Origin of the sequence: Massilia phyllosphaerae (genome assembly GCF_034659755.1) — a bacterium.
Taxonomy (GTDB): domain Bacteria; phylum Pseudomonadota; class Gammaproteobacteria; order Burkholderiales; family Burkholderiaceae_D; genus Telluria; species Telluria phyllosphaerae.
The window spans coordinates 1-461,373 of the sequence record NZ_JAXSQX010000004.1 but is presented as its reverse complement, the minus strand read 5'-3'; the positions used below and the strand labels follow the sequence as shown (position 1 = coordinate 461,373).

398 protein-coding genes, 4 tRNA genes and 5 pseudogenes are annotated in these 461,373 nt (G+C 64.6%); 232 read left to right on the top strand and 175 right to left on the bottom strand.

All coding sequences use genetic code 11. From position 1 onward, the window contains the following. The first annotated feature begins 361 nt into the window (after nt 1-361). The 18 genes from mraZ (at nt 362) to lpxC (ending at nt 20,394) form a co-directional block, all read left to right on the top strand. Nucleotides 362-790: a division/cell wall cluster transcriptional repressor MraZ gene (gene mraZ, locus U1H99_RS17815; protein WP_323143273.1), complete on the top strand. Its 429-nt coding sequence runs from the start codon at nt 362-364 to the stop codon at nt 788-790. 11 nt (nt 791-801) lie between these two features. Then, complete coding sequence (rsmH, locus tag U1H99_RS17810) at nt 802-1,779, top strand: 16S rRNA (cytosine(1402)-N(4))-methyltransferase RsmH (protein ID WP_323143047.1); 978 nt, start codon at nt 802-804, stop codon at nt 1,777-1,779. Continuing rightward, nucleotides 1,776-2,048, top strand: a complete 273-nt coding sequence (gene ftsL, locus U1H99_RS17805; protein WP_141838489.1) for a cell division protein FtsL — start codon at nt 1,776-1,778, stop codon at nt 2,046-2,048. Before rsmH ends, ftsL begins: the two co-directional genes overlap by 4 nt. Continuing rightward, nucleotides 2,045-3,814: a peptidoglycan D,D-transpeptidase FtsI family protein gene (locus tag U1H99_RS17800; protein ID WP_323143046.1), complete on the top strand. Its 1,770-nt coding sequence runs from the start codon at nt 2,045-2,047 to the stop codon at nt 3,812-3,814. The genes ftsL and U1H99_RS17800 overlap by 4 nt, the downstream gene beginning before the upstream one ends. Further along, nucleotides 3,814-5,355 (top strand): UDP-N-acetylmuramoyl-L-alanyl-D-glutamate--2,6-diaminopimelate ligase, encoded by a 1,542-nt coding sequence (locus U1H99_RS17795; protein ID WP_323143045.1) that lies wholly within the window; start codon nt 3,814-3,816, stop codon nt 5,353-5,355. The genes U1H99_RS17800 and U1H99_RS17795 overlap by 1 nt, the downstream gene beginning before the upstream one ends. A 1-nt stretch (nt 5,356) precedes the next feature. Next, entirely contained in the window at nt 5,357-6,841 is a 1,485-nt protein-coding gene (locus U1H99_RS17790; protein WP_323143044.1) for a UDP-N-acetylmuramoyl-tripeptide--D-alanyl-D-alanine ligase, read from the top strand. Nucleotides 6,842-6,845: 4 nt separating this feature from the next. Further along, the gene (mraY, locus tag U1H99_RS17785; protein WP_323143043.1) at nt 6,846-8,015 is read left to right on the top strand and encodes a phospho-N-acetylmuramoyl-pentapeptide-transferase; all 1,170 of its coding nucleotides are present in this window, start codon (nt 6,846-6,848) and stop codon (nt 8,013-8,015) included. Between the two features lies 1 nt (nt 8,016). Beyond that, complete coding sequence (gene murD / locus U1H99_RS17780) at nt 8,017-9,549, top strand: UDP-N-acetylmuramoyl-L-alanine--D-glutamate ligase (RefSeq protein WP_323143042.1); 1,533 nt, start codon at nt 8,017-8,019, stop codon at nt 9,547-9,549. Then, complete coding sequence (gene ftsW, locus U1H99_RS17775) at nt 9,549-10,766, top strand: putative lipid II flippase FtsW (RefSeq protein ID WP_323143041.1); 1,218 nt, start codon at nt 9,549-9,551, stop codon at nt 10,764-10,766. The genes murD and ftsW overlap by 1 nt, the downstream gene beginning before the upstream one ends. Before the next feature lie 26 nt (nt 10,767-10,792). Next, entirely contained in the window at nt 10,793-11,857 is a 1,065-nt protein-coding gene (gene murG, locus U1H99_RS17770) for an undecaprenyldiphospho-muramoylpentapeptide beta-N-acetylglucosaminyltransferase (protein WP_323143272.1), read from the top strand. Then, complete coding sequence (gene murC, locus U1H99_RS17765; RefSeq protein ID WP_323143040.1) at nt 11,854-13,251, top strand: UDP-N-acetylmuramate--L-alanine ligase; 1,398 nt, start codon at nt 11,854-11,856, stop codon at nt 13,249-13,251. The genes murG and murC overlap by 4 nt, the downstream gene beginning before the upstream one ends. After that, complete coding sequence (locus U1H99_RS17760) at nt 13,248-14,219, top strand: D-alanine--D-alanine ligase (RefSeq protein ID WP_323143039.1); 972 nt, start codon at nt 13,248-13,250, stop codon at nt 14,217-14,219. Before murC ends, U1H99_RS17760 begins: the two co-directional genes overlap by 4 nt. Before the next feature lie 12 nt (nt 14,220-14,231). Next, nucleotides 14,232-15,053 (top strand): cell division protein FtsQ/DivIB, encoded by an 822-nt coding sequence (locus tag U1H99_RS17755; protein ID WP_323143038.1) that lies wholly within the window; start codon nt 14,232-14,234, stop codon nt 15,051-15,053. A 20-nt stretch (nt 15,054-15,073) separates the two neighbouring features. After that, on the top strand, nt 15,074-16,306 hold the full coding sequence (gene ftsA / locus U1H99_RS17750; RefSeq protein ID WP_141838468.1) for a cell division protein FtsA: 1,233 nt from the start codon (nt 15,074-15,076) through the stop codon (nt 16,304-16,306). 239 nt (nt 16,307-16,545) lie between these two features. After that, the gene (gene ftsZ / locus U1H99_RS17745) at nt 16,546-17,745 is read left to right on the top strand and encodes a cell division protein FtsZ (protein ID WP_141838466.1); all 1,200 of its coding nucleotides are present in this window, start codon (nt 16,546-16,548) and stop codon (nt 17,743-17,745) included. A gap of 225 nt (nt 17,746-17,970) precedes the next feature. Continuing rightward, nucleotides 17,971-18,474, top strand: coding sequence for a peroxiredoxin (locus tag U1H99_RS17740; RefSeq protein WP_323143037.1), 504 nt, complete (start codon nt 17,971-17,973; stop codon nt 18,472-18,474). 68 nt (nt 18,475-18,542) lie between these two features. Continuing rightward, nucleotides 18,543-19,385: a DMT family transporter gene (locus U1H99_RS17735; protein WP_323143271.1), complete on the top strand. Its 843-nt coding sequence runs from the start codon at nt 18,543-18,545 to the stop codon at nt 19,383-19,385. A gap of 73 nt (nt 19,386-19,458) precedes the next feature. Then, on the top strand, nt 19,459-20,394 hold the full coding sequence (gene lpxC / locus U1H99_RS17730) for a UDP-3-O-acyl-N-acetylglucosamine deacetylase (RefSeq protein ID WP_323143036.1): 936 nt from the start codon (nt 19,459-19,461) through the stop codon (nt 20,392-20,394). 232 nt (nt 20,395-20,626) lie between these two features. On the opposite strand, the gene U1H99_RS17725 is transcribed toward lpxC, so the two are convergent. Beyond that, on the bottom strand, nt 20,627-21,130 hold the full coding sequence (locus U1H99_RS17725; RefSeq protein WP_323143035.1) for a DciA family protein: 504 nt from the start codon (nt 21,128-21,130) through the stop codon (nt 20,627-20,629). 255 nt (nt 21,131-21,385) lie between these two features. Between U1H99_RS17725 and secA the strand changes: the two genes are divergently transcribed. Continuing rightward, nucleotides 21,386-24,172 (top strand): preprotein translocase subunit SecA, encoded by a 2,787-nt coding sequence (gene secA / locus U1H99_RS17720; protein WP_323143034.1) that lies wholly within the window; start codon nt 21,386-21,388, stop codon nt 24,170-24,172. Nucleotides 24,173-24,275: 103 nt separating this feature from the next. Here secA and U1H99_RS17715 read toward each other — a convergent pair whose 3' ends face one another. The 3 genes from U1H99_RS17715 to U1H99_RS17705 form a co-directional block, all read right to left on the bottom strand. Beyond that, nucleotides 24,276-25,301: a MerR family transcriptional regulator gene (locus U1H99_RS17715; protein ID WP_323143033.1), complete on the bottom strand. Its 1,026-nt coding sequence runs from the start codon at nt 25,299-25,301 to the stop codon at nt 24,276-24,278. A gap of 63 nt (nt 25,302-25,364) precedes the next feature. Continuing rightward, nucleotides 25,365-26,429, bottom strand: a complete 1,065-nt coding sequence (locus tag U1H99_RS17710) for an AI-2E family transporter (protein ID WP_323143032.1) — start codon at nt 26,427-26,429, stop codon at nt 25,365-25,367. A 42-nt stretch (nt 26,430-26,471) separates the two neighbouring features. Continuing rightward, the gene (locus U1H99_RS17705) at nt 26,472-28,106 is read right to left on the bottom strand and encodes a DUF945 family protein (RefSeq protein WP_323143031.1); all 1,635 of its coding nucleotides are present in this window, start codon (nt 28,104-28,106) and stop codon (nt 26,472-26,474) included. Between the two features lie 162 nt (nt 28,107-28,268). Between U1H99_RS17705 and argJ the strand changes: the two genes are divergently transcribed. From argJ to U1H99_RS17690, 3 genes are read left to right on the top strand one after another with little or no spacing between them, the layout of a single operon-like run. Beyond that, nucleotides 28,269-29,507: a bifunctional glutamate N-acetyltransferase/amino-acid acetyltransferase ArgJ gene (gene argJ / locus U1H99_RS17700; RefSeq protein ID WP_323143030.1), complete on the top strand. Its 1,239-nt coding sequence runs from the start codon at nt 28,269-28,271 to the stop codon at nt 29,505-29,507. 12 nt (nt 29,508-29,519) lie between these two features. Beyond that, nucleotides 29,520-30,404 (top strand): ATP-binding protein, encoded by an 885-nt coding sequence (locus tag U1H99_RS17695; protein WP_323143029.1) that lies wholly within the window; start codon nt 29,520-29,522, stop codon nt 30,402-30,404. A gap of 2 nt (nt 30,405-30,406) precedes the next feature. Next, nucleotides 30,407-30,817 (top strand): NUDIX domain-containing protein, encoded by a 411-nt coding sequence (locus U1H99_RS17690; protein WP_323143270.1) that lies wholly within the window; start codon nt 30,407-30,409, stop codon nt 30,815-30,817. 179 nt (nt 30,818-30,996) lie between these two features. Here the strand turns inward: U1H99_RS17690 and yidD are convergent, their stop codons facing one another. The 6 genes from yidD to U1H99_RS17660 all read right to left on the bottom strand — a co-directional run bounded on the left by yidD (nt 30,997) and on the right by U1H99_RS17660 (nt 34,505). Further along, the gene (gene yidD / locus U1H99_RS17685) at nt 30,997-31,524 is read right to left on the bottom strand and encodes a membrane protein insertion efficiency factor YidD (RefSeq protein WP_323143028.1); all 528 of its coding nucleotides are present in this window, start codon (nt 31,522-31,524) and stop codon (nt 30,997-30,999) included. Beyond that, nucleotides 31,521-31,901, bottom strand: coding sequence for a tautomerase family protein (locus U1H99_RS17680; RefSeq protein WP_141838442.1), 381 nt, complete (start codon nt 31,899-31,901; stop codon nt 31,521-31,523). The genes yidD and U1H99_RS17680 overlap by 4 nt, the downstream gene beginning before the upstream one ends. Before the next feature lie 25 nt (nt 31,902-31,926). Further along, nucleotides 31,927-32,109: a DNA gyrase inhibitor YacG gene (yacG, locus tag U1H99_RS17675; RefSeq protein WP_141838440.1), complete on the bottom strand. Its 183-nt coding sequence runs from the start codon at nt 32,107-32,109 to the stop codon at nt 31,927-31,929. Nucleotides 32,110-32,136: 27 nt separating this feature from the next. Next, nucleotides 32,137-32,892, bottom strand: a complete 756-nt coding sequence (zapD, locus tag U1H99_RS17670; protein WP_323143027.1) for a cell division protein ZapD — start codon at nt 32,890-32,892, stop codon at nt 32,137-32,139. 64 nt (nt 32,893-32,956) lie between these two features. Further along, nucleotides 32,957-33,607 carry a dephospho-CoA kinase gene (gene coaE / locus U1H99_RS17665; protein ID WP_323143026.1) on the bottom strand — a complete coding sequence of 217 codons (651 nt, stop codon included), beginning with the start codon at nt 33,605-33,607 and terminating at the stop codon, nt 32,957-32,959. Between the two features lie 22 nt (nt 33,608-33,629). After that, complete coding sequence (locus U1H99_RS17660) at nt 33,630-34,505, bottom strand: prepilin peptidase (protein ID WP_323143025.1); 876 nt, start codon at nt 34,503-34,505, stop codon at nt 33,630-33,632. 211 nt (nt 34,506-34,716) lie between these two features. Between U1H99_RS17660 and eat the strand changes: the two genes are divergently transcribed. From eat to eutC, 3 genes are read left to right on the top strand one after another with little or no spacing between them, the layout of a single operon-like run. Continuing rightward, nucleotides 34,717-36,123, top strand: a complete 1,407-nt coding sequence (gene eat / locus U1H99_RS17655; protein ID WP_323143024.1) for an ethanolamine permease — start codon at nt 34,717-34,719, stop codon at nt 36,121-36,123. Next, nucleotides 36,120-37,529: an ethanolamine ammonia-lyase subunit EutB gene (locus tag U1H99_RS17650; RefSeq protein ID WP_323143023.1), complete on the top strand. Its 1,410-nt coding sequence runs from the start codon at nt 36,120-36,122 to the stop codon at nt 37,527-37,529. Before eat ends, U1H99_RS17650 begins: the two co-directional genes overlap by 4 nt. Continuing rightward, nucleotides 37,526-38,320 carry an ethanolamine ammonia-lyase subunit EutC gene (eutC, locus tag U1H99_RS17645; protein ID WP_323143022.1) on the top strand — a complete coding sequence of 265 codons (795 nt, stop codon included), beginning with the start codon at nt 37,526-37,528 and terminating at the stop codon, nt 38,318-38,320. The genes U1H99_RS17650 and eutC overlap by 4 nt, the downstream gene beginning before the upstream one ends. Here the strand turns inward: eutC and U1H99_RS17640 are convergent. Further along, nucleotides 38,317-40,317, bottom strand: coding sequence for a PAS domain-containing hybrid sensor histidine kinase/response regulator (locus U1H99_RS17640; protein WP_323143021.1), 2,001 nt, complete (start codon nt 40,315-40,317; stop codon nt 38,317-38,319). The genes eutC and U1H99_RS17640 overlap by 4 nt on opposite strands. 225 nt (nt 40,318-40,542) lie before the next feature. Here U1H99_RS17640 and U1H99_RS17635 point away from each other — a divergent pair, with 225 nt between their 5' ends. Together U1H99_RS17635 and U1H99_RS17630 are read left to right on the top strand one after the other, a co-directional pair. Next, nucleotides 40,543-42,933 (top strand): membrane-bound PQQ-dependent dehydrogenase, glucose/quinate/shikimate family, encoded by a 2,391-nt coding sequence (locus tag U1H99_RS17635; protein ID WP_323143020.1) that lies wholly within the window; start codon nt 40,543-40,545, stop codon nt 42,931-42,933. Between the two features lie 82 nt (nt 42,934-43,015). Then, entirely contained in the window at nt 43,016-44,344 is a 1,329-nt protein-coding gene (locus U1H99_RS17630) for a carbohydrate porin (protein WP_323143019.1), read from the top strand. Here U1H99_RS17630 and U1H99_RS17625 read toward each other — a convergent pair. Then, nucleotides 44,341-44,655, bottom strand: a complete 315-nt coding sequence (locus U1H99_RS17625; protein ID WP_323143269.1) for an EthD family reductase — start codon at nt 44,653-44,655, stop codon at nt 44,341-44,343. The genes U1H99_RS17630 and U1H99_RS17625 overlap by 4 nt on opposite strands. 84 nt (nt 44,656-44,739) lie before the next feature. Continuing rightward, the gene (locus U1H99_RS17620; RefSeq protein WP_323143018.1) at nt 44,740-45,381 is read right to left on the bottom strand and encodes a TetR/AcrR family transcriptional regulator; all 642 of its coding nucleotides are present in this window, start codon (nt 45,379-45,381) and stop codon (nt 44,740-44,742) included. Between the two features lie 149 nt (nt 45,382-45,530). Here U1H99_RS17620 and U1H99_RS17615 point away from each other — a divergent pair, with 149 nt between their 5' ends. The 6 genes from U1H99_RS17615 to U1H99_RS17590 all read left to right on the top strand — a co-directional run bounded on the left by U1H99_RS17615 (nt 45,531) and on the right by U1H99_RS17590 (nt 53,676). Continuing rightward, nucleotides 45,531-47,909 (top strand): membrane-bound PQQ-dependent dehydrogenase, glucose/quinate/shikimate family, encoded by a 2,379-nt coding sequence (locus U1H99_RS17615; protein WP_323143017.1) that lies wholly within the window; start codon nt 45,531-45,533, stop codon nt 47,907-47,909. A gap of 88 nt (nt 47,910-47,997) precedes the next feature. Further along, on the top strand, nt 47,998-49,326 hold the full coding sequence (locus U1H99_RS17610) for a carbohydrate porin (protein ID WP_323143016.1): 1,329 nt from the start codon (nt 47,998-48,000) through the stop codon (nt 49,324-49,326). A 202-nt stretch (nt 49,327-49,528) separates the two neighbouring features. After that, a complete protein-coding gene (locus U1H99_RS17605) occupies nt 49,529-50,044 on the top strand; it encodes a 2Fe-2S iron-sulfur cluster-binding protein (RefSeq protein ID WP_323143015.1) in 516 nt (171 codons plus the stop codon). Next, the gene (locus U1H99_RS17600) at nt 50,041-51,027 is read left to right on the top strand and encodes an FAD binding domain-containing protein (RefSeq protein WP_323143014.1); all 987 of its coding nucleotides are present in this window, start codon (nt 50,041-50,043) and stop codon (nt 51,025-51,027) included. The genes U1H99_RS17605 and U1H99_RS17600 overlap by 4 nt, the downstream gene beginning before the upstream one ends. Then, the gene (locus U1H99_RS17595) at nt 51,024-53,351 is read left to right on the top strand and encodes a xanthine dehydrogenase family protein molybdopterin-binding subunit (protein ID WP_323143013.1); all 2,328 of its coding nucleotides are present in this window, start codon (nt 51,024-51,026) and stop codon (nt 53,349-53,351) included. The genes U1H99_RS17600 and U1H99_RS17595 overlap by 4 nt, the downstream gene beginning before the upstream one ends. Beyond that, on the top strand, nt 53,341-53,676 hold the full coding sequence (locus tag U1H99_RS17590; protein WP_323143012.1) for a hypothetical protein: 336 nt from the start codon (nt 53,341-53,343) through the stop codon (nt 53,674-53,676). The genes U1H99_RS17595 and U1H99_RS17590 overlap by 11 nt, the downstream gene beginning before the upstream one ends. 63 nt (nt 53,677-53,739) lie before the next feature. On the opposite strand, the gene U1H99_RS17585 is transcribed toward U1H99_RS17590, so the two are convergent. From U1H99_RS17585 to uraH, 9 genes are all read right to left on the bottom strand, one after another. Beyond that, nucleotides 53,740-56,919: a S8 family serine peptidase gene (locus U1H99_RS17585; protein ID WP_323143011.1), complete on the bottom strand. Its 3,180-nt coding sequence runs from the start codon at nt 56,917-56,919 to the stop codon at nt 53,740-53,742. Between the two features lie 38 nt (nt 56,920-56,957). Continuing rightward, nucleotides 56,958-57,683, bottom strand: a complete 726-nt coding sequence (locus U1H99_RS17580) for an NF038120 family PEP-CTERM protein (protein WP_323143010.1) — start codon at nt 57,681-57,683, stop codon at nt 56,958-56,960. Between the two features lie 292 nt (nt 57,684-57,975). Next, nucleotides 57,976-59,214: a type II secretion system F family protein gene (locus U1H99_RS17575; protein ID WP_185748765.1), complete on the bottom strand. Its 1,239-nt coding sequence runs from the start codon at nt 59,212-59,214 to the stop codon at nt 57,976-57,978. An 8-nt stretch (nt 59,215-59,222) separates the two neighbouring features. Continuing rightward, nucleotides 59,223-60,953 carry a type IV-A pilus assembly ATPase PilB gene (gene pilB / locus U1H99_RS17570; RefSeq protein ID WP_323143009.1) on the bottom strand — a complete coding sequence of 577 codons (1,731 nt, stop codon included), beginning with the start codon at nt 60,951-60,953 and terminating at the stop codon, nt 59,223-59,225. Between the two features lie 222 nt (nt 60,954-61,175). Next, nucleotides 61,176-62,486 carry an HlyC/CorC family transporter gene (locus tag U1H99_RS17565; RefSeq protein WP_323143008.1) on the bottom strand — a complete coding sequence of 437 codons (1,311 nt, stop codon included), beginning with the start codon at nt 62,484-62,486 and terminating at the stop codon, nt 61,176-61,178. 202 nt (nt 62,487-62,688) lie between these two features. Next, nucleotides 62,689-64,257 carry a methyl-accepting chemotaxis protein gene (locus U1H99_RS17560; protein WP_323143007.1) on the bottom strand — a complete coding sequence of 523 codons (1,569 nt, stop codon included), beginning with the start codon at nt 64,255-64,257 and terminating at the stop codon, nt 62,689-62,691. Between the two features lie 75 nt (nt 64,258-64,332). Continuing rightward, on the bottom strand, nt 64,333-64,740 hold the full coding sequence (locus U1H99_RS17555) for a hypothetical protein (protein WP_323143006.1): 408 nt from the start codon (nt 64,738-64,740) through the stop codon (nt 64,333-64,335). An 11-nt stretch (nt 64,741-64,751) separates the two neighbouring features. Then, the gene (locus tag U1H99_RS17550) at nt 64,752-65,999 is read right to left on the bottom strand and encodes a hypothetical protein (protein WP_323143005.1); all 1,248 of its coding nucleotides are present in this window, start codon (nt 65,997-65,999) and stop codon (nt 64,752-64,754) included. A gap of 410 nt (nt 66,000-66,409) precedes the next feature. After that, nucleotides 66,410-66,763, bottom strand: a complete 354-nt coding sequence (gene uraH, locus U1H99_RS17545; RefSeq protein WP_323143004.1) for a hydroxyisourate hydrolase — start codon at nt 66,761-66,763, stop codon at nt 66,410-66,412. A gap of 109 nt (nt 66,764-66,872) precedes the next feature. Here uraH and puuE point away from each other — a divergent pair, with 109 nt between their 5' ends. The 10 genes from puuE (at nt 66,873) to U1H99_RS17495 (ending at nt 83,761) form a co-directional block, all read left to right on the top strand. Beyond that, nucleotides 66,873-67,841 (top strand): allantoinase PuuE, encoded by a 969-nt coding sequence (puuE, locus tag U1H99_RS17540; RefSeq protein WP_323143003.1) that lies wholly within the window; start codon nt 66,873-66,875, stop codon nt 67,839-67,841. 115 nt (nt 67,842-67,956) lie between these two features. Continuing rightward, nucleotides 67,957-69,501, top strand: coding sequence for a xanthine dehydrogenase small subunit (gene xdhA / locus U1H99_RS17535; RefSeq protein ID WP_323143002.1), 1,545 nt, complete (start codon nt 67,957-67,959; stop codon nt 69,499-69,501). Nucleotides 69,502-69,511: 10 nt separating this feature from the next. After that, nucleotides 69,512-71,890, top strand: a complete 2,379-nt coding sequence (gene xdhB, locus U1H99_RS17530) for a xanthine dehydrogenase molybdopterin binding subunit (RefSeq protein ID WP_323143001.1) — start codon at nt 69,512-69,514, stop codon at nt 71,888-71,890. Nucleotide 71,891: 1 nt separating this feature from the next. Next, a complete protein-coding gene (gene xdhC / locus U1H99_RS17525; protein ID WP_323143000.1) occupies nt 71,892-72,893 on the top strand; it encodes a xanthine dehydrogenase accessory protein XdhC in 1,002 nt (333 codons plus the stop codon). Continuing rightward, the gene (guaD, locus tag U1H99_RS17520; protein ID WP_323142999.1) at nt 72,893-74,218 is read left to right on the top strand and encodes a guanine deaminase; all 1,326 of its coding nucleotides are present in this window, start codon (nt 72,893-72,895) and stop codon (nt 74,216-74,218) included. The genes xdhC and guaD overlap by 1 nt, the downstream gene beginning before the upstream one ends. A 21-nt stretch (nt 74,219-74,239) precedes the next feature. Further along, on the top strand, nt 74,240-75,742 hold the full coding sequence (locus U1H99_RS17515; RefSeq protein WP_323143268.1) for an adenosine deaminase: 1,503 nt from the start codon (nt 74,240-74,242) through the stop codon (nt 75,740-75,742). Nucleotides 75,743-76,348: 606 nt separating this feature from the next. Continuing rightward, on the top strand, nt 76,349-79,780 hold the full coding sequence (locus tag U1H99_RS17510) for a TonB-dependent receptor (RefSeq protein ID WP_323142998.1): 3,432 nt from the start codon (nt 76,349-76,351) through the stop codon (nt 79,778-79,780). A 179-nt stretch (nt 79,781-79,959) separates the two neighbouring features. Beyond that, a complete protein-coding gene (locus U1H99_RS17505) occupies nt 79,960-81,654 on the top strand; it encodes a bifunctional metallophosphatase/5'-nucleotidase (RefSeq protein ID WP_323142997.1) in 1,695 nt (564 codons plus the stop codon). 44 nt (nt 81,655-81,698) lie between these two features. Continuing rightward, a complete protein-coding gene (locus tag U1H99_RS17500; RefSeq protein WP_323142996.1) occupies nt 81,699-82,760 on the top strand; it encodes a S1/P1 nuclease in 1,062 nt (353 codons plus the stop codon). Nucleotides 82,761-82,900: 140 nt separating this feature from the next. Next, complete coding sequence (locus U1H99_RS17495) at nt 82,901-83,761, top strand: MipA/OmpV family protein (protein WP_323142995.1); 861 nt, start codon at nt 82,901-82,903, stop codon at nt 83,759-83,761. A gap of 106 nt (nt 83,762-83,867) precedes the next feature. Here U1H99_RS17495 and U1H99_RS17490 read toward each other — a convergent pair whose 3' ends face one another. From U1H99_RS17490 to U1H99_RS17470, 5 genes are all read right to left on the bottom strand, one after another. Then, entirely contained in the window at nt 83,868-84,833 is a 966-nt protein-coding gene (locus tag U1H99_RS17490) for an ABC transporter permease (protein ID WP_323142994.1), read from the bottom strand. Then, nucleotides 84,834-85,931 carry an ABC transporter permease gene (locus U1H99_RS17485; protein WP_323142993.1) on the bottom strand — a complete coding sequence of 366 codons (1,098 nt, stop codon included), beginning with the start codon at nt 85,929-85,931 and terminating at the stop codon, nt 84,834-84,836. Between the two features lie 10 nt (nt 85,932-85,941). Further along, nucleotides 85,942-87,471 (bottom strand): ABC transporter ATP-binding protein, encoded by a 1,530-nt coding sequence (locus tag U1H99_RS17480; RefSeq protein ID WP_323142992.1) that lies wholly within the window; start codon nt 87,469-87,471, stop codon nt 85,942-85,944. A 126-nt stretch (nt 87,472-87,597) separates the two neighbouring features. Then, on the bottom strand, nt 87,598-88,611 hold the full coding sequence (locus U1H99_RS17475; protein ID WP_323142991.1) for a BMP family lipoprotein: 1,014 nt from the start codon (nt 88,609-88,611) through the stop codon (nt 87,598-87,600). Between the two features lie 295 nt (nt 88,612-88,906). Then, entirely contained in the window at nt 88,907-89,893 is a 987-nt protein-coding gene (locus U1H99_RS17470; protein WP_323142990.1) for an alpha/beta hydrolase, read from the bottom strand. Nucleotides 89,894-90,094: 201 nt separating this feature from the next. On the opposite strand from U1H99_RS17470, the gene U1H99_RS17465 reads away from it, so the two are divergent. After that, nucleotides 90,095-90,394 carry a YciI-like protein gene (locus U1H99_RS17465; protein WP_323142989.1) on the top strand — a complete coding sequence of 100 codons (300 nt, stop codon included), beginning with the start codon at nt 90,095-90,097 and terminating at the stop codon, nt 90,392-90,394. A 50-nt stretch (nt 90,395-90,444) separates the two neighbouring features. Here U1H99_RS17465 and U1H99_RS17460 read toward each other — a convergent pair whose 3' ends face one another. Further along, entirely contained in the window at nt 90,445-91,647 is a 1,203-nt protein-coding gene (locus tag U1H99_RS17460; protein ID WP_323142988.1) for an NHL repeat-containing protein, read from the bottom strand. A 230-nt stretch (nt 91,648-91,877) separates the two neighbouring features. Between U1H99_RS17460 and U1H99_RS17455 the strand changes: the two genes are divergently transcribed. The 3 genes from U1H99_RS17455 to pcp are packed head-to-tail and all read left to right on the top strand — an operon-like array spanning nt 91,878 to nt 94,184. Then, nucleotides 91,878-92,573, top strand: a complete 696-nt coding sequence (locus U1H99_RS17455; protein ID WP_323142987.1) for a DUF969 domain-containing protein — start codon at nt 91,878-91,880, stop codon at nt 92,571-92,573. Continuing rightward, nucleotides 92,570-93,517, top strand: a complete 948-nt coding sequence (locus U1H99_RS17450) for a DUF979 domain-containing protein (protein WP_323142986.1) — start codon at nt 92,570-92,572, stop codon at nt 93,515-93,517. The genes U1H99_RS17455 and U1H99_RS17450 overlap by 4 nt, the downstream gene beginning before the upstream one ends. 19 nt (nt 93,518-93,536) lie before the next feature. Further along, nucleotides 93,537-94,184, top strand: coding sequence for a pyroglutamyl-peptidase I (gene pcp, locus U1H99_RS17445; RefSeq protein WP_323142985.1), 648 nt, complete (start codon nt 93,537-93,539; stop codon nt 94,182-94,184). Between the two features lie 113 nt (nt 94,185-94,297). Here the strand turns inward: pcp and U1H99_RS17440 are convergent, their stop codons facing one another. From U1H99_RS17440 to U1H99_RS17430, 3 genes are read right to left on the bottom strand one after another with little or no spacing between them, the layout of a single operon-like run. Continuing rightward, the gene (locus tag U1H99_RS17440) at nt 94,298-95,200 is read right to left on the bottom strand and encodes a LysR family transcriptional regulator (protein WP_323142984.1); all 903 of its coding nucleotides are present in this window, start codon (nt 95,198-95,200) and stop codon (nt 94,298-94,300) included. 8 nt (nt 95,201-95,208) lie between these two features. Continuing rightward, nucleotides 95,209-96,114, bottom strand: coding sequence for a pseudouridine-5'-phosphate glycosidase (locus tag U1H99_RS17435; RefSeq protein ID WP_323142983.1), 906 nt, complete (start codon nt 96,112-96,114; stop codon nt 95,209-95,211). Nucleotides 96,115-96,116: 2 nt separating this feature from the next. Beyond that, complete coding sequence (locus tag U1H99_RS17430) at nt 96,117-97,244, bottom strand: carbohydrate kinase (protein WP_323142982.1); 1,128 nt, start codon at nt 97,242-97,244, stop codon at nt 96,117-96,119. Nucleotides 97,245-97,574: 330 nt separating this feature from the next. On the opposite strand from U1H99_RS17430, the gene xapA reads away from it, so the two are divergent. From xapA to U1H99_RS17390, 8 genes are all read left to right on the top strand, one after another. Then, the gene (gene xapA, locus U1H99_RS17425) at nt 97,575-98,423 is read left to right on the top strand and encodes a xanthosine phosphorylase (protein WP_323142981.1); all 849 of its coding nucleotides are present in this window, start codon (nt 97,575-97,577) and stop codon (nt 98,421-98,423) included. A 50-nt stretch (nt 98,424-98,473) separates the two neighbouring features. Further along, on the top strand, nt 98,474-99,667 hold the full coding sequence (locus tag U1H99_RS17420; RefSeq protein WP_323142980.1) for a phosphopentomutase: 1,194 nt from the start codon (nt 98,474-98,476) through the stop codon (nt 99,665-99,667). Continuing rightward, nucleotides 99,664-100,620 (top strand): deoxyribose-phosphate aldolase, encoded by a 957-nt coding sequence (gene deoC, locus U1H99_RS17415; protein WP_323142979.1) that lies wholly within the window; start codon nt 99,664-99,666, stop codon nt 100,618-100,620. The genes U1H99_RS17420 and deoC overlap by 4 nt, the downstream gene beginning before the upstream one ends. Before the next feature lie 15 nt (nt 100,621-100,635). After that, nucleotides 100,636-103,038: an aldehyde dehydrogenase family protein gene (locus U1H99_RS17410; protein ID WP_375341627.1), complete on the top strand. Its 2,403-nt coding sequence runs from the start codon at nt 100,636-100,638 to the stop codon at nt 103,036-103,038. 133 nt (nt 103,039-103,171) lie between these two features. Next, nucleotides 103,172-104,494 carry a thymidine phosphorylase gene (gene deoA / locus U1H99_RS17405; protein WP_323142978.1) on the top strand — a complete coding sequence of 441 codons (1,323 nt, stop codon included), beginning with the start codon at nt 103,172-103,174 and terminating at the stop codon, nt 104,492-104,494. 107 nt (nt 104,495-104,601) lie between these two features. After that, the gene (locus U1H99_RS17400) at nt 104,602-105,006 is read left to right on the top strand and encodes a cytidine deaminase (RefSeq protein WP_323142977.1); all 405 of its coding nucleotides are present in this window, start codon (nt 104,602-104,604) and stop codon (nt 105,004-105,006) included. A gap of 95 nt (nt 105,007-105,101) precedes the next feature. After that, on the top strand, nt 105,102-106,523 hold the full coding sequence (locus tag U1H99_RS17395; RefSeq protein WP_323142976.1) for a cytochrome P450: 1,422 nt from the start codon (nt 105,102-105,104) through the stop codon (nt 106,521-106,523). Between the two features lie 50 nt (nt 106,524-106,573). Beyond that, the gene (locus U1H99_RS17390) at nt 106,574-107,332 is read left to right on the top strand and encodes a DUF2076 domain-containing protein (protein ID WP_323142975.1); all 759 of its coding nucleotides are present in this window, start codon (nt 106,574-106,576) and stop codon (nt 107,330-107,332) included. A gap of 100 nt (nt 107,333-107,432) precedes the next feature. Here the strand turns inward: U1H99_RS17390 and U1H99_RS17385 are convergent, their stop codons facing one another. The 4 genes from U1H99_RS17385 to U1H99_RS17370 all read right to left on the bottom strand — a co-directional run bounded on the left by U1H99_RS17385 (nt 107,433) and on the right by U1H99_RS17370 (nt 109,858). Beyond that, nucleotides 107,433-107,798, bottom strand: coding sequence for a VOC family protein (locus U1H99_RS17385; RefSeq protein WP_323143266.1), 366 nt, complete (start codon nt 107,796-107,798; stop codon nt 107,433-107,435). A 112-nt stretch (nt 107,799-107,910) separates the two neighbouring features. Continuing rightward, nucleotides 107,911-108,711: a LytR/AlgR family response regulator transcription factor gene (locus tag U1H99_RS17380; protein WP_323142974.1), complete on the bottom strand. Its 801-nt coding sequence runs from the start codon at nt 108,709-108,711 to the stop codon at nt 107,911-107,913. After that, nucleotides 108,708-109,601 carry a sensor histidine kinase gene (locus U1H99_RS17375; RefSeq protein ID WP_323142973.1) on the bottom strand — a complete coding sequence of 298 codons (894 nt, stop codon included), beginning with the start codon at nt 109,599-109,601 and terminating at the stop codon, nt 108,708-108,710. Before U1H99_RS17375 ends, U1H99_RS17380 begins: the two co-directional genes overlap by 4 nt. Nucleotides 109,602-109,615: 14 nt before the next feature. Then, complete coding sequence (locus tag U1H99_RS17370; RefSeq protein WP_323142972.1) at nt 109,616-109,858, bottom strand: hypothetical protein; 243 nt, start codon at nt 109,856-109,858, stop codon at nt 109,616-109,618. Between the two features lie 254 nt (nt 109,859-110,112). Between U1H99_RS17370 and U1H99_RS17365 the strand changes: the two genes are divergently transcribed. Further along, nucleotides 110,113-110,307, top strand: a complete 195-nt coding sequence (locus tag U1H99_RS17365; protein WP_323142971.1) for a YqaE/Pmp3 family membrane protein — start codon at nt 110,113-110,115, stop codon at nt 110,305-110,307. A 56-nt stretch (nt 110,308-110,363) separates the two neighbouring features. Here the strand turns inward: U1H99_RS17365 and U1H99_RS17360 are convergent, their stop codons facing one another. Further along, entirely contained in the window at nt 110,364-112,505 is a 2,142-nt protein-coding gene (locus U1H99_RS17360) for a metallophosphoesterase (protein ID WP_323142970.1), read from the bottom strand. Between the two features lie 142 nt (nt 112,506-112,647). Between U1H99_RS17360 and U1H99_RS17355 the strand changes: the two genes are divergently transcribed. Beyond that, nucleotides 112,648-114,669, top strand: coding sequence for a S9 family peptidase (locus U1H99_RS17355; protein WP_323142969.1), 2,022 nt, complete (start codon nt 112,648-112,650; stop codon nt 114,667-114,669). Nucleotides 114,670-114,774: 105 nt separating this feature from the next. On the opposite strand, the gene U1H99_RS17350 is transcribed toward U1H99_RS17355, so the two are convergent. The 4 genes from U1H99_RS17350 to U1H99_RS17335 all read right to left on the bottom strand — a co-directional run bounded on the left by U1H99_RS17350 (nt 114,775) and on the right by U1H99_RS17335 (nt 118,292). After that, a complete protein-coding gene (locus tag U1H99_RS17350) occupies nt 114,775-115,383 on the bottom strand; it encodes a hypothetical protein (protein ID WP_323142968.1) in 609 nt (202 codons plus the stop codon). 214 nt (nt 115,384-115,597) lie between these two features. Continuing rightward, nucleotides 115,598-116,152 (bottom strand): GNAT family N-acetyltransferase, encoded by a 555-nt coding sequence (locus U1H99_RS17345; RefSeq protein WP_323142967.1) that lies wholly within the window; start codon nt 116,150-116,152, stop codon nt 115,598-115,600. Between the two features lie 8 nt (nt 116,153-116,160). Continuing rightward, complete coding sequence (locus tag U1H99_RS17340; protein ID WP_323142966.1) at nt 116,161-116,796, bottom strand: TetR/AcrR family transcriptional regulator; 636 nt, start codon at nt 116,794-116,796, stop codon at nt 116,161-116,163. A gap of 14 nt (nt 116,797-116,810) precedes the next feature. Continuing rightward, nucleotides 116,811-118,292: an aminotransferase-like domain-containing protein gene (locus tag U1H99_RS17335; RefSeq protein WP_323142965.1), complete on the bottom strand. Its 1,482-nt coding sequence runs from the start codon at nt 118,290-118,292 to the stop codon at nt 116,811-116,813. A 181-nt stretch (nt 118,293-118,473) separates the two neighbouring features. Here U1H99_RS17335 and aptA point away from each other — a divergent pair, with 181 nt between their 5' ends. The 8 genes from aptA (at nt 118,474) to U1H99_RS17295 (ending at nt 130,764) form a co-directional block, all read left to right on the top strand. After that, the gene (gene aptA / locus U1H99_RS17330; protein ID WP_323142964.1) at nt 118,474-119,790 is read left to right on the top strand and encodes an omega-aminotransferase AptA; all 1,317 of its coding nucleotides are present in this window, start codon (nt 118,474-118,476) and stop codon (nt 119,788-119,790) included. 8 nt (nt 119,791-119,798) lie between these two features. Continuing rightward, nucleotides 119,799-121,292 (top strand): CoA-acylating methylmalonate-semialdehyde dehydrogenase, encoded by a 1,494-nt coding sequence (locus tag U1H99_RS17325; RefSeq protein WP_323142963.1) that lies wholly within the window; start codon nt 119,799-119,801, stop codon nt 121,290-121,292. A gap of 119 nt (nt 121,293-121,411) precedes the next feature. Beyond that, entirely contained in the window at nt 121,412-122,812 is a 1,401-nt protein-coding gene (locus tag U1H99_RS17320) for an NAD(P)-dependent oxidoreductase (RefSeq protein WP_323142962.1), read from the top strand. Next, nucleotides 122,812-124,095, top strand: coding sequence for an NAD-dependent dihydropyrimidine dehydrogenase subunit PreA (preA, locus tag U1H99_RS17315; protein WP_323143265.1), 1,284 nt, complete (start codon nt 122,812-122,814; stop codon nt 124,093-124,095). Before U1H99_RS17320 ends, preA begins: the two co-directional genes overlap by 1 nt. 192 nt (nt 124,096-124,287) lie before the next feature. After that, entirely contained in the window at nt 124,288-125,787 is a 1,500-nt protein-coding gene (locus tag U1H99_RS17310) for an NCS1 family nucleobase:cation symporter-1 (protein ID WP_323142961.1), read from the top strand. 33 nt (nt 125,788-125,820) lie between these two features. Beyond that, on the top strand, nt 125,821-127,284 hold the full coding sequence (gene hydA, locus U1H99_RS17305; RefSeq protein WP_323142960.1) for a dihydropyrimidinase: 1,464 nt from the start codon (nt 125,821-125,823) through the stop codon (nt 127,282-127,284). A gap of 131 nt (nt 127,285-127,415) precedes the next feature. Continuing rightward, nucleotides 127,416-128,711: a Zn-dependent hydrolase gene (locus tag U1H99_RS17300; RefSeq protein ID WP_323142959.1), complete on the top strand. Its 1,296-nt coding sequence runs from the start codon at nt 127,416-127,418 to the stop codon at nt 128,709-128,711. Between the two features lie 37 nt (nt 128,712-128,748). Continuing rightward, nucleotides 128,749-130,764, top strand: a complete 2,016-nt coding sequence (locus U1H99_RS17295; RefSeq protein ID WP_323142958.1) for an MHYT domain-containing protein — start codon at nt 128,749-128,751, stop codon at nt 130,762-130,764. A gap of 1 nt (nt 130,765) precedes the next feature. On the opposite strand, the gene U1H99_RS17290 is transcribed toward U1H99_RS17295, so the two are convergent. The 4 genes from U1H99_RS17290 to U1H99_RS17275 form a co-directional block, all read right to left on the bottom strand. Further along, nucleotides 130,766-131,971: an ammonium transporter gene (locus U1H99_RS17290; protein ID WP_323142957.1), complete on the bottom strand. Its 1,206-nt coding sequence runs from the start codon at nt 131,969-131,971 to the stop codon at nt 130,766-130,768. Nucleotides 131,972-132,152: 181 nt separating this feature from the next. Next, the gene (locus U1H99_RS17285) at nt 132,153-133,220 is read right to left on the bottom strand and encodes an oxidoreductase (protein ID WP_323142956.1); all 1,068 of its coding nucleotides are present in this window, start codon (nt 133,218-133,220) and stop codon (nt 132,153-132,155) included. Nucleotides 133,221-133,266: 46 nt separating this feature from the next. Further along, nucleotides 133,267-135,012 (bottom strand): allantoate amidohydrolase, encoded by a 1,746-nt coding sequence (locus U1H99_RS17280; protein ID WP_323142955.1) that lies wholly within the window; start codon nt 135,010-135,012, stop codon nt 133,267-133,269. A 91-nt stretch (nt 135,013-135,103) separates the two neighbouring features. Then, nucleotides 135,104-136,042 (bottom strand): LysR family transcriptional regulator, encoded by a 939-nt coding sequence (locus U1H99_RS17275; RefSeq protein WP_323142954.1) that lies wholly within the window; start codon nt 136,040-136,042, stop codon nt 135,104-135,106. A 134-nt stretch (nt 136,043-136,176) separates the two neighbouring features. Here U1H99_RS17275 and U1H99_RS17270 point away from each other — a divergent pair, with 134 nt between their 5' ends. Beyond that, on the top strand, nt 136,177-137,421 hold the full coding sequence (locus U1H99_RS17270) for a urate hydroxylase PuuD (protein ID WP_375341626.1): 1,245 nt from the start codon (nt 136,177-136,179) through the stop codon (nt 137,419-137,421). 6 nt (nt 137,422-137,427) lie between these two features. After that, nucleotides 137,428-138,678 (top strand): ArgE/DapE family deacylase, encoded by a 1,251-nt coding sequence (locus U1H99_RS17265; RefSeq protein ID WP_323142952.1) that lies wholly within the window; start codon nt 137,428-137,430, stop codon nt 138,676-138,678. Here U1H99_RS17265 and U1H99_RS17260 read toward each other — a convergent pair. After that, nucleotides 138,663-139,376, bottom strand: coding sequence for a hypothetical protein (locus U1H99_RS17260; RefSeq protein WP_323142951.1), 714 nt, complete (start codon nt 139,374-139,376; stop codon nt 138,663-138,665). The genes U1H99_RS17265 and U1H99_RS17260 overlap by 16 nt on opposite strands. 242 nt (nt 139,377-139,618) lie before the next feature. Between U1H99_RS17260 and U1H99_RS17255 the strand changes: the two genes are divergently transcribed. The 3 genes from U1H99_RS17255 to U1H99_RS17245 all read left to right on the top strand — a co-directional run bounded on the left by U1H99_RS17255 (nt 139,619) and on the right by U1H99_RS17245 (nt 141,975). Continuing rightward, nucleotides 139,619-140,134: a DUF2726 domain-containing protein gene (locus tag U1H99_RS17255; RefSeq protein WP_323142950.1), complete on the top strand. Its 516-nt coding sequence runs from the start codon at nt 139,619-139,621 to the stop codon at nt 140,132-140,134. Nucleotides 140,135-140,268: 134 nt separating this feature from the next. After that, nucleotides 140,269-141,111: a PEP-CTERM sorting domain-containing protein gene (locus U1H99_RS17250; RefSeq protein ID WP_323142949.1), complete on the top strand. Its 843-nt coding sequence runs from the start codon at nt 140,269-140,271 to the stop codon at nt 141,109-141,111. Nucleotides 141,112-141,153: 42 nt separating this feature from the next. Then, nucleotides 141,154-141,975, top strand: a complete 822-nt coding sequence (locus tag U1H99_RS17245; RefSeq protein WP_323142948.1) for a sterol desaturase family protein — start codon at nt 141,154-141,156, stop codon at nt 141,973-141,975. Between the two features lie 22 nt (nt 141,976-141,997). On the opposite strand, the gene U1H99_RS17240 is transcribed toward U1H99_RS17245, so the two are convergent. The 3 genes from U1H99_RS17240 to U1H99_RS17230 all read right to left on the bottom strand — a co-directional run bounded on the left by U1H99_RS17240 (nt 141,998) and on the right by U1H99_RS17230 (nt 144,908). Further along, nucleotides 141,998-144,367, bottom strand: a complete 2,370-nt coding sequence (locus U1H99_RS17240) for a S9 family peptidase (protein WP_323142947.1) — start codon at nt 144,365-144,367, stop codon at nt 141,998-142,000. A gap of 172 nt (nt 144,368-144,539) precedes the next feature. Then, the gene (locus U1H99_RS17235; protein WP_323142946.1) at nt 144,540-144,680 is read right to left on the bottom strand and encodes a hypothetical protein; all 141 of its coding nucleotides are present in this window, start codon (nt 144,678-144,680) and stop codon (nt 144,540-144,542) included. Between the two features lie 33 nt (nt 144,681-144,713). Continuing rightward, nucleotides 144,714-144,908, bottom strand: coding sequence for a hypothetical protein (locus U1H99_RS17230; protein ID WP_323142945.1), 195 nt, complete (start codon nt 144,906-144,908; stop codon nt 144,714-144,716). A 221-nt stretch (nt 144,909-145,129) separates the two neighbouring features. Between U1H99_RS17230 and U1H99_RS17225 the strand changes: the two genes are divergently transcribed. The 7 genes from U1H99_RS17225 (at nt 145,130) to U1H99_RS17195 (ending at nt 155,695) form a co-directional block, all read left to right on the top strand. Further along, nucleotides 145,130-145,762: an ANTAR domain-containing response regulator gene (locus U1H99_RS17225; protein ID WP_323142944.1), complete on the top strand. Its 633-nt coding sequence runs from the start codon at nt 145,130-145,132 to the stop codon at nt 145,760-145,762. A gap of 202 nt (nt 145,763-145,964) precedes the next feature. Further along, on the top strand, nt 145,965-147,140 hold the full coding sequence (locus U1H99_RS17220) for a CmpA/NrtA family ABC transporter substrate-binding protein (protein WP_323142943.1): 1,176 nt from the start codon (nt 145,965-145,967) through the stop codon (nt 147,138-147,140). Between the two features lie 286 nt (nt 147,141-147,426). Continuing rightward, nucleotides 147,427-148,722: an MFS transporter gene (locus U1H99_RS17215; RefSeq protein ID WP_323142942.1), complete on the top strand. Its 1,296-nt coding sequence runs from the start codon at nt 147,427-147,429 to the stop codon at nt 148,720-148,722. Nucleotides 148,723-148,746: 24 nt separating this feature from the next. Next, a complete protein-coding gene (nirB, locus tag U1H99_RS17210; RefSeq protein WP_323142941.1) occupies nt 148,747-151,296 on the top strand; it encodes a nitrite reductase large subunit NirB in 2,550 nt (849 codons plus the stop codon). 21 nt (nt 151,297-151,317) lie between these two features. After that, nucleotides 151,318-151,671, top strand: coding sequence for a nitrite reductase small subunit NirD (nirD, locus tag U1H99_RS17205; protein WP_323142940.1), 354 nt, complete (start codon nt 151,318-151,320; stop codon nt 151,669-151,671). Beyond that, entirely contained in the window at nt 151,668-152,888 is a 1,221-nt protein-coding gene (locus U1H99_RS17200; protein WP_323142939.1) for an NAD(P)/FAD-dependent oxidoreductase, read from the top strand. Before nirD ends, U1H99_RS17200 begins: the two co-directional genes overlap by 4 nt. Nucleotides 152,889-152,989: 101 nt before the next feature. Continuing rightward, nucleotides 152,990-155,695, top strand: a complete 2,706-nt coding sequence (locus tag U1H99_RS17195; protein ID WP_323142938.1) for a molybdopterin-dependent oxidoreductase — start codon at nt 152,990-152,992, stop codon at nt 155,693-155,695. Nucleotides 155,696-155,724: 29 nt separating this feature from the next. On the opposite strand, the gene U1H99_RS17190 is transcribed toward U1H99_RS17195, so the two are convergent. Continuing rightward, nucleotides 155,725-156,132, bottom strand: coding sequence for a GFA family protein (locus U1H99_RS17190; protein WP_323142937.1), 408 nt, complete (start codon nt 156,130-156,132; stop codon nt 155,725-155,727). A gap of 95 nt (nt 156,133-156,227) precedes the next feature. Next, on the bottom strand, nt 156,228-157,157 hold the full coding sequence (locus U1H99_RS17185; protein ID WP_323142936.1) for an AraC family transcriptional regulator: 930 nt from the start codon (nt 157,155-157,157) through the stop codon (nt 156,228-156,230). A 96-nt stretch (nt 157,158-157,253) separates the two neighbouring features. On the opposite strand from U1H99_RS17185, the gene U1H99_RS17180 reads away from it, so the two are divergent. Then, complete coding sequence (locus tag U1H99_RS17180) at nt 157,254-157,997, top strand: SDR family oxidoreductase (protein ID WP_323142935.1); 744 nt, start codon at nt 157,254-157,256, stop codon at nt 157,995-157,997. Here the strand turns inward: U1H99_RS17180 and U1H99_RS17175 are convergent. Beyond that, nucleotides 157,989-158,951: a LysR family transcriptional regulator gene (locus U1H99_RS17175; RefSeq protein WP_323142934.1), complete on the bottom strand. Its 963-nt coding sequence runs from the start codon at nt 158,949-158,951 to the stop codon at nt 157,989-157,991. The two genes, U1H99_RS17180 and U1H99_RS17175, sit on opposite strands and share 9 nt — an antisense overlap. Nucleotides 158,952-159,051: 100 nt before the next feature. Here U1H99_RS17175 and U1H99_RS17170 point away from each other — a divergent pair, with 100 nt between their 5' ends. Then, nucleotides 159,052-160,278 (top strand): MFS transporter, encoded by a 1,227-nt coding sequence (locus U1H99_RS17170; protein WP_323142933.1) that lies wholly within the window; start codon nt 159,052-159,054, stop codon nt 160,276-160,278. A gap of 90 nt (nt 160,279-160,368) precedes the next feature. On the opposite strand, the gene U1H99_RS17165 is transcribed toward U1H99_RS17170, so the two are convergent. The 3 genes from U1H99_RS17165 to U1H99_RS17155 all read right to left on the bottom strand — a co-directional run bounded on the left by U1H99_RS17165 (nt 160,369) and on the right by U1H99_RS17155 (nt 162,021). Next, nucleotides 160,369-160,752 (bottom strand): type II toxin-antitoxin system VapC family toxin, encoded by a 384-nt coding sequence (locus U1H99_RS17165; RefSeq protein WP_323142932.1) that lies wholly within the window; start codon nt 160,750-160,752, stop codon nt 160,369-160,371. Next, nucleotides 160,749-160,952, bottom strand: coding sequence for a type II toxin-antitoxin system VapB family antitoxin (locus U1H99_RS17160; RefSeq protein WP_323142931.1), 204 nt, complete (start codon nt 160,950-160,952; stop codon nt 160,749-160,751). The genes U1H99_RS17165 and U1H99_RS17160 overlap by 4 nt, the downstream gene beginning before the upstream one ends. Nucleotides 160,953-161,055: 103 nt before the next feature. Beyond that, nucleotides 161,056-162,021, bottom strand: coding sequence for a TerC family protein (locus U1H99_RS17155; protein ID WP_323142930.1), 966 nt, complete (start codon nt 162,019-162,021; stop codon nt 161,056-161,058). 403 nt (nt 162,022-162,424) lie between these two features. Here U1H99_RS17155 and U1H99_RS17150 point away from each other — a divergent pair, with 403 nt between their 5' ends. From U1H99_RS17150 to U1H99_RS17105, 10 genes are all read left to right on the top strand, one after another. Continuing rightward, nucleotides 162,425-165,484, top strand: a complete 3,060-nt coding sequence (locus tag U1H99_RS17150) for a TonB-dependent receptor (RefSeq protein ID WP_323142929.1) — start codon at nt 162,425-162,427, stop codon at nt 165,482-165,484. Between the two features lie 95 nt (nt 165,485-165,579). After that, nucleotides 165,580-167,094: a tryptophan halogenase family protein gene (locus U1H99_RS17145; protein WP_323142928.1), complete on the top strand. Its 1,515-nt coding sequence runs from the start codon at nt 165,580-165,582 to the stop codon at nt 167,092-167,094. Beyond that, on the top strand, nt 167,091-169,748 hold the full coding sequence (locus U1H99_RS17140) for a beta-mannosidase (protein ID WP_323142927.1): 2,658 nt from the start codon (nt 167,091-167,093) through the stop codon (nt 169,746-169,748). The genes U1H99_RS17145 and U1H99_RS17140 overlap by 4 nt, the downstream gene beginning before the upstream one ends. A gap of 27 nt (nt 169,749-169,775) precedes the next feature. Then, entirely contained in the window at nt 169,776-173,153 is a 3,378-nt protein-coding gene (locus U1H99_RS17135) for a GH92 family glycosyl hydrolase (RefSeq protein ID WP_323142926.1), read from the top strand. A 221-nt stretch (nt 173,154-173,374) separates the two neighbouring features. Continuing rightward, nucleotides 173,375-174,361 (top strand): LacI family DNA-binding transcriptional regulator, encoded by a 987-nt coding sequence (locus U1H99_RS17130; protein WP_323142925.1) that lies wholly within the window; start codon nt 173,375-173,377, stop codon nt 174,359-174,361. 27 nt (nt 174,362-174,388) lie between these two features. Beyond that, on the top strand, nt 174,389-175,606 hold the full coding sequence (locus tag U1H99_RS17125) for an AGE family epimerase/isomerase (RefSeq protein ID WP_323142924.1): 1,218 nt from the start codon (nt 174,389-174,391) through the stop codon (nt 175,604-175,606). Then, a complete protein-coding gene (locus tag U1H99_RS17120; RefSeq protein ID WP_323142923.1) occupies nt 175,599-176,537 on the top strand; it encodes a carbohydrate kinase family protein in 939 nt (312 codons plus the stop codon). The genes U1H99_RS17125 and U1H99_RS17120 overlap by 8 nt, the downstream gene beginning before the upstream one ends. Beyond that, a complete protein-coding gene (locus U1H99_RS17115; RefSeq protein ID WP_323142922.1) occupies nt 176,534-178,978 on the top strand; it encodes a GH92 family glycosyl hydrolase in 2,445 nt (814 codons plus the stop codon). Before U1H99_RS17120 ends, U1H99_RS17115 begins: the two co-directional genes overlap by 4 nt. A gap of 27 nt (nt 178,979-179,005) precedes the next feature. Then, a complete protein-coding gene (locus tag U1H99_RS17110) occupies nt 179,006-180,268 on the top strand; it encodes a sugar MFS transporter (protein WP_375341625.1) in 1,263 nt (420 codons plus the stop codon). Between the two features lie 252 nt (nt 180,269-180,520). Beyond that, nucleotides 180,521-181,501 (top strand): aliphatic sulfonate ABC transporter substrate-binding protein, encoded by a 981-nt coding sequence (locus U1H99_RS17105; RefSeq protein WP_375341624.1) that lies wholly within the window; start codon nt 180,521-180,523, stop codon nt 181,499-181,501. A gap of 22 nt (nt 181,502-181,523) precedes the next feature. Here U1H99_RS17105 and U1H99_RS17100 read toward each other — a convergent pair whose 3' ends face one another. Both U1H99_RS17100 and U1H99_RS17095 read right to left on the bottom strand, forming a co-directional pair. Further along, nucleotides 181,524-183,125, bottom strand: a complete 1,602-nt coding sequence (locus tag U1H99_RS17100; RefSeq protein WP_323142920.1) for a rhodanese-related sulfurtransferase — start codon at nt 183,123-183,125, stop codon at nt 181,524-181,526. 20 nt (nt 183,126-183,145) lie between these two features. Continuing rightward, a complete protein-coding gene (locus U1H99_RS17095) occupies nt 183,146-183,709 on the bottom strand; it encodes a cysteine dioxygenase family protein (RefSeq protein ID WP_323142919.1) in 564 nt (187 codons plus the stop codon). Between the two features lie 570 nt (nt 183,710-184,279). Here U1H99_RS17095 and U1H99_RS17090 point away from each other — a divergent pair. Then, nucleotides 184,280-184,666: a VOC family protein gene (locus U1H99_RS17090; protein ID WP_323142918.1), complete on the top strand. Its 387-nt coding sequence runs from the start codon at nt 184,280-184,282 to the stop codon at nt 184,664-184,666. A 506-nt stretch (nt 184,667-185,172) separates the two neighbouring features. On the opposite strand, the gene U1H99_RS17085 is transcribed toward U1H99_RS17090, so the two are convergent. The 3 genes from U1H99_RS17085 to U1H99_RS17075 all read right to left on the bottom strand — a co-directional run bounded on the left by U1H99_RS17085 (nt 185,173) and on the right by U1H99_RS17075 (nt 190,073). Continuing rightward, on the bottom strand, nt 185,173-188,262 hold the full coding sequence (locus U1H99_RS17085; RefSeq protein WP_323142917.1) for an efflux RND transporter permease subunit: 3,090 nt from the start codon (nt 188,260-188,262) through the stop codon (nt 185,173-185,175). After that, nucleotides 188,259-189,377, bottom strand: coding sequence for an efflux RND transporter periplasmic adaptor subunit (locus U1H99_RS17080; protein ID WP_323142916.1), 1,119 nt, complete (start codon nt 189,375-189,377; stop codon nt 188,259-188,261). The genes U1H99_RS17085 and U1H99_RS17080 overlap by 4 nt, the downstream gene beginning before the upstream one ends. A 78-nt stretch (nt 189,378-189,455) precedes the next feature. Next, entirely contained in the window at nt 189,456-190,073 is a 618-nt protein-coding gene (locus U1H99_RS17075) for a TetR/AcrR family transcriptional regulator (RefSeq protein ID WP_323142915.1), read from the bottom strand. A gap of 90 nt (nt 190,074-190,163) precedes the next feature. On the opposite strand from U1H99_RS17075, the gene U1H99_RS17070 reads away from it, so the two are divergent. From U1H99_RS17070 to U1H99_RS17055, 4 genes and pseudogenes are all read left to right on the top strand, one after another. Next, nucleotides 190,164-191,639, top strand: coding sequence for an efflux transporter outer membrane subunit (locus U1H99_RS17070; RefSeq protein ID WP_323142914.1), 1,476 nt, complete (start codon nt 190,164-190,166; stop codon nt 191,637-191,639). Between the two features lie 233 nt (nt 191,640-191,872). After that, a pseudogene (locus U1H99_RS17065) lies at nt 191,873-191,995 on the top strand (IS5/IS1182 family transposase); the annotation flags it as partial. Between the two features lie 608 nt (nt 191,996-192,603). Beyond that, entirely contained in the window at nt 192,604-193,668 is a 1,065-nt protein-coding gene (locus U1H99_RS17060) for an RES family NAD+ phosphorylase (RefSeq protein ID WP_323142913.1), read from the top strand. 129 nt (nt 193,669-193,797) lie between these two features. After that, entirely contained in the window at nt 193,798-194,373 is a 576-nt protein-coding gene (locus U1H99_RS17055) for an SMI1/KNR4 family protein (protein ID WP_323142912.1), read from the top strand. 81 nt (nt 194,374-194,454) lie between these two features. On the opposite strand, the gene U1H99_RS17050 is transcribed toward U1H99_RS17055, so the two are convergent. From U1H99_RS17050 to ispB, 3 genes are all read right to left on the bottom strand, one after another. After that, nucleotides 194,455-194,531 (bottom strand) — tRNA-Pro (locus tag U1H99_RS17050). A gap of 36 nt (nt 194,532-194,567) precedes the next feature. Next, a tRNA-Pro gene (locus U1H99_RS17045) sits at nt 194,568-194,644 on the bottom strand. Between the two features lie 52 nt (nt 194,645-194,696). After that, nucleotides 194,697-195,686, bottom strand: a complete 990-nt coding sequence (gene ispB / locus U1H99_RS17040) for an octaprenyl diphosphate synthase (RefSeq protein WP_323142911.1) — start codon at nt 195,684-195,686, stop codon at nt 194,697-194,699. Between the two features lie 266 nt (nt 195,687-195,952). On the opposite strand from ispB, the gene rplU reads away from it, so the two are divergent. The 5 genes from rplU (at nt 195,953) to proB (ending at nt 199,528) form a co-directional block, all read left to right on the top strand. Next, nucleotides 195,953-196,264: a 50S ribosomal protein L21 gene (rplU, locus tag U1H99_RS17035; RefSeq protein WP_036230184.1), complete on the top strand. Its 312-nt coding sequence runs from the start codon at nt 195,953-195,955 to the stop codon at nt 196,262-196,264. Between the two features lie 40 nt (nt 196,265-196,304). After that, a complete protein-coding gene (rpmA, locus tag U1H99_RS17030) occupies nt 196,305-196,586 on the top strand; it encodes a 50S ribosomal protein L27 (RefSeq protein WP_141838237.1) in 282 nt (93 codons plus the stop codon). Between the two features lie 148 nt (nt 196,587-196,734). Next, a complete protein-coding gene (cgtA, locus tag U1H99_RS17025) occupies nt 196,735-197,847 on the top strand; it encodes an Obg family GTPase CgtA (RefSeq protein ID WP_323142910.1) in 1,113 nt (370 codons plus the stop codon). Between the two features lie 124 nt (nt 197,848-197,971). Further along, complete coding sequence (locus tag U1H99_RS17020; protein WP_141838233.1) at nt 197,972-198,382, top strand: DUF4345 family protein; 411 nt, start codon at nt 197,972-197,974, stop codon at nt 198,380-198,382. 18 nt (nt 198,383-198,400) lie between these two features. Beyond that, on the top strand, nt 198,401-199,528 hold the full coding sequence (proB, locus tag U1H99_RS17015) for a glutamate 5-kinase (RefSeq protein ID WP_323142909.1): 1,128 nt from the start codon (nt 198,401-198,403) through the stop codon (nt 199,526-199,528). A gap of 5 nt (nt 199,529-199,533) precedes the next feature. Here the strand turns inward: proB and U1H99_RS17010 are convergent, their stop codons facing one another. Then, nucleotides 199,534-200,112, bottom strand: coding sequence for a hypothetical protein (locus U1H99_RS17010; protein WP_323142908.1), 579 nt, complete (start codon nt 200,110-200,112; stop codon nt 199,534-199,536). 89 nt (nt 200,113-200,201) lie between these two features. Next, nucleotides 200,202-201,752 (bottom strand): hypothetical protein, encoded by a 1,551-nt coding sequence (locus tag U1H99_RS17005; RefSeq protein WP_323142907.1) that lies wholly within the window; start codon nt 201,750-201,752, stop codon nt 200,202-200,204. A 225-nt stretch (nt 201,753-201,977) separates the two neighbouring features. Here U1H99_RS17005 and U1H99_RS17000 point away from each other — a divergent pair, with 225 nt between their 5' ends. Genes U1H99_RS17000 through U1H99_RS16985 form a run of 4 tightly spaced genes read left to right on the top strand, consistent with a single transcriptional unit; the run spans nt 201,978 to nt 207,515 of the window. After that, on the top strand, nt 201,978-203,417 hold the full coding sequence (locus U1H99_RS17000; RefSeq protein ID WP_323142906.1) for a UbiA family prenyltransferase: 1,440 nt from the start codon (nt 201,978-201,980) through the stop codon (nt 203,415-203,417). After that, nucleotides 203,411-204,709, top strand: coding sequence for an FAD-binding oxidoreductase (locus U1H99_RS16995; protein WP_323142905.1), 1,299 nt, complete (start codon nt 203,411-203,413; stop codon nt 204,707-204,709). Before U1H99_RS17000 ends, U1H99_RS16995 begins: the two co-directional genes overlap by 7 nt. Nucleotide 204,710: 1 nt before the next feature. Further along, a complete protein-coding gene (locus tag U1H99_RS16990; RefSeq protein ID WP_323142904.1) occupies nt 204,711-205,475 on the top strand; it encodes an SDR family NAD(P)-dependent oxidoreductase in 765 nt (254 codons plus the stop codon). Next, nucleotides 205,476-207,515: a hypothetical protein gene (locus U1H99_RS16985; RefSeq protein WP_323142903.1), complete on the top strand. Its 2,040-nt coding sequence runs from the start codon at nt 205,476-205,478 to the stop codon at nt 207,513-207,515. Between the two features lie 10 nt (nt 207,516-207,525). On the opposite strand, the gene nth is transcribed toward U1H99_RS16985, so the two are convergent. Beyond that, complete coding sequence (gene nth, locus U1H99_RS16980) at nt 207,526-208,197, bottom strand: endonuclease III (RefSeq protein ID WP_323142902.1); 672 nt, start codon at nt 208,195-208,197, stop codon at nt 207,526-207,528. 6 nt (nt 208,198-208,203) lie between these two features. Continuing rightward, complete coding sequence (gene rsxB / locus U1H99_RS16975) at nt 208,204-208,902, bottom strand: electron transport complex subunit RsxB (protein WP_323142901.1); 699 nt, start codon at nt 208,900-208,902, stop codon at nt 208,204-208,206. 218 nt (nt 208,903-209,120) lie between these two features. Here rsxB and U1H99_RS16970 point away from each other — a divergent pair, with 218 nt between their 5' ends. Next, entirely contained in the window at nt 209,121-209,561 is a 441-nt protein-coding gene (locus U1H99_RS16970; protein ID WP_323142900.1) for an RcnB family protein, read from the top strand. A gap of 118 nt (nt 209,562-209,679) precedes the next feature. Here U1H99_RS16970 and U1H99_RS16965 read toward each other — a convergent pair whose 3' ends face one another. The 5 genes and pseudogenes from U1H99_RS16965 to U1H99_RS16945 form a co-directional block, all read right to left on the bottom strand. Beyond that, the gene (locus U1H99_RS16965; RefSeq protein ID WP_323142899.1) at nt 209,680-210,915 is read right to left on the bottom strand and encodes a polyhydroxyalkanoate depolymerase; all 1,236 of its coding nucleotides are present in this window, start codon (nt 210,913-210,915) and stop codon (nt 209,680-209,682) included. Between the two features lie 295 nt (nt 210,916-211,210). After that, complete coding sequence (locus U1H99_RS16960) at nt 211,211-212,305, bottom strand: NAD(P)/FAD-dependent oxidoreductase (protein ID WP_323142898.1); 1,095 nt, start codon at nt 212,303-212,305, stop codon at nt 211,211-211,213. A gap of 110 nt (nt 212,306-212,415) precedes the next feature. After that, on the bottom strand, nt 212,416-212,739 hold the full coding sequence (fdxA, locus tag U1H99_RS16955) for a ferredoxin FdxA (RefSeq protein WP_141838209.1): 324 nt from the start codon (nt 212,737-212,739) through the stop codon (nt 212,416-212,418). Between the two features lie 159 nt (nt 212,740-212,898). Further along, nucleotides 212,899-213,153, bottom strand: a pseudogene (locus U1H99_RS16950) (protealysin inhibitor emfourin); the annotation flags it as partial. A 45-nt stretch (nt 213,154-213,198) separates the two neighbouring features. Beyond that, nucleotides 213,199-214,785 carry a gluzincin family metallopeptidase gene (locus U1H99_RS16945; protein WP_323142897.1) on the bottom strand — a complete coding sequence of 529 codons (1,587 nt, stop codon included), beginning with the start codon at nt 214,783-214,785 and terminating at the stop codon, nt 213,199-213,201. Between U1H99_RS16945 and U1H99_RS16940 the strand changes: the two genes are divergently transcribed. Further along, entirely contained in the window at nt 214,784-215,206 is a 423-nt protein-coding gene (locus U1H99_RS16940) for a polyhydroxyalkanoic acid system family protein (protein WP_323142896.1), read from the top strand. The genes U1H99_RS16945 and U1H99_RS16940 overlap by 2 nt on opposite strands. On the opposite strand, the gene U1H99_RS16935 is transcribed toward U1H99_RS16940, so the two are convergent. Continuing rightward, nucleotides 215,193-215,450, bottom strand: a complete 258-nt coding sequence (locus U1H99_RS16935) for an acyl-CoA-binding protein (protein WP_323142895.1) — start codon at nt 215,448-215,450, stop codon at nt 215,193-215,195. The two genes, U1H99_RS16940 and U1H99_RS16935, sit on opposite strands and share 14 nt — an antisense overlap. 132 nt (nt 215,451-215,582) lie before the next feature. Continuing rightward, nucleotides 215,583-215,939, bottom strand: coding sequence for an FKBP-type peptidyl-prolyl cis-trans isomerase (locus tag U1H99_RS16930; protein WP_323142894.1), 357 nt, complete (start codon nt 215,937-215,939; stop codon nt 215,583-215,585). Nucleotides 215,940-216,102: 163 nt separating this feature from the next. On the opposite strand from U1H99_RS16930, the gene U1H99_RS16925 reads away from it, so the two are divergent. The 7 genes and pseudogenes from U1H99_RS16925 (at nt 216,103) to U1H99_RS16895 (ending at nt 226,106) form a co-directional block, all read left to right on the top strand. After that, the gene (locus U1H99_RS16925) at nt 216,103-217,104 is read left to right on the top strand and encodes a YVTN family beta-propeller repeat protein (RefSeq protein WP_323143263.1); all 1,002 of its coding nucleotides are present in this window, start codon (nt 216,103-216,105) and stop codon (nt 217,102-217,104) included. Next, a complete protein-coding gene (locus tag U1H99_RS16920; protein ID WP_323142893.1) occupies nt 217,104-217,871 on the top strand; it encodes a polysaccharide deacetylase family protein in 768 nt (255 codons plus the stop codon). Before U1H99_RS16925 ends, U1H99_RS16920 begins: the two co-directional genes overlap by 1 nt. A gap of 20 nt (nt 217,872-217,891) precedes the next feature. Then, complete coding sequence (locus U1H99_RS16915; RefSeq protein WP_323142892.1) at nt 217,892-218,905, top strand: sterol desaturase family protein; 1,014 nt, start codon at nt 217,892-217,894, stop codon at nt 218,903-218,905. Next, nucleotides 218,902-219,726, top strand: coding sequence for an EI24 domain-containing protein (locus tag U1H99_RS16910; RefSeq protein WP_323142891.1), 825 nt, complete (start codon nt 218,902-218,904; stop codon nt 219,724-219,726). The genes U1H99_RS16915 and U1H99_RS16910 overlap by 4 nt, the downstream gene beginning before the upstream one ends. Nucleotides 219,727-219,809: 83 nt before the next feature. Further along, nucleotides 219,810-220,595: a competence/damage-inducible protein A gene (locus U1H99_RS16905; RefSeq protein WP_323142890.1), complete on the top strand. Its 786-nt coding sequence runs from the start codon at nt 219,810-219,812 to the stop codon at nt 220,593-220,595. A gap of 552 nt (nt 220,596-221,147) precedes the next feature. Further along, nucleotides 221,148-224,189: pseudogene (locus U1H99_RS16900) on the top strand (transglycosylase domain-containing protein); the annotation flags it as partial. Between the two features lie 585 nt (nt 224,190-224,774). Then, entirely contained in the window at nt 224,775-226,106 is a 1,332-nt protein-coding gene (locus U1H99_RS16895) for a TAXI family TRAP transporter solute-binding subunit (protein ID WP_323142888.1), read from the top strand. Here the strand turns inward: U1H99_RS16895 and U1H99_RS16890 are convergent. Together U1H99_RS16890 and U1H99_RS16885 are read right to left on the bottom strand one after the other, a co-directional pair. Continuing rightward, nucleotides 226,103-226,576 (bottom strand): hypothetical protein, encoded by a 474-nt coding sequence (locus U1H99_RS16890; RefSeq protein WP_323142887.1) that lies wholly within the window; start codon nt 226,574-226,576, stop codon nt 226,103-226,105. The genes U1H99_RS16895 and U1H99_RS16890 overlap by 4 nt on opposite strands. A gap of 84 nt (nt 226,577-226,660) precedes the next feature. Continuing rightward, nucleotides 226,661-227,119, bottom strand: coding sequence for a rhodanese-like domain-containing protein (locus tag U1H99_RS16885; RefSeq protein ID WP_323142886.1), 459 nt, complete (start codon nt 227,117-227,119; stop codon nt 226,661-226,663). Nucleotides 227,120-227,440: 321 nt separating this feature from the next. Between U1H99_RS16885 and glnA the strand changes: the two genes are divergently transcribed. From glnA to U1H99_RS16855, 6 genes are all read left to right on the top strand, one after another. Continuing rightward, on the top strand, nt 227,441-228,856 hold the full coding sequence (gene glnA / locus U1H99_RS16880) for a type I glutamate--ammonia ligase (RefSeq protein WP_141838187.1): 1,416 nt from the start codon (nt 227,441-227,443) through the stop codon (nt 228,854-228,856). 285 nt (nt 228,857-229,141) lie between these two features. Next, nucleotides 229,142-229,705 carry a DUF4124 domain-containing protein gene (locus U1H99_RS16875; RefSeq protein WP_375341623.1) on the top strand — a complete coding sequence of 188 codons (564 nt, stop codon included), beginning with the start codon at nt 229,142-229,144 and terminating at the stop codon, nt 229,703-229,705. A gap of 44 nt (nt 229,706-229,749) precedes the next feature. Beyond that, on the top strand, nt 229,750-230,835 hold the full coding sequence (glnL, locus tag U1H99_RS16870) for a nitrogen regulation protein NR(II) (RefSeq protein WP_323142885.1): 1,086 nt from the start codon (nt 229,750-229,752) through the stop codon (nt 230,833-230,835). Nucleotides 230,836-230,896: 61 nt separating this feature from the next. Next, a complete protein-coding gene (ntrC, locus tag U1H99_RS16865) occupies nt 230,897-232,471 on the top strand; it encodes a nitrogen regulation protein NR(I) (protein ID WP_323142884.1) in 1,575 nt (524 codons plus the stop codon). 211 nt (nt 232,472-232,682) lie between these two features. Continuing rightward, on the top strand, nt 232,683-233,648 hold the full coding sequence (gene corA, locus U1H99_RS16860) for a magnesium/cobalt transporter CorA (protein WP_323142883.1): 966 nt from the start codon (nt 232,683-232,685) through the stop codon (nt 233,646-233,648). A gap of 274 nt (nt 233,649-233,922) precedes the next feature. Then, the gene (locus U1H99_RS16855; protein ID WP_323142882.1) at nt 233,923-236,679 is read left to right on the top strand and encodes a TonB-dependent receptor; all 2,757 of its coding nucleotides are present in this window, start codon (nt 233,923-233,925) and stop codon (nt 236,677-236,679) included. A gap of 73 nt (nt 236,680-236,752) precedes the next feature. Here the strand turns inward: U1H99_RS16855 and U1H99_RS16850 are convergent, their stop codons facing one another. From U1H99_RS16850 to U1H99_RS16840, 3 genes are all read right to left on the bottom strand, one after another. Then, on the bottom strand, nt 236,753-239,449 hold the full coding sequence (locus U1H99_RS16850) for a TonB-dependent receptor (RefSeq protein WP_323142881.1): 2,697 nt from the start codon (nt 239,447-239,449) through the stop codon (nt 236,753-236,755). Nucleotides 239,450-239,660: 211 nt separating this feature from the next. Continuing rightward, nucleotides 239,661-240,530 (bottom strand): EamA family transporter, encoded by an 870-nt coding sequence (locus U1H99_RS16845; protein WP_323142880.1) that lies wholly within the window; start codon nt 240,528-240,530, stop codon nt 239,661-239,663. Beyond that, the gene (locus tag U1H99_RS16840; protein WP_323142879.1) at nt 240,520-242,157 is read right to left on the bottom strand and encodes an NAD(P)/FAD-dependent oxidoreductase; all 1,638 of its coding nucleotides are present in this window, start codon (nt 242,155-242,157) and stop codon (nt 240,520-240,522) included. Before U1H99_RS16840 ends, U1H99_RS16845 begins: the two co-directional genes overlap by 11 nt. A gap of 561 nt (nt 242,158-242,718) precedes the next feature. On the opposite strand from U1H99_RS16840, the gene U1H99_RS16835 reads away from it, so the two are divergent. The 3 genes from U1H99_RS16835 to U1H99_RS16825 all read left to right on the top strand — a co-directional run bounded on the left by U1H99_RS16835 (nt 242,719) and on the right by U1H99_RS16825 (nt 252,570). Beyond that, nucleotides 242,719-245,634, top strand: coding sequence for a TonB-dependent receptor domain-containing protein (locus tag U1H99_RS16835; RefSeq protein ID WP_323142878.1), 2,916 nt, complete (start codon nt 242,719-242,721; stop codon nt 245,632-245,634). 630 nt (nt 245,635-246,264) lie between these two features. Further along, the gene (locus U1H99_RS16830; RefSeq protein ID WP_323142877.1) at nt 246,265-249,111 is read left to right on the top strand and encodes a TonB-dependent receptor domain-containing protein; all 2,847 of its coding nucleotides are present in this window, start codon (nt 246,265-246,267) and stop codon (nt 249,109-249,111) included. A 600-nt stretch (nt 249,112-249,711) separates the two neighbouring features. Then, entirely contained in the window at nt 249,712-252,570 is a 2,859-nt protein-coding gene (locus tag U1H99_RS16825; protein WP_323142876.1) for a TonB-dependent receptor, read from the top strand. Nucleotides 252,571-252,646: 76 nt separating this feature from the next. Here U1H99_RS16825 and U1H99_RS16820 read toward each other — a convergent pair whose 3' ends face one another. Continuing rightward, nucleotides 252,647-253,375 (bottom strand): 16S rRNA (uracil(1498)-N(3))-methyltransferase, encoded by a 729-nt coding sequence (locus U1H99_RS16820; RefSeq protein ID WP_323142875.1) that lies wholly within the window; start codon nt 253,373-253,375, stop codon nt 252,647-252,649. A gap of 149 nt (nt 253,376-253,524) precedes the next feature. Between U1H99_RS16820 and tkt the strand changes: the two genes are divergently transcribed. The 3 genes from tkt (at nt 253,525) to U1H99_RS16805 (ending at nt 259,722) form a co-directional block, all read left to right on the top strand. After that, entirely contained in the window at nt 253,525-255,492 is a 1,968-nt protein-coding gene (gene tkt / locus U1H99_RS16815) for a transketolase (RefSeq protein WP_323143261.1), read from the top strand. Nucleotides 255,493-255,595: 103 nt separating this feature from the next. Next, nucleotides 255,596-256,606, top strand: a complete 1,011-nt coding sequence (gene gap, locus U1H99_RS16810; protein WP_141828225.1) for a type I glyceraldehyde-3-phosphate dehydrogenase — start codon at nt 255,596-255,598, stop codon at nt 256,604-256,606. 422 nt (nt 256,607-257,028) lie between these two features. After that, complete coding sequence (locus U1H99_RS16805; RefSeq protein ID WP_323142874.1) at nt 257,029-259,722, top strand: TonB-dependent receptor domain-containing protein; 2,694 nt, start codon at nt 257,029-257,031, stop codon at nt 259,720-259,722. Nucleotides 259,723-259,955: 233 nt separating this feature from the next. Here U1H99_RS16805 and U1H99_RS16800 read toward each other — a convergent pair whose 3' ends face one another. From U1H99_RS16800 to glnE, 5 genes are all read right to left on the bottom strand, one after another. Further along, the gene (locus U1H99_RS16800) at nt 259,956-262,829 is read right to left on the bottom strand and encodes a TonB-dependent receptor domain-containing protein (RefSeq protein ID WP_323142873.1); all 2,874 of its coding nucleotides are present in this window, start codon (nt 262,827-262,829) and stop codon (nt 259,956-259,958) included. 391 nt (nt 262,830-263,220) lie between these two features. Then, nucleotides 263,221-263,988, bottom strand: coding sequence for a type I methionyl aminopeptidase (map, locus tag U1H99_RS16795; RefSeq protein ID WP_323142872.1), 768 nt, complete (start codon nt 263,986-263,988; stop codon nt 263,221-263,223). A 99-nt stretch (nt 263,989-264,087) separates the two neighbouring features. Beyond that, nucleotides 264,088-266,898, bottom strand: coding sequence for a TonB-dependent receptor plug domain-containing protein (locus U1H99_RS16790; protein WP_323142871.1), 2,811 nt, complete (start codon nt 266,896-266,898; stop codon nt 264,088-264,090). A gap of 581 nt (nt 266,899-267,479) precedes the next feature. Beyond that, a complete protein-coding gene (locus tag U1H99_RS16785; protein WP_323142870.1) occupies nt 267,480-270,401 on the bottom strand; it encodes a TonB-dependent receptor domain-containing protein in 2,922 nt (973 codons plus the stop codon). 114 nt (nt 270,402-270,515) lie between these two features. After that, on the bottom strand, nt 270,516-273,299 hold the full coding sequence (gene glnE, locus U1H99_RS16780) for a bifunctional [glutamate--ammonia ligase]-adenylyl-L-tyrosine phosphorylase/[glutamate--ammonia-ligase] adenylyltransferase (RefSeq protein WP_323142869.1): 2,784 nt from the start codon (nt 273,297-273,299) through the stop codon (nt 270,516-270,518). Between the two features lie 220 nt (nt 273,300-273,519). Here glnE and U1H99_RS16775 point away from each other — a divergent pair, with 220 nt between their 5' ends. The 3 genes from U1H99_RS16775 to tldD all read left to right on the top strand — a co-directional run bounded on the left by U1H99_RS16775 (nt 273,520) and on the right by tldD (nt 280,256). Then, nucleotides 273,520-277,821, top strand: coding sequence for a YhdP family protein (locus U1H99_RS16775; protein ID WP_323142868.1), 4,302 nt, complete (start codon nt 273,520-273,522; stop codon nt 277,819-277,821). Beyond that, nucleotides 277,818-278,636, top strand: coding sequence for a carbon-nitrogen hydrolase family protein (locus U1H99_RS16770; protein WP_323142867.1), 819 nt, complete (start codon nt 277,818-277,820; stop codon nt 278,634-278,636). Before U1H99_RS16775 ends, U1H99_RS16770 begins: the two co-directional genes overlap by 4 nt. A gap of 159 nt (nt 278,637-278,795) precedes the next feature. Beyond that, nucleotides 278,796-280,256 (top strand): metalloprotease TldD, encoded by a 1,461-nt coding sequence (gene tldD / locus U1H99_RS16765; protein ID WP_323142866.1) that lies wholly within the window; start codon nt 278,796-278,798, stop codon nt 280,254-280,256. Nucleotides 280,257-280,443: 187 nt separating this feature from the next. Here tldD and U1H99_RS16760 read toward each other — a convergent pair whose 3' ends face one another. Then, the gene (locus tag U1H99_RS16760) at nt 280,444-283,314 is read right to left on the bottom strand and encodes a TonB-dependent receptor (protein ID WP_323142865.1); all 2,871 of its coding nucleotides are present in this window, start codon (nt 283,312-283,314) and stop codon (nt 280,444-280,446) included. Nucleotides 283,315-283,761: 447 nt separating this feature from the next. On the opposite strand from U1H99_RS16760, the gene aroG reads away from it, so the two are divergent. After that, complete coding sequence (aroG, locus tag U1H99_RS16755) at nt 283,762-284,823, top strand: 3-deoxy-7-phosphoheptulonate synthase AroG (protein WP_323142864.1); 1,062 nt, start codon at nt 283,762-283,764, stop codon at nt 284,821-284,823. 78 nt (nt 284,824-284,901) lie between these two features. Here aroG and U1H99_RS16750 read toward each other — a convergent pair whose 3' ends face one another. Then, the gene (locus tag U1H99_RS16750) at nt 284,902-287,670 is read right to left on the bottom strand and encodes a TonB-dependent receptor (protein WP_323142863.1); all 2,769 of its coding nucleotides are present in this window, start codon (nt 287,668-287,670) and stop codon (nt 284,902-284,904) included. A 314-nt stretch (nt 287,671-287,984) separates the two neighbouring features. On the opposite strand from U1H99_RS16750, the gene U1H99_RS16745 reads away from it, so the two are divergent. The 15 genes from U1H99_RS16745 to typA all read left to right on the top strand — a co-directional run bounded on the left by U1H99_RS16745 (nt 287,985) and on the right by typA (nt 308,418). Further along, entirely contained in the window at nt 287,985-288,935 is a 951-nt protein-coding gene (locus U1H99_RS16745; protein ID WP_323142862.1) for an ABC transporter permease, read from the top strand. After that, a complete protein-coding gene (locus tag U1H99_RS16740) occupies nt 288,932-289,960 on the top strand; it encodes an ABC transporter permease (RefSeq protein WP_323142861.1) in 1,029 nt (342 codons plus the stop codon). The genes U1H99_RS16745 and U1H99_RS16740 overlap by 4 nt, the downstream gene beginning before the upstream one ends. 4 nt (nt 289,961-289,964) lie before the next feature. Further along, on the top strand, nt 289,965-291,653 hold the full coding sequence (locus U1H99_RS16735) for an ABC transporter ATP-binding protein (RefSeq protein ID WP_323142860.1): 1,689 nt from the start codon (nt 289,965-289,967) through the stop codon (nt 291,651-291,653). 209 nt (nt 291,654-291,862) lie between these two features. Continuing rightward, complete coding sequence (locus tag U1H99_RS16730) at nt 291,863-293,101, top strand: Gfo/Idh/MocA family protein (protein ID WP_323142859.1); 1,239 nt, start codon at nt 291,863-291,865, stop codon at nt 293,099-293,101. A gap of 79 nt (nt 293,102-293,180) precedes the next feature. Then, nucleotides 293,181-294,131, top strand: a complete 951-nt coding sequence (locus tag U1H99_RS16725) for a DedA family protein/thiosulfate sulfurtransferase GlpE (RefSeq protein WP_323142858.1) — start codon at nt 293,181-293,183, stop codon at nt 294,129-294,131. A gap of 168 nt (nt 294,132-294,299) precedes the next feature. Continuing rightward, a complete protein-coding gene (locus U1H99_RS16720) occupies nt 294,300-295,340 on the top strand; it encodes a glucokinase (RefSeq protein WP_323142857.1) in 1,041 nt (346 codons plus the stop codon). Nucleotides 295,341-295,825: 485 nt separating this feature from the next. Further along, the gene (gene scpB, locus U1H99_RS16715; RefSeq protein WP_323142856.1) at nt 295,826-296,482 is read left to right on the top strand and encodes an SMC-Scp complex subunit ScpB; all 657 of its coding nucleotides are present in this window, start codon (nt 295,826-295,828) and stop codon (nt 296,480-296,482) included. A gap of 63 nt (nt 296,483-296,545) precedes the next feature. Continuing rightward, a complete protein-coding gene (gene rluB, locus U1H99_RS16710) occupies nt 296,546-298,600 on the top strand; it encodes a 23S rRNA pseudouridine(2605) synthase RluB (protein ID WP_323143260.1) in 2,055 nt (684 codons plus the stop codon). Between the two features lie 418 nt (nt 298,601-299,018). After that, the gene (rimP, locus tag U1H99_RS16705; protein ID WP_323142855.1) at nt 299,019-299,507 is read left to right on the top strand and encodes a ribosome maturation factor RimP; all 489 of its coding nucleotides are present in this window, start codon (nt 299,019-299,021) and stop codon (nt 299,505-299,507) included. Next, nucleotides 299,504-301,069 carry a transcription termination factor NusA gene (gene nusA / locus U1H99_RS16700; protein WP_323142854.1) on the top strand — a complete coding sequence of 522 codons (1,566 nt, stop codon included), beginning with the start codon at nt 299,504-299,506 and terminating at the stop codon, nt 301,067-301,069. Before rimP ends, nusA begins: the two co-directional genes overlap by 4 nt. A 94-nt stretch (nt 301,070-301,163) precedes the next feature. Further along, nucleotides 301,164-304,052, top strand: a complete 2,889-nt coding sequence (gene infB, locus U1H99_RS16695; RefSeq protein ID WP_323142853.1) for a translation initiation factor IF-2 — start codon at nt 301,164-301,166, stop codon at nt 304,050-304,052. Between the two features lie 256 nt (nt 304,053-304,308). Beyond that, nucleotides 304,309-304,737: a 30S ribosome-binding factor RbfA gene (gene rbfA, locus U1H99_RS16690; protein ID WP_323142852.1), complete on the top strand. Its 429-nt coding sequence runs from the start codon at nt 304,309-304,311 to the stop codon at nt 304,735-304,737. Next, nucleotides 304,734-305,657, top strand: a complete 924-nt coding sequence (gene truB / locus U1H99_RS16685) for a tRNA pseudouridine(55) synthase TruB (RefSeq protein ID WP_323142851.1) — start codon at nt 304,734-304,736, stop codon at nt 305,655-305,657. The genes rbfA and truB overlap by 4 nt, the downstream gene beginning before the upstream one ends. A gap of 104 nt (nt 305,658-305,761) precedes the next feature. After that, nucleotides 305,762-306,319, top strand: coding sequence for a hypothetical protein (locus tag U1H99_RS16680; RefSeq protein WP_323142850.1), 558 nt, complete (start codon nt 305,762-305,764; stop codon nt 306,317-306,319). Between the two features lie 263 nt (nt 306,320-306,582). Further along, a complete protein-coding gene (gene typA, locus U1H99_RS16675; RefSeq protein WP_323142849.1) occupies nt 306,583-308,418 on the top strand; it encodes a translational GTPase TypA in 1,836 nt (611 codons plus the stop codon). A 190-nt stretch (nt 308,419-308,608) separates the two neighbouring features. Here the strand turns inward: typA and U1H99_RS16670 are convergent, their stop codons facing one another. The 12 genes from U1H99_RS16670 to flgB form a co-directional block, all read right to left on the bottom strand. Further along, nucleotides 308,609-309,682, bottom strand: a complete 1,074-nt coding sequence (locus U1H99_RS16670; RefSeq protein ID WP_323142848.1) for a hypothetical protein — start codon at nt 309,680-309,682, stop codon at nt 308,609-308,611. Then, nucleotides 309,682-310,593 (bottom strand): flagellar hook-associated protein FlgL, encoded by a 912-nt coding sequence (flgL, locus tag U1H99_RS16665; protein WP_323142847.1) that lies wholly within the window; start codon nt 310,591-310,593, stop codon nt 309,682-309,684. Before flgL ends, U1H99_RS16670 begins: the two co-directional genes overlap by 1 nt. 17 nt (nt 310,594-310,610) lie before the next feature. Further along, the gene (gene flgK / locus U1H99_RS16660; protein WP_323142846.1) at nt 310,611-311,981 is read right to left on the bottom strand and encodes a flagellar hook-associated protein FlgK; all 1,371 of its coding nucleotides are present in this window, start codon (nt 311,979-311,981) and stop codon (nt 310,611-310,613) included. 45 nt (nt 311,982-312,026) lie between these two features. Next, complete coding sequence (locus tag U1H99_RS16655) at nt 312,027-312,383, bottom strand: rod-binding protein (protein ID WP_323142845.1); 357 nt, start codon at nt 312,381-312,383, stop codon at nt 312,027-312,029. Then, nucleotides 312,383-313,477 (bottom strand): flagellar basal body P-ring protein FlgI, encoded by a 1,095-nt coding sequence (locus U1H99_RS16650; RefSeq protein WP_375341630.1) that lies wholly within the window; start codon nt 313,475-313,477, stop codon nt 312,383-312,385. Before U1H99_RS16650 ends, U1H99_RS16655 begins: the two co-directional genes overlap by 1 nt. A gap of 97 nt (nt 313,478-313,574) precedes the next feature. After that, nucleotides 313,575-314,240: a flagellar basal body L-ring protein FlgH gene (gene flgH / locus U1H99_RS16645; RefSeq protein ID WP_323142844.1), complete on the bottom strand. Its 666-nt coding sequence runs from the start codon at nt 314,238-314,240 to the stop codon at nt 313,575-313,577. A gap of 2 nt (nt 314,241-314,242) precedes the next feature. After that, nucleotides 314,243-315,028, bottom strand: a complete 786-nt coding sequence (gene flgG, locus U1H99_RS16640; protein ID WP_323142843.1) for a flagellar basal-body rod protein FlgG — start codon at nt 315,026-315,028, stop codon at nt 314,243-314,245. A gap of 12 nt (nt 315,029-315,040) precedes the next feature. Beyond that, entirely contained in the window at nt 315,041-315,769 is a 729-nt protein-coding gene (locus tag U1H99_RS16635) for a flagellar basal-body rod protein FlgF (protein WP_323142842.1), read from the bottom strand. 30 nt (nt 315,770-315,799) lie between these two features. Further along, on the bottom strand, nt 315,800-316,978 hold the full coding sequence (locus U1H99_RS16630) for a flagellar hook protein FlgE (RefSeq protein WP_323142841.1): 1,179 nt from the start codon (nt 316,976-316,978) through the stop codon (nt 315,800-315,802). A gap of 44 nt (nt 316,979-317,022) precedes the next feature. Next, nucleotides 317,023-317,694, bottom strand: a complete 672-nt coding sequence (locus U1H99_RS16625) for a flagellar hook capping FlgD N-terminal domain-containing protein (protein WP_323142840.1) — start codon at nt 317,692-317,694, stop codon at nt 317,023-317,025. 5 nt (nt 317,695-317,699) lie between these two features. Then, nucleotides 317,700-318,104: a flagellar basal body rod protein FlgC gene (flgC, locus tag U1H99_RS16620; RefSeq protein WP_141828259.1), complete on the bottom strand. Its 405-nt coding sequence runs from the start codon at nt 318,102-318,104 to the stop codon at nt 317,700-317,702. A gap of 25 nt (nt 318,105-318,129) precedes the next feature. Further along, the gene (gene flgB / locus U1H99_RS16615) at nt 318,130-318,489 is read right to left on the bottom strand and encodes a flagellar basal body rod protein FlgB (RefSeq protein ID WP_323142839.1); all 360 of its coding nucleotides are present in this window, start codon (nt 318,487-318,489) and stop codon (nt 318,130-318,132) included. Nucleotides 318,490-318,566: 77 nt separating this feature from the next. Between flgB and flgA the strand changes: the two genes are divergently transcribed. Continuing rightward, a complete protein-coding gene (gene flgA, locus U1H99_RS16610; RefSeq protein WP_323142838.1) occupies nt 318,567-319,268 on the top strand; it encodes a flagellar basal body P-ring formation chaperone FlgA in 702 nt (233 codons plus the stop codon). A gap of 35 nt (nt 319,269-319,303) precedes the next feature. On the opposite strand, the gene U1H99_RS16605 is transcribed toward flgA, so the two are convergent. From U1H99_RS16605 to fliE, 17 genes are read right to left on the bottom strand one after another with little or no spacing between them, the layout of a single operon-like run. Further along, nucleotides 319,304-320,047 carry a glycoside hydrolase family 73 protein gene (locus U1H99_RS16605; protein ID WP_323142837.1) on the bottom strand — a complete coding sequence of 248 codons (744 nt, stop codon included), beginning with the start codon at nt 320,045-320,047 and terminating at the stop codon, nt 319,304-319,306. Beyond that, nucleotides 320,034-320,462 carry a flagellar export chaperone FlgN gene (gene flgN, locus U1H99_RS16600; protein WP_323142836.1) on the bottom strand — a complete coding sequence of 143 codons (429 nt, stop codon included), beginning with the start codon at nt 320,460-320,462 and terminating at the stop codon, nt 320,034-320,036. Before flgN ends, U1H99_RS16605 begins: the two co-directional genes overlap by 14 nt. 3 nt (nt 320,463-320,465) lie before the next feature. After that, nucleotides 320,466-320,747 carry a flagellar biosynthesis anti-sigma factor FlgM gene (gene flgM, locus U1H99_RS16595; protein WP_323142835.1) on the bottom strand — a complete coding sequence of 94 codons (282 nt, stop codon included), beginning with the start codon at nt 320,745-320,747 and terminating at the stop codon, nt 320,466-320,468. Between the two features lie 29 nt (nt 320,748-320,776). Further along, complete coding sequence (locus U1H99_RS16590) at nt 320,777-321,739, bottom strand: flagellar motor protein MotB (protein WP_323142834.1); 963 nt, start codon at nt 321,737-321,739, stop codon at nt 320,777-320,779. Between the two features lie 11 nt (nt 321,740-321,750). Further along, nucleotides 321,751-322,644, bottom strand: coding sequence for a flagellar motor stator protein MotA (gene motA, locus U1H99_RS16585; protein WP_323143258.1), 894 nt, complete (start codon nt 322,642-322,644; stop codon nt 321,751-321,753). A gap of 31 nt (nt 322,645-322,675) precedes the next feature. Next, the gene (locus U1H99_RS16580) at nt 322,676-323,407 is read right to left on the bottom strand and encodes a FliA/WhiG family RNA polymerase sigma factor (protein WP_323142833.1); all 732 of its coding nucleotides are present in this window, start codon (nt 323,405-323,407) and stop codon (nt 322,676-322,678) included. A gap of 22 nt (nt 323,408-323,429) precedes the next feature. Continuing rightward, nucleotides 323,430-323,900 (bottom strand): flagellar basal body-associated FliL family protein, encoded by a 471-nt coding sequence (locus U1H99_RS16575; protein WP_323142832.1) that lies wholly within the window; start codon nt 323,898-323,900, stop codon nt 323,430-323,432. Between the two features lie 45 nt (nt 323,901-323,945). Beyond that, the gene (locus tag U1H99_RS16570) at nt 323,946-325,232 is read right to left on the bottom strand and encodes a flagellar hook-length control protein FliK (protein ID WP_323142831.1); all 1,287 of its coding nucleotides are present in this window, start codon (nt 325,230-325,232) and stop codon (nt 323,946-323,948) included. Nucleotides 325,233-325,234: 2 nt separating this feature from the next. Continuing rightward, a complete protein-coding gene (locus U1H99_RS16565; protein ID WP_323142830.1) occupies nt 325,235-325,558 on the bottom strand; it encodes a hypothetical protein in 324 nt (107 codons plus the stop codon). After that, the gene (fliS, locus tag U1H99_RS16560) at nt 325,551-325,940 is read right to left on the bottom strand and encodes a flagellar export chaperone FliS (RefSeq protein ID WP_323142829.1); all 390 of its coding nucleotides are present in this window, start codon (nt 325,938-325,940) and stop codon (nt 325,551-325,553) included. Before fliS ends, U1H99_RS16565 begins: the two co-directional genes overlap by 8 nt. 10 nt (nt 325,941-325,950) lie before the next feature. Then, nucleotides 325,951-327,366: a flagellar filament capping protein FliD gene (gene fliD / locus U1H99_RS16555; RefSeq protein ID WP_323142828.1), complete on the bottom strand. Its 1,416-nt coding sequence runs from the start codon at nt 327,364-327,366 to the stop codon at nt 325,951-325,953. Between the two features lie 14 nt (nt 327,367-327,380). Beyond that, the gene (locus tag U1H99_RS16550) at nt 327,381-327,830 is read right to left on the bottom strand and encodes a flagellar FliJ family protein (RefSeq protein ID WP_323142827.1); all 450 of its coding nucleotides are present in this window, start codon (nt 327,828-327,830) and stop codon (nt 327,381-327,383) included. After that, on the bottom strand, nt 327,827-329,143 hold the full coding sequence (gene fliI / locus U1H99_RS16545) for a flagellar protein export ATPase FliI (RefSeq protein WP_323142826.1): 1,317 nt from the start codon (nt 329,141-329,143) through the stop codon (nt 327,827-327,829). Before fliI ends, U1H99_RS16550 begins: the two co-directional genes overlap by 4 nt. After that, nucleotides 329,140-329,820 carry a flagellar assembly protein FliH gene (fliH, locus tag U1H99_RS16540; protein WP_323142825.1) on the bottom strand — a complete coding sequence of 227 codons (681 nt, stop codon included), beginning with the start codon at nt 329,818-329,820 and terminating at the stop codon, nt 329,140-329,142. The genes fliI and fliH overlap by 4 nt, the downstream gene beginning before the upstream one ends. Then, complete coding sequence (locus U1H99_RS16535; protein ID WP_141828275.1) at nt 329,817-330,839, bottom strand: flagellar motor switch protein FliG; 1,023 nt, start codon at nt 330,837-330,839, stop codon at nt 329,817-329,819. Before U1H99_RS16535 ends, fliH begins: the two co-directional genes overlap by 4 nt. After that, on the bottom strand, nt 330,820-332,535 hold the full coding sequence (gene fliF / locus U1H99_RS16530) for a flagellar basal-body MS-ring/collar protein FliF (protein WP_375341622.1): 1,716 nt from the start codon (nt 332,533-332,535) through the stop codon (nt 330,820-330,822). Before fliF ends, U1H99_RS16535 begins: the two co-directional genes overlap by 20 nt. 41 nt (nt 332,536-332,576) lie before the next feature. Beyond that, nucleotides 332,577-332,921 carry a flagellar hook-basal body complex protein FliE gene (gene fliE / locus U1H99_RS16525; RefSeq protein ID WP_323142824.1) on the bottom strand — a complete coding sequence of 115 codons (345 nt, stop codon included), beginning with the start codon at nt 332,919-332,921 and terminating at the stop codon, nt 332,577-332,579. A 351-nt stretch (nt 332,922-333,272) separates the two neighbouring features. On the opposite strand from fliE, the gene U1H99_RS16520 reads away from it, so the two are divergent. Genes U1H99_RS16520 through U1H99_RS16490 form a run of 7 tightly spaced genes read left to right on the top strand, consistent with a single transcriptional unit; the run spans nt 333,273 to nt 339,550 of the window. Beyond that, nucleotides 333,273-334,136, top strand: a complete 864-nt coding sequence (locus tag U1H99_RS16520; RefSeq protein ID WP_323142823.1) for a FliM/FliN family flagellar motor switch protein — start codon at nt 333,273-333,275, stop codon at nt 334,134-334,136. A gap of 6 nt (nt 334,137-334,142) precedes the next feature. Next, nucleotides 334,143-334,487 (top strand): FliM/FliN family flagellar motor switch protein, encoded by a 345-nt coding sequence (locus U1H99_RS16515; protein WP_323142822.1) that lies wholly within the window; start codon nt 334,143-334,145, stop codon nt 334,485-334,487. Then, the gene (gene fliP, locus U1H99_RS16510) at nt 334,484-335,260 is read left to right on the top strand and encodes a flagellar type III secretion system pore protein FliP (RefSeq protein ID WP_323142821.1); all 777 of its coding nucleotides are present in this window, start codon (nt 334,484-334,486) and stop codon (nt 335,258-335,260) included. The genes U1H99_RS16515 and fliP overlap by 4 nt, the downstream gene beginning before the upstream one ends. A gap of 3 nt (nt 335,261-335,263) precedes the next feature. After that, nucleotides 335,264-335,533, top strand: a complete 270-nt coding sequence (gene fliQ / locus U1H99_RS16505; protein ID WP_323142820.1) for a flagellar biosynthesis protein FliQ — start codon at nt 335,264-335,266, stop codon at nt 335,531-335,533. Nucleotides 335,534-335,545: 12 nt separating this feature from the next. Further along, a complete protein-coding gene (gene fliR, locus U1H99_RS16500; RefSeq protein ID WP_323142819.1) occupies nt 335,546-336,325 on the top strand; it encodes a flagellar biosynthetic protein FliR in 780 nt (259 codons plus the stop codon). Further along, nucleotides 336,318-337,460 (top strand): EscU/YscU/HrcU family type III secretion system export apparatus switch protein, encoded by a 1,143-nt coding sequence (locus U1H99_RS16495; protein WP_323142818.1) that lies wholly within the window; start codon nt 336,318-336,320, stop codon nt 337,458-337,460. Before fliR ends, U1H99_RS16495 begins: the two co-directional genes overlap by 8 nt. Further along, nucleotides 337,457-339,550 (top strand): flagellar biosynthesis protein FlhA, encoded by a 2,094-nt coding sequence (locus tag U1H99_RS16490; RefSeq protein WP_323142817.1) that lies wholly within the window; start codon nt 337,457-337,459, stop codon nt 339,548-339,550. The genes U1H99_RS16495 and U1H99_RS16490 overlap by 4 nt, the downstream gene beginning before the upstream one ends. A gap of 96 nt (nt 339,551-339,646) precedes the next feature. Here the strand turns inward: U1H99_RS16490 and U1H99_RS16485 are convergent, their stop codons facing one another. Both U1H99_RS16485 and U1H99_RS16480 read right to left on the bottom strand, forming a co-directional pair. Continuing rightward, nucleotides 339,647-340,486, bottom strand: a complete 840-nt coding sequence (locus U1H99_RS16485; protein ID WP_323142816.1) for a hypothetical protein — start codon at nt 340,484-340,486, stop codon at nt 339,647-339,649. A 98-nt stretch (nt 340,487-340,584) separates the two neighbouring features. Continuing rightward, on the bottom strand, nt 340,585-341,472 hold the full coding sequence (locus tag U1H99_RS16480; RefSeq protein ID WP_323142815.1) for a flagellin N-terminal helical domain-containing protein: 888 nt from the start codon (nt 341,470-341,472) through the stop codon (nt 340,585-340,587). A gap of 358 nt (nt 341,473-341,830) precedes the next feature. On the opposite strand from U1H99_RS16480, the gene U1H99_RS16475 reads away from it, so the two are divergent. From U1H99_RS16475 to U1H99_RS16465, 3 genes are read left to right on the top strand one after another with little or no spacing between them, the layout of a single operon-like run. Then, a complete protein-coding gene (locus tag U1H99_RS16475) occupies nt 341,831-344,053 on the top strand; it encodes a tetratricopeptide repeat protein (RefSeq protein WP_323142814.1) in 2,223 nt (740 codons plus the stop codon). A gap of 11 nt (nt 344,054-344,064) precedes the next feature. Beyond that, nucleotides 344,065-344,793 carry a glycosyltransferase family 25 protein gene (locus tag U1H99_RS16470; RefSeq protein ID WP_323142813.1) on the top strand — a complete coding sequence of 243 codons (729 nt, stop codon included), beginning with the start codon at nt 344,065-344,067 and terminating at the stop codon, nt 344,791-344,793. 33 nt (nt 344,794-344,826) lie between these two features. Continuing rightward, nucleotides 344,827-346,395 (top strand): FkbM family methyltransferase, encoded by a 1,569-nt coding sequence (locus tag U1H99_RS16465; protein ID WP_323142812.1) that lies wholly within the window; start codon nt 344,827-344,829, stop codon nt 346,393-346,395. Here the strand turns inward: U1H99_RS16465 and U1H99_RS16460 are convergent. The 6 genes from U1H99_RS16460 to U1H99_RS16435 form a co-directional block, all read right to left on the bottom strand. Then, entirely contained in the window at nt 346,392-348,329 is a 1,938-nt protein-coding gene (locus tag U1H99_RS16460; RefSeq protein WP_323142811.1) for a hybrid sensor histidine kinase/response regulator, read from the bottom strand. The two genes, U1H99_RS16465 and U1H99_RS16460, sit on opposite strands and share 4 nt — an antisense overlap. A gap of 10 nt (nt 348,330-348,339) precedes the next feature. After that, a complete protein-coding gene (locus U1H99_RS16455) occupies nt 348,340-349,827 on the bottom strand; it encodes a sensor histidine kinase (protein WP_323142810.1) in 1,488 nt (495 codons plus the stop codon). 73 nt (nt 349,828-349,900) lie between these two features. Beyond that, nucleotides 349,901-351,691: a CHASE3 domain-containing sensor histidine kinase gene (locus tag U1H99_RS16450; RefSeq protein ID WP_323142809.1), complete on the bottom strand. Its 1,791-nt coding sequence runs from the start codon at nt 351,689-351,691 to the stop codon at nt 349,901-349,903. 137 nt (nt 351,692-351,828) lie between these two features. Further along, complete coding sequence (locus U1H99_RS16445) at nt 351,829-352,269, bottom strand: EamA family transporter (protein WP_375341621.1); 441 nt, start codon at nt 352,267-352,269, stop codon at nt 351,829-351,831. A 502-nt stretch (nt 352,270-352,771) separates the two neighbouring features. Next, nucleotides 352,772-354,235, bottom strand: coding sequence for a DUF8370 family protein (locus U1H99_RS16440; protein WP_323142807.1), 1,464 nt, complete (start codon nt 354,233-354,235; stop codon nt 352,772-352,774). 91 nt (nt 354,236-354,326) lie between these two features. Then, on the bottom strand, nt 354,327-354,542 hold the full coding sequence (locus U1H99_RS16435; protein ID WP_323142806.1) for a hypothetical protein: 216 nt from the start codon (nt 354,540-354,542) through the stop codon (nt 354,327-354,329). 81 nt (nt 354,543-354,623) lie between these two features. Between U1H99_RS16435 and U1H99_RS16430 the strand changes: the two genes are divergently transcribed. Beyond that, a complete protein-coding gene (locus U1H99_RS16430; RefSeq protein WP_323142805.1) occupies nt 354,624-354,866 on the top strand; it encodes a helix-turn-helix domain-containing protein in 243 nt (80 codons plus the stop codon). 302 nt (nt 354,867-355,168) lie between these two features. Here the strand turns inward: U1H99_RS16430 and U1H99_RS16425 are convergent, their stop codons facing one another. Further along, nucleotides 355,169-355,837, bottom strand: a complete 669-nt coding sequence (locus U1H99_RS16425) for a recombinase family protein (RefSeq protein ID WP_323142804.1) — start codon at nt 355,835-355,837, stop codon at nt 355,169-355,171. Nucleotides 355,838-356,214: 377 nt separating this feature from the next. Between U1H99_RS16425 and U1H99_RS16420 the strand changes: the two genes are divergently transcribed. Then, entirely contained in the window at nt 356,215-357,267 is a 1,053-nt protein-coding gene (locus tag U1H99_RS16420; RefSeq protein ID WP_323142803.1) for an LPO_1073/Vpar_1526 family protein, read from the top strand. Here U1H99_RS16420 and U1H99_RS16415 read toward each other — a convergent pair. The 6 genes from U1H99_RS16415 to U1H99_RS16390 all read right to left on the bottom strand — a co-directional run bounded on the left by U1H99_RS16415 (nt 357,260) and on the right by U1H99_RS16390 (nt 361,681). After that, nucleotides 357,260-357,727, bottom strand: a complete 468-nt coding sequence (locus U1H99_RS16415; protein ID WP_323142802.1) for a hypothetical protein — start codon at nt 357,725-357,727, stop codon at nt 357,260-357,262. The two genes, U1H99_RS16420 and U1H99_RS16415, sit on opposite strands and share 8 nt — an antisense overlap. Before the next feature lie 104 nt (nt 357,728-357,831). Further along, nucleotides 357,832-359,130 (bottom strand): primase-helicase family protein, encoded by a 1,299-nt coding sequence (locus U1H99_RS16410; protein WP_323142801.1) that lies wholly within the window; start codon nt 359,128-359,130, stop codon nt 357,832-357,834. 14 nt (nt 359,131-359,144) lie between these two features. Further along, the gene (locus tag U1H99_RS16405; protein ID WP_323142800.1) at nt 359,145-359,483 is read right to left on the bottom strand and encodes a hypothetical protein; all 339 of its coding nucleotides are present in this window, start codon (nt 359,481-359,483) and stop codon (nt 359,145-359,147) included. A gap of 282 nt (nt 359,484-359,765) precedes the next feature. Beyond that, nucleotides 359,766-360,020: a hypothetical protein gene (locus U1H99_RS16400; protein WP_323142799.1), complete on the bottom strand. Its 255-nt coding sequence runs from the start codon at nt 360,018-360,020 to the stop codon at nt 359,766-359,768. A 60-nt stretch (nt 360,021-360,080) separates the two neighbouring features. After that, nucleotides 360,081-360,695 carry a hypothetical protein gene (locus tag U1H99_RS16395; protein WP_323142798.1) on the bottom strand — a complete coding sequence of 205 codons (615 nt, stop codon included), beginning with the start codon at nt 360,693-360,695 and terminating at the stop codon, nt 360,081-360,083. Then, complete coding sequence (locus U1H99_RS16390) at nt 360,692-361,681, bottom strand: tyrosine-type recombinase/integrase (RefSeq protein WP_323142797.1); 990 nt, start codon at nt 361,679-361,681, stop codon at nt 360,692-360,694. Before U1H99_RS16390 ends, U1H99_RS16395 begins: the two co-directional genes overlap by 4 nt. A gap of 158 nt (nt 361,682-361,839) precedes the next feature. Here U1H99_RS16390 and dusA point away from each other — a divergent pair, with 158 nt between their 5' ends. The 8 genes from dusA to U1H99_RS16350 all read left to right on the top strand — a co-directional run bounded on the left by dusA (nt 361,840) and on the right by U1H99_RS16350 (nt 371,021). Further along, a complete protein-coding gene (dusA, locus tag U1H99_RS16385) occupies nt 361,840-362,844 on the top strand; it encodes a tRNA dihydrouridine(20/20a) synthase DusA (protein ID WP_323142796.1) in 1,005 nt (334 codons plus the stop codon). Between the two features lie 236 nt (nt 362,845-363,080). Then, a complete protein-coding gene (locus U1H99_RS16380) occupies nt 363,081-363,932 on the top strand; it encodes a glycosyltransferase family 2 protein (protein WP_323142795.1) in 852 nt (283 codons plus the stop codon). Further along, a complete protein-coding gene (locus tag U1H99_RS16375; RefSeq protein WP_323142794.1) occupies nt 363,929-364,324 on the top strand; it encodes a GtrA family protein in 396 nt (131 codons plus the stop codon). Before U1H99_RS16380 ends, U1H99_RS16375 begins: the two co-directional genes overlap by 4 nt. Before the next feature lie 47 nt (nt 364,325-364,371). Then, entirely contained in the window at nt 364,372-366,474 is a 2,103-nt protein-coding gene (locus U1H99_RS16370) for a hypothetical protein (protein ID WP_323142793.1), read from the top strand. A 12-nt stretch (nt 366,475-366,486) separates the two neighbouring features. After that, nucleotides 366,487-367,509 (top strand): glycosyltransferase, encoded by a 1,023-nt coding sequence (locus U1H99_RS16365; RefSeq protein ID WP_323142792.1) that lies wholly within the window; start codon nt 366,487-366,489, stop codon nt 367,507-367,509. Further along, a complete protein-coding gene (locus U1H99_RS16360) occupies nt 367,506-368,462 on the top strand; it encodes an NAD-dependent epimerase/dehydratase family protein (protein ID WP_323142791.1) in 957 nt (318 codons plus the stop codon). The genes U1H99_RS16365 and U1H99_RS16360 overlap by 4 nt, the downstream gene beginning before the upstream one ends. A gap of 347 nt (nt 368,463-368,809) precedes the next feature. Continuing rightward, entirely contained in the window at nt 368,810-370,585 is a 1,776-nt protein-coding gene (locus tag U1H99_RS16355) for a methyl-accepting chemotaxis protein (RefSeq protein ID WP_323142790.1), read from the top strand. 85 nt (nt 370,586-370,670) lie between these two features. After that, nucleotides 370,671-371,021, top strand: coding sequence for an energy transducer TonB (locus U1H99_RS16350; RefSeq protein WP_323142789.1), 351 nt, complete (start codon nt 370,671-370,673; stop codon nt 371,019-371,021). An 80-nt stretch (nt 371,022-371,101) separates the two neighbouring features. Here U1H99_RS16350 and U1H99_RS16345 read toward each other — a convergent pair whose 3' ends face one another. Then, complete coding sequence (locus tag U1H99_RS16345) at nt 371,102-371,917, bottom strand: vanadium-dependent haloperoxidase (protein WP_323142788.1); 816 nt, start codon at nt 371,915-371,917, stop codon at nt 371,102-371,104. A 221-nt stretch (nt 371,918-372,138) separates the two neighbouring features. Further along, on the bottom strand, nt 372,139-372,618 hold the full coding sequence (locus U1H99_RS16340) for a hypothetical protein (protein ID WP_323142787.1): 480 nt from the start codon (nt 372,616-372,618) through the stop codon (nt 372,139-372,141). 296 nt (nt 372,619-372,914) lie between these two features. Between U1H99_RS16340 and U1H99_RS16335 the strand changes: the two genes are divergently transcribed. Beyond that, entirely contained in the window at nt 372,915-373,289 is a 375-nt protein-coding gene (locus U1H99_RS16335) for a hypothetical protein (protein ID WP_323142786.1), read from the top strand. A 112-nt stretch (nt 373,290-373,401) separates the two neighbouring features. Here the strand turns inward: U1H99_RS16335 and U1H99_RS16330 are convergent, their stop codons facing one another. The 5 genes from U1H99_RS16330 to U1H99_RS16310 all read right to left on the bottom strand — a co-directional run bounded on the left by U1H99_RS16330 (nt 373,402) and on the right by U1H99_RS16310 (nt 378,504). Then, entirely contained in the window at nt 373,402-374,991 is a 1,590-nt protein-coding gene (locus U1H99_RS16330) for a glycosyltransferase family protein (RefSeq protein WP_323142785.1), read from the bottom strand. Between the two features lie 211 nt (nt 374,992-375,202). After that, nucleotides 375,203-375,278: transfer RNA gene (locus U1H99_RS16325), tRNA-His, on the bottom strand. 105 nt (nt 375,279-375,383) lie between these two features. Further along, nucleotides 375,384-376,223, bottom strand: a complete 840-nt coding sequence (gene murI, locus U1H99_RS16320) for a glutamate racemase (RefSeq protein ID WP_323142784.1) — start codon at nt 376,221-376,223, stop codon at nt 375,384-375,386. 120 nt (nt 376,224-376,343) lie between these two features. After that, entirely contained in the window at nt 376,344-377,879 is a 1,536-nt protein-coding gene (locus U1H99_RS16315) for a fumarate hydratase (RefSeq protein WP_323142783.1), read from the bottom strand. 16 nt (nt 377,880-377,895) lie between these two features. Continuing rightward, a complete protein-coding gene (locus U1H99_RS16310; RefSeq protein WP_323142782.1) occupies nt 377,896-378,504 on the bottom strand; it encodes a YqhA family protein in 609 nt (202 codons plus the stop codon). Between the two features lie 228 nt (nt 378,505-378,732). Here U1H99_RS16310 and acs point away from each other — a divergent pair, with 228 nt between their 5' ends. Beyond that, entirely contained in the window at nt 378,733-380,730 is a 1,998-nt protein-coding gene (gene acs / locus U1H99_RS16305) for an acetate--CoA ligase (protein WP_323142781.1), read from the top strand. Between the two features lie 103 nt (nt 380,731-380,833). Here the strand turns inward: acs and U1H99_RS16300 are convergent, their stop codons facing one another. Continuing rightward, nucleotides 380,834-381,154: a KTSC domain-containing protein gene (locus U1H99_RS16300; protein ID WP_323142780.1), complete on the bottom strand. Its 321-nt coding sequence runs from the start codon at nt 381,152-381,154 to the stop codon at nt 380,834-380,836. A gap of 137 nt (nt 381,155-381,291) precedes the next feature. Between U1H99_RS16300 and U1H99_RS16295 the strand changes: the two genes are divergently transcribed. The 4 genes from U1H99_RS16295 to U1H99_RS16280 all read left to right on the top strand — a co-directional run bounded on the left by U1H99_RS16295 (nt 381,292) and on the right by U1H99_RS16280 (nt 384,751). Next, nucleotides 381,292-382,212: a hypothetical protein gene (locus tag U1H99_RS16295; protein ID WP_323142779.1), complete on the top strand. Its 921-nt coding sequence runs from the start codon at nt 381,292-381,294 to the stop codon at nt 382,210-382,212. 85 nt (nt 382,213-382,297) lie between these two features. After that, a tRNA-Ser gene (locus U1H99_RS16290) sits at nt 382,298-382,388 on the top strand. Between the two features lie 141 nt (nt 382,389-382,529). After that, entirely contained in the window at nt 382,530-383,534 is a 1,005-nt protein-coding gene (locus U1H99_RS16285) for a nucleoid-associated protein (protein ID WP_323142778.1), read from the top strand. A gap of 29 nt (nt 383,535-383,563) precedes the next feature. Beyond that, the gene (locus tag U1H99_RS16280) at nt 383,564-384,751 is read left to right on the top strand and encodes a hypothetical protein (protein WP_323142777.1); all 1,188 of its coding nucleotides are present in this window, start codon (nt 383,564-383,566) and stop codon (nt 384,749-384,751) included. A gap of 12 nt (nt 384,752-384,763) precedes the next feature. Here U1H99_RS16280 and U1H99_RS16275 read toward each other — a convergent pair whose 3' ends face one another. From U1H99_RS16275 to U1H99_RS16205, 15 genes are all read right to left on the bottom strand, one after another. Next, entirely contained in the window at nt 384,764-385,816 is a 1,053-nt protein-coding gene (locus tag U1H99_RS16275) for a tyrosine-type recombinase/integrase (RefSeq protein ID WP_323142776.1), read from the bottom strand. Further along, complete coding sequence (locus U1H99_RS16270; RefSeq protein WP_323142775.1) at nt 385,800-386,027, bottom strand: DUF4224 domain-containing protein; 228 nt, start codon at nt 386,025-386,027, stop codon at nt 385,800-385,802. Before U1H99_RS16270 ends, U1H99_RS16275 begins: the two co-directional genes overlap by 17 nt. Nucleotides 386,028-386,053: 26 nt before the next feature. Further along, a complete protein-coding gene (locus tag U1H99_RS16265) occupies nt 386,054-386,563 on the bottom strand; it encodes a hypothetical protein (RefSeq protein ID WP_323142774.1) in 510 nt (169 codons plus the stop codon). Beyond that, nucleotides 386,556-387,053, bottom strand: coding sequence for a hypothetical protein (locus U1H99_RS16260; RefSeq protein ID WP_323142773.1), 498 nt, complete (start codon nt 387,051-387,053; stop codon nt 386,556-386,558). Before U1H99_RS16260 ends, U1H99_RS16265 begins: the two co-directional genes overlap by 8 nt. After that, entirely contained in the window at nt 387,046-387,480 is a 435-nt protein-coding gene (locus U1H99_RS16255; RefSeq protein ID WP_323142772.1) for a YoqU family phage-derived protein, read from the bottom strand. The genes U1H99_RS16260 and U1H99_RS16255 overlap by 8 nt, the downstream gene beginning before the upstream one ends. Further along, nucleotides 387,477-388,610 (bottom strand): hypothetical protein, encoded by a 1,134-nt coding sequence (locus tag U1H99_RS16250; RefSeq protein ID WP_323142771.1) that lies wholly within the window; start codon nt 388,608-388,610, stop codon nt 387,477-387,479. The genes U1H99_RS16255 and U1H99_RS16250 overlap by 4 nt, the downstream gene beginning before the upstream one ends. After that, the gene (locus U1H99_RS16245; protein ID WP_323142770.1) at nt 388,607-389,098 is read right to left on the bottom strand and encodes a hypothetical protein; all 492 of its coding nucleotides are present in this window, start codon (nt 389,096-389,098) and stop codon (nt 388,607-388,609) included. Before U1H99_RS16245 ends, U1H99_RS16250 begins: the two co-directional genes overlap by 4 nt. Continuing rightward, on the bottom strand, nt 389,095-389,871 hold the full coding sequence (locus U1H99_RS16240) for a hypothetical protein (protein WP_323142769.1): 777 nt from the start codon (nt 389,869-389,871) through the stop codon (nt 389,095-389,097). The genes U1H99_RS16245 and U1H99_RS16240 overlap by 4 nt, the downstream gene beginning before the upstream one ends. After that, nucleotides 389,864-390,049 (bottom strand): hypothetical protein, encoded by a 186-nt coding sequence (locus U1H99_RS16235; RefSeq protein WP_323142768.1) that lies wholly within the window; start codon nt 390,047-390,049, stop codon nt 389,864-389,866. The genes U1H99_RS16240 and U1H99_RS16235 overlap by 8 nt, the downstream gene beginning before the upstream one ends. Continuing rightward, complete coding sequence (locus tag U1H99_RS16230) at nt 390,046-390,945, bottom strand: recombination-associated protein RdgC (RefSeq protein ID WP_323142767.1); 900 nt, start codon at nt 390,943-390,945, stop codon at nt 390,046-390,048. Before U1H99_RS16230 ends, U1H99_RS16235 begins: the two co-directional genes overlap by 4 nt. A gap of 23 nt (nt 390,946-390,968) precedes the next feature. Continuing rightward, nucleotides 390,969-391,094, bottom strand: a complete 126-nt coding sequence (locus tag U1H99_RS16225; RefSeq protein ID WP_323142766.1) for a hypothetical protein — start codon at nt 391,092-391,094, stop codon at nt 390,969-390,971. Nucleotides 391,095-391,407: 313 nt separating this feature from the next. After that, nucleotides 391,408-392,085 carry a crAss001_48 related protein gene (locus U1H99_RS16220; RefSeq protein ID WP_323142765.1) on the bottom strand — a complete coding sequence of 226 codons (678 nt, stop codon included), beginning with the start codon at nt 392,083-392,085 and terminating at the stop codon, nt 391,408-391,410. Between the two features lie 62 nt (nt 392,086-392,147). Next, nucleotides 392,148-392,570, bottom strand: coding sequence for a hypothetical protein (locus U1H99_RS16215; protein ID WP_323142764.1), 423 nt, complete (start codon nt 392,568-392,570; stop codon nt 392,148-392,150). Nucleotides 392,571-392,580: 10 nt separating this feature from the next. Next, a complete protein-coding gene (locus U1H99_RS16210; RefSeq protein ID WP_323142763.1) occupies nt 392,581-392,790 on the bottom strand; it encodes a hypothetical protein in 210 nt (69 codons plus the stop codon). 41 nt (nt 392,791-392,831) lie between these two features. Beyond that, complete coding sequence (locus U1H99_RS16205; protein WP_323142762.1) at nt 392,832-393,320, bottom strand: hypothetical protein; 489 nt, start codon at nt 393,318-393,320, stop codon at nt 392,832-392,834. 511 nt (nt 393,321-393,831) lie between these two features. Here U1H99_RS16205 and U1H99_RS16200 point away from each other — a divergent pair. Continuing rightward, nucleotides 393,832-394,200, top strand: a complete 369-nt coding sequence (locus U1H99_RS16200) for a hypothetical protein (RefSeq protein ID WP_323142761.1) — start codon at nt 393,832-393,834, stop codon at nt 394,198-394,200. Nucleotides 394,201-394,548: 348 nt separating this feature from the next. On the opposite strand, the gene U1H99_RS16195 is transcribed toward U1H99_RS16200, so the two are convergent. The 3 genes from U1H99_RS16195 to U1H99_RS16190 all read right to left on the bottom strand — a co-directional run bounded on the left by U1H99_RS16195 (nt 394,549) and on the right by U1H99_RS16190 (nt 396,175). Beyond that, the gene (locus U1H99_RS16195) at nt 394,549-395,022 is read right to left on the bottom strand and encodes a type II toxin-antitoxin system HicB family antitoxin (RefSeq protein ID WP_323142760.1); all 474 of its coding nucleotides are present in this window, start codon (nt 395,020-395,022) and stop codon (nt 394,549-394,551) included. 10 nt (nt 395,023-395,032) lie between these two features. Further along, nucleotides 395,033-395,287, bottom strand: coding sequence for a type II toxin-antitoxin system HicA family toxin (locus tag U1H99_RS30145; RefSeq protein ID WP_375341620.1), 255 nt, complete (start codon nt 395,285-395,287; stop codon nt 395,033-395,035). Between the two features lie 195 nt (nt 395,288-395,482). Continuing rightward, nucleotides 395,483-396,175: a hypothetical protein gene (locus U1H99_RS16190; protein ID WP_323142759.1), complete on the bottom strand. Its 693-nt coding sequence runs from the start codon at nt 396,173-396,175 to the stop codon at nt 395,483-395,485. 291 nt (nt 396,176-396,466) lie between these two features. Between U1H99_RS16190 and U1H99_RS16185 the strand changes: the two genes are divergently transcribed. After that, entirely contained in the window at nt 396,467-396,673 is a 207-nt protein-coding gene (locus tag U1H99_RS16185) for a hypothetical protein (protein WP_323142758.1), read from the top strand. On the opposite strand, the gene U1H99_RS16180 is transcribed toward U1H99_RS16185, so the two are convergent. Then, nucleotides 396,656-397,093, bottom strand: coding sequence for a helix-turn-helix domain-containing protein (locus tag U1H99_RS16180; protein WP_323142757.1), 438 nt, complete (start codon nt 397,091-397,093; stop codon nt 396,656-396,658). The genes U1H99_RS16185 and U1H99_RS16180 overlap by 18 nt on opposite strands. Before the next feature lie 26 nt (nt 397,094-397,119). Between U1H99_RS16180 and U1H99_RS30140 the strand changes: the two genes are divergently transcribed. From U1H99_RS30140 to U1H99_RS16140, 9 genes are all read left to right on the top strand, one after another. Further along, the gene (locus tag U1H99_RS30140; protein WP_375341619.1) at nt 397,120-397,338 is read left to right on the top strand and encodes a YdaS family helix-turn-helix protein; all 219 of its coding nucleotides are present in this window, start codon (nt 397,120-397,122) and stop codon (nt 397,336-397,338) included. A 200-nt stretch (nt 397,339-397,538) separates the two neighbouring features. Continuing rightward, nucleotides 397,539-397,994 carry a phage regulatory CII family protein gene (locus tag U1H99_RS16175; protein ID WP_323142756.1) on the top strand — a complete coding sequence of 152 codons (456 nt, stop codon included), beginning with the start codon at nt 397,539-397,541 and terminating at the stop codon, nt 397,992-397,994. Between the two features lie 80 nt (nt 397,995-398,074). Further along, on the top strand, nt 398,075-398,236 hold the full coding sequence (locus tag U1H99_RS16170; protein ID WP_323142755.1) for a hypothetical protein: 162 nt from the start codon (nt 398,075-398,077) through the stop codon (nt 398,234-398,236). Between the two features lie 25 nt (nt 398,237-398,261). After that, the gene (locus tag U1H99_RS16165) at nt 398,262-398,549 is read left to right on the top strand and encodes a hypothetical protein (protein ID WP_323142754.1); all 288 of its coding nucleotides are present in this window, start codon (nt 398,262-398,264) and stop codon (nt 398,547-398,549) included. A 73-nt stretch (nt 398,550-398,622) separates the two neighbouring features. Next, entirely contained in the window at nt 398,623-398,967 is a 345-nt protein-coding gene (locus U1H99_RS16160) for a hypothetical protein (protein ID WP_323142753.1), read from the top strand. Between the two features lie 55 nt (nt 398,968-399,022). Continuing rightward, nucleotides 399,023-399,541 carry a hypothetical protein gene (locus U1H99_RS16155; protein WP_323142752.1) on the top strand — a complete coding sequence of 173 codons (519 nt, stop codon included), beginning with the start codon at nt 399,023-399,025 and terminating at the stop codon, nt 399,539-399,541. Beyond that, nucleotides 399,538-400,089 carry a hypothetical protein gene (locus tag U1H99_RS16150; protein ID WP_323142751.1) on the top strand — a complete coding sequence of 184 codons (552 nt, stop codon included), beginning with the start codon at nt 399,538-399,540 and terminating at the stop codon, nt 400,087-400,089. Before U1H99_RS16155 ends, U1H99_RS16150 begins: the two co-directional genes overlap by 4 nt. After that, entirely contained in the window at nt 400,086-400,559 is a 474-nt protein-coding gene (locus U1H99_RS16145; RefSeq protein ID WP_323142750.1) for a hypothetical protein, read from the top strand. The genes U1H99_RS16150 and U1H99_RS16145 overlap by 4 nt, the downstream gene beginning before the upstream one ends. After that, complete coding sequence (locus U1H99_RS16140) at nt 400,556-400,975, top strand: hypothetical protein (RefSeq protein ID WP_323142749.1); 420 nt, start codon at nt 400,556-400,558, stop codon at nt 400,973-400,975. Before U1H99_RS16145 ends, U1H99_RS16140 begins: the two co-directional genes overlap by 4 nt. A 2-nt stretch (nt 400,976-400,977) precedes the next feature. Here the strand turns inward: U1H99_RS16140 and U1H99_RS16135 are convergent, their stop codons facing one another. Both U1H99_RS16135 and U1H99_RS16130 read right to left on the bottom strand, forming a co-directional pair. Continuing rightward, complete coding sequence (locus tag U1H99_RS16135) at nt 400,978-401,199, bottom strand: hypothetical protein (RefSeq protein WP_323142748.1); 222 nt, start codon at nt 401,197-401,199, stop codon at nt 400,978-400,980. 45 nt (nt 401,200-401,244) lie between these two features. Next, nucleotides 401,245-401,532, bottom strand: coding sequence for a hypothetical protein (locus U1H99_RS16130; protein WP_323142747.1), 288 nt, complete (start codon nt 401,530-401,532; stop codon nt 401,245-401,247). A 442-nt stretch (nt 401,533-401,974) separates the two neighbouring features. Between U1H99_RS16130 and U1H99_RS16125 the strand changes: the two genes are divergently transcribed. From U1H99_RS16125 to U1H99_RS16080, 10 genes are all read left to right on the top strand, one after another. Continuing rightward, nucleotides 401,975-402,502 carry a nuclease domain-containing protein gene (locus U1H99_RS16125; RefSeq protein ID WP_323142746.1) on the top strand — a complete coding sequence of 176 codons (528 nt, stop codon included), beginning with the start codon at nt 401,975-401,977 and terminating at the stop codon, nt 402,500-402,502. Next, complete coding sequence (locus U1H99_RS16120; RefSeq protein WP_323142745.1) at nt 402,499-403,224, top strand: DNA methyltransferase; 726 nt, start codon at nt 402,499-402,501, stop codon at nt 403,222-403,224. Before U1H99_RS16125 ends, U1H99_RS16120 begins: the two co-directional genes overlap by 4 nt. Continuing rightward, entirely contained in the window at nt 403,221-403,817 is a 597-nt protein-coding gene (locus U1H99_RS16115) for a hypothetical protein (RefSeq protein ID WP_323142744.1), read from the top strand. Before U1H99_RS16120 ends, U1H99_RS16115 begins: the two co-directional genes overlap by 4 nt. A gap of 12 nt (nt 403,818-403,829) precedes the next feature. After that, on the top strand, nt 403,830-404,555 hold the full coding sequence (locus U1H99_RS16110; protein ID WP_323142743.1) for a phage antirepressor KilAC domain-containing protein: 726 nt from the start codon (nt 403,830-403,832) through the stop codon (nt 404,553-404,555). Further along, nucleotides 404,548-405,255: a phage replication protein O gene (locus tag U1H99_RS16105; protein WP_323142742.1), complete on the top strand. Its 708-nt coding sequence runs from the start codon at nt 404,548-404,550 to the stop codon at nt 405,253-405,255. The genes U1H99_RS16110 and U1H99_RS16105 overlap by 8 nt, the downstream gene beginning before the upstream one ends. Continuing rightward, on the top strand, nt 405,252-405,587 hold the full coding sequence (locus U1H99_RS16100; RefSeq protein ID WP_323142741.1) for a hypothetical protein: 336 nt from the start codon (nt 405,252-405,254) through the stop codon (nt 405,585-405,587). The genes U1H99_RS16105 and U1H99_RS16100 overlap by 4 nt, the downstream gene beginning before the upstream one ends. After that, nucleotides 405,523-405,900 (top strand): dATP/dGTP diphosphohydrolase domain-containing protein, encoded by a 378-nt coding sequence (locus tag U1H99_RS16095; protein WP_323142740.1) that lies wholly within the window; start codon nt 405,523-405,525, stop codon nt 405,898-405,900. The genes U1H99_RS16100 and U1H99_RS16095 overlap by 65 nt, the downstream gene beginning before the upstream one ends. Continuing rightward, entirely contained in the window at nt 405,897-406,151 is a 255-nt protein-coding gene (locus U1H99_RS16090) for a DUF7220 family protein (RefSeq protein ID WP_323142739.1), read from the top strand. Before U1H99_RS16095 ends, U1H99_RS16090 begins: the two co-directional genes overlap by 4 nt. Next, nucleotides 406,148-406,498, top strand: a complete 351-nt coding sequence (locus U1H99_RS16085) for a PDDEXK family nuclease (RefSeq protein ID WP_323142738.1) — start codon at nt 406,148-406,150, stop codon at nt 406,496-406,498. The genes U1H99_RS16090 and U1H99_RS16085 overlap by 4 nt, the downstream gene beginning before the upstream one ends. A 139-nt stretch (nt 406,499-406,637) precedes the next feature. Then, nucleotides 406,638-406,883 carry a hypothetical protein gene (locus U1H99_RS16080; RefSeq protein ID WP_323142737.1) on the top strand — a complete coding sequence of 82 codons (246 nt, stop codon included), beginning with the start codon at nt 406,638-406,640 and terminating at the stop codon, nt 406,881-406,883. 175 nt (nt 406,884-407,058) lie between these two features. On the opposite strand, the gene U1H99_RS16075 is transcribed toward U1H99_RS16080, so the two are convergent. Continuing rightward, nucleotides 407,059-407,685, bottom strand: a complete 627-nt coding sequence (locus U1H99_RS16075; protein ID WP_323142736.1) for a PEP-CTERM sorting domain-containing protein — start codon at nt 407,683-407,685, stop codon at nt 407,059-407,061. A 274-nt stretch (nt 407,686-407,959) separates the two neighbouring features. Between U1H99_RS16075 and U1H99_RS16070 the strand changes: the two genes are divergently transcribed. Both U1H99_RS16070 and U1H99_RS16065 read left to right on the top strand, forming a co-directional pair. Next, on the top strand, nt 407,960-408,529 hold the full coding sequence (locus U1H99_RS16070; RefSeq protein ID WP_323142735.1) for a hypothetical protein: 570 nt from the start codon (nt 407,960-407,962) through the stop codon (nt 408,527-408,529). Next, the gene (locus tag U1H99_RS16065; protein WP_323142734.1) at nt 408,529-408,915 is read left to right on the top strand and encodes a hypothetical protein; all 387 of its coding nucleotides are present in this window, start codon (nt 408,529-408,531) and stop codon (nt 408,913-408,915) included. Before U1H99_RS16070 ends, U1H99_RS16065 begins: the two co-directional genes overlap by 1 nt. Nucleotides 408,916-409,537: 622 nt before the next feature. Here the strand turns inward: U1H99_RS16065 and U1H99_RS16060 are convergent. Continuing rightward, a complete protein-coding gene (locus U1H99_RS16060; protein ID WP_323142733.1) occupies nt 409,538-409,954 on the bottom strand; it encodes a type II toxin-antitoxin system HicB family antitoxin in 417 nt (138 codons plus the stop codon). A gap of 101 nt (nt 409,955-410,055) precedes the next feature. Next, on the bottom strand, nt 410,056-410,232 hold the full coding sequence (locus U1H99_RS16055; RefSeq protein WP_323142732.1) for a type II toxin-antitoxin system HicA family toxin: 177 nt from the start codon (nt 410,230-410,232) through the stop codon (nt 410,056-410,058). Nucleotides 410,233-410,491: 259 nt separating this feature from the next. Here U1H99_RS16055 and U1H99_RS16050 point away from each other — a divergent pair, with 259 nt between their 5' ends. The 35 genes from U1H99_RS16050 to U1H99_RS15885 all read left to right on the top strand — a co-directional run bounded on the left by U1H99_RS16050 (nt 410,492) and on the right by U1H99_RS15885 (nt 441,738). Then, nucleotides 410,492-410,785, top strand: a complete 294-nt coding sequence (locus U1H99_RS16050; RefSeq protein WP_323142731.1) for a hypothetical protein — start codon at nt 410,492-410,494, stop codon at nt 410,783-410,785. Between the two features lie 166 nt (nt 410,786-410,951). Next, nucleotides 410,952-411,374: a hypothetical protein gene (locus tag U1H99_RS16045; RefSeq protein ID WP_323142730.1), complete on the top strand. Its 423-nt coding sequence runs from the start codon at nt 410,952-410,954 to the stop codon at nt 411,372-411,374. Continuing rightward, nucleotides 411,374-411,700: an HNH endonuclease gene (locus U1H99_RS16040; protein ID WP_323142729.1), complete on the top strand. Its 327-nt coding sequence runs from the start codon at nt 411,374-411,376 to the stop codon at nt 411,698-411,700. The genes U1H99_RS16045 and U1H99_RS16040 overlap by 1 nt, the downstream gene beginning before the upstream one ends. A gap of 102 nt (nt 411,701-411,802) precedes the next feature. Then, on the top strand, nt 411,803-412,279 hold the full coding sequence (locus U1H99_RS16035; RefSeq protein ID WP_323142728.1) for a terminase small subunit: 477 nt from the start codon (nt 411,803-411,805) through the stop codon (nt 412,277-412,279). Continuing rightward, nucleotides 412,280-413,956, top strand: a complete 1,677-nt coding sequence (locus U1H99_RS16030; protein WP_323142727.1) for a terminase large subunit — start codon at nt 412,280-412,282, stop codon at nt 413,954-413,956. Next, entirely contained in the window at nt 413,953-414,120 is a 168-nt protein-coding gene (locus U1H99_RS16025) for a hypothetical protein (RefSeq protein WP_323142726.1), read from the top strand. The genes U1H99_RS16030 and U1H99_RS16025 overlap by 4 nt, the downstream gene beginning before the upstream one ends. A gap of 2 nt (nt 414,121-414,122) precedes the next feature. Next, nucleotides 414,123-415,367 carry a phage portal protein gene (locus U1H99_RS16020; protein WP_323142725.1) on the top strand — a complete coding sequence of 415 codons (1,245 nt, stop codon included), beginning with the start codon at nt 414,123-414,125 and terminating at the stop codon, nt 415,365-415,367. Further along, on the top strand, nt 415,364-416,326 hold the full coding sequence (locus tag U1H99_RS16015; protein WP_323142724.1) for a S49 family peptidase: 963 nt from the start codon (nt 415,364-415,366) through the stop codon (nt 416,324-416,326). The genes U1H99_RS16020 and U1H99_RS16015 overlap by 4 nt, the downstream gene beginning before the upstream one ends. A gap of 66 nt (nt 416,327-416,392) precedes the next feature. Next, nucleotides 416,393-417,721, top strand: a complete 1,329-nt coding sequence (locus tag U1H99_RS16010) for a phage major capsid protein (protein WP_323142723.1) — start codon at nt 416,393-416,395, stop codon at nt 417,719-417,721. Between the two features lie 61 nt (nt 417,722-417,782). Then, complete coding sequence (locus tag U1H99_RS16005; RefSeq protein ID WP_323142722.1) at nt 417,783-417,947, top strand: hypothetical protein; 165 nt, start codon at nt 417,783-417,785, stop codon at nt 417,945-417,947. Nucleotides 417,948-418,037: 90 nt separating this feature from the next. After that, the gene (locus U1H99_RS16000) at nt 418,038-418,292 is read left to right on the top strand and encodes a BRCT domain-containing protein (RefSeq protein ID WP_323142721.1); all 255 of its coding nucleotides are present in this window, start codon (nt 418,038-418,040) and stop codon (nt 418,290-418,292) included. Nucleotides 418,293-418,370: 78 nt separating this feature from the next. Next, entirely contained in the window at nt 418,371-418,790 is a 420-nt protein-coding gene (locus U1H99_RS15995) for a hypothetical protein (protein ID WP_323142720.1), read from the top strand. A gap of 3 nt (nt 418,791-418,793) precedes the next feature. Further along, on the top strand, nt 418,794-421,112 hold the full coding sequence (locus U1H99_RS15990) for a glycoside hydrolase family protein (protein ID WP_323142719.1): 2,319 nt from the start codon (nt 418,794-418,796) through the stop codon (nt 421,110-421,112). 111 nt (nt 421,113-421,223) lie between these two features. Beyond that, nucleotides 421,224-422,045, top strand: coding sequence for a hypothetical protein (locus U1H99_RS15985; protein ID WP_323142718.1), 822 nt, complete (start codon nt 421,224-421,226; stop codon nt 422,043-422,045). 169 nt (nt 422,046-422,214) lie between these two features. Further along, entirely contained in the window at nt 422,215-422,781 is a 567-nt protein-coding gene (locus U1H99_RS15980) for a head-tail connector protein (protein ID WP_323142717.1), read from the top strand. A gap of 2 nt (nt 422,782-422,783) precedes the next feature. Then, the gene (locus tag U1H99_RS15975) at nt 422,784-423,086 is read left to right on the top strand and encodes a phage head closure protein (protein ID WP_323142716.1); all 303 of its coding nucleotides are present in this window, start codon (nt 422,784-422,786) and stop codon (nt 423,084-423,086) included. Further along, on the top strand, nt 423,083-423,592 hold the full coding sequence (locus tag U1H99_RS15970) for an HK97-gp10 family putative phage morphogenesis protein (protein ID WP_323142715.1): 510 nt from the start codon (nt 423,083-423,085) through the stop codon (nt 423,590-423,592). The genes U1H99_RS15975 and U1H99_RS15970 overlap by 4 nt, the downstream gene beginning before the upstream one ends. Then, nucleotides 423,589-423,939, top strand: coding sequence for a tail completion protein gp17 (gene gp17 / locus U1H99_RS15965; RefSeq protein ID WP_323142714.1), 351 nt, complete (start codon nt 423,589-423,591; stop codon nt 423,937-423,939). Before U1H99_RS15970 ends, gp17 begins: the two co-directional genes overlap by 4 nt. A 102-nt stretch (nt 423,940-424,041) precedes the next feature. Beyond that, complete coding sequence (locus U1H99_RS15960) at nt 424,042-424,683, top strand: phage tail protein (RefSeq protein WP_323142713.1); 642 nt, start codon at nt 424,042-424,044, stop codon at nt 424,681-424,683. A 94-nt stretch (nt 424,684-424,777) separates the two neighbouring features. After that, nucleotides 424,778-425,089: a phage tail assembly chaperone gene (locus U1H99_RS15955; protein WP_323142712.1), complete on the top strand. Its 312-nt coding sequence runs from the start codon at nt 424,778-424,780 to the stop codon at nt 425,087-425,089. 53 nt (nt 425,090-425,142) lie between these two features. Then, nucleotides 425,143-425,427: a DUF1799 domain-containing protein gene (locus U1H99_RS15950; protein WP_323142711.1), complete on the top strand. Its 285-nt coding sequence runs from the start codon at nt 425,143-425,145 to the stop codon at nt 425,425-425,427. 48 nt (nt 425,428-425,475) lie between these two features. Further along, entirely contained in the window at nt 425,476-430,251 is a 4,776-nt protein-coding gene (locus U1H99_RS15945; protein WP_323142710.1) for a flotillin family protein, read from the top strand. Continuing rightward, nucleotides 430,248-431,699 (top strand): hypothetical protein, encoded by a 1,452-nt coding sequence (locus tag U1H99_RS15940; protein WP_323142709.1) that lies wholly within the window; start codon nt 430,248-430,250, stop codon nt 431,697-431,699. The genes U1H99_RS15945 and U1H99_RS15940 overlap by 4 nt, the downstream gene beginning before the upstream one ends. A gap of 7 nt (nt 431,700-431,706) precedes the next feature. Continuing rightward, nucleotides 431,707-433,020 (top strand): phage head spike fiber domain-containing protein, encoded by a 1,314-nt coding sequence (locus U1H99_RS15935; protein WP_323142708.1) that lies wholly within the window; start codon nt 431,707-431,709, stop codon nt 433,018-433,020. Nucleotides 433,021-433,029: 9 nt separating this feature from the next. Beyond that, nucleotides 433,030-435,939: a phage tail tip fiber protein gene (locus U1H99_RS15930; protein ID WP_323142707.1), complete on the top strand. Its 2,910-nt coding sequence runs from the start codon at nt 433,030-433,032 to the stop codon at nt 435,937-435,939. After that, nucleotides 435,921-436,550 carry a hypothetical protein gene (locus tag U1H99_RS15925; RefSeq protein WP_323142706.1) on the top strand — a complete coding sequence of 210 codons (630 nt, stop codon included), beginning with the start codon at nt 435,921-435,923 and terminating at the stop codon, nt 436,548-436,550. The genes U1H99_RS15930 and U1H99_RS15925 overlap by 19 nt, the downstream gene beginning before the upstream one ends. Further along, nucleotides 436,547-436,777, top strand: a complete 231-nt coding sequence (locus tag U1H99_RS15920) for a hypothetical protein (RefSeq protein WP_323142705.1) — start codon at nt 436,547-436,549, stop codon at nt 436,775-436,777. The genes U1H99_RS15925 and U1H99_RS15920 overlap by 4 nt, the downstream gene beginning before the upstream one ends. 52 nt (nt 436,778-436,829) lie before the next feature. Continuing rightward, complete coding sequence (locus tag U1H99_RS15915) at nt 436,830-437,177, top strand: hypothetical protein (RefSeq protein WP_323142704.1); 348 nt, start codon at nt 436,830-436,832, stop codon at nt 437,175-437,177. Then, the gene (locus U1H99_RS15910; protein ID WP_323142703.1) at nt 437,174-437,419 is read left to right on the top strand and encodes a hypothetical protein; all 246 of its coding nucleotides are present in this window, start codon (nt 437,174-437,176) and stop codon (nt 437,417-437,419) included. The genes U1H99_RS15915 and U1H99_RS15910 overlap by 4 nt, the downstream gene beginning before the upstream one ends. Beyond that, entirely contained in the window at nt 437,412-437,903 is a 492-nt protein-coding gene (locus tag U1H99_RS15905) for a lysozyme (RefSeq protein ID WP_323142702.1), read from the top strand. Before U1H99_RS15910 ends, U1H99_RS15905 begins: the two co-directional genes overlap by 8 nt. Continuing rightward, nucleotides 437,900-438,289, top strand: coding sequence for a hypothetical protein (locus U1H99_RS15900; RefSeq protein WP_323142701.1), 390 nt, complete (start codon nt 437,900-437,902; stop codon nt 438,287-438,289). The genes U1H99_RS15905 and U1H99_RS15900 overlap by 4 nt, the downstream gene beginning before the upstream one ends. After that, nucleotides 438,189-438,434, top strand: coding sequence for an Rz1-like lysis system protein LysC (gene lysC / locus U1H99_RS30230; RefSeq protein ID WP_445974739.1), 246 nt, complete (start codon nt 438,189-438,191; stop codon nt 438,432-438,434). The genes U1H99_RS15900 and lysC overlap by 101 nt, the downstream gene beginning before the upstream one ends. Nucleotides 438,435-438,443: 9 nt before the next feature. Beyond that, nucleotides 438,444-439,628 carry a MarR family transcriptional regulator gene (locus tag U1H99_RS15895; protein ID WP_323142700.1) on the top strand — a complete coding sequence of 395 codons (1,185 nt, stop codon included), beginning with the start codon at nt 438,444-438,446 and terminating at the stop codon, nt 439,626-439,628. 304 nt (nt 439,629-439,932) lie between these two features. Beyond that, nucleotides 439,933-440,667: a translesion DNA synthesis-associated protein ImuA gene (gene imuA, locus U1H99_RS15890; protein WP_323142699.1), complete on the top strand. Its 735-nt coding sequence runs from the start codon at nt 439,933-439,935 to the stop codon at nt 440,665-440,667. 288 nt (nt 440,668-440,955) lie between these two features. Continuing rightward, nucleotides 440,956-441,738, top strand: coding sequence for an HNH endonuclease (locus U1H99_RS15885; RefSeq protein ID WP_323142698.1), 783 nt, complete (start codon nt 440,956-440,958; stop codon nt 441,736-441,738). Between the two features lie 18 nt (nt 441,739-441,756). Here the strand turns inward: U1H99_RS15885 and U1H99_RS15880 are convergent, their stop codons facing one another. The 9 genes and pseudogenes from U1H99_RS15880 to U1H99_RS15840 all read right to left on the bottom strand — a co-directional run bounded on the left by U1H99_RS15880 (nt 441,757) and on the right by U1H99_RS15840 (nt 450,052). Next, the gene (locus U1H99_RS15880) at nt 441,757-442,353 is read right to left on the bottom strand and encodes a hypothetical protein (protein ID WP_323142697.1); all 597 of its coding nucleotides are present in this window, start codon (nt 442,351-442,353) and stop codon (nt 441,757-441,759) included. A gap of 182 nt (nt 442,354-442,535) precedes the next feature. Then, nucleotides 442,536-443,588 (bottom strand): tyrosine-type recombinase/integrase, encoded by a 1,053-nt coding sequence (locus tag U1H99_RS15875; protein WP_323142696.1) that lies wholly within the window; start codon nt 443,586-443,588, stop codon nt 442,536-442,538. Next, nucleotides 443,572-443,796 (bottom strand): DUF4224 domain-containing protein, encoded by a 225-nt coding sequence (locus U1H99_RS15870; RefSeq protein WP_323143256.1) that lies wholly within the window; start codon nt 443,794-443,796, stop codon nt 443,572-443,574. Before U1H99_RS15870 ends, U1H99_RS15875 begins: the two co-directional genes overlap by 17 nt. Before the next feature lie 218 nt (nt 443,797-444,014). Beyond that, on the bottom strand, nt 444,015-444,875 hold the full coding sequence (locus tag U1H99_RS15865) for a replication initiation factor domain-containing protein (protein WP_323142695.1): 861 nt from the start codon (nt 444,873-444,875) through the stop codon (nt 444,015-444,017). Nucleotides 444,876-444,921: 46 nt separating this feature from the next. Further along, entirely contained in the window at nt 444,922-445,314 is a 393-nt protein-coding gene (locus U1H99_RS15860) for a hypothetical protein (RefSeq protein WP_323142694.1), read from the bottom strand. A gap of 142 nt (nt 445,315-445,456) precedes the next feature. Continuing rightward, nucleotides 445,457-446,095 (bottom strand): HNH endonuclease, encoded by a 639-nt coding sequence (locus U1H99_RS15855; RefSeq protein ID WP_323142693.1) that lies wholly within the window; start codon nt 446,093-446,095, stop codon nt 445,457-445,459. Next, nucleotides 446,088-447,386 carry an AAA family ATPase gene (locus tag U1H99_RS15850; RefSeq protein WP_323142692.1) on the bottom strand — a complete coding sequence of 433 codons (1,299 nt, stop codon included), beginning with the start codon at nt 447,384-447,386 and terminating at the stop codon, nt 446,088-446,090. The genes U1H99_RS15855 and U1H99_RS15850 overlap by 8 nt, the downstream gene beginning before the upstream one ends. A 320-nt stretch (nt 447,387-447,706) precedes the next feature. Beyond that, nucleotides 447,707-448,842, bottom strand: a pseudogene (locus tag U1H99_RS15845) (IS3 family transposase). Nucleotides 448,843-449,146: 304 nt separating this feature from the next. Beyond that, nucleotides 449,147-450,052, bottom strand: coding sequence for a LysR family transcriptional regulator (locus U1H99_RS15840; protein ID WP_323142691.1), 906 nt, complete (start codon nt 450,050-450,052; stop codon nt 449,147-449,149). 106 nt (nt 450,053-450,158) lie between these two features. Here U1H99_RS15840 and U1H99_RS15835 point away from each other — a divergent pair, with 106 nt between their 5' ends. Then, entirely contained in the window at nt 450,159-451,187 is a 1,029-nt protein-coding gene (locus tag U1H99_RS15835) for a zinc-dependent alcohol dehydrogenase family protein (protein ID WP_323142690.1), read from the top strand. Nucleotides 451,188-451,833: 646 nt separating this feature from the next. After that, nucleotides 451,834-453,699 carry a sensor domain-containing diguanylate cyclase gene (locus U1H99_RS15830; RefSeq protein WP_323142689.1) on the top strand — a complete coding sequence of 622 codons (1,866 nt, stop codon included), beginning with the start codon at nt 451,834-451,836 and terminating at the stop codon, nt 453,697-453,699. 1,031 nt (nt 453,700-454,730) lie between these two features. Here the strand turns inward: U1H99_RS15830 and U1H99_RS15825 are convergent. The 4 genes from U1H99_RS15825 to U1H99_RS15810 are packed head-to-tail and all read right to left on the bottom strand — an operon-like array spanning nt 454,731 to nt 459,527. Then, entirely contained in the window at nt 454,731-456,167 is a 1,437-nt protein-coding gene (locus U1H99_RS15825) for an ABC transporter ATP-binding protein (protein WP_323142688.1), read from the bottom strand. Beyond that, nucleotides 456,164-457,000, bottom strand: a complete 837-nt coding sequence (locus U1H99_RS15820; protein ID WP_323142687.1) for an ABC transporter permease — start codon at nt 456,998-457,000, stop codon at nt 456,164-456,166. Before U1H99_RS15820 ends, U1H99_RS15825 begins: the two co-directional genes overlap by 4 nt. Continuing rightward, the gene (locus tag U1H99_RS15815; protein WP_323142686.1) at nt 456,997-457,944 is read right to left on the bottom strand and encodes an ABC transporter permease; all 948 of its coding nucleotides are present in this window, start codon (nt 457,942-457,944) and stop codon (nt 456,997-456,999) included. Before U1H99_RS15815 ends, U1H99_RS15820 begins: the two co-directional genes overlap by 4 nt. Continuing rightward, entirely contained in the window at nt 457,935-459,527 is a 1,593-nt protein-coding gene (locus U1H99_RS15810) for an ABC transporter substrate-binding protein (protein ID WP_323142685.1), read from the bottom strand. Before U1H99_RS15810 ends, U1H99_RS15815 begins: the two co-directional genes overlap by 10 nt. Before the next feature lie 129 nt (nt 459,528-459,656). On the opposite strand from U1H99_RS15810, the gene U1H99_RS15805 reads away from it, so the two are divergent. Beyond that, nucleotides 459,657-461,009, top strand: a complete 1,353-nt coding sequence (locus U1H99_RS15805; RefSeq protein WP_323142684.1) for a TonB-dependent receptor — start codon at nt 459,657-459,659, stop codon at nt 461,007-461,009. A gap of 6 nt (nt 461,010-461,015) precedes the next feature. Next, nucleotides 461,016-461,373, top strand: a pseudogene (locus U1H99_RS15800) (PepSY domain-containing protein); the annotation flags it as partial.

The following is a 461,373-nucleotide window of genomic DNA, read 5'->3' as shown; positions in this document are numbered from 1 at the left end:
ATTTTCAACCGTACAGTGCGCCACTGGTCCGGCACGGCAAAATCGGCTAACCAACGGTAGATGCTTGCGCGTAATCAACCATGAAACCCATGTGTGTAGATGAGGTGGCACATGCACTTAATTACCTAAGTACCTAATTTTGCTCAACATTTTTACATGAGCTAGTCTCAAGTAAGTGCGCTAAGTCATTGGTTTCATTGGCAATTTCCGTATTTTCCAAGCGTGAATTCGCTTGACCACGGACAACGCTTCACTTAAAGTGGGAAACGGTGGCAAAAAGTGCAGTTTTGTGGGAGATCGACCGGTCTTCCGCCCCCTAAAAAATAATCAGACTGATAACTCTCCAAAACTAGGTAAATACGTGTTTCAGGGCGCGTCAGCGATCAATCTCGATGCCAAGGGTCGGATGTCCATCCCGGCCAAGCATCGGGACGCCTTGATCCAGCAGTGCGAAGGCCGTATGACGCTCACGAAACACCCGCATGGTTGCTTGCTGTTCTTTCCGCGCCCTGTGTGGGAAGAACATCGCGAACAAATTGCCGCCTGGCCGATGTCGGCACGGGCATGGCAGCGCATTTTCCTCGGTAACGCTTGCGATGTCGAGATGGATGGCAGTGGCCGGGTACTCATTTCGCCCGAATTGCGCACTGCGGTAGGACTGGAGAAAGAGGTCATGATGCTCGGGATGGGAACCCATTTCGAGATCTGGGACGCTGCCAAGTTGGCCGAAAACGAGGCCGACGCCGTCGCCGGCGGCATGCCCGATGCCCTTTCCAATTTCTCCTTTTAATAAGGCGCCGTATGAATTCGATGCCGGTGCCCGGATTGCAGCACGCATTGCAACACCGTACGGTGTTGCTGGATGAAGCAGTCGATGCGCTCGAACTGAACGGCGAGCGCGCGTCAGGTACGTATATAGATGGGACGTTCGGCCGCGGCGGTCACAGCCGGCTGATCCTGTCGAAGCTGTCCCCGCAGGGACGTTTGATCGCTTTCGACAAGGATCCGCAAGCAATCGCCACGGCGGAACAGATAAGCGATCCGCGCTTTGCGATCGTGCACGACAGCTTCGCGACGATGCGCGAGGCGCTGGCGGCACGCGGCGTGACCCAGGTCGACGGCATCCTGCTCGACCTCGGCATCTCCTCGCCCCAGGTCGACGACGCCAGCCGCGGGTTCAGCTTCCGCAACGACGGTCCCCTGGACATGCGGATGGATACGACACAGGGCATCTCGGCCGCCGAATGGCTGGCCGGGGTGGACGAACGACAACTGGAAAAGGTGATTCGGGATTATGGGGAAGAACGGTTTGCTTTTCAGATTGCAAAGGCGATTGTTGCTCGCCGGGCAGTCGAGCCAATTTCAAGCACACGACAGCTTGCCGCAATCGTGGCAAACGCGGTCAAAACCCGGGAGAAGGGCAAGGACCCGGCAACCCGCACCTTTCAGGCTGTCCGGATTTTCGTCAATAAAGAGCTTGAGGACCTTGAAGCAGGTCTGAACGCCGCCTACGAACTGCTGGCGCCCAGGGCGCGCATGTCGGTCATCAGCTTCCACTCGCTGGAAGACCGCATGGTCAAGCAGTTCCTGGCGTCGAAGGCGAACGTCGAGCAGCCGGACCGCCGGCTGCCGATCCGCGCCGTCGACCTGCCGCAGCCCTTGATGAAACTGGTCACCAAGACCAAGCCCTCCGGCCCCGAGGTCGAGGCCAACCCGCGTGCCCGCTCGGCGGTGCTGCGCGTGGCCGAACGCCTGGGCACGGGCGGGGGCGCGCGATGAGCGGCAAGCTGAACGTCGTGCTGACCACGCTGCTGGTCGGTTGCGCGCTGTCGGTCGTCAACGCCCGCTACCAGCGTAACCACCTGGTCAACGACATCGAGAAGCTGGCGTCCCAGCAGCGCCAGCTCGACATCGACTGGGCCCAGCTCCAGCTCGACCAATCCACCCTCGGCAAGAACGAGCGCATCGAACAGATCGCGCGCACCGAATTGAACATGGCTCCCCTGAGTCCCGCACGTACCCAATACCTGACGGAAGGCGTCAAATGAAAGCCGGCGTCAACGGATCCCGCGTCGCCGCCGGCAAGGGCGTCGCCTTTTCCAAGAGCCCGGTGCTGGCGGTGCGCCTGCCGGACTGGCGCTCGCGCGTCGTCCTGTTCGTGCTGTTCGCGGCCTTCGCCGCGCTGGCCGGCCGCGCCCTGTGGGTGCAGGCGATGGACAACCAGTTCCTGCAGAAGAAGGGCGCCAGCCGCTACATGCGCACCGAGGAGCTGCCCGCCACGCGCGGCAAGATCTTCGACCGCAACGGCCTGGTGCTGGCGTCCTCGCTGCCGGTGAAGTCGGTCTCGGCCTTCACCGAAGACATCAAGGGCACGCCGCCGGAAAAGCTGCGCGAACTGGCGCGCCTGCTCGAGATGCCCGAAGCCGAGCTGCTGAAAAAGCTCAACTCCAGCCGCAGCTACGTCTACCTGAAACGCCAGGTCGAGATGGACGTCGTCGCCAAGATCGAAAAGCTCGACATCGACGGCATCGACACCCGCAAGGAATACAAGCGCTTCTACCCGCAGGGCGAAGTAATGGCGCACATGGTCGGCTTCACCAACGTCGAGGACATGGGCCAGGAAGCGATGGAACTGGCGCAGCAGAAGGCGCTGGCCGGCCAGCCGGGCAGCCGCCGCGTGATCAAGGACCGCCTCGGCCGCATCGTCGAGGACGTCGGCATGCAGCGCGAGCCGCACGATGGCCGCGACCTGACCCTGTCGGTCGACAGCAAGCTGCAGTACATCGCCTTCAACAGCGTCAAGGACGCGGTCGAGAAGTTCCACGCCAAGGCCGGCGCCGCCGTGGTGATCGACGTCCACACCGGCGAGGTGCTGGCGCTGGCCAACTGGCCGACCTACAACCCCAACAACCGCGCCCACCTGACCGGCGAGCAGCTGCGCAACCGCGTCATCACCGACGCCTTCGAGCCGGGTTCGACGCTCAAGCCCTTCACCGTGGCGCTGGCGCTGGACAAGGGCCTGATCAAGCCGACCACGCTGTTCGATACCGGCAACGGCCGCTACATGACCGGGGGCCACGCGATCCGCGATACCCACCCGCACGGCGTGATCGACGTCAGCACCATCATCCAGAAGTCGTCGAACATCGGCACCACCAAAATCTCGGAGATGCTGTCGGCCCAGGAAATGTGGGAGATGTTCACCAAGGTCGGCTTCGGCCAGGCGCCGCGCTACGGCTTCCCGGGTGCGACGGCCGGGCGCGTGCGTCCGTACAAATCGTGGCCGATCGTGGCCAAGGCCAACATGTCCTTCGGCCAGGGCATCTCGATGTCGCTGCTGCAGCTGGCGCACGCCTGGCTGATCTTCGCGCGCGAAGGCGACATCATCCCGCTGTCGTTCCAGAAGGTGCAGGAAAAGCCGGTCGGCCAGCAGATCATTTCGCCGAAGACCGCGGCGCAGATGCGCACCATGGTGGAATCGGTGGTCGGCCCGGGCGGCACCGCCTCCCAGGCCCAGATCGCCGGCTACCGTGCCGGCGGCAAGACCGGTACCGCGCAGAAGGTCGTCGACGGCCGCTACTCGCAAACCCACTACGTCGGCAACTTCGCCGGCATGGTGCCGATGTCGAATCCGCGCTTCGTGATCGCGGTGATGATCGACGATGCCAGCGGTCCGCTCCACACCGGCGGCGCCGTCGCCGCGCCGACCTTCGCCGCGCTGGCGGCGAATGCGCTGCGCGCCGCCAACGTGGCGCCGGATTCGACCGTGACCGACATCATCATTCCCGAGCATCCCCTCGAGGAGAGCAACTGATGGCCCTTGACCTGAACGCCATCTGCGACTGGATGCGCAATGCCGCCCCCGGCGCCCGCCTCACATCCGATTCGCGCCGGGTGCGCCGCGGCGACGTGTTCTTCGCCTATCCGGGCGAAGCGGCCGACGGCCGCAAGTTTATCGCCTCCGCGATCGAGAACGGCGCCGCCGCGGTGGTATATGAAGAGCGCGATTTCGCCTGGCCGGCCGAGCTGACGCTGCCGCACCTGGCGGTGGCCGACCTGAAAGCCGGCGCCGGCCCGATCGCGCACGCCTATTACGGCCAGCCCGACGCCGCCATGTTCACGGTCGGCGTCACCGGCACCAACGGCAAGACCTCGTGCGCGCTGTGGACCGCGCAGGCGCTGGCCAGCCTGGGCGAAACGGCAGCCGTGATCGGCACGCTGGGCGTGGGCCTGGTGAAACAGGACAAGCAGGGCCGCGCCGAACCGGAATTCGACGTCACCGGCTACACCACGCCCGACGCGGTGCTGCTGGCCGGCGAACTGGCCAAGCTGAACCAGGCCGGCGCCGGCGCGCTGGCGATCGAGGTGTCGTCGATCGGCCTGGTCGAGAACCGCACCGCCGGCATGCACTTCGACGTCGCCGTGTTTACCAACCTGACGCGCGACCACCTCGACTACCACGGCGACATGGACAGCTACGAGGCGGCCAAGCTGAAGCTGTTCGAATGGCCGGGTTTGAAGGCCGCGGTTGTCAACCTGGACGACCCGGCCGGCGTTCGTATCGTCCAGCACCTGCGCAGCGGTTTCCCGGGCGTGGCGGTGACCGGCTACACGCTGCGCGCGGACGCCGAGTTGCCGGCCATGGACGGCGTGCAGGTGCTGCGCGCCGCCAGCCTGCGCAGCCGCGCGGCCGGGGTCGAGTTCCAGGTGCAGTCGGGCGCGGAGTCTGCATTGGCGCGCACGCGCCTGGTCGGCCACTTCAACGTCAGCAATGCGCTGGCGGTGCTGGGCACGCTGCTGGCCAAGGGCGTCGGCCTGCGCGCCGCGGTCGACGCCATCGAGACGCTGGTGCCGGCCCCGGGCCGCATGCAGCAGGTCGGCGGCCAGGATGCGCCGCTGGTGGTAATCGACTACGCGCACACGCCGGACGCGCTGGAAAAGACCCTGGTCGCGCTGCGCCAGGTGGCCCAGGAACGCGGCGGCCAGCTGTGGTGCGTGTTCGGCTGCGGCGGCGACCGCGATCCGGGCAAGCGTCCGCAGATGGGCCGCATCGCCCAGATGGCCGACCAGGCCGTGGTCACCAGCGACAACCCGCGCTCGGAAGAGCCGCGCGCGATCATCGCGCAGGTCGAAGCCGGGATGGACCCGCAGGGCGCGCCGTGGCAGGCGATCGAGGACCGCGCTGCCGCCATCCTGTCGGCGGTGAAGCATGCGGCCAAGGCGGACGTGATCCTGCTGGCCGGGAAGGGCCACGAGCCCTACCAGGAAATCAAAGGCCGGAAGAATCCGTTTTCCGATGCCGACCATGCCGCGCTGGCCCTCACCGCGCGGCTCACGATGATGAGGACGAATTGATATGCGCGGCTCGCTCGCACAACTGACTGCATCGATCGATGGCGCGCAGATGACCCGCGACGCTTCCTTCGACAGCGTCTCGACCGACAGCCGCCAGGCAGCATCCGGCGCGCTGTTCGTCGCGTTGCGCGGCGAGACCTTCGACGCCCACGATTTCCTCGACCAGGTCGCGGGCCGCGGCGTGGCGGCGGTGGTCGTGGAAACGCTGCCGGCCGGCTTCCCGCTGCCGGCCCTGGTGGTGCCGGATACGCTGGTGGCCCTGGGCCGCATCGGCAACGCGTGGCGCCGCCAGTTCGACATCCCGCTCATCGGCGTCACCGGCAGCAACGGCAAGACCACGGTCAAGGAAATGATCGCGTCCATCCTGGCTGCCGCCTTTGGCGTGGATGCGCGCCTGGCCACCCAGGGCAACCTGAACAACGAGATCGGCGTGCCGCTGACCGTGATGCGCCTGACCGGCATGCATCATGCTGCGGTGGTCGAACTGGGCATGAACCATCCGGGCGAGATCGCGCGCCTGGCGGCGATCGCCGCACCCACCGTGGCGCTGGTGAACAATGCGCAGCGCGAGCACCAGGAGTTCATGCACACCGTGGAAGCGGTGGCGCGCGAGAACGGTGCCGTGCTGGCTGCCTTGCCGGCCGATGGCGTGGCCGTGTTCCCTGGCGATGACGAGTACACCGGGCTGTGGCGCGCGCTGGCGGGCGATCGTGAGGTGCTCACCTTCGGCTTGAGCGATGATTGCGATGTGTCGGCCACTTACACGGCGAACAGCTTCGGCAATGATTTGAGCGTTAAACTCAAAACGTCGCCCCTGCGCAGGCAAGGGCCCAAGTTTGCAGGCGCAGACGGCGACTCGACAAACTTGGGCCCCCGCCTTCGCGGGGGCGACGGGCAAACGGACGTGGCCGAAAACGTGGCAACGCAATTCACCATCCGCCTCGCCGCCGCCGGCACCCACAATGTCCGCAACGCCCTGGCCGCCTGCGCCTGCGCGCTGGCCGCCGGCATCCCGGTCGAGGCCATCGTGCGCGGCCTGGAAGCCTTTGCGCCGGTCAACGGCCGCCTGCAGCGCAAGCAGGCGACCAACGGCGCGGTCGTGATCGACGACAGCTACAACGCCAACCCCGACTCCGTGCGCGCCGCCATCGACGTGCTGGCGCAGGCGCCGTCCCCGCGCATCCTGGTGCTGGGCGACATGGGCGAAGTCGGGACCCAGGGACCCGAATTTCATGAAGAAATCGGTGCCTATGCCGCTCATCGCGGCATCGACACCGTGCTCGCGACCGGTGACCTTGCGCGTCACATGACCGGATCGGGAGCGCAACACTACGAGCAGTTCGACGATTTATTGGCAGCACTGGACAAGCAACTGGGCAGCAAATCCGACGCAACTGTGTTGGTGAAGGGCTCGCGTTTCATGAAGATGGAACGCGTGGTCCAACACCTGATCACCCCACACAACCTCGGCAAGGACGCCCACTAACACCATGCTTCTCTGGCTCGCACAATACTTCCAGGACTATATCGGTCCGATGCGCATCTTTAACTACATCACCTTCCGGGCGGTGTTCGCGACCATTACCGCGATCGCCATCGGCCTCGGCTGCGGCCCGGCGGTGATCGCCAAGCTGACCTCGCTGAAGGTCGGCCAGGCAGTGCGCACCTATGGTCCGCAGACCCACCTGGCCAAGCACGGCACCCCGACCATGGGCGGCGTGCTGGTGCTGATCGCGATCGGCTTCTCGACGCTGCTGTGGTGCGACCTGTCGAACCGCCTGATCTGGCCGGTGCTGGTCGTCACGCTCGGCTTCGGCGCCATCGGCTGGGTCGACGACTACCGCAAGGTGGTCTATAAAGACCCGGAAGGCATGCGCTCGGGCGAAAAATACTTCTGGATGTCGCTGATCGGCATCGCTTCCTCGCTGTACCTGGCGTTCTCGGTGTCGGCCAAGACGCCGTGGGAAGTGTGGCAGCTGTTCCTGGCCTGGGTGCAGTCGGGCTTCTCGATGTCGCTGCCGCCCAAGTCCGACCTGATCGTCCCGTTCTTCAAGACCATCAGCTATCCGCTCGGCGTGTGGGGCTTCATTGCGCTGACCTATTGCGTGATCGTCGGTTCGTCCAACGCCGTCAACTTCACCGACGGCCTGGATGGCCTGGCCATCATGCCGACCATCATGGTCGGCGCCGCGCTCGGCCTGTTCGCCTACCTGACCGGTAACGCGACCTATTCGCGCTACCTGTTTATCCCGCATATCCCGGGTGCCGGCGAACTGCTGATCTTCTGCGGCGCGATGGCCGGCGCCGGCCTGGCTTTCCTCTGGTTTAACGCGCACCCGGCCCAGATGTTCATGGGCGACGTCGGCGCGCTGGCGCTGGGCGGCGCGCTCGGCACCATCGCCGTGATCGTGCGCCAGGAAATCGTCCTGTTCATCATGGGCGGCGTGTTCGTGGCCGAGACGCTGTCGGTGATCATCCAGGTGAGCTGGTTCAAGTACACCAAGAAGCGCTACGGCACCGGGCGCCGCGTGTTCCTGATGGCGCCGCTGCACCACCACTTCGAACAGAAGGGGTGGAAGGAAACCAAGGTCGTGGTGCGTTTCTGGATCATCACCATGGTGCTGGTACTGATCGGCCTGTCCACTCTCAAACTGCGCTGATATGAACTACGACGGCAAAACCGCACTGGTGTTGGGACTCGGCGAATCGGGCCTGGCGATGGCGCAGTGGCTCGCGCGCTGCGGCGCGCGCGTGCGCGTGGCCGATACCCGCGCCGAGCCGCAGCGCCTGCCGGCCTTGCGCGCAGCTGTGCCGGCCGTGGAATTTGTCGCTGGCGACGGGGCGGGTAACTTCGGCCCGGCACTGCTCGACGGCGCCGACTTCGTCGCCGTCAGCCCGGGCCTGGCGCCGTCGCGCGAACTGGCCGCGCTGCTGCCGGCGGCGAGCGACCGCGGCATGCCGGTCTGGGGCGAAATCGAACTGTTCGCCCAGGCGCTGGCCGCCCTGAAGGCGGAACGCGGCTATGCGCCGAAAGTCATCGCCATCACCGGCACCAACGGCAAGACCACCGTCACCAGCATGACCGGCCTGCTGTGCCGCCGCGCCGGTTTCAGCACGCGCGTGGCCGGCAATATCAGCCCGGCGGCGCTGGACGTGCTGCGCGAAGTGATCGACGCCGACGATTTGCAGGAAGCGTTACCCCAAGCCTGGGTGCTGGAACTGTCCAGCTTCCAGCTGCACACCACCTTCAGCCTGAACGCCGACGCCGCCACGGTCCTGAACATCACCCAGGACCACCTCGACTGGCACGGCAGCATGGCGGCCTACGCCGCCGACAAGGCGCGCATCTTCGGCGCCGACACCGTGCGCGTGCTGAACCGCGACGACGCGATCGTGATGGGCATGGCCGGCAGCGGCAACGCCGTCAACACCTTCGGCACCGGCGAACCGGACGCCCCGGGCAGCTTCGGCCTGCTGAACGAACGCGGCGTGCTGTGGCTGGCGAACGCGCATCCGGCCGAGGAGCCGGAGAAGAAGCGTCGCCGTTCTCCCTCCCTGAATGAGCCGGAAGAACCGGTCGAGCTGGCCATCAACCGCCTGATGCCGGCCGACGCGCTGCGCATCCGCGGCCTGCACAACGCATCCAATGCACTGGCCGCGCTGGCGCTCTGCCGCGCCGCCGGCCTGCCGCTGGCGCCGCTGCTGCACGGCCTGCGCGAATACCAGGGCGAGCCGCACCGCGTGGAACTGGTCGCCAGCATCGACGACGTCGAATACTACGACGACAGCAAGGGCACCAACGTCGGCGCCACCGTGGCCGCGCTGGAAGGCCTCGGCAAATCCTTCGGCGAAGCCGACCGCCAGATCCTCTTGATCGCCGGCGGCGACGGCAAGGGCCAGGACTTCGCGCCGCTCGCCGGTCCGTGCTCGCGCTACGTGCGCGCCGTGCTCCTCATCGGACGCGACGCACCGGCGGTCAAGGCGGCGATCGAGCCGACCGGCGTGCCGTGCTTCGACCTCGACGACTTGCCGGCGGCGGTGCGCCGCGCAGCGGGCCTGGCGCGCAGCCAGGATGTCGTGCTGCTGTCGCCGGCCTGCGCCAGCATGGACATGTTCACCAATTACGCGCACCGCGCCCAGGTGTTCGTGGATGCCGTGCGCGACATCGCGCTCGAGAAGGGGCAGGACATCTGATGGCCTTCCAGATCCCTTTTAAATTTGGCGGCTCCTCGAACGAGGCGACCATCGCCACGCGTGCGCGGCCGTCGCGCATGATGGAATACGACCAGCCGCTGGTCTGGGTCGTCGTCTTGCTGATGTTGTTCGGGATGGTGATGGTGTATTCGGCCTCGATCGCGCTGCCGGATTCGCCCAAGTTCGCCTACCTGGGCGGCAAGAACAGTTACTTCCTGGTGCGCCAGGCGATGTTCATCGTGGTCTCGCTGGTGGCCGGCGTGTTCGTGTTCCGGGTGCCGGTGGCGGTGTGGCAGCGCTTCGCGCCGCTGATGTTCGTCGGCACGCTGGTGCTGCTGGCCCTGGTACTGGTGCCCGGCGTCGGCGTGTCCGTCAACGGCGCACGGCGCTGGCTGCCTTTGAAGATCATGCAGATGCAGCCGTCCGAGATCATGAAGGTCGTGGCCGTGCTGTACGCGGCCGACTTCACGGTGCGCAAGCAGCAGTACATGCACAAGCTGACCAAGGGCTTCATGCCGATGGCCGCCGCGATGGGCCTGGTCGGCGGCCTCCTGATGCTGGAACCCGACCTCGGCGCTTTCGGCGTGGTGGTCTGCATCTCGATGGGCATCCTGTTCCTGGGCGGCTTCAACATGGTCTGGTTCGGCGGCATCGGCGCCGTGCTGGTGCTGGTGTTCTCGAGCATCATCGCGCTGTCGCCGTTCCGCCGCGCGCGCATGTTCGCCTACATGAATCCGTGGGAAGAGGGCAATGCGCTGGACAAGGCGTACCAGCTGACGCACTCGCTGATCGCCTTCGGGCGCGGCGAGTTCTTCGGCGTCGGCCTGGGCGGCAGCGTCGAAAAGCTGCACTACCTGCCGGAAGCGCATACCGACTTCATCATGGCCGTGATCGGCGAAGAACTCGGCCTGGTGGGCGTGCTGGCCGTGATCGGCCTGTTCTACTGGCTGGTGAAGCGCGCCTTCGACATCGGCCGCCAGGCGATCGCGCTGGAGCAGCACTTCGCCGGCCTGGCCGCGAAGGGCATCGGCATCTGGCTCGGCGTGCAGGTGTTCATCAACATGGGCGTGAACCTCGGCCTGCTGCCGACCAAGGGCCTGACCCTGCCGCTGATGAGCTATGGCGGCTCCGGCATCCTGTTCAACTGCGTCGGCCTGGCGATCCTGCTGCGCATCGATTACGAAAACCGCGTGCGCATGCGTGGAGGACGCCAATAATGACCACTCAGGTGAAAAATAAGTTGATGATCATGGCGGCCGGCACCGGCGGCCACATCTTCCCCGGCATCGCCATCGCCCAGTCGATGCGCGAACGCGGCTGGGAAGTCAGCTGGCTGGGCACCGCCCACGGCATGGAGCGCGACATCGTGCCCAAGCACGGCATCCCAATGGACAGCATCGACTTCGCCGGACTGCGCGGCAAGGGCCTGGGGCACACCGTCACCGGCGCCTTCAAGATGGTGGGCGCCTTTGCCGCCTGCCGCCGCATCATTGGCGAGCGCAAGCCGGACGTGGTGCTGGGCATGGGCGGCTACGTGACCGTGCCGGGCGGGATGATGGCGCGCTCGCGCGGCGTGCCGCTGGCGCTGGTGAATGCCGACGCGGCGCTGCTGCTGTCGAATAAAACCCTGACCCCGATGGCGCAGCGCGTGCTGTTCGGCTTCCCTGCGGATTTCGGCAAAGCTGCCGATAAAGCGGTCGTCACCGGCAATCCGGTGCGCAAGGAGATCCTGGCGATGCCGGCGCCGGGCCACCGTTTCGCCAGCCGCAGCGGCGTGCTCAACATCCTGGTGGTGGGCGGCAGCCTGGGTGCCAAGGTGCTGAACGATGCGGTGCCGGCGGCGCTGGCCCTGATTCCGGAAGGCCTGCGTCCGGTCGTGACCCACCAGTCGGGCAAGAAGAACATCGACGCCCTGCGCACGGCCTATGCCCAGGCGAACGTAGAAGCGAACGTGGTCGACTTCATCGACGACATGGCGGCGGAGTACGCGAACGCCGACCTGGTGATCTGCCGCGCCGGCGCGATCACGGTGTCCGAGCTGACCGCGGCCGGCGTGGCCAGCGTGCTGGTGCCTTTTGTCGCCAGCACCACCAGCCACCAGCGCGACAACGCGATCTGGATGGACAAGCAAAAAGCGGCAGTGCACCTGCCGCAGGGCGAATTGAATCCGCAGCGCCTGGCGCAGCTGCTGCAAACCACCACCCGCGACGATTGCCTGGCGATGGCCGAGGCGGCGCAGGCGGTGGGCAAGCGCGATGCCAACGAGGCGATCGCGAACGTATTGGAAGAACTGGCTAAGGCAAGATGAAACACAAGATCAAACACATTCACTTCGTCGGCATCGGCGGCAGCGGCATGAGCGGCATCGCCGAGGTGCTGCTCAACCTCGGCTATAAAGTGTCGGGCTCGGATCTGGCGTCCAACGCGGCCAGCCAGCGCCTGCAGGATGCCGGCGCCATCGTGTCCATCGGCCACGCCGCGGAACACATCCGCGGCGCCAATGCCGTCGTGACCTCGACCGCCGTCAACGAAGCGAATCCGGAAGTGGTCGCTGCGCGCGCCGCCAAGATCCCGGTGGTGCCGCGCGCGATCATGCTGGGCGAACTGATGCGCCTGAAGCGCGGCATCGCCATCGCCGGCACCCACGGCAAGACCACCACCACCAGCCTGGTGGCGTCCGTCCTGTACGAGGGCGGGCTGGACCCGACCTTCGTGATCGGCGGCCGCCTGACCAGCGCCGGCGCCAACGCCAAGCTGGGCACCGGCGAATACATCGTGGCCGAGGCCGACGAATCGGACGCGTCGTTCCTGAACCTGTCGCCGATGATCGAGGTGATCACCAACATCGACGCCGACCACATGGACACCTACGAGCACGACTTCGAGAAGCTGAAGGGCGCGTTCGTGAACTTCACCCACCGCCTGCCGTTCTACGGCCGCGCGATGATGTGCATCGACGACGCCAACGTACGTTCGATCCTGCCGCAGGTGACCAAGCCGGTCACCACCTACGGCTTCTCGGAAGACGCCGAAGTGCGCGCGCTCGACGCCCATGCCGAAGGCATCCAGATGCACTTCACGGTGCGCCAGGAAGGCTACCCGGACACCAAGTTCGTGCTGAACCAGCCCGGCATGCACAACGTGCTTAACGCGTGCTCGGCGATCGCCATCGCGCGCGAGATCGGCATCCCGGACGAAGCCACGGCGCGCGGCCTGGCCGGCTTCCGCGGCGTCGGCCGCCGCTTCACCCGCTACGGCGACATCGCCCTGCCGGACGGCGGCAGCTTCACGCTGGTCGACGACTACGGCCACCACCCGGTCGAAGCCCAGGTGACGCTGGCCGCGGCGCGCGCCGCCTACCCGGGCCGGCGCCTGGTGCTGGCCTTCCAGCCGCACCGCTACACCCGCACGCGCGACCTGTTCGAAGACTTCGTCAAGGTGCTGGCGGTGCCCGACCTGCTGCTGCTGGCCGAGGTGTACGCGGCCGGCGAATCCCCGATCGTGGCCGCCGACGGCCGTGCCCTGACGCGCGCGCTGCGCACCGGCAGCCAGATCGAACCGATTTTCGTGGAATCGATCGCCGACATGCCGGCGACGATCCTGAAGGTGGCGCGCGACGGCGACGTCGTGCTGACCATGGGCGCCGGTTCCATCGGCGGCATTCCACAACAACTGATTTCGAATCAAAAGGCCGCATCTTGAATACGCTGACTCCTTCCGCAATCGCCGAACTGGGCAAGGTCGGCGTCCTGTTCGGCGGCCGTTCCGCCGAGCGCGAAGTCTCGCTCATGTCCGGCAACGGCGTGCTGCAGGCACTGAAGTCGAAGGGCATCGACGCCCACGCCTTCGACCCGGCCGAACGTTCGCTCGGCGAGCTCGAAGCGGAAAAATTCGACCGCGTGTTCATCGCGCTGCACGGCCGCTACGGCGAAGACGGCAGCCTGCAGGGCGCGCTCGAACTGCTCGGCATTCCGTACACCGGCAGCGGCGTGATGGCCTCGTCGGTCGGCATGGACAAGATCACCACCAAGATCGTGTGGCTGGCGGCCGGCGTGCCGACCCCGACTTACGCGGTGATCGACGAAAACACGGACCTGGACAAGGTGGTCGCCGACCTCGGCCTGCCGCTGATCGTCAAGCCGCCGCTGGAAGGCTCGACCATCGGCATCACCAAGGTCACCCGCGCGGAAGACCTGAAGGCGGCGGTCGACCTGGCCCACAAGTACGACAAGCTGGTGCTGGCCGAGCAGTTCATCGAAGGCCGCGAATTCTCGGTGCCGCTGCTGGGCACGGGCGCGCAGGCGCGCGCGCTGCCGATCGTCGAGATCGTGGCGCCCGAGGGCAACTACGACTACCAGAACAAGTACTTCACCGACGATACCCAGTACCACTGCCCGGCGCCGCTGGATGCCGCCGCCACCGCCGCCATCCAGGCCGACGTGGAAAAGGCCTACCGCGCGCTCGGCTGCGAAGGCTGGAGCCGCATCGACGTGCTGCTGCGCGAGTCGGACGGGCGCCACTTCCTGCTGGAGGTGAACACCTCGCCGGGCATGACCGGCCACTCGCTGGTGCCGATGGCGGCGCGTGCCGAGGGCACCAGCTACGAAGACCTATGCGTGCAGATTTTGCAATCGGCCAGCCTGAAGGCCGGCGTGGCTGGAAAGAAGTAAGGAAAAACCAAGATGTGGCATGACGTGCGAGCCCTGAATGCAACCTCCGGCGCGATCACCGCGCTGGTGGCGCTCGCCTGCATTTCCTCGGGCGTGTGGTGGCTGTCGCAGCGTCCGATGTTCACGCTGCGCGCGGTGCGCGTCGAAAGCATGTATGGGCTGGACCTGCAGCACGTGAACGAACTGACGGTGCGCAACGGGGTGATGGGGAAGATCAAGGGTAACTTCTTCACCTCCGACCTGGAACAGGTGCGCGCCACCTTCGAGGCCGTGCCCTGGGTCCGCAAGGCCAGCGTGCGCCGCGAATGGCCGAACCAGCTGATCGTCGCCGTGGAAGAGCACGAGGCGCTCGGCACCTGGGGCGAGGATGGACGCCTGCTGTCGGTCAAGGGCGAAGTCTTCACCGCCAACCTGGCCGAGGCCGACGAGGACCACGCACTGCCTGCGTTCGATGGTCCGGTCGGCAGCGAAAAGGAAGTACTGGCGCGCTTCGCCGAACTGCGCGGCTGGTTCGCGCAGGTGGCGCTGGTGCCGGAGTCGATCAGCCTGTCGAACCGCTACGCCTGGACGGTCAAGCTGGACAACGGCATGAACGTCGAGCTGGGACGGGAAAAGGACAATGCGACCCTGAAAGGGCGTGTACAGCGGCTGGTGAGCATCTACCCGCAGCTGGTGGCGCGCCTGCAGGAAGGGCGCATCGACACCATCGACATGCGTTATCCGAACGGCCTGGCGCTGTCTTCGGCGGCACTCAGCGTACCCGCTGACGCCACCAAGCCGGTGAAGGCAGCGAAGCAGAAAAAAGCACCAACCAAAACAACAAAGCACATTTAATTTAAGCAGGCACAGCTAACATGACTAAAGACGCGAAGAACCTGATCGTCGGCCTCGACATCGGCACCTCGAAAGTGGTGGCGGTGGTGGCCGAGGTGATGGCCGATGGACGCCACGAAGTGATCGGACTCGGCCAGCACGAGTCGAGGGGCTTGAAGAAGGGCGTTGTCGTGAACATCGAAGCGACCGTCGAGTCGATCCAGCGCGCGCTCGAGGAAGCCGAGCTGATGGCCGATTGCAAGATCCGCAACGTGTACGCGGGCATCGCCGGCAGCCATATCCGCTCGTTCAACTCGAGCGGCATGGTGGCGATCAAGGACAAGGAAGTCACCGCCACCGACGTCGCCCGCGTGATCGAGACCGCCAAGGCCGTGAATATCCCGACCGACCAGCAGCTGCTGCACACGGTGCCCCAGGAATTCATCGTCGACAACCAGGAAGACGTGCGCGAGCCGATCGGCATGAGCGGCATCCGCCTCGAGGTGCGCGTGCACATCGTCACCGGTGCGGTGTCGGCAGTGCAAAATATTGTAAAGTGCGTTCGCCGTTGCGGCCTCGAAGTCTCGGACCTGATCCTGCAGCCGATGGCATCGGCCGACTCGGTCCTGACCGGCGACGAGAAGGAACTCGGCGTGGTCCTGATCGACATCGGCGGCGGTACCACCGACATTGCCGTGTTCTCGGATGGCGCGATCCGCCATACCGCCGTCCTGCCGATTGCAGGCGACCAGATCACCAGCGACATCGCGATGGCGCTGCGCACCCCGACCGGCGAAGCCGAGGAAATCAAGATCCGCTACGGCGTGGCCAAGCAGGTGCTGGCCGACCCGGGCGAGACGCTCGAGGTGCCGGGGCTGGGCGACCGCGGTCCGCGTTCGCTGTCGCGCCAGGCGCTGGCGGCCGTCATCGAGCCGCGCGTCGAAGAGCTGTTCGCGATGGTGCACCAGGTGGTGCGCGAGTCGGGCTACGAAGGGGTGCTGTCGTCGGGCATCGTGCTGACCGGCGGTTCCTCGATCATGCCGGGCATGATCGAGATGGCGGAAGACATTTTTCTCAAACCGGCGCGCCTGGGCACGCCGGAGTACCGGGGCCAACTGGCCGACGTGGTGCGCAGCCCGCGCTACGCGACTGTCCTCGGCCTGCTGTTGGAAGCGAAAAAGCAGTACCTGCGCGGCCATATCGTGACGCGCCAGGATGGTTCGGTGAAGGCGGTGTGGCAGCGCATGAAAGAGTGGTTCTTGGGGAATTTCTGATGGCGGAAGCGGAAAGAAACCTGATGAGCGGCAACAGTTTGGCAGGCCATGATGGCGGTCCCATCCAAAATGCAACGCAAAGTCGATTTTTTTACGTTGATGGAAACACTTGGTAACGGTTTTTCTTGGTAACGATCGTAAATATTTTTAAAATATAGGCGCGTTTCCAATCTTCAGGCCTGATTGAGAACGATGAGGTTTTTGGCTTGGGAACGGCATTTTGAGATTAGGAGTTCATCATGGAGTTTGATATGGTCGATAACGCAGCACTGGGCACCGTGATCAAGGTGGTCGGCGTCGGCGGTGCGGGTGGCAACGCGGTGCAGCACATGATCAATAAAGGTGTTTCCGGTGTCGAGTTCATCGCCGCAAACACCGACGCCCAGGCGCTGAATGCGTCGAGCGCCCACAACATCATCCAGATCGGCGATTCCGGCCTGGGTGCCGGCATGCGTCCGGAAATCGGCCGCCAGCTGGCCGAACAATCGCGCGGCCGCATCGAAGATGCGCTGCGCGGCGCGCACATGGTCTTCATCGCGGCCGGCATGGGCGGCGGTACCGGTACCGGCGCCGCCCCGATCGTGGCCGAAGTGGCCAAGAACATGGGCGCGCTGACCGTGGCCGTGGTCTCCAAGCCGTTCTCGTACGAGGGCGACAAGTGCATGCAGGTGGCCGAGACCGGCCTGGAAGAGCTGACCAAGCACGTCGACTCGCTGATCGTCATCCTGAACGAAAAGCTGGAAGACATCTACGAAGACGAATCGATGCTGGACTGGATGAAGCATGCCGACGACGTGCTGAACAACGCCGTCGCCGGTATCGCCGAGATCATCAACGTGCCGGGCCACATCAACGTCGACTTCAACGACGTCAAGACCATCATGAGCGAGCAGGGCAAGGCCATGATGGGCACCGCGACCGCGTCGGGCGTGGACCGCGCGCGCATCGCCGCCGAGCAGGCCGTGGCCTCGCCGCTGCTGGACGGTATCGACCTGTCGGGCGCCAAGGGCGTGCTGGTGAACGTCACCGCATCGCGCGGCCTGAAGGGTAAGGAAATCAAGGAAGTCATGGCCGCCGTGCGCGCCTTCGCCGCCCCCGACGCCGCGATCGCCCAGGGCATCGCCTACGACGACGAGATGGGCGACGAGCTGCGCGTGACCGTGGTCGCGACCGGCCTGGGCAAGAACAAGGCCAACATCTCGCTGGTCCAGCCGCAGCAGGTCCTGCGCACCGGCACCTACAACCAGCCGATGATGGCGGGCACCGCGCCGGTCGCGGCCGGCGTGAACATGGGTTCGATCGCCGGTACCGCCGACGTCGGCATGAAGCAGCCGGCCGTGTGGCGCCGCGAGCAGGCATCCGAGCAGGTGCAGGCGATGCAGCGCAACGGTGTCGAGACCTACGACATCCCGGCGTTCCTGCGCAAGCAAGCCGACTAAGCGATAACACTCCTGCCGGGCTGACCACCCGGCACACTCCATGATCCGGGGGCCGGTACTGAACCAAGCAGTACCGGCCCTTCGTTTATCCAGCATCAAACCGGGGTCAGAGCCCTTATTTTGGAAATGGCCTCCAGCCTATTGCCAAAAATCGGGCTCTGACCCCGGTTTGTTTTAGATCAGGCATACTTGCCGGTTCTTATAACGACAACAGGAATCTCCACCATGACCATCCAGATCGGCGACCGCCTGCCCGAAGCGACCCTCGCGGAATTCATCGAGACCGAAACCGAAGGCTGCTCGCTCGGCCCGAACACCTTCAACGTGGCCGACCTCGTGAAGGGCAAGACCATCGCCATCTTCGGCCTGCCGGGCGCCTTTACCCCGACTTGCTCGGCGCAGCACCTGCCGGGTTACGTCAAGCTGGCCGACCAGCTCAAGGCCAAGGGCGTCGACGAGATCTGGTGCGTGTCGGTCAACGACGCCTTCGTGATGGGCGCCTGGGGCCGCGAGCAGAAGGCGACCGGGATCGTGCGCATGATGGCCGACGGCAGCGCCGTCTTCACCAGGGCGCTCGGCCTCGAATTCGACCTGGTCGCCAAGGGCATGGGCATCCGCTCGAAGCGCTATTCGATGCTGGTGCGGGACGGCGTCGTGGCGCAGCTGAACCTGGAAGCCGGCGGCTTCGACGTGTCGTCGGCCGAGAAGCTGCTCGAACAGCTGGGCTGAGCATGACGGGGAAGGGCAGCGTCAAGGCCGGCAGCAAACTGAGCGGCAACCTGCGCAGCATCCAGGCGATGCTGGCCGGCGTCGTCATGTTCTCGATCATGGACACGACGATGAAGCTGCTGTCCGCCCATTATCCGGCGATGCAGGTGGCGGCCCTGCGGTCGCTGTCCTCGCTGCCGCTGGTGTGCGCCTGGCTGCTGTGGCGCGGCGGCCTGCGATCGGCCCTGCAGGTGCGCTGGCCGCTGCACCTGCTGCGCGCCGCGATCGGGATCGTGATGCTGGCATTGTTTGCTTACGGCGTGCGCGAACTGTCGCTGGCCGAGGCGTATGCGATCTTCTTCATCGGCCCGATCCTGATCACCGCGCTGTCCGTGTTCGTCCTCAAGGAGCGGGTGAACGCGGCGCGCTGGATCGCGATCGCGGTCGGCATGGCCGGGGTGCTGGTCATCCTGCGTCCCAGCGGCGACGGCATGCTGACCCTCGGCGGCCTCGCCATCCTGGCGTCGGCCGTGTGCTATGCGGTGTCGGCGGTCAGCGGTCGCATCCTGGCGCGCTCCGACCGCAGCGAGCACATGGTGTTCTGGCTGATGCTGATGATGTCGATCGGCGCCGGGGCCTTGGCGGCGCCCGGCTGGGTGCCGGTGCAGAGCGGCGACCTGGCCCTGCTGGCGGTGCTGTCGGTCAGCGGCTTCCTGGCGCAGCTGGCCATTACCGAAGCCTTCAACCACGGCGAAGCCTCGGTGGTCGCGCCTTTCGAGTACACGGCGCTGGCCTGGGGCATCGGCATCGACTGGCTGATGTGGCAAACCTTGCCCGATCAAACCACCCTGATCGGTGCGGCAATCATCCTCGGCAGTGGCTTGTACCTGATTCGCCACGAAACCGCGCACGTGGAAGCCGAGCATCCCTGAGAACGTGGTTTTTCAGTCCATATGAATACAGCGGCCTCCAGCGAAGCTGCGCCCGCCGCTATATAATCGGGCAATGCTTAAACAAAGAACCGTCAAACAGCTGGTGCGCACGACCGGCGTCGGCCTGCACTCGGGCACCAAGGTCGAACTGACCCTGCGCCCGGCCGCCGCCAATACCGGTATCGTGTTCCGCCGCGTCGATCTCGACCCCGTCGTCGAGTTCCCCTCGAATGCCGACATCGTGGGCGATACCCGCATGGCGTCGGTGCTGACGAAGGGGAACGCGCGCGTCTCGACCGTCGAGCACCTGATGTCGGCCTGCGCCGGCCTCGGCATCGACAATCTGTACGTCGACGTCACCGCCGAGGAAATCCCGATCATGGACGGCTCGGCTTCGTCCTTCGTGTTCCTGCTGCAGCAGGCCGGGGTCGAAGAGCAGGCCGCGGCCAAGAAATTCATCCGCGTGCTGAAGCCGGTGGAAGTGCGCCAGGGCAGCGGCAACAACGAGAAGTGGGCGCGCCTCACGCCCTACGACGGCTTCAAGCTCGACTTCTTCATCGAATTCAACCACCCGGCCGTCGACGGCACCATGCAGCGCGCAAGTGTCGATTTCGGCAAGGTCTCCTACGTGCACGACGTGGCGCGTGCCCGCACCTTCGGCTTCATGCAGGACGTGGAAAGCCTGCGCGGCATGGGCCTGGCACGCGGCGGCTCGCTGGAAAACGCGATCGTGATGGACGAATACCGCATCCTGAATGCGGACGGCCTGCGCTACGAAGACGAATTCGTGCGCCACAAGATCCTGGATGCGATCGGCGACCTGTACCTGGTCGGCAACCCGCTGCTGGCCAGCTACGAGGCGCACAAGTCCGGACACGGCCTGAACAACCTGCTGCTGCGCGAACTGCTGGCGCATCCGGACGCCTACGAGGTCGTGACCTTCGCCGAGCAATCGCGGGCGCCGCAGTCGTATGGGGCGCAGATGGAGCGGGAGTGGGCGCTGACCTGATTCGGTCTGTGCCGTGGTAGGAATCGCCTGTATGAATTTCCACGCACAATAAAACAACGTCGTCCCTGCGCAGGCAGGGACCCAAGTTCGAGGCACACCAAACAACTTGGACCCCTGCCTGCGCAGGGGCGACGTGCAACTGCACGTAGCCGGTAGGGTGGACGGGTTTCCCGTCCACGCGTTCAACCAGTGCATGCCTGAACTGGACGCGTGGACGGCAGAGCCGTCCACCCTACGCCTTCCGCTTCTCCGCCAGGCGCCGCAAAGCCGCAATCAAGGGCGCATTCTGCGCCGTCGCCGGCAAGGCCTCCCCCAGCTCCTCGAACGCCTGCACCGCCGTCGGCGGCAGTTCCAGCACCCGTTTCACGGCCTGCGGCTGCGCCGCCGCCACCGCGCGGCCGACCTGGATCTTGATGCGCACCGATTCCACCTGCCAGCCCTTCTTTTGCAGCCCGGCCTGCAGCTTCGGCAGTTGCTGCTTGAGCTTGGCCGCCACGGCGGAAGAGGGCACCGCCAGCACCAGCACGCTGTCCTGGAAAGACAGCACGTCGCAGCCGCCATACATCGGCGGCAGGATCACGCGCACGTCTTTTTGCAGGTTGCCGATGCGCATCGCCGCCGGCAGCAGGGCCGCCAGGCGTTCGTTAGAGCGCAGGAAGTCGGTCGCGCCGAACGCCGTGCGGCGATCGCGCGTGCCGAAAATGGTGTAGGGACGCTGGTTGGAAGAGGACTGCATGCGCCGAACATACCACAGCCGGCCCCGGAAAGCGATGCCGGCGAAATACACCGGCCGATGCGCAAATCGATGCAATTTGATAATATTTTTTAGTGAAACGCACTTGTGAACTGTGGCGTGGACCCCAAGTGTGGCCAGATCGCATGATAAAATCGGTAGCTTTTTGCCACAGGCGGTCTTCGGGGGATATTCTTTTGATATCATCCCCGGCCTTTTCGAGCTTACTTCTCGCGGCGTACTTATTAAGAACACAGCATGTCATTCCTGACCAAGATTTTCGGCAGCCGTAACCAGAGGCTGATCAAGCAATACCAAAAAACCGTGCGTGAGATCAACGCGCTCGAGCCGCAGATGGAAAAGCTGTCGGATGCCGAACTGAAGGCGAAAACCGCGGAATTCAAGGAACGCGTCGCTGGTGGAACCACCCTCGACGACATCCTGGTCGAAGCCTTTGCGGTCTGCCGCGAAGCCGCCAAGCGCGTCATGAAGATGCGCCATTTCGACGTGCAGCTGATCGGCGGCATGGTGCTGCACTACGGCAAGATCGCCGAGATGGGTACCGGCGAAGGTAAAACCCTGATGGCAACCCTGCCGGTCTACCTGAATGCGCTGTCCGGCAAGGGCGTGCACGTGGTGACCGTCAACGATTACCTGGCGCAGCGCGACGCCGAGCAGATGGGCCGCCTGTACGGCTGGCTCGGCCTCACCACCGGCGTTAACCTGTCGCAGATGGACCACGACACCAAGCAGCAGGCCTACGGTTCCGACATCACCTACGGCACCAACAACGAATACGGCTTCGATTACCTGCGCGACAACATGGTGTACGACGCCAAGGAACGCGTCCAGCGCGCCCTGAACTTCGCCGTGGTCGACGAGGTCGACTCGATCCTGATCGACGAAGCGCGTACCCCGCTGATCATTTCCGGCCAGGCCGAGAACCACACCGACCTGTACCACAAGATCAATGAACTGCCGCCGCTGCTGACCCTGCAGGTCGGCGAGGAAACCCCGGACGGCAAGGGCAAGGTCGAAGTCCCGGGCGACTACACCAAGGACGAAAAGGCGCACACCGTGCTGCTGACCGAGGCCGGCCACGAAAGGGCGGAATCGATCCTGACCGAGATGGGCCTGCTGCCGGAAGGCGCCTCGCTGTACGACTCCGCCAACATCACGCTGGTGCACCACCTGTACGCCGCCCTGCGCGCGCACGTGCTGTACCACAAGGACCAGCATTACGTCGTGCAGAACGGCGAAGTCGTCATCGTCGACGAATTCACCGGCCGCCTGATGACCGGCCGCCGCTGGTCCGAAGGCCTGCACCAGGCGGTGGAAGCCAAGGAAGGCGTGCGCATCCAGAACGAGAACCAGACCCTGGCCTCGATCACCTTCCAGAACTACTTCCGCATGTACGCCAAGCTGTCCGGCATGACCGGTACGGCGGATACCGAAGCCTACGAATTCCAGGAAATCTACGGCCTCGAGACCGTGGTCGTCCCGCCGAACCGTCCGTCGCAGCGCAAGGACCGCCAGGACCAGGTGTACAAGTCGGCCCAGGAAAAGTACGGCGCGATGGTCAACGACATCCGTGACTGCTACGAGCGCGGCCAGCCGGTGCTGGTCGGCACCACCTCGATCGAGAATTCGGAACTGTTGTCCGGCATCCTGAACCAGGCCAAGCTGCCGCACAACGTGCTGAACGCGAAGCAGCACGCCCGCGAAGCGGAGATCGTGGCCCAGGCCGGCCGTCCGAAGATGATCACCATCGCCACCAACATGGCGGGCCGCGGTACCGACATCGTCCTCGGCGGCAACGTCGAGAAGCAGATCCAGTTCATCGACGCCGACGCGGCGCTGGGCGATGCCGACAAGGCCGCCCAGTCGCAAACGCTGCGCGATGAATGGCAGTCGCTGCACGACCACGTGGTCGCGCAGGGTGGTCTGCACATCATCGGCACCGAGCGCCACGAGTCGCGCCGCGTCGACAACCAGCTGCGTGGCCGTTCGGGCCGCCAGGGCGACCCGGGCTCGTCGCGCTTCTACCTGTCGCTCGACGATCCGCTCCTGCGCATCTTCGCCGGCGACCGCGTGCGCGCGATCATGGACCGCCTCAAGATGCCGGAAGGCGAACCGATCGAGGCCGGCATCGTGACCCGCTCGATCGAGTCGGCCCAGCGCAAGGTCGAGGCCCGCAACTTCGACATCCGCAAGCAGCTGCTCGAATACGACGACGTCGCCAACGACCAGCGCAAGGTGATCTACACCCAGCGTAACGAACTGCTGGAAGCGGCCGACATCGCGGAACTGATCGCTTCGCTGCGTACCGGCGTGTTCACCGACGTCGTGCGCGCCCACGTGCCGGCCGAATCGGTCGAAGAGCAGTGGGACGTGCCGGCGCTGCAGAATGTGCTGGCCGAGGAATGGGCGCTGGACGTGCCGCTAGCGCAGATGCTGGAGGACGAGCCGAACCTGAACGACGACGACATCCTCGAGCGCGTGCTGGCCGCCGCCGACGCGTCGTACAACGCCAAGGTCGGCATCGTCGGCGCCGAAGCCTTCGGCGGCTTCGAGCGCAACGTCATGCTGCAGAACATCGACACCCAGTGGCGCGAGCACCTGGCGGCGCTGGACCACCTGCGCCAGGGTATCCACCTGCGCGGCTACGCCCAGAAGAACCCGAAGCAGGAGTACAAGCGCGAAGCCTTCGAGCTGTTCTCGAGCATGCTGGATGCGATCAAGAACGAAGTGATCCGCACCATCATGACCGTGCGCATCCAGACCCGCGAGGAAGTCGAGGCGGCGGAAGCGGCGATGCAGGCCGCCGCGACGCACCTGGAAAACGTGAATTACCAGCACGCCGACTTCGATCCGACCGCCGCCGATCCGGAAGATCTGCTGGCCCCGACCGCCGCCACCCCAACCGCCACCGCGATGGCGGACGATCCGTCCACCACCTACATGGGCATGAAGGTCGGCCGCAACGATCCCTGCCCGTGCGGCAGCGGCAAGAAGTTCAAGGCTTGCCACGGCAAGCTGGCGTAATACCAGCCTGCCAAAGAAAAAAGCGCCCCACGGGGCGCTTTTTTCTTCATTGTTTTTATTTCTTCATTGTTTTTATTTCTTCATTGTTTTTATTCCTGCATTGTCATTGCGTTGCCGGTTTCGGTTTCGGCATCGCCTGCCGCAGCCACTCGAGCATCGCCTCGCTGATCCCGTTCCCCATGCGCAGCACCGGTTCCACTGCGCTGGCATGGCGGAAGGCTTCCCGCGCCGCCGGGTCGGGGCCGACCATGTCGTGGAACAGCGCCAGCCACTCGCGCGCCAGCTCGCGCGCACGCATGCCGGCGGCCTTGGGATCGGCCTGCATCGCCTCGCGCGCCTGCTCGACCAGCAGCGCCCACTCCTTGCCGCGGCCGGCGTGGTGCCGGCGCATCTGCGCGATCACGTCCGGCGCCAGGTACTTGCTCCATACGCCATATTTGAGTTCGGCGATCGCCGCCATCACGTAGCCCATCAGTTCGGGCGACATGCCGAACTGGATGTGCATCGCTTCCGGTTCGCGCGCCGCCATCGCGTTCACGCGCGAGGCCATGGCGCGGTTGCCGCCGGTGCCGCTCTCGAAGGCGTCGAGCCAGCGCCGTGCGAGGTCGGCGCTGGCGGGCGAGTCGGGCGCTGCCGTGCCCATCAGGGCGGCGGCTTCGTCGACCAGCGCCTTCCACTGCGCCTTGGCGCCGTCGTCGTGGTACATGGGGAGCTGTGCCAGCTCGTCCTGGGTGAAATATTTTTCGTAGACCATCATCTGCTCCAGTGTGCTCAACCACGTGGACAGGTCCGGCTGGCCGCCATCCGCCAGTTCGGTATGCAGGCGCAGCAACTGCCTGCGCATGTGCGCAGCTTCGCCGATCTGCCGGTCGAGCGCCGCCAGCTGGCGTTCGACGACCAGCAGCGGCGAGCCGGCCGGGCTGTCCAGGTAAAGGCCGATGTCGGAAAGGCGCATGCCGAATGCGCGCAGGGCCTGGATCCGCTGCAGGCGCGCCACGTCATCGCGGTCGTAGAGCCGGTAGCCGGCATCGGAACGCGCCGAAGGCTGGAGCAGCCCGATGCTGTCGTAATGATGCAGCGTGCGCACCGTCAGTCCCGCGGCGGCGGCAAGTTCACCCACTTTCAGCATCGAGCCTCTCCTTTTTTCAGCGTGGTGCCAGCATCACGCCTCACGTGGCGTCAGGGTCAAGCGCTATTCGCGTACCGGCCGCAAGCGCATCCGGCGCTCCTCATGCCACAGCGTGACGAACAAGGTCATCGCCACGGGGCCGACGAACAGGCCGATCAGGCCCAGCGTCTCGACGCCGCCCAGGATGCCGAACAACACCGCCAGGAAGGGCAGCTGGGTGGCGCTGCCGATCATCTGCGGCCGCACGAAGTGGTCGGCGACGAACAGTACGATGGCACCCCAGACGGCGATCGCGATCGCTGCGGCGGTAGCGCCGCGGTACAGCAGCAACAGGGCGACGGCGCCGAAGGCCAGCGGCGCACCGAACGGGATGATGGCCAGCACCCCGGTGGCGGCCGCCCACAGCACGCTCGACGGCACGCCGGCGATCTGGTAGCCGATGCCGAGCAGGACGCCTTCGGCCAGGCCGACCAGCACCAGGCCGTTGACGGTGGCGCGCACCGCGACCGGTACCTTGAGCGAGTACAGGCTCCAGCGCGTGGCGCCGATCAGGTAGGCGCCGATGGCATCCGTCTGCCGCTGTAGAGCGGCGCCGTCCTTGTAGAAGAAGAAAAGGCAGAGGAAGGCGAAGGCGATATCGATCAGTCGGTGCATGAGGCCGCTGCCGACCCGCTTGAGCACTTCGCTGGCCGACTGCATGCGCCCGACCGAGCTGTCCTGCAGCAGGTGCGCCAGGCCGTGCGGCTGGCCGAGCGTCGCGCTCCACCAGTCGTGGATCTCGGTGCCGGCGAACGGAATGCGCAGCAGCCAGGCGGGGGGCGCCAGGCCGTCGGTGTTGGCGCTGGCGACCAGCTGGGCCAGCGCCGGCGCCTGGTGCGCGGCCTGGCTCACGCCGACCGCCAGCGGGGTGATGAAGACGATCGCGCCGAGCACGGTGACCAGGGCCGCTGCCAGGATCTCGCGGTTGCCGAGGGCCGCCAGCGTGCGCCGGTACAGTGGCCAGGTGGCGATGCACAGGATCGCCGCCCACAGCAGGGGCAGCACGAAGCGCTGCGTCACGAACAGGGCGAAGGCGATGATCGCCAGCGAAAAGCAGGCGCTCAGGACATCGCGTTGGTTGTCGGTCATGGAATCCCTCCGGTCAGTGGTCGCATCTTAGCAAACCGGGCCTCAGCGCCCGCTGCCGCCCGTGCCCGCGCTGCGCACCGTTTCGCGCGCCGAGCGCAGCTCGATCGGCTTGCCGTCGCGCAGGGCCGGGATGTAGGTGCACCGGCCCTGCGCCTGCAGCATGGCGCGGTCGTAGTCCGGGAAGCCGCTCGGCTGCGTGACCTGGGCATCCTTCACGCGGCCGTCGACGCCGATGGTGAACTCGATGCGCTGGCGCAGCGCGCGGTCGGCGCGCGTGACCTCGTCCGGGAAGCCGGGCAGGGTGCAGCTGCCCTCGACCAGGCGCGCCTGCAGGAAGTTGCCCGGGCCGGGCGCCACGGCGCCCGCAACAGCGGCCGTGCCTTGATCCGGCTTCGGCAGCGGGACCGGCTTGCCGTTGGCGGTGAGGACGCCGTTCTTCCACGCCAGCGTCGACACCAGCACGTCGTTCTCGAGGCGCGCGAAGCCCGGCCCGACCAGCTTGCCGACCATGAGATCGGTGATGTTCTGGCGCAGCTGGGCGGCGGCCTGCGGATCGGCGCTGCCGCCGCGCTGCGCGGCCTGGGCCGCGACCTGCCTGGTGGCGATGGTGCCGGCGATCTCGCTCACCAGCGCCATCGGCACCAGGACCTCGAAGCGCCCCACCAGCTTCTTCAGCAGGCGCCCGGCATCGTCGAGGTCGGCCGTGGTGGCGCCCTGCAGCGCGATACGGCCCTTGATGGCGGCCCGGATGCCATGGTAGCTGGCGCCGATCTGGTCGACCTCGATCGCGGTGCCGCGCGCCATGGCGGCCTGGCCGAAGCTGCGCAGCAGCGGCTGGAGGACATCCAGTTGCTGCTGCGGCGTCAACGCGGCCAGGGTTTCCTGCCTGGCCTGCCGGCGCTCCTGCAGCGCCTTGAGTTCGGCCATCGCTTTCTTGTCGATGCCGGTCACGCGCAGCGCAAAGCGGATGTCGTCCACCTGTTCGCCGGCCACGGCGACGGAACCGATGCGGGCGTCGTAGGCGATGTCGATGGTCTTCGGCTTTTCGGTCATGCGCGAGGAAAAACGCAGCGCGTTCATGTCCATGCCGACGCCATCCTTGCGGTCCTGGAACTGCGCGGTGGCGATCTGCGCGTCGACGCTGCCTAACCACAGGCCGGCATGGCCGCGCTGCTGGCGGCTGTCGAAGACGATGCCGCGCCAGGTCATGCGCGTGGTGGCGTCCTCGACGGCGATGCGTTCGATGCTGCCATGGCCGCGCGCGCTCTTGCCGCCGGGTTCCACGGCCATGTCGAGCAAGCCTTCGCTCCAGTCGACGCCCGTGCCCTGCGGCGCGGTATATTTCAAGGGGAACAGGGTGGCGCGCCAGGCCTGCCTGCCGGCCGCCGGCGGGCGCCGCTCGATGGCGTACAGGCGGTCGGTGCCGAAGGCGGCGCGCAGCTTGTCCGCGGTCTGCGGCGACGGCCGCGCCGCCGCCAGGCGCTCGAACTGCTGCGCCAGCGGCAACCCGGGATCGATGCCGCGCTGCAGGTCGGCCAATGCGGCCCGTACCGCCTGCAGGGCGGCCGGCGGCCCCGGCACCGGCGGCGCGGACGGTGCCGCGGCCGGGTCGGCGAGTGCGGGGAGGGCCGCCAGTAGCGTTGCCGCCAGAGTGGAACGCAAGACCGGAGACATCATGATGGTCATTCCAAAATGTAATGTTTCTTATTATTAAGGACGGCTGAGGAAAAGTCACCAAATCAATGCAACCTGGCCGCGCTCGCAACCTGGTCTGTCCGCGCGTTGTGCGCCGCTGGCGGTACAATACCGGATTCGACAATCTTTCCTTTTGAGAACGCCATGGCCGTCAATTCCCCTCTGCCCGTTGCCGCCGAACTGAAACCCGTCAACGGGATCGAACTCGGCTTTGCCGAAGCCGGCATCAAGAAGCCGAACCGCAAGGACCTGCTCGTGATGAAACTCGCCGAGGGGGCGACCGTCGCCGGCGTCTTCACCAAGAACCGTTTCTGCGCCGCTCCGGTCCAGATCTGCAAGGCCAACCTGGCCGCGGTGAGCGGCGGCGCCAAGCCGATCCGCGCGCTGGTGATCAACACCGGCAACGCCAACGCCGGCACCGGCGAGCCGGGCCTGGCCAATGCCCGCGCCACCTGCGACGAAGTCGCGCGCCTGCTCGGCATCGACGCCGGCCAGGTACTGCCGTTCTCCACCGGCGTGATCCTGGAACCGCTGCCGGTGCAGAAGATCGTCGCCGGCCTGCCGGCCGCCATCGCCAACCTGAAGCAGGACAACTGGTTCAACGCGGCGGAAAGCATCATGACCACCGATACCCAGCCGAAGGCGGCCTCGCTCACCACCGGCATCGGCGGCCACATGGTCACCATGACCGGCATCAGCAAGGGCGCCGGCATGATCAAGCCGAACATGGCGACCATGCTGGGCTACCTGGCGATCGACGCCAAAGTGGCGCAGCCGGTGCTGGACGAGCTGGTGAAATACGCGGCCGACCGCTCGTTCAACTCGATCACCATCGACGGCGACACCTCGACCAACGATTCCTTCATCCTGGTGGCGACGGGTGCCGGCGACCTGCAGGTCGATTCGACGCAGCACCCGGACTACGAAGCGCTGCGCGACGCCGTCACCGGCATCGCGCGCCACCTGGCGCAGCAGATCATCCGCGACGGCGAAGGCGCGACCAAGTTCATCACCGTCAGCGTCGAGCAGGGTACCGACATCGAGGAGTGCCGCAAGATCGCCTATTCGATCGCCCACTCGCCGCTGGTCAAGACCGCCTTCTTCGCGTCCGACCCGAACCTGGGCCGCATCCTGGCCGCGATCGGCTACGCCGGCGTCGACGACCTCGACCCGGCCAAGCTGGACCTGTACCTGGACGACGTGCTGGTGGCCAAGGCCGGCGGCCGCAATCCCGAATACAAGGAAGAAGACGGCCAGCGCGTGATGAAGAAGGAAGAGATCGTGGTGCGCGTGCTGCTCGGACGCGGCAGCGCCGAAGCCACCGTCTGGACCTGCGACCTGTCGCACGACTACGTCTCGATCAACGCCGACTATCGTTCGTAAGGCGGTGTACGCATGAATCAGCTGGAACAGTTCCTGCACCGGGCCGAAGCGCTGCTGGCGCGGGTGGAAAGCCTGTTGCCGCCCGCGGCGCCGCGCGAGCCTGACTTCAAGCATTGCCACGCCTTCCGCTGGCGCCGCCGTTCGGGGCCAGGGGGCGGACACTACCTGCAGGCGGTGACGCACGCGTCGGCCATCAGCCTGGACGACCTGCAGCACGTGGAGCGCCAGAAGGCGCAGATCGAGCAGAACACGCGCCAGTTCGTGCAGGGGCGACCGGCCAACAACGTGCTGCTGACCGGCGCGCGCGGCACCGGCAAATCCTCGCTGATCAAGGCCTGCCTGAACGGCTTTGCCGGCCAGGGCCTGCGCCTGATCGAAGTGGATAAGGCCGACCTTGCGGACCTGCCGGACATCGTCGACCTGGTGGCCGGCCGCCCGGAACGCTTCGTGATCTTTTGCGACGACCTCAGTTTCGAAGAGGGCGAGGCCGGCTACAAGGCGCTGAAAGTGGCGCTGGACGGCAGCGTGGCCGCGCAGTCGGACAACGTGCTGATTTACGCGACGTCCAACCGGCGCCACTTGATGCCGGAAAAGATGTCGGACAACGCCGGCTACAAGCATGGCGAGGACGGCGACCTGCACCCGGGCGAGACGGTCGAGGAAAAGATCTCGCTGTCCGAGCGCTTCGGCCTGTGGCTGTCGTTCTACCCGTTCCGCCAGGACGACTACCTCGACATCGTCGGCCACTGGCTGGCGGGCTTCGGCTGCACCCCGGCGCAGATCGAGGCGGCGCGTCCCGAAGCGCTGCAATGGGCGCTGGGCCGCGGCTCGCGCTCGGGCCGCGTGGCCTGGCAGTTCGCCAAGGATTACGCCGGCAAGCTGCAGGAAGGCGCGTGAGCATGGCCGATGCGCCGAACAAGCCGGTCGACGTCGCGGTCGGCATCCTGATGCGTCCCAACGGCGACGTGCTGCTGGGCCAGCGGCCCGAAGGCAAGCCCTACGCCGGCTACTGGGAATTCCCGGGCGGGAAAGTCGAAGCCGGGGAAGACATCTTCCATGCGCTGCAGCGCGAATTCCTCGAAGAGCTGGGTATCCGGGTACTCGACGGCGAGCCCTGGTGCTGCGTCGAGCACGTGTACGAGCACGCCCACGTGCGCCTGTATTTCTATATCAGCCGCAGCTGGGAAGGCGAACCGCAGAGCCTGGAAGGGCAGGCGTTTGCCTGGCAGGGGGCGTATTCGGTGAGTCCGCTGCTGCCGGCGACGATTCCCTTGCTGGCGTGGCTGGATCAGGTGCGCTACGAGGCGTAAGCGCAGCGACTTTCTTTTTTTGCCCCGCTGCGTTTGAACGTCGTCCCCGCGCAGGCGCAAATGATGCCCCCAGCATCATTTCCTCCAAGTTGCATGCAGGTCGATAGCGCGTAAAACTTGGGCCCCCGCCTGCGCGGGGGCGACGTTCAGGCGCATGAGGCAATGAACGCCTTCTTCTCCTATCCGCCGCCCGCATCGCGTCGCGCTTCCCGCCGCCGGCGCGCCTGCTGTTCGCGCGTGCGCTCGGCAATCGCATCCATCTGCGCACTGCGGGCCGGCGTCGCCTCGTGGCGGCGCGAGCGCCCGCAATAGCCCGCGTCGCAACCGCAACTGCATACGTCCAGCAGGTTGCCGGCCGTGTCGCAAGCCGCGGACGATCCGTGGCAGGACGGCAGGTGGCAGGAAGGCAGGTCGCAGGCCGGCACGTCGCAGGGCGCGTCGCAGAAACCCTGCTGCCGGCGCCGCAGCGGATGGGGCGGTAGCGGCACCCGGGCCGCCCGGGTACGCCGGTGCACGTGCCCGCACAGCGCCAGCCGCCGGTCCAGCAGCCCGAGGCCGCAACGCAGCCCGAAACGCTCGATCACGCGGTAGCCATAGGCCGAGCAGCTCTCGGCCCCGCTCCACACGCGCAAGGTACAGGAAAAGCCCTTCAAGGGCGATAGCCAGCGCTGGTAGCCGCGAATCGCGGCCAGAGCCAGCCTTTTCACGTATGCAGGATGCGGCCGCCCGCAAACGCCCAGTTTTCCCAGGCGGTTTCCTTGAATGCCACCATCACGTTCTCCGGATCCAGCCCCGCCGCGCGCAGCCGGTCCATCAGTTCGAGCAGTAGCTTCTTCTTGATCTTCACGCTGCGTCCGACCGACCACAGGATCTCGATCAGGACGAAATCGTCGTTGCGCGCGCCCGCCACGTCCGGGTAGCCGGGATCGAAGCGGAAATCGTCGGCATCGAGTTCCAGCACGCGCTGGAACTTGTCGGTATCGGGGATGCCGGTCGAGACCAGGCTGGCGTGCACGGCGTCGAGCACCTTGGATTTGAACTCGGCGCTTTTCGGCTTGCGCACGGTGAGGGTGACGAGAGGCATTTCACAACCTCCTGCAAGGGAAGGCTTACTGGTCGGGGACGGAATCGTCCTTGGATTCGCCCGGCGCGGTGCCCGGGATCGTGTATTTCTCTTCGGCCCAGGCGCCCAGGTCGATTTGCTTGCAGCGCTCGGAGCAGAACGGACGGTATTTGTTTGCGGGCGTCCATTCCACTTGGTTGCCGCAGGTTGGACAGGATACGACGGTCATGACGATGAAATACTTAAAATGTAAAGTTCAGAAATTGCAGAGCGTGAGCTCGAAGGGCACGTCTTCTTCCAGCGGCTTCGGCTTCAGGTCGCCGCCCTGGGTGGTGAAGCGTACCCACAGCATATACTTGTTGGCCGAGATTTCGGGAATCGCACCCAGGTTCTCGTCCATCGACAGGCGCAGCATCTGGTAGACCTTGCCCTGCAACATCTGCTGGTAGCTGCCGGACACCGCGATCATCTTGACCGGGCCGCCCGAGTTGCGCAACAGGCGCAGCACCAGCGACAGCGCGTCGAACAGCGGCGCCAGCGGCGCGAACCAGCCGATGATGTCGGCGTGGCGCTGCGCGGCCGGGCGCTTTTGCCAGGCGTAGTAGGAGGGCAGGTCGAATTCGCAGGCGCCGCCGGGGATGATGGTGCGGCCGCGGATGCTCATCAGCCATTCGTTGTCGCGCACGTTCTGGCCGGTCTTGCCCTGGGCGCCGACCAGCGCCGTGCTGACGGCGTCGAGTTCGGCCAGGACGGCATCCAGCATGTCGGTGGCGACGTTGGGATTGCTGCGGTAGTTCAGCAGGCTTTGCTTCTGGCGCTCCAGTTCCTGCAGCAGGTCGGACTTGAGGTCGGCGCGGCCGGCCACTTCCAGCATGTCGAAGATCGTCGCGAGCGCCACGTGGTGCTGCAGCGGATGCTCCTGGGCGACAAAGAATTTGAATTTATCGTACAGGTCCTCCAGCCGCAACAACGTGCGAATCCGCTCGTTGAATGGGTATTCGTAGACGATCAAAATGACATTCCTTTGAATATAGGCTGGCAGGCAACCCCATGATTCTGAACCATCGTGGCCAAAATTACAAACGTCCGTTCGGCAAACCGCCCAATCTTGCCGCTTCGGCAAGATATTCGGCGTGCAGGCGTTCGACCTGGGGCAGCAGGGCCTCGACCCCGGCATCGTTCAGGATGACGTCGTCGGCGGCCGCCAGGCGCGCGCTGCGCGAGACCTGGGCCGCCATGATGGCGCGCACCTGGGCTTCGTCCAGGCCGTTCCTGGCCATCACCCGCGCCACCTGGGTGGTTTCGGCGCAGTCGATCGCGAGGATGCGCGTCACGCGCTCGCGCCAGCTGCCCGATTCGATCAGGAGCGGCACCACGAAGATCACGTAGGGCCCGGTCGCCACCAGGGCCGCGGCGGCGGTCGCTTCACGGATGCGCGGGTGCAGGATGGCTTCCAGGCGCGCCCGCGCGCTCGGGTCGGCGAACACCAGGGCACGCATCTTGGCACGGTCGAGCGCGCCCTCCGGCGTCGCGAAGCCGGTGCCGAACTCGTCCAGCAGGGCCGGCATGGCGGCGCCGTGCGGCGCGGTGAGGGCGTGGGCGATCTGGTCGGTGTCGACGATCGACGCGCCGCGCGCGGCGAACAGGTCGGCGACCGTGGTCTTGCCGCAGCCGATGCCGCCGGTGAGACCGACCGTGAAGGTGGGGGAAACTGGGCCTGGTGTCATGTGTGTCCGGCCCGGCGCAAGGTCAGGGTTGCAGGTAGCCCTGCGCGAAGCGCGTGAGCGGGGTGCCGTAGAAGAGTGCGATCATACCAGCCCCCGCCAGGTAGGGGCCGAAAGGAATCGGATTGTCACGCGCACGGCCGCGGAACACGATCAGGCTCAGGCCGACCACGGCGCCGACCACCGAGGACAGGATGATGATGGTCGGCAGCATCGCCCAGCCCATCCAGGCGCCCAGGGCGGCCAGCAGCTTGAAGTCGCCGTAGCCCATGCCTTCCTTGCCGGTGACCAGCTTGAACAGCCAGTACACCGACCACAGCGCCAGGTAGCCGGCCACGGCGCCGATCACGGCGTCGCGCAGCGGCACGATGCCGTCGCCATTCAGGTTCAGCAGCAGGCCGATCCACAGCAGCGGCAAGGTCAGCTCGTCCGGCAATTCCTTGTGGTCGTAGTCGATCAGCGTCATCGCGATCAACAGGTAAGTGAATACCAGGCATGCCAGGCCGACCCAGCCGCTGCCGAAATGCCAGACCACGGCTGCCGACAGGGCGCCCGTCACCGCCTCGACAATCGGATAGCGAGGGGAAATCGGCGCCTTGCACTGGCTGCACTTGCCGCGCAAGACCAGCCAGCTGATCACCGGGATGTTTTCCAGCGCGCCGATCTGGTGACCGCAGTGCGGGCAGCGCGAGCGTGGCACCATCAGGTTGAAGCGGTCCTGGTGCGGCAATTCCTTGCCGGCCTCGTGCGCGATGTAGTTGTCGAATTCGCGCTGGCGCATGATCGGCAGGCGGTACACCACCACGTTCAGGAAGCTGCCGATCAGCAAGCCAAACAGGGCGGCGACGAGGGTCGCGGCGACGACGCCGGGGGCTGCAAAGAGAAAGGTTTCCGGGAGCATAAGGTTCTGAAGGTGAGTGTGATTCCGTGAGTCAACTATTCTAGGGTGTTTTCGCCGCTTTGGGCACCCGGATGAGGCAGCGGTACCACAGGGTTGGGCCACGATTGCCACTTTCCACTAACGCAAGCCGCCGCGTCTCCTTACACTGGCATTGCAACAGGTTACATACCACGCAGCGCACCGAAGGCCCGGCCCGAGAGGACAACGCGACATGACGATACCCACCACTGCGAACACGGCGAAGGCGCCGGCACTGAAGCAGACGCTCGGCACCCTGCAGCTATGGGGCATCGCGGTCGGCCTGGTCATCTCCGGCGAGTATTTCGGCTGGAGTTATGGCTGGGCCTCGGCCGGCACGCTCGGCTTCACCGTGACCGCGCTCTTCATCGCGCTGATGTACACCTGCTTCATCTTCAGCTTTACGGAACTGACCACCGCCATTCCCCAGGCCGGCGGTCCTTTCGCGTACAGCAAGGCCGCCTTCGGCCCCGGCGGCGCTTACCTGGCCGGGGCCGCCACCCTGTTCGAATTCGTGTTCGCGCCGCCCGCCATCGCCCTGGCCATCGGTGCCTACCTGAACGTCCAGTTCCCGGCCCTCGATCCCAAGCTGGCCTCGGTCGGCGCCTACCTGGTCTTCATGACGCTCAACATCGCCGGCGTGCAGCTGGCCGCCTCGTTCGAGCTGTTGATGACGGTGCTGGCGATCGGCGAGCTGCTGGTGTTCATGGGCGTGGTGGCGCCGGGCTTCTCGATGGCCAACTTCGTGCGCGGCGGCTGGGCTGGCCAGGATGAATTCGGGGCGGCGGCGATCCCGGGCATGCTGGCGGCGGTCCCGTTCGCGATCTGGTTCTTCCTCGCGATCGAGGGCGTGGCGATGGCGGCGGAGGAAGCGAAGAATCCGCGCCGCTCGATCCCGATCGCCTACGTGAGCGGCATCCTGACCCTCGTGGCGCTGGCGATCGGCGTGATGGTGTTCGCGGGCGGGGCCGGCGACTGGACCCGGCTGGCCAACATCAACGATCCGCTACCGCAGGCCATGAAGGGCATCGTCGGCGCCGACAGCAACTGGCTGCACATGCTGGTGTGGCTCGGCCTGTTCGGCCTGGTGGCGTCCTTCCACGGCATCATCCTCGGCTATTCGCGCCAGATCTTCGCCCTGGCGCGCGAAGGCTTCCTGCCGCGCTTCCTGGCGCGCATCCATCCGCGCTTCCGGACCCCGCACCGCGCCATCCTGGCTGGCGGCGCGGTCGGCATCGCCGCCATCTTCAGCGACAGCCTGATCACGTTCGGCGGCCAGACCCTGACCGCGAACATCGTCACCCTGTCGGTGTTCGGTGCCATCACGATGTACATCGTCAGCATGCTGAGCCTGTTCAAGCTGCGCCGCACGGCGCCGAGCATGGCGCGCCCGTTCCGTACGCCGCTGTATCCGTGGCTGCCGGGGTTCGCGCTGTTCGCAGCCGTGGTCTGCCTGGTCACCATGGTCTATTACAACTTCCTGATCTTTTGCGTGTACGCGGCGCTGCTGGCGCTCGGCTACCTGGTGTTCCTGCTCGGGCGCGGCAAGCGGGCGCTGCCGGCCGCGGCGGCCTACAATGACGAAAAGGGGATGCCATGAGCCGAACCACCCATACGATAGGCAGCCGCACCTATGCCTTCGCCGACCTGCGCACGCTGCTGGCCAAGGCCAGTCCGGCTCGCTCGGGCGACCACCTGGCCGGCCTGGCGGCCGGCAGCAGCGAAGAGCGCGTGGCGGCGCAGATGGCGCTGGCCGCGCTGCCCTTGCGCACCTTCCTGAACGAAGCCGTGGTGCCCTACGAGGACGACGAGGTCACGCGCCTGATCGTCGACGGCCACGATGCCGCGGCCTTCCAGCCGGTCGCCCATCTCACCGTCGGCGACTTCCGCAACTGGCTGCTGGGCGACGCCGCCGACGAGGCAGCGCTGGCCGCGCTGGCACCCGGCATCACGCCGGAGATGGCGGCGGCCGTGTCCAAGATCATGCGCATCCAGGACCTGGTGCTTGTGGCGCGAAAATGCCGCGTCGTCACGCGCTTTCGCAACACGATCGGCCTGGCCGGCACGCTGTCGACCCGGCTGCAGCCGAACCACCCGCTGGACGACGCATCCGGCATCGCCGCCAGCCTGCTCGACGGCCTGCTGTACGGCAGCGGCGACGCCGTGATCGGCATCAATCCCGCCACCGACAACGTGCCGCAGGTGGTGCGCATCCTGGGCATGCTGGACGAAGCCATCGCCCGCTACCGCATCCCGACCCAGAGCTGCGTGCTGACCCACGTCACCAACACGCTGGCCGCGATCGAGCGCGGGGCGCCGGTCGACCTGGTGTTCCAGTCGATCGCCGGCACCGAGGCGGCCAACCGCAGTTTCGGCATCGACCTGACGCTGCTGGCCGAGGCCCATGCGGCGGCGCTGGCGCTCGGGCGCGGCACCGTGGGCGACAACGTCATGTACTTCGAGACCGGGCAGGGCAGCGCGCTGTCGGCCGGCGCCCACCACGGCGTCGACCAGCAGACCTGCGAGGCGCGCGCCTATGCGGTGGCGCGCGCATACAAGCCGCTGCTGGTGAACAGCGTGGTCGGCTTCATCGGGCCGGAATACCTGTACGACGGCAAGCAGATCGCGCGTGCCGGCCTGGAAGACCATTTCTGCGGCAAGCTGCTCGGCCTGCCGATGGGCGTCGACGTCTGCTACACCAACCATGCCGAGGCCGACCAGGACGACATGGACGTCTTGCTGACCATGCTGGGCGTGGCCGGCTGCACCTATGTGATGGGCGTGCCGGGCGCGGACGACATCATGTTGAACTACCAGACCACGTCCTTCCACGACGCCCTGTATGCACGCCGCGTGCTCGGCCTGCGGCCGGCGCCGGAATTCGAGGACTGGCTGCGCGCGATGCAGATCGCCGAACGCTACGACCGGCCGGGGCAGGGCGTGCCGCCGGCCTTCCAGCCGGCGCTGCAGCGCCTGCGCCTTTCCCGAGCCGAGGAGAATTCATGAACGACCCGACCGTCATCGACAACCCCTGGCAGGGGCTGCGCCGCTTCACCGCGGCCCGCATCGCCCTCGGGCGCGCAGGCGTCAGCCAGCCGACCGCGTCCCAGCTCGACTTCCAGTTGGCCCATGCGCAGGCGCGCGACGCCGTGCACGGGGCGCTGGACGTGGCGAACCTGCGCCGGGGACTGGCCGAATTGCAACTAACCGATATCGCCCTGCACAGCGCCGCAGGCAGCCGCCAGGTCTACTTGCAGCGTCCCGATCTCGGCCGCCGGCTGGATCCGGCGGCGCGCGCTGCCCTGCAGGCGCAGCATGGCAGGGCGCCGGGCTGCGACCTGGCCATCGTGGTGGCCGACGGCTTGTCGGCGCTGGCGATCGAACGCAATGCGCTGCCCTTCCTGCGCGCCTTGCTGCCGCGTGTTCAACAGGAGGGCTGGACGCTGGCGCCGGTCGTCATCGTGGAGCAGGGGCGGGTGGCTGTCGGCGACGAGGTCGGGGAGGTGCTCGGCGCGCGCGCGGTGCTGGTGCTGATCGGCGAGCGTCCCGGACTCAGTTCGCCAGACAGCATGGGCCTGTACCTGACCTGGGCGCCGCGCGTGGGGCTGACCGACGAAAGCCGCAACTGCATCTCGAACGTGCGCGCGGCCGGGCTCGGACACGAGGCGGCGGCGGCAAAGCTGCACTACCTGCTGGCGCAGGCATGCCGGCGCGGCCTGACCGGCGTGGCGCTGAAGGACGAATCGGCGGACGAGGCGCTGGCGCCGCCGTCCGCGGACGGCGGTTTCCTGCTCTAGCCGGCCTTGGCGGCCAGCCTGGCCAGCGCCGCGGCCAGGGCTTCGGCATCCACCGGTTTCACGTAGTACTGGTCGAAACCGGCGTCGAAGGCCTTGGCCCGGTCTGTATCCTGGCCGTAGCCCGAGAGGGCGATCAGGGTCGCGTGCCGGGTGCGCTCGCCGGCACGCAGGGCGCGCGCCAGCGCGAAGCCGTCGAGGTCGGGCAGGCCGATGTCCAGGATGCAGACGTCCGGCGCCTCGGCCTCGGCGCGGCGCAGGCCATCGCGCGCGCTCGAGGTGCTGGCGACCCGGTACCCGAGCGCGGACAGCAACATGTCCAGCATCATCACGCCATCCTCGTTGTCGTCCACCAGCAGGATCGACAGCGTGCCGGCCGCCTGGTCCAGCCGCGGCGGTGCCTCGACGGCCGGCGCGGCAGGCGCCGCCTCGATCCGCGGCAGGCGGATGGTGAAGCGCGATCCGAGGCCCGGCCCGTCGCTGTCGGCGCGCACGCTGCCGCCATGCAGCGTGACCAGGCTCTGGACCAGCGCCAGGCCGATACCGAGGCCGCCCTGCGAACGGTCGAGGGTACGTTCGCCCTGGGCGAACAGCTCGAAGGCCCGCGCCAGCAGTTCGGGCGTCATGCCGAGGCCGTCGTCGGCGATGGTGAGCGTGAGCGCATCCGCATCGACCGCCAGATCGACCTCGATGGTGCCGCCCTCGGGCGTGAACTTGGCGGCATTGTGCAGTAGGTTGGCCAGCACCTGCACCAGGCGCTTGTGGTCGCCCGACACATACGCCGGCTGGGCCGGCTGGCTGACGCGCAGGGTGTGGCGGCGCCCCTCGATGCCGGGACGGGCCTGTTCCAGCGCCTCGGCCACGACCTGGTTGGCGTCCAGCGTCACGCGGTCGAGCGTGATCAGGCCGCGCGTCACGCGGGCGACGTCGAGCAGTTCGTCGATCAGGCCGCTCATGTGCACCACCTGGCGCGAGATGACGGTGCCGATGCTGCGCAGCTGCTCGTCCTCGCCGCGGCTGCGCAGCAGGGCGGCGGCGGCGCCGATCGGTGCCAGCGGGTTGCGCAGTTCGTGGGCCAGCATGGCCAGGAATTCGTCCTTGCGGCGGTCCGCTTCCTTGAGGCTCTCCTCGGCGCGGACGCGCGCTTCGATGTCCATCGACACCGCCACCGCGCCGACCAGTTGGCCGGCGTCGTCGAGGATGGGCGCCGACGACACCAGCAGTATCCTGCAGCCGGACCCCGGTTCGGGGAGCCTTACCTTCAACAGGCAGCGGTCGACGCTGTCGCCGGCCAGCGCGCGCGCCAGCGGCCATTCGCCGGGTCCGATGCGCCGGCCCTCCTGCGTATCGTCGATGAACCAGCCGTGCATGGCGGGGAAATCGATGCGGCCGTCGTCGCTGAAGTAGCCGAAGCCGAACAAGGCTTGATGCGCGGGATTCCTGTGCAGGACGGTGTGGTCGAGGGTGACCACCAGCACGCCCACCGGCGCCGCGCTCAGCACGCCCTCCAGGTAGGCGCGCGCCGCCTCGGCCTTGCGTGCGCTCACCAGCGCATCCTGGCGGCTCGTTTCGAGCGCCTGTTCCGCCAGTACCTGGGCGGTGATGTCGATCGTCGTGTGCGAAATGCACAGCAGGGTACCGTCGGCGTCGTACACCGGCGTGTTGGTGGCGCTCCAGTACATGTCCTGGAACCAGCTGCGCCCGTCCTTGTGCATCTCGATCGGATAGTACTGCGCCGCCATCCTCTGGCTGCTGCGGGTCGCGATGGCGGTGGCGATCGAGTGCGCCAGCGACTGCACGCCGACGTCGTTGGGGTCGTCGGGATTGCTGGGAAAGACCTCGAACAGGGGGCGGCCGAGCACATCTTCGCGGCGGCGCGACACCGAGCGCAGGAAGGCGTCGTTGACCGCGAGGATGTCGAGCTTGTCCGTCGGCGCCAGCAGGTACTGGCCGATTGGAGAATGATCGAAGGAGGCGGCGAAGATCGGATCGTTCAACATGGAATGCAGGCGTATTTAATTAGGCATCTTGCTGCATATCGCCGAACTCTGGCGCACCATTGTAGGCCTTGCCCAGACGTCTTTTGCCGGGTCTGGTCCGCGTGCGGCGCGCTGGATTTTGCGTCCGCCGTATATCCTGACCCGATCCGCATGGTTCGCGCGCCGCCGAAACATGCCCGACCGTGCCAGCAACCGTCCGCGACGCAACGACAGCTCGAGGTCAGCATGTCCAGGGAAACGGATTCGATGGGGTGGGTCGGCGTGGTCAGCCTGTTGTTCGCCGCGCTGACGGGACTGTATCTGCTGGCCGGCGGCGCATGGCTGCTGGCGCTGGGCGGATCGGTGTATTACGTCGTGGCCGGCGTCGTCCTGCTGGGCGTGGCATGGCTGCTGGTGCGCCGCCGGCCGGGGGCGCTGGGCCTGTATGCGCTGCTGCTGGCCGCTACGGCGATCTGGTCGCTGTGGGAAGCCGGCCCCGACTTCTGGGCGCTGGCGCCGCGCTCGGGCGTGCTGGTCCTTTTTGGCGTATGGCTGCTGCTGGTGTACTGGCGCCGCGCGGCGCCGGGGCTGGACCGGTTGCCGCTGCTGGGCGCGCTCGTGCTGTGGGCCGGCGTGCTGGTGTATGCGGGCTTCAATGATCCGCAGACCGTGAACGGCAGCTTTGCCCCGCCCGCCGCCGCCATGCGGACCGGCGCAGGCCCGGGCGCAAGCGCGGCGGACGGCGTCGCCGCGTCCGAATGGCCGGCCTACGGCCGCACGCAGGCGGGCACGCGCTATGCGCCGCTGGCGCAGATCACGCCCGCAAACGTGCACAACCTGCAGGTGGCCTGGACCTTCCGCACCGGCGACATGAAGGGGCCGAACGATCCGGTCGAGATCACCGACGAGGTCACGCCGATCAAGGTCGGCAACCTGCTGTACCTGTGTTCGCCGCACCAGATCGTGTTCGCGCTCGATGCCCGCAGCGGCGCGCTGAAATGGAAATTCGATCCCGGCCTGAAGACCGATCCGACCTTCCAGCACGTCACCTGCCGCGGCGTGTCCTACGTCGATCTCGGGGCCGGCGCCTCCGCCAGCGACGGCGCCGCTGCCGCCTGCACGCGCCGCATCATCCTGCCGGTCAACAACGGCCACCTGTACGCGCTCGACGCGCTCACCGGCGCCCGCTGCGCCGATTTTGCCGACCGCGGCGAACTCGACCTGCAGCTCGGTATGCCGGTGAGTAACCAGCCGAGGAACATGTACATGCCCACTTCGCCGCCGATCATCACCGACAGGGTGATCGTGGTGGCCGGTTCGGTCGAAGACAATTACTCGACGCGCGAACCCTCGGGCGTGATCCGCGGCTACGACGTCCGCAGCGGCGCCTTGCTGTGGGCCTTCGATCCAGCGGCGCCGGACCCCAACCGCCTCCCCGGTCCGGGCGAGCACTACACCTGGAATTCGCCGAACGCATGGGCGCCGGCCGCCTACGACAAGGCGCTCGACATCGTCTACGTGCCGATGGGCGTGGGGACGCCGGATATCTGGGGCGGCAACCGCACGCCGCTGCAGGAACGCTACGCCAACGGCCTGCTGGCGCTGCACGCCTCGACCGGCAAGCTGGCCTGGTTCTACCAGACGGTCCACCATGACCTGTGGGACATGGACCTGCCGTCGCAGCCGACGCTGGCCGATATTCCCACGCGGGACGGCGCCATCGTACCGGTCGTGTACGCGCCGACCAAGACCGGCAACCTGTTCGTGCTCGACCGCCGCAACGGCGCGCTGGTCGTGCCCGCGCCCGAACGGCCGGTGCCGCAGGGCGCGGCGCCCGGCGACCGTACGGCGCCGACCCAGCCGTTTTCCGAACTTACCTTCCGCCCCGACAAGCCGCTCGCCGGCGCCGACATGTGGGGCGCCACCATCTACGACCAGCTGGTGTGCCGCATCATCTTCCATCGGCTGCGCTACGAAGGCATCTTCACGCCGCCCTCGACCCAGGGCACGCTGGTCTTTCCCGGCAACCTCGGCATGTTCGAGTGGGGCGGCCTCGCCGTCGATACCGACCGCAAGATCGCCATCGCCAACCCGATCGCGCTGCCTTTCGTCTCGACGCTGGTGCCGCGCGGCCCGGACAATCCGGTGGGGCCGAAGCCGGGCACGAAAAGCGGCGGCTCGGAACTGGGCCTGCAGACGCAATACGGGGTGCCGTTCGGCGTGACGCTGAGCCCGTTTCTGTCGCCCATCGGCCTGCCGTGCAAGCAGCCGGCCTGGGGCTACATGGCGGCGATCGACCTGAAGACCAATCACATCGTCTGGAAACAGCGCATCGGCACGGTGCGCGACAGCGCGCCGGTCCCGCTGCCGTTCAGGATGGGCATGCCGATGCTGGGCGGCCCGATCGTGACTGCCGGCGGCGTCGCCTTCATCAGCGCCACCGCGGATTACTACCTGCGCGCCTTCGACGTCGACAACGGCAGGCTGCTGTGGCAGGCACGCCTGCCGGCCGGCGGCCAGGCCACGCCGATGAGCTATGCGGTGGACGGCAAGCAGTATGTCGTGATCGCGGCGGGCGGACACGGCTCCTTCGGCACCAGGATGGGCGACTATGTGATCGCCTACGCGCTGCCCTGAATCTGAACTCTCGGGCTGAACTCTCGAGCTGCAAGGCACTCCAACCTGTCGTGTGAAGACCCGCTGGCACCAGCTTCCGACCATGGCTACGCATGACAGGCACGCTCGCGCACGAGGCTCATTAATCAGGCTCGGCATCCTTGCCGCGGTGTCGCTGGGCGCGGTCCACTCGCACGCACAGGACCTTGCAACCCGGCCCTGGCTGCTGGGCGACTGGGGCGGCGAACGTACCCGGCTGGCCGAGCGCGGCATCGACTTCAATTTTGGTTACGGCACCGAACTGGCCCACAACGTCAGCGGCGGCACCCGCCACCTGACGCGCTATACCGACCAATGGACCTTCGGCACCACGCTGGACCTCGACAAGGGCTGGGGCTGGCATGGCGGCACCTTCCAGTTCACCATGACCGACCGCAACGGCAAGGACCTCGGCGCCGACGCCGGCATCGGCAGCAGCCAGCTGATCCAGGAAGTCTGGGGGCGCGGCCAGACCTGGCACCTGACGCAGCTATGGCTGGACCAGAAGCTGCTCGACGAGCGCCTCCAGGTCAAGTTCGGCCGCCTGACCATGGGCGAGGATTTCTTCAGTTTTTCCTGTTTTTTCCAGAACCTGACCTTCTGCGGCGCGCAGCCGGGCAACCTGGTGGGCGACTACTGGGTCAACTGGCCGACCAGCCGCTGGGGCGTGCGCCTCAAGTACCACCCGACGGCGGACAGCTATGTCCAGTTCGGCGCTTACCAGGTCAGCCCGAAGTATGTGGATGACCGGTACCAGCGCCACAACGGCTGGGCACCCAACATCCCGGGCGGCACCACCGGCGCGCTGATGCCGCTGGAGGCGGGCTGGCAGCCGCGCTGGCACGGCCTGCCCGGCACCTACATGGCCGGCCTCTGGTACAACACGTCGGATGGGGACGACTTGTACCTGGACGTGAGCCGCAACCCGCGCGGCCTCACCGGCCTCGACGCGCTCCAGCGCAAGGGGCAGTACGGCGGCTACTTCAGCCTGCAGCAGCAGGTGAGCGGCGTCGCCGATGGCCGCGGGGCGACCCTGTTCCTCAACTTTACCCAGGCCGACCGCAAGACGGCGCGCCTGGACCGCCAGCTGACGCTGGGCGTGCTGCTGCGCGAACCCTTCGAGGGCAGGGTGAAGGACACGGTCGGCATGGCCATCGGCGCCACCCACAGCAACCCGCGCTTCGCCGATGCCGTGGCGCAGGACAATGGCCGCACCGGCCAGGATGTGGTCGCGGGCAGGAGCTACGAATACGTCGGCGAGGTGTATTACTCGTGGGTGCCGGCGACCTCGATCTACCTGCGTCCGAACCTGCAATACATCCTGCATCCCGGCGGGACGACCCGCAACGGCAATGCCTTTGTCATCGGCCTGAAGGCCAGCGTCACTTTCTAGCCGGTCACCACTTCACTGATCTGCTGCACCGGCGTGACGTTGGTGAAATTGGCGATGTCGGCGGCGAGTTCCGCCGCATGCGGCCCGATGCCGGTCATGAGCGCGTCGATCGAATCGCAATACACGTGGCACATGGCGATATAGGCGGGCGCGCTGCCGGGGGCGACGCCGCTCACGCCTTTATCGATGCTGTAGGAATGACAGTAGCCGCCCATGCGTTCCTTCAGCAGGGGCATGTGCACGTCGCGGTAATACGCGTGGTCGAAGTGGGCATCGGGACGGTAGGGATACATTACGCTGAGCTTGATCATCATGTGCTTTCGAGACAGGCGCCGGGTGGCGCGACCCGGCGATTATGCCGCCTCGTCCGAAAACCTGCCCGCTACCGTCCCGGTTCACCTGCTGCGTTCGCAAAAGACGAAGCGCTGGATCGCCTCGATGCGCCGCGCCTGCTCCTCGGGCGTAAACGGCTCGTCCATGCCGAGCGCGAGCACGCGTTGGCGCTCGGCCGAAGCCATGGTCAGCACCAGGTCGGCCGTCATGACGGCATCGCCGGCCGGGCAGAAATCCTTGTCCTGCATCCGCTTCAGCCAGGCGGCAAGCTGCTGCAGGCCGTGTTCGTTGCGGCTGCGGTAATAGGCCTCGCCGATGGCGGGGTAGCGGCTGCGCTCGCGGATGGCAATCACATACGCACCCACCGCCTGGGGGCCGCAGGCGAAGCTCACCCATTCGTTCAGGAAGGATGCGAGCACATCGCGCGCACCGGCCGTGTCGGCCACCGGGACCTCCAGCATGGTGGTGGCGACCTGGGCGCCGTGGCGGATCACGTGGCCGATCAACTGCTCCTTGCTGGGCACGACGGTGTACACGGTTTTCTTGGACACCTTGGCGCGCTGCGCGACCTGGGCCACGCTGAGGTCGGCGTCGGCGGCCTGTTCGTTCAGGATATCGACCGCCGCCTGGATCAAGCGGTCCAGCAATTGTTCAGGTGTATTACTGATGGGACGGCCTACTTTGGGCCGTTCTGTCTTGTTCATGGTGTCTCCTACGCAAAGTCCAACAAGGCACATGTTTCAATATATTTACGAAACCGTGCGGTTTACATATTACGTCCAGCGGCCTATGATAGCAACCGTAATAATCTCGCATAGGAAATTCCGTGTTGACATCATCAAGATCCGGGCCGTTGTTGGCCGTAACCGGATCGGTTTTCATTGTTCTCGGCGTCGTGCTGCTGTGCGGCGGCGCCTATCTCGCGAGCCTGGGCGGCTCGCTGTACTACCTGCTGGCCGGCATCGGCCTGGCCGCGACGGGCGTGCTGGTGTTCCGGGGACGCCGCGCGGCGCTCGGCCTGCTGTCCCTGGTCCTGATCGTCACCATCGTCTGGTCGGTCATCGAAGTCAAATTCGACTGGTGGCAGCTGCTGCCGCGCCTGGACATCTGGTTCGGCGCCGCCGTCTGGCTGCTGCTGCCCTTCGTCGACCGCCGCCTCGGCAAGGAAGCGGCAGGGGCCGACGCCGGCCGCAAGGCCCTGTTTGCATCGGTCGCGGCCACGCTGGTGGTCGGCGCGATCGCGCTCGGCCAGGATTACCATGACCTGCACGGCGAGATGCCGCAGCAGAACATGGCCGCCACCGGCGCGGCCGACAGCGCCGGCGTCGCGGCGGGCGACTGGTCCGCCTATGGCCACTCGGGCCACGGCGACCGCTACACGCCCGCCGCCCAGATCACCCCGGCCAATGCCGGCCGCCTGACGCAGGCGTGGAGCTACCATACCGGCGACTTCAAGGGACCGACCGATCCGGGCGAAATCGCCAACGAAGTCACGCCGATCAAGGTGAACGGCATGCTGTACATGTGCACGCCGCACAATATCGTGATCGCGCTGAACCCGGACACCGGGAAGGAAATCTGGCGCCACGATCCCAAGATCAACCGCGACGCCGCCGGCTACCAGCACATGATTTGCCGCGGCGTCTCCTACTGGGACGCGAACGCGCCGTCGCCGGGCAGCACGCCGCGCGCCGACGCCGCCACCATGGAATGCCCGCGCCGCATCCTGGCGCCGACCATGGACGGTACCCTGATCGCGGTCAATGCCGATACCGGCGCGACCTGCAAATCCTTCGGCGACAACGGCGTCGTCGACCTGTACAAGGGCCATCCGGTGAAGCGGCGCGGCATGCTGATGCCGACCTCACCGCCGGCGGTCGCCCACAACATCGTCGTGATGGCCGCCAGCGTGACCGACAACGAGTCGACCGACGAACCTTCGGGCGTGATCCGCGGCTACGACCCGGTGAGCGGCAAGCTGGTGTGGAACTGGGACCCGGCCCGTCCGGACGAGACCAATCCGCTGACCGAAGGCGAAACCTATGTCCGCAACTCGCCCAATTCCTGGGGCGTGTCGAGCATCGACGAAAAGCTGTGCATGGTCTACATCCCGATGGGCAACGAGACGCCGGATACCTGGGGCGGCCGCCGCAACAAGAACGGCGAGCGCTTCAACAGCGCCATCGTGGCGCTCGACCTGGCCACCGGCAAGCTGAAATGGGTCTACCAGACCGTGCACCACGATATCTGGGACATGGACATCGGCGGCCAGCCGACCCTGGTCGACATCGATACCCCGAAGGGCAAGGTGCCGTCGCTGGTAGCGACCACCAAGACCGGCAACATCTTCGTGATCGACCGCCGCGACGGTTCGCTGGTGGTGCCGGCCCCGGAAAAGCCGGTACCGACCGATCACGTGGCCGCCGGGGACCACGTGTCGCCGACCCAGCCGTTCTCGGCCCTGAGCTTCCTGCCCGAGCGTAACATCAGCGAAACCGACATGTGGGGCACCACGCCGTTCGACCAGATGGCTTGCCGCATCATCTTCAAGAACCACCGCTACGAAGGTCCGTTCACGCCGCAGACCGTCGGCGAGCCGGGCAAGGGCGCCATCATTTCCCCGGGCCCGCTCGGCATCTTCGAATGGGGCGGCGCCACCGTCGATCCGGTGCGCCAGATCCTGATCGTCAATCCGGACTACATGGGCTTCCAGGAACGCCTGGTGCCGCGCGCACTCGCCAACGCCAAGGGCGGTACTGGCGGCGAAATGGGCCTGCAGCCGCAGACCGGGATCCCGTTCGCGGTCGAGATCAAGCCCTTCCTGTCGCCGCTGGGCTTCCCTTGCCAGGCACCGCCGTGGGGCTATGTGGCCGCGGTCGACCTGAAGACCATGAAGAAAGTGTGGATGCACAAGAACGGCACCACCCGCGACAGCGCACCGGTCCCGATCGCGCTGCCGCTGGGCGTCCCCAGCCTGGGCGGCATGATGACCACCGGCGGCGGCGTGACCTTCCTCAGCAGCGCACTCGACTACTACATCCGCGGCTATGACGTCAGCAACGGCAAGGTGGTGTGGAAAGCGCGCCTGCCGGCCGGCGGCCAGGCCACCCCGATGAGCTACGTGTCCGACAAGACCGGCAAGCAATACGTGGTGGTGATGGCGGGCGGCCACGGCTCGCTCGGCACCAGCATGGGCGACGAGATCGTGGCCTTCGCCCTGCCGGACAAATAAGCACCCATCCAGTAGCAATCCCACATCGTTATCAAGGCGGCCCTGCGCACTACCGGCAGGGCCGCCGCATTACTGCATCGAAAGCATTATGAACATCCATTCGCGCCTCACCCCGATGGCTTCGGCCGTCGTCCTTCTCGTCCCCGTCCTGGCCGCCATGCTGGCGCCACAGACCGCCGCCGCGGCCGACCTCGACGGCAGTCCCTACCTGCTCGGCGACTGGAACGGCCAGCGGTCCCGCCTGGCCGAGAAGGGCGTCACCTTCCGCCTCGGCTACGTGTCCGAAATCGCCGGCAACACGTCGGGCGGCGACGACAAGAAGATCCGCAACAGCGACCAATGGCTGTTCGGTTCCACGCTGGACCTGGGCAAGCTGTGGGGCTGGCAGGGCGCCAGGTTCCGCGTCGACATCACCAACCGTAACGGCCACAACCTGAGCAGCGATGCCGGCCTCGGCACCTTCCAGCAGGTGCAGGAAGTCTACGGCCGCGGCCAGACCTGGCGCCTGACCAATTTCTACCTGCAGCAATCGCTGCTGGACGACCGGCTGCGGCTGAAATTCGGCCGCATGCCGATCGGCAGCGACTTCGCCGGTTTCTCTTGCGACTTCCAGAACCTGACGTTCTGCGGTTCGCAGCCGGGCAACATCGTCGGCAGCTACTGGGGCAACTGGCCGGTCAGCGTCTGGGCCGGCGTGGCCAGGCTGAACACCTCGGCGCACACCTACCTGGCGGGCGGCGTGTACCAGGTCAATCCGGCCTATTTCGACGACGACCACGCGGTGCACCAGGGCCTGTACCCGAACAATCCGCGCGGCACCACCGGCGCCCTGGTCCCGGTCGAATTCGGCTGGCTGCCCAGCGTCAAGGGCTTGCCGGGCAGCTACAAGGTCGGGGTCTGGTACAACACCTCCGACAGCGCCGACCTCATGCTGGACCAGGACCGCCGGCCGCTGGGCACGACCGACGTCGGCGCCCTGCAGCGCAGCGGCGCCTACGGCGGCTACATCAACTTCCAGCAGCAGGTGACGGGCACCGCCGGGGGCAGGGGCGTCACCGTGTTCCTGAATGCGTCGCAGGCGGACAAGTTCACGGCGGCCACCGACAGCCAGGTGGCACTCGGCATGGAGCTCAAGGGCGTGGGCGACCGCGCGCGCGACATGGTCGGCCTGGCGGTCGGCGCCACCCACGGCAATGGCCGCTACGCCGGCTACCAGCGCAACCACAACCGCATTTATCCGAATGCGACGGTGGTGGTCAGCGACGGCTACGAAGTGGCGGCCGAGGCGTTCTACAGCTGGTCGCCGCTGCCGTCGCTGAGCGTGCGTCCGAACCTGCAGTTCATCAAGCATCCGGGTGGCAGCGCCCAGAACGCGGATGCGATGGTGCTCGGCCTGAAGACGCTGGTGGCGTTCTGATTGTCGCGCGGGGCAACAAGCGCTACCATGAGGCGGCGCCCAGCCGTAACCGGCTGTCGGCGTGAGCTTGCGTTGCAGGTTCTGAGAACAGGATGTCCATCCGACCTGGGTCAAGGACTGCGTAAAATCCCAGGGTAATCCGGGTGTCTGTCCGGTCAAAGCACGAAGTTTCCTGCTTTTCCCTAGCGAAAGGACGTACGTCATGCCCCTGCCCGTGAGCATCACCATCAATGGCGTCGCCACGCCTTTGCCCGACGACCCGCGCGTTTCCCTGCTGGATTTGCTGCGCGAGCACTTGCAGCTGTCCGGCACCAAGAAGGGCTGCAACCAGGGCGCCTGCGGCGCCTGCACCGTGCTGGTCGACGGCGAGCGCATCCTGTCCTGCCTGGCGCTGGCGGTGCAGTACGCCGGCCGCTCGGTCACCTCGATCGAGGGACTGGCCAATGGCGAAGGCCTGCACCCGCTGCAGCAGGCCTTCGTCGAGCACGACGGCTTCCAGTGCGGCTATTGCACGCCCGGCCAGATCTGTTCGGCGATCGGCATGGCGGCCGAATTGCGGCGCGGCGTGCCGAGCTACGTCACCGCCGACATCGGCGCCGCGTCGATCGACTTCAGCCACGACGAAGTGCGCGAGCGCATGAGCGGCAACCTGTGCCGCTGCGGCGCCTACAACGGCATCGTTGCCGCCATCACCGAAACCGTCGGGGAGGCGTCATGACTCCCTTCACCTTTGCCCGCGCCGCCGATGCACCCGAAGCCATCCGGCTGGGCGCGGCGCCCGGCGCCCGCTACCTGGGCGGCGGCACCAATCTCGTCGACCTGATGCGCGAGACGGTCGAGCGCCCGGCGGCGCTGGTCGACGTCACCGGTCTCGCCACGGCGATCGAGGAACGCGCCGACGGCAGCCTGCTGATCGGCGCCGCTATGAAGAACACGGCGCTGGCGGAGCACCCGGCGGTGCGCAGCCGCTTTCCGCTGTTGTCGCGCGCCATCGTGGCCGGGGCCTCGGCCCAGATCCGCAACATGGCGACCGTCGGCGGCAACCTGCTGCAGCGTACCCGCTGCACCTATTTTTATGACGACGACGGCGCGCGCTGCAACAAGCGCACGCCGGGCCAGGGCTGCGACGCGATCGACGGCTTCAACCGCAACCACGCGGTGCTCGGTGCGTCGGATGCCTGCGTGGCTACGCACCCGTCCGACATGTGCGTGGCGCTGGCCGCGCTCGGCGCCATCGTCCACCTGGACGGGCCGCAGGGCGCGCGCAGCCTGGCGCTGACCGACCTGCACCGCCTGCCTGAAGACCACCCGGAACTGGACACGGTGCTGGCGCCGGGCGAACTCGTCACCGCGATCGAATTGCCGGCGCTGCCGTTCGCGGCGCATTCCGCCTACCGCAAGGTGCGCGACCGTTCCAGCTATGCGTTCGCGCTGGTGTCGGTGGCGGCCGCCATCGACGTCGATGGCGGCGTGGTGCGCGACGTGCGCCTGGCGCTGGGCGGCGTCGCCCATAAACCCTGGCGCGCCTGGACCGCGGAAAACGCCCTCAAGGGCCAGCCGGCCAGCACTGCCAGCTTCCACGCCGCGGCCGCGGCCGAACTCGCCGCGGCCAGGCCGCTGCGCGACAACGCCTTCAAGATCGCGCTGGCGCAGCGCACCCTCGTCGCCGTGCTGGAAAGCCTCACCGGGAGTCACCCATGAACATCATCAAGGAAGCCGCGCAACAGGTCATGAAGAAGGCGGTCGAGCTGGCGCCGGATGCCTGGATGCCTGGCGGGAAGTCCGACCCGCTGCTGGATCACCGCGAGGGCTATATCGGCATGCCGGTCTCGCGCCTGGACGGTGCGGACAAAGTGCAGGGCAGGGCGCCGTTCGCGGCCGAATTCCCGCTCGAGGGGCTGGCATATGCGGCCCTGGCCTACGGCACCGTGCCCAAAGGCCGCATCGCCACGCTCGACACCGCCGCTGCCGAAAGCGCGCCCGGCGTGGTGCTGGTGATGACCCACAAGAACGCGCCGCCGATGAAACCGATGCCGCTGTTCCTGACGGCGGAAAAGGCGGCGGCCGGCGAAGGCTTGCCGGTGTTCCAGGACGACAGTGTGCACTACAACGGCCAGCCGGTGGCGCTGGTGCTGGCCGCGACCCAGGAACAGGCCGACCATGCCACATCGTTGATCCGCGTGACCTACCTCACCGAGGCGGCAGTCACCTCGCTGGACGCGGCCAAGGCCAGGGGGGCGGAGCCGGGCGCATTCATGGGCGAACCGCTCAAGAAGGAAGTCGGCGACGCCGAGCGCGCGCTGGCCGATGCCCTGTACAAGGTCGACGCGACCTACACGACGCCGCGCTATAACCACAACGCGATCGAGCTGCACGCGGCCACGGTGGCGTGGGAGGGCGACACCCTGCGCATCCACGATGCGACCCAGGCGGTGGCGCACACGGCGTGGTCGATGGCGCAGGTGTTCGGCCTGAAGGAAGAACAGGTCCACGTCAGCTCGCCTTTTGTCGGCGGCGGCTTCGGCGGCAAGGGGATGTGGCGTCACCAGGTGCTGGCCGCGGCGGCGTCGAAGCTGGCCGGACGGCCGGTGCGCATCATGCTGTCGCGCGAGGGCGTATACCGCGTCGTGGGCGGCCGCACGCTGACCGAGCAGCGGGTCGCCATCGGCGCCGATGGCGACGGCAATTTCGATGCCATCATCCACACCGGCGTGGCGCCAATGAGTTCGCATAACAACTTCCCCGAACCCTTCATCCTGGCGACCAAATGCCTGTACGCGGCCGGCAGCTTCAAGCTCGACGTCGAGACCGTGCGCATCGATGGCCTGGCCAACACCTTCATGCGCGCGCCGGGAGAGGCGGTCGGCACCTTTGCGCTCGAATGCGCGGTGGACGAACTGGCCGCCCTCATGGAGCGCGACCCGGTCGAGCTGCGCATCACCAACGAGCCGCAGAAAGACCCGATCGAAGGCACGCCGTTCTCGTCGCGCCACATCGTCGAGGCCTGGCGCATGGGCGCCGAGCGCTTCGGCTGGCTGGAGCGCCAGCCCAAGCCGCGCATGCGCCGCGAAGGCGAATGGCTGGTCGGCATGGGCTGCGCCGGCGCCACCTATCCGTACCACCGCATGCCCGGCGGCGCCGCGCGCATCACGCTCACCAGGGATGGACAGGCGCGCGTAGAATTCGCGGCGCACGAAATGGGCATGGGCACCTCGACCACGCATGCGATGGTGGCGGCCGAACGCCTCGGCCTGCCGCTGGAAAACGTGAGCGTGGCCTACGGCGACTCGACGCTGCCGGGCGTGATCCTGGCCGGCGGCTCGCAGCAGACGGCCTCGGTCGGCCACGCCATCATCGAGGCGCAGCGCGCCCTGGTCCAGGAGCTCCTGAAACTGGCCGGCAAGGAGTCGCCGCTGCACGGTTTGAAGGCGGAACAGGTGGCCGCGCATAACAGCGGGCTATGCAAGGCGGACGAGCCGGGCCGCTTCGCCAGCTACGCCACGCTGCTCGAGCAGGCCGGCCGCGACGCCGTCAGCGCCGAGGGCAGCGCGCCGCCGCCGCTGGAATACATGCACTGGTCGATGCATTCGTTCGGCGCGATCTTTTGCGAAGCCCGCGTCAATGTCGTGACCGGCGAGCCGCGCGTCACCCGGCTGCTGGGCGCCTTCGATTGCGGCCGCGTCATCAATCCGAAGACGGCAACCAGCCAGTTCCGTGGTGGCATGATCATGGGGATGGGCATGGCGCTGATGGAGGAAACCCAGTTCGACGAGCGCAATGGCCGCATCATGAACCCGAGCCTGGCCGAGTACCACGTGCCGGTGCACCTGGACGTGCCGGAGATCGACATCATGTGGACTGACATTCCCGACCCGCACGCCCCGGTCGGCGCGCGCGGCATCGGGGAAATCGGGATCACCGGCACCAGCGCGGCGGTCGCGAACGCCATCTACAACGCCTGCGGCGTGCGCGTGCGCGATTTGCCGATCACGCTCGACAAGCTGGGCGGTTTCGATGACGCCTGATCCCGCATCCGGCGCTGGCAGCGGCGACACGCTGTCGCGCATCCGCGCCCTGGTCGGCGATGCCGCCTGCACCGACGACTGCCAGTGCCACACCCTGGCGCTCGGCGCGCGCCCCGGCGGCGGATCGCAGGCCTACCTGGCCTGGTCGAGCGCGTGCACCGATGGCACCGCGCTGGCGCTGCTCGCCGAACAGTTCCGGCAGGAGCGCCTGGCGGAGATTGCCGCTTCCGGCGCACTGTCGGACTGCCGCTTCCTGCCCGATCCCGGGGCCGTGTGCCGCGCCGGGACCTGCCGCTTGAACCAGCCTGGCCCGGACGCGGCATAAAAAAACAGCCCACGCGAGTGGGCTGTTTTTTTGGCTGCAGGCGGCAAGCGCCGCCCACACGGCTTACTGGACGGAAGCCTCCTTGATACCCGCCTTCTCGGCCGTCACCGCCGGGATGGCGGCGACACCGGTATCGACGCGCAGCACGGTGGTGGCGCTGACCACACCGGACGCGTCCATGAACTGGGCGGCGCCGACGTAGCGCTTGCCTTCGGTCAGGCCGGACCAGCTCATGCCGATCGTGGTGTTGGTGCCGGCAACCACCTTGCCCGGCACGGCGACGACGAAGCGCGGGTTGACGTCGGCGCGGCTCACCACCCACGAATTCAGGCGGTGCACCATGTTCGGCACGTTGCTGCCGTAGCCGACCACGCAGACCTTGTAGTTGCCGGCGGCCGGGCTCAGCAGCTGCACGGCTTCGACGCTGCCGTCGTTACCCGAGTAGGTCCAGGTGCCGTTCGGCGCCAGCACGCCCATGTCGTGGTCGTCGCCGGGGTTGCTGTCCTGCTGGAACAGCGCGAAGCGGGCGACCAGGGTATTGGCCGGCACGGTGACCGGGTAGACCCGCACCGACGCGGTGCTGTTGCCGGCGGCGCAGGCGGCTTGCAGCTGCGCCGAGGACAGCGGCGACGCCGTCAGGCTGGCCTGCTGGCCGACGGTGGCTTCCTTCACGCCGCCCTTGGCGTAGGCCATCGTGCCGCTGTAGCCGGTTTTCACGGTGAACAGCTTGCTGCCGCTGACCTTGTCGCTGGTGATCTCGGCCGGGGCCGTGACGGCCTGGCCGACGCGCGCCTGCACCGGGATCTTGACGGTGTGGGCGCCGTCGGTCCAGCTCAGGCTGCCGAAGCGCCAGACGTTGACCGAGGTGTTGGCCAGGGCCGTCAGGCGCACCGTGAAGCTGCCGCTGGCGCCCGGTGCCAGGGTCAGGGTCGACGGGCTCACCTCGGCGGTGAAGCCCGGTACCGAGACCGTGCCCTGGTAGGTCGCGCCGCTGCTGCCGACGTTGGTGACCTTGCGGCGGATGGTGGTCGGACCCTGGACGGCGGCGACCGTGATCGACGGCAGGTTCAGGTTATAGGTTTCGTCGAGCGTGCCGTAGGTGGTGCAGTCGGACGCGGGCGTCACCGTTGCCTTGTTGACCTTGCAGTTGTACTGGATGTAGTCGGCCTTGCCGGCGTCGTACACCAGGCCCGGATCGGTAGCCTTGTTCGGGTCGATGTGGCCGGCGCCCTGCGACCATGGCAGCAGGCCGTTGGACGCACCGGCGACGCCGTCGTCGAGGGTCGAATAGGCAGTCGTCATCAGCGCCGACTTGACGGCGGCCGGCGACCAGCTCGGGTGCGCCTGGCGCAGCAGCAGGGCGACGCCGGCCACGTGCGGGCTTGACATCGAGGTGCCCTGGTAGGACTCGTAGGCCGGCGGCGGCACCAGCGAACCGTTGACGACGGCGGTGTGCTGGGCCTGGGTCAGCGCCGGCGTGACGCTGGCGATGACGTCCACGCCCGGCGCGGTCATGTCGGGCTTGAGCACGTTGGCGTCGCCCATGTTCGGGCCGCGCGACGAGAAGCTGGCCATGATCGGGGCCGGCTTCGGCTGGTTGTAGAAGGTGCCGATCGAGGCGCGCGCCGCGGCGCCCTGGGCCACCGCATAGGCCTTCACGGCATTGCCGTCGGCCTGGTTGATGTGCACGGTCGGCACCGAGTGGACTTCCGACACCAGGCCGGAGCCGTTGTCGGCCATGATCATGCCGACGCCGCCGGCATTCAGCACGGCCAGGCTCTTGTCGACCCGGGCGTTGTTGCCGCGGGTGCAGATGACGATCTTGCCGGCGACCTTGGCCGGATCGAGCAGCACCTGGCCGGTGGCCGGCGAGCCGCTGAAGCACAGGTTGGCGTTGCCGCCGCCGACGCCGGCGTCTTCCGCGCGGATCAGCGGGGTGCTCGGCACCGCGGTCGAGTTGGTCGATGCGCCGGTGTACTTGGCGCCGTTGCCCAGGGTGGCATCAGCGACGTAGAAGCGGTCGTGGGTCGAGGCTGCGACCGTGGCCAGCCATGGGCTGATGTGGGCCACCGCATTCGCCGGGCCGGAGTTGCCGGCCGATGCCGCCACGAACACGTTGGCCAGCGAGGCGCGGTAGAACGCCTGCTCGACCGGGTCCGAGGACGAGGTCTGGGAGCCGCTGATCGAGTAGTTGATGACGTTGACGCCGTCGCGTACCGCCGCATCGATCGCCGAGATCGAATCGCTGTTGTAGCAGGAGTTGGTGGCGTTGGTGCCGTCCGGTTCGGCCGTGTTGTCATAGGTCCAGCAGATCTTGTAGGCGGCCACGCGCGCGCGCGGCGCCATGCCACTGGCCAGGCCCATGAAGGCGCCGCCCATCGTCACCGGGACGTTGGCATTGCCGGCGGCGGTCGACGCGGTGTGGTCGCCATGGCCGCCGTGGCCGCTGCTGACGCCGTTGCTGCCGATGTTCGAGTCGCGCGGCGACACGAATTCGCTCCAGTTGCGGGTACGGCCCGATGCCAGGAAGCCGGCGTTGAAGAACTTGGCGCCGACCAGCTTGTTGTTGCAGTGCTTGAGCGGGTCGAAGCCTTCGCCAGCGACGCAGCCGCCGGTGAAGGTGGATGGCGGCGCCGAATAGGCCAGGGTGCCGCTGCTGTCGAAGGTCGGCTTGCCGTCGGCATCGACGCGGTCGGCGAAGGCCGGATTTTCCGGCCAGATGCCGCCGTCGATGATGCCGACCACCATGTCTTCGCCCTTGACCAGCGAGCCGCCGGCATATTGCGACCACAGGCCGCCCGGCTTGGACAGGCCGAGGAAGGCGCTGGTGGTGACGGTGTCGTAGGAACGCGGCTGGTCGGCCTGGATGTCGGCGACGGCGGCATTGTTCTTCAGCGCCAGCACTTCGGCGTCGGTCAGCATCACGGTGAAGCCGTTGAGCACGACGTCGTAGTCGGCGACGATAGGCGCATTGGCGATAGTGGCCAGCACTTCGCTTTTCTTGACGCTCAGGTAGCGCACGTAATCCTGCACCGGCACCGAGTGGTAGTCGAACGCCACGCCGGGGGCGGGCTGGGTCGCGGCCAGGCCGGCGATGTCACCCTTGTAGCTGGCGGCCGGTTCGGCCTGCAGCTGGACGATATAGGGGCGGCGCACCTCTTGTGCCTGTGCATGGACCAGGCCGATGGCGCCGGACAGCAGCAGGGCAGCGGCGATCGCGATGGGACGAGCTTTGAAATTCATGTTGTGGTCTCAATGATGTTATTGGCAGCTCGGTTGGCTCAGGCGGCGCGGCGGCGTGCGGCGCCCAGGCCCAGCAGTCCCAGGCCCAGCAGGGCGAAGCTGGCCGGTTCGGGCACGTCGGTGGCGGCGCTAACGGTGACAATATTGTCGACGGCGAACTGGGCCTGGTTGGTGGTACGGTCGCAGGTGGTGCTGCCCGCGGTGCAGGCGAAGGACACCAGGCGCACGTCGGTGAAGCTCTTGCCATTGCCGAAGCCGCTCAGGTCGTAATTGGCGAAATTGAAGACGCCGCCGGTCGGGCCGGCCAGGCTCACGTAGATGTCGTCAACGATGCCGCTGGCGTCGAAGGCGGTGATTTCCAGGATGGCGGCAACCGACGGGTAGCTCGGCAGGCCGCTGCCGATGAAGCTGGCCTGCAGGCTGCTCAGGGTGAAGGCCGAACCGTCCCACATGCCGAAGAACAGGTAGCCGTCGTCGACCGCGCTGTAGTAGTTGGTAGCGTTGTTGGCCGGGCATTGCAGGCCGAGGCAGGTGTCGTTGCCGCCGATGGCGCCGACGAAGCCGGCAGTTCCCGCACCCTCGACGTAGTAGTTACCCATCTGGATGACGTCGCCGGCAAAGACGAACGGCATGTCGAGCGGCGTTTCGAAATCGAGGACGCCGGCCTGCGACGCGGGCGCTGCTGCACACAGGGCAGCGGCGACGGCCATGGCGTTGAACAGCCGGCCGAAGCCGCGTCGAGGGGAGGGGAATTTCCGAAGCATGGAGAGGCCTTTCGTAGAGTAGGTGCCGGCCGCATCGCGCAGCCGGTAAGACTTGAAATTGCTTCAAGTTGTAAATAAATATAGCCGCGGAAATAATTCTCGTATATAAAAATTTAACTTAAGAATGTTGTTTTTTAGATTCTGATCAACAAGGGTGCGTTTTGCACTAAAACAACGCTAAAATGACCCGAAATGGGTCGCACATTGTGTGGTAAAAACGAAAACACCCCGGTAGCGGAGAGTCCGCTACCGGGGTGTTCGAAGGACGGAAGGCCGACCGGGCCGGCCGGATTTACACCACCGAACCCAGCTTGAAGATCGGCAGATACATCGCAATCACCAGGCCGCCGATCAGCACGCCCAGGATCACCATGATCAAGGGTTCCATCAGCGAGGACAGCGCGCCCACGGCCTCGTCGACTTCTTCTTCGTAGAAGTCGGCCACCTTGCCCAGCATGTTGTCGAGGGCGCCGGATTCTTCGCCAATGGAGACCATCTGCGTCACCATGTTGGGGAATACGTTGGCATTCTGCATCGCCACCGTCAGGCTGGTGCCGGTGCTGACTTCCGTCTGGATCTTCTTGGTCGCTTCCAGGTACACCGCGTTGCCGGAGGCGCCGCCGACCGAGTCGAGCGCTTCCACCAGCGGCACGCCGGCCGCGAACATGGTCGACAGGGTGCGGGTCCAGCGCGCCATGGTCGCCTTGCGGATCACGTCGCCGAAGATCGGCAGGCGCAGCAGCAGGCGGTCCATGGCCTGCTGCATCTTGAGCGAGCGGCGCCAGGACTGGAAGAAGAAGTACATGGCGCCGAAGATCGAGCCGAAGATGATGTACCACCACTGGACCACGAAGTCCGAGATGCTCATCACGATCAGGGTCGGAGCCGGCAGGTCGGCGCCGAAGCTGGAGAACACCGACTTGAAGGCCGGCACCACCCAGATCATGATGATGGCGGTGACGATGAAGGCGATCGCCAGGATCGACACCGGGTACATCAGCGCCGACTTGATCTTGGCCTTGATCGCCAGCGTTTTTTCCTTGTAGATCGCCAGGCGCGTCAGCAAGTCTTCCAGGATACCGGCCTGTTCGCCGGCGCCGACCAGGTTGCAGAACAGCGGGTCGAAGTACAGCGGGTATTTGCGGAACGCGTTGTTCAGGCTGGTGCCGGTCTCGATGTCGGCGCGCAGGTCCATGATCAGCTTGGACATCGACGGGTTGGCGTGGCCCTTGCCGACGATGTCGAAGGATTGCAGCAAGGGCACGCCGGCCTTCATCATCGTGGCCAGCTGGCGCGTGAACAGGCTCAGGTCCTTGTCCTTGATCTTCTTGCCGCTGCGGTAGACCTTCTTCTTGACCTTGGTCACCATGATGCCCTGGCGCCGCAGGGTCACGTTGACGATGGTTTCGCCGCCGGCGCGCATCTCGCCGCGCACGATCTTGCCGGTCTTGTCCTTGCCTTCCCAGGCGAACACGTGTTCCTTGACCTGGGCGCCGGCGCCGCTGCGCATGCGCGCTGTAGAAGTTGCCATGATCTATCCTATTCGTTGGTGCAGCCGAGGACTTCCTCGAGGCTGGTCAGCCCCTGTTTCACTTTCATCAAGCCCGAGCGGCGCAGCGAATTCACGCCCTCGCGCTCGGCCTGGGCGGCGATCTGCATCGCGTTGCCGTGGGTCAGGATCAATTCTTCGATGGCCGGCGTGATCGGCATGAGCTGGTAGATGCCGACGCGGCCCTTGTAGCCGGAGCCGAGGCAGCGTTCGCAGCCGACCGGGCCGTAGGCTTTCCAGTCGCCGTCGAGGTCGCCGTCGCGGAAACCGGCCGCCTTTAGCACGTCGCGTCCGACGTCGAGCGGCTGCTTGCAGGTGCACAGGCGGCGCGCCAGGCGCTGGGCCGTGATCAGGATCACCGACGAGGCGATGTTGAACGGCGCTACGCCCATGTTCATGAGGCGGGTCAGGGTCGACGGCGCATCGTTGGTGTGCAGGGTCGAAAACACCATGTGGCCGGTCTGGGCGGCCTTGATCGCGATGTCGGCGGTTTCCAGGTCGCGGATCTCGCCGACCATGATGATGTCCGGGTCCTGGCGCAGGAAGGCTTTTAGCGCGACCGGAAAGGTCAGGCCAGCGCGCTCGTTGACGTTGACCTGGTTCACGCCCGGCAAGTTGATCTCGGCCGGGTCTTCCGCGGTCGAGATGTTGATGCCCGGCTTGTTCAGCAGGTTCAGGCAGCTGTACAGCGACACCGTCTTGCCGGAACCGGTCGGCCCGGTCACCAGCACCATGCCGTAGGGGCGGGTGATGGCGTCGATCAATAATGCCTTTTGATCGGGATCGTAGCCGAGCGCGTCGATGCCCATCTGCGCCTGGGTGGCGTCGAGGATACGCATGACGGTCTTTTCGCCGAACAGCGTGGGCAGGGTGCTGACGCGGAAGTCGATGGTGCGCGTTGCCGACAGCACCAGGCGCATGCGGCCGTCCTGCGGCACGCGCTTTTCCGAGATGTCGAGCTTGGCCAGCACCTTGATGCGCGAGACCAGCTTGTCGCGGATCGCCAGCGGCGGCGCCGCGTGGTCGCGCAGCACGCCATCCACGCGCATGCGGATGCGGTACTGCTTTTCGTAGGGCTCGAAGTGGATATCGGACGCGCCCAGGTTGATCGCGTCCATCAGGATCTTGTTGAGGAAGCGCACGATCGGCGCATCCTCGACTTCCGACGTGGCCGCCTCGGCCGTCGCCGCGGTCTGGGTGTCTTCCTCGGCGAATTCGATGTCGCCGTCGTCGCCGGCCAGTTCGTTGAGGGTCTGGTCGCTGTTGTTGGACAGGCTGGCCAGCAGCGCCTGCAGGGCGTCGTGTGCGACGATCACCGGCTCGACCGTCGCTTCGCTCTGGAACTTGATCTGGTCCAGCGCCTGTGAATTGGTCGGGTCCGACAGCGCCACCGACATCTTGTTGCCGCGCTTGGACAGCGGCACCACGCGCAGCGTCTGCATCAGCTTGGCGTCGATGGCGTTGGCCGGCAGCATGTCGGTGCTGAGGGCCGACAGGTCGAGCATCGGGTAGCCGAAGGTTTCGGCGCAGAACACGGCCAGGCTGCGTGCATCGATGGTGCCGGAGCCGAGCAAGGTATCGATGAAGCCTACCTTGTCGGCGGACGCCTTCTTTTGGAAAGTGTCCGCTTGCGGCAGGCTAAGGCGTCCTGACTGGACCAGGGCGCGCGCCAACCCGGGCAGCGTGCTGCCAGTCGTGGTGTTGGGGAGGACTGCTGCCATAAGGTCAGGGACGGGAAGAGGATACGGTCGATGGAGGAGAGCAGGGCGAGACGGACGAGCTCGGTGGATGCTCCAAATGATGCCCGTAGGCATCAAATTGGTCAAGCGTTTGGCATGGGGTGAGAGGTATACATACCACGTAGGCAAAATGGCATGCACCTGCTTTGTTGCGAATTACTAAAGGCATTCGGCGCTCCCGGGAAGGATGCCGGCAATGCCCGGTCAGGCTGCCAGCCAGCGTTTGACCGATGCCGGACGCAACAGTTTCACTACCTTGATGGCCTGGTTTTGAACTTGCACAACCTCGATCACGGTCTGGCCGATCTTGAGGGCGATCGGGAATTCCGGGATTTCCTGCAAGTGCTCGAGCAGCAAGCCATTGACGGTTTTCGGACCGTCCAGCGGCAAGTCCAGGCCCAGCTTCTTGTTGATGTCGCGCAGCGGCGCCGAGCCTTCCAGCAAACATTCGCCGCTGGCGCTCCAGGCCATGGCATCGGTGCGCGCCGCCCCCGGCGTCGAGGTGGTGAAGTCACCGATCATTTCCTCGATGATGTCCTCGAGCGTGACCAGGCCCTGCACCTCGCCGTACTCGTCGACGATGATGCCCAGCCTTTCCTTGTTCTCCTGGAAATACTGGAGCTGGGCCAGCACCCCGGTGTCCTGCGGGATGAAATAGGGTTCGCTCAACAGTGCGCGGAAGTGCTCGACGCTCAGGTCGTCTTCCTGGTTGAGCAGGCCGATCGCCTTGCGCACGTGCAGGATGCCGATGATCTTGTTGATCTCGCCTTCATACACCGGCAGCTTGTTGTGGTAGCAGGTGGTCAGCTCGGCCTTGATGGTCTCGACCGGCAGCGACAGGTTCAGCGCCTCGATCTGGCTGCGCGGGGTCATGATGTCTTCGATCGAGATCTTTTCCAGGTCGAACAGGTTCAGCAGGATGCTCTTGTGCTTTTGCTGGATGTACTGGCCGCTTTCCAGGACCACATAGCGCAATTCGTCGATCGACAGCCGGTTTTGCGCCGGATCGCTGTGCAAGCCGCCGATGCCGCGGATGCGCAGCAGCTTGAGGAAAGCGTTGACGAACAGGTTGACGAACCAGATCACCGGCCGCCCGACTTTCATCAGGGGCTTGAGCACCAGGCTGGAGCCGAGCGAAATACGTTCCGGGAAGCTGGCGCCGATGACCTTCGGCGAAATCTCGGCGAACACGATCAGCAGGAATGCGACCACGGCGGTGGCCACCGTGATCACGGTTTCCTCGTGGCCGAAGAACAGGATGGCGATCGCGGTGACCAGCGCGGTGGCCATGGCGTTGATCAGGGTGTTCGCGATCAGGACCAGGGCCAGCAGTTTATCGGTGCGCTCGAGCAGCCACAGCGTGGTGACGGCGCCGCGGTTGCCGCGCTTGGCAAGGTGGCGCAGCCGGTATTTGTTGGCCGCCATCAGGGCGGTTTCGGCCATGGCGAAGAAGGCCGAGCAAAGGATCAGGAGCGCGAGTGCCAGGACGAGCACCCAGAGGGGTACGGTTTCCAAATCTCACCGTGAGGAATCGTGCATCGGACTGGCGGCGGGGCCAGCGCTGGTGCGGCAGAGCTACGCCGCATCAGGCCGATTCTATGACATGGGGAGGTGGCTTGCAAGTTTGTACAGAACCGGCGTGTGCCGGCGATGTATTTATATTAGTGGTGGTACGTCGCCCCTGCCTGCGCAGGGGCGACGGCGCATCAGCTACAGCTTAGGTCAGCGCAAGCGCAGTGCGTCGATTCGACGCGCCAGCCGGCACCCGCGCATCGTCCAGCTTGAACACCGCCAGCGCCCCCGATAACTGTCCGGTCTGGTCGGTCAGCGATTCCGCCGCCGCCGACGCCTGTTCCACCAGTGCCGAGTTCTGCTGCGTCATCTGGTCCATGTCGTCGATCGCGACGCCGATCTGCTCGATGCCCTCGCTCTGGCGCTGGCCGGCTTCGCTGATCTCGGCCATGATGTCGTGCACCTTGCGCACCGAGGTCACGATCTGCTCCATCGTGACGCCGGCCTGGTCGACCAGCGCGGTGCCGGCATGCACCTTGGCCACCGAGTCGCCGATCAGTTCCTTGATCTCCTTGGCGGCCGTGGCCGAACGCTGGGCCAGCGAACGCACTTCGGAGGCCACCACCGCGAAGCCGCGTCCCTGTTCGCCGGCGCGCGCCGCTTCCACCGCCGCGTTCAGCGCCAGGATATTGGTCTGGAAGGCGATACCGTCGATCACCGCAATGATCTCGACGATCTTGTTGGCCGAGCTGTTGATGGCACCCATGGTCGAGACCACGTTGCCGACCACTTCGCCGCCGCGGGTGGCGATGTCGGTGGCCGAGACCACCAGCTGGTTGGCCTGGCTGGCATTGGCGGCGTTCGCGCGCACGGTATCGGTCAGCGCTTCCATCGCGCGCGCCGTGTTTTCGAGTCGGCTGGCCTGGGATTCGGTGCGGCTGGCCAGGTCGGCATTGCCGCTGGCGATTTCCGAGCTGGCCACGGCGATGGTCTCGGCCGAGGTCTTGATGCCGGCCATCATGGTGGCCAGGCGGTCGCGCATGTCCTTGAGTGCCGCCAGCAGGCTGGTCCCGTCGCCGGCCTCGACGCGGATGTCCATCGACAAATTGCCGTCGGCGACCGCGCGCGCGATCTCGCGCGCATATTCGGGTTCGCCGCCGAGCTGTTGCCAGATGGTGCGCACCACGAACCACGACACGGCGATCAGGGTCGCGATCACGACCAGGGCGGCGATGATGGTGGCGGACAGGGCACGGCGCACGCTCGATTCGCTGCGCGCGATGCCGGCCTTGAAGTTCTGCTGCGCTTGTTCGTTGACCTTGGCGACGTCGGCGTTCAGCGTGCCCAATGCGGTCTGCATACGCGTGACGACTGCCTGCGGATCGCCCTGCTCGAGTTCGAGCATGATCTTCGCGGCGGAGACGGCCGGCGCATAATATTCTTCGAATTCCTTGCCCAGCCGCTTGCCGGTCTCGACCATGCCATCGATCTTGCCGATTTCGGCCACGCGCGTGCGCACCTTGGCGGCCTGCTCGCCAACCTGGGCGATACGCGCCTTGTCGCCTTCGGACACCGCGTCGCGCAAGCCGTTCGTGACGTCTTCGATCTCGGCCGCCAGTGCTTTCGAGACGCCCAGCGCCGGATAGTCGACGCGCTCGGTGGTGCGGATCGAATCCAGGGCAGTGTTCGCGATGCCGGCGCTGATCGCGACCCCGAGTCCAAAGATGATGGTCGAAACGACCGGAAGTGCCCAGATCCTGCGCTTGATGCTCATGGTGTCAACTCCTAATATGAACAAGCCCGCCGCGGCACCGTGAACGATGGCGGCGGGCACAAAACCGATGACGGGTCAGGAAGCGGAGTAGACCACCTTGACCGACGCATCGACCGCGCTCTTGTCGATGTAGCCGATGCCCTTCGGATCGGCCGCGACCGCCTTCTTGACGGCGGCGCTGTCGCCGACTTCCTTCGGCATCGTGGCCTTGCCGGTGAACACCAGCTTGGACCATACGGCCTTGACCTGCGAAGCGTCCTTGTCGGTCACTTTCTTGTAGAACTCGGCGCGTGCCGGGGTGCCGTCCGGCTGGTCGACCGGGGTCATCGCGGTGGATTTACCCAGGAAGAACTGGGCCACCTGGTCCTTAGTCAGCGAGGACTCGGCCGCCTTCGGGTTCACGACCACGACGATTTCGGCCATGGCCGGCAGGGACAGGGCCAGGACTGCGGCACCGATGCTTGCTTTGATCAGTTGTTTCATCGAGGCTCTCCTTAGAACACGAAGTCGACGGCGACGGCACCGACGGTGACCGGACCCCTGAAGCCCGGCTGCACGTTGGTCAGGAGACCGTTGCCGGCGTCAGGATGCACGCGGTCGATCTGCGCTTTCAAGGCCACCGAACGATAGAAATCCCAGCGCACGCCGATGCTGTCGGTGGTCTGCTCGCCCTGGCCGAGGCCGCTGTACTTCAGGCTGCCGACGGCAGTCGACAGCGCACGCACGGTCGCGCCGCAGGCCGCCGGATAGCCGGCCGGGCAAGATGCCGGGACGGTATTGGCGACGGTGCTGTCAATGCTCAGCTTGGCATGGCTGTAGTAGGGCAGGAACTTGCCGAAGCGGTAGCCGGCCATCACGTACCACGCGGTGGTGTCGTTCAGGTAGCTGTCGCTCTTGCGTTTGGCGTATTCGCTTTGGGCGACGATATTGTTCCAGTCGAGGCCGGCGCCTACCGAGGTGAACGAGGCTTTCTTGCGATCCGGCGCCAGCGCGCCGGCCAGCGTGGTGAGCGCCGGGAGGTTGTAGCCGGCACCAGCGGCGCGCAGGCTGCCCAGCAGCGTGTTCAGGGCGGTCTGGTGGTTGACCGAGATCTTGGTGTCGGCGCGGCCGAAGCGCAGGGTCAGCGGACCATGTTCGGCCACCAGGTTGAGGGCCGCCAGGTCGCGTGCTTCGACCTGGGCGCCGCCGTAGACGTCGGCCTTGCTGCGCCCGTAGGCGAATTGCGCGGTGTAGGTAGTGTCGCCGAAGCTGTGCTGCCAGGTAATGTCAGCGCCGTCGAGGTTGTTGAACGGCACCTGCGAATACATCTCGGCCGGCGGACGCAAGAAGGTGTTGGCGTAGCCGACGTTGCGATAATCCGAGATCATGAAGACCGGCAAGCCGACACGGCCGACGCGGATGCTGACGTCGTCCGACACCTTGGCCTTGGCGAAGGCCCAAGTCAGTTCGGCGCCGAAGTCGTCTTCGGCATCCTTGCGTACCAGGCCCTGGCCGGTGAAGGAGAGCCAGCTGTTGACGGTGTAATCGGCTTGCAGGCCGAGGTTGGAGTCGACACCGGTGGTTGGCTGCTTGTCGGCGCCATGGGCCTGGTTCGGACGGCCGAATTCGACATTGTCCTTGTTGATCCAGGTCAGAGCAGCGGTGCCAAAACCGCTGATACGTACCGGGGAGCTATCCTGGGCGTAGGCAGTAGAGACGGCCAGGGGCAAGGCGAGCATGCTCGCGAGAAGGCGTTTTTTCATGAGTGTAGTTTGCTGTTATCGGTTGCAAGATGCGCAAAGGTGTGAGACGCGCAGCGGGTTTCCGAAACTATTGTAGACACTCGGCAATTCTTGCTGCAAGGTAAATGTATGCGAATGTAGATTCAGCGAATTCGTCAAACTTGAAATTGTTGTGCCTAACTGACACTCAACAATTTAAGATTTGGAACAGACAAGAAATGGTGCAGTTCCACCAGTGCGAGGTGGCGTCCGCTTCGGGCCGGCGCGCTTGGCGCGGGGTATCCGCCAGGACGGCCTCGACTGCCTGGCCGGCCGTATAGATGCGTAAACTGCCGATGAGACAAGCACGGATGTCGTACGCATCGGGTGCGCTGCGGGTCGCCTCCTGGAGGATCGCCACGACGACCAATTAACCCATGGGGCTGCCAGTATCAGCTACCTCGATAGGTCGAATACGACCATGGCGTCACCACCAGCGGCACATGGTAGTTCTGCGACACGTCCGCCACCCCGAAGGCGATCGTCACCCGGTCGATGAAGCGCGGGCTGGGCATGGCCACGCCCTGGGCGGCGAAATAATCGCCGGCGGCGAACACCAGTTCGTACTGGCCCGCCTGCAAGCCTTCGCCTTCGAGCAGCGGCGTGGCGCAGCGGCCATCCATGTTGGTGGCGTCGCGCTTGAGCAGGCGGCGCTGGCCGTCCTCGACCAGGTACAGTTCGAGCTGGACGCCGGCGCCCGGCTTGCCCTGAGCGGTGTCGAGGACGTGGGTGCTGAGTTTTCCCATCGTGGAAGATCCTATATGTGGGGGATGAAGGTGCGTATCTCGCCGATGATATACCGATGTCCATCTTGCAATATATGATGAGGCATATATCCGCTTTCAGGGACTGCCCATGAACGATACCGATAACGGTAAACCGAGCAACTATCCGCGCGACCTGATCGGCTACGGCCGCACGCCGCCCCATCCGCAATGGCCCGGCGGCGCGCGCGTCGCCCTGCAGTTCGTACTGAATTACGAGGAGGGCGCCGAAAACAGCGTGCTGCACGGCGACCCGGCCTCGGAAACCTTCCTGTCCGAGATCGTCGGCGCCCAGGCCTTCAACATGCGCCACATGAGCATGGAGTCGCTGTACGAATACGGTTCGCGCGCCGGCCTGTGGCGCATCCTGCGCATGTTCGAGGAACGCGGGTTGCCGCTGACGGTGTTCGGCGTGGCGATGGCGCTCCAGCGCAATCCGGACGCGGTGGCGGCTTTCCGCGAACTGGGCCACGAGATCGCCTGCCACGGCCTGCGCTGGATCTCCTACCAGCACGTCGACGAAGCGACCGAACGCGCCCACATGAAGGAAGCGGTCGACATCATGCGCGACCTGACCGGGGAGGCGCCGCAGGGCTGGTACACCGGGCGCGATTCGCCCAACACGCGCAGGCTGGTGCTGGAACACGGCGGCTTCGTCTACGACGCCGACCATTACGGCGACGATCTGCCGTTCTGGACGGAAGTCGACTTCACCGACGCCAACGGCTGGCACGCACGCCGGCCGCACCTGGTCGTGCCCTACACGCTGGACACCAACGACATGCGCTTCGCCGCCATGCAGGGCTTCAATTCCGGTACCCAGTTCTTCGACTACCTGAAGGATGCCTTCGACGTACTGTATGCCGAAGGCGACCCGAACGGACTGAACCAGCCGAAGATGCTGTCGATCGGCCTGCATTGCCGGCTCGTGGGACGGCCGGCGCGGGCGGCGGCGCTGGCGCGCTTCCTGGATTACGTACAGACCCACCAGCACGTCTGGATCACGCGCCGGATCGATATCGCACGTCACTGGCAAACCGTGCATCCCTACCAGAAATGAAATAGACGCCGCAGCTTGTTTATATTCAATTTTAGATATTTAAAATCATTAAAGTCTTATAATTGAACGGTACCCCAATGTTAATCTCAGAGGCTGGTTTCCACCCGAGGCACCCATGTCCACACCGATCCGATTCTTCTACCGCGGTGCCGTCCACGAAGTGAGCGGTGCGGCGCCGACCCAGACCGTCCTGCAGCACCTGCGCGAAGACCTGCACTGCACCGGCACCAAGGAAGGCTGCGCCGAGGGCGATTGCGGCGCCTGTACCGTGGTGGTCGGGTCGCTGGAAGCGGATGGGCTGCGGCTGAAGGCCGTCAATGCCTGCATCCAGTTCACGCCCACGCTGGACGGCAAGGCCCTGTTCACGGTCGAAGACCTGCAGCAGGCCGACGGTGCGCTGCATCCGGTGCAGCAGGCGCTGGTCGAGTGCCACGGTTCGCAGTGCGGCTTCTGCACGCCGGGCTTCGCGATGTCGCTGTGGGGCATGTACCTGAAACAGGAGGGCGCTTGTGCTGCATCGCGCGCCGAGATCGACGACGCCCTGTCCGGCAACCTGTGCCGCTGCACCGGCTACCGCCCGATCATCGACGCCGCCCGCCGCATGACCGAGCTGCCGCGCGTCGGCTTCGACCGCGCCGCGTTGGCCGACCAGCTGCGCGCGCTGCAACGCGAGGCAGGCACCACATATAGCGCGCACGGCCAGGCCTTCCACGCGCCACGCACGCTGGACGAACTGGCCGCGGCGCGGGCCGCGCATCCGGCGGCTGTGCTGCTGGCCGGCTCGACCGACGTCGGCCTGTGGGTCACCAAGCAGATGCGCGAGCTGCAGGACATCATCTACCTCGGCCACGTAGCCGAGCTGAAAACCGTGGACGAGGTTGACGGCGCGATCGAGATCGGCGCCGGCGTCACGCTGCAGGATGCCTACGCGGCCGTGTGCCGCCACTACCCACGCGAATTGAACGAACTGTGGCAGCGCTTCGCGTCGCTGCCGATCCGCAATGCCGGCACGCTGGGCGGCAACGTCGCCAACGGCTCGCCGATCGGCGATTCGATGCCCTGGCTGATCGCCTTGGGGAGCGAACTGGTACTGCGCGGGCCGGACGGCGAACGCGCCATGCCGCTCGAGGATTTCTATCTCGGCTACCAGCAGAAGGACCTGCGCGCCGGCGAGTTCGTGCGTGCGGTGCGGGTGCCGCTGCCACGCAGTTCTTCCACTTCGGGGCTGGCCTTCCGCACCTATAAACTGGCCAAGCGCTTCGACCAGGACATCTCGGCCGTGTGCGCCGCCTTTGCGCTCGAACTCGGCGCCGACGGGCGCGTCGCCAGGGCCCGCATCGCCTTCGGCGGCATGGCCGCGACGCCTAAACGCGCCGCCGCGGCGGAAGCGGCCTTGCTCGGCCGCACCTGGGACGAGGCCGCCGCCAGGGCCGCGATGGCGGCCCTGGCCGGCGACTACGCGCCGCTGTCCGACATGCGCGCGTCCAGCGCCTACCGCATGCAGGCCGCGCAGAACCTGCTGCGCCGCTTCTGGCTGGAGACGCGGCTCGACAATCCGCTGCCGCCCGAGGCGGTCAATGCATTCGCTGCACATGCGGCGACTGCGGCGGCAACCGCAGCGGCGACTGCGGCGGCAACTGCGCCGACCACCGCGGCTTGAGGAGACGACCATGAACGACGCAGGCACGCCCGTTTTGAACACTGCCGATCTGGCTGCAACCTGGGCCGCGGTCGGCAAGTCGAAGCCGCACGAATCGGCCCGGCTGCACGTGCTCGGCCAGGCCGACTACACCGACGACATCGACGAGGTGCGCGGCACGCTGCACGCGGCGCTCGGCCTCTCCAGCAAGGCGCATGCGCGCATCCTCGACATCGACCTGGCGGCGGTCCGTGCCAGCAGCGGCGTGAAGCACGTCTACACCGCGCGCGACATCCCCGGCACCAACGATTGCGGTCCGATCATCCACGACGATCCGATCCTGGCCGACGGCCTGGTCCAGTACGTCGGCCAGCCGATCTTCATCGTGGTCGCCGACACCCACGACAACGCCCGCCGCGCCGCGCGCAAGGCAGTCGTCAGCTACGACGAGCTGCCGGCGATCCTGACCCCGCAGGCGGCGCGCGCCGCGCAATCGTACGTGCTGCCGCCGATGCGTCTGGCGCGCGGCGATGCCGAAGCCGCTTTTGCAGCGGCGCCGCATAAGGTAAAAGGCGAGCTGTATGTCGGCGGCCAGGAGCAGTTCTACCTGGAAGGCCAGATCGCCTACGCCATCCCGCAGGAAAACGACGGCATGCTGGTGCTGTGCTCGACCCAGCACCCGAGCGAGATGCAGCACGTGGTCGCGCATGCGCTCGGCCTGCATTCGCACCACGTGACGGTCGAGTGCCGGCGCATGGGCGGCGGCTTCGGCGGCAAGGAATCGCAGTCGGCGCTGTGGGCGGCCGCGGCCAGCGTGGCGGCCAAGCGCAGCGGCCGTCCGGTCAAGCTGCGCGCCGACCGCGACGACGACATGCTGGTCACCGGCAAGCGCCACTGCTTCCATTACGAATACGAAGTCGGCTACGGCGACGACGGCCGCATCGTGGCGGCGAAAGTCGACATGGTGTCGCGCGCCGGCTATTCGGCCGACCTGTCCGGACCGGTCGCTACGCGCGCGGTCTGCCACTTCGACAACACCTATTATTTGTCCGACGTCGACATCCGCGCCGCCTGCGGCAAGACCAACACCCAGTCGAATACCGCCTTCCGCGGCTTCGGTGGACCGCAGGGCGCGATCGCGATGGAATACGTGCTCGACGAGATCGCGCGCAATCTCGGCCGCGACGCGCTCGACATCCGCAAGCTGAATTTCTATGGCAAGACAGAACACAACGTCACGCCCTACGGCCAGGTCATCGTCGACAACGTGATCCACGAACTCGTGGACGAGCTGGAGATGACCAGCGCGTACCGCGCGCGCCGCACCGCCATCGACGCCTACAACCGTAGCAGCCCGGTGCTGAAAAAAGGGCTGGCGCTGACCCCCGTGAAATTCGGCATCGCCTTCAACGTCACCCACCTGAACCAGGCCGGCGCGCTGGTGCACGTGTACGTGGACGGTTCGATCCTGGTGAATCACGGCGGTACCGAGATGGGGCAGGGCGTCAATACCAAGGTGATGCAGGTGGTGGCGCACGAGCTGGGCGTGGACTTGCAACGCGTGCGCATTACCGCCACCAACACCAGCAAGGTCGCCAACACCTCGGCCACGGCGGCATCGACCGGCGCCGACCTGAACGGCAAGGCGGCCCAGGATGCGGCGCGCCAGATCCGCGAGCGCCTGGCCGCCTACGCCGCCGGGCAGTATGGCGGCGCGGCCGAAGACGTGCGCTTCGCGGCCGATACCGTGTTCGTGGGCGGCCAGGAAATCCCGTTCGGCGAGCTGGTGGCCAAGGCCTACCTGGCGCGCACCCAGCTGTGGTCGGACGGCTATTACGCGACCCCGGGCCTGTCCTGGGATGCCAAGACCATGACCGGCCGCCCGTTCTCTTACTTCGCCTACGGCGCGGCGGTGGCCGAGGTGGTGGTGGACACGCTCACCGGCGAATGGAAGCTGCTGCGCGCCGACGCCCTGTACGACGCCGGCCGCTCGCTCAATCCCGCCCTCGACATCGGCCAGGTCGAAGGCGCCTTTTTGCAGGGCATGGGTTGGCTGACCACCGAGGAACTGCGCTGGAACGATGCCGGCAAGCTGACCACCCACGCGCCGTCGACCTATAAAATCCCGGGCGTGTCGGACTGCCCGCAGGATTTCCGCGTGCGCCTGTTCGAGAACAGCAACGTCGAAGACTCGATCCACCGCTCCAAGGCCGTGGGCGAGCCGCCGCTGCTGCTGCCGTTCTCGGTGTTCTTCGCGATCCGCGACGCCATCTCCAGCGTGGGCGGGCACAAGGTCAACCCGCCGTTGAATGCGCCGGCGACCTGCGAGGAGATCCTGAAGGCGGTGGCGGCGGTCGAAGCTGCAACGCAAGTCGCAACTTCGCAGGCCACCGTAGCGACGGGCGACTGAAATGGAAGACTGGCTGTCCATCGGTGCCGGCGCCGGCGCGGCCGACGCAACGCGGGCGCCGGCCGTGCTGGTCACCGTCGCCATCGTCGAAGGCTCGGTGCCGCGCGAACCCGGCGCCAAGATGCTGGTCGATGCCGTGCGCCAGTGGGGCACGGTCGGTGGCGGCCACCTCGAGCTGCGCGGCGCCGAGACCGCGCGCGCGATGCTGGCCAGCGGCGAACGGCGGCGCCTGGAACGCTTTCCGCTCGGCCCGAGCCTGGGCCAGTGCTGTGGCGGCGTCGTGCACCTGGCCTTCGAAATGGCCGACCGCGCGCACCTGGCCGGGCTGGCCGCACGTCGCTGCGAGGACAGCTGGCGCCTGGTCGCCTTGGACGGCACACCCGATGCGGCGCTGCTGGATGCCGACGGCCATGTCGTCCACGGCAGCCCGGCAGCCGTACCCGCCTTCGACCGCACCCAGGGCACCCACGTACTGCGCGACGAGACCGGCCGCCGCTGGCTGGCCGACCTGGCCGCCGCCCCGCGTGCCCACCTGATGCTGTTCGGCGCCGGCCATGTCGGCGCCGCCATCGTGCGCGCGCTGGCCGACCTGCCGTGCCGCGTGACCTGGGTCGACGAGCGCGACGACCTGTTCCCGGCACAAATACCGCATAATGTCGTGATCGAGGCGACCGACACCCCGGAAGCACTGGCGCAGCAAGCGCTCGCCGGGACCAGCTTCCTCGTCATGACCCACAGCCACGCGCTCGACCAGCGCCTGGCCGAAACCATCCTCAAGCGTCCCGGCCACGACTGGTTCGGCCTGATTGGCTCCGCCACCAAGCGCATCCAGTTCGAACGCCGCCTGCTCGAACGCGGCGTCGAGCGCGCGCGCCTGGATGCCATGGTCTGCCCGATCGGCGTGCCCGGCATCGAAGGCAAGCTGCCGGCCGTGATCGCCGTCGCCGTCGCCGCCCAGCTGCTGATGGTCTGGGAAGCCGCCGCTTTACAAGAAAGAATCTGATGTCGAATCCAACGCCTACCCCGCAGGCCTACCGTGCGAGCCTGCTGACCTTCCACGCCGATCCGGCCTTTGCCGACGACGCGCACACCTGGATCGAGGACGGCCTGCTGGTCGTCGCCGACGGCCGCATCCAGGCCGCCGGCGACTACGCCACGCTGGCGCCGACGCTGGCGCCCGGCACGCCAGTGGCCGACTACCGCGGCCACATCATCACCCCCGGCTTCATCGACACCCACCTGCATTTCCCGCAGACCGACATGATCGCCTCGCCGGCGCCGGGCCTGCTGCCGTGGCTGGACACTTACACCTTCCCGACCGAGCGCCAGTTCGGCGACCCGGCGCACGCGCGCGCCGGCGCCGAGTTCTTCCTCGACGAACTGCTGCGCAACGGCACCACCACGGCCCTGGTCTACTGCAGCGTGCACAAGGCATCGGCCGAGGCCTTCTTCGAGGCCAGCGCCGCGCGCAACCTGCGCATGGCGGGCGGCAAGGTGCTGATGGACCGCAACTGCCCGGACTTCCTGCAGGACAGCGCCGACCTGCGCGACAGCGAAGACCTGATCCGGCGCTGGCACAACAATGGCCGTTCGATGTACGCGATCACCCCGCGCTTCGCCCCGACCTCGACCGAAGCCCAGCTGGCCGCCACCGGCGAACTGGCGCGCGCCTATCCGGACACCTTCATCCAGACCCACGTCTCGGAAAACCAGGACGAATGCGCCTGGGTCGGCCAGCTGTTCCCGCAGCGCCGCAGCTACCTCGATGTCTATGAACACTATGGCCTGATGCGCCCGCGCGCGATGTTCGGCCACTGCATCTGGCTCGACGATACCGATTTCTCGCGCCTGGCGCAGACCGGCTCGGCGATCGCCCACTGTCCGACCTCGAACCTGTTCCTCGGCAGCGGCCTGTTCGACATGAAACGCGCCGACGACGCCGGGGCGATGGTTGCGCTGGGTACCGACGTCGGGGCCGGTACATCGTTCTCGATGTTGCAAACCATGAATGAAGCGTATAAAGTTGCGCGATTGAAAGGCAGCTACCTCCCGGCTTTGCGCATGTTTTACCTGGCGACGCTGGGCGCCGCCCGCAGCATGGGACTCGAAGGCACGATCGGCACGCTGGCGCCGGGCGCCGAAGCCGACTTCATCGTCCTCGACCGCAAGGCGACGCCCTTGCTCGCGCGCCGTACCGCGCATGCCGGGTCGCTCGAGGAAACGCTGTTCGCGCTGGCCCTGCTGGGCGACGACCGCGCGATCCGCGCCACCTATGCCGCCGGTGCGTGCGTACACGAGAGGTCGCCTGCCTTTACGCCGTCCAACTGACCTAGTCGAGAACACCCCATGATGCAGAAGACCCTGAGCAGCAGTTTGCTGATTGCTTTCGCCACACTGGCAAGCGCCCATGCCGGCGCGCGCAGCAATGCACCGACGGCCAACGAAGCCGCCACCGCGCGCCACTATGCCGCGCTGGTCGCCGGCGAACCGAAGACGGCCGAACTGACCCTGTTCTTCTCGCAGATGCCGAAGGGCGGCGACCTGCATCACCATTACTCGGGCGCGATCTACGCCGAAACCTATGTCGACTTCCTCGACAAGCAGGGCTTCTGCGTCAACAAGCATACCTACCGGGTCGAGACCGACAAGGCCGCGATCGAGGCCGAGCGCGCCAAGGCGCCGGCGGCGCGCAATTGCCTGTCGACGGCCGAGGTGTACGCCGACGACGCCACCTACCGCGAACTGCTGCAGCGCTGGTCGAGCAAGGACTTCGCCAACCACGGTGCGCTGCAGCCGCCGCCGGACCGCCAGTTCTTCCAGACCTTCGGCTATTTCGGCCCGGTCTCGAACGCCAACTTCCACGAAGGCCTGGTCGAGATCAAGAACCGCGCGATCGGGGAAAACGTCAGCTACATCGAGACCATGCTCAAGATGTCGCCCTTCGTCGTCAACAAGGAATTCGACGACCAGGCCTGGAAGAATGCCGACAAGGACGCTGCGCTGGACGCCCAGATGCGCGCCTGGATGAATGCGCTCGATGCCGACGAAGGTTTCAATGCCCGGATCGCCGACTTCGTCGCCAGGATCGACGAAGCCGCCGCCGGCATCGACGACGACAACTTCACCATGCGCTACCAGACCTACGTGCTGCGCCTGCTGAACCCGTCGCAAGTGTTTTCCTCGATGCTGGCCGGTTTCAAGTCGGCTGCCAAGGGCGGCAAGGGTGAAGGCAAAATCGTGGGCGTCAACATCGTCGGCCAGGAAAGCAACATGGTGTCGATGCGCGACTACACGCTGCACATGAAGATGTTCCGCTTCCTGAAGTCGGTCTACCCGGACGTCAAGATCGCGCTGCACGCCGGCGAGCTGGCGCTGGGCGACGTGCCGCCGGAAGGGCTGGAATTCCACATCGACCAGGCCCTGAACATCGCCGGCGCCCAGCGCATCGGCCACGGCATCGATCTGGCGCATGAAGCGAACGCGCCGGCGATCATGAAGACAATGCACGACAAGGATATTCCGGTCGAAATCAACCTGACCTCGAATGCCTTCATCAACGGCGTGCAAGGCGCCAACCACCCAGTCACCCTGTACCGCAAATACGGCGTGCCTTACGTGATCTCGACCGACGATGCCGGCGTGACGCGGCATAACCTGGCGGGCGAATACGTGCTGTTCGCCAGCCGCTACAAGCCGAGCTATGCGGAATTGAAGAAGGCGTCATACAACAGCATCCGCTACAGCTTCCTGGCCCCAAGCGACAAGACCCGCCTGACGCGCCAGCTGGATGCACGTTTTGCGCGCTTCGAAGCCGGCATGGCGGCACTCGAACGCACCAGCGTGAAGCGCTGACAAGCGCTGACCAGCGGGGCAGGGCGCCCCGTTTTTCGCCAGGCCGGCGGCAGCGATGTCGCCGGCCTCGTCATTTCTGCACGCCGAAAACCTGGCAACTGTGCCCGTGCTGCATATGCTTATAAGGGCTCTGTCGCCTTCCCGCTACAAATCCCACACTTTCTCTCACGCTTTGCCTAAAAAACAAGCGAAAAGATTTTCGGGATGTATGCACCGCTTATAATCCCGCCGTGTCATTTCCCTAGGGGAAACGCACTTTGCATGCGTTAAATGCCTATTTTTTCATCAACTTATTCGCGCAAGCTATAAATTTTTGAAGGAAAACGTATTTGTCACGCCCAGAGCCTTCCTGCATATTGGACTTTTGTTAAGTAAAGACAAGACGTAATTTGCAGGAACGTGCTTGTAACGGCTGTGAAATATTAAGCATTTAGAATCGCGTGCGCTGCTTTTGGCTGGTGCATAGGCGGACAGAAATGCACCGAAAAATGGCGGGCTGACAGGATAAAAAGATCGGCGCCTCAGGGCCGCCGGACTAGGGTTGCAGTACTGAGAGAGAAACTTCGGTTTCTAAACACAATTAATAGTCTTTTTGGGGTTTACACAATGGTCTATCAAAAACGGATCCAGCTGACCAAGCTGGCGCTGGCTCTGTCGATTGCTCTGGCGGGCGCTCCGGCCCTCGCGCAGAACACGACTTCGGCAGTCGGCGGCCGTATCTCCGGTCCGGACGGCGCACCGGCCGCGGGTGCTTCGGTGCAAATCGTTCACGTTGAATCGGGTTCGATGAGCACTGTCACGACCGACGCCGAAGGCCGCTACGTCGCACGCGGCCTGCGTACCGGCGGTCCGTACACGATCATCATCACCAAGAACGGCCAGACCGAACGCCGCGAAGGCGTGTTCCTGAACCTGGCGGAAACGGCTTCGGTCGATGCGACCATCGGCGCATCCTCGATCCAGACCGTGAACGTCGCCGGCAACCGTGCCCGCGCCGAAATCTTCAACCGCACCAACATGGGTGCCGGTACCTCGATCAGCAACGCCCAGCTGCAGACCCAGGCGTCGATCAACCGCAACCTGCAGGACTACGCACGCGCCGACCCCCGCGTGTCGCAGACCGACAAGGAACGCGGCGAACTGTCCGTCGCCGGCCAGAACTCGCGCTTCAACTCGATGACCGTCGACGGCGTCGCCATCAACGACACCTTCGGTCTGGAAGCCTCGGGTAGCCCGACCTCGCGTCAGCCGATCTCGATCGAAGCGATCCAGTCGGTGCAGGTCAACGTCGCCAACTACGACGTGACCCAGAAGGGCTACACCGGCGGCAACATCAACGCCGTCACCAAGTCGGGTACCAACACCCTGCGTGGCGGTGTCTATTATGTGTACCGCGACGACCGCCTGGCCGGCAAGCGCTACAACATCGCCAACGATACCTACAACGATCCGGCACCGTTCAAAGAAACCACCAAGGGCCTGTGGGCCAGCGGCGCGCTGATCCAGGACAAGCTGTTCCTGTATGCGCTGAGCGAAGAAACCAGCAGCTCGCGCTCGGCACCCGACTTCGGTCCGATCGGTTCGGGTACCGGCACCACGGTTGCCATTACCCAGGATCAGATCAAGCAAGTCCAGGACATCCTGAAGAGCAACTACGGCGTCAACGCCGGCAACCTGGCAACCGGCGGCGGCCAGTTCGTCTCGCGCGAGCAGATGATCAAGGCCGACTGGAACATCAGCGACAACCATCGCGCCAACCTGCGCTACCAGCGTACCACCCAGGCCGAACCGCAGTACTCGACCTTCAGCTCGACCGGCCTGAGCCTGGATTCGTCCTACTACTCGCAAGGCAAGCAGATCGAGACCACGGTCGCCCAGCTGTTCTCCGACTGGACCCCGAGCTTCTCGACCGAACTGCGCGCTTCGCAGCGTGACTACGACTCGGTCCCGACCAACAACTCGACCCTGCCGGCCATTGGCGTGGCCTTCTCGGGCCTGGTGCCGGCCGGCACCCCGTCCGGCGTCGGTACCGGTACCCGTACCCTGTACTCGGGCACCGACAACTCGCGCCAGAAGAACGTGCTGGGCACCCGCACCCGCGACTACTACGCGGGTGCCAACTGGACGGTCGGCGACCACGAGATCAAGTTCGGTGCGGATTACCAGAAGAACAAGATCTACAACGCCTTCCTGCAGAACGTGTACGGCAACTACACCTTCGGCTGCGACAACAACCTGACCTACACCTCGATCGCGGGCGGCAAGATCAACTGCTCGACTGCGCCGGCAGCCCAGGTGCAAGCCGCGGTGCTGGAAAACCTGCGTACCGGCCGCTACACCGCGTACACCCTGCAAGTGGCTTCGCCTGGCTTCACGCTGGACGACGCGATCGCGCGTTTCAGCATGACCAATACTGGCCTGTTCCTGCAGGATACCTGGCGCGTCAACAAGCAGCTGACCGTGACCGGCGGCTTCCGCCTGGATGAAGTCGGCGTCCAGGGTCGTCCGGTCGCCAATGCACGCGTCGCCCAGGTGCCGGTGTATACCAATGGCGCACGCCAGACCGGCGGCTTCGGCTACAACAACCAGCAGACCATCGACGGCACCAAGCTGTTCCAACCGCGCGTCGGCTTCAACTACAACTTCGACACCGCACGCCGCATGCAGTTGCGCGGTGGCGCCGGCCTGTTCCAGGGCGCCGCGATGTCGGTCTGGCTGGGCAACCCCTACCAGAACGCCGGCGTGGCAACCCAGCAGATCAACTGCTCGAGCACCGGCAACACCCGCTGCCCGGCCGTGGTCGGCACCACCCCGAACAGTGCCTTCAGCACCGACATCAACAAGCAGCCGACCCTGGGCGGCTCGACCCCGCCGCAAGCGGCTGTCGACCTGCTGGATCCGGGCCTGCGCCAGCCGTCGGTCTGGAAGACCAACCTGGCCTTCGAATCGGAACTGCCATGGTTCGGCCTGGTCGCCGGTGCCGAGCTGCTGTACACCAAGACCAAGGACGGTATCTATTACCAGAACCTGAACCTGGGTACCCCGACCGCGACCGGCACCGACGGCCGCCAGCTGTTCTGGAACGCCAGCGGCTTGAACTCGAATAGCTGGAACCCGGGCCTGAACGGCACCACCGTCAAGTCCGGCTTCACCAACACCACCAAGGCGCTGAGCAATTCCAGCTTCGGCAACGTGCTGATCGTGAAGCCGACCGACAAGGGTGAAAGCCGCGTCTCGACCGCGTCGCTGACCTACCCGCTGACCAAGGGCTTCGGCTGGTCGGTGGCCGCCAGCCACACCTTCGCGACCGAAGTGTCGAACCTGACCTCGTCGACCGCGAGCTCGAACTTCAGCGCACGTTCGATCTATAACCCGAACGAAGACGTCGCCGCCAACTCGCCGTATCTGGTGAAGAACCGCATCAACGCGCTGGTGAACTTCGAGAAGGCCTTCTTCGGCACCTACAAGACCCGCCTTGGCGTGTTCTATGAAGGCCGTACCGGCAAGCCGTTCAGCTGGACCTTCAAGAACGACATGAACGGCGACGGCGTGTCGAACAACGACCTGATGTACATCCCGAAAGGCTTTGGTTCGGGTGAAGTCCTGTTCGCAGGTGATACGGCGAGCAGCCACGCCAACGAGCAGCGCTTCTGGGACGTGGTCAACGCCAACAAGGCGCTGAAGAATTCGGCCGGTGGCGTCGTGAACCGCTACAGTGACTTCTCGCCATGGACCAACAGCTTCGACCTGCGCCTGTCGCAGGAAATCCCGGGCCTGTTCGCGCGTAACAAAGCGACCTTCTCGCTGGACTTCCTGAACTTCGGCAACCTGCTGAACAAGAAGTGGGGCCACATCAACGAGATCGCGTTCTTCTCGGCTGGTGGCCAGAACCGCGGCTTCGTCGACTATGCCGGTATCGATCAGGCAACGGGCAAGTACGTCTACTCGGTGCGCTCGGCTGTCGACAGCTACACGGTCCGCCAGACCAAGGGTGAGTCGCAGTGGGCGATCCAGGCAACCGTCAAGTACGAATTCTGATTGTTTGAATTCCTGACTTGAACGTGCAAACGGCCGGTGGCGACACCGGCCGTTTTTCTTTTTATGGAAGGCCGGAATTGCGCGCCCGTAAAGACCGCCGGCCCGGGCTTACATGCAATAATCGCGGGCGCCAAACCACGTACCGCGCACGTTCGCAACAAGATAAGGTGTACTACTCCATGATCCATCTCCGTCCCGCCCGCGCCGGCCTGAGCGCGCTGGCGTTGGCCTTGACGCTGGCCGGCTGTACCACGCCATCCGGCGCACCCCGCGCCGCCAAGCCGGTCGAACTCAACCTGGTCTCCATCAACGACTTCCACGGCAACCTCGAAGCCAGTGCCTATAAACTGGCGCCTCAGGGTGGCAGCGGCACCGAGACCGTCAAGGCGGGCGGCATCGACGTGCTGGGCGGCGCGCTGGCCGCCTTCCGCAAGGAAGACAAGGACCTGCTGTTCGTCGGCGCCGGCGACCTGGTCGGCGCCAGCCCGGCGCTGTCCTCGATGTGGGCGGACGAGCCGAGCATCGTTGCGATGAACCGCATGGGCCTGGTTGCCAGTGCGCTCGGTAACCACGAATTCGACCAGGGCAGCAAGGAACTGCTGCGCCAGCAGCACGGCGGCTGCGATTCGCCGCGTCCTTCCAAGGCGTGCCAGATCGCGACAAGCTTCGAAGGCGCCGGCTTCAGCTATCTCGCCACCAACGTGATCGACCAGGCCAGCGGCAAGAACCTGGTGCCGGGCTGGCGCATCGTCGACGTCAAGGGCGTCAAGGTCGGCCTGATCGGCGCGGTGCTGCAGGACGTGCCCTCGGTGGCGGTCGCTTCCGCGATCAAGGGCCTGTCCTTCCTCGACGAGGCCGACTCGATCAACAAGGTGCTGCCGGCCATGCGCGCGCAAGGCGCACAGGTGTTCGTGGTGTTGATCCACGAGGGCGGCCACACCGGCGAACCCTTCGACAAGGTCAATTGCGACGGCCTCGAAGGCCCGATCGTCGGCATCGTGAAAAAGCTGGATCCGGCGATCCGCCTGGTCCTCACCGGCCACTCCCATAAAGGCTACCTGTGCAAGGTCGACGGCCGCGTGGTCACCCAGGCCGACGCCATGGGCCACCTGCTGTCGCGCATCAAGATGACGGTCGATCCGGTGTCGGGCAAGGTCGAGGACATCCAGGTGCGCAACGTGGTGATGGCGCCGGGCGCCTTTGCACCCGATCCGCAGCTGGCCGCCTACCTGCAGGACGTGCGTGCGCGCAGCCAGGCCGCGCTGGCCAAGCCGGTGGCGCACATCAAGAGCGCCGTGGCGCGCAAGGAAAACGACGACGGCGAGTCGGCGCTGGGCGGCATGATCGCCGACGCCGCCCTGGCCGCGACCCGCAGCCAGGGCGCGCAGGTCGGCTTCATGAACCCGGGCGGGATCCGCAAGGACCTGGAGGTGGGCGAGGGCGGCGTGGTCAGCTTCGGCCAGGCCCAGGCCGTTCTCCCGTTCGGCAATACCCTGGTGGTGCTGGACCTGAGCGGCGCCCAGCTGCGCGACCTGCTCGAGCAGCAGTGGAAGCGCGAGGGGGCGCGCGGCTACATGCTGCAGGTCTCGAACAGCCTGTCCTACCAGTGGGACAGCACCCGCCCGCCGGGCCAGCGCGTGGTGCCGGGCAGCGTCAAGGTCGACGGCAAGCCGCTCGAGGACGGCACCACCTACCGCGTGGTGGCCAACAACTTCCTGGCCGACGGCGGCGACAACTTCCCGGCGCTGGCGGCCGGCACCCGCCGCGTCGACACAGGCATGCGCGACCTGGATGCCCTGATCGCGCACCTGAAACAGGGCGCAGGCGGCGCGTCGCTGGCGGCGCCACAGCCGCGCATCAAGAAGGTGCGCTGAGCGCGCGACTATTGGATAATCAGCTGTCCCATCAAGGAAAGACAATGAAAAAACTGGCATTCGTCATCGCGCTGGCAAGCGCATTCGCGTCGATGGACGCATCGGCCTGGGGCAACGACGGCCACCGCGCCGTCGGCAGCATCGCCGACAAGCTGCTCAAGGGCAGCGCCGCGGAAAAGATGATCAAATCGATCCTGCAGCCGGGCGAGACCCTGGAATCGATCGCCAACTGGCCGGACTGCGTGAAGGGCACCTACTGCGGCCCGCAGACCCCGGACATGATCGAGTACGTGAACGCCAACCCGAAGCACAGCGAGTACCACTATACCGACGTGCCGTTCCAGCTGGATCACTACCATGACCACGCGGTCGGTACCGCCGACGACGACATCGTGCAGACGCTGAAGCAGGCGATCGCCGTCCTGCAGGGCAAGGACACCCCGGCCACCAACCCGCACAAGTTCACCAAGCGCCAGGCCCTGATCCTGATCACCCACATGACCGGCGACATCCATCAGCCGCTGCACGTGGGCGCCGCCTTCGTGTCGAAGGAAGGCAAGTTCGTGGTACCGACCAGTCCGGCGGAGATCGACGAGACCGCGATCTTCGATTCGCGCGGCGGCAACAACCTGCTGCTGGACGACGCCAACCTGGAGCGCATCAGCGCCGGTGTGATTCCGCCGGCGGATACCCCCGTTGTCGTCAAGCCGGGCGTGCCCAAGGCGCTGACCAAACCCTTCCACTCGTACTGGGACAGCACCACCGTCAACTACGCGTTCCGCCGCATCCGCACCAAGACGCCGGACCAGTTCGCGCAGGCGGCGATCGACGGCAAGCCGGCGATCGTGTCGGCCACTGGCGACCTGGCCACCTGGCCCTACCAGTGGGCCGACGACGCGCTGGCCGTGTCGAAGGAAGCGTACAAAGGCGTCACCGTCGGCAAGCTGACCCAGCAGACCAGCAAGAAGGGCGAGACCTATTACACCTGGAACCTGGAAGTGCCGAACGATTACCCAGTGCCGAGCTCGGCGATCGCCAAGACCCAGCTGATCAAGGGCGGCTACCACCTGGCGCAGGTGCTGCAGGCGATCTGGCCGAATTCCTGATCGCTTTGTCGTTCCGCCGGAACCGCCACGGGCCGACCAGCTGGTGGCGGTTCTTTTTTTACAACATCGCGTGGCGTGCGCCGACCTGCATCGTTAGAATGGCGCGTTTACATACCATCCTGTTATTGACGCCGCCACCAATGCGAACCTGTCTCCCTGCCGCCCTTGCGGCCGCCTTCCTGCTCCCCGCCTGCCTGGCCCAGGCCGCCGAACCCGTCGACACCGCCCAGCCGGTCGAGACCAACCTGCCGCTGTGGGAAGCCGGCATCGGCGCCGCGGCCTTCAGCACGCCGGCCTATCCGGGCGCCGACGACCGCTCCAACCGCGGCCTGGTGCTGCCTTTCCTGATCTACCGCGGCAAGACCTTCCGCGCCGACCAGAATGGCGTTGGCGCGCGCCTGCTGAACACCGACAAGGTCGAATTCGACATCGGTTTTTCCGGCTCGCTGCCGGCCCGGTCCAAGGATGTCGAGGCGCGCCGCGGCATGCCGGACCTGGGCACGCTGGTCGAATTCGGTCCGCGCGTGAAATACAAGTTCGCCGACATGGGCGAGCAGGGCAGGATGCGTTTCGAGCTGCCGCTGCGCGCGGTGATCGAGGGGCGCGGCGGCTTGCGCCGCCAAGGCTGGACCATGGAACCGCGCCTGGTGTGGGAAAAGCGCGGCGAGGGTGCGCGCTGGACCCTGGAGGGCCAGCTGGGCGCCGTGTTCGGCGACGGCCGCATCAACCGCTATTTCTATGAAGTCGCGCCGCAGTACGCGACGCCAGACCGTCCGGCCTATCGCGCGGATTCGGGGCTGCTGCTGGTGCGTACCGGCTTGTTTGGCACCTGGCGCATGAATCCGGACCTGCGGGTGTTCGGGTTCGTGCGTTACGAAAGCTATTCGGGGGCGGCGAACCAGGACAGTCCGCTGATGAAGAAGTCGACCGGCACCTCGGCTGGCCTCGGATTCGCATGGACGTTTGCGCGCTCGGCGGCGCGGGCCCGCGCGGCGGAATAGGATTTATACGCTGGCGGAACGCGTGGACGGGAAACCCGTCCACCCTACGTTTGCGCCGAGGTAGGGTGGACGGCTCCGCCGTCCACGCGTTCAACGGCGGTAGATTTTACCGCGACTTCACGAAAGGCTTGCCGGCCGCCTTCGGCGCCACCGACTTGGCCATGAATCCGGCCAGCACGATCACGGTAACCACATACGGAATCATCTGGATCAGCGAACCCGACACCTGGCCCACCAGCGGCAGGTCGACGCCTTCGAGCTGGATCTGGATCGCGCCGAACAGGCCGAACATCAGGCAGCCCAGCACGGTGTGCAGTGGACGCCAGTTGCCGAACACCAGGGTGGTCAGCGCCAGGTAGCCGGCGCCGGCCGACATGTCGCGCAGGAAGAAGCCGCTCTGAACGATGGCGAGGTAGGCGCCCGAGAACGAGCACAGCACGCCGGCCACCAGCATCGCCAGATAGCGGGTGCGCTCGACCGAGACGCCGGCGGCGTCGGCCGCATGCGGGTTCTCGCCGCAGGCGCGCAGGCGCAGGCCGAAGCGGCTGTGGTAGATCACCCAGTGCACGATCGGGATCAGGATAAAGGCCAGGTAGACCAGTGCCGACTGGCCGCCGATCACGTGGCCGTACAGCCAGCCGACGAAGGGGATGTTGTCCAGGGCCGCGGTGCCCGGCAGGACGATGTCGAACAGGCGCGCTTCGCGCAGGTCCGGGGTGCGGCCGCCTTCATGGAAGAAGAACTGGGCCAGCACGAAGGTCAGGCCGCTCATCGCGATGTTGATCGCGATGCCGCACACCAGCTGGTTGCCCTTCTGGGTGATCGATACGAAGGCCTGGATCATGGCCAGGACCACCGACACGCCGACGCCGGCCAGGATGCCCAGCCACGGGTTCTGCGTGGCATACGCCACCGAGGCCGAGGCAAAGGCCGACGCGAGAATCTTGCCTTCCAGGCCGATGTCGACCACGCCGGAGCGTTCGGCGAACAGGCCGGCCATCGCGGCGAACATCAGCACCGGTGCGTTGCGGATCGTGGAGACCACGATACTGGCGATGTGAAAGTCTTCCATTTATGCTTCCTTGGTAGTACTGGTGCGGGTCAGGTTGAGCAGCTTCATGATCGCCGGGGCGTAGAAGTTCTCCATCGCGCCGCAGAACAGGATGATCAGGCCCTGGATGAAGACGAAGGTCTCCTGCGGGATGTTCGGCTTTTCCAGCGACAAATCGAAACCGCCCTGGATCAGCGCGCCGAACAGCACCGACGACAGGAAGATGCCGACCGGGTGCTGGCGGCCCATCAGCGCGATCGCGATGCCGACGAAGCCGGCGCCGGCCGGGAAGTTGAGCGACAGGTAGTGCGTCGAACCCATCACCGAGTTGACGGCGCCCAGGCCGGCCAGCGCGCCCGAGACCAGCATGGTGACGATGATGGTGCGGCTGATCTTCACGCCGGCGTAGTGCGCCGCGTGCGGATTCAGGCCGGTGGCGCGCAGCTTGTAGCCCCACGACGAGCGCCACACCACGATGCCGTAGATGACGAGGGCGGCGATCGCCAGCAGCAGGCTGATATTCAAGGGCGTGTCGCCGAACACCGGCAGCACCTTGTTCAGCAGCGGCAGCGCGGCGCTGTCGGCGAACACGCGCGAGGCCGGGTTCTGCTGGCCTTCCGGGATCAATTTGAGGATCGCATAGTTCATCAGGCTGGCGGCGATGAAGTTGAACATGATGGTCGTGACCACCACGTGGCTGCCGCGTTTGGCCTGCAGGTAGCCCGGAATGAAGGACCACAGCGCGCCGAACAGCGCGGCGCCGACCATCGCCATCGGGATCAGGAGCCAGCCGGGCAGGCTGGCGTCGAAGGCCAGCACGGCCAGCGTCAGGCCCAGGCCGCCGACGTACATCTGGCCTTCGGCACCGATGTTGAACAGGCCGGCCTGCATCGCGATCGACACGGCCAGGCCGGCGAAGATGAAGGTGCTGGCGTAGAACAGCGTATAGCCCAGGCCTTCCGGATCGAGGATGGCGCTGTCGACCAGGATGCGCAGCGAGTCAAGCGGGCTTTCGCCGAGCAGGTGGATGACCACGCCGGCGACGATCAGTGCCGACAGCAGGTTCAGGATGGGCAGGACGAAACCCGTGGCCCAGCGTGGGAGTTCAGTCTTTTTCATGTGAGCTCGGTTATGACTTGTGCAGGCCGCCCATCAACAGGCCGATGCGGGTGGTGTCGAATTCGTCGACCGGCAGGATGCCGGTAATGCGGCCGCCCGACATCACGATGATGCGGTCGGCCAGGGCGCGCACTTCTTCCAGCTCCACCGAAGACAGCAGGATCGCCACGCCTTCGTCGCGCAGGCGCAGCAGCTGGGTGTGGATGCTTTCGATGGTGCCGATGTCGACGCCGCGGGTCGGCTGGCCGATTAGCATCAGCTTCGGCTTGGCCGCGACTTCGCGCGCGATCACGACCTTCTGCTGGTTGCCACCCGAGAGCAGGCCGATGCGCAGGTCCGGATTGTTGGGACGCACGTCGAAGGTCTGCATCAGCTGCGCGCAACGCTGGGCGATGCGCTTGAAGTCGAACAGGCCCCAGCGGTTCTTGACGTGATCCTGGTAGCCGAACACGGTGTTCTGCATGACCGAGAAATCCTTGATCACGCCGTCGCGCAGGCGGTCTTCGGGCACGTGGCCGATGCCGAGGTCGCGGAAGGTCGCTGGCAGGCCGTCGGCATTCGCGCGGCCGCCGTAGGGCAGGGCCTGGCCGAGGAAGTCGACGCTGCCGGACGTCGGCAGGCGCATGCCGGACAGGATCTCGAGCAGTTCGCTCTGGCCGTTGCCGGACACGCCGGCGATCGCCACCACTTCGCCGGCGCGCAGCGTGAAGTCGATATCCGACAGCAGCTTGACGCCGTTGGCGTCCTGCAGCTGCAGGTTCGACACCTTCAGCACTTCGGCGCCAGGCTTATACGGGGCGCGCGGCAGTTCGCTCTGCAGCGGACGGCCGACCATCATGTTGGCCAGCTGCTCTTTCGAGGTGTCGCGCGTCTGCACGGCGCCGACCACGCGGCCGGCGCGCATCACGGTCACCTCGTCGGTGATGTCCATGATCTCCTGCAGCTTGTGGGTGATCAGGATGATGGTCTTGCCCTGTTCCTTGAACAGCCGCAGGATCTCGAACAGCGACGCCGTTTCCTGGGCGGTCAGCACCGCGGTGGGCTCGTCCAGGATCAGGATGTTGGCGCTGCGGTAGATCTGCTTCAGGATCTCGACGCGCTGCTGGGCGCCGACCGACAGATCGTGCACGGTGGCCAGCGGGTCGACTTCCAGGCGGTAGCGGTCGCAGATCTCGCGCAGCCTGGCCTCGACCGCGCCGCGCTGGCTGGCCAGCTTGAAGCCGCCTTCATTGCCGAGCATGACGTTATCCAGCACCGTCATGTTCTCGACCAGCATGAAGTGCTGGTGGACCATGCCGATGCCGAGCGCGATCGCTTCGTGGCTGGTGCGGATGTCCTGCGGCTGGCCGTCGATCAGGACCTGGCCACTGTCGGCGTTGTAGTAGCCGTACAGGATGCTCATCAGGGTCGACTTGCCGGCACCGTTCTCGCCGATCACGCCATGGATCGAGCCGCCGGCGATCGAGAAACTGACGTCGGCATTTGCCTGCACCGCCCCGAAGGCTTTGCTGATGTTGCGGAATTCTACGGCTGGCTGCATAGCGCTCCGTTTTTGGTAAGCAGAGTAATCAAAGGAACATTCATTCAAAAGCGCGCCGCGCCGGTGGAGTTCCGGCGCGGCGCGCTTGGTCACTAACTAAATACGGGGTAAAGCTTGATGCGGGCTTTATTGCGGGCAGGAGCCGGCGGCGCGGTAGTCCACCACCTTGATCTTGCCGCTGACGATGTCCTCGCGGGCCGCCAGCACACGCTTCTCGATCTCGGGCGTGACGACGCTGCGGTTGTACTTGTCGAGCGCCCAGTCGACGCCGCCTTCCTTCAGGCCTTCGAAGGTGATGCCCGGGGTGAACTGGTTCTGGTTCGCCTTGACCAGGGCTTCGTAGGTGGCGTTGTCGACGCGCTTGACCATCGAGCTCAGCATGGTGCCCGGGTACAGGTAGTTCTGGTTGGAGTCGACGCCGATCGCCAGCTTGCCTTTTTCCTTGGCCATCTGCAGGGCGCCCATGCCGGAGCCGCCGGCCACCGCGAACACGACGTCCGAGCCGCGGTCGAACTGGGCACGTGCCAGTTCGCCGCCCTTGGCCGGGTCGTTCCAGGCCGCGCTGGTGGTGCCGACCATGTTCTGCATGATCTGGATTTTCGGGACGATGGCTTTCGCGCCCTGGGCATAGCCGCAGGCGAAGGCGCGGATCAGCGGGATGTCCATGCCACCGACGAAGCTGATGGTCTTGGTCTTGGAAGCCATGGCGGCAGCGACGCCGACCAGGTAGGAGCCTTCCTGTTCCTTGAACAGCACCGAGTTGACGTTCTTGCCCTGGGCATTGCCGTCGATGATCACGAAGTGCACGTTCGGGTATTCGGCCGCGATCCGCTGCACCGGCTGGGTCTGGGAAAAGCCGATCGAGATGATCAGCTTGAGCTTCTTGCGCGCGAGGGCGCGCAGCACCTGCTCGGCCTGGGTATCGTAGTTGGCCTGGGCTTCAAATACCTTGATCCCGGTTTCCTTCGTGAAGCGGGTCACGCCTTCGGCTGCCGACTGGTTGAACGACTTGTCGAACTTGCCGCCGGCGTCGTAGACGATCGCGAGCTTGGCACCGGCCATGTCGGCCGACGCACCGGCGCTGGCGCAGAGCGCCGCAATCGCCAAACCAAGTTGCTCCAAACTCCGCTTGAATCTCATCAATTGCTCCTGAATCCTCTATTCTACCCGGCACAACGGTCGAGCTGGGAGATAGCAAAGACCGTGGGGGCATGGCACGTTGCCAGCGGACTGTGTCAGCCCGTGGATGCCGACCACATGCTGCAGACCCGGATAACGGAGACATTCGCAGCCAAACTTGGCAACTATGCATTACCCAGTTTATTTGTGGCAAATATGATTTTACTTCGCAATTTATTTACTTGAAATATAAATGGCGACAACTTTCTGCAATTTCTCACAGAAAACCACAGCGGAATGTGGTGGGGGGCGTGGTTTATTTGGCGGCGAGGGGCAGGACAGGCAGAACGGGCAGGACGGCGGCCGCGGCGGCGGCGGACAGCACCGGCGCGCTGAGCACCGGCACGGCCGTGTCGGCGGAAGCGGCCGCGGTCGCCAGCATGGCGTCGGCCACCGACGGCACCGCGATCGGCATCGCGAACTGCGTGGTGAGGAAGCCGGCGATGCGGCTCTGGGTCGCTTCCAGGTAGGGGATGTTCATGTGGTCCGAGTCGGGCACGACGTCGTCGCCGCACAGCCGCGCCAGCTTGGCGACCAGCTGGTCGGTGTGCGAGTGCGGTACCACATCGTCGCTGGCGGCGCGCAGCACATAGGTCGGTGCCTTGAGCGAAGGGGCATACTTGATCGACTCGAAGCGGTGGCGCAGCATGTACTCGATCGGCATCACGCGGAACTTGCGCTTGGCGATGGCCAGGATCGAATCGTAGGGCGTGATCAGGACCACCGAGTGGGCCGGCCGCTCCTTGGCGACCTGCACCGCCACGCCGGAGCCGAGGCTGCGCCCGACCACGGCGATGCGGCGCGGATCGACGTGGGCGCGCCCGGCCATCCAGTCGAACAGCATGCAGCCATCCTCGATCATGTGGATCTCGGCCGGCACGCCGTGCGATTCGCCATAGCCGCGGTAATTCACGGCCAGCACCGCCATGTTGGGGAACAGCTTGCCGGCATCGCGCACCACCCACGACACTTCCTCGGAACGTCCGCCGAAATAGATCACGGCCGGATGCTGGCCCGGCGCCAGCGGCGTCATCAGCCAGCCGCAGAGGCGGGTGCCGTCCTTGGCACGCAGCACCACGGGACGGGTGCGGTGACCGCTGCTGCGCGGACTCTTGACTTCACGCTGGACGGTCGGGTTGAACACCAGGCGGCGCTGGTTGGCCGCGACCGCAGCCGTCAGGCCCAGCCACAGCATGCTGGCAAAGCCAGCCATTCCCGCCGCAATCTTGTTTCGAGTGTCCATGGAACGAGTTTAACTCTGCATGTTGCATAATTCTGTGCGTTCCTTCGCAAATGGGCGACGAAGACCGCCCGAATGCGCAAAAGGTGGCCGAAAAGCAACATTATTGCCAATAATGTGAAGTCAACGCTTTCCGAGCAACGCTCTGGTTTCGGCTACCATGGGCACTCGCTCGAGGCCGAGCATTCTGAGGAGAGTTAACACATGCATTACCTGCTGATCTATGAACTGGCGCCCGACTACCTGGCGCGCCGCGGCGAATTCCGCGACGAACACCTGCAGCTGGCCTGGGATGCCCAGGAGCGCGGCGAGATCGTGATCGCCGGCGCCCTGGCCGATCCGGCCGACCAGGCGATCCTGCTGTTCAGCGGCGACTCGCCGGCAGCGGCCGAACGCTTCGCCAAGGCCGATCCCTACGTGGCCCAGGGCCTGGTGACGAGCTGGCGCGTGCGCCAGTGGAACACGGTGATCGGCACCGACGCCGCCAACCCGGTTCGTCCCTGATACGTCCCGTCGTTCCCACCTGCGCGGGAACGACGTGCGTGCTGTGCCAATCATTTTGCCGCCAGCAGCTTCAGCACCACATTGTGCGTGGTGACGGCCACCGAGCCGTCCGGCGCCAGCGTCACGCCGATCGGCCGGTCGAGGCCGCCGGGCAGGGCGCCCAATACGATGCCGTTGCGCCCGGCCACGCCGGCGATGGTGCTAGTCACGTTGTCGAGGTTGATGCGGCGGATGGTGGCGTTGCCGGTGTCGGCCACATATAAATCGTTGCCCTCGACATCGATGCCGGAAGGCGAGCACAGGCGCGAGACGCCGGGGCTGCCGTCGTTGGCGGCGCACTGGCCCGGCAGGCCGGCCAGCGTCGACACCCTGCCTTCGGGCGAGATCATGCGCACCGTCGAATTGCCGGTGTCCGCCACGTACACATTGCCCCAATAATCCACGGCCACGTCCTGCGGATCGCAGAAGCGCGCGCTACCGCTGTCGTTCCCACTGCGGCCGTAGCCATCGGCACTGCCGCACACGCCCGGCGCCCCGGCCACCGTGCTGACCCGGCCGTCGCGGTCGATGCGGCGCACCGTGTGGTTGCCGCTGTCGGCCACCCACAGGTTGCCCCAGCGGTCGAGTGCGATGCCCTTCGGATTGCAGAAGGTGGCCTGGGCGCCGCTGCCGTCGCTGCTGCCGCAACTGCCGCTGCCGCTGCCGGCCAGCGTGACGACGGCGCCAGCCGGCGTGATGCTGCGGATGGCCGAGTTGCCGGTGTCGGTGACGACCAGGTTGCCGTTGGCGTCGGTTTCCAGCCGGCTCGGGGCGTTGAAGCGCGCCGCGCCGCCGCTGCCGTCGGCATAGCCCGGCGCGCCGGCGCTGCCCGCCAGCGTGGTGACGACGCCCTGCGGCGTGATCTTGCGGATGGTGGCGCTGCTTGGCTCGGCCACGTACAGGTTGCCGGCGCCGTCGGCGGCGATGCCCTGCGGGCCGTCGAAGCGCGCCTGCGAACCGGTGCCGTCGCGCGAGACGCTGCACACGCCGCAGATGTCGCCGGCGATCGGGAACAGCCCGGTCGCGCCTTGTGGCCGGTCCGGCCAGCTGGGCCAGTCGGGATGGTCAGGCCAGTGATCGGGTCCGGCATGCCAGCCGAAACCGATGCCGACGCCGACGTCGCCGTTGCAGCCGGCGAGCGCGATTGCCAGCAGCAGCGGCAGGGTGCGCAGGCGCCGGGCCCAGGTGGGGGTGCGTAAGGTGATCGGTTTCATGGCAAAAGCCTCGCGTGGGAATCCATTCGCAGCTTAGCGAGCGCACCTATTCGGCGTCATGCGCACACGCAAAACGCACCGGCAGCGCTTGTGCATGTCGGCGATCACGGCGCGGCAAAGCGACGCTGGCGCTAGCTGAGCGGAGTGCGCGCAACGAGGCCCTTGCCGCGCCTAATGCTGAGGTAATATCTCCGCAATAATTGTTCAACTTGAAACGCGACAGGAATCCCATGCACACTGCCGTCAACCTGTGGCCGCTGCTCGGCATCGCCGTCGTCGTCGCCGGCTTCCTGCTGCGCGCCCATCCGGTGCTGGTGACGATGGCAGCCTGCGCCGTCACCGGGCTGGCGGCCTCCTTCCCGGTCACCCATATCCTGGAATCGCTCGGCACCGCCTTCCTGAAAACCCGCAACCTGCCGCTGATCCTGCTGCTGCCGCTGGCCGCGATCGGGCTGCTCGAGCGCGCCGGCCTGAAAGAGCATGCGGAGGCCAGCATCGCGCGCATCCAGTCGGCCACCACGGGGCGCCTGCTGACCGTGTACCTGTTCGTGCGCGAACTGGCGGCCGCCTTCGGCCTGACCAGCATCGGCGGTCATCCGAACATGGTGCGCCCGCTGATCGCGCCGATGGCGGAAGCGGCGGCGGAGTCGCGCGTGGGCAGCCTGCCGGACGCGCTGCGCCAGCGCATCCGGGCGATGAGCGCGGCCACCGACAACGTCGGATTGTTCTTCGGCGAAGACGTGTTCGTGGCCTTCGGCGCGATCGTACTGATGCAGACGATCTTGCGCGCCGAGGGGCTGGAAGTCGATCCGCTGCACATGGCGCTGTGGGGTATCCCGACCGCGCTCAGCGCCTTCGTCATCCATGCCTGGAACTTGCGCCGGCTCGACCGCCGCATCTTCCTCCAAGCCGGGATGCGCAAGTGATCGCGCTCGACTTTTTCTACGTGCTGGTCGGGCTGCTGTTCGCCGCCACCGCGCTGATGAACCTGCGCGACGGCAGCAATCCGCGGCGCTTCGCGACGGCCGCGTTCTGGGGCCTGTACGCGCTGGTCTACCTGGCCGGCGAGCGCCTGTCCCCCTTCGTGGCGGGCGTGTTGATGGTGGCGATGGCGTTGCTGGCCGGATGCAGCCTGGTCAGGCCGGGCAAGCCCGGAGCCGTGTCGGAGGAAGCGCGCCGCGCCAGTGCCGCGCGGCTGGGGCACCGGCTGTTGGTGCCGGCGCTGGCGATCCCGCTGGTGACCATGATCGGTTCGACGCTGCTGAAGGACGTGCGCATCGGTGCCGAGCCGCTGCTGGACCCGAAAAACCTGACCCTGGTCAGCATGGGCTGCGGCGCCATCGCCGCGCTGGCGCTGGCCTGCGGCGTCACCCGCGCGACGCCGCTGCAGGGCGTGCGCGAGGCGCGGCGCCTGATCGACGCCATGGGTTGGGCGGTGGTGCTGCCGCACATGCTGGCCGTGCTCGGCCTGCTGTTCGCCGAAGCCGGCGTCGGCAAGGCGGTGGCCGCGGTCACGACCAGCGCCATCCCGATGGACTCGCGCCTGGTCGCGTGCGCCGCATTCTGCGGCGGCATGGCACTGTTCACCGTCGTCATGGGCAATGGCTTCGCCGCCTTTCCCGTGATCGCGGGCGGCATCGGGATTCCGGTGCTGGTCGGGGTGTATCATGCGAATCCGGCCGTGATGGCGGCGATCGGCATGTTCAGCGCCTATTGCGGCACCCTGATGACGCCGATGGCGGCCAACTTCAACGTGGTGCCGGTGGCGCTGCTCGACCTGCCGGACAAGAATGCCGTGATCAAGGCCCAGCTGCCGACCGCGTTGCCGCTGCTGGGCGTGAATATTTTGCTGTTGTATTTCCTGATGTGATGTATCAATGAGGCCAAGAATGACCAAGACCGTACTGCTCACCGGATTCGAACCTTTCAACGGGGCCGACGTCAATCCTTCCTGGGAGGCGGCGCGCGCGCTCGACGGCTGGAGCGGCCCCGGCTTCCAGGTCGCGGCGCGCGAACTGCCCTGCGTGTTCGGCCGCGCCAACCTGGCCCTGTTCGACGCCATCGACGCGCTGCAGCCTGACATCGTGATCGCGGTCGGCCAGGCCGGCGGCCGCCACGAAATCTCGGTCGAGCGGGTCGCGCTCAACGTCGACGATGCGACCATTCCCGACAACGCCGGCCAGCAGCCGGTCGACGCCACCATTGCCGACGGCGGCCCGGCCGCGTATTTCAGCACGCTGCCGATCAAGGCCATCGTGCGCGCGTTGCGCCTGCGCGGCTTCCCGGCCGGGGTCTCGCAGACCGCCGGCACTTTCGTGTGCAACCACGTGTTCTATGGCCTGATGCAGCATGCGCAGGCCAGGGGAATGAAAGCCGGCTTCATCCACGTGCCTTTCCTGCCGCAGCAGGTGGCCGGCCGCGCCGATGCGGCGCCGTCGATGGCGCTGAACGACATCATCGACGGCCTGCGGATCGCGGTCGAGGTGGCGGTGGGCGTGGAGTCCGACGTGGCGGAAGCGGGCGGCGCCACGCATTGATTGTTGGCGATTCAAGCGCCGGTCGAACGCGTGGACGGGGAACCCGTCCACCCTACCGTAACGCAGGTATAGGGTGGACGGCTATGCCGTCCACGCGTTCAAGCAGCGGCTGATTATTCCCCAGCCGGGTGCAAAATCTTCAAAAACGCCCGCACCACCGGCGCATCGTCCTGTGACGGGTAGGTGATGTACAAATTGGCCGACGGCGCGTTCTCGCGGATCGGCAGGAAGCGCACCCCCGGCCAGCCGATGCGGCTAGTGGTCTCCGGCATCAGCGCCACGCCCAGTCCGGCGCCGACCATGGCCAGCAGGGTCTGCGGCTCGGCCGCTTCCTGGAAGATGGTCGGCTGGAAGCCGGCGTTCACGCAGCACTGGATCAGGTAGCGCGGCTCGGCCGACTGGTCCAGGTGCAGGCTGAGCATCGGTTCGGTGGCGATGTCGATCAGCTCGATGCTGGTACGCTGCGCCAGCGGATGGCGCGCATTGATCGCCACGCACACGTTCTCGCGGAAGGCCAAGTCCTGGCGCAGGTTGGCGTGCTTCAGCACGTCCTCGTCGAGCCGCGGCTCGCGCCAGAAGCCGACGTCGATCTGGCGCGCGCGCAACGCTTCCCACTGGTCGTTTGGTCCGAGCTCGTGGATGGTCCAGGTCACGCGCGGAAACTGGCTCTGGAACTGTTCGAGCAGGCCCGGGATCGGGCCCCACATCGCCGAGCCGACGATGCCGACGCGCAGGCGCCCGACCTCGCCGCGGTCGATCTGGCGGATGGTGTCGATCGTCATGCGCATGCGGCCGAGCAGGTCGGCCGCTTCCTGCATCAGCGCCTTGCCGGCCACCGTCAGCTCGAAAGTGCGGGTAGTGCGCGCGAACAGGCGCACCCCCAGCTCGCTCTCGAGCTTCATGATCTGCTGCGACAGCGGCGGCTGCGAGATGTGCAGGCGCTCGGCGGCGCGGCTGAAGCTCTTTTCTTCGGCCACTGCCAGGAAGTATTTCAGCTGCTTCAGGTCGATCGACATGGTATTTTCTAGTTGAGCGCGACGGCCAGCCGGGCGCCGACCAGCGCGTTGTGCTTGACCAGCGCGATGTTGGTCGCTAGGCTGCGCCCGCCGGTGAGTTCCTTGATGCGGGCCAGCAGGAAGGGCGTGACCGCCTTGCCTTTCACGCCCTGCGCATCCGCGTCGCCCAGGGCCTGGGCGATGATGCCGTCGATCTCGCCGTTCTGCATCGCCATCTCTGCCGGCACCGGATTGCTGACCACCACGCCGCCTTCCAGGCCGAGCTGCCACTTGGTCCGGATAAAGCGTGCCTGCTCCTCGGGCGCGTCGATCTGGAAGTCGGCGTTGTAGCCGCTGTCGCGCGTGAAAAAGGCCGGGAAGCCGGGCTGGCCGACGCTCAGCACCGGTACGCCGTGGGTTTCCAGGTATTCCAAGGTCAGGCCGATGTCGAGGATCGACTTGACGCCGGCGCAGACCACGGCGACGCTGGTGCGCGCCAGTTCCTGCAGGTCGGCCGAGATGTCGAAGCTGGTCTCGGCGCCGCGGTGCACGCCGCCGATGCCGCCGGTGACGAAGACCTCGATGCCGGCCAGCTGCGCGCAGATCATGGTCGCGGCCACGGTGGTCGCGCCCAGCTTCTTTTGCGCCAGCACGTAGGCCAGGTCGCGCCGGCTCACCTTCAGCGCATCGCCGGCGTTGCCCAGCACTTCCAGCTGCTCGTCGGACAGGCCGATGCAGATCTTGCCGTCGATGATGGCGATGGTGGCGGGGACGGCGCCGGCGTCGCGGATCACCCCCTCGACTTCGCGCGCGGTTTGCACGTTCTGCGGGTAGGGCATGCCGTGCGAGATGATGGTCGACTCGAGGGCGACGATGGGTTTGCCGGCGGCGCGGGCGGCCTGCACTTCGGGGGAAAACTGGAGAAAGGCTTGCATGGTCAGAGTTGTTCCAAAAAATTCGTGTTCATCGTATCGGCATCGGCCAGGCTATCCGGTCCGAGTCCCGGGTGGACGGTGTCGAGCGTGCCGACGGTCAGCTTCGACAGGTGCAGGCCGCGGCGGCAGGCCAGCACCAGGTCGTCGCCACCGTCCTGTACCAGCGACCAGCACACGGCCGCTGCGAAGGCGTCGCCGGCGCCGGTGACGTCGGCCACCTCGGCCGGCAGCGCCTCCAGGCTGGCGATGGCGCCGTCCGCCTGGGTGAGCAGCACACCGGCCGCGCCGCGTGTCACCACCACGTCGCGCGCGCCCTGCGCCTGCACTTCCCGCATCGCCGCTTCGATGGCCGCTTGGTCCTCCAGCGGCCGTCCGACCCGCGCCGCCAGTTCGCCGGCATTCAGGATCAGGAGGCGCACGCCGGCCAGCGCAGGCGGCAGGCGCGCCATCTTCGGCTCCGACACCGCCACCAGCACCAGCGCCACCCCGCTGCGGCGCGCCTGGGCCAGCAGGGCGTCGACCGTGTCCAGCGGCAGGTTCAGGTCGGCCACCACCAGCGCGCTTGCGGCCAGCTGCGCCTCGCGCGCCGCCACGAAGGCCGGCGTCATGCGGTCGTACAGGGCCATGTCGGCCAGCGCTACCACCATGTCGCCGTTCGCATCCAGCACCGCGGTATAGGTGCCGCTGGCGGCATCCTCGAGGCGCAGCGCGCCGTGGGTTGCGATGCCGGCCGACTCGGCATGGGCGAGCAGGGCGGCGCCCGAGCTGTCGCTGCCCACCGCCGTTAACAAAGCAACCGGCGTGCCCAGGCGCGCCAGGTTTTCGGCGATGTTGCGCGCCACGCCGCCGAAGGATTCGGCCTGGCTGGCCGGATTCGAGGTGTGGAGGGCGAGCGGCGCCAGCGAGCGCAGTTTGCGGTCGAGGTTGGCGGCGCCCATGCAGACCACCGGACGGCGATCCGGCAGCACGTAGGCGCGCCCGAGCAGCTTGCGCTCACGGATCAGGCCGGCGATATAGCCGGCCACCGCCGAGCGCGATAAGCCCAGTTCGGTTGCCAGCTCCTGCTGCGAAATGAAAGGATTCGCGCGGATCAGCTGGAGCAATTGTTGTTTTTTCGGTTGTTCTGTCACGGCGTCAGTAGGCGGTTTTACATTCAAACATTTGTTTATAATTTTAAACATATGTTTGGTGAGCGTCAACGCAGCAATTTTTTTGCTGGAAGATTATTGGACAAGCGTCCTATCCATATATAAATGCAGTCTACCCCTGATTTATACATTCGCCGTATAAATCGGCCAGAAAAATGGTATTTGCCATACCAATCCACGATAATGCATAGTTAGAACATTTTGGTGCGCCAGCTTCCCGGAAAGCGTGCGAGCCGCTGCTCCGCTTTACTCTGGCTCCGGCTGCCACCGATCGACTTCCCCTCTATATTGAACCATTCGACAAGGAACACCATGTCCAGCAATACTCCATTCGACGCCCTCGAGGTCATCCGTGCACGCAAGCCGGGTTTCACGCCGCGCGCTGCGCTGATCCTCGGTTCGGGCCTCGGCGTGCTCGCCGAGCAGATGACGGACGCCGTCTCGATCGGCTACACCGAGCTGCCGGGCTTCCCGATCAGCACCGTGCATGGCCACGCGGGCGAACTGGTGCTGGGTACGCTGGCCGGCGTGCCGGTGGTGTGCATGAAGGGGCGCGGCCACTTCTATGAAGGCTATGGCGCCGGCGTGATGACCTCCGCCGTCCGCACCTTCAAGCTGCTGGGTTGCGAACTGCTGCTGGTGACTAACGCGGCCGGCTCGCTGCGTCCTGAAGTGGATGCCGGCAGCGTCGTCATCCTGAACGACCACATCAACCTGCTGCCGGGCAGCCCGATGGCCGGCCCGAACGACGACCGCTTCGGCCCGCGCTTCTTCAGCATGGCCAATGCCTACGACGCCGACCTGCGCGCGATGCTGAACGCCGTGGCCGCCGAGAAGAGCATCACCGTGGCCGAAGGCGTCTACCTGGCGACCCCGGGTCCGCACTTCGAGACCCCGGCCGAAATCCGCGCCTTCAAGACCATGGGCGCCGACGTGGTCGGCATGTCGGTGGTGCCGGAAGTGATCGCGGCACGCCACTGCGGCCTGAAGGTGGCGGGCGTGTCGGCCATCACCAACCTGGCCGAGGGCCTGAGCCCGTTCCCGCTGTCGCATGAGCAGACCTTGAAGTATGCGGCGATTGCGGCGAAGGATCTGGTGACGCTGATTCATGGGTTCGTCGAGCGTCTCGGTACCACGCCTGCAACCGCCACCATCGCTTAATTTTGAGTCGTCGCCCCTGCCTTCGCAGGGGCGACGTGGAGATAAATCATATGTCACGCGCATTCATCCTCCTGCTTGACTCCTTCGGCCTCGGCGCATTGCCCGACGCCGACAAATACGGCGACGCAGGCGCCAACACCCTCGGCCACATCGCCAAGTGGGCCGCCGACAGCGGCCGCCCGATGTACCTGCCCAACCTGGAAACCATCGGCCTCGGCGCCGCCGCGCACAAGGCCAGCGGCGAATGGCCGGCCGGCTTCCAGAAACGCGAAGGCTTCACCGGCGCCTGGGGCGTCGCGCGCGAGCAGTCGACCGGCAAGGACACGCAGAGCGGCCACTGGGAAATCGCCGGCGTGCCGGTGCTGTTCGACTGGGGCTACTTCCCGAAGACCGTGCCTTCGTTCCCGCAAGAGCTGACCGACAAACTGCAGGAGATCACCGGCGTCGCCGGCTGGCTCGGCAACTGCCACGCGTCGGGCACCACCATCATCAACGAGCTGGGCGATGAACACGTCAAGACCGGCAAGGTCATCATCTACACCTCGGCCGACTCGGTGATGCAGATCGCCGCCCACGAAGAGCATTTCGGCCTGGAGCGGCTGTACCAGGTGTGCGAAGCGGCCTACGAACTGGTCAAGCCGTACAACATCGGCCGCGTGATCGCGCGCCCGTTCACAGGCAGCAACGGCAACTACAAACGCACCAGCAACCGCCACGACTACGCCGTGCCGCCGGTCGCGCCGACCCTGCTCGACCATGTCAAGGATGCCGGTGGCGAGGTCATCGCGCTGGGCAAGATCAGCGACATCTTCGCGGCGCAGGGCGTGACCCAACTGATCAAGGGCGCCGACAACATGGCCCTGTTCGACCGCCTGCTGGAAGTGGCCGACACTGCCCCGGAAAAATCGCTGAGCTTCGTGAACTTCGTCGACTTCGACATGCACTTCGGCCACCGCCGCGACGTCGCCGGCTATTCGAACGCGCTGCACGAGCTGGATGCGCGCCTGCCGGAATTCACCAGCAAGCTCAAGGAAGGCGACCTGGTCGTGATCACCGCCGACCACGGCTGCGATCCGACCTGGGCCGGCTCCGACCACACCCGCGAACACATCCCGGTGCTGTTCTTCGGTCCGGCCGCGCAAGCCACGGAACTGCCGGTCGCCGACACCTTCTCCGACATCGGCGCCACGCTGGCCAAGCACCTCGGCGTCAAACCCCTCGCTAACGGAACCGCTCTGCTATGACCCAGAACCTGGATTTCAAACGTAACACCGCCATGGGTCTCGACCTGGGCTGGATCAACCACCTGACGGTCAACCGCGCCGCCGCCGACCGCCGCGCCGCCAGCCTGGCGAACCGCCGCACGGTCAAGAAGGAATACCAGGCGGCCTGGCTGGTGCGCGCCATCGAGTGCATCGACCTGACCACGCTGTCGGGCGACGACACCCCGGGCCGCGTCGAGCGCCTGTGCCGCAAGGCGATGCGTCCGCTGCGTTCGGACCTGATGCAGGCGCTGGGCCTGGACAACCTGACCACCGGCGCCGTCTGCGTGTACCACGAGATGATCAAGCCGGCCGGCGAGATCCTGCAGGGCCGCCTGCCGATCGCCGCGGTGTCGACCGCCTTCCCGGCAGGTCTCTCGAGCCTCGAGACCAAGCTGCGCGAGATCCAGCTGTCGGTGGCCGCCGGCGCGACCGAGATCGACATCGTGATCACGCGCCAGCACGTCCTGACCGGCAACTGGCAGGCGCTGTACGACGAGATGGTGGCTTACCGCCAGGCGTGCGGCGAAGCGCACGTGAAAGCGATTCTCGCCACCGGCGAACTGGTCACGCTGGACAACGTGGCCAAGGCCTCGTGGGTGTGCATGATGGCCGGCGCCGATTTCATCAAGACCTCGACCGGCAAGGAAGGCGTGAACGCGACGATTCCCGTGTCGCTGACGATGGTGCGCGCCATCCGCGACTACTACGAGCGTACCGGTTTCCAGGTCGGCTACAAGCCGGCGGGCGGCGTGAGCACCGCCAAGGCCGCGCTGCAATACCTGACCGTGATGAAGGAAGAACTGGGCAACGAATGGCTGCAGCCGCACCTGTTCCGTATCGGCGCGTCCAGCCTGCTGACCGACATCGAGCGCCAGCTCGAACACTACGTCACCGGCTCCTATTCGGCCGTTCACCGCCACGCGCAACCTTAAGCACACGGACACGTCATGCCAACAATTAAAGAGATTCTGCAAACTATGGATTACGGTCCCGCTCCAGAGAGCACCAAGGAAGCGCAAGCGTGGCTGGACCAGCATGGCCGCCGTTTCGGCCTGTTCATCGACAACAAGTGGACCGAGCCTGCCGAGACTTTCGGCACCTTCAACCCGGCCGACGGCAGCGAACTGGCGCAGGTGACGCAGGCGACCAACGAGGACGTCGAGCGTGCCGTGGAAGCGGCGCGCAGCGCCCATCCGGCCTGGGTCGCCATGGGCGGCCACGGCCGCGCCACCGTGCTGTACACGCTGGCGCGCCTGCTGCAAAAGCACGCGCGCCTGTTCGCGGTGCTCGAGACCCTGGACAACGGCAAGACCATCCGCGAAACGCGCGACGCCGACATCCCGCTGGCCGCGCGCCACTTCTACCACCATGCCGGCTGGGCCCAGCTGCAGTCGGAAGAATTCGCGGACTACCGCGCCGTCGGCGTGGTCGGCCAGATCGTGCCCTGGAACTTCCCGCTCCTGATGCTCGCGTGGAAAGTGGCCCCGGCTCTGGCCGCCGGCAACACCATCGTGTTCAAGCCGGCCGAGTACACCTCGCTGACGACGCTGCTGTTCGCCGAGATGTGCGAGATGGCCGGCGTGCCGCCGGGCGTGTTCAACGTCGTCACCGGCGACGGCCGCGTGGGCGAAGCCATCGTCAAGCACCCGGCCATCGCCAAGATCGCCTTCACGGGGTCGACCGAAGTGGGTCGCCTGATCCGCAAGGCGACCGCCGGCAGCGGCAAGAAGCTGTCGCTGGAACTGGGCGGCAAGTCGCCGTTCATCGTGTTCGACAACGCCGATCTGGACGCGGCCGTCGAAGGCCTGGTCGACTCGATCTGGTTCAACCAGGGCCAGGTCTGCTGCGCCGGCTCGCGCCTGCTGGTGCAGGAGTCGGTCTACCCGCGCTTCATCGCCAAGGTGAAGGCGCGCATGCAGACCCTGCGCGTCGGCTCGCCGCTGGATAAATCCACCGACATCGGCGCCCTGGTCGATCCGGTGCAGCAGCAGCGCATCCACGGCCTGGTCGAATCGGCGCGCGCCGAGGGCTGCGAAGTCTGGCAGCCGGCCCATGCAACCCCGGCCGCCGGCTCGTGGTACCTGCCGACCCTGATCACCGGCGCCTCGACCACCGCCACCGTGGCCCAGACCGAGATCTTCGGCCCGGTGCTGGTGGCCTCGAGCTTCCGCACCCCGGGCGAAGCAATCCAGCTGGCCAACAACACCGTGTACGGCCTGGCCGCCTGCGTCTGGACCGAGTCGATCAGCCTGGCGCTGGACGTGGCGCCGCAGATCAAGGCCGGCGTGGTCTGGATCAACAGCGCCAACCAGTTCGACGCGGCCTGCGGCTTCGGCGGCTACAAGGAATCGGGCTTCGGCCGCGAAGGCGGTAAGGAAGGCATGTACGAATACCTGACGCTGCGCGCCGAAGATGCGCGTCCGGCAGCGCCGCTGCTGGCCGACAAGGGCCGCGCCGACAAGGCCAAGTCCAAGCCGGCCGACGCCGGCGCCAGCGCCAACCCGTTCCAGATCGACCGCACCGCCAAGCTGTACATCGGCGGCAAGCAGGCGCGCCCGGACAGCGGCTACAGCCGCGCGATCGTGGGCAGCAACGGCAGCTTCCTGGCGGACGTGGGCGAGGGCAGCCGCAAGGACATCCGCAATGCCGTGGAAGCCGCGCACAAGGCGTCCGGCTGGGCCAAGGCCACCGCCCACAACCGCGCCCAGGTGCTGTACTACATCGCCGAGAACCTGGCCGCGCGCGCCGACGAATTCGTCGCCCGCATCGCCGCGCAGACCGGCAGCAAGAACGCCGAGCGCGAAGTGCAGGCCTCGATCGAGCGCCTGTTCTACTGGGCCGCATGGGCCGACAAGTACGACGGCCTGGCGCACCAGCCGCCGATGCACGGCATCGCCGTCGCCCTGAACGAACCGGTCGGCGTGATCGGCATCGTCTGCCCGAACGAGAACCCGCTGCTGGGCTTCATCTCGCTGGTGGCACCGGCGCTGGCGCTGGGCAACCGCGTGGTGGCGGTGCCGTCGGAAGCGTATCCGCTGTCGGCGCTGGACCTGTACCAGGTGCTCGACACCTCCGACCTGCCGGGCGGCGCGCTGAACATCGTCACCGGATCGAGCGACGAACTGGCACGCACGCTGGCGACGCACTTCGACGTGGATGCCGTGTGGCGCCACGACGGCTCGGAAGAGGGCTGCGCCGAAGTCGAGCGCCTGTCGTCGGAATCGCTGAAGCGCACCTGGGTCGGCGGCGCCAAGGGCCGCGACTGGTTCGATGCCAAGCAGGCGTGCGGACGGGCGGTGTTGCAGCATGCGAGCCAGGTGAAGAATATCTGGATTCCGTACGGCGTCTGATACCTTATAAAAATGCGGCGCCATTGGCGTCAACGTAGGGTGGGCTCCCTGAGCCCACGCGGAAGCCGGCTCAGTACAGGCGTCACGCGTGGGCACGGAGTGCCCACCCTACGATCCTTTTGAGAGTAATCGTATGTTCCTCCCCCAAGAAATCGTCCGCAAAAAGCGCGACGGCGGCACCCTGACCAAGGAAGAAATCCAGTTCTTCGTACGCGGCATCCCGAACGGTGACGTCACCGAAGGCCAGATCGCGGCCCTGGCCATGGCCGTCTACTTCAACGACATGAACATGGACGAACGCGTCGCCTTCACGCTGGCGATGCGCGATTCCGGCCAGGTCATGGAGTGGAAGTCGCTGAACCTGCCGGGGCCGGTCGTCGACAAGCACTCGACCGGCGGCGTCGGCGACGTGGTCTCGCTGATGCTGGGCCCGATGATCGCGGCCTGCGGCGGCTACGTGCCGATGATCTCGGGCCGCGGCCTGGGCCACACCGGCGGCACGCTCGACAAATTCGATTCGATTCCCGGCTACTCGACCGTTCCCGACCCCGAGCTGTTCAAGAAAGTGGTGAAGGAAGTCGGTGTCGCCATCATCGGCCAGACCGCCCAGCTGGCGCCGGCCGACAAGCGCTTCTACAGTATCCGCGACACCACGGCGACCGTGGAATCGGTGGCCATGATCACCGGCTCGATCCTGTCGAAGAAGCTGGCGGCGGGCCTCGACGCCCTGGTCATGGACGTCAAGGCCGGCAGCGGCGCCTTCATGCCGACCTACGAGAAATCGGTGGAGCTGGCCGAGTCGATCGTCCAGGTCGGCAACGGTGCCGGCACGCGCACCTCGGCGATCCTGACCGGCATGAACGAGTCGCTGTGCCCGGCGGCCGGCAACGCGGTCGAAGTGCGCGTGGCGATCGACTACCTGACCGGCACGTCGCGCCCGGCACGCCTGCACGAAGTGACGATGGCGTTGTGCGCCGAGATGCTGGTGATCTCGGGCCTGGCCGCGACCACCGAAGAAGCGCTGGCCAGGCTGCAGCGCGCGCTCGACTCCGGCGAAGCCGCCGAGCGCTTCGCGCGCATGGTGAGCGCGCTGGGCGGCCCGGCCGACCTGATGGACAATCCGGAAGCCCACCTGGCCAAGGCGCCGATCGTGGTGCCGGTGCCTTCCTTGGCGTCGGGCTACGCCGCGTCGACCGATTGCCGCAGTCTGGGCCTGGCCGTGGTCGGCCTGGGCGGCGGCCGCGTGCGTCCGCAGGATCCGATCGACTATGCGGTCGGCCTGACCGGGCTGGCCGAGCTGGGCGACAAGGTCGACGCCGGCCAGCCGCTGGCGCTGGTGCATGCGCGCACCCAGGAGGCGGCCGAGCGCGCGGTGCGCGAGGTGCAGGCGGCGTACCGCATTGCGCTCGACAAGCCGGCGGCGCAGCCGATGATCTATAAAACGATCCGCCCGTAAGCTCACCACCGTCGCCCCTGCGAAGGCAGGGGCCCAAGTTTTACGCGCTATCGAAACGCGTGCAAATTAGGCCCCTGCCTTCGCAGGGGCGACGTTTAGGATAACTCATGAAATACCAAGAACTGATCGAAGAAGCCCGCGCCGCCCGCGACCTGGCCTACACCCCATACTCCAACTTCAAGGTCGGCGCCGCCCTCGCATGCACGGACGGCCGCATCTTCCGCGGCTGCAACGTCGAAAACGCCTCCTACGGCCTGTGCAATTGCGCCGAGCGCACCGCCTTCTTCTCGGCCATCGCCCACGGCTACCAGCCGGGCGACTTCACGGCGCTGGCCGTGATCGGCGACACCGAAGGCCCGATCGCCCCGTGCGGTGCCTGCCGCCAGGTGGTGCTGGAACTGGGCGGCAACGACCTGCCGGTCGTGCTGACCAACCTGAAGGGCGACCTGATGGAAACCACCGCCGCCGCCCAGCTGCCGAACGCTTTCGGCGGCCGCGATCTGCAAAAGTAAACTAGTCGATCATAGGGGCCGCCCACGTGGCGGCCGCGTATTTTTTCGTTGTATTTATTGCTAGACTAGCGGCATCCCACTTGCTGGAGATGCCCATGCAAGACCACGTCGATGCGCTGGCTAGGCGCTGCCGCCGGCTGGCAGACCTGCCGGGACCGCGTCCGCTGCCGCTGCTGGGCAACCTGCACCAGCTGCACCGCGCGCGCCTGCACCAGGACATGGAACACTGGGCGCGCGAATACGGCCCGCTGTTCCGGGTGGCGCTGGGCCGCACGCCGATGCTGGTGGTGGCCGACCACACGCTGATCGCCCAGGTGCTGCGCGAGCGGCCCGCCACCTTCCGCCGTCCCAGCGCCACCGCCCGGGTAGCCGAAGAGCTGGGCGGCATCGACGGCCTGTTCGAAGCCGAAGGCAGCGACTGGCGTAACCAGCGCCGCATGGTCATGCAAGCCTTTGCGCCGCACGCCGTCAAAGCCTATTTTCCATCGCTGGTGCAGGTGGCGCGGCGCCTGCAGTGGCGCTGGGCAGCGGCGGCACGGGCCGGACGCGCCCTCGACCTTGGGGCCGAGCTGCGCCTGTACACCATCGACATCATCGCCGGCCTCGCCTTCGGCACCGACGTCAACACCATCGAAACCGGCGACAACGCCATCCAGCGCAATCTCGACGCCATCCTGCCGGCGGTGGCGCGGCGCACGCTAGCGCCGTTTCCCTACTGGCGCTACCTGAAACTGCCGCGCGACTACCGGCTGGAGCGCAGCGTGGCGGTGGTGCGCGGCGCGGCCGCGGAGCTGGTCGAACGCGCCCGCGAGCGCATGCGCGCCGATCCGTCGCGGGCCGAACAGCCGCGCAACATGCTGGAAGCGATGCTGGCCGCCGCCGCGCAGGCCGGCAGCGGCGTCAGCGCGCGCGAGGTTGCGGGCAACGTCCTGACCACGCTGCTGGCCGGCGAGGACACCACCTCGAACAGCCTGGCCTGGCTGATCTGGCTGCTGCACACCCACCCGCAGGTGCTGGCGCGGGCGCGCGCGGAGGTGCAGGGCGTGGCCCCCGACCTGGACGCCCTGACGATCGAGCAGATGGACCGGCTCGACTTCATCGAGGCCTGCGCCAGCGAAGCGTTGCGCCTGAAGCCGCCGGCAGCCTTCCTGCCGTTCGAGGCACTGGCCGACACCACGGTCGGCGACGTCCAGGTCGCCAAGGGCACGCTGGTCTGGTGCGTGATGCGCAGCAGCAGCGTCGACGACGCCTGGGTCGCCAATGCGGCGCAATTCGACCCGCAGCGCTGGCTCGACGAGCGCATCGACAAGAAGGTGTCGATGCCCTTCGGCGGCGGGCCGCGCACCTGTCCCGGCCGGTATCTGGCGATGCTGGAAATCAAGGTGGCGATGACGATGTTGCTCGGCGGCTTCGAAATCGTGTCGGTGGCGACGGTGCATGGCGGCGAGCCGGCCGAGAAACAGGGTTTTTTGATGGAACCGGAACAGTTGCGCATGCGCCTGGCCTTGAAATCCTGATCATGCCCTCAACATAAGTCTTATCCGGATATTAATGAGGAGGCCATGCCATGAGCCCGCAAGAATCACAGATGTTGACCGATTTCCTGTCCCAGCTGGTCCAGGCCCGGGGCATCCAGAAGGATCCCGAAGCCGACGCCATCATCCAGCGCGCGGTGGCCCAGCAGCCCGACGCCGCCTACCTGCTGGTGCAACGCGCACTACTGGTGGAAACCGCGCTGAAAAATGCCAAGACCCAGATCGCCGATTTGGAAAACCAGGTGAACCGTCAGCGTTCCGGCCAGCAAGATCGCGACGGCCGCTTCCTGGATGCCAACGAGTGGGGCAACAGTGGCGCTTCCCGTCCGGCCTCCTATCCGAACGGGGGACAGCCGCAGTACCAGCGTGACCCATACCAGCCGCAATCTCAACCGCAATACCAGCCCCAGTATCAGCCGCAATACCAGCAACCGCCGCAGGGTGGTTTCCTGCGCGGCGGCTTCGGCGGCACCCTGGGCACGATCGCGGCGACCGCGGCCGGCGTTGCAGCGGGTGGTTTCCTGTTTAATGGTCTGGAAAACATGTTCGGCCACCATGAGAGCGGCGGCGGCGCGAATCACCTGCTGAACAGCGACGACACCAGCAACAACCTGTTCAGCGACCAGTCGGGCAGCGGCCTGGCCGACCAGGCCGGCCTGGGCGACGTTGACCAGTCGCTCGGCGGCGGTGGCGGCGATGGCGGCGGGCAGGGCCTGTTCGACAGTGGCGCCGACGAAGGCAGCGGCGGCTTCTTCGATGGTGACGGCTCCGACGAAGGCCTATTCGGCTAAAGTTGTAGGGTGGGCACCCCGTGCCCACGTCTACGCTTGAAAAGCCAACCGCTTGCACGCCTTCCGCGTGGGCACAGGGTGCCCACCCTACGTAGGCTGTTTATTTGAAGAGCGCTTCCGCATCCCAGGGGTTGTAGGTCCCGACATTCCACACATGCCCCTCGGGATCGCGGCACAGGAAGCCGCGCGTGCCGAACTCGGTATCGGCCGGCTCCTGCAGGATGGTGGCGCCGGCGTTGCGCGCGCGCTCGCACACGCGGTCGGCATCGTCGACCTGGAGGTAGACGGTCTGGGTCTCGCGGCCGCCGATCTCGTCGGGCTGGGCCAGCAGGCGGCCGTATTCGCCTTCGTCGTTGACCGAACCCAGCATGATCATGCCTTCGCCCAGCGTCAATTGCGCATGGGCGACGGCATCGCCGGTGCCGGGGATGGCGAGCTGGCATTCGAAGCCGAAGACTTCGCACAGTCAGTTGATGGCGGCGGGCGTGTCGCGGTAACGCAGGCAGGGTACGACGATGGAAGGCATGGGCGGCTCCTGTCGATGTGGTTGGCCTCATGCTACCAGCAGCCGGCGCGCTTCACATCTGTTGGAACAGGTAGCTGTGGTTGCGGCTCACTTCGAGTTGCTCGCCGTCGAAGTTCTTCAGCCGCAGCATCTGGCGCCCGCGCACGTCGCGCGACACTTCGGCGATGGCATCGACCCGCACCAGGGTCGAGCGGTGGATGCGCCAGAATTCGTCCGGGTCCAGCTCGTCCAATAACTCTTTCAGCGTCTTGCGGATCAGGAATTCCGAGGTGGCGGTCTGCACCCGCGTGTATTTGTCGTCGGCCTGGAAGAACAGCACTTCGCGCGTGCTCACCATGCGCAGGCTGGCGCCGACCTGGGCCTGGATCCAGCGCAGGTAGCCGGTCTTCGGCTTGGCTTGCCCCTTGTTTTCCAGCAGCGCCGTCAGCCGGGCCAGTTGCTGGCCGATCTCCGGCGCTTCGGGTTCCCGGTTGGCGCCATGGCGCGTCTCCAGCCGCGTGCGCAGGCGCGCGCAGGTGGTCGCCAGGCGGTCGGCCGATACCGGCTTGAGCAGGTAGTCGAGCGCTCCCTGCTGGAAGGCATCCAGCGCGTACTGGTCGTAGGCGGTGGCGAACACGATGTGCGAATGGGTGTAGAGCTGGCGCGCCGCCTCGATGCCGGACAGGCCCGGCATGCGGATGTCGAGGAAGGCGATGTCGGGCTTGTGCTGGCTCCCCAGTTCCACGGCCTGCACGCCGTTGGCGGCTTCGGCCACGATCTGCAGTTCCGGCCAGACCGTGTGCAGGCGCGCGCGCAGCAGGTCGCGCATCGGCGCTTCGTCGTCGGCGATCAGGGCGGTGACCGGATTGCTCATGCATCCTCCATCATCATCTTGTAGGGCAGGCGGATGGTGGCGCAGGCGCCGCCGCCGGGCGGGGTGGCGATCGCCAGTTCGGCTTGCGCGCCATACAGCAGTTGCAGCCGTTCGCGGATATTCGCCAGGCCGACGCCGTCGTCCGCATGCGGATCGATGCCGACGCCATCGTCGCACACCTCGACCTGCAGCGTCGACCCCACCACCTGGGCGCGCACGGTGACGGTGCCGCCTTCGATCTTCGGTTCCAGGCCGTGCTTGATGCTGTTTTCGATCAGGGTCTGCAGCATCATCGGCGGGAAGGGTGCGCTGTGCAGGAACAGCGGCACTTCGAACTTGATGCCGAGGCGTTCCTTCATGCGCGCCTGCATGATGGCGAGGTAGGCGCGCGACAGCTCGACCTGCTTGCCGAGGGTACTGCCGTCGCGCGCGCGCATCTGCGGCAGCGTCGAGCGCAGGTAGTCGATCAGGTGGGCATGCACGCGCGCTGCCTCCTGCGGATTGGTCTCGATCAGCTGGCCGATCAGCGCCAGCGTGTTGAACAGGAAGTGCGGTTCCACCTGGGCCTGCAGCGCCGCCATTTGCGCTTCCATCAGACGCCGCTCGAGGGTGGCCACGTTGGCCTGCAGCGTCGCATCGCGCGCCACCAGCTCGGCCTTGCGCTTGCCGCCGGCCAGCACCTTGACCGCGAACGAGATGAAGATGTACCAGACCGCCGGCTGCGGCGTGTTCAGCACGCCGAAGCACATCAGCACCACGAACCAGGTCAGGAACAGGCGCCGCCACTCGACCACCGCCACCCAGTCGAAAAAGCGCCACCACCATTTGCTGGCTTCATTGATGGCTTGGCGCAGAAAGTCGAGGACGTGGTTGATCTGGCTGGCTCGCATGGCGGTCTTGACTATCAGAGTTCGTAATGGTCGCGGCGGCCGCGGCGGGTATGGACGACGAAGGCGACGACCACCAGTTTGATGACCATGAAGGCGGCGAACAGGAACAGCGCCAGCGGCAGGATGCTGACCAGCAGCGTGAGGACAATCGCCAGTGCGATGCAGTACACCAGCAGGGTTGGCCAGGGCATGACGGCGATGTCGCGGGCGGCGTCTTTCAGCATGGCGCCGAATCTGCGTAAGGGAGCTTTGTTCATGTGATCCTCCTGTGTCGATGGGATCACTGTAAATCCTTGGCGCCGAATGGACTAGTCTCTTCCGACGGACTGCGCCAAATGCAGGATGAGTGGTTGTGAAGCTGGATAAGCAGTTTTATGTAGGGGTGAGTTTTGGAGACATTCAGCCAGACATAGCTCGGTATAATTCTCCAAGGAAATTAGTGTATCTAAAAGGCGGGCATGAGCCCGGCCGGCGCCCCGCGGATTCAGGGGCATCCGAGAGAGAAAGACGAATGCGACTCATCCTTGCCCTGTTCCTGCCCTGGCTGACCTTCTTCACGATCGGCCGACCTGTCGCCGGCATCATCTGTTTGATCCTGCAACTGACTGTTCTGGGCTGGATCCCGGCGACCATTTGGGCTGTCTATGCGCTCAGCCAGTACAAGACCGACCAGAAGATCGCGCAAGCGCTGGGGCGCCAGGCCTGAGTGCGTCATGAGCGTGCGGCACTGGCGCACCGCACGCTTCGGATGGGTCCAGCGCTTCAGTTGAAGCTCAAGCCATTGCCATTCGCATTGCTGATCTTCTTCCCTTTCAAGTCGATCGTGAAATGATCGCTCGGCTTGGCCGACCCCAGGCCCTTGAAGATCGCGAACACCTGCTTGAACTGGTTCTGGAACGCCACCTGTACCGGATTCTGGTCCGAGATCTTGTCGCCGATGCGCACGATGGTCGCCGGGCCGGCCGGGAAGGCGCCCATCAGCACCTTGTATTGGCTGACGCGCTCGGCGCCCATGTCGCGCAGGGCCAGTTCGCCGGCGTAGACGGTGCGGTGGAAATCGCCATAGAAGTCGTAGGCCGTGATCTTGGCGAAGTCGTCGAGCTTGAGGCCGGCGGCGCTGGCCAGCTTGTCGGCACGGGCAGTGGCGTCCGCCCAGTCGGTCGCCAGCTGTGCGGCTGCGACACTGGTACCTGAGGCGGTGCCGGCCGCGGCGCAGCTGGCCGTCAACGGCACCACGTTTGGCACGTCCTTCAGCTGCGCCAGCGTCACCTTGGTCTGCAGCTGCGACAGGATCAGCATCTGCTTGGCGTTCAGCGCCATCGCTGCTTCCTTCATCTCGCACGGCCAGTACTCGTCCATGAAACGCAGGCGCGACAGCTCGCCGAAGTAGTAGCGCGTGTAGTCGCCGTAGCTGCGGGTATCGAGGATGGCGCGGTTCCAGCGCTTGGCGGCATCGCCGGCGGCGCTGCTGCCCTGCAGGTAGTCGTACTCGACCTGGTAGTAGGGGAACAGTTCGTTGAAGCGCGCGACGGTGGTCAAGGGGACGGTCTGTACATCGACCGTATCCAGGTCCTTGTAGTTGATGATCTTGTAGGCGGCGCCATAGACGGCCAGCGACGGCGACTGCACGTTGGCCAGGTAGTTGCCGCTGCCGTCGGTGTAATCGTTGGTGCCGTTGAAGTGCATGTGGCCGCCCACGTGCAGGCGCAGGCCGGTAGCGGCCAGCGCGGCCGTGGTGGCGGCATCCGGCACGCGCGCGGTCTGGAAGGCGCCCGGCTTGAACACCGCCTTCATGGCGTCGGTCTGGTTGGCGTAGAAATCCATGGTCGGGTAGTGCGAGAAGGCCATCAGCTGCTTGCCTTCAAGCTTGGCACGTGCCGACACCGACTTGATCCACTCGACCAGGTGCGCCTTGTGGGTGAGCACCTTGTTCCAGCCGGCGTTGCCGGCGCCGTCGTAGCCCTTGAAGTTCTTCGGGTTGGCGGGGTCGAAGTTCGCGTTCGGCACGAACACGTTGGCGTCGATCGCCAGCAGCCACACACCCTTGACCGGCTCCACCAGGTAGCTGGTGTCGATCATCGATGCGCAGCGCGTGTAGGGTTTGCCCAGCTTGGCTTCGCCGGCCGCCTTGTAGGTGCCGCCTTCGCCCTCCGCGCAGATTTCATAGGTACGGTTCGCCAGCGCGCCCTGGGTCACGGCGGCGTCGTAGCTGTAGCTGTTGTTGGCGTATCTGGTGAACGGGGTTTCCCACAGCAGATCGGCCTTGTTCGGCATGAAGCCGTAGTCGGCCAGCTTGGCGACCAGCTTTTCGTAGCCCTGTTCCATCAGCTCGTCGCTGCAGACAACCGCCGGATCCTTGGATTTGCAGGCGGCGTTCGCGGTCGCGTACACCTTCTGCTCCTTGCCATCCTTGGTCAGGAAGTCGTTCTTTCCCGCTTCCATGTCGTCGTAGGGCTCGTTCGGATCGTGGTTGCCCGGCGCGATGAAGAAGCGCATGCCCTTGGCCTGGTATTCCTTCAGGATGTCGGCGATGCCGTTGATGTTGATCGGCTGGGCGTCGTCGGAATAATCGCCGGGCAGGGCGACCAGGCGGATGCCCTTGGCATAGGCGTCGTCCAGCGCGGCGCGGAAGGCGAAGTAGTTTTCGTTGAACAGGCGCGTCGAGGTCAGCTGCGCATACATGGTGCGGATGGTCGCGTTCTTGCCGTCCTTGGTCGGGATGCCGGCGAACTGCGTGCTCTTGAAGTCGCCGTAGACGTTTTCGAAGTGGACGTCGGTCATGAAGGCAACGCTCGGGTTGGCAGCCGCCACCGGGGGCGTGGACTGGGCCGGCGGACCAGGGTCGTCGCTGCTGCAGGCGGACAGCAGGGCCAGGAGAGGAACTAGGGCAGGGGCAAGACGCATCGTGCGGCACTCCGATCGATAAAAGTGGCGGGATGATTGCACCGCTGCATGACCGCGTTATTACAAGGCGTTGTCAATACATATGTTTACCTTCGTTAACAATGTGTTTAGTATTTGCCATCATCCCTGCCGCGAGGTCAACATGCTCCGTACCATCCTGGTCGCATCGTTCGCACTCAGTTTCCTCCCAGCCGCCTCCGCCCAGGCGCCGTCCAAACCCACAGCCGAAACCCCGCTCATCGAGCGCGCCAAGCTGTTCGGCAATCCGACCCGCACCGCCGGCCGCATCAGCCCCGACGGCAAGTGGCTGTCCTGGATCGCGCCGCGCGACGGCGTGCTGAACGTCTGGGTCGCGCCCTTCGACAAGCCCGACGCCGCGCATCCGCTGACGGCCGAAAAGACCCGTCCGATCCGCACCGCGTTCTGGTCGCCGGACTCCAGGTCGCTGCTGTTCATCAATGACAAGGGCGGCGACGAGAACTTCCTGCTGTACGGTGTCGACGTCGCCGGCGGCAAGCAGACGCTGTACACGCCGTTCGACAAGACGCGCGTGGAACTGGTCAACATCAGCCGCCAGGTGAAGGACCGCATCCTCATCGGCATCAACAACCGCGACGCGCGCTGGCATGACCTGTACAGCCTGAACGTGAAGAGCGGCGAGCTGACCCTGGTCTACAAGAACGACGGGTACGCCAGCTTCGTCGCCGACGAGCAGCTCAACCTGCGCCTGCTGGCCAAGTCGCGCAGCGACGGCGGCACCGATTACTTCCGGGTGGCCAAGGGCAAGGCCGAGGCCACGCCCTTCGTGCAGGTCGGCCTCGACGATGCGCTGACCACCATGCCGCTCGGCTTTACGGTCGACGGCAAGACCCTGTACTGGGCCGACGCGCGCGGGCGCGACACCGCGGCGCTGATGGCGCAGGACGTCGCCGAAGGCGTCGCCAAGGTGGTGGCCCAGGATGCGCGTGCCGACATCGGCTCGGCCCTGTTCGACGTGCGCACTGGCCGCCTGCAGGCCTATGAACTGGACTATCTCAAAAGCGAATACATCCCGGTCGGCGACGTCTTGGCGGGCGACCTGAAGACGCTGAAGGACAAGCTGAAAGCCGAGTTTTCGGTAATGGCGCGTAGCGATGCCGACGACAAGTGGATCGTGGCGGCCGACCCGGTCACGGCGCCGGCCTCGACCTGGCTGTACGAGCGCAAGGGCAAGCGCCTGACCAAGCTGTTCACCATGCGTCCGGAACTCGAAGGCGCGCCGCTGGTGGCGATGCATCCGCAGGAAATCAAGTCGCGCGACGGCCTGACGCTGGTGTCCTACCTGTCGCTGCCGAAGGGCGTCGATGCCAGCGCCGATCCTGGCGGCAGCGCCAGGGCTGTGCGTCCGGTCCCGATGGTGCTGCTGGTGCACGGCGGACCGTGGGGCCGCGACGGCTACGGCTATAACAGCTACCACCAGTGGCTGGCCAACCGCGGCTATGCGGTGCTGTCGGTGAACTTCCGCGGCTCGACCGGCTTCGGCAAGGGCTTCATTTCGAAGGGCGACCTGGAATGGGGCCGCAAGATGCATGATGACCTGCTCGACGCGGTCGACTGGGCGGTGAAGAGCGGCATCACCACGCGCGACAAGGTCGCGATCATGGGCGGCTCCTACGGCGGCTACGCGACGCTGGCCGGCATGACCTTCACGCCGACCAACTTCGCCTGCGGCGTCGACATCGTCGGTCCGTCCAACCTGTTCACGCTGCTGGAAACCATCCCGCCGTACTGGGAATCCTTCAAGCAGCAGTTCTACAAGCGCATGGGCGACCCGACCACCGAGGCCGGCCGCGCGCTGCTGAAGGCGCGCTCGCCGCTGAACTTCGCCGACCGTATCGCGCGCCCGCTGCTGATCGGCCAGGGCGCCAACGACCCGCGCGTGAACGTGCGCGAGTCCGACCAGATCGTGGCGGCGATGAATGCACGGAAAATTCCGGTGACGTATGTCGTGTTCCCCGACGAGGGACATGGCTTTGCGCGGCCGGTCAATAATATTGCCTTCAACGCGGTAGCCGAGAACTTTTTGGCGCCTTGCCTGGGCGGGCGTGCGGAAGCGATCGGCGCGGCCTTGCAGCCGTCGACGGCGCAGGTGAAGCAGGGGGCGGAGTTTGTGCCGGGGTTATAGGGGTCAGAGCCCGGTGTTGCTTTCAGGGGCTCTGACCCCGGTGTTCAGCCGCGGACTGCGAACCGGGGTCAGAGCCCGACCGTCAAAACCGGGCTCTGACCTCTCTTAACGCTGCACGCCGCTGCTGCTCATGCCGCCGGTGGCAGTACCGGTACCGGTGCCGGTCGCCGAGCCGCCGACCACGCCGCCGTTGGTGCCGACGCCGGTGCCGTTCGGCAGTGGGGTGCGCTGCGAGCTGCTGCGGGTGGTGCCGGTGGCACGGGTGCCGTTATGCAGGGTGGAACCGGACGACATCGAGCCGGTGCCGTTGTTCAGGGTGCTGCCCGACGACATGGTGCCGGTGCCGTTGTTCAGCGAGCTGCCCGAGGACATCGAGCCCGTGGCGCTCGAACCCAGGCTGCCCGATTGCTGGGCCGAGCCAGTGTTCGGCAGTGCCGATGGCGTGCTCATGGTGCCCGGTACCGGGGTTGTGGCGCTGCTGCCGGTTGCCTGGCCGGCCATGCCGCCGGCGGACGGCGTCAGGCCGACCGTGCCGGTCTGCGAGCCGCCCACGCCGGTGCCCATCGACGTGCTGCCCATCGACGAGGAACCGAGCGACGCGTTGCCGGCGGCCGAACCGGTTGCGGAGCCGCTCTGGCCAGCCGAGGTGGTCTGGGCGAAAGCGAGGGTGGACATGGCGGCAAGCATGGCGGCGGTGATGATCTGTTTACGCATGATATTCTCCTTGGTCTTGCTACTCTGAAATGGTCCACATGGCCGCCAACGCGGCAGCAATGTGCGTCGTGTTGGTTCAGAATAGCGGCCTCACGTGTCGAAGTCATCGGACCAATGGTCGTGTGTCAGTGAGAGTCATCCTACGCCGGCAACACACGATTACAAACGACACAGCCCTGTTTCAGTTAACTCGGCGCTGGGCATTGCCATGTCGTCAGGGCCCAGCCCAGTAGCGCCGCAGCAAGCCGTAGAACACCGTGTCGGCCGTCTCGCCATGCACGATCCAGCGTTCCGGCATGTAGCCTTCCTTCCTGAAGCCGAGCTTTTCCAGCACCCGCATCGACCCGGCGTTCTGCGGATCGACGTCGGCTTCGATCCGGTTCAGGTCGAGCTCGCGGAAGCCATAGTCGATCAGTGCGCGCAGGGCTTCGGAGGCATAGCCTTGTCCCCAGTGGCGGCTGCCCAGGGCATAGCCCATCTCGCAGCGGCGGTTCTGCTCGAAGAAGTGGTGCAGCGTGGCGTTGCCGATCAATTCGCCAGTGGCGGCCAGCACGATACCGAAGCGCAGTCCGCTGCCGTCGGCATAGTTGGCGATGGTGTCGGCGATGCCCTTGACGGCCTGTGCGCGCTCGGTCCATGGGGAGCCGCTCCAGTAGCGCGTCACTTCCGGATCGGAGAACACGGCGAAATGGGCGTCGGTATCGCCCTCGTCCAGCCAGCGCAGCAGCAGGCGTTCGGTCTTCAGGACGGTCGGGGTCAGCTGGGGCACGGTCGCTCCTAGGGTTGGTTGAGGCCGACGGCCGCCAGCACCATGGCGGTAATGAGCTGGGCGCCGTCGTCGAAATCCTGCTGCTGCAGGGCGTCGCGGTCGAGCACCAGCGCCATCTGGGCCGAGAAGTCGGCATACGATTGCGTCATGGCCCAGACCGCGAACAGCAGGTGCGTCGCGTTCACCGGCGCGATTTTTCCTTCGCCGATCCAGCGCTCGAACACGGCGATGTCGGCGCGTAGCAGTGGCACCACGCGGCGCCGGATCTGCTCGCCGTACAGCTTGGCGCCGCCGATCACTTCCAGCGCATACACGCGCGAGGCCAGCGGCTGCTCGCGCGAGAAGCGCAGCTTGGCGGCCACGTAGGCGCGCAGGACGCCGCCCGGGTCCTTGTCGCCGTCGGCCAGGCTGGCCATGCGCGCCAGCCAGTCGTCCAGCACGTTGTCCAGTACACGCTGGTAGAGCGCCTGCTTGGTCGGAAAGTAATACATCAGGTTCTGCTTGGACAGGCCGGCGCGCTCGGCCACGGTGGCGATCGAGGTGCCTTCGAAGCCGCATTCGGCGAACAGGCGTACGGCTTCGAGCAGGATCGTTTTTTCCACCTTGTCGCGGTTGAGCAGGCGCGGGCTGGCGCTGGTGTGCATGGGGCTTTCCTTCTTCAAGACTGCGAGCGCAGGAAATCGAGTAGCAGCGGTTCGGCGGCATAGGCGACATTGAAGCGGAACCAGGCCTGGCCGGGTGGAGCTAGACTGAAGAACTCGCCCGGGGCCAGCAGGATGCCGGCGCGCAGCGCTTTCTCGGCGATGGCACGCCCGCTGCATCGTGCGCCCGGCAGCCCGGCGCTGACGAACAGCCCGCCGCGCGGACGCGCCAGCGGCACCAGGCCGGCATCCTGCAGCCGCTCCAGTGCCCGTTCGCGCGCGGCGTCCAACTGCAGCACCAGGCGCTCGACCAGCTTACGATAGGCGCGGCTGCTGATGGCGTCGAGCACGGCGCGCTCGTTGATCTCGGACGTGGTCAGCCCGGCCAGCATTTTTACGCGCACCAGTTCCGGAATCAGGGACGTGGAGGCGCAGATCGAGCCCACCCGCAGCACCGGCGACAGGGTTTTCGAAAAACTGCCGATGCGGATCACGCGCCGCAGCCCGTCCATCGCCGCCAGCGAGGCGTCGCCGCGTGCCGCCAGTTCGCGGTAGATGTCGTCCTCGACCAGCCAGAAATCGAACTGCTCGGCCAGGCCCAGCAGGCGGTGCGCCTGCGCCTGCGACAGCGAGGTGCCGAGCGGATTCTGCAGCACGGTGTTGACGAACATCAGCTTCGGTTGCGCTGCCGCCGCCTGCCTGGCCAGCGCTTCCATGTCGAGGCCGTTCGGCCCGCGCGGGATGCCGACCGCGACGCAGCCGTGGTGGCGCACCAGCGCCAGCAGGTTGCTGTAGCCGGGATCCTCGACCAACACGACGTCGCCGGGGCGGGTGAGGGTCCGCAATATCAGGTCGAAGGCGTGGGTGGCGCCGTGGGTCAGCAGGACCTGCTCGGGTTCGAGCGCGAACAGCTCGTCGGACAGCGTCGTCGCCATGTGCTGGCGCAGGGCCGGAAAACCGAGCGGGTGGCCGTAGCCGCGCAGGCGCCTGGCCGGGATCTTCATCGCGTGGCGCACGGCATCGAGCAGCGTCGATTCGCCATACCACTCGGGCGGCAGCCAGCCGGCGCCGACCGGCAGCGCATCGGACTGGCCCGAATACAAATCGGAGGTGAGGGCGTCCACGGCGGCTGCGCCGGCCGGCACCAGCACCGGTTGCTGCGGCGCATCCGGACCGCCGCGCGCCACGAAAAAGCCGGAACCGCGGCGCGAGGACAGGAGTCCCAGATGCAGCAGGCGGTCATAGGATTCGACGACCGTGAAGGTGCTGACGCCGTTCGACTTTGCGAATTGTCGAACCGAGGGCATCTTGGTGCCGGCGCGCAGCTCGCGCCGGTTGACCATGTCGGCGATGGCGGCCACGATCTGGTCGACCAGGCTGCCGCGCCGCTGGCGGTCGATGGCGAGGATCGGCCAGTCGGACTTGCCGCTGTCGCCTGCCGCTGGGTCGCCTGCTGTTGCATCGCCTGTTTTTGCTGCGCCTGCCGCCGTACTGTCCATCGCCACTCCATCGGTGCGAACGGGGTGCGCCCCCCGGCAACTGTACTGGTTATGCTGCCTGTACGGTTGGCCACTTTTCGCTGGTTGTGTATATGTGCCGCCGTGGTACTGCTGACTATTATTGCATCATGATTTTGCCAACTGGTAAATCTTTTTGGCGATAACGGAGAGGGGAGTCGTAATGAACGAGACCAGACCGGCGTCCATGGGGGCTTTCTGGATGCCATTCACCAACAACCGCGACTTCAAGGCCAGCCCGCGCCTTCTGGTCTCGGCCGAGGGGATGTATTACAAGGACGTCGACGGCAACATCGTCCTCGACGGCACCGCCGGCCTATGGTGCGTGCCCCTGGGCCACCGCCAGCCGAAGATCGTCGCCGCGGTCAGCGAAATGGTCGGCCAGCTCGACTTCGCGCCGACCTTCCAGATGGGCCACCCGGCCGCCTTCGACCTGGCCGAACGGCTGATGGACTACACCAACCACAAGTTCGGCCACGTGTTCTACACCAATTCCGGCTCGGAAGCGGTCGATACCGCCCTCAAGATGGCGCTGGCTTATCACAAGGCGCGCGGCGAGGGCGGGCGCACGCGCCTGATCGGCCGCGAGCGCGGCTACCACGGCGTCGGCTTCGGCGGCTTGTCGGTGGGCGGCATCGGCGCCAACCGCAAGAGCTTCGGCCCACTGCTGCCCGGGGTCGACCACCTGCCGCACACGCACAACCTGCTCAAGAACGCGTTCTCGCGCGGCGAGCCGGACTTCGGGGTCGAACTGGCGGACGAGCTGGAACGCATCGTCACGCTGCACGACCCGTCCACCATCGCCGCCGTGATCATCGAGCCGGTGTCGGGTTCCACCGGCGTGCTGGTGCCGCCCAAGGGCTACCTGAAGCGCCTGCGCGAGATCTGCGACAAGTACGGCATCCTGCTGATTTTCGACGAGGTCATCACCGGCTTCGGGCGCCTGACCACGCCGTTCGCGGCCGACTATTTCGAGGTCGAGCCGGACATGATGACCACGGCCAAGGGCATCACCAACGGCACCGTGCCGATGGGCGCGGTGTTCTCCAAACAGTTCATCCACGACGCATTCATGGAGGCGCCGGCCGGCATCGAGCTGTTCCACGGCTACACCTATTCAGGCCATCCGCTGGCCTGCGCCGCCGGCCTGGCCACGCTCGAGGTGTTCAAGGAGGAGAAGATCCTGGAGCATGCGGCATCGATGCAGCCGTACTGGGAAGACGCGGTGCACAGCCTGCGCGGCCTGCCGCACGTGATCGACATCCGCACCATCGGCCTGGTTGCCGGCATCGAGCTGGAAAGCATTCCCGGCAAGGTCGGCGCGCGCGCCTATGCCGCATTCAAGAAGGCCTTCGCCGACGGCGTGCTGATCCGCACGACGGGCGACATCATCGCGCTGTCGCCGCCGCTGGTGCTCGAAAAATCGCACATCGACGAGCTGTTCGGCAAGCTGCGCGACGTGCTCAAGAACCTGGACTGAGGATGAACATGGAAACGATCGGGCATTTCATCGATGGACGCGGCGTGGAAGGCGGCGGTGCGCGCTTTGCCGACGTCTACAACCCGGCGCGGGGCGAACCCTGCGCGCGGGTGGCGCTGGCCGATACGCAAGACATCGAGGCCGCCGTGGCGGCAGCCAGTGCGGCATTCCCGGCCTGGGCCGCGACCCCGCCGCTGGCACGCGCCCGCGTGCTCTTCAAGTACCTGCAGCTGTGCCAGCAGCACACCGACCACTTCGCGGCGATGGTGGTGCGCGAACACGGCAAGACCTTCCCGGATGCCCAGGGCGAGGTGGCGCGCGGCATCGAGGTGGTCGAATTCGCGGTCGGCATCCCGCAGATGCTCAAGGGCGAATTCACCGACCAGATCGCGCGCGGCATCGACGCCTGGTCGATGCGCCAGCCGCTCGGCGTGGTGGCCGGCATCACGCCGTTCAACTTCCCGGTGATGGTGCCGATGTGGATGTTCCCGGTCGCCATCGCCTGCGGCAATACTTTCGTGCTGAAACCGTCCGAGCGCGATCCGTCGCCGTCGCTGCTGCATGCGCGCCTGCTGAAGGAGGCCGGGCTGCCGGATGGCGTGTTCAACGTGGTGCAGGGCGACAAAACGGCGGTCGACGCGCTGCTGGACCACCCGGATATCCAGGCGCTCAGCTTCGTCGGCTCGACCCCGATCGCGGAATACATCTATGCGCGCGGCACCGCCTCCGGCAAGCGCGTGCAGGCGCTGGGCGGCGCCAAGAACCACATGGTCGTGATGCCGGACGCCGACATGGAAATGGCGGTCGATGCGCTGATGGGCGCCGCCTACGGCTCGGCCGGCGAGCGCTGCATGGCGATCTCGGTCGCGGTGGCGGTCGGCGATGCCGGCGACCGCTTGGTGGCGGCGCTTGCCGAGCGCACCGCCGCACTCAAGATCGGCGACGGCATGACGCCCGGGGCCGAGATGGGGCCGGTGGTCACCGCGGCTGCCAAGGGCCGCATCGAAAAGCTGATCGGCCAAGGCGTGGAGCAGGGCGCCACGCTGGTGGTCGACGGCCGCGGCCACCGGGTGGCCGGCTGCGAGAACGGCTTCTTTGTCGGCGGCACGCTGTTCGACCACGTGCAGCCGTCGATGAGCATCTACAAGGAAGAAATCTTCGGGCCGGTGCTGTGCGTGGTGCGCCTGCCGGACGTCGGCAGCGCCCTGGAACTCATCAACGCCAACGAATACGGCAACGGCGTCGCCGTCTTCACCCGCGACGGCGGCGTGGCGCGCGAATTCGTGCGCCAGGTCCAGGTCGGGATGGTGGGCGTGAACGTGCCGCTGCCGGTGCCGATGGCCTTCAACAGCTTCGGCGGCTGGAAGCGCAGCCTGTTCGGCGACCACCACGCGTACGGGCCGGAAGGCGTGCGGTTTTATACGCGGCACAAGGCGGTGATGCAGCGCTGGCCGAATACTGCCAGCAGCGGGGCGGAGTTTGCGTTTCCGCAGATGAAATGAAAAATCGTTAGCCGTAGGGTGGGCACCCTGTGCCCACGCAAACGTTTGCATGATGCCGGCTTCCGCGTAGGCACGGAGTGCCCACCCTACGAAGGTCGCAAAATATAGAAGGGATGCCCATGATCGAGTCATTGCAGCACCTCCCCCCAGCCACGGCCACCCACGCCGCCCTGGCCGACCGCTTCACCGACCTCGCCCCGCCGCTCACCGCGCGCCAGGCCGCCATCGAAAGCGCGCGCTGCCTGTACTGCTATGACGCACCCTGCACGCGCGCCTGCCCGACCGGCATCGACGTCGCCAGCTTCATCCGCAACATCCACGACCACAACGTGACCGGTGCCGCCATTGGCATCCTGAAGCAGAACATCTTCGGCGGCGCCTGTTCGCGCGTCTGTCCGACCGAGATCCTGTGCGAGGACGCCTGCGTGCGCAACAACGACGCCGAGGGTCAGCCCGTGAAAATCGGCCTGCTCCAGCGCCACGCCATCGACAACGCCCGCTTCGACAGCCATCCGTTCCAGCGCGCGCCGGGCACCGGCAAGACGGTGGCCGTGGTCGGCGCCGGTCCGGCCGGGCTGGCCTGTGCGCACCGGCTGGCGATGCTGGGCCACGACGTGGTCGTGTTCGAGACGCGCGAGAAATCCGGCGGCCTGAACGAGTACGGCATCGCCAAGTACAAGCTGCCGGGCGACTTCGCGCAGCGCGAGGTCGACTTTTTGCTGTCGATCGGCGGGATCGAGGTGCGCCACGGGCAGATCCTGGGCGTCAACCTGCACCTGCAGGACCTGCATACCCGCTACGACGCGGTCTTCCTCGGCATCGGCCTGGGCGCCAGCCGCCGGCTCGGACTGACCGGCGAGGATGCGCCCGGCCTGAGCGCCGCGGTCGACTATATATCCACCCTGCGCCAGGCGCAGGACCTGGCCGCGCTGCCGGTGCCGCGCCGCGCCATCGTCATCGGCGCCGGCAATACCGCGATCGACATGGCGGTGCAGCTGAAGCGCCTGGGCGCCGACGAGGTCACGCTGGTGTACCGGCGCGGCGTCGAGGCGATGAGCGCGACCGGCCACGAGATCGAGATCGCCAAGCAGAATTTCGTCCATATGCGCACCTGGGCGGCGCCGCTCGAGGTATTGCTGGACGCGTCCGGCAAAGTGCGCGGCATGCGCTTCGAGGAAACGAGGATGGAAGGCGGACGCCTGGCCGGGACCGGCGCCATCGTCGAGATCGCGGCCGATGCCGTGTTCAAGGCCATCGGGCAAACGATGGGCAAGAGCGGGGACGGCGGCAGCCTGGACGATCCGCTCGCACGCGAACTGGAACGTGACGCGGGCAGCGACAAGATCCACGTCGATTCCTTTTTCCGCACCGCGCTGCCGGGCGTGTATGCCGGCGGCGACTGCATCGCGCCGGGGCAGGACCTGACGGTGCAGGCGGTCCAGCACGGCAAGATGGCCGCGCTCGCCATCCATGGCGACATCCAGTCGATTTCATCCACTTCATTCGCAGCGGGGGCATGATGGCCGACCTGAGCATCGATTTTTGCGGCATCAAATCGCCGAATCCGTTCTGGCTGGCCTCGGCGCCGCCGACCGACAAGGCCTACAACGTGGTGCGCGCCTTCGAGGCCGGCTGGGGCGGCGTGGTGTGGAAGACGCTGGGCGAAGACCCGCCGGCGGTCAACGTTTCGTCGCGCTATTCCGCACTGCACGGCAAGAACCGCGACGTCATCGGCTTCAACAACATCGAGCTGATCACCGACCGCAGCCTGGAAATCAACCTGCGCGAGATCACGGCGGTGAAAAAGGCATGGCCGGACCGTGCCATGGTCGTGTCGATGATGCTGCCGTGCGAGGAAGCGCCGTGGCGCGACATCCTGCCGCTGGTGGAAGCCACCGGTGCCGACGGCATCGAACTGAACTTCGGCTGCCCGCACGGCATGCCCGAGCGCGGCATGGGCGCGGCCGTGGGCCAGCAGCCGGACCTGATCGAACTGGTCACGCGCTGGTGCAAGATGTACACCAGGCTGCCGGTGATCGTGAAGCTCACGCCCAACATCACCGACGTGCGCGCGCCGGCGCGGGCGGCGCTGGCCGGCGGGGCGGACGCGGTCTCGCTGATCAACACCATTAACTCGATCACCCACCTGGACCTGGACCGCATGGTCGCGTATCCGGTCGTCGGCGGCGCCAGTACCCACGGCGGCTACTGCGGCACGGCGGTCAAGCCGATCGCGCTCAACATGGTGGCCGAGATCGCGCGCGACCCGGTCACCGGCAAGCTGCCGATCTCGGGCATCGGCGGCATCGGCAACTGGCGCGACGCCGCCGAATTCATCGCGCTGGGCGCCGGATCGGTGCAGGTCTGCACCGCGGCGATGCTGCACGGCTTCCGTATCGTCGAGGAGATGAAAGACGGCCTGTCGCGCTGGATGGATGCGCAGGGCTATGCCGACATCGCCGCGTTCTCGCGCAAGGCCGTGCCGAACACGACCGACTGGAAATACCTGGACATGAATTACCAGGTGATCGCCCACATCGACCAGGATAAATGCATTCAGTGCGGCCGCTGCCACGTGGCCTGCGAAGACACCTCGCACCAGGCGGTGGCGCGATTGGTGGAGGGAAATGCACGGCGTTACGAGATCATCGACGCCGAATGCGTGGGTTGCAACTTGTGCGAAATCACCTGTCCGGTCGAGGGCTGCATCACCATGGTGCCGCAGCAAACCGGCAAGCCTTACATGAACTGGACACAGGATGCACGCAATCCGCGGGCGGAGGTTGCATTGGACGAAGTGTGAGCCGGACTGTGATCGACGGAGCTGGCATCAGTCTTGCTGGTTGAACGCGTGGAGTGAGGCCGACTAAATGTCGGGCGAACGAGCTGTCCACCCTACGCGCAACGCGTGCTTGGCGGTAGGGTGGACGGGTCTCCCGTCCACTCGTTCAACGATAATATGCATATCGCACCGTAACCGCTGGAGATTGCCCCGATGAACACCGACCCACTCGTCAACAAAGACCTCTGGAACGAAGACCTGGCCCCCACCAGCGTCGCCCAACGCACCTGGCGCTGGTATCACTTCGCCGCCCTGTGGGTCGGCATGGTGATCAGCATTCCCGCCTACATGCTGGCGGCCAGCCTGATCGAGGGCGGCATGTCGGCCTGGCAGGCGGTGTTCACCGTGTTCTTCGCCAACGTGATCGTGCTGCTGCCGATGCTGCTGATCGGGCATGCCGGCACCAAGTACGGCATCCCGTACGCGGTGCTGGCGCGCACTTCGTTCGGCACGCGCGGCGCGCGGCTGCCGGCGCTGATGCGTGCCATCGTCGCCTGCGGCTGGTACGGCATCCAGACCTGGTTCGGCGGCAGCATGATCTACACGCTGATTGGCGTGCTGATCGGTAGTACAGCGGGTAGCCCGTTCGGCGGCGCCAACCTGCCGGGGCTCGGCATCAATCCCGGCCAGCTGGGCTGCTTCCTGGCGTTCTGGGCGATCCAGTTCTATTTCATCGTGCACGGCATGGAATCGATCCGCAAGCTCGAGACCTATACGGCGCCGCTGAAGATCGCGATCTGCTTCCTGCTGCTGTGGTGGGTCTACGACAAGGTCGGCGGCTTCGGCCCGCTGCTGGCCCAGCCCTCGCAATTCGTCGAAGGCGGCCCGAAGGCCGGCCTGTTCTGGAGCGTGTTCTGGCCCTCGCTGACCGCGATGATCGGCTACTGGGCCACGCTGGCGCTGAACATCCCCGACTTCACCCGTTTTGCAAAGAGCCAGCGCGACCAGGTGATCGGCCAGTCGCTCGGCCTGCCGCTGCCGATGGCACTGCTGGCCGCGCTGGCCGTCACCGTGACCTCGGCCACCGTCGTCCTGTACGGCAAGGCGCTGTGGGACCCGGTCGACCTGTCCAGCCGCATGACCGGCATCGCCGTGCTGGTGGCGCTACTGGTCCTGCTGATCGACACCGCCAGCGTCAACCTGGCCGCCAACATGGTCGGCCCCGCCTACGACTTTTCGGCGCTGTCGCCCGAGCGTATTTCCTACCGCATGGGCGGCTACCTCACCGCCGGCATCGCGCTGGTCATGATGCCGTGGAAGATCCTCGAAAAGAGCGAGAACTACATCTTCATCTGGCTGACCGGCTACTCGGCGCTGCTGGGGCCGATCGCCGGCATCCTGATCGTCGATTACTACTTCATCCGCAAGACCGACATCGCGGTCGAGCACCTGTACCGCGACGACGGTATCTATGCATATCGCAATGGCTGGAACATGGCCGCCCTGGTCGCCTTCATCGCCGGCGTGCTGCCGAACATCCCCGGCTTCCTGAACGCGGCTTTCCCGGAGGCCTTCCCGAACGTCGGCGCCGGCTTCAAGACGATGTATACCTATGCCTGGTTCGTCGGCATCGCGATCGCCGCGGTGGTGTACGGCCTGATGATGAAGGGCAGGGCGGTACCGGCCATGCAGCCGGCCCGCTCGCTCGACTAGGAGCACGCTCCAAACCTTGTGAAGGAGAAATCCATGTCCGTGTTACTCCGTGGCGGTACCGTCGTCAACGCCGACCGCGCCTTCCGTGCCGACGTCCTGTGCGAGGGCGACAAGATCGTTGCCGTCGGCGAGAACCTCGAAGCGCCGCCGCATGCCACCGTCATCGACGCCGGCGGCCAGTACGTGATGCCGGGCGGGATCGACACCCACACCCACATGCAGCTGCCCTTCATGGGCACCGTCACCAGCGACGATTTCTACACCGGTACCGCGGCGGCGCTGGCCGGCGGCACCACGACGATCATGGACTTCGTCATCCCGAGTCCGCAACAGCCGCTGATGGAGGCGTTTCACACCTGGCGCGGCTGGGCCCGGAAGTCGGCGGCCGACTACACCTTCCACGTGGCCGTGACCTGGTGGGACGAATCGGTGCATGCCGACATGGGCACGCTGGTGCGCGAGCACGGCGTGAACAGCTTCAAGCACTTCATGGCCTATAAAAACGCGATCATGGCCGACGACGAGACGCTGGTGAACAGCTTCCGCCGCGCGCTCGAGCTGGGCGCGATACCGACCGTGCATGCCGAGAACGGCGAACTGGTGTACCAGCTGCAAAAGGAATTGCTGGCCAAGGGCATCACCGGGCCGGAAGCGCATCCGCTGTCGCGTCCGCCGGAAGTCGAGGCCGAGGCGGCCAACCGCGCAATCGCCATCGCCAATGTGCTCGGGACGCCGGTCTATATCGTGCACGTGTCCTGCGCCGAATCGCTGGACGCCATCGCCCGCGCCCGCGCCCGCGGCCAGCGCGTGTACGGCGAAGCGCTGGCCGGCCACCTGGTGATCGACGACAGCGTCTACGCTAGCGCCGACAAGGCCTATGCGCGCGCCCACGTGATGAGCCCGCCGTTCCGCTCCAGCCACCACCAGGCCGCGCTGTGGCAGGGCCTGCAGGGCGGCAACCTGCACACCACGGCGACCGACCACTGCACCTTCTGCGCCGAGCAGAAGGCGATGGGCGCCGACGACTTCACCCGCATCCCGAACGGCTGCGGCGGGGTCGAGGAGCGCATGGCGGTGGTCTGGGACGCCGGCGTCAACAGCGGCCGCCTGACTCCTTCCGAATTCGTGCGCGTGACCTCGACCAATGCGGCGCAGATCTTCAACATGTATCCGCGCAAGGGCACCGTGGCCGTCGGCGCGGATGCCGACCTCGTGGTGTGGGATCCGCTGGCGATGCGCACCTTGTCCGCCGCGACCCAGCATTCGAAGGGCGGGTTCAACGTGTTCGAGGGCCGCACCGTGCGCGGCGTGCCGACGCATACGCTGGCGGCCGGGAAGGTCGTGTATGCGGATGGGGACCTGCGGGCGGAGCAGGGGGCCGGGCGGTATGTGATGCGGCCGGCGTTTGGTGGGGCCGGTGCGACTGCAAGCGCCACTGCAAGCTCCCCAACAGCCGCAAGCGCAACCGCAACCGCGAATAGCGCCGCTACCCTCTGAACGTCGCCCCTGCGAAGGCAGGGGCCCAAGTTGCACGCGTGTCGACGGCTCATCGAACTTGGGTTCCCGCCTGCGCGGGAATGACGTAACGCATTTTCAGCATTGCGACTACGATAACTGAAGGGGAAACAATGAACGACCTCCGCATCAACGGCCCCCGCCTATGGACCTCCCTGATGGACCTCGCCCGGATCGGCGCCACCGACAAGGGCGGCGTCAAGCGCCTCGCCCTCACCGATCTCGACCGCCAGGGCCGCGACCTGGTGGTCCAGTGGGGACGCGACGCCGGTCTCGCCATCACCGTCGACAGGATCGGCAACGTCTTCATGCGCCGTGAAGGCAGCAACCCGGCGCTGGCCCCGGTGGTCACCGGCAGCCACATCGACACCCAGCCGACCGGCGGCAAGTTCGACGGCAACTACGGCGTGCTGGCCGGGCTGGAAGTGATCCGCACGCTGAACGATCACAATATACAAACCGAAGCCCCGATCGAAGTCGCCTTCTGGACCAACGAGGAAGGCTCGCGCTTCGTGCCGGTGATGATGGGCTCCGGCGTATTCTGCGGCGCCTTCAGCCTGGAGACCGCCTGCGCGGCGCGCGACACCGAAGGGAAGTCGGTCGGCGAGGAACTCGCGCGCATCGGCTATGCCGGCGAGCAGACCCCGGGCGAGCATCCGATCGGCGCCTATTTCGAAGCCCACATCGAGCAGGGGCCGGTGCTGGAAGATGCCGACAAGGTGATCGGCGTGGTGCCGGCGGTGATGGGCCTGTCGTGGTACGACTGCACGGTAAGCGGCATGGAAGCGCACGCCGGCCCGACCCCGATGGGGCTGCGCCGCGACGCGCTGCAGGTGGCCACGACCATCATGCAGGAGGTGGTGGCCATCGCCAACCGCTATCCGCCTTACGGGCGCGGCACGGTCGGCATGGTGCAGGTGTTCCCCAACAGCCGCAACGTGATTCCGGGCCAGGTCAAGTTCAGCATCGACCTGCGCAACGTGAATGACGCGCTGCTCAACACGATGCACGAGGAAATCACCGCCTTCATCGACAGGACCCGCCAGGATAGCGGCCTGTCGATCGACCTCGAGCGCGTGTCCTACTATCCGCCATGTCCGTTCCACCCGGATTGCGTGGACGCGGTGCGCGCCGCCACCGCCACGCTCGGCTATTCCAGCATGGACGTGGTCTCGGGCGCCGGGCACGATGCCATCTATGTCGCGCGGCTGGCCCCGGCCGGGATGATCTTCGTACCCTGCAAGGACGGCATCAGCCACAACGAGATCGAGGACGCCCAGCCCGGCCACCTGGAAGCCGGCTGCAATGTGCTGCTGCATGCGATGCTGGCGCGGGCAGGTGCACCGGCCGGCCCGGAAGATGGCGCGCGCACGATTGGACATCCCATACCGCACGCCGTTGTTGCATAATAGAAAAGGACCACTTTCGGTCTGACTTCGCGCGTGGATGATGCTGACCGGGCACTATGATATTTCCCTGGTCCTGGTCTCGATCTTCGTCGCGATCGTCGCCTCGTATTCCGCACTCAGCCTGGCCGGCCGCGTCGCTGAATCCAAAGGCCGCGCCAGGTATGCCTGGACCGTGGGCGGGGCGATTGCGATGGGGTCCGGGATCTGGGCCATGCACTTCGTCGGGATGCTGGCTTTCAGCCTGCCGATCCCGATTGCCTTCGACATCCCGATCACGGTGGTGTCGCTGCTGCTGCCGATCGCCGCCTCGGGCCTGGCGCTATGGCAGGTCGGCCGCGCCCGCCTCGGCCCCATCCGGCTCGCGCTCAGCGCGCTGTTGATGGGGGCCGGCATCAATGCGATGCACTATACCGGCATGGCGGCGATGCGCATGGCGCCCGGCATTGTCTACGACCCCTGGCTGTTTGCGCTGTCGGTGCTGATCGCCATCGGCGCCTCGGCGCTGGCATTGTGGATCGCGTTCCGCCTGCGCCGCAATACGCCCTGGGTCTGGCTGCCGCGCGTCGGCGCCGCCATCGTGATGGGCTTTGCCATCGTCGGCATGCACTATACCGGCATGGCTGCGGCCAATTTCCCCGAAGGGGCCGTGTGCATGGCCGCGCGCGACGGTGCGCACAGCGGCGGCCTCGCCTTGTTGGTCGTGATCGCCACTTTCGGCGTGCTGAGCCTGGCCCTGATGGCGTCCGTGTTCGACGCGCGCCTGGAAGCCAACGCGCGCATCATGGCGATGTCGCAGGCGACCGCCGCCGAGCGCGAGCAGCTGCTGGTGCGCGAGCGCGCCGCGCGCGACCAGGCCGAGCACCTGAGCGCAATGAAGGACGAATTCCTGGCCACGCTGTCGCACGAGCTGCGCACGCCGCTGAACGCCATCCTCGGCTGGGCCGGTATGCTCCAGCGCGGGGTCAGGGACGAGGCCACGCTGCGGCGCGGCCTGGACACGATCGAGCGCAATGCGCGCGCCCAGGGCCAGCTGATCGACGACCTGCTCGACATGAGCCGCATCGTCGCCGGTACCCTGCGCCTGGACGTGCAGCGGGTCGACCTGGCCAAGGTGATCGAGGCTGCACTCGGCACGGTGCAGCCGGCCATAGCGGCCAAGCACATCACGCTGCGCACCGAGCTGGCCGCCGAGGCGAGCGACATGTGCGTCGACGTGCTCGGCGACCCGGGCCGCCTGCAGCAGGTGCTGTGGAACCTGCTGTCGAACGCCGTCAAGTTCACGCCCGGCGGCGGCACGGTGCAGGTGGCGCTGGCGCGCGACGGCGGCGATGCACTGGTCCGCGTGAGCGATTCCGGCATCGGCATCGCGCCGGAATTCCTGCCGCACGTGTTCGACCGCTTCCGCCAGCAGGATGCCTCGATCACGCGCCGCCACGGCGGCCTCGGCCTCGGCCTGGCGATCGTCAGGCAATTGGTCGAGCTGCACGGCGGCACCATCGAGGCCGACAGTGCCGGTGAAAACGCCGGTACCACCTTCACGCTGCGCCTGCCGCTGGCGGCGCCGGCATCCGGCGCGCAGCCGGAGGCGGGGGAGCGTACCGGGGCCACTTCCGAGATGGAGGCGCTGGCCGACCTGTCCGGACTGAGCGTGCTGCTGGTCGACGATGCGCCGGACACGCTCGACGTGATCGAACAGATCCTGCAGCAATGCGGCGCCGCGACGCTGGCGGCCTCGAATGCCGCCATGGCGCTGGCCTTGCTGGACCGCCAGGGTGGGCAAAAGCATCCGGACGTGATCGTCAGCGACATCGGCATGCCCGACGTCGACGGCTTCGAGCTGATGCGGCGCATCCGGCACCGTCCGCACGACGCCGGCGGCGAGATTCCGGCAATCGCCCTGACCGCGCTGACGCGCCAGGACGACTACAACAAGGCGCTGCAGGCCGGCTTCGACGATTACCTGGCCAAGCCGGTCGATGCGGGCGCGCTGGTGGCGCGCATCGCCGACATGGCCGCGCGCCGGCGCACCGGGGCGGCCACGCGCAGCAGCTGATTTATTGGAAGGTCGTCTCGCGTTCCGGCGTGGCGCTGATCCGGTGGATCGCCAGGTCGGCGCCGTCGAATTCCTGCTCGGGATCCAGGCGCAGGCCGACCGTGGCCTTCAGGGCGCCGTACACCAGCCAGCTGCCCAGGCCCGCGATGGTGACGCCGAGCACGGTGCCGGCCAGCTGCGACAGCAGCGACACGCCGCCCAGCCCGCCCAGTGCATGGCTGCCGAAAATGCCGGCGGCGATGCCGCCCCAGGCGCCGCACAGGCCGTGCAGCGGCCACACGCCGAGCACGTCGTCGATCTTCCAGCGGTTCTGCGCCAGCGTGAAGGTGGTGACGAACAGGGCACCCGCCACCGCACCGGTGACCAGCGCACCCAGCGGGTGCATCAGGTCGGAGCCGGCGCACACCGCCACCAGGCCGGCCAGCGGACCGTTGTGGGTGAAGCCGGGGTCGTTGCGGCCTAGCAGGAAGGCGCTCAGGGTGCCGCCCACCAGCGCCATCAGCGAATTCACGGCGACCAGGCCGTTCATCTTGTCCAGCGTCTGCGCGCTCATCACGTTGAAGCCGAACCAGCCGACCATCAGGATCCACGCGCCCAGCGCCAGGAAGGGGATGTTCGACGGCGGGTGGGCGGCGATGCGGCCGTCCTTGGCATAGCGGCCGCGCCGGGCGCCGAGCAGCAGCACCGCGGGCAGGGCGGCCCAGCCGCCGACCGCATGCACCACCACCGAGCCGGCGAAATCGTGGAAGGGCGCGCCGAAAGTCGACGCCAGCCAGTCCTGGATGCCGAAGCGGTTGTTCCAGGCGATGCCCTCGAAGAAGGGATAGACCAGGCCGACCAGCAGCGCGGTGGCCGCCATTTGCGGATGGAACTTGGCGCGCTCGGCGATGCCGCCCGAGATGATGGCCGGGATCGCGGCGGCGAAGGTCAGCAGGAAGAAGAACTTCACCAGCGAATAGCCGTTGTTGGCGACCAGGGTGTCGGTGGCGCCGAAGAAGTGCACGCCGTAGGCGATGCCGTAGCCGACGAAGAAGTAGGCGACCGTCGACACCGCGAAGTCGATCAGGATCTTGACCAGGGCGTTCACCTGGTTCTTGCGGCGCACCGTCCCCAATTCCAGAAAGGCAAAGCCGGCGTGCATCGCCAGGATCATGATCCCGCCGAGCAGGATGAACAGCGCGTCGGCGCCGCTTTTGTAAGCTTCCATGCAGTACTGTTCCTAAAAAAGTGCAGGCGAAATGCGTAAGCACTTTTTAGTAGCAATAACCGTTCCATTTTGGTGAGCGATGCACCTCGTGCGGGCGCTTCGAAACATGCGCCCGATTTTCGTGCACGAGCACCGTCGTGGTGCGCCGGTGCGCCAGATTGGATGAGTCGGCTTGTCTTTCTTATATCGGACGTTCGCCCAGATCGATCTCGCGCCTTTCCTCATGGCTGCGCCGGCCGGCTTCCAGCAACTGCATGACCGCGATCGCGTCGGCCAGCGGGATAGGATTCGGTGCGCCGGTCAGGATGGCGTCGCGCACGCCGCGGTAGTATGCCTGGTAGGCGCCATTCTCGGTGGCGATCGGGGTTGCCGTCACCGTGCCCTTATCTTCCAGCGACAACATGCCCATATCCGGATCGATGCCCCAGGCATCGTCGTCGCCGTCCGGCATGCGGCCCGTCTTCAGCGTGGCTTCCTGCGGATCCAGGTGCTGCTTGACGTAGCTGCCGCGCGTGCCGTACAGCGCCACGCGCGGACGCGGTGCGGCCGTCAGCATGCTGGCGGCGACGTCCACGCGCAGGCCGTCGGCATAGCGCAGGCGCGCCTGGACACAGTCGTCGGCCTGGGTGCCCGGCCGCAGCGCCGCCAGGTCGGCCTGGATCGCCAGCGGCCAGCCGAAGTAATGCAGCGCCTCGTGCAGCATGTGCGGTCCGAGGTCCAGCCAGGTGCCGCCGCCCGCGGCCGCGGCTTCCTTCCAGCGCGGCTGCGGCTGCGGACGGAAGCGGTCGAAATGGATGGCGGCGTGGCGGATGGTGCCGAGCGTGCCGGCGGCCAGCACCTTCGCCGCGGTGCGCGTGCTGCTGTCCCAGCGGCGGTTGTGGAACACGCTCAGCAGCAGGCCGCGTTCCTGCGCCATCGCGGCCAGGCGCAGTGCCTCGTCGACCGTCGCCGTGAACGGCTTGTCGACCACCACGTGCTTGCCGGCCTCCAGGGCCAGCGCGGCCAGTTCGAAGTGGGTGTCGTTGGGACTGGCGACGACCACCAGGTCGACCAGGTCGCTGGTAGCCAGCGCACGCGGGTCGGCCAGCACCGCGACCGCGTCGCCCAGTGCGGCGTGCACCTTGTCCGGGCCGCTGCTGGCCACGGCCGTGATCTGCAGGCCGGGTGTGGCGCGCACCAGTGGCGCATGGAAAGTCTGGCCGGCCATGCCGAAACCGATGAGGCCTACCCGTAGCGTCTTGTCTTGCATGTTCCCTCCGTGTTTGACGATCGGGAGAGTGTAGCGTAGGGCGGCGTCAGCGGTACTTGCGCAGGAAGTCGAGCAGCACGCGGGCGGCGATGTCGGCGTCGTCCGCCGTCATGGTTTCGAGCGGATTGTGGCTGATGCCGCCGTTGCCGCAGCGCGTGAACAGCATCGCGACCTCGGTCACGGCGGCCATCGCCATGGCGTCGTGGCCGGCGCCGGACAGCAGGTCGAAGCGCGGCAGGCCGGCGCGCTGCACGGCCTCGCCCAGCTGGTCCATCAAGCGCGGCGCGCACGGCGCGGCCGGCGCTTCCAGCAGCTTTTCCACTTTCAGGCCGATGCGGCGGCGCGCGCACACCGCTTCGATGCCGTCGAAGACGTCACGCACCGCCGCCAGGCGTTCCTCGTCGCTGGCGGCGCGGATGTCGAGCGACAGCCGGCAGCGGCCCGGGATCACGTTGACGGAACCGTCCGGCACCGCCAGCTGGCCGACGGTGCCGACCAGCGCGCCGGCGCCGCTGCAGCGTCGTTCCACCAGCAGCACGACCTCGGCCGCGGCCGCGGCGGCATCGCGCCGCATCGACATCGGCGTGGTGCCGGCGTGGCTGGCCAGGCCCTCCAGCTCGAGCAGGTAGCGCGAGCTGCCGGCGATCGCCGTCACCACGCCCAGCGGCAAGCCTTTTTCGAGCAGCACCGGCCCCTGTTCGATGTGGACTTCGACGTAGCCGAGCAGGGTGGACGGATCGCGCGCGATGGCGGGGATGGTCGATGGGTCGTGACCCGCCTGCTCCAGCGCCGTGCGCATGCTGGTGCCGCCGGCATCGAGCGTGTCGAGCAGCGCCAGGTCGAAGCGGCCGGCCACCGCGTTACTGCCCAGGAAAGTGGAGCGGAAGCGCACACCTTCTTCCTCGGCAAAGGCGATCAGTTCGAGGTGGTAGGGCAGGCGCTCGGCGCGCGTGTGCAGCTGCTTGACGATGGCCAGCGGTAGCAGGATGCCGAGGCGGCCGTCGTACTTGCCGCCGTTGCGTACGGTGTCGTAGTGGGAGCCGGTGATCAGCGTTTTGGCATCGGGATCGTCCGCCGTGTAGCGCCCGACCACGTTGCCGACCGCGTCGATGTTGACCTCCATGCCGGCGTCGCGCATCCAGTCGGCCAGCCGCGCGGCGCTGCGCTGGTGGGCTGGCGTCATGTAGGCGCAGGTGAGGCCGTCCTCGTCGTCGCTGATGCCCCCCAGCTCTTCGGCCCATGCCATGATCGCGGGACCGAATGCGAGTTCGGCCCCGAGCAGGCCGTTCAGGCGGATCTCGGCGATGCGGTGCACCTGGCGCAGCGCTTCCGCCATCTCGTCCGGCAGCCCGTTGCCCAGGCGCCGGCGGAAGGTGGCGATGATGGCCTGGCGCGTCAGGCCCTGGCCGGTGGGACCCTTGACCGCCAGGATGAAGGGAAAGCCGAAGCGGGCGTTGTAGGCGGCGTTCAGCTGGTGCAGCGCCGCGTACTCGTCCGGGCTGCAGCGGTCCAGGCCCGAGGCGGCCTGCTCGCCGGTCGATTCCGCGGTGAGTTCGCCCGCGATCGCGGCCTTGCCCGCCAGTTCGGGGTGGGCGCGCAGCAGCGATAGCTGCTCGTCCTCGCTGGCCAGGACCACCGCGTCCTGCAGCGCCAGCTTGAGCGCGGCCAGGCTGGCGAACGGACGCCCGGCGGCGGCGCGTTCGGGAATCCAGGGCGAGTGTTCGTAAATGCCGTGCAGTTGTGCCACGAAGGCGGCGGTGTCGAGGCGGTTGAGATCCGAAAGAGTCGTCATGATGGAGGTTCCGATAGCAGCATCCGATGATAGCCGGACCACGTTGTCTATTTATATGGCGCCGATGATGCCGGCCATATCGCGCGCCGCATCATGCCTTGACCAAGGCCCGGGCGGCGGCCGTCACCTGGTCGCGCAGCCACTTGTGCTCGGGCGACTGGTGCATCCGCTGGTGCCACAGCTGGTAAAAGCGCATCGGCGGGAATTTGATCGGCACCGTGAAATTCTTCAGCGGCAGCGTCTTCTCATAGAAGCGGATGAACTGGCGCCCGGTGGTCAGCACCAGGTCGGTCTGGGTCAGCATGTATGGAATCAGCCCGAAGTAGGGCGACTCCACGGCCACCTTGCGCTGCAGGCCCTCGCGTTCGAGGAAGGCGTCGACCACGCCGTAGTAGCCGGGCAGCATGGCGGACGGCGCCACGTGTGGCAGGCTGAGGTAATCCTCGAGCGTCATCGCATCGCTCGCGGTGCGGCGCGCATAGGCGCTGTCGGCGCGCATGGTGCAGATGATCGGGTCTTCGAACAGCTTCGAGATGTGCAGGTGCGCCGGCGGCTCTTCCCAGTTGGCGATGACGAGGTCGATTTCGCCGTCGGACAGCATGCGCAGGTAGTCGGTGCCCGGTCCCAGGTGGTGCAGGGTCACGCGGCTGTTGGGCGAGCCGCGCCGCAGCGCCGCCACCACGCCCGGCAGGAACTGGGTGTCGAGATAGTCCGGCGCCGCGATGCGGAAGGTGCGCGCCGCTTCCTCGGGCATGAAGGGCGACTTCTTGATGAACAGGCTCTCGGTCTCGTCGAGGATGCGCTTGGCCGGCTTGAGCAGGCTTTCGCCGTGCTGGGTCGGCACCATGCCGCGCGCGCCGCGCACCAGCAGCGGATCGCCCGTCAGTTCGCGCAGCTTGCGCAGCGACGCCGAGATCGAGGGCTGCGGCTGGTTCAGCTTGAGCGCCACGCGCGAGACGTTTTTTTCGACCAGCAGCAGGTAGAGGATGCGGATCAGGTGCAGGTCGAGATGCTGGGGCAGGCTGGACATCGATTCAGTCGAGTAAGCGGGTCTATGCGGCAGGTATATGCGTGTGCGTATGTTGAATATACGGTATTTTTCATGTTGAATAAATGGAAAGCGGATTATCTTGTTGTAACTTGCCTGTTGTTACTCGTTTAGGGATGCTCATGGATTACCTGCTGCCGTATGGCCTCGAATGGATGAACCTGCTGGTGCGATGGCTGCACATCATCACCGGCATCGCCTGGATCGGCGCCTCCTTCTACTTCGTCTGGCTGGATAACTCATTGCGTCCGCCGGCGCCGGGCGGCGAGCTGGCCCGCAAGGGCGTGGCCGGGGAGCTATGGGCGGTGCACGGCGGCGGCTTCTACAACCCGCAAAAATACATGGTTGCCCCGGCCGAACTGCCGGCCGAGCTGCACTGGTTCAAGTGGGAAGCGTATTCGACCTGGCTGTCGGGCTTTGCGCTGCTGACCATCGTCTACTACTTCAACGCGCAGGCGATGATGGTCGACCGCAGCGTCGCCGACCTCTCCAGCTGGCAGGCGATCGGCATCGGGCTGGGCAGCCTGGTGGTGGCCTGGGTGTTCTACGACCTGCTGTGCCGCTCCAAGTTGGGCAAGCACGACCTGGCCTTCGGCGCCGTGATCTTCGCCTTCCTGGTCGGCGCCACCTGGGTGCTGACCCATTTCCTCAGCGGCCGTGCGGCCTACATCCATGTCGGCGCCATGATCGGCACCATCATGGTGGCCAACGTGGCGATGGTGATCATTCCCGGCCAGCGCAAGATGGTGAACGCGATGCGCGCCGGCCAGAAGCCGGATCCGGTCTACGGCATCCGCGGCAAGCAGCGCAGCGTCCACAACAATTACTTCACGCTGCCGGTGCTGTTCATCATGATCAGCAACCACTTCGCGATGACCTACCACCATGCGCACGCATGGGCCGTGCTGGGCATGATCATGCTGGCCGGCGTCTTCATCCGCCACTTCTTCAACCTGCGCCACAAGGGCCGCATCGAGTGGAAGTATCCTGCCATCGGCGTGCTGCTGCTGGCGGCGGTGGCGATCGCGATTGCGCCGCGACCGGCGGCGGTATCGGCACCGGCATCGGCCCAGCCGGGTGCCGCAAGTGCCGGTGCCGGCGCCCAGTTTGCGCAGGTGCAGGGCATCATCGCCCAGCGCTGCGTATCCTGCCATGCGGCGCATCCGACCCAGCCCGGCTTCGCGGCGGCGCCGGCCGGCGTCGCGCTCGACAACGCGCAGGGCATCAGCCAGAACGCGGCGCGCATCTACCAGCAGGCGGTGCAGCTGAAGGCGATGCCGCTGGCGAACATGACCAACATGACGGACGCCGAACGGGCCCAGGTCGCAGCCTGGTTCGAGGGCGGCGCCAAGACGAACTAAGACAACATGGAACAGACACGGGAACAGCTGCTGGCGTGGATCGACGCCCATTTCGACGAACAGGTCGCCTTCTTGCAGGACATGATCCGCATTCCGACCGATACCCCGCCCGGCAACAACGCGCCGCATGCGGACATGGTGGCGGACAAGCTTGCAGCCTACGGCTGGCAGGCGGAGAAGCACGCGGTGCCGGTCGAGCGCGTGCGCGACTACGGCATGGAAAGCATCACCAACCTGATCGTGCGCCGGCCCTACGCCGCAGGCGGACCGACGCTGGCCCTGAACGCCCACGGCGACGTGGTGCCGCCGGGCGAGGGCTGGAGCAAGCCGCCGTACGGCGGCGTGGTCGAGGATGGCATCATCTATGGGCGCGCGGCGGCGGTGTCGAAGAGCGACTTCGCCACCTACATCTTCGCCGCGCGCGCGCTGGAGGCACTCGGCGTACCCCTCAAAGGCGCGCTCGAACTGCACTTCACCTACGACGAGGAATTCGGCGGCCTGCTCGGGCCGGGCTACCTGCTGGAGCAGGACCTGACGCAGCCCGACTTCGTGATCGCCGCCGGCTTCGCCTACGACATCGTCACCGCCCATAACGCCTGCCTGCAGCTGGAAATCACCGTGCACGGCAAGGCCGGCCACGGCGCGATGCCCGAGACCGCGGTCGACGCGCTGCAGGCCGCCACCCGCATCCTCAACGCGATCTACGGCCAGCTGCCCGAACTCAAGAAGATCAAGTCGACCGTGCCCGGCATCGATTCGCCGACCATGCTGGTGGGCCGCATCGACGGCGGCACCAACACCAACGTCGTCCCCGGCAAGGTGGTGATGAAAATGGACCGGCGCATGATTCCGGAAGAGGATCCGGTGGCGGTGGAAGCCGGCGTGCGCACTCTGATCGAAGACGCGGTGCGCGGCCTGCCCGGCATCCGCCTGGACATCAAGCGGCTGCTGCTGTCCCAGGCGCTGCGGCCCTTGCCGGGGTCGGACCGGCTGGTGGAAAGCCTGCAGCGCAACGGCATGGACGTGATGGGCGAGGCACCGCAGGCCAAGGGCACCCCGCTGTATGCCGATGCGCGCCTGTACGGCGAGCGCGGCATCCCGGCGGTGCTGTACGGCGCCGGGCCGCGCACGGTGCCGGAATCGAACGCGAAGAAGGCGGACGAGAAGCTGGCGCTGGAAGATTTGCGCAAGGCGACCAAGGTGGTGGCCTTGACCCTGCTGGATTTCCTGGGCAGCGCGCCTCAGACCAGCGCATAACGCGCGCGATAGGGCTGGAAACCGACGCGGCGCTTGAAGTCGCGCAGGCCCGGTTTCGCCCCGAGGTAGGTGTCGTACATGAAGTAATCGAAGTCGCCTTCCTCGATCAGGCGGCACACGATCGTCGACAGCAGCAGGTACATGATGCCGTCCTGGTTCTTGTAGCCCATCAGCTCGTCGGTCGCGACGAAGTTGCCGTAGCGGCCCATGCTGCAATAGGCCACCAGCTTGCCGGTGGCATCGAACACGCCGTGGCATTCGAAGTGGGGCGGGTCGTCGTAGCCGGTCTTGATGGCCACGACGCTGTCGTCCATCGGCCGTCCCTGGCGTTCGCCGCTCGAGGTGTGAATCGCGTGGATCGCGTCGATATGCGCGTTGCGGTCGATGCGCCGCAGCGTGTAGCCGCGCGCCGTCGCCTTCTTGCTTTGCGGTCCGGCGTGGCCGCTGCGCTGGACCGTCGCCAGGTAGGCGGACGGCTGGCCCTTGAAGGCCTTCAGGTCGATCAGGGCGACGCCCATGGTCTTGTTGCCGATGACCTTGTAGCGCGCATGGCGCTGCGTGAACAGCGCATGCGCGCGGCGGATGCCGTCGGGATTGCGCTGCAGTTCGAAGCGCAGCTGGGCAACCGGCAGGCGCGCGAGTTCCCGTACCAGCCGGGCGCCGTTCGCCAGTGTCGAAAACAGCGCGGGCATCGCCATGGTGAACCTCGTTCGCGTCGTGAAAGGGGGAGGGCGCCGGAGATCGAGACCGGGCAGCCTGACGATAACGCCGGTCACCGCAGAGAGCGTTGACGAGGCCTAAAGATGCGGCTTCGCGTTAGCACGAACGAGCCGGCCGGTGTCGACAACAGCGCCATTGTTTCGCTGGACTGGAAAATCTGTGACAAAGCGAGGATTTTGCCGCCCTCATTGATTGCTATTCTCCTGCCTCCATAAAACAGATGAGAAAAGACATCAGCATGACGCTTCTCCTTGCCGCCCTATTTGTCGCCCTGGTCCTGATCGCACTGACGCTTGCCCGCGCCAAGACAAGCGACCGCGCCGGAACCTACCGACAACACGCACTCATGACCGACAACGAGCTCGAATTCTTCGGCAGGCTGGTGGCGGCGCTGCCGGAGCATTACATCTTCCCGCAAGTTGCCATGTCGGCATTGCTGGAACCGTCGAGCAGCGACAAGAAAGTGGCGCACAGCGACCGCCTGCGCATTGCGCAGCAGCGTATCGACTACGTCGTGTGTAACAAGCGCTGCGAGGTGGTCGCCGTCGTCGAATTGGATGACCGGACCCATTCCCGGGCAAAGGACAAGGTGCGCGATGAACGGCTCGCAGGGGCCGGCATCAGGACCGTACGTTTTCAGGCGCGGCAAAAGCCGGCGGCCGATGCCATCCGGGCCGCCGTTTTGCCTGCAGCAGCCCCGGCCTCAGCGCCGGCAACGGCAATGCCGGTGGTTTGAACGATAAGTTCAACGACAGATTGAATAAATTTCCATACGGTAATATTGGTAGTCGCTAATTAACTACAATTTATTTGAGTAATTTATTTGTGCTGGTACAATGGATTTATTGCAATAATTAGTGCCATGTATTAATGCACTCCAAGCTTGATGATGCATACCGTCGAGCTTCCGGCGGTCCGGACCGGACCGATACTCAATCCGCTGTATGTCTTGAAAGAGCCTGTTCAATGTCCGTCAAACCTATCCTCCTGTCCCTGATCACCCTTGCCGCGCTCAGCGCGAACGTTGCAAATGCGAACCTGATTACCAATGGCGGCTTTGAAACCGTGACCAATGGTACTAACAAGCAGCTGACAGCAGGCAGCAGCACCACGCTGACTTATCGCACCACCCTGACGGGCTGGAACAGTGCGCCGAGCAACACCGGCGACGGCGGTTATAACTTCGTTCTGAGTAACCCGATTGCAGGTACTTCCACCTCGGTCAAGCAATTGAAGAATTACACTGCATCGGCCAATGGCGGCAATGTGTTCGCTTCCGATGCTCAATATGGTCCCGGCCTGCTGTCGCAGACCATCAACGATTTGTCGGTGGGTACGTCCTACCTGCTGACCTTCGACTATGCGGTGGGCCAGCAGGCCGGTTTCGGCGGCGCCAACCTGGACAACTACTGGCAGGTGAGCTTCGGCAATACCACGCTGAATACCGCGTCCCTGACGATCGCGGATAGCGAGTTCAGCGGCTGGAAAACCGCGAGCATGGCGTTCACGGCCACGAGCGCCAGCCAAATGCTGAGCTTCCTGGCGAAGGGCGGCAGCGCCGGCGCACCGCCGTTCCTGCTGCTGGATGGCGTGTCGATGAATGCCAATGCCAATACCAGTGCCGTGCCCGAGCCATCGACCATCAGCCTGCTGCTGGGCGGCATTGGCCTGGCCGGCTTCATGGCACGCCGCCGTCGCAACAACAAGTCCTGAACCTGCGTGGAGTCCGGCCGTCCCGGCGGCCGGCAATGATGCATGAACCTTTCCTTGAATGAATTTGCGGCGGCCGTACTGCGCCTCGCTGTCTGGCTTGTGCTGCTGACCCTGCTGTTCGTTCCGCTCGAACGCTGGTTCGGCGCCCGGCACGCACCGCGGCCGCGCCCCGAATCTCGCCGCCAACTGCGCCACGACCTGGTCTACTACGTGATCAGCAGCCTGGTGCCGGTCGTGGTGCTGAGCGTGCCGGCGGCCCTGCTGGCCGTGGCCGCCGCCCACCTGGTGCCGGCCGCGCTGCACACGGCGGTGGCCGGTTTGCCGGTGGCGGCGCGGATGGCGCTGGCCTTCGTGATTGGGGAAATCGGTTTTTACTGGGGCCATCGCCTGAGCCACGAAATTCCCTGGTTGTGGCGGTTTCATGCGCTGCACCACGGTACGGAACACATGCATTTCCTGGCGAATACGCGCACGCACCCGGTGGACATGGTCATCACCCGGCTGTTCGGCCTAGTGCCCTTGTACCTGCTCGGGCTGGCCGGCCCCAGCGTTGCCGGCAGCGCCGCCCCGGCGCTGCTGCTGATCGTCGGCCAGCTGTGGGGCTTCTTCATTCATGCCAATGTGCGCTGGCGCCTGGGGCCGCTGGAATGGATCGTCACGACACCGGCATTCCACCACTGGCACCATACCCGGCACGGGCATATCAACCGCAACTACGCATCCACGCTGCCGGTCCTGGACCGCCTGTTCGGCAGCCACTACCTGCCGCGTCATTGGCCGGACGCGTATGGCACGGATACGCCGCTGGCCGAGACCGTCCTCGGCCAGCTGCTCGACCCGCTGGCGCCGCCCAGGAAATCCTGAGCGCTGCCGGCGGGGCTGCGGCTTACGGCTTCAGCGTCCGCTCGAACAACTGGTAGATCCTGCGGTACTCGTCGTACCAGCTTTCCGGCTGCACGAACGAATGCCGCTCCAGCGGATACGGCGCCAGCTCCCAGTGATCCTTTTTCAGCTCGATCAGGCGCTGCGACATGCGCACCGAATCCTGGAACAGCACGTTGTCGTCGACCATGCCGTGCGCGATCAGGAGGTTGCCCTTCAGGTTCTGCGCATACTCGATCGGCGACGACACCTTGTAGGCTTCCGGATCGAGGTCCGGCGTGTTCAGGATGTTGGCGGTGTAGTCGTGGTTGTAGCTGGTCCAGTCGGACACCGGCCGCAGGGCGGCGCCGGACTTGAACACGTCCGGGGCGCGCAGCATGGCCATGAAGGTCATGAAGCCGCCGTAGCTGCCGCCGTAGATGCCGACGTTCTTCGGGTCGCCCTGCTGGTTGGCGACCATCCAGTTGACGCCGTCCAGGTAGTCGTCGAGTTCCGGGTGGCCCATCTGGCGGTAGATCGCGTTGCGCCACTTGGCGCCGTAGCCTTTCGAGGCGCGGTAGTCCATGTCGAGCACCACGTAGCCTTTCTGCACCAGCAGGTTGTTGAACATCTGCTCGCGGAAATAGACCGAGTAGCGGTGCGACACGTTCTGCAGGTAGCCGGCGCCGTGCACGAACATCACCACCGGGTAGGTCTTGCCCGGATCGAGCTTGGCCGGGCGGTACAGCTTGGCCCAGACCGGGTCGGCGCCATGGGTCGACGGCACCGCCACGAATTGCGGCTGGATCCATTCGCGCGCCTTGAAGCCGGCGCTGCGGGTGTCGGTCAGCCTGACGGCCGTGCCGCCGCCGGCCGGCAGGGTGGCGATCTGCGGCGGCAGGTAGGGCGCGGAGTAGTGCACCAGCAGCTGGCGCTGGTCGGGCGAGAGGCGGAAGTCCTCGACGCCGCCGTCCAGGTGGCTGACTTCGCGCGTGCTGCCGTCGCGCGCCGAGACCGCGCACACTTCATAGGCCACCGGCGTCGCGCGGTTGCACATCATCCAGGCGGTCTGGCCATCGGCCGACCAGGCCACGTCCGACGCTTCCCATTTGCCCTGCGTGAGCGCGCGCACGCGGCCGCCGGCGTCGCGCGTGTACAAGTGGGAGTAGCCGCTTTCCTCGGACAGGTACCACAGCGTGCCGCTGTCCGGCAGCCAGCCGAATTCGTTGTTGTCGTAGTTGACCCAGGCGTCGTCGGTCAGGCGATGCACCGGCTGCAGGGCGGCGCGCGGCAGGTCCACGGTGGCGATCCAGCGGTCCTTGTTGTCGACCGCGCGCAGCATCACGGCGAGATTGGCGCCGTTCGGACTCCATACCACGGCGTCGCCGCTGGAGCCGATCGTGACCGGGCGCTTGCCTTTCAAAGGATCGAGCTTCTGGGCGGCGCGCAGCGCGGCCAGCGGGTCGGTCGCGATGCCGGGCAGGACGTCGAGTGACAGGTCCTTGACCTCGCGCGTGGCCAGGTCGACCAGTTTCAGGCCCTGGTCGCGCGGGCTGTTGCGGCCGACGCGGGTGCGCTCGTCCGCGAATTCCTCGTAGCCGCTTTCGGTCACGTACTTCGGCATCTTGCCGATCCGGCCTTTATCTGCGTCTTTCGGCCCGGTCACCACCAGCAGCCAGCGGCCGTCCGGGGACAGGTGGCTGTTCAGGATCGACAGCTTGTCGCCCAGGTAGACCGGGGCCGGGGCGCGGGTCGGGTCGGCGCGGCGCTCTTCCTCGGCGCGGGCGCGGGCGGCGTCGCGCTCGTCCTTCTGGCGTTTCAGGGTGGTGATCAGGCGCAGCTGCATGTCGCGCAGCGCGTCCGGGTCTTGCGCGTTCGGATCCTTGGCGGCGCGCACCGAAGCCAGCGGCACCTGCAGGCGTTCGGCGCGGTCCCAGCCGAACCAGTCGTCACCGATGCGGAACTGGATGCTGCGCTCGTCCTTCGCATACTGCACGGCGTCGATCTGGGTGCCGTTGGCGCGCCGGATCTGGACCAGTGCGCCGCTCTTCAGGTCGCGCTCGAACAAATCGCCGTTGCGCAGCATGATCGCGTGCGTGCGCTTCTCGTCGTAGATGACGGTTGCGCTGTCCAGCTTGCCCAGTTCGGCATCGTCCACCTTGCGGTTGCGGCCGGCCTTGCCGGCGTCGACGGTCCAGGTGTCGCGCAGCTGGGCGCCGTCGCGCTTCTGCTTATAGAAGACCTGTTTGCCGTCCCAGCGCCACCAGGCGGTTTCGACAGCGGGGCCGATCCAGTCCGGGTTGGCCATGGCCTGGTCGAGGGTGATGGGGGTGGAGGCTGCGGCCGGCAGGGCCAGCAGTGCTGCAAGTACAGTGACGGCAGGGAGTTGCTTCATGAGTCGGCGTGGAAGAAAACACAAAAATGTTTTCTTGGTCAGAAATTGCAAAAATGCATTCTAGCCTAGCCGATTCGGATACTGGGCAAATTCACGGCCCAGAAATGACGACGCCCGGACAATTCCGGGCGCGGGAGAATTCAATGCACGGCTGCGAAGGCAACCGCGGGACTTACATGTTGTGCAGGTGCGGGTACTCGGCGGTCCACAGTTCCGACGGGGTGGTCGGCGACGGGTTGCGGATGAACATGGCGATGCGGGTGGCGATGGCCAGGGCGGAGATGGAAACGGTGACGATTTCGATGATGGTCATGGTATATATCCTCGATGATTGATTAGGGCGGTCTTATTTCGAAACGATGTTGCGCTTCACGGCTTTGCGGGCGAAGGCGCCGCTGGCCGGGTGAGCGACATCGTGGGCGAGCCAGCCGCCGTGGGCGGTGTACAGTTCGATCGCGAAGCCGCGGATGGTGCCGAGGATATCGGCGAATTGGTGGCGCAGACCTTTGCTCTGCGCCTGGGTGATGGTGGCGGTGTTCATTGACTTCTCCGTGGATTTCCTGTGTTGTTGCGGTGCAGTATAGGGAAACTCTCGTTATAAATGAACTTTTAGTTTGTGATGTTCCCCATACGTTCCGTGAATATTTTCTTCAGTGCAATTATTGTTTGGTCTTAGTCGAGACATGCCGATCCTGAATATCTGATGAGGTCGCTTGGATTTCGCATTACGCGTCTGGCCCGGAACTTGCATATCTCAACGGCATGAAACCGCCATCCCAGCGCACCCTGCGTATCGTCGTCGTCAATACCGTGCCGGACCTTAGCGCGGGCAGTCAGGCAGCCGACGCCCAGGCGCACCGCAACACCGCGCTGCGCATCGGCCTGCTCGAGTCGGGCTACGACATCGTCGCCTCGCTGCCGGCCGATATCTTCCTGCCCGAGCGGATCGCCCAGATCCAGCCGGACATGATCATCATCGACAGCGAATCCGACGCACGCGACGTGCTCGAGCACATCGTGATCGCCACCCGCGACGAGCCGCGCCCGATCGTCCTGTTCACCGACGACCAGACCCCGACCAGCGTCGATGCGGCGCTGGCCGCGGGCGTGTCCGCGTACATCGTCGACGGCCTGCATGCGGAGCGGGTGAAGCCGGTGCTGGACGTGGCGCTGGCGCGTTTCAGGCGCGAGCAGAAGCTGCTCGACGAACTCTCCGACACCCGCCGCCAGCTGGCCGAGCGCAAGCTGATCGAGCGCGCCAAGGGCGTGCTGATGGCCAAGAACCGCTTGACCGAGGAACAGGCCTACCAGCGGTTGCGCAGCATGGCGATGAACAAGAAGCTGAAGCTGGCCGAGATCGCGCAGCGGGTGCTGGATGTCGAGGATTTGTTGTGATGTGTCGTCGTACTGCTGCCGCTCGATGTCGGCCCCCTGCCGATGCCCGTCATCCCCGCGCAGGCGGGGATCCAAGTTCTGCCGGCGCTGTCGACATGCGTGCAACTTGGGCCCCCGCCTTCGCGGGGGCGACGTTCACGCGTTCCGGGCCATCGCTCAGGAGCCGCAGGCACGACGCACTATTTATAGATAAGGACGTTTCATGACAGCCGCATTCGTAGCCGGATCCGACCGACCGGAAAAGACCGTCATCAAGGTCGGCTTCATGCCGCTGACCGATTGCGCGTCGCTGGTGATGGCGTCGGTGCTCGGGCTCGACGAGAAATACGGCATCCGGCTGGTGCTGAGCCGCGAGCACTCCTGGTCCGGCATGCGCGACCGCCTGGTCAAAGGAGAGCTTGATGCCGCCCACGTGCTGTATGGCCTGGTGTACGGCGTCGAGATGGGCATCGGCTGCGCCGCCACGCCGATGGCGGTGCTGATGAATCTGTCGCGCAACGGCCAGGCGATTACGCTGTCGAAGGCCCTGGCGCAGCAGGGCGTGACCAGCCTGGAAGCGCTGGCCACCCTGGTGCGCAAGGGCAACCGGCGCTTCACTTTCGCCCATACTTTCCCGACCGGGAACCACGCGATGTTCCTGTCCTACTGGCTGGCCGCCGGCGGCATCGACCCGCTGCGCGATGTCCAGCTGGTGACGGTGCCGCCGGCGCAGATGGCATCCAACCTGGCGGCCGGGCACATGGACGGCTTTTGTGCCGGCGAACCGTGGAGCGGCGCCGCCGTGCGCGACGGCAGCGGCTTCACGGTGTGCACCAGCCAGGACGTCTGGCCCGACCATCCGGGCAAGGCGCTCGGCACCAGCGCCGCCTTTGCCGACGCCAATCCGCACGCCTGCCGCTCGCTGATCGCGGCGGTGCTGGAAGCGGGGCGCTGGATCGACGAATCCGACGAGCACCGCTTCGCTGCGGCCGAAGTCCTGTCCAGCCCTGCCTACATCGGCGCCAGCCTGCGCGACATCGCCGCACGCCTGCAGGGCGAGTACGACAATGGCCTGGGCCGCCACTGGAGCGATCCCGATCCGCTGCAATTCCACGCCGGCGGCGAAGCCAATTTCCCCTACTTGTCGGACGGGATGTGGTTCCTGACCCAGCACCGGCGCTGGGGCCTGCTGCGCGAGGACCCCGATTACCAGGCCGTTGCCGGCCGCGTGAACCGGGTCAGCCTGTACCGCGAAGCAGCGCTGCTGGCCGGCGTCCCGGCACCCTCCAACCTGCTGCGCAGCGCGGTGCTCATGGACGGCAAGGTGTGGAACGGCCGCGACCCGCGTAACTACGCCGCTTCCTTCGCCATTCACAAACGAACAACTGTCAATACTTGATGGTGCGCTTTGCGCTAACGCAAGCGCCCCATGTTGGGGCGTTGTGCACCGCAGCGAAGCGCGTCCGGGGTGCGCCATCCTGGATGCCAGAGTGAAGGACTGTCTGGCACGCCTCTTGCAAACATTCCGGTAAAGGATCAACGGCGATCCCATACAAGCCGGTCCAACGAAGGACCGGCATACAGGACAACGGCGTCCGCTGCACCCGAAAAACATGATTCATGTTCGTCGGCCACGCAGCGGGCGCCTTTTTGTTTTTGAACGGAACCCAAGCGAGGAACCTGACATGGCCGGCAAAGCAAACAGCATCAAGCTTTTTTCCTTCAACACACCACAGATGCGCGCGTTCCACATGAGCTGGGTCGCGTTCTTCATCTGCTTCTTCGCCTGGTTCGCCTGCGCGCCGCTCATGCCCGTCATCAAGGGCGAGTTCCACCTGTCGGTCGGCCAGATCGCCGACATCAACATCGCCGCCGTCGCCATCACGATCCTGGTGCGCCTGCTGGTCGGCCCGCTGTGCGACCGCTTCGGTCCGCGCAAGACCTACACCGGCCTGCTGGCGCTGGGTTCGATTCCGGTGCTGGGCGTGGCGGCGGCGCAGAGCTACGAAAGCTTCCTGCTGTTCCGCCTCGGGATCGGCGCGGTCGGCGCCAGCTTCGTGATCACCCAGTACCACACCTCGGTGATGTTCAGCCCGCGGGTAGTCGGCACCGCCAACGCGGCATCGGCCGGCTGGGGCAACAGCGGCGGCGGCGTGGCGCAAGCCCTGATGCCGCTGCTGATGGGCGCCGTGATCATGGCTGGCGTCAGCGAAACCATGGGCTGGCGCGTGGCGCTGGTGGTGCCCGGCATCGCGATGCTGGTGACCGCCGTCGCCTACTGGAAGCTGACCCAGGATTGCCCGGAAGGTAACTTCAAGGAACTGCGCGCCGCCGGCGTGCCCTTCGAATCGAACAACAAGGGCGGCTGGAGCAGCTTCGTGCAAGCCTGCGGCAACTACCGGGCCTGGCTGCTGTTCGTGACCTACGGCGCCTGCTTCGGCATCGAACTGTTCATCCACAACACCGCCGCCGTCTATTACGTCGACCACTTCGGCCTGTCCCTGAAGGCGGCCGGCATGGCCGCCGGCAGCTTCGGCCTGCTGGCGCTGTTCGCCCGTGCCCTCGGCGGCTGGCTGTCCGACAAGGCCGCCGCCCGCGGCGACCTGAACAGCCGCGTCAACCTGCTGTTCATCCTGATGATCGGCGAGGGCCTGGGCCTGCTGTGGTTCTCGCAGACGAGCAGCGTCGCGCTGGCGATTACCGCCATGCTCGCCTTCGGCCTGTGCACTCACATGGCTTGCGGCGCCACCTATGCGCTGGTGCCCTTCGTCAGCCGCAAGGCGCTGGGCGGCGTGGCCGGCATCGTCGGCGCCGGCGGCAACGTCGGTGCGGTGCTGGCCGGCTTCCTGATGAAAGGCACCGGCGACGTGCGCCAGACCCTGTTCATCCTGGGCGGCGCGGTGCTGGTGTCGGCCGTGTGCGCAATCGGCGTGCGCTTCAAGTCCGCAGCGCTGGACAACGCAGCCGCGGCTGCAGCCTGAGACTCTTTGGTAAGGAATCGCATCATGAAACTCATCGTCATCGGCCACGGCATGGTCGGCCACAAGTTCCTGGAAACCCTGCTGGCCGAGAATGCCGCACATGCGGGGCAAGGGTTCGACGTCACCGTCCTGTGCGAAGAACCGCGCCACGCCTACGACCGCGTGCACCTGTCCGAATTCTTTGCGGGCAAATCGGCCGACGAGCTGTCGCTGGTGGCGCCGGGCTTCTTCGAGAGCCGCACCAACGTCACCATGAAGCTGAACGCCAAGGCGGCGTCGGTGGACCGCGCCGCGCATACCGTCACCCTGGCCGACGGCGAAGTTCTTGCTTACGACAAGCTGGTATTCGCCACTGGTTCCTATCCCTTCGTGCCGCCGGTCCCGGGCAAGGACAGGAATGACTGCTTCGTCTACCGCACTATCGAAGACCTGGAAGCGATGCTCGAATGCGGATCGCGCGCCAAGTCCGGCGTGGTGATCGGCGGCGGCCTGCTCGGCCTGGAATGCGCCAAGGCGCTGCGCGACATGAACCTGGCCACCAACGTGGTCGAATTCGCGCCGCGCCTGATGGCGGTGCAGGTCGACGACCTGGGTGGGCGCATGCTGCGTAACAAGATCGAAGCGCTGGGCGTGAGCGTGCACACGCAGAAAAGCACCCTGCGCATCGTCGACGGCGAAAGCGCTACCCACCGCATGGAGTTCGCCGACGGCAGCTTCCTGGAAACCGACATGATCGTGTTCTCGGCCGGCATCCGTCCGCGCGACGAACTGGCGCGCGCCTGCGGCCTGGAAGTCGGCCCGCGCGGCGGCATCGCCATCGACGATGCCTGCCTCACCTCGGATCCCGATGTCTACGCGATCGGCGAGTGCGCGGCCTGGAACGGCCAGACCTTCGGCCTGGTCGCCCCGGGCTACGACATGGCGCGCACGGTGGCCAAGGCGCTGCTGGGCCAGACGGGTACTTTCGGCGGCGCCGACATGAGCACCAAGCTGAAACTGATGGGCGTGGACGTGGCGTCGATCGGCGACGCCCACGGCGCCACGCCGGGCAGCCGCAGCTTCCAGTACACCGACGAGCGCCGCCAGGTCTACAAGAAGATCGTGGTGTCGGATTGCGGCAAGCGCCTGCTGGGCGCGGTGCTGATCGGCGACGCCAGCGAATACGGCAGCCTGCTGCAGACGGTATTAAACAGCATCGCACTGCCGGAAGCGCCGGAATTCCTGATCCTGCCGCAGGCGCAAGGCGGCGCGCGCCCGGCCATCGGCGTCGACGCGCTGCCGGCCAGCGCGCAGGTGTGCTCGTGCAACGACGTCAGCAAGGGCGCCGTTGAAGCGGCGGTCCGGGGCGGCGCCTGCGACATCGGCGCCATCAAGGCCTGCACCAGCGCCGGCACCTCGTGCGGCGGCTGCGTGCCGCTGGTCACGCAGATCATGAAGGCCGAGATGCAAAAAGCAGGTATGGCGGTCAACAACCACGTGTGCGAACACTTCGCCTACTCGCGCCAGGAACTGCTCCACTTGATCCGCATCGGCGGTATCAAGACCTTCGGCGAGCTGCTGCACAAGCACGGCAAGGGCCTGGGCTGCGACGTCTGCAAGCCGGTCGCCGCCAGCATCCTGGCCTCGACCTGGAACGACTTCGTGCTGAAGCCCGAGCACGCCAGCCTGCAGGATTCGAACGACTACTTCCTCGGCAACATCCAGAAGGACGGCACCTACTCGGTGGTGCCGCGCATGACGGGCGGCGAAGTGACCCCCGACGGCCTGATCGCGGTGGGCCAGGTCGCGAAAAAATACGGCCTGTACACCAAGATCACCGGCGGCCAGCGGGTCGACCTGTTCGGCGCCCGCGTCGACCAGCTGCCGGCGATCTGGGAAGAGCTGATCGCGGCCGGCTTCGAGTCCGGCCACGCCTACGGCAAGTCGCTGCGCACGGTGAAGTCCTGCGTCGGCTCGACCTGGTGCCGCTACGGCGTGGGCGACAGCGTCGCCTTCGCGATCGCGCTGGAAAACCGCTACAAGGGCTTGCGCGCGCCGCACAAGATCAAGTTCGGCGTCTCGGGCTGCACCCGCGAATGCGCCGAGGCGCAGGGCAAGGACGTCGGCCTGATCGCCACGGACAAGGGCTGGAACCTGTACGTGTGCGGCAACGGCGGCATGAAGCCGCGCCACGCCGAGCTGCTGGCATCGGACCTCGACGAAGCCACGGTCGTGAAACTGGTCGACCGCTTCCTGATGTTCTACGTGCGCACCGCCGACCGCCTGCAGCGCACCAGCACCTGGCGCATGAACCTCGAAGGCGGGCTGGATTACCTGAAGAGCGTGGTGCTGGACGACAAGCTGGGCATCGCGGCCGAGCTGGAAGCCGAGATGCAGAACGTGGTCGACACCTACCGCGACGAGTGGAAGAACGCGATCGAGGACCCGGCGGTGCGCGAGCGCTTCCGCACCTTCGTGAACAGCGACGCCGCCGACGATAACGTGGTCTTCATGCCGGAACGCGGCCAGATCCGTCCGGCCACCCCCGAAGAACGCAAGCAGCGCGTCATCCCGATTGCCGTCCGCAGCGCCTGACCCTACGAAGGAGCCCCCATCATGCACCGTGATCTGCAAGCAAATCAACAGCAGTGGAACGCCATCTGCCCCCTCGACCGCATCGTGCCCGACACCGGCGTATGCGCGCTGCTGAACGGGCGCCAGGTGGCCGTGTTCCGCGTCGGGAACGAGACGCCGAGTCTGTTCGCGATCGACAACTACGACCCGAATTCGCAAGCCGCCGTGTTGTCGCGTGGCCTGGTCGGCAGCATCGGCGAGCGCATCGTGGTCGCCTCGCCCATCTATAAACAGCACTTCGACCTGCGCACCGGCGAATGCCTGGAAGCGCCGCACAACTCGGTGGCCAGCTACCCGGTGCGGGTCGAGGACGGCAAGGTGTGGGTCGGGCTATGAACGCGCGTCCAGGCCTTGTCGTGATCGGCAACGGCATGGCCGGCATGCGCACGGTCGAGGAATTGCTGAAGCTCGACCCGGCCATGTACCGCATCACCGTGTTCGGCGCCGAGCCGCACGGTAACTACAACCGGATACTGCTGTCGCCGGTGCTGGCCGGCGACAAGACCGTCGACGACATCATGCTGCACACGCGCGACTGGTATGCGGCCAACGGCGTCACCCTGCACGCGGGCGATCCGGTGGTGCGCATCGACCGCAAGCGGCGTGTCGTGCATGCGCAGTCGGGCCTGGCCGTGCCGTACGACCGCCTGCTGATCGCGACCGGCTCGAAACCCTTCATCGTGCCGGTGCCGGGCCATGCGCTGCCGGGCGTGATCGGCTTCCGTGACATCCAGGACGTCGATACGATGCTGGCGGCGGCGCAGCGCGGCGGCAAGGCCGTCGTCATCGGCGGCGGCCTGCTCGGGCTGGAAGCGGCCAACGGCCTGCTGCGCCAGGGCATGGAGGTCAGCGTGGTCCACGTGACCGGCAGCCTGATGAACCAGCAGCTCGATCCGCCCGCGGCCGACCTGCTGCGCGCGGCGCTGGAACGCAAGGGGCTGCGCATCCTGCTGAATCGCCAGACCGCCGAGATCTTTGGCGACGGCCACGTCCAGGGCGTACGTTTCGCCGACGGCGAGGAAATCGGCGCCGACCTGGTGGTGATGGCGGCCGGCGTACGTCCGAACGTCGAGCTGGCAAAGAGCGCCGGCCTGCACGTCGAGCGCGCCATCGTGGTCGACGACACCCTGCAGACCTACGATCCGCGCGTCTACGCGGTGGGCGAATGCGTGCAGCACCGCCGTGCCACCTTCGGCCTGGTGGCGCCGATCTGGGACCAGGCGCGCGTGTGCGCGGCCCACCTGGCCGGTAGCGGCCACCGCCGCTACGTGCAGCAGGCCACCGCCACCAAGCTGAAGGTCACCGGGGTCGACCTGTACTCGGCCGGCGACATCGTCGGGCTGGAAGGCAGCGAAGACCTGGTGCTGCGCGACCGCCGCGGCGGCGTCTACAAACGCCTGGTGGTGACCGGCAACCGGCTCACCGGCGTGGTGCTCTACGGGGACGTGCTTGATGGTCCCTGGTATTTCGATCTGATCCAGAAGCGGACGAACATCGCGTCGTTCCGCGACCAGTTGTTGTTTGGGCAGGCGCACTGCGAGCAAGCGGCGTAGGGTGGGCACGCCGTGCCCACGCGTAACGTTTGTATAGCGCCTGCGTCCGCGTGGGCACGTGGTGCCTAGGCCGGCCGCGCCCACCCTACGAGGAGTTCAATATGAAGCTGTCCGCCATTCCGACCACTGTCAACACCACCTGTCCGTATTGCGGCGTAGGCTGCGGCGTCAAGGCGCAGGTCGGCCAGGACGGCAGCCTCGCCATCGCCGGCGACGAGGCGCATCCGGCCAGCCAGGGGCGCCTGTGCGTGAAAGGTGCGGCGCTGGGCGAGACCGTCAGCCTGCAGGGCCGCCTGCTGGCGCCGATGCTGCGTGAAGGAGGCGGCGCGCTGCGCGAAGCGTCCTGGGACGAAGCGCTCGGCCGCGTCGCCGACGGCTTCGCCCGCATCGTCGCCGAGCACGGGCCGGATGCCGTGGCGCTGTACGTCTCCGGCCAGCTGCTGACCGAGGATTACTACGTCGCCAACAAGTTCATGAAGGGCTTCATCGGCAGCGCCAACATCGACACCAATTCGCGCCTGTGCATGTCAGCCGCGGTGGCCGGCCACAAGCGCGCCTTCGGCGAAGACCTGGTGCCGGGCTGCTACGAAGACTTCGAGCTGGCCGACCTGATCGTGCTGGTCGGCTCCAACGCGGCCTGGTGCCATCCGACGCTGTACCAGCGCATCGTGCGCGCCAAGGAAGCGCGGCCCGGCATGAAGATCGTCGTGGTCGACCCGCGCCGCACCGCCACCTGCGACATCGCCGACCTGCACCTGCCGGTCAAGCCGGGCACCGACGTCTGGCTGTTCAACGGCCTGCTGGCCTACCTGGCGCAGCAAAAGCTGGTCGACACCGCCTTCGTCAACGCGCACACCGCCGGCCTGGCCGACGCGCTGGACGCGGCGGGGCAGGGTGGCAACCTGCTGGAAGTGGCCAAGACCTGCCGCATCGATCCGCAGCAGCTGCTCGCCTTTTACGAACTGTTCGGCCGCACCGAGAAGACCGTCACCGCCTTCACCATGGGCGTGAACCAGTCGACCAGCGGCGCCGACAAGGTCAACAGCATCATCAACTGCCACCTGGCCACGGGCCGCATCGGCCGGCCGGGCATGGGACCGTTCTCGCTGACCGGCCAGCCGAACGCGATGGGCGGACGCGAAGTGGGCGGCCTGGCCAACATGCTGGCCGCGCACATGGAACTGGACGACCCCGGCCAGCGCGCGCTGCTGCAGGATTTCTGGCAGTCGCCGCGCATGGCCGTCAAGCCTGGCCTGAAGGCGGTCGACCTGTTCCGCGCGATCGAGGACGGCAAGATCAAGGCGGTGTGGATCATGGCCACCAATCCGCTGGTGAGCCTGCCCGATGCCGACCAGGCGCGCCGTGCGCTGGCCAAGTGCGAGCTGGTGGTGGCATCCGATATCGTGGGCGGCACCGATACCAACGGCGCGGCCCACGTGCTGCTGCCGGCGCTGGGCTGGGGCGAGAAGGACGGCACCGTCACCAATTCCGAGCGCTGCATCTCGCGCCAGCGCAGCTTCCTGGCCGTGCCCGGCACGGCACGGCCCGACTGGCAGATCATCGCCGCCGTGGCGCAGCGCATGGGTTTTCCGGGCTTCGACTATGAGGGACCGCACGCGATCTTCGACGAGCATGCGCGCCTGAGCGCCCATCAGAACAACGTCGATGGCCAGCGCCGCCGCGCCTTCGACATCGGGGGGCTGGCCGGCATGAGCCGCGCCGCCTACGATGCCCTGGCGCCGGTGCAATGGCCGGTGCCGGCCGCCGGCGCATCCACCACGCGCCTGTTCGGCGACAAGCGCTTCGCCCATGCGGACGGGCGGGCGCGCTTCGTGGCCACCGTCCCGCGCGCGCCGGCGCATGCGCCCGACGCCGAGTACCCGATGGTGCTGAACACCGGCCGCGTGCGCGACCAGTGGCACACCATGACGCGCACCGGCCGCTCGCCCAGGCTGGCAGGGCACATCCCGGAACCCTTCATCGACATGCACCCGCAGGATGCGCTGCTGTGCGGCGTCAAGGCGGGCGAACTGGCGCGCGTGACCAGCAACTGGGGTGCGGTGGTGGCGCGCGTCCAGCACGGCGGCGGCATCGCGCGCGGCAGCGTGTTCATGCCGATCCACTGGAGCGGCCAGACGGCATCCGATGCGCGCGTCGGCACGGTGGTCAATCCGGCCGTCGATCCGGTCTCGGGCGAGCCCGAATTCAAGCACACGCCGGTGCGCATCGAACCCTTCGGCGTGAACTGGTACGGCTTCATCCTCAGCCGCGTCGAGCTGCCGCTTTTGGCGGCGGCGCACTGGACCCGCATCCAGGGCAAGGACTTCATCCGCTACGAACTGGCCGGACGCACGCCGGTACGCAATGCCACGGCCTGGGGCCGCGCGCTGCTCGGCATCGATGCGCAGGACGAGGAGGCCGACTGGATCGACGTCGAAGACCGCAGCGGCGGCATGTACCGCGCCGTGCACCTGGTCGACGAGCGCATCCAGTCCTGCCTGTTCGTCTCGACGCGCCAGGACCTGCCGGCGCGCGCCTGGCTGGCCGAGATGTTCGGCAAGCCGAAGCTGGCGCCGCTGGAACGCCTCAACCTGCTGTCCGGCCGCGCGAAGGAGCAGGGCGCGGACCCGGGTCCGATCGTGTGCTCGTGCTTCGGGGTGGGACGCAAGACCATCGAGATCGCGATCCGCAAGGACGGCTTGACCGAGGCGTCGCAGGTGACGGCCTGCGTCAAGGCGGGCGGCAATTGCGGCTCATGCGTGCCGGAGATCCGGGCGCTGCTGGCCGAGGCCAGGGTACCGGTGTAGTTGTCGTCCCCGCGGTGAAGCGGGAACGGTCACATCGGCACGGCAGGGCTGGGGTCTTCGCGGTCATGCGGGTAATGCTGCGCCAACGGAAACGGCGGCAGCCAGGCCTCGCGGCGGACGGTCCAGTTTTCGTAGGTCGGCACGAACTGGTCGGGCGCATCGAGGGAACCCAGGTGGACCTCGATTTCACCGTCGCTGCGGCCAAAGACCGGGGAGCCGCAGCGCGGGCAGAAAAAGCGGTTGGCATAAGCGCGGGTGGCGCCGCTGACCGTCACCGCATCCTCGGGAAAGATCGCCGCCGCATAGAACAGCGCGCCGTGGTGCTTGCGGCAATCCAGGCAGTGGCACAGGCCGACGCGGTTGGGGCGTCCCGTGGCCGTGATGCGGACGTCGCCGCACAGGCAGCCGCCGCGCACTTGCTGGCTAGATGTTTCCATGGTCGTCTCCTCGGATCGGGTGATCGGCTGGGGTGACGGAATCGTACCGGCTATCGAGCGGACACGGCGCGTCACTGCCCGGTCTTGAAAGAAAATCAAGCCGCCACCGCATCCCCTGCACGCGCATAGCGCGCCGGCGGCACCCCGACATGGCGCGCAAAGGCCACGCTGAAGGTGCTGGCCGAACTGTAGCCGACGCGCGCCGCCACCTCGGCGATGCCACCGGCGCCGCGCCGCAACAGGTCCTTGGCCAGTGCCATGCGCCAGGCCAGCAGGTATTCCATCGGCGCCGTGCCCACGGCGCGGCTGAAGCGCTCGAAGAAGCTGGAGCGCGACAGCGCCGCTTCCCTGGCAAGGTCGGCCACCGTCCAGTTGCGCGCCGGCGCTTCATGCATGCGCCGCAAGGCGGCCGCCAGGCGGGCGTCGGCCAGGCCGCGCAGCAGTCCCGGCGCATCGCCTGAACCCTGGTCTGCCCCACTGGCGGCGGCGGCGCGCAAGGCTTCGATGAACAGCACTTCCAGCAGGCGCGCCAGGACCACGTCGCGCGCCGGCCGCTGCGCACGCGACTCGTCGCGCACCAGCTGGACCAGCGTCGCCAGCCGCCCTTCGCCGCGTATGTGCAGCAGTTGCGGCAGCAGCGACACCAGCAGCGCGGCGTCGGGCGAGCCGAATTCGCAATGGCCGACGACGAAGCGCACATCCGGCGCGCCCTCGCGGTCGCCGAGCCGGAACGCGCCCGGCGCCGTCGCGAACGGCGGCGCGTCGCTGTCGTCCGGTGCCGGCGGTTCCAGGCTGGTGGTGGCGAAATCCCGGGCCGCCGGCACCAGCACGAAGTCGCCCGCGGCCAGCGTGACCGGTGCCTGGCCGCCGACCAGCAGGCGGCAGCCGCCCTCCAGCATGGCGCAGTAGAAGGGCTGGCCGAGGTCCGAACGGCGCACGCGCCACTGGCCGGCGCCTTCGACGATCTTCGAGTGCGGCGTGCTGGGCTGCAGCAGCGTCACCATCTCGGCGAGCGGATCGATCATGTTTGGACTCCTGCAAAAGAATATCGGACTTCTGATTGTAGCAAGTCCGGCCAGGCGGCGGTATCGTCCTGGTTCCACTGATGACAAGGAGTTCCCATGCAAACCGTCCTGATCACCGGCTGCTCGTCCGGCTTTGGCCTCGAGACCGCCCGCCTGTTCCTCGAACGCGGCTGGAAGGTCGTCGCCACCATGCGCACGCCGCGCGACGGCATCCTGCCGCCGTCCGAGCATCTGCGCATCCTGCCGCTCGACGTGACCGATGCCGCCAGCATCCACGCCGCCGTGCAGGCCGCGGGGCCGATCGACGTGCTGGTGAATAACGCCGGCTTCGGCGCGATGAGCGTGTTCGAAGCGCTGTCGATGGACAGCGCGCGCGATCTGTTCGAGACCAACACCCTCGGCACGATGGCAATGACCCAGGCCGTGCTGCCGCAGTTCCGCGAGCGCGGGCAGGGCGTGATCGTGAACGTGACCTCGATCGTCACGGCGCGTCCGTTCCCGCTGATTTCCGCGTACGCCGCCAGCAAGGCGGCGGTCGACATGTTCAGCGCCTCGCTGGCGCTGGAAGTCGAACCGTTTGGCGTGCGCGTCAAACTGGTGCAGCCGGGGCGCTCGCCGACGACAAGCTTCGGCGCGAATGCGAAGGCGCGCACGCTGGGCGGCATTCCGGACGCCTACGCCGGCTTCGCCCAGCAGGAGTTCGCCGGCATGAGCGCGGACGCGCCGGTGACCCATGCGCCGGACGTGGCGGAGGCGGTATGGCGTGCGGCCACCGACCCGTCAGCACCGCTGCGCATCGCCGCCGGTGCCGACGCGGTGGCGCTGGCCGCTTCAGCTTGAGGCGGGCGGCGTGATCCCGAACGCCTGCGGCACCGCCACCCGCATGATGTCGATGAAGCGGCGCAGGCGCGCCGGATAGAAGCGCGCCGGCGGGTAGACCAGGTGGATCGGCAGCGGCGCGGCCTGCCACTCGGGCGCCAGCTGCACCAGGCGGCCGCTCTCCAGTTCCTCGCGCAGCGCCCAGGTCGAGGCCACCGCCGCGCCGACGCCCAGCAGCGCCGCATTGCGCAGCGCGTACAGGTTGTCGGTGTAGAGGCGCGGCTGGATGCGCATGCGCACGGTCTCGCCACTGCCGGCGTGGGCCAGGTCGACCTCGTCGCGGTAAAAATTGCTGGCCGCGATCCAGGGCAGGCGCGCCAGGTCGTCCGGGTGTGCGGGCATCGCGGCAGGCCCGCCGGCGCCGTCGAGCAGGGCAGGGGCGCCGACCACGATGCGCGGCACGGCGCCCAGCGGGATCGCCACCACCGAGGTATCCGTCAGCGCGCCGACCTGGATCGCGCAATCGATGCCCTCGGCGATGAAGTCGGGGGTGCGGTCGTGCAGGGTCCAGTCGACCGTCATCTTCGGATAGCGCGCCAGGTACTCTGCCAGCGGCGCCACCAGCTGCTGCTGGCCGAAGGCGTGCGGCGCGATCACGCGCAGGGTGCCCACCGGCTCGTCGCCGGCGCCGCGGATCTCGCTTTCGAACTCCTGCCAGCCGAGGATCAGGGCCTTGGCGCGTTCGTAGCAACGGATGCCGTCGTCGGTCAGCGTCATCGCATGGGTGGAACGCTGCAGCAGACGCACGCCAAGCGATTTTTCCAGCGTCTTCAGGCGCCGGCTGATGGTGGGTTGCGTGGTTTCCAGCAGGCGCGCGGCGGCGGACAGGCTGCCGGCATCGACGATGCGGACAAAGGTTTCCACAAGCATCATACGGTCGGCAGTGGAAATGCCGGGTGTTTGGTCGATATTCATACGTCTATCGTATAACAGTTCGACGTGCGCGGCAGCTACCGTGATACTTTTAGTCTTTGCATAATGCGCTTCATCGTTGTTCCACTTCCAGGAGCGCACCATGAGCACGACATCCATGACCAAGAACATCACCCAGGCCGCGCCCGCGCAGGCCACGCTGTCGACATCCCTGACTTTCCTGCTGGCCGCCGGCACCGGCCTCACCGTCGCCGCACTCTATTACAGCCAGCCGACGCTGGGCGTGCTGGCCGGCGACCTGCATGCGACGGCGCGCAACGTCGGCTGGATTCCGACCCTGACCCAGCTCGGGTACGCCATCGGCCTGCTGTTGCTGGCACCGCTGGGCGACCGCTATGACCGCCGCAACATCATCGTCATCAAGGCACTGATCCTGAGCGCAGCGCTGCTGCTGACCGGCTTCGCGCCGACCTTGGGCGTGCTGCTGGCAGCCAGCCTGGCGGTCGGCCTGTTCGCCACCGTGGCCCAGGACATCGTGCCGGCCGCCGCGACGCTGGCGCCGCCCGAGCACCGCGGCAAGGCGGTCGGCATGGTGATGACCGGCCTGTTGATGGGCATCCTGCTGTCGCGCGTGGTGAGCGGCTTCGTCGCCGAGCACTTCGGCTGGCGCACGGTCTTCATGGCAGCGGCGGTGAGCGTGCTGCTGCTGGCGGGCGTGATGGCCAAGGGCTTGCCGCACTTCGCGCCGACCACTACGCAATCCTACCCGGCGCTGCTCCAATCGCTGGCCACCCTGTGGCGCGCGCACCGCAAGCTGCGCCTGGCCGCGCTGGCCCAGGGTTTATTGGCGCTAGGCTTCTCGGCGTTTTGGTCGACGCTGGCCGTGATGCTGCACGACGCCCCGTTCCACCTGGGTTCGGCCGTCGCCGGCTCCTTCGGCCTGGCCGGCGCCGTCGGCGCGCTGGCGGCGCCGTTCGCCGGCCGCCTGGCGGACCGCCGCGGCGCCGAATGGGTGACACGCATCGCCGCCACCATCACGGTGGTCTCGTTCGGCGCCATGCTGGCGATGCCGCTGCTGTCGACGGGCGCGCAACTGGCGCTGCTGGCGCTGGCCACGGTCGGCTTCGACCTGGGCGTGCAGGCCAGCCTGATCTCGCACCAGAGCATCATCTATGGGATCGCACCGGAAGCGCGCAGCCGTCTGAATGCGCTGTTGATGACCAGCGTGTTCGTCGGCATGGCGGCCGGTGGTTTCCTCGGGGCGCAGGCATTGGCCGGGTGGGGCTGGATGGGTGTGGTGGGCGTGGCGATCGTGGCGAGTGGTGGGGCGTTGCTGGTGCGGATTCGGGCTGCTGCGGCACGTGATTAATCAGGTGCGCCAGCCCGAATCGGAGACGTCGCTGAAACTTGCCTGGCCGCCCGAACACGCATGGATGCTGAAGGCCGGGGCTTCAAAAGGCTATTGAAGCGCCGGCCGGAAGGCAAGGTCGAACCGTTGCGCCAACTCGATCAAGCGCCTGTCCAGTGACCACAAACGCGATCCTGGTGTCAGCAATGTCGACGCCAGCAAAGCCAGGTCGACCACGCCACATCCAAGGCCGTACAGCTTTTCGCGCTCGATAAAACCCCGTACCTCATCCAGCGTGGCCTGACGCGCTTGCGGCAATGTTGCGATATCGCTCAGTGTACGGGAACGCGGCGCCGGCGGCGTGCCGCAAGCGAGTTCGGTCACGACCAGCGGGTGGGACAAGGCCAGGTCCAGCGTCAGCAGGCTGACCAGATTCTCGTTGCGATTGCGGAAGTGGTCTACCCACACCGAGGTATCGACCAGCACACCATTCATTGCGCTGGCTCGCCTGACCGGCGCGGGATGTTCGCCATGTCGGGCGCTGCGCCGCCGAGGCTGGCAAGACGCCGCGCAGCCTGGACGCGTACGAAGGTCTTGATAGCCTCACGAAAGAGGTCGGCCTTGTCCATGCCGGGATCCGCCATCTCCAGCGCCTTTTCGTACAACGCGTCGTCGATCGTCACTGTGGTTCGCATTTCTGGCTCCGAGCATCAGATATGGAGCTATCTTGCATCAGAAGGAGCATCATTACAAGCGGTTTCAGACCTGTCACAGGTGACGATGCGAGGTGTTGGATGCTTACGGCGCGCTACCGCGCGTAGGCTTCGACGTCATCAGGCTAGCTACCACTGATACCGCCAGAATCAAGCCCACTACCCCCAGCGCAATCCCGGTCGGGATCTTGTAGATATCGAGCAGCAGCATCTTGATACCGATAAACACCAAAATCCCGGCCAGCCCATACTTCAGCAAGTGGAACCGCTGCGCCATATCAGCCAGCAGGAAATACATCGCGCGAAGCCCGAGAATGGCAAAGATGTTGGAGGTGAACACGATGAACGGATCGCCGGTCACCGCAAAGATCGCCGGAATCGAATCGACCGCGAAGATGACATCGGTGATCTCGACCATTACCAGCACCACGAACATCGGCGTGGCATAGCGCAGGCCCTGCCGCACCACGAAAAACCGGTCCTGGTGATACTCGTCGGTGATGCGGATGTGCTTGCGCATCCAGCGCAATATCTTGTTGTCGGCCAGGTTCTGCTCTTCGTCAGCCGCGCGCATCATCTGCACGCCTGTGTACAGCAAAAAGGCGCCGAACACGTACAAAATCCAGTGGAACTGGGCCAGCAGCAGGGCGCCGACGTAGATCAGGAGCGCGCGCAGCACGATCGCGCCCAGCACGCCGTACAGCAGCACGCGCTTCTGGTAGGCGGCCGGCACGGCGAAGAAATTGAAGAGCGTGATCCAGACGAACACGTTGTCAACCGCCAGCGATTTCTCGATCAGGTAGCCCGTCAGGTATTCCAGCGCCCGCGTGCGCGCCACCTCTTCGCCGACGATATCCCGCAGATACCACCAGAACCAGGCGCCGAAGGCCAGCGCGATCGAGACCCAGATCAGCGACCAGACGGCCGCCTCGCGCGTGCTGACGCGGTGTTCACCTTCCTGCTTGAGAATGAAGAAATCGACTGCCAGCAAGATGGCAACCAATACGGAAAAGGCGATGTAGAGGGTCGGCGTGCCAATCGAGTCGATCATCATTTACTCCGGGTAGCAGGGGCTGCGGCAGTGTAGAACAGGCTGGCAAAGGAGTGGCGCTCGTGATCCTGCAGGAAATGTCAAGCATGTTACCGCTCACCTAAATAATGTGGCGGTTTTGCATCATTTACGTTTACTAAACTTAGCTAAACTGCATCGCGCATTTGAAAGTTTATTGAACGCTTGTAATTTCCTTTGTATAACTTCTCCTTGTTGGAAAGCGGGGTTTTACAGATCGGTCAGGTGCTTGATCGTTTAGTAAATCCTCGAAAAACTCCCGCTATAAAAACTATCCCATCTTGGGTACGACCCGGAGACTTACATGACGTTGAGAGCCCATCTCGCTTCGCGGCAGCTGCGCTGCCCTGTAAAACCCATTGCCATCGCCGTGGGTGTCGCACTGATGTCCATTTCGAGCGCACAGGCGCAGACGGCTGCCGATGCGCAGGCCGCAGACGCGCCAGTCGTTGCCACGCCGGGCGTCGCCACGCCGGCCGCTGGCCAGAAGGTGGTCGTGACCGGCTACCGCTACTCGATCGAGAAGAGCCTCGACCAGAAGCGCGATGCCAACTCGATCGTCGAGGTGATCACCGCCGAAGACATCGGCAAATTCCCTGATAAAAACGTCGCCGATGCGCTGCAGCGCGTGCCGGGCGTGATCATCGGACGCGACGGCGGCGAAGGCAAGACCGTCAGCGTGCGCGGCCTGGCGTCGGGACTGACGCTGACCCAGCTCAACGGCAACTACATTGCCACCGCCGAATCGAACGGCGATCCGAGCCGTTCCTTCAACTACACCCTGATGCCGTCGAACATGCTGGGCAGCGCCGAGCTGTTCAAGACGCCGGAAGCGCGCATCGACGAAGGCGGCATCGGCGGCACCGTGATCCTGCATACCCGCCGTCCGCTGGACATGCCATCGGGCAGCGGTTTCGTCAACGCCGAAGGCACCTGGGCCGATACGACCAAGAAGGGCGACGGCCAGTTCTCCGGCCAGTACGCCTGGCACGACAAGAGCAACCGCTTCGGCGTGCTGGTCGGGTTGACGCAGCAGAACCGCACCACGCGCACCATGAGCAGCAGTGCCGATGGCTGGCAGTGGTATGGCGACGACTACAAAAACCATCCTGCTACCGACGTCAACGGCAAGCCCTCGGGCATGAACTCCTACTGGTGGGGCCAGTCGGGCTTCAACGACCAGAACGGCGGGCACTACACCAACTTCATGATGCCGACCACGGTCAGTGCCGCTGTCGAAGAAGAAGAGCGCAAGCGCAAGGGCGGCCAGTTGACCCTGCAGTTCAAGCCGGTGCGCAACCTGAACATGGTGGCCAACTACTTCCGCTTCGACCTGTCGCAGAACTCGCAGACCAACTCGCTGGTCGTGCCGGAATGGAGCCTGGCGCGCTACCAACCCGACGGCAACTGGGCGGGCGGCCGGACCCTCGACGGCTTGAGCTTCGACAAGAGCGGCACCATCGTCACCGGCGCCGACTACAGCCTGCACCCGGGCAAGACCTATTATTGCAGCGAAGCAGCGGCTGCAGCCGGTGGCCAGAAGCCGGGCGGCTGGGGTCCGGACGACTGCACCATGCCGACGCCTTGGCTGAACGGCAACTACACCAAGCAAAAATCGCTGTCGCAGACCCTCGACTTCGCCGTCGAGTGGAAAGGCAAGTCGGTCGACGCCAGTTTCCAGGCCGGCCGTACCTGGGCCAATGGCGGTCCGTCGCAGCAGTTCTCGATGCCGATCAAGCCGCGCGTCCAGAACGCGGACGGCAGCTGGACCAACGGCAACAACATGTCCTCGTGGAACCTGACCGGCACGCCGTCGATCAGCTTCTCGCCGGACGTGCTGGCCAACCTGCAGAAGGGCATCGGCGAGATCGACCTCGGCTCGACCGGTTCGTCGTGGACCAAGAACAGCAACAAGCAGAACTATGGCCAGGCTGACTTTACCTGGCACACCGACTACAAGTTCATCGACTCGCTGCAGTTCGGCGCCAAGTACCGCGACGGCGGCATCAGCCGCAGCACCGGCAACAACTACTGGACTTGCCCGGGCACCGACGGCAGCTACGACAACCGCTTCCAGAACGGCTGCGATCCGGCGGCCAACAAGCTGGATCCGTCGTACCTGTATTCGGGTTCGCTGGGCAACCTGGGCGGCGCGTTCAATACGACTGCTTTCCCGGCCATTAACTACCCGGCGTACATCAATTACCTGACCAATAAGTACGGGGCCATGAAGACCCGTGACGAAGACAACTTCGTCTACAACGTCAAGGAAAAGATCTCGTCGTTCTACCTGCAGGCCAACTACAAGACCGACCGCCTGCGCGGCAACTTCGGCATCCGCGTGGTGAAGACCAAGCAGCACGCCGACTCGACGGACCAGGTCGATTACTACAACGACTACGCCTTCGATGGCCCCGACGGCAAACCGGCACCCTGCCTGGTGGGCAACCTGCCGGCCACCGGCGCCCCGGCCGGCTCGGGCTGCATCAGCGGCATCACCGTGCTGCCGGACAGCCAGACCAACCCGGCGACGTACCACGTCTCGAGCTTCGTGGTCAGCCAGCTGGACCGCAACTACACCGACGTGCTGCCGAGCTTCAACCTGGCGTTCGACATCACCGACACCCTGCTGTTCCGTGCCGCCGCGTCGAAAGCGATCTCGCGTCCGGGCTACGGCGACATCGCCTCGCCGGGCAGCCTGCGCTACTTCAGCCCGGAGTACGTCGAAGACCGCCGCCTGATCGGCGGCGGCGACCAGCAGGGCTGGTACGGTTCGGGCAGCAACAAGAGCCTGGAGCCGTTCAAGGCCACCATGTTCGACCTGGGCCTGGAGTGGTACTTCCAGCGCGGCTCGGTGGTCGGCCTGGGTCTGTTCCGCAAGAACGTCGAGAACTTCTCGGTGCCGGTGGTGCGCGACCTCAACCTGAACGTCGGCGGCCAGACCGTCACCGTGCAGAACTACCAGACCACCGCCGGCGGCCGCGATGCGGTGTCCCAGGGCGCCGAGTTCTACGTGCAGCACTCGCTGAAGAACGGCCTCGGCTTCCAGTTCAACTACACCTACAACAAGACCAACCAGGCGGCGATCACGCTGGAAGACGGTACCGAGATCGGCAAGTCGCCGCTGATCGGCAGCGCCCGCAACCAGGCCAACCTGACGGTGTTCTACGAAACCGACAAGTACTTGGCACGTGTTTCGTACAACCGCCGCGGTGAAGTCGTGAACGGCCTGGTCAGCGGCTTGAACGCGTACCAGGATCCGTACACCCAGATCGACCTGAACGCGGCCTACAACTTCACCAAGGAGCTGAGCCTGAGCGCTTCGGTGCTGAACCTGACCAAGCAGGAACCCCGCACGCACCTGGGCAACGACACCAAGGACCGCTTCCTCTCCAGAAGCTACGCCGGCCGCGTGGCGTACGTGGGCCTGAACTACAAGTTCTAAGCCCGCGGACAGTGTCATCGACGGCAGTTGCCAGCAGCGCGGGCAACTGCCGTCTTTATTTGAACGGCGCAACTGGAGCGCAGCGGGAGGTTTGGATGCAGGACCGCGTCAAGAACATCACCATCGTCGGCGGGGGCAGTGCGGGCTGGATGGCCGCTGCAGCCCTGGCCACCTACCTGGGCAAGAACGCATCGATCCGCCTGGTCGAATCCGAGGAGATCGGCATCGTCGGCGTGGGCGAGGCCAGCGTGCCCCACATCAAACTCTTTAACGGCCAATGGCTGGGCATCGACGAAGCGGACTTCGTCAGGCGCACCCAGGGCACCATCAAGCTCGGCATCGAATTCAAGGACTGGCGCCGCATCGGCGACAGTTACATCCACGGCTTCGGCACCATCGGGCGTTCGCTCGGGCCGCTGCCGTTTCACCAGTTCTGGCTCAAGCTGCACCGCCAAGGCCGCGCGGCGCCGATCGGCGCGTATTCGGCGCAGACGGTCATGGCGCCGCTCGGCAAATTCGCGCCTGGCGACAGGAACGCGCCGCCGAATTCGCCGCTGGCCGACATCGCCTATGCCTATCATTTCGACGCCACCCTGTATGCGCGCTTCCTGCGCGAACTGGCGGAACAGCGCGGCGTGCAGCGCATCGAAGGCAGGATCGTCAAGGTCAACCAGCGCGCAAGCGATGGCTTTATCGAATCGGTGACGCTGGAAAATGGCCAGACGATCGACGGCGAACTGTTCATCGACTGCTCGGGCTTCCGCGGCCTGCTGATCGAAGAAACCCTGAACACCGGCTACGTCGACTGGACCGAATGGCTGCCGTGCGACCGCGCCGTAGCGGTGCCGAGTGAACGCCTGCAGACCATCACGCCGTACACGCGCTCGACCGCGCGCGCGGCCGGCTGGCAGTGGCGCATCCCGCTGCAGCACCGCACCGGCAACGGCTATGTCTATTCGAGCCGCCACACCAGCGACGACGAAGCGGTGGCCACGCTGCTGGCCAACCTGGACGGCAAGGCGCTGGCCGAACCGCGCAAGCTGGCCTTCACCACCGGCATGCGCCGCAAATTCTGGAACAAGAACGTGGTGGCGCTGGGCCTGGCCAGCGGTTTCCTGGAGCCGCTCGAATCGACCAGCATCTACCTGGCCCAGTCGGGCATCACGCGCCTGCTGAGCCTATTCCCGACGCGCGACTTCAACCCGCTGCTGATCGAGCGCTACAACCGCGAATCAGTCTTCGAGTACGAGCGCATCCGCGATTTCCTGGTCCTGCACTACCATGCGACCGAACGCGGCGACACCCCGTTCTGGGACCACTGCCGCACGATGGCGATCCCGGACACGCTGCGCGAAACCATCGACCTGTTCCGTACCGACGGCCGCTACTTCCGCAACGGCGAGGATTTCTTTGCGCTGCCGAGCTGGGTGCAGGTGATGCTGGGCCAGGGCATCGTCCCCCAAGGCTACCACCCGATCGTCGACGAGATGCCCGAGGATAAGCTGGTCGAGCACGTCGAAGGCGTGCGCACCATGCTGGCCCGTGCCGTCGCCACCATGCCGACCCACGAGGAGTGGATCGACCATTACTGGAAGGCGCCCGCGCCATGAAATTCTTATCGCTCCCCAAGCTGATGGTCGCGCTGGCCCTGTCCCTGCTGGCCGGCGTGGCCATGGCGGCCGCACCGTCCCAGCTGGTCATCGACCAGGGCTGGACCTTCCGCCTCGCGCCCGGCAATGCGCAACTCGGCAAGCACGCCGACGCCGCGCCCTGGCATACCGCCACCGTGCCCGGTACCGTGCACACCGACCTGCTGGCACATAAACTGATCCCGGATCCGTACGTCGGCGCGCCCGAAGCCGGCCTGCAGTGGATCGGCCTGGCCGACTGGGAATACCGGATCGTCTTCGATGCGCCGCAGGCCGCCGTCGGCAGCGCGCGCAGCGACCTGGTGTTCGAAGGTCTCGACACCTTTGCCGAAGTCTGGCTCAACGGCGCCCGCGTGCTCGACGTCAATAATGCCTTCCGCACCTGGCGCGTGCCGGTGCAGGGCAAGCTGCGCGCCAAGGGCAACGAACTGCGCATCGTGTTCCGTTCGCCGATCGCCAAGCTGCTGCCGCAGGTCCAGGGGATGCCGGTCAAGCTGGCCGGTAACTACCCCTCGCCCTACGGCGACGAACCGGTCGATGCGATGACCGGCAATTTCGTGCGCAAGCCCGGCTACCACTTCGGCTGGGACTGGGGGCCGCGCTACGTCACCGCCGGCATCGCCAAGCCCGTCGTGCTGCAGAGCTGGGACACGGTCCGCATCGACAACCTGCAGCTGCGCCAGGACCGCGTCAGCGCGGAGCGCGCCGACATCGCCGCCATCGCCTCGATCGACGCGGTGCGCGCCGGCGGCCTGGCGCTGCGCCTATGGCAGACCGCACCCGATGGCAAGCGCACGCTGGCGGCCGAACGCCGCGTCGAGCTGAAGGCCGGCAGCAACCGCATCGAACTGCCGCTGCACATCGACCAGCCGCAGCGCTGGTACCCGCACGGCTACGGCGCCCAGCCGCTGTACCGCTATGAAGTGCAGCTCGGCGACGGCCAGTCGGCGATCGCCGGCGCCACTGCGCGCACCGGCCTGCGCAGCGTCGAACTGCGGCGCGAGGTCGACGCGAAGGGCAAGAGCTTTTATTTTGCGGTCAACGGCATCCCGGTGTTCGCCAAGGGTGCCAACACCATCCCCTTCGACATGTTCCAGCCGCGCGTTCATAAAGCGCAGCTGCGCCACGTGCTGCAGTCGGCGGTCGACGCCAACATGAACATGGTGCGCAGCTGGGGCGGCGGCTACTACGAGAGCGACGATTTCTTCGACCTGGCCGACGAACTGGGCCTGATGGTGTGGCAGGACTTCATGTTCGGCGGCGGCATGCAGCCGGCCTACGACGACGCCTTCCGCGCCAACGTCGTGCAGGAGGCGCGCGACCAGGTGCGGCGCCTGCGCAACCATCCGAGCCTGGTGCTCTGGTGCGGCAACAACGAAGAAGAGATCGCGTGGAAGTACTGGGGCCACGGCAAGACGATGAAGGAAGCCGATCCGCTTCTCGCCGAGCGCGTGTGGAAGGGTTATGTGCAGCTGTTCGGCAGCGACCTGCGCCAGGTGGTGGCGGAGGAGGGAGGCGGCATCGGCTACTGGGCCAGCTCGCCCGGCGACGACCTGGCAGAAGTGGCCAACACCCCGGCCAGCGGCGACATGCATTACTGGGAAGTGTGGGGCAACCCGGCGCACCCGGTCACCAAATACCTGGAGATCACGCCGCGCTTCATGTCCGAGTACGGCTTGCAGGCCTGGCCGGTGCAGCGCACGGTGGACGCCTTTGCCGCCCGCGCCGAGCAGGGCATGGCCACGCCGGTGATCGAGGCGCACCAGAAGTTCATGGCCGGGAAGGGCAACGAACGCCTTTTGAAATACGTGCGCGAGGAATTCGGCGAGCCGGCCGACTTCGCCGGCTTCATCTACCTGAGCCAGGTGATGCAGGCCGAAGGCATCGAACTGGCGGCGCTGCACCACCGCGCTAGCCGCCCGTTCACCATGGGTTCGCTGTACTGGCAGCTGAACGACGTGTGGCCGGGCGCGTCCTGGTCGAGCGTGGACTGGTTCGGCCGCTGGAAGGCGCTGCAATTCCATGCGCGCCGCTTCTATGCGCCGGTGGCCGTGGCCGCGCTGCGCGACGCCAAGGGCACCACTACCGTCAGCCTGCTCAACGACCGCCTTCAGCCCGTGCGCGGCGAACTGCGCCTGCATGTGCTGGGCCTGGACGGCAAAACGCTGCGCGACGAGCGCAAGCCGGTCGAGTTGGCACCGCTGTCGGCCACCAGGTTCCACGATTACGTCGATGCCGACCTGCTCGGCAAGGCCGATCCGGCCGCCACCGTCGCCGTGTTCGACCTGCAGGTCGAAGGCGAGCCGGCGTCGCGCGGCGCCGTCTATTTTGTGCCGGCCAAACAGGTGAAATGGAGTTCAGCTGAACCGCGAGCCGGCCTGCGCGCCGAATTGCACCGCGACGGCGCCGGCCTCGTGCTCGAGGTCACGGCAGCGCGCCTGGCACGCGCGGTCTGGATCGATTTCGGCGAGCTCGATGCCGAGCTGTCCGACAACGCGCTGACGCTGCTGCCGGGCGAACGCGTGCGGTTGCGGGTGACGTCCGCCGCCGCCGAAGGCGCCCTGCGCGCCGCCCTGCATGTCCGCTCGCTGGCAGACGCCGTGCAAGCGCAATAAGAATTTTTCAAGGAGACGATCCGCACCATGAAATACGATTCACGCAAATACCGCCTGCGCACCATCAGCGTGCATGTGTCGACCGCCATGCTGCTGCTGGCCGCGGCCGGTTCCCACGCCGCCGACGCACGCTTCTCGACCTCGTTCGAATCCGCCGATCCGATGCCGGCCGCCATGGCCGGCAACGGCGTGCGTGTCGAAACGGGCGCCGGTCCGGAGCGGCCGTACACGGCCAAGCCGAAGGCCGGCTACAGTGGCGTGCGCGCACTGCACTACAGCAGCGAGGGCAGCGGCGGGCGCCTGCAGCTGTTCGCGGTCGATATCGAGATCAAGGACGACACCACGCTGTCGTGGATGGTCCTGCCGGAAATCGTCGACGGCAATACCGCCGCTTCCACCGGCGTGTCGCTCGACCTGGTGCTGGACGATGGCCAGCGCGTGTCGGGCACGGCGCTGGTCGACAACCACGGCGTGCGCCTGGGCGCGGCCGCGCAGGCGCAATCGAAGACCCTGTACCCGCAGCAGTGGGCACGCAAGGCGGTGCGCCTCGGTGCGCTGAAAGGACGACGCATCAAGGCGATCGAATTGGACGTGCGCGGCGCGGCCGGCGTCAAGGCCAGCGGCTGGCTGGACGACATCGCGATCGGCGACCAGGCGCGCCTGGCAGTCTCGCGTCCATCCGACTACGTGCTGACCACGCGCGGCACCCAGGCCAACGGCAATTTCTCGCGCGGTAACAACATCCCGGCGGTGACCATGCCGCATGGTTTCAACTTCTGGACCCCGGCCACCGACGCCGGCAGCCTGAGCTGGGTGTACAGCTGGAACGAGAAGAACGGCGCCGACAACCGCCCGCGCATGCAGGCCCTGAACCTCAGCCACGAGCCGAGCCCGTGGATGGGCGACCGCCAGACTTTCCAGGTGATGCCGTCCGCGGCCAGCGGCCGTCCGGACCCGGACCGCCAGAAGCGCGCGCTGGCGTTCTCGCACGAGAACGAGCTCGCACGCCCGTACACCTACCGCGTCGACTTCGACAACGGCATGCGTGCCGAAATCGCGCCGACCGACCACGCCGCGGTATTCCGCTTCCGCTTCCCGCGCGGCGGCGACGCCAACCTGCTGTTCGATAACGTCGACAAGCGCGGCGGCTTGACGCTGGATGCGGCCAGCCAGACCCTGAGCGGCTACACCGACACCCGCAGCGGCCTGTCGAACGGCGCCTCGCGCATGTTCGTGTTCGCGCGCTTCGACCAGAAGTGGAGCGACAGCGGCCTGCTGGACACCGGCCGCCCGACCGGCTTCGTGAAGTTCTCCGCTCGCGACGGTGAGGTGCGCATGCGCATCGCCACCTCGCTGATCTCGGTCGAGCAGGCCAAGCGCAACCTCGACATGGAAGTCGGCGACGCCGGCTTCGACACCGTGCGCGAGCGCGCCCAGGCGGCCTGGGACGAACAGCTCGGCCGGGTCAAAGTGCAGGGCGCCAGCGACGACCAGCTGACCACCGTGTACTCGAACCTGTACCGCCTGTTCATGTACCCGAACATCGGCCACGAAAACGTCGGCACCGTCGACAAGCCGGACTGGCGCCACGCCGACCAGAGCGGCTGGTCGAAGGACAACGCCGGCGGCGACGCGCTCAAGACCTCGACCCCGGTCCGTCCCGGCAAGACCTACGTCAACAACGGCTTCTGGGACACCTTCCGTACCAGCTGGCCGGCGTATGCACTGTTCGCGCCGAAGCAGGCCGGCGAGATGGTCGACGGCTTCCTGCAGCAGTACCGCGACGGCGGCTGGGTGGCGCGCTGGTCGTCGCCGGGCTATGCCGACCTGATGGTGGGCACCAGTTCCGACGTCGCCTTCACCGATGCCTGGCTGAAGGGCGTGCGCGGCTTCGATGCGCACCAGGCCTACGAGGCGGCGCTGAAGAACGCCACCGCGGTGCCGCCGGTCTCGAACGTCGGCCGCAAGGGCCTGGCGCAGTCGATGTACCGCGGCTATGCCGACACCTCGGTCCACGAAGGCATGTCGTGGACGCTCGAGGGTGCGCTCAACGACTTCAGCCTGGCGCAGCTGGGCAGCGCGCTGGCACGCGACGAAAAGGACCCGGCGCGTGCGCGCCGCTACCGCGAGGAAGCCGACTACTTCCGTGGCCGCGCGGTCGACTACGTGCACCTGTACGACACCGGTACCGGCTTCTTCCGCGGCCGCGACGCCAGGGGCCAGTGGCGCGAACCGGCCGCCAGCTTCGACCCGGACCGCTGGGGCAGGGACTATACCGAATCGAATGCCTGGAACTTCGCCTTCACCGCCTCGCACGACGCCAACGGCCTGGCCTCGCTGATGGGCGGCCGCGACAAGCTGGCGGCCCGCCTCGACCAGTTCTTCTCCACCCCGGAAACCGGTACGGCCCAGGTGGCCGGCGGCTACGGCGGCGTGATCCACGAGATGACCGAGGCGCGCGACGTGCGCCTGGGGATGTACGCGCACAGCAACCAGATCTCGCACCACATCCCCTGGATGTACACGCCGGCCGGCCAGCCCTGGAAGACCCAACAGATCTCGCGCGAGGTGGTGCGCCGCCTGTATCTCGGCAGCGAGATCGGCCAGGGCTATCCGGGCGACGAGGACAACGGCGAGATGTCGGCCTGGTACACCTTCGCGGTACTCGGCCTGTATCCGCTGCGGATGGGTTCTCCGGAATACATCATCGGCTCGCCGGCCTTCGAACGCACCGACGTCAAGCTGGAGAACGGCCGCACCCTGAGCGTCATCGCCCACAACAACGGCCCGGAGAATGTCTATGTGCAGTCGCTGAAGGTCAACGGCAAGCCGTGGAACCAGGCCTGGATCCGCCACGCCGATATCGCGGCCGGCGCCACGCTCGAATTCGAGATGGGCAGCAAGCCGTCGGCATGGGGCAGTGCGCCGAACGCGCTGCCGGCGTCGCTGACCGCGCCGGGCAAGCAGCCGCTGGGCATGCACGACCTGGCCAGCCGCGCGACCGCCGTCACGCTGGAAGGTGGGGGTGCCGCCGCCGCGCTGGTCGACGACGATGCCGCGACCACGATGCCGCTGCCGGCCCGCGCCGCCGTCGGCTTCGCGTTCGCCGAAGCGGCCAAGGCCAGCTATTACACGATCACCGGCGGCAAGACCCCGCTGCAGGGATTGGGCTGGACGCTGGAAGGCCGCACAAGTGCAGGCAAGGGCGCCTGGACCGTGCTCGACCAGCGCCGCGGCGAAGCCTTCGCCTGGGCCCAGCAGCTGCGTCCGTTCCGTATCGCCAAGCCGGGCGCCTATCGCGAATACCGCCTGCGCTTCGACAACGGCTCGGCGCTCGAGGTAGCCGAGCTCGAGTTGCTGGAGCAGGACGTGCGCGCTGCCGTGCCGTCGGCACAGGTTCAGTAAACACGAGAACCTGCATGCCGTGCGGGCGTGGCAAGTGCCATGCCCGCGTTTAGTAAAACGGCGCTAAAACGCACCCGGATTCGGCCGCCGTTGTTGACGCTGTTAAACGGCGGCTGCTATAAATCTGACTATGAACAGGTGCGGCGCCGGCTTCCGGCCCGACACCTGAAAACGCAGTCATAAGCGTTTATTAAACCGATAATCGGAGACCCTACGCAGCCATGAGCCATGTCACGCTCCGCCACATCGCGGGGGCGACCGGATTGTCGATCGGCACGGTATCGCGCGCATTGAAGAACCAGGCCGGCATGACCGAGGTCACGCGCAACATCGTGCGCGAAACGGCAATCCGCCTCGGCTACGACTTCTCGCAGCTCAAGAAGGGGCGCATCCGCCGCATCGCCTTCCTGCTGCACAGCCAGCACAACACGCTGGCGTCCAGTCCGTTTTTCTCGCCCGTGCTGCACGGCGCCGAAGAGGCTTGCCGGCGCGAAGGCATCGCCCTGTCCTTCATCGCGGTCGGCCCGGCCGAACCGGTGCTGGAACAGATCCGCCTGCACCAGCCTGACGCCATCCTGTGCGCCGGCTTCTTCGAGCCGGAAGTGCTGGGCGCGCTGCAGCAGGTCGGCAAGCCGCTGGTGCTGGTCGACATGCACCGCCGTAGCTTCGGCTCGATCAATGCCGACAACCTGCGCGGCGGCTACCTGGCAACCCAGCACCTGCTGCGCTGCGGCCGCAAGCGCATCGCCATGCTGTCCGGCTCCCTGGCCCACTACAGTATCCAGCAGCGCAACCGCGGCTTCCGCCAGGCGCTGTTCGACGCCCGCATGCATGCTGACCCCGACCTCGAAATCATCGTGCCCAACCTGGGCGAAGGCGACGAGGGCGTGGCCGAAGCGATGCGCACCCTGCTGGCCTTGCCCAAGCGGCCCGATGGGCTGTTCTGCTACAACGACAGCACGGCGCTGGCCGCCATGAAGTATGCCCTCGGCGAAGGCCTGCGCGTTCCATCCGACCTTGCCATCGTCGGCTTCGACGACATCGCTGCCGCCGGCGCCGCCATCCCTCCGCTCAGCACGATCCGCGTCGACAAGGAAGCGCTGGGACGCGCCGGCATCGACGCGCTGCTGAACAAGCAGGACGACGAGCCTTCCCAGATCACCGTGCCGGTCGAACTGATCGTGCGCGAAAGCAGCTACGACGACTAGCACACCGACCCACCCCCGCCACCCACTATGACCACTCTCCCGAACTTCCGCAGCCCGGCCGTGCTGATCGACCACGCACGGCACACCATGCGCTTCTACCACCCGCGCGCGATCGATCCCGCCGGCGGCATGTATCACTTCTTCAAGGACGACGGCACCGTCTACGACGCGCACCATCGCCACCTGGTGAGCAGCACCCGCTTCGTGTTCACCTACGCGATGGCGTACCGCCATTTCCAGGACCCGGCCTACCTGGAAGGCCTGCGCCACGCGGTGCGCTTCGTGCGCGAGGCGCACCGCGCCGCGGATGGCGACGGCTACGCCTGGATGCTGGACGACGGCAAGATCGAAGACGGCACCCAGCACTGCTACGGCGAAGCCTTCGTGCTGCTGGCCTATGCGCATGCACTCATGGCCGGCCTGGAAGAGGCGCGCGCGTGGATCGGCGAGGCTTTCGAACTGATGGAAAAACGCTTCTGGGATGCCGAAGCCGGCCTGTATGCCGACGAGGCCAGCCAGGACTGGAGCGTGCTGTCGACCTACCGCGGCCAGAACGCCAACATGCACGCCTGCGAAGCGCTGCAGGCGGCCTACCAGGCCACCGGCGAGCGCCGCTACCTGGAACGCGCCTACCTGGTCGCCTACAACATCACCCAGCGCCAGGCCGGGCGCTGCGGCGGCTTGATCTGGGAACACTACGATCCGGACTGGCAGCCGGACTGGAAGTTCAACATCGACGATCCGGAAAACCTGTTCCGCCCGTGGGGCTACCAGCCGGGCCACTTCACGGAATGGGCCAAGCTGCTGGTGCAGCTGGAAGAACGTGCCCAGGGCGTGCTCGAACACGACCTGGGCTGGCTGCTGCCGACCGCCGAGCGCCTGTTCACCGTGGCGGTGGAAAAGGGCTGGGACCCGCAGTACGGCGGCCTGTGCTACTCGCTGGCCCCCAGCCTGGAGATCTGCGACTTCCACAAGTATTTCTGGGTGCAGGCCGAAAGCGCCGCCGCCGCCGCCATGCTGGCGAAACGCACCGGCAACGACAAATACTGGGCGTGGTACGACCGCCTGTGGGCCTACAGCTGGACCCACTTCGTCGACCATGAATACGGCGCCTGGTTCCGCATCCTCGACCGCGAGAACCGCAAGCTGAGCGACGAAAAGAGCCCGGCCGGCAAGGTCGATTATCACACCATGGGCGCCTGCTACGACATCGTGGCGGTGCTGAAGGAGACGGAACATGCGTGACGGGAACCCGAACGAAGCACCGCTGATGTTGTGCGCCGGCGAAGCGCTGACCGACATGCTCGACCAGGGCGACGAGCGCTGGGTCAGCCGTGTGGGCGGCTCGACCTGGAACGTGGCGCGCGCGCTGGCAGCCCTGGGCGAACGCACCGCGTTTGCCGGCGCCATCAGCCAGGACCGCTTCGGCGACGCCATCTGGGCCGCCAGCGAAGCCGTCGGCCTGGACCTGCGCACGCTGCAGCGCGTCCAGCGCTCGCCGCTGCTGGCGATCGTCGAGAAGACCGAGCCGCCGCGCTACTTCTTCATCGGCGACGACAGCGCCGACCTGCATTTCGACCCGGCGGCGCTGCCGGCCGGCTGGGACGAGGCGCTGCGCTGGGCGCACTTCGGCGGCATCAGCCTGGCGCGCGAACCGCTGGCCTCGAACCTGGTCGCGCTGGCACGCCAGCTGAAGGCGCGCGGCGTCAAGATCAGCTACGACCCGAACTACCGCAACCTGATGGACGAGCGCTACACGCCGACGCTGCAGGCGATGGCGGAGCTGGCCGACGTCATCAAGGTGTCCGACGACGACCTGCGCGGCCTGTTCCCCGGCACCGAGCCGGAGCAGGCTTTGACGCAGCTGCGCGCCATGAACCCGTCCGCCTACTACCTGCTGACCCGCGGCGGCGACGGCGCCAGCCTGCTCCTCGGCGACGCGCGCAGCGATGCGGGCGCGCCCAAGGTCGCGGTGGTGGACACGGTCGGCGCCGGCGACGCCAGCGCCGCCGGCCTGCTGCACAGCCTGTCGAATCATCCCGAGCGTCCGCTGCAGTCGCACCTGCATGCGGCCCTGGCGGCCGGTTCCGCCGCTTGCCTGCAATCGGGCGCCACCCCGCCGCCGCTGGCGGCCATGCAACGCCTGTTCGATCAACTCCAAGGAGACCTCACGTGACGAGCCGTACCCGATTCGCGCTGTACCAGCCGGCCCTGTGCGCGGCACTGATGGCCGCCTTCGCGCTGCCGATGGCCGCCAACGGCGCCGCCTCGCTCCCTGCGGGCAGCATGCCGGTGAATACCCTGATCGGCACCCAGGACGAAGGCAACACCTATCCGGGCGCCTCGGCGCCGTTCGGCCTGATCCAGGTCAGCCCGAGCACCGACTTCTACGCCGGCTACCGCTACAGCGACAAGCGCATCCGCGGCTTCGGCCACTCCTTCGTGTCCGGCGCCGGCTGCTGGGAGCAGGGCGGCCAGCTGCAGGTGCTGCCGGTCACCGGCAGCATCGGCCCGGGCGGCGACTTCGACACCAAAAAAGCGGACAGCTTCAGCTATAAAAAGTACGGCGCCGAATACACCCATGACGGCGAAGTCGGCCAGGCCGGCTACTACAAGGTCAAGCTGACCAGCTACGGCGGCATCACCGCCGAGGCCACCGCGCTGACCCGCGCCGCCGCCGAGCGCTACACCTTCGCCTCCGGCGCGAGCAGCGGCCATGTGCTGCTCAACCTCGGCACCGCCAACGAGCGCCATTCGGTGATCGGCAGCGAAGTGACGGTCGTGGACGGCAACAGCGTCGAAGGCAAGATCGTCACCAACAGCTTCTGCGGCGGCACCAAGTACGCCACGTATTTCCGCATCACCTTCGACCAGCCGGTAACCGCCCACGGCATCTGGAACGAGCGCGGCGGCTTCCCCAATGCGAAGGGTCCGAGCCAGCAGGGCGAAGGCAAGCCGCACGGCGTCTGGCTGACCTTCGACCTGAAGAACAACAAGGCGGTCACCGCCGTCAGCGCGATCTCCCACGTCGACATCGACGGCGCGCGCGCCAACCTGCAGGCCGAAGGCATGGCTGCCGGCAAGCCGATGACGTTCGACGCGATGAAGGCCAAGTCGCAGGCCGAGTGGCGGCGCGAGCTGTCCAGCGTGCGCATCGAAGGCGGCAGCAGCGACGACCGCACCGTGTTCTACACCGCGCTGTACCACGCGCTGCTGCAGCCGATGACCGGCAGCGACAGCGACGGCCGCTACCGCGGCTACGACAACCAGATCCACACCGCCAAGGACTGGACCTATTACGAATACTTCTCGCTGTGGGATACCTACCGCGCCCAGAACCAGTTGCTGGCGCTGATCCGTCCACAGCGCGCGCGCGACATCGCCAATTCGGTGCTGAAGATCCGCGAAGAGGGCGGCTGGCTGCCGCGCTGGGGCTACGCCAACTTCGAGACCAACGTGATGACCGGTGATCCGGTGACGCCGTTCCTGGTCGACCTGTGGCGCTTCGGCGCGCTGAAGGGCCGCGAAGAGCAGGCCTACGCCGCGCTGCGCGAAAACGCCTTCGGCGTGCCGGCCTTCGGCATCCGCCCGCAGGGCCGCGCGGGCAACCCGAGCTACCTGCGCCAGGGCTTCGTGCAGCACGACCGCACCTTCATGTCGAAGGGCATGGACACCGATCCGCACCACGGCGCCTCGGCGACCATGGAATACGCGCTGGCCGACGGCGCCCTGGCGCAGATGGCCAAGGCGCTCGGCAAGACCGACGACGCCCAGGTGCTGGCGCAGCGCGCCCTCAACTGGAAGAAGGTGTGGGACCCGAGCGTGACCGACGCCGAAACCGGCCAGCGCGGCTTCCCGCGTCCGCGTTCGGAAGATGGCAAGTGGGTCAGCGACATCGATGGCAAGTACGATCCGCGCGGCGACCAGGGCTTCCACGAAGGCACCGGCTGGCAATACCAGTGGCTGGTACAGCAGGACGTGCCGGGCCTGGCCGCGGCGATGGGCGGCGGCAAGCAGGCACTGCACCGCCTCGACCAGTTCTTCGATTACGACGCTTTGGTGGCCGATCCGGCCGCGGTGCGCAAGTCGTGGGTCGTCGGTCCCTATAGCTATTACAGCCAATTCCGTTACAATCCCAACAATGAGCCCGATCTGCACGCGCCATGGATGTACACCCTGATGGGTCAGCCATGGAAGACCACGACGGTGCTGCGCGCAGCGGAAACGCTGTTCGGCAACGGCCCGGCGGGCGTCACCGGCAACGACGACCTCGGCACGATGTCGGCCTGGTACCTGTTCAGCGCGCTGGGTATTTACCCGGATGCGCCAGGCAGCGGCCGCTTCCTGCTGCATGCACCGCGCTTCGCACGTGCTGAGATCGACCTGGCACCGGGCCGCACCCTGCGTATCGACGCGCCGGGTGCCAAGCCGGGCGAGCGCCGCTTCGTGCAATCGGCCAGCTGGAACGGCCGCGCGCAGAACCAGGTGTGGCTCAACTGGGAGCAATTACAGGCTGCCGGGACTCTGACGTACAAGCTCGCGCCGCAGCCTGATACCAAGGGCTGGGGCACGCATGACCGCGACCTGCCGAATCCGCCGGCAGGGAGCACTAACTAAGCAGTAAAAATCGAATCAGGAGACAGTATGGCAAACATGGCACCTAACACAGCGCGGGTCGCGCCGCAGGATCCCGCGGGGACACAGCAGCGTGGCAACACGAGCGCGCTCGTCATCGTCACCATGCTGTTCTTCATGTGGGGCTTGATCACGTCGCTCAACGACATCCTGATCCCGCACCTGAAATCGATCTACACGCTCAGCTACGTCCAGGCGATGCTGGTGCAGTTCTGCTTCTTCGGCGCCTACGCCATCATCTCGCTGCCGGCAGGCGCCCTGATCCGCCGCATCGGCTACCAGAAGGGCGCCGTGACGGGCCTGCTGATCGCCGCGGCCGGCTGCGCGCTGTTCTACCCGGCGTCGTACAGCAGCTACGGCATGTTCCTGTTCGCCTTCTTCGTGCTGGCGGCGGGCATCACGGTGCTGCAGGTGGCGGCCAACCCGTACGTGGCGGTGCTCGGCCCGGCACGCACGGCGTCCAGCCGCCTGACGCTGACCCAGGCCTTCAACTCGCTGGGCACCACCATCGGCCCGGCGGTCGGCGGCCTGCTGATCCTGTCGGCCGTCGGCGCAGCAGCCGGCGCCACCGCCGATGCCGCGACCGTGCGCGGCCCCTACCTGGCCCTGGCGGCCACGCTGGCCGTGCTGGCCGTGCTGTTCATGGCGGCCCGCCTGCCAAAGATCGCCGAGACCGAAGATGTGGCGCTGGAAGGCGAGGGCCACGGCTCGGCGCTGGCGCACCGCCACCTGGTGCTGGGCGCGCTCGGCATCTTCCTGTACGTGGGCGCCGAAGTCAGCATCGGCAGCTTCCTGATCAACTTCCTGGGTGAATCGCGCATCGCCGGCCTGTCGCACGGCGACGCCGCGCACTACGTCAGCATCTACTGGGGCGGCGCCATGGTCGGCCGCTTCATCGGCTTCGCCGTGATGCGCGTGGTCAGCCCGGGCAAGGCGCTTGCCTTCAACGCACTACTGGCGATCGCCCTGGTCCTGACCGCCACCTTCGGCTCGGGCACCACAGCGATGTGGGCAATCCTGGCAGTCGGCCTGTGCAACTCGATCATGTTCCCGACCATCTTCACCATGGCGCTGCACGGCCTCGGCAAGTTCACCGGCCAGGGCTCGGGCATCCTGTGCATGGCCATCGTCGGCGGCGCCATCGTGCCGTTCGCGCAGGGTGCGCTGGCGGACTCGATGGGCGTGCAGATGTCCTTCCTGCTGCCGGCGGCTTGCTATGCGTTCATCCTGTATTTCGGGATGAAGTACGCTTCGCTGTACAAGGCGAAGTAAGCCTGAAGCGGTTTTAATGGAAAACAGCGGGCGATTGCCCGCTGTTTTTTTTGGATGATTAAAACCGGCAACGGGATGAGCGGGCTTGACGATGAAGTGCCGCTAACTCGGCGGCGATATATAAAAACACAATATTTAAATCTGAAAACATTCGTTCGGCCTGGAACAGGTGCTCCATACAATGCGATGCTCCATGCGGCATATTCGTCCTCAAGCCGCGCAACGCTTTCTAGCCTGTTTCCAAAGCCTCTTATGCCATTTCCCCGGAAAAACCGTCGTCTGCTGTTGTCGTTCCTTGCGGCTGTGCCATTGATGGAAGCAATGCCGGCTTATTCGCAAAAAGCCCCCGATATCATGCGCATCGGATACCAGAAGTCTTCGACACTGCTGACCATTATCAAGGCACGCGGTGTCCTTGAGCAGCAGCTGGCACCCCTTGGCATCAGGGTGAGCTGGCATGAATTCGCCAGCGGCCTGCCGCTGCTCGAGGCGCTGAATGTCGGCGGGGTCGACTTCAGTGCGGACGTGGCCGATACCGTCCCGGTATTCGCGCAAGCAGCGGGGGCAAAGCTCACCTATGTCGCGCAGGAGGCCCCGTCCCCATCGGCGCAGGCGATTGTGGTACGCGCCGACTCGCCACTCAGAACCGTCGCGGACCTCAAAGGCAAGAAGGTTGCCGTGACCAAGGCGGCGGGCAGCCATTATCTGTTGATCTCGCTTCTGGACAAGGCAGGCTTGAAGTTCAAGGATGTGCAACCGGCCTACCTCACGCCGGCGGATGGCCGCGCGGCCTTCGAGCGTGGCAGCGTCGATGCGTGGGTGACGTGGGATCCGTTCCTGGCGGGCGTGCAGCGCCAGACGGCGGTGCGCGTGCTGGCCGATGGCCGTGGCGTCGCCGACTATCAAAGGTATTACCTCGCACGGACTCCCTTTGCCGAAGCCAGGCCGGAAGCGTTGGCGATCGTGTTCGATGAGTTGCGCAAGGCAGGGCGCTGGGTCAAGCAGCATCCGAAGGACGCCGCTGTCTTCCTGGCGCCCGTCTGGGGCCTCGATGCCGCGACGGTGGAGTTGGCGAATAGCCGCCGTAGCTATGAAGTGCGCGCAGTCGTTGCCGAGGCGCTCGGCGAGCAGCAGCGGATCGCGGACGCGTTCCTGGCCGAGGGCCTGCTGCCGAAACGGGTGGAGGCGACGGCCGTGACGCTGTGGAAGCCAGTACAGCAGAATAGCCGGTGACCAACCATCGTGAGCCGGGGGTTCAGACGACGTTGAAGAAGTGTGTGCCGTCGCGCTCCAGCTGCGCAATCAGTCCGAATTCCCAATCCAGATACGCCTGCATTGCTTCGGTCGCATTATCGGTGCCTTCATAAGGACGACGATAGCGGTCGCTCCGCGGCACGGCGAGCCGCGTCTCGCCTTCTTCCAGCGGCAGCTTGGCCTCGATCCATGCCTGCGTCCCGCCTTCAAGTACCGCGACCTCGGCCTGCGTCAGCCGCTTCAGGTCGGCGGCGGCGAAGCGGGCCAGCTGGCTTGTCCCGCAGGTGAGCACGTATCGTCTGGCAGAGGGAATCTTCTCCAGTGCCTGCTGCAGTTGCGCGCGGATGACGAACCACGCGCCAGGGATGTGGCGTTTGACGTAGTTGGCGCTGGCGGTGACGTCGAGCACGGCGACGTCGTTTTCCTTCGGGTCGTTCAGCCAGCCTGCCAGTGTGCCTGGTGTGATCGTGGCGACGGCTTCGGCTTCGGGCGCGGGGTGGCCTACGGTACCGGTCTCGCTGCGCAGTCCCGCATCGACGGGATCGACTACCCAGACTTCCCAACCCATCTGCGCCAGCCACGACGCGCTCATGTCGGCGCGCACGCCATCGTCGTCGGCAAGTACGATACGCGCACCGCGCACCGGGGCATTGTGGTCGGTTTCCTGTACCAGCTGGCCGCCAGGCGCGCTGACGAAGCCGGGGAAGTGGCCGGCGGCAAATTCATCCGGCGTGCGCACGTCGAAGCGGTACACGGTGCGGCCTGGCGCATCCAGTGAAGCCAGTTCTGCATAGGCGATGCGGCGCACGCCGGCTTTGGCGGCGATGTCACGCGCGCCGCTCTGCGCGCGAGCGCGGTTGATGGCAGTCACGTCGGCGGGGGCGCGGCGGCTGGCGCCGCGGTCGAGCTTCTGGCCGGCGAGCGTCCAGCCGATGGTGCCGTTGCGCAGCGCTGCCACGGGGTTGGGGAGGCCGGCATTGACGAGCGATTGTGCGCCGATGATGCTGCGCGTGCGGCCCGCGCAGTTGACGATCACGCGTGTTGCCGGATCGGGCGCCAGTTCGCGCACGCGCAGCACGAGTTCCGCGCCGGGTACGTTGGTGGCGGTGGGGATACTCATCGTCTGGTATTCGTCGAAGCGGCGCGCATCGACCACCACGGCATCGGCGTGAGCGTCGAGCAAGACTTGCACTTCCTGCGCGGACAGGGACGGCGTGTGCCGTTTCGACTCGACCAGTTCACCGAAGGATTTGCTTGCCACGTTGACGTCGCGGAAGGTTTCCCCGCCGGCAGCGATCCATCCGGCGAGGCCGCCTTCGAGCAGGTGCACGCTGGTGTAGCCGAGAGCGCGCAGGACTTGCGCGGCGCGCGGCGCGAGGTCCACACCGTCATGCTCGCCATAGACCACGACGGGCGTGTCGCGGCGCGGAATGCGTGGCCACGCATCGAGTTCCAGTTTCGATAGCGGAAAATTGGCGGCCCATAGCGGATGCGATTGGGCGAAAGGATCTTCCTCGCGCACGTCGATCAGGGCGATCTCCTTGCGGTCCAGCAGAATCCGGCGGACCCCAGCGGGCGTGAGAATGGGAAAGGTTGACGTCATTGGGGTTCCTTGGATCGGTCTCACAGGTTGGGAAGATGCTGGTTGGCGTAGCCGGAGATGAAGGATATGCGTGTGCCGTCTTCGTTGTAGACGGAACGCCTGACGGCGCCGATGTTCGCGCCGTAGACGTGGATGCTGATCGACACCCGGTCGTCATAGGCATTGTGCACCCGATGGGTGTCGCCGAGGGCGGGCGAGACCGCTTCGACCTGCCCGGGTTCGAGGCGGACGGGACGACCTTGCGCCTGCGGCCGGCCATCCTGGTCGAGCGTGAAGGGCTGCGAATATTCCGCACCGCGCAGCATGCCGATCAGGCCCCATACCGTGTGGTCGTGAATCGGTGTGCGCTGGCCCGGCCCCCAGACGAAGCTGACAATGGAAAAACGTTCGGCGGGGTCGCAGTGCAGCAGCAGCTGCTGGTAGTGCTGCGGATGTGGCTGCGCATAGGTGTCGGGCAGCCAGTCGTCGCGCGCAACCAGCTTCGCCAGCAGCGCGCCGCCTTCCGCCAGGATGCGTGGCTCGTCGGGGCACCGGTCGAGCAGCATGGTAAGGCTGGTGATGAATTCGCTTAGCGGTGCTGTCATGTCAGGCCTCCAGTCCCGCCTTGCCGGCGGCGATCAAGATCGATTCGTTCTGAAAAGGAAACGCTGCACAGCGTACCAGCGTCAGGTCGTTTTGATAACGACGGAAATCGGATATGCAGTGTCGGTTTTCATCGCGGTTTTTCCAACTATGGACATTTATTTTTATTCGTCCATTACGATGCGCATTCCTATGTGCCGCCAATGGGTTTTATCGACGCCCTCATGCTGTGTCCCGACCTCGGAGCGGCTGAATATGGAGTGGCACTGGTTCGGTTGAATAGGGGGCGGCATGCGCTGTTGTTCACCTAGTAATCGGCTGGATGGCAGGGAGTCATATCGTTTTGGTTGAGAGCCAATGTCCAAGTACGTCATGGGCTCGAGCCAAGGTATTAAGATCCCCTCAGAGCCGGGTGTTGTCTGTTGTTTCAACTATTGTATTTGCGGCTTAGCAACATGTTATCCTGAGATGAGTGGCCGAGTTCGGCCAGAAGCCGACGTTGACTGCTGAGTTTAAATTTACCCGCTCAAGATAATCTAATCGTCCTAAAGGCCAATAATGAAGGAAACAAGATGATCAATCACATTGACCATATCGTTCTTACAACGGTAGACGAGGACGCTTGTGTCGAGTTTTACCAGGGCGTTCTAGGCATGAAGTTAGAAGTGTTCAACGAGAACCGGAAGGCATTAACGTTCGGTAATCAAAAGATAAACATACATGTCAAAGGCAAAGAGGTAGAGCCGAAAGCCCACTTGCCTGTTCCTGGTGCACTTGACCTATGCTTCATCGCGAGTATTCCCCTTGCCGATGTCATCGAAAATTTGCGTACTAGATCTATATCGATTGCTGAAGGACCCGTTCGTAGGACCGGAGCACATGGCCCGATTGAGTCTATTTATCTCCGCGACCCTGACCTGAACCTCATCGAAATATCTCAATACGTTACGAGCGCGTAGGCACACCTAGAATATCAAAGTCGGCCGGAGAGCCGCTATCGGCCAGGAGCGGCCGTTGCGACTAGCTGCTTCAGTTATTTTCGGCGACCTTACAGTCGAGAAACGGCGCAGTGTGCCTCGTTATAGACGTTAGTGTGGAAAATCCTTGAGCATTGAAATCGTCCAGCAACACCTGAGCGCGGCTTGCAAAGAAGACATCCCGAAGGTTGTATTTTTGACCGGTGGTTGGGGCGAAGGGAAAACTCATCAGTGGCGAATTGCCCTTAAGGCGGCGCAAGCAGAAGCTAAGCCTCCGAAATTCGCATACGTGTCGCTATTCGGTATCAACAGTCTGACCGGGCATATGCAGCGCGAACCGCGAGTACCAAGCGATAACTCTACAATACCGTTTACCAACGCAACCGTTGGACGCTTTCCCGATCAACGTTCATACAGAAAAACGGGCACTCAGCGCAGCGTGCCCATTTCGTCGGCAGCGGGGAACGGCGCTACCGCGGTTCCGACCGTTAGACGGTCGGTGCCAGCGCCGGCTCGCTTACCGCGGCACTGGAAGGCTTGATCCTGAACCAGATTGCGTACATCGCCGGCAGGAATACCAGCGTCATGACCGTGCCCGCGAAGGTGCCGCCGATCAAGGTATAGGCAAGCGTTCCCCAAAACACCGAATGGGTCAGTGGGATGAACGCCAGTATCGCGGCCAGCGCCGTCAGCAAAACTGGACGCGCGCGCTGCACCGTTGCCTCGACCACGGCGTTGAACGGCGCCAGTCGGTTCGCGAGGTTGTATTCGATCTGACCGATCAGGATCAGCGTGTTGCGCATCAAGATACCAGACAGCGCTACCAGACCGACCAAGGCGTTGATGCCGAACGGCTGGCGGAACAGGATTAACACAGGCACGACGCCGACCAGGCCGAGGGGGCTAGTCAGGAACACCATCACCATCGACCCGATCGAACGCACCTGGAAGATGATGATTAACAACGTGAGCGCGACCATGATTGGGAAGAGCGGCAACAGTGCCGCGTTGGCTTTGCCAGCTTCCTCGATCGATCCCGCCGTTTCCAGTTTGTAGTCAGATGGCAGTGCTGCCATAATCGGCTGCAGTGCCTGCGCGACGGCCATCGACACATCTGGCGGTTGTAGACCCTCAGCGATGTCGCCGCGGATCGTAATCGTCGGCATGCGGTCGCGGCGGCGCAGGATCGGCTCCTCGGGGCGCACATCGATCAAGCCAACCTGCGATAGCGGAATACGCTGGCCCGCCGCGCCGACCAGCGTGAAGGCGCCAATGCGGGCCGGGTCGAGGCGTATGTCGCCGGCGGCCCGCGCCACCACCTGGACCGAGCGGATGTCTTCGCGCACGGCGGTGACGGCCACGCCGCTCAGCAGGAACTGCAGCTGCTGGGCCACGGCGCTGGAATTCAGGCCAACGGCGTGAAGGCGGTCCTGGTCGAGCGTGAAGTGCAGCGTCGGCACGCGCGTTCCCCAGTCCGTGTTCACGGTGCGCATCTGTGGGCTGGCATGCATCACAGACTCAACCTTGGCGGCGAGCACGCGTAGCGTCTCGGGATCGGGGCCGGACAGGCGGAACGCTACTGGGTACGGCGAATAGGGACCGAACACAAGCTGCGTCACACGCACCCGGGCCTCGGGCGCGAGGCCGTCGGCGACGACGGCGCGCAGGCGCAGCTTCAGCGCCTCACGTTGCTCTTCGTTGCTGGTGCGGATCACAATCTTGGCAAATGACGGATCGGGCAGCTCCGGCGCCATCGCGAGATAGAAGCGAGGCGCGCCCTGGCCGATGTACGACGTAACGATCTCGGCTTCCTTCTGCTTCGCCAGCCACGCCTCCACCTTGGCGGTTGCGGCCGCCGTGCGTTCGATCGACGTCCCATACGGCATTTGCACATCGACAAGCACTTCGGGCCGGTCGGAAGTTGGGAAGAACTGTTTCTTGACGATGGCCATGCCGGCACCGGCCAGCACGAGGGTACCGATCACGACCGCCGCGACCAGCCACTTGCGGCGAATGACGGAGCCGAGCAAGCGGCGGAATCGGTTGTAGCCGGGCGTGTCGTAGATCGCATGCGCGCCTCCCTCGATCTTGGGAATTGCGGGCAGCAGCTTGACGCCGAGGTAAGGCGTGAACACGACCGCGACGATCCACGACGCGATTAGCGCGATGCCGACGATCCAGAACATATTGCTTGTGTATTCGCCGGCCGTTGACTTGGCGAAGCCGTTCGGCATGAAACCGATCGCTGTCACTAAAGTGCCAGAGAGCATCGGCGCGGCGGTGTGGCTCCACGCATAGGCAGACGCCTGCACACGGTCGTAGCCTTCCTCCATCTTGACCACCATCATCTCAATGGCGATGATAGCGTCGTCGACGAGCAGGCCAAGCGCGAGGATCAGAGAACCGAGCGTGATGCGATCGAAATTCTTGCCTGTGCCTGCCATCACGACGAACACCGCGGCCAGTGTGAGCGGCACGGCTGCTGCGACGACAAGGCCCACGCGCCAACCCATGCTGAGGAAGCACACGACTAACACGACCAGCAGCGCGACGAAGAACTTGACCATGAATTCGTCGACGGCGCCGGCGATGTTGACGGCCTGGTCGGTCACCTTGGTCAGGCTCTGCCCCAGTGGCATGTCCTTGTTGACGACGGAGACCTCGGCGTCCAGCGCCCTGCCCAGGTCCAGCCCGTTCCAACCGTCGCGCATGACGACGCCCAGCAGCAGCGCCGGCTCGCCGTTGTTGCGGATCTGGAACGTGGCCGGATCTTCGTACCCGCGCTCGACGGTCGCGATATCGGCCAGCTTCAGCGTGCGGCCCTGGCTCACCACCGGCGTCTCGCGGATCTTGCGCAGTTCGTCGAAGGCACCGTCCAGGCGCACGAAGACCTGCGATCCCTTGGTGTCGATCGAGCCGGCCGGCGTCAGTACGTTCTGCGCGTTCAGCGCCGTGAACACGTCTTGCGGCGCGACACCCAGCGTGGCCAGGCGCTCGTGCGAAAACGACACGAAGATGCGCTCGGCCTGCTCGCCGATGATATTGACCTTCTTCACGCCGGCCACGTGCAGCAGGCGCTGACGCAGCATCTCGGCGTCGCGCACGAGCAAGCGCCCCGCCTTACCGCGCGCCTTCAGGGCGTACAGTGCGAACGTGACGTCGGCAAACTCGTCGTTGACGAGCGGGCCGATGACCCCGGACGGCAGCTCAGCCTGGGCATCGTGCAGCTTCTTGCGCGCTTGGTAAAACTGGTCGGGCACTTCGGACGGCGGCGTGCTGTCCAGCAGCGTCACGGTCGTGAATGCCAGCCCCGGACGGGTGTAGGTCTCGGTACGGTCGTAGTAGCGCAGCTCCTGCATGCGCTTCTCGAGCGGTTCCGCGACCTGGTCCTGCATCTCGCGCGCGGTCGCTCCCGGCCACGCCGTGATTACCGTCATCGTCTTCACAGTAAAGGGCGGATCCTCGGCGCGCCCGAGCTTGAGGAAGGCCAGCACGCCGGCCAGCATGATCAGCAGGATGAGGAACAAGGTTACGGAGCGCTCGCGTACCGCCAGTGCCGACAGGTTGAAGCGGCTCATTGTGCCTCTCCCGCGCTGGCCGTGTCGGCGATCTGCCGGGCCTGGCCCGCCATCCGCACCGTCTCGCCGTCGTGCAGCAGGTGGGCGCCCACCGCGACGACGCGCTCGCCTTCCTTCAGCTGGCCGTCGACGCGCGCACTGTCGTCGCCGATGCCCCGCACCCGGACGGGGCGCCAGCTCACTCTAGCCGGCGTCCCAGCCACGACCCACACCCCGGCGCTCTTGCCGGTGTCGAACACCGCGCCGGCTGGCACCTGCAGCGCGGGCCGGCCGGCGCCTTCATCATCCAGGTGCACCGTGACGGTCGAGCCGAGCGGGGCCGCCGCCAGCGCGCCGTCGAGCACGTAATTGGCTTCGTAGGTCCTGGTCAGGCGGTCGGCGGCATCGGATAGTTGGCGCAGCCTAGCGCCGCCGCTCGCATGGCCGCCGCCGTACAGCGTGGCCCGGGCCCGCGTGCCCAGCGGCGGACGTACTGTCTCCGGCAACTGGACGATGGCCTCGCGCGGGCCCGCATGCGCCAGGCGCACGACGCTCTGGCCGGCGCCCACGACCTGGCCCGGCTCGGCCAGTGTCTCGACCACAACGCCGTCCGCGTCGGCTGCCAGCACGGCATACCCAGTGGCGTTCCGGGCGACGCCGTACTGTGCCTCGGCCGCGCTCAGCTGGGCGCGCGCCGTGTCGGCCGCGGCCTTGTATTGGTCGTAGGCGGACGCGGACACAGCCCCCTCGGCCACGAGGTCGTGGTAGCGCGCCTCGTCATCGATCGCCTGCTTCGCGCGCGCGCGCGCGGCGGCGACGGCGTCAGCCTGGGCTTGGGCCTGTAGGCCGAGGTCGACCGGATCGATGCGCATGAGCGGCTGGCCGCGCCGGACGGTCTGGCCGACGTCGACCAGGCGTTGCAAGACCTTGCCGGGTACCCGGAAACCGAGGTCGCTCTGGACGCGGGCGCCAACGACGCCCGTGAATGAACGGGACGCCGGGGCCTCGCTATCGACGAGCACGGTTTCGACCAACGGCGCTTCGACGCGCGGGTCAAAAACCGTTTTGTCGCTGCACGCTGCCAGGGCGAGCGGCAGCAGGTAGAGGAGCTGTGTGCCGCGGGAACGCGTAAGCATGGGGAATCCCCTTTCGAATTAGAAAGGGGTCATTTTTATTCTTGTGACCAATTAAGTCAATAGTCACGAAAGAAATTGCTATGGTGCGAGACTCCTGAGCACGAGGCCCGACAGGTGGACCGCGGCCTCCTGGGCATGTTCCAGGTTGTATTGAAGCATGACAGGAATGACGTAGGGCTTGAGCATGAAGCAGATCGCACGGGTCGTCTCGTCCAGCGGCGTCTTGCGCTCGAACTCGCCCGCCTCGCGCCCTTCCCGCACGATCGCCGTGACGACGCCTTCCACATAAGCCTCGTACGCCCCAACCGACGGCCAGGACGCCAGCGACGCCGTGGCGGCGATGTCGTAAAGCTTGCGCTCGGCAAAGAACAGCTCGCTGCCTGCGTCGACAAAGGCCTTGAACATACGGCGGAAACGGTCAGACGCACTGGTGGCCCCAGACATGGCGGCATCGACCGTACGCTGCATCTCGCCGAGGCGGTTCGCGCAGATGACTTCGCCAATCGCTTGCTTCGAATCGAAGAACTTGTAGATGTAGGCCTTGGAAAAGCCGATCGACTTTGCCAGGTCCGACACCGTCGTCTTTTCGTAGCCGTAATGGGTGAAATATTCGGAAGCGGCATCGACGATCTGGGTGCGTACGTCGTGATCGGATGGGCCGCGCGTCTTGGGGTGAGATAGGCTGGATTTGGTCATGGTGATAGCTTAGCGCCTCAAAAGAAGGTTTGACAAATGTGACTAAATTATATTATGGTCACAAGTCACTATATTCGCTAAGGATACACTATGTTCAGGATACGCTTGGTCGCCGCGTCGGCGCTCGCCGCGCTGACGACCGCATGCGCCGTGGGACCCGACTACCACCGCGCGGATGCGACGCTGCCGGCGCGGTTCACCGGCTCGGCCGGCGAGGCGCCACCGGCCGCCGAGCTGGCAACGTGGTGGGACGGCTTCGGCGACCCCCTGCTGAGCCGTTACGTCGGGCTCGCGCTGCAACAGAACCTCGACCTGGCGCAGGCGGCGGCTCGGGTCGAGCAGGCACGTGCAGGCCTGGGCGCAGCCAACGCGGCGCTGCTACCGTCTAGTGCCGTCACTGGCTCGGCGGCGCGCGCGCGCCAGTCGGTCGAGACGCCGGTCGGCCAGTTGCTGAACGCGCAGCCTGGCTTCAACCGCTGGGGCAATGCGTACGACGCCAACCTGGCGGTTAGCTGGGAGATCGACGTCTTCGGTGGCCTGCGTCGCAACCGCGAAGCGGTGCTGGGCGATTACGAGACGTCGCGGGCTGCCGCAGTCACGATCCGGCTCGCGGTTGCTGCCCAGACGGCGGACGCCTACATTGCCGTCCGCGGGCTTCAGGCGCGCCTCGAGGTCGCCCGGCGCCAGGTGCAGACTCGGCAGGACTTGCTTGCAAAGGTGACCCTGCTGTACGACAAGGGCGTGGCGTCAGAGTCCCAGATGCGCCAGACGGACGGTGAGCTGGCTCAGGCCCAGGCGACCGTACCGGTGCTGCAGGCCGGCCTCGACGCGGCGCTGAACGCGCTCGACGTCATGCTCGGTACGTCGCCCGGCACGCACCGCGCGGAGCTCGAGTCCGCAAGTACCATTCCGGCCGTGCCACGCATCGCCGGGATGGGCTCGCCGGCGGATCTGCTGCAGCGCCGCCCAGACCTGATCGCCGCAGAGCGGCGCGTTGCCGCCGCGAACGCACGCATTGGCGTGGCGATCTCGGAGTACTACCCCCACTTCTCGCTCGGCGCGCTGCTCGGCAGCGTTACGACGCTGTCGAGCGGTAACCTGTTCAAGGACGGAGCCAGCCAGGCGTCGGCCGTGCTGGGCCTGCGCTGGCGGCTGTTCGACTTCGGCCGCATCGATGCGCAGATCGGCCAGGCCAAAGGCCAAGAGGCGGAAGCGCTGGCGGCATATCGCCTTGCCGTGCTGCATGCAACGGAAGACGTCGAGAATGCGTTCTCGGCGCTAATCAACCGCCGTGAGCAAGCCAACGTGCTGGTGCGCGGCGAGGATGCGCTCACGCGCTCTCGCGCATCTGCGTTCGCGGCCTACCGGCGCGGCGCTGGCAGCCTGATCGACGTGCTGCGCGCCGACGAGACATTGCTGCAGACGGCAGACGCTCGAGTGCAGGCACAGACCGAACTTGCGCGCGCGGCTGTTGCCAGCTATCGCGCGCTGGGCGGGGGCTGGACGCCGCAGGCGGAACCCAGCGTGGCCGCCGCGCACGGCGAGCGACCAGTGTCCTCGTCGTAAGCAGTCATGCTAACGTCATCTAAGTCCTGCCAGCGGACACCCGCGCCGCTCGTGACAGTGGCGCCTAGCGCAGCAGACTACGCTACCTGCCCGGCGTTACCGTGTCGCGCGGTCACTGGCGCCCAGCTTCGCCAGGACGGTCTTCATGCGGCCGTTTATAGTCTCTTCCGATATCGCGAGTAGAGAGCTGATCACCCGGCTCGAGTAATCGGGTGAACCCGGCGCAACCTGCTGAAACCAAGATGTGCTGCTTCAAGCTGTTGAGCGAACGCATAGCGCGCACCTTCGAGACTCAGGTCGTCGAGCTGCAGGAGCGAGCTGCTGTGCTAACCGCTCTAGAACGCCTGACAAAACCCCTTGGTTACTCTGTAGGCAACAGCCGGGTACACTCAGCCCTGCCGACCGGCCGAGTTCGGCCAGGAGCGGACATAGCCAATCCGAAGACGGCGATAAAACTACAGGGCACAAAGGGAAGTATGCGTAATGCTGTGAGAGCGACTGCCACAGTCGCTGGTTTCCTGTTCATCGCCTATTGGGCCATCTTTGGCTGGATGGTGTATGTGTCGCCACTCAAGTACAGTGAGATGGACTTTGATCACGATGGGCGAGTGAGTTACAGCGAAGCAGGCTATGCGTCTTCATTCGGAACGCGGAGGTACGGGGATCGTGGGCATCACTGCATGGAATACTTTGCTTACAAAGATGGGTTGCCCCTGAAAACGATCTGTCGTGACTAACGAAATAGTGGTTCGACTTTTCTAGGGTTACCAGCGGATTGTGTGCGCGGACTATCTGCGGCTGCTAAGGGGCGGGAGCGGCCTGTCGTGACACTCCGCGAGATTTTTCGACGTGACAACATGCTATGCTCGCCCGACCGTCTGCAGCCGGCCAAAACCGGTCATCGAGGTTTAAAAAATTCATGCCTATTCAATCGTTGAATTCGGCAAAAATATAGGGAGCCGGTATGTCCTACCAAGCTGAAGTTCTGCTCTGCTCTCACTGCTTCAAAGATGAGGGACTGCGGATCGATGCTGCAAAGCATGGCCTTGAGCAGCTGGGTGATTGTCCGAATTGTCAAAGCCCGGATGGGCAGAAGCTGACACGAGACCATATTAAAAGTCTAGCGTGGCGCTTCTTCGTAAGCGGAACCACGATCCGGTGCGAGTACGGCGCAGCGCCAATGATTCAGTTCAACGAGCACCGTTACGGCCAGGGCGATATTGTCTCTTCGGCGTGGCTTGAGAACGACATTAGGCTTATCCAGGAGGCTGCCAAAATTGGATTGTTTCATTACGGTCCTCGGCTGTGGATGGTCGGGGAAGTCGAGCCACTCAAGGCGCTGCAGGATCCAAAGACTCGTCCTCAGATCATCGAACGTATTCTAGAGGAGTACTCCGAAGAAACGCTTAGCGTGGGCAGCAAGTTCTACCGCCTGCGCATCAGCCCTGAATATCCAGCGGAGCCGTCACAATACGACAGTCCACCAGCAGCTTTTGCAGGTAGAGGGCGTTTAGATTCTCCAGGTCTATCCGTGATGTACGGATCGCAAGACCTTGATGTTTGTATCCATGAATGCAGAGCGTCGACCGAGGATGATATATATGTCGCAACCCTGAAGGTTCAGAGGGATCTGCGGCTACTGGACCTCACTTATCCCTTGGAGGAAGCAGAGACCGAGTTCGAAAGCCTGGATATGGCAATCCACATGTTGTTTCTTGCCCGCTCTCACTCATATGACATCGCCCGTGACATTGCCCTTGCCGCGAAGGCTGCTGGTTTTGACGGTGTGATCTATCCATCCTTTTTCAGCCTGATTCGCACCGGCGCCCATCCTTTCGAAACAGCCTATGGTCTGTCGCTTCGTCTATTCCATCCCGAACGCCGTCAATATGTGGAGGCAAGCACCATTCGAAATTTCGCCCTGTTCGGCAGGCCGGTAGAAAGCGGCTTGGTCAGCGTCGAGTGCATAAATCGTCTTATCCTTACCCAAGTTAGCTATCGTGGGCATTTCGGGCCGGTCAAGTACTGAACGCCAAGAGACGAAGCAACCCACGATACCTGAACTGACACCACAATTGTTGAGTCTGCCAGTACACACCGACAACTGATTCAGAGCGTACTCGACGGTCCGCTTCGGGTCGATAACGGACACAGCTAAATGTCTGCCGCCAGACAGGAACAAACCCAAATTGTTCCTGATTACTCATCGAAAATCATGAAAACCATACCCAAAGATTTTTGGGAACAGTCTGGCTACGAGGCGCAGAAGTACGAAGGCGAGCCATTAAGCGATGACCTCGTTTCAGCCGTCGAAAATACACTGGGATACAAGCTGCCGCGCTCCTATGTCGAGCTGATGCGGACGCAAAACGGCGGCATCCCATCACGAACATGCTATCGCACGCATCAGCGGACATCCTGGGCCACTGACCATGTAGCGATCACCGGTATCTACGGGATTGGCTTCAGCAAGGCCAGTACGCTGTGCGGGCAATTCGGTACCCCGTTCTGGGTTGACGAGTGGGGCTATCCACCACTCGGTGTTTATTTTGCAGATTGTCCTTCTGCCGGGCACGACATGATTTGTTTGGATTACTCCGCTGTAGGACCTGACGGAGAGCCTCGCGTCGTGCATGTAGACCAGGAGCTCGACTACCGGGTAACGGTGTTGGCGGAGACATTCGAACAATTCATCCTTGGACTCGACACTGAAGAGAACTTTCCGATGGAGTGAATCACGGCCGCAATGCCGATGCTGGCGCAGAAAACAAAAAAGCCAGATCACCGAAAGGTCGATCTGGCTTCTGGAATTCTGTGGTCGGGGTGAGAGGATTCGAACCTCCGGCCTCTACGTCCCGAACGTAGCGCTCTACCGGGCTAAGCTACACCCCGACTGGTACTGAATACTGCTGAGGGAGATGAAACTGATGGTCGGGGTGAGAGGATTCGAACCTCCGGCCTCTACGTCCCGAACGTAGCGCTCTACCGGGCTAAGCTACACCCCGACTGGTTTGAGATTCGTTACCGGAATCTCGGGAAGGCATGATTTTAGTTGTCTTAATGGTTCCTGTCAACAGCGAAGCTGCAGAGCTGGAGGAGGCTGTCCTTGTACTCGCTGTCCGGCAAATCGGCGATGGCGGCCTTGGCGCGGTCGGCTGCGACTTCCGCTTCGCGGCGGGTGTAATCGAGGGCGCCGGTGCTGCTGACTGCGGCGAGAACGGCGTCGAAATGGGTCTCGTCGCCGTTTTCGATGCAGCTGCGGATCAGCTCACGCTGTTCGGCGGTGCCGTTCTCCATCACGTAGATCAGGGGCAGGGTGGGCTTGCCTTCGCGCAGGTCGTCGCCGACGTTCTTGCCGATTTCGGTGGCGTCGCCGGCGTAGTCGAGCACGTCGTCGATCAGCTGGAACGCGGTGCCCAGCGAGCGGCCGAATTCGCCCGCGGCTTCGATCTGGCCGTCGTTCGCGCCCGCGATCAGCGCACCCAGCTGGGCCGCGGCTTCGAACAGCTTGGCGGTCTTGGAGCGGATCACGGTCAGGTAGCTTTCGCGCGTGACGTCCGGGTCGTGCATGTTCAGCAGCTGCAGCACTTCGCCTTCCGCGATCACGGTGGTGGCGCGCGACAGGATCTCCATGATGCGCATGTCGTCCAGGCTGGTCATCATCTCGAAGGCGCGCGAGTACAGGAAGTCGCCGACCAGCACCGAGGCCGCATTGCCGAACAGCGCGTTGGCGGTCTGGCGGCCGCGCCGCATCGACGACTCGTCGACCACGTCGTCGTGCAGCAGGGTCGCGGTGTGGATGAATTCGACCACCGCCGCCAGTTCGTGGTGGCCGGCGCCGCGGTAGCCGTAGGCATTTGCCAGCAGCAGCACCAGCACCGGACGGATCCGCTTGCCGCCGGCACTGATGATGTACTCGGCAATCTGGTTCACCAGGGCGACGTCGGAATGCAGCCGCTGTCGGATCACCGTGTTGACGGCCCCCATGTCGGTGGCGATCGTGCGGGTGATGGGATTCTGTTGGGCGGTTTGAATGGCGGCGGACAAGGCAGACCTGCGTGAGGAAGAATGCGGTTTGGATTTTGTTAAGTGCCGTGATTATACGACAAGCAAGGCAATTCAGCGGTTTTCCACATGTATCGCAAGGGCAAGGGAGCAGCCTGATGAGCAGCTGCCACAGGGGTGTGTGCAGCTGCCACAGCCGTTTTGACACGGCGCAGCAATGCGGATATAATCCTCTGTTCCCTGAGCCTCGAGGTCTTCAAGAATCGGTTCAATCGGAAAATTTTTTAACAATTAATGAGGTTTCAATCATGTACGCGGTCATAAAAACCGGTGGCAAGCAATACAAAGTTGTCGCTGGCGAAAAACTCAAAGTAGAACAGATACCGGCAGACATTGGTTCCGAACTCACTATCGATCAGGTTCTCGCCGTTGGCGAGGGCGAGAGCATCAAGTTTGGTGCTCCGCTGGTGGAAGGTGCTTCGGTTCGCGTGACTGTTGTGTCGCACGGTCGTCACGACAAAGTGCGTATCTTCAAGATGCGTCGTCGTAAGCACTACCAGAAGCGTCAGGGCCATCGCCAGAACTACACCGAAATCCAAGTGGTTGCGATCAACGGCTAATTGCCGCGCGCCCATTCTTTAGTCAGCAAGGAGCATCTAAATGGCACACAAAAAAGGTGGCGGTACTACCCGCAACGGCCGTGACTCAGAAAGCAAACGCCTTGGCGTGAAAGTCTACGGCGGCCAGGCAATCAATGCCGGCGGCATCATCATGCGTCAGCGCGGTACCACGGTTCGTCCGGGCACCAACGTCGGCCTGGGCAAGGATCACACCCTGTTCGCACTGGTCAACGGCACTGTCAAGTTCGTCAAGCAAGGCGTCGGCTCGAAGCAGTTCGTGACCGTCGTTGCTGCTCCGGCAGCCGAAGCAGTCGCAGCGTAATTAAAGGGCCGCGCAAGCTGTCGTGCAATGCACGGCGGGTGCGCGCGGTCCCCTTAAGGCGAAAGCCTTAGAATTAAGGCTCTGCCATCGGTAGAGCCTTTTAATTTTTTGGGCGGCCGAACCGCCCAATTTTCTAAGTGGTCTCATCATGAAGTTTATCGACGAAGCAAGAATCGAAGTCATCGCCGGCGACGGCGGCAACGGCTGCGCCTCGTTCCGCCGCGAAAAGTTCCGTCCGTTCGGCGGCCCCGACGGCGGCGATGGCGGCAAGGGTGGCTCGATCTGGGCGATCGCCGACCGCAACATCAATACGCTGGTCGACTTCCGTTTCTCCAAGGTGCATACGGCGCGCAACGGCGAACCGGGCCGCGGCTCCGATTGCTACGGCAAGGGCGCCGAGGACGTCACCCTGCGCATGCCGGTCGGCACCCTGATCATCGACGATAACAATGGCGAGATCATCGCCGACCTGACCGAGCACGGCCAGGTCGAACTGCTGGCCAAGGGCGGCGAGGGCGGGTGGGGCAACATCCACTTCAAGACCTCGACCAACCGCGCGCCGCGCCAGAAGACCGAGGGCAAGGACGGCGAGCGCCGCTCGCTGCGCCTCGAACTGAAAGTGCTGGCCGACGTCGGCCTGCTGGGCATGCCGAACGCCGGCAAGTCGACCTTTGTCACCGCCGTCTCGAACGCGCGCCCGAAGGTGGCCGACTACCCGTTCACGACCCTGCACCCGAACCTGGGCGTGGTCCGCGTCTCGCACGAAAAGAGCTTCGTCATCGCCGACATTCCCGGCCTGATCGAAGGTGCCGCCGAAGGCGCCGGCCTGGGTCACCAGTTCCTGCGTCACCTGAGCCGTACCGGCCTGCTGCTGCACATCGTCGACCTGGCTCCGATGGACGGCAAGACCGACCCGGTCAAGGAAACCAAGGCGCTGGTCAAAGAACTCGAAAAGTACGACGAAGAGCTGCTCAACAAGCCGCGCTGGCTGGTGCTGAACAAGCTGGACGTGGTGCCGGAAGACGACCGCAAGAAGGTCGTCAAGGACTTCGTCAAGAAGATGGCCTGGAAGGGCCCGGTGTTCGAGATCTCGGCCCTGAACCGCGAAGGTTGCGAAGACCTGGTGCATGCCATCTACCGCCACCTGGAAGAGATGCGCCATGTGGAGCAGCGTTCGGAAGAAGTGCAGATGACAGCGGAAGCACGCGGCATCTCGTCGATCGATCCGGACGATCCGCGCTTCAAGATCCTCGAAGACTGATGGTAGTCTCGACAAACCTACTGCGCGTTGCATTGTCGGTCTGCGATGCTCGCTGTACTGTTCGTACAGTTGCGCTTCTCGACCAACACTGTCGCCGCTCGCTACGGTTTTTCGAGACTCCCTGATGGTGTTTTCCGAAGCCACCCGCGCACGCCTGCGCACGCAAGTGCTGCAGGCCACGGCCACCGTCTGCTCGCTGGCCGCGTTCTCGGCCATGCTGAACCCGGACGTCGTCGCGACGCGGCTCGGACTGTTTCTCGTCGGCGTGAACGGCTACAGCCAGTTCTACGCCATCTATGTCGGAGTGCGCTTCGCTACCGCGTTGCTGGCTCTGCTGGCGGCGCGGCGGGGCGACCAGCCCATCCTCGGCGACCTCACCGCACTGTTCATCCTGGCGCAGCCGGTCGGCCGCCTGGTCGCGGCGTTTGCGATCGGCCTGCCCCAGGGCGTATTGTTGGCCATCTGCGGGATCGAATTGCTGGCCGGCCTCGTGCTGCTGGCATTGCGTCCCTGGGGACGCCCGCTCCTGTCCTGAGTTCGCATCCACTTCGACATGACCACCCTCCAATCCGTTATCCAAGCCTCCGGCCGCATCATCGTCAAGGTCGGCTCCTCGCTCGTCACCAATGAAGGCCGCGGCCTCGACAACGCCGCGATCGCGCGCTGGGCTGCCCAGATTTCTTCGCTGCGTTCGCTCGGCAAGGAAGTCGTGCTGGTGTCGAGCGGCGCCATCGCCGAAGGCATGCTGCGCCTCGGTTTCAACAGCCGCCCGACCGACATCCACGAACTGCAGGCCTGCGCCGCCTGCGGCCAGATGGGACTGGCCCAGATCTACGAAACCAGCTTCCGCACCCACGGCGTGAAAACCGCGCAGGTGCTGCTGACCCACGCCGACCTGGCCGACCGCGAACGCTATTTGAATGCGCGCTCGACGCTGACGACGCTGCTGCGCCTGGGCGTGGTCCCGATCATCAACGAGAACGACACCGTGGTCACCGACGAAATCAAGTTCGGCGACAACGATACCCTGGGCGCGCTGGTCGCCAATTTGATCGAGGCCGACGCCTTGGTGATCCTCACCGACCAGAAAGGCCTGTATTCCGCCGATCCGCGCAAGGACCCGCAGGCGCGCCTGATCGAGGAAGCGCAGGCCGGCGATGCGTCGCTGGAAGCGATGGCCGGCGGCGCCGGTTCCAGCATCGGCAGTGGCGGCATGCTGACCAAGGTGCTGGCCGCGCGCCGCGCCGCGCGCTCGGGTGCCCACACCGTGATCGCCTGGGGCCGCGAAGACAACGTGCTGGTGCGCCTGGCGCAGGGCGAGGCGATCGGCACCCAGCTGACCGCGCCGACCGCGCGCCTGACCGCGCGCCGCCAGTGGATGGTCGACCACCTGCACACCGCGGGCGAGCTGGTGCTGGATGCGGGCGCCGTGCAGAAGCTGGCGAAAGAGGGTAAATCGTTATTACCGATTGGCGTGGTCGCGGTGCGCGGCGAATTCGGGCGCGGCGCACTGGTCACCTGCAAGGGCGAGGATGGCCACGAGATCGCGCGCGGCCTCACCAACTACACCGCCAGCGAAGTCAAGCGCATCATGCGCCATGCGTCCAGCGAGATCGAACAGATTCTCGGCTACGTCGAGGCGCCCGAGCTGGTGCACCGCGACAACCTGGTCCTGCTCTAAAGCCTTCAGCCGGCGGGCGCCGGGGCCGGCGCGGGTGCGGGTGCGTCGCGCAGTAGGCGCACCTGCCCGGCCGAGACGGTGCCCATGCCGGGGTGGAAGGACACGCGCAGCGCGCCGACCTCGCGTACATTCTGCATCGTCTGTTCCAGCTGGACGTAGTCGCAGCCGCCCGGCGCCGACAGCTGGATGCCGAGCCAGGCCAGGTGCCAATCCCCTTTTGCGTCGCGCACTTCGACCTTGTCGAGGTCGTGGAACGCCTTTGCGCTCAGCGCCAGCTGGAAGGCGCGTGCCTCCACCGGCGCGTCGAGCGTGAATTCCATCCCATTGTTGTTCCCCGGCTGCGGCGCGGCGTGCGGCGCGTCCGTCCAGCTGCCTTCCGCATCCTTTGCGCTGCCCAGCGTGCATTTCACCGGCACCGTGGCCAGCTTGCGCGCCGTCGCCGCAGCTTCCAGGCGCGCGGTCTCGACCGCCTTGCGGCTGGCCTCGGCCGGATCGGGAGCGGGCTGGGACTTGCCCGAACAGGCACAGAGCAGGGATGCGAGGGCGAGCAGGGAAGCGTGGGGGCGGAACTTATTCAGGTGCATGGTGATCGAGGATGTCGTGCTGGATTGCAAGCTGCAAGCCTAGCATGTCCCGCGCCGTTCAACAGCACCAGTTTCATACGGAACGCGCGTCAGTACACGCGCATGGCATCGCGTCCATACAGCAGAATCGTGTAGTCGCCGCAGCGTACCCGTGCCGGCGGCGGGCCGTTGATCGCTTCCAGCCGCGCCGCCGGGATATGGTACTGCGGTGGCGCGTCCGGGCCGACCAGGGCGAAATCGTAGGCTGGGCGGAAGTAGCGTTGGCTGGTAATCCAGGGCAGCTCTTCCAGCGATGCGATGTGCTGGGCCAGCACGATGCCGCGGCGGCTGAAGCGCTGGAACGGCTTGGCGTCCCAGTACTGGGCAACCCCGTGATGCAGGTCCATGCGCGCCAGCGCGCGGTCGAGGCAGGCGCTGTCGGCGGGGTAGTAGGCGCTTTCGATCGGGTGCGCCTGCCATTGGCGCGCCGTCGCCATGCCGGTGCCCAGTGCAAACGCGCATGCGCCCGCAAGCAGCAGTGCCGGCGCATGGCGTCTGCGTAGAAGATGCGCCACCATCATCGGCGCCAGCAGGATCGGCCAGCACGCCGCCGGGATGAAGTAGCGCGCCGCGACCGGCAGCGGGGCCAGCGGCAGCGACACCGCCAAGGTCATCGTCGCCGAGACCAGCCAGAACACCAGCAGCCAGGCCAGCGCCGGCGGCAAACCGAAGGGATCGCGCCGCCGTGCCAGCCGCACGGCGCAGGCCAGTGCGAAGGCGACGCAGGCCAGCCAGCCCAGGGTCGCCGCCGGCAGCGCTTGCCACAGGTCCAGCCCGAAGCCCGCCAGGTCGTGCAGGTTGGCGGCAAGGCGGCCGCGATCGAGGTGCACGTCGTAGCGGGTCGGGTGCGCGACCAGCAGCGTGTAGCCGACGTGGCCGAGCAGGGCGGCCGCTACCGGTGCCCACGCCATGGCCAGGCGCCGGCGCCGGCCTGGCTTGCCGCCCTCAAGCAGGATACGGGCGCTCGCGGCGCCGGCCAGCGGCAGCGCCGCCTGCAGCAGGAACAGGCTGTCCGACAGCGTGACGAGAAATGCCAGCAGGCACGCCGCCCCCAGCGCAGGGCGCGAAGCGGTGGCGTCGACGCGCAGCCAGGCCGTTGCCAGCAGCACAGCGGCGAGGAAGCCGCCGAAATGGTAGGCATTCGACAGCAGCAGCACGAAGGGTTCCCGGCCCGATGCGGCCAGCCAGGCAAACAGCGTCAGGCTGCACGCTGCCGCCGGCAACGCCGCCCTGGTGCCGAGGGCCCGTGCCAGCAGCGCCAGCGCGCCGAACAGCAGGGCGCACTGGAGGATACCGAACGCGATGATCTGGTAATAGGAGGTCGGCGCCACCCACCAAGCCGCCAGGTAGAGCGGGTAGTCAGGAAAGAAGTAGGGCGCCGGCGTCAGGTACCAGTCCGACAGCCGGCCACCGCGTACCAGCAGGTCGTCGAACAGCGTCGGCAGATACAGGGCATCCGCGTTCAGCAGGCCGGCGCGCAAGGGGGGGCCGCTCAGGTAGCACACGGCCAGGCAGGCCACGGAAAAAACCGGGAGCAGCAGCGGGAGTAACAGCTGGAGTAGCAGCGTCAGCGACAGCGAAGCGGCGGTGCGGATCGGCATGGCTGGCCTCGGCGGATGGTCATCGTGCGGTGTGCCGGGGAGTGTACAAGAGACCGGCACCGGGCCGGCAGTGGCAATCTCCTGAAAACGGCAGCGATAACGCGGCAGATCAAAAGATGACCCATGGTGCTTACCTATAATGCTTAAGCTTTGTTGATACTTTTGCATTATTTTAAGCGCTTCGAATAGCCGAGTGCGCTTCTTCTGCAGGATTTCATCGTGACAATGGCTCCATTGATCGTTGACCTGGACGGGACGCTCGTGCACACCGACCTGCTGCACGAATCGGCGCTGCGGGCGTCGCGCGACCGGCCGTTCGACGTCTTGCGCATCCCGCTGTGGCTGCTGCAGGGCAAGGCGGTGCTCAAGCGCAAGCTGGCCAGCCGCGGCGCCATCGATGCCGCACTCCTGCCGTACAACGAATCGCTGCTGGCCTGGCTGAAGGAGCAGCGCGCCGCCGGCCGCCGCCTGGTGCTGTGCACCGGTGCCGATCGCATGCTCGCGGATGCCGTGGCGGCGCACCTGGGCGTATTCGACGACGTGCTGGCCGGCGACGGCGCTACCCACCTGGTGGGCCACGACAAGGCCGAGGCACTGGCGCGCCAGTACGGCCACGGCGGCTTCGACTATGCCGGCAATTCCGCGGCCGACCTCAAGGTCTGGCGCCGCGCGCGCAAGGCGATCGTGGTCAACGGCGCCCGCGGGCTGGCCGGCAAGGCGGCGGCGCTGTGCGGCGTCGAGCGCGAATTCCCGGCGCCGGCACGCGGCGTCAAGGCCGCCATCCCGGCCTGGCGCAAGGCGCTGCGCCTGCACCAGTGGCTCAAGAACGTGCTGCTGTTCGTGCCGCTGGTGGCGGCGCACCAGGTGTTCGACCTGGGCCACTGGCTGACGCTGGCGCTGGCCTTTCTGTCGTTCAGCCTGTGCGCCTCGACCGTCTACATCACCAACGACCTGCTCGACCTCGACAGCGACCGCGCCCACCCGCGCAAGCGCCTGCGCCCGTTCGCTGCGGGCGCGCTGCCGGTCCGGCACGGGGTGCTGGCGGCGCCGTTGCTGCTGGCGGCCAGCCTGGCGCTGGGTGTGCACGTGGGCGGCAGCTTCCTGCCATGGCTGCTGTGCTATTTCCTGCTGACCTGCGTGTATTCGCTCGGCCTGAAAAAGATGATCCTGCTCGACTGCATCGCGCTGGCGATGCTGTACACGCTGCGCATCACGGCCGGCGCCGCCGCGCTGTCGCTGCCGCTGTCGTTCTGGCTGCTGGCGTTTTCGGTGTTCCTGTTCCTGTCGCTGGCCTTCGTCAAGCGCCACGCCGAGCTGCAGGTGCAGGCGCTGTCCGGCCACCACGAGGTGCAGGGGCGCGGCTATTACACCAGCGACGAGCCGCTGGTGCTGAACCTGGGCGTCGCCGCCGGCTATGCGTCGGCCGTGGTGCTGGCGCTGTACCTGAACAGCGACAAGGTCGCGGTGCTGTACCGCCAGCCGGAAGCCGTATGGGGCACGGTGCCGGTGCTGCTGTTCTGGATCAGCTGGATCTGGATGCAGGCGCACCGCGGCCACATGCACGACGACCCGGTGGTGTTCGCCATGAAGGACCGCGCCAGCCGCCTGGCCGGGCTGGTCTTCGGCGCCGTGCTGGTGATCGGTGCGCTCGGATGGCCATGGTAAAGGTCGCTTCATGGGGACGCCTCGGCAGCCACGAGCACGAGCTGGTGGTGCTGCACGACCGCGAACGTGTCGCGCGGCAAATTGAAGCCGACGGGGCCGGCCTGGCCCAGGGCAATGCGCGCAGCTACGGCGACGTCTGCCTGAACCCGGGCGGCCGCCTGTGGCGCACCACGGGGCTGGACCGCTTCATCGATTTCGATGCGGCCAGCGGACGCCTGCGCTGCGAGGCCGGCGTGCTGCTGCGTGACATCCAGCGCATGAGCCTGGCTTACGGCTGGCTGCTGCCGGTCACGCCCGGCACGCAACTCATCACGGTGGGCGGGGCCATCGCCAACGACGTCCACGGCAAGAACCACCACCGGCTGGGTTCGTTCGGCAACCATGTTCTGTCCCTGCGCCTGGCGCGTACCGACGGCAGCGTCATCGATTGCGGTCCGGCGCACGGGGCTGGCTGGTTTGCCGCCACCGTCGGCGGCATGGGCCTGACCGGCGTGATCGTCGAGGCCGAGCTGCAGCTGCGCCGCGTGAGCGGTCCCTGGCTGGTCACCGACACCATCCCCTACGCCAGGCTCGACGATTTTTTTCCGCTGGCCGACGTGTCCGAAGTCGGCTGGGAGCATACCGTGTCCTGGATCGATTGCCTGTCGGGCAGCGGGCGCGGGCTGTTCCTGCGCGCCAACCCAGCACCGATTCCCGAATCCGGGGCCCGCGTAGAGCGCCAGCCGCGGCGCATGCCGGTCGCGCCGCCGGTGTCGCTGGTGAACGGCCTGTCGCTACACCTCTTCAACGCCGCCTATTTCCACCTCAAACGCGCCAGGCAGCGGCGTGCGATCGCCCACTTCGAAGCCTACGGCTACCCGCTCGACGGGCTGCACGACTGGAACCGGATGTACGGCCCGCGCGGCTTCTACCAGTACCAGAGCGTGGTGCCGCGCGCCAGCGGCCAGGACGTCACCCGCGCGATGCTGGCGGCGATCAAGGCCGCCGGCCAGGGTTCCTTCCTGGCCGTGCTGAAGACTTTTGGCGAGCGCGACAGCGTCGGCATGATGAGTTTTCCACGTCCCGGCGTCACCCTGGCGCTCGATTTTCCGAACCGCGGCGCGTCGACGCTGCGCCTGTTCGAACGTCTCGACGCCATCGTGCGCGAGGCCGGCGGCCGCCTCTACGCCGCCAAGGATGCGCGCATGCCGCGCGCCCTGTTCGAGGCAGGCTACCCGCGCCTCGCCGAATTTTTGCCGTACCGCGACCGGGGCATCAGCTCGTCGATGTCGCGCCGCCTGCTGGGGAGTTGACATGCCCGCTTCGTACCAACACAGTGCGCCACGCCGCATCGTGATCATCGGTGCCACCTCGTCGATCGCCGAACATTGCGCGCGGCTGTGGGCCGCGCCCGGCGTGACCCTGACGCTGGTCGGACGCGATGCCGGCCGCCTCGAGCGCGTCGCTGCCGACCTGCGCGTGCGCAGCCCCGGCGCCGAGGTGGGGGCCAGAAGCGGCGACCTGCTTGACGCGCGCGCCATCCGCAAGCTGGTCGACGCCATCGTGGCGCAAGGGATGCCGGACCGGGTCCTGATCGCGCACGGCGTGCTGCCCGACCAGCAGGCCTGCCAGCGCGACCTCGGTGCCGCCTTCGATGCGCTGCAGGTGAATGCGCTGTCGCCGGTGCTGTTCGCGGAAGCCTTCGCCGGCCACATGGAACACGGCGGCGGCGTCATCACCCTGATCGGCTCGGTGGCAGGCGACCGCGGGCGTCGCTCCAACTACGTCTACGGTGCCGCCAAGGGCCTGGTCACGCGCTACGCGCAGGGCTTGCAGCACCGGCTGGCCGGCAGCGGCAGCCGGCTGCGCGTGGTGCTGGTCAAGCCGGGGCCGACCGCGACCCCGATGACGGTCCACCTGCCGCAGCGCGGCCTGGCGCCGGTGGAAGCGGTGGCGCGCCGCATCGTCGACGGCGCGGCCGCCGGCACCGCGGTCGTCTACGCCCCAGGCAAATGGGCCGCCGTGATGCTGGTAATCCGCCACCTGCCGGCCTTCGTGTTCAACCGGATGCGCATCTGAATGACGACCGACGCCACTCTTGCTGCCGAACGTGCGCAGGCACAAACGCCGCAACGGCACGCTGCCCGGCCGCGGCGCGCACTGCAGTTTTTCCTGCTGCTGGTGCTGTTCACAGCCGGCCTGGCCTGCGTCAACTGGGATGCGATCCGCACCGTCAACCACGAATCGAGCGACTTTGCGGCGAATACGCTGCTGGTGCTGGACGCCAAGCGCCTCCAGCTGATCCAGGGCCATTATTCGCGGGTCGGCTTCAACCACCCCGGGCCGGCGCTGCTGTACGTGCTGGCTTTCGGCGAGCTGCTGTTCCACGACTGGCTGCACCTGGTGCCGTCACCGTTTTCCGGCCAGCTGCTGGCGGTAGATGTCTATGACGCCGCCTGGCTGGCCGCGATCGTGGCGATGGTACGGCGCATGAGCGGGCACATGGTGCCGGCGCTGCTGTTCGCCGCGGTCATGGTGCTGGTGTTTGCCTGGAGCGACCGCGCGATCGTCGGCGGCATGTGGTTCCCGCACCTGTTCGTGCTGCCGTATGCGGCGCTGCTGGTGGCGGGCGCGCGCCTGGTACAGGGCCGCGCCGATACGCTTGGCACGCTCGCCGTCGCCGCCGGCTTCCTGTTCAACGGCCACGCCGCCTTCATGCCGATACTGGGCTTGACCCTGCTCATGACGCTGGCCGCCAACCGGGTGCTGGCACGCCGCGAGCCCGAGCTGCGTATCGTGGGCCGCCCCTGGCTGGCGGCGCACCGGCGCACGCTGCTGCTTGTTGCCGGCATCCTGCCCCTGTTCTTGGTCCCGCTTATCATCGCCACCATCAGGGAGTTTCCGGGACCGCTGTACGCCTACCTGCAGTTCGGCCGCGCCAACAAGGCCAATACGCTGGGCGAGGCGGCACGCTTCGTCGGCGTCTACTGGGGACTCGGCCATGGCGCACCCGCGCGCGGCGCGCTGGCCTGGGGCCTGGCCCTGGCCGCGCTGCTGCTGGCCGGCCTGCGCCGCGTGCCGCCCGCGTTTGCGCGCGATGCGCGCGCGCTCGGCATCGTCTTCCTGGCTGCGACGCTGTCGGTGCTGTATTACGCCTGGGCCGGCGTCGACATGCTCGGCCAGGTCTATATTGCGGCCTTCTATTTTGCGGTGCCGGCGCTGGCGGCCGGGCTGCTGGTGCTGATCGGCTACGCATCGCTCCGCATCCGGGCCCGGGAGGCGGCGGCAGCCATGCTGGCGCTGCTGGCCGTGGCCGGCGCCTGGCACTGGCTGCGGGTGCCGCCGGACTACGCGTATTTCTACAACCACGCCAACGTCGCCGCGCTGTACCAACAGGTGCGCCGGCTGCCCGGCCACGGGCGCGTGGTACTCGACCTGGACCTGGGACCAAATTCGACCACCCAGGGCGAGGTCTGGGGCAATACGATGGGACTGCTGGCCTATGCCGCGCGCCAGGACGTCGACCTGGCCTGCGTGAACCAAAACTGGCACATCTCCTTTACCCGGTCCAAGCGCTGCCGCCCCGAGGAGGTGGCAGCCGGGCGCCGCTACCAGGTGCACCATACCGATGCGCCCGACCCGGTGCGCGGCGAGCCCGAGGTGGAAGGGCAGGGCCTGTCGCTGTTCCGTGCCGGCGCGCCGCCGCGGCCGGTCACCTGGATCACAGTCGGGGCGCAGCCTGCCTGGTTCAGGCAGGTACTGGGGGAGGGCTGGTCGGCGATCGAGGGAGACGCCGTCTGGTCGGACGGGCCGCTCGCCGTGCTGCGCCTGCCGCCTGACGCAGGGCGCGGCAGGATGCTGACGCTGGACCTGGGCAGCTTCGTGCCCGACTACGGCGCGCGGATCCGGCTGCAGGCGGTCGTCAACGGCAGGGCGGCCGGCAGCTGGGTCTTCTATCCGACCGAACGGCGCCGCCGCGTGACGCTCGACCTCGGCCCGGCACCGGGTGCCGCACAGCACATCGTGCTGGAAATCGACAAGCCCTTGCGGCCGGCCGACTACGGCATCGGCCCGGATACGCGCCGGCTGGGCGTTTCCCTGTACGGGATCCGACAGTGAGAACGGGCGCTCAGGCGCCGCCGGCCGCGGCCGGGACCAGGCCGGCCGGGGCCGGCGTCTTGTCCTTGTATTCGCACAGGTCGGCGATGATGCAGTTCCAGCACTTGGGTTTGCGCGCCACGCAGGTGTAGCGCCCGTGCAGGATCAGCCAGTGGTGGGCATCCTGCAGGAATTCCTTGGGCACGAATTTCATCAGCTTGTGCTCGACTTCGTCGACGTTCTTGCCGGGTGCGATTTTGGTGCGGTTGGACACGCGGAAGATGTGGGTGTCGACCGCCATCGCCAGTTCGCCGAAGGCGGTGTTCAGGACCACGTTGGCGGTCTTGCGGCCCACGCCGGGCAGGGATTCGAGCGCTTCGCGCGAGCGCGGAACCTCGCCGCCGTACTGGTTCACCAGGATCTCGCAGGTGGCGATCACGTTCTTCGCCTTGGTGTTGTACAGGCCGATGGTCGCGATATAGGTCTTCAGTTCGTCCAGGCCGAGGTCGAGGATCGCTTGCGGCGTGTTCGCCACCGGGTACAGCTTGCGTGTCGCCTTGTTGACGCCGACGTCGGTGGCCTGCGCCGAGAGCAGCACCGCGATCAGCAGTTCGAACGGCGTCGTGTAGTCAAGTTCGGTGGTCGGATTCGGATTGGCGTGGCGCAGGCGCGTGAAAATTTCTTGGCGTTTGGCGGGATTCATCGGGTCTTATTGGTCTTTGTTGTCCAGGGACGGCGGCGCAGGCGGCGGCGTGGCCGCCTTCTGGCGCGCACGCTCGATGGCGGCGGCGATGATCGCGCGCTTGCGTTCCTTTTCGGCCAGTTCTTCGGCGCTGTTGGCCTGCTCAGCCGTGACGGCGCGCAGCTTTTCCAGCGCCTTGGCCGCCAGGCGTGCATCGTTTTCTTCCTTTTCGCGCTGCAGGCGCTCGCTGCGGAAGTCGTGGCGTGCGCGGGCGGCGTCGGCCTGCTCCTGCGACCAGGCATCCCAGCCGGTGCGTTCGGTGACGGGCAGCATGCTGATGCAGTCGACCGGGCAGGGCGCTACGCACAGGTCGCAGCCGGTGCACAGGCTCGGCAGGATGGTGTGCATCTGCTTGGCCGCGCCCAGGATGGCGTCCACCGGGCAAGCCTGGATGCACAGCGTGCAACCGATGCACAGGGCTTCGTCGATGAAGGCAACCGGACGCGGACGCTCCACGCCGTTGGCCGGATTGATAGGGATGATGGGTCGGCCGGTCAGCGCGGACAGGCGCGCCACGCCTTCCATGCCGCCCGGCGGGCACTGGTTGATCTCGGCTTCGCCGCGCGCGATCGCCTCCGCATACGGGCGGCAGGCGGGATAGCCGCATTTGGTGCACTGGGTCTGCGGCAGCAGGTCTTCGATCTGGTCGGCGAGCGTTTTTGTCACGATGTGCCTGTTACAAGGTCTGGCGTTTGCTAAACCGTCATTATCCGCGAAAAGCCGGATGGCGTCGAAGCGCTAGCCAGTCCAGTTTTTACGTGAGCCAACTAACGTTTCCGGCAAAGTCAGGGCTGGATTAGCGCCAAAGGTGATGCAACTAACGGAATGCATGGCATGCATGGTGGTCTACTGAGATACAAGAAATGAACCTCAAGGAGGATCTTATGAGCAAAAAGAACTTGATCGTCTCGACCCTGGCCGCTGCGCTGCTGAGCGTCACCGCCAGCGGTTTCGCCCAGGACCGCGGCTACGGAGACCGCGACCATGACCGCTACAGCCAGCGCGACAACGACCGCCGCGGCGATGCCCGTAACGACCGCGGCGATTACCGCAATGACCGCCGCGACGACCGCCGCGGTGACGACCGCCGCTGGGATGGCCGCGACAATCGCCGCTGGGACGGCGCCGGCCCGCGCCATGACCTGCGCCGTGGCGGCCGCCTGCCGAACGAGTACCGCAACCGCCAGTACGTGGTCGACGACTGGCGCGGCCACCGCCTGCGCCAGCCCCCGCGCGGCTACCACTGGGTCCAGACCGGCGGCGACTACGTGCTGGCGGCGATTGCCACCGGCGTGATTGCGGACCTGATCATCAATAGCCGTTGAGTCCGAGGGCCGTCCGGCGGGCGGCCCCGGTAGGGGGAATCTGATTACGACGGTTTCACACTCAGGCCAAAGAAAATGCCGCGGAATCCGCGGCATTTTTTATTGCGCCAACGACCGGTCAGGCATGCTTCCGGACGAATTCCGCGATCATCGGACAAATGATCTCGCGCCAGCGGCGACCCGAGAAAATGCCGTAGTGGCCACATTTCGGCGCCGTGAAGTGCTGGTGCTTGTCGGCCGGGATGCCGGTGCACAGGTCGTGCGCGGCCTGGGTCTGGCCGGCGCCGGAGATGTCGTCGAGTTCGCCTTCGATGGTGAACAGGGCCACGTTCTCGATGTCTTGCGGACGCACCAGCTGGCCGCCGACGGTCCAGGTGCCTTTCGGCAGGCTGAAATCCTGGAACACGGTCTTGATGGTTTCCAGGTAGTACTCGGCCGGCATGTCGAGCACGGCGTTGTACTCGTCGTAGAACTTGCGGTGCGCTTCGGCCGAATCGTCGTCGCCGCGCACCAGGTGCTGGTAGAACTCGCGGTGGCTCTGCGCATGGCGGCCCGGGTTCATGGCGATGAAGCCGGCGTGCTGCAGGAAGCCCGGGTAGACCTTGCGGCCGAAGCCCGGGTAATTGCCCGGCACCGCATAGATCACGGTGTTCTCGAACCACGAGAACGGTTTTTCGATGGCCAGGTCGTTGACGGCGGTCGGCGATTTGCGCGGATCGATCGGGCCGCCCATCATGATCATCGTCTTCGGCAGTTTCGGGTCCTTGGCGGTGGCCATCAGGGAAATGGCGGCCAGCACCGGCACGGTTGGCTGGCAGACGGAAATCACGTGCACGTCCGGGCCCAGGTGCCGGATGAAATCCTGGACGTAATAAATATAGTCGTCGAGGTGGAAGGCGCCATCGGACAGCGGCACCATGCGCGCGTCGACCCAGTCGGTGATGTAGACGTCCTGTTCCGGCAGCAGGGCGCGCACGGTGTCGCGCAGCAGCGTCGAATGGTGCCCCGACAGTGGGGCGACCACCAGCACGGTCGGCTGCTTCAGCGCGGCAAAATCCGCGTCCGACATGTCTTTCTTGAAATGCAGCAGTTTGCAGAAGGGCTTGCTGACGACCGTGTGTTCCATGATGCCAACGGTCTGGCCGTCGATCAGGGTCGAATTCAGTTCAAAGGCTGGCTTTTCGTAGTCCTTTCCCAGGCGATACATCAGCTCGTAGCCGGCGGCGATGCGTTGTGCGAACGGGGTATGGGCGAAGGGCGAAACCGGGTTCGAGAACAGCTTGGCGGAAGCGTCGGCCCACTGCATCAGCGGGTTCAGGAAGGAGCGTTGCATTTCATGCAGTTGGTAAAGCATATGGTTTCCTTCGTGAGAGTGGGCCCTGTTAACCTACAGCTACTCCATTTTCAAGGCCCATACTGTGCGTCAGATCAAGGGTTGCGCATCAGTTTCGTCAATTATAGGGTAATCAGGTTGGCATAAGGCAACGCCAAGACTTGTACTTTTCTTCTAATATCCTTATGCAACCTTGTATCACATTCGTGTTAGGGCTTCGGTTAAGTGACCTACATAAGAAAAATGCCCCGCACAGGCGGGGCATTTTCGTGGTCATACTGTTACGGAACGCCGGAGCGTCTGAACACCGGACCGTTTAGTCGAAGACCGGGGTCTCGACGCCGAGGATCTTGTGCAGTTTCGGCGAGGTCGTCGTGTACTGCATGTGGATCTTCTTGTCCGGGAAGATGTACGGTGCGGCGCCGAAGGCGGCCAGCGCGGCTTCGTGGAAGCCCGACAGGATCAGCTTCTTCTTGCCCGGGTAGGTGTTGATGTCACCCACGGCGAAGATGCCCGGCACGTTGGTCTCGAATTTCTCGGTGTCCACGACCTTGAGCTGCTTGCGCTCGATGTCCAGGCCCCATTCGGCGATCGGACCCAGCTTCGGCGATAGGCCGAAGAACACCATCAGCATGTCCAGCGGCACACGGCGGGTGACGCCGTCGGCACCGGTGACTTTCACTTCGGACAGCTGGCCGTCCTTTTCGTCGAAGCCGGTGACCTGGCCGGTGATCAGCTGCATTTCGTATTCGTCGCACAGCTGCTTCATCTTGGCAACCGACGCCGGGGCGGCGCGGAAGTCGTCGCGGCGGTGCACCAGCACGACCGATTCGGCCTTGCCGACGAAGTTCAGGGCCCAGTCGAGGGCGGAGTCGCCGCCGCCGCAGATGACCAGGTTCTTGCCGTCGAAAATGCTCGGGTCCTTGACGCGGTAGTGCAGCTGGCTGCCTTCGAACTTGTCGATGCCGTCGACCTTGATCGTGCGCGCCTGGAACGAACCGACGCCGGCAGCGATGAAGATGGTCTTGGTGATGAACTGGGTACCGGTCGAGGTCTCGACGTTGAAGCGGTGGTCTTCACGGCGCTGCACGGTGGTCACTTCCTGGCCCAGGTGGAAGGTCGGCTCGAACGGCTCGATCTGCTTGAGCAGGTTGTCGGTCAGTTCCTGGCCGGTGCAGACGGGCACGGCCGGGATGTCGTAGATCGGCTTGTCGGGGTACAGTTCCACGCACTGGCCGCCGACGGCCGGCAGCGAATCGATCACGTGGGCCTTGATCTCGAGCAGGCCAAGTTCGAACACCTGGAACAGGCCGACCGGGCCCGCGCCGATGATCACGGCATCGGCTTCGATGGCGCCGGCAAAGGAGCTGTTGGGAGCGATGGTGCCCGCTTCGGGGGTCGCGATAGTCATGCTAGCTAAATCCTGTGAATGATGATGGGGTAGGGGCGAAGGCGGCTAGTGTGCCACGACTGTGGCACGTTTGCTGGGACCGGCACCGGGGATGGATACCGGCCGCGGGGTCAGCGGGCCAGCTTGTCCAGCTTGTCCTTGACGTCCTTCCACTCGTCCGCGTCGGGCAGGGCCGGCTTGGTCTTGGTGATCGACGGCCAGTTGCGTGCCAGATCAACGTTGATCTTGATGAATTGTTGCTGGTCCGACGGCACGTCCTCTTCCGCATAGATTGCGTTGACCGGGCATTCAGCCACGCACACGGCGCAGTCGATGCACTCGTCCGGATCGATGACGAGGAAGTTCGGGCCTTCCCGGAAACAATCTACCGGGCATACATCCACGCAATCGGTGTAGCGACATTGGATGCACGATTCGGTGACAACGTGGGTCATAACAGTCCTATTTGAATAATGAAGGCGGCGCTGGGCGTGGTGAGACTCGCCGGACGCGGCAAAGCACTGTATTTTAGGGCAATTCGGCTTTTACGACAAATCACGCTTATACACAATACACATAAGCAAATTAATGTCGTCACCGCAGGACGAGCGCGCTCAGGACCGGTTGCGCAGATGCTCAAGCAGGGCGTGCCAGTGAGCAAAGGAAGGGGCGCCATCCTCGGCCAGCACCAGCGTGCGGCAACGCCGGCCGTCGTCGGCGGTGATTTCCCAGCGCCGGATGTCGGCGCCGACAGGGCAGCCTGCTGCCGGTGCTCCGAAGAAATCAAGGCGCGCCAGCAGCGCCTCGATGGCCTGGCCGTCGGCGTGGCAACTGGTATCCAGTTCGACCTGTTCGGTGCGGCCGCTGAAACCGCCGCTGGCCCTGCCGTGATCTTCATCGTGCCTCCCGTCGGGTCAGGTAATCGGGATCGTCACCACCGGTTCATGTGGAGTGGGTGCCGGCACCGCTGCCATGCCCGTCACTGCGGCCGCGACCACGGTGGTGCCGCCGCCGACGCTGACGGCGGCCACCACGGCGGCGCCAGTGGGCGCCGGTTCGGCGCCGGCCGGACCGAAGCGCCCGTGCGCCGCGCACCAGCGCGCCAGCGCCTGCGCTTCGGCATCCAGCAGCCGTTCGACATCGTAGTACTCGGCCAGGTTCATCGTGCCGCAGCAGGCGCGCCGGTCCTGGCGCGCGCCGGGGGCGTCGCTGACCAGCGCGGCTAGGCGCAGGCCGGGCTGGTGCAGGGGGCCGGCGTCGAGGGGCACGTCGAGCACTTCACGCCGCGCGAAGCCGTCGCGGATAAAGGCGGCGTACTCGGGTGGGCGGCCGTCTTCCTGGCAGATGCGCAGCATCTCGTTGGCCACGTCGGCATAGGTGGCGGCGACATCGGGCGCGGCGATCAGGGCGCGCAGCACCAGTCCGCGCAGCCAGGCCGCCACCCGGTGCAGCACGCCGGCACAGTCTTCCAGCTCGGGCTTGCGCTCGAAGGCGAAGATGTCGGCCAGGATGTCGTAGATGGCGCCGGTGAAGACCTGGGAAATCGCATGCACCTCGGTGCCGGCCTGCGACAGCGTCAGGTCGTTGTCGGCGTTGCGCAGCCCGGTGGTGCTGCCCAGCGCCAGGCCGAACTGCTCGGCGATGTCGGCCAGAAAGGTTTTATCGTGCAGGTGCGCCTTGGTCTGGGCCACCACCGCCTCGCACTGGTCGAGCTGGGACAGCGCCAGGAAGATCGCGGTCAGGTCGCCGAAGGATTCGTGCAGGCCGCCGGTCTGGGGCGGGTTGTTGGCTTCCAGCCAGTGCGGCTTGAGGCCGTCCAGCACCGCGTGGCCGGTCTCGTGCGAGACGATGTCGAACGAGCGGCAGGTGTACACGCGGGCGGTCTCGCCGGGCGGGATGAAATCGCCGAACTTCAGGCTCGACTGGCTGCGGCTGTAGAAGGCATTCATCACATTCGGCAGGCCATAGGGAAAGACCTGCAGCGGCGCGGTGTCGACGCTGCTGTTCCATTGCCAGGGCAGGGGCATCAGGCTGCCCGCGTTCGACAGCGCGCGCTGGTACATGGTGAGCGTCTGGCGCACCACGGCGAAGGTGTGGACGGCGTCGAACTGCGGGGTGTCGGGCATGGTCACGAAGTCGCCGAAGGCGTTCGGCTCGACCGCGGAGATGGCGGGGTCCCTGATTTCGATGCGGGCGTCGCGCGGCCCGGCCAGCACCACGCCGGGCAGGAAGGCCTTGCGGGTGCCGATCTCGCCGACCGACGGATCCTGCTTCCACATCAGCACCCGCGATCCGAAGGCGAAGGGCAAGGGCACGTTGCCGTCGCCGCCCGCCGGCATGCCCGCATCGAAGGCGCCGGGCGAACCCGGGCTGGCCAGTGCGGCGCCGCTGGGGCGCGGCCGCCCCGGCTGGTCGAGCAGTTGCGCCGCCTTGCGGTGCTGGCGGTAGCGGGCGCTGGGCATCGGGATGAAACCGAGGGGCGGGATGGCGCTGGAATCCATGAACTTCCTCCTGAGCAATGTCTATCAGGATGGTCGTCCCTTGTGCGCGACTGATGTTGACGCTAGTCAATTGCTAGCCTTTATGCCACTCAGCTGGCATCATGCCGGGTTATTCGGTTTTATCGGAAGGACAGCCGGCATGGCAGATATCAGCATCACCCAGCAGCACAGTTTGAGTCCGGACGCAGCGCGCAGCGCGGCGCAGAAGGTGGCCGACAAGCTGGCTAACGAATATGGCTTGCAATGCAAGTGGGAGGGCAACGTATTGCGTTTCGACCGCAGCGGCGTCGAAGGGTCGCTGGCGCTGCACGAGCGCCAGGCTGCATTGCGCATCAAGCTGGGTTTCCTGATGAGCGCTTTCGCGTCCACCATCGAGCAGAAGGTGGCGGAAAGCATGCGCAAGGTGTTTACTGGTCCTTGAGTTCTTCGATCAGGTCGACGTACTGCCGCATCGCGTCTTCCTGCGAAGTGCCTTTGAGGGCGGCCCAGGCATCGTACTTGGCGCGGCCGATCATGTCGGTGAAGCCGGGGCGCTCGCCGGTGGCGTCGCCGCTCGACCCCTGCTTGTACAGGGAATAGATCTTCAGCAGGGTCATGTTGTCCGGGCGTTCCGGCAGATTCTTCGAATCGATCTGGGCCTGGGCGAACTGGTCTTGCAAACTCATGGTGACTCCTTGGATAACGATGCGGCCATCTTAGCGCATCGATAAGGAATGTATGCCTGAGCGACGGGGAGATTAGAGGAAATGCTCGGTCGGATGGCGGACGTGGCCATCCACCCGACCGGGTGAAGCGGCTTAAACGTCCAGCAGTTCGACGTCGAAGATCAGCGTCGCATTCGGCGGGATCACGCCGCCGGCGCCGCGGGCGCCATAGCCCAGGCTTGCCGGAATGATCAGGCGGCGCGCGCCACCGACCTTCATGCCTTGCACGCCTTCGTCCCAGCCCTTGATCACATGGCCGGCGCCCAGCGGGAACTGGAACGGGTCGTTGCGGTCTTTGCTGGAATCGAACTTGGCGCCGGCGCTGCCGTCGTCGTTCTGCAGCCAGCCGGTGTAGTGCACGGTCACGTACTTGCCCGCAGTCGCTTCCGGACCGCTGCCTTCGACGGTGTCTTCGTACTGCAGGCCGGAGTTCGTGGTGTTAGTTGCCATAATGTTTCCTTCTTGTTCAGGGAAAAGGCCGATTGTAGTGCATGGCCTGTCAAAGCGCTATTAACGGGTTTTCCACTGTGTTGCGGCGGCGCGCCGAATATGTACATAAACTCTTGAATTCAGGCGAACCGGTCATGTCGCCGTAACGTTTCCCCGTAGAATAATAGCTTTCCACCTCCAGGCTTCCACCGTCATGCTGCGCCGTTTCCGTACGCTCTTCCTCTCCGCCGCCTGCCTGTTGACCGCCGTGCAATCCGCACAGGCCAACGTCGTCGTCGTGCTGAATTCGCGCGATGCCACCGTCCAGCTGCTGGACCAGGCCAGCGGCGCCGATCAAGGCACTTTCGCGGTTGGCAAGGAGCCGCACCACCTGATGGCGACGCCGGACAACAAGTCGCTGATCGTGGCCAGCTCGGTGGGCAACGAACTGATTTTCCTGGACCCCATTACCGGCAAGATCCAGCGCAAGGTGTCGGACGTGCTCGACCCGTACCAGATCGGCTTCTCGCCGGACCAGAAGTGGTTCGTCTCGACCGCGCTGCGCCTCGACCGCATCGACATCTACCAGTACGTGAACGGCAATTTCGTGTTGAGCCGCCGCGTGCCGATGCCGCGCATGCCGAGCCACATCGCCTTCGACGCCGCCAGCACCACCGCCTTCATCACGCGCCAGGGCAGCGACCAGGTCAGCGCGGTCGACCTCAAGACCGGCGCCATCAAGTGGACGCTTCCGGTCGGCAAGCTCCCGGCCGGCATCACCATGACCCCGGACGACAGGCACCTGCTGGTCGGGATCATGGGCAGCGACTACGTGGAGGTGATCGACTGGCGCGCCGCCAAGACCGTCAAGCGCATCAAGACCGGCAACGGCGCCCACAACTTCCGCGCGCTCGGCAACAAGCGCCACATCTTCGTGTCGAACCGGGTGCAGAACTCGATCAACATCATCGACCAGGTCACGCTGGAGAACGTCGGCATGATCCCGGTGCCGGGCGGTCCGGACTGCATGGAACTGTCCGCCGACGGCAAGACCCTGTGGGTGACCCAGCGCTGGATCAAGAAGGTGGCCGTGATCGACGTCGCCAGCCGCAAGGTGATCAAGACGATCCCGGTGGGACGCTCGCCGCACGGCGTGTTCTTCGCCAACTCGGCGCCGAGGATGTGATGGCGGGGCGCCGGCACAAGGCGGCACTGCTGCTGGCCGCCGTGCTCTCGACGCCGGCGTTCGCGGCGGACGTTTGCAAAGGCACGATCTACCTGACCTTCGACACCGGCAGCCAGTCGCAGGCCGAGCTGATCGCCGACACGCTGCGCAGGCATCACGTCAAGGCCACCTTCTTCCTGGCCAACGAAAAGACGGTGCGCGGCGACTGGTCGCTGGATCCCGCCTGGTCCGGCTACTGGAAGGCGCGGGTGGCCGAGGGCCATGCCTTCGGTACCCATACCTTCGACCACGTCTACTTCCGCGCCGACGACGCCGGCGGCAGGATCAAGGTGCGGCCGCAGTTCGGCCAGCACGCCGGCAAGACGCAGACCTGGAGCGCGCAGCAGTACTGCGACGAATTGCGCCGCGTCGACACCCGTTTCGTCGAGCTGACCGGGCACCACATCGACCCGATCTTCCGCACCCCGGGCGGCCACTCGTCGCCCAACATCCTGGCCGCCGCCAAAAGCTGCGGCTACAAACACGTGGGCTGGGCCAAGGCCGGCTTCTCGGGCGACGAGACCAATAGCGACGTCTACCCGAACGCGCTGCTGCTCAAGCGCGCCCTCGACAACCTGAAGGATGGCGACATCTTCATGGCCCACATGGGCATCTGGTCGCGCAAGGACCCGTGGATGCCGGCCAACCTCGACCCCCTGATTACAGGTCTGCAGCAGAAAGGCTTCTGTTTCGCTACACTGCGCGAGCATCCGGATGTCCGGCCTTAGAAATTTCGTAATACATCATCATGATCCAGCATTTCCTCGATTGGTTCGCATTCCTCCAGGGCTGGCTGTTCGAGAGCGTGGTCGAACCCATCCTGTTTCATACCGGCCTCGGTGAGTACACCGAGGACGCCTTCGAAGGCGTCGAGTGGTTCCTCACCGGCGCCTGCGAAGTCGCGGCCCTGTACCTGGTACTGCGCCCGCTCGAAGCCCTGTTCCCGGCGCAGCGGATGACCGACCGCCACGCGCGCCTGAACGATTTCATCTACACCCTGATCCACCGCCTCGGCCTGTTCACGATGGCGGTGTTCTTCACGCTCGATCCCGTCATGGACCACGTGGCCGGCTTGCTGCGCATGGAGGGCGTGCACCCGTTCAACCTGGAATCGCTGGTGGCCGGGATGCCCCCGCTGGCCAGCTTCATGCTGTACTTGGTGGTGCTCGATTTCTTCGACTACTGGTTCCACCGCGGCCAGCACAAGTTCCGCTGGTGGTGGGCGCTGCACAGCCTGCACCACAGCCAGCGCAACATGAACCTGTGGAGCGACAACCGGAACCACCTGCTGGACGACCTGCTGCGCGACGTCTACATGGCCGTGCTGGCGCTGGCGATCGGCGTCGCGCCGGGGCAGTACGTGCTGCTGGTGGCCGTGTCGCGCTCGCTGCAATCGCTGCAGCACGCGAACGTGCGCCTTCACTTCGGCGCCATCGGCGAGCGTCTCCTGATTTCGCCGCGCTTCCATCGCACCCACCACGCCATCGGCGTCGGACACGAGTCGCGCGGCCAGGGGTCGCTGGGCGGCTGCAATTTCGGCGTGCTGCTGCCGGTGTGGGACATCCTGTTCGGCACCGCCAATTTCGACAAGGGCTGGCACGGCACCGGCGTACGCGACCAGTTCGAGCGCACCCTCCCGGACGGCACGGTGCGCGCGGGACGCGACTACGGCCGCGGTTTCTGGCGCCAGCAGTGGCTCGGCCTGGTGCGGATGGGGGAGGCGGTGCGCGTCTTGCGCCACGACCGCCGCAAAGCCTCATGATGCGCCCGATCGCCGTCGCTTACGGGCGCGCGCTGCGCTCGCAGTTCTCGCGCCGCATGCTGTTGCTGTCGGTGGTGCCGCTGCTGCTGTCGCTGGCGCTGTGGGGCGGCCTGCTGTACGCCGGCATGCAGCCGCTGCTCGACAGCCTGACCGGCCTGTTCCACGATTACGACCTGTTCAAGACCAGCGGCAGCGTGCTGGCCTCGCTCGGCCTCGGCTTCCTGAAGACGCTGGTCGTGCCGCTGGTGGCGATGCTGGTGCTGCTGCCGCTGATGATCGTCACCTCGCTGCTGTTCATCGGCGTCGGCGCCATGCCGGCCATCGCGCGCCACGTCAGCCGGGTCCAGTTCCCGGACCTGGAGCGGCGCGAGGGCGGCAGCTTCCTCGGCAGCCTGGGCGTCAACCTGTCCGGCATCGTCGTGTTTGCCCTGCTGTGGCTCGTGACCCTGCCGCTGTACGCGCTGGCGCCGCTGGCGCTGCTGGTGCAGGCCGTGCTGTGGGGCTGGCTGACCGCGCGCGTGATGAGCTACGACGCGCTCTCGATCCACGCCAGCCGCGAGGAACGCCTGGCCATCGTGGCGGCGCGGAGGCGCCAGCTGCTCCTGATCGGCACCATCTCCGGCCTGCTCGGCGCGTTGCCGGGCGTGGTATGGATCGGCGGCGCGCTGATCTCGGTGGTGCTGTTCCCGGTGCTGGCGGTGCTGTCGATCTGGCTGTACCTGGTGATCTTCATCTTCACCGGCCTGTGGTTCCAGTATTACTGCCTGCAGGCGCTGGCCGACCTGCGCGCCGGTAGCGGCACCGTGGTCCCGAAAGCCTGAACGAACGCCGCGCGGCCTGCAAAGGCTTCGTGGCACACTGAAGCCATTTCATTTCCATCAACCGCAAGAAGGAAGGAACGGCAATGGCATTCGGCCTCATTATCATCGGCGACGAGATCCTGTCCGGCAAACGCAGCGACAAGCACCTGCCCAAGGTGATCGAACTGCTGGGCGAACGCGGCCTGCAGCTGGCCTGGGCCGAGATCGTCGGCGACGATCCGGCGCGCATTACGGCAACCCTGCGGCGCACGCTGGCCGGACCGGACGTCGTGTTTTCCTGCGGCGGAATCGGCGCCACGCCGGACGACCATACCCGCCAGTGCGCGGCGGCGGCGCTCGGCGTGCCGCTCGAGCTGCATCCGGAAGGAAAGCTGCTGGTGCAGGAGCGCATCCGCGAGACCGCGCGCGAGGCCGGGCGCGAAGCCGACCTGGATGCCCCGGACAACCTGCAGCGCCTGAAAATGGCCGAGTTCCCGGCAGGCAGCCGCCTGATCCCGAACCCGTATAATCGCATCCCTGGTTTTACAATTGCCCACCATCACTTCGTACCGGGCTTCCCGGTGATGGCTTGGCCGATGATCGCCTGGGTACTGGATAACTTGTACGCCGACCAGTTCCACCGCGAAGCCCGCGCCGAGCGCGCACTGCTGGTTTATGAGCAGCCCGAGTCGCTGCTGACCCCGCTGATGGAAACCCTGGAAGCGCGGTATCCGGGCATCCGCGTGTTCAGCCTGCCGAGCGTCGGCGACGCCCAGACGCGCCGCCACATCGAGCTGGGCGTGAAGGGAGAACCGGAACAAGTGGCGGCCGCCTTCGATGAAATGCAGGCCGAACTCGATCGTGTTGCAGCGGAATACACACCCGTGTAGGACTAGGCTGAGCCCGCGTTGCGGAGCGGGTACGGTGTTGCAAACTGAGCCGTTGTTTTTTTGCGAAAATACACGGACGGCGTCAAAAAACTGCGTGAGCGGTTCCTGTCCGTCACATTGATGTGGTGGAATGATGTCTGTGAGCAGCGTGCTTTGGCCCATGTTCCGGCCTCGGTGACGCCCGACATTGTGAACTTTTTGACGACCTCGAACACTCGAAACGACCAGCAAGCGTGGGCGCGCCGGTTGGCGGGAATTGCAGGCAAGGGACCCCGAACTACCGCAGGTTTTACGATCCCGAATGAATTAACCGGTTGAGCCATCATGGAAAGTATCCGCCGTCTCCGACGGCCTCGTAGCATCGCCCGCGCCCTGCGCCGCATCCTCGGTGCAGCCCAGCCGGGTCAACCCATCCTGGCCGGCGTCCCCGCCATGGCCGCCGAGCAGGATGTGCCGCTGCGCGAAGCGCCGCAGCGCATCGAACCCGTCTTCGAACCCGTGCGCGAGCCCCGGCTCGACGATCCGATTCCCGGGGATGCCGGTTCGTCCGGCATGGAGCCGCCGCCGGCGCCGCCGACCCGGCCGCGCTGGCGCCGCGCCCGGCGCGCGCTGCTGGTGCTGCTGCTGATCGCGGTCGCCGCCGCTTCCGGCCTGGCCGTCTACGAAAGCCGCACCTCGACGCTGCAGGCCAGGTTCTTCGCCAACATGGCCAAGAAGATCAGCTACCGCGTGCAGCCGGGCCCCAGCGATGCGATCCGCTTTCCGACCGCCAGCCCCTACGACGAGCGGCTCGGCTACTCGAACCTGCCCAACTACCTGGCCAAGCTGAAGACGCGCGACTACGTGGTCGCGTCGCAGGCGCGCATGTCGCCCAAGATGCTGGAACTGGCCGGCCACGGCGTGTTCGCCACCTACCGCGAAAAGACCCGCGCGGGCCTCGATATCCTCGACAACGGCGGCGAGCCGCTGTTCTCGGCGCGCTTCCCGGAACGCCTGTACGACAATTTCGAAGCGGCGCCTTCGCTGCTGGTGCAAAGCCTGCTGTTCATCGAGAACCGCGAGCTGCTCGACACCACCTACCCGAAGCGCAATCCGGCGGTGGAGTGGGACCGCTTCTCGAAGGCGGTGTTCGACAAGACCCTCCACTCGGTCGGCCTGGGCAGCGGTTCGCGCGTGGCCGGCGGCAGTACGCTGGCGACCCAGATCGAAAAATACCGCCACTCGCCGGAAGGCCGCACCGCCTCCACCACCGACAAGCTGCGCCAGATGGCCTCGGCCACGCTGCGCGCCTATGAAGACGGCGAAGACACCAGCAAGGCGCGCCGCCGCATCGTGCTCGAGTACCTGAACACGGTGCCGCTGTCGGCCAAGCTGGGCTACGGCGAAGTGAACGGCATCGGCGACGGCATGTGGGTCTGGTACGGCCGCGATTTCGCGTCCATGAACAAGATCCTCGCCACCAATGCCGTCACGCCCGAATATGCGCTGGTATACAAGGAAGCGCTGTCCCTGATGATCGCGCAGCGCCGACCGGCATATTATCTGGGCGCCGGCGAGAAGGACCTCGAAACGCTCACCAACAGTCACCTGCGCGTGCTGGCCCAGGCCGGCGTCATTTCGCCGGCGCTGCGCGACGCCGCCACCGCCGTGGTGCTGCACCCGGCGCTGGGCTCGGGCGTGGCGCCGCCGCCGGCCAACACGTTTGTTACCCGCAAGGCCGCCAACGCGGTGCGCAACCACCTGGCCAACCTGCTGGGCGACTCGCGCCTGTACAACCTCGACCGCCTCGACCTGACGGTCAAGACCACGCTCGACGCCGACGCCCAGAAGGCCGTCACCGCCGCGCTGCGCCGCCTGACCGACAACGAAGCGGCGGCCGCCGCCGGCCTCACCGGCAAGGGCATGCTCGGCAACGGCGACCCGTCCAAGGTCGTGTACAGCTTCACGCTGATGGAACGCGGCGACAAGGTGAACTACCTGCGCGTCCAGACCGACAACTACGACCAGCCGCTCGACATCAACGAAGGCGCCAAGCTGGACCTGGGTTCGACCGCCAAGCTGCGCACGCTGACGACCTACCTCGACATCGTCGATCAGTTGCACAAGCGCTACGAGCCGATGTCGAAATCGGAGCTGGCGAAGGTGAACGTCGATCCGAAGGACCGGCTGTCGCAATGGGCGGTCGAGTACTTCTCGACGCTGCCGGCAGGCGCCGACCGCGGCTTGAGCCCGATGCTGCACGCGGCCATGGAGCGCAAGTATTCCGGCAACCCGGGCGAAGCCTTCTTCACCGGCGGCGGCGTCCACACCTTCGGCAACTTCAGCAAGCTGGACGATTCGCGCATCCTGACCGTGCAGCAGGGCCTGCAGAACTCGACCAACCTGCTGTTCGTGCGTCTGATGCGCGACGTGGTGCGCTATTACATGTTCCAGCTGCCGGGCTCCTCGGCCCAGCTGCTGGCCGACGCCGACGATCCGCGCCGCGCCGAATACCTGTCGCGCTTCGCCGACCGCGAAGGCAAGGACTTCCTGGCGCGCTTCTGGAACAAGTACCGCGTGATGGCGCCGGCGGAAGTCGAACCGGCGCTGATGCAGGGCGTGCGCATCCGCGCGTCCAAGCTGGCGGCGGTCCACCGTACCATCCATCCGGAAGCCTCGCTGGCCGAGTTCAGCAAGTTCCTGCACAGCTACCTGCCGGCCGACAGCGAAGTCGACGAGGAACGCATCGCCAAGATGTACGACCAGTACGCCCCGGCCAACATGTCGCTGGCCGACCGCGGCTACGTGGCCTCGGTGCACCCGCTCGAACTGTGGCTGGTCGGCTACCTGCGCACCCATCCGAAAGCCGGCTGGGACGAAGTCACCAAGGCATCGGTGAAAGAACGCCAGGAAGTGTATTCGTGGCTGTTCAAGACCCACCGCAAGCACGCCCAGGACAAGCGCATCGCCGGCCTGATCGAGGTCGAAGCCTTCCTCAAGATCCACGCCCAGTGGAAGAAGATGGGCTACCCGTTCGATTCACTGGTGCCGTCGTACGCGACCACGCTGGGCGCCTCGGCCGACCGTCCGATCGCGCTGGCCGAGCTGATGGGCATCATCGTCAACGGCGGCGTGCGCAAGCCGACCCAGCGCATCGACTCGCTGCACTTCGCCAAGGACACGCCGTACGAGACCCTGGTGAAACGCGGCGACGCCGAAAAGGGCGAGCAAGTGCTGAACCCCGAGGTGGCGCGCGCCGTGGCCGACGCCATCAAGGGCGTGGCCCAGGAAGGTACCGCCAAGCGCGTCAAGCAAGCCTTCGTCAAGCAGGACGGCAGCGTGATCTCGATGGGCGGCAAGACCGGTACCGGCGACCAGCGCTTCGACGTCTACGGCGCCGGCCACCGCCTGATCGAATCGCGCTACGTGAACCGTTCGGCGACCTTCGTGTTCAACATCGGCGAGCGCTTCTTCGGCAGCATGACCGCCTACGTGCACGGTCCGCAGTCGGCCAACTACGATTTCACCAGCGCGCTGCCGGTGCAGTTGCTGGTGACGCTGGCGCCGAGCCTGATGCCGATGGTCGAGAAGCAGGACACCGTCACCATTCCGGGCCTGCACGTGGAGCGTGCGGGCGTGGCTGCGCCGGCCGGGCCGACCGATGCGGTGGCGACCGACAAGGAGCAGGCAATCACCGGTGACGATGCCGCGGCGGCTGCAGGCGATGCGCTGCCGGTGGAGGAAGATGTGGCAACGCCTGCCGAGGGTGCCGCCAAGCCGGCAGCCAAGGCGGTGGATGTGCCGGCGGCGCCAAAACCGGCCGCCAAGCCGGCAGCCAAGGCCGCCGATGCCGAGCTGCCGCATGCGAAGCCGGCAGCGGCCAAGCCGGCCGGCGACGTGCCGGCGCATGACAAGCCCGCCAAGCCCGCCAAGCCCGCCAAGCCTGCCAAGCCGGCGTCCGACGCCAAGCCTGCCGCCAAGCCGGCAGGCGAGGGCACGCACCCGAAAGCCGTGACAGTCCATCCGAAGGCCGCCGGCGCGGAAGGCGCGCACGCCAAACCGGCGGCGCCGCGCAAGCCGGCCAGCGACGAGCCGGCCGCGGACAAGCCGAAACGCGCGCCGCGTCCCAAGTCCGACGTGGTGGACGAAGTCCTGCATTGAGGCTGCATTGAGCGGTCTCCTGCCTGAGCCGGTGCAGCGATGAAACGGCGGGCCCTGCGCAAATTCAGCCTGGTGTCGCTGCGCGACCTGCTGGCTGCGTCGGCACCGACGATCGTGCTGGTGGCGATCGCCTGTGCCGTCGCCTATGTGGTGGTCGACCCGGCGCCGCCGCGGCGCGTGGTGTTGGCCACCGGCCAGGACAACAGCGCCTACGAGGAATTCGGCCGCAAGTACGCGGCCAGCCTGGCGCGCGACGGCATCAAGGTCGAGCTGCAGCCTTCGCTCGGCTCCCAGGACAACCTGCAGCGCCTGATCGACGGCAAGGCCGACATCGCCTTCGTGCAGAGCGGGACGGCAGGAGCAGGGCAGCGCGGCCTGGTGTCGCTCGGCAGCCTGTTCACCGAGCCGGTCTGGCTGTTTCTCCGTGCTCAGAAAGGCCGGCAGCCCGAGATCCGCAATCTCACGCAATTGAAGGGCCTGCGCATCAACCTGGGCCCGGAAGGCACCGGCGTGCCCAAGCTGTTCCGCCAGGTGCTGGACGCCAACAACGTCGAACCGGCACAGCTGACCATTTCCGCGCTCGAGAACACGCCGGCCACGATGGCGCTGCTGGACGGCCGCATCGACGGCCTGGTCTTCAGCTCGGCGCCGGAAGCGCCGCTGGTGCAGATGCTGCTGCAGACCCCGGGCATCCGCCTGTTCGACTTCCGCCAGGCCGAAGCCTACACGCGGCGCCTGCCTTTCCTGACCCACGTGGTGCTGCCGCGCGGGATCGTCGACCTCGGGCGCGATATCCCGGCGCAGGATTTCGACCTGATCGCCCCGACCGCGACCCTGGTCGCGCGCGAACAGCTGCATCCGGCGCTGGTCGACCTGTTCGTGAATGCCGCCACCACGATCCACGGCGGCACCGGCTGGTTCCAGCAGCAGGGCCAGTTCCCGTCGCCGCGCTATACCGAGATCCCGGTGTCGAAGGAAGCCGCCAAGTACTACCGCGACGGCCCGCCTTTCCTGCAGCGCTACATGTCGTTCTGGCTGGCGAACCTGTTCGACCGCCTGTGGGTGGTGGCGGTGGCACTGGCGGCGCTGATCATTCCGCTGTCGAAGGTGGTGCCGCCTTTATACGTGTGGCGCATCCGCTCGCGTGTGTACCGCTGGTACGGCCAGCTGCGTGCGGTGGAGCAGGCCTTGGAGAGCGCCGATCCGGCGCGCTGCGACGAAGTGCGCGCCGGCCTGCTACGCCGGCTCGACGAGATCGAGCAGCGCGTGAATCACATTTCGATTCCGCTGTCGTATGCGGATGCCCTGTATGGGCTGCGCAGCCATATCAATTTCGTGCGGCAGCGGGTACAGGGCACTGCCGCCGGTTAATCCTGCGGCGGCCGCGTCGACAGGGCCACGATCGCCGCACCCGCCGCCACGACCAGCGCGTCCTCGATCAAGCCGCTGCGCGTCTGGCCGATGCGCGCCATCGCCTGCTTGCGCCCGGCCAGCGTCAGGTAGGCGAGGGGCACGGCGGTCGCCACCGCCACCGCGGCGCCGGCTTTTTCCTCGCCCTTGGGGGCCAGGGCCGCACCGGCAATCCCGGCGCTCATCACGCGCGCCAGCAATCCGAGGAACACGGTGCGGTCGGGCGCGGATTTCATCTTGTCGCCAAACAGTTCGCCCACGCCCATTGCCAGCGCGCCGTACTTGAACAGCGGCCGGTCGAGCAGGGCCAGGCTGCCCGGCGTATCGCGGCCGGCGAGGCGGGCCGTGGACAGAGTGGCCATCGGCGTCATCGAGCGGGCGCTGGCGACGGCGCCGATCAGGGCGGAAGGAAGGAGGTTGCGGATTGTCATCTCGTTAGCTTTCAAAAAAAGGATATCGTTTTGCTAAGCTAACGCATGTGTTCCGGAAGTGGCGCCGCCCAGGCGCCGGGGCACTCAGGCGCCGACCCAGGGCAGCCCGGCCTTGCACCAGCCGCCCACGGTCTTGCGGTGGCCCTCGGCATCGCGGTCGCCTTCGAAGCCTTCCAGGATGTCGTAGGCGTCCTGGAAGCCGAGTTCGGTGGCCACGCGCGCCGCGTGGCGCGAGCGCACGCCCGAGCGGCACAGGAACAGCACCACGTCTTCCTTGTCCGCCACCTGCTGCAGCTGGGTCGCGAAATCCGGGTTCGGCGCGCCGCCCGGGTACAGGGTCCATTGCACCGCGCCGTGCTGCGGCTCAGGGATGGCGGGGCGGCCGATCCAGTCGCGCTCCGCATTCGTGCGCACGTCGACCAGCTTGACACGCGGATCGGCCTGCACGAGCGCGAAGGCTTCCTGCGGGGTTACGGCGCCGGCGTAGGGCTGGCCTTCGCCGCGCTTGCGCGCGGTGCCGAGAATATCGTCTGTCGTGCTCATTCGTTCTCCTGTCGACTATGATGGCGGGGTCGCACCGCAGCGGAACACCGTTTGCATGGGCTCGCACATTTGGTGCACGCCGCTTTAACTTGGTGCATACTAAAAAAGTTGCACCCGATTGGTGCGTATGCATGCGTGTGCATCAAACTTGTGCACCCGCTGCGGATCGTTGATTTTAATGGGCAAATCCTGCGTACTCCAACAATGGATTATCTATTTGCTCATGATCAAGTGCTGGCACAATTAGTGCTACGTACAGAGTGCGCTGCCGCACGTTCGATGACGTAGCCGGCACCCCTTTTTCACTTAGGAGATACACGAATGGCAAGGACCGCCGCAGATGTAATGCAGATGCTGAAGGACAACGAAGTCAAGTTCGTTGATTTGCGCTTCGCCGATACGCGCGGCAAGGAACAGCACGTGACCGTGCCGATTTCGCACTTCGACGCTGACAAATTCGAGTCCGGCCACGCCTTCGACGGTTCGTCGATCGCCGGCTGGAAAGGCATCGAAGCATCGGACATGCTGCTGATTCCGGACCCGAACACCGCCAACCTCGACCCATTCATGGAAGAGACCACCGTGTTCATGCAGTGCGACGTGATCGAACCGGCGGACGGTAAGGGCTATGACCGCGATCCGCGCTCGATCGCCAAGCGCGCCGAAGCCTACCTGAAGTCGTCGGGCATCGGCGACACCGCATTCTTCGGCCCGGAGCCGGAATTCTTCATCTTCGACTCGGTCCGCTGGAAGATCGACATGTCGGGCTCGTTCGTCAAGATCGACTCCGAAGAAGCGTCCTGGTCGACCGACAAGGAATTCGAAGGCGGCAACAGCGGCCACCGTCCAACCGTCAAGGGCGGCTACTTCCCGGTCCCGCCGGTCGACAGCTTCCAGGACATGCGTTCGGAAATGTCGCTGATCCTCGAATCGCTGGGTATCCCGGTCGAAGTGCACCACCACGAAGTGGCCGGCGCCGGCCAGATGGAACTGGGCACCAAGTTCTCGACCCTGGTCGAGCGCGCCGACTGGACCCAGAACCTGAAGTACGTGATCTGGAACGTGGCCCACAGCTATGGCAAGACCGCGACCTTCATGCCGAAGCCGATGAACGGCGATAACGGCTCGGGCATGCACGTGCACCAGTCGATCTGGAAAGACGGCAAGAACCTGTTCGCCGGCGACGGCTATGCCGGCCTGTCGGAAACCGCCCTGTTCTACATCGGCGGCATCATCAAGCACGCCAAGGCCCTGAACGCGATCACCAACCCGGGCACCAACTCGTACAAGCGCCTGGTGCCGGGCTACGAAGCGCCGGTCAAGCTGGCTTACTCGGCCAAGAACCGCTCGGCCTCGATCCGCATCCCGCACGTGGCGAACCCGAAAGGCCGCCGCATCGAGACCCGCTTCCCGGACCCGCTGGCCAACGTCTACCTGTGCTTCGCCGCGCTGCTGATGGCCGGCCTGGACGGCATCCAGAACAAGATCCACCCGGGCGAAGCCGCGACCAAGGACCTGTACCACCTGCCGCCGGAAGAAGACAAGCTGATCCCGACCGTGTGCGCCTCGCTGGAAGAAGCGCTGGACGCCCTGAACAAGGACCGCGAGTTCCTGACCCGCGGCGGCGTGTTCAGCGACAGCATGATCGACGCCTACATCGACCTGAAAATGGGCGAAGTCCAGCGTCTGCGCATGACCCCGCACCCGGCCGAATTCGACATGTACTACTCGTCGTAATCGATCGGATAACTGTGTGGAAGCACATTGCTGGCCTGGCATGCCAGCCCGGCAATGTGTATCCTTGCGGTAACAAAAACGCGGAGAAAGCCGGTAGGCTCCTCCGCGTTTCTCGTTGCATGTCGGGTGAATGGGGTATAGTCGGTGGATTCCCAACCAGACACAGGGGAGCTCGATAAACCTACTGCGCGTTGCGCTGTCGGCTTGCGATGCTCGCTGTACTTTCGTACAGCTGCGCTTCTCAGCCAACATTGCCGCCGCTCGCTACGGTTTCTCGAACCCCCCATGTCGACTGACCTGATGCAGATGACAAGCAACAGCTTTATTTTGCGCCCGGCCGGTATCGCGGCAGCCTTCACGCTGATCGCGGCCATGGCGCACCCCAGTGCCCACGCCGATTCCACTGTCTATAAATGCGTCGACAAGAACGGCCGGGTCGAATTCACAGACATCAATAAATCCGGCTGCAAGGCGCTCGACCTGCCGGGCTATATTCCGGCGCCGCCGCAGGCGGCACGTCCGAACCCGGCGCCGTCGCCGGCAGTGACGATGCGCCAGGGCGCGCCACGTCCGGCCGCTGCCAGTCCGTCCGGATTCCCGCGCGTGGACACGTCCACCCAGCGCGCGCGCGACGACGACCGCCGCGAGATCCTCAACGAAGAGCTGCGCGCCGAGGAAAAGAAGCTGGCCGACCTGAAGCGCGACTTCAACAACGGCGAACCTGAGCGCCAGGGCAACGAGAAGAATTACGCGAAGTACCAGGAACGCGTGGCCGGCATGCGCGACGACATCGGCCGCGCCGAGAAGAACGTCGAGGCGATCAAGCGCGAGATCGCCAATACCCGCTGACAAGCCGACACGCCGACACCAACGCACGCAGACACCAAGGCCGCATGAACGCCATTCCGCCCCATCCTCCCGCCAACGACCGCTTTGCCGGCCTCGATCTGCTCGCGTCCGCCGTGCTGGTGGTGGATGCCTGCGGCCTGGTGCGCCACGCCAATCCAGCGGCCGAGCACCTGCTCGAGATCTCGGTCAAGTCGCTGTCGCGCCAGAAGCTGGCCAGCCTGTTCACCAACGGCGAGGAACTCGGCACGCTGTGCCAGCAGGCCGCCGCCCATAAATATGCCGACCTGCGCCAGGACCTGACCCTGCACCGGCCGGCGCGCGAGCCGCTGCACGTGCACATCATCGTCAGCGCCGCCGGCGAAGCCGAAGTGGTGGTCGAGCTGCGCGAAAACGTGCAGCAGCTGAAACTCGACCGTGAAGAGCGCCTGCTGGACCAGAGCCAGGCCAACAAGGAACTGATCCGCAATCTCGCGCACGAGATCAAGAACCCGCTGGGCGGCATCCGCGGCGCGGCGCAGCTGCTCGAACTCGAGCTGCCGGACGCCCACCTGAACGCCCTGCGTGAATACACCCAAGTGATCATCAAGGAAGCCGACCGCCTGCAGACCCTGGTCGACCGCCTGCTGGCACCGCACCGCCGTCCGCACATCGTCGGCGACGTCAATATCCACGAAGTGTGCGAACGGGTGCGCAGCCTGGTGCTGGCCGAGTTCCCGTCGGGCCTGGCGATCCGGCGCGACTACGACGCCTCGATTCCCGAATTCCGCGGCGACAAGGAACAACTGATCCAGGCCGTGCTGAACATCGTCCACAACGCCGCCCAGGCGCTGCGCGGCCGCATCGCCGATGGCAACGCCGAGATCGTATTGCGCACGCGCGTGGCGCGCCAGGTCACGCTGGCGAAGGTCCGTTACGGGCTGGCATTAGACTTGCATATCATCGATAACGGACCGGGCATCGCGCCCGAGATCCGCGACCGCATCTTTTATCCCCTGGTTTCGGGGCGCGAAGGCGGCAGCGGACTCGGGCTCACCTTGGCGCAGACCTTCGTGCAGCAGCACATGGGCCTGATCGAGTGCGAGAGCCGGCCCGGACTAACGGACTTCCGCATCCTGATTCCCCTGCCATAAGCGGAGGAGGAGGGAGTGACGTGAGGAGTCCCCCTTGAACTAGCGCGGGAAGCAAGAACTAATGAAACCAATCTGGATTGTCGACGACGATGCATCGATCCGCTGGGTGCTGGAAAAAGCCCTGGCGCGTGAAAACCTCGCAACCCGGAGCTTTGCCAGCGGGCGCGAGGCCCTGGCCGCGTTCGAAACCGACACGCCGCAAGTGCTGGTGTCGGATATCCGGATGCCGGGCGAATCCGGCCTCGACCTGCTGGCGGCCGTCAAGGAAAGCCATCCGGGTCTCCCGGTGATCGTGATCACCGCCTTTTCCGACCTCGATTCGGCGGTCGCCTCGTTCCAGGGCGGCGCCTTCGAATACCTCGCCAAACCCTTCGATATCGACAAGGCCGTCGCCCTGATCCGGCGCGCGTTGGAAGAAAGCCTGCGCGAAGCCAGCGTCGAGATCGCGCCGACCGAGACCCCGGAAATCCTGGGCCAGGCACCGGCGATGCAGGAAGTGTTCCGCGCCATCGGCCGCCTGTCGCAATCGAACGTCACGGTACTGATTACCGGCGAGAGCGGGACCGGCAAGGAACTGGTGGCGCGCGCGTTGCACAAGCACAGTCCGCGTGCGGCGCAACCCTTCATTGCGCTGAACACGGCGGCCATTCCGAAGGACCTGCTGGAATCCGAGCTGTTCGGCCACGAGCGCGGCGCCTTTACCGGCGCCCAGGCGATGCGGCGCGGCCGCTTCGAGCAGGCCGAGAACGGCACGCTGTTCCTGGACGAGATCGGCGACATGCCGTTCGACCTGCAGACGCGATTGCTGCGCGTGCTGTCCGACGGCCACTTCTACCGCGTCGGCGGCCACCAGCCGGTGAAGGCCAACGTGCGCGTGATCGCGGCGACCCACCAGAACCTTGAGCAGCGCGTACGCGACGGTTTGTTCCGCGAAGACTTGTACCACCGCCTCAACGTGATCCGGCTGCGCCTGCCGAGCCTGCGCGAGCGCCGTGAGGATATCCCCATTCTGGTGCGCCACTTCCTGGTGCAGAGTGCACACCAGCTGGGCGTCGAACCGAAACGCTTGAGCGAGGAGGCGACGCGTTTCCTGTCCGGCCTGGAGTTGCCCGGCAACGTGCGCCAGCTGGAAAACCTGTGCAACTGGATTACCGTGATGGCCCCGGGCCAGACGGTCGAGGTCAAGGACTTGCCGCGCGACCTGACCCAGGCCCAGCAAAGCCTGCCGGCCCTGAACAGCCTGGGCGCGGCGGTGGCGATGCCGGCACCGTCGGCCGGCCCCCTGAGCGCGGCCCTGAACGGCGCCATGAATGGGTCGATGAGCGGTTCCATGGGCGCCAACGGGGCCGACGGTGCCGCGCTGGGCATCGCCGGCGCCGGCTTCGGGTCGGTACTGGCGAACGGCGCAGACGGCTGGATCGGCCTGCTGGAGCTGCAGGCGGCACGCATGCTGTCGGACGGCCAGGTCGAGGTGATGGATGTGCTGGGGCGACAGTTCGAGTCGGCGCTGATCCGCACCGCGCTGAAGCACACGCACGGGCGCAAGAACGATGCGGCGATCCGGCTCGGGATCGGGCGCAACACCATCACCCGGAAAATCGCGGAGCTCGGGATCGATGGAGCGAAAGACGAATAAGGTCTGGGGCCTTATTCGTAGGGTGGACGGCTTGCCGTCCACGCGTTCAACAATGTGCGTCACCTCTGCACCGATTGAACGCGTGGATGGCACCCACGTACTCAAATCGCTAGCGCAACGGTGGAGCCATCCACCCTACGCGTTTCGTGCCTCCATCGCGATGGGTTAAACTCTGTCATCCGCGCAACAAGCGCTGCTTTGACGAATTTCCATGCTGATCAACTGCGTCGCCTACCAGGAAGGCAAGAAGCTGTCCGACATTCCGGTCGAGGACATCAGTGACTATCTCGACAAGCCCGGCTGCTTCGTCTGGGTGGCGCTGCGCGACGCCAGCGCCGACGAGATGGCCAAGATGCAGGAAGAGTTCAACCTGCACGAACTGGCGGTGGAAGACGCGGCGCGTGGCCACCAGCGCCCCAAGGTCGAGGAATACGGCGACTGCCTGTTCACCGTGGTGCACACGGTCGACCTCGAAGGCGACCGCCTGCTCACCGGCGAGCTGGCGATCTTCGCCGGTCCCAACTACGTGCTGTCGGTGCGCCGCGACGCCGCCAAGAACTTCCTCGGCGTGCGTGCGCGTGCCGAGCGCGAGCCGCACCTGCTGAAGATGGGCTCCTCGTTCGTCATGTATGCGCTGATGGACGCGGTGGTCGACCGCTACTTCCCGATCGTCGACATGCTGGAATCGGAACTCGAGACCATCGAGGACCGCATCTTCACCCACGGTGCCCAGCGCAACAACGTCGAGCGCCTGTACCAGCTCAAGCGCAAGGGTCTCGAACTGCGCCATGCCGTGGTGCCGCTGATGGACGCGGTCGGGCGCCTGCTGGGCGGCCGTGCGCCGACGCTGGCGGCCGGCGTGCAGGATTACTTCCGCGACGTGCACGACCACCTGATCCGCATCTCCGGCCGCCTGGATACCATCCGCGACACCATCGCCACCGCGATCCAGGTCAACCTGTCGATGGTCTCGATCGACGAGAGCGAAGTCAACAAGCGCCTGGCCGCCTGGGCCGCGATCTTTGCCGTGTTCACCGCCTTTGCCGGCGTCTGGGGCATGAATTTCAAGTTCATGCCCGAGCTGGAGTGGAAGTACGGCTATCCGATGGCGATCGCGGTCATGGTCGGCGTCTGCCTTTACCTGTACCGGCTATTCAAAAAGGCCGGCTGGCTCTAATCCCCGCTGCAACAGAAAGGGGGCAGCATGCCGAACCCTTGTTCGGCAGGCATCGACACGCCCCGAATTTCGTTGTCGCAGCCAAAATAGAACGTTCCGAACTTTGTTCAGCAACTCGAGATTTGTTTCAAAATGTTCTGTTGCAATTTGTGAGAATTTGCGCGCGTCAATATTGACGGATACTCAAGCGGGCGATCATTATTCGTTCCCCGGCTTGGGTAGAACATGAATCGTCCCAAGCCAGACTGATTAACTTTATTTAGTTTGGACCTGAATGATTAAGCAAACAGTACTCGCGCGCTCGCTGCGCGTGATGTTCGCGGGCGGTGTGGCGGCAGGCGTCGGCCTGGCCGCCCTGCCTGCAATGGCACAGGAGACCGCTGCGCCGGTCGCCCGCGTCGAAGTGACCGGCTCGTCGATCAAGCGCGCCGACGTCGAAGGTTCGCTGCCGGTGCAGGTTGTCAGCGCCGCCGACATCAAGCGTACCGGCGCCACCAACACCGCCGAACTGCTGACCACCCTGAGCGCGAACTCGATGGCCGGCGCGACCAACCAGGCACAAGGTGCCGGTCTGTCGACCTATGGCATGTCGAGCGCCAGCCTGCGTGGCCTGGGCGCCAGCAAGACCCTGATCCTGGTCAACGGCCGCCGTCTCGGCAACTACGCCACCGACGGCACCGCCGTCGACGTCAACTCGATCCCGCTGGCCTCGATCGACCACGTGGAAGTGCTGAAGGACGGCGCATCGGGCGTGTACGGCTCCGACGCGATCGGCGGCGTCATCAACTTCATTACCCGCCAGAACTACCAGGGCGTGGAAGTCAACGGCTACACCAGCGTCAGCCGCTACGGCGGCGGCCAGACCCACAAGGCCAGCATCATCGGCGGCTGGGGCGACTTCGACGAAGACCGCTACAACATCACCGTGTCGGCCGACTTCAGCAAGGACAACGCCATCTTCGGCAACCAGCGCGACTATGCAAGCACCGGCTGGAACAACAACGGCCTGCGCGACGCCAGCGCGACCCCGAGCGGCAACTTCTCGACCTTCGATCCGGTCACCACCCGTAACGCCAACGGCGTGATCCCGAACGCGCTGAACACCATCGGCCGCGGCATCGGCAACCCGCTGTCGCCGAACAACTGCGCCGCCAACGGCAGCGCCTTCGACGCCAACCTGGGCACCTGCCGCTACGACAGCTCGCCTTTCGTGAACCTGGTGCCGGCCGCCAAGCGCGCCAACGTCGGCGGCAGCTTCCGCTTCAAGCTGAACGACAAGGCCGAGTTCTTCATGGAAGGCTTCGTGTCGCGCAACGAGACCACGCAGCAAGCGCAGCCGTCGCCGTACAGCGCCTCGTTCCTGTCGACCGACCCGGCCTTCCAGACCCAGAACCTGTACCCGGCCATCATCGTGTCGCCGAGCAGCCCGTACTACCCGACGGGCCTGGCCACCGCGGCCGGCGTCAACGGCCAGCCGCTGACCGTCAGCTACCGCGCCTTCGACGGCGGCGGCCGCATCGCCAAGGACACCGCGATCGCCTCGCACCTGGCAATGGGCTTCCGCGGCACCGTCAAGGGCTACGACTACGACGTCGCCTACACCCACAACTCGAGCGACGTCACCGAGCGCGCGATCCAGGGTTACCAGAACCAGACCGCGCTGGTCAAGCTGCTGAGCAACAACAACGCCTTCAACCCGCTGGCCCAGTACCAGTCGGCCGACCTGGCGCGGCAGATCTACGCGACCAACTACGTCGGCGCGGTGATGAACGCGACCCTGCGCAACGACTCGCTGGCCGCACGCATCTCGGGCGATTTGTACCAGCTGCCGGCCGGCATGATGAAGTTCGCGGTCGGCGCCTCGATGGCCGACGAGAACCTGTCGATCAACCCGAGCCAGGCCTACCAGAGCGGCGACGTGTCGGGCTACGGCGGCGCCCAGCTGCCGCTGTCGACCTCGCGCAATTCGTCGGCCGTGTTCGCCGAGACGATCATCCCGATCATCAAGAACCTGGAAGCCGACGTCGCCGTCCGCCACGACCGCTACCCGAACGCCAGCGCCACCAACCCGAAGGTCAGCCTGCGCTGGCAGCCGGTCTCGCAGGTGCTGCTGCGCGGTTCCTACGGCAAGGGCTTCCGCGAGCCGTCGCTGCCTGAGCTGTACAACCAGCAGACCATCGGCACCAGCCCCAACCTGACCGACCCGGTCACCGGCCAGTTCGGCCAGTTCAACCAGACCTACGGCGGCAACCGCAACCTGCAGCCGGAGAAGTCGGAACAGTCGTCGCTGGGCATCGTGGTCGATCCGGTCAAGGGCCTGTCGGTCGCCGTCGACTGGTGGAAGATCAACGTCAACAACCTGGTGACCACCCTGACGCCGTCGTTCACGCTGGCCCAGGCCGCCGCCGGCAATCCGCTGTACACCGGCCTGGTGACCCGCGATCCGGCACGTAACATCACCAACATCGTCGGCACCAACATCAACGCCGGCAGCGTGAAGACCGAAGGCGTGGACCTGGACCTGCGCTGGGCCATCCTGAAGAGCCCGACCTACGGCGCCTTCAACCTGCGCCTTAACGGTACCTACACCTCGAAGTACGACCTGACCCTGGCCGACGGCACCGTGCAGCGCAGCGTGGCGCGCACCATCGACAACGACGGCAACGTCCTGAGCGCGGTCAACCAGGGCGGCGTGATCTTCCGCTGGAAGGATCAGCTGACGCTGGACTGGAAGTACAAGCAGTACGGCCTGTCGCTGACCAACAACTTCCAGTCGGGTTACTGGGACAGCTACCGTGCCGATGCGGACGAACCGATCGCACAGCACGTCGGCGCGTTCTCGACCTGGGACCTGCAGGGCACCTACGGCGGCATCAAGAACCTGACCCTGACCGCAGGCGTCAAGAACCTGTTCAACCGCAAACCGCCTGAAGTCATCACCGGCGGCTCGTTCTTCCAGACCGGCTACGATCCGACCTACTACGATCCGCACGGCCAGACTGGCTACGTGAGCGCCAGCTACCAGTTCTGATGTCCGCATCGGACTAGTTTGCGCCTCGAAAAAACCCGCCGCCTCACCGCGGCGGGTTTTTTTATGGCTGCGATCAGAACGCGTAACTTGCGCGCACGTAGAAGGTGCGGCCGGTCGGATCGGTGTAGCGCGGATCGTAGCCGGCCTGGAAGGTGTAGTCCTGGTAGGACAGCGGCGGTTTGCGATCGGCCAGGTTGCGCACGCCGGCGGTGATGCCGATGCCTTTCTTCTGGGTCCAGGCCACATACGTGTCGAAGGTGGAGTAGGATCCGACGTGGTTGGCCGGATCGGCATCCACGTAGCCGCTCTTGTAGTGGCCGGTCAGGCCGGCCGACCATTCACCCATGTTCCACACCAGGTTGGTGGTGTTCTGCCAGCGGAAGATCACGCCGCTGCCCGAATACACGCCCAGGTTGTCGTTCCAGTTGCCGCCTTCCTCGGTCTGGTACTGGTACTTGTGCACGTAGGTCGTGTTCGAGGACAGCGCCAGGTTGCCGTAGCTCGGCAGGCGCAGGCGGTAGCTGGCCGTCAGGTCGGCGCCGTTGGTCATGGTGCCGCCCAGGTTCTGGGTGCGCATGTCGATATAGCCGCAGGTGGCCACGCTGGTGCAGGCCGAACCGTCGACCGACAGGTCGCCTGCGCTGTTGCGGTGGTACAGGCTGGCGTACTTGACCGGGTCGGCGAAGATGTCGTCGGCGCTCAGGGTGCCGATGGTGTGCTTCAGCTGGATCGCCCACAGGTCCACGCCCAGGTTCAGGTTCTTGACCGGCTCGAACACCACGCCCAGGGTCGCGTTCTTCGATTTTTCCGGCGCCAGGTTGGTGTTGCCGCCGGTGAGGGCCTGGAACTGCTGGCCGCAGTTGGCCGCGGCGGCCTTGCCCGATACCGCGGTGCCGCCCGCGCAGTTGACCGGGTCGTCGTAGGTGCCGGCGGTGTTGGTGTAGCTCTGGCCGGCGTTGATCTCGTACAGCGACGGTGCGCGGAAGCCGGTCGAGAACGAACCGCGCAGCAGCACGTCCTGGCGCGGCTGGAAGCGGAACGCGACCTTCGGATTGAAGGTGCTGCCGAAGTCGCTGTACTTGTCGGCACGCACCGAGGCGGTGACGTCCAGCGACTTGACGATCGGGACGTTCAGTTCGGCGTAGGCCGCGTTCACGTGGCGCGAGCCCGCGTTGTACGAATTCGGGTCGACGCCGGTCGACGCGACGACTTTCTGCGCGAATTCGGTATTCGCGGCGCTCTCGAATTTCTCGTACGAGGTCTGCACACCGAGCGCCACGGCGGCCGCGCGGCCGGCGCCCAGCCAGTCGCCCAGCTCGCGGCTGGCATGGAAGTCGAGCCCGGTGGTAGTGCCCTTGGCGGTCTGAAGGGTGCCGGACAGGGCGGCGCCTTCCAGGTAGGCCTGGCCGGTGGCGCTCTGCGCGCCGAACGGGTTGATGATGCCGTTCAGGACACCCGCGCTGATCATGTCGCCGTCGCTGTAGCCGGACAGGTCCTGGCGCACCTTGTTCTGGTTCCAGGTGAAGGCGGTGTTGTAGTCCCAGGCACCCAGCGTGCCCTGCAGCGAGCTGACGAAGCGCTGCTGGTCGTTGGTGCTCTTGTCCTGGCGCGAACCGTTCACCAGGTCGCGCCATTTCACGTGGAGGAAGCCCGGATTGACGCCGGCGGCGCTGCCGCTCTCGGTGTAGTTCGGATCGAGGCCAACATCCGTCGGGTAATACGGATTCAGGCTGCCGTCGGCCAGCGTGCGGTTCATCACCAGGCCGCCGTACGGGACCGGTGCGATCTGGGTGGTGACCACGCTGCGGCTGCGCAGGTATTCGATGCCGGCTTCGTGCTCGTTGCTCAGCTTGAAGGTGCCGCGCAGCAGGGCGGAATCGCGCTGGCTCTTCGGGACGTAGTCGACGTAGGACGAGGTCGTCATGGTGCAGCCGCCGCTGCCGTTCGAGATCAGGTTGGCATAGGTGCCGCAGCCGCCGGCCGCGGCCGGGTTGGCGCTGGCGCCGCCCTGGTAGTAGTTGGCCGGATAGGTCGAGGACGACAGGCCGCCGGCATAGCGCGTATTGAAATCGCGCTGGGTGCCGCCGATCGCCTTCTGTTCCTGGTGGTCGAGCACGGCCGAGAAGTTCCAGCCGTCGTTCTCCAGGCTGCCGACGCCGAAGGCCGCATTCACGTTCTTCGACTTGCCGCCCGCATGTTCTGGCGAATCCAGCCCGGCGCTGACCACGCCGCCCTGGAAGTCCTTCCTGGTGATGAAGTTGATGACGCCGCCGACGGCGTCCGAGCCGTACAGCGCCGAAGCGCCGTCGCGCAGCACTTCCACGCGCTCGAGCGCGGCGAACGGAATCATGTTCAGGTCGGGCGCCGAGCTGTCGAACGCATTGTTCGCCAGGCGGCGCCCGTTCAGCAGCACCAGGGTCTTGTTGGCGCCGATGCCGCGCAGGTCGGCGTAGGCGGCGCCACCGGTGCTGGCGCCGACCGCCTGGCTGGTGCCGGTTTGCGACTGCGACACGCTCAGGTTGGCCATCACTTGTTCGATGGTAGTGATGCCTTCCTTCTTGAGGTCATCGGCCTTGATGATGGTCACCGGCACGGACGTTTCGGCATCGATGCGCTTGATTGCCGACCCCGTGATCTCGACGCGGGCGACAGGGGCCTGCGCCGCATCCTGGGCCGATGCGGCCTGGTACGGGAGGCTGAAACCGGCGACGAGTGCGCCGCCGGAGAAGACCAGGCGCAGGGTACGCGCCATCAACTTTTCTTTGAACATATCGATCCTGTATCTCATGGTGAGCATGGGTGAGAATTCCGCAACATTGATATTCAATAATTGCGGCAGCCAAAAGATACACGACGGAAACGGCCTTTTGCGCAATATTATTCGAAAAATGGCGCGTATACGCCACATAATATTGGTAAAACAAGGTAAAACGCTGAAAAGATGCTTGACGCCGCCAGGGGGCGGCGCAGGAGTAGAGCTCTTACGCGGTGGCTGCGGCGCCGGCCGACGCGGCGATGATCATGGTGATGGCCAGCCACTGGATGGTGGTCAGCTGCTCGCCCAGCACCAGCCAGCCGGCCAGCGCGCTGACCGCCGGCGAGGCGCTGACCAGGGTGCCGAACACGCGCCGCGGCAGGCGCCGCAGGGCGATCATTTCCAGCGAATAGGGCAGGGCGCTCGATAGCAGGGCGACGCCCAGGCCGGCCGCCAGCACACCCGGCGCCAGCAGGGCGGTGCCGGCATGCAGCACGCCGACCGGCACCGTGAACAGCGCCGCCGCCAGCATGCCCCAGCCCACCGCCTGGCCGCCCTGCAGGGTCGAGACGCGCTTGCCGAACACGATGTACATGGCCCAGCACAGTGCCGCGCCGGCGGCCAGCAGCATGCCGGCCGGATCGAGGCCGCCACCATGCGCATGCAGGGGCAGCAACAGCCATAATCCGAGCACGGCGCAGGCCAGCCAGGCGAAATCGGTGACGCGGCGCGAGCCGGCCAGTACCACCATCAGCGGGCCGGTGACTTCGATGGCGACGGCGATGCCGATCGGGATGCGCGCAAAGGCGCCATAGATCATCAGGTTCATGCAGCCCAGCATCAGGCCGTAGACGAGGAGATCGGGAAGGGCGCTGCGCGGCAGCGGCGTGCGCCAGGGCCGGAACCAGCCCAGCAGCAGGCAGGCGGCCAGGCCGACCCGCATCGCCGTCACGCCTTGGCTGCCGACCAGCGGGAACAGGTACTTGGCGATAGCGGCGCCGACGTAGGTCGACAGCATGGCGCCCAGTAGTGCAGCAACAGCGCCACCGCCGGCGCTGTCATGAGTGTGCGTGATGCGGCCTGGTTCAGCCGCCATGCGGCACAGGCGCGTCCGCCATCGACAGCGCCACGGCTTCCGCGATGCGGATGCCGTCCACCGCGGCCGACATGATGCCGCCCGCGTAACCCGCGCCTTCGCCGGCCGGGAACAGGCCGCGCGTGTTCAGGCTTTGCAGGCTGTCGTCGTGGCGCTTGATGCGGATCGGCGACGAGGTGCGGGTCTCGACGCCGGTCAGCACCGCGTCTTCCTTGTAGTAGCCGCGGATCTGCTTGTCGAAGGCGACAAACGCTTCGCGCAGCGCCAGGGTGGCGTAGTCGGGCAGGGCCGGGCCGAGATCGGTCAGGTGCACGGCCGGCTTGAACGACGGGGTCACCGAACCGAATTCCTTGGAGGGCACGCCGCGCACGAAGTCGCCCATCAGCTGGCCCGGCGCATCGTAGTTGCTGCCGCCGAGGACGAAAGCACGCGATTCCAGCTCGCGCTGGAAGGCGATACCGGCCAGCGGATGGCCCGGATAGTCGGCCGGGGTGATGCCGACCACGATCGCGCTGTTGGCGTTGCGCTCGGCGCGCGAGTACTGGCTCATGCCGTTGGTGACCACGCGGCCTTCTTCCGACGACGCCGCCACCACCGTGCCGCCCGGGCACATGCAGAAGCTGTACACGCTGCGGCCATTGGACGCGTGGTGCACGATCTTGTAGTCGGCCGCGCCCAGGATCTTGTTGCCGGCGTTCGGCCCGAAGCGGCAGGCGTCGATCAGCGATTGCGGGTGCTCGACGCGGAAGCCGATCGAGAACGGCTTGGCTTCTATATAGACGCCGCGGTCGTACAGCATCTGGAAGGTGTCGCGCGCGCTGTGGCCGATCGCCATCGTCAGGTGGCGGGTCGGAATGGTTTCGCCCGACGCCAGCTTGACGCCGACCACCTGGCGGTTGTTGCCGTCGCCTTCGATCAGCACGTCTTCCACCCGCGTTTCGAAACGGATCTCGCCGCCCAGCGCCAGGATCTCGGCGCGCATCTGCTCGACCATTTTCACCAGCCTGAAGGTGCCGATGTGCGGCTTGCTGACGTACAGGATCTCTTCCGGCGCGCCCGACTTGACGAACTCGGTGAGGACCTTGCGGCCGTAGTGCTTCGGGTCCTTGATCTGGCTGTACAGCTTGCCGTCCGAGAAGGTGCCGGCGCCGCCTTCGCCGAACTGCACGTTGGACTCGGTGTTCAGCTTGCGCTTGCGCCAGAAGCCGAAGGTGTCGACGGTCCGCTCGCGCACGATCTTGCCACGCTCGAGCATCAGCGGCTTGAGGCCCATCTGGGCCAGGATCAGCGCCACGAACAGGCCGCACGGGCCCATCCCCACCACCACCGGGCGCGGTGTGCCCGGCGCCGGGTTGCCGGCTTCGACGAACTTGTAGCCGGTGTCCGGCGCCGGCATCACATGTTGCTCGCCCTTGAGGCGTGCCAGCACCTGCGCCTCGTTGCGGACCTCGACCTCGACCGCATAGATCAGCACGATCGCGCTGCGTTTGCGGGCGTCGTAGCTGCGCTTGAAGATCTTGTAGTCGACCAGGTCGTCGCCGTCGATGCCGAGCCGGCCGACGATGGCGTCGCGCAGGGCTTGGTCAGGGTGATTCAGGGGGAGTTTGAGTTCGTTAATTCGCAGCATGGTGGATTCGTGACTGGCGCGCCCGGCCTCGTACTCGGGCAGCAGATGGGGCAAACGTCAAGTATAAGGCATCGCCACCAGCACCGGGGCGGCTTGGCGGGGGAGGGCCGCACGCTGCACCACAGGATTTAACAAAATTACTGAAAAGAAATAATTCAATTGTTAAATCAGGATATGGGCTATTGCGTGATGCACCATTTTGGACACTGTCCGCAATATTGCACTGCCGCGCATGTACATATAAGTATGCATGAGTAAATACGACGTATGTACGCGTAATTTCTTGTAATTACAGATTAAAAAGTACATACGCGAACAGATATTATTGCACTGCACAAAAACAAATATGAACCATTTTTGTGCATGCAATGTGTTGTTTCTACACATTCATACAAGTATGTTTCATTGACACTTTCCCTTTTGCCATGGTTTTATCGATACATCAGTAACGTTTGATATGTATCCGATGTTAGTTGAGAGCCCGTCCTCCGGACGCGCTGGATGAATTGCAGTAACAGTAGCCAAACCACTTTGAGAGAAATCCACGAAGGAGAAGTTTTCATGATGTTCAAATTGAAGTCGATGCCATCCGCGATCTGGTGCATGATCGCGACCGGTGCCCTGGCAGCCGCCGCACCGGCAATGGCTCAGACCACCGAAGCCGCCGGCGCCACCAGCGCCAGCCCGCAGCGCGTGGTCGTGACTGGCTCGCTGATCAGCCGTACCGACACGGAGACCCCGACCCCGGTGCAGGTGCTGACGGCACAAGACATCCAGCGTAGCGGCAAGACCTCGGTCGCCGAGCTGCTGAACGACCTGGCCGCCAACGGCGCGGGTACCCTGGGCACCGGCTTCTCGGGTGCCTTCGCCAACGGCGCCGCCGGCGTCTCGCTGCGCGGCCTGACCGTGGGCTCGACCCTGGTCCTGATCGACGGCCACCGCATGTCGCCGTACGCGATTGGCGACGACTCGCAGCGCTCCTTCGTCGACGTTTCCAACATCCCGTTCGATGCCGTCGAGTCGATCGAAGTCCTGAAGTCGGGCGCCTCGTCGCTGTATGGCTCGGACGCGGTCGCAGGCGTGATCAACATCAAGCTGAAGAAAAACTTCCAGGGCACCCGCTTCTCGGCTGAAGCCGGCAACACCCAGCACGGCGGCGGCGCCACCAAACGCGCGTCGATCAGCACCGGTATCGGCGACATCGACAACGACGGCTACAACGCCTTCATCACCGCCGAATGGCGCCACCAGGATGCCATCATGGTGTCGGACCGCGACCAGTACGCCTGGGACAACCGCGACTGGCGTTCGCGCGGCGGCAACAACCTGACCCTGGGCGTACCGACCTCGCTGAATAATTACCTGAGCGCAGGCCGCTCGCCGTTCCTGTTCAATCCGACCGGCGCAGGCGGCGTCAACAACGCAGCCAACTTCCAGTTCCTGGACCCGAGCTGCAACTTCACCCTGTACCGTGCCGGCGGCTGCTCGGTGCGTGACACCTACGGCTTCATCCAGCCGCCGACCGAGAACCTCAACCTGCTGGTCGGCATGACCAAGAAGCTGAGCAACAACTGGGAACTGGCGTTCAAGGGCTCGATGTTCAAGCGCGACAGCACCAACAACCGTGGTGTGCCGCTGGGCTTCTCGGCTCTCAACTACAACGGCGCGACCACCCTTAACAACGGCGTGCTGACCAATGGCGTCGGCGCTACGAACACCCAGTTTGCGCCGGGCAGCGCAGTCGGTGCCGGTATCGTCAACACCTTCGTTCCGGGCACCGCAACCAACCCCGATGGCACGCTGGTCAATCCGGCCAATGCTCGCCTGTACGGCTATGTGCCTGGCATCGACGGCAATGCCCAGCAGGATAACAGCTCGACCTCGACCCGCTTCGCGCTCGACCTGACCGGCCAGGCCTGGGGCTGGGACATCAACCTCGCCGGCGGCCTGACCAAGGTCAAAGTCAACATTGACTATAGCGGCTACCTCGACCGCGCAGCGTTGTACAGCGCGCTTCGTTCTGGCGCGTTCAACGTGCTGGGCAACAATTCGCCGGACCTCATGAGCCAGGTATCGCCGCGCTTCGGCGGCAGCGCCGAGTCGAAGCTGAACTACGTCGACCTGGTTGGTTCGCGCGAACTGATGCAATTGGGCGCCGGTCCGCTGGCCCTGGCTGCCGGCGTGCACTGGCACAAGCGTACCTGGGACGCCCCGGCATCGCCGCTGACCGCCAACGGCCAGGTCGGCAACACCTCGGCCTTCGTGATGGGCGATGAGACCAACACCGCTGCCTTTGCCGAACTGCAGGCAACCCCGATCAAGAACGTCGAACTGCACCTCTCGAGCCGTTACGACCACTACGATACCTACGGCAAGTCGTTCACGCCGGCGGCCAGCTTCAAGTGGACCCCGTCGCAGATGTTCGCCCTGCGCGGTACCTTCGCCCGCGGTTTCCGCGCGCCTAACCCGGCCGAGACCGGCAATGCCGGTTCGTTCTTCCAGTACCAGGGACTGGACGACCCGATCCTGTGCCCGACCGGCCAGCAGTATGCAGCCGGCAGTGTGCCGACCGCGTGCGGCATCACCCCGGCCTACGTCCAGACCACCAGCCGCAACCTGTCGCCTGAAAAGTCGAAGTCCTACACCCTGGGCGTCGTGCTGCAGCCGATCCGTGAGCTGAACGCGACCCTGGATTACTACAAGATCCAGGTCAACAACCAGATCGTGACCGCCGCCGGCAACGATCCGAACTACGTGCCGACCTTTGTCCGCGGTCCGATCAACCCGATCGAGATCGCCACCGGCGTGGGCGAGGGCACCGTCATCGGCACCCCGGCCGCGGGTCCGATCCTGTATGCGCAGTCGTCGTACATCAACGCCGGTTCGACCAAGACCAGCGGCCTGGAAGCGGACGTCAACTACCGTTGGCGCCTGCCGAGCGACATGGGTTCGCTGCGCGCCGGCCTGAGCTTCGCCCACACCTTCAGCTATGAGCAGTCGGTTGCCGGCGTGACTTACCAGCTGGCCGGTACCCAGGGCCCGTCGGTGGTCTCGGGTGCCACCGGTTCGCCGAAGAACCGCGGCCAGCTCAGCCTGACCTATGCACGTGGTCCGCTGGACGTGACGGCAACGATGAACTACACCAGCCGTTTCTCGACCCTGGATCCGTCGGTGGGTGGTACCGATTGCGCCTCGACCGGGTATGACGTCGGTGGCCGTACCTACTTCTACGGTGTGGAACAGCCTGCGTACTACTGCCATGTTGCGTCGTTCACCTCGACCAACCTGAACATGAACTACAAGCTGAGCCAGAACCTGTCGCTGAAGGCATCGATCCTGAACCTGTTCGATCGCGAGCCGCCGATCGACGTCGGCACCTACGGCAACTCGAGCCCGCAGACCTCGTACAACGCGTCCCTGCACCAGGCAGGCGCCGTTGGCCGCTTCTACAGCCTGGGCCTGAACTACGTGTTCTAAGCCTCGCCTGAAGGCGTAGTACCAGCCTCCAGCCCCGCCCGCGGATGTGTCCGCCGGCGGGGCTTTTTATTTTCTGGCCGCCGCCAAGCAGGTCCATGCACAAAAAATGTTGCGTAGACCCAACGGTAAAAAAATCTTTCCTTCCTTTCATGCCTGCCACATGAGCGTGCATCTAGGCGTCAATTACTACACTTAACCAAATTCGTGTTGCGGCGCATCAAAGCAATGTCGGATCAGCCACACAGCCGTATTTACTACTCGTGTACGTACGTACGCGCTAGGTCATTGTTATTAGAAAAACACGACGTATTATGTTGCGGTGCACAACGGTGCGCAGTCGCACTCGGGTGGTGCAAAAAATTGCTAAAGTGAAAAAATGTTAATCCTTCGCGGTAAATGAAAATTGACACTAAAACTGTGGATATGTTTGTATGTATAGACATTTTTCCAATGTCAACGCGTACGTCGGTGGTATTGGAAAATTTGGAAACGTGTCACGACGCGGTAGACGAAACCACTTTGAGAGAAATCCGAGAAGGAGATGTATTCATGATGTTCAAATTGAAGTCAATGCCATTTGCGGTAGCATGCGCGCTCGCTAGTGGTGCCCTCGTGGCATCCGCACCCGCAATGGCACAGACCACCGAAGCTGCCGGCGCCACCAGCCCAGGCACGCAGCGCGTGGTCGTGACCGGCTCGCTGATCAGCCGCACCGACACGGAGACCCCGACTCCGGTGCAAGTGCTGACCGCACAAGACATCCAGCGTAGCGGCAAGACTTCGGTCGCCGAACTGCTGACCGACCTGGCCGCCAACGGCGCCGGTACCCTCGGCACCGGCTTCGCCGGCGCATTCGCGAACGGCGCGTCGGGCGTCTCGCTGCGCGGCCTGACCGTCGGTGCGACCCTGGTCCTGATCGACGGCCACCGCATGGCACCGTACCCGCTGTCGGATGACTCGCAGCGCTCCTTCGTCGACGTTTCCTCGATCCCGTTCGATGCCATCGACAGCATCGAAATCCTGAAGTCCGGCGCATCGTCGCTCTATGGCTCCGACGCGATCGCCGGCGTGGTCAACATCAAACTGAAGAAGAATTACCAAGGCACCCGTCTGACCGCCGAAGCCGGCGACACCCAGCACGGCGGCGGCGCCACCAAGCGCGCGTCGTTCAGCACCGGTATCGGCGACCTCGACAACGACGGCTACAACGCCTTCGTTACCGCCGAATGGCGCCAGCAGGGTGCGATCAAAGTGTCGGACCGCGAACAGTTCGGCTGGGACAACCGCGACTGGCGCTCGCGCGGCGGTAACAACCTGACGATCGGCGTGCCGACTCCGTACAACAGCTTCCTGACCCCGGCCAGCACGCCTTTCCTGTACAACCCGTCGAATGCAAATAACCCGATCGATCCGGCGACGGGCCAACGGATTGCCAACGTCGACAATCCGGCCAACTACCAGTTCCTGGACCCGAACTGCAACTTTGCCCTGTACCGTGCGGGCGGCTGCTCGATCCGCGACACGGTGTCGAACATCCAGCCGCGCAGCGAGAACATCAACGTCCTGGTCGGCATGACCAAGAAGCTGAACCAGGACTGGGAACTGGCCTTCAAGGGCGCCCTGTTCCGCCGCGACAGCATCAACAACCGCGGCGTGTCGCCGGTCTATTCGGCCAACTCCTATGCGGGCGCCACCACGCTGGTCAACGGCGTGCTGACCGGCGGCGTCAACCGCATCACGAATACCCGCCTGCCGGCTGGCGCGATCCTGGCGCCGGGCCTGACCAACAACCTGGGCGCTCCGGCTTCCCTGTACGGCTACATCCCGGGTATCGATCCTACCAACACCTCGGACAACAGCTCGACCAGCACCCGTTTCGCCGTCGACCTGCACGGCAGTGCCTACGGCTGGGACGTGAACGCCGCCGCCGGCGCGACCAAGGTCAAGACCGACATCGACTACAGCGGCTACATCAACCGTTTGGCCCTGTTCCAGGCGATCAACAACTCGGATCCGGCGCAACGCTGGAATGTGCTGGGCAACAACGATCCGGCGCTGGTCGACCGCATTTCGCCGCGCTACAGCAACTCGCTGTCGTCGACGCTGAACTACGCCGACCTGGTCGGTTCGCGCGAACTGATGCAACTGGGTGCCGGTCCGCTGGCCCTGGCTGCCGGCGTGCACTGGCACAAGCGTGACCAGAATTCGCCGCCGTCGGCCCTGACCCTGAACGGTACCGTGGGCAGCACTTCGGCCTTCACCATCGGCAACGAAACCAACACGGCGGCCTTCGCCGAACTGCAGGCGACTCCGATCAAGAGCCTCGAGCTGCACCTGTCGGGTCGTTACGACCATTACGATACCTACGGCAATTCGTTCACGCCGGCGGCCAGCTTCAAGTGGGCGCCGCTCCAGCAGTTCGGTGTCCGCGGTACCTTCGCCCGCGGCTTCCGCGCGCCGAACCCGGCCGAGGTGGGCAATGCCGGTTCGTTCTTCACGTTTAACGCGATCAACGATCCGATCCTGTGCGCTGACGGCAAAAGGACCACGGCCGGCAACGTGCCGTCGGCTTGCGGCTTCGCACCGCCGTACGTGCAGACCACCACCAACAAGGACCTGCAGCCGGAGAAATCGAAGTCCTACACCCTGGGCATCATCGCCGAGCCGATGCGCGGCCTGAACATGACCCTCGATTACTACCGTATCGAGATCAGCAACCTGATCGTGACCCAGGCCGGCAACGACCCGAGCTACACGCCGGTGTGGGTGCGCGGTACCCCGGTGCCGATCCAGATCGCAACCGGCGTGGGTAGCGCCACCGCGTTGGGTACGCCGATCGCCGGTCCGATCCTGTACGCCGAGTCGCCGTATATCAATGCCGGCAGCACCAAGACCAGCGGCATCGAAGCGGACATCGGCTACCGTTGGCGCCTGCCGGGTGACGCAGGTGTCCTGCGCGCGAACCTGAGCGCCGCACACACCTTCGGCTACGTCACCGCCGTCGGCGGCACCTCGTACCAGCTGGCCGGTACCCAGGGTCCGTCGTCGGTCGGCGGCGCCACCGGCAACCCGAAAGACCGTGCCCAGTTCACCATCGGCTATGCACGCGGCCCGCTCGACGTAACCGCCACGATGAACTACACCAGCGACTTCTCGACCATCGACCCGGCGCTGGGTGAGACCGACTGCGCCACCACCGGTGAGCACGTCGGCGGCCGCCCGTACTTCTCGGGTTTCACGCAGCCTGATTACTACTGCCACGTTGCGTCGTTCACCACGACCAACCTGAACGTGCAATACAAGCTGAGCGAAAACCTGACGCTGCGCGGCGCGATCCTGAACCTGTTCGACAAGCAGCCGCCGTACGACGTCGCCACCTACGGCAACGCGGGCACCCAGACCTCGTACAACGCTTCGCTGCACCAGGCAGGCGCTGTCGGCCGCTTCTTCAGCCTGGGTGTGAACTACACGTTCTAAGCCATCCACTGCACGACATCCGTCGGCATCCAAAACCCCGGGGCGAACTTCAATTCGCACCGGGGTTTTTTTCATCTCTACCGTTGTATTCAACCGACATTACAAAAAAAGACATTTTGGATGCGCGAGCAAGGATGCTCCGGCCTTGTGCGTCGAACAGAAGAAAAGATCCATCGCGGCGCAGCGAACTACTCGACTACCGAACAACGAGTCAGGTCTATTTTGACAATAGTTAATATTTACACTGGTATAACGTCAGCTTGTATGCATAGGTAGACACATTCGTAATGACATCCGAGAAAGTGCTTGGCGTAGTGATGGTGGAATTGCACAAACATAGTGCATATGAATATGAAAAAGTCGCTCTTTGAAGACTTTGACACTTGATATACAGATATGTTTTTATATTTGTAAATATTTCTTAGGCAAAAGAATCTGGTTTGCTAGCGAAGAAATATTAAAAAAGCAGCTATAAAAATCCATGCCGTTATCGACACAGGACATCAAATGCTCAAAAGAACAGTCTTAGGCCACGCACTTACCCTCGCATTTACCGCTTCCATCACAACGCTCGGTTCACAAGCGTTCGCACAAAGCGCAGTGGGCGGCATCAACGGCAACGCCGCTGCCGGCTCCACGGTCACGATCGACAATCCGTCGATCGGCGTGACGCGCACCATCAGTGTCGAACGGACAGGGCGCTTCCAGCTGTCCCAACTGCCGCCGGGCATGTACACCGTTCGCATCAAGAAGCCGGACGGCAGTACCCAGGAAAGCCAGGTTGTGGTGGCGGCGGGGCAGAATGCCAGTGCCGACCCCGCGGCCATGACCCAGTCCGTGGTCGTGACCGGCCGCGTGTCGCGCATCGACGTCAAGTCGCCGGAATCGAGCCTGACCCTGAACGAAGCCGCGATTGATCGCATCCCGGTAGCACGCGACGTGACGGCCGTGGCCCTGCTGGCGCCGGGCGCGACGCGCGGCGACAGCCGGATCGGCGCGACCGCACTGCGTTCCGGTAACGTGCCGTCGCTGGGCGGTGCTTCGCCGGCCGAGAACGTGTACTACATCAATGGTTTCAACGTCACAAACAACCTGAACGGCGTCGCCTTCAACCAGGTGCCGTTCGAGGCGATCGCCCAGCAGCAGGTCAAGACTGGCGGCTACGGGCCGGAGTACGGCCGTTCGCTGGGCGGCGTGCTGGCCGTGACCACCAAGCGCGGCACCAACGAATGGCATGGCGGCGTGAACGCGATCTACTCGCCGGAATCGCTGTCCGGCAGCTCGCTGTATGCGGAAAAGAGCGCGTCGACCGGTAAATGGAACTTGAACGAGCGCGATGGCGGTACCGACGACCTGCAGGCCAACATCTGGGCTGGCGGCCCGCTGATCAAGGACAAGCTGTTCCTGTTCGCCTTGGTCCAGGGCGCCGACATCGAGCGCAAGACCTATTCCGAAAGCCGTGAAGAGGTCATGAAGTCGACCACGCCGCGCTACCTGGTCAAGGCCGACTGGAACATCAACGACAAGAACCTGCTCGAACTGACCGCGTTCAGCGACAAGAGCAAGGACAAGGCGCACAACTACATCTCGACCATCCCTTATACCCCGTCGCGGGGCACCGACCTGGGCGTCGACACCTACACCACCGGCGGCGAGAACTACATCGCCAAGTACACGTCGTGGCTGACCGACGACTTCACGGTATCGGCACTGGCCGGCCTGGGGCGCTACAACCGCAAGTCGGACATCGCCTCGGCAGCTTGCCCGGTCGTCCAAGACCGCCGCTCCTCGCCGACGATCACTTACGGCTGCTCGACCGCGAACTCGATCACCGATCCGAATGCGAACGATGAGCGCAAGGCTTACCGCATTGATGCTGAATGGAACCTGGGTAGCCATACGCTGCGCTTCGGCGCCGACAACGAGAAGTACAAGGTGGTCGACGGTACCCGCTACCCGGGCGGCGAGAGCTATATCATTCGCAGGCTGAACGCTGGTAGCAGCCTTGGCAACGGCTATGTGAATAATACCGGTGCGGCCTTCGACTACATCACGGTCCGCCACTTCGAGAATGGCGGCAAGTTCACGACCAAGAACTCTGCCTTCTATTTGGAAGACCAGTGGCAGGTCAGCAAGAACGTGGTGCTGAACCTGGGCCTGCGCAGCGAGTCGTTCGAGAACCTGAACGCCGACGACAAGACCTTCATCAAGGTCGACAACACCATCGCCCCGCGCCTGGGCGCCGTATGGGACGTCTACGGCAACGCCACGACCAAGGTCTTCGGCAACATCGGCCGCTACTACATCCCGGTGATGTCGAACACCAACGTGCGCCTGTCCGGTGCAGAGCTCGACTACACCGATTACTACGCCTATAACGGCGCCCTCGGTTCCGACAAGTTCCAGGTGCCCGGCAAGGGTACCCAGCTGGGTACGCGCTCCGTGGTCTCGAACGGCGAGGCCGGCGATCCGCGCTCGGTGGTCGACCCCAACATCAAGCCGATGTACCAGGACGAATTCATCGTGGGCGTGGAACAGGCGCTCAACAACCGCTGGTCTGTGGGCGTGAAGGCGACCTACCGCAAGCTGCAGTCGGTGATGGACGACATGTGCAACGACGAAGGCACCTACAATTGGGCGATCGCCAACGGCTTCAACGACGACCGCGCGACTACCCTGGCGGGCGCCATCGGCCACTGCTTCCTGTACAACCCGGGCAAGGATCTGACCGCCAACGTCGACTTCGGCGACGGCAAGGGTCTGACGAAAGTCACCATTCCAGCCGCCGCGCTGGGCTTCCCGAAACCGCAGCGTACCTACAAGGCGCTGGAATTCACCTTCAACCGCGCCTGGGACGGCGTGTGGGCCCTGCAGGGTTCCTATGTGCTGGCGTATAACAAGGGCAATACCGAAGGCTACGTGAAGTCGGACATCGGCCAGGACGACGCCGGCATTTCGCAGGACTGGGACTACCCGGGCCTGATGGAGGGGGCCAACGGCTATCTGCCGAACGATCGTCGCCACTCGCTGAAGGTGTGGGGTTCTTACCAAGCCGCGCCGGAATGGCGTGTCGGTGCAAACGCCATCATCCAGAGCGGCCGTCCGAAGAACTGCCTGGGCTACTATGCGGGCGACCTGGACACCGTATCGGTCCTGTACGGCGCCGCCTCGTTCTACTGCAACGGCAAGCTGAACCCGCGCGGTTCGCTCGGCCGCCTGCCTTGGACCAAGGAACTCGGCTTGCAGCTTGCCTACATGCCCGCCTGGAAGAAAGGCTTGACCTTCCAGGTCGACGTGCTGAACGTCTTCAACAACCGCGAAGTCACGTCCGTGAACGAGCAGGGCGAGAGCGCCGGCGCTACCGCGACCAGCCCGAGCACCCCGAGCCCGACCTACCTGCGGCCGGAGTCGCTGCAGAATCCGCGTACCTTCCGCTTTATGGCGCAGTACGAGTTCTAAGTTCAAAAACCTGGAACCCTGCAACGCAATGCCGCCTTCGGGCGGCATTTTTCATTGCGCAGGCGTTCTCTCTATATTAGATCCCGCCCCAGCCAGCCGCCAGGATCGCCAGCGCCGCCAGCCCGGCAGTCTCGGTGCGCAGCACCCGCGGCCCCATCGACAGGGGCAGGGCGCCGGCGGCGATCGCCGCATCTTCTTCCTCGGCGCTGAACCCGCCTTCCGGACCGACCAGCAGGCAGACCGCGCGCGGCGGCGTGGCACGGGTCCACTGCGCCAGCGACGCATCCGCGCGTGGGCTGAGCAGGATGCGCACGGCGTCGCCGCCAGGTTCGGCGAGCCAGCGCCCGAATTCCTGCAGCGGCGCCACCTTGGCCAGGCGGTTGCGGCCGCACTGTTCGGACGCGCTGACGACCACGGCCTGCCAGTGCGCCAGGCGCTTGTCGGCGCGCTCGCCGGCCAGCTTGACGACCGAACGGCGCGCCGCCAGCGGCTGGACCGCGGTGACGCCGAGCTCGACCGCCTTTTCCACGATCCAGTCCATCTTGCTGCCCTCAGGCAGGCCCTGGGCCAGCGTCACGGGAAAGGGCAGCTCGGCGTCGAGCGCTTCGTGTGCGATCACCTCGGCGCTGGCGCGGCGCTTGCCGACCTCGCGCAGGCGCGCCCGCACCTGGCCGCCTTCGCCGTTGAACAGCACCAGTTCGTCGCCGGGTTGCTGGCGCACGACGTGGAGGTGATGGGCGACGGTTTCCGGCAAGTCGACGGTGGTGCCGGGCAAGAGCGGCTGGGGACAGTAAAAACGTGGCATCGATGGCAATAACAGGCGTTGGCAGGCCGCCATTTTAAATCCCGGGCAGCATGCTCTGGTAGAATATCCGGTTAACGCAGTCCGCTCTGCCTCAGCTTCCAATCCTCAGACTCACCACATCCATGAAACCTCTGCAAACCACCACCCTGATGGCCAACGCGATCCGCGCGCTGGCGATGGACGCCGTCCAGAAAGCCAACTCCGGCCACCCGGGCATGCCGATGGGCATGGCCGAGATCGCCGTTGCGCTGTGGGACGGCCACTATCGCCACAATCCGGCCAATCCGGGCTGGATGAACCGCGACCGCTTCCTGCTGTCGAACGGCCACGGCTCGATGCTGCACTACGCGCTGCTGCACCTGTCGGGCTATGACCTGTCGATGGACGACATCCGCAACTTCCGCCAGCTGCATTCCAAGACCCCGGGCCACCCGGAAGTGCACATCACGCCGGGCGTGGAAACCACCACCGGTCCGCTGGGCCAGGGCATCGCCAACTCGGTCGGCATGGCGCTGGCCGAGTGGCTGCTGGCCAAGGAATTCAACCGTCCGGGCTTCGACGTGGTCGATCACCACACCTACGCCTTCGTCGGCGACGGCTGCCTGATGGAAGGCATCTCGCACGAAGTGGCGTCGCTGGCCGGCACCCTGCGCCTGAACAAGCTGGTCTGGCTGTACGACGACAACGGCATCTCGATCGACGGCAAGGTGGAAGGCTGGTTCACCGACGATACCCCGAAGCGCTTCGCCGCCTACGGCTGGAACGTGATCCCCGACGTCGACGGCCACAGCGTCGAAGCGGTCGACGCCGCGATCGCGCAGGCGAAAACCTCGGACCGTCCGACCCTGATCTGCTGCAAGACCATCATCGGCAAGGGCTCGCCGAACCTGCAGGGCGGCGACAAGGTGCACGGCGCCGCGCTGGGCGACAAGGAAGTGGCGGCGGTGCGCGAGCACCTGATCTGGGATGCGATCCCGTTCGACATCCCGGCCCCGATCTACGAAGCCTGGGACCAGAAGCAGAAGGGCGCCGCCGTCGAGGCGGAATGGAACGAACTGTTCGCCGGCTACCGCGCGCAATTCCCGGAACTGGCTGCAGAACTCGAGCGCCGCATGAAGGGCGAGCTGCCGGGCAACTTCGACGCGACGCTGGGCGCCGCCATTGCCTCGACCATCGAGAAGAAGGAAAACATCGCCACCCGCAAGGCCAGCCAGAACGCGATCCAGGCACTGGCCCCGATCCTGCCGGAATTCCTGGGCGGCTCGGCCGACCTGACCGGCTCGAACCTGACCAACTGGAAGGAATCGATCCCGGTCCGTTCCGGCACCCCGGGCAACCACATCAACTACGGCGTGCGCGAGTTCGGCATGGCCGCCATGATGAACGGTATCGCCCTGCACGGCGGCTACATCCCGTTCGGCGCGACCTTCCTGACCTTCTCGGACTACAGCCGCAATGCGCTGCGCATGGCCGCGCTGATGAAGATCCGCTCGCTGTTCGTGTTCACCCACGACTCGATCGGCCTGGGCGAGGACGGCCCGACCCACCAGTCGATCGAGCACGTCTCGTCGCTGCGCCTGATCCCGAACCTGGACAACTGGCGTCCGTGCGACACCACCGAATCGCTGGTGGCCTGGGCCGAGTCGGTCAAGCGCACCGACGGTCCGTCGACCCTGATCTTCTCGCGCCAGAACCTGCCGTTCCAGGAACGCGACGCCGTCACCGTGGCGAACATCGCCAAGGGCGGCTACGTGCTGCGCGACGTGGCCAATCCGCGCGCGGTGCTGATCGCGACCGGTTCGGAAATCGAACTGGCGGTCAAGGCCGCCGATACCCTGGCCGGCCAGGGCATCGCGGTGCGCGTGGTGTCGATGCCGTCGACCGACGTGTTCGAGCGCCAGGACGCCGCCTACAAGGCGCAGGTGCTGGGCAAGGGCATCCCGCGCGTCGCGATCGAAGCCGGCGTGACCGACTTCTGGTACAAGTACGTCGGCCTCGAAGGCGCGGTGGTCGGCATCGACACCTTCGGCGAATCGGCCCCGGCCCCGGTGCTGTTCAAGCACTTCGGCTTCACCGTCGAGAACGTGGTGGGCAAGGTCAAGTCGGTCATGCATTAATCAGGTGGACTCCGCCGCACGGGACGGGAGACAGTTCCGTGCGACAGGTTTTTCGCGCTATCCTCGCGTGATAACGGAATTTCTTTCAATCAGGAGTATATAAATGACGATCAAGGTAGCAATCAACGGTTATGGCCGCATCGGCCGCAATGTCCTGCGCGCTTTCTACGAAGGCGGTAAGAAGCAAGACATCCAGATCGTGGCGATCAACGACCTCGGCAACTCGGAGTCGAACGCCCACCTGACCCGCTACGACACCACGCATGGCAAGTTCCCCGGCACCGTCGAAGTCGACGGCGACTACATGATCGTCAATGGCGACCGCATCCGCGTGTTCGCGCAGCGCAACCCGGCCGAAATCGGCTGGGGCGAGCTGGGCGTGGACGTGGTGCTGGAGTGCACCGGCTTCTTCACCACCAAGGAAAAAGCCTCGGCCCACCTGAAGGGCGGCGCCAAGAAAGTCATCATCTCGGCACCGGGCGGCAAGGACGTCGACGCCACCATCGTCTACGGCGTCAACCACGACGTGCTGAAAGCGTCGGACACCGTGATCTCGAACGCGTCCTGCACCACCAACTGCCTGGCCCCGCTGGTCAAGCCGCTGAACGATGCCATCGGTCTGGAAAACGGCCTGATGACCACCGTCCACGCCTACACCAACGACCAGGTGCTGACCGACGTGATGCACGAAGACCTGCGCCGCGCCCGTTCGGCCACGCACTCGATGATCCCGACCAAGACCGGCGCCGCCGCCGCGGTCGGCCTGGTGCTGCCGGAACTGAACGGCAAGCTGGACGGCTACGCGATCCGCGTGCCGACCATCAACGTGTCGATCGTCGACCTGTCCTTCATCGCCAAGCGCGACACAACCGTCGAAGAAATCAACAGCCTGATGAAGGCGGCTGCCGAAGGCCCGCTGGCCGGCATCCTGACCTACAACAGCGCACCGCTGGTCTCGGTCGACTACAACCACAACCCGGCATCGTCGAACTTCGATTCGACCCTGACCAAGGTGTCGGGCCGCCTGGTGAAGGTGTCGTCGTGGTACGACAACGAGTGGGGCTTCAGCAACCGCATGCTGGACACCACCGTGGCCCTGATGAACGCGAAGTAAAATTTGTTTGCGGCCTGACGGCCGGAGCTAACGCTGTTTGCACCCCTGGATCGGGAAACTGGTCCAGGGGTTTTGTTTTTGTACGGCACGACCACCGCAATGATCAAAATGTCTTAGAAATACAAAGAATATCGGAATCCAGATACATATTTATAAAAATAACTACAAAAATACAATTGCCTCGGTGACACTCAGTCTGCGTATTGATGCGATACGCATACATAAAAAATTACGATATACCGAGAGAAAACTTGAACAAGCAACTTATTCTGAAACGCAGTGTCGTCGCTGTCGCGCTCACGCTTGGGGGGACGTCGATTACTTTCGCCCAGACAAGCAGCAACAGCGACGGTAGCGGCGCCAAGAGCGGTCAGGCCCAAACCCAGTCTCAGGCACAAGCCCAAGCCCAAGCACCACAGCGCGTGTACGTCACGGGCTCGAATATCAAGCGTACCGACCTGGAAACCGCATCCCCGGTGACCAACATGCGTCGCGAAGACATCGAACAGACCGGCGCCAGCACCGTGCGCGGTGTGCTCGAGAGCATGACGTCGTTCGACAGCAGCACGCTGCGCGACAATGGCAACTCGAGCAGCTTCGCAAGCGGCGCCTCCGGCACCTCGATCCACGGCCTGGGCAAGGCTGCGACCCTGGTGCTGGTGAACAACCGCCGTATTTCGAACTATGCGTTTGCAGATGGCGGCCAGCAGGTGTTCACCAACGTCGATTCGATCCCGGCCGACTCCCTCGAACGTATCGATACCGTGGCCGACGGCGCTTCGGCACTGTACGGTTCCGACGCCATGGCGGGCGTCATCAACTTCGTCACCCGTCGCCAGTTCGAAGGCGTGAAGGTACGCGCCGACGTCACCCGCCCGCAGGGCGCGAGCTATGGCGGCGAAAACACCGCATCCATCCTGCTGGGCAAGGGCAATTTCGACCGCGACGGCTACAACGTCTACGTCAACGTCGAAGGTTATCGCCGCTTCGGCTACATGCTGTCCGACGTGATCGGCGAGTATCCGGCGTGGCACAAGCAGTACTACAGCCCGGCGTTCGGCGACCCGAGCCTGTATTCCTTCCCCGGCAACCTGAACGAAGCAGCCAGGACGGGCACGGGCGCGCATCCAGCCATCCGCCAGGCGATCGCGAGCTGCCCGGCGACCCAGCGCAACGCATCCGGCCTGTGCACCAGCGATATCAACTTCATCAACCAGTATTCCGACCCGGCGGAGCGCGTCAACCTGTACAGCCAGGGCCGTTTCAAGGTGTCGAACACGACGACCGCCTTCGCCGAAGTGTCGTACTCGACCACCAAGACGATCTATCAGGGTCTGCCGTATGCCAACGCTGCCGGTTCGGCCAGCAACTGGTTCGACGGTAACACCAAGACCTCGCAGTCGGTGCCGAAGCCCAAGCTGGCAGTCGGCAACCCGGCCAACCCTTTCCCGTATGAAGTCGGCATCGATTACCGCTTCATGGACAACATGGATATGTGGTCGAGCCCGACCAAGGCCACCCAGTACCGGGTGATGACCGGCCTGGAAGGACAGCTTGCCAACGGCTGGGACTGGAAGACCGCGATCGGCCGCGTCGGCGGCGACGCCAAGGCGCGCGGCCGCGGCCCCGACCGCGATGCCATGCCGGCTGCCGTGCACAGCGGCGAATACGTGATCGGCGGCCCCAACTCGCAAGCGCTGCTGGACCGCATGTTCCCCGAGATCGGCACCAACGCCAAGCTGTCGCAGGACTGGATCGACGCCCAGGTCAGCGGCGACACCCGCATTCAGCTGGGCGGCGGCGCGCTGTCGTTCGCGGTGGGCGGCGAGGTGCGCCATGAAAAGATGTTCATCCGCTCCACCGACAACGTGGTCGAGGCCCGCATCATCGGCCGCGGCTCGCTGTGGATCGACGGCGAACGCAACATGAGCGCCCTGTACGGCGAATTGAATGCGCCGTTCACCAAGAAACTGGAAGCGAACGCGGCGCTGCGCATCGACAAGAACGAGGGTTTCGATGCCCACGTGTCGCCGAAACTCGGCCTGGTCTACAAGGCGATCCCGGAAGTGATGTTCCGCACGACCTTCGCCGGCGGTTTCCGCGCCCCGAACATTCCGGAAACCCTGGGCAAGGTCGGCCTGACCGGCTTCTTCAACAGCACGCTGGATCCGAAGCGCTGCGCCACGGCAACCAGCATCCGCGACATCCTGAAGAACGGCAATGCCACCGACAAGAGCGATGCGACTCTCGCCTACAACTCGGGTTGCCTGACGTCGGTGCCGGTGATGATTTCGTCGAATGCGAACCTGAAGCCGGAAACCTCGCGCAGCGCCACCTTCGGCATCGTGCTCGATCCGCTCAAGAACCTGAACATGACGATCGACTACTGGCACCTGGAACGCCGCAACGAGATCAGCTACCGCGATCCGTCCTATGTGCTGGCGCGCGAAGACAATGCGGACTACAGGAACTACATCGCGCGTAACGCGGTCAGCGAGCAGGACGTCCGTCTGGCTGCCCGTGCCAATCAGCTGTCGCCGGGCGCCAACCTGGCCTTCACCAGCGGTACCATCCAGTCGCTGCTGCTGAATTACGAGAACTTCGGCAAGACCCAGACCTCGGGCGTCGACATCGATGTCAAGTCGCGCTTCCGCATGGGCGAACACGGTACGCTGAACCTGGGCCTCATGAACACGGTCGCCCTGACCTACAAGCTGTGGGACATCGACGCCAACAGCTATCGTCCGAACCAGGTCGGCAATCGCACCGTCCCGCGCCTGAAAACGGTGTTGAGCGCAAGCTGGAACAAGGGCAACCTGACCTCGACCATCCGCGTCAACCGCACCTCGGCCATGGCGCTGAACTTTGACGAGACAGACCAGGCGACCTGGAACACGGCGGGCTGCCAGGCGCGCATCAAGCCTACCGGCGACCTGCCGTGCTGGCAGCCTGCGTCCCTGCGTACCGACCTGAACTTCTCGTACACCGGCTTCCGGAACCTGCGCCTGGCGCTGGACATCCGCAACGCCTTCTACGATTCGGCACCGGTCGACCTGCGCGGCGGCTATGCCCTGCGTCCGCGCCAGTTCAAGGGTACCGCGGAGTACACGTTCTGATGGTTTGAGCTGCCGCTCTGTTTGAACAAATAAAAATGCCCGGTGTTCCCACCGGGCATTTTTCTTTCCTGCTGCGCGGCGCTCAGCGCTGTTCGGCCAAGGTCTGGATCGCGCGGCCGTACGCTGCGCCTGGGCCTGGAAGACAGGTTCTAAGCAGTAAAGCGTCGATCCTGAAATAAAAAAACCGCCGGTGCAAACCGGCGGGTTTTTATTTATTGCTGACTACGCCTTAATCAACGGAATTTGTATTCCGCGGTCAGGCGCAGGCTGCGGCCCTGCACGTCGGTGATGCTCTGCGGGATCACGCCGCCGCCATCGCTCGAGAACGCACGCAGGTCGACCGGCGGACGATGGTCGAAGATGTTGCGCACGAAGGCCGACAGGGTCCAGCCCTTGAAGCCGCGGTAGCTCACGTTGTAGTCCCAACGCACGTAGGACGCCTTGCGGCACTCCGATGCGCTCCAGCCGGCGTCGGCACAGCCGGCGATGGTGTAGCTGTCATCGTAGTAGTCGCCCTGCAGCGAGGTCGCTTTCTCGAAGTTCGCGCGGATCGAGTGCGTGAAGCCGCGGTTTTCCAGGCTGACGGTGGTGTTGGCTACGATCTTCGGCGCGTCGTAGCGGCCGGCCAGGTTGTCGCCGTACGAACCCAGCGTCGAGCTGTAGTAGCGCAGGTCCATCAGGTAGGTGGCGTTGGCATCCACGGTCATGCGACCGATCGGGGTGCCGAAGCGCGCGCTGCCGGTCAGGTCGAGGCCGCTGGTCTTGGTCTTCGACACGTTTTCGAACCTGCCCGAGGTGCCCAGCAGTGCCGGGGTCGTGACGCCGTACTTGGCTTGTTCGGCCGCGGTGAAGGTCTTGTCGTTGGCCAGGGTGCCGCGCTCGATCACGCCAGGCGCCTGGTCGGCTTCCGCCGCCAGCAGTTCGGCGGTGCTCTTCAGGCCGATCTCGTCCTTGCGTTCGATGTGCCAGTAGTCGAGCGAGAAGCTGTAGCCCTTGACCGGTTCGACCACGAAGCCGAGGGTGGCGCTGCGCGAGGTTTCCGGCTTCAGCTCCGGATTGTTGCGCACGTTGCTGAACACGCCGGTGGCGCACTCGTTACCTTGAACCGTGTCAGCGCGAGCCAGCAGGGTTTGCTTGGCCGGATCGCTGTCCGGCAGGGCTGCAGCCTGGGCCTGCAGGTCGCGTTGCAGGGCACGTGCCGCAGGGCAGCGCTTCGGATCGACCACGCCGTTGTCGAACGCAAACTTGCTCGACTGGGCGCTCTCGGTCAGGTTCGGCGCGCGGAAGCCGGATTCGATGGTGCCGCGTAGCATGAACTCCTTGTTGGCGGCGTAGCGGAAGGCCAGCTTCGGCGAAACGTGGGCATCAAAGTGCTCGTACTTGTCGACGCGGGCGGCGCCGTTCAGTTCGAGCTTCTCGGTGACCGGCACGTTGATTTCCGCGTAGGCGGCGCCAGTGGCGCGCTTGGCATTGGCGCTGGCCGAACCGTTGCCGACGATGTCGCCGTTCAGCAGGTTGGCGCTCGGGCTGATGTCGAACTTCTCGTGGCGCAGTTCGCCACCGATCGCCATGCCGACCGAACGGCCGCCGATCTGGGCGATTTCGCCGCTGATCTTGCCGTCGATGAAGTACTGGGTGATCTTGCCGTCATAGCCGTATTCCGGGAATAGGGTGTTCAGCACCTGGGCGGAATTCTGCTGGCCGATCTTGTAGTCGTGGTTGAAGAAGTTCGGATCGATTGGGTTGTAGTTGGCGTCGTACTGGGTATAGTCGCCGATGACTTGCTTGAAGCCGCTGGCGCTGAACGTGCCGCGCTGCTTCATCTTGGTCTTGCTGCCCATGGCGCCGACTGCGGTTTCCCAGTCGTACTTGCCCCAGCTGCCGCGCAGGCCGGTCAGTACGCGGTACTGGTCGCTCTTGACGCTGCTGTTGCTGCCGGCATCGGCGAAGCGATAGCGGAAGTCGGCCTGCTCGCCGGTCGGGTTGATCGGGCTGTTGGCCGCCAGCGGCAGGTAGGTGAAGACCTGGCGCTGACCGGTGGCCGGGTTGCCCCAGATGGAATCCGACACGGTGGCGCCGTAGGTCGGGAAAGCGCTCATGTAGTCGGTTTCGGTGTGCGAGTAGAGCACTTCAGCGAAGGCGTCGACGTTTTCGTTGATGCGCAGCTTGCCCGATACCAGCGCGTTGGCGCGCTTGGCTTCCGGGACGGCCTGGAAGCGCGAGAAGCGGTCGTACTGGCACAGGCGCGAGACGACGGTGGTGCAACCGGTGACTGCGCCGCCGGCGCCGGTCTCGAAACCGAGGATGTTGCCCGGATAGCTGTACGACGACGGTGCGCCACGGTTGCCGAAGAGCTTGCCGCTGCCCGGGGCGACGGCGCTGAACTTGTCGCCGTAGGCCGGGTTGATGTCGTTCACGACCTGGCGCCAGTTGACATCGTCGCGCTGGTACAGTTCGACGTTGGCCAGGACGTTGTAGCCGTCCTGGGCAAAGTTACCGAAGCCGCCGGTAATGCTGGCGTTGCGGCTCTTGAATTCGCTGTTCTTCAGCGACTGGTTCTGGGTAGCCTTGATCTGGATGCCCTGGTAATCGCTGCGGGTGATGATGTTGATCACGCCGGCGACGGCGTCGGAGCCGTACACGGCCGAGCCGCCGTTGCGCAGAACTTCGACGCGCTCGATCGCGTCCATCGGCAGCGAGTCGAGGTTGGTGAAGACTTCGTTGTAGTCGGCCAGCGCGTACGGTGCCACGCGGCGCGAGTTCAGCAGGATCAGGGTCGACTGCTTGCCCAGGTTGCGCAGCGATGCGGACGAGGCGCCGCCGGCGAACGAGTTGCTACCGCCAATGTCGGTCAGGCTGCTGGAAGCCGAAGTCAGGGTTTGCAGCAGTTCGGTCACGGTGTTGGCACCGGTGCGCACGATGTCTTCGCGCTTCATGATCGTCACCGGCGTGGAGGTTTCCGCATCGATGTGAGCGATGTTCGAGCCCGTCACCACGACCTTTTGGATCGGTTTGTCGGTCTCAACCTGTTGAGCGAATGCCACAGGAGAGTAAGCCAGGGCCAGAGCGACCGCCAGCGTGCTTTTTTTATATAGGGTTGGATTCACCACAAATCTCCGAATGTAAAGACGAGTCATCTGGACAGGGTTCTGCCCAAAATGGCTCAGGCGCATAATCTGAACGCACAGTTTATTACAGTCAAGTTACAAAGCTTTACGTAGCACAGATACAACACATTTAGCCATGTAGACATGGAGGGGGAGTATCTTGCAGCTTTCTGAGGCGAAAAACGTAAAGGTTCGGGGGAGTATTTACATGGTGGCTGGTGTCAGATTCGGAAAATACATATATTGGTGAAATTTTATTGAACGGTCGGCTGCAGTAAATGTGTCATAGGGAGCCAGGGAGGATCGGCGGATGATCAGGCTGCCATGAAAAAAGCCGGTCATGTCGACCGGCTTTTCTTTGTAGGCGTGTTGCTGCAGCGTCAGCCGGAGTTCAGCGCGCCTTGGGCCACGGCGTCAGGATCTCGAACCCGTTCTTCGTCACCGCGATCATGTGTTCCCACTGCGCCGACAGCGAGCGGTCGCGCGTGACCACCGTCCAGCCGTCGTCGAGCTGTTCGACGTCGGCCTCGCCGAGGTTGATCATCGGTTCCACCGTGAAGGTCATGCCTTCCTTCAGCAGCAGGCCGGTATTGGGGCGGCCGTAGTGCAGCACCTGCGGCTCTTCGTGGTAGATCTTGCCGATGCCGTGGCCGCAGTATTCGCGCACCACCGAGTAGCCGGCCTTTTCGGCCAGGGTCTGGATCGCATGGCCGACGTCGCCCAGGCGCGAACCCGGACGCACGGTGCGGATGCCCGCCATCATGGCGTCGAAGGTGGTGTCGACCAGCTTCTTCGCTTCCGGGCGCGGGGTGCCGGCGAAGTACATGCGGCTGGTATCGCCGTGCCAGCCGTCCTTGATGACGGTGACGTCGATGTTGATGATGTCGCCGTCCTGCAGGATGTCGGCCGGGTTGGGAATGCCATGGCAGACCACGCCGTTGACCGAGGTGCACAGCGTCTTTGGAAAGCCGTGGTAGCCGACGTTGGCGGGAGTGGCTTTCTGCACCTTGCGGATGTATTCGTTGCAGCGTGCGTCGAGTTCCTCGGTCGAGACGCCGGGCACGACGTATTCGGAGATCATTTCCAGCACTTCGGCAGCCAGGCGGCCGGCGACGCGCATCTTTGCAATGTCTTTTTCGTTCTTGAGTTTGATAACCATGGTTCGTTTCTTGTGAGCCGACCGTACATCATACCTTTGCCGGATAAAAAATGCCCGCCGGGCGAACCTGGCGGGCATTGGTCAAGCCTTGCGACGGTATCAGAAGGCCTGGTTGTAGCGCACGTACACGAAGCGGTCGATCGGCAGGTTGGCGTCGACAGCCGACGACGACGCGGCACCCAGCACGGTGAAGCGCGCCTTCTTGTCGAACACGTTGTTCGCGCCGACCATGATCTGGCCTTTCCACGGGGTCTTGTACGACACGCTCATGTCGTTGTAGACCATCGCGCCCAGCTTGTTGTAGCCGGTGCCGAAGCCGGCGGTGCCTTCCGGATTGGCGCACGACAGGTCGTCGTAGCACAGGTCCTTGATGCGGCCGAAGTAGCGCGCGGTCCAGGTGGCGGACCAGTTGCCCAGGTTCCAGTCGAGGGTCAGGTTCGACTTGGTGCGGTAATAGGCGACGCCGTTTTCATCGTATTCGCCCAGGTAGCTGGTGTAGTCGGCGCCGGCTTCCGCCTGCTCGCGGTACTTGGTCACGAAGGTCGAGTCCGAACGCAGGCTGAACTGGCCGTACCGGGTACGCGGGAAGCGGTACGAGAACGACAGGTCGAAACCTTCGGTTTCCAGTGAGCCGATGTTGGCGTTGCCGCGTGCCAGGTTGACGATCTGGCCGTCGGCGTCACGCACGATCGAACTGCAGTACGACGAGACGCTCTGCAGGTAGCAGTACGACAAGACGTCGTTGGCGCTGATGCCGGTGATCAGGTTGTCGACCTTGATGTTGTACCAGTCCAGCGAGCCCGAGAAGCCAGGCAGGAAGGACGGGCTGTACACGAAGCCCAGGGTCTTGGTCTTGGCGGTTTCCGGTTGCAGCGCGTTGTTGCCGGCGCCCGACAGGAACGGTGCGATGCCCTGCGCGCCACGCGCGCTGGTGATCGCGGTCCTGCTCTGGTCGACCTGGCGGAAGCCGGCTGGCACGCCGGCGCAGGCTGCGCTGCCCACGGCCGAACCGAAGGTGGTGTCGCACGGATCCAGGTAGGTATCGTAGCTCTGCGAGCCGCCGCCGAAGGTGTCGCCGACGCTTGGTGCGCGGAAGCCTTCAGCCCAGGTACCGCGGACCAGCACGTCCTTGACCGGCTTCCACATGAAGCTGGCCTTGCTGTTGGTGGTGCTGCCGAAGTTGCTGTAGTCCGAGTAGCGGGTGGCCAGGTCGACACTCAGGAGTTCGGCGAAGGTCACGCCCTTCAGGATCGGGATGTTCGCTTCCAGGTAGGCTTCGCGCACCTGGTACTTGCCGCGGGTCGGGTTGCCGGCCAGGTCGGTCGAGTAGCCCGATTGCTCGAACTGTCCCGGCTGCTCGTAGCCGCGCACTTCCCGGTGCTCGAGGCCGCCTGCTACGCCAAGCATGCCGGCCGGCAGTTGCACCAGTTCGCCGCCGATGTTGGCGGTGGCGCTGTTGATGGTGCTGCCGTAGGTGGCCTGGCCGGTCGACATGATGTAGGCCAGGGCCGCCGGGGTCGAGGCGGTCGGACCGCCGATGATATTGAACGGGGTGCACTCGGCCAGCGGGATCGGGCTGGCCGCAGTGCCGCACTGTACGACGCCGCTGCCGTTCAGGAACGACGGACCCAGGGCGCGCTTCAGGTTCAGCAGGTTGATGTTGCCGGTGCCCATGGTGGTGCCGCGCACTTCGCTGTGGTTGTAGCCGACGTCCCAGTTCCAGGCCTTGCCCTTGACTTCGAAGTTGCCTGACAGGGTCGCGTCGACGTGCAGGGTGCGGCTTTCGTTGTCGGTGGTACGAGGCACCTCGATGGTGCGACGTGCGAACGACAGGTCTTCACCGAACGGGTTGTAGTAGCTGCTGCCCGAGATGTACACCGGATAGTTCGGCTGGGTGGTGCTCTGCAGCGGGTAGCCGGCGATGGTCGCGGTCGACTTGCGCTGCGAGTACATCGCGGTGGTGGTGAACTGGGTGTCGTACGGCAGGTTCAGCGAGCCTTTTGTGAACAGCGTGTCCAGGCGGTTCGGCATCTGGAACATCATCTGGCTGGCGCTGTTGAACTTGTCGTCCGGTGAACTGCCGTTATAGGTGTGGTAGTTGGCGATGTTGCGGCTGTCGGCGCCAACGCCACCCGGGTGGTTGAGCACCTGATTGACCACGTTCTTGCTGTTGATCGAATTGACGCGGCCCCACGGGCCCAGGCCCAGGCCGTCTTCCGGATACTGCGGGCCGTTCGGGTAGGCGGTGATCTCGCGGTCGCGCGCCCACACGGTGCCCTGTTCGGTGTGCGACAGCCCGAACATCACGGATGCCTTGTCGGTATTCGCGCCATAGCTCAGCGAGAAGTCCTTGTTGCGGCCGTCGCGTTTGTCGTTGGCGCCGGTGTACAGGCTGACCTGGCCGCCATCCATGCTCTTCTTCAGGATGATGTTGACCACGCCGGCGATCGCGTCCGAGCCGTAGATCGAGGAAGCGCCGTCCTTCAGGACTTCGATGCGCTCGATCATGGCCGACGGGATGGTCGACATGTCGGTGTAGCCGTTGACGGTCTGGGTCCAGCGCTTGCCGTCGACCAGGACCAGGACGCGGTTCGAGCCCAGGTTACGCAGGCTGATGTACTGGCCGCCGTTTTCGTTGTTCGAGGTCAGTGCGCCACCGCGGCTGAAATCCGGGGTGCCGGCCGACGACAGCTGGTTCAGTACGTCACCGACCGTGACCAGACCGCTTTTCTGGATCTGTTCCTGGTTCATGACCTGGATCGGTTGCGCGGTTTCGATGTCGACCTGGCGGATGCGGGAGCCGGTGACTTCGACGCGCTGCAGCGGTGCGGTTTGCGCTTCTTGGGCGTTTGCCGCATGCATCCCGAACGCGACGCCGCTGACGCACAGCAGGCGGATCGACCGGGACAAGACTTTTTCCATCATTGGATGACTCCTGGGTTGGGACACAGCTTCGGGTACGAGCCGGGGCGGGTGACGCCGCGGCTTTGCTGAAAGCAATGCGTTTTGCATGCTTTGCACTCTGGCAATGGAAGCATTTCTACTGATGTGCTGTCAATAATGAGACATACATATTGTGAACTGTTGCATGGATGCGTATTTACATTTTCTTTCATTTAATAAATTTTCATGCCTCGAAAATCAGTAAATTCAGCTATACGGACATGTCATTTCGAGCTGGAAAAATCGGCAATACACATTTGATTAACTGTGTCCAACATGAAACAATCAAGGCATTTTGTTGCACCGCGCTGGTGCGCGGAAAGCATGGGGGAATCGCATTTCGACCTGGAAATACGGTCGAACATCAGCCTTGCCAGTAAGGCTTCATGACGGTGCATGCGGACTCGACTGCTGCAACGCGAAATGCCAGGGAGGTGGAGAGGGGAACGAATTGCTGGATGGCGTCCCGCCGCTGGACGCGCAAAGGCAGAGGTGTTGCGCGAATAATACAAAGCCGCCGCAGAGATGCGGCGGCCGAAAGGGCAATTTTAGAACGACTGGTTGTAGCGCACGTAGAAAAAGCGGTCGATCGGCCGTTCCGGGTCCACCGCCGAGGACGACGAGGCACCGCCCAGCGCGCTGCCGGCGTCGTAGACGATGGTCGGCTTGCGGTTGAACACGTTGTTGGCGCCCGCCAGCAGGCGCGCCTTCCACGGCAGCGCATAGCCGATCGAGAGGTCGCTGTAGACCATGGCGCCGAGGCGGTTGTAGCCGGTGCCCCAGCTGGTCTTGTCATTCGGGTTGCTGCACTCCTGGTTGAGTGGCGCGCTCCAGCAGTGCACCTTGATCTTGCTGTAGTAGCGCGAGGCCAGGGTGGCGCTCCAGTTGCCCAGGCTCCAGTCGAGCGCCAGGTTGGACTTGACCCGGTTGTAGCCGTATTCGCCGGCATAGTGGAGCGGGGCGGCCGTCACGGTGCTGCGGGTATCGTACTTGTCGACGTAGGTCGTCTCGGTGCGGATGTTGAACTGGCCGAGGCCGGTGCGCGGCAGGCGGTAGGCCAGGCTCAGGTCGATGCCCTCCGTCGCCAGTTCGCCCAGGTTGAAGGTGCCGCGCGACAGGCTGACGATCTGGCCGGTGACCGGGTCGCGCCGGATGCGGTCGCAGAAGGATTGCACGTTTTCGATGTAGCACTGGTTGATCTCGAACACCGAGGTCACCGAGGTGATGCGGTTCTTCACGCGGATATCGAACCAGTCGAGCGCCACCGACAGGCCGCTCAGCCAGGACGGGCTGTAGACCAGGCCCAGGGTGCGGGTGGTCGCGGCTTCCGGCCGCAGCGCGCCGTTGCCGAAGCCGACCTCGAACGGCACCGGGGTCTGGGCGCCGGAAGCCGGCACCGGGACGCCGGCCTGGTTGACCTGGCGGAAGGTGACCGGCACCCCGGCCGCGGTGCAGCGCGCCTTCACCGCCGGGGTCCTGGCGGCTTCGCCGTACAGGCTGTCGCAGGCGTCCAGGTAGGAGTCGTAGCCTTGCGAGCCGCCGCCGAAGCTGTCGGCCAGCGCCGGCGCGCGGAAGCCCTCGGCGTAGGTGGCGCGCACCAGCAGGTCGCGCACCGGTTTCCACAGCAGGCTGGCCTTGCTGTTGGTGGTGCTGCCGAAGTTGCTGTAGTCCGAATAGCGCGAGGCGATGTCGAGCGCCAGGCTGCGCATCAGCGGCAGGTCCTTCAGCAGCGGGATGTTGAATTCGAGGTAGGCTTCGCGCACGCTGTACTTGCCGATGGTGGTGTTGCCGGCCAGGTCGCTCGAATAGCCCGACTGCTCGAACTGGCCGGGCCGGTCCTCGCCGCGCACCGAGCGGTGCTCGAGACCGGCCGCCACGCCGAGCGCGCCGGCCGGCAGCGTCAACAGTTCGCCGGTGATGTCGGCGGTGGCGCTGTTGACGGTCGAGCCGTAGGTGGCCTGGCCGACCGACATCACGTAGTTCAGCGCGGCCGCGGTCGAGGCCGACGGGCCGCCCAGGATGTCGAAGGGCACGCATTCGGCAAGCGCGATCGGGGCCGCCGGGGTGCCGCACTGGACCACGCCGCCGGCGTTGCGGAAGGACGGCCCGAGCGCCTTTTTGAGGTTGAGCAGGTTCAGGTTGCCGGTCGAGCGCACGTCGCCGTGGATGGTGCTGTGGTTGTAGCCCAGGTTCCAGGTCCAGGGCTTGTCCAGCAGCGCAAAGCTGCCTTCGAGCACGGCGTCGACGTGCAGGGTACGGTTTTCGTTCTCGCTCACGCGCGGCACTTCGATGATGCGGCGGTAGAAGTACAGGTCCTGGCCGGGACCGGTGGCGCCGATGCCCTGGCTGCCGTAGGGATTGTAGTAACTGTTCCTGTCGATATACACCGGGAACTTGAGCTGGGTCTGCGAGTTGAGCGGGTAGCCGGCCACCTGGCGCGACGACAGGCGGTCGGCCAGCATCGCGGTGACGCGCAAGCGCGTGTCCCGCGGCAGCGCGATGCTGCCCTTGGTGAACAGCGTCGTCAGCCGGGTCGGCGACGTGTACATCATCTGCTGGGTCGAGTTGAACAGGTCGGCGTCGGCGTTGGCGTAGGTGTGGTAATTGAGCCGGTCGCGGCTGTCGCTGCCGGTGCCGCTGCCGTCGTAGCTGCCGGTGTGGTTCAGGTACTGGTTGAAACCGCTGGCGAAGCCGTTGGCGGCGACCTGGCGGATGCGGCCCCAGGGACCCTGGCCGAAGCCGGCATTCAGGTGCGCCGGGCCGTTGGTGGTGGCGGTGATGGCGCGGTCCCTGGCCCACACCGCGCCCAGCTCGCTGTAGCCGAGGCCGACCATGATGCTGGCGCGCTCGTTGCCGGCGCCGTAGCTGAGCGACAGGTCCTTGCTGCGGCCGTCGCCGAGTTCGTTGCGGCCGGTGTAGACGCTGGCCTGGCCGCCTTGCACGCTCTTTTTCAGGATGAAGTTGACCACGCCGGCGATCGCATCCGAGCCGTAGATCGCCGAGGCGCCGTCCTTCAGGATCTCGATGCGCTCGATGAAGGCGGCGGGGATGGTCGAGACGTCGGTGTAGCCGGCCACGGTCGTGGTCCAGCGCTTGCCGTCCACCAGCACCAGCAGGCGGTTCGCGCCCAGGTTGCGCATGTTGATGAACTGGCCCCCCTGTTCGCGGCTCGCGCCCAGCGTCGAGCCGCGCGAGAACGCCGGCGTGCCGGCCACCGACAGGTTGTTGATGATTTCGCCCACGGTAACCAGCCCGGTCTTCTGGATCTGTTCCTGGGTCATCACCTGCACCGGCTGCGCCGTTTCCAGGTCGACCTGGCGGATGCGCGAGCCGGTGACCTCGACCCGCTGCGGCGTCTCCGTGACGGCGCCGGTGCCGATGGCCTCCGCTGTGGCCTGCGCCTGGGCCGGCGGCAGGGCGGCCGGCAGGGTGGCGAACAGGCCCAGCGTGATCCTGATATGTCGTTGCATGAGATCCTCTCCTGAAGGACAACACACTAAACGTCTGTATCAGATCATTCTGTATTGACGAGTGTCAATGCAAGGTAAATACATATGACACGCCGGGGGTAAAAAACAACACGGTCACGCGCCGAAGCAACTGTGCCACAAACGCATCACGACCTCGGCATGCGCCGCCACCAGCGCCGGATCGACGCGCGCATTGTCCTGGCCTTGCAGGCGCACCTGGTGCTGCAGGCGGCGCAGCGCGCGGTAGGCGCTGGCCGTGTCCTGGGCCAGGCCCCTGTCGATCAGGTCGAGGTCGCCGCACAGGCGCAGCAGGGCGATGTTGCCGCTGTTGGCCGTCAGCTGCGGATAGCGCGCGGCGTAGCGCAGCACCAGGTACTGGACGATGAACTCGATGTCGATCATGCCGCCGGCATCCTGCTTCAGGTCGAAGCGGCCGCTGTGGTTCGGGTGGGCGCCGCGCATGCGCTGGCGCATGGCGACGACTTCCGTGCGCAAGCGATCGCCCGACTGCGCCGCATCGGCCTCGCGGTCCTGGCGCAGTACGGCTTCGCGGATCGCCTCGAAGCGGGCGCCGATGGCGGCGTCGCCGGCGCAGAAGCGGGCGCGCGTCAGCGCCTGGTGTTCCCAGATCCAGGCCGAGGCGCGCTGGTAGCGCTCGAAGGCATTCACCGAGGACACCAGCATGCCGCTGGCGCCGTCCGGCCGCAGCGCGGTGTCGATGTCGAACAGGATGCCGGCCGGGGTGTGGCTGGTCATCCAGGTGATGAAGCGCTGCGCCAGCTTGGCATAGTTGGACGGGGCCAGGTCGTCGTCGTCGTCGAACAGGAAGATGACGTCGAGGTCGGACACGTAACCCAGCTCCTTGCCGCCCAGCTTGCCGTAGGCGATGACGGCGAATTGCGGCACCTCGCGGTGGCGGCTGGCGATCGTGCGCCAGGCGCGCCGCACGGTTTCGCAGACGATCAGGTCGGCCAGCGCCGACAGGTGGTCGGCCAGGCGTTCGACCGACAGTTCGCCCGCCAGGTCCAGCGCCAGCAGGCGGAACATCTGGGCGTGGTGGGTTTCGCGCAGGATGTCGAGCTGGCGCTCGGTGTCGCCGTCGGCAGCGTCGAGCTGGACTTTCAGGCTGTCGGCCAGTGCCGGCAGGTCGTCGGCGAAGCTGGCGGCGCTGTTGCCGCGGTCGTCCAGCAATTCGTCGAGCAGGATCGGATGCTGGGTCAGGAAGGTGGCGGCCCAGCCGCTGGCGTTGATCATGCGCAGCACGCGCTCGAGCGTGTGCGGATACTCGGTCAGCAGCGACAGGTAGGCCGAGCGGCGCGCGATCGCCTCGAAGAAGTCGAGCAGGCGGCCGAGCGTGGCCGCATGGCTGCCGAGTCCGCTCTCCTGGACGACGGCGGCGATCTGCGGCAGCGCCGCGTTGACCAGCGCCAGCAGCCGGTTGCGGCTGGCTTCGGGCAGGGTCTGCAGGCGCGGCGCCTGCCAGGTCGCGACCAGGCGCTCGGCGGCGGCTTTCGGCTCGTCGAAGCCGAGGCTCGCCAGGCGGTCGGCGATGGCGCCGCGGTTGTCGGCATCGCTGGTGGCGTCGATGATCGAGGCGCCGGGGTCGACGTTGTCGGCGCCGGCGCTTTTATCGGCGAAGATGGCATCGAACTGGGCCGCCACGAAGGTGCGCCATGCGTCCAGGTGCACCAGCAGCGCCGCTTCGTCGGCCAGGCCCATCATGCGCGCCACCGTCTGGCGGTCTTCGGGCGAAACCGGCAGGGTGTGGGTCTGGGCGTCTTCCAGGTATTGCAGCCGGTGTTCCAGGTTGCGCAGGAAGGTATAGGCGTCGAGCAGCTGCTGGACGATGTCGGCGGTGAGCAGCTCGCGCTCGGCCAGCAGCCCCAGCGTCTTGCGGGTCGAGCGTTCGCGCAGGGCCGGATCGCGCCCGCCGCGGATCAGCTGGAACACCTGGGCCAGGAATTCGATCTCGCGGATGCCGCCCCGGCCCAGCTTGACGTTGTGGCTGCGTTCCGGATGCAGGCGTTCCTGGCGGTTGACCTCGGCGCGGATCTGGGCGTGCATGGTGCGGATCGCATCGATCACGCCGAAGTCGAGGTAGCGCCGGAACACGAAGGGGCGGACGATGGCGTCCAGCGCCGCGATGTCTTCGGCATCGCCGGTGACCGCGCGCGCCTTGACCCAGGCATAACGTTCCCATTCGCGCCCTTGTACGATCAGGTAGTCCTCGACCATGTTCAGGCTCGCCGCAAGCGGACCCGACTTGCCGTTGGGCCGCAGCGCCATGTCGACGCGGAAGGTGAAACCGTCTTCGGTGATTTCCGACAGGGCGGCGATCAGCTTGCGGCCCAGGCGCACGAAGAACTCGTGGTTGGACAGGCTGCGCTGGCCCGGGCCGGCCTGAGTGTCGCCATCCTCGGGGTAAACGAAGATCAGGTCGATGTCGGAGGACACATTGAGTTCGAACCCGCCGTGCTTGCCCATGGCCAGCACCATCATTTGCTGGGGCCGTCCGGATTCGGCCCCGACCGGCATCCCGTGGGTCGCGGTCATCTCGGCCATGAGCTCGGCCAGGTGGGCCTGCACGGCGAAGTCGGCGAAGCGGCTCATCGCGGTGACGACTTCGTCGAGATCGGCCTGGCCGTCGAGATCGCGCTGGATCAGCCCGCAGATGAGGAGGTTGCGCAGGCGGCGCATGGCGCGTCCGAGCGGCAGCCGGGTGCCATGCGGGCCGGCGGCGGCTTCGTGCTCCAGCGCTGCGCCGAGATCGAGCCGGGCCAGCGATAATGCTGTCAAGCCGGCCAGGCGCGCAGCACGCGCCGGATCGGCGGCCAGCCAGCGCTGGTAAAAGCGCGACAGGGTGGCAAGGGAAGCTTCAAGATTGACAACAGTATTCATGACGCGGATCCAGACGAGTTATGCGTTCCGGGACGCTTGCTATGCGGTAAAATTGCCCGCCTGCCCAGGTTGGCATGATGTTAAGGGAGTTGATGCCACAGTTGCAAATTGTTGCAATCGGTTTATAGGCACATCTTCATTGTACGAATAGTCTGAATCTGCGCGGCACGGAAGCGACATTACCAAAGTTATATAGCGGCGAGTCTTTTTGAGCATATTGATGCACGACCCGGAACAGCAGGCAGCACGCGCACGGCAGGCGGGGCGGGACTCCGCCCATGCCGGCGCCGACACGCCTGTCGCCGACGCCAATCTGGCGGATGGCCCAGCCGAGGACGCGCACGCGGTCGAGGCGCACGCCCACCTGCCGCTGGCCGAACGCTGGTGCCGCCTGCGCACCGCCTACCGCTATGCCAACCTGGCCTCGCACCACGTGCTCGGCTTCACGCTGAAGGCCGGCCTGCTGGTCTATTTCGCCTTCATGCTGCTGTTCCTGGGGCTGCGCTACGCGGTGCTGCCGAACATCGACCTGTACAAGCCCGACCTCGAACGCGCCGCCAGCCGCGCGCTCGGCAACCCGGTCACGATCGCCCGCGTGTACGCCTCGTGGCGCGGCCTGCACCCCAATTTATATCTCGGCGACGTGCGCCTGCACGACCGCGCCGGGCGCCAGCTGCTGGCGCTGCCGTCGGTGTCGGCCACGCTGTCGTGGTGGACCTTCGCCGCCTTCGAGCCGCGCTTCGAATCGCTCGAGATCAACCGTCCGCAACTGGACGTGCGGCGCACTCTAGATGGCGTGCTGCAGGTGGCGGGCGTGCGCCTGGACCCCAAGAAAGAAGAGGGCGGCGGCGCCGACTGGCTGTTCCGCCAGCGCGAGATCGTGGTGCGCGAAGGGCGCATCGACTGGACCGACGGCCTGCGCGGGGCGCCGCCGCTTGCGCTGCGCGACGTCACCCTGGTGCTGCAGAACCACTGGACCGCACACCGCTTCGCCCTCAAGGCCACGCCGCCCGGCGCGCTCAGCGCCCCGCTCGACGTGCGCGCCCGCTTCACCCATCCGGCCTTCGGCGCGCGCCCGTCGGACACGCTGCGCTGGAAAGGCGAAGTCTATGCCGACCTGCGCAATGCCGACCTGGCGGCCTGGAAACAGTATCTCGACTACCCATTCACGCTCGAGCGCGGGCGCGGCTCGGTACGCGCCTGGCTGAGCTTCGACCAGGCACGCCTGGCCGGTTTCACGGCCGACCTCGGCCTGGCCGACGTCGGTGCGCGGCTGGCGCCGGATGCGCCGCCGCTGCAACTGGCCCGGGTCAGCGGGCGCCTGTCGGCACGCGAGGAAATCCGTCCCGGCGCCGGCGAGGGCAAGCCGACCTTTGGCGCCCTCGGGCACACGGTCGGCATCGAGGACTTTTCGGTGGTCATGCGCGACGGCACGGTGCTGGCGCCGGCCACGCTGTCGGAATCGTGGCGGCCCGCCACCCGCACCCGCCCGGAGCGGGTGGAAGTGCGGGCCGACCGCGTCGACCTTGGCGCCCTGGCCGCGCTGGCGGCCCAGATGCCGCTCACGCCGGCCCAGCGCACGCTGCTGGACGGACTGGCGCCGCGCGGCCGCCTGCTCGACGTCGACGCCGAATGGGAAGGGCGCCTGCCGCACCCGAGCGCCTACCGCGTGCGCGGCCAGGCTGAAGGGCTGGGCATCGACGCGCTGGCGGCCCAGGCCGAGCCGGCCCGGCCCGCCGTCCCCGGTTTCCGCAACCTGTCCGGCAGCATCGACGCCAGCGACCGCGGCGGCAGCATCACCCTCGATTCCAGCCAGCTGGCGCTGGCGCTGCCGGCCTGGTTCGCCAACCCGGACATGGTGTTCGACCAGCTCGGGCTGCGCGCGCGCTGGTCGTGGCCGCAGGACGACCGGCTGCTGGTCGAGGTCGACGGCATGAATTTCAGCCAGGGCGCGCTGAAGGGCACGCTGTCCGGGCGCCACCTGCTGCCGCTGAACGCCGCGCACGGGGTCGCCGGGCCGGGCAGCGCCGACCTGAATGCCACGATCGACAACTTCGACATCGCCAGCATCGGCCGCTTCCTGCCGCTGTCCACCCACGAAGGCTTGCGCGACTGGCTGACCGGCGCGCTGCAGGGAGGCACCCTGCACGACGCGCGCCTGCGCCTGCGCGGCGAGCTGGCGCACTTCCCGTTCAAGGGCGACAGCGCCGCGGAGCGCGCGCGCGGCGAATTCCGCGTCAGCGGACGCATCGAGAACGGCAAGCTGGAATACGCGCCGGCGCACCGCCAGCCCGACGGCAAGACCCCGCTGTGGCCGCTGGCCGAAAACATCAACGGCAGCATCGTGTTCGACCGCGCGCGCATGGACATCCACGCCGACAGCGCGCGTACCCTCGGCATCGCGCTCAACAACGTGCGCGCCACCATCCCGGAGCTGGGCTCGCACGAATCGGTGCTCGACATCGACGGCAACGCCGCCGGCGCCCTGCAGGACCTGCTGCACTACGTGGCGGTGACGCCGGTACTGGAGTGGATCGGCCACTTCACCGAAGACGCGCGCGCCACCGGCTCCGCCAAGCTGGGCCTGAAGCTGCACCTGCCGCTGGCCAACCTGCACGATGCCAAGGTCCAGGGCGCGCTGCAGCTGCAGAACAACGACGTCACCCTGTTCCCCGAACTGCCGCCGATCCAGGCTGCGCTGGGCCGGGTCGAGTTTTCCGAGCACGGCGTCAACCTGAACGGCGTCGGCGCCAGCTTCCTCGGCGGCCCGCTGGTGCTGTCGGGCGGCACCCAGCGCGAGGGCGGCATCGTGATCCGCATGGCCGGCACGGCCACCGCCGACGGCATGCGCCGCACCCAGTCGCTGCCGGCGCTGCAGCGCCTCGGCGCCAAGCTGTCGGGCAGGGCGCGCTTCGGCGGCAGCGTGACCGTCAAGGACCGCGCGACCCAGATCGTGCTCGACTCCACCCTGGCCGGCCTCGGCGTGGATTTGCCGGCGCCGCTCAATAAACCGGCGGCCGATGCGCTGCCGCTGCACTTTGTCCTGAACGGCCAGCCGACCGGGACGGACGGCGTCGGCCGTGACGAGATCCGCATCGGGCTGGGCAACACGTTGGCGGCGCGTTACGTGCGCGAGCGCCAGCCGCAGAAGCCCTGGGTCGTCAAGCACGGCGGCATCGGCGTCAACGTGCCGGCGCCGGAGCCGGACAGTGGCATGATGATCAACGTCAACATGAAGTCGATCAACGTCGACCGCTGGCTGGCTGTGGGGGCCGAGATCGCCGGGCAGGGGGGCAATGAAAAAGCGGCCAGCGCCGCTGCCGCCGAAGGCGCCGGCAGCGGCCCCGGCATGGCCCAGTACGTGATCCCGGATACCATTGGTGCGCGCGCCGCCGAACTGATCGTCGGCGAACGCCCGCTGCGCAACGTCGTGGTCGGCGTTACCCACCAGCCGGGCATGTGGCAGGCCAGCATCGATTCGCGCGAAGTGGTCGGCTACGTGACCTGGAACGAATCGCCGACCCGCCAGGGCCTGGGCAAGGTCACGGCGCGCCTGGCCTCGCTCGACATCCCGGAATCGACCGCCAACGAGGTCAAGGACCTGCTCGAATCGAACAAGGGCGCCAGCGCCAGCATCCCGGCCCTGGACATCGTGGCCGAGCGCTTCGAACTGTTCGACAAGCAGTTCGGCCGCCTGGAACTGGTGGCCAGCAACGCCCAGGCACTGGCCGGGCGCGAATGGCGCATCGACCGGCTGGCGCTGACCAATCCCGACGGCCAGCTGAAGGCCAACGGTCGCTGGCTGACGCGCGACGGCCGCAGCAATACCGCGCTCAACTTCAAGCTCGACATCAGCGACGCCGGCCGCCTGCTCGACCGCCTCGGCTTCCCCGGCACCTTGCGCCGCGGCAAGGGCCAGCTGTGGGGCGACGTGTCCTGGTCGGGCCTGCCGTATTCGCTCGACATCCCGAGCCTGTCGGGCCAGATCCAGATGAACGTCGAGGATGGCCAGTTCCTGAAAAAGGATCCGGGCGCGGCCAAGCTGCTCGGCGTGCTCAGCCTGCAGATGCTGCCGCGCATGCTGAAACTCGATTTCCACGACGTGTTCTCGGAAGGCCTGGCCTTCGACGGCATCACCGCCAACGCCCTGATCGCGCGTGGCGTGCTGCGCACCGACAACCTCAAGATGCACGGCGTCGCGGCCACCGTGCTGATGAACGGCAGCGCCGACATCGCCAACGAATCGACCAACCTGCACGTGGTGGTGATCCCCGAATTCAACCTCGGCACCGGCCCGCTGGTGTACGGCCTCGCGGTCAACCCGGTGATCGGCCTGGGCAGCTTCCTGGCGCAGCTGTTCCTGCGTGCCCCGGTGATGAAGGCGCTGACCTATCACATGCAGGTGACGGGGCCGTGGAAATCGCCGTCGGTGGTCAAGCTGGACAACCGGTCGCTGCCGCCGACCGCAGCGGCAGCGGCCGCCGCGGCCCCGGCGGCCACATCCAGAAAGGGGAAACAATGAACGACGCATTACGGCAACCCGCGATGGTCGCGGCGGTGCAGATGGTATCGAGCCCGGTGGTCGAGGACAACATCGCCACCGCGCGCCGCCTGATCGCCGACGCCGCCGCAACTGGCGCGCAGCTGGTGACCCTGCCCGAGTACTGGCCGATCATGGGCCGCGCCGACACCGACAAGGTGAGCCACGCCGAGCAGCCGGGCAGCGGTCCGATCCAGGATTTCCTGGCGGGCCAGGCGCGCGAACACGGCATCTGGCTGATCGGCGGCACGCTGCCGCTGGTGTCCGATGACGTCGGCAAGGTGCTGAACACGACGCTCGTGCATGACCCGCAAGGGCGCCCGGTCGGCCGCTACGACAAGATCCACCTGTTCGGCTTCAACAAGGGCGCCGAATCCTACGACGAGGCGCGCACCATCGTGCCGGGCACCACCGTCGGCGCCTTCGAGGCGCCGTTCGGCCGCGTCGGCCTGTCGATCTGCTACGACCTGCGCTTCCCGGAACTGTTCCGCGCGATGGGCGAGTGTGCGCTGATCGTGGTGCCGGCCGCCTTCACCCACACCACCGGCAAGGCGCACTGGGAAGTGCTGCTGCGCGCGCGCGCGATCGAGAACCAATGCTACGTGCTGGCTTCGGCCCAGGGCGGCCTGCATCCGAACGGCCGCCGTACTTTCGGGCACAGCATGCTGGTCGATCCGTGGGGCGAGGTCAAGGACGTGCTGGCCGAAGGCGAGGGCGTGGTCAGCGGAGCGATCGACGCCGAATTCCTGGCGCAGGTGCGCGAGAACCTGCCGGCGCTGAAGCACCGCAAGATGTGATTCCGACATCCGCTGGCGACATCACGTAGGGTGGGCACCACGTGCCCACGCGACGTTGTTGCAAATTCCTCATATATATAGCGCGGGCGTTCCCCCTCCGGTACGAACCAACTGGATATGGCACAATGCGGCTATCCATACCAGAAAGACCCCACGTACATGAAACCATTCGAACCGAATCTGTCCTCCCTCGCGGTCGCGCGCGACATTCTGTTGACGCCATTCGGCCTTGACGAAGGCAAGCTGATCACGACGCTCGGGACGATGTTCACGCACAAGGTCGACTATGCCGACCTGTATTTCCAGTTCACCAAGAGCGAGGGCTGGAGCCTGGAAGAGGGCATCGTCAAGAGCGGCAGCTTCTCGATCGACCAGGGCGTCGGCGTGCGCGCCGTGTCCGGCGACAAGACCGCATTCTCTTATTCCGACGACATCTCGCAGGCGGCCCTGCTGGATGCGGCTGCCGCCACCCGCACCATTGCGCGTGCCGGTGCCGGCCGCGTCAAGGTAGCGGCCGGCGTGCGCGAAAGCGGCGGCCGTTCGCTGTACCTGCCGCACGATCCGCTGGGCTCGCTCGACGCCACCGCCAAGGTGCAGCTGCTCGAGCGCGTGGAAAAGATCGCGCGCGCCAAGGACCCGCGCGTGGTGCAGGTGATGGCCAGCCTGGCCGGCGAGTACGACGTGGTGCTGGTGGTGCGCAGCGACGGCGTGCTGGCGGCCGACATCCGCCCGCTGGTGCGCGTGTCCGTGACCGTGATCGCCGAACAGAATGGCCGGCGCGAAGTCGGCTCGTCGGGCGGTGGCGGCCGTTATGACTATGGCTATTTCAGCGACGAACTGCTCGACCAGTACGCCAGCGAAGCCGTCAAGTCGGCGCTGGTCAACCTCGAAGCGCGCCCGGCGCCGGCCGGCCCGATGACCATCGTGCTCGGCCCGGGCTGGCCCGGCGTGCTGCTGCACGAAGCGGTCGGCCACGGCCTGGAAGGCGACTTCAACCGCAAGGGGTCGTCGGCCTATGCCGGCATGATCGGCGAGCGCGTTGCCGCCAAGGGCGTGACCGTGGTCGACGACGGCACCCTGCAGGACCGCCGCGGCTCGCTCAACATGGACGACGAGGGCAACCCGACGCAGTGCACCACGCTGATCGAGGACGGCATCCTGAAGGGCTATATCCAGGACACGATGAACGCGCGCCTGATGAAGATGCCGGTCACCGGCAATGCACGCCGCGAATCCTTCGCCCACCTGCCGATGCCGCGCATGACCAACACCTACATGCTGGCCGGCGACAAGGACCCGGCCGAGATCCTGGCCTCGGTCAAGAACGGGTTGTACGCGGTGAACTTCGGCGGTGGCCAGGTCGACATCACCAACGGCAAGTTCGTGTTCTCGGCCAGCGAAGCCTACATGATCGAAGACGGCAAGATCACCTACCCGGTGAAGGGTGCGACCCTGATCGGCAACGGTCCGGACACCATGAACCGCATTTCCATGATCGGCAACGACATGCGCCTGGATTCGGGCGTCGGCGTATGCGGCAAGGAAGGCCAGAGCGTGCCGGTGGGCGTGGGCCAGCCGACCTTGCGCATCGATGGCGTGACGGTGGGTGGTACTGCTTGATTCTATAAACGCTTAAAGCACCAAATATCATCGTCCCCGCGAAGGCGGGGACCCATATTGAATATCGGAACCGGTATTTCTGAAACACGTATAGTGCTTCGGACATACCGTCTTCGGAAACTCAACTTGGGTCCCCGCCTGCGCGGGGACGACGTTTATAAGGCGACACTTATAAGTAAGTCGCGACTCACTGGAATGTGTAGCGCGCCCCCACCGTGTAATACCGCCCCCGTGCCCCCTCGTAGTCGAGCGGGTTATAGGCCTGGGCGCCATAGGTCAGCGGATCCAGCGGCGCCACCTTGTCGAACAGGTTCTGGATCGAACCGAACACTTCCCAGTTCGGTGCCGGCTTCCAGCGCCCCACCAGGTCGAAGGTGGTGAACGAGGCCAGTTCGCAGTCGCCCGGTGCGTCGCGGCCGTCGGCGTAGTGGCTAGCGCAGCCGTCCGGATCGTTCTTGAACAGGACGTTGTCGAGTTTGCCGCGGAAGTTCACGTTGAGCGACACGCGCCAGTCGTTGCGGTCCCAGCCGACGCGCAGGTTGGCCTTATTGTTCGGCGTACCGGTGCAATTGGTGATGTCGCAGTTGCCGTGGGTGCCCGAGAAGTCGCGCGAAGTCCCGTCGCGTTCGGTACGGGTCCACTCGAAGAAGTGGGTGTACTTCACGTCGAAGCTGACGTTGCCGTAGGTGTCGGGCAAGCGGTAGTTGTAGCGGCCGTCGACGTCGATGCCGCGCACCTCGGTCTGGGCCGAGTTGACATAGCGTGACAGCACTGCCAGCAGGGCGCCGGGGTCGCCCGGTATGCCGCTGACGCTGCCCGGATCGCGCACCACGCTGCCGGCGGCGATGGCGGCGGTGGTCTGGTCCTGGTTGATCTCGTTCTTGCGCTTGATCTTCCAGTAGTCGACCGACACGCTGGCGCGCGGGATCGGATCCCAGATCACGCCCACGTTGTAGCTGCGCGAACGCTCGGGCGACAGGGCGGGATTGGGCGACGTGATCACGGCAACGGACGCCGGATCGCAGGTGCCCGGCACGCCCAGCGCGCAGCGCACCGGGTCGGCGGCGGTGGAATACGCAGCCAGGCCGCCGACGCCGTTCTCGGCCGGGCTGGGCGCGCGGAAGCCGCGGGCGAAGGTGCCGCGCAGCGCGAACTCGCGCACCGGGGTCCATTTCAGGCCGGCCTTGGGCGTAAACGAACTGTTGACGTCAGTGAAATAATCCCAGCGTAGCGCCGCCGAGGCTTCGATGTTGTAGGGCAGCGGTGCCAGCGCCTCGCCGTACAGCGCGAACACGTTGCGGCCGCCGGCATAGGCGGAATAGCCCAGGCCGATGATGTTGCCGCGCTCGGTGCCGGTCGTCGGGCGCAGCTCGGTGTTTTCGCGGCGCCACTCGGCACCGACTGCCAGGCCGAGCGGCGCTGTCAGGTAGGGGATGTTCTCGAACTCGCGCGTGGCCTTGATGTCGCCCTGGATGACCTTGCTGTTGGCGCGGTTGCCGATGGTCGGCGACAGCGCCGCGTACAGCGCAGGCGAGTTGAGCCCCGCATTCTCGCCGATGCGCCAGAAGGTGCCGGGTGGCAGCGCCGCGTAGGCCGGGCTGTTGGCCCTTGCGGCGGCAACGTTGGCGGCGCTCGGGTCGAGCAGGGCGTAGGTGACGTCGCGCTGCAGGTAGCCGTTCTGGATGTTGTTGACGTGGTTGTGCGAGAACAGGATCGCCGAATCCCAGTCCCAGCCGAAATGGGTGCCCTTGGCGCCGCCGATCCAGCGTATGAAATTGGAGCCGATGCTGGACGTGCGCGCACCGACGTCCGCCGCCAGGTAGCGCAGGCGCGCCGGGCTGCCGAAGTAGGGGTTGTCGGGGTGCCCTGCACCGAACTGGACGGTGGCATTGTTGACCGGCCCGCCGGGGAAGCCGACCGATCCGCTGATGCCCGAGGGCGTGGTCGCGGTATCGGTCTGGCTGGTGTAGTAGTTGAATTCGCTGTAGACCTGCAGGTCGGGCGTCGCCTGCCAGGTGCCGCGCGTGAAGAAGCTGATGTTTTCCTGCTTCGGCTCGAGCTGCTGGTAGACCTGCGTCGAGTCGATGATGCAGCCGCCGCCGGGGTCGCCCTGCGGGTGGTTGGTGAAGTTCGAGCAGGCCGCGCCCGGGAAAGTGCGGGTGAAGCCGGGGCCGGCCAGGTTGCCGCGGTTGTAGTAATTGGTGAGGTCGCCCGGATTGCGCACGTTGCCGTTGATGGCGCTGCCGGCGGCGCCGGTGCCCGGAATGATGGTGCCGGTGCCGCCCAGTGCTTCGTTGGCCGAAAAGCCCCAGGGCCGCAGGTCGATGCGGCCGATGTAGTCGCGGTCGGCACGGTCGCGGTACCAGATTTCGTCGAACTTCTTGTATTCGATGCTGAACAGGAGGTTGTAGCGGTCGGTGTCGAGGCTGCCGATGCCCTTGGTGAAGGCGAGGTTGGTGCGCTTGCCGTCCCAGTCCTCGCTGGTGCCGCGCGAAAACCGGAAGGTGTTGCCCTGGTAATCCTTGCGCAGGATGACGTTGACCACGCCGGCGATGGCGTCGGAACCATAGATGGCCGAGGCACCGTCCTTCAGCACCTCGATGCGGTCGACGGCGTCGGTCGGGATCACGTTGAGGTCGGAGAACTGCTTCTGGCCGTCGTCTGCCAGGCCGTAGGGGGCCATGCGGCGGCCGTTCAGCAGCACCAGCGTGGAAGAGGCGCCCAGGCCGCGCAGCGAGATGCCGGAAGCGCCGGCGGCGAAGCCGTTGCCGAAGGTGGTCGGCACCGAACCCTGGTTGTCGACCGCCAGTGTCTGCAGCAGTTCGGCGACGGTGTTCTTGCCGGAGCGTTCGATGTCGGCACGGTTGACGGTGATGACCGAGGAGGCGGTTTCGGCCTCGGAGCGGCGGATGTTGGAACCGGTCACTTCGACGCGGGCCACCGGTTTCGGCGCCGCTTCCTGGGCCTGGGCCGGCGGCAGGGCCAGCACCAGCAGGCCGACGGCGCCACCGCCCGCGAACAGGCGCCGTATCGATCGGGATAAAGGTCTTTCAGTCATCTCCAGACTCCACACAGTAAAGGAAGGACCCGCAGATCGTGCTGGCAGCGCGAGCCGGGCGGGGCATGGGGAGACTTTTGCATCCGGGTCGAAGCGGGGACTGACATCTCTCAAGCGTGTTCGGCTCAGCCAGAGTGCATGTCGGCTTCATGCAACCATTCGTCTTGACAAGGCGGGCGCACATGACGGCGCAGGGGCGTGGAAAGCGCTTGCCAATGTTCGCCGATTGTTGTTATAGTCGTTCGGACATTTCGGACCCGACCATGCGCCACACTGCCTTCTTTACTTTTCATTTTTGGTTTAGCCATTCCAGCCCAACGGCGGTGGAGTAGCGGCAGGTTCACGCAGCAACAGAACGAAGTCCGACACAAGATTCCAGAAAAACCGCCAGCGATGGCGGTTTTTTTTTGGCCCCAGCATGCCCACATTGAACAACGGAGAACCGCAATGCCACGTACCGACGATTTACGCATCCGCGAAATGAAGGAACTGACCCCGCCGGCGCACTTGATCCGCGAGTTTCCTGTAACGGAACCAGCCGAGCAGACCGCCTCGCAGGCGCGGGTGGCGCTGCATCGCATCCTGCACGGCCAGGACGACCGCCTGATGGTGGTGATCGGCCCATGCTCGATCCACGACCCGCAGGCCGCGCTGGAATACGCGCGCCGCCTGGTGGAACAGCGCAAGCGCTTCCAGGGCGAACTCGAGATCGTGATGCGCGTGTACTTCGAGAAGCCGCGCACCACCGTGGGCTGGAAAGGCATGATCAACGACCCGTACATGGACAACAGCTTCCGCATCAACGACGGCCTGCGCATGGCCCGCGAGCTGCTGCGCGACATCAACGAGATGGGCCTGCCGGCCGGTACCGAATTCCTCGACGTGATCAGCCCGCAGTACATCGCCGATTTGATCAGCTGGGGTGCCATCGGCGCCAGGACCACCGAATCGCAGGTGCACCGCGAGCTGGCGTCCGGTCTGTCGTGCCCGGTTGGATTCAAGAACGGTACTGACGGCAACATCAAGATCGCCGCCGACGCCATCAAGGCGGCGTCGCAGGCGCACCATTTCCTGTCCGTGACCAAGGGTGGCCACTCGGCGATCGTGTCGACGGCCGGCAACGAGGATTGCCACATCATCTTGCGCGGCGGTAAGGCGCCGAACTACGACGCCGCCAGTGTCGAAGACGCCTGCAAGGCGCTCGCCGCCAACGGCCTGGCCAGCCGCCTGATGATCGACGCCTCGCACGCCAACAGCAGCAAGAATCCGCAGAACCAGGTGCCGGTGTGCGCCGACATTGCGGGCCAGGTCGCCGCCGGCGAGGACCGTATCGTCGGTGTGATGGTCGAGTCGCACCTGGTGGGTGGACGCCAGGACCTGGTGCCGGGCAAGGAACTGGTGTACGGCCAGTCGGTGACCGACGGCTGCATCGACTGGGATACCAGCGTGGGCGTGCTGGAAGGGCTGGCGGCGGCGGTGCGCCAGCGCCGGCTGCGTGAATACGCCTGACCGGGCGGGCGCGGATAACGAAAAAGGCGAACCCTAGGGTTCGCCTTTTTTTCAAGCTAACTGATCAAGAAAGCCCGATCAGAACTGCGCCCGCACACCCACCTTGAAGAAGCGGCCGATCGCGCCGCTGGCATCCATCGGGTTGTAGCTCAGGCCGCCGTAGGTCAGCGGATCGAGCGGGGCCACCTTGTCGAACAGGTTCTGGATCGAACCGTACACCTGCCAGTTGGCGGCGAGGCGGTAACGTGCCGACAGGTCGACCGTCGTGAACGAGGCCAGGCGGCAGCCGTATGGCGCAGCGCTGCCGTCGGCGAACAGCGAGGCGCACTTGTCGCCGCCAAAGCGCACGTTTTGCATCTCGCCGCGGTAGTTGGCGATGGCGCTCACGCTGAGGTCGTTGCGGTCCCAGGTGGCGCTGGCGCTGATCTTGTTCTTCGGCGTGCCGGCGCAGTTCGACGTGTCGCAATTGCCGTGGGTGCCGGCGTACTGGAAGGCGGTGCCGTTCTTCTCGACGCGCATCCAGGACGCGGTGTGGCTCCAGGTCAGGTTGACCACGGCGCGGCCGTAGCTGCCCAGCGGGATGCGCTGCTTAACGTCGAGGTCGATACCCTTGACTTCGGTGTAGCTCGAGTTCTGGTAAGGGGCGTTCGACAGCAGCAGGGTACCGGTGTTCGGGACCACGGCACCGTTCACGACCAGGTTGTTGTCCTGGCGGATCGCGGTCGGCAGCGCGGCCGCTTCGACGTAGGACAGCGGGTTGATCTCGTTGCTGCGCTTGATCTTCCAGCCGTCCAGCGTGATGCCGGTGTTCGGCAGCGGATCCCAGACCAGGCCCAGGGTGTAGCCTTTCGACTCTTCCGGCTGCAGGTTCGGGTTGCCGACCTTGACGGCGCCGATCGTGATCGAGCAGTCGGCCTGGGTGGCGCCGCCGGCGGCCGGCACGCCGCCCGGGCAGCGGATCGGATCGCGCACCGACGAGTTGCCGGTGCTCTGGCTCTGGGCGCCGGCTTCGGCCGGGCCCGGCGCGCGGAAGCCTTCGGTGTAGGTGCCGCGCAGCGCGAAGCTCTTCACCGGGGTCCACTTGGCGCCCAGTTTCGGCGTGGTCGACGAGAAGTTCTTGTATTTGTCGTAGCGCACCGCACCGGTCAGTTCGACCGATTGCAGCACCGGCGCCGCGACTTCGACGAACACCGCCTTGACGTCGTCGCTGCCCTTGGCGGCGACGTACGACGAGTTGATGGTGCCATCTTCACTGCCCGACAGCGACGGGTTGTCCAGCTTCAGGCGGCGGTATTCGGTGCCGACCGCCAGGCCGAGGGCGCCGCCGCGCAGCTGCATCAGCTCGCGCGAGGCCTTGAAGTCGACCACGTCGAGTTCGGTGGTCGAGTGCGACTTGGCGTTGACCACCATGGCGGCGTACAGCGAGGCCGGATTCTTGCTGGCCTGGGTGCCGATGTAGTACGGATAGTACTGGCTGGCCGGGTTGCCGAGGGCGGCCTGCAGCACCTTCATGTTGATCATGTTGCTGTAGTTCAGGTCCAGCGCCGACTGCGAGTGGACGTAGCCGGTGTCGAAGTCCCAGCCGAAGCGCTGGCCCTTGAGGCCGACCACGAAGCGGCTGAACTCGTTGTCGGCGGAGCGGGTGCTGGGGCCGACGTCGAACATCGAATAGCGCAGGCGCACGGCGGTGCCGTACGGGTTCTGCGGATGGTTGGCGGCCATCAGGATCGCGTTGCCGTAGTTGATCACGCCGGTCGGGTTGGCGGCGTTCGGCGGGAAGGCGACGGTGCTGCTGGTCGACGGCGGCACCAGGGTGAATTCGGTGTCGCGCTTCGAGTAGCCGGCTTCGGCGTACAGCTGCAGGTCGCCGTCCAGGTTCTTGGTGAAGCGGGTGTACAGGTTCAGGCCGCCGATCTGCGGCTGCATCGAACGGAACTGGTCGGCGTACCACAGGCAGCCGCCGGCCGGGTCCTGGGAGGTGACCGGCGAGAACTGCGAGCAGCCAGCCAGGCCGACGTAGTTGCCGGTGGCCGGATTGCGCAGCGCGCCGGCCGGGCTCGGGCTGGCGGTGCCCGGCGTGATGTAGCCGGAGGCGAATTGGCCGTTGGCGGCGTAGCCCCACGGACGGATGTCGCCGTGGCCGATCCAGTCGCGGCCGGCACGGTCCTTGTTCATTACCTCGTGGTTGCCGTAGACCTCGGCGTTGACCATCCAGTTGTAGCCGTCTTCGTCCAGCTTGCCCTTGCCCCAGGTGACGGCCATCTTGCCCTGCTCGGCGTCGTGGTAGCGCGATTCGCCGGCTTCGGCCTTGAACACCAGGCCGGTGAAGTCCTTGCGCAGGATGATGTTGACCACGCCCGCGATCGCGTCGGCGCCATAGGTCGAGGACGCGCCATCCTTCAGCACTTCGATGCGCTCGACGGCTTCCATCGGTACCGTCGACAGGTCGGTGAAGCTTTTCTGGCCGTCGTCGGCGCGCGCGAACGGCGCCATGCGGCGGCCGTTCAGCAGCACCAGGGTCGAGGTCGCGCCCAGGCCGCGCAGCGAGATCGCGGTCGAGCCGGCGGCGAAGCCGTTGCCGAAGCCGGTCGGCAGCGAGCCGGCGCCGTCGGCGGTCAGGGTCTGCAGGTAATCGGCCACCGTGGTCTTGCCCGAGCGGGCGATGTCTTCGCGGCTGATCACCTGGATCGGCGACGCGGTTTCGGCGCTGGCGCGCTTGATGCTGGATCCGGTGACTTCGACGCGCTGGATCGAACCCTGGGTGTCCTGGGCCATGGCCGGCAGGCCAAGGGCGACATAGGCAAGGGCGAGGGTGACGGCTTGTGCGACTGCTCTCTTCTGGTGCATTACGACTCCGAGTGTATGGCTTTGTGTTATGGAAGTGCGTAAAAAGATTTTATTTCGGTGCATATGTAAGCATATGTATGCCAATGTAATGCCACGATAAAAATCATTTCTCTCTCGTTGGTGCCAATTGACGTTCAATTATCTTGGGCGGCATCATCAGAACATTCGCTGATAAGTCATGTCAATACCGTAACTGTAGAGATATGACGCGAATACAACGGTTTGTGAACCGGCGGCGACATCTCGAATGCATCTTTTCTCGCTGCAACGGGACGAATCTGGTCTATAGTTCGGTCTTCTGATCCGGGACTTCGATGTTTGCTTCGCAGTTGTCTTTTATCGTCCGACGTTTATGGCAGATGGTGCCGACCATGGCCGGCGTCGTCGTGCTGGTGTTCGTGCTGTTCAACTGGGTCGGCGGCGACCCGTCCTACCTGTTGGCCGGCAAGATGGCGGATGCGCAGGCGATCGCCAATATCCGCGCCCAGCTCGGGCTGGACCAACCGTGGACGGTACAGCTGTGGATCTTCGTCAAGCAGATCCTCACCTTCGACTTCGGCAATGCCTGGAGTACCGGCGAGCCGGTGTCGCACATCCTGGCCAGCCGCCTGGGGCCGTCGCTGACGGTGCTGGTGCCGCTGACCGTGCTCGAGACCTTTTTCGGCATCGCCCTGGCGCTGGCCATCGCCTTCGTGCGCGGCTCGCTGACCGACCGCTTGGTGATGGTGGCCTGCACGGTCGGCATGTCGATCTCGATTCTGGTCTACATCATCGTGTTCCAGTACGGTCTGGCCTATAAACTCGGCCTGTTCCCGGTGCAGGGCTGGGGTGAAAACTTGTTTGAAAACCTGCTGCGCTATGCCACGCTGCCGATCCTGATCGGCCTGGCGGTGTCGATCGCGCCGACGCTGCGCCTGTTCCGCAGCTTCGTGCTCGACGAGGTCAACCAGGATTACGTGCGCACCGCGCGCGCCAAGGGCTTGCCGGAGCGGCGCATCGTCTGGGTGCACGTGCTGCGCAATGCCGCGATCCCGATCATCACCTACGTCATGTCGAACCTGCCGGCGCTGCTCATCGGCGCCTTTTTGCTCGAGCGCTTCTTCGGCATCCCCGGCATCGGGCGCGAAGTGATCCTGGCGGTGGAGCGCAGCGATTTCCCGGTCATCAAGGCGATCACGGTGTACGTCGCCGCCGCCACCATGGTGTTCAACCTGCTGGCCGACCTGATGTACCAGGCGGTCGATCCGCGGGTGCAGCTCCGATGATGGGCGCGGACCCGGTGCAGCTGCAGGCGGCCTCGCCCGGCCTGTGGACGCTGGCCTGGCGCCGCCTGCGGGCCGACCGCGTGGCCATGGTCGCGCTGGCGGTGGTGTGCCTGTTCCTGCTGTCGGTGCTGCTGTCCGCCACCGGGCTGGTCGCCGCCGGCTGGGAAGACGAGGTGGCAGTGAACTACGCGCCGCCGACCTTCATGGGGCCGGACCCGGCCCTGGCGGCCCTGAGCCAGCCGGCCGCGCCGGCGCCGCCGAACGCCTTCGATCCGCTGGCCGGCGATATCGCGGTACTGAAAGCCGAGCTGGCGCGGCAAGGCAAGACGGTGCGGGCGGCCAAGGCGGCCACGCTGCCCTTCGGCGCCGACAAATGGGGCCACGACATCGTCAAGAAGACCATCAAGGGTGGCCAGACCTCGATCGTGGTCGGCCTGGTAGCGGCACTGGTCGCGGTGGCGCTGGGGACGCTGTTCGGCGCCTTGTCCGGCTTTTACGGCGGGGTGGTCGACGACCTGTTCAACTGGTTCTACAGCGTGTTCACGGCGATCCCGGCTATCCTGATGATCCTGACCGTGGCGGCGGTGCTGCAGACCCGGGGCGTGCTGACCATCGTGCTGATCCTGGGACTGACCGGCTGGACCGGGCCCTACCGGCTGATGCGCGCCGAGTACATCAAGCACAAGGCGCGCGAATACGTGATGGCGGCCGATGCGATCGGCGCCTCCGGCTGGCGCAAGATGTTCGTCCACATCTTCCCCAACGTGTCGCACGTGGCGCTGGTGCAGATGTCGATCCTGGTGGTCGGTTTCATCAAGGCCGAAGTGATCCTGTCCTTCCTCGGGTTCGGGGTGCCGGTGGGCGTGGTGTCCTGGGGCAGCATGCTGAACGAGGCGCAGAATGAACTCATCCTCGGCAAGTGGTGGCAACTGGCGGCGGCGGCCAGCGCGATGGCGCTGCTGGTGACGGCCTTTTCGCTGTTTGCCGACGCCTTGCGCGATGCGCTGGATCCGAAACTGAAATGAGCCCATGACCGATCACGACCTGCTCGAAGTGCGCGGCCTGCGCGTGGCCTTCCGTACCGATAAACACAACACGGTCGAGGCGGTGAAGGGGATTTCCTTCAGCGTGCCGGCGGATGCCACCGTGGCGCTGGTCGGCGAATCCGGCAGCGGCAAGTCGGTCAGCTCGCTGGCGGTGATGGGCCTGCTGCCGGCGGACACCACGGTGATCAAGGCCGGTTCCTCGATCCGCTTCGACGGGCGCGAGCTGCTCGGCCTGCCGCTGGCGGAGCGGCGCCGGCTGTGCGGCAAGGACATCGCGATGATCTTCCAGGAACCGATGTCTTCGCTGAACCCGGTGTTCACGGTCGGCTTCCAGATCGGCGAAGTCCTGAGCCTGCACATGGGCATGGACAAGCGCCAGGCGCGTGCCCGCACGCTGGAACTGCTGGAAGAAGTCGGCATCCCCGACCCGGCCGACAAGATCGACGCCTACCCGAGCCAGATGTCGGGCGGCCAGCAGCAGCGCGTGATGATCGCGATGGCGATCGCCTGCGAACCGCGCCTTCTGATCGCCGACGAGCCGACCACGGCGCTCGACGTGACCATCCAGAAGCAGATCATGGCCCTCATCGCCGGGCTGCAGAAGAAGCGCCGGATGGCGGTGCTGTTCATCACCCACGACCTGGGACTGGTGGGCGAGATCGCCGACCGCGTGATCGTGATGCGCCATGGCGAGGTGCGGGAAGAGGGCGCGGCGTCCGAGGTGCTGGTGAGCCCGCAGGACAGCTATACCCGCGCGCTGCTGCACTGCCGGCCGACGCTGGATGCGCGGCCGCTGCGGCTGCCGGTGATCGACGACTATATGAGCGGGCGCATGCAGCCGGACGCGGTTCTGGCACAGTGCGTGCGCGGCTATGCGCCCGGCGACGAACCGTTGCTGGAAGTGCGCAACCTGGCCAAGAGTTTCTATGTGCGCGAAGGCCTGTTCGGCAAGCGTGAATTCAAGGCGGTGAAGGATGTGTCGTTCACGCTGCCGCGCGGGAAGACGCTGGGCGTGGTTGGCGAATCCGGGTCCGGCAAGACCACGGTCGGCCTGACCCTGCTGCGCCTGCACCGCGCCACCGGCGGCAGCGCGCTGTTCGACGGGCGCGACCTGGTGAGCATGAGCGACCGCGATTACCAGGCCTATAAACGGCGTATCCAGATCATCTTCCAGAACCCGTACGCCTCGCTGAATCCGCGTTTCACGGTGGGGCAGATCCTGCTGGAGCCGATGCGCATCCACCGCATCGGCGCCAACGACGCCGAGCGCGTCGCGCATGCGCACGATCTGCTCAAGCGCGTCGGACTGCCCGAGCAGGCGTTCTACCGTTATCCGCACGAGTTTTCCGGCGGCCAGCGCCAGCGCATCGCGATCGCGCGCTGCCTGACCATGAAGCCCGAGATCCTGGTGTGCGACGAATCGGTGTCGGCGCTGGACGTGTCGGTGCAGGCCCAGGTGCTGAACCTGCTGCAGGACCTGCAGGACGAATACAAGATGAGCTACATCTTTATTTCGCATGACCTGTCGGTGGTGAAATACATTTCCGACCGCGTGATGGTGATGCACCACGGCAGCGTCGTCGAAATGGCGGACGCCGACGAGCTGTATCGCAATCCGCAGCATCCCTATACCCAAACCCTACTGGCTGCGATTCCGCGTACGCCGGCCTGATTCGGGGTCAGAGCAAAAATTCGGGGTCAGAGCAAAAAGCCGGATGCCGCGCGAGCCCGACAGCAGTGTGCAACTGGCGCCAACACGTGCACATCTGCTGTGGCGCCACTTGTGCTCTGACCCCGAATCGAGATGCTGCTGATCAAGCTGGCGCTGGCGTTCAAGAACCGATGCGAAGATGGCTTGTCTATTTATTCAGGAAAGCCACCATGAAACAAAGCCAGCCGCAGCGCCGGGAATTCCTGCGCTATGTGGGCACGCTGGCGGCGCTGTCCGCGCCCGCCATGCAAGCCGCCGCCAACGAAAAGGACAGAATTTCGTTTCCGCCGACCGAGGCCAAGTCCGAGAAACCCGAGAAGACCGAGCCGCCCGGCGATCCTATGAGCGAGCGCATCGGCGTCGCCATCGTCGGTGTCGGCCGTATCGCGGTCAACGAGATGCTGCCGGCGTTTGCGCAGAGCAAGCATGCGAAACCGGTGGCGCTGGTCAGCGGCGACCGTGCCAAGGCGCTCAAGGTGGCCCACCAGTACGACATTCCCGAAAGCGCCGTGCTGGATTACAAGGAGTACGAGAAGCTGGCGCAGATGCCGGAAGTGCAGGCGGTCTACATCGCGCTGCCCAACAGCATGCACGCCGAGTACACGATCCGCGCCGCCAAGGCGGGCAAGCACGTGCTCTGCGAAAAGCCGATGGCCAACAGCGTGGCCGAGTGCCAGCAGATGATCGACGCTTGCCGCAAGGCCGGCAAGAAGCTGATGATCGCCTACCGCAGCCAGTACGAGTCGAACGACCGCGTGCTGGTCAAGATGATCCGCGACAAGAAGCTCGGCACGCTCAAGGAATTCATCTCGGTGAATTCGCAGAACATGGGCGACCCCCAGCATTGGCGCCTGAAGCGTGCGCTGGCCGGCGGCGGCGCCTTGCCCGACGTCGGCCTGTACTGCCTGAATGCCGCGCGCTTCCTCAGCGGCGAGGAGCCGGTCGAGGTGATGGGCAACGTGTGGTCGACCCCGGGCGACGCCCGCTTCCGCGAAGTCGAGGAATCCTGCCAGTTCGTGCTGCGCTTCCCGAGCGGCTTCATCGCCAGCTGCAGCACCAGCTACGCTTCGCACAAGTCGCAGATGTTCCGCCTGAACGGTTCCGACGCCTGGGCCGAGCTGAACCCGGCTTACGCGTACAACGGCATCAAGCTGAAGGTGTCGCGCGTGGTCGAAGGCAAGGAGCAGACCAGCGAGGTCCAGGCCGAGGACAAGAACCAGTTCGCGGCCGAGCTCGACCATTTCGCCCAGTGCATCCAGCAGAACAGGGAGGTGCACACGCCGGGCGAGGAGGGCTTGCAGGACCAGCGCATCATGGAAGCGATCTACGAATCGGCGCGCACCCACCGGCCGGTCAAGCTGAAGGCGCCGGGGCGCACGCGCGGGCCGGAGCCGCAGGAAGAAGGCTGAGGCGGCCAGACTGTTGCGAAAAGGGCATGGATCGTGGGAGGCGCCGGCCGGCACCCGGCTTTTCCGCTAACATGGCGGGATGGCCCAGCTCTCCCAATTGATACATACCTATGGCGTCCTGATCGTGTTCGGCACCGTGCTGCTCGAACAGATCGGCTTGCCGATTCCGGCGTTTCCGATCCTGATCATCGCCGGTGCGCTGGCCGTCGACGGCGGCGCCAACTGGCCGCTGACGCTGGCGGCCAGCGTCGCCGGCTGCCTGATCAGCGATTATTTCTGGTTCCGCGCCGGCCGCCACTACGGCAAGCGCATCCTGCGCCTGCTGTGCAAGATTTCGCTGTCGCCCGATTCTTGCGTCAGCCAGACCGAAGACAATTTCGGGCGCTGGGGCGCGAAGTCGCTGGTGGTGGCCAAGTTCATCCCCGGTTTCAACACGATCGCGCCGCCGCTGGCCGGCGCCATGGGCACCAGCACCAGCCGCTTCCTCTGGCTGTCGGTTGCCGGCGGCCTGCTGTGGAGCGGCGTCGGCATGGGCCTGGGCGCCTGGTTCCACGACAGCGTCGACGACGTGATCAGCTGGTTCGAGACGCTCGGCAGCACCGCGCTGATGGTGGTCGGCGCATTGCTGGCCGTCTTCGTCCTGCTTAAATATATCGAGCGCAAGCGCAACCTGGGCGCGGCCAAGCTGCCGCGCATCAGCGTCGACGAGCTGAAAGCCCTGCTCGAAGCCGGGCACGAGCCGCTGATCGTCGATGCCCGCAGTGTCACCGCACGCGGCCTGGAGCCGGGCATTCCCGGCGCCCTGGTGTACGGTGACGAACCGGCGCGCCTGATGGCCACGCTCGACCGCGAGCGCCACATCGTCGTGTATTGCAGCTGTCCGAACGACGTTACCGCGGCCCAGGTGGCCAGGGAATTCCTGAACAACGGTTTTCATCGGGCGCGGCCGCTGCACGGCGGACTGGACGCCTGGAATGCGCATTGCGCGGCAGGCGAGGCGGAGGTCGAGCTGAAGCCAAAGGTGGGCTGAGGACCGACAAGGCAGGTCGCAGGTGCGTAGCTCGACTACTCATTCAGGCACTTGTTTTTGAATAAGGTCAGCCAAGAAAGTGATTTTGATGTAGCCAAACTACAGATAATACTTGCGCTGCAGTCAATAAATCCTTTAAGCTTGGACATTCGTTTTTCTCCTGCCGCCATGACTGCTTCGCCCGCCTCCGCCGTGTTCCAGACCCCGCCCGCCCCCACCCACGACAGTCCGCGCCTGCTGGCCGACATCGGCGGCACCAATGCGCGCTTCGCGCTCGAACTCGGCCCCGGCAGGATCGAGCTGATCGACGTGCTCGGCTGTACCAAGCACGCGACGCTGGCGGATGCCGTGCGCGCCTACCTGGCGTCCGATGCGCTGGCCACGGCCGGCATCGGCAAGATCCGCCATGCCGCCATCGCCATCGCCAACCCGGTGGTCGGCGACATGGTGCGCATGACCAATCACCATTGGGAATTCTCGATCGAAGCGCTGCGCCGGGAACTCGAACTCGACACCTTTGTCGTCGTCAACGACTTTTCGGCGCTGGCGATGGCGCTGCCGCACCTCGGCGATGGCGATCGGCAGCAGGTCGGTGGCGGCACGCCGCGTGCCGCGAGCCCGATCGGCCTGGTCGGCGCCGGCACCGGCCTCGGCGTGTCGGGCCTGATCCAGGACAAGCAGGGCGGCTGGACCGCGCTGTGCAGCGAAGGCGGCCACGTCACCTTTGCCCCGACCAACGAGACCGAAGTCGCGATCCTGCAGTTTGCCTGGCGCGAATTCGAGCACGTGTCGGCCGAGCGCCTGCTGTCCGGCGCCGGCGTCGAGCTGATCTACCGCGCGCTGTGCCATCACCGCGGCCAGGCGGCGGAAGGGCTGGACGCTCCAGAGATCTCGCGGCGCGGCCTGGCCGGCGAATGCGCGCTGTGCGCGGAGGTCCTGGAAACCTTCTGCGGCATGCTGGGCACGGTGGCCGGCAACCTGGCCGTTACCCTTGGCGCCCAGGGCGGCGTGTACATCGGCGGCGGCATCGTGCCGCGCCTGGGCGAGCGCTTCGGCCTGTCGTGCTTCCGCAAGCGCTTCGAGCAGAAGGGCCGCTTCGCCGACTACCTGGCCCAGGTGCCGACCTATGTCATCACGGCCGAATACCCGGCGTTCCTGGGCGTTTCCGCCATCCTGGCCGACAAGCTGGCCACGCCCGGCGCCGCCTGACGGCCGTTCGCCGCGCCTAGCACGCGGTGCTTGTGTGGTTGTCGCCGCGCCGGCTGTGTGGCGTTTGTCGGGGTTGTCGCCGCGCCGGCTGCGCGGCGCTTGTCCACTCTGGGGTTTTATCGGGTACAATGAACCGCTAGTTGGAAGAAACGATGTCGTTCGCTTGCCCAGTGCGCGCCCGAAGCCCCGCCTTCGCATCGCGCCGGCAGCCCGTTTCGCTTGAAAATCAACAGCTTGCAGCCCACTACGGTGGGCGGCCACATGGCCGGGCGGCAGCCCGCCAAGGAATTCCGCCCGGCGCGCATCAGGATTGGTAGTTCGAAATCCGGTTGGCCGGGCCACGAAACCCCGTTTCAATCCTGCAGTCTATCCAGCCGTACGGGCTGGGTCCGCGCAGGTGCCGTCACCACGGCGCCGCTCAGGTTGAACCGGGTTGTTTGATATTTTCTTCGCATTCCTTTGCAAGATCCGCTGACGACATCGTTATGAACACTGATGAGGCCAAGAGGGTGCTCGAGACCGCCTTGTTGTGCGCGCGCGAGCCGCTGACCATCCACGGCATGAAGAAATTGTTTGCCGAAACGGATGCGGCCGGGCGCCCCCTCGGCAGCGGCGTCGGCTCGGATACGATCAAGATCCTGCTCGAGGAACTGCGCCAGGATTGGCAGGGGCGCGGCATCGAGATCGTCAGCCTGGCATCGGGCTGGCGCTTCCAGAGCCGGCCCGAAATGAAGACTTACCTGGACCGGATCGCGCCGGAAAAGCCGCCCAAGTATTCGCGGGCGACGCTGGAAACCCTGGCCATCATCGCCTATCGCCAGCCGGTGACGCGCGGCGACATCGAGGAAATCCGCGGCGTCGCGGTGAACTCGCAGACGATCAAGATGCTGGAAGACCGCGGCTGGATCGACGTGCTCGGCCACCGCGAAGTAGCGGGGCGGCCGGCCCTGCTGGGGACGACGAAGCAGTTTCTCGACGACCTCGGCCTGGCATCGCTGTCGCAGCTGCCGCCGCTGCAGCAGGTGGGCGACGCCGGCGCCGGGCGCAGCCTGGAAGCGCTGGAAGCGGCCCTGCAACAATTTGATGACACTTCACCCGTTGAAGTCCCGATTCCCGACCCTGCGCCAGCATCTGCAGCCTGATTTACATATCTGACTGTCAACGCCTGATTGTCGCGCCCGGTCAGTAAAACCAAGAAACGAATGATGAATCCAACCGACAAAACCGAGACGATCCCTGCTGAGGCAGGCGTAGAGACGGCAGCCAAACCGAAGCGCCGCACCAAGGCGCAGGTCGCCGCCGAACAGGCTGCCGCGCGGCCCGCCGCGCAGTCCGCAGATGCGGCGCAGGAAGCCCCTGCCAAGCCGAAGCGCACCCGCAAGCCCGCCGCCGCCAAGGAAGCCGACGCCGCTCCAGCCGTGAGCGCAGCGGCGCCAGCCGCGGCGGAAGCTGCGCCGGCACGCAAGCCGCGCGCCAAGAAGGCCGCAGTAGCGCCGGCAGCGCCGGTGCTTGAAGCCGCGCCGGCGGCACCAGTGGCGGCCCCGGCACCTGCCGCAGCCCCGGCGGCCGCGACGGCCGCACAGGCGGACGCCGACAGCCAGGCCGCCCCGCGCCAAGAGGCGGGCCAGCGCAAGCCGCGCGGCCCGCGCCAGATGCGCGAGCAGCGCCAGGTGCGTGAAGCGCGCCAGGTACGTCCCGCCGATGAGGCTGCCGACGCAGTGGCAACCCAGCCGGACCAGGCCCAGGCACCTGCCGCCGGCCGGGATGGCGCCGACAGCGGCCGCACCGAAGCCCGCCGCGACGCGCGCGGTGCGCGCCAGCAGGACGGCCAGAAAAAGGGCCAAAAAAAGGGCCAGCAGCGCAACCAGCAAGGCCAGGGCCAGCAAGCCCAGCCGGGCCAGCAAGGCCAGCAAGGCCAGAATCCGCAGGGCAAGCAGGCCAAGGGCCGCAATGCCAAGGGCGGCAAGGACAACAAGGGCGGCAAGGGCAATGAAGCCGACGCCGTGTTCTCGTTCGTCACCTCGGATGCCTTCGACGCCAACGAGGGCGGCCGCGGCCAGGGGCAGGCGTCCAAGGTGCGCCGCGACCTGACCGCCGACGACGACGCGCCCAAGCTGCACAAGGTGCTGGCCGAAGCCGGCCTCGGTTCGCGCCGCGACATGGAAGAGCTGATCGTCGCCGGCCGCGTGTCGGTGAACGGCGAGCCGGCCCACATCGGCCAGCGCATCCTGCCGACCGACGCCGTGCGCATCAACGGCAAGCTGCTGCAGCGCCGCGTCAACAACAACAAGCCGCCGCGCGTGCTGGTGTACCACAAGCCGGCCGGCGAAATCGTCAGCGCCGACGATCCGGAAGGCCGTCCGTCGGTGTTCGACCGCCTGCCGACCATGAAGACCGGCAAGTGGCTGGCCGTCGGCCGCCTCGACTTCAATACCGAAGGCCTGCTGCTGTTCACCAATTCCGGTGACCTGGCCAACCGCCTGATGCACCCGCGCTACAACATCGACCGCGAATACGCCGTGCGTACGCTGGGCGAGCTGGAAGAGGGCATGCGCCAGAAACTGCTGGCCGGCGTCGAGCTGGAAGACGGCCTGGCCAGTTTCACCAAGATCGCCGACGGCGGCGGCGAAGGCGTCAACCGCTGGTACCGCGTGGTGATCGGCGAAGGCCGCAACCGCGAGGTGCGCCGCATGTTCGAGGCGGTCAACCTGACCGTCTCGCGCCTGATCCGTACCCGCTACGGCGCGATGACCCTGCCGTCCGGCCTGAAGCGCGGCCGCTGGGAAGAGCTGGAAGAAAACGACGTCCGCAACTTCATGACCGCCTTCGGCATCGAGAAGAAGGGCGGCGCCGCTGAAGGTGCCGGCAAGGGCAAGGCGCAGGGCGGCAAGGGCCGCGGCGCCGATGCCGGCGAGCGCAACAACGACCGCAGCAACGGCAACCGCATCGACCGTGCCGACGCCAACCGCAATGCCGACCCGTTCGGTCCGCAGGTGGCGCGCGCGGGTTCGACCCGTAACCAGGCCGGCCAGGGCGGCGGTTTCGTCCAGGGCCGCAGCAGCCGCCCGGGCAATGGCGGCGGCTATGGTGGCGGCCAGGGGCGCGGCGGCAACGGTGGTGGCAATGGCGGCGGCAAGGGCCCGCGCCAGCCGGATCCGCTGCAGACCACGTTCGGCTTTGCCGGTGCCGGGCAGAACCGCCGGCCGCAGGGTCCGCGCGTCAGCGACAGCGGCATGCCGCGCCGCGGCCGCCGCGGCTAAGAGCGCCTGACAAAAGCCTCCATGGCGGCGTCGCAGCGTCTCGCCGTACTAGCGTACTGTCTTCGACGCTGCGTCGGTGGGCCGCATCCCTTGTCCTGAAGGCTTTGTTAAACGCTCTACGCGGGCACGATTTTGCAGTGCGCAGGCCTTGAAAAACCCCTGAATTCCACCAGATTCAGAGCATTGCCTGCGCTCCGCTCGCCAAAAGAGTAAACTGTTGCATAGCTGTTCATTTTGGCGGCCCGCGATTGCGGCCAGCCCTGTATCGGGTTATAATTCGCAACCTAATCAAAGCATTTCGCAGTAATTTCCGGCGAATGCGGGTCTGGTTGGGAATAAAGATGGGCAGTTGCCCATTTTTTTTTTGTTGAATCGTTTTAAGGTCCGGCGCCCTGCCGGCGATCTGGAGAGAATACCTGTGCAGTTGTTTGATTTGATTGCCAAGACAATCGGTGGACTCGGTTACGACCTGGTCGACATCGAGCGTGCCGAACGAGGCATCCTGCGCGTGTTCATCGATTTCCCGGCGGCGGTGGCGGACGAAAAGGGACCGATCACGGTCGAGGATTGCGCCACGGTCAGCCATCAGCTGTCGCACGTGTTCACCGTCGAAAACGTGGATTACGAGCGCCTGGAGGTGTCGTCGCCCGGACTGGACCGTCCGGTGCGCACCCTGGCCGACTTCGAGCGCTTTGCCGGCAGCGAATGCACCGTCAAGCTGCGCGTGGCAATGCCCGGCAGTGCCAACCGCAAGACCTACACGGGCATCCTGCATGCCCCGCAGGGTGACAAGGTCGGTCTCGAATTTGAAAGCAAGGATGGTCCGGCGTTGTTGGAATTTACGCTGGCAGAATTAGACAAGGCCCGTTTGGTGCCAAAGGTGGATTTTAGGAGTCGCAAAGCATGAGTCGCGAAATTTTGTTACTGGTTGATGCGCTTGCGCGCGAAAAGAATGTCGATAAAGAGGTCGTCTTCGGCGCCCTCGAGTTCGCGCTGGCGCAAGCCACGAAAAAGCGCTACGAAGGCGATGTCGACATCCGCGTGAGCATCGACCGCGACAGCGGCGAATTCGAAACCTTCCAGCGCTGGCACGTCGTGCCGGACGAGGCCGGCCTGCAGCTGCCGGACCAGGAAATCCTGCATTTCGAAGCAAAAGAACAGATCCCGGACATCGAAGTCGGCGAATACATCGAAGAGCCGATCGAGTCGGTCGAGTTCGGCCGCCGTTTTGCCCAGGACACCAAGCAGGTCGTGCTGCAGCGCGTGCGCGATGCCGAGCGCGAGCAGATCCTGCAGGACTTCCTGGAGCGCGGCGACGCGCTGGTCACCGGCACCATCAAGCGCATGGAGCGCGGCGATGCGATCGTCGAATCGGGCAAGATCGAGGCGCGCCTGCCGCGCGACCAGATGATCCCGAAGGAAAACCTGCGTATCGGTGACCGCGTGCGCGCCTTCATCCTGCGCGTCGACCGCAACATGCGCGGCCCGCAGGTGATCCTGTCGCGTACCGCGCCGGAATTCATCATGAAGCTGTTCGAGCTGGAAGTCCCGGAAATCGAGCAGGGCCTGCTGCAGATCAAGTCGGCTGCCCGTGACGCCGGCGTGCGCGCCAAGATCGCGGTCTACACCGCCGACAAGCGCATCGACCCGATCGGCACCTGCGTCGGCATGCGCGGTTCGCGCGTGCAGGCCGTGACCGGCGAGCTCGGCGGCGAGCGCGTGGACATCGTGCTGTGGTCGGAAGATCCGGCCCAGTTCGTGATCGGCGCGCTGGCCCCGGCCAACGTGTCGTCGATCATGGTCGACGAAGAAAAGCACGCGATGGACGTCGTGGTCGACGAGGAAAACCTGGCGATCGCGATTGGCCGTTCGGGCCAGAACGTGCGCCTGGCGTCCGACCTGACCGGCTGGAAGATCAACATCATGACGGCCGAGGAATCGGCCAACAAGGCGGAACAGGAAACGGCGGCCGTGCGTACGCTGTTCATGGAAAAGCTGGATGTGGACCAGGAAGTGGCCGATATCCTGGTCGAAGAGGGCTTCTCGAGTCTTGAAGAAATCGCTTACGTGCCCATCTCTGAAATGCTGGAGATCGAATCGTTCGACGAAGACACCGTCAACGAGCTGCGCACCCGTGCACGCGACGCGCTGGTGACCGAGGCGATCGCTTCCGAAGAGGGCCTCGAGGGTATGGAAGAGGCGCTGGTCAACCTGGAAGGGATGGACCGCACCACCGCCGGCAAGCTTGGCCTGGCCGGCATCAAGACCCTGGAACAATTCGCTGGCCTGGCCTACGACGAGTTCAGCGCCATCCTGGCGTTGCCGACCGAACGCGCCCGCGATCTGATCACGAATGAATTTAATGATGTGACCGACGATGAGATGAAATTGGTCGACGCCAAGTACGACGACCGCGCCAAGGCGCTGCAGGCGAAAGCCTGGAGCCAGGTGGAAACCGCCAAGGCATAAAGAAAGCAAAGACCGCGGCGCCGCCTCGGTCTTTGCGCTTTCTTAATCAACAAAATTTCTTTATCATCTCGCGACACATAGAAAAGAGGACTGAATGGCGAGTAACAACGTAGCCCAATTTGCCACCGAACTGAAGATGCCTGCAGACCTGCTGCTGACGCAGCTGCGTTCTGCTGGCGTCGAGAAAAGTTCGACGTCAGATCCCTTGTCCAAAGATGATAAGGATAAGCTGCTGAACCACCTGCGCCGTACCCACGGCGCCACTGACGGTGGTGAAAAGAAAAAGATCACGGTGACCCGCAAGGAAACCTCCGAGATCAAGCAGGCTGACTCGAGCGGCAAATCGCGCACGATCCAGGTCGAAGTGCGCAAGAAGCGCACCTTCGTCCAGCGTGACGATCTCGTCACGACCAAGCCGGCCGAGCCGGTGATCGACGCTGCCGAACAGGCGCGCCGCGAGGAAGAAGCACGCAAGCAGGCTGAACTGCTGGCGCGTCAGGAAGCGGAACTGCGCGAGAAGCAGGAACGCCTGGCCCGTCTCGAATCCGAAAAGGCCGCACAGGCCAAGGCGGCCGAAGAGCAGGCCAAGCGCGAAGCCGAAGAACGTGCCCAGCGCGAAGTCGAGCAGGCCGCTGCACGCGCCGCGCAAGCCGCGCAGGCCGCTTCGGTCAGCGCCAGCGCCAACGCGGCAAACGCTGCCGAGGACGCCAAGCGCGCCGCCGCCGAGGAAGCCAAGAAAGCCGCTGCCGAGGAAGCCAAGCGCAAGGCCGACGAAGCCGCCAAGGAAGCCGCCGAACGCGCTGCCGCCACCGAGCGCGCACGCAAGGCCGTGGCCGACGAAGTGGCCCAGATCAAGGCCATGATGGCGCAGCCGCGCCGCGTGATCAAGGCGCCGGAACCGGCACCGGCCGCGGCCAAGCCGAAGGCCGCCGAGCCGAGCACCCTGCACAAGCCCGCCGACAAGAAGCCGGCCGACGCCACCGCCAAGCCGGCGGAAGGCGGCGGCGCGCGTCCGAAGCCGGGCGACAAGAAGTCGATCAAGTCGGCCAACGTGGCCTCGACCTGGTCGGACGAGAAGAAGCGCGGCGCCCCGGGCGGCGGCATGAAGGGCCGCGGCGGCGCAGCCCCGACCGGTGGCCGTGACGGCTGGCGTGCGGGTGGCGGACGCGGCGGCCGCCGTGGTCACGACGATCGCGAATCGAACTTCCAGGCGCCGACCGAGGCGATCGTCAAGGACGTCCACGTCCCCGAGACGATCACCGTGGCCGAACTGGCGCACAAGATGTCGGTGAAAGCGTCGGAAGTCATCAAGCAGCTGATGAAGCTGGGCCAGATGTGCACCATCAACCAGGTGCTGGACCAGGAAACCGCGATGATCGTGGTGGAAGAGATGGGCCACAAGGCCTTCGCTGCCGCCGAGGACGATCCGGAAGCGATCCTGGCCGACCAGGGCGAGCACGCCGAGTTCGAGTCGAAGCCGCGCGCACCGGTCGTGACCGTCATGGGTCACGTCGACCACGGCAAGACTTCGCTGCTGGACTACATCCGCCGTGCGAAGGTGGCAGCTGGCGAAGCCGGCGGCATTACCCAGCACATCGGTGCATACCACGTGGACACCCCGCGCGGCATGGTCACCTTCCTGGATACCCCGGGCCACGAGGCGTTCACCGCCATGCGTGCCCGCGGTGCGAAGGCGACCGACATCGTCATCCTGGTGGTGGCGGCCGACGACGGCGTGATGCCGCAGACCAAGGAAGCGATCGCCCACGCGAAAGCTGCCGGCGTGCCCCTGGTCGTGGCGATCAACAAGATCGACAAACAGGGCGCGAACACCGACCGTGTGACCCAGGAACTGGTTGCCGAAGGCGTGGTGCCGGAAGAATACGGTGGCGAATCGCCGTTCGTCCCGGTGTCGGCGAAAACCGGCCAGGGTATCGACGACCTGCTGGAAAACGTGCTGCTGCAAGCCGAAGTGCTGGAACTCAAGGCACCGGTGGAAACGCCTGCACGCGGCCTGGTGGTCGAAGCCCGCCTGGACAAGGGCCGTGGTCCGGTGGCGACCATCCTGGTGCAGTCGGGTACGCTGCGCCGCGGCGACGTCGTGCTGGCCGGTTCCTCGTTCGGCCGCGTCCGTGCGATGCTGGACGAGAACGGCAAGTCGGTGACCGAAGCCGGTCCGTCGATCCCGGTCGAAATCCAGGGTCTGACCGAAGTGCCGAGCGCCGGCGAAGAAGCGATGGTGATGGGCGACGAGCGCAAGGCGCGTGAAATCGCACTGTTCCGTCAAGGTAAGTTCCGCGACGTCAAGCTGGCCAAGCAGCAGGCAGCGAAGCTGGAAAACATGTTCGACCAGATGGCCGAGGGCGAAGTCAAGAACCTGCCGCTCATCATCAAGACGGACGTGCAGGGTTCGCAGGAAGCACTGGTCGGTTCGCTGCAGAAGCTGTCGACCTCGGAAGTGCGCGTGCAGGTCGTCCATGCGGCGGTCGGCGGCATCACCGAGTCGGACGTCAACCTGGCAACCGCGTCGAAGGCAGTCATCATCGGCTTCAACGCCCGTGCCGACGCCCAGGCGCGCAAGCTGGCGGAATCGAACGGCGTCGACATCCGTTACTACAGCATCATTTACGATGCGATCGACGAGATCAAGACGGCACTGTCGGGCATGCTGGCACCGGAGAAGCGCGAAACCATCACCGGCCAGGTCGAAATCCGCCAGGTCATCCTGGTGTCGAAGGTCGGCGCGATCGCGGGCTGCCTGGTCACCGATGGCGTGGTCAAGCGTACCTCGTCGGTCCGCCTGCTGCGCAACAACATCGTGGTCTGGACCGGCGAGATCGATTCGCTCAAGCGCTTCAAGGACGACGCGAAAGAAGTCCGCGCCGGTCTGGAATGCGGTCTGTCGCTGAAGGGCAACAACGAGATCGAAGTCGGCGACGTGCTGGAAGTCTTCGAAGTCCAGGAAGTGGCGCGTACGCTGTAATTACCGGCGATCGTCGATCGGAGTGGAAGTAGTAATATGGGGCCAGTCATCCCGCGCTACGGTGCTGGATGACTGGCCCCAAGTTTTTTCCGTTAGCTTTAAAACGTCGTTGCCGCGAAGGCGGGAACCCAAGTTTGCATGAGCTAACGTAACGCATGCTGAACTTGGATCCCCGCCTTCGGGGAGTCGGTGCCCGCAGTGCCGGGACCGGCAGGTCTAGCGCTAACGAAAACAAAAAAGACACAGTAGTAAACATATGGCAAAACATAGCAAAAGTATCCCCTCGCGCGGCCTGCGCGTCGCCGACCAGATCCAGAAGGACCTGTCGGAACTGATCGCCTTCGAACTGAAGGACCCGCGTGTCGGCATGGTCACCATCAGCGAAGTCAAGCTGACCCCGGACTACGCCCACGCCAAGGTGTATTTCACCCTGCTCAAGGACAGCCCGGAAGAGGTCAAGCAGACCCTCGAAGGCTTGAGCAAAGCGTCCGGCTACCTGCGCAACCTGCTCGGCAAGCGCCTGCACATCCACACGCTGCCGCAGCTGCATTTCGTGCACGACACCTCGACCAGCCGCGGCCTGGCGATGTCGGCCCTGATCGACCAGGCCAATGCCACCCGCGCTGCTGACGATGAAGAAACCTTGGCGGCCAAAAACGTCGATAAACCGTCGGACACCGAGTGAACGCACGTCCCCCGAAGAAGCCCCGCGACCTGGTCGACGGAGTGCTGCTCCTCGACAAGCCGGTCGGCCTGTCCTCGAACGATGCCCTGATCAAGGCCAAGCGCGTGGTCAATGCCAAGAAGGCCGGCCACACCGGCACCCTCGATCCCTTTGCCACCGGCCTGCTGCCGCTGTGCTTCGGCGAGGCGACCAAGTTCTCGCAAGACCTGCTGGAAGCCGACAAGACCTACCTGGCGACGGTCCACCTGGGCATTACCACGACCACCGGCGATACCGAAGGCGAGGCGATCGACACCAGACCTGTCGATGTCAGTGTCGAACAGATCGAAGCGGCGCTGGCCCGTTTCCGCGGCCCGATCCTGCAGGTGCCGCCGATGTACTCGGCGCTCAAGCGCGACGGCAAGGCCTATTACGAATACGCACGCGAAGGCATCGTGCTGGAACGCGAAGCGCGCCCGGTCACCATCCACGCACTGGAACTGGTGAGCTACGAGGCGCCGATGCTGGTCATCCGCGTCACCTGCAGCAAGGGCACCTACGTGCGCGTGCTGGGCGAAGACATCGGCGCGGCACTGGGCTGCGGCGCCCACCTGAACGCGCTGCGCCGGATCCAGGTCGGCGCGCTGACGGTGGACGGCATGGTGACGCTGGAACAGCTGCAGGCGCATCTCGAGCCGCTGTCGCTGCTGGCGCCGGTCGACACACTGTTGTCGACCTTTCCGAGCGTCGAGCTCACGGCGGAGCTGGCCAAGCGCTTCCTGAACGGCCAGCGCCTGGCCCTCGGCAAGGAGCCGGCGGTCAGCGTGCCCGGGCAGGAGGGCAGGGTACGCGTGTACCACGACGGCAGGCTGCTCGGCACCGCACTGCTCGGCGAGTATGCGATCCTGGCGCCGGAACGCCTGATCGCCTTCCAGGGCTGAGTCTTTCACGCAACAAGGGGCGCCGGGACGCTTGCCCATCCAGCATGGTTGGGAGATATTGAACACCGATCATGTATCGTGTTTAACCAGGCAGGAATCTCCCCATGCAAGCCATCCACTCCGCCCCCGGCGTCCAGGCGCGCCAGGCCAGCCGTGCCATCGGCGCACTGTTCTTTTCCGTGTTCGGCACGGTCCTGCTGGAAGTCTGGAACCGGCGCGCCGGTACCGGTGCCGGTCTGTTCAGCGGCATCGCCGTGCTGGGACTGGCGCTGGCCGCCAGTGCCTGGCTGACCTACCGCCGGCACGCACCGGCGCTGGCGGAAGAAGCCGACACGCCGGCAAAGCAGCGGGCCGACCGCATCTTCCACATCGTGAATGCGGGGCAGTGGGTCGTGATCCTGGTGCTCGGCAACGTGCTGGCCCACTTCGGCCTCGGCGCCTGGGTGGTGCCGATGGGGATCGTCGTGATCGGCCTGCACTTCGTGCCGCTGGCCCATGTGTTCCGCAATCCGCCGCATTACGTCACGGCCGCTGCCTTAGTCGGATTTGCCTGTCTCTACCCGCGCCATGCCGCCGGCGGGCCGGCCGACCCGGTCGGTTTCCTTGGCGCCGGCCTGATCCTTTGGATGAACGCGCTGTGGGCGCTGCGCCGCCAGACATGAACTTGTTTGTGGGCTCTTGAAAGGCGCGCGATGCGCGCGACATACGCCGTCACGAGCAGGTCACATCTCTGCGCCAAGCTAGCGCAAATCCCGCGGGCGAGCGCCCGGCAGACAGCAAATCTTTGAAAATACAGGACTTTCGCGGCCGCCAGGGCGCAGTAACCGTGCAGCAACTGCCGCAAGCCTGCTATAATAGTCGGTTCTGGAAATCGGAAAGCTCGACTCATCCGCCCATCACGCAACATTCACTGTTGAAAACGCATATGTCAGACACCAAACGCGCGATTCGTAATATCGCAATCATCGCCCACGTTGACCACGGCAAGACCACCCTGGTGGACCAGCTGCTGCGCCAATCCGGCACTTTCCGTGAAAACCAGGCGGTCGACACCCGCGTGATGGACTCGAACGATCTCGAAAAGGAACGTGGTATCACGATTCTGTCGAAGAACTGCGCAGTCGAGTACGAAGGCACCCACATCAACATCGTCGACACCCCGGGCCACGCCGACTTCGGCGGCGAGGTCGAGCGCGTGCTGTCGATGGTCGACTCGGTGCTGCTGCTGGTCGATGCCCAGGAAGGCCCGATGCCGCAGACCCGCTTCGTGACCCGCAAGGCGCTGGCCCTGGGCCTGAAGCCGATCGTGGTCGTCAACAAGATCGACCGTCCGGGCGCGCGCGCCGACTGGGCCATCAACCAGACCTTCGAACTGTTCGACAAGCTGGGCGCCAACGACGAGCAGCTCGACTTCCCGATCGTCTACGCTTCGGGCCTGAACGGCTACGCCGGCCTGGACGAAAGCGTGCGCGGCGGCGACATGAAGCCGCTGTTCGACGCCATCCTGAAATACGTGCCGGTGCGTGACGACAATCCCGACGGCCCGCTGCAGATGCAGATCACCTCGCTGGACTACTCGTCCTACGTCGGCAAGATCGGCATCGGCCGCGTCAACCGTGGCCGCGTCAAGACCGGCCAGGACGTCGTCGTCCTGAACGGTCCGGATTCGACCCCGATCAAGGGCCGCATCAACCAGGTGCTGAACTTCAAGGGCCTGGAGCGCGTGCTGGTCGATGAAGCCGTCGCCGGCGACATCTGCCTGATCAACGGTATCGAAGAAATCGGCATCGGCTCGACCGTGTGCGCACCGGATACCCCGGAAGCACTGCCGATGCTGACCGTCGACGAGCCGACCCTGACCATGAACTTCATGGTCAACAACTCGCCGCTGGCCGGCCGCGAAGGCAAGTTCGTCACCAGCCGCCAGCTGCGCGAGCGTCTCGAGCGCGAACTGAAGGCCAACGTCGCACTGCGCGTGCTGCCGACCGAAGACGACACCACCTTCGAAGTCTCGGGTCGCGGCGAACTGCACCTGACGATCCTGCTGGAAAACATGCGCCGCGAAGGCTTCGAGCTGGCCGTGTCGCGTCCGCGCGTGGTCTACAAGATGGTCGACGGCGTGCGTCACGAGCCGTTCGAGAACCTGACCGTCGACGTCGAGGAAGTCAACCAGGGCGGCGTGATGGAAGAACTGGGCCGCCGCCGCGGCGACCTGCAGAACATGGAATCGGACGGCAAGGGCCGTGTGCGTCTGGAATACCTGATCCCGGCGCGTGGCCTGATCGGCTTCCAGGGCGAATTCATGACCCTGACCCGCGGTACCGGCCTGATGAGCCACGTGTTCCACGAATACGCACCGGTCGACAACAGCAAGGGCGAACTGGCCGGCCGCCGCAACGGCGTGCTGATCTCGCAGGATGACGGCGCCGCCGTCGCTTACGCGATCTGGAAGCTGCAGGACCGCGGCCGCATGTTCGTCGAGCACAACACCCCGGTGTACGAAGGCATGATCATCGGTATCCACTCGCGCGACAACGACCTGGTCGTCAACCCGATCAAGGGCAAGCAGCTGACCAACGTGCGTTCGTCGGGTACCGACGAAGCCGTGCGCCTGGTGCCGCCGATCCAGATGTCGCTGGAATACGCCGTCGAGTTCATCGAGGACGACGAGCTGGTCGAGATCACGCCGAAGTCGATCCGCCTGCGCAAGCGTCACCTGAAAGAGCACGAGCGCAAGAAGGCCAGCCGCGAAAACGCGTAATCGCGCTTTCCGGTTGCAAAAAAACCCGCTGCCTGCAGCGGGTTTTTTTATGGGATTTTTTTTGAGTGTGGCGAGTTTATGAGTGTGGCGTTCTACGGCGCGGGGGCGACGGCGGCAAGCAATCGAAGCAGGAAGTGCAGGCATGAAAAAAGCCGCACTCGGGCGGCTTTTTCACGTGGCGGAGCGTAGATCAGCGCAAGCCCAGCAGGGCCAGCACGCGCTCGCGGCTGACGCCCACCAGCGCCGAGCTCAGCGCCAGCAGCGAATCGTAGTTGGTGTTCGCGGCGGCGCTGGCGAAGTCCTCGGCCGCCAGATCGACTTCCGGCGGCGGCGTGGTCGCGGTGACGACCTGCGAGCTGGCGGCGGAGAGCGCGGTGCTGGCCGCGTCCTGCGAACGGCGCACGCGCTCCAGGGCCTGCACGACCTCGCGCAGGCTTTGGCGAAGGGCATCGGCATTGCCGGCGTTGCCGCCGTTCGTGCTGCTGTTGCTGCCGATCGTCCACTGCTGCGGCGCCAGCGCCGGTGCGATTTCCTCGGTGGCGACGCGGCCGCGGCCGCTGACGGCGATGCTGTCCCTGACCGCCGGCCAGTTGGTTTCCGGGGTCGAGAACACCAGGCCGCCGTTGTTCAGGCCGGCACGCACGCCGAGCGGCGCGATGGCGCGGTCGATCGCACGCGCGGTTTCCTCGCTCGACTGGTCGGTGCCGATGGCGACCGCTAGTTGCGGACCGCCGACGCCGCCGACCGAGAATGCCACCGTCTGCGGCGCGTTCTGCTGCAGGGTGTCGATGTCCAGCCCGCGGATGCGGAAGCGCTGCTGGGCCGGCTGGCCGTCGAAGTTCAGGTTGGCGTCGACGCCGCCGCCGGCGCTGCTCTTGCGCGCCGCCAGCGTGTTGGTCAGCTGGCGCACCGCGCCGTCGAGCTGCTGGCGCTGGACGCTGCGCTGCTGGCTGCGCTGGCCGTTGCCGGCGCCGGACAGCCTGGCGCTGATCTCGCCTTTCAGGTTTTCCAGCTGGCCGGCGACCTGCTCGAGGTAGTCGACCGCCTGCTGGGCGCGCGCGACCGAGTCCTGCAGCGCGCTGCCGATGGCGGCGCCGTTGCTGCGCAGCGGGGCCGGCGCAGCCACGGGGGCGGCAGTGCTGGCGGCGTCCTTGTCGAGGTCGACGACGTCGAGGCTGCGTGCCGGTACCAGGCGCGCCGGTGTGGAGGTGCCGGCGACGAGGGCGCCGCCGGTGGAAGAACGAAGTGCTGTGTCGATTGCCATCAGAGCGCCGAGAACAGGGAAAGAGTGCCGATCTTGCTGTAGGCTTTATAGGTGGCCTGCAGCGCCGTGGAGTAGCCGTTCAGTTCGATCGCGGCGGCGCCGACGTCGAGCTGGCCGATGTCGTTGATCGCCATCTGGTTCGACAAACTGACGTTCTGGTGATTGGCGTCGATGGTCGACAGGATGTTCTGCTGGCCGCCGAGCACGGCGACCTTGCCGGACAACAGGTCCATCGCATCGTCGAAGCCGTCCAGGTTGGCCGACAGGGTTGCCTTGACCGTGGCGTCGTTGGCGTCGCGGCCCGAGTTCGACAGGGTATCGATGGTCTGGTCGAGCTGGTTGAGCAGCTTTTCCAGGCCCTTCACGTTCTGGTTCGCGGTCTGGGTGATGCCGTTGCCGACGACGACCGTCTGGGCATTGGTGTTGCCGGCGTAGCTGTAGCGCGCACCCAGCGGCTGGGTGGCGTCGTAGGCGATCGGCGCGCTGCCGGTCACGGTGCCGGAAAACACGTGGCGGCCTTCCTGGTCGATCGTGTTGGCGGTGTAGAGGATACTGTCGCGCAGCGAGGTCAGCGAGGTGACCATCGACTTTAGGTCGTCCGGCGTGTTGCTGCCGTCCGCGGCCCAGACCAGCAGGTCGCGGCCCGACTGCATGTCGTTGACCATGTTCTGCAGGTAGCCTTCGGTCTTCGACATGCGCTGCTGGACCGCGGCGATGTTGTCGCGGTACTGCTTGACGGCGGCTTCCTCGCGCTTCAGGCGCGACATGCGCACGCTGTCGACCGGATCGTCCGACGGCAGCTGGATGCGGTTGCCGTTCGCCATCTGCTGGGTAACGTAGCTGATGCGCTCCTGGTTCTTCTGGAGCGACTGGTTCATCATCGATTGGTATTGGCTGCTCGCGATTCGCATGATCTGGTTCCTTAACCTTAACCCATCATGGCCAGGGTGGCGTCGAACAGGGCGTTCGCCACCGACATCACCTTCATGTTGGCCTGGTACATATTCTGGTATTCGACCAGGTTCACGGCTTCTTCGTCCTGGTTGACGCCGCTCGTCGACTGCCAGTCGGCGTCGGCCTGGTCGCGCATCGACTGGGCGGTGGTCAGCGCGGTCTTGTTCTGCTGGCTTTGCACGGCCAGCTTGCCGACCAGCTGGGTGTCGGCGTCGCTGATCAGGACCGAGCCGAGGCCGGTCACCGTGATCGTCTGGTTCTTGATGTCGACCAGCTTCTGCAGGTTGCCGGTGTCGCCGGCGGTGCCGTCGCCCGAGAACGCCAGGTCGGCGGTCTGGAAACCGTCGGCCACCTGCAGCATGTTCGAGGTATTGCCCGGCGTGTAGACGAACATCGGCTTGCCCCGGGTGCCGTCCATCGCGTAGCCGGCCGCCAGCTGGCCGTTGACCTTGTCGGCGACCTGCTTCGCGATGTCGGCCACGCCCTGCTGCAGCGGCTTCAGGGTGTCCGTCACATAGGTCGACAGGCCGCCCAGCTGGCCGCCGGCCTTGGTCGGGTCCAGCGCGAACGAGGTGCCGGCGAATTCGAGGCTGAAGGTCTGGTCGAGGCCGCCGCCCACGCTCAGCGTGCCGGCGACGCCGCCCAGCACCAGCGACTGGCCCGACTTCAGCGAGACGTTGCGGGTGCCGTCCGGCTGGTCGCTGACTTCCAGCGCCAGCTGGCCGGCCAGGCTGTCGATCGCCTGGTCGCGCGTGTCGATCAGGCCCGAGGCATTGGTGCCGCTGGCATTCGCGTTGGCGATCTGCGTGTTCAGCGAGGCGATCGTGGCGATCGCGCTGTTGGCCGAGTCGATCACGGCGCTGCGCTGCTGGCGCACCGATTGCATCTGGGCGTTGTAGACGTTGTTCAGGCTGTTGAAACGCTGGGCCAGCAGCGTGCCGGTGGTGACCACCTGCTGACGCAGCGGGGTCGAGGTCGGATCGACGCCGGCGACCGCGTTCAGGGCGGCGAAGAAGCTGTCGATCCCGCTCGACAGGTTGGATTGGTCGTCGGCCATGACCTGTTCCAACTGGGTCATGTAGGGCTGGGTCTGCGAGCGCTCGCCGACTTCCGAATTGCTGCGCCACAGCTGCTGGGTTTTATAGTTGTCCGAAAAACGCAGCAGCGAGCTCACGCGCACGCCGTTGCCGGCCTGGTTGGCGCCGGCCGAAGGCGCCGCCGCCGTCAGCAGCGCGGACTGGCGCGTATAACCCTTGGTCTGCAGGTTGGCGATGTTCTGGCTGCTGGCGGACAGCGCCAGCTGCGATGCGAGGGCGCCGGACAGCGCGTTGTTCAGGATGCTCATGGGGCACGTCTCATAGGGGCGGAATCAATACAGACAGGCGACCGTTCAGCCAGCTTTATTAAGTCCTTGCGGCAACAATTGCTTCAAAATGGCATCGGCAACGCCAAAGGCGCGCTGGTTCGCCAGGTTCCCGGCCAGCATGTTGTCGACCATGTCGGTCATGTCCTGGTTGACCTTGTTCTTGGCCGCGCTGTCTTCCGGGGCGATGGTGCGCTGGTTCTCGCGCATCTGGTGCAGCATGTGCGAGATGAAGAAGCTTTCGAATTCGACCGCGGCCTTGGTGGCCTTCGCCACGTAGGCCGGATCGGGCGCCTGGGCGGCGTCGGCGGCCGGGGCGACCGCATCGGCGGGGCCGGCCTGTTCCGGATGGAGCGGCTTGAGCGGGTTGAGGTTGTTCAGCATCAGATCACCACCAGTTCGCCTTCGATCGCGCCGGCCTGGTCGAGCGCCTGCAGGATCGCCATGATGTCGTCGGGCGAAGCGCCCAGGCTGTTGACCACGTCGATGATGGTCTGCAGGCGCGCACCGGCCGGCCAGTGGAACATCTGGCCCGAGCCGCGGTCGACCGAGATCTTCGACTGCGGGGTCACCGCGGTCTGGCCGTTCGACAGCGGACCCGGCTGGCTGACCGCCGAGCTTTCCGAGATCACGACCTTGAGGGCGCCGTGGGTGACGGCGGCCGATTTCACGCGCAGGCCGTCCGAGATCACCACGGTGCCGGTACGCGAGTTGAACACCACCTTGGGCGTCTCGGCGCCGGCTTCCACCAGCATGTTTTCCAGCTTGGCGACGAAGGCCACGCGCTCGGTCGGGTTGCTTGGCGCGACCACTTCGACGCTGGTGCCGTCGGCTGTGGTGGCGACGTCGCCGAAGCGGCGGTTGATCGTATTCACGACGTTGGTCGCGGTGTCGAAATTCGGATGGCGCAGGCGCAGCATGACTTGCGGGCGGGTCGAGAAGTCGGTCGGGATCTCGCGCTCGATCTGGGCGCCGTTCGGGATGCGGCCGCCGGTCGGCGTGTTCACCGTCACCGAGGAACCGCTCTTGCCCGAGGCCGCCAGGCCGCCGACCACCACGTTGCCTTGGGCCAGCGCATAGACTTCGTTGTCGGCCGCGCGCAGCTGGGTCAGCAGCAGGGTACCGCCGCGCAGGCTCTTGGCGTCGCCCAGCGACGACACCGTGATGTCGATCGACTGGCCGCGGCGGTAGCCCGGCGGGAACACGGCGGACACCATCACCGCCGCCACGTTCTTGTTCTTGGCATCCTCGCCCTGCGGCAGCTTGACGCCGAACTGCTTGAGCATGTTGACCACCGACTGGCTCGAATACTTGACCTGGGTCGAGTCGCCGCTGCCGTTCAGGCCGACGACCAGGCCGTAGCCCACCAGCGGGTTTTCGCGGACGCCTTCGACGCTGACCAGGTTACGCAGCGGCTGGGTGCGCGGCATGGCCGGCTCCACCTGGGCCGAGGTCTTCGGTATGGCCGGCGCCGCCATGGCCACGGAGGCGGCGGACAGCGAGAGGCTGGCCAGTACGGCCAGGGAAACGATACGGATCAGTGAAGCAGGGCGTGCGAATGAGGTCATGTCGTGCTCAGAACGGCATCAGGGGGCCGGTGAAGAAGCGGGTCAGCCAGCCGGGGCTGTTGGCATCGGCCAGCGAGCCTTGGCCGGAATAGGCGATGCGGGCATTCGCCACGCGCAGCGAGGACACCTGGTTTTCCGAATCGATGTCGGCGGCGCGCAGGTAGCCCTTCACGCGCAGGAACTCCTCGCCCTGGTTCAGCTGCAGGCGCTTTTCGCCGGCCACGCGTAGCAGGCCGTTCGGCAGCACTTCCTGCACGATCACGGTGACCGCGCCGGTCAGCGCGTTCTGCTGGGTGCTGGTGGCGTCGCCCTGGAAGCTGCGGTCGGCGCTGGCGTCGATCGACGTGCGGCCGAAAGTCTTGCCGAGCGCGCCGAGCGGGGCCACCGAGACCGACGAGCCCTTGCTGAAGCTGGTGCCGGCCTTCTTGCTGGCCTGGGTGGTTTCCTGCAGCAGGATGGTGACCACGTCGCCAATGCGGAAGGCGCGCGCGTCCGAGGTCAGCGACACGGTGTCGGCCGAGAACACGCCGCCGGACATGCCGGTGCGCGCCGCGCCGGCCTTGGGCAGGGCGAGGGCGTCGTCGACCAGGGCCGGGGTACGCAGCGGCACGTTCGAGGCGCAACCGGTGAGCAGCAGGATGGCCGCCGCTGCGGCGGCATGCAGACGGACCATGATCAGCGCGCCGCCTGCGACAGGTATTGCAGCATGTTGTCGGCAGCCGACAGCACCTTGGTGTTCATCTCGTAGGTGCGCTGGGCGGCGATCATGTCGACCATCTCTTCCACCACCTGCACGTTCGAGCCTTCCAGCGCGCCCTGCTTCAGGGTGCCGATGCCGGCGGTGCCGGGCTGGCCCTGGTTCGGGTTGCCGCTGGCGGCGGTTTCCTGGAACAGGTTCTCGCCCATCGCCTGCAGGCCGGCCGGGTTGACGAAGGTGGTCAGGGTCAGCTGGCCCAGTTCGGTCGGGGCGGTGCTGCCCGGCACCGCGGCGCTGACCATGCCGTTGGCGCCGATGGTGAGCGACAGCGCGTTGTTGGGCACGGTGATCTGCGGCACCAGGGGCAGGCCCTGGGCGTTGACCAGCACGCCGTTGGCGTCGACCTGCAGCTGGCCGGCGCGGGTGTAGGCGGCGGTGCCGTCCGGACGGCGCACCTCGAGGAAGCCGTTGCCCGAGATGGCGACGTCGAGCGGCTGGCTGGTGGTCTGGATGCTGCCGTTGGTGAAGATCTTCTGGGTGCCGACGACGTGCACGCCGTTACCCAGCTGGACACCGTTGGACACGGTGTTGTCCGCGACCTGGGCGCCCGGCTGGGCGTCGATCTGGTAGAACAGGTCTTCGAACACGACGCGGTCGCGCTTGAAGCCGGTCGTGTTCACGTTGGCCAGGTTGTTGGCGATGGCCTGCAGCTTCGCATCCTGGGCTTGCACGCCGGTCTTGCTGATCAACATTGCGGGATTCATGGGATTTCCTTTTTAAGCGCCGATCAATTTGTTACCGGCTTCATTCATCTTGTCGCTCGCCTGGAACAGCTTCATCTGGATCTCGAAGCTGCGGTTCAGGCTCATGGTGGCGACCATTTCCTCGACTGCCGACACGTTGCTGCCTTCCAGCGCGCGCGAACGCAGTTTCACGTTGGGATCGGCGGCCAGGGGGGCGCCATCGCGGGCGACGATCAGGCCGGCCTCGTTCTTGGTCAGTTCCGTGCCTTCGGCGTTCACCAGGCGCAGCTTGTCGATCACCTGCATCTGGGTGGCGCCTTCGGTCAGCACCGAGATGGTGCCGTCGGTGCCGATCTCGACCGCGGTGTGCGGGGGCAGGGTGATCGGGCCGCCTTCGCCCATCAGCGGGTGGCCGTGCACCGACAGCGCGCCTTCGGCGCTCATCTCGATCTCGCCCGAGCGGGTATAGGCTTCGCCGTCGCCGTACTGCACGGCGAGCCAGCCCTTGCCGCCGATCGCCACGTCGAGCGGGCGGCCGGTCTCGCGCACGCTGCCGGCGCGGGTCGAGAGGGTGTCGGCCTGCATGTTCGTCATGTGCACGTCGTCGTAGCCGTAGCCGCCGTTCGGCTTGGCGTGGCCGGCGACTTCCATGTTGGAGCGAAAGCCCGCGGTGTCCAGGTTGGCCAGGTTGTTGGCGTGGACCTGCTGGGCGCGCATCAGGCGGTCGGCGCCGGAAGCGGCGGTGAAGATCAGTTTATCCATGTCGGCTCAGTGTCTCGATCGATGTCCGGATTACAGGGCCTGCATCAGGGCCTGCATCATCTGGCTTTCGGTGGTCAGGACCTTGGAGTTGGCCTGGTAGTTGCGCTGCGAAGTCATCAGGCCGACCAGTTCCGAGGTGATGTCGACGTTCGAGCCTTCCAGTGCGCCGGTATTGAGCTTGCCCGCCAGGCCGACGCCTGGGACGTTGTACAGGGCCGCGCCCGAACCGGCGTTGGCGGTCCAGCTGGTGCCGCTGATCGCCTGCAGCCCGCCTTCGTTGGCGAAGTTGGCGATGGCTACCGTGCCGACCACTTGCGACTGGTCGTTGCTGTACTTGGCGACCAGCGAGCCGTCGCCGGCCAGTTCGACGCCGACGAAGGCGCCCGAGGCATAGCCGTCGCTGCGGTTGGTGGTGGTGGTGGCGTCGCCAGCGAAGCGGGTGGTGCCGGTGTAGTCGAACTTGACGCTGCCTCCGGCCGCGCCGCCCTGTGCCGGGATGTTGATGGTGTTGTTGGTAACGCCGGTCAGCTTGCCTGTGGAGTCGAAGGTCAATTGTCCCGGGGTTGCACTGACCGCACCGCCGTCCAGCGAGTAGTAGACGTTGACGGTGTTGTCGTTCTGCTTGGAGAAATACTGCGACATGGTGTGCTGGGTGCCCAGCGAGTCGTACACGACTGACTGCTTGACCATGTTATAGGTGTTCGGGTCGTCCTTGCTGAAGCCGGTCTTGTTGCTCCAGTCGGCCGACAGGTTGCCGACGAAGGCGACGCTGGTGGTGGCGACGGCCGGGATCTGGCCGGTCGGCACCTGGATGTCGCCCATCGCGCCGAGGGTGCCGTTGACGGCCGGGCCGTAGCCCTGCACCTTCTTGCCGTCGCTGTCGATCAGGTAGCCCTTGGTGTCGGTCGAGAAGATGCCGACGCGGCTGTAGGTCATGCCGCCCTGCGGATCGCGGCTGACGAAGAAGCCGCGGCCGTCGATGGCGGCGTCGAGGCCGCGGCCGGTGGTGGTGGTGCTGCCGTTCTGGCTGATGTTCTGGGTGACCGAGCCGATCTCGGTGCCGTTGGCCTTGCTGCCGGCCATCACGGTGGCGAAGTTGGCGCGGCCGGCCTTGAAGCCATAGGTGGCGGCGTTGGCGATGTTGTGCGAAACGGTTTCCAGCTGCTCGTTGATGGCCTGGATGCCGGACAGTGCGATGTCGAAGCTCATGTCGATTCCTTGATATTTTGATGCGGTAGAGGAGGGAGGCCCGCTCAGGAGCCCGTCTTGCCGTTGAATCCCGTGACGGTCGAGGGATCGACCTCGCCAATGCCCGCCACTTGCAATACGACGCCGGTTCCGGTGACGCGCACGCTGTTCAGGCGTGCCGCCACTTCGACCTGCGGGGCGCTGCCGTCGGACGGCTGCGCCTGGATGGAATAGGTGCCCGGCGCCAGGCCGAGCGCGTCCGGATCGATGGTGAAGGTTTGCTCGCCCGAACCGTGGGCGGGCAGCGCCACGGTATGCTGCTGGCCGTCGATGCCGGTCAGGACCAGGTTGGTGGCGCTGCTGGCGCCGAGCAGGTTGATGCTGCCGTTGATCTTGGCGCCGTCCACTTTGACGTGGTCGGTCACCACGGTCACGTCGGAACCGACCTGGCCGCCCATCGCCAGGGTCTGCAGGCTTTGCAGGATGCTGGCGTTGGCGGTGGTCATGGTCGACAGGTTCTGCAGCGCCTCGGTCTGCGACAGCTGCGACAGCTGGTTGACGTAGGTGGTCGGATCCTGCGGCTCGAGCGGATCCTGGTTCTGGATCTGCGCGACCAGCAGCTTGGTGAACATGTCGCGGTTTTCCGAGGTGGTGGCCTGGGGCGCGACGGCGCCGCTGCCGGCCGCCGTGGTGTTGTTGCCCAACGGGTTGTTGGTGGTGGAAGTCGTGGTCACCATGTCGATCAGCCCTCGCCCAGTTTCAGCAGCGACTGCTGCATCGATTTGATCCGGCCCAGCACCTCGACGTTGGTCTCGAATGCGCGCGAGGCGGACATCATGTCGGCCATTTCGGCCACTTCGTTGACGTTGGCGTAATACACCATGCCGTCGGCATCCGCCTTCGGATTGTCCGGCTCGTGCACGCGGCGCAGCGGCTCGCTGCTTTGCACCACGTCGAGCACCTGCACGCCGCCGCCGGCCTGGCCTTCGACCATGGCGGCGAACACGGGCTTGCGCGCGCGATAGGCTTCGGCTTCCGAGCCGGCCACGGCGTTGGCGTTGGCCAGGTTGCTGGCGATCGTGTTCAGGCGCACCGATTGCGCCGTCATCGCCGAACCGGCGATATTCGAGATGTCCTTGAAGCCCATGTTGAGTATCCTTTGTCGGCCGGGGTTACTGGCCGTTGATGGCCTTGGCCAGACCGCGCAGCTGCATGTTCACGAAGGTCAGGCTAGTCTGGAAATCGGAAGCGTTCTGCGAAAACGCGGCCTGCTCGACACCGATCTCGACGGTATTGCCGTCGGCGCTCGGGTGGAAGGGCACGCGGTACAGCGGATCGCCTTCGCCCAGACTCATCTCGCCATTCTCGGAATCGATGCGGTCCTGCAGCATCGCGCCGAAGTCGACGTCGCGGGCGGTGAAGCCGGGTGTGCTTTCGTTGGCAATGTTCGCCGCCAGCACCTTGGTGCGCTCCGCGCGCACCTGCAGCGCATCCGCGTGCACCCCGAGTGCATCCTTGAAATTAAACGTCATGGTCCGGAACCTCCGTTGTCCTGCAATGCAATGTGATTGGTTAAAATCGGATTTCTTTCTACTGCCGCTATTCTCTAATGATTGCTTTCTGTAAGGCAACCCTTGTCACGACGACACTTGTGCTGGCTTCGGGCTTATCAATTGCAGCACAGCAACCTTTATCGATACAAATCGAGCAAGCCGCCCGTGCCGAATTGGAAAGACAAATGGCGGCGTCGGGATTGACCGAACCGCAGGTCGAGGTGGCCGTCGTGACCACCCGCGCGGCGCCGGCATGCACCCAGAATGTCGCCATCGAGGCCCTGGATACCCGTTCTCCCCTGCGGATGCGCTTCCTGGCGCGTTGCAACGACACGCCCGGATGGCGGTACGAGTATGTGGTCCGCGCGCGCCTGACGGCCATGGTGGCGGTCGCTGCGGCCCCGGTCGCGGCCAACGAGGCATTGACCGATGCACAAGTCACGATCGAGCGCCGTGATATTTCCAACATTGCCGATCCGATCACGACACCTGAAGATGCTGTCGGACAAATGTCACGCCGTATGTTGCGCCCAGGAGACATTTTGCGTGGCGGCCAGCTCAGCAGTCCCGTGATGGTCAAGCGCGGCGACGCCGTGACCATGATCGCGCGCCGCGACGGCATTGAAGTCAGCAGCGCCGGCGAGGCGCTGGATGCCGGTGCGCGCGGCGCCATGGTGCGTGTACGGAATGCCAACAGCGGGCAGGTGGTGCGCATGCGGGTGGCCGGTCCGGGTATGGTCGAACCGGTCGGCAACTAATAGATAGGGGCGTTCGGTAAGGGAGTGCGGTACCGTCAGCTGCCGACGCCCTGCAGCTTGCCGGCCAGGCGCGACAGCTTGGCCGCGTACGACGGGTCGGTGGCGTAGCCGCCCTTGGCCAGGCCAGACGCGAACGCACGGGCATCGCTGCCGGTGCCGAGCGCGCCGCGGAAGCGCGGATTATCGATCAGCATCTGCGCATAGTCGCGGAAGGCGCTGGCCTGGTCCGGATAGGCGCGGAAGCGTGCACTGGTCTTGACCGCCGCCCCGCCCACGTATTCGGTGGTGCTGTTGTCGGCGACGTCGCCTTTCCAGCTGCTGCCGGCCTTGATGCCGAACAGGTTGTGGGTCGAGCTGCCATCGGCATTCTTCAGCGGGCGCCGGCCCCAGCCCGATTCCAGGGCGGCGTGCGCCGACACCAGTTCCGGCGCCACGCCAAGCTTGTCGGCCGCTTCGCGCGCCCACGGCGCGATACTCTCGAGGAAGGCCTGCTGGTCGGGCGAGGCGCTGCCGTCGCCGTCGCCGACGATGGCATTCGCGGCGCCGGCTTCGCTGGCGCGCGCCGCCCACATGCGGCCTTCCGCGCTCAGGGTGGCGCTGCTGGTCCAGTCGCCGCCGCCGTTCTGGATGAAGGCGGCGACTTCGCCCTGTACCTGGCCGAACACGCCGCCGAAGTTGGCCCCCCCGTTACCGCCGCCGTTGCCGATGGCAGCGGCAGGGCGGGTGGCGGCGGTCGGCGCCAGCGCCGGGATCGCGGTCGTGAATTCAGCGTGGCGCATAGGTCTGGTCCTCGCCATGCATCAGGCGCTGCATCACCGAATGCTGTTCCGCCATCAGGTTGGTATTGCGGGTGGTGGCGCGCTTGCAGTCGCGCACCAGCTGCTCCAGCTGGTCCCAGGCGGCGCTGGCACCGCCGCGCTGGGCGGCGGGCAGGCTGCTGAACAGATGCTCCATGCCGGCCTGCTGGCCGAACAGGGCGCGCACCAGCTGCACGCGCTGCTGGCGGCGCTGTTCCATGGTGTCCAGCTGTGGCGTCAGTTCGCCGGCCAGCGTCGCCAGTTCGGCGCCGCGGTGGCGCAGCGCGGCCTGGAACTGGCGTTCCAGTACGTCGCGGATGGCGGTGCAGGCGCGGATGTCGTCCTGGATGCCGTCCAGCAGGCGCGCCAGCGCCTGGTCGCGGGTCATGCGGCTCATGCGTTACCCCTGGCTGCCATGGAAGCGCTGGATCAAGCCTGCCAGGCGGCCGGCGTCGAACGGCAGCTGGCCCTTGGCCAGGGCGTCGCGCAGCTCGGCCACGCGGGCGGCGTCGAAGTCGGGCAGGGCGCGCAGTGCGCCCTGGGCCGGTTGCAGCACCGCCGATTCGAGCGGCGATGATGATTCGGCCGCCGGGGCCGACACCGACACCGAAGCGGATACGGCAGCGGCGCCGGCTTGCGGCGTGATGGAGATGGAAGGAGTCGAGACGCCTGTGATCTTCATGCGTTGTCCTCTGGATTTCGATTGGATCGTCATGGTTTCTTCGCCATTTGGCTGCGCAGGTCCTGGAGCGCTTCTTCACCCGGTTTGCTGACCGTGACGTCCTGCGTCAGCGATTCGGTCGGGCCCGGCGTGCCGAACATCGCCTTCACGCTGGCGGCCTGGGCACTGGTCAGGATCAGGAGTTCGATGCGGCGGTTCGCCGCCGCCGCCGGCTTGGCGACATCGAGTGGCGCGCGGTCGGCCATGCCGACCACTTGCAGCACGCTTTCGGTGCGCATCCCGCCACTCAGCAGTTCACCGCGCGCAGCCAATGCGCGGTTGACCGACAGGCTGGTATTCGAATAGCCCATCGGACCTTTGTAAGTGTACTGCAAGGAATCAGTGTGGCCCACAATCAACATCTGATTTTCCATTTTTTCGAATAATGGCGCCATCGCACGCAACAGTTTTCCGAATTTCGTGGTCGGCAACGGGCTGCCGCGCTCGAACATGCCCTGGCGGTCGGTGTCGTGCAACATCACGCGCAAGCCGTTCGGCGTGACCACCGTGGCAAGATTCGATGACAAGCCGGCATCGACGCTCATTTGCTGCAGCGCCCGCGCCAGGGCCGCCAGTTCGGACGCCGATTCGTACTTGGTGCGGACGGCGTCCTGCTTGCCCGCGTTCGGCCCTTCGCTGCCCCCGTTACTCTTTGGCATCTCGAAGCGTTCGATCATGCTGCCGCTCGGGTTGCTGGCAAGCTCGGGCTTGCTGCCGCTACCTTCGATCATGCCGCTGGCCATGTTGTCGCGCACGATTTTCTTGGCCTTGGCCGCATCTTGCGAGGCGATCAGCCACAGCACCAGGAACAGTGCCATCAAGGCCATGCAGAAGTCGGCGAACGCCACTTTCCAGGCGCCGCCGTGCTCGTCGTCGTGGTGCTTGCCGCCGCCGCGCTTGACGATGGTTTCGCCGTGGTGGTCGCCGCCGCCGCCTTTTTTATTTGCTTGCACTGGGAGCTCCGTTACGCTTTACGCTTGGCGCCGCCGGCGTCTTCGCCGTCGGCCATGGCGTTCAGCCAGGCTTCCAGCTGGGCGAAGCTGGGCTTGGTGTTCAGCTGGATCAGGCGGCGCCCGGCGTCGATCGCCAGCAGCGGCGGCTTGCCGGCCACGTGGGTCACCAGCACGACCTTCACCGTTTCCATGGTCGAGGCTTCGGAATTGACCAGCTGCTTCATCATGCCGGAAATCGGATCGAGCACGCCGTAGCAGAAGAAAATGCCGATGAAGGTACCGACCATGGCCGCGCCGATGTGTTCCGCGATCTCGGCGGTCTCGGCGCCTTCGCCGACCGAGTTCATGGTGATCACGATGCCCAGCACCGCGGCCAGGATGCCGAAGCCCGGCATGCCTTCCGCCACTTTATGCAGCGACTTGGCCGGCTGGCTCAGCTCTTCGTGGATGGCTTCCAATTCCTGCTCGAGCACGCCTTCCAGTTCGTGGGCGTTGATCTTGCCCATCGCCATCAGGCGGAAGTTGTCGACGATGAAGGCGAGCAGTTTCGGCTCTTCCAGGATCAGCGGGTAGCGCTGGAACATCGGGCTTTCCTTGGGTGCCTCGACGTGGGCGTCGAGCGCCTTCAGGCCGCCGGCGGCGGTCTGCAGCAGTTCGTACATCAGCAGCAGCAACTGGCGCTGGAATTCCGAATCGTGCTTGTGCTTGCCCGCGACCTTTTTCATCTGGCCGAGCATCTCGACCAGCACGTGCTTGGGGTTGGCCAGTACCAGCGCGCCGAGCGCGGCGCCGCAGATGACGATCAGTTCGTTGGGCTGCCAGATGGCGATGGCGGTGCCGCCCATCAGCATGTAGCCGCCGAACACGGTGCCCAGCACGATGAGAATGCCTAAGATTTGCATGATGTTGTTACCTTTATTGTTGGTCGTGCAGCATTCAGGCCTGGGCCAGTGCGGCTTTCATCTTGGCCAGCGCGCTCTTGTTGAGCTGGCAGACGCGGGCATCGGACAGGTCGAGCACGGCGGCGATTTCCTTGTAGCTGAGCTCGAACTCGTAAATCATCTGGATCACGCGCTGCTCGCGCTCGTTGAGGGCGGCCAGTGCATGTTCCAGGCTGCGCCGCACCGCATACTGCTCTTCCGGACCCGGCGCGTGGCTGGCGCGCTCGGTGCTTTCCTGCAGCACGTCGTCGAAGCTGAGCAGTTCCTCGGCGACGTCGTCGAGCAGGAACTGGCGCCACTCGTCCTGGCTGATGCCGAGCGCGTCGGCCGCTTCCTTGTCGTTCGGCTCGCGGCCGAGCTTGCGGGTGAGGGCGCGCACGGCGTCGCGCATCTTGTGGCTGTCCTGGCGCACGGCGCGCGGCCGCCAGTCCTGGCGCCGCAGCTCGTCGAGGATGGCGCCGCGCACGCGCAGCGACGCGTAGCTGGCGAAGCCGGTGTCGGGCGTGCCGTAGCGGCGCAAGGCCTCGAGCAGGCCCATCAGCCCGATCTGTTCCATGTCTTCGCGTCCCATCGCACCGGAAACCTGCGAGTTCAGCTGGCGTGCAATGCGTTTCACCAGGGGCGCATAAGCGACCAGGTGGCGCTGTTCGTCCTTCGCGCTCATCGCCGCGTGGTGGGCGGCGCCGGCGTATTCGGTACTGGCGTAGCTGTCGGCGTAGTCGGTCATGTAACCCACGATATCCCCGGTGTCATTCGATGATGAGCTTGCCGATCATGACTTCGGCGAACGGTTTTTCGGCGTGTTCGTGCTCGTAGTTGGCATCGAACGCGTGGTTCAGCTTTTCGGCGTACTTGTCGACGCTCATGCTCGATGCCTCGGCCATGGTGTAGCTCGACAGCGTGCGCACCGCCAGGCTGCGGATCAGCGGCAGGTTTTCCTTGGTTTCCTTTTCCTTGGCGTGCTCGGTGGCCAGCACCAGGTCGGTCGACAGGTAGTGCGACTCGGTTTCGTTGGGGCCGCGGCGCAGCATGACGATCACCTTGTCGAGGGTGACGTACTTCATCGGCTTGGCCTCTTTCTTTTCCGCTTCGGCTTTCTTTTCCTGGCCCGCGGCCGCGGCCGCCGCCGGCTGGGGCATGAACCCCCCCCCGGCGCCGCCGGCGCCGGCGGCGCTGATGATCACGGCGCCGACGATGGCCAAAATCGTTTTCTTGTTCATTGTGCTTGTACTTGTACTTGTGTCGTATCTGCTGAGGGTGGGCTATCAGGCGTCGCGTGCGCCGAGAGAAAACGCCGACCCGGCATGGTTGGCCTCGGCCAGTGCGCGGCCGGGTTCGTCCTGCTCGCGGCCCGGCTGGCGGCCGCGGCCCTGCTGTTGCTGCTGCTGCGGATCGCCGAACGGGGACGCGCCGCTGTTCTTCGGTGTCGGGGTCACGGACACCGCGACGTCGGTGTACTGGCGCTGGGCCAGGTCGTTGCGCAGGTTGTCGCTGACGGTCTGCAGCTGGCGCAGTACTTCGCCGTTGCTGGCGGAGATGTTCACTTCCAGCGTGCCGTTGCTGTGACGGATCGCGATGTCGATCCGGCCCAGCTGGGGCGGCTCGAGGCGGATCACGGCCTGCTCCACGTTCTTCCCGACCTGCACCTGAAGGCGGTCGCCGAGGGCTTCCTGCAGGCTCTGGCGCCACGCGGTCGGCGGACCGGCCAGCTTGACCGTATCGGCGCCCGGCTGGGCGCCGGCGGGCGCGGCGACGGCGACCTGCGGCGTCGCGGTGGCGGTGCCAGCTGTCACGGTACGCTCGGCGGCGCCATCCTGGCGGGCATCGCTATCGGCGCCGGCATTGGCGCCGGCATGGCTGCCCGCCTGGCCGGCGGCGGCCTGGATGGCGAAGCGTACGGCGCCGTCGTCCTGGAGCGCGGCCTGGGTGGTTTGCGCCGGCAGCTGGGCCAGTGCGATGTCGGCACGGCGGCCGCCATCCTGGCCGGCCGCGCCCAGGCCCGGCACGGCGCCGCTGCCGGCGCCGACGGCCTGGCCGGCGGGCTTGCGCTCGCCGCCGGCGGCGCTGCCCGCGGCCATGTCGCCGCCCTGGGCGACCTGCACCGCCTGCGCGATCTGCATCGGCGTCAGCGGCATCAGCGGCATGGCCATCGCGGCCAGCAGCGTGTTGTCCTGGGCGCCGGCGCCGGCGCCGTCGTCGCCTTCGGCGGCCGGGAGGATGTCGGCGGCGGGTACCCCCGCATCCGCGCCGGTGATTGCCGTGCCGGACTGGACATCCGCCGGCGCCGCGGCCTGCAGGGCTTGCGACAATGCGGCGAAGGCATTCCCCGGCAGGACCGGCAGGGACGGCAGCGCGGCGGCGCCGTCGGCCTGGTCGAGCCATTGCGCAAACGGCGCGGCGGCCGGGGCCGGGGCCGGCGCGGTGGCGGTGGCGGCCGGCTGCTGGCCGGCGCCGGTGGCGACGCTTTGCGCTGCCTGCACGGCGGCGTCGCCGCCGGCCGCGGCCGGTGCCTGTGCCGTCGAGGCGGCGGTGTTGACTAAGGTGGACATCATGCTCATCCCTGGCTCATGCCTGATTCGGTGTCGCTGTGCATCGCATACGCGGCCCAGCCGTCTTTGTTGTTACGAAGTTGCTCCAGGCGGGCTGCCAGCGCGCCGGAGGCCACGGCGGTGGCCTCGAGGGCGGCGTCGTGGGCCGTGCGCAGGCGCTGCAGGGCCTGGCGCTCGGCCGCGCTCCACGGACCGCGTGCGGCCAGCGCCTGCAATTGCGGCGCCAGCGCGTTCACGTGTTCCCCGAGCCGCGCCCAGTCGGCGCCGGCGGCGGCGGTGCGCAGCGCGTCGCCCATGCGCAGCAGCTGGGCCTGGCGCAGCTCAGCCATTGCGCGCCTGGACGCCATGCCAGCCCTGGCGGATCGTGGTCATGATCTTCACGACTTCGTCGATCATGGCCGGGTCCTGCTTGATGCCGGCGCCATGCAGGTGGCGCGCGCAGAAGTCATACAGGTTGGCCAGGTTGGCCACGACCTGGCCGCCGCTCTCGAAATCGAGGGAGCTGGACAGGCCGTTGATGATGTCGACGCACTTGTTGATGCTGGCCGCGCGCGGCTCGTAGCGCTTGGCGACGATGTGGGCGCGCGCGCGCGCCAGTTCGTCGAGCAGGCCGTCGGTCAGCAGCAGGACGAGTTCGATGGGCGAGGCGCGCGAGGTCTGCGCATCCAGGCTGGTGGAGTGATAGCTGGCGTAGGCTTCTTGATAGGACATGGTTGCTCTCTCAGGACTTGTCGCTGCTGAACAGTGCGTCGAACATGGAAAGGTTGGAGTTCATCGTCGACTGCAGCGCTTGCAGGTCGGTGTATTGCTTCAGGTAGCGCGAGTAGGCCGAGTTGTACATCGTGTCGAGGTCGGCCTGGCGCTTGGTCAGGGTCGCCGACAGGGCGTTGTTGGCGTCGGTGCGCGTCTTGATCTGGCCGGTGGCGCTGTTGCTCCACTGGTTCAGGTAAGTGTTCAGGGAACCGGCGACGCCGCTCGGATTGCTGATGCTGGCCGAACCGAGCAGCTTGTCGAGGCCGGTCGGGTCGACCGCCAGCTGCTTGGTCAGGCGTGCCGAATCCAGGCTCAGCGAGCCGTCCCGGTTGGCGGTGATGCCGTAGCTGGCCAGCGAGGTGGCGCCGAGCGGGCGCATCAGCGACACCAGGCGGCTCTGCAGGGCCGAGACGCCGGCGTCGTGCGCGAAGGCGCCGGCGCTGACCTTGTTGGCCGGATCGCCGGCGTCGACCAGGCTGTCGATCGCGCTCTTGAGCTTGTTGTAGGCGTCGACGAAGGACTGCACGTTCTTGGTGGTGCCGTTGCTGTCGCCCGAGACCGTCAGCGTGACCGGCGTGCTGCCCGTGCTCTGGGCCTTGCTGACCGTGAACGACACGCCGTCGATGTTGGTGAAGGTGTTCGAGGACTGCTTGATCGCGGTGCCGTTCTCGCCGCCCAGCATGACGATCGCATCCTGGGCCGCGGTCACCATGGTGCGGTTGCTGGTGGCCAGGCCGGTCTGCAGGCTGGAACCGGTCGCGCCCGAGGGGTCGAGCGAGATGGTGTTGGCGACGCCGGTGTTCTTCGAGGTCAGCACCAGGCGGGTCTCGGTGCCGATGGTGACCACGCCTGCCGATACCTGGCCGGCATTGCCGGAGGAACGGTTGATCGCGGATGCCAGTTCGCGCACGCTCAGCACGCCGTCCTTGTCGGTGTCGGCATTCGCGGCAGACAGGTCGACGTCGAAGGTGAGCGGGGTGGCGGTGGTCGAGTTCTCGTCCTGCAGCTTGACCTTCAGCGTGCCGCCGAGGGTGGCGCCATCGGCCAGGCCGTTGTACGAGACCTGGCCGGCGGTCGCGACCTGCTTCACGAACAGGCTGTAGGTGCCGGAGGCGGCGCTCGACTTGGCGCTGGCGCTGGCGATGCTGGTGTCGGACAGGGTGGCGCTCTGCGCCAGCACCGACTTGCCCAGGCCGGTCAGCGTGCTCAGGCTGCCCTGGAAGGCGGAGATGGCCGAGCTCAGGGTCGACAGCGCCTTGGCGGTCGCGGTCGTGGTCGTGGTGTCGGTCTGGATCTTGGCCTGCAGGGTCGCGGTGGACTTTTCCGCCAGCGCCTGCGCGGTGGTGGTCGGGTCGTAAGCCGGTGCGGTAATCGTTGATGCCATGTCTGTTCCTTTGGTTAGTCGGCCCGTCCGGCCAGCCACGATTGCGTGGCGATTTCGTCTTCGCGCTTGCGCTGCGCGCGGTCCTGTTCGCGGGCGAACGCGGCTTCCTGCTGGGCCAGCACCTTGCCGAGCAGTTCGCGCCGGGTCCAGGCTTGCGTCAGCCTGCCCTGCGAGACCGCCATGTTGGCCTCGATCAGGTGCAGGTCGGTGCGGTGGGTGTCCGCCAGCGCGAACACGGCCTGCTTGTAGTTGCCGCAGTTGGCCGCCAGCACCGGCGACAGCGCGCCGGCGGATTGGCCCGATGCGCCGCTGCCGACAGCCAGTTCGGTCAACCGGTCGACGCTGTTCTGGAAGCGCACGCGCGTCGCTTCCTGCTTGGCGAGATCGGCCTGCAGGCGCTCGACTTCGGTGCTGCGCAGGCGCACCAGCGTGCCCAGGCTCTCGATCGTATTCATCTTGCTCATGCCATCATCGCTTTCAGCTGCTCGACCGACGGTGCCAGCGGCGCGTCTTCGCGCGTGCCCTGGCACAGGAAGGCTTCGATGTGCGGATGCAGCTTGACGGCGCGGTCGGTCTCCGGATCGGCGCCCGGCTGGTAGGCGCCGAGCGGGATCAGGTCGCGCACGCGCGCATGCTTGGCCATCGCCGCCTTCAGCTTGCGCGCGGCCTGCGCATGCTCGGGGCCGACCACCTGCGCCATGCAGCGGCTGATCGACTGGGCGACGTCGATCGCCGGGTAGTGGCCGCGCTCGGCCAGTTCGCGCGTCAGCACGATGTGGCCGTCGAGGATGGCGCGCGCGCTGTCGACGACCGGGTCCTGCTGGTCGTCGCCTTCGGCCAGCACCGTATAGATGGCACTCATGCTGCCGTTGGCGTTCTCGCCGTTGCCGGCCGATTCGCACAGCTGCGGCAGGTTCGAGAACACCGACGGCGGATAGCCGCGCGTGGCCGGCGGTTCGCCCAGCGACAGCGCCACTTCGCGCAACGCCATCGCATAGCGGGTCAGCGAATCGCACAGCAGCAGCACGTTCTGGCCGCGGTCGCGGAAGTGGGCCGCGATCGAGTGGCACATTTCGGTCGCCATGACGCGCATCATCGGCGATTCGTCGGCCGGCGCCACCACCACCACCGCGCGCTTCAGGCCTTCCGGTCCGAGCGACTTCTCGACGAATTCGCGCACCTCGCGGTTACGCTCGCCGATCAGGCCGACGACGATCACGTCGGCCACGGTCTGGCGCGTGATCAGGCCGAGCAGCACCGACTTGCCGACACCGGAACCGGCCATCAGGCCGACGCGCTGGCCCTTGCCGATCGTGAGCATCGAATTGATCGCGCGCACGCCGACGTCCAGCGGCTCTTCCACCGGCGCCTTGCGCAGCGGATTGACCTTGGGCGGCGTGGTCGACAGGGTCTGGTCGCCGCCGAGGCGGCCCAGGCCGTCGATCGGCTCACCCAGGCCGTTCACCATGCGGCCCATCCACGACGGGCCGATCTGGATGCTGGACGGGCCGGTGGCCGGCAGCACGCGCGCGCCGGTGACCAGGCCGTCCGCCTTCTTGAACGGCATCAGGTAGGTCACCTTGTCGCGGAAGCCCACCACCTGGGCGTCGAGCCAGCCGCCGTCGACGGTCTCGACGCGGCAGCGCTGGCCGGTGTGCAGCTTGCAGCCGACGCTTTCCAGCAGCAGGCCCTGCACCGCGACCAGGCGGCCGGTCGGCACCGCCACCGGCACCGCGCCGATGTCGAGCGAACGCAGGGTTTCGGCGAGCGTGCTCATTCGTCACCTTTCGGATCGGCGGCGCTCAAGCCCTCGCGCACCTGCTCCATGCAGGCGGCCAGGCGGTTCTGGCAGCCGGCATCGACTTCGTGGTCGCCGGCGCGCACGCGGCATTCGCCCGGCACCAGGCTCGGGTCGGCCATCAGGTTCCATTTCTTGGCACGCTTCGGATCGAGTTCCTGGATGCGCTTGAGTTCTTCCGGATTGAGCAGCACCTCGACCTCGTCGCGGGTCGGCGGCATGCCGGCCAGCGCCTCGTCGACCAGCGCCAGCATCTGCACCGGCTGCAGCGCCAGTTCGGCGCGGATCACCTGGCGCGCGATCTTGCCGACCAGGTCGACCACTTCGTTGCGCTGGGCATTGCGGTATTCGGTCTTCAGCTTCTTCAGGCCGCGCAGCATGGCGTCGACCGGCTTGAGCGCCGCCTCGATCTCGGCCAGCGCCTGCTGGCGGCCTTCCTCGTAGCCGCGCGCCAGTCCCTCGGCGTGGCCGGATTCCAGGCCCTCGGTGCGGCCCTGTTCGAGGCCGACGTCGTAGCCGTCGCGCTGGCCCTGGCGGAAGCCGTCGGCGACCGCGCCCTGCCAGTCCTCGCCCGCATTGGCCGAGGATGCCGTGGCGCCGCTCGCAGCGATGTACTGCGACAGCGGCGGGAAGTGATAAGGCCGGAACTGCTTCATTCCGCGGTCGCCTCGGCAAACAGCTGCACTTCGATCTCACCGTTGTCGACCAGCTCCTTGACCGAGGCCATGATCTCACGGCGGGTCTGCTCGATGCGCGACATCGGCACCGGGCCGGAACGGCGCATCAGGTCCTCGAAGCTCTGGGCCTGGCGCTTCGGCATCGCGCCCAGCAGGGCGTCGCGCAGGGCCGGCTCGGCACCCTTGAGTGCGATCGCCCACTGCTCCAGCGGGATCTCGTCGAGCAGGCGCGAGATGGTCTGCTCGGTCTGTTTCGACAGGATGAAGAAGTCGTACATCGACATCTCGATCTTCGAGACCACCTCCGGATCGTGGGCGCGCAGCAGCTCGACCATCGTGCCGCGGTTGGTCGGCAGGCGGTTCAGGATCTCGGCGGCCTGGCGCACGCCTTCGACCGTCGAGCTCTGGGTGTCGAGCGCGGACAGGCAGCGCTGCACCAGCTCTTCCAGCTCGGCCAGCAGGTCGCGGTCGATCTCTTCCAGGCGCGCCAGGTTCAGCAGCACCAGTTCGCGGCCTTCTTCCGGCAGCGCGTCGATGATCTGGCCGGCCAGCGCGGCCGGCAGGAAGGCCAGGAACACAGCCTGCATCTGCACGTGCTCGTTGGCGATGTATTCGGCCAGCCACTTGGGCGAGGCGTACTGCAGGCGCGCCATCATCGGGCGGATGGCGTCGCCATAGATCGTGTTCAGGACCGAGTTGGCGATCTCGCTGCCCAGCGCCAGGTCGAGCGAGCGCTTCAGGTAGCTGCGCGAGGCGCCGTGCAGGCCGCTTTGCTGGCGGTAGTCGTCGAAGAACTTCTGCGCCGCGTTCTTGACGGCGTCGACCTTGATGCCGCTCATCCGCGACATCACCTGGGTCAGCTCGATCAGTTCTTCGCGCTCGAGGCAGCGCAGGACCGCCGCGGCCGGCTCTTCGCCGATCGACAGCAGTACGATGGCGGCCTGTTCGACCGGAGTGAGAGCGACTTCCTGCATATCGTTACTGTTCAGTTCCGGCATTTTTCTTCTGCACCCATTGTTTGACCACTTCCGCGACCCGCTCCGGCTCCTTGCCTGCAAGGACCTTCAGATGGTCGACCATCACATCCACGGCCGAACCGGCCGGGGGCAAATCATAGTTTTCGAGCAGCGGCTGGACCGGCAGCGTGCCGCCCAGCGCCGGGGTGGCCGCCGCGCCACCGGCTGCCGCCGGGGCAGCCAGCGCACCGGCCGCCGCGCCGCCGGCCAGGGCCGGGGTGCCGGCCGCGCCCGCCAGTTGCGGGGCAGCGGCGCCTTGCGGCAGCACGCGCTGGGTCAGCGCACGCATCAGCGGACGCAGGACCAGGAACCAGCCCAGGATGGCGCCGATCGCGTACATCGCCCAACCGGTCATGTCGACCACGTTGTCGCGCTGCTGGTACCACGGCTCGATCGGGGCCGCTGCCGGGAAGCTCAGGGCCGACACCGCCAGCACGTCGCCGCGCTGGGTGTCGATGCCCAGGCCGCCGCGCAGGATCTTCTCGATGTTGGCGATCTCGGCCGGCGTCCAGCCGGTCTTCGGCGTGGCCGCCTTGGCGTTGTTCAGCACCACCGCCACCGACAGCTTCTTCAGGCGGCCGCGCGCGCGCTTGATCTGGGTGATGGCGCGGTCGTAGGCGTACTGGCGGGTGGTCGCGTTCTTGCGGTTGCTGCCGTCGTCCTGCTTGGGCGCGGCGTTCGGATCGGTGCCCGCCGCCGCCGCGCCGCCTTCCGGCGCCGCAGCGGCCGGCGGACGGTTCGACAGGGTGCCTGGCACGCCCAGCGCCATGCGGTTCCTGTCCATCTCTTCGCGCATCGCCTCGCTGGTCACCTTCGGGGCTTCGCCGTACTTCTCCTGGGTTTCCTCGATCTTGTCGTTGTCGACGTCGGCGGTTACGCTGACCTTGAAGTTGTCGGCACCCAGCACCGGGCCGAGCAGTTCGTTGACGTTGGTGCGCACCTCGTCCTGGAAGCGCTTGGCGGCGCTGTCGGCCTGGGCCGCGCCGTCGAAGCCTTCGCTCAGGTCGACGCGCGAGGACAGGTAGTTGCCGTTCTGGTCGACCAGCGATACGCGGCTAGGGGCCAGGCTGGCCACGCTGCCCGACACCAGGTTCACGATCGCCGCGATCTGTTCGTTGGACAGGGTGCGGCCCGGCTTCACCGCCACCACCACCGAGGCCGACGACTTGTCGCCGTCGCTGGCGACGAAGGAGGTCGACTTGGCGATCGCCAGGTGCACGCGTGCCGAGGCGATCGCATCCATGGTGAGGATCGATTGCGACAGCTCACCCTCCAGGCCGCGGCGGAAGCGCACGTCCTGCACGAACTGCGACACGCCCAGCGGGTCGTTCTTGTCCATCAGCTCGAGGCCGGCCGGCAGCTGCGCGGTCACGCCTTTGGCGGCCAGCAGCATGCGCACCTTGCCGAGCTGGGAAGAGGGCACCAGCACCTGGCCGGACTGCGGATGCACGCGGTAGGGCACGTGCTCGGCTTCGAGCACGCCCATCATGTCGGCGGCGGCGACCTTCTCGCTGGCGCCGAACACCGGCTTGTAGCTCGACTGGTCGTTCCACATGTAGAGCATCACCGCGGCGGTCACGCCGAGGGCGAGGACCAGCATCGGGGTCAGGTTCCTGGAGAACGCGGGTGGGAGCGCGAGGCGCTTGCCGGCGATGGCGGACTTTAATGCAGCGATCACGTTTCGATTCCTGGGTGATTAAGCTTGATCAATGAACTTGATCAAACTGGGAGCTTGAGCAGCTCGTCGACGGCGCCCATGACTTTATTGCGGACTTGCATCAGCATCGAAAAGGACAGGTTCGCCTGTTGCGACGACAGCATGGCGCCGACCAGGTCGTCGCTCTTGCCGCTGTCGACCGCGGCCATCTTGTCGCCGGCGACGCGCTGTTCCTGGTCGACGCCGGCGATCGCATCCTTCATGCTCTGCGTAAAGGACGAGCCGCCATTGGCATTCGCCTGGCCAAGCTGGGCAGCGTCGATCGACGGCGCCACCGCCAGGCGGCTGGCATCGTTGGTCAGTGCCGCCAGGTCGGCCCGGATCAGACCGGCAAGTTCAGTTCCCATCGTGTTCCCACTCCATGATCAAGTGATGTGTATTGGTAGGTGCGCGGTAGAAATTTGACAGTGTTGCTTAGTGTCACTACCGGTCAAAGTTAATTGCTTTGAAGAAATTGTTAAATCTGCAGGGGCGTGGCAGAAACCGGGTATCCTCGCCATGTGGAAGAAACAGCCACATGTATTTAGGTGACACTCAGTCAATTTCGAGAAATCTGCATCAGATGTGAGCATCTTACCGTACGGCAATGGCGAAATCAAAGCGGATTCGCAAACGACGCGACACAATTTAGCAGGTATAATTGTTGCCCAGGGGAATGAAAAGAAAGCATTCCCGATTAGTAAAATGTTAATTCTAAAATGCCGATCGTTAACACAGCCAACGCCGAACAGCATCCCGTGCTCGATCCCCGTCTCCTGGGGCGTCCGGTGCATCTGCTGCCCCAGTTTGCAGTCCGTCTGCAGGATGACCTCGAGGCCCTGATGCAGGGCAGCGCGCGCCGCTACTGGGCCGGCTGGCGCCTGGAAACCGTCGAATTCGGGCGTGCGCCGCAGCTCGACAGCCTGCGCTGGATGTCCGCGACCGGCCTTCTGGGGACGGTTTCGGTGGCATTTGACCGTGGTTTATTGCTGACACTGTTGGAACGGCGCTACGGTGGCCGTGGTGCCGGCGCAACTCAGCAGGGACAAAAAGAGCGTCAGGGCGAGCGCGTGACCGCCACCGAAGACCGTCTTAGCGTCGTACTGACGCAACAGATGATCGACGTGTTGTATGGACGCGTCGCTGTCAGTACGGCAATGGAAGTCGCGCCACAGCCGGTACCGGCGAATGCTGTTGCCACTGCGACCATGCCGGGAGCGACCAACTGGGCCGTGCGGGTCGTGGTGCGCGACGCCGCCGACGTCGCCGGCGAGTTCTGGATTGCGCCCGATCAAGCCTTGATGGCAACAATTCTGGGCAGCCTGCGCCCGGAGCAGCCGCGCCCGCGCGCTGCGCGTGGTCCCAGCGAACCGCTGGCGACTAAACTGCAGGTCAAGCTCGACGGCCGCCTGGTGAGCAAGGAAATCACCCTGGGCGCGCTGTTCGACTTGAAGGTGGGTGACGTCATCCCGGTCAGCATGGGCCGGGCCGACGTGTTGCTCGACGAAGCGCGGCTGTTCACCGCCGCGGTTGCCGAGAGCAAGGGAAAGCTGTGTTTAACCTCATTTGAAGATGCCGAGTAACCCAATATGAACCTGAACGATCAATTCGCCGGCGGCGACATCATCATCGACGACCTGGCCGACGACGCCGCTCCGGTGGCCACCGCGCCATCGGCGCGCCTGCCGCAAATGATGCGCCGCATCCCGGTGACCCTGACGCTGGAAGTGGGTTCGGCCCGCATCTCGCTGCAGGAACTGATGGCCATCGGCCCGGCCAGCGTGATTCCGCTCGACGCCCTGGCCGGCGAGCCGCTGGTGATCAAAGTGAACGGCGCCGCCATCGGCCGCGCCGAAGTGGTGGTCGCGGGCGAGCAGTACGGCCTGAAGGTCATCGACCTCGACGGCCTCAACCTGGACCTGATCGCACCATGACGTTCAAGCAGGGCGGCGCTGGTGTGCGCCGCTGGACGCCGGCCATTGCCGGCGTTTTCCTATTTGCCGCCGCTGGCAGCGTCTGGGCCGCCCCGGCCGGACAGGACGTCCTGCCCGGCATCATCCCCGGTTCCACCAGCGGCCTGACGGTCAAGTCGCAGATCCTGGTCCTGATGACCATCCTCGGGCTGCTGCCCGTGATGGTCATGATGATGACCAGCTTTACCCGCTTCGTGATTGTGCTGTCGCTGCTGCGCCAGGCCCTCGGCCTGCAGCAGGGCCTGCCCAACCGGATCATCACCGGGGTGGCGCTGATCCTGACCCTGCTGGTGATGCGTCCGGTCGGGCTGCAGGTCTGGAACCAAGCCTTCCTGCCCTACGACCAGGACAAGATCTCGCTGGAGACGGCCCTCAAGACGGCCGAGGTGCCGCTGTCGCGCTTCATGCTGGCCCAGACCAGCAAGACCGCGCTCAACCAGATCGCGCACCTGGCCGGCGAACCGGCGGACATGCAGCCGATGCAGCGCGCCTTCACGGTCAAGATGGCGGCCTTCGTGCTGTCCGAGCTGAAGAGCGCCTTCCAGATCGGCTGCATGCTGTTCATCCCGTTCCTGATCATCGACCTGGTGGTGTCGTCGGTGCTGATGGCGATGGGCATGATGATGCTGTCGCCCCTGGTGATCTCGCTGCCGTTCAAGCTGTTGCTGTTCGTGCTGGTCGACGGCTGGACCCTCACCGTCAACACGCTGGTCGGCAGCATTCACGGGTGGTGAGCCATGACGCCTGATATCGCTGTCGACATCGTCGTCGAGGCCCTGCAGCTGGTGATGCTGCTGGTAATGGTGCTGGTGGTGCCCGGCCTGATCGCCGGCATCATCGTCGCGCTGTTCCAGGCCGCGACCCAGATCAACGAACAAACCCTGAGCTTCCTGCCGCGCCTGCTGGTGACGCTGGTGGCGCTGGTCCTGGCCGGCCACTGGATGACGGGCAAGCTGATGGATTATTGCGTGTCCGTGTTCCAGCGCGCGGCCCAGCTGGTGGGCTGAGTGGATAGCTAGATGCTCGAAGTCGCAAACCTGCTGTTGCCGACCCTGATGGCGCTGTGGTGGCCGTTCTGCCGCATCATGGCGATGCTGTCGACCGCCCCCGTCATCGGCGAAGGCATGGTGCCGATTCCGGTGCGCGTGCTGCTGTCGGTGGTGCTGACCTTCCTGATGCTGCCGATTACCAAGGTGGCGGCGATGCCGGACCCGTTCTCTCTGGCCGGCGTGGTCGCGATGATCGAGCAGGCCGTGATCGGCGGCGTGATCGGGCTGGCGCTGCAGCTGACGATGGCGGTGGTGAGCATGCTGGGCTTCCTGGCCTCGAGCCAGATCGGCTTTTCGATGGCGCAGATGAACGACCCGGTCAACGGCCAGCAGTCGGACGTGGTGTCCGCGCTGCTCGGGCTGGTGGCGATGCTGGTGTTCTTCGCGATCGACGGCCACCTGGTGCTGGCCGGCGTGATGGGCCAGAGCTTCCGCGCCTGGCCGGTGGCCGGCGGCTTCGGGCCGTTGCTGCTGGAAACGGTGGCGCTGAACGTCGGCTGGGTGTTCTCGGCCGCGGTCCTGCTGGCGCTGCCGATCGTGTTTTCGACGCTGGTGGTGCAGATCGGTTTCGGTTTCCTGAACCGGGTGGCGCCGTCGCTGAACCTGTTCTCGCTCGGCTTTTCGCTGGTGACGCTGTTCGGCCTGATGATGCTGGTGCAGGTAGTGCGCTTCGTGCCCGAGCACTACGTGCAGATGACCAACCAGGTGCTGGAGATGCTCCAGCAGCAGATGAGGATGGCCCATGGCTGACAGTGGCAGCGGCGGCGACAAGACCGAAAAGGCCTCAGCCCAAAAGCTGAAAAAGGCGCGCGAGCAGGGGCAGGTGGTCCGTTCCAAGGACCTGGCCACGGCGGTCGGCATCCTGGCCAGCCTGAAGCTGTTCGTGTTCCTGCTGCCGGACTACCTGGAATCGTTCCGCGTGCTGTTCCGGCTGGTCTACGTGCCGCTCGGCGCGGCGGGCTCGATCGAGAACGCGCTGTCGGTGATATGGGGCAGCGCCGCGGCGCTGCTGGTCAAGATGGTGCTGCCGCTGCTGGGCGTGCCGCTGGCGATCGTGGTGTCGAGCATGGTGCCGGGCGGCTTCGTGGTCTCGGGCAGCAACCTGATGCCGCGCTTCGACCGCTTCTCGCCGGTGAAGAACCTGGGCCAGCTGGCATCCGGCAAGCACTGGACCACCTTCGCCAGCTCGGTGGCGAAGGCGGCCCTGCTGGCGACGGTGCTGGTGCACGTGGTGCGCTCGGCCGGCGGCGCCTGGGTCGAGCTGCAGCGCATGCCGCTGAGCGACGCGCTGCTGCACGGCGCCGGCATGATGTTCGACGGCCTGATGTCGCTGGTCGCGGTGTTCCTGATCTTCGCCGTGATCGACGTGCCGCTGCAGGCGTTCCTGTTCGCGCGCGGCCAGCGCATGAGCAAGCAGGAAGTGAAGGAAGAGTACAAGAGCTCCGAGGGCAAGCCCGAGGTGAAAGGGCGCATCCGCCAGCTGCAGCAACAGCTGGCACGGCGCAGCGTGAACAAGACCGTGCCGACGGCCGACGTGGTGATCGTCAACCCCGAGCACTATGCGGTGGCGCTGAAATACGATACGGACCGCGCCGAGGCGCCGTTCGTGGTGGCCAAGGGCGTCGACGAGATGGCCCTGTACATCCGCGCGGTAGCGGCCAAGCACAAGATCGAGACGGTCTCGCTGCCGCCGCTGGCGCGCGCCATCTACAACACCAGCCAGGTGCAGCAGCAGATTCCCGCCCAGTTGTACCAGGCGGTGTCGCAGGTGCTGAACTATGTGCTGCAATTGAATGCTTTCCGTGCAGGCCGGCGCCAGGCGCCCCCACGGTTCCCCAATGAAGTGGCCGTGCCGGCCCATTTGAGTGAGGTATCCGCTAAATGAACATGATTAACAGCCTGCTCGCTGAGCTGCGCCGTCTGAAGTACGGCACCCCGGCGTTCCTGCTGGCCATCCTGGCGATGATCATGCTGCCGCTGCCGCCGGTCCTGCTGGACGTGCTGTTTACCTTCAACATCGTGATGGCGCTGGTCGTCATCCTGGTCTCGGTGTCGTCGAAACGGCCGCTGGACTTCTCGGTCTTTCCGACCGTGATCCTCGGCACCACGCTGCTGCGCCTGGCGCTGAACGTGGCCTCGACCCGCGTGGTGCTGCTGCGCGGCCACGAGGGCACGCACGCGGCCGGCCAGGTGATCGAAGCCTTCGGCAACGTCGTCATCGGCGGCAATTTCGTGGTCGGCATGGTGGTCTTCGTGATCCTCATGATCATCAACTTCGTGGTGGTCACCAAGGGCGCGGAGCGGATCTCGGAAGTGTCGGCGCGTTTCACGCTGGACGCGCTGCCGGGCAAGCAGATGGCGATCGACGCCGACCTGAACGCGGGCCTGATCAACCAGGAAAAGGCGATCCAGCGGCGCAAGGACGTGGCCAACGAAGCCGACTTCTACGGCGCCATGGACGGCGCTTCGAAGTTCGTGCGCGGCGACGCCATCGCCTCGATCCTGATCCTCCTGATCAACATCATCGGCGGCGTCGCGATCGGCGCCCTGATGCACGACCTGTCGTTCGGCGAAGCCTTCAAGACCTACGCGCTGCTGACCATCGGCGACGGCCTGGTGGCCCAGATCCCGGCGCTGCTGCTGTCGGCCGCGGCAGCGATCCTGGTCACTCGCATCAGCGACTCGGGCGACTTCGAGCAGCAGGTCGGCGGCCAGCTGCTGGCGCAGCCGAACGTGCTGTTCTCGGCCGCCGGCGTGATGATCATCCTGGCCCTGGTGCCGGGCATGCCGTGGTTCTTCTTCATGGTGTTCGCGGCCGCCCTCGGCTACGTCGGCTGGAAGCTGACGCGCGAGATCAAGGCGCCGGACACCGCCGGCGTGGCCGCGATCGAGGCGGCGCTGCGCGACGACCGCGCGCCGGAACTCGACTGGCAGCAGCTTCCGGTGGTGCAGCCGATCGCGGTGGCGGTCGGCTACAAACTGGTGCACCTGCTCGACAAGGCGCAGGGTGAAACCCTCACCAAGCGCATCATGGGCGTGCGCCAGAGCCTGTCCGAACAAATGGGCCTGCTGCTCCCCGCCATCGGCGTGCGCGACGACCTGACGCTGCGCCCGAACCAGTACTCGATCGCGATCAACGGCACCGTGGTGGCGGAAGGCGAAGTGCAGCCCGACTGCCTGATGGCGATCGCCTCGCCCAACGTCTACGGCGAACTGGATGGCATCCCGGGCATCGAGCCGGCCTTCGGCATGGCCGTGACCTGGATCGAGGCGGACCAGAAGGCGCACGCGCTGGGGCAGGGCTACCAGGTGGTCGAGGTGGCGAGCGCGATCGCGACCCACACCTCGAAGGTCGCGCGCGACTACATGGCGGAGCTGTTCCGCCACGAAGACGTGCCGGCGATGCTGGACCGCCTGACGGCGCTGTCGCCCAAGCTGGCGGGCGCGCTCGACAAGGCGCTTACCCACACCCAGCTGCTGCGCGTGTTCCGTGTGCTGCTGGCCGAGAACGTGTCGTTGAAGGACATCGTGGTGATCGCCACCACGCTGCTGGACAGCTCGGAAACCACCAAGGATCCGATCCTGCTGGCGGCCGAGGTGCGCTGCGCGCTGCGCCGCCAGATCGTGTCCACGCTGTACGGCAAGAAGAAGGACATGCCGGCGTTTAACCTGTCCGGCGAACTGGAAAACATGCTGCTCGGGTCGCTGAACCAGGCACGCCAGGCCAATGGCGGCAAGGTCGCGCTGGACAACTACCCGATCGACCCGCAACTGCTGTCGCAGCTGCAGCTGAACATGCCGGTGGCGCGCGAGCAGATGAAGCAGCAGCACACGCCGCCGCTGCTGCTGGTGCTGCCGCAGATCCGTCCGCTGCTGGCACGCTACGCGCGCCTGTTCGCGCCGGGGCTGCACGTGCTGTCGTATAACGAGATCCCGGAAAACCGCGAAGTCTCGATCGTCGGCACCGTCGGTTGATCGGAGCCTGGTACCAACATGACGTAGGATGGGCTCCCCGAGCCCACGCGAACGCCAGCATACGGCAAACGTCCGCGTGGGCACGGTGTGCCCACCCTACGCCGGCAGCAGCAGCGCCAGTTCGGCCACCGCCCTGAACACGGGCAGACTCAGGGCCGATGCCGCCTCCGCCGACGGCAGGCGCGCATGCACCGGCCCGTCCTGCAGAATCTCGACGTACTTCCATCCGAGCACGCGCAAGCCGGTGCGCCGCACCGCCGCTTCCAGCTCGGGCTGCAGTGTGCGCATGCGTTCCAGCGTGCGGCTGTCCTGCGCCCACACCTCGATGCGGACCCCGTCCGCGACCGGCTCGGCCTGCACCGTGACGATGCTGCCGTCGGCCAGCACCAGTTCCAGGCGCAGGGCGGCGCGGGCGCGGCGGCGCCGCCGCTCCGGTTGCTGTTCCGGCTCGCCCTGTACCACGCGCAAATGCTGGCCGCGGGGACCGTTGGCGTGGATCGTGAAGCGCCACGCATCCTGCGGCGCGCCCAAGAGTTCGGCCTGGCGCAGCACCCGTGCGTCCGCGATCGGCTGGCCGCTGAGCAGGAGCGCCGCCGGCACCTGGCCGGCGCGCGCCTGCTGCTCGCGGGTGGCGAACTGGGTGCCGTAGTTGCGCACCATGCCGCGCCACGAACTGGCGAGCGTGCCGCCGTCCGGCGTCGGCCAGTTCAGCTGGCGCGACATGATCACCTGGTCGGGCCGCATCGCCGCACCGTCCGGCACATCCGCGGCGGGGGCGGGCAGTGCCGGCGCCGGTTGCACCTGCGGCAGCGGCAGCGCATCGAGCTCGGCCTGCAGCAGCGCCACCGGCGCCACGGCCGTGACGGCGCCGACCGGCATCGGCGGCAGCGAAGGAACCGCGAGCGGCGGCAGGGCGGGGAAGGAGAAGCTGGCCATGATGAGCACAGTGTAAAAGTAAAAAGGCCAACCGTGCGGCTGGCCTTCGTGAAAATCCCGCCTGTGTCAGCGCGGGAGCGTGCCCGTAGGCCGAACGATTACTGCAGGAGCGACATGACCATCGAGGACATGCTGTTGGTCTGCTTCAGCATCGCGGTGCCGGCTTGCATCAGCATCTGGTTCGAGGTCATGCTCGACGACTCGGTTGCGAAGTCGACGTCCATGATGCGGCCAGCGGCGGCCTGGGTGTTCGAGCTGACGTTCGACAGGTTGTTGTAGACGTGGTCCAGGCGGTTGGCCACGGCGCCCAGCTTCGAACGCAGTGCGCTGACGCTGTCGATCGCGCTGGCCAGGTCGCCGATGGTGGCGTTGGCGTTGGTGCCGGTGATGTCGGTACCGATAGCGGTGGCAGCGGCGCCGGTGGTGCCGTTGTAGGAAGCGGCTGCGTTCTTGATCGCGGTGTGGACGTTGGTCAGTTCGGTGGCGAAGCTGGCGGTCATCTTTTCCGACGAATCGGCGCCGATCTGGAAGGTCATGCCGGCGGTTGCGCTCAGCTTGCTGGTGCCGCCCGCGGTCAGCAGGGTGCTGCCGCCGAACTTGGTGTTGGCCATGATGTTGCCCAGTTCGTTGCTCAGCTGGTCGAACTCGCCCTGCATCGCGGTCTGGTCGTCGGTCGACGACGAGGCGTCGGCGGACTGGGTGGCCAGGTCTTTCATGCGGACCAGGATGTTGCCGACTTCGGACAGCGCGCCTTCGGCGGTCTGCATCATCGAGACCGAATTCTGGGTGTTGCGCATTGCAACGGCCATGCCGCTGGTCTGCGACTTCAGGCGGGTTGCGATCTGCAGGCCGGCGGCGTCGTCCATTGCCGAGTTGATGCGGTAGCCGGTCGACAGGCGGGTCATCGAGGTCGACAGCGACTTCTGGGTGGTGCTGATCGAGTTTTGTGCGGAGAGCGAAGCGTTGTTGGTGTGAAGGCTCAGCATGGTGAAGCTCCTAAAAAATTGGGTGTTGGTCACTGGAGCAGCGATTCGTCGCGCTCTCACAAGTACAAGACGACCGTTTTCCCTTGGGCATTAAATTCCACATGGAAATTTTTTTGAAAAATTTTTTGATGTGACGTTTTAACAATGGTTTGGGCCGACAAGGGCTGTTTGCGACGCTGTATACAGATAGATGCCTGCCTTGTGTCAAACGGTGGCCACGACAAACTTACAATTTGGCGGATATCTTTTGCCCCATGGCAAGTGCACATCTATAATTCTTGAATGCCCCAGCGTCGGCCGATCGCGTTCTCTGCCGCCGCCTCACCCACCCGGCTCACTCACTTTCATGCTTCTCATCATGGCAAAACAATCCGCACATCCGGCTCTCCAGCACGGCCAGGCCGCCGCCGCCGCCGCACGAGCAAACCATCTATATATGGAAGGCCTGCAATTGCACCACCAGGGCGAACTGGCCAAGGCAGCTACCTTCTATGAACAGGTATTGTCGCTGGTGCCAAAGCATGTCGAGGCGCTGCACCACGTGGGCATCATCGCTTTCCAGGAGGGGAACTACGAGCTGGCCGTCGGTTTCATCCGTGCGGCCCTGGCCCAGAACCCGAACGTGGCGGCGGCTCATTGCGACCTCGGCAATGCATTGAAGGAGCTGAACCAGCTCGACAATGCGCTGAACAGCTACGACCGCGCGATCGAGCTGGCGCCGGGCGACGTCGATGCCTATTACAACCGCGGTGCCACCCTGCACGCGATGAAGCGCTTCGACGACGCGCTGGCCAGCTACGACGAGGCACTGGCACTGAACCCGGGCGACGCGCAAGCCTTGAACAATCGCGGCGTGACGCTCAAGGAGCTGCAGCGCTTCGAGGACGCGCTGGCAAGCTACGACAGGGCGCTCGCCCTGGTGCCGGACTTCGTGGATGCCTGGAGCAACCGCGGCATCGCGCTGCGCGAACTGGGTCAGTTCGAGCAGGCGCTCGAAAGCCTCGACACCGCGATCTCGCTCAAGCCGCGCTTCGCCGATGCCCATTGCAACCGCGGCATCGTACTGCAGTCCATGGACCGTTCGCAGGAAGCACTGGACGCCCATGATTATGCGCTCAGCCTGAATCCGCGCTTCGCCCAGGGTTACCATAACCGTGCCTTGACCTATTACGAACTCGAACGCTGGCAGGAGGCGCTGGCCGATTCCCAGCAGGCCATCCGCCTGCGCCCCGATTACGCCGAAGCCTACGCGTGGCTGGGCGAGACGCTGCAGGAGATGAAGCAGTTCGAAGCCGCCGTCAAGAGCTACGACGTGGGTATCCGGCTCGGTTACGAGACGCCGGAGCTGCACGAGCGGCGCAGCGCGGCGCTGGGAGAACTGAAGCAGTTCGACAAGGCGCTGGACGCGATCGACAAGGCCCTGACGATGAAGGATTACCCGATCGGCCAGTGCGTGCGCGGCGGCGTGCTGCTGCGCATGGACCGCCACGACGAGGCACTGGTCTGCTACGAGCGCGCGATCGAGATGGCGCCCGACCTGGCCGAAGCCCACCACAACCGCGCGATCGTGCTGGGTCTCCAGCAGCGCGATGCCGAATCGCTGGCGGCCTTTGACACCACGCTGGCGCTCGATCCCGAGCTCAACCTGGCGCGCTGGAACCTGGCGCTCATGAACCTGCGCCGCGGCGCGCTGCTCGAAGGCTGGCGCGGCTACGAATGGCGCTGGCAGACCCCGGGGATCAGCGTCTACAAGGAGCGCCGCAGCTTCGTCCAGCCGCTCTGGATGGGCGAGGAACCGTTGGCCGGCAAGACCATCCTGCTGTATGCCGAGCAGGGCATCGGCGACACGCTGCAGATGTGCCGCTACGTCGAAGAGGTGGCCGCGCTCGGCGCCCGCATCGTGCTCGAAGTCCAGCCGGCGCTGGTGCGCCTGCTGCGCGACCTGCCGGGCGTGGCGGCGATCGTGGCGGGCGGCAGCCGCCTGCCGGCGTTCGACCTGCAATGTCCTCTGATGAGCCTTCCGCTGGCGTTCCAGACCACGCTGGACGCGATCCCCGCGCCGCGCCGCTACCTCGATTCGGATCCTGCCCGCGTCGCCGCCTGGGAAGCCGCGCTCGGACCGAAGACGCGGACCCGCGTCGGCGTCGTCTGGAGCGGCAGCACCATCCACCTGGGCGACCATCACCGCAGCATCGCGCTGGCCGAGTTCGCGGCGCTGTTCGGTGGCGATTGCGAGTTCGTGTCGTTGCAGAAGGAAGTGCGCGAAGCCGACCAGGCCGTGCTCGCGGGCCTGCCGCAGGTGCGCCACGTCGGCGCGCAACTGGAGGACATGACCGATACCGCCGCCCTGTGCGAACTGATGGACCTGGTGATCTCGGTCGACACCAGCGTGGCCCACCTGGCCGCCGCGCTGGGCCGGCCGGTCTGGGTCCTGCTGCCGTCCAACAGCGACTGGCGCTGGATGCGCGAGCGCAGCGACAGCCCCTGGTACCCGACGGCCAAACTGTTTCGTTGCACCAAGGACAGCGCGTGGGGCGACGTGCTGGCCAGCGTGCGCCGCGACCTGGAGGCACTGGCGTGACGGGGAACAGCATGCGTTTGCCGATCAAGGTCATCAGCCTCCCGGGTTCGCTCGAACGCCGCGCCGCCTTCGCGGCCAACAACGGCCACGTCGCCTTCGACTTCTTCGATGCAGTCGACGGCAAGCAGATCCAGCCGCAGATGGCGCGCCTGCCCGACCTGTTCGCGCCCGGCCTGGAGTACACGGCCGGCGCGGTCGGCTGCGCGCTTTCGCACCTGACGCTGTGGCAGGACGTGGTCGACAGCCAGCAGCCGCTCACCATCCTCGAGGACGACGCCATTCTGCGCCACGATTTCGAAACGCGCGCGGCACAGGCCGTCGCCGGCCTGCCGGCCGACTGGGATATCGTGGTGTGGGGCTGGAACTTCGATTCGATCCTGTCGCTGCACATCCTGCCTGGCATCTCGCCTGCCGTCGTGCAGTTCAACCAGACCCAGTTGCGCGCGACCATGCGCAACTTCCAGGCACTGACCGGCGCGCCGGCGGTGCTACGCCTGGGCGAATGCTTCGGCACCTGCGCCTACACCATCAGCCCGGCCGGAGCGCGCCGCTTCATGTCGGCTTGCTTTCCGCTGCGCCCGTTCCGCCATTACGTGCAAGGCATCAAGCGCGACCTGCCCAACAACGGCATCGACATCCCGATGATCCAGCTGTACGGCCAGGTCAACGCCTTCTGCGCGCTGCCGCCGCTGGCCGCAACCCGCAACGACCGGACGACCTCGCTGGTGCAGGCGCCCTGACCGCAACATGCCCCTTATTTCATGAAGAACGCTATGCAGCCCCTCGATTACACAACGATTCCACGCGTGGTGCACCGCATCTGGTTCGGTCCGAAGCCGATCCCCGACGAGTACCAGAAATATTGGGAAGCATGGCAGCGCCAGCTGCCCGATTTCGAATTCCGCACCTGGCGCGACGACGACGTCCTCGGATTCCAGACCGCGCCCCAGATCGCGCGCGCGGAAGGCATGGCGCGCAAGGCCGATATCGCACGCTATGAAATCCTGCTGCGCCACGGCGGCATCTACCTCGACTGCGACATTTTCCCTTACAAGCGTTTCGACGACACGCTGCTCGACAACGAGCTGGTGGTTTGCAACGAGAGCGGGGACGAAAGCATCTGTTCGATCGGCTTTATTGCCGCGATACCGGGGGCGCAGGCGCTGGCCTGGGCGGTCGATGCCCTGTTGACCCGGCAGTTGAACCGCCGCCCGCCGAACGAGGAGACCGGCCCGTGGTTCTTCCGCGAAGCGCTGCGCCACGGACCACATACAAAGCTCCCCACCATGAGCTTTTATCCCTACCTTTTCAACGAGCCGTTCTCGGCGGTGCTGGAACGCGACCTGTCCGCCACCTACGGCATCCATGTATGGGGCGGCTCCTGGCTGGACGACAGGCAGAAACTGGCCAAGGTGATGGAACGCGTGCAGCACGGCGACCTCGAGGAAGCGGCCCACCTGTCCGCCGGCATGCAGGGCGACGGCGAGCAGATTCACGCGTATGCCAACCTGGCGCGCGCCGCCCGCATGAAGCTCATGGAGGCAGCCAAGCATGCGATGTTGGGCAACCACCTGAAGATGGAGAACGTGGCGCCGCTGGCCTTCCTCAAGGCCGGGCTGTTCCTCATGACGCAGGTCACCGATGCGCTGGTGTGGCAGATCGGCGCCGCCGACGGCATTCTGGTCGATCCGCTGCGGACGTTGATGGTGAACTTCGACCCGCACGCCGTGCTGGTCGAGCCCAACCCTTACATGCATGCCAGGCTTCGCAAGAACTACGCCAACAACCAGCGTACCCGCTTCATCCAGGCTGCGCTCGGCGCGGTATCCGGTACCCTGCGCCTGAACGCGATCAATCCGGAAAAAGTCGAGGCCAAGGGCCTGCCCGGATGGGCCCTCGGCATCTCATCGGCTTATACCGACCGCAACGCGATCGGCGGCCTGACCATCGACGCCGACATGACGCGCGCGATCGGCGCATGTGTGGAAGCGATCGATGTCGACCTGGTCGACGTCGACCACCTGCTGGCGCTGCACGACCACGTGCCTCCGGCCATCGTCGTGATCGACGTCGAAGGCATGGATGCGCAGATCGTCGAGTTGATCCTGGACCGCGGTATCCGTCCGTTCATCCTGCAATTCGAGGCACAGTGCCTGCCTCAGGCTGAAATGGACATGGTGATGGCGATGCTGCAGGACGAATACGTCAGTCTGCGCTTTGGCGAAGACATTGTCGCCTATCGCAAGGACTTCCTGGAAACCTACTGCGAGCATATCTACGTCGAGAACGGCATTCACACGATCTACCGCGATGCGGTCGCCTTCGTGATGAATATTGCCTAGGTCAAGGCGCGCGGCACGGTCCGGGCCCGCTCCAGCACGTCGAGCAGCTGGCCGAAGTCCACGGGTTTCACCAGGCGCGCATCGAAACCCGGGCCGGCGCTCTGCGCATGCTGGTTTTCGCCCCAGCCGGTGACGGCGATGATGCTCATCGTCTCGCCCCATGCGTGTTCGCGCACCCGGTGCGCGACTTCGTACCCGTTCAGCCTGGGCATGCCGATGTCCAGCAGCAGGATGGCCGGGCGGCGCTGCTCCGCCAGGTCGTAGGCGGCCTGGCCGTCGTAGGCGGTGTGCACCTGGTAGCCTTCGGCGCGCAGCAGTTCGGACAGCAGGTCGGCGGCATCCACGTTGTCGTCGGCCAGCACGATTTCCGATGGATGCAGGCCGGGCGAGGACAGCGGGTCCGCCGCCGGCGTGCTTCCCTGCGTCGCTTCGGCGAGCGGCAAGGTGACCCTGACCCGCGTGCCCAGTCCCGCACCGGCACTGGATGCGCTGACCGAACCGCCATGCAGTTCGACCAGGGAGCGGACCACGGCCAGCCCGACGCCGAGTCCGGGCTCGCCGCCATGCATCTTGGTGTGGCCTTGCGCGAACATGTCGAATACGCCGCCGAGGCGCGCGGCTTCGATCCCGACGCCGTTGTCGGCGATCTCCAGCACCGCATTCCCGTCGTCGTGCCAGGCACGGATCGCGATCTCGCCGCCGGGCGGGGTGAACTTGGCGGCATTGTGCAGCAGGTTGCCGATCACCTGGGTCAGGCGGACTTCGTCGCCGTTGACGACGAGCGGTTCGCCGGCCACCGTCTGGATCGTCCGGTGCCGCTTTGCCTCCAGGGCCGGACGCGCGTTCTCGTACGCGATGTCGATGATGGCGCGCAGGTCGGTCGGCTTCAGGTCCAGTTCGATACGGTTGCGGGTGATGCGGCTGACATCGAGCAGGTCGTCCAGCAGCTTGCCCATGTGCGCGGTCTGGCGCTCGATGACATCCACCGCCTTGGCCATCTGCGGCGGCGGCGCACTGCGGCGCAGCATCGCTACCGAGTAGCCCGACGCGGCCAGCGGATTGCGCAGCTCGTGTGCCAGGATCGCCAGGAATTCGGTCTTCTGGCGTTCGGCTTCCTGCAGCTCGGCGCGCTGGCGTTTCAGGTCGTCCTGGATCGCGACTTCGGACGTGATGTCGCGCGCGCTGCCGACCACGAGTATGGCGGCCCCGGCCTCGTCGTGCAGCACCTTCGCGGTGGACGCGATCCAGCGCGTCACGCCGTCGGCGCCCAGGACGCGGAACTCGACGCGGTAGGGCCGGATGCCGCGCACGGCATCGTCCCAGGCGGACAGCACTGCCGGGCGATCGTCCGGATGGATCGCCTCGGCCCAGTCGTGGACGCCGGCGTGCACGAAACCGGGTGCGTGGCCGAACATGGGACCGAGGGCATCGGAGTAGCTGATCTGTTCATTGCGCAGGTCGACCTGCCAGCTGCCCATCCCGGCGGCTTCCAGCGTGATTTCCAGGCGCGCCCGCGCCACCGTCTCGCGCACGTGCGCTTCCTCCAGCCGCTTGCGCTGCTGCGCCCGTTCGACGCAGGCGCGCACCGTGAACGGTACGCGCGGATAGTGCTTGACGGTCTTGGTCACATAATCGTCCAGCCCATCCTTCATGGCGGCCACGGCGACTTCCTCGCTGCCGCTGCCGGTGAACATGATGACCGGACGCTCCGGGAAGCGGCGCTTCAGTTCGTGCAGGACGGTGATGCCATCGCTCCAGCGCAACTGGTAATCGGTGATGGCGACGTCGAACTCTTCATGGTCGAGCATGTGCGCGAACGCTTCGGCGGTCCCCGCATGCAGCACCCGCGGATCGTCGAGATCGAGCTTGAGCTGGCGCTCGACCAGGGCGCGGTCGTCCGGGTTGTCGTCGATCAGGAGGATGCTCAGGCCCATGGTGTCGTCCTCATGCGGCCGGCAGATCGATGAGGAAGGATGAGCCGGCATCCGGCGTCGAGATGACGCCGATGCCGCCACCCATGCGTTCGAGGCCTTTCTTCACGATCGCCAGGCCGATGCCGGTGCCGGGGAACTCCTCTTCGCTGTGTAGGCGTTCGAACACGTTGAAGATGCGGCTCTGTGCCTCGAGCGGAATGCCGACGCCGTTATCCTCGATCGCGATGCGCACCAGCGCGTCGCTGCGCAGCGCATGGATGCGCACCTGCGGCACCCGTTCCGGCCGCACGAACTTGACCGCGTTCGACACCAGGTTGGTCAGCGTCTGCACCAGCGTCTGGCGATGCGCCTTGACCACGATATCGGGCGCCACGTCGATGTCGATCCGTGCCCGGCCGTAGCCGGGTTCCGACTGCGACATGAGCTGCATGTCGCGCACGGCGTCGATCACCGCCACCGCTTCGATGGCAATCTCGGTGCGCGACAGGCGGGCAAACTCCAGCAGGTCGGAGACCATGGTGTCGACGCGCCCGGTCACCGCCTCGATGCGCGTGACGTACACGCTGAACTTGTCCAGGCGGTCTTCCTGGTAGTCTTCCTTGAGGGCGTTGGCGTAGCCCTGGATGGTGCGCAGCGGTTCGCGCAGGTCGTGCGAGACCGAGAAGCCGAAGGCCTCGAGCGCTTCGTTGGCCTCCTGCAGCTGGCGCGTGCGTTCGGCAATGCGCTGTTCCAGTTCGGCGTTCAGGCGCAGTATCTCGGCATTCGCGCGATGCAGCGGTGTGAAATCCTCGACGATGCCGTCGACCGCATCGTGGCCGTTGACGCGCACCCGTACCAGCTTGACCGTGCGCGCATGCCCGCCCTGGGCCAGGTCGCCCAGCACTTGCAGTTCGGCGGTGGCCAGGGTCGTGTGAAGACGCTCCAGTTCCTGGCGGATCCGCACGATCAAGGGGTGCGCTTCCAGGCCGTCGGCGTGCCCGGGCGCCAAGTCGAGCATGGCCCAGAAGGCCCCGTTGGCCTCTTCGAGCCGACCCGCCAGCGACATGCGGAACACCCCCAGCTGGATGTTTTCCAGCAGGGCAGCCAGGCGGGTTTCGGTGCGGATCGCACGGGCCCGGATCTCGGTGCGGTCCAGGCAGGTACGTACCGAGATCGGCAGCCGCGCATAGTGGCGCGGGCTCTTGATCACGTAATCGTCCAGGCCATGCTTCATGGCGTCGACCGCGATCTCCTGCGTGCCGGTCGCCGTGAACATAATCACCGACATCTGCGGCGCCTGCGCCTTGATGTACTTGAGCACATCCAGCCCGGTGGTCCAGCGCATCTGGTAGTCGGTAATCACGAGATCGAACGGCAGCTCGCTCGCGGCTGCCTGTTCGAAGCCATGGCGGTCGCCGACCTCGGTGATCGCGCAATCGCTGAAATGGCGTTCCAGTTCGCGGCGTGCGAGCAGGCGATCATCGGGATTGTCATCGAGCAAAAGGACGCGCAGGGTCATGGAATCAAAAAACGCATTACGGGAGGTGCAGGCCAGCAACGAGCTAGTATAACTGGATTGTCAATATACCCGCCTAGGCCTTGTGCGGCGCCGTCTGTTGTCCGGGTGACGGCCTGAGCGACAGGACCGCTATCGAACCGCCGCCTGGCGCCTCCTCCATGTGCACGCTGCCACCCATCCAGTCGGCCGCCTTGTGCACGATGGCAAGCCCGATACCGGTGCCCGGGTAACGCTCCTGGCCATGCAAGCGCTCGAATACCCCGAACACGCGGCCGCGGTCGGCGGGCGAGATACCGATCCCGTTGTCGGCGACCTCGACCCGGATGCGGTCTTCCGCTGCGTGTGCCCGCACCAGCACCCGGGGCGCCACGCCCGGTGCGACGAATTTGATGGCATTCCCGATCAGGTTGTTGAACACCTGGATCAGCAAGGCCTCGTTGCCTAGCACGGCCGGCAGGGGCGAGGTCACCTCGACGCGGGCGCCGCTGGCCCCGATCTGGGCTTCCAGGTCGGTCAGGGCAAGCTGGACGGCGCGTTCGAGATCGACCGGACCTTGCGGCAGATCGCCGCGTGTCAGCTTGCTGTAGTCGAGCAGGTCGGAAATCAGGCGGTCGAGCCGTCCCACGCCACCGTCGATCCGCTGCAGGAACATGCGGCCGGTCGGGCTCAGGCGCGGGGTCTCGTCTTCCAGCAGGGCCGAAGCAAAGCCCTGGATGTTGCGCAAGGGTGCCCGCAGGTCGTGCGCCACCGTATGCGCGAAGGCATGCAGTTCCAGGTTGGTCTCGGCGAGCGCTTCGGTGCGCTCCAGCACGCGCTGCTCCAGGGTCTGGTTGGCTTCGTTCAACTTGCGTTGGGCGTCCTTGAGACGCGTGATGTCCATGGCCGAGATGACGGCGCCGCGCAGACGGTCGTCGATCAGGACCGGGTAGCAGCCGGCGATCCAGTCGTGCTCGGCGTCGGCGCCGGCCGCCGAGGCGGCGTGCAGCTCCACGTTGAAACGCGGCGTGCCGGTGGAAATCACGAGCCGGTAAATCGAGCCGACCTGGCCATCGGCGGCAGCGTTCTGGCCGCTGCGGAAGACGTCCTCGAACAGCCGGCCGGCGGCATCGGCTTCCGACACGCCCAGGAACTTTTCCGCCACGGGATTCATGAAGCGCACCCGCCCGTCGAGGTCGACCGCCACCACGGCTTCGCCGATGCTGCGCAGCGTGGCGTCCAGCCGGGCACGCTCATCGATGAGGATGACGGTATCGCGCCAGGCCAGCCAGCGCACCAGCACCAGCAGCGCAATCGACAGCGCGGCCACCACCGATACGGCAACGATCACGCGTATCTGGTCATTCCTGAGCTGCGTTTCGCGGAAACCGAGCAGGCGTTCCTCCTCGGCACGCAAGCCGGCAGCCTGCTGCAAGATCGTCGCGCGCGTCGCCGCCGCCATCCGGCGCTCGTCCAGCGTCTGCTTGCCGGCATCCGCAGCGTCGGCCAGGGCGGCCTGCAAGGCGAGGGTATGCCGGTCGAGTGTTTGCCTGTAGGCCTGCAAGGCATCCTGCTGGCGCGGGTTGTCACGCGTCAGCCCCTGCAGTTTCTGGACGGATTGCGGAATGGCGTGCAAGGTGCGGTCGAGGGCGGCACGATCATCCGCATTCTCGTCGAGCAAAACGGATTTCTGCAAAAAATCCGCCTCGTGCACGAAAGAAATGGTCATTTGCACGTGCTCGAGTACTTCGCGCGTATGGATGACCCAGCGCCAGGAGTCCCAGATATGACGGATGCTGCTGGTGAGGGTCGCCACCATGACCACCAGCACCAGGATGCTGGCGATGGTGGCGTAATCGATGAAGATGCGGGTTCGACGGATCGGCATGGTTGCAGGGAACTAAAATCGCGCGGGCCGTCCGGTCCTGCTGCAAGCGCATGTGGAATCGAACCCCCATGCGCAGAAATTATAGTCTTCCAGCCACGACCATAGCGCCTGTTACGCCTGGTCAACGCAGCGCCGGCCTATCGTTTGAAGGCAAGCAACAGGACACCCGCGGCAACCAGGCCGATACCGGCCCATTCGCGCAGCGAGGGGCGCTCGCCCAGGAACACGACGGCGAATACGGCGACCAGCACGAGACTGAACTTGTCGACCGGCGCCACCTGCGACGCCTGTCCGATCTTGAGCGCGCGGAAGTAGCACACCCAGGACGCGCCGGTGGCAAGCCCGGACAGCAGCAGGAACAGCCAGGTGCGCGCCGGCAGGGTGAACGGATTCGACCACTTGCCGGCATAGGCGACGAAGGCCGCCAGCACGACGATGATGATCGCCGTGCGGATCAGTGTGGCGAGATCGGAATCGACCTTCTGGATGCCTATTTTCGCGAAAATCGCCGTCAGGGCGGCAAAGCCCGCCGACATCAGCGCCCAGTACAGCCATGCGTTCGGATGTGCCAAGGTCATTCCTTTCGGGTCAACTTGACTCGGCCAAGCATAGCCGCGCCCGTGCCCGGCACACGGCCGCTTGCAAAAATGTAATCTGCGCGACGGTTTCACGTTAACCAGGGTGTGGCGATTGCCGCTGACCGTGACCGGCCGGGGTTAGCGGAGGCGGCCGCTTTGCCTTATCATGTCGGCTTCCGTCGCCAAGCGACAGTCTTGCTGTTTCCGCATGAGTTCCCAGATCGAGATTCCTGAAGGCGCTACGCCTTCCACCGCAGCCATGCCGACGCCGGCGCGCGGCTTGCCCAGCCGCCGCCTGTCGGTGGCACCCATGATGGACTGGATCTAAAGACTAGTATTCATGCGGGTCTTGAGGGGTTCGTGTGCACATGGTGTGCATTCGTTTGGGTGTCGATTATGCGAGCCAGGCAGGACGACAATAGTGTACTTACGCTGAAGATTGATGGTGAGCTTACAGCTCAGGGACAGTGTAAGTACCGCCCCCTAGAGTTACGCGACTGGCTTAAGCACGAGAAGCCGAAGGCTTATCCTTAGATGCGTCGATGAGGACTATCTCCTTCTTGCCTTGAAGGCCATGTTTTGTCAGCAGCCGGTTTACTTTCGCAATCTCAGCACTCGTAAAGCAGAGGATCGCTTTAATTGGAGGATGAGTCGCACGGCTAGCGTCTACATAGATTTCAGCTTGTTTCAACAAGTTTTGTTCCAGCTTCGTGTTCCCTGCGAGCTTCATTTCAATTACGGTTTTGTCCTTACTGCCGTAAGATACGATGAAGTCAGCCGGACCACGTCCATTGTTGACTTCCGCGTTAGAGTCGAATGACGACGCGAACCATGTTAGCTTGAACATGATCTGGAGGTCGGCTTCTTTTCTGACTGGCTTACCGCCGACTATGAAGAGCTTGTATCCGTCCTGCTTCTCAATCACGTCACGCAAGAAGTGAATCCTTGCCAGACCTTCCGTAAAACTGCTTGGCTCTGTGTCGTAAAAATCCGTCTTATCCAGCCTACGAACGAGTTCTTTCAGTTGTTTCAGGAACAGATCACTAGCCTGTGCCAGCTTCTCCGCGCTCTGGACCTTTGCTCCCTTCCCATTCTTTTCCTTCTGCCGAATGTAGTAGTCGAGAAGTTCCGGGTACTTAGCAACAACCTTCTCCAACGTCTTGCTGAACTCGTCCTGTGTTGCCTCGATCGGCAGTTGACTAACCAAGTAGTTGTCGATCTTGCCACGCAGTGCATCGTTATCAACGCTTGCGAGAACCTCAGAATAATCTTCTACTAGTCCTTTATAGCTAATCCAGGCCTCGTCCTTGGTCAGCATGTCAATGGGCGTCAGCAGTACGAAGTCTTTACCCAACTTTGGCAAGGTAAATTGCTTGGATGCCCACGTTTCAGTTCGCATATCGAAGCGAACCTTGGCTACGCTAAATTTGCCGAGCTTATTCTTTGGTAAATGCGCTAAGGCAAACTTCTCGGTGTACTCGGCCAAGTATCCACAGATAAGATTGCAGGTGAAGTCACTAATCTGATCTTTTCCGACGCCGTTCTTTACAAGGGTCAGTTTCTCCAAGTGCGTCCCAGTCTTTTCTTCCTCACCGAAGTTAGCAAGAACTGTTGTCAAGTTAAGCTTAAGCGAATTAGCGAACTTTGATCCTAACCCCCGACCGTTATTTCCGGACTTACTGTAGCCTAGCCAGTTCTGCTTAATTTCTGAGAAGTAAAACCAGTTTTTGATCGCACCGTTTGGGAGTGACTGCTTGGACTTCGACTTCAGAAAACGCACATACGCGAGCATGTTCTCATGGAGCTTCTGATAATCCTCTTTTTCGCTATTAAAAAGAAGAAAAGGATCGATAAACAACGGCAGATCGTTAATTAATGAGACGTTGAATGCACCATAGTCGCTAATCGTTTCAGGAGCGACGTCGAAGAAATCCGAAAAGTAAATGTTAAACTTGCGTTCTGCCATGGTAACTTTCCTCAAGTAAGTGAAGAAAGAATAACATGGCTGTCACATTTGTAGTTATCTTTTAACGTTGATTACTCTACATCGTAGAACATCAAGGTTTCACTCCGTACTTTGTAATGAAGTCGTTTTCCATCTTCTCGCAGGCCATGGCGATGAAGCGAGCTTCACCGGGTTCCAGTGATTTTTTTGATTGGTCGTCCCAACAGTTAGAGATGGCAAGGCGAGCGACGGATTTTTCGTGCTGTTCTGGAGTCTCGGTGCATGCGGTTAGCAGTACAGCCAGAAAGATTACTGTAGTTTTTTTCATTTGCCTTCAGATCGGTGTAGGTTAGGAATTGCGGGATATATCCCGTGGTCCGTACTGTAGCATACTGGCAACATCAATAGTGTGCCCACACCATCAACACACCCCCGACATCCTGCTCTCACAGCGCTTGGTGCTGTCATTCGTAAGAGGCGACAGGAGCTGAAACTCAGCCAAGAGAAGCTAGCAGAGCAAGCTGGCCTTGATCGGTCCTACCTCGGACAGGTAGAACGGGGAGACAACAGCATCGCGCTGTTGACACTCCTTAACATTGCCAACGCACTTGGCGTGACGTTGGAATCTCTAATGAGCGAAGCCCGGCTGTAACCGGAAAGCCGTCTTCGGCTGACGGATTTTCTACCAAAAATTTTTGGAAAGTGCCTGTAGGAGGTACGAAAGCGGGCAGAACTGGAAAAGTATCTAAGGTCCAACGCGGAACTTAACGCGGCAGGGGCGCCATGTGCTTGTACTGCCGCTATGGTATGAGTCAAGATATTTGCGAGGTCGAACGCGGTGCTTAACGCGACGACGGCTGGGTATTCATCGCCGATGGTGCAGGCAAAATATCTCTGCCGCTGTTTATTGACGCCAGTGGCCTGTGGAGCCACCGCTGTGCCTGAATAGGCTTCCTAAATGGTTTGAGCGGACTTCAGCAATCGGGAGATAGTGGACTTGTGCCACTCGCCGCCGTTGAAAGTGGCAACGTTACGACTGGTCAGCTCTGCGGCGATCTGGTCAAGGGTCATGTTCTGCGCCTTCAGTTGCTTGATGGTGGGGACTACTCTAGCGGCGAAGGCTGCGGCCTTGGCGGAGTTTGTAGCCTGTCCCTTGACTTGCGCTTCGCTCAGGTTGGTTCGGTTGCCTAGCACCATGCCTTGAGCCTTCTTCGCTGCCAGAGCCGCCTTGGTGCGTGCACCGATCATCTTGCGTTCCTTCTCACCCAGTGCAGCGTACAGGTGCAAAACGAAGGGGTCCACATCCGATCCCAACTCAGCGACGATGAACGGTACGCCACGCGCCATTAGACCTGAGATGAAGGCTACGTCGCGGCTCAGGCGGTCTAGCTTTGCCACGATTACCGGGCACTTCATCTTCTTAGCTTTCGCCAGAGCCGCTTTCAGTCCAGCACGTTCGTCAATACCTTGCGCACCGCTTGCCACTTCCGAAAACAGTTCGACAATCTCGAAACCTTCTATCGCAGCAAATGCGCGAATTGCTGCTTCTTGCGCCGTCAGACCAAGACCAGACCTTCCTTGTTCCGATGTACTTACGCGAATTAGTGCGATCGCCTGTTTCATAGTCGTCTTTCGAGTACTGAAATGTCGTTGCAGCTATTATACGAGCGTTTAGTGGTCGCAACAACAGATATTGTTGTATTGTTGACATAACTAAACTGATGTGGGATACATGTGCGAAGGCGGAAAGCCAAACAGGAGTAGCAATGATTTACAAACTTGTAGCAGGTTTGGCGCTGGTTGTGACTGGCGCATGGGCAGTCTCTAAACCAGGCTGGGACAGCATTTGCGCGACAGTGGCAGCAGCAGCAGCATTCGCTGCTTGTTTCGTTCCTCGTGCAGATTCTGGGCAGTCCCAGAACATCGGCGCTGGCGGCATCGGCGTTCAGGCTGGCAGAGACGCAAAGGTCCGTGACATCACTAACAGGAACCGGTAAGAAATGCTCGGTAAGACACAAGCCCAAGAAGCTGCTGACGGTGCAGTTGCTGTCCAAGCAGGGCGGGATGTTGTCATGCACGTTGGCGTTACTACTCCAGAGGAGGTGCGTGCCCTTGCAAGCGACACCTTCAAGGCAGATTTCGTCAAGATGCTTGGCATGGCTGAGGCCATTGCTGAAGCTCGGGCGAACAAAGTGCTTGAGGCGTTCATTGACCGTGTTGAGCGCGTTAACCCGTCGGCTCTTCGGTACGCGAATGACCCTGATTTTAGATACACGTTATATACAGCGCAAAAGACTGCTGCAAGAACCGATAACAGCGGCTTGCATGACTTGCTCGTAGAGCTGCTTGTACAACGAACGTTCGAAGCTCCCCGCAGTTTAATTCAGCTTGTCCTCAATGAGTCCATCGAAGTAGTCCAGCGGATTTCCACTTCTCAGATAAATACCTTATCGCTTGCATTTGTCATTTTGACTTTGAGATTTGCATCAGTCGCGTCCTTCGATACTTTCTTGAAGACGATGGATGTTTATGTTGAACCGCTTCTCTCAGATGTAGCCGGATCGAAGGCATCTCTTAGCCATCTGGAATATGCAGGATGTGGCACTAACTCAGACACAATGCGGCGTCTCATGGCGGACATGTTGCTCCGTTCTTATCCAGGCGCCTTTCAGCAAGGAGCTTCAGAAGCCGAAGCGGGCATAAAAGTCCTAAGTCCTGCCGCACGCAGACTGTTGGTACCGTGTGAACATAATCCGGCCCGGGTGCAAGTGCTGAGCGGGACGCGAGAAATGCTGGATGACTTGTGCAAGCAGCTACAGTTAGATGAGCGTGATACTAAAATGCTGCAAGCCATATTTCAAGGGCAGCGTATTGACGTACGCAATGTACGCAGCGTCTGCATTACAAAGCGCCCATATCTTGCAAGGCTCTTCGACGTGTGGGACAAAAGCGCTTTAACCAGCTTTTCGCCGACGAGCGTAGGGATTGCGATTGCCCATGCAAATCTGTCTAAGTACGGCGATATCGGGCCACTGAGCAACTGGATCAACTGAGGAATGCTTGTTGGAGTTGGACTATCGAAACAAACCGGGCCAGACTTAGGGCACGGATTCCTCGTTTTTCGATAAGTTCTATCGTCTTGTCGGTCGGCTTGCCGGTGAAGATCACTGCGTATTGAGGGCCCCCTATCGTTGACTGCACAATGCCTTGTTTAACCGCTGCGTGGTTCCATCCGTTTTGAATCTGGTAGTACGTCGGTGCCTTATGGTATCGGGCCGGGTCAACCCTCGCTAGGGCGGCTTCGGCAGTCGCCTTGCTGGTCTTGGCGTTCAACTCCCGATCCTTGACTTCTACGTACAAGTCCCATTCAGGATGGTAGAAGTCAGCCATGGCATTGAACGGGCCGCTTTTGTCCTCGAAAGCGAACGGGAGAAGGTCGTTATTGCAGGGGATGAACCCGAGAGGGAGCAGTGCCTTCGCTGCGGTTGCTTCGGGTTTGGATTGATATGTCATGTGTTACTCCTTTCAGGATTTCGCACTACGTAAAAGAGAAGGAGTTCTGACAAGCCCTTGCACCTTTGCACTTTTACGTAACTGCTTGATTATTCAGGTGGTCCTTAAAACTCAGACCCTTGCACTACCCTTGCATTACCGTTGCGAACCTCTTGCACTTCGTAAGCCGACATACCGTCTGGGAAGTAGTAAGTTGACCGGTTCCCGGTGATGAGCATCTGTGCTTTCGTATAGCGAAGCCGGGACATGATGTGCGGAACGTGGCTTGGCTTCAGCTTTGTTAGTCCATCCATGACAAGGGCATCCTGTAGCTCTGCAAGCGTGAACACGATGTTGTCGGCTGCAAAGCCAATCGCGAACTCTTCCTGCGGGTTCGTGCTTAGCGCGACGATCGCTTGTAGTGCAGACGATTCGGGCGGGCGTTTCGGGTTAAACCCTGTCAGGTCATATCGCAAAAACCAGCAGTAGACGGCATCAAGTGAGCCGGGAAGCTTGATCCAAGCGTCCAGTTGAGCGATGAAGGATTGTGTCTCCGTAGCGTCTACCCGGTGCTTCATCCGATCGAATGCAAGCCAGCGACGCTCGTCTTCATCAAGGTAAAGCGGGCGAGCTTCATTCGATGCAAGGATAAACCGTGTGTACGTACGAACCATCGTGCCTTGCATGTTTTTGCGTTCCACATGTTGCCGCTCCTCGGACAGTACCGACTTCAGTTTGGTCTGGGTGGAGCTGCTGCTTGTTTTACAGTCGTCCAACAGCACCAGGAGACCCGTTTCAAGCATCGTGGAGAAGCGGCCTAATACCTTGTCGTACGAAGCAGCGATTTCCGTGTGAATGAGAATCGGGCTCAGGATGTTCTCGAATACCCAACCTTTCCCTGTGCCCGGATCGGATGTCCACAGCAAGTGATAGGAAGGCCGCTCCCAAGGACGCTGTACCGCGTGTGCGAGCCACTGTAGTGCTTGATGGCGCTGAACCGGATCAGGGAACATTCGCTCCCAGAACTCATGAAACAGCGGGCTTACGTCAGTGCTTGCGCTGGACGGCTCGTATTTCCGGAACAGGTTCACGTAGGTAAGGCCAGCACGAGAATCTACCGAATACGGGCCGCCCTGCGGGTCAAAGCGATGGCCGACAACATGCACAAGCGTACGCATTAAGTAGCCAGAGCCAGGGTAGGGGAGTTGTTTCCTGTTGACTCTACAGTAACGGTCGAAGTCACTTTCTAGAAAAGCCGGATAGAACTTTTCCCCAGTGAAGCGGTTGAACAAGCGAGTTTGATTTGCTGTTCCGTCATCGATCTTACAGAAGCCCCGTTCTTTTAGACTCGTCACGTAGGCCGCGATTTCTGCCTGTTCCTCCAGCGTTGGCGGTTGATTAGATGTTTCATTTATTGCGGTCATTTGTCATCCTCTTATTATCTATGCCGTGAATGGCGAACTTCGTCTGTCAATACTTTTTTCGGACGCTTGAAGGCGGCAGATACGCCCCGACGTGTGCGGGAGGATATGCATGCTTCATCTGCTGTCTCGTGCCATCTATCATGGTCGAGGTTAGGTGGAAAGCACCATGGATCGTCAGTGGTATCTGTATAACGTACCCGCGTCGGCGAAAACTCCTCTTTTGCCGCAAAAAACGCATCGATGTTTCTGCCATCCCAGCGGGGCATTTCCCTCGGAACGGATGCGCCGAATATGAGGCATGACGCGGTCATAACTGCTACATCTAATTGATTGAATTCTTCAAAAGTCTTCATTTTGGTTTCCTTTCTTTTTTAATTCATACCGCATCGACGTAACGACTTCTGCTCAGCGCTGATTACCAGCGAAGCAATGTCGTGTTCCAGGATTTAGGAACTACGGATGTGGTAGGAATATCTACGGTAGCGTCAAAGCTGACGGAACATGGCGTTTCCAGCCAAAACACAAGTGGTTGTGACATATAAAACGGGGGGATTCGTCCAGCCACAATGGTGAACTTGCATCCAATTTGGTTTAGAAAAACAACCAAAACTCTATACTTTGTATAGACCACGTTGCTACATCAACGCTTTCCTCGCGTCAAAACCGCTACGGGCTCTGACGATGCTAGAAATATGGCTCTGGACACCAGCGATTGGGTACAGATAATTGCGACCAAGTAGAACGTATTCCGGTCCCTTGCCGCGTTTGCGCCATGCATCGAGTGTGGATACTTGCACACCCGCAAGCTTGGCAACGCTCTGCTCGTCAAGACAGTTAACGAGGCGGGCAAGGTCGGCTACGCTCGGGTTGGTGGTTGGCTCTGTGTTCATCTGTTCCTCCTTCATTGTTGTGGAGGCTGAACTTTAATGCGTCAAAAACCAGTAGCGCGGTTACTTATCAATTGAGTTGGGTTTGTACTTTTTTACCGTATTCTGGATTGTTGTTGCGGTGACACCGAGTTCGCCTGCTAACTCCTTCACAAGGCCATAGCTCGTACCATCCTGCTTTCTGTCCCAGTAGAGTTTGGCAATCCGTTTGCACGTTTCCTCATCCAATTTTCTGGGCTTGGACGCACGCACGCGTTGCGCCTCATTGAATGCTTCCTGCGCTGCGACAAACGGTTCGATCCGGTGCAATGCGTTTGCTTCTTCAAACAGAGCCATGACCCGGTCACGTTTGCTTACATATCTTGCCGTTTCGGCCATTTCAGCGGTTTTTGAGACCCGAACGGCCATGGGAGGGTGCCATACGCGACTTCGTGGCCTTTCTCTGTCGATTTCAGCGAGCAGTGTCTCTATCTCGCGGTAGATAGGATCAGTTCGCGTCGTTAACTGGGGCCGAAGCCAACTAAGCGCCCTTTGCATACAAGTTACGAAGTAACGAGGCGTATGGGCCGAGTTCGCCTTTCTTACTAGAAGCGAGTAAGTGCTTTCATTCAAGGGCTTCAATTGATCACGAATCGTGTTGTTCGACTGAGCCCAGTGCCGGATGCGCTGTTGGCTCATGCCGCCTCCTGCTTCCGGCTTGCCAGCGCTTGCACTGCGTCATGCACGTCTTCCGCCTTCGTGTGGGTGTATCGCTTCAACTGCGTCCAGGTCTTATGTCCGGTGAGTAGGGCGGTCTGCGGAATTGTTAAGCCCATGCGGAACAGGTCGCTTGTGGCCTTGTGTCGAAGATCATGAAAATGAAGGTCAACGATCCCCAGCTTGGCACACGCACGCGTAAATGCCGTGCTAACGCTCGACGTTTGGTAGGGGAAGATGCGGCCAGCTTCGCGGGTAGCGAGTATAGGCTCGACGAGTTTCCAAGCTTCGGGGAGCAGCGGCACTTTCTGATCGTTGCCGGCCTTCCTGCGTGGGTCTTTGCGGTCGCGGATGATGACAGTGCGCTTGTCCGGGTCCAAGTCTTCCAGAAGGATCGAGCAGATTTCGTCTTGTCGCATAGCTGTCGCAAGAGCGAATGCGCAGAGCGTTGCCATCGGAATCTTCTGACGCTTGTTGTCCCGCCAATAGGTGAAAAGCTTCTCAAGCTCTGCCGGTGTCGGCTCGCGTTCCCGTTCGTTGCTTCGGGTGTTGACCCTACGGGCCGAAAGGTCCCGGCGTGCGTCGCGTGCAAGGTCTGCGGGCAAGTCCAGCTTGCGAGAATGCTTACCCCATTTCAGTATCGCCCCGAAGAACGACAGGTCAGCCGCAATTGTCACTCCGCCAGCGCCAGAACCCAGCCTCTTGTCGATGAAGTCCCGTAAGTGGATGCTATTTATACGCTTCAATGCGATACTGCCAAGCTCACGCTTCAGCATGGCATGGGTCGCCTGTTTGGTCTTCCCGCCCATGTTACACTCTTGTCCGTAGCCGTCGATTAGGTCGCCGACGCTGTAGCCTTCGGGAACTGGTTGATAGCCGCTCGCGGCAATGTGTTCTGCCTGTACTTCAATCTGCTGTGCCCATGCCTGCGCGTCGCGTTTCAGGGTGAACGTTTCCCCGCGATACATTCCACCTTTCCGGACCTGCGCCCGCCATTTCCCGCTCGGAAGCTTCGTAAATGTAGCCATCGTGTGCAATTTCTGTGTGTCAAGATATGCCCCGATTATGCTCCAGTTAATCCCCTTTGTGTGCACCTCGTGTGCATCTAATGCTGCACATATGCAAAATGAACGATATTATTGCCAATAAAAACAAGAGGTTACTAAGTGTGGCCCCGATGATGGACTGGACCGACCGCCACTGCCGCGTCTTCCACCGCCAGATCACCCGCCACACCTGGTTATATACCGAGATGGTGACCACGGGCGCACTCATCCACGGCGACGTCGAGCGCCATCTGCGCTACGACGATGTGGAGCACCCGGTCGCCCTGCAACTGGGCGGCAGCGACCCGGCCGACCTGGCGAAAAGCGCCAAGTTGGGCGAACAGTGGGGCTATGACGAGATCAACCTGAATTGCGGCTGCCCTTCCGAGCGCGTGCAGAAGGGCGCGTTCGGCGCCTGCCTGATGAGCGAGCCGCAGCTGGTGGCCGATTGCGTCAAGGCGATGCGCGACGCGGTGTCGATCGATGTCACCGTCAAGCACCGCATCGGCATCGACGACAACGAGGAATACGGTTTCGTGCGCGATTTCGTCGGTACCATCGCCGACGCCGGCTGCCGTACCTTCATCGTCCATGCGCGCAATGCCGTGCTGAAGGGTTTGTCGCCCAAGGAAAACCGCGAGATCCCGCCGCTGCGCTACGAAGTCGCGTACCAGCTCAAGCGCGAATTCCCGGACCTCGAAATCCTGATCAATGGCGGCATCAAGACGGACGACGAGATCGCGCTGCACCTGGAGCACGTCGACGGCGTGATGATCGGGCGCGAGGCCTACCACAACCCATGGCTGATGGCCGGCTGGGATGCCCGCTTCTATGGCGACGACGCGCCCGGCAAGTCCCGCGACGAGGTGCTGCAGGCGATGATTCCGTACATCCGCGCCCAGCTCGAGCGCTACGGTCCCCTCGGCCTGCGCCTGAACAGCATCACGCGCCACATGCTCGGCCTGATGGCCGGCCTGCCGGGCGCGCGCGCTTACCGCCAGCTGCTGTCCGACTCGCGTCGCCTGGCTGGCGGCGATCCCGAACTCCTGCTCGAAGCCGCCGCGCGCCTGCGCCAGGCTGCCTGATCCTGTCTCCCTCCGGCCCGTGGCGTCCGCCATGGGCCGCGTATTTGGTGGCGTACGTCATCATTCCCTTGCAGTAAAAAGCCTTGAATTCGATGCAAGAAGCGGTGAGATAGACTTTATTTAGTTGTCTCAATTGCACTACGATTATTATTTTATATTGATAAAAATCATAATTTTCGATAAATAATTGAATGTTTATGTATGATGATTCACTTTCGGTTACCTCGTCAGCAACCATGTCGAATCACGCCATTCCTGCCGTATCCGTCTGCATTCCCTGCTATCGTGGCGCCGCCCACCTGGGCGCGGCGATCGCGTCGGTGCTTGCCCAGACCTGGACCGACTTCGAGCTGATCGTCATTGATGACAATTCCCCGGACAATACCGACGAGGTCGTGGCCGGCTTCGACGACCCGCGCATCCGCTACCTGAAGAATCCACAGAACCTGGGGCCGGAAGGCAACTGGAACCGCTGCCTGGACGAGGCGCGCGGCCGCTTCTTCAAGCTGCTGCCGCAGGACGACCTGATTGCCCCGACCTGCCTGGAAAAGCAGGTGGGGGTCCTGGAAGCCGATCGCGAGCACAAGCTGGCGCTGGTGTTCTGCGCGCGCACCATCCTCGACGCGCGCGACCGCACGGTGATGGTGCGCGGCTATCCGAAGCGCAGCAGCGGCGTGGTCGATGCGCGTGTGCTGATCCGGCAGTGCGTACGGCGCGGCACCAACGTCATCGGCGAACCCGGCAGCGTGCTGTTTCGCCGCGACAGCGCCGCCCTGGCCGGCCGTTTCGATGCCAGCATTCCCTACGTGCTCGACCTCGATTACTGGGTGCGCCTGCTGTGCCATGGCGACGCCTGGTACGTCAACGAACCATTGGCATCGTTCCGCGTCTCGGTCGGCTCGTGGAGCGTGCGCATCGGCACGCGCCAGAGCATGGAGTACCAGCAGTTCATCCGCAAGCTGGCGGCGAATCCGCGCTTCCGCGCCAGTGCGCCCGACATCCTGGTCGGCAAGCTGATGGCGAAAGTGAATGCGCTGCTGCGTTCGGTGCTGTACCGGGTGCTGGCCATGCACGCGGTCAAGCCATGACGCGGCTGCACGCGTTCTGGCAGCAGCATCGCTGGTTGCGCTTCCTGGTTATGGGCGGCATCAACACCGGCTTCAGCTATGGCGTGTATGCGCTGCTGGTGTATTGCGGCCTGAATTATGCGGTCAGCAACCTGTGCTCGCTGGTGCTCGGCATCCTGTTCAGCTTCCGGACCCAGGCCGCCTTCGTGTTCCAGGATGCCGCGCGTGGCCTGTTCATGCGCTACGTGATGGTGTGGACCATCCTGTACCTGTCCAACATCCTGATGATCGGCTCGCTCATCCGGCTGGGCGCCAACGCGTATTCCGCGGGCGCGCTGGCGATCGTGCCGACTGCCGTGCTGTCGTATTTCTTGCAGAAGTCGTTTGTGTTTACCGGAGCCAGGCGGGCCTGAAGCCCCTGGCGTGAATGCGTGGATCGGCCGCCTGTCATGAGGTGTGAATGGAACGTGTGGCAGTATTCGATGGGTCGCCTGCCTTGACAGCGCGTGCGATGCGTACCGGCTTGGTGCCGGTCGCGTCGCTGTTTCTTTTCCTGTGTGCGTGGCACTGGCGCGTGGCGGGCGCGCCGGCACTGCCGGCCTGCGCCTCGCTGGCGCTGCTGCTTGGACTGTATCTGCTGTATGGACATGTGTTTGCGCTGGCCAGCGCGCGCCTGTTCCGCAACACCATGGGCATGCCGTTCCAGCTGCTGTGCGGCTACTTCATGTTCAACACGGCGCTGTTCGTCCTGGCCCTGTGCTCGCCCCTCGGCATGGCCCTCGACGTGGCCATCCTGGGCGCGGCCGGCGCGGCCGCGGCGTTTGCCCTGCGCAAGCGCACCGTGCCGCCCGCCACCTTTGTGTCGGGATTCGAGGCCTGGGCGCCGTGGCTGGCCGTGCTGATCGCGGGTGCCGGCGCCACGATCTGGGCCGGCGATGTCCAGGCGCCGCTGCAGGCCCAGGGCGACAACACGATTTTCAGGGTCTGGCCCGACGTCTACATCCACGTGCGCGAGATCAGCGTGTTCGCACAGGCGCACGGCTTGCGGACCATCCACGACATCAAACTGGCGGACGGGCCGGCCCCGCTCTACCATTTCGCCAGTTATCTGTCTGCCGCGTTCATCAACGCCCTCGGCGGTGCCAGCGCGATGCAGGTGTATGCGAGTTTCCAGCTGCCGTTCGGCATCCTGCTGACGGGACTCGCCGCTTATTGTCTCGTAGGCAAGGTGCTGGGTCTTTGGCCGGGTGTCGCTGCCGCCGCTGCCGTGACCCTGCTGCCGGATGGCTTCCAGCAGGGCTTCGCCAACCGTTACCTGAGCTATTACTTCATTTCCCAGGTTAACCTGGGCATGCTGTACGGGATTGCCTGCGCCGCCCTGGCCTGGCTGTTCGTGGTGGATGGCTGCCGCCGCGGGAAATTCCAGACGGTGCTGCTGGGTTATGTCTTCCTCGGTATCTGCCTTTTCTACAAGGCGCATATCTTCGTGGCGAACAGCTATCTCCTGATGATGTTCCCCGTGCTGTTCTTCACACCGTTGCAGCGGCGTTGGCGCGTTGCGATCGGCTTGGCCGCGACGGTGCTGTTCGTGGCAGCAGTGGCGTTTTCGCAAACCAATCCACGGGTGCCGGTGATGCGCCTGGATGGCAGCGGCATCAGCGACTATCTGCTCATATTGCTGCACGATTACGAGCCCGGCGCGTTGAAATCCTTCTTTACCCGCGTCTTCCTGGAAGAGTCGCACAGCAAGCCGCTACAGCTGGTCTATGTGGTGGCGATGTTGTCGCTGTCGACCTTCGGCCTGTGGACGCTGTTGCTGCCGGCGGCGGTGGCAGGCGCAAGGAAGCGGGTGGACTTGCCGCTCCTGTGTTTTCCGCTGCTGGTGGTGGCCAACTACATCGTCATGGCGGTCGGCCTGGCGCAGGATACCCGGGGCGTGGGTACGCCGGACGAGTTGACCAACCGGCCGCTGGTCTGGGCATATTTCGTGGCAGCGGCCTTCGGCGCGGGCTTGTTGTACCGCAACTGGGCCGGCCGGGTGCTGCCGAACCAGCCGCTGCAGCGCGGCCTGTTGGCGGCCGCACTCCTCGTGGTAGCGCTGTGCGGGACCGGGTATTCGGCGCCGGACCTGCAGACCTTCCCCGAGCGAAAGCACATGGAAACGTTTAGCGAGATGAATGCGGTACCGACCTGCCTGGTCAATGCGGGCGCCTTCATCCGTACACGCGGCAAGCCGACGGACATCATCCAGGACTCGTATGGCGACCAGCGCTTCGTGCTGACCGCGCTGTCGGAGCGCCAGTTGTACGTCGGCGCGACCGGGTTCGGCGGGACCCAGCACGAGCAGGCCGCACGGCAAGACGCTGTCCGCGGCTTCATGCGCATGGATGACGCGGCCCAGTTGCAGCATTTCACGGCGGCACGCGGCATCGCATGGTTCCTGGCTTATCCCGGACAGGTGCTGGGCTGGCCCGTCGATGTCGCCGGGAAGCCTGCGTATGCCTGCGGCGGCTACCGGCTCTACCGTTTTCCGAATGCCGTCCAAGCCGCTTCCAACCCATAAGCGTGAGCGAACATGAATACCCACACCGATCCCCTCCATCAAGAAGACGTTGCCGCCCACGATGCGCCGCTGCACCGCATCTCGATCGTGATCCCGGTGTACCGCGGCGAAACCACGCTGCCGTCCATCGTCGCCGAAATCGCACCGCTCACCACCCAGCGCCTGAGCCCGGACGGCAACCTGTTCGTGGTCTCCGAAGTGGTGCTGGCACACGACTGCGGACCGGACCGCTCGGACAAGACCATCGAGGCGCTGGCGCAGCGTTATCCCTTCGTGGCGCCGGTCTGGCTGTCGCGCAATTACGGCCAGCATGCCGCCACCATGGCCGGCATGGCCAGCGCCACCGCCCAGTGGGTCGTGACCATGGACGAGGATGGCCAGCAGGACCCGGCCGACATCGCGCACCTGCTGGACGCGGCCATCGCCTCGTCGCTGCAGCTGGTGTATGCGCAGCCGCTGAATCCACCGCCGCACGGCTGGCTGCGCAACACGGCCAGCCGCACGGCCAAGGCCATCAGCACGCGCGTGCTGGGCAACAAGTCGATCGGCCGCTTCAACAGCTTCCGCCTGGTCGACGGCGAAATCGCGCGCACGCTGGCGGCCTATTGCGGTAACGGCGTCTACCTTGACGTCGGCCTGTTCTGGATCACCGGCCGCATCGGCCATGCCCCGATCAAGCTGCGCAATGAGATGGACCGGCCGTCCGGCTACTCCTATTTCCGCCTGTTCGGCCATTTCTGGAACCTGATCCTGACCACCGGCACCCGGCCGCTGCGCCTGATCACCATCGTCGGCTTCATCTCGATGCTGCTGGCGATCTTCCTGGCCGCGTTCGCGCTGTACGGCAAGTATGTGGGCGACGTGCCGATCCAGGGCTGGACCTCGCTGGTCACGGTGGTCGCGTTCTTCTCGGGGACGATCCTGGCCTCGATGGGCATCATTTCCGAGTACCTGGCGGTGACGATGAACATTGTCATGGGCAAGCCGCTGTACGTGGTCAGCAGCAAGCCGGTACGGCCGCTGGGGCGCGCATGAAGACCGTATGGGTGGTTGGAGCAGGGGGCCTGCTGGGCGCCGCGCTGTGGCACCGCTCGACGGCGCTCGGCGACGACGTGTTCGTCCCGGGCGAACGCCTGGCCTGGGCCGAGCGCGCGCGCCTGATGGCGCAGCTGCAGGCCCATGCCGGTGCTTTTGCGCAGCGGGTCGCGGCGTCGCCCTCGCGTGCATGGGAGCTGTACTGGGCGGCCGGCGTGGGCACGATGTCGAGTCCGGCCGAAGCGCTGCTGCTCGAGACCGAGGCCCTGGGCGTGCTGCTGGAAGCGCTGGCAGCGCATCCAGCGCTGGCCGGCACCCCGGGCGCGATCGGCTTCGCCAGCTCGGCGGGCGCGATCTATGCCGGTGCGCTGGATGAGATCATCAGCGAAATCACGCCGGTGGCGCCGACCACGCCATATGCCCGCGCCAAGCTACAGCAGGAAGACCTGGTGCGCGCCTTCGCCGCCGCGCGCCCGGACACGCGCGCGCTGCTTGCCCGTTTCAGCACCCTGTACGGCACCGGCCAGGCGGTCGGCAAGCAGCAGGGCCTGCTCACCCATATCGCGCGCAGCATCGTGCGCCACCAGCCGATCCAGATCTTCGTTCCCTTCGATACCATCCGCGACTACCTGCGTGTCGAAGATGCGGCCGCGCACATGATCTGCGCGCTGCGCGAGACCGGCCCAGCGCACCAGCTCACCAAGATCATCGCCTCCGAACACCCGACCACCATCGCCGAGATCGTGGCCACCTTCCGGCGCCTGGCACGGCGCTCGCCGCGCATCGTGACCAGCGCCAGCGCGCGTGCCGGCCTGTATGGCCGGCGCATGCAGTTCCGCTCCACGCTGGCGCTGCACGGGCATGACGACCTGCCAGCCACCAATCTCACGGTCGGCATTGCCCAACTGCTCGAGGCAGAGCGGGCACGCTTCACCCATCCTCCCCAGCACTGAGCCGGCGGCCTGCCACAGGCCGCCTCGTGTTCAAAATGCGCGACGGTTCTCGTACATACATTGTTTTTCTGCGTAAATTTTCTTGCCACGTAGCAAGGTCGCGTTTAATACTAGCGTCCTTCTTCATGCTTTGATCGTCCTCCGGACAGCATCACAAACTGGCTTCACTGTTGTGTTACTGAAACAGTTTTGCTGCAAAGCATCTTTGCTATCTGCAACTTTAGGAAATTGATTTATCCTGAAGGAAATACACGAAACGACCCGGAGAAGTTGGTCGTCGTGATGTGCGACGCGCGGCGCAGCAAGTTCCGGGCGATCTCGATCACTTGAAACAGGGAAAGCAAGTAATGAATTTAACAAACATGAAGGTCGGTGTGCGACTCGGTCTGGGCTTTGCCCTGGTCCTGGTGCTGCTGGTCGTGGTGACTGTCGTCGGCATCGTCCGCATGGCACAGATCCAGAACCGGCTCGACCATGTGGTCAGCGTAAGCAATGTCGTTACCCGCCTGGTCGTGGACATGCGTAACAACGTCAGCGAGCGCGTCACCTCGCTGCGCACCCTGACGCTGATGACCGATGCGGCCGACATGGAGCCGGAACTGAACCGCTTCAAGGAACAGACCGCCAAATACGACGCCCTGCAGCAGAAGCTGAGCGAGAAGTTCGCGCTCGAGGCCTCCAGCGAAGAAAAGGCGCTGCTGGCCCAGATCAAGGAAGCGGAAAACGTCGCCATGCCGGCCATTGCCAAAGCATCGCAGCTCTACCTGGCCAACAATGCCATGGACGCTACCCGCGTGATGGTCAAGGAAATCCGTCCGGCCCAGAAGAAGTGGCTGGACGCGCTGGACCAGCTGGGCAAGATGGAAGACAAGCAGAATGCCCAGACCCAGGTCGCTGCCGAAGCCGCCTTCGCCGGCGCCCGCAACTTCATGCTCGGACTGCTGGCCCTGGCGGTCGCGATCGGCGTCGCCGCTGCCTACATCATCACCCGCGGCCTGCTCAAGCAGCTGGGCGGCGAGCCGGGCTACACCGCCCAGATCGCCGGCAGCATCGCCCACGGCAACCTGTCGATCGCCATCGACACCAAGTCGAGCGATCGCGGCAGCCTGCTGACCGAAATGAAACAGATGCGCAACAGCCTGGTCGACATCGTCAGCCAGGTCCGCCGCGGCACCCAGACCATCACCACCGCATCGCGTGAGATCTCGGCCGGCAACATCGACCTGTCCTCACGTACCGAACTGCAGGCCAGCTCGCTGGAAAAGACGGCCTCGGCGATGGAAGAACTGACCTCGACCGTGAAGCAGAACGCCGACAATGCCCGCGAAGCCAACCAGCTGGCCGCCACCGCATCGAACGTGGCGCGCAAGGGCGGCGAAGTGGTGTCGCAAGTGGTCGGCACCATGGGCGAGATCAACAGCTCGGCCAGCAAGATCGCCGACATCATCGGCGTGATCGACGGCATCGCCTTCCAGACCAACATCCTGGCGCTGAATGCCGCGGTCGAAGCGGCCCGTGCCGGCGAACAGGGCCGCGGCTTCGCGGTCGTGGCATCCGAAGTGCGCAGCCTGGCCCAGCGTTCGGCCGCGGCAGCGAAGGAAATCAAGACCCTGATCGGCGACTCGGTCGAGAAGATCAGCCGTGGCAGCAAGCTGGTCGGCGAAGCCGGCGTGACGATGGAAGAAGTGGTCGACAGCGTCAAGCGCGTGACCGACATCATGAGCGACATCGCCGCCGCCAGCGCCGAGCAGAGCGCCGGCATCGAACAGGTGAACCTGTCGATCATCGAGATGGACGGCATGACCCAGCAGAATGCGGCGCTGGTGGAGCAAGCCGCCGCCGCCTTCCAGAGCCTGCAGGACCAGGCGGCCGAACTGCAGCGCGTGGTCAGCATCTTCAAGCTGGAAGAGGGCATGGAAGCTGCCGTGGCCCAGGCCGCCGTGGCGGCTGCCCCGGTGGCGCCGGCCGCCGCTACCCGCGCTGTGGCCACCCGTCCGGCCCGGCCGCAACTGAAGAAGCCGGCCAGCCCGGCGCCTGCCAAGCCGGCAGCGGCAGCGGACAAGAGCCCGACCTCGAAAAAGGTCGCCGCCGCCGCCGCCAGTGACGACTGGGAAGAGTTCTAAGCAGTTCCTTATCAATCAAGCTTTGTCCGACGCCGGCCGCCCAGGCCGGCATTAAAAAAAACTGTGTTATTTAGGGGTAACAAAAATGTCCAATAAGAAATTTGCAGTCAGCCTGGTAGCAGCCCTGTTCGTGACCGGTTTCGCCGGCGCCGCCTTTGCCGCCGAAGTACCGGCCAGCTTCGATGCGTCGAAGTGCAAGGTCGACTATCCGAAAGCCTCCCTGATGAACGAAGAGCAGGGTGTGACCTCGATGTCGTTCCAGGTCAACGCCGATGGTTCGGTGGCCGATTCGAAGCTGGAAAAGTCGAGCGGCTTCAAGGGCCTGGACAAGGCAGCACTGAAAGGCCTGTCCGCCTGCAAGTTCAAGCCGGGCACCAAGGACGGTGCCCCGGCCCAGACCTGGACCAAGGTCGACTACGCCTGGAAGCTGGACTGATCTTCTCCGATCATGCAGCACGATAAAAAAACCGGCCGAGGCCGGTTTTTTTATGCCTGCTTTTATGCGTACTTTTATGCCTACTGCGCAGGCCGGACCAGTCCGCGCCGGAACACCTCATCGGCCACCTGGCGTCCGACCAGCACGCCTTGCACCTTGTCGAACTGGAAGTGCACGCCGAGGTAGATCCGGCTCTGGCCGGCTTCTTCCTCGGCTTGCGAGAAGCTGCCGTAGCTACGCGGCAGCTTCGGCCTGACCCAGCCGTCGTTGTCGCGCGTGATGCCGTTCCATTCGTCGGACACGAAGGTGAACGGAACCCCGTCGCCATACAGCTTGCGCAGCGTCCCGAACACCGAGCCGCCGGTCGCCGCGTGGCCTGACGGATAGGTCGGGAAGGGCGGCGTGTAATCCGGCCCGACCATGTTGCTGGCCGGCGCTCCCAGCGGTGTCCAGTTGGGGTCGGCCCGCGTATCGGGATTGCCGTCGCCCTTGCCGGTCGGTCCGGTGCCGGGGTCGGCTTCGCGCACCGCATGCACCGGGCGCCAGAAGCGGTAATGGTACCTGGCGTCCCATGCGGCGATGGTCGAATCGGCCATGGCCACGTTGACCAGGCCCAGGTCGCGCGCCACTTCGAGCGGGTCGCGGGTGCGCGTGAGCACGATCTGCAGCGCGATCTGGTTATACATGCGTATCGGCGAATCGAGCCAGGCCGCATCGTCGTAGCCCCAGAAGATGCCGATCCGGGTCTGTTCCAGCGTGCGCCTGGTCGGCGTGGTGACGCCGTCGCCGCCCAGCTGCTTCACCTCGTTGAAGGCACTGGTGTAGGCCGGACTGGTCAGGGGCGGCGGCGGCGGCGCGCGGAACGGGACGACCGAGGGCACCACGAAGGGTTTCACGGATCCCCAGTACGCCCCCAGCGCGACCGGATTGCGGCTGACCGGATCGGGGCTCCATTTGCCGGGTTCGATGTACAGCGGATAGTCCTCGCCGACGATCGGATTCGGCCGCTCGGCACCGTCGTTGGCGCGCAGCGCCAGGATCGCGGCGGCGGCGCGGCGGCCGACGTCGATGCCGTTCTGCTTGGTGCGGCAGTCGGGCAGCCTGGCCAGCTCTTCCTTCAGCAGGGCGTCGAGGCGAGGGGCCTGGCGCGTGTACGGGCCACCAGCACGTCGTGCGCGGCCTGGGCGATCGCCGCATCGGGCAGGCTGTCGGGCAGTGCCCCCAGCGGGCCGCTGTAGCCCGGATAGCGCTTGGCGATCGCGTTCAGGGCATCGTAGCCGGCGATGTGGAAGATGGCCATCACGCGGCTGCTGCGCGTGCGGCCGCGCTGCTCCGCAAATGCAAACGGCCCGGCTGGCGGCGGCGTCACGTCGAACACCGCCGCGCGCCAGGCCTGTTCGCTCCAGTAGGCCAGCCGCGCCGTCGCATTGACCCCGGCCGGGGCGCTGTAGCGCGGTGGCAGTTCATGGGTGTTCGGCTGGGTCGGATAGGGATTGGGCTCCAGCAGCACGGGCGCGGCCGGCGCCGATGGCTCGGCGGCGGCCGTCAGCATCGATACGGACAGGACGCAGAGCAGTGACTTGATACGGGTTTTCATGGAAGAACTCCGAGCGGGCGTGGAAGAACTGGCGAACTCTGTCATTCCACGTTACGGGTTCAGCCATGGCCGGACAAGGACAAACGGAACGGATATTGATGAGTAACAGTCCCGATTCCCCCAGGAATCGAAACCCTGTTGAGATGGCACATTACCTATGCATGCTGCAAAGACCGGCGTGCAACTGTTACTGTTTCTTAACGTCATGTTTCGATTGTAAGCACTTGCATCATTCGTACTGTACGGGTGTCGTGCTCGCTATAGTGAGTCCAAAACCAACCGAAAGGAGAAGCATCATGAAACGAATCCTCTGTGCCGCTGCCGCCGCTCTGATCAGTACTGCCGCTTTCGTGCCGGTGCAGGCCTTCGCCAAAGGTGAGGTCGTGGTTGTCCGTACCGCGCCGCCGGCCCCGCGCCACGAAGTCGTGCCCCATGCCCGCCGCGGTTACGAATGGGCACCCGGCTACTGGAACTGGAACGGCCGCCGTTATACCTGGACGCAGGGCCACTGGGAACGTGCCCGCAAGGGATATGCCTACCACCGTCCGGAATGGCGCCAGGGCAGCAACGGCTGGGAACTGGAACGCGGCGGCTGGCGTCGTGGCGACCGTGACGGCGACGGCGTACCGAACCGTTTCGACAACCGTCCGAACAACCCGAACCGTTCCTGATCGTCGCGCCTGATCGGCAACCAGGCCGGTAGCAAGGCCTTGGAATCGGTCATAAGGCCTTAGAAAGCAAAAGCCCAGTCCCCGGACTGGGCTTTTGCTTTCAGCGCAGCGCTTACTGTGCAGGCATGTGCTGTTTTCTTACATACACTTCCAGCTCCGCCATCGGTGTCCGCTTTTCGCGTTCGTAATGGTCGACGATCCACTGGTAGGTCACCGGATGAATGACGCTGTAGCGCAACTGGGGCTGGTCATCCAGGGCATGATCCGACAACAGCACCATCTTGGGTGGCACGCGTGCAAGACGGGCGACTTCGGCCTGTTCGAAGCCGGCATCGCGGTGCGACAGGGCATAGATTTCCCATATCCCCATCCTGGACCTGTTGATGGCATACAGGCCCGGCAGGTTGGGGACGGCGAGGAAATTCGCCTGTGCCCCCGGTACCGTCGCCAGCGCACGTTGGCTGTCCAGGATATCGTCGACGATGAAGGGATCGGTGTGCATGGTGCTGCCGTCGATCACGACGCTCTTCGTGGTCCGGCCGAACAGCTTGCTGTTGATGATCATGGTGTCCTGGCCCACCGCCAGTACGGATAAGGCGAGAACGCCGATCGCGACGGGAAGCACTGCACGGCCCAGCATGCTGCAACAGAAAAGAATCAGCAGTACGGGCACGACCGACAGCGCCAGGTGGACCAGGTCGGCACGCGAGTAGGCGTAGTGTGCGTAGACCAGGCCCACGCATGCCGACGCGGTCAGTAGGTAATGCGGTTCGGTGAACCCGGCGATACGCTTGCGCAGCATGGAGAGCAGCGTCAACACCGGCACCAGCAGCAGCGCCAAGAAACCCAGGCCTTTCGCCACGTCGCAGGCCCACAGCACCCATCCGTTCTTTCCATGTTCGGCATGCCAGGGCCAGGGCACGGGCAGGGGAATATTGGTAGCGCTGGCGACACTGTGAACGTGCTCGATGACGCCGGCTGCCAGCGCGTCCAGGAATCCCGGCTTGGCCAGCCCCATGAGGAAGGTCGGGCTGAAACCAAGAACCGTCCCGCCGATGAAGGCAAGCGCCGGGCGCAGCACCTCGCCGCGCTTTCCCTGTTTGAGCAACATGAAGCCGAGGGCGAGCAGGGCTGAGGCCGCGCCATACACGCCGTGATTGCGTCCCATGACGGCTGCCAGCCCCAGTATCACGCCGGCGCCGAACCAGCGTGCCGGCGCGCGCGACGTCAGTATCAGCACCGTCATGGCGACGATCAGGATACAGGTGCCGTAGTCGTAGACCTTGTAATAGGGCGTCGCCCAGAGATTCAGGATCAGGGCCACCGCGACCGCGAAGCCGATGGCCCGCGCCGGGCTCAGCCTCGCCCGCAGCGCCCACAGCGTCAGCCAGGTACCGACGCAGACGCTCAGCGCCTGATAGACGAATGCGGCCGAGTGTGCCCCGAAAATGCCTTCGTCACCCATGACGAACATGATGGCGGCGGCCCATAGATAACGGCCGATGTCGTAGGCCAGGAAATCCCGTATCGGGGCTTCCCCGCGCAGTACGCGTTGACTGCCGTACCAGTAATAGCCTTCGTCGGCCAGATCGAGGCCGTAGCGCCATGTCAGCAGGAACCAGCACAGGGTGACGCCGATGCCGCAGGCCAGGGTGATAAGGAGATTGCGATGGGAGGAAGGACTGCCTGTCATGGCGTGCATGCCCTGTCGGAAATCGAAGGAGAATGGATGCCATGGCTCCGCAAAATTTATGCCAGAACAAATAAGCGTTTGTTTTCAAACGGTTAATGTTGAGACGGCATTGATTTATAGCGCAATGTAAATTTTATCGACAGGAAAGGCGTGACTGGCGCACAAAGCAAAAAGGCCCCATGCTGTTCGCGATGGGGCCTTTGCTTGACTACCGAATTCTTGGGGTGGCTGATGGGACTCGAACCCACGACAACAGGAATCACAATCCTGGACTCTACCAACTGAGCTACAGCCACCACTGTCTTACTTGCTGTCGCGTTGTTGTTGCTGCGACAGAACAAGATTATATAAGGTACTTCGCATTCTGGCAAATCGAGTTTTGCCGAACAGTGCGATGGCCCTCACGCCCGCTCGAACGCCACCTCGTCCACCGGCAGGTCGATGCCGACCAGGCTGTTGAAGGCGGCCGCCAGCGCCGCCGCGCTGGCGCTCGTGTAGGCATGCAGGCTGGCGGGTTCGGCGTCATCCGCGGCGCGCAGCAACCGGCCGGCATCCAGCAGGCGCACCAGCTGGCGCGCCACGGCGTCGCCGGTGTCGACCAGCACGATGCCGCGCGCACCGCTGTCCGCGATCACGTCCTCGATCGACGCCCGCACCAGCGGGTAGTGGGTGCAGCCCAGCACCAGCGTGTCGGCACCCTGTTCCAGCAACGGCGTGATGTAGCGCCGCAGCAGCTGGGTGGTGGCCTGGGCGTCGCCCGATTCGATCTGGTCGACCAGGCCGCGGCAGGCCTGCAGCAGGAATTCGGCGCCGGTGGCGGCGCTGATCTGGTCGCGCAGCTGCAGGAACTTGGCGCCGACCAGCGTGCGCTCGGTGGCCAGCACGCCGACCTTGCCGTTGCGGCTGGCGCCGGCCGCCGGCTTCAGGCCCGGTTCGACGCCGACGATGGGCATGTCGGGAAAGCTCTCGCGCAGCAGCTTGACCGCGGAGATGGTGGCGGTGTTGCAGGCCACGACCAGCGCCTTGGCGCCGCGGGCCACCAGGAAGCGCGCGACCGCGAGCGAGCGCGCCGCGACCACGTCTTCGGACTTGTCGCCGTAGGGGGCGAAGCCGGTGTCGGCCACGTAGAGCAGGTGTTCGTGCGGGAGCTGGGCGCGGATGTGGCGCAGGATCGAGAGGCCGCCGACGCCGGAGTCGAAGATGCCGATGGGGGCGTCCTGGGGCAGGGTAGAGGAAGTCATGGAAGAGATGATAACGCCGGAATGGCGTAGGGTGGGCACGCCGTGCCCACGCGGAAGCCAGCATTACGCAAACGTCCGCGTGGGCACAGTGTGCCCACCCTACAAAGGCTGCCGTCTATATTAGACGGTCGTGACCGGAATACCCTTCAGCGACTCGATCTTGGCCGACCATTCCTTCGGCCCGGTCTGGTGCACGGAGGTGCCGGTCGAATCCACGGCCACGGTGACCGGCATGTCCTGCACCTCGAACTCGTAGATCGCTTCCATGCCCAGGTCTTCGAAGCCCAGCACCTTGGCCGACTTGATCGCCTTGGAGACCAGGTAAGCGGAACCGCCGACCGCCATCAGGTAGGCCGACTTGTGGTTCTTGATCGATTCGATCGCGGTCGGGCCACGTTCGGCCTTGCCGATCATCGCGATCAGGCCGGTCTTCTCGAGCATCATGTCGGTGAACTTGTCCATGCGGGTCGCGGTCGTCGGACCGGCCGGGCCGACCACTTCGTCGCCGACCGGATCGACCGGGCCGACGTAGTAGATCACGCGGTTGGTGAAGTCCACTGGCAGCTGCTCGCCGCGCGCCAGCATGTCCTGGATGCGCTTGTGAGCGGCGTCGCGGCCGGTCAGCATCTTGCCGTTCAGGAGCAGGGTCTGGCCCGGCTGCCACGAGGCGACTTCCTCTTTCGTGAGGGTGTTGAGGTCGACGCGTTTCGACTTCTGGGTGTCCGGGGTCCACTGCACGTCCGGCCAGGTCGACAGCGACGGCGGGTCGATGTAGGCCGGGCCCGAGCCGTCCAGCACGAAGTGGGCGTGGCGGGTGGCGGCGCAGTTCGGGATCATCGCGACCGGCTTCGATGCGGCGTGGGTCGGGTACATGTTGATCTTCACGTCCAGCACGGTGGTCAGGCCGCCCAGGCCCTGGGCGCCGATGCCGAGCGCATTGATCTTGTCGCACAGTTCGATACGCAGTTCTTCCAGCTTGTTCTGGGGGCCGCGCTGCTTCAGCTCATACATGTCGATGTCTTCCATCAGCGACTCTTTCGCCATCAGCATCGCCTTTTCGGCCGAGCCGCCGATACCGATGCCGAGCATGCCCGGCGGGCACCAGCCGGCGCCCATCAGCGGCACGGTCTTGAGCACCCAGTCGACCAGCGAATCGGACGGGTTCAGCATCACGAACTTGGTCTTGTTCTCCGAACCGCCGCCTTTGGCAGCCACTTTCACGTCGACGCTGTCGCCCGGGACCAGTTCCATGTGGACCACGGCCGGGGTGTTGTCCTTGGTGTTCTTGCGCTCGAAGTGCGGGTCGGCCACGATCGAGGCGCGCAGCTTGTTGTCCGGGAAGTTGTAGGCGCGGCGCACGCCTTCGTTGACGGCGTCCGTGATCGAGCGTTCGCCGAAACCTTCGAAGCGCACGTTCATGCCGACCTTCAGGAACACGTTGACGATACCGGTGTCCTGGCAGATCGGACGCTTGCCTTCGGCGCACATCTTCGAGTTGGTCAGGATCTGGGCGATCGCATCCTTCGCGGCCGGGCTCTGCTCGGATTCGTACGCGCGCGCCAGGTGCTGGATGTAGTCGGCCGGGTGGTAGTAGCTGATGTACTGGAGTGCGGCCGCGACGGATTCGATCAGGTCGTCCTGTTTGATGACAGTCATTTCGTTCTCGTTCAGGTTAATGTTTGGAGTTGCTCTGGGTGTTCATCATGATGCGGTCGGTGTAGGCGATCGCCATCGCCGACAGCAGGAACGCGATGTGGATGCAGGTCTGGGCGACCAGCACTTTTACCTCGTAGGCATTCGCGTTGATGAAGGTCTTCAGCAGGTGAATCGAGGAGATGCCGATGATGGCCATGGCCAGCTTGGTCTTCAGCACCGATGCGTTCACGTGCGACAGCCACTCGGGCTGGTCCGGGTGGTCTTCGAGGTGCATGCGCGACACGAAGGTTTCGTAGCCGCCCACGATCACCATGATCAGGAGGTTGGAGATCATTACCACGTCGATCAGGCCGAGCACGACCAGCATGATGGTGGTTTCGTTGAGCTTGGTCGGCGGCGGCGCGTTGGGCACGGCCACGGCCTGGATGATGTGCTGCAGGGCGTCCTCGTTGCCCAGGGCGGCCAGCACCAGGTCCTTGAGTTCGACCCAGAAATGGAAGACGTAGACGCACTGGGCCAGGATCAGGCCGAGATACAGGGGCAGTTGCAGCCAGCGGCTGGCGAACATGAAATTGGCGAGGGCGCTGCGTTTTTTTGCTGCGGAAGGGGAGTGCGAATCGAGCATCTGATCTGTAATGGGAGCCGGTTGGTGGAGCTTGTGACGCGGGCATCGGTCAAGACAGCTGAACATTCTACACCCGTACGCGATTGCTGGCTTGTCTTCCGCGATGCACAAAGGTTGGTAGAATCGTACGGAGGGATGCCAGCGGGTGCACCGCACTGGTGCGCTGTAAGCGCTCAGTAAGCGAGTCCGCCTAAGGTATTGTGCAAAACTACTACTATGGAGACTAGTATGGCTGAGACTGAGACCAATCAAGAGCAGGGCGCACTGAACGAACACCGCGTCTTCAACCCGCCCGCCGACTTCGCCGCCAATGCCGCCATCTCCGGGATGGACGCCTACCAAAAACTCTGCGACGAAGCCGCCAACGACTACGAAGGCTTCTGGGCCCGCCTCGCGCGCGAAAACCTGGCCTGGCAGACGCCATTCACGCAAACCCTGGACGAGTCGGACGCGCCATTCTACAAATGGTTCGCCGACGGCAAGCTGAACGCCTCGTACAACTGCCTCGACCGCAACCTCGAGAACGGCAACGCGGATAAAACCGCGATCATCTTCGAAGCCGACGACGGCAGCGTCACCCGCGCCAGCTACCGCGAGCTGCACGAGCGCGTCTGCAAATTCGCCAACGGCCTCAAGTCGCGCGGCATCAAGAAGGGCGACCGCGTCGTCATCTACATGTCGATGTCTATCGAAGGCGTGGCCGCGATGCAGGCCTGCGCCCGCATCGGCGCCACCCACTCGGTGGTGTTCGGCGGCTTCTCGGCCAAGTCGCTGCAGGAACGCGTGATCGACGCCGGCGCCGTCGCCATCATCACCGCCGACGAGCAGCTGCGCGGCGGCAAATCGCTGCCCCTGAAAGCCATCGTCGACGAAGCGCTGGCCATGGGCGGGTGCGACACCATCAAGGATGTCATCGTCTACAAGCGCACCGGCGGCAACATCAACTTCCAGGAAGGCCGCGACCTGTGGCTGCACGACCTGGTCGACGGCCAGCCGGCGCAATGCGAGCCGGAATGGGTCGACGCCGAGCACCCGCTGTTCATCCTGTACACCTCGGGTTCGACCGGCACGCCGAAGGGCGTCCAGCACAGCACCGGCGGCTACCTGCTGTGGGCCGCGCTGACCATGAAATGGTCGTTCGACATCAAGCCGAGCGACGTCTACTGGTGCACCGCCGACATCGGCTGGGTGACCGGCCACACCTACATCGCCTACGGCCCGACCGCGGTCGGTGCCACCCAGGTGATCTTCGAAGGCGTGCCGACCTACCCGCATGCCGGCCGCTTCTGGGAAACCATCGCCAAGCATAAAGTCAGCATCTTCTACACCGCGCCGACCGCGATCCGCTCGCTGATCAAGGCCTCCAACGCGGACGAGAAAGTGCATCCGAAGAGTTTCGATCTGTCGAGCCTGCGCCTGCTGGGCACCGTCGGCGAGCCGATCAATCCGGAAGCCTGGATGTGGTACTACAAGAACGTCGGCGACGAGCGCTGCCCGATCGTCGACACCTTCTGGCAGACCGAAACCGGCGGCCACATGATCACGCCGCTGCCTGGCGCGACCCCGATGATCCCGGGCTCCTGCACGCTGCCGCTGCCGGGCATCATGGCCGCCATCGTCGACGAAGCCGGCGCCGACGTGCCGAACGGGCAGGGCGGCATCTTGGTCGTCAAGCGTCCGTGGCCGTCGATGATCCGCACCATCTGGAACAACCCGGACCGCTTCCGCACGGCCTACTACCCGGAAGAACTAGGCGGCAAATACTACCTGGCCGGCGACGGCGCGATCCGCAACAAGGACACCGGCTACTTCACGATCACCGGCCGCATCGACGACGTGTTGAACGTCTCGGGCCACCGCATGGGCACGATGGAAATCGAATCCGCACTGGTGGCGCACCCGTCCGTGGCAGAAGCCGCCGTGGTCGGCAAGCCGGACGACACCACCGGCGAAGCGATCTGCGCCTTCGTGGTGCTGAAGCAGGCCCGCCCGACCGGCGACGAAGCCAAGCAACTGGCCGCCGAGCTGCGCACCTGGGTCGGCAAGGAAATCGGCCCGATCGCCAAGCCGAAGGAAATCCGCTTCGGCGACAACCTGCCCAAGACCCGCTCCGGCAAGATCATGCGCCGCCTGCTGCGCGTGCTGGCCAAGGGTGAGAACATCACACAGGACGTGTCGACGCTGGAAAATCCGGCGATCCTGGATCAGCTTAAAGAGTCTGCATAATCGTAGGGTGGACGGCTTCGCCGTCCACGCGTTCAACCAACGCTAAGTAGGGTGGGCACCCCGTGCCCACGAAAAGCCGCACCGTGCAAACGGCGCGGCTTTTTCATTCCTCGCCCGGCTGCTTGAACAAGGCATCCAGCGGATTCGCCTTCTTCACCTCCGGCTCGGCACCGCCACCGAACAAGGCATCCAGCTCGGCACGCTTGCTCGCCACCTCGGCCCGCCCGCGCTTGCCTGCGAATTCCTCTTCGATGTTATCGCGGTAAAAGCTCCACGCCGCCCCGGACGTCGACAACCGCCGCCACACCTCGCTGCCGACACCGCTGTAATCGATGGCACCGCCGTCGTCGAACTCGACCCGCAGGATGCGCTCACGCGCGTCGTAGCCGATGGCGCGCAGCTTGCCGGCGTTAATTTTCTTCATATCCATTGAGATACCTGTGCATTGGGTTTGCTCAGGATTATTATTTAGATAATCGCTCGCAACGGCAAGTGCCGCGCTCTCGTATTTCGCATTCATGCTGTCCAGGTTTCGCTTCATCAACCCGCTGGAGACCCATCATGAAATGTTGGTACATCAGCCTGGGCCTGTTGGCATGCGTCCACTGCCACCCACTCGCAGCCGAAAGCAGCGTCTGCCAAGGCAAGTCGGTCGAAAACTGGCAAAAGGTGCCCAAGGTCTGGCAAATGCAGACCGGCTTCGCCACCTATGCCATGGTCAACATCAATATCGACGGCTACGGCCGGGCTTACCACCGAGAGAATTACAAGACCGATGCCGTGATCCACTTGTGCAACGCGGGCGAGGTGTTCCTGCCGGATGGGTCCTCGTACCAGGGATCGGAAAGCAACGCCACCTGCACCGGCAAGTTCATGAACGACCTCGCGAACATCGAAGCGGCCGGCTGGAACGACCCGGAGGTGGGCGCAATCCGCTGGTACGGCGTGCTTGCGACAGGGAAGGCGGTCATCCGCGGGCGTACCATCGAGGGCGTCAAGCCGGTACCCCAAAAGGATGGCAGCGGCTATTACGTGTCGCCGACTACCTTGTTCGACACGTCGATCCAGGACCAGGCGCAGCAGGATCGCTACGTTCATCCGCTGACGGTCCCGGCCGCCGTCATCCCGCGCCGCATCGCCGATGCCGGTATCCGGCTCGGCAGTTTCGGCGTCGCCTTTTCACCCAGCGCCAAGGCGGCGGTTCCGTTTGTCGTCGGCGACATCGGCCCGAGGATCGGCGAAGCCAGTCCGGCGCTGGCCCGCCAGTTGGCGGGCCTGGCGCCAAGCGCCACCATCACCCGGAAGAATCGCTACGCGGGGCAGGTCGACACCCCGTCAGTCCTCTGGGTCTTCTTCGGCGACACGCCGATGGACTACCGCGGGTCCGACCCCGGCGCGACCGTCGCGGCCGCAGGGAAGGCGTTCGAGGAGTGGGGCGGCATGGCGCGGCTGCAGGCCTGCATGAAGGTCGCGGCGAGGTAGCGTTCACGCTAGCAGCGTGACACTCTTGTGCAGCCGAGAAACCTTGTTATAATAGGCGGCTTCGCAGTGATGCGAAAACCCATCAGGAGAGATGGATGAGTGGTTTAAGTCGCACGCCTGGAAAGCGTGTATAGGTTCATAGCCTATCGGGGGTTCGAATCCCCCTCTCTCCGCCAAGATTCTACTAAGGCCGCTTTGATGCGGCCTTTTTTATTTGTACTATTCAGACAGTTTGTACTATTCAATCTGATATTTCTTTCATTCATTGCAAAGTCGCGCTACCATTTCCTGATGTTAATTTCGCAAAGGCTGATGCCATGCAGATCCGGGAAGCCATCGTCCATCGTATAGACAAGGAGCGTCAAGGGAGGGCCACGTTGACGCTTCGCGGCGATGTACTACCAAAAGATGGGGTACTCACCAGTTTGGTTGAAAAGAGCCGCGACGCGTATAACTCGAATCCGAACCGCGCTGTCGGGATCTTTCAACCTAACCAGCTTGTTTATCCTTTCAGCAAACTCTTGGATTCCTACCTGACAGCTGCCGGCGATTTTATTGGTTTCACCCATCAGTCAATGACTTTATTGGAAAACCATATCAATGGCGAGCCGTTTGCGACCGGCGGATATGCGATCTTCATAGATTACGAAGATGACAGCGGGAAGCGCTTTTTCATGATCGTCATCTTGAAATTAAAGGGTGGCGTAGGTATTAACGAGATCAACCTTGCCCTCAGCGAGAACTGGAATCTTGACGTTGATCACTTGCATGAGGCTGCTCGAGTAAATATCGAAAATTGGAAGTCATCAAAAGGAAATTACATCTCGTTTGCCCGTACTGCTTCAACAAATAGGACGTTCACTCAATATTTTAGGGAATTTATTGGGTGTACTCAATTTATTGAATCCAAAGCTCAAACTACAATTTTAGTTAAGGCAATTACAACCTATTGTCAAGAGACGGGTCTGAATGCTGATGCCACTAAAATTCTAAAAGCAAAGGCTTTCGAGTATTTCGAAGAGCAGAAGCGAGAAAATAAACCAATTAGCCTCGCCGCAATTTCAATGCGATTTAATAATGATGAGCCGAAAGCATTCACGGATTTTCTGGCGAAAAAGGAAATAGAGATCGGAGATGGCTTTGAGCCTGATAGAGGGTCGTATAAATATTTGAAGAGAATTGGTGGTAAGGATACGGAAATGTCGATTAGCTTCGATCGTGCGCTACTCGGCAATACTGTGAGTTATAATAAAGAAAAAAAAGTACTGACTTTTCTTAAGCTTCCTGACTCGCTTGTGGAGGAGTTAGATAAAGAAATGTAGGCTTAGATTACTTACCGAGAATTCTTAGGATGTCCCTGACGAAGACACAATTGGCTGCTAAGGTATATCGCCAAATGATTGAGCCTCAGCTCAATGGGGCATCTATAGTCGGGAATATTGTAGTCGATGTTGATTCACGACAGTTACTTGCAGACCTAGCTGATGCTCAGATGACTCTAGAGGACGTTTCCGAGGGGCAACCTGATGGAGCGGTTGTGCAACAGTTAGAGGTTGATGTTCCTCGTGGGTTAAGCAATTTTTTTGCTAAGGATTGGGACGATCTTTTACAAAGCCACAAATTTTTAACAATCCCTCCTGATGAGTTTTATGTTGCTGCGGACGATTACCTCAGTTCGGAGGGTAAAGAATTTCTCACGGCAGAACGCTATAAGTCAACGATTGCGCTGGCGCAATTAATTCAGGATGTGGCGGATTTTAAAGACATTTCAGACGACGAGATGAAGTGTATATTTCTCCAGCCTGCCAAGTTAGAGATTTTAATAACGTATAGCGCGAAGGACTTACGCTCAACCCCTGGTTTAGATGAGCTTGCGGAGGAATTCGGCACGTCAGCCAAAAAACATAAGGATCAGCGAAAAGTAATCCTTAAGGTGGTTTTGAACGAGATGCTGGGGAACGTTCGCGAAGAGAATCGCTTTTCTCAGCTTTTGAGTGAATTTCGTGAATTCAAAAGGCGAGTGCAGGATAGCTATGAATTATACGTTGCTGAATTTTCTTTCGAAAAAGTTTTGGAGGAAGTTCAGGCGCATAAACTAGATTATACGATTAAGTTAAATAAAGTATTTTCAGATATTCAGAATCAACTTCTTGCTGTGCCAGCTGCCCTTATTCTTATTGGAGGGCAGTTAAAGGAAAGTAATGGGTTTAGTTGGCACAATGTTGTAATTATGTTTGGTTGTCTAGTATTTGTTGTGTTTATGGATTTGCTAGTTCGAAATCAGTACAACACACTCAATGCTGTGCATTCGGAGATTGTAGCGCAAGAGAATAACTGGATCCGAAAACATGATGATATTTATGATCGTTTTGCGAAACCTTATGCTGATCTCGAAAAACGATACAGACATCAAAAATACCTTATTCGAATTGTCGACGTTCTCGTTGCATGCACTTTTTTAATTGCAACCGCTCTGTTTTTTTGGAACTCAACACCCACTACTTATTGGTTAAAACTGGCAGTAATGAAGTGGGTGTAAAGCTGTTTCCTTTTATCGTAGCGGTTTGACGACTTCGGGTCGCCGCCGATAAACACGATCAGTGAGTTTGCTGTCGGCATGGGCGAGCAGGCTTCGCGCGTGCTCCAGCGTCGTCGCATCGCTCGCGCATTTTGCCCGCAAGTCGTGCTCGGTGAAGTGCTCTTTGACCTTGGTCTCGTCCATTACACGGGTAATGAAATTCCTCCAGAGCGATTCCCACCCGCCGGCGCGGCCGGTCTTTTCGTCGATGTAGCCCTCACCATCGCGATTGCAGAACAGGAAGGGCGACAGCTTCATTGGTCGTGCGCCCTTCGCCAGTGCGACCGCGCTGCGCAGCTCGTCGGACCATTCGATAATCATCCGCTTGCCGGTCGAGTCGCGGGTCTTGTGGGGCTCGACGTGCATTCCGTCCTCCTTCAGGTCGGACATCGTCAGGCGCAACATGTCGCCGCGGCGCAGGCCGGTCAGCAGCTTTATCCGGATATACGCCTGGGCCGCCAACACGCTGCCGGCCTTCCGCCGCGCCGCGAGCGACAGGCACTCGACCACTTCCCAATCCTCAACGTAGCGCGTGCGCGACTTTTCGCCCTCGAAACGCGTCTCGCCCTTGAACGGGTGCCGATCGATGAAACCCCATTCGACGGCCTTGGTCAGCGCGTGCGACAGCACCTCGACCTCTCGCTTCGCACCAGTCTTTCCCTTGGCCATGTCGACGTACCGGTAGACGTGCATCGGCTTGATATCGGCCAGCCCCATGCTGCCGAACGCAATCCGGATCTTCTTGACCGCGCTGTGGTTCTGCGCCTGGGTGGTGACGGCCTTCTTGGGGATCACCTCAAGCGCGTATCGATCTAGGAGCTGGGCGACAGTCTTCGCATCCTGCACATAGCGGAGGCGCTCGGCCCACGCCGTGTAGGCGTCTGCAAGCGTAGCTCCGAGCCGGAACAGCTTCTTGCCATCCCAGGCGGCCTCCTGGCCAGGCGGCACCTGGTAATAGTAGGCGCCGTGGGTATGCCGCCAGCGCAGCGGCAGCCCCTTGTTTTCTGGCTTACGCTCGCGCGGCATCAAGCGCTCCCCAGTTAGGCTCTTTCGACCTTATCTTGCGAGTAGCGGCCGGGGCTACTCCGAAGACTTTCTCGACGTGTGCACGCAGCACCGCCAGGGTGCCGTCGGGGCGCTGTCGGTGCTCGATCCCCATCCCGCGCAGCACCTTCACTTGAGCGGCCCGCTGCACGCGCTTCGTCATGCTGCGCAGTTCGTCGTCGTCTAGAAACATCCCATCCATCATATCTCCTTATGCGCTTACTTTGCCGGTACCGCATCGCCAGCGCGGCTACCTGCCCAGGCGTAGATGTAGTCGATGAGGGCGGCGCGAGCCCTTTCGTACGGCTGCTCTGGACCGCCGTTTAATTCGTCACGGTATGCATCAATCAGATCGGCCAGCCGCTCGCCGAATTCCGGCGTATCGATGCTCTCTACCTGTGCTTTTGGCTGGGTGGGAGCGGCGCCGGCCAGGTTTTCGGGTGCGTTCTCCTGCAGGTAGCGGTAGCTCAGGCCCAGCATCAGGCGCGCCATGTCGGTGCTCGTCGGGATCGGCACCGATTCGACTGGAGCGTCCAGGCTGAATCGCCGACGGACGATCGCAATCATCTCTTCTGGCTCGTTGTCATCGCTCACCACGACATCGGCTTCATTGTTGCCGACCATGCGCGCCATGAAGGTCAGCTTCATGCCGGGCACGAACAGATCGGAAATCTGCCCCAGGTGGTTGGCGATCTCGTTGTGCAGGTCTCGCACGCTCATCTTAGTCATTGTCGTTTTCCTTCTTGGATTCGGTGAGGCGCACAAGCTGGGCGCGGAGGTCGGCAATCTCGGCGTCACGGATGGCGACAGCTTCTGCTGCATGGCGCTGCGCCTGCTCGTACGTGAACATCTGGCCGCGCGCCTTACGATCTGCTGCGACAGCATCGCGCTGGGCCTGGCGGACCTGCTCGGCGGTGTAGACCGTGGCGATCGTCGTGCCGGGTGGAGTTGCTTGCACCGATGCGGTCCAGTAGTTGCCGGGATAGATCGTGCCAACCGGCGCCGACAGAGGCGGCAGTCCTGACGCATCCAGGGCAGGAGCGGCGCGGCGGTTCCAGGCTTCGATGCTTTCGCCGAGCGCGCCGCAGTCGCCGCAGCCTGGACCGCTCTTGCCGTCGTTGCCGGACCATTCGGCCGGATCGATATTGGTGCCACCGCAAAACGGGCACGGCAACAGTCCCGCATCTTCGCCCACAGGGCTGGTCTGGTGGTCAGGCATGGAGTGGCTCCTTGGGTTGCGTGGCGGCAGCTCTTTGCTTAATCACGGGCGACAGGGCCACCTCCGCGCGGCACTTAGCCATCTCGTCGGCCGCGTAGCCCCAAATGTTGCTTTGGTCGAAACGTTCCGGCCCAATCCAGTCCATAGAAAGCTGCTTCCCAGTGCGGATATATTCGGCAAGCGCCTGAACTAGCGATTTCAGGGTGCCGCCGTGCGAGAATCCGCGCCAGTGGCCCTGGTAGGCCGTATAAATCGGCTTTCCGCTGTAGTCGTCCACGAAGTACACATGGCCCGTTTTGCCTATCATCATGCTTGCCACGCGGTCGTGCTGCTTGCTATAGAAGAACCGCCGCCCGAAGTTGGAAATGGACTTCAGAAGCTTGTTCACTTCCGCCACTCGGGCGGCCTTCTGCTCTGCCCGTTTCATGCTGCACCGCCTTTCGCATCCTGTTGAGCGGCGGCCATGGCTGCGTCGATGGCTTCGCGCGCCTTCCCTTCCATCGTCGGATAATTGGTGCAGTGTCCCGCCATGCGGACCTGAACGAAACGCATGTCAGCGCCGCACGGAAGAATCCAGATCGACCCTTTCTCAGCAATCTGCGCATCGATCCAGTCGAGGCGCTCTGCATCCTTCTCGCCATCCTGGACAGGGTGAGCGGCGCGAGCTTTCCGCCAGGCGTAACCGGGCAACTCGCTCCAGCATGCGTCCACATCTTCCTCTGTGAGATTCTCACCGTGCGCTGCTCGCAATGCGGCCTCGAACAGCGCACGCTCGTCCTGTACGGTAACGCTGGCGGGACAGTTCTCGCATTCGTCGCGGCGCTCCCCTGGCGCCCGCCCGCAGTGCTCGCATACCGGCGCATGATCGCTACCTGCACCTGCTGCGCTGGCCTGATAGATCATCATGCGGTCATTGTCGGCAGCGGCATCGTATGCGGCCTTGTCAGCAAACCTCCAGCCGCCGCCGTACGGGTGCTGGCTGTGGTTGTAGACCATGTAGCTCGGCGCATGATCGGTCTTTGCAGCGGCACCAGCCAGCTGGATGCAAGCCATTCCGTAGGCGCGCATATCGTTGCCGGTGAACTGTTCAAAGTTGGGCCATTTGTCGCCGCTTTTCGGCAACGGTGCCAGCGCCTGTTCAGCGCTCGGGGCAGCGGCATCATGGACAACTGCGCTGTAGTTCCAGAACATCGCGCGCAGCGATTCGATCGTGTTGGCGGCCTGCCGCATCATGTCGGCGTAGTCGTTGTGGCTGTAGCCGGGGTTGCTAGCGTACTCGCGCAGGTTGTCGACCACGTCATCCAAGCTGGCGCCCGACAGATCGCCGTCGGTGGCGGGCGCTCCACTGGTAAGGTAGCGGCGGGCAAGAGCGACCAGCTCCTGCACCGTGGCCGGGTTGGCGGCGGTGATGAAAGCTGCGTCCAGATTGTCTGTCACGCCATCCGCCAGTTGGTAGATTCCATACCAGCCTTGGGTTTCTGAGGCGCGAGCCAGTGCTTCCAGTTTGTCCAGTTGTGCCAGGTCGATGTTGGCGGTGGTGTTGGTGGTCTGGTTCATTTCGATTCCTTCGTGATGTGCATGGCGACCCAATCGCGGACTGCTTGCCAGCGCTGCGCACCGGCCTGTTCTTTCGGCACTTGCACCTGCTGTTCGTGGCTTTCCCAGCGCCGCATCGGTCCGCAAATCTCGACCCATTCCCATCGATGATCGCTTACATGCTCGTCGTTGACCCACATGATCTCGCGCGCCAACTGCTCGGCGATGTTGAACTTGGGGCCGAGCGCTTCTACGTCGTAGGTGTCGATACTGGCCAAATCCAGGCCGCGCGCTTGCCCGACGACGCCGAGCGCGCAGAAATGGCCATCGGCCTCCAACTCGCCGGCTACCAGCTGCTTGTCCGGCATGGCGTCGAGCGCCGCCAGCAGTTCGCGCAGCAGCGCCTGCCCGCGCTTACCCCTGATGGCCGACATGACCTGAGCGCGATACCGACCAAGTGCCAGCGGGTCGTCGTCACCGTAATCTTCGCAATATCCGCTGCGGCTCATGATTTTTCTCCTTCGCCATCGGTGCTAGCTGCGCGCTTCGACTTCATGGCGCGGATGGCGGCAGCGCAGTGCGTGATTGCGTTGTTGTAGCCGGTATCCCCATCCGTCCCAGTATCTTCGACCCGCTCCGCTTCGCAAGCCTGCGCAGCTGCTTCCAGTACGTCGCGCACATCGGCCTGCACCTGGGCGGCCGGCGCAGCGCCGACAGGCTCGGCCATCGAAAGATCGAAGTGCAACGACTGCAGCATGTCGCGTGCCGTGCGCGCATCATCTTCTGTCACAGGCCACAGCAAGACATCGCTGATTTCCTCGATATGCTTCGGCGTAATCAGCGGCGACGGCGCCACTGGAGCGGCTAGACTGGCGCGGCCGTAGCTGTCGCCAGCGGGCGCCTTGGCCGTATAGATGACGGTGACGGTGCCGTCGGCGTGCCGCTGCATAATGTTGATGTGCACGCCCTGGTCGTTGTTGCTGACGCCGATATGCAGCTCGTCGCTCGCCGTGCTCGGGCTATCTGCCGCTGCAGGGGCAATCTTGAAGCTCGCAGCCAGCTCAGCAGCCCCATGACGGGCATCGCGATGGCCAGCAACGTAGCCGTTGTACTGAATGGCGCCGCGGCCGCCGGGTGGATTGCACGGCAGGCGCATGATTGCATCGTGCAGGTCCGTCGGCGATACCAGGGCCGGCACCGATGTGGCTGGCTTGCTCGACTCATCCCACTCTACCGTGCCCGGTGCGCGCTTGTCGCGGGCCCGGCGGTTTTGGTTATCCATTTTGCTTTTTCTCCGTCTGGTCGTCGTTTGCTGCCGGCTGGGCGGCTGCTTCCTGCGCCTTCGCGATCGCATCGTCGCGGCGGGCCCGGGCGTTGTCGCTCGCGACCGCGTCGTCGAAGCGCTGCCGGCGCGACATGAATGGGGCTGGGAATGGGTTGTAGGGGCGGCGCTTCTTCATGCTTTTGCCTCGCCGCCCAGGGCTTCGACCAAGTCGGCCAACAGCTTGGCCAGCTCGCCGGTCATCAGCATCATGTCGTTGTCGAAGCGCTCGTCGTCGCTGTAGGTGATCGCTTCGCCTTCCTTGATGACGTCGAGCGGGCGCACGGACTTGATCGCCAGTTGCTCGGTCAGGACGAACGAGATGCGGCTGTTCCAGGTCATGGCCAGGCGCGTGCACTGCTTGCCACCCGCGATGTGGCGGCCGATGTCTTCCGGGTCCAGGGAGTGCTTTACGTACCGCACAGCAGCACGGCTCTCGCCGGTGGCGCGCAGCTCGGTGTCCTGGTCAACGGTGAAGTTGTGGGGAGCTTCGTCGGACTCCAGCCACGCGGTCATGACGGCGACCGGGGAGTGCTGCAGGCGCACCGATTCCAGCGGCATCTTGTCGACGGCCTTCAGCAGGAGCTTGATAACGTCGTCCGCTTTGCTCGGGCTCGCTGCATCGACCACCAGCCAGCCGTTGACCGGGTCGATCCAGGCCCAGGTGTTGCCGCGGATCGAAAATGCGCGCGGCAGCAGCTCATCGGCCACACGTTCCTTCAGTTCCTTCATCGCCTTTTTGCCCGGCGCGAAACCCTGCTGTTCTTCCAGCTCGGCGGCCTTGGCCTTGGCGACCTGGTTTATCACCGAGCTCGGCAGCAGCTTTTTCTCGGTCGCCAGCTGCAGCAGGAATTGGCCATTCACGGCGTGCACGAGCGGTGCGCCATCACCGCGCGGCGGCGCCCAGCCCTGGCGCAGCAGTTCGCTACTCGATGCCGGCGTGAAGGCTTGCGAGGCGAGGGCAGCGGACAATTCATCGGCGGTGACGGCCCAGGCGCGGGGGAGGCGATAAATCTGAAGGTTCTTGAACCACATCTCTTGGATTCCTTTCGTTGTCGTTATTGGCGCGCGTCGAGCTGCAGCACTTCCCGCTCGAGCGCGAGTTCATCCCGGCGCTGTACTTCGGCCAGTAGGCCCAGGAGCAGGACTGCGCCCAGCAGCGCGGCGATGGTCTGGCGGATCATGCTGCCCACCGGGTCACCACCAGGACTGCCGAAGCAAACACGCCAAGCAGCATGGAGCCGGCCAGCTTGACCTTGGCAGCGAAGAGCTCTCGCTCGGTTACGCGGTTCACAGCACACGCTCCATCGCGCCGCTCAGGGCGATCATCGCGGCGGCGCCGGCCAGCATCAGGGCGGGGTGGCGGTCAGTCCATTCGATACGGTGCAACAGCAAAAAGCGCAGCATCATGTTCTCCAGGTGGTTGTCGGGTACCGCTTCAGTGCCAAAGCCCGGTCTGGCCGAGCGATGGGTGTTGCTGGGCGCGCCGCGCCGGTGTCAGGTCGGCGCGAAGGCGGCAATGCGCTCACCCAAGATGTCTGAGTACACCTTCATGGCGACAGCCTGGACCTGCAGGCGGCGTTGTTCTGCCTCGTCGAGGTTGCCGAACACGTCGCCGATCAGGAATGCCCTTAGCCGGCGGCGCTTCTCGTCCAGATCAGCTTTCTCGTCGACCACTCGCTGCTGGTGCGGTTGCATGGCGCTGTAGCCGGGATGCGCGGCGCCAGGCGCAGGCTGCTGGCTCGCGGCCTGGGCGATCACGTCAGCCAGGGCGCACACGATGCCGCGGCAATAGGGCTCGCCGTCTTCGACGATCTCGAAGGTCTCGTGCGGAATGCTGGTCTTGATGATCCAGCTGTAGCCGGGCTCACCTTCCCAAGCCGCCTCGATCTCGATGCCGCCGCCCTCACGCTTGAAGTAGCGGCGCAGCTCGTCTTCGTCATCACGGTCAACGTCTTCGAAGTTGGGAATCAGGCCGGCGCGATCGACGCGCACTCGGCAGCCGCCCCATGCGCCGGCTTCGTCATGAACGGCGCCGCGCAGTTCCAGCAGGTCGTCGCTGGCTCCAAAGGCCACCACCAGGCCGGCTGCCTTGGCTTGATGCTCCTCCGTGCGGTCGAGCTCCTTGCGGTATTCGCGACCGGTCAGCAGCATGGCCAGTTCTTTTGCTTCCATCTTGTGTCTCTCCTGGTTGTGCACTGGCGCCGTGCCGGCGGCTCGATATCGAGCGATAGGGGTTACTGATCGGCCCGGGCTTCGAGTTCGAGAATCGCGGCCCCGACAATCGCCGCCCAGGTGGCTGCGTCTTCGCTCGGGTGGTCCTTGTAGGCCTCGGTGACGCTGCGCCGGGGCGTCGAGCCGTAAACCGTCACCGTGCCGCCGCCGTCGTCCTTGTCGTGCGAGGTCGACAGGTGCAGCGCGGTGGAGAGCGGGCCGGCCGCGCTCCAACTGCGGCGCCAGAAGGGCAGGCCATCTTCGCCAGGCTGGTACGAGGGCGGGATGAACTTGTAGCCACGTTTCGCGGTCGGGCGTAGCGTCGTCACCGCGGTGAACAAGCTCGGCACCGCTACGACGTGGCCCAGGGCCCTCGCCAGTTCGACCTCTTGACGGATCGCGGCACGCAGGTAGGTGTCGGTCCAGGGCTTAAGGGCTTGGTTCATCGATCGCTCCTTAGACCGGCGTGGCGGCAGCTGCGGCGCGCATTGCCTCGGCGCCGAACGTGTCCAGCAGCACTTCGTGCGCGACCGGCGTGCACAGCAGGCCTGCCAGGCACTGGACTGCCAGCGCGGTGTTCGCGCCCGGCAGCGTCGCCGCCGCAATGATCTGCTGCGCCTCGAGTACGAGTCGGGCCAGCGGATTCGAGGTGGTGGTGTTGCTCATCGTTTGCTCCTGTGCGCCTGGTAGAGTGAGCGCGGGGTTGATTACGCGGACAGCAGCGGGGCCAGGGCGCGCGCTGCAGCGCCGGCGCCGTTGTCGCGGTCGTACAGATAAGGGTCCAGCTGATCGCCATCGAGGCCAACTTTCATAACGCGGCCGCGCAGATAGTCGAAATACAGCCCCTGGTCAGCGATGACCTTTGCCGCATCCTCTTCGCTCATCGAGCGAGCGCCGCGGGTGTCGAGGAAGCCCATGCCCTGCTGACGCGAGGCGTTGAATAGGGCCGCCAGAACTTGCGGCTTGCTCAGCTTGCTGATGTCGATCATTGCCATGCTCATCTCACGTTTTTTGCCGCGCCCAATGCGCCGCCTGATTTCGTTACCGAGGCCGATTGCCTCTCGCTCTGCCTCAACCATGCGCCAGCCCAACTGGCGCCGAATTTCTTCGGGGCTCGGCGGCGGCCCGTTCTGTTCCTGCCTCTGCTGCATCCAACTACGCACTTGCTGATTGCTCGGCTTGGTCGTCTGCTGCATAGCTGGCTCCTGGTGAGTTCGCTGCGTTGATGTGTCTAGTAAACCATAGGTTGAACAAAATAGTCAACCCTAGGTTGATTTAATTGTGTAAAATTGGCTTCACCGGCTGGGTTCGGCTGGTTGCAAGCCTGGAGCAGGGAGGGGAACTCCGACGCGAATGGCCCAGAGAGGAACCGAGCTGACGGCATCAGCCGCTTCACTTGTCGGATGAAAAACGGCAGGGGTGAGGGGATAGGCGTACTGTGGGATAGGTCTGAGATACGCACGGGGGCAGCGAAGCTAGCACCTCTAGACCGGAAAGGCTGGCGAGTCGGAGTAGACGGCGTACCGATCTATAACGTAAAGGCTCAGCCCCTGCAGGATAAGCTGAGTCTCCGTCCCAGCCCCCGATATCCCTAAACCCAAACTCAGGGGTTGAAGTTAAAGGTAGAGCAGATACAAACGTTAGCAGTACCTCTTGATAGTTTTGTTAGTACCTATACAAGGGGCAGAACAAAAAAAGGCCCGGAAAATGGCGGAAAAGATGACCCTGACGGCGTACTTGGCGCAGCGAGGCGTAAAGGCGAAAGCGCTGACGCGCGGCGAGGCAACGCTGCTTGGCATTGCGTACCCGCTACAGAAGGGTTGGGCCCGAAAGCACGGCGCCATGATGATCGAGGATGGAATGCGCGCGAAGCTGGTGGCACACGCGGAGGCGGCGCGCCAGGCGGCAGAAGAGAAGGCGAGCGCGAGTAGGGCGAAGTCGCGCATTCCGGCGGCGGCCGGCGTCCAGCTGCAGCTGGTCAGCGCGCCGGCCCGGATTCCGACGTCGCCAGTGCCAGGCTTCGTCCCGCGCCTGGCACGGCGCTACCGCAAGAGCAAGTCAGCGCCCTGGGCATAAAAAAGCCCGCTCGGAGCGGGCCACAAAAACTAACCAAGCACCTTTTCCGTCTTCCTGGACCTTGCCTTTTTGGGAGCTGGAGGCGCTTCTTCTGAGGAGGCAACCTCAGAAGGGGGATCTGAGGCTTCTGGCGCTACTGGTGATAATCCAATGCTCTTGACGCCCAGGATCACGCCAGGCAGTTGTTGCTGACTAGATGAGGCTACCGGGCCAACTCCAATTTGGAACTCAATCCCAAGCTCGTACCTCCCTTTGGGAAGCCCATAGTGCTGAACTAACACTGCCGTAAGCTCAGTCATTGAGAGCGAAAATTTGGGTTCTGGAGAGGCCAAGTCTGTCTTCCTGCGGTTAGTGGGATCGGACATTTGCCACTCCAGATTCCCAGTTAATTCCGGTGCCGCGCAAAGCAACACGATTAACAACTTGATTTTCTTCTACCGTCACAACGATTTTATGGTTGTGATCATGGTTATGGTGATGATTCACGTCGCGATGGCACACGTAGGCCTCGCACGCTCGCGAGACAACCTCATTTAACGAAACCTCGTCGCTAGCGGCCCTAAGGACGAGTTGCTTATGAATGTCCGGCGAGACGCGAACATTAAACTGTCCTTTGAGAGGAACTTGCGCCGGGCGGCCGAGCTCCTTACAAGTCTCGATATAGTCGTCTACGGCTTCTTCAAACTGTTTTTGAAGTTCTCGCGGGGATTCGCACTCGTAAGTTACCAAATCGTCGATGAGCAAAATCTTGCCACGGCAAACGCCCCGTGCCAGATCAATCTCAGTCGTTCCTTCGTAACTCTTATATTTCAAGATGTCCATTGTCATGCTCCTAGATGAATCCATGAGTCTTCAGGTGATCAACGACGTCTACAATGCAACCTTTGTCCACATCCGGAGAGGGGTGCGGTCGATGACAGATGATCAGAAGATCTTTTTCTTTGTGATAGAACTTGCGCCGCGAACCATCCCCGTTCAACATCCTGTACCCCAAGTGTTCTAACAATGCCTTGAGGTCATCCCATTTGAAGTTTGATGGTGGAGGGGTCGCCGATATCTTTGCTAGCGCTTTGCTATATTTGGACATGTAGTTCGGGCTTCAACAATCATGGGATTGTAACTGGAAAATAGTCACACCGTTTAGAAAATTCAAGGTCCTTGATACGGAACATTGTTACCTAATGTATCCTTAAGGCAACACTAGTGAGCAAGACGGCATTTGCCTCTGTCAATAGTACACTGTCAAATTGGCAAAAGACTCTCCAATTATCACGGCGCCAGGTCAGAAACCGGACAGGACCTTGTAGCGGATGCCGCTGTTGTCAGCACTGAGCACGCTGATGCGAACAGTGCGGAACGTTACCTCCGCTGGGAACTCGCTGATTTCGTACGACACGTCCTGGAAGAACGCCGGCCGCGCGAAGTCGTTCATGTATTCGCGGTACGAGAGGCGCACTGTCTTTGCGCTGACGCCCTGATAAAGGAGCTCGAACTTCTTCGAGTCGGGTCGTGGCACCTGGAGTTCACCCTGCTCGTAGCGGATCGGAGTCTCAAGTTTCTTCTCGAACCAAACCAATCCAGGCGCTGCCTTTACCATGTCAAACGCGCCGCTGCCAGCTTTGTCCAGGAAGCACGCGGTCTTCAGCGGGCCGACCATCGGATCAACGTATGCTGGCTTCTCAGTGCAATACGCCGGCGTGCCTTCTGCAGTTGCGGGAACAACGAAGTCGCCCGCATCGGTCCGAATGCTTCCCAAGGCCAGGCCTACCGACACCGGTGCGAGCAGCCGGTACCCGGTTTTACTCCAGTAGCGATACTGAGAGAACATCGTGCTCCCCACAGTGACGGTTGCTGGCGCGTTTAGCTCAGGCAGCTGGCCTACCTTTTCAGTCAGCTGGCTGGGCTGCGTCACGCTGACCGATGCGCAGCCCGTGGCGGCGACCGTGAACGCAAGAATGGGGATGGTATTTTTCATGATGATCCAGCTGGCGGCATCTAAGCGTGCCGTATCGCTCGCGCGAGTATAGCTGTACAGACTTGCCAAAAGCTCACCAATTCTCACTGTTCAAGAGCCTTGAAGAAATATTCATTGGGACATGCCACTTTGTCAGTAAAGTGCGCTAAACTTTGACCCATACTGTATGGATGTACAGTACTCAAGGAAGAAAACGAACGGCCGAGCTTGGAGTCCGACAGTACCTGGGCGCCATTGGCGGCACTACACAACAGCGAGCGCTCCCGTGAGACGGCGAGCCTGGAGGAATGAATGCTAGACGACGAGAAAACCAAGGTAGGTCTTGCTTACGAAACCGACCCAGATGACTTTCCATTGACCGGGCGTGAGCGCCATCTGATCCGCAATTTTCGAGGGATGAAGGGAAGTGCTCAGGAGATGCTATTTGACTTGTCTGTGCAGTATATGCGCACGCTGCCATCCACTCCGGTCAAGCTGCGCTTACTGCCTGGGAAATAGATGCCCGGTATCCGAGTCTTTCGGTGCGACGCTTGCAGCGCCGTAGATCATGAGCTTTCCATCCTTCGTTGCCTGGCGATAGAGTTCCAGTAGACGCTTTTCATGCACGTCTAGGCGCTCGAGCGTCGTTTCGCTGGGCGGCGATGCGTCAACTAGCGTTTGACCAAGCAGTTGGTCCACAGTCAGCCCTAATGCACGCGCAGCCTCGACGGCATTTGCACGCGATATCTTCCCATCGCGGATCCACTTAGACACCGCGTTTTTGGATACGCCGCATTCCTCGGCCAGCCACTCCTGAGTTTTCTTCAGGTCGACTAGTCGCTGCTTAATGATGTTGCCGAAAGGTGAATTCATGGGCGGCATCATCGGTCCAATCTCCCACGCTTTCAATGAACCAAGAGTTGATTTCTGTTGCGCCATAAGTCAACCTGTGGTTTACTAACGCTATGGATAAGACCAATGCAACCGCGATTCAGCGCGCGGCAGATCAGGTAGGTGTCCCTGTGCTTGCGAATGCCTGCGGCATTTCAGTTCAGGCTGTCTACAAGTGGATCAAGAAGGGCTACCCGCCGGTTGAGAGGTGCGAGGCTATCGAGCGCGCAACCGGCGGGAAGATCAGCCGATTCGACCTGCTGCCTCCGACGTTTAGCGGCGCCGTGCACTGAGCACGTAGCGAAGAACTCATCGTACAGGGCTTGCTGTGCTGCGCCTTGCGCTGCGTCGCGCCGAAACGGAGTTGCGACCAGGTCGGAGTTCATAAGGAAGAAGTCGTCGGTAGGCATTTTTTAGGCCTCAGTAATTTTGCAGTAGAGCCATTGTTGCACCGCAGTGTTTCCAAAACATCATTTTTAAAAGGTTGCTCCACATGAACCATCTCGATGCCTTCCACGCCACCGTACACACCGCTCCTGGTGGCTGCGACTCGCTCGCGCCGCGCATGGGGATGTCGGCGGCGATCCTGCGCAACAAGGCCTGTCCGACAAATACGACCAACAAGCCGACCCTGGACGACGCCGATCGTCTGATGGGCATCACCGGCGACTTCCGGATCCTCGAAGCCCTGGCGGCCAACCACGGATTCACCCTGGCGCGCATTGGTGATGAGCCCTCGTCCGACATGGCGGTGCTCGAGCACGTCACCAGCATCTGGCAGCGCCTGGGCGACGTCGCGGGCGAGGTGCACAAGACCCTCGAAGACGGCCGCGTTGAGCCGCACGAGGTGGAGGCGGTGCGTGCTTCGGTGTTCCGAGCCTTCCCCGCAATGATGCGCCTCATCGAATGCCTGGATGGCATGGCCGAGAAGCGCCCGGTTTCGAAGTGAGCAGCAACCCAGGCGACAGGGGTGCCGCCACCAATACCACCACCAGGGAGAGAGCGATGAGTAACGGTGAGAAGGGCGTGATGCTGGAGGTTCTGAAGAACCCGCAGGCCTACGGCGAAGAGACTCGCCGCGAAGTGCACAACAAGGTAGTCGCGGAGCTGGAGCGTCTGTGGCGCCTGGAGCAGGCGGTCAAGTACACGGCAGAGAACCTGTCCGAGATCGCCAACCCGAAGGTCCAATAACCGAAATTTCATCAGGGAGAGAGCAATGACCACAGCAGCTGCAGCACCGGCCGGCCAGGCCGAAGAGTTCAACCCGAATCCGGGCGCGCTGCTCGATGCGGTGACGAAGCACTTGAACCTGAAGAATGACGCGGCCCTGGCGCGGGCCCTGGAGTTCGCGCCGCCGGTGATCAGCAAGATCCGCCACGGCCGGCTGCCGGTCGGCGCCATGGCCCTGATCCGCATGCACGAAGTTTCGGGCATCGAGATCAAGGAACTGCGCGAACTGATGGGCGATCGCCGGAAGCACTTCCGCGGTCAGGCGTCCGAATAGGCCGCACCCCACCAATACCACGATAACCCGGCGCCGGTCCTTGGATCTGCGCGCCGTCATGAAAGGAGGGCATGTGAATCAAGAAAGTAAGCCGGTGGCGATGACCGAGGAAGCGCGCAAGGAGCGCGTGCGCGAAGTGTTGCGCGCCGCCAGTGAGCCGCTTGGCCCGATCCAGATCGCGGAGCGCATTGGCGAAGCCTGGTGCATGTGGAACGGCTCCGGCTTCGGCTCCGCGGTGACGCCGCTGCTGCGCAAGGTCGGCGCGAAGAAAACCAGTGGCAAGTGGTCGCTGAAGGCGGCGCCGGTAGCCGAGGTCGAGCCGGGATGCGTCGGTGAAATGGGCCTGACCCCGCCGGGCGTGATGAGCCACGCACGCTGGGAGCAACTGAAGGCAGAAATGGCAGTACCGCAGCAATGAAAAAGCCCGGCGGCAACCGGGCTTCCTGAAACAAGTACAACGCATTGGAGATCGCATGTTAGCAGAAAACTTAAATCCGGCAGCGCAGGCTGGTGAAGATCAAGCTTCGCTCGCGCCTGAGTTCGCCGCGCGCGCAGCTCACCTGACCGCGGCTGTTGCCGGCGTCGCCGCAGCCCGGGCTGAATCGCAGGCGTCGACCGAGTGCTGGTCGACCAGCCCGGAGCGCTTCGAGGCCGAGAGCCTGTCCAACCTGGTGATCGCCAACGATTGGCTGCGCGCCGGCGACATTGTCTATGTCGGCACGAAGCGCGCGGTCACGCTGGCTGACGTGATTGATGCCCAGGACATTATCTTGATCATGAGCCAGCGCTCGACGAAGCTGGCCGGTGAGGGTGCTGACGGATACCCGGGCGTGACCGAAAAGCAGAAGCAGATCCTTGAAGCTGCGCTGCGTGGCTGGATTGCGCTGTGCTGCCCGCCTGACTTCCTCGGCGTCGAGAACATCCGCCGCTACAGCATCACCGACCTGGACCTGGATGTGGCGGCACGCGCCGTAATCGGCGGTGCGCAATGAGCAACCTCTGTATGCATGTGCTTAGCGCGATGATGCACTCGCCGATCCACAACTACGGCGGCATCCCAGGTATCACCAGCTGGCTGATCGGCACGCCTGGCGAGAAGGGCCTGGTTCGCCTGCTGATGTCGTCCCGAGACCATCAAGAGCCGATCATTCCCCACTCGCATCGCTTCGACTTTCACTGCATGGTCTTGTCGGGCCGCGTGCGCAACATCCTCTGGGTCAAGGGTACGCGCGGCGATCGGTTCCAGGAATCGACGCTGACTTACGGCGGTGCGCCAGGTCAGTACGAGCGCGTTGCTGGTGAGCAGGGTCAATGGGCAATGCACGAAAGTGTTTATGTGGAGGAGCAGGAATATTCGATGCGCGCTGACGAAGTGCATTCGATCTATTTCGCGCGCGGCACTTCGGTACTGTTCTTCGAAGGTCCGAGGGTCAGCGACACGTCGATCATCCTCGAGCCCGTGGTCGATGGCATTGTAGTGCCGACGTTCGAAGTCAAGCCTTGGGCGTTCAAACTCGAGCCGGCCGGGAGTGAAGCATGATCCGCTGCCACTCCACTCCCAACAGCCACACCGCTGCCCGCCTGGCACGCCTGCGCATCCTGGTCGGCGCCTTCCTCAACGGCGAGATGACGCGCGGCGACATGGCTGACCTGCTGCAGCTAAGCCTGTCGGGCATCCGCCCCTACATCAAGGACCTGCGCCACATCATCACGGTCGACCGCTGGATCGACCCGACGACGTACAGCCCGGGCGATCCGGTCTATCGCCTCGCGGTCAGCGCAGTCGAGGCGACTGCTTACATGGACACGCTGGGCGATGCGCCTGGTGTGCTGCAAATGCGCCCCTCGACCATGGACATCGCTGCGCGCGACCCGCGTCGGCACTTCCACATCCTGAGCGATGACGAGCACTACGCAGTTCGCATCAGCCGAGTTGGACCGTTCCGGCATTGGATGGACACAGTGCTGTTCGGCACCGGGCCGGCCAAAAAGGAGGCATACGCATCATGACCGCCATGATCGCAACCGCATTTCCATCCAGTCGCGGCGCCGCCTACAAGGCCTGTGAGCTGATCATCAACCAGGGGCCGAAGACGGTCGAGCAGCTGCTGGTCGCCGTCGACTTCGGCGCCCACGGTACCCAGCAAGCCAAGATCACTGCCGCAATTCAGGCCGGCTGGCTGCACGAAACCCCGGCCGGCACGATCGACGTCACCGAGTCGGTGCGCGAGCACTTCGCCGGCCTGGCGCCGAAGGAGAAGTACGCCGGCCAGATCACGCCTCCGCAGTACCGCCCAGACATCTTCCGCAGCCAGGGCCTGAGCAAGCGCTACATCCCGAACAGCCGCGGCACGCGTGCGGACGTGCCGGCCTGGTCGGTGCGCGAGACAGTCAAGATCGTGACCATCAAAAGGAGCGAACCATGAAGTCAGTCGGCAATAAGTTCATCGACGCATTCTCTCGCAGTTTGCATGGTGGTCGCTTTGGCGCCTGCGGCATCGGCGAAGTCAGCATCCACTGTGACATCGGCCACATTCACGCCGTCCTTGGATGCGATAAAGCTAGCCAGGTATCGGCCGGGAACAAGTGTCGACTTGTGGGCATGAACGAACAACACGTACTCCCGATAAAGTTCGGTGACAAAGTCCATTCTTACCTCCAGGGCGGAAAGGGCAGCTTGCTTATGAGGACGTGCTTATCCGGCCTGCGTCTTGATCCAGGTTTGAGCTCGCTTAACCGCATCCATGCGTGCATCCTGATCGGTTTCGCAGCTTGTGCCGAGTTCGCGACCTTCTCGGTAAAGAAGCGCGAATCGATCGACAGGGATCGAAGAGACCACGTGGAGACGGGCTATGGTACGGCGGATCGAAAAAGCGCCTTGGAATCGGTCATTGATCGAGGGCCAGACCATCACGGCGATGGTGAAGCCCTTGTACTGGTAGTCGCCCATTCGTTGCATGTCGCCTCCCATGAGATTCAACATGGGATCGTAGCATGATGCGTAGTTTATCTCTTAAACATCGGACATCAATTGTGCGCCGCCTGAAGATGAGGCGTCACGGACTCCGCGCTGCCTCTAGCAGAAGCATTCTTCTGTCAATGGCCTGGCCAGTCCAAGCTAACTTTCCATTAATCGATAGGCTACACATTTGGATGGGCATCTATCCAGGCGTTTGCGCGTTTGACTGCGTTGGCCTGAGCGGCAAGGGTCGAGGCGAACAGTTCGGTAGTGTCGTTGGGTTCTCGGTGCGCAACTTCGGGAGTGCGAAGGAAGGCTACATTTCTCCCGAAGTAAATCGTAAAAGCGCAGTTGAACTGGGTGTCGGACAGCTGCGCCATCCTAAGGACAACACTGTGCCCCCCGTATTCGTATACGGACAGCGGCAACATAGTTGTTTTGATGGTCATTTGATCATCATATTAACATGATGCGCCGCTCACCACTCAAAAATGGCAAGCCCTTGCAGCGCAAGAAGGCGATGTCGCGCGGCAGTGGATTCTCGCGCGCCGGCACCAAGACACCGGCCGCCGGCGCCAGCCTGCTGCGCGTCGCCGCAGTTCAGGCCAAGGCGCGCGATCGCGAAGCTAAGCCGGCGAAGCCTCGCAAGCCGATGAAATCGAGCCGCCCGAAGATGACGCCAATCCGCGCCTCAGCGCGCGGCCAGGACTGCACGCTGCGCTTTCCGGGCATCTGCAACCGCAACCCGGAGACCACGGCCTGGTGCCACTCAAACCGCCTCGAAGACGGGAAGGGCATGGGCCTGAAGGCGCCGGACCATCACGGCTGCTACGGCTGCTCGGACTGCCATGCATGGCTGGATGGCGGGTATGCCGGCCGCGTGGCGCGCGAGGTGGTTGACGCGCGCTTCGACGCGGCGCGGGCAGAGAGTCAGGAAAAGCTTCGCGCCCTGGGCCTGATGCCCGAGCAAGACAACGAAAAGGAGGCTGCATGATCCTGGCAAAAGCGGACATCGGCAACGCCACTCTGTACCACGGCGACTGCTTGAAGATCCTGCCGACCCTCGGCCACATCGATGCGGTCATCGCGGATCCGCCATACGGCATCAACCTGGGCAAGATCAGCGGTACCGGCCGCAATCGGTGGAACGAGGGCACGAACTACGGGTTCGATATCGTCGGCGACGACCGCGACTTCGACCCGGCACCCTGGCTGGCCTTCGAAAAAGTCGTTCTGTTCGGGGGCAACCACTTCGGCAGCCGCCTGCCGGACGCTTCGTGCTGGCTGGTCTGGGATAAGCGCGATGGCGGCACGTCGGACAGCTGCGCCGACTGCGAGATGGCCTGGACGAACCTCAAGGGGCCGGCCCGGCTGTTTTCCCAGAAGTGGCGAGGCATGGTGCGCAGCGGCGAGGAGAACGTGTCCCGCGGCGCGATCCGGCTGCATCCGGCGCAAAAGCCCGTCGCGATGCTCGCTTGGGCCATCGAACAGTGCAAGCTGCCGCGCGGCGCCGTCATCTTCGATCCGTACATGGGCAGCGCCTCCCTCGGCATTGCAGCGCTGCGCGGCGGGTACCGGTATATCGGCATCGACATTGAGCGCCGCTGGTTCGACGTGGCCTGCACTCGGCTCAAGCAGGAGGTGGCGCAGGGCCAGTTGTTCACGCCCGAGCCGGCAGCGCCGGAGCAGGTCGGACTGTTTCAGGAGGTGGCATGACATCCCTCGGTCTGAAGCTGGCCAAGCCGCCAGCATCGCCATTCGCGAACCTGACACCCAGCGAGCGCCTCGGAAGCAATAAGCAGGGTTGCGCGGTATGGCGCCTGGTATGCGACTGCGGGTTGGCCTTCGAGGCAAATTCTCAGGCCATTCAGCGCGGGGGCGCGCACTGCCGGGTCTGCAACCCGAACTACGGCGACAAGTTGGCCAACAAGATTCTGGCAGTGCTGCCGGCCACTATTCCGGACATCGTTAGCGAAACCGGGCTCACGCTCGAACAGGTCAAGTTCCGCCTTCGCCACATGAAGCCTGCGTTGTGCCACGTTGGACGCTGGAAGCGCGGCACCGGCGCGTGGATGCCGGTGATCTACGCGGGCGCCGGCGAGGACGCGCAGTGCGAGTTTAAGCCTAGGCCCAGGGCCGAGCATGGCCGCCGGTATCGCAAGCGCGTCAAAAAGGCAGTCGAGAAGGCACTCGCCGGTGGCAAGGAAGACGTGCGCTACACCCGCCACATCGGCCGCGCCAGGTCGGGGCTCACTGCAGCGATGACGCGCATCGTGCCGCAGACCTGGTTCTCAGCATTGGAAATATAGAAAGGAAACGACATGGGAAGCATTCTGGCATTGCAAACCACCGGCGGCGCCGACGTCACGATGTCGAGCCGCGAGATCGCCGAGCTGACGAAGAGTTCGCACGATAACGTTATGAAAACTATACGTCGCCTGATCGGGGAGGGTGTCGTTTCGGGGAACGAGACCCCGTACTATCATCCGCAGAACGGTCAGACTTACAGCGAGTTTCTGCTGTCGTTCCGCGACACCATGGTCGTCGTGTCCGGATACAGCGCGGACCTGCGTGCCCGAATCATCGATCGCTGGCAGGAGTTGGAGCGCGGCGCGCCGGCGGCGCCGGTACCGGCCCTGCCTCGCACCTTCGCCGAAGCACTGCGCCTAGCGGCCGATCAGCAAGATGTGATCACGGCGCAGGCCGAGCGACTGGCTGCCGCGGCGCCGGCCGTCGAGTTCGTCGAGCGCTACGCCGACGCCACGGGCACGAAAGGCTTCCGCCAGGTCTGCAAGCTGCTGGGCGCGAACGAGGCCCAGTTTCGTGAGTTCCTCATCGAGGAGCGGATCATGTATCGCTTGGGTGGCGAGCTGACGCCGCACGCGCCGCACATCGACGCCGGCCGCTTCTGCGTCAAGACCGGCACCGCGCAGGTCAGTGGCCACGCCTACAACGCCGCGCGCTTCACGCCGAAGGGCGTCACCTGGGTGGCAGGCGAGTGGGCCAAGTGGCAGCTGAAACAACGCGGGGAGGGCGCCCATGCTTAGCCACGAAGCCCTGCGCCAGGCCGCGCAAACCACGCCGGCCGTGCTTGTCCCATCCGACACGCTGCTTGAGCTGCTCGATCTGGCAGCGAAGGTAGAAAAGAAAACAAAAGTGGCCAAGGTGGCCCGCGAGGTCGACCCGAACGACGAGAAGTGCGCCCGCTGCCTGTTCGACCTCCTGCTCGAAACCATGCCGAAGGCGAAACAGCCGAACTTCAAGGCATGGGCGGAAGACGTCCGCTTGATGCGCGAGCGCGACGGCCGCAAGCGCAGCGAAATCTGTGAGCTGTTCCAGTGGGCGCAGGCGCACCGCTTCTGGCGCGCGAACGTCCGCTGCCCAGCAAAGCTGCGCGAGCACTGGGACGGCCTGTGGATCCAGCGCGAGACCGATGCTCAGCCGAAGAAGTCGGCCGGCAACTGGTGGGCGACCGACGAGACGACCCTCGCAAAAGGGCGAGAACTCGGTATCGCGCCGCGGTCGGGCGAGTACATGGGCCAATTCAAAGCGCGCATCGAGGCGATGCTCGACCCGGGCAACGAGCCGAAGGTGTCAGCCGCGCCCCCGGCCGCGCCACTTCCGGCCGCCGCGCCGCCGGTGCCGGTGCTGGTCGACCAGCCGGATCGGCGCGCACAGAAGCCCGAGGGGATCGGCGCTCTGAAAGACCTGGTGCGCAAAGTCGTTCTGCCGGCGAGGGCCGCATGACCGACCAGATCGCGGACATCTGCGCTCTGTGCAAGCACTTCAAGATGAAGGACTACCCGCAACACGCGGCAGTCGGCATCGGCCGGTGCCACGGATACGACAACGACCCGTTCACGAAGCTGAAAAACCCGTTTATCCCCTGGGGCATGAAGAAGTGCGCGCGGTTCGCGCAGGACTGGGCCGGCACGGTGAAGCGGATCGCATGGGTCGAAAAGCGACGAGCAGAGCAAAACAACAACGCAGCACAACCCGAAACGAAAGGATGGCATGAACGACACGAACGAGGCACCCGCCGGCGGCATCGGCGACATCAACAGCGCCGAGAAGGGTAGCGGCGCCCGCTTCAACGCCGGCAAGCCTGATTTCTCGCTGATCCCAATGGGCACGCTCGAAGACGAGGCGCGCGTCTGGATGTACGGCCGGCAGAAGTACGCCGCCTGGAACTGGACCAAGGGCATGGCATGGTCGGTGCCATTCGCCTGCGCAATGCGCCACATGGCGGCCTGGCAGCGCGGCGAGGAGTGCGACCCGGAATCCGGCCTGCCGCACCTGGCGCATGCGATGTGCAACCTGCGCATGCTGACGCTGTACTCGAAGACTTTCCAGCAAGGTGACGACCGGCCGGTGAAGGAGCTGCAGCCATGACGCAGACTCGCATCGGCTCGCTGATTGAAGCAGTCATCAATACGATCATCGGCTTTTCGATCAACTACTGCGCCAATCTGCTGATCTTCCCACTGTTCGGGTTCCACATCACACCCGGCGCCAACTTCCTGATGGGCTGCATCTACACAGTCATCAGCGTCGTGCGCTCGTACACGATCCGCCGCTGGTTCAACGCGAGGCTGCACCGGCTGGCCAGCGTGGTCGCGGCATCTGTGGAGGCGCGCCAGTGACGCAGCAACGAGCGCTCCAGGCGCTGGGCCGGCTCAAGGTCGGTCAGATGAACAAGACGGAGGCCGCCTACGCCGCCACGCTGGCCCAGCGGCAGTACGCCGGGGAGGTGGCGTGGTTCAAGTTCGAAGGGCTGAAGTTCCGTCTGGCCGACAACACGTTCTACACGCCCGACTTCGCAGTGATGCTCGCCGACGGCGCGCTCGAGGCGCACGAGGTCAAGGGCCACTGGCAGGACGACGCACGCGCCAAGATCAAGATCGCCGCGGACCTGTACCCGCTGCGCTTCGTGGCGATCCGGGCGAGGGCGAAGAAGGACGGTGGCGGATGGGCAACTGAGGAGTTCTGATAGGGCCTGATAGAGCCAACGAGGCATCAGCATGAACTTGGGAAATTTTAGAGGCAAAAAATAAACAGATCATTCGTTGGACACAACACTATTGTTTCAAATACAATATAAGTTATATTTGTAGAAACAAGGTGGCGGCATGGATTATGAAGAGTTCGATAAGGTACTGATGGGGGAAATTTGGTCCGGACGAAATACCATGGCTGTCTTCACCAAGGAGGGTAACGCCGTAAGGATTGCCGTAGAGTCGTATCGAAAGCGAGATCCTTGGCGCGGGCGAACGCCAGTAGTGCGGATCATCGAGCGGCGGCTTCAGGCGCTGCGCCAGGAAGGGCGGATCAAGTGGAGCGGTAGTGCTTGGGAAATCATCGACCGGCGAAAGTAGTGCCAGATCGGCGCCGCCTTGTATTCGCTGCGCTTCTTGGCGATCCGGCGCGCGAGTACGGCGCGAAGGCGGGCGGCGTACGCATTGAAATCGGTGTGCCGCTCGACCTGGAAGTAAAAGCGGCCTAAGCCGGCGGCAAGCCGCGCGCCGATCTGCGCGCGGTGATCTTGCTAGATTACGCAGACTTCTTGCGACGGCGCGCTACGCCGACTGCGCCGAGCGCACCGATTGCCAGCAGGGCCAGGCTGCCTGGCTCTGGGACTTGCGTCGGATCGTAGTACGGGACATCTCTCGACAGGACGTAATACCGTGGATCGTCCAGCCACGACAGCTCGTTTGCGGTTATCTCAACCTGCTTCGCTGTGCCTGAATAATACAGGTCGCTCGTAGGATAGGTTTCAGGGCGATATGCATTGAACGCCGGCTTGTCGGTGACGTGCATGGAGTAATTGAACGTGTCAGCGGTATCGCCAGCGCTGAACATTAGCCACATCCGGCTCTCGTTCGATTCACTTAAAAAGCTATAGGCATATAGGTTCGTTGGGCCATATCCAGTAAAGCTCGTAGTGGTCTCGATAAGCGAATTGCGGTGCCAGCTGTCACCGATATCCTGGGTGTAAAACTGAGCTACGCCACCCGCAATGTGGTAATACGCCACGGACTTGTCTTGGTCGCGGATGATCATGTAGCTACCGAAGGGCGAATACTGGGTAGGCGACGTGAGCTCGTACTTGAGATAACCCGCCGATGCATTCATTGAAAACAGCGCGGTCGCGGCGAGAGCGAGAACTTTCTTAAACATGGTAAACCCTAATTATTGGAAGACCCCACATTAAGCAATTGCCATGCCATGTAGATGTTCTATTTATTAATCAATCAGTTGAGCACCTCATCACGAATCGACAACGGATGAATGTAAAGTTATTCGACGGCAATATTTCGTTATAGGATCGCAATTTGAATCGTCACAAAAAACCACACGTTGCAATTTAGAAAACTTCGCGCAAGGCAATTTATTTTGTTGAGGGTGGTAAACTTCTTTGTGCTCGAACTCAGCCATACCACAGGAGATAGAAATGCCTTTCGAAGACCGCTACCTGAATGCACTGAACAGCACGAACCTGCTGGACGACGACAAGCATCACCAGACCGAAGCCCTGGCGGCGGCAGCGCTGGCGGACCTCTCCGGCGGGTCGGGCAGCATCTTCGGCAGCATGCTCGCGCGCGCCAAGATCGACGGTGTGCCGCGCGAAGCGATCGCATCCGGCAGCCACAGTCTGGCCGTCCTGCTGCGCGTGTGGAAGGAGGCGGTGTTCCAGAAGGGCAAAGACCGCAAGTGGATCCGGGTAGTTCAGCCGTGGGACATCCACGCGCTCGAAGGCATCTGCAATAAGATCGCGCTGCAGTCCCTGGCGCACTGGTTAGGCGGAGAGTGCTCGGTCTGCAACGGCACGAAGATCCACGCCGGGCGCAGCTGCACGCACTGCACCGAGACGCCCGGCCGCGAGCCGGTGGAAGGTAGTGGACTCCTGCGCGAGCGCATCAAGGACATGATCAGCGACTTGGAAGGCCTGCATCAGTCACACGCTGCGCGTGCCGGTGCCAAGATGCGTAGGACCGAACCCAAGTTGCAGGAGGCTGCATAATGGGCTGGAGCATCGGATACGACAGCACCTGGGAGCGTGACATCGGCTATGGCGTGTTGGCGCATTGCGATCACCCGGGCTGCACTGCCGAGATCGATCGTGGTCTCGGCCACGTGTGCGGCGACGATGTCTATGGCGGGGAGCATGGCTGCGGCCTGTTCATCTGCAGCGAGCATACGCACTCAAACCGACACCATCACCAGCTTTGTCAGCACTGCGCGGATCGCCGCCGCCGGAAGCTGCAGCCGTCACCGGATCATCCCGAGTGGATGCGATGGAAGCTCGAAGACGAAAGCTGGCAGCAGTGGCGCGACGAGAACCCGGCTGACGTGGAAAAATTGCGATCAGCACTCAACAGTATTGCGCAGCCGAAAAAACAGGCGTAAACTTCAGTCTTCCAATTCCCTCGGTCCAATGTAATGTGCGCGAAAGCGCCACCATAACCCGAGGCAGACGAGTATCCAGCCCGCAGTAAAGCCGGCGCTCGTCTGCAAATAAGCCCACCGCCCTGGTGGGCTTTGTCGTTTACAGCCCACTTTTCAGATAGAACTGGGGCGCGTGGTACTCGAGGGAGCTGGCTCTCAACATCAACCCACTACGGAGGCTGTATGAAAGAAGGCATCGGCGGCGCGTAGCCCCACCTGAAGCTGGTCATCACGTAGAAGCGCGACGAAACGCGCACGGGATCTCAGTTGCCCGATGAGTGCCGGAGTTCCCGCCCGGCGACACTCATAAGACGGCGCCACATGCACACGGAACACGACCCGGCATCGGCCGGAACAGGCGAGCGCTACCAGGCGCGCAACGTCGTCGGACGCTGTAACCGACTGCTTCATTGGCAAACCAGTGGCCACACCGCTACAGATAGTCAGCAATTCACTCAAGGGTGCCCAGCTTTACGAGAGGGCTAGGGCGCTACGAGTGAGGCCATCTTTAGCGGTGTGGCGGGAGCACCCTTTGCCGTCCAGAGTCTGCGTGAAACTAAGCCCTGGACGCTTCCGCCGCAACTTATCGCACGATGATGTCGAGCTCGCGGCCCAGTGCCTTGAAGGCGCCCGCCAGCGTGTCGATCTTCGTTGCGTGGCCCAGGTCGATGATGCGGTTGACCTCTTGAGGCTTGATGCCCATGAGGCGCGCCAGATCCGCCGGCCGGACCTTCTGGGTCAGCATCTCGTTCAACAGCAGGACCTTTGCGGACGCACTGAGCGGCAGATCGATGAGCCGCTCGCCGTCTTCGGGTGCTGATGGCGCAGGGACTGGCCGTCGGTCTTCGAAGTAGAAGTCCATCGCAGTGAGAAGCGCGTCGGCCGCCATCGCGAAGGCTTCGGCTTCATCGTCACCTTGGGTGATCGCTTCCGGGATATCGCGGAAGGTAACAACGAACCCGCCTTCATCGGCAGGGGTAAAGATTGCTGGATATTTCATAGTTGTCCTCATGGTGTTGCGGGCTACGTGAGTAGGTGGCTAGGCCACTGGTGTTTCTGGTGCGGTTCAGTCTGTGCTGCAAGCCCCTTCCGGGGCTCGCCTCACTTGAGTTTCAGTTTCTTTTTTACTCCCTCGACAAGGGGCATTTTCAACTCCTTGCTCGGGTGCCTTGGGAGGATGGTTTGTTCGCCGTTTAGGTAGACTTTCAAGTGGCTGCCACCTTCCTTGAATGTCGCTCCCTGCTGCTTCAACCACCTTACAAACTCACTCTGCTTCACCGCACCTCCTTGTTGTGTTGTCGATGTAGTTATAATAAACAAAAAAGTTTATATAAGCAAGCGTTTTTGTTTATTATTTCTGAGATATTTAGTCTCCTCCGCTAAGAGTCTCTTGGACTTCACCGCCTGTCGCAGCAATGCGCCGGCGGTTTTTTTATTTGAGGTACGCCGTGAGCGTTGAATCCGAACTGACCTGGTTGCGCGTCGTGATGCGGATGCTGCTGGAAGATGGCGTGGTCGAGCGCATGCGGCGGGCAGCATGAGCAAGATCGCCGACATCTATCGCGCCGAGATCCTGCGCGCCGTGCTGGGCCCGAACGCCCATGCTGCCAAGGTCGACAACCCTGAGCGCCTGCGCCAGATCGCCGAGCACCTGGCCGATAGTGAGCTGGCTCAGTCTGCATTGCAGGCCAAGGGTTATGGACGCGGCGGCCGAACCTTCCTCGAACTGACGCGCGAGGTTCCCAGCTACACGCCCGGCATGCTGGCCCGGATGTTCGCACCGCGCACGCCGGCGCAGTACCCGATGCCGGCAGCGGGCCGCGCACCATGACTGGCCTGACCTGGGTTGCATTGGGCGCCTCGCTCGGCCTCTTGGTTGCACCTGGCCTAGCCTTCATCGGCGTACTTGCCCTAGTGCTGACCCTGATCGATCGCCGCCGCTATGTGCGGCGCTTGCATCGGATGCGCCGCGGCTGAATCAACAACTGGAGTTCGCGATGTTCCAAGTCACCCTCATTCTCGCTTGCGTCCTGTGCGGTGCAGGCGGTTTCGCCGTTGCGGCTTGGTCCATCCACTACACCCGCAAGCACGTAGCTGCGCAGTCGGCGCAACCATGCTGCGTCCAAGGTGCCGATGTTCAGATGGGCGCCAGCGTGGATCTCGCGGCATTCCAGAAATTTACTGTAGAAGAAGTGGCCCGCGCTTTCGGCGTTCCGGCTCACCTGATTCGCGACGTCGAGTTCGGCCGTGAGTTCGAGCACTGGCAGGTGCGTGAAGCCCTGTCCCAATGGACTTTTGATGCCTGGCAGCGCGCGCGTACCGAACAGGCGCACCGCGAGTTCATGGAGCGCACGGCTAACCTGCCACCTTGCGACGCCAGCATCGAGGGCGTTGCGCGCTACATGGGCGCGCCGATCTGATGCCCAAGCTGCAAACCCTTAAGCCGCGCCTGCAGGCTGCAGGCAGTCGCTTGCCGGTGTTGACGCCGACGCGACCTGATACCGTCGAGCGCGTGCGCGGCTGGCGTGGCGTCAAGGACCGGGACCGCATACGCGAGCGTGACTGCGGCCTGTGCCAGGAATGCCTGCGCAGCCACCGCACGTCCGTCGGCGTGGCGGTCGACCACAAGAAGCCGCTGTGGGATCACGGCAGCGACGACGACTCGAACAAGGAGCTGCTCTGCCAGCCCTGCCACGACGCAAAAACGGCGCGCGAGGCCCGCGATCGGGCGCGCCGCGGCCTGTAGTGCCAGCGGGGTAGGGGCTAGTGTATCCCTAGGGCAACGTTCCGAGCCGACACCGCACTGTCTCTCACGCGCAGAAAAAATCCCCCCTGGAGGAATTTGTTAATGGCTTTAACAGGCAAAAAGCGAGCCTTCGCCGATGCCGTTTTGGCCGGGTTCTCGAATAAGGAAGCGGCGATTCGGGCTGGCTTTAGTGAAAAAACTGCGTCGGCCGCCGGGTCCCGAAATGTTAAAGACCCGGATGTTAAAGCCTACCTCGAAAAGCAACGCTCGGTCGCCGCCGGGAAGGCTGCCGCCACTGGTAAGAGCGCGCCGCCCGCTATGCCGCCGGGCGATGACTTGATTGACATTCCGCCAACCGCCGACCCGATCGAATTTCTCACCACGATCATGAACGAGCCGCTGGCGGATCTCCGGTACCGGATGGATGCCGCCAAAGCGATGCTGCCGTTTAAGCATCAGAAGCTGGGTGAGGGCGGCAAGAAAGACCAGAAGCAGGATGCGGCTGCGAAGGCGGGTGCTGGCAAGTTTGCCGCGACCGCGCCTCCGAAGCTTGTCGCAGCTGGTGGAAAGAAGGTCTAAATGCCGGATTGGACAACTGCTTGCCCGGATTGGGCAGCGCGCCTGCGCGCGGGCGAAACGATCATTCCGCCGCCGATCTTCCCAGATCAAGCCGAACATGCGCTCGCGATATTTAAGCAGCTCAAGATCGTGGATGCGCCTGGCAGCCCGACGTTTGGCGAGTCCTGCGCGGAATGGGTCTTTGATTTGGTGCGCTGCATCTTCGGCGCCTACGACGCCGAGAGCGGCCGGCGATTGATCGTCGAGTTCTTCGTGCTTTTGCCGAAGAAGAATTCGAAATCCACCGTTGCAGCCGGCATCATGATGACCGCGCTGATCCTGAACTGGCGCAAATCGGCTGAATTCTCGGTGCTTGCTCCCACAGTAGAGGTAGCGAACAACGCGTACAAGCCCGCATGGGACATGGTGCGGGAGGATGAGGACCTCGAGGCGCTGATGCATGTGCAGGCGCACGAGAAGAAAATCACGCACCGCGAGAGCAATGCGATGCTCAAGGTGCTCGCGGCGGACCAGAACACGGTAGGCGGCAAGAAGTCGGTGGGCACGCTGGTCGACGAGCTTCACCTGTTCGGCAAGATCTCCAGCGCCGAGAACATGTTCCGCGAGGCGCTGGGCGGTCGCGCGTCACGGCCGGAAGGCTTCGTGATCTGGCTGACCACGCAATCCGACGAGCCGCCAGCCGGCGTATTCAAGCAGAAGCTAGACTACGCGCGCAAGGTTCGTGACGGCGAGATCGTCGATCCGTCCTTCGTGCCGATCATCTTCGAGCATCCGCCCGAGATGGTTGCGTCAGGCGAGTGCCTGCTGCTGGAAAACATGGCGATGGTGAACCCGAACATCGGGTTCTCAGTCGACCAGGCATTCCTTGAACGTGAATTCAAGATTGCTGAGCAGGCCGGTCCCGAATCGTTCCGCGGCTTCATGGCCAAGCACGCGAACGTCGAGATCGGCATGAACCTGCGCTCCGATCGATGGGCTGGCGCCGATTGGTGGGCGCAGCAGGGCGTACTAGAGAAGACATTTTCACTGCAGGACCTGATCGAGCGCTCCGAAGTGGTCACGATGGGCGGCGACGGCGGCGGCCTGGACGACTTGCTGGGGCAGTACGCAATCGGCCGGTGTAAGACAACTCGCCGCTGGCTCGGCTGGGCGCATGCCTGGGCGCACCCCTCAGTGCTGGAGCGGCGCAAGGAAATCGCGCCGCGGCTGCAGGACTTCGCGCGCGATGGGCACCTGACGCTGGTCGAGCACATTGGGCAGGATACCGAGCAATTTGCCGCCAACGTTGCCATGGTCTACGAGGCCGGCGTGTTGGACAAACTCGGGCTGGACCCGCAAGGCATTGGTGCCATCCTCGATGCACTCGAGATGAATGGCGTGCCCGCAGATAAGGTCATCGGCATCACCCAGGGCTGGAAGTTGACCAGTCCGATCAAGACGGCTGAGCGAAAGCTTGCCGAGGGCGTGCTGGTGCATAGCGGTCAGCCGCTCATGGCTTGGTGCGTCAGCAACGCCAAGATCGTGCCGAGTGCGAATGCCGTGCTGATCACGAAACAGGCTTCGGGTACCGGGAAGATCGACCCGCTGATGGCGATGCTGAACGCGGTCTACCTCATGTCGCTCAATCCCGAGCCGGCGCAGACAACATCAATTTACGACGAGGGCGTACTGATATGAGCTTTCTCGACTACGCGACCCTCATCGCTGGCGTCCTGGGCCTGGCAGCCATCACGATCGGCGCCGGCATGATTTTCCTGCCGGCCGGGTTCATCGTCGCCGGCGCCGGTCTGGTGGCCTGGTCGTACATCGTCGCGCGCGCCGGTGCAGGCAGTAAAGGATAACGATGTTCGCCAAACAGTTTTTCGGCTCGCAGACAGCCTCAGGTTCCGGCGGCTGGCTGTCCGGTCTTGGCGGCGCCCGCTCCGATGCCGGCCCGCTCGTGACTGTCGAGTCGGCTCTGGCGCTGACTGCGGTGCAGAACTGCGTCAGCCTGCTCGCTGAAAGCATCGCCCAGCTCCCGCTCGACATCTTCCGTCGCCTCGAAGACGGCGGCCGGGAGTCGGCCAAGGATCACGCCCTCCATCGGATTCTCGCCTTTCGCCCCAACGGGTGGCAGACGCCCCTGGAGTACCTCGAGCAAAGCCAGATGAAGGCCGGCGCGCGCGGCAACTCGATCAGCATCATCGCGCGCGACAGCGACGGCACGGTCACCGACCTGCTGCCGGTGCCGACGGAGTCGGTTCAGGTGCTCAAGGGTCCGGACCTGATGCCGTACTACCGCATCGACGGCCAGGACCCGATCCCGCAACGGATGGTGCACCACGTGCGGTGGTGGAGCCTGAACGGCTACGTCGGTGTCTCGCCGATTATGCTGCATGCCAATGCGATAGGGCATGCCCAGGCCATCCAGCAGTACGCCGGCAAGTCGTTCCTGAACGGCACGGCGCTGTCGGGCGTGATCGAGCGGCCGAAAGAGGCGCCGCCGATCAAAGACCAGTCGGTAATCGACCGAATCACCGATCGCTGGCAGCAGATGTACGGTGGAGCGGGGAACGCAAAGCGCGTCGCGATGCTACAGGAGGGGATGACCTTCCGCGCGCTTTCGATGACCAACGTCGATGCCGAGCTGATCCTGGCGCTGAAGCTGGCCAATCTTGACATCGCGCGCATCTACAAGGTGCCGCCGCACATGATCGGCGAGCTGGACAAGGCAACGTTCTCGAACATCGAGCACCAGGCCATCCAGTTCGTCATCTACACGCTGCTGCCGTGGATCAAGCGACATGAGCAGGCGATGATGCGCGACCTGCTGCTGCCGAGCGAGCGCGACGAGTACTACATCGAATTCAACGTCTCGGGCCTGCTGCGGGGCGACCAAGCGTCGCGCTATGCAGCGTACGCCGTGGCCCGCCAGTGGGGCTGGTTGTCCGTCAACGACATCCGGCGCCTGGAAAACATGCCGCCGATCAAGGGCGGCGACACCTATCTTCAGCCGCTGAACATGGTCGACGCAGCCAAGCCGCTTCCGACCACACCGCCAAAAGCCAGCGCCGAGGCAGTAGCAGAAATCGAAGGAATCCTCGCATGAAAAACCGTTTCCGCATCGCCGGCATGATCTTCAATCAGCCGCTGATGGTGACCGAGGCGATGCTGGACCAGGCCGCGGCCTGGGCGAACCAGCAGATGAGCCTGAACATCGTCAATCTGAGCGTTAACGGCGCCCAGCCGCAGATGATGGAAGACGACGAGTCGGTTTACGAGACCGCGGCGTCGCGCGCCGAGGCAGCACGGCGCCAGTCGATTGCCGACACCGGTGTGGCCGTGATCCCGATCCACGGCGTCCTGGTCAGCCGCAGCATGCAGATGAACCCCTGCGAAAGCATGACCAGCTACGAGCAGATCCGCGCGCAGGTCAGTGCGGCGCTGGCCGACCCGGCCGTCGAGCACATCGCCTTCGACATCGACAGCCCTGGCGGTAGCACGACCGGTGCGTTCGAGTTGGCCGACTTCCTGTTCGAAGCGCGCGGCGTCAAGCCGATGAGCGCGATCGTCAACTTCAGCGCCTACTCGGCCGCCTACCTGATGGCCTCGGCCATTGGCGACGTCTCGATGTCGCGCACCTCCGGCGTGGGGTCGGTCGGCGTGATCGCCAAGCATCTGGACCAGTCGGCGCGAAACGAGCAGATGGGCGTGAAGGTGACGACTATCTACGCCGGCGCGCACAAGAACGACATGAGCCCGCACGAGCCCCTGACCGAGCAGTCCGCCAAATTCCTGAACGACATGGTGCAGAACTACTACACGCAGTTCGTGGATGCGGTTGCCCGGTATCGCGGCATCGACGTCGGCGCCGTGCGCGGCACCGAGGCTAGCGTGATGCTCGGCCAGGCCGGCGTCGACGTCGGCTTCGCTGACCGGATCGAGACGCCGCAGGCTGCCGCCGACCGCATCGGCGCCCAGGCCCGCCAGGCGCGCGCTGCGCGCACTTCGAAGCAAACTTCCATCGGTGCCCGCGCGAAAGCGATGGCGCTCCAGTCCCAAATTTGACCGCGTTCGCGGGACAAGCAACCAAGCCACCTTCGGGTGGCTTTTTCTTTTCTAGGAGAGGCAAATATGCCAACCATCAACGAGCTCCGCAGCGAACGCGCCAAGGTCAACGCCAGCGTCCAAGCTCTGGCCCAGATCGAAGCCGGCGGCGGCACCCTGACCGCTGAACAGCTGACCGAGTTCGCCGGCCTGCAAGCCAAGTTCGGCGAGCTGACCGCACAGATCACCCGCATGGAAGCGGCCGAGACCATCGCCGCCGCCGCCGCGGTACCGGTGGACCGCGCGCTCAACGCCGCGCACCAGCCGGCCCCACCGCCCGCCGGCGCCGCGGCAAGCATGCCGGCTCGCCCTCGCACCCCGGAGCTGCCGGGTTCGGGCATGTCGCGCATGGTCCGCGCGCTGGTCGTCGCCGGCGGCAACCAGCAGGTCGCAGCCAAATTCGCCATGGACAACCAGTTCGGCGAAGACGTGGCGATGGCACTGAACACCCTGACCCCCGGCGCCGGCGGCGTCCTGGTCCCGGCGAACATGGCCCGCGAAGTGATCGAGCTGTGGCGCCCGCAATCGGTCGTGCGCCGCCTGGGTGCCCGCTCGCTGCCGCTCACCAACGGCAACATCACCCTGCCGCGCCTGAAGGGCGGCGCAGTGGTCGGATACATCGGCAGCGATACCGACATCCCGACGACCGGCCAGACCTTCGACAACCTGAAGCTGTCGGCCAAAAAGCTGACCGGCCTGGTCCCGATCTCGAACGACCTGCTGGCCTACGCTGGCACGAGCCCGAACGTCGACAAGCTGGTCGTGGACGACCTGACCGGTGCGATGAGCTCGCGCGAAGACAAGGCATTCATCCGCGACGACGGCACCCTCGACACCCCAAAAGGCCTGCTGTCCTGGGCGCTGGCCGGCTTCAAGATCGTCGCCTCCGACGGCGCCACGATCCAGAAGGTCGAAACCGACCTGAACAAGCTGATCCTGTGCCTGGAAGCCGTCAACGCCAACATGGGCGCACCGGGCTGGATCATGTCGCCGCGTACCTTCCGCTTCCTGGAAGGCATGCGTGACGGCAACGGCAACAAGGTCTACCCGGAAATGAAGGACGGGAACCTGAAGGGCTATCCGATCGGCAAGACCACCCAGGTGCCGAACAACCTGGGCGCCGGCTCGAACGCCTCGGAGCTTTACTTCGTCGACTTCAACGACTGCTTCATCGGCGAGGACGAGACCCTGCTGATCGACTACTCGAAGGAAGCGACCTACAAGGACGACCAGGGCAACATGGTCAGCGCCTTCCAGCGTGACCAGACCCTGGTCCGCGTGATCGCAAAACACGACTTCGGCCCGCGCCACGTCGAGTCGGTCGCCATCCTGACCGGCGTCACCTGGGGCGCGTAACGCGACCTGATTGCCGACCCGCTGCGGTGGGTCGGCTTCATCCATTCAATAGGAACTGAACATGAAATCGGTCGAATTCCTCAAGCCCTGGAAGATCTACAGCCCCGGCGACGTTGCCGGCTTCGAGGCCGAGCAGGCCAAGCGCCTGGTCGACGGCGGCGTCGCCAAAGAAGTCGCGGCTGAAGAAAAGCCTGCTGAAGAAAAGCCGGCGAAACCGGCGAAGTGACCCCATGAAGCCCGAAACCGCCGCCTGGCTCGCCGGCGTGCGCGCCGGCCGGCGGCTTCGGTTCGTTCGAACATCCTGTCGGAGATCCGCATGATCCACCTGACGATGACCCCACAAACGTCGGCCATCCGTGCCTACGACCAGCCAGGTGGCTACGAAAACCGCTTGCCTTACCTGGCCATCGTCACGGTGACGCACCTCACCGACAAAGTCGTCTACCTCCATGGCGCTGTCGGCAAGGTCGATCGCGAGACCTGGGAAAAGACGCTTGACCTGCTGCGCGCCCATGGCGCCACCACGGTGATGCTCGAGCGGCACGGCGTCATGAAGACCATCCAGCTGTAACCGCAACACCCTCTAAGAACACTTTTCCGAGCTGCCGGCGCCGTCGCCGCGCGGCTCGTCGACCTATGAAAGGCCGCCATGTCTTCGACCGCATACGACAGCTACCTGGACGACGTCCTGGCCGGGAACATCACCAAGGGCGACACCTACTACGTGATGCTGGTCGGCTCGGGCTACACCGAGAACAAGGGCGCGCATACCAAGCGCTCGGACATCAGCAACGAGGTGAGCGGCACGGGCTACACCGCCGGCGGCCAGGCCATCGCGCCGACCTTCACGAAGGACACGACCAACCACCGCGTTGTCGTCACGTTCCCGCAGGTCGCCTGGGCCAACTCGACCATCACCGCGCGCAAGGCCGTGTATTACAAGCGCCGCGGCGGCGCGGCATCCGCTGACGAGCTGGTCTGCGTCGACGACTTCGGCGTCGACGTCTCTACCAGCGCAGGCACGTTCACCCTGAACGCGACCACCATCACCATCAATACTCCGGCCTAAAGCATGAAATTTCCCGAGCGCGTAAGAGTTGCAACGACCGGCGTCGGCACAGGCCCGCTCACCATGGTCGCGACGGCCGTTTCGGCCGAATTCCAAACTGTGATGGCCGCCGGCCTTGTGGTCGGCGATACCTTCACCTATTCGGTCGGTCTCGCTGGTTCGGCTGAATGGGAGTGCGGCGTTGCCACCATCACGACCATCAGCAACGGCACCGCGACATTCTCGCGCACGCCGACCGCAAGCTCGAATGGCAATGCGGCGGTCAACTTCAGCGCCGGCACGAAAGAAGTCGTCGCCACGCCGCTCGGCGCCACGCTGACGAAGTGGGAAAACGGCACCTCGACACGGCTGGTGTTTGCATCTTCCCTGTGCGCGAGCGACAGCACGCTCGGCATGACGCCGGGCGTCGGCGCAAACCAAGCCGCGAAGGCGCAGGCGCTGCTCGACCTGGCTGCGAACGGCCCGCTGACGCTGCTTTGGGACGTAGCATGCAGTCTCGGCTCGACGCTGCGTGTGCGTAGCAATACGACTATCAAGGCACTGCCGAACTGCGGCGCCGTCATGCTCGCCGCAAGCAATGTGCCGATGTGGCGCAACTACAACCCGACGAAATCGCCGGGCGCCATCATCGATCAGAATATCCGTTTCGAGGGCGGCATCTGGCACGGCAACCTCGGCACGATGACGGCGAACGACCAAGTCACGCTGTTCGATTTCTACGGCGTGAACACCATTTCGGCTGGCGGCGAGATCGAATTCCGCAAGCCGGCAGGGTTCGCATTCCGCGTCACGAACGGCGTTCGCATCACGGTAGACGGCTACGTCGTGGACCATGGCGTCGGCAATACGCTAGTGAGCACGGACGGCATTCATATCAACGGCCCGGCCAGCCATATCCGGATCGCGCGCGGCCGGCACTACAATGGCGCCGACGACGGCATCGCCCTGAATGCAGACGATGGCTGGGGCGCGATCACGCCGGGTCCGCTGGACGGCTCCTATGGCCCGATTACCGATGTGACCATCGAGGACATCGAATTCCAGACCTACGTTTGCGGCGTGCGCCTGCTCTCCGGTGGGTCGCTCATCGACAACGTCAGCATCAGCAACATCAAGGGCAAGACCGGCGCCTATACCTTCATTGCCGACAATTTCAACCCGGCGCAAACGCAGCAGACCGGGCCTGGCAACATCGGCACTGTCCGGCTCAGCAACGTCGCCACGGAAAACGTTCCGGTCAGCGGCTGGGGCAAGATGGCCGTTCACCTCAACTGCAAAATTGGTCAGTTTATTTTCGAGAACGTCACCAAGAACAAGCTCAACAACGAACTGTTCCCGGCGCTGCGCATCGGAGAAAAAGCCGACATCGGCCAGCTGGTGATCGACAAATACATCAGCCGCCCGAGCAACGGCGCCACCTACCTGACGAAGCAAATCCACTTCGTTGCGGGCTCCAAGGTTGGCCAGGTGGTGCTTTCCAACTCGGCTTTTTACGCACCGTCCGCAGTATCTGGCTGCCCTATCGTTGTCGAGAGCGGGGCGACAATCGATCAGATGGTGCTGAGCGGGAACATCGGCCGAAACTTCACCGATTTCGTGGAGAACAACGGCACCATCGGCAACTTCATCGCGCCGGCGGCGAGCAACAGCATGACTACGCCGGCCGTTCCCACTGGCTGGGTCACGCAGAGCGGCACGCCGTGGGGCGCCTCGACGGATTCGAGTGCGATCACGTACAACGGCCCGGTTCCTGGCGTGATCGCCTCGGCCAAGCAGGCCGCCAACGATACCTTCTACGGCAACGTGAAGGTGAAGGCGCGCCTCCGGTTTGCAACGCATACCACCGTCACTCAGCATGCGGCCATCCTGGTGCGTGGCTCTAGCCTGGTGCCATATAGCGGCGTCAAAAATTTCATCGGCATGGACATCGCGCTGAACCAGAGCGGCGGCGGCGCCGTCAAGTCGCTGAAATCTGTCAACGGCGTGCAGAGCAACATCAGCCAAGAGATGAGTGTCGGCGCCAACCTCGCCACGGCGACCGACTATGACATCGAGTTCAATGTCAAATCGTCCAGCGCGAGTCAGCATCAGGTTGACATTTATATTCAGCGCGTGTCCGACCAGAAGTGGCTCAAGTACGACAACACCTGGTCCGATACGAAAGTTCCGGCGCGAGGTGATGCTCATGCCGATGCTAATTTGCCGCCTGTGTCTGGCGAAGTTGGCGTCTACGCCTACGACGAAGGGGATAGCCAGCATACTGGTGATGGCGTCACGCCGACCATCAGTTTCTCCAACTTTACTGTCGCGGCAGCGTCTTAAGCCATGATCGGATACTCGCCCATTGGAGTTACCCCGATCGGGGCGATAGTGGCCGCGTCAGCGAGCCAAGATGCGACGGCGCCGGGTGCGAGCCTGGTGGCGGTGAGTAGCATGGTGGGCGGCGCAGCGGTCGGAGCGTCGGCTGGTGTTGCCGGCGGTGCGCAGCTGGTTGCGACCAGCAGCATGGCGCCGGGCGCAGCATCCGGCTCCCGGTCGGCTGCGGCAACTGGCGCGGCGCTCGTTGCATCGAGCTCGATGGCGCCCGGGGCCGCAATTGGCGGCTCTTCAGGTGGGACAATCCCAGGGGTGGTAACTGTGCCGGCATCCAGAACTGCGAAGTTTGCAGCGAATCCGCGCGTCGCTGTGTTCAATACGACGCGGCCGGCGTCTTTGACAAAAGGCGCACTGGACGAGCTGTGGTTTGTCGGCGACTTCACCAGAGACCTGGCGGACGCCTCGACGACGGCGGTGTCGGTCGTTCCGGTATCCGCCGGCGTGGCCGTGCTCGAGGGTCCGGGACTTCAAGGGGCGCTCGGCCTTGTCAAGCTGGGCTCGATGAGCTCTGGGTCGGCCTCCTTCACGTTCCGGGTGACCTGCGCGAACGGCGAAGTGTTCGATCGAACCATCCTCCTGACGTCGGTAGATGACCGCCTGTGGGTGTTCGGCAAGGATCCAGACGACCAGCGCTTCTACGCGTTCGACTTTGCTGCCGACCTGGCGCTCAGTGCGAACACCACGTTGGCATCGGTGGGCACGCCCATCGTCGTCGGCGTGACCGCGCTCTCGGTGCCAAGCATTCAGGGATCGCAGGTCGTCATGAAATTCGGTGGCCTGTCGGCGGGTGACGCAGTCAACTCGTGCGGCCTGCCGGTCACCTTCGCCAACGGCGAAAAAATCTATCGCTCAATTTACTTCACCAGGGAGGACCACTGATGATCAACGCTGCTGACCTCCTGGCTGCGCATGTCCGGACTGAAGGTGGGACGAGGATCCCTCCGCAGCCGGCCGATCCGGCTAACCCGGTCGAATACGCCGTCGCCCCAGCGGCGAACGGCGCGCTTCCGATTGGGGGCCGCCCCCCGGCAATCCAAGGGAGTGCTCGATGACCTTCAAGATTGTTGTGCGCCCGACCGCTCTGGCTGTGTCGATGCAGGAGGCGCAATCGAACGCGCGCGCCGACGTCGGCTCGGACGGCACTTCGGCACTTGACGCCGACATCGTGCGCGCCATCCGGACATACACCGCAGAAGCCGAGACCGAAACGAACCGGCTGATCATGGAGCAGACCTGGGAGTTGACGCTCGATGCCTTTCCGGCAGAGCGCTCGATCAAGCTGTACAAGCCGCCGCTACTTGCCGTCGACTGGGTCAAGTTCTATGACGTCAACGGCGAACAGCGGACGCTCGATCCGGCCGACTACCAGGCCGACGTCAAGACGGATCCGGGCTACGTCGTGCTCAAGCCCGGGCGCGCCTGGCCGGCGACGGCCGACATGATCGGCGCAGTGGAGGTGCGCTTCCGCTGCGGCTACGGCGCAAATGCTTCCGCGGTGCCCGATGGCATCTCCGGCTTCATCCTGGCGCGCGTGCAGGAGCACTTCGAAACCGGCGGCCAGCCGAAGAACGAATACATCAGGCGGCTGTTGTGGTCGGAGGTCTACTACGCATGACGATGAACCACCGATTCACGCTGCTGCAGCCGGCCACCGGCCGCGACGCCGCCGGCCAGCCGTTGGGCGGGTTCGAGGCGCTCGGCGAGCGCTGGGGCGACGTCCTTTTCCAAACGGGTGCGGAGACCATGCGCGCGAATACCGAGGTGGTGATCAAGCGCTGTTCGATCCGGGCCAACTACGACCCGGCCGTCAACGAGTCCTGGCGCGCGCGGTACCTGGGCGTCGAGTACGAGATCAAGTCGGCTGTGCCGGATTCGAAGGACCGCCGGAAGATGTTTCTGGTCTGCGAAAGCGTCAAATGATCGGTTTCGACACCACCGACTTACTGCGCGCTGTGCAAGAAACTATTGGCCAGATCACGCCGGATGAGGGCGTTCTGCGCGCCATGGGGGTCTCCGGTGCCGAGATCTTCCGGGAGGAGGCGAAGCATAACGCTGCCTCGCATGCCAAGACCTGGACAATCCACCGCAACATCATCATGAAGCACCTGCCAGAGGACTCCGACGGCGCTCTGCGACAGGCCTATCTGGTCACCGTCCGCAAAGGTAACTTCGGAGGCGGCGACGCGTATTACTGGTCCTGGGTCGAAAAAGGGCACAAGTTCGTGCCCAAGAACACCAGGATCGGCAAGCGCGGCAACAAGATCGGCTGGGCCGCGCATCGACGCGCCGCCGAACTCGAGTACGGCACCGCCAGCGCGCCGGCTTACCCATTCATGCGTCCTGCATACGACAGCAGGAAGAGCGATGCGGTCAATGCCATGTCGCTGACGCTCAAACAGCAGCTGATAAGGAATGCAAACCGATGAGCGTTCACGTTTCTGTGCAGGCCGCAGTCGGCGCCTTAGCCAGCGGCCGGGTCTTTCCGCTGGTTGCCGATGAGGACACCGTCGTGCCATACGTGGTCTTCCAAGTCGTTGGCGGTGATCCGATGAGCTTTATCAGCGGTGATCGACCAGGCAAACAGGAGCGCCGGGTGCAGTTCAGCGTGTGGGCAAAAACTACGCTTGAGGCGCATGCGATCGCGGCGCAGATCGAAACTGCATTGTGCGCTACGGCTGAGCTGCAAACCGAAGTGCTGACCATCGCCGTCGACGCCTTCGACGAAGTCACAAAATACCGCGGCGCGAGGCAGGACTTTTACTTGTTCTGCTGATCGCCTCGCTGCATAACCAAGCCGCCCCGAGCAATCCGGGCGGCTTTTTCATGCCCGTTCGGGCGCAATCCCTCGGCCGAGACCGGCTGGAAAGGAACCACTTTGATCCAACTCCCGAAGGGCACGACCTATGCCGTTGCCTCCGCCTACCTGGCTTTGATCGCCGTTTCGGCAGCCAGTAACGCATCCGAGTGCGTGCTCACGACCGCAACCAACACCTACCAAGCTGGCGACGTTGTCGAGTTCACCAGCGGCTGGACCCGTGCCAATCTGCGCGTGTTCCGCGTCAAGGCCGCGGGCGCCACGAGCGTGACCCTGGAAGGCTTCGATACCACTTCGACCAAAATTTTCCCGGTCGGCGGTGGCGTCGGCTCGCTGCGCAAAATCTCGGCCTGGACCCCGATTCCGTATATGAAGGCGTTCGAGGTGTCGGGCGGCGATCCGAAGTACGCAACCGAGACGTTCATCGACTATCCGGACGAGATTCAGCTGCCGGATGGCTTCTCGGCGGCCTCGGTCTCGATGACCATCGCTGACGATCCGTCGTTGCCGCATCACGCTGTCCTGCAGGCGGCGACCGACGCCCAGGCTGTTACCGCAGTGCGCGCAATCCTGCCGTCCGGCGCGCCGCTGTTCTACAACGGCTTCCCCGGCTTCAATCCGAACCCCACGATGAGCGGCGGTGCAATGACCGTCAAGTGCGGCCTGGCGCTGCAGGGCCGCGTGGTCCGCTACGCCTCGTAAGTGTTTGCCAGCTGGCACTGAATCGTCGGCGCCGGCCTTCCAGCCTGCGGGGTAGCTCCTCGCAGGTCTTTTTACCTCTTTGAAAGACAATATCATGGCGAAAATTTCCCTCGATCCGAACCCGACCTTCAAAGCCAAGGCCCCGATCCATGTCCCGGGTGGCCGTAAGGCCGAGATTGAATTCAAGTTCAAGTACCGCGATGCGGACGAATTCAAGGAATTCACCGAGAAGCTGGAAGGGCGCTCGGACGTCGATATCCTGATGGACATCGCTGTCGACTGGGATCTGGACGAGGCTTTCGACAAACAGAGCGTCGAGAAGCTGACCAAGAAATACATCGGCTCGGCCCGCTCGGTCCTTAACACCTATGTCGACGAGCTGACCGGCGCCCGCGCAAAAAACTGATCGACGTTGCGACAGCCCTCTACACGCCGGAGCCGACCGAGGCAGAACTTGCGGTGGCCGGCCTGACGCGTGAGGACGTCGCAACGTCGATCGAGGTGTGGCCGCAAACCGAACGAGCTTTTAACCTTTTCCGGAGCCTGCGCACACAATGGCTGGTCGGGATGGGCGGCCCGGTTGGACTCAACTTCGTGGTGGCCTATCACCGCATGGATCGCATGGGCCTGGCGGCGGCGGAATACGACCAGCTTGACCAGGACCTACAGATCATGGAAGCGGCGGCGCTGCAGGTGATACACGAGCAGATTGAAGAGCGCGCCCAGCGCAGTGCTCGCGAATAACACAGCATTAACAAAGCCGCCACAGCGCGGCTTTTTCATAGGTTCGCCATGTCTGACATCGTCAACACCGCAACAATCAAGGTAGTCGCAGATGCCACGGGTGTCGAAGCTGGTCTTCGCCCGGTCGATGACGCAGTCGCCAAGACCGGTAAGAATCTCGAAAACCTTGGCGCGACTGCGAAGACCACAGCCAAGGTCATCGAAGAGGCCGGTAAAGGGATTGACTTCCGACCGGTTGACGACGCAGCCGAAAAGGCCGGTAAGAATCTCGACAACCTGGGCGCCACCGCCAAGACCACCGGGAAGGTGATTGAGGAAATCGGCCGCGGCCCGGGCTTGACTGGGATGGGCGACAGCGCTGGCGCAGCCGCGACACGCGTCGACCGCGCCACCAAGAATATGGCCGAGTCGATTCAGCGTGCTATCCAGGCGCAGACCGCATTGGCTGCCGGCGCCAAGGGCACGGCCGAGAACTACGCTGCCTTGGCTCAGGTGCGCGGCGTGAACGTTGATGCGCTCAAGCCGCTGCTCGCCCAACTGGATGAGGCAAAGCGCAGGGCCACGGAAGCCGCTGACGCTTCCCGCCGCCTCGATGAGTCGACCAAGTTTCTGGCGGACCTTAAGTCGCGAACCGACGGGATCGGCAAGAGTGCCTCCCAGCTCGCTGAGTTGCGCGCCGCGCAATTGGGGGTGTCCGATGCGGCCGGCCCGATGATCGCCAGGTTGCGTGAGACCGAGGCCGCTGGCGAAGGCGCGTTCGGTAAGCTTAGTGACTTGGCCGGCAAAGCAAAGGCTGGCCTGCTTGCTGTTGCTGCTACTGCGGCCGCCACAGTCGCTAGCCTTGCTGTCATGATCAATAAGTCACTTGATGATCTTGGTCAGCTCGACGATATGGCGCAGAAGACTGGCGCAAGCGTTGAGAGCCTGTCCAAGATTCAGAAGGTAGACGCCGTTTTCGGCAATGGCATGGACGGGGTGAGCAGTGCGCTCAACAAGCTCGCTAAGGGCATGGCTACTGTTGACGACGAGTCGAATAAGACCCAAAAAGCGCTCGGCGCGCTGGGCTTATCGTCGAAAGATGCATCCGGCAAGTTGCGCGATCCTGTCGAAGTCTTGGTAGACGTCGCGAAGAAGCTGCAGGACTACAGCGACGGCGCCGCCAAGGTCGCACTCGTCACTGACCTGGTCGGGAAATCTGGCGCCGACATGCTGCCGTTCCTGAACGACCTGGCCGAAAACTACGACAAGGTGGGGTCGGTGTCAGCGGAGGCGGCATCGGCCGGCGCTGCATTCCAGGACCAGATGGGATGGATGAAGCTCCGGCTCAAGGAGCTCTTCACTACCGTTACGATCGACGCGCTGCCGGCGTTAAGCGACCTGGCCGGCGCATTCTTGGACGTCTACAACGGTCAGAAGGATCTCGGCAAGCCGGACACGAAAAAGTGGGCTGACGAAATTGCGCAGGCGATCGCGCAGGCAGCTGACGCGGCAGCCGTCCTTGGCCGCAGCATTTCGATCATCTGGAACAGCCTAAAGGCGGTTCGAGCAGACATCAATCTGATGTCGACCGTGCAGGAGAATTCGAATCCCTTCAAGGTTGGCTACAAGCTCGCCACCGGCGGCACGCCGCTTGCTGACATCAAGAAGGCGTTCGCTGATCGAAACAAGGTGGTCGAGGACGCCAACAAGACGTTGGCCGATCTGCTGTCCAAACCGCTGCCGGAGTTCGAGAAGGCGTTCTTGGCGCGTGTGGCGGCGCGCGGGAAGGAAGCCACGGCGCCGGCGGGTGATACTCCCAAGCCGGACCTGAAGTACGAAACCGGCAACGATCCTGCGGCAAAAGCTGCCGAGGCCGCGGCAAAGAAAGAGGAGGCAGCCTATGCCAGCGTAACCGCCGCCATTCAGGCCAAGATCGAAGAGAACAAGCTTGAGATCAAGGTTAGCCAGGATGCCACTGAATCGCAGAAATTGCAGATCAAGGTTGATCAAGAGATCGCCACTGGCAAGCTGAAGCTGTCTGATGCGCACAAGCAGGTCGTCCAGGCGAAGCTTGACGAGTTGGCCGTTTCGGAGAAGGAATTGAAGGCCAACCAGGTCGGTCGGGAGGTTGCGAAATACGTCACTGAAAGTACGATCGCCCGTGCGCAGCAAACCGCCGCACTCGCCATCGAGTATGAGATGTATGGCAAGACCGCCGACGCACGCCAGTTGGCAATGATTGCGATCAAGGCAGAGGCCGACCTGGAAAAGGAACTGGCTGCGCAGCGCCTCAAGGGTATGACACAGGAGCAAGAGGCGCAGTTTCGAGCCGCGAAGGACGCCCGAGTAGCGCTCGAGCAAAGCGCCTTAGGTCAGACGAAGGCGCTGCAATACGCCGCTCAACTTGATGACCAGAACAAGAAGTTCAACCTGCAGTACATCGCCGACGCTAAGGCGCGCGCCGCCGCCGAACTGGCGATCGACTCCGAGGTGTGGCAAGAGCGGATCCTGAATGCTGGCAACGGCACCCTGGCGCAGAAGCAGCTGCAGATGAATTTCGACGAGTGGTACGCCAATCAGTCGGCAAAGCCATTCCTAGACGAGCAAAAGAAAACCTGGGATGGCATCGAGTCGGCGGCGCACGATACGTTCCTGAGCATTGAGAATGGGGCGAAGTCGGCCGCCGACCGAGCGAAGCAGGCGCTGAAAAATGGCCTGTATGAATGGCTGTGGCAGATGGCCCTGAAGCCGATCTACCTGGACATTCGCGCCGCCTTTACCTCTTCCGGGGCTTCCATTCCCGGGATGGGTGATGGGGTTGGGTCGGCGGCGGGCGCAATCAGCTCCAATCCATTGATCGGTGCGGCAAGCGCGGCGTCGGCTGCCTATAAGGCGCTCTCTGGTGGATTCGCTGGGCTGTCCGACATGGTCGCTGGCGGCGTGCAGTCGGCGATGACGACCATGGGCTACACGCCACTGGCGTCCTCGGGCTTGGCCACCGCATCGGGTCAAGCGCTGACGCCGCTGGCGAGCATGGCCGGCACCGCAGCAAGCTATGGCGCCGGCATCATCGGTGGCCACTACATCGGCAATGCCATCGCCGGCGACTACAGCATCAACCACGGCCAGGCGGTGACCAACATTGCCTCTGTGGCCGGCGCGATCATCGGCGGCCCGATTGGTGGTGCGATCGGAGGTGCTATTGGCGGTCTGATCAACCGCGCCTTCGGCATGGGCAGCAAGGAGATTGGCGACACCGGCATCAGCGGCAGCATCACCGCCGGCGGCCTGATGGCGTCGAGCTATGCGAAGTACCACCAGGATGGCGGCTGGTTCCGGTCCGACAAAAACGGTACCGACAGCAAGTCGCTTTCGGCCGACGCGCTGGCAGCGATCTCCAATGGTCTCAGCCAGATCAAGGCTGTTTCGTCGAGCTTTGCGACCAGCATCGGCGCCGACGCCGCCTCGATCGCAAATTACTCGAAAACGTTCGACATCAACCTGGGCAAGGACGGGAAGATCGAGGACGGCGTCACCAAGCTGCTCAGCAGCGTCGGCGACGAGCTGGCAACCCGGTTGGTGCCGAACATCGCCCAGTTCACGAAGTCGGGCGAGACGGCGTCCAGCACGCTCGAGCGCCTGGCGGGAGACTTCAACGCCACCACTCAGATGGCTCAGCTGCTGGGCAAGACTGCGGTGGAGGCGTTCGGATCGGCAGGCATCGCGTCAGCAGCAACGCGCGAGCGCCTGGTCGATCTGGCCGGCAGTGCTTCGAACTTGACGTCGTGGGCCTCGACCTATGCGCAGAACTACCTGACCGAACAGGAAAAGCTGGCGCCTGTGAAGAAGGCGGTGGACGAGGCGATGTCGAGCCTGGGCCTGGCGTCGGTCACCACGCGTGACGAGTTTAAGCGGGTGGTTGCTTCGCTGGACCTGACCACTGAGGCGGGCGCAAAGCAGTTCACCTCGATGATGCAGCTGGCGGATGCTTTCGCCCAGGTGCACGCCGCCACTGAGACGCTGACGCGGAGCGAGTCGGACATCGCGTCGGAGCGGTCGAGCCTGCAGGACCAGCTTGACCAGCTGACGATGACGTCGACGCAGTTGCTGAAGAAGCAGCGGGATGCACTTGCCGAGGCCAACCGGCCGCTGTTCGACATGTTGCAGACGGCTCAGAAGCTGGCTGATACGTCGAGCAGCCTGAGGACTTTCCGCGATTCGGTCCGGTCGCTGTCCGACAGCCTGTCGACCGGCAGCCTGTCGGTGCTGACGCCTGAGCAGCAAGGGGCGGAGCTGAAGAGCCAGTACGAGAGGATCCGTGCGGCTGCGATGGGTGGCGACACCACGGCGCAGGGCAAGTTTTCGGATGCACTGACCGCATGGCTGACGGCTTCGCAGAAGCTCAATGCTGGCGACACGACGTATCAGGCCGATTTTGCGCAGGGGCAGAAGGATGCCTCGGCTGCAGCAGCATGGGCAACCGGTCAGATCGATAGTGCTCAGGCGCAGTTGAACGAGATGAACTCGCAAACCCTGGCACTCAAGGGGATGCAGAACACACTCGATGCCGCCAACAAGATCCTGGACACGATCGCGCAGAACACTGGCCCGGCGCCGATTCAGTCCGGCTACGTTCTTAGCAATGCAATCTCGGTGATGGGTACCGTGCTCGGCACCGCTATCAAGGCGGTGCAGTCCGAGGTGGCAAGCCTGCGGAAGGATCAGGACGCGCAGACCGGCAACACCATCGCCGCGAACGCCGAGGGTCAGCAGGCTATCGTTGATAGCGTCAAGAAGGGCGCATCGAAGGCCGCAAATACCGTAGAGAAGGTAACTCTGGAATGACAATCTCTGATGAGCAATACGCTGCGTGGCTCGATGACTCGACCGCGCAGCGCGTGACCCTGTACCGCGTCGGCTGCGTGAGCGGCGGTGTGCAGGTCACACGGCGGCTGTCGAACCGGCATTTCACCGGGTCGGCGGCCGCGCCTTACTCGGCGGTCATCGCCAAGGATTTGGAAATCGCTCGCTCGATCTCGATGGATGGGGATGCAAAGCTGTCGGCCGGCGACGTGGAGGTCTGGAACGTCAGCGGGGAGCTCGATTCCTGGTTCGCCGATGTGTGGGCAAACCAGCGGGTCGAGGTCTACGTTGGCGATGCCCGGTGGGAAGAGGCGGATTTCCGCCTGTCCTTCGTCGGCAACCTGGCGGACATCGCCTATGGCGCCGACGGCAAGACGGCGGTCCTGAAGTTCCGGGACGCGCTGCAGCGGCTGAACACCCCGCTGTCGGAAGCGAAGTTCGCCGACGGCACGCTGATTCCAGGGGCTTTCGGCGAGGTGCCCAACGTGACGCCGGTTTATGACCGCGTCACGGGCCGGTACTACTACCACTGGGCCGCCGCCGAGGGGCTTATCGAGCCACGCAATGACGGCGTCCCTCGAACGGTGGATGTGACAGACGAGCCGACCAACGGCCGCTTTTCGTTCAACGCCAACACGGTCGGCACTATCACATGCAGCGCCCAAGGCGACAAGACCGGAGGCATCTACCGGAATCGAATCGCCCAACTGGTCCAGCTTTTCGCTACGCAGTACGGCAAAGAGTCAACGCGCATGACAGCCGACGACATCGACACGCTGAACTTGACGCTGTTCGATGCTGCGAACCAGCAGCCGGTCGGCCTGGCCATCCTCGACCGCACGAACGTGCTCACGGCGATGGCGCTGATTGCATCGAGCAAAGGCGCTCAGGTTATCCCGTCGATGCTCGGCAAACTGCGACTAATCCAGTACGCGATCCCGGCCGCAGCGTCGCTGAGCATTCCGCGTTCGATGCAGGTCCAGGACTCGCTCGCGCCGGTGGCGCGCTCTACGGTGGCCGCCGCAGTGCAGATCAGGTATTGCCGCAACTACACGGTACAGCCGAATCTGCAGACCTCGCCACCGCCGGAGCACCGGCAGATGTTCGCGACCGAGTGGCGCAGCTATACCGCAGTCGACGCGGCGACACAGGCGGCCTACCGCCTGTACGCCGACCCGGCACCAATCGATACCTGCCTGCTGACGCCGGCCGACGCCCAGGCCGAGGCTGAGCGTCGCTTGGCGATCGTCAAGGTGCCGCGCACGACCTACCGCGTCGAGCTGACGCCGGCCGGCATGCTGGTCGAGCTGGGCGAGGCGCGCAACCTGTTCAGCGACCGGTTCGGCCTGGACGCCGGCAAGCCCGGCCTGGTCACCAGTCTGACGACCAACTTCGGCAACTACGCCGTCACGGCGGAACTCACTGTGTAAGGACAGCATGGCAAATCTTCGCATCATCGCCAGCAACGCGGCGCGCCGGGCTACGCTTACCGCCAGCAGCACGGCCGGCCTGCTGGGCGTCGCCAACCTGGTCGCCGACAAGAAGTCCGACGTGTGGCGCGCCACTGGTGCGTCGGCGAGGATCAGCGGCACGTTGTCAGCGCCTGAGGTCGCGTCCGGTGCGGTGCTGCTCGGCAATTTCTCGCCGACGGCCACGATGCGCGTGCGCTTGTCGAACGAGGCGAGCAAGACAAACCTGCTGACGTACAGCGAGGCCTTCGGCGATTCCAGCTGGGAAAAGGTCGGCCTGAACCTGTCGGGCGGCGTGGCGGCGCCGGATGGCTCAAACAACGCGTTTGCTGTCACGGCTACCGGTTCCGACCCGTATTTCGACAAGACGCTGACCCTGGCGCCCGGCACATACACCTTCTCGATCTTCCTGAAGGGCATCGGCGGCAGCGTCGGCAAGGCGCCGAATGTCTGGTTCTGGAACATTGGAGGCCTAGGCGGCTTTGTCTCGGCAGTCGATGCGCGGCCGCTAGCCAACGGGTGGGTGCGCTACGCCGCCACCTGCACCGTCGCAACCGGCGGCAGCTACCGCGTGCGCGTCGATGCGCCAGACTCGGCGAGCGCCGGCGATGTAGTGCACATCTTCGGTGCACAGGTTGAGAGTGGCGCGCTGTCGTCATATTTCTCCAGTGGTGCGTCGCAGGGCGTCAGGCCGGCCGGCTACATCGACGCCTGGCAGAGCTACGACTGCGATACCGGCTTGGTGCCAGCCTGCCCGGCGCCGGCGATCCAGCTGGAGGGCTGGACTGCTGCGCAGTCGGCGAGCGCCTACGCCTATGGTGGTGGCGCCTATGCGCGCGCCTGGTTCCCGGAGACGCAATTCCGGGCCTTCGCCATCGACCTGGTCGACACCAACAACCTGCAGGGCTACATAGAGGCGTCGAAACTGGTCATCGGCCGGTACTGGTCGCCGCCCTATGGACTGACGTCTGTTTCCGCGACGGACGTGGATGCGACGACGCATTACAGCACCGCCGCCGGCGACCTGCCGAGCCGCGCCTCGACGATAAGCAAAGAGATTTCGATCGAGATGAGTGCGCTGGCACCGGCGGATCGCGCGCGGCTCGCCAGCATCCTGCGCGCCAGCCGGGCGTACCCGATCTTCGTGAGCGTGCGCACCGGCGACCCTGATCTCGATGCAGAGCGGGCGCACACCGTCCTCGGGAAGCGCATGGGCGATTCTGAGGTGGCGCTGCAGGCCGCTGAGCGGTACGGATCAAAAGTCACTGTTCGGTCAATCTGAAGGAGCTGCATGGCTACTGTAGTCAATTTCATCGACGTCACGCTGCGCGGCGCGGCGGCGCGCACGGTCAACCTGGCGTCGGCGCAGATCCTGCTGACGGCGTCGGCGCCGGCCTTCCACGTCGATGCCGACGGCGTGATCACCCCAGCGTCGATTACCTTCACGGCGACGCGGATCGACATTGATGCGCCCCTGGCGTTCAACTGCACCGGCGCCACACTGACGAACACCACCGCCACAACCGTTACACTGGCCGGCGCCGACATGGTCGGGTCGAGCGCGACGGTCATCGCCAGCGCGACCGTCAACGGCCAGACCTACACTGGGCCGTGCACGATTTCGAAGTTCAAGGATGGCAAGGACGGTGTGGATGGCGATGGGGCAAACCTCACCGCGGGCGATCTGAAGGCTATCCTCGAAGGGCAGATCACCACCGACCAGCTTACCGCGGCGCTGACCTCCCGCATCGGCCTGATCGACGGCGGCGCCGACGTGGCCGGCAGCGTGACGGCCCGCGTCAAGGCCGAGACCGATGCCCGCATCGCTGCAATCTCGCAAGCGTCAACCGACAACCGGACCTATGTCCAGCAGTTCACCTACAGCCAGCAGACGATCAACGATTCGTTCTCGGCGTTCGGGACCAACATCCAGGCGGCATACCAGGGCTATGCGAACGGTGCGGCCGACGGCGCGCTGGCGGCGGCGAAGTCCTTCGCCCAGTCCTATTCGTACAGCAAGGCTGATTCCGACAGCTCGCTCACGGCGACAGCAAACCAGCTGCGCTCCGAGTTCGCCACGCTAAACCAAGGCGCTGGCGCGACCGTGGCATGGGTCCAGGAATACGCGTACAGCAAGGCGCAAGCCAACGACGCAATTGCGTCGGCAACGCAGCAGTTGAGCACGACAGTCGCCGGCCACACGTCGACGCTCGAAATCCAGGGCCAGTCCATCAGCGGCCTGGGCGCGCAGTATACGGTCAAGATCGACAACAACGGCTATATGGCCGGCTATGGCCTGGCAAGCACGGCCATCAACGGCGTGCCGACGAGCAGCTTTATCGTGCTGGCCGATCGATTTGCCGTGGCGCTGCCGGGCCAGTCGCCGAAATTCCCGTTCGTCATCGGCACCGTAAACGGACAGACCGTGATCGGCCTGCGTGGCGACGTGGTCCTCGACGGCACGCTCAACATTCGGGCCACATCAGGGCTGTCTACAGCCATTGACGCAGCGTCAGCCACCTCGACGTGGGCGGGCACTGCCGGGCGCCCCTCCGACGAAGCGATCCGCAACAACCTAGTCGACTTGTCTTCGTGGGTGCGACTTGGCAGCATGCCATGGCCGGCCAACGGCGAATATAACGTGCTCGCCAATTCGTTGGCGGACTTCGGCGTTCAGGGGCCGAAGGGCGTGGACGACGTCATCTGGTACGCGGAAGAAAAGCAAATCAATAACAACCCGAATGGGGATAACCCGAGCGGCGGCTGGAGTGATGCACCCATTACGCTCGATCCGACGAAAAAATACAGATTTGTATTGCCGATCTTTCGCCGCGCGGGTTCAGGGTGGGCGTATTGGGGTCTTCGCAACGTCGCGTCTTTGAACGGGAGCGCCATCGTCGCGGACAATAACCCATATTTCGCGTCAAGCAACAGCTTGACGCTGGGTCGCTGGTATCTTTTTGTGGGCTACATCTTCCCGGCAAACTCGGTAGGCAATACCAACGACAGCGCCGGCATATGGGATTGTTCGACCGGCGAGAAGGTGGCGGGCGGCACGAACTACAATTTCATCCCTGGCACCGGCACTATCTACCACCGGGCTTATCAGTATTACGCATCAAACGGGGCGCAACAGCTTTTCGGACGCCCAATGGTGAGCCTGATGGATGGCGCTGAGCCGAGCCTGCGGGAGTATTTTGCGGCGTCGGCGCTGCTGAATAACCAGCAGCAGTGGGGCGACGTCAAGGGATCAAACAAGCCGCAGGACAACGCCACCGTTGGCGCGCCGGCGGGCACTAAGGTCGGTGACACGGAAGCGCAACAGGTGGTCGGCTGGGCTTACTCGGGCGCTGTGGCGTTGTCGCAGGTTCAAACCAAAATCGATGCAAACGCCAGCAACATCCTGCGCGCGCCGATCACCATCACCACCGGCGGCGGCGTGGTGGTTGGCTCGCTCAGCTATGATGCCACGACCGGCCTGCGCGGCGGCGGCAGCGGTATCGCCATCACGCCCTTCGGAATCATTGGTCACGATGGATCGAACTACACGTTCGCGATCTCTGCTTCCGGCCAAGCTCAATTCGGGGGGCAACTTACAGCCGCGTACGGCACTTTTGGCGCCCTTCGCATTGCTAGCGGCGGCTACATCGCACAAGGCGCGTATAGCGGGGCATGGGCATGGCCTGCAAATGGCGCCGGAATGGGCTTCCTCATACACCCGAACGGCATTTTGCTCGGCAATGCGAACGACCCGACGAAAGGCTACATTCAGCTTGACGCCAATCTCGGCGAATTACATATGCCGGGATTCGACTATGCCGGCCGTCAATTGACCTTATCGAACCCGGTCATCATAAATCCACAGTTGACCCTTGGTAATCGCACGGTGAGCATCAGCAGCCCCTCGGGAACTTCGTTCACGCACGGCAGGACCACGACCGGGGGCTACTGCGGCTCGCACACGGGCAGCATTTCCGGTGCGGTAAATCCGTCGTACCTCTGGACCATCACTGGCTACCCCGGGACGCAAATGATTATCAGCGGCGCGTCGTCGGCGACCTGCGGCCTGTCCGTCGTCGGGCCAGGCGGCAGGGACACCGGGGGCGGCCCGATCGATGCCTCATATGATCTTACCTGCACCGTAAGCGATGGCGGCGTAACGAAATCCTCTACTCAAACCATATGGGTGACGTTCACATGACGCAATACCTTGGACTGACAAGCGACAACCGAGTCGACCATATCGCCGGCTGGATCGACCCGCCCGACATGGCTGGCCCGCTGGCGCCGCCGCCGGCGGATACGGACGAATACACATACGTGCGGTGGGATCAGCCTGTTCGGCTGGCGGCCAACACGTCGACCGAAGTGCACAAATGGGTGAACGGCGCTCCAATATGGATCGAGACGGCGCCGCTGGAAGTCGTTGCTGCGCGCGCGATCGACCAGATCGACAGCGCTGCCGACGCCGCCCGCATAGCGGTGATCGCCAAGCAGACCAACACGCCGGAATACCAGCGAGCGGAAGCCCAGGCGCGCGCCTTCAAGGCGGCCGGCTACCCGGTCGACGACGTGCCGCGCAATGTGGCTGGCTGGGTAGCGGCGAAGTGGCGCGACGAGATGACGGCGCAGGAGGCGGCCGACGACATCATCGCCACTGCCGACCGCTGGTACCAGCTGCTGGACGACATCCGCGACATGCGGCTGGCTGCGAAAGAAGACGTGCGTCACGCCACCGATAGTGCTGAGGTGGCCGCGCTCGCCCGGCGGCTTGAGGCCGGTTTATACACTTTGATGGTGGGGGCCGAATGAGCCGACTGCGTGAAGTAGCGATTGCTTTCGACCAGCTGGCGAATGCGATCCTGGGCGGCTACAGCGACGAGACGATCAGCGCTCGCTGCTGGCGCCTCCGGGCCGCCCGACCGTACAGCATCCTGAGGCCCATCGTTGATGGGCTTTTTTTCTGGCAGCCGGAGCACTGCCGCGCCTCATATGAGGCCGAGCGGACGCGCTCGCAGCTTCCGCCCGAATATCGCTGATCCACCCCGACCCGCTCCGGCGGGTTTTTTTACGCCTACTGAAAAGGCCTCAATGAACCAACAATGGCAACAAGAAGCGGCGCGCGTCGGCGGTCCCGCCCTCGTCCAGGTCCTAAACGAGCTGCGTAACGGCCAGCTCGAACTCATGGCCAACATCGACATCCTGACCGTCAAGACTGCCAAATCCGAGGCGGCGACTACGCGCCTGCTCTCCGGCTTCCCGGCCGACGACGTGGAGGGTCACCGCCGATACCACGAATCGGTGATCGAGTGGCGCGAGCTGCGCAACAAGCTGGTGCGCGAGGCGCTGACGAAGATGGTCGGCGCCGGCGCGCTGGCTGCGATCGGCTGGTTGGTCCTGGCGTTCTGGCAGGCCTTCAAAGTGACGGTGACGAAATGATGGCGCGCCTCCATTCCTGGCTGAAGTCGGCCGGCGTCTGGTTCAACGCCGTGCTGCTGGCCGCATTCCCGTTCACTGACCAGATCGTCCAGGCGATCAGCGATAACTTGCCGGCCCTGGCTCAGTACCTGCCGCCGAACGTCTACAAGGTGGTCGGCTTCGCGGTCGTCGTGTTCAACCTGGTGCGCTCGGCGCAGCGCGCGCGCAAGGCCGCGCAAGCGAAGGAGGTGGCGCATGGCTGATCCGATCAAGAAGACGCCACGCCGCGGCCTAATCGCCATCGTCGGAGCCGGCGCTGCGGCCGCGCTGCTGGCATTCACGCCAGTGCAAGAGGGCAGGGCGCTCAAGACCTACCGCGACATCGGCGGGGTCCTGACCTACTGCGACGGCGCCACTGAGAACGCCCAGACTGGCCGCATCTACACGCCGACCGAGTGCGACGCCCAGCTCGATCGCGACCTGGAGAGGCACGCCGCCGGTATCGCCAGGTGCGTGCCGATGGATCGCCTGACGGATGGCCAGAAGGTGGCCTTCGTCGACGCGGCTTTCAACATTGGTGTGTCGGCGTTCTGCGGGTCGAGCATGGCACGTAAGGCGAATGCTGGCGACATGGTCGGCGCCTGCGATGCGCTGCTGCTATGGAACCGGGCCGGCGGCCGCGAGGTGGCGGGCCTGACTAAGCGCCGCCAGCGCGAGCGCGAGCTGTGCCTCAAGGGGCTGCGGTGATCGCCGCCGCCCTGGCGCCGTACAAGCTGCAGCTGACGATCGGCGCCGGCGCAGTCGCCGCGATCCTATGCTTCGGCGCCGGCTGGGCTGTCAACGGCTGGCGCCTCGGAACCGACGTGGCGAACCTGCGCGCCGAGCGCGCCCAGGAGCAGGCCGCCCAGGCAGCCGCCGCCGCCAGCACGCTGCAGGCCGACGCTGCGGCGATCCATCAGGCCGCCACCGAGTACGCCGGCATCCAGTCCACCCTCGCGCCCAAGATTGCGGCGCTCACCAAGGAGCTGCGCAATGCGCCTCGCCTACCTGTGGATTGCCGCCCTGACGATGTCCGGGTGCGCAACCTCGACGCCGCCATCGACGCCGCCAACCAGGTCGCCGCCGCTCGATAGTGCGCTTGCGGCGCCGTGTCCGGAAGTGCCGAAACCCGAATCGCCCGACTACGACGTATGGCAGGTCTGGGCGATCAACCTGCTGCAGCAGTACGCCGACTGTGCTGCGCGCCATGCCAAGACCGTTCAGGCCTGGCCCAAGTAAAGGAAATGCATGAGCAAGATCACCTACGACCCCAAGCTGCGCGACTACGCAACCCCGCAACAGGCCATCTACCTCGATGCCGTGATCAAGCACGGCGGCGAGCGGCCGGCGGCCCGCGCCTTGGGCGTCAGCAAGAGTGCGGTGCAAGGATCACTGGCACGGCTCAAGGTCGCCGCGGCCGCGCGCGGCTACGCGCCCGAGTTCGACCTGCAGCACCCGGTGGCGCCTGGCCAGATGCTGAAAGGCACCTCGACGCTGTACAAGGACGGCCAGCCGGTGCTGCAGTGGGTGAAGACTCGCGCCGATGCGGCTCAGCTCGAGGAGTTCATGCGCGCGGCAGCCGCGGCGATGGCAGAAGAGCTGCCGCGCGCCAGGCCGGCGCGGGCGCCGCGCGTGACGAACGACAAACTGGCCAGCGTGTACACGCTCACGGACAGTCACGTCGGGGCCCTCTGCTGGAACCGTGAGAATCTCGATCCGAACGGGGATTGGGATTTGGCGATCGCCGAGCGCACGCTTACCGGCTGCTTCGAACACATGGTCAAGGCCAGCCCGCTGGCGCGCGTGGGCATCGTAGCGCAGCTGGGTGACTTCCTGCACAGCGACGGACTCGAGGCGAAGACGCCGACGTCGGGCCACATCTTGGACCAGGACGGTCGATTCCCGAAGGTGGTTCAGGCGGCGATCCGGATACTGCGGCGCGTGATCGGCTTTGCGCTCGAGCGGCATGAGAAGGTGGTCGTCCTGATGTGTGAAGGTAACCATGATCTCGCCAGCTCGGTCTGGCTGCGCGCGATGTTCAAGGCACTGTACGAGAACGAGCCGCGGGTCGAGGTGATCGATTCGGAGTTGCCGTACTACGTCTATCAGCACGGCGAGACCATGCTCGCCTGGCACCACGGCCACCTGAAGAAGAACGACCAGCTGCCGCTGCTGTTCGCCGCCCAGTTCCCGAAGGTATGGGGCGCGACCACGCGCCGGTATGCGCATACGGGTCACCGCCACCATTTCGAGGAAAAAGAGCACTCGGGCATGACGGTGGTCCAGCATTCGACCTTGGCGGCCAGGGACGCCTACGCCGCGCGCGGCGGCTGGATGAGCGAGCGGCAGTGCACGGCTATCACCTATCACAGTGAGTTCGGTCAGGTCTGCCGGAATACTGTTACTCCGGAGATGCTCTCGTCGGCGACGTAGAGGCGCCTCTCCGCTCCCAGGGGCGGGCGATCACCCGAATCGCGACCTGGAGAGGTATGCCGTTTTCGACCATGGCGCGAGCCATTCCGGTCGTACTCTGCCTCTCTTGATTGTTGAGTATGGCATCGACAATCACCGCCGAAAGCCTGTCAATTCGCTTGTTCATGAAGTAAGCCTGCGCCCGCTTGGCTGGTCGCGTCTTGATATATATCAAACAAGGATAGCAAACGTCCCGGCAAATCGGACTTGTCAAAAGGTGAATTTAACGATACTGTATAAACATACAGTATTTCCATGCATCACTATGAACACTCACGCCGCTACGCTCAATCCCGAGGCTCTCCATCCTGCGCTGTGGCGCGCGTCACAACTCGGCCGCTCGACGACAAAGTGCGTCGAGACCGGTTATACGGCCCTGTCGAATCAACTACCCGGCGGCGGCTGGCCGACCGGATCGCTCACCGAGTTGCTGACCCAGCAGCCCGGCATTGGCGAGATGCGCCTGCTGGCGCCGGCGCTGGGTAAGGTCGCGAAGCGCAAGATCGTCATGCTCGAGCCGCCGCACCCGCCTCAGGCGCTTGCGCTGGCGGCGATGGGCGTCGCCCCAGACCAAGCGCTCTGGCTGCGCGCGAAGACCACAGCCGACACGCTATGGGCGGCCGAGCAGGTGCTGCGCAGTGGGGCGTGCGGTGCGCTGTTGCTGTGGCAGACGCATGTACGGCAAGAAAGTCTGCGGCGCCTGCACTTGGCGGCCCAGGCCGGCGAGACGCTGTGCTTCGTGTTCCGGCCGGTCGCCGCGGCCCAGGATGCTTCGGTCGCGCCGCTGCGCCTGGCATTGCGGCCGGCCGCCGGCGGGCTCGACATCGGGTTTGTGAAGCGGCGCGGGCCCAGCACTGATCAAACACTGTTCTTGCCCATGTCCATCGGCTCCGGCACCCGTCCGATGCCGCAACGGCACCCGGCCATTCACTCTGCGCAGACACAACTGGCATCTGAGCATGTCGCGGAAAAGGCGCAAAAATCTGTACTATTGAACTGACGTCAGCCCAATCAAAACAATGGGTTATGAGGCGACTCAGTAAAATCTATAGTACATTTTAGTGCACGTAAGATATTGATTATATTGCTACAATAAGTAATCAAATGGAGAGGTTCATAGCCTATCCGGGGTTCGAATCCCCGTCTCTCCGCCAAGATTAAGTACATGATTTTTAAGACAAAAGCCGACTTTTCTAAGTCGGCTTTTTCTTTGTCTGCGCTATAGATTTGCTGTGCGCTATTCGAAACGATGCTATCTTGCCTGTTTAATATTTTTTGAAGGCGCAAGATGGACTTTGCGGAATGGATGAAGTCAGCAGGGCTCTCGGAAAAGTCGGCTAACAGTTACGTAGGCGCCATCAAGGGGCGTTTGACTAACTGGGCTATCGGCCATCAACTGACGAAGAAGCAGATCGGCAACATCTCGGACCTCGCAGAGTTCCTTACCCTGGCCCAGCAACTACGGCAAACGCCCGAATTCAAGGATAGGAACACAACCGGCAACGGGATGTACGCAGCGGCACTCAGCAATTACGAGAAGTACCTTCGCTCCCTTACCTCCGAAGCTGACGCCGGTGAATACGGCCCGTACCAACGGCAGGTAGCGCAGATCGTATCCGAGCAAGGTGTGCCGTTCGACCCTACAGGGCAAGATGACGCACGCGCACGCGTACTACGTCAAGTCGTTCAGAGGCGGGGCCAACAGAAGTTCAGGAAAGCGCTGATCGCTGCATATGGCGGTCGCTGTGCAATCACGGCCTGCCCCGTAACGCCTCTACTGGAAGCCGCACACATCACACCGTATCTGGGCCCGGATACGAACTCGATCAGCAATGGTCTGTTGCTTCGTGCGGACCTACATACCTTATGGGACTTGGGTTTGGTCGCTATCGATCCCCTGACGCGCAGGCTTTGGGTGAGCGCGGAAGTTGACGACCCGACTTATCGTGATCTGTCGGGCCGCCAGGTCTTACAACCTGCGCATCCTGCCCAGCAGCCATCTATGGCAGCACTACACCAACAATGGGACCTTGCGCAAAAAACCTACGCCGAAGCTGACTCAGATGCCTAGCCTTTGTCATGCTACTCACTAGATGTTGGGCTCGGTGTTCCCAGTCATGTCTAGGACGTTGTTGACAGCCAAATCGCGCCATGGATCGATGAACCTCCCTTGATACCAGAAGAACATCGGGCCGAAGAAGCATCGTTTATGTAGCAGCGGCAAAACCTTCGCTGGTGTCGGCGGTAAGCACGTCCCGGTATAACGAAACAGGTAAACGTTCATGAGCCATTCTTCGAACTCTTCCCTGTACTCAGTCGGGTCTGTCGGAATCGCGTTTCTTTCTTCCCCGTCTACTTCATCGTCGCCTCGACGGTACCAGGCAAAAATATCGTTCTCGCAGAAGTGATACACACGTGAATCGTCGACGAACGAGGCATCGGGAACCCAGCTGTCCATCGCATCTTTGACGTCGTAGGCTACAACGAGTCCAGACCGATACGCCGTTTCGCTGACGTGGTTGAGCTTAGCCTCGGTGACGACCTGATGCCAGTCGTCGAACCTGTGTGCCTTGGCTACATGGTCGAGTGCTTGATGATGCGACAGCTGGCTTGATCGCTTCAGGGCTCGGGCCTGCTGCTTCCATTTCCCGAAAGTGGCTGAGGAAAAAATATACTCTTTGGGCATTGAGACACTCCTTCATGCGGCAAGTCCAGCGCCCACTACCGAACTCCGCAATAAAGGGAATCTCAAGAGGTAATTGAAGATGATCGTCCCGTCCGGGTGCGCAAGGTGGGCTGCCAGGCCTCGATCCGGCCTTCATTAATGATAACCGAACCGACAACTCAACAACAGGCATCGGCAGGCAATCAGCGCAACGGGTCTACCATCTCGGGCTTTCTACGATATACGCGGTCGGTCAGACGTCCGTCCGCATGTGCGAGTAAGGCTCTTGCGTGCTCAAGCGTTTTGGCATCGCTTGCACACTTCGCCCTCAAATCGTGTTCAGTGAAGCGGACAACAACCTTCGTTTCAGTCAACAGCCTAGCCATAAACCCGCGCCACATCGAGTCCCAGCCGCCCGCGCGTCCAGTCTCTTCATCGAAATAGCATTCGCCTACTCGCGTGCAGAAGAGATAGGGAGACCGGCTGCTAGGTCGGACATCTTTCGCTAGCTGGACCGCATCGCGCAGCTCATCAGACCATCGAATGATCAACCGTTTTCCTGTCGTGCCCAGCGTCTTTCGTGGAGATACGTCAATTCCATCGTCCTTCAGGTCTGATACCGTCAGGCGCAGCAAATCGCCGCGGCGCATACCCGTCAGCAGCTTGAGACGAATGTACGCCTGCACAGCCTTGATACTGCCCGCGCTGCGGCGCGCAGAGAGGGACAGGCACTCTACAACCTCCCAATCCTCCACGTATCGTTCCCGGGGCTTTTCGCCAGTGAGCCGTATCTCACCCTTGAATGGGTGTCGGTCGAGATAGCCCCACTCAACGGCTTTTGTGAAAGCATGGGACAGAATCTCAATCTCACGCCGTGCGGCAGTCTTCGCTGCGCGCTTTTCGACGTACAAGTAGACGTGCCTCGGCTTTAGGTCATGCAGTCGAACATCAGCGAACACAGCGCGTAGCGGCTTGATCGCTACCCTGTTGTGGGCTTGGGTCGATATTCCTTTCGTTGGGATGACCTCAAGCGCGTAACGGTCCAGCAATGCGCCGATCGTGCTCGCATGATCAACGCTCCCGATACGGTCGGCCCAGGCCCGGTACGCCTCCGGGAGCGTCCTCCCCAGCCTAAATGAGCGCTTGCCGTCCCACGCCCCTTCAGCACCGATTGGCACCTGATAGTAATACGCTCCATGATCGAAACGCCAACGGGAAGGCAACCCTTTGTTCTCTGGCCTACGCGGACGTGGCATGCAAAGCTCCCCAATTCGGCTCGACAGGTGTTCTGGTAGTCACTCGGCTCTGCATGCCAAACATTGATTCGATGTGACCTCGCATGACCGCTACAGAGCCGTCAGGACGCACGCAGTGCTGTATTCCCATGGCACGTAGCGTGCGGACCTGGGCTGCGTACTGGATGCGATTGGTAAGGGCTTGTAGCTCCTCCTTGGACAGGAACATGGGCTGGACGGTCATGCCTTCATCTCCTCATCGTCCTTACGGTGCGGCGTGATGAACTCGCTCGGCGAATCAACCAGGGGATGCTGTAATCGACGTGGCGTACCGATGCGATAGAGTCGTTCCAGGACCGCATCTGACGTCCCTTCGACATCAAGCATCACGTTGAGCAGTGGGCCGTACGCACGACCAGCGTACTCAACCAGGTGTTCGTAGCTGATTTAGGTCTGCTGTTGAATGGTTCGAATGCGACACATCTCTTTCTGCACCCATTGCAGCGCCTTGGGGTAGCTACCGACGACGTACCGAGCCGGTTCCAGGAGCACCTCCCATGGAATCACGCGATCAACGTTATGAAGCTCTACTTCCCAGCGTACCCATGGATGTCCCCGGTGGTCCAGTTGCATACCTTTTTCGTAGACCCGGAGCATCTTGCCGTTCTTGCGCTTCCCAACATAGAAGGTTCGGCCCGTTCCGTCTGGCTGAATCCAGTTGCCGTTCTGGTTGCACGATGGTGTTTTGCCACCTGCGTTGAAATCGCCCCGCCAGTAACAAGCAACCGCGTAGTCGACCGAATGAAATCCGGAAAAATCGTCGACGGCACCGTCCCATCGCGTGATACGGGATGATGGAAAAGAAGAGAGAAGCGAGAGAACAGGACGCCAGTCTCGGATGACTGAGCAGGCCTCGCCGGGCAGGCTGATAAGAGCTGTACCGCGCTGGCCGCCATAGGCGAACAAGGCGGCTGTATTACCAAGCACGAATGACTTCTTGTAGCCGATATGACCTTTGCCAGGACGCTCAACGACAGGACCAAACTTCTCGCCCAAAACGTCAACTAGTTGACGAACAAAGATCGGTAGCGCATCTACGAACTCGCCAAAGGCGAAAGTACAGTTCAGATAATCCGTGATCGCCGCGTACGGGTGGACTGAGTCTGGCTCGTCGGATGGAAACTTTCCCCCCGTATTACCAGACGGGGGGAGCGGCGTGCCGACCGCGATGGCGCCCGCTGGCGCGGCCGGCATTGCGGTCGGCCCTTCGCTCTGGACTTCGACAAAAGAATGTATAGGGGTATCCATGACCCCTACAATAGGGGTATTTATTACCCCTTGTCAAGGGTATTGATTACCCCTTTGTGCCGTTCGTGCCAGCGAGCTCGCGCCGATCTTCGACAGAGATGTCACCGCTCACGACCTTCCAGAAGCTGCCAAGCTCTTTCGCAATGCTGTACCCCAACGACCGAAGAGCAATCGGTCCTTCTTCAGGGAAGAACTCACGGACTGAGATGCCGAGTATTTCCTCGTACTTCCTGATCGTCCGTTTGTTATGGATGACGACCAAGACCTTCCAGCCCATGTAGTCGCCCAGCATCAGCATGCCCAAGGCTTTCTCTAACTCGTCGGCTGTGCCGATAAAACGGTCCAATGCATCGTTAGCGATGCGGACGAGTTGTTCCGCACGTTCAGGAGGGTGAACGGTCTCTACGGGTGGGGTCGGGTATTTGTCTTTTCGTGCCATCTTCGCTCCTTGAAGTTGACAGAATAGACTGGGAAGGGGTTTTCAACAACCCTTGTACAGCGCACGTGGCCTAGTTACCCACCGCGCCGCTCGCTCTTGCCCTACTCATGGGGCGGCGACCGGCGCCGTGGATAACTCCAAGCTATGCCATTAGGCATGGTAAGCACGCCCGCGCAATCGCAGCATATTCTTTGTCATCATCGAGCTCTTGTTGAAGGCTCGCAATTAGAACTTGCTGAAGATTAGCCGGCGCATGTCGTATTACTTCAACTTGTTCACGTAAATATCGTATTCTTTGATTGCGTCGCTCCACTAATTCAGTCCGATTCAGCTTTAATGTTTCCTCGGTAAGCCTTGCGTCATGGTCACCGGGTTTTGCGAGAACTAGCCCTCCCACAAAGTTGAAATGGTCAACAGGGTCGTCTACATAGGGATCTACAAATCCTACCCCATGCGAAAATTTGTCACTCTTGTTTGTATTGCAGACATCACAAGCAAGTGTCAAGTTACTCCACTCAAACGTTACATCAACCTTAGTGGATTTTGGCACTATGTGTTCTACGTCGCCATAGGTAACGTGAAGAAGTTTGCTCTCACAGTAAGCGCATTTGCCATTGGTTTCCTTCACCAAAACCTTTTTAATATCGGCGTGCCTATATCTGCTTTTCTCGCCATCGGTTGCAGGGGTGCCGGAAGCAATTTTTTCAATCAATGTTTTCGTCCATGCAGCAGCATGATTTACTAAGATTTCAGGTTCAGCTAGTTTCTTAAGCTTAATCATTCGTTTTTATGACTCCTGCTAAAGCCGTCGGATACATCTCGCCAAACCCTAATTCTGTCATCCTTGAACGCAACTCGTTTAAGTTTTCGAGATTTAATTCACGGTCACGATATTCTGTAACTAGAGCGTTTAATTGCTCCTCAACCCATAAAGGAACGGTGACGGACACACCAAGCACATCCCGCAAAATCTCTGCAGCATTGCCAGCACGATTAATGACGTCAAGTTTATTGCTGAAAACTAAACTTGCCATCCTTGCACTGTCATCTCCATCAATCAATATAGGATCTAGCTCTACAAGGCCATACCGGAGGGCATAGACTGTAGAATCTTTCACTGAGGAAACCATAAACGGACTGTGTGTTGCGACAACAAACTGCGCTTTCGGGAATGCCTTCAGCAAATTTGCCAGCAATGTTCGCTGCATTGATGGATGCAGATGATTCTCTGGCTCATCCATGACTACAGTAAAGCTTGCCGCATTTGAAGCTTGGCTCGTTTTAGAGAAAGTATAAATCTGCCAAGCCATGTCGATGAGCGACATTACGCCACCAGAAGCCGCGTCAATGACAAAGTGTCCTGTCGATGTTTCCATCACTACGTCGGCAATACGAATGGATAGGTCTTGAAATCCAAGGCTTTCCGGAAGTACAACTCGGAGCACATCGACAAAGTCACGAAAATAAGAAATTGCGTGTTCGTCGCCAGCAGATAGTTCACTTTGCGTTCCAAACATAGCAAGTGAAACAAGTGTTTCCTTAAGCCTGTAAATAGAACCGAAACTATTGTGGTTATGGTGACCAGAGAATCTCTGTACAGCTTCTGATTGGTAGACATTATATGCTTGGTCAGGATGTACGGCCGCTGTATTGATCTGAGTTACAGGCTTGAAAACTGGCACAGATCGATGTGACGATATAAATGTTCCAACCACCGGCTGCTGATTATGAATCGTAACTCCATATTGCTGCCCTTCCGACCCCACATACATTTGTGCAGTTATACCGTTCGAATAATCTATTGACCCAAAAATCACGGAGTTGCCCGGCTGCACATGACCACCTCGACGAAGTCCAGTCGAAAAATATTGCATGCCGTTACGTCGCTGTCTCCGTGGGGTACCGAGAAAAGCACGTTGCCATCCAAAATGGGGAGTTAACAAATTTAGGATAGTGCTTTTTCCTGCACCATTTGACCCTGTAATTACGGTCAATCTAGGATGAAACTCAATCGAGACATTATGAAATTGTCTCCATCCGCTGATTGTTAAACTTTTGAAGTGCGAATTCACTGTTTTTCTCGGATTTTGAAAATTATAATATTACTTCTACTCAACTTGATACGCACTATTTTTTTGTCTAACTTGCGCTATACAGTCGGGTGAAGCGGACGTTACCCTGGCCAAAATTCACACCGATAGAATCAAACTATAGTGCATCTTTAAGAAGTTAAGTTATTGATATAAAAGAAGAAATTTCATTTGTTCAATAGGTTCATAGCCTATCGGGGGTTCGAATCCCCCTCTCTCCGCCAGAACATTGTCCTGACTTGTTCAGGTACGTCAAAAAGCCCGCTGTGGACTTCCCCCAGTTCCCTAGACAAATCCTGACCTCACGCTGAGGCCTGTTCAAAGGCCTCGGGGCTGATACCGCCCAGATGGCTGTGACGCCTGGTTCGATTGTAAAAGACTTCGATGTAGTCGAAGATATCGGCCCGGGCGAAGTCCCGGGTTTTATAGATGCGCTTGCGGATGCGCTCCTTTTTCAGACTGCTGAAGAACGATTCCGCGACAGCATTATCCCAGCAGTTGCCGCGTCGGCTCATGCTCGGTTCGAGGTTGTTGGCCTTGCAGAAGCGGCGCCAGTCGTCGCTTCCATATTGGCTGCCTTGATCAGAATGTACCAGTACCGGCTTCTTTGGCTTTCGGCGCCAAACCGCCATCAGTAAGGCGTCGATCGCCAGCTCGCGCGACAATGTCGGCTTCATCGACCAGCCAACGACTTTGCGTGCAAAAAGATCGACCACAACGGCCAGATAAAGCCAGCCCTGCCAAGTTCGGATGTAGGTAATGTCAGTGACCCAAGCCTGATCAGGCGCATCGACTGTAAATTCTCGGTTCAGCCGATTCGGAGCAATGATCGAAGGCCGGCCAGCAATCCTTCTCGGTGCTTTATAGCCGCGTACAGCCTTGATCTTATTGACCTGCATGAGCCGTGCTACACGATTACGTCCGCAAGTCTCGCCGGCTTCTCGCAGATCGCCAAAGACGCGATTGGCGCCGTAGACACCGCCGCTTGCCGAATACGAATACCGGATTGCCTCGACCAGGCGAGCATCTTCCTTCGCTCGCTCCGATATCGGCTGGTGCAACCACTGATAAAACCCGGCTCTAGCCACTTTCAAAATGCGGCACATGAGCACAAGCGAAAACTCGTGCCGATGCTCGTTCATGAACCGGTACTTTACTCGGGTTCCCTGGCAAAGTACCGTGCGGCTTTTTTTAGCAAATCGCGCTCCTCTTTTAGACGGCGCATCTGGGACCGCAGCCGTAGGATCTCGCTTTTTGCTTCGACCAACTCGGCACTTTGCTTCTCGTCCTTCGTTGGCATGACTGCCTTGACCCACTTGTACAAACTATGGGCCTACACCCCCAATCGGGCTGCAACCTCCGGAACAGGGTAGCCGCGCTCGACCACCTGCCTAACTGCTTCTTCCTTAAATTCCGGGGTGTAACGCTGTGTGCTCATTCATTTCTCCTATGCTCAAATCATAGGTCAGAAATGTCTACCGGAGTGGGGGAAGTCCACAGCGGCTGTCGAGTGTCTAGAAAACTCGTGGCGATTCAGTATGCCTCTCCCAAGGTTATCGATTGGTCGAAATCTGAGTCGCTGATGTTTTTCATTAGACCCCTTGTCAGTATGTCTCTGGATATCCTCTTTTGGCCGATTACCGGGGGGCCTACACAGCTCAGTGTACTCGGCTGTTGCCTGCAGAACAACTAGAGAGTTGTGTTAGGCAATTTTAGCCGCACTGAGGCGGTTTTTTGCAGGCTTATCCTGCGCCAGCCGGTGATGCTGCCTGAATCATATAGTCGATGAAGGCCCGCACTTTTAGAGCAACATGAGGACCCGATGTGTAGACTGCATATACTGTGCCCGTATAGGGTGCGTCACAGGTCCAGTCGGCAAGCACTCGCTGTACCCGCTTACTGGCCAGCGCGGGCGCTGCCGCGAAATTCGGCACCAGTACGATGCCTCCGTCTGCTTCCGCTAGCGCAACTAGGGCGGCACTATTGTTGATGGTGACGCGCGACGCCATCCGCACCGTGGCGCGTTCGGCGCCACGAATCAAGCCCAGGTCCGGACCGAACCGTCCATAGCCCAGATACGCGCACGAGTGCGCTACTAGCTCACTGGGCGCAATGGGCGTGCCATGCTCGGCGAGATAAGCTGTTGACGCCACTAGCACGTAATCCAATGGAAACAGAGGACGGGCCACTAGACCGGGGGCAAGGTCGCGCGCGATGCGGATTGCCAGATCCACGCCGTCGTCGACCAGATTCACATTGCGGTCGATGAGTGTAAGGCGCACGTCGACCAGCGGATAGGCTGTTAGGAACGAGGGCAGGAGCGGTGCCAGCCAGGTTTCGCCAAACACGACGGGCGCACTGAGGCGTAGTACACCGGTCGGCTGCGCACGGTAGTGACCTGCCAGCGCATGGACTTCGCGCGCCGTGCTCAGAATGCGAGCGCACGCTGCATGGGCCTCCCGGCCCAGCTCGGTCAACGCCAGGGCGCGCGTGGTCCGCGATAGCAGGCGCCCTCCCAAGTGCGCCTCCAGGCGCGCGACATGGCGGCTGACGGCGGACGTTGTGATCCCTAAGTGGCGCGCCGTCGCCGCAAAACTGCCCTTATCGACCACTTGGGCAAAGATCGCCATTTCCCTCAACATTTCCATTTTGTATCCTGCTTGTTACGTTGCGTCTCAGTCATCAATCCTTTGCATTTTAAGTGGATTGTCATTTTGAGCGAGTCAATCGATACTGCGGGTTTTGGGAGAAATCATGTATAAGAGTGTTTTCCGTACGGATGGCAAGGGCGGTTTGCAGCGGCTTTCCGAAGTACTCGCCCCCCTGCAGCCCGGCATGGTTCGCGTTGCCGTGCGCGCCCTTTCCCTGAATTTCAGGGATCATTATTTCATCCGCGGCAACCGCTTTCGCGACCCTATCGATGGGCGAATTCCGATGACCGACGCGGTCGGCATCGTGGAAGAGGTGGGGGACGGTGTGACACGCTTTGCCGTCGGCGACCGGGTCTGCTCGACCGTCCTGCCGCACTGGCTCGACGGACCGTTGAACGCTGCTGCGCTGGGCGGTTCGATCGGCTCGAGCGCGGCGGATGGCGTGTTGGCCAGCCATTTCGATGCCTCCGAACATGCGCTAGTATCGGCGCCAGCGCACCTGAGCGACATCGAAGCGGCAACCCTGCCAGTGGCCGCGCTGACTGCCTGGCATGCCGTCGCCGAGCTGGGGGTCGTCCACGCTGGCGACACGGTCGTCGTGCAGACAACCGGAGGCGTCGCCGTGTTCGCGATGCAGTTTGCGCAGGCACTCGGTGCTCGCGTGATTGCCGTGTCGCGTTCGGCAGCTAAGCTGGCGCGCACCGAGGCTTGGGCCACCATCGATTCGTCGCACCTGCCCGAATGGGACCGCGAAGTGCAGACACTGACCAGTAATCAAGGTGCGCGCCTTGTCCTCGACATGGGCCTGTCGGATTCCCTGCGCCGCGCAACGCGCGCCGTGGCGTTCGAGGGTACAGTCGCGATCATCGGTGTTGTTCAGGAACACGTGAACCCGCTTGACATCTTCACTGTCATGAACAAAAACCTTAACGTGCGCGGCGTGGAAACCGGTTCGCGCGCCATGTTCGAGCGGATGAATGCTTTCCTGGTGCAGCGCGACCTCCACCCACATATCGACGCCGTGTTCGATGTCGACCATATTGAGGCCGCGCTTGACCGGCTGGCGGCGAGCCCGTTCGGCAAAATCGTACTGACGCTGCCTGCACACCATGGCAAACAGTCATGGACGTAAAGACGTTGTTCCTAGCGCAGCTGATGGCTATCCTAGCCAATTCTATCGTGTTTTCCAATCTGTCTTCAGTGCGGCTTCACGAGAAGCGGTAGAACCAACTTGGACAGGGTATCTCGACGCAGTCTGATCGCTGAGACGATGGAGCGCAACAGGGGCGCCCCCACCTGCGGGTGCGCGCCTTGAAGTTCATGCATGAGCCCAGCCTCTCGATTAGCGCGCTCCTTTTGCTTTTCATTGTCGCTCCTTCGATTTATCCAACTATTTTGTGGCTTGGCGAGCGTCCGCTCTTGGCCGCTCCCGGCCGTTTGGCTCAGCATGCCAAGTGACCACGCAGAGGGAAACAGCTTGCCGTACCAAGTAACGGCGTGTGTATCACGATGCATGCCTTGGATCAGTTTTCAGCCCGGCCGGTATCAGGATTGATTATAGATTTTGAGGTCGTGCGTGTGCTGACGAGCCAAGCAAAGCGCTACCTACGCATTTGCCGTGCGACCGCAGCGTCATAAGCTCTGAAGGATAGAGGCTCAGCCGCGCGCCGCCGACGCAAGAGATTGTTAAAATAAAAATATCTATTCAACCCCGTTGAGTCCGCTGGCGCCTCGCGGCGGCCTGACGATTGGCGGCGACAGCGGGGGAGTAGCGTTTGATGAACGAGCAGAACGCGGGGTACGCAAAATTTCGACGCAAACTGGTGCTCGGTTATTTGATTCTGTGCGCGTTGCTCTTCGCGTTGCTGGGTTGGAAAGTCGTGTCGGGATATCGATCGGACCGGCAAGCGGCGGCTGCGGTTACAAAAAACACCGCACGCGCCATGGCGGCCCACGTCGGCGAAATTATCGACGCCGTAGACCAGTCGCTACGCCTCTCTGCGTCAGGCATCTCGGCACTTGACGACGGCGCGTTGACACCGGACGCGGTGCTGCCCTTGCTCGCCGCCTCGTCCAAAGGGTCTGACTCGCGCCATTGGCTTCTGTTCATCGACGCTTCCGGCAAAGGGGTGGTCGCGAGCAGCGGATTGCCGGTCAAAGACGTGTCTTTTGTAGACCGTTCCTATTTTCTGGACGCGTTGGCCAGCCATTCTGATCAGCTGCATGTTGGCGAGCCAGCCGTCGGGCGTGTGTCCAAGCGTCGCTTATTTTTTCTGAGCCGTCGCGTCGAGTCGCTATCCGGGAAATTTCTGGGCGTTGTTGCCGCACCGGTGGACGCCAAACGCGTCGCGGACGTGTTTGAAAGAGCCAGGCTCGGCCCGGAGATGTCCATCTCCTTGACTATGAAGGGCAGCATGATCATCGCGCGCGCCCCCTTGTTCGAGGAGTCATTTGGAGCTGACCTGTCCGGGTTAGCGCGCCCCAACTCCGCCGTGGTCGTCGAGGGGACGTTCGAGGCCGACAGCCCTTTTCGCGGGGAGCGGCGGCTCTTTTCGTACACCCCGGTGGCATCGCTGCCCTTGATGGTCGTCGTGGGCGTCACGCGCGAGTCGTGGGCAGCGGGCTCGCGCTCGGACTTTATCGCCGGGCTTTTGGGGCTAGCCGTGGCGTTGATCGTCGCGCTCTTCAGCGGCCGCTTCGCGTTGGAGCAATACATGCGGCTGGAACGCGTCGAGGCGTTGCAGCGCAAGCTGATCGACCAGCTTCACTGCGCCAAGACGGATCTCGCCCGTGGCGAGCACCGGCTGCGAATGATCGCTGACAGCGTGCCGGCGCGGGTCGCCTACGTCAATGCCGATGAGCGCTACACGTATCACAACACCGGGCCAAGCGGCGTCCCTGGCGGTGCATCGCAGGGGAAGACGCTTTTGGAAACGCACGGCCCCGAGGTTTATGCAGCAATAAAGAAGGATGCGCGCCAGGCTCTTTCTGGCGAAACGGTAGATGTCGAGCGGAGTTACGCCGTCGATGGCGAGGCGCGTTGTTTCAAGCATCAGTACACGCCAGACTTTACCAGCCGAGGAAGGGTAATGGGCTATTACGCCATGGTCACCGACATTACCGAGTTCAAGATGATCCAGAAGCGCCTGTCGGATTTGGCGCGCGTCGACGACCTAACCGGACTTCCGAACCGGGCGGAGTTGTCGGACCGGTTGGTGGCTGCGCTGGCGCGTTGCCGCCGGACAGGTACTGCCATGGCCTGTCTGTATTTGGACATCGATCGGTTCAAAGAAGTGAACGATACGCTGGGCCACGCAGGCGGCGACTGCGTGTTGATGGAGTTCAGCCGACGATTGCGCCAATGCGTGCGTGAGGCCGACACAGTCGCGCGGCTGTCTGGCGACGAATTCGCCATCGTTCTCGAAGACATCGGCCGATCTGAAGAGGCTCAAGGCGTAGCTGCCAAAATCATCGCCTGCATGGCCATGCCCTTCAACATCGAGGGCGAGCTGCGCGTGGTCACGACCAGCATTGGCGTGGCACTAGCCGATCCGTTGGAGGACGATCCACGCTCGCTGCTGCGGGCTGCGGATGCCGCGCTTTACCGCGCCAAGAGAGCAGGTCGAAACCGGTTGGAAAGCTGAGGCGTGAGAGGCAAAGGATGCCTCTAAAGAGCCCTCGACTGTTGTCGACGTCCGGCGTGTACTTCGTTGCCTTGTTGAGCAAGTTGACCATGGCCTGAACAGGTCGATCCCGGCCGCCGGTAAGCCAAGGATGCGCACCTTCACAACGGACGCCTAACAATTGATTTTTGAATTGCATTAGTGGCCGCGCCTGATCAACCGAGCTTGTCAAAATTGCAGTCAAATCGACCGCAACCATCTATAGCTCAACAACTCCCTTGGTTACCTCATGGTTCGTCATTTCCGTCACTTATTTCTTGATAGTAGCGTATCAGGTTACTCTGACTGTGCTCTGAAGATCGGTAGCGAGCTGTCGAATCTCAAGCGCAGGTAAGCGTTATGCTATCCTAAACAAGGATGTAGCGTGGCAAAATCGAGACTGTCAAAGCCTATGTAACTTGTGTTGCCATAAAATCACACATTCGAACTATTAATCAAATTCGTCATATATTCATGCGTTAGTTGCTATAATGCACCAATAGTTTATTTCTTTTCACGGAGCTTCGTATGAGTTTGGAAGGTGAGTTGATCTGGTTACGGTTCTTGGTCCAAATGGCCCGAGAGAGTCAAGTTCTTCGAGAACCAAGCGTTCGCAGTCAATACTGAGCGCCAGGTGTGGTCGTTCGCTTCAGCTGCTACGGCGACTACCGCCGCGCCGAGAAGCCACCGGAAGCGATGCGAAGCCCGGAGATGCTTGTTGCAGTGAGAGGCTGTGGCCTCGAAGCTCAGCCGGCGCAGCCTTCTATACGATGATGGTCATCATGCCTTCCATCGTGTCTACCTATACTTCCTCGTTGCCGGCGCGGATGCGGCCATGGCATGCGACACTGCAGGCGCGAGGGCGCTGAACAGAACGCTCATCATGGCGATCCGGGCGACTACCAGCCGCCGTCCGAGGAAGTTGTGCATGCCGAAATAATATCCGGCTCTTTGTCGTTCCCGCGCGCCAAACTGTCCTGGCGTGTGCCGGCCGCCCCTCCCGCGCCGGATGATCAGGCCAGCCGCAGCGCGATCCTGCGCCCGGCGATGCTGCGCACGATATCGCCGTCATGGGTGACCAGCAGCAGCGCGCAGCCGCTGGCCCGCACGTGTTCGGTCAGCAGCGCGAACACTTCCTGCTGCGTGACCGGATCCAGGCGCGAGGTCGGCTCGTCCGCGAAAATCAGCGCCGGCCGCATCAGGAGCACGCGCGCCAGCGCGATGCGCTGCAATTCGCCGCCCGAGACCTGGTGCGGCAGGCGCTCGAGCAGGGCGGGCGCCAGCCGCATGCGCGCCAGCATCGCTTCCAGCAGCGCCCAGTCGAGCAGGTGCAGCTTCACCAGGTCCTGCAGCGAACGGCGCAGGGTGATACGCGGCGCGAAGGCGGCGCCCGGATCCTGCTGGATCTTCTGGAAGGCGGTCGGCGCCAGGCCGGCTGCGCGGGTCACGCGGCCGCGGTCCGGCTTCAAGAGACCGAGCACGATATTGCCGAAGGTGGTCTTGCCCGATCCGCTCGGGCCGCTCACGGCGACAATCTCGCCGGCGCCGATGCTGGCGTCGACACCGGCGAACAGCAGCTGGCTGCCGAAGGATTTGCCGACCGCATCGACCGTCACGATCGCGCCGGTTGGGCCGGTTGGGCCAGCCGCGGGATCGGCACCCGCGGCGGCGTGGTCCGGTGTCCAGCTGGCTGGATCGGCCGCCAGCAGACGCCGCGTGTAGTCGTCACTCGGCGCGGCCAGAACACTGGCGGCGTCGCCTTGCTCGATCATCGCGCCGTTCAGCATCACCGCCAGCTGCCCGCCCAGCTCGCGTGCGAGCCAGATGTCGTGCGTGATGCACAGCAGGCTCATGCCCTCCGCCTGCGCCGTCCGCAGCAGTCCGAGGACTTCGCCGCGCCGATCCGCATCTAGGCCCTTGGTCGGCTCGTCGACGATCATCAGCGGTGCGCCGGCGGCGTGGGTGGCGAGAAAAGCGGCGCGCTGGGCCATGCCGCCCGAGATCATGAAAGGATACTTGTGGGCGGCGTCCAGCAGGCCGAGCGATGCCAGTGCACGCCCGGCCCGGTCGCGCGCGTCGGTCGCCCCGCCGACCAGCGCATGGGTCTCGGCCACCTGGGCGCCCACCTTCATGGTCGGGTCGAGCGCAAGCCAGGGTTCCTGCGGCAGCAGCGCCAGGCGCCGGCCCCAGCCCGGATGGCGGCTACGCTGGTCGGCGGCGGCGCTGTGCTGGCCGCCGATCGATACCCGGCCCTCGCAGCGCAGCGGGGCCGGCAGGTTGCCCATGATAGCCTGGGCCAGCAGCGACTTGCCGGAACCGCTCTCGCCCAGCAGCGTCAGCACGCCGCCGGGCGGGATAGCGAACGAGATGCCGCGCACCAGCGCCCGGTCGCCGTGCAGCACGGCCAAGCCTTCCACTGCGAGGGCGGGTATCGTGGCGCGGCCGTTCATGCGCTGTCCTTTTCGGGCGACAGCAGGAGCAGGCCGAGCAGCACGAGGAACAGCACCAGCACCGGCGCCCCTACCAGCCAGGGCGCCTCGCCATAGTAGGGCAGCAGTTCGATCATCATCACGCCCAGTTCCGGCGTTGGTGGCTGCAGGCCGACGCCGACGAAGCCGAGTGCCGACATCGCCAGCACCGCGCCGGCAAAGCCGAAGCGCATCAGCGTGAACAGTTGCGGCAGCAGCTCGGGCAGCAGGTGGCGGCGCACGATGTGCAGCGGGCCGAAGCCGAGCAGGCGCGCGGCTTCGACGTGCGGGCTGGCCAGCAGGATGCGGCTGGCGGCGCGCACCACGCGGAAGTATTCGACCCACAGCGCCAGCGAGATGCCCACGTACAGCGGCCAGAATCCGCCCGGCGCGAACGCGGCCAGCAGCAGTACCAGCAGCAGGCCGGGCAGGGCCAGCACAGCGTCCGCAACAGCCGCCAGCACGCGCTCGATCCAGCCTCCGCGCCAGGCGGCCAGCAAGCCGCCCAGCGTGCCGGGAATGGCCGCCGTCAGCACGCTCACAAGTGCCAGCGACAGCGACAGGCGCGTCCCGTGAGCCAGCCGCGCCAGCATGTCGCGCCCGAGCTGATCGAAACCGAGCGGATGCGGCATGCTTGGCAGCTCCAGGAAGCGCTCGAGCTGCTGGCGGGCCGGATCGATGCCCACCATCCAGGGGCCGAACAGGGCGAACAGGCCGGCGGCCGCCAGCAGCAGGATACCGACGGTTTGCGCGCGGGTGAGGCGCCGGCGTGACGGCGCCGCGTCGAGGAGGTAGTAGGGAGAGAGGGCGGTCATGGACGGCGGCGTGGATCGATGAAGGCGCAGGCGGTGTCGACCAGCGCGTTGAACAGCACGAACATCAGGCCCAACATCAGCGCCGTGCCTTGGATCATCGGCACGTCGCGGCCGAAGATCGCATGCACCAGCGCGTGGCCGATGCCGGGCCAGGCGAAGATGGTTTCCACCAGCACCACGCCTTCGACGAGATACACGAGCTGGACTCCGAGGTAGGCGACGACCGGCGCGGCGACGTTGCGCACGCCGTGCCGCAGCAGCGCCTGGCGCAGCGTCAAGCCTTTGGTCAGGGCGAAGGCGAAGTAGGCCGAGCCGCGCACCCGCACCATGGCGTCGCGGGCCACGCGGCAGGACACGGCCGCCATGCCCAGCGCCAGCGTCAGCGCGGGCAGCAAGATGCTGCCATGGTCGTCGTGCCCGGCCGCCGGCAGCACGCCCAGGCGCACCGAAAATAGCAGCACCAGCACCAGCCCGAGCAGGAAGGAGGGCAGTGCACGCAGCAGCACCGACATAGCCAGGGTCGCGCGGTCGACCAGGCCGCCCGGCTTCAGGCCTGCCATTACGCCGAGCGTAGGGCCTGCAAGAAGCGAGAGCGTCATCGCCAGCAGCGACAGGCGCAGCGTGGGCCCGAGCTGGTAGGCGATCTCGTCGATTACCGGCTGCGCGGTCACCTGCGAGACCCCGAGGTCGAAGCGCAGCAGCCGGCCCCACCACTCGGCCAGGGCCGCAGGCCAGGGCCGGTCAAGGCCGAGTTCGAGGCGCACCGCATCGGCCGCAGCGCTCGTGACCATGTCGTAGCCGTAGCGGCCGGCGGCGATGCGGTAGGCCATGTCGCCCGGCAGCATGCGCGTCATGAAAAAGCACAGGGTGCCGACCAGCAGCGCCACCAGCGCGGCCTGCAGCAGGCGCCGCGCTAGTGCCGTTATCAAGCTCTTTAAATCCATTGGAGGTGCGAAATCCTGTAGCTGCGTTCGAAAGGGTCGATGCTGGCGCCTTCGATGCGCCGGCTGGCGGCGCAGACCTGGCGGTACCAGACCACGGGAATCACCGGCAGCTCCGCCTGCAGCAGTGCCGCTATCCGCATGCGTTCAGCTTGCCCCGTGGCGGCACCGGCCTGCCCGCCGGCGGCAAGGCCCGCCAGCGCGGCGGGCACCTCGGCGTTACGCCAGCCCATCGCGCCCCAGTCGCCGCCGCCCGGGCCGAAATCCTGGAGCAGGGTGGCCACCGGGTCGGGCACGTTGCCGAAGTTGCGCGCCACCAGCGCCAGTTCGAGGGAGCCGCTGCGGTGGCCGGACGGGATGTCGCTGGAATTGCCGACCACGACGCGCACGGCGATGCCGATCTGGCGCATCTCTTCCTGCAGCGCGGCGGCGATCAGCGGCAGCTCGGGGCGGTCGACGAAGGTGGTCAGCGTCAGCGCCAGGCGCCGGCCGTCGCGGCGGCGGATGCCGTCGCTGCCCGGCTGCCAGCCGGCGGCGTCGAGCAGGCGCCGTGCTTCGGCCGGGTCGGTACGCAGCGGCGCCAGGGTGGCGTCATGCCATTGGCCCATCGACGGCGGGAACAGCTGGGTCGCGCCCAGGTCGGGATCGCGCAGCAGCGCGCGGGCGATCCCCTTGCGCTCCACGCACAGCGCGATCGCCTGCCGCACGCGCACGTCGGCCAGCAGCGGATGGCCGCTATTAAGCTTGATGAAGGTGGTCCGCGGCAGCATCGCCGATACCAGGGTCGCCTTCGAGCTGCGCTGCAGCGCGCGGATGCTGGGCGGATCGAGCGAATAGGCCAGGTCGGCCTGGCCGCTCTGCACCAGCAGCGTGCGCGTCTCCGCGCGCGACACACTGATGTAGCGGGCGCGCCGTACCCGTCCCGGCAGGGCCAGGCCGCCATAGCCGTCGAAACGCTCGACGTCGAATTGCTGCGGCAAGGTGATCGACGTAATGCGGAACGGTCCGGTACCGACGATGCGCACCACGTTGCCGCGCGTGTCGAATGAAGCCGGCGCCAGGATCTGGGCCGAGTAATGGGTCAGCAGGTAGGGCAGCGGCGCGAACGGGCGTGCCAGCCGGAACACGATGGCGCCGCGCTCGTGGGAGATGCTGCGTATGCCGGCCAGGCCCAGCACCCCGGGCCGGCCGTGGGCGCGGCGCAGGCAGGCCAGTACGCTCTCCGGCGTGACCGGGGTACCGTCATGGTAGCGCCGGCTGCCGCGCAGCGTGAAATGCCATTCCAAGCCATCGGCGGAGACTTGCCAGGACGAGGCCAGGCGCGGCTGCAGGCGGCCGCGGTCCGTCACGTCGAGCAGCGTCTCCACCACTTCCATGCGCGCGAACATGTAGCCTGCGCGCGAGGGATCAAGTCCGGTCATTTCCCAAGGACCAACCACGGTCAGCACGTCGGCGGCGGCGGTGAAGGTATGGGTATGGGCTGCACCGTGGTCGTCGGCATGCGCGGCGTGCCGGGAGAGCAGCGGCGTGGCCGCGGCAGCCAGCATCAAGCGCCGCCGCCGTGATGGTGCAATCGAAAATCTCATGTCTCGGGATTCACTTGATGCGCTGGATTGGCGCTGGCTGAATGGCCAAGATTATAACTGATAGGAAATCTGAACGGGTTCGTTCATGCCTTGCGCCAAGCAAGCGGCGAAGTCTTATACCTTCTTTCCTTGACCGCTGCGCCGAATTGCAGGCGGCGCAGACGCCATATCCCGGACCTGCGCCGTACCAGCTTCAACGTCGAAAACGCACTGGTACGCTACAACGACCGGGTCGGCCGCCTGCGCCTCGAATACCATGCCGCGCCCGGTCTGCTCATACGCAACGAGAGCTACTACATCACCAGCAAGCGCCACTGGCGCAATGCAGAAAGCTACGCCTTGAATGCCGCCGGCACGCGCGTCAACCGGAGCGACTACCTGGAAATCCTGCATGACCAGGAGCAGGCGGGCAATCGCTTCGACGCAGTTGTCGACGGCCGCATCGCCGGCCGCGCCAACCGGCTGGTGGTCGGCCTCGAGTGGTATCGCACGCGCCTCATCCACAGCAACAATTCGCCCTACGGCGGCGCCAGCGTGGTCGATCCCCACGATTTCATGCCCGGCTATTTCGTCAGCCCGGTCCCCACCGTCGCGAGCCGCCGCGCGGAGATGACAACCGGCGCCTTCTTTGCCGAGGATGTGCTGGACATCGCGGCGGACTGGAAACTGGTGGCAGGCCTGCGCCGCGACGCCATGAATTTCGACAACCTGGACCTGCGTACAGGGGTCGCACTGGGCAAGGACTATCATCCTGTCACGGGGCGCGTGGGTGCCGTATGGAAGCCGGCCGCGCAGTTGTCGCTGTATGGCCAGTTCGGCACCGCCACCGATCCGCTGAGCGGCGCGCTGTCGCTGCCGAACGGCTCAGTCAGCTACGACCTGACGCGTGGCCGGCAGCTGGAATTCGGCGCCAAGGGTGGGATGCCGGCGGTAAAGGGCGAGTGGACCGTCGCCGCCTACCGCATCGAGAAGCGCAACCTGCTGTCGCGCGATCCGGACAATCCTTCCGTGGCCCAGCAAGTCGGCCAGCAGTCGTCGACCGGCCTCGAACTGGCCTTTGTAGCCGAGCCGCTGCGCGGCTGGACCATCGACGCCAACGCCGCCGTGCTGCGCGCGCGCTACGACGATTTCAAGGAGATCGTGGGCGGCGTCCCTGTGGCGCGCGACGGCAATACCCCGGCCGGCGTGCCCGAGCGCACGGCCAGCTTGTGGACCCGCTACCGCTTCCTGCCGCAATGGGATGCGGGCCTGGGCGCACGCTACGTGGGCCTGCGCCAGTCTAATTCAGCGAACACCGCCAACTTGCCGGCCTACACGGTCCTCGACGCCTCGCTGGCGTGGCGCCAGTCGTCGGCGTTGACCCTGGTCCTGGCCGTCAAGAACCTGGCCGACCGCGACTACGCCCTGTCGGGCAGCGGTGGCGTGCGCTGGCTGCTTGGAGCGCCTCGCACCCTGCAGCTGACGGCGCGTACCAGCTTCTGATCCGCGATGAAGAAGACCCTGATCTTCCTGCACAAGTGGCTCGGCGTCGGCCTGGCGCTGCTGTTCGCGATGTGGTTTGCCAGCGGCATCGTGATGTACTACGTGCCTTTCCCGTCCCTGACCCAAGGCGAGCGCCTGGCGGGCATGCAACCGCTCCGGGCGCAAGCCCCGTGCTGCCTGACGGCGCAGGATGCGTCGGCCCGTGCTGGCGTGCGCTTTTCCGAAGCGCGGCTGGGGATGCTTGGCGACCGGCCCGTGTGGCGCTTGCTCGGCGCCGACAAGCGCTGGGTCGGCGTCGACGCGGCCAGCGGCGCTGCGCTGGCGCCGCTGACGGACGCCGAGGCGGCCGCCGTGGCGCAGCGCT

Coding starts and splice junctions, on each gene's coding strand:
- rsmH (WP_323143047.1), top strand. CDS start 802: ATGAATTCGATGCCGGTGCCCGGATTGCAGCACGCATTGCAACACCGT.
- ftsL (WP_141838489.1), top strand. CDS start 1,776: ATGAGCGGCAAGCTGAACGTCGTGCTGACCACGCTGCTGGTCGGTTGC.
- U1H99_RS17800 (WP_323143046.1), top strand. CDS start 2,045: ATGAAAGCCGGCGTCAACGGATCCCGCGTCGCCGCCGGCAAGGGCGTC.
- U1H99_RS17795 (WP_323143045.1), top strand. CDS start 3,814: ATGGCCCTTGACCTGAACGCCATCTGCGACTGGATGCGCAATGCCGCC.
- U1H99_RS17790 (WP_323143044.1), top strand. CDS start 5,357: ATGCGCGGCTCGCTCGCACAACTGACTGCATCGATCGATGGCGCGCAG.
- mraY (WP_323143043.1), top strand. CDS start 6,846: ATGCTTCTCTGGCTCGCACAATACTTCCAGGACTATATCGGTCCGATG.
- murD (WP_323143042.1), top strand. CDS start 8,017: ATGAACTACGACGGCAAAACCGCACTGGTGTTGGGACTCGGCGAATCG.
- ftsW (WP_323143041.1), top strand. CDS start 9,549: ATGGCCTTCCAGATCCCTTTTAAATTTGGCGGCTCCTCGAACGAGGCG.
- murG (WP_323143272.1), top strand. CDS start 10,793: ATGATCATGGCGGCCGGCACCGGCGGCCACATCTTCCCCGGCATCGCC.
- murC (WP_323143040.1), top strand. CDS start 11,854: ATGAAACACAAGATCAAACACATTCACTTCGTCGGCATCGGCGGCAGC.
- U1H99_RS17755 (WP_323143038.1), top strand. CDS start 14,232: ATGTGGCATGACGTGCGAGCCCTGAATGCAACCTCCGGCGCGATCACC.
- ftsA (WP_141838468.1), top strand. CDS start 15,074: ATGACTAAAGACGCGAAGAACCTGATCGTCGGCCTCGACATCGGCACC.
- ftsZ (WP_141838466.1), top strand. CDS start 16,546: ATGGAGTTTGATATGGTCGATAACGCAGCACTGGGCACCGTGATCAAG.
- U1H99_RS17740 (WP_323143037.1), top strand. CDS start 17,971: ATGACCATCCAGATCGGCGACCGCCTGCCCGAAGCGACCCTCGCGGAA.
- U1H99_RS17735 (WP_323143271.1), top strand. CDS start 18,543: ATGCTGGCCGGCGTCGTCATGTTCTCGATCATGGACACGACGATGAAG.
- lpxC (WP_323143036.1), top strand. CDS start 19,459: ATGCTTAAACAAAGAACCGTCAAACAGCTGGTGCGCACGACCGGCGTC.
- U1H99_RS17725 (WP_323143035.1), bottom strand. CDS start 21,130: ATGCAGTCCTCTTCCAACCAGCGTCCCTACACCATTTTCGGCACGCGC.
- secA (WP_323143034.1), top strand. CDS start 21,386: ATGTCATTCCTGACCAAGATTTTCGGCAGCCGTAACCAGAGGCTGATC.
- U1H99_RS17715 (WP_323143033.1), bottom strand. CDS start 25,301: ATGCTGAAAGTGGGTGAACTTGCCGCCGCCGCGGGACTGACGGTGCGC.
- U1H99_RS17710 (WP_323143032.1), bottom strand. CDS start 26,429: ATGACCGACAACCAACGCGATGTCCTGAGCGCCTGCTTTTCGCTGGCG.
- U1H99_RS17705 (WP_323143031.1), bottom strand. CDS start 28,106: ATGATGTCTCCGGTCTTGCGTTCCACTCTGGCGGCAACGCTACTGGCG.
- argJ (WP_323143030.1), top strand. CDS start 28,269: ATGGCCGTCAATTCCCCTCTGCCCGTTGCCGCCGAACTGAAACCCGTC.
- U1H99_RS17695 (WP_323143029.1), top strand. CDS start 29,520: ATGAATCAGCTGGAACAGTTCCTGCACCGGGCCGAAGCGCTGCTGGCG.
- U1H99_RS17690 (WP_323143270.1), top strand. CDS start 30,407: ATGGCCGATGCGCCGAACAAGCCGGTCGACGTCGCGGTCGGCATCCTG.
- U1H99_RS17680 (WP_141838442.1), bottom strand. CDS start 31,901: ATGCCTCTCGTCACCCTCACCGTGCGCAAGCCGAAAAGCGCCGAGTTC.
- yacG (WP_141838440.1), bottom strand. CDS start 32,109: ATGACCGTCGTATCCTGTCCAACCTGCGGCAACCAAGTGGAATGGACG.
- coaE (WP_323143026.1), bottom strand. CDS start 33,607: ATGACACCAGGCCCAGTTTCCCCCACCTTCACGGTCGGTCTCACCGGC.
- U1H99_RS17660 (WP_323143025.1), bottom strand. CDS start 34,505: ATGCTCCCGGAAACCTTTCTCTTTGCAGCCCCCGGCGTCGTCGCCGCG.
- eat (WP_323143024.1), top strand. CDS start 34,717: ATGACGATACCCACCACTGCGAACACGGCGAAGGCGCCGGCACTGAAG.
- U1H99_RS17650 (WP_323143023.1), top strand. CDS start 36,120: ATGAGCCGAACCACCCATACGATAGGCAGCCGCACCTATGCCTTCGCC.
- eutC (WP_323143022.1), top strand. CDS start 37,526: ATGAACGACCCGACCGTCATCGACAACCCCTGGCAGGGGCTGCGCCGC.
- U1H99_RS17640 (WP_323143021.1), bottom strand. CDS start 40,317: ATGTTGAACGATCCGATCTTCGCCGCCTCCTTCGATCATTCTCCAATC.
- U1H99_RS17635 (WP_323143020.1), top strand. CDS start 40,543: ATGTCCAGGGAAACGGATTCGATGGGGTGGGTCGGCGTGGTCAGCCTG.
- U1H99_RS17630 (WP_323143019.1), top strand. CDS start 43,016: ATGGCTACGCATGACAGGCACGCTCGCGCACGAGGCTCATTAATCAGG.
- U1H99_RS17625 (WP_323143269.1), bottom strand. CDS start 44,655: ATGATCAAGCTCAGCGTAATGTATCCCTACCGTCCCGATGCCCACTTC.
- U1H99_RS17620 (WP_323143018.1), bottom strand. CDS start 45,381: ATGAACAAGACAGAACGGCCCAAAGTAGGCCGTCCCATCAGTAATACA.
- U1H99_RS17610 (WP_323143016.1), top strand. CDS start 47,998: ATGAACATCCATTCGCGCCTCACCCCGATGGCTTCGGCCGTCGTCCTT.
- U1H99_RS17605 (WP_323143015.1), top strand. CDS start 49,529: ATGCCCCTGCCCGTGAGCATCACCATCAATGGCGTCGCCACGCCTTTG.
- U1H99_RS17600 (WP_323143014.1), top strand. CDS start 50,041: ATGACTCCCTTCACCTTTGCCCGCGCCGCCGATGCACCCGAAGCCATC.
- U1H99_RS17595 (WP_323143013.1), top strand. CDS start 51,024: ATGAACATCATCAAGGAAGCCGCGCAACAGGTCATGAAGAAGGCGGTC.
- U1H99_RS17590 (WP_323143012.1), top strand. CDS start 53,341: ATGACGCCTGATCCCGCATCCGGCGCTGGCAGCGGCGACACGCTGTCG.
- U1H99_RS17585 (WP_323143011.1), bottom strand. CDS start 56,919: ATGAATTTCAAAGCTCGTCCCATCGCGATCGCCGCTGCCCTGCTGCTG.
- U1H99_RS17580 (WP_323143010.1), bottom strand. CDS start 57,683: ATGCTTCGGAAATTCCCCTCCCCTCGACGCGGCTTCGGCCGGCTGTTC.
- U1H99_RS17575 (WP_185748765.1), bottom strand. CDS start 59,214: ATGGCAACTTCTACAGCGCGCATGCGCAGCGGCGCCGGCGCCCAGGTC.
- pilB (WP_323143009.1), bottom strand. CDS start 60,953: ATGGCAGCAGTCCTCCCCAACACCACGACTGGCAGCACGCTGCCCGGG.
- U1H99_RS17560 (WP_323143007.1), bottom strand. CDS start 64,257: ATGAGCATCAAGCGCAGGATCTGGGCACTTCCGGTCGTTTCGACCATC.
- U1H99_RS17555 (WP_323143006.1), bottom strand. CDS start 64,740: ATGAAACAACTGATCAAAGCAAGCATCGGTGCCGCAGTCCTGGCCCTG.
- U1H99_RS17550 (WP_323143005.1), bottom strand. CDS start 65,999: ATGAAAAAACGCCTTCTCGCGAGCATGCTCGCCTTGCCCCTGGCCGTC.
- uraH (WP_323143004.1), bottom strand. CDS start 66,763: ATGGGAAAACTCAGCACCCACGTCCTCGACACCGCTCAGGGCAAGCCG.
- puuE (WP_323143003.1), top strand. CDS start 66,873: ATGAACGATACCGATAACGGTAAACCGAGCAACTATCCGCGCGACCTG.
- xdhA (WP_323143002.1), top strand. CDS start 67,957: ATGTCCACACCGATCCGATTCTTCTACCGCGGTGCCGTCCACGAAGTG.
- xdhB (WP_323143001.1), top strand. CDS start 69,512: ATGAACGACGCAGGCACGCCCGTTTTGAACACTGCCGATCTGGCTGCA.
- xdhC (WP_323143000.1), top strand. CDS start 71,892: ATGGAAGACTGGCTGTCCATCGGTGCCGGCGCCGGCGCGGCCGACGCA.
- guaD (WP_323142999.1), top strand. CDS start 72,893: ATGTCGAATCCAACGCCTACCCCGCAGGCCTACCGTGCGAGCCTGCTG.
- U1H99_RS17515 (WP_323143268.1), top strand. CDS start 74,240: ATGCAGAAGACCCTGAGCAGCAGTTTGCTGATTGCTTTCGCCACACTG.
- U1H99_RS17510 (WP_323142998.1), top strand. CDS start 76,349: ATGGTCTATCAAAAACGGATCCAGCTGACCAAGCTGGCGCTGGCTCTG.
- U1H99_RS17505 (WP_323142997.1), top strand. CDS start 79,960: ATGATCCATCTCCGTCCCGCCCGCGCCGGCCTGAGCGCGCTGGCGTTG.
- U1H99_RS17500 (WP_323142996.1), top strand. CDS start 81,699: ATGAAAAAACTGGCATTCGTCATCGCGCTGGCAAGCGCATTCGCGTCG.
- U1H99_RS17495 (WP_323142995.1), top strand. CDS start 82,901: ATGCGAACCTGTCTCCCTGCCGCCCTTGCGGCCGCCTTCCTGCTCCCC.
- U1H99_RS17490 (WP_323142994.1), bottom strand. CDS start 84,833: ATGGAAGACTTTCACATCGCCAGTATCGTGGTCTCCACGATCCGCAAC.
- U1H99_RS17485 (WP_323142993.1), bottom strand. CDS start 85,931: ATGAAAAAGACTGAACTCCCACGCTGGGCCACGGGTTTCGTCCTGCCC.
- U1H99_RS17480 (WP_323142992.1), bottom strand. CDS start 87,471: ATGCAGCCAGCCGTAGAATTCCGCAACATCAGCAAAGCCTTCGGGGCG.
- U1H99_RS17475 (WP_323142991.1), bottom strand. CDS start 88,611: ATGAGATTCAAGCGGAGTTTGGAGCAACTTGGTTTGGCGATTGCGGCG.
- U1H99_RS17470 (WP_323142990.1), bottom strand. CDS start 89,893: ATGGACACTCGAAACAAGATTGCGGCGGGAATGGCTGGCTTTGCCAGC.
- U1H99_RS17465 (WP_323142989.1), top strand. CDS start 90,095: ATGCATTACCTGCTGATCTATGAACTGGCGCCCGACTACCTGGCGCGC.
- U1H99_RS17460 (WP_323142988.1), bottom strand. CDS start 91,647: ATGAAACCGATCACCTTACGCACCCCCACCTGGGCCCGGCGCCTGCGC.
- U1H99_RS17455 (WP_323142987.1), top strand. CDS start 91,878: ATGCACACTGCCGTCAACCTGTGGCCGCTGCTCGGCATCGCCGTCGTC.
- pcp (WP_323142985.1), top strand. CDS start 93,537: ATGACCAAGACCGTACTGCTCACCGGATTCGAACCTTTCAACGGGGCC.
- U1H99_RS17440 (WP_323142984.1), bottom strand. CDS start 95,200: ATGTCGATCGACCTGAAGCAGCTGAAATACTTCCTGGCAGTGGCCGAA.
- U1H99_RS17435 (WP_323142983.1), bottom strand. CDS start 96,114: ATGCAAGCCTTTCTCCAGTTTTCCCCCGAAGTGCAGGCCGCCCGCGCC.
- xapA (WP_323142981.1), top strand. CDS start 97,575: ATGTCCAGCAATACTCCATTCGACGCCCTCGAGGTCATCCGTGCACGC.
- U1H99_RS17420 (WP_323142980.1), top strand. CDS start 98,474: ATGTCACGCGCATTCATCCTCCTGCTTGACTCCTTCGGCCTCGGCGCA.
- deoC (WP_323142979.1), top strand. CDS start 99,664: ATGACCCAGAACCTGGATTTCAAACGTAACACCGCCATGGGTCTCGAC.
- U1H99_RS17410 (WP_375341627.1), top strand. CDS start 100,636: ATGCCAACAATTAAAGAGATTCTGCAAACTATGGATTACGGTCCCGCT.
- deoA (WP_323142978.1), top strand. CDS start 103,172: ATGTTCCTCCCCCAAGAAATCGTCCGCAAAAAGCGCGACGGCGGCACC.
- U1H99_RS17400 (WP_323142977.1), top strand. CDS start 104,602: ATGAAATACCAAGAACTGATCGAAGAAGCCCGCGCCGCCCGCGACCTG.
- U1H99_RS17395 (WP_323142976.1), top strand. CDS start 105,102: ATGCAAGACCACGTCGATGCGCTGGCTAGGCGCTGCCGCCGGCTGGCA.
- U1H99_RS17390 (WP_323142975.1), top strand. CDS start 106,574: ATGAGCCCGCAAGAATCACAGATGTTGACCGATTTCCTGTCCCAGCTG.
- U1H99_RS17380 (WP_323142974.1), bottom strand. CDS start 108,711: ATGAGCAATCCGGTCACCGCCCTGATCGCCGACGACGAAGCGCCGATG.
- U1H99_RS17375 (WP_323142973.1), bottom strand. CDS start 109,601: ATGCGAGCCAGCCAGATCAACCACGTCCTCGACTTTCTGCGCCAAGCC.
- U1H99_RS17370 (WP_323142972.1), bottom strand. CDS start 109,858: ATGAACAAAGCTCCCTTACGCAGATTCGGCGCCATGCTGAAAGACGCC.
- U1H99_RS17365 (WP_323142971.1), top strand. CDS start 110,113: ATGCGACTCATCCTTGCCCTGTTCCTGCCCTGGCTGACCTTCTTCACG.
- U1H99_RS17360 (WP_323142970.1), bottom strand. CDS start 112,505: ATGCGTCTTGCCCCTGCCCTAGTTCCTCTCCTGGCCCTGCTGTCCGCC.
- U1H99_RS17355 (WP_323142969.1), top strand. CDS start 112,648: ATGCTCCGTACCATCCTGGTCGCATCGTTCGCACTCAGTTTCCTCCCA.
- U1H99_RS17350 (WP_323142968.1), bottom strand. CDS start 115,383: ATGCGTAAACAGATCATCACCGCCGCCATGCTTGCCGCCATGTCCACC.
- U1H99_RS17340 (WP_323142966.1), bottom strand. CDS start 116,796: ATGCACACCAGCGCCAGCCCGCGCCTGCTCAACCGCGACAAGGTGGAA.
- U1H99_RS17335 (WP_323142965.1), bottom strand. CDS start 118,292: ATGGACAGTACGGCGGCAGGCGCAGCAAAAACAGGCGATGCAACAGCA.
- aptA (WP_323142964.1), top strand. CDS start 118,474: ATGAACGAGACCAGACCGGCGTCCATGGGGGCTTTCTGGATGCCATTC.
- U1H99_RS17325 (WP_323142963.1), top strand. CDS start 119,799: ATGGAAACGATCGGGCATTTCATCGATGGACGCGGCGTGGAAGGCGGC.
- U1H99_RS17320 (WP_323142962.1), top strand. CDS start 121,412: ATGATCGAGTCATTGCAGCACCTCCCCCCAGCCACGGCCACCCACGCC.
- preA (WP_323143265.1), top strand. CDS start 122,812: ATGGCCGACCTGAGCATCGATTTTTGCGGCATCAAATCGCCGAATCCG.
- U1H99_RS17310 (WP_323142961.1), top strand. CDS start 124,288: ATGAACACCGACCCACTCGTCAACAAAGACCTCTGGAACGAAGACCTG.
- hydA (WP_323142960.1), top strand. CDS start 125,821: ATGTCCGTGTTACTCCGTGGCGGTACCGTCGTCAACGCCGACCGCGCC.
- U1H99_RS17300 (WP_323142959.1), top strand. CDS start 127,416: ATGAACGACCTCCGCATCAACGGCCCCCGCCTATGGACCTCCCTGATG.
- U1H99_RS17295 (WP_323142958.1), top strand. CDS start 128,749: ATGATGCTGACCGGGCACTATGATATTTCCCTGGTCCTGGTCTCGATC.
- U1H99_RS17290 (WP_323142957.1), bottom strand. CDS start 131,971: ATGGAAGCTTACAAAAGCGGCGCCGACGCGCTGTTCATCCTGCTCGGC.
- U1H99_RS17285 (WP_323142956.1), bottom strand. CDS start 133,220: ATGCAAGACAAGACGCTACGGGTAGGCCTCATCGGTTTCGGCATGGCC.
- U1H99_RS17280 (WP_323142955.1), bottom strand. CDS start 135,012: ATGACGACTCTTTCGGATCTCAACCGCCTCGACACCGCCGCCTTCGTG.
- U1H99_RS17275 (WP_323142954.1), bottom strand. CDS start 136,042: ATGTCCAGCCTGCCCCAGCATCTCGACCTGCACCTGATCCGCATCCTC.
- U1H99_RS17270 (WP_375341626.1), top strand. CDS start 136,177: ATGCTCATGGATTACCTGCTGCCGTATGGCCTCGAATGGATGAACCTG.
- U1H99_RS17265 (WP_323142952.1), top strand. CDS start 137,428: ATGGAACAGACACGGGAACAGCTGCTGGCGTGGATCGACGCCCATTTC.
- U1H99_RS17260 (WP_323142951.1), bottom strand. CDS start 139,376: ATGGCGATGCCCGCGCTGTTTTCGACACTGGCGAACGGCGCCCGGCTG.
- U1H99_RS17255 (WP_323142950.1), top strand. CDS start 139,619: ATGAGAAAAGACATCAGCATGACGCTTCTCCTTGCCGCCCTATTTGTC.
- U1H99_RS17250 (WP_323142949.1), top strand. CDS start 140,269: ATGCACTCCAAGCTTGATGATGCATACCGTCGAGCTTCCGGCGGTCCG.
- U1H99_RS17245 (WP_323142948.1), top strand. CDS start 141,154: ATGAACCTTTCCTTGAATGAATTTGCGGCGGCCGTACTGCGCCTCGCT.
- U1H99_RS17240 (WP_323142947.1), bottom strand. CDS start 144,367: ATGAAGCAACTCCCTGCCGTCACTGTACTTGCAGCACTGCTGGCCCTG.
- U1H99_RS17235 (WP_323142946.1), bottom strand. CDS start 144,680: ATGACCATCATCGAAATCGTCACCGTTTCCATCTCCGCCCTGGCCATC.
- U1H99_RS17230 (WP_323142945.1), bottom strand. CDS start 144,908: ATGAACACCGCCACCATCACCCAGGCGCAGAGCAAAGGTCTGCGCCAC.
- U1H99_RS17225 (WP_323142944.1), top strand. CDS start 145,130: ATGAAACCGCCATCCCAGCGCACCCTGCGTATCGTCGTCGTCAATACC.
- U1H99_RS17220 (WP_323142943.1), top strand. CDS start 145,965: ATGACAGCCGCATTCGTAGCCGGATCCGACCGACCGGAAAAGACCGTC.
- U1H99_RS17215 (WP_323142942.1), top strand. CDS start 147,427: ATGGCCGGCAAAGCAAACAGCATCAAGCTTTTTTCCTTCAACACACCA.
- nirB (WP_323142941.1), top strand. CDS start 148,747: ATGAAACTCATCGTCATCGGCCACGGCATGGTCGGCCACAAGTTCCTG.
- nirD (WP_323142940.1), top strand. CDS start 151,318: ATGCACCGTGATCTGCAAGCAAATCAACAGCAGTGGAACGCCATCTGC.
- U1H99_RS17200 (WP_323142939.1), top strand. CDS start 151,668: ATGAACGCGCGTCCAGGCCTTGTCGTGATCGGCAACGGCATGGCCGGC.
- U1H99_RS17195 (WP_323142938.1), top strand. CDS start 152,990: ATGAAGCTGTCCGCCATTCCGACCACTGTCAACACCACCTGTCCGTAT.
- U1H99_RS17190 (WP_323142937.1), bottom strand. CDS start 156,132: ATGGAAACATCTAGCCAGCAAGTGCGCGGCGGCTGCCTGTGCGGCGAC.
- U1H99_RS17185 (WP_323142936.1), bottom strand. CDS start 157,157: ATGATCGATCCGCTCGCCGAGATGGTGACGCTGCTGCAGCCCAGCACG.
- U1H99_RS17180 (WP_323142935.1), top strand. CDS start 157,254: ATGCAAACCGTCCTGATCACCGGCTGCTCGTCCGGCTTTGGCCTCGAG.
- U1H99_RS17175 (WP_323142934.1), bottom strand. CDS start 158,951: ATGAATATCGACCAAACACCCGGCATTTCCACTGCCGACCGTATGATG.
- U1H99_RS17170 (WP_323142933.1), top strand. CDS start 159,052: ATGAGCACGACATCCATGACCAAGAACATCACCCAGGCCGCGCCCGCG.
- U1H99_RS17165 (WP_323142932.1), bottom strand. CDS start 160,752: ATGAATGGTGTGCTGGTCGATACCTCGGTGTGGGTAGACCACTTCCGC.
- U1H99_RS17160 (WP_323142931.1), bottom strand. CDS start 160,952: ATGCGAACCACAGTGACGATCGACGACGCGTTGTACGAAAAGGCGCTG.
- U1H99_RS17155 (WP_323142930.1), bottom strand. CDS start 162,021: ATGATCGACTCGATTGGCACGCCGACCCTCTACATCGCCTTTTCCGTA.
- U1H99_RS17150 (WP_323142929.1), top strand. CDS start 162,425: ATGTCCATTTCGAGCGCACAGGCGCAGACGGCTGCCGATGCGCAGGCC.
- U1H99_RS17145 (WP_323142928.1), top strand. CDS start 165,580: ATGCAGGACCGCGTCAAGAACATCACCATCGTCGGCGGGGGCAGTGCG.
- U1H99_RS17140 (WP_323142927.1), top strand. CDS start 167,091: ATGAAATTCTTATCGCTCCCCAAGCTGATGGTCGCGCTGGCCCTGTCC.
- U1H99_RS17135 (WP_323142926.1), top strand. CDS start 169,776: ATGAAATACGATTCACGCAAATACCGCCTGCGCACCATCAGCGTGCAT.
- U1H99_RS17130 (WP_323142925.1), top strand. CDS start 173,375: ATGAGCCATGTCACGCTCCGCCACATCGCGGGGGCGACCGGATTGTCG.
- U1H99_RS17125 (WP_323142924.1), top strand. CDS start 174,389: ATGACCACTCTCCCGAACTTCCGCAGCCCGGCCGTGCTGATCGACCAC.
- U1H99_RS17120 (WP_323142923.1), top strand. CDS start 175,599: ATGCGTGACGGGAACCCGAACGAAGCACCGCTGATGTTGTGCGCCGGC.
- U1H99_RS17110 (WP_375341625.1), top strand. CDS start 179,006: ATGGCAAACATGGCACCTAACACAGCGCGGGTCGCGCCGCAGGATCCC.
- U1H99_RS17105 (WP_375341624.1), top strand. CDS start 180,521: ATGCCATTTCCCCGGAAAAACCGTCGTCTGCTGTTGTCGTTCCTTGCG.
- U1H99_RS17100 (WP_323142920.1), bottom strand. CDS start 183,125: ATGACGTCAACCTTTCCCATTCTCACGCCCGCTGGGGTCCGCCGGATT.
- U1H99_RS17095 (WP_323142919.1), bottom strand. CDS start 183,709: ATGACAGCACCGCTAAGCGAATTCATCACCAGCCTTACCATGCTGCTC.
- U1H99_RS17090 (WP_323142918.1), top strand. CDS start 184,280: ATGATCAATCACATTGACCATATCGTTCTTACAACGGTAGACGAGGAC.
- U1H99_RS17085 (WP_323142917.1), bottom strand. CDS start 188,262: ATGAGCCGCTTCAACCTGTCGGCACTGGCGGTACGCGAGCGCTCCGTA.
- U1H99_RS17080 (WP_323142916.1), bottom strand. CDS start 189,377: ATGCTTACGCGTTCCCGCGGCACACAGCTCCTCTACCTGCTGCCGCTC.
- U1H99_RS17075 (WP_323142915.1), bottom strand. CDS start 190,073: ATGACCAAATCCAGCCTATCTCACCCCAAGACGCGCGGCCCATCCGAT.
- U1H99_RS17070 (WP_323142914.1), top strand. CDS start 190,164: ATGTTCAGGATACGCTTGGTCGCCGCGTCGGCGCTCGCCGCGCTGACG.
- U1H99_RS17060 (WP_323142913.1), top strand. CDS start 192,604: ATGTCCTACCAAGCTGAAGTTCTGCTCTGCTCTCACTGCTTCAAAGAT.
- U1H99_RS17055 (WP_323142912.1), top strand. CDS start 193,798: ATGTCTGCCGCCAGACAGGAACAAACCCAAATTGTTCCTGATTACTCA.
- rplU (WP_036230184.1), top strand. CDS start 195,953: ATGTACGCGGTCATAAAAACCGGTGGCAAGCAATACAAAGTTGTCGCT.
- rpmA (WP_141838237.1), top strand. CDS start 196,305: ATGGCACACAAAAAAGGTGGCGGTACTACCCGCAACGGCCGTGACTCA.
- cgtA (WP_323142910.1), top strand. CDS start 196,735: ATGAAGTTTATCGACGAAGCAAGAATCGAAGTCATCGCCGGCGACGGC.
- U1H99_RS17020 (WP_141838233.1), top strand. CDS start 197,972: ATGGTGTTTTCCGAAGCCACCCGCGCACGCCTGCGCACGCAAGTGCTG.
- proB (WP_323142909.1), top strand. CDS start 198,401: ATGACCACCCTCCAATCCGTTATCCAAGCCTCCGGCCGCATCATCGTC.
- U1H99_RS17010 (WP_323142908.1), bottom strand. CDS start 200,112: ATGCACCTGAATAAGTTCCGCCCCCACGCTTCCCTGCTCGCCCTCGCA.
- U1H99_RS17005 (WP_323142907.1), bottom strand. CDS start 201,752: ATGCCGATCCGCACCGCCGCTTCGCTGTCGCTGACGCTGCTACTCCAG.
- U1H99_RS17000 (WP_323142906.1), top strand. CDS start 201,978: ATGGCTCCATTGATCGTTGACCTGGACGGGACGCTCGTGCACACCGAC.
- U1H99_RS16995 (WP_323142905.1), top strand. CDS start 203,411: ATGGTAAAGGTCGCTTCATGGGGACGCCTCGGCAGCCACGAGCACGAG.
- U1H99_RS16990 (WP_323142904.1), top strand. CDS start 204,711: ATGCCCGCTTCGTACCAACACAGTGCGCCACGCCGCATCGTGATCATC.
- U1H99_RS16985 (WP_323142903.1), top strand. CDS start 205,476: ATGACGACCGACGCCACTCTTGCTGCCGAACGTGCGCAGGCACAAACG.
- nth (WP_323142902.1), bottom strand. CDS start 208,197: ATGAATCCCGCCAAACGCCAAGAAATTTTCACGCGCCTGCGCCACGCC.
- U1H99_RS16970 (WP_323142900.1), top strand. CDS start 209,121: ATGAGCAAAAAGAACTTGATCGTCTCGACCCTGGCCGCTGCGCTGCTG.
- U1H99_RS16965 (WP_323142899.1), bottom strand. CDS start 210,915: ATGCTTTACCAACTGCATGAAATGCAACGCTCCTTCCTGAACCCGCTG.
- U1H99_RS16960 (WP_323142898.1), bottom strand. CDS start 212,305: ATGACTATCGCGACCCCCGAAGCGGGCACCATCGCTCCCAACAGCTCC.
- fdxA (WP_141838209.1), bottom strand. CDS start 212,739: ATGACCCACGTTGTCACCGAATCGTGCATCCAATGTCGCTACACCGAT.
- U1H99_RS16940 (WP_323142896.1), top strand. CDS start 214,784: ATGAACTTCCTCCTGAGCAATGTCTATCAGGATGGTCGTCCCTTGTGC.
- U1H99_RS16945 (WP_323142897.1), bottom strand. CDS start 214,785: ATGGATTCCAGCGCCATCCCGCCCCTCGGTTTCATCCCGATGCCCAGC.
- U1H99_RS16935 (WP_323142895.1), bottom strand. CDS start 215,450: ATGAGTTTGCAAGACCAGTTCGCCCAGGCCCAGATCGATTCGAAGAAT.
- U1H99_RS16930 (WP_323142894.1), bottom strand. CDS start 215,939: ATGGCAACTAACACCACGAACTCCGGCCTGCAGTACGAAGACACCGTC.
- U1H99_RS16920 (WP_323142893.1), top strand. CDS start 217,104: ATGGCGGGGCGCCGGCACAAGGCGGCACTGCTGCTGGCCGCCGTGCTC.
- U1H99_RS16915 (WP_323142892.1), top strand. CDS start 217,892: ATGATCCAGCATTTCCTCGATTGGTTCGCATTCCTCCAGGGCTGGCTG.
- U1H99_RS16910 (WP_323142891.1), top strand. CDS start 218,902: ATGATGCGCCCGATCGCCGTCGCTTACGGGCGCGCGCTGCGCTCGCAG.
- U1H99_RS16905 (WP_323142890.1), top strand. CDS start 219,810: ATGGCATTCGGCCTCATTATCATCGGCGACGAGATCCTGTCCGGCAAA.
- U1H99_RS16895 (WP_323142888.1), top strand. CDS start 224,775: ATGAAACGGCGGGCCCTGCGCAAATTCAGCCTGGTGTCGCTGCGCGAC.
- U1H99_RS16890 (WP_323142887.1), bottom strand. CDS start 226,576: ATGACAATCCGCAACCTCCTTCCTTCCGCCCTGATCGGCGCCGTCGCC.
- U1H99_RS16885 (WP_323142886.1), bottom strand. CDS start 227,119: ATGAGCACGACAGACGATATTCTCGGCACCGCGCGCAAGCGCGGCGAA.
- glnA (WP_141838187.1), top strand. CDS start 227,441: ATGGCAAGGACCGCCGCAGATGTAATGCAGATGCTGAAGGACAACGAA.
- U1H99_RS16875 (WP_375341623.1), top strand. CDS start 229,142: ATGTCGACTGACCTGATGCAGATGACAAGCAACAGCTTTATTTTGCGC.
- glnL (WP_323142885.1), top strand. CDS start 229,750: ATGAACGCCATTCCGCCCCATCCTCCCGCCAACGACCGCTTTGCCGGC.
- ntrC (WP_323142884.1), top strand. CDS start 230,897: ATGAAACCAATCTGGATTGTCGACGACGATGCATCGATCCGCTGGGTG.
- corA (WP_323142883.1), top strand. CDS start 232,683: ATGCTGATCAACTGCGTCGCCTACCAGGAAGGCAAGAAGCTGTCCGAC.
- U1H99_RS16855 (WP_323142882.1), top strand. CDS start 233,923: ATGATTAAGCAAACAGTACTCGCGCGCTCGCTGCGCGTGATGTTCGCG.
- U1H99_RS16850 (WP_323142881.1), bottom strand. CDS start 239,449: ATGTTCAAAGAAAAGTTGATGGCGCGTACCCTGCGCCTGGTCTTCTCC.
- U1H99_RS16845 (WP_323142880.1), bottom strand. CDS start 240,530: ATGGCGGCTGAACCAGGCCGCATCACGCACACTCATGACAGCGCCGGC.
- U1H99_RS16840 (WP_323142879.1), bottom strand. CDS start 242,157: ATGCTGCGAATTAACGAACTCAAACTCCCCCTGAATCACCCTGACCAA.
- U1H99_RS16835 (WP_323142878.1), top strand. CDS start 242,719: ATGATGTTCAAATTGAAGTCGATGCCATCCGCGATCTGGTGCATGATC.
- U1H99_RS16830 (WP_323142877.1), top strand. CDS start 246,265: ATGGCACAGACCACCGAAGCTGCCGGCGCCACCAGCCCAGGCACGCAG.
- U1H99_RS16820 (WP_323142875.1), bottom strand. CDS start 253,375: ATGCCACGTTTTTACTGTCCCCAGCCGCTCTTGCCCGGCACCACCGTC.
- tkt (WP_323143261.1), top strand. CDS start 253,525: ATGGCCAACGCGATCCGCGCGCTGGCGATGGACGCCGTCCAGAAAGCC.
- gap (WP_141828225.1), top strand. CDS start 255,596: ATGACGATCAAGGTAGCAATCAACGGTTATGGCCGCATCGGCCGCAAT.
- map (WP_323142872.1), bottom strand. CDS start 263,988: ATGGTTATCAAACTCAAGAACGAAAAAGACATTGCAAAGATGCGCGTC.
- U1H99_RS16785 (WP_323142870.1), bottom strand. CDS start 270,401: ATGCAACGACATATCAGGATCACGCTGGGCCTGTTCGCCACCCTGCCG.
- glnE (WP_323142869.1), bottom strand. CDS start 273,299: ATGAATACTGTTGTCAATCTTGAAGCTTCCCTTGCCACCCTGTCGCGC.
- U1H99_RS16775 (WP_323142868.1), top strand. CDS start 273,520: ATGCACGACCCGGAACAGCAGGCAGCACGCGCACGGCAGGCGGGGCGG.
- U1H99_RS16770 (WP_323142867.1), top strand. CDS start 277,818: ATGAACGACGCATTACGGCAACCCGCGATGGTCGCGGCGGTGCAGATG.
- tldD (WP_323142866.1), top strand. CDS start 278,796: ATGAAACCATTCGAACCGAATCTGTCCTCCCTCGCGGTCGCGCGCGAC.
- U1H99_RS16760 (WP_323142865.1), bottom strand. CDS start 283,314: ATGACTGAAAGACCTTTATCCCGATCGATACGGCGCCTGTTCGCGGGC.
- aroG (WP_323142864.1), top strand. CDS start 283,762: ATGCCACGTACCGACGATTTACGCATCCGCGAAATGAAGGAACTGACC.
- U1H99_RS16750 (WP_323142863.1), bottom strand. CDS start 287,670: ATGCACCAGAAGAGAGCAGTCGCACAAGCCGTCACCCTCGCCCTTGCC.
- U1H99_RS16745 (WP_323142862.1), top strand. CDS start 287,985: ATGTTTGCTTCGCAGTTGTCTTTTATCGTCCGACGTTTATGGCAGATG.
- U1H99_RS16740 (WP_323142861.1), top strand. CDS start 288,932: ATGATGGGCGCGGACCCGGTGCAGCTGCAGGCGGCCTCGCCCGGCCTG.
- U1H99_RS16735 (WP_323142860.1), top strand. CDS start 289,965: ATGACCGATCACGACCTGCTCGAAGTGCGCGGCCTGCGCGTGGCCTTC.
- U1H99_RS16730 (WP_323142859.1), top strand. CDS start 291,863: ATGAAACAAAGCCAGCCGCAGCGCCGGGAATTCCTGCGCTATGTGGGC.
- U1H99_RS16725 (WP_323142858.1), top strand. CDS start 293,181: ATGGCCCAGCTCTCCCAATTGATACATACCTATGGCGTCCTGATCGTG.
- U1H99_RS16720 (WP_323142857.1), top strand. CDS start 294,300: ATGACTGCTTCGCCCGCCTCCGCCGTGTTCCAGACCCCGCCCGCCCCC.
- scpB (WP_323142856.1), top strand. CDS start 295,826: ATGAACACTGATGAGGCCAAGAGGGTGCTCGAGACCGCCTTGTTGTGC.
- rluB (WP_323143260.1), top strand. CDS start 296,546: ATGAATCCAACCGACAAAACCGAGACGATCCCTGCTGAGGCAGGCGTA.
- nusA (WP_323142854.1), top strand. CDS start 299,504: ATGAGTCGCGAAATTTTGTTACTGGTTGATGCGCTTGCGCGCGAAAAG.
- infB (WP_323142853.1), top strand. CDS start 301,164: ATGGCGAGTAACAACGTAGCCCAATTTGCCACCGAACTGAAGATGCCT.
- rbfA (WP_323142852.1), top strand. CDS start 304,309: ATGGCAAAACATAGCAAAAGTATCCCCTCGCGCGGCCTGCGCGTCGCC.
- U1H99_RS16680 (WP_323142850.1), top strand. CDS start 305,762: ATGCAAGCCATCCACTCCGCCCCCGGCGTCCAGGCGCGCCAGGCCAGC.
- typA (WP_323142849.1), top strand. CDS start 306,583: ATGTCAGACACCAAACGCGCGATTCGTAATATCGCAATCATCGCCCAC.
- U1H99_RS16670 (WP_323142848.1), bottom strand. CDS start 309,682: ATGGCAATCGACACAGCACTTCGTTCTTCCACCGGCGGCGCCCTCGTC.
- flgL (WP_323142847.1), bottom strand. CDS start 310,593: ATGCGAATCGCGAGCAGCCAATACCAATCGATGATGAACCAGTCGCTC.
- flgK (WP_323142846.1), bottom strand. CDS start 311,981: ATGAGCATCCTGAACAACGCGCTGTCCGGCGCCCTCGCATCGCAGCTG.
- U1H99_RS16655 (WP_323142845.1), bottom strand. CDS start 312,383: ATGCTGAACAACCTCAACCCGCTCAAGCCGCTCCATCCGGAACAGGCC.
- U1H99_RS16650 (WP_375341630.1), bottom strand. CDS start 313,477: ATGGCGGCGCCGGCCATACCGAAGACCTCGGCCCAGGTGGAGCCGGCC.
- flgH (WP_323142844.1), bottom strand. CDS start 314,240: ATGGTCCGTCTGCATGCCGCCGCAGCGGCGGCCATCCTGCTGCTCACC.
- flgG (WP_323142843.1), bottom strand. CDS start 315,028: ATGAATCCCGCAATGTTGATCAGCAAGACCGGCGTGCAAGCCCAGGAT.
- U1H99_RS16635 (WP_323142842.1), bottom strand. CDS start 315,769: ATGGATAAACTGATCTTCACCGCCGCTTCCGGCGCCGACCGCCTGATG.
- U1H99_RS16630 (WP_323142841.1), bottom strand. CDS start 316,978: ATGAGCTTCGACATCGCACTGTCCGGCATCCAGGCCATCAACGAGCAG.
- U1H99_RS16625 (WP_323142840.1), bottom strand. CDS start 317,694: ATGGTGACCACGACTTCCACCACCAACAACCCGTTGGGCAACAACACC.
- flgC (WP_141828259.1), bottom strand. CDS start 318,104: ATGGGCTTCAAGGACATCTCGAATATCGCCGGTTCGGCGATGACGGCG.
- flgB (WP_323142839.1), bottom strand. CDS start 318,489: ATGACGTTTAATTTCAAGGATGCACTCGGGGTGCACGCGGATGCGCTG.
- flgA (WP_323142838.1), top strand. CDS start 318,567: ATGATTGCTTTCTGTAAGGCAACCCTTGTCACGACGACACTTGTGCTG.
- U1H99_RS16605 (WP_323142837.1), bottom strand. CDS start 320,047: ATGCGCCACGCTGAATTCACGACCGCGATCCCGGCGCTGGCGCCGACC.
- flgN (WP_323142836.1), bottom strand. CDS start 320,462: ATGAGCCGCATGACCCGCGACCAGGCGCTGGCGCGCCTGCTGGACGGC.
- flgM (WP_323142835.1), bottom strand. CDS start 320,747: ATGAAGATCACAGGCGTCTCGACTCCTTCCATCTCCATCACGCCGCAA.
- U1H99_RS16580 (WP_323142833.1), bottom strand. CDS start 323,407: ATGACCGACTACGCCGACAGCTACGCCAGTACCGAATACGCCGGCGCC.
- U1H99_RS16575 (WP_323142832.1), bottom strand. CDS start 323,900: ATGAACAAGAAAACGATTTTGGCCATCGTCGGCGCCGTGATCATCAGC.
- U1H99_RS16570 (WP_323142831.1), bottom strand. CDS start 325,232: ATGATGTCCACCTTAGTCAACACCGCCGCCTCGACGGCACAGGCACCG.
- U1H99_RS16565 (WP_323142830.1), bottom strand. CDS start 325,558: ATGGCTGAGCTGCGCCAGGCCCAGCTGCTGCGCATGGGCGACGCGCTG.
- fliS (WP_323142829.1), bottom strand. CDS start 325,940: ATGTCCTATCAAGAAGCCTACGCCAGCTATCACTCCACCAGCCTGGAT.
- fliD (WP_323142828.1), bottom strand. CDS start 327,366: ATGGCATCAACGATTACCGCACCGGCTTACGACCCGACCACCACCGCG.
- U1H99_RS16550 (WP_323142827.1), bottom strand. CDS start 327,830: ATGAGCAAGATGAATACGATCGAGAGCCTGGGCACGCTGGTGCGCCTG.
- fliI (WP_323142826.1), bottom strand. CDS start 329,143: ATGAGCACGCTCGCCGAAACCCTGCGTTCGCTCGACATCGGCGCGGTG.
- fliH (WP_323142825.1), bottom strand. CDS start 329,820: ATGAAGCAGTTCCGGCCTTATCACTTCCCGCCGCTGTCGCAGTACATC.
- U1H99_RS16535 (WP_141828275.1), bottom strand. CDS start 330,839: ATGCCGGAACTGAACAGTAACGATATGCAGGAAGTCGCTCTCACTCCG.
- fliE (WP_323142824.1), bottom strand. CDS start 332,921: ATGGGAACTGAACTTGCCGGTCTGATCCGGGCCGACCTGGCGGCACTG.
- U1H99_RS16520 (WP_323142823.1), top strand. CDS start 333,273: ATGCCGATCGTTAACACAGCCAACGCCGAACAGCATCCCGTGCTCGAT.
- U1H99_RS16515 (WP_323142822.1), top strand. CDS start 334,143: ATGAACCTGAACGATCAATTCGCCGGCGGCGACATCATCATCGACGAC.
- fliP (WP_323142821.1), top strand. CDS start 334,484: ATGACGTTCAAGCAGGGCGGCGCTGGTGTGCGCCGCTGGACGCCGGCC.
- fliQ (WP_323142820.1), top strand. CDS start 335,264: ATGACGCCTGATATCGCTGTCGACATCGTCGTCGAGGCCCTGCAGCTG.
- fliR (WP_323142819.1), top strand. CDS start 335,546: ATGCTCGAAGTCGCAAACCTGCTGTTGCCGACCCTGATGGCGCTGTGG.
- U1H99_RS16495 (WP_323142818.1), top strand. CDS start 336,318: ATGGCTGACAGTGGCAGCGGCGGCGACAAGACCGAAAAGGCCTCAGCC.
- U1H99_RS16490 (WP_323142817.1), top strand. CDS start 337,457: ATGAACATGATTAACAGCCTGCTCGCTGAGCTGCGCCGTCTGAAGTAC.
- U1H99_RS16485 (WP_323142816.1), bottom strand. CDS start 340,486: ATGGCCAGCTTCTCCTTCCCCGCCCTGCCGCCGCTCGCGGTTCCTTCG.
- U1H99_RS16480 (WP_323142815.1), bottom strand. CDS start 341,472: ATGCTGAGCCTTCACACCAACAACGCTTCGCTCTCCGCACAAAACTCG.
- U1H99_RS16475 (WP_323142814.1), top strand. CDS start 341,831: ATGGCAAAACAATCCGCACATCCGGCTCTCCAGCACGGCCAGGCCGCC.
- U1H99_RS16470 (WP_323142813.1), top strand. CDS start 344,065: ATGCGTTTGCCGATCAAGGTCATCAGCCTCCCGGGTTCGCTCGAACGC.
- U1H99_RS16465 (WP_323142812.1), top strand. CDS start 344,827: ATGCAGCCCCTCGATTACACAACGATTCCACGCGTGGTGCACCGCATC.
- U1H99_RS16460 (WP_323142811.1), bottom strand. CDS start 348,329: ATGGGCCTGAGCATCCTCCTGATCGACGACAACCCGGACGACCGCGCC.
- U1H99_RS16455 (WP_323142810.1), bottom strand. CDS start 349,827: ATGACCCTGCGCGTCCTTTTGCTCGATGACAATCCCGATGATCGCCTG.
- U1H99_RS16450 (WP_323142809.1), bottom strand. CDS start 351,691: ATGCCGATCCGTCGAACCCGCATCTTCATCGATTACGCCACCATCGCC.
- U1H99_RS16445 (WP_375341621.1), bottom strand. CDS start 352,269: ATGACCTTGGCACATCCGAACGCATGGCTGTACTGGGCGCTGATGTCG.
- U1H99_RS16440 (WP_323142807.1), bottom strand. CDS start 354,235: ATGGCAGAACGCAAGTTTAACATTTACTTTTCGGATTTCTTCGACGTC.
- U1H99_RS16435 (WP_323142806.1), bottom strand. CDS start 354,542: ATGAAAAAAACTACAGTAATCTTTCTGGCTGTACTGCTAACCGCATGC.
- U1H99_RS16425 (WP_323142804.1), bottom strand. CDS start 355,837: ATGAAACAGGCGATCGCACTAATTCGCGTAAGTACATCGGAACAAGGA.
- U1H99_RS16420 (WP_323142803.1), top strand. CDS start 356,215: ATGCTCGGTAAGACACAAGCCCAAGAAGCTGCTGACGGTGCAGTTGCT.
- U1H99_RS16415 (WP_323142802.1), bottom strand. CDS start 357,727: ATGACATATCAATCCAAACCCGAAGCAACCGCAGCGAAGGCACTGCTC.
- U1H99_RS16410 (WP_323142801.1), bottom strand. CDS start 359,130: ATGACCGCAATAAATGAAACATCTAATCAACCGCCAACGCTGGAGGAA.
- U1H99_RS16405 (WP_323142800.1), bottom strand. CDS start 359,483: ATGAAGACTTTTGAAGAATTCAATCAATTAGATGTAGCAGTTATGACC.
- U1H99_RS16400 (WP_323142799.1), bottom strand. CDS start 360,020: ATGAACACAGAGCCAACCACCAACCCGAGCGTAGCCGACCTTGCCCGC.
- U1H99_RS16395 (WP_323142798.1), bottom strand. CDS start 360,695: ATGAGCCAACAGCGCATCCGGCACTGGGCTCAGTCGAACAACACGATT.
- U1H99_RS16390 (WP_323142797.1), bottom strand. CDS start 361,681: ATGTATCGCGGGGAAACGTTCACCCTGAAACGCGACGCGCAGGCATGG.
- dusA (WP_323142796.1), top strand. CDS start 361,840: ATGAACGATATTATTGCCAATAAAAACAAGAGGTTACTAAGTGTGGCC.
- U1H99_RS16380 (WP_323142795.1), top strand. CDS start 363,081: ATGTCGAATCACGCCATTCCTGCCGTATCCGTCTGCATTCCCTGCTAT.
- U1H99_RS16375 (WP_323142794.1), top strand. CDS start 363,929: ATGACGCGGCTGCACGCGTTCTGGCAGCAGCATCGCTGGTTGCGCTTC.
- U1H99_RS16370 (WP_323142793.1), top strand. CDS start 364,372: ATGGAACGTGTGGCAGTATTCGATGGGTCGCCTGCCTTGACAGCGCGT.
- U1H99_RS16365 (WP_323142792.1), top strand. CDS start 366,487: ATGAATACCCACACCGATCCCCTCCATCAAGAAGACGTTGCCGCCCAC.
- U1H99_RS16360 (WP_323142791.1), top strand. CDS start 367,506: ATGAAGACCGTATGGGTGGTTGGAGCAGGGGGCCTGCTGGGCGCCGCG.
- U1H99_RS16355 (WP_323142790.1), top strand. CDS start 368,810: ATGAATTTAACAAACATGAAGGTCGGTGTGCGACTCGGTCTGGGCTTT.
- U1H99_RS16350 (WP_323142789.1), top strand. CDS start 370,671: ATGTCCAATAAGAAATTTGCAGTCAGCCTGGTAGCAGCCCTGTTCGTG.
- U1H99_RS16340 (WP_323142787.1), bottom strand. CDS start 372,618: ATGAAAACCCGTATCAAGTCACTGCTCTGCGTCCTGTCCGTATCGATG.
- U1H99_RS16335 (WP_323142786.1), top strand. CDS start 372,915: ATGAAACGAATCCTCTGTGCCGCTGCCGCCGCTCTGATCAGTACTGCC.
- U1H99_RS16330 (WP_323142785.1), bottom strand. CDS start 374,991: ATGCACGCCATGACAGGCAGTCCTTCCTCCCATCGCAATCTCCTTATC.
- murI (WP_323142784.1), bottom strand. CDS start 376,223: ATGACTTCCTCTACCCTGCCCCAGGACGCCCCCATCGGCATCTTCGAC.
- U1H99_RS16315 (WP_323142783.1), bottom strand. CDS start 377,879: ATGACTGTCATCAAACAGGACGACCTGATCGAATCCGTCGCGGCCGCA.
- U1H99_RS16310 (WP_323142782.1), bottom strand. CDS start 378,504: ATGCTCGATTCGCACTCCCCTTCCGCAGCAAAAAAACGCAGCGCCCTC.
- acs (WP_323142781.1), top strand. CDS start 378,733: ATGGCTGAGACTGAGACCAATCAAGAGCAGGGCGCACTGAACGAACAC.
- U1H99_RS16300 (WP_323142780.1), bottom strand. CDS start 381,154: ATGAAGAAAATTAACGCCGGCAAGCTGCGCGCCATCGGCTACGACGCG.
- U1H99_RS16295 (WP_323142779.1), top strand. CDS start 381,292: ATGAAATGTTGGTACATCAGCCTGGGCCTGTTGGCATGCGTCCACTGC.
- U1H99_RS16285 (WP_323142778.1), top strand. CDS start 382,530: ATGCAGATCCGGGAAGCCATCGTCCATCGTATAGACAAGGAGCGTCAA.
- U1H99_RS16280 (WP_323142777.1), top strand. CDS start 383,564: ATGTCCCTGACGAAGACACAATTGGCTGCTAAGGTATATCGCCAAATG.
- U1H99_RS16275 (WP_323142776.1), bottom strand. CDS start 385,816: ATGCCGCGCGAGCGTAAGCCAGAAAACAAGGGGCTGCCGCTGCGCTGG.
- U1H99_RS16270 (WP_323142775.1), bottom strand. CDS start 386,027: ATGTTTCTAGACGACGACGAACTGCGCAGCATGACGAAGCGCGTGCAG.
- U1H99_RS16265 (WP_323142774.1), bottom strand. CDS start 386,563: ATGACTAAGATGAGCGTGCGAGACCTGCACAACGAGATCGCCAACCAC.
- U1H99_RS16260 (WP_323142773.1), bottom strand. CDS start 387,053: ATGCCTGACCACCAGACCAGCCCTGTGGGCGAAGATGCGGGACTGTTG.
- U1H99_RS16255 (WP_323142772.1), bottom strand. CDS start 387,480: ATGAAACGGGCAGAGCAGAAGGCCGCCCGAGTGGCGGAAGTGAACAAG.
- U1H99_RS16250 (WP_323142771.1), bottom strand. CDS start 388,610: ATGAACCAGACCACCAACACCACCGCCAACATCGACCTGGCACAACTG.
- U1H99_RS16245 (WP_323142770.1), bottom strand. CDS start 389,098: ATGAGCCGCAGCGGATATTGCGAAGATTACGGTGACGACGACCCGCTG.
- U1H99_RS16240 (WP_323142769.1), bottom strand. CDS start 389,871: ATGGATAACCAAAACCGCCGGGCCCGCGACAAGCGCGCACCGGGCACG.
- U1H99_RS16235 (WP_323142768.1), bottom strand. CDS start 390,049: ATGAAGAAGCGCCGCCCCTACAACCCATTCCCAGCCCCATTCATGTCG.
- U1H99_RS16230 (WP_323142767.1), bottom strand. CDS start 390,945: ATGTGGTTCAAGAACCTTCAGATTTATCGCCTCCCCCGCGCCTGGGCC.
- U1H99_RS16225 (WP_323142766.1), bottom strand. CDS start 391,094: ATGATCCGCCAGACCATCGCCGCGCTGCTGGGCGCAGTCCTGCTCCTG.
- U1H99_RS16220 (WP_323142765.1), bottom strand. CDS start 392,085: ATGGAAGCAAAAGAACTGGCCATGCTGCTGACCGGTCGCGAATACCGC.
- U1H99_RS16215 (WP_323142764.1), bottom strand. CDS start 392,570: ATGAACCAAGCCCTTAAGCCCTGGACCGACACCTACCTGCGTGCCGCG.
- U1H99_RS16210 (WP_323142763.1), bottom strand. CDS start 392,790: ATGAGCAACACCACCACCTCGAATCCGCTGGCCCGACTCGTACTCGAG.
- U1H99_RS16205 (WP_323142762.1), bottom strand. CDS start 393,320: ATGCAGCAGACGACCAAGCCGAGCAATCAGCAAGTGCGTAGTTGGATG.
- U1H99_RS16200 (WP_323142761.1), top strand. CDS start 393,832: ATGGCGGAAAAGATGACCCTGACGGCGTACTTGGCGCAGCGAGGCGTA.
- U1H99_RS16195 (WP_323142760.1), bottom strand. CDS start 395,022: ATGGACATCTTGAAATATAAGAGTTACGAAGGAACGACTGAGATTGAT.
- U1H99_RS30145 (WP_375341620.1), bottom strand. CDS start 395,287: ATGTCCAAATATAGCAAAGCGCTAGCAAAGATATCGGCGACCCCTCCA.
- U1H99_RS16190 (WP_323142759.1), bottom strand. CDS start 396,175: ATGAAAAATACCATCCCCATTCTTGCGTTCACGGTCGCCGCCACGGGC.
- U1H99_RS16185 (WP_323142758.1), top strand. CDS start 396,467: ATGCTAGACGACGAGAAAACCAAGGTAGGTCTTGCTTACGAAACCGAC.
- U1H99_RS16180 (WP_323142757.1), bottom strand. CDS start 397,093: ATGGCGCAACAGAAATCAACTCTTGGTTCATTGAAAGCGTGGGAGATT.
- U1H99_RS30140 (WP_375341619.1), top strand. CDS start 397,120: ATGGATAAGACCAATGCAACCGCGATTCAGCGCGCGGCAGATCAGGTA.
- U1H99_RS16175 (WP_323142756.1), top strand. CDS start 397,539: ATGAACCATCTCGATGCCTTCCACGCCACCGTACACACCGCTCCTGGT.
- U1H99_RS16170 (WP_323142755.1), top strand. CDS start 398,075: ATGCTGGAGGTTCTGAAGAACCCGCAGGCCTACGGCGAAGAGACTCGC.
- U1H99_RS16165 (WP_323142754.1), top strand. CDS start 398,262: ATGACCACAGCAGCTGCAGCACCGGCCGGCCAGGCCGAAGAGTTCAAC.
- U1H99_RS16155 (WP_323142752.1), top strand. CDS start 399,023: ATGTTAGCAGAAAACTTAAATCCGGCAGCGCAGGCTGGTGAAGATCAA.
- U1H99_RS16150 (WP_323142751.1), top strand. CDS start 399,538: ATGAGCAACCTCTGTATGCATGTGCTTAGCGCGATGATGCACTCGCCG.
- U1H99_RS16145 (WP_323142750.1), top strand. CDS start 400,086: ATGATCCGCTGCCACTCCACTCCCAACAGCCACACCGCTGCCCGCCTG.
- U1H99_RS16140 (WP_323142749.1), top strand. CDS start 400,556: ATGACCGCCATGATCGCAACCGCATTTCCATCCAGTCGCGGCGCCGCC.
- U1H99_RS16135 (WP_323142748.1), bottom strand. CDS start 401,199: ATGGACTTTGTCACCGAACTTTATCGGGAGTACGTGTTGTTCGTTCAT.
- U1H99_RS16130 (WP_323142747.1), bottom strand. CDS start 401,532: ATGTTGAATCTCATGGGAGGCGACATGCAACGAATGGGCGACTACCAG.
- U1H99_RS16125 (WP_323142746.1), top strand. CDS start 401,975: ATGATGCGCCGCTCACCACTCAAAAATGGCAAGCCCTTGCAGCGCAAG.
- U1H99_RS16120 (WP_323142745.1), top strand. CDS start 402,499: ATGATCCTGGCAAAAGCGGACATCGGCAACGCCACTCTGTACCACGGC.
- U1H99_RS16115 (WP_323142744.1), top strand. CDS start 403,221: ATGACATCCCTCGGTCTGAAGCTGGCCAAGCCGCCAGCATCGCCATTC.
- U1H99_RS16110 (WP_323142743.1), top strand. CDS start 403,830: ATGGGAAGCATTCTGGCATTGCAAACCACCGGCGGCGCCGACGTCACG.
- U1H99_RS16105 (WP_323142742.1), top strand. CDS start 404,548: ATGCTTAGCCACGAAGCCCTGCGCCAGGCCGCGCAAACCACGCCGGCC.
- U1H99_RS16100 (WP_323142741.1), top strand. CDS start 405,252: ATGACCGACCAGATCGCGGACATCTGCGCTCTGTGCAAGCACTTCAAG.
- U1H99_RS16095 (WP_323142740.1), top strand. CDS start 405,523: ATGAACGACACGAACGAGGCACCCGCCGGCGGCATCGGCGACATCAAC.
- U1H99_RS16090 (WP_323142739.1), top strand. CDS start 405,897: ATGACGCAGACTCGCATCGGCTCGCTGATTGAAGCAGTCATCAATACG.
- U1H99_RS16080 (WP_323142737.1), top strand. CDS start 406,638: ATGGATTATGAAGAGTTCGATAAGGTACTGATGGGGGAAATTTGGTCC.
- U1H99_RS16075 (WP_323142736.1), bottom strand. CDS start 407,685: ATGTTTAAGAAAGTTCTCGCTCTCGCCGCGACCGCGCTGTTTTCAATG.
- U1H99_RS16070 (WP_323142735.1), top strand. CDS start 407,960: ATGCCTTTCGAAGACCGCTACCTGAATGCACTGAACAGCACGAACCTG.
- U1H99_RS16065 (WP_323142734.1), top strand. CDS start 408,529: ATGGGCTGGAGCATCGGATACGACAGCACCTGGGAGCGTGACATCGGC.
- U1H99_RS16060 (WP_323142733.1), bottom strand. CDS start 409,954: ATGAAATATCCAGCAATCTTTACCCCTGCCGATGAAGGCGGGTTCGTT.
- U1H99_RS16050 (WP_323142731.1), top strand. CDS start 410,492: ATGAGCAAGATCGCCGACATCTATCGCGCCGAGATCCTGCGCGCCGTG.
- U1H99_RS16045 (WP_323142730.1), top strand. CDS start 410,952: ATGTTCCAAGTCACCCTCATTCTCGCTTGCGTCCTGTGCGGTGCAGGC.
- U1H99_RS16040 (WP_323142729.1), top strand. CDS start 411,374: ATGCCCAAGCTGCAAACCCTTAAGCCGCGCCTGCAGGCTGCAGGCAGT.
- U1H99_RS16035 (WP_323142728.1), top strand. CDS start 411,803: ATGGCTTTAACAGGCAAAAAGCGAGCCTTCGCCGATGCCGTTTTGGCC.
- U1H99_RS16030 (WP_323142727.1), top strand. CDS start 412,280: ATGCCGGATTGGACAACTGCTTGCCCGGATTGGGCAGCGCGCCTGCGC.
- U1H99_RS16025 (WP_323142726.1), top strand. CDS start 413,953: ATGAGCTTTCTCGACTACGCGACCCTCATCGCTGGCGTCCTGGGCCTG.
- U1H99_RS16020 (WP_323142725.1), top strand. CDS start 414,123: ATGTTCGCCAAACAGTTTTTCGGCTCGCAGACAGCCTCAGGTTCCGGC.
- U1H99_RS16015 (WP_323142724.1), top strand. CDS start 415,364: ATGAAAAACCGTTTCCGCATCGCCGGCATGATCTTCAATCAGCCGCTG.
- U1H99_RS16010 (WP_323142723.1), top strand. CDS start 416,393: ATGCCAACCATCAACGAGCTCCGCAGCGAACGCGCCAAGGTCAACGCC.
- U1H99_RS16005 (WP_323142722.1), top strand. CDS start 417,783: ATGAAATCGGTCGAATTCCTCAAGCCCTGGAAGATCTACAGCCCCGGC.
- U1H99_RS16000 (WP_323142721.1), top strand. CDS start 418,038: ATGATCCACCTGACGATGACCCCACAAACGTCGGCCATCCGTGCCTAC.
- U1H99_RS15995 (WP_323142720.1), top strand. CDS start 418,371: ATGTCTTCGACCGCATACGACAGCTACCTGGACGACGTCCTGGCCGGG.
- U1H99_RS15990 (WP_323142719.1), top strand. CDS start 418,794: ATGAAATTTCCCGAGCGCGTAAGAGTTGCAACGACCGGCGTCGGCACA.
- U1H99_RS15985 (WP_323142718.1), top strand. CDS start 421,224: ATGGTGGGCGGCGCAGCGGTCGGAGCGTCGGCTGGTGTTGCCGGCGGT.
- U1H99_RS15980 (WP_323142717.1), top strand. CDS start 422,215: ATGACCTTCAAGATTGTTGTGCGCCCGACCGCTCTGGCTGTGTCGATG.
- U1H99_RS15975 (WP_323142716.1), top strand. CDS start 422,784: ATGAACCACCGATTCACGCTGCTGCAGCCGGCCACCGGCCGCGACGCC.
- U1H99_RS15970 (WP_323142715.1), top strand. CDS start 423,083: ATGATCGGTTTCGACACCACCGACTTACTGCGCGCTGTGCAAGAAACT.
- gp17 (WP_323142714.1), top strand. CDS start 423,589: ATGAGCGTTCACGTTTCTGTGCAGGCCGCAGTCGGCGCCTTAGCCAGC.
- U1H99_RS15955 (WP_323142712.1), top strand. CDS start 424,778: ATGGCGAAAATTTCCCTCGATCCGAACCCGACCTTCAAAGCCAAGGCC.
- U1H99_RS15945 (WP_323142710.1), top strand. CDS start 425,476: ATGTCTGACATCGTCAACACCGCAACAATCAAGGTAGTCGCAGATGCC.
- U1H99_RS15940 (WP_323142709.1), top strand. CDS start 430,248: ATGACAATCTCTGATGAGCAATACGCTGCGTGGCTCGATGACTCGACC.
- U1H99_RS15935 (WP_323142708.1), top strand. CDS start 431,707: ATGGCAAATCTTCGCATCATCGCCAGCAACGCGGCGCGCCGGGCTACG.
- U1H99_RS15930 (WP_323142707.1), top strand. CDS start 433,030: ATGGCTACTGTAGTCAATTTCATCGACGTCACGCTGCGCGGCGCGGCG.
- U1H99_RS15925 (WP_323142706.1), top strand. CDS start 435,921: ATGGGTGACGTTCACATGACGCAATACCTTGGACTGACAAGCGACAAC.
- U1H99_RS15920 (WP_323142705.1), top strand. CDS start 436,547: ATGAGCCGACTGCGTGAAGTAGCGATTGCTTTCGACCAGCTGGCGAAT.
- U1H99_RS15915 (WP_323142704.1), top strand. CDS start 436,830: ATGAACCAACAATGGCAACAAGAAGCGGCGCGCGTCGGCGGTCCCGCC.
- U1H99_RS15910 (WP_323142703.1), top strand. CDS start 437,174: ATGATGGCGCGCCTCCATTCCTGGCTGAAGTCGGCCGGCGTCTGGTTC.
- U1H99_RS15905 (WP_323142702.1), top strand. CDS start 437,412: ATGGCTGATCCGATCAAGAAGACGCCACGCCGCGGCCTAATCGCCATC.
- lysC (WP_445974739.1), top strand. CDS start 438,189: ATGCGCCTCGCCTACCTGTGGATTGCCGCCCTGACGATGTCCGGGTGC.
- U1H99_RS15895 (WP_323142700.1), top strand. CDS start 438,444: ATGAGCAAGATCACCTACGACCCCAAGCTGCGCGACTACGCAACCCCG.
- imuA (WP_323142699.1), top strand. CDS start 439,933: ATGAACACTCACGCCGCTACGCTCAATCCCGAGGCTCTCCATCCTGCG.
- U1H99_RS15885 (WP_323142698.1), top strand. CDS start 440,956: ATGGACTTTGCGGAATGGATGAAGTCAGCAGGGCTCTCGGAAAAGTCG.
- U1H99_RS15880 (WP_323142697.1), bottom strand. CDS start 442,353: ATGCCCAAAGAGTATATTTTTTCCTCAGCCACTTTCGGGAAATGGAAG.
- U1H99_RS15875 (WP_323142696.1), bottom strand. CDS start 443,588: ATGCCACGTCCGCGTAGGCCAGAGAACAAAGGGTTGCCTTCCCGTTGG.
- U1H99_RS15870 (WP_323143256.1), bottom strand. CDS start 443,796: ATGTTCCTGTCCAAGGAGGAGCTACAAGCCCTTACCAATCGCATCCAG.
- U1H99_RS15865 (WP_323142695.1), bottom strand. CDS start 444,875: ATGGATACCCCTATACATTCTTTTGTCGAAGTCCAGAGCGAAGGGCCG.
- U1H99_RS15860 (WP_323142694.1), bottom strand. CDS start 445,314: ATGGCACGAAAAGACAAATACCCGACCCCACCCGTAGAGACCGTTCAC.
- U1H99_RS15855 (WP_323142693.1), bottom strand. CDS start 446,095: ATGATTAAGCTTAAGAAACTAGCTGAACCTGAAATCTTAGTAAATCAT.
- U1H99_RS15840 (WP_323142691.1), bottom strand. CDS start 450,052: ATGGAAATGTTGAGGGAAATGGCGATCTTTGCCCAAGTGGTCGATAAG.
- U1H99_RS15835 (WP_323142690.1), top strand. CDS start 450,159: ATGTATAAGAGTGTTTTCCGTACGGATGGCAAGGGCGGTTTGCAGCGG.
- U1H99_RS15830 (WP_323142689.1), top strand. CDS start 451,834: ATGAACGAGCAGAACGCGGGGTACGCAAAATTTCGACGCAAACTGGTG.
- U1H99_RS15825 (WP_323142688.1), bottom strand. CDS start 456,167: ATGAACGGCCGCGCCACGATACCCGCCCTCGCAGTGGAAGGCTTGGCC.
- U1H99_RS15820 (WP_323142687.1), bottom strand. CDS start 457,000: ATGACCGCCCTCTCTCCCTACTACCTCCTCGACGCGGCGCCGTCACGC.
- U1H99_RS15815 (WP_323142686.1), bottom strand. CDS start 457,944: ATGGATTTAAAGAGCTTGATAACGGCACTAGCGCGGCGCCTGCTGCAG.
- U1H99_RS15810 (WP_323142685.1), bottom strand. CDS start 459,527: ATGAGATTTTCGATTGCACCATCACGGCGGCGGCGCTTGATGCTGGCT.